The 461,373-nt window shown below is 71.0% G+C and carries 379 protein-coding genes, 7 tRNA genes and 6 pseudogenes (2 of these 392 running past the window's edge); 190 read left to right on the top strand and 202 right to left on the bottom strand.

Features of this window, described 5'->3' with window-relative positions; genetic code table 11:
• Window positions 1-2,163, top strand: partial view of a beta-galactosidase gene (locus ACFYZ8_RS03855; RefSeq protein ID WP_388538491.1) — the 3' portion only. The gene continues 825 nt to the left of window position 1, outside the view; the window shows 2,163 of its 2,988 coding nt (coding positions 826-2,988); its start codon lies off the left edge, out of view; it ends in the stop codon at window positions 2,161-2,163.
• A gap of 51 nt (window positions 2,164-2,214) precedes the next feature.
• A complete protein-coding gene (locus tag ACFYZ8_RS03850) occupies window positions 2,215-3,987 on the top strand; it encodes an endo alpha-1,4 polygalactosaminidase (protein ID WP_388538493.1) in 1,773 nt (590 codons plus the stop codon).
• Window positions 3,988-4,005: 18 nt separating this feature from the next.
• Here ACFYZ8_RS03850 and ACFYZ8_RS03845 read toward each other — a convergent pair whose 3' ends face one another.
• The 5 genes from ACFYZ8_RS03845 to ACFYZ8_RS03825 all read right to left on the bottom strand — a co-directional run bounded on the left by ACFYZ8_RS03845 (window position 4,006) and on the right by ACFYZ8_RS03825 (window position 10,439).
• Window positions 4,006-5,523 (bottom strand): alpha-N-arabinofuranosidase, encoded by a 1,518-nt coding sequence (locus ACFYZ8_RS03845; RefSeq protein ID WP_359038387.1) that lies wholly within the window; start codon window positions 5,521-5,523, stop codon window positions 4,006-4,008.
• Between the two features lie 21 nt (window positions 5,524-5,544).
• Window positions 5,545-6,510, bottom strand: a complete 966-nt coding sequence (locus ACFYZ8_RS03840; RefSeq protein WP_388538495.1) for an arabinan endo-1,5-alpha-L-arabinosidase — start codon at window positions 6,508-6,510, stop codon at window positions 5,545-5,547.
• A 784-nt stretch (window positions 6,511-7,294) separates the two neighbouring features.
• Window positions 7,295-8,158 carry a carbohydrate ABC transporter permease gene (locus ACFYZ8_RS03835; protein WP_359038391.1) on the bottom strand — a complete coding sequence of 288 codons (864 nt, stop codon included), beginning with the start codon at window positions 8,156-8,158 and terminating at the stop codon, window positions 7,295-7,297.
• Window positions 8,155-9,093, bottom strand: a complete 939-nt coding sequence (locus tag ACFYZ8_RS03830; RefSeq protein ID WP_359038393.1) for a sugar ABC transporter permease — start codon at window positions 9,091-9,093, stop codon at window positions 8,155-8,157. The genes ACFYZ8_RS03835 and ACFYZ8_RS03830 overlap by 4 nt, the downstream gene beginning before the upstream one ends.
• Window positions 9,090-10,439: an extracellular solute-binding protein gene (locus ACFYZ8_RS03825; RefSeq protein ID WP_388538496.1), complete on the bottom strand. Its 1,350-nt coding sequence runs from the start codon at window positions 10,437-10,439 to the stop codon at window positions 9,090-9,092. The genes ACFYZ8_RS03830 and ACFYZ8_RS03825 overlap by 4 nt, the downstream gene beginning before the upstream one ends.
• 179 nt (window positions 10,440-10,618) lie before the next feature.
• On the opposite strand from ACFYZ8_RS03825, the gene ACFYZ8_RS03820 reads away from it, so the two are divergent.
• The 3 genes from ACFYZ8_RS03820 to ACFYZ8_RS03810 are packed head-to-tail and all read left to right on the top strand — an operon-like array spanning window position 10,619 to window position 13,837.
• Window positions 10,619-11,215 (top strand): toxin-antitoxin system, toxin component family protein, encoded by a 597-nt coding sequence (locus ACFYZ8_RS03820; protein WP_359038397.1) that lies wholly within the window; start codon window positions 10,619-10,621, stop codon window positions 11,213-11,215.
• Window positions 11,212-12,444, top strand: coding sequence for an MAB_1171c family putative transporter (locus tag ACFYZ8_RS03815; protein WP_359038399.1), 1,233 nt, complete (start codon window positions 11,212-11,214; stop codon window positions 12,442-12,444). Before ACFYZ8_RS03820 ends, ACFYZ8_RS03815 begins: the two co-directional genes overlap by 4 nt.
• Window positions 12,437-13,837, top strand: a complete 1,401-nt coding sequence (locus ACFYZ8_RS03810; RefSeq protein WP_388538499.1) for an NAD(P)/FAD-dependent oxidoreductase — start codon at window positions 12,437-12,439, stop codon at window positions 13,835-13,837. Before ACFYZ8_RS03815 ends, ACFYZ8_RS03810 begins: the two co-directional genes overlap by 8 nt.
• On the opposite strand, the gene ACFYZ8_RS03805 is transcribed toward ACFYZ8_RS03810, so the two are convergent.
• Window positions 13,838-14,686 carry an SMP-30/gluconolactonase/LRE family protein gene (locus tag ACFYZ8_RS03805; protein WP_388538501.1) on the bottom strand — a complete coding sequence of 283 codons (849 nt, stop codon included), beginning with the start codon at window positions 14,684-14,686 and terminating at the stop codon, window positions 13,838-13,840.
• Window positions 14,683-15,456, bottom strand: coding sequence for an IclR family transcriptional regulator (locus ACFYZ8_RS03800; protein ID WP_359038405.1), 774 nt, complete (start codon window positions 15,454-15,456; stop codon window positions 14,683-14,685). Before ACFYZ8_RS03800 ends, ACFYZ8_RS03805 begins: the two co-directional genes overlap by 4 nt.
• Window positions 15,457-15,708: 252 nt before the next feature.
• Here ACFYZ8_RS03800 and ACFYZ8_RS03795 point away from each other — a divergent pair, with 252 nt between their 5' ends.
• Window positions 15,709-17,763 carry a TerD family protein gene (locus ACFYZ8_RS03795; RefSeq protein WP_388538503.1) on the top strand — a complete coding sequence of 685 codons (2,055 nt, stop codon included), beginning with the start codon at window positions 15,709-15,711 and terminating at the stop codon, window positions 17,761-17,763.
• A gap of 22 nt (window positions 17,764-17,785) precedes the next feature.
• Here ACFYZ8_RS03795 and ACFYZ8_RS03790 read toward each other — a convergent pair whose 3' ends face one another.
• Both ACFYZ8_RS03790 and ACFYZ8_RS03785 read right to left on the bottom strand, forming a co-directional pair.
• A complete protein-coding gene (locus ACFYZ8_RS03790; protein ID WP_388538505.1) occupies window positions 17,786-19,009 on the bottom strand; it encodes a PucR family transcriptional regulator in 1,224 nt (407 codons plus the stop codon).
• A gap of 3 nt (window positions 19,010-19,012) precedes the next feature.
• Entirely contained in the window at window positions 19,013-19,165 is a 153-nt protein-coding gene (locus tag ACFYZ8_RS03785) for a hypothetical protein (protein ID WP_167368209.1), read from the bottom strand.
• A gap of 222 nt (window positions 19,166-19,387) precedes the next feature.
• On the opposite strand from ACFYZ8_RS03785, the gene ACFYZ8_RS03780 reads away from it, so the two are divergent.
• The 11 genes from ACFYZ8_RS03780 to ACFYZ8_RS03730 all read left to right on the top strand — a co-directional run bounded on the left by ACFYZ8_RS03780 (window position 19,388) and on the right by ACFYZ8_RS03730 (window position 32,278).
• Window positions 19,388-20,377, top strand: a complete 990-nt coding sequence (locus ACFYZ8_RS03780; RefSeq protein ID WP_359038410.1) for a DUF3068 domain-containing protein — start codon at window positions 19,388-19,390, stop codon at window positions 20,375-20,377.
• Between the two features lie 193 nt (window positions 20,378-20,570).
• The gene (locus tag ACFYZ8_RS03775) at window positions 20,571-21,755 is read left to right on the top strand and encodes a glycosyltransferase family 4 protein (RefSeq protein WP_359038412.1); all 1,185 of its coding nucleotides are present in this window, start codon (window positions 20,571-20,573) and stop codon (window positions 21,753-21,755) included.
• 59 nt (window positions 21,756-21,814) lie between these two features.
• Window positions 21,815-22,492, top strand: a complete 678-nt coding sequence (locus ACFYZ8_RS03770; protein ID WP_388538508.1) for a class I SAM-dependent methyltransferase — start codon at window positions 21,815-21,817, stop codon at window positions 22,490-22,492.
• Window positions 22,489-26,637 carry an alpha-(1->3)-arabinofuranosyltransferase family protein gene (locus tag ACFYZ8_RS03765; protein ID WP_388538710.1) on the top strand — a complete coding sequence of 1,383 codons (4,149 nt, stop codon included), beginning with the start codon at window positions 22,489-22,491 and terminating at the stop codon, window positions 26,635-26,637. Before ACFYZ8_RS03770 ends, ACFYZ8_RS03765 begins: the two co-directional genes overlap by 4 nt.
• A complete protein-coding gene (locus ACFYZ8_RS03760) occupies window positions 26,634-28,001 on the top strand; it encodes a condensation protein (RefSeq protein ID WP_388538510.1) in 1,368 nt (455 codons plus the stop codon). Before ACFYZ8_RS03765 ends, ACFYZ8_RS03760 begins: the two co-directional genes overlap by 4 nt.
• A complete protein-coding gene (locus ACFYZ8_RS03755) occupies window positions 27,998-28,735 on the top strand; it encodes a class I SAM-dependent methyltransferase (protein ID WP_359038418.1) in 738 nt (245 codons plus the stop codon). Before ACFYZ8_RS03760 ends, ACFYZ8_RS03755 begins: the two co-directional genes overlap by 4 nt.
• Window positions 28,736-28,760: 25 nt before the next feature.
• Complete coding sequence (locus ACFYZ8_RS03750; RefSeq protein ID WP_359038420.1) at window positions 28,761-29,666, top strand: hypothetical protein; 906 nt, start codon at window positions 28,761-28,763, stop codon at window positions 29,664-29,666.
• Window positions 29,663-29,872: a Trm112 family protein gene (locus ACFYZ8_RS03745; RefSeq protein ID WP_359038422.1), complete on the top strand. Its 210-nt coding sequence runs from the start codon at window positions 29,663-29,665 to the stop codon at window positions 29,870-29,872. Before ACFYZ8_RS03750 ends, ACFYZ8_RS03745 begins: the two co-directional genes overlap by 4 nt.
• Window positions 29,869-30,702, top strand: a complete 834-nt coding sequence (locus ACFYZ8_RS03740) for an FkbM family methyltransferase (protein WP_359038424.1) — start codon at window positions 29,869-29,871, stop codon at window positions 30,700-30,702. Before ACFYZ8_RS03745 ends, ACFYZ8_RS03740 begins: the two co-directional genes overlap by 4 nt.
• Window positions 30,677-31,270 (top strand): hypothetical protein, encoded by a 594-nt coding sequence (locus ACFYZ8_RS03735; protein ID WP_388538511.1) that lies wholly within the window; start codon window positions 30,677-30,679, stop codon window positions 31,268-31,270. The genes ACFYZ8_RS03740 and ACFYZ8_RS03735 overlap by 26 nt, the downstream gene beginning before the upstream one ends.
• A 135-nt stretch (window positions 31,271-31,405) precedes the next feature.
• Window positions 31,406-32,278, top strand: coding sequence for a RimK family alpha-L-glutamate ligase (locus ACFYZ8_RS03730; protein WP_388538513.1), 873 nt, complete (start codon window positions 31,406-31,408; stop codon window positions 32,276-32,278).
• A 64-nt stretch (window positions 32,279-32,342) separates the two neighbouring features.
• Here ACFYZ8_RS03730 and ACFYZ8_RS03725 read toward each other — a convergent pair whose 3' ends face one another.
• On the bottom strand, window positions 32,343-33,050 hold the full coding sequence (locus ACFYZ8_RS03725) for a FadR/GntR family transcriptional regulator (protein ID WP_388538514.1): 708 nt from the start codon (window positions 33,048-33,050) through the stop codon (window positions 32,343-32,345).
• A gap of 254 nt (window positions 33,051-33,304) precedes the next feature.
• Here ACFYZ8_RS03725 and ACFYZ8_RS03720 point away from each other — a divergent pair, with 254 nt between their 5' ends.
• From ACFYZ8_RS03720 to ACFYZ8_RS03705, 4 genes are all read left to right on the top strand, one after another.
• Window positions 33,305-34,690 carry an SLC13 family permease gene (locus ACFYZ8_RS03720; RefSeq protein WP_388538516.1) on the top strand — a complete coding sequence of 462 codons (1,386 nt, stop codon included), beginning with the start codon at window positions 33,305-33,307 and terminating at the stop codon, window positions 34,688-34,690.
• Window positions 34,691-34,726: 36 nt separating this feature from the next.
• The gene (locus tag ACFYZ8_RS03715; RefSeq protein WP_388538517.1) at window positions 34,727-36,205 is read left to right on the top strand and encodes an acyl-CoA synthetase; all 1,479 of its coding nucleotides are present in this window, start codon (window positions 34,727-34,729) and stop codon (window positions 36,203-36,205) included.
• On the top strand, window positions 36,198-37,577 hold the full coding sequence (locus tag ACFYZ8_RS03710) for a carboxyl transferase domain-containing protein (RefSeq protein WP_388538519.1): 1,380 nt from the start codon (window positions 36,198-36,200) through the stop codon (window positions 37,575-37,577). The genes ACFYZ8_RS03715 and ACFYZ8_RS03710 overlap by 8 nt, the downstream gene beginning before the upstream one ends.
• 236 nt (window positions 37,578-37,813) lie before the next feature.
• Window positions 37,814-38,851 (top strand): rod shape-determining protein, encoded by a 1,038-nt coding sequence (locus ACFYZ8_RS03705; protein ID WP_388538521.1) that lies wholly within the window; start codon window positions 37,814-37,816, stop codon window positions 38,849-38,851.
• A gap of 44 nt (window positions 38,852-38,895) precedes the next feature.
• On the opposite strand, the gene ACFYZ8_RS03700 is transcribed toward ACFYZ8_RS03705, so the two are convergent.
• On the bottom strand, window positions 38,896-39,525 hold the full coding sequence (locus ACFYZ8_RS03700) for a ScbR family autoregulator-binding transcription factor (RefSeq protein WP_359038439.1): 630 nt from the start codon (window positions 39,523-39,525) through the stop codon (window positions 38,896-38,898).
• Between the two features lie 131 nt (window positions 39,526-39,656).
• Here ACFYZ8_RS03700 and ACFYZ8_RS03695 point away from each other — a divergent pair, with 131 nt between their 5' ends.
• Entirely contained in the window at window positions 39,657-40,751 is a 1,095-nt protein-coding gene (locus ACFYZ8_RS03695) for a Gfo/Idh/MocA family protein (RefSeq protein WP_388538523.1), read from the top strand.
• Window positions 40,752-40,793: 42 nt separating this feature from the next.
• Here ACFYZ8_RS03695 and ACFYZ8_RS03690 read toward each other — a convergent pair whose 3' ends face one another.
• Window positions 40,794-41,732, bottom strand: a complete 939-nt coding sequence (locus ACFYZ8_RS03690) for an anti-sigma factor RsbA family regulatory protein (RefSeq protein ID WP_388538712.1) — start codon at window positions 41,730-41,732, stop codon at window positions 40,794-40,796.
• 346 nt (window positions 41,733-42,078) lie between these two features.
• Between ACFYZ8_RS03690 and ACFYZ8_RS03685 the strand changes: the two genes are divergently transcribed.
• Window positions 42,079-42,750: an ANTAR domain-containing protein gene (locus tag ACFYZ8_RS03685; protein WP_388538525.1), complete on the top strand. Its 672-nt coding sequence runs from the start codon at window positions 42,079-42,081 to the stop codon at window positions 42,748-42,750.
• Window positions 42,751-42,770: 20 nt separating this feature from the next.
• On the opposite strand, the gene ACFYZ8_RS03680 is transcribed toward ACFYZ8_RS03685, so the two are convergent.
• On the bottom strand, window positions 42,771-42,962 hold the full coding sequence (locus ACFYZ8_RS03680) for a hypothetical protein (RefSeq protein WP_388538526.1): 192 nt from the start codon (window positions 42,960-42,962) through the stop codon (window positions 42,771-42,773).
• Window positions 42,963-43,185: 223 nt separating this feature from the next.
• Between ACFYZ8_RS03680 and ACFYZ8_RS03675 the strand changes: the two genes are divergently transcribed.
• The 4 genes from ACFYZ8_RS03675 to ACFYZ8_RS03660 all read left to right on the top strand — a co-directional run bounded on the left by ACFYZ8_RS03675 (window position 43,186) and on the right by ACFYZ8_RS03660 (window position 46,027).
• Window positions 43,186-43,737: a hypothetical protein gene (locus tag ACFYZ8_RS03675; RefSeq protein WP_388538528.1), complete on the top strand. Its 552-nt coding sequence runs from the start codon at window positions 43,186-43,188 to the stop codon at window positions 43,735-43,737.
• A gap of 64 nt (window positions 43,738-43,801) precedes the next feature.
• Window positions 43,802-45,334: an APC family permease gene (locus tag ACFYZ8_RS03670; RefSeq protein WP_388538530.1), complete on the top strand. Its 1,533-nt coding sequence runs from the start codon at window positions 43,802-43,804 to the stop codon at window positions 45,332-45,334.
• 142 nt (window positions 45,335-45,476) lie between these two features.
• Window positions 45,477-45,833 carry a PRC-barrel domain-containing protein gene (locus ACFYZ8_RS03665; protein ID WP_388538531.1) on the top strand — a complete coding sequence of 119 codons (357 nt, stop codon included), beginning with the start codon at window positions 45,477-45,479 and terminating at the stop codon, window positions 45,831-45,833.
• Window positions 45,834-45,862: 29 nt separating this feature from the next.
• A complete protein-coding gene (locus tag ACFYZ8_RS03660) occupies window positions 45,863-46,027 on the top strand; it encodes a hypothetical protein (RefSeq protein ID WP_388538533.1) in 165 nt (54 codons plus the stop codon).
• Between the two features lie 52 nt (window positions 46,028-46,079).
• Here the strand turns inward: ACFYZ8_RS03660 and ACFYZ8_RS03655 are convergent, their stop codons facing one another.
• Window positions 46,080-46,946, bottom strand: a complete 867-nt coding sequence (locus tag ACFYZ8_RS03655) for a UbiA family prenyltransferase (RefSeq protein WP_388538535.1) — start codon at window positions 46,944-46,946, stop codon at window positions 46,080-46,082.
• 180 nt (window positions 46,947-47,126) lie between these two features.
• On the opposite strand from ACFYZ8_RS03655, the gene ACFYZ8_RS03650 reads away from it, so the two are divergent.
• The 3 genes from ACFYZ8_RS03650 to ACFYZ8_RS03640 are packed head-to-tail and all read left to right on the top strand — an operon-like array spanning window position 47,127 to window position 49,795.
• Window positions 47,127-48,185, top strand: a complete 1,059-nt coding sequence (locus tag ACFYZ8_RS03650; RefSeq protein WP_388538537.1) for a type III polyketide synthase — start codon at window positions 47,127-47,129, stop codon at window positions 48,183-48,185.
• A 48-nt stretch (window positions 48,186-48,233) separates the two neighbouring features.
• A complete protein-coding gene (locus ACFYZ8_RS03645) occupies window positions 48,234-48,782 on the top strand; it encodes an isoprenylcysteine carboxyl methyltransferase family protein (RefSeq protein ID WP_388538538.1) in 549 nt (182 codons plus the stop codon).
• Entirely contained in the window at window positions 48,779-49,795 is a 1,017-nt protein-coding gene (locus tag ACFYZ8_RS03640) for an NAD(P)/FAD-dependent oxidoreductase (protein WP_388538540.1), read from the top strand. Before ACFYZ8_RS03645 ends, ACFYZ8_RS03640 begins: the two co-directional genes overlap by 4 nt.
• Window positions 49,796-49,808: 13 nt before the next feature.
• Here ACFYZ8_RS03640 and ACFYZ8_RS03635 read toward each other — a convergent pair whose 3' ends face one another.
• From ACFYZ8_RS03635 to ACFYZ8_RS03625, 3 genes are read right to left on the bottom strand one after another with little or no spacing between them, the layout of a single operon-like run.
• A complete protein-coding gene (locus ACFYZ8_RS03635; RefSeq protein WP_359038495.1) occupies window positions 49,809-50,840 on the bottom strand; it encodes a LacI family DNA-binding transcriptional regulator in 1,032 nt (343 codons plus the stop codon).
• A gap of 2 nt (window positions 50,841-50,842) precedes the next feature.
• On the bottom strand, window positions 50,843-51,883 hold the full coding sequence (locus ACFYZ8_RS03630; protein WP_359038461.1) for a LacI family DNA-binding transcriptional regulator: 1,041 nt from the start codon (window positions 51,881-51,883) through the stop codon (window positions 50,843-50,845).
• A gap of 9 nt (window positions 51,884-51,892) precedes the next feature.
• Window positions 51,893-52,900, bottom strand: a complete 1,008-nt coding sequence (locus tag ACFYZ8_RS03625) for a glycoside hydrolase family 43 protein (protein WP_388538542.1) — start codon at window positions 52,898-52,900, stop codon at window positions 51,893-51,895.
• Between the two features lie 355 nt (window positions 52,901-53,255).
• Here ACFYZ8_RS03625 and ACFYZ8_RS03620 point away from each other — a divergent pair, with 355 nt between their 5' ends.
• The 6 genes from ACFYZ8_RS03620 to ACFYZ8_RS03595 all read left to right on the top strand — a co-directional run bounded on the left by ACFYZ8_RS03620 (window position 53,256) and on the right by ACFYZ8_RS03595 (window position 61,320).
• The gene (locus tag ACFYZ8_RS03620) at window positions 53,256-54,194 is read left to right on the top strand and encodes a glycosyl hydrolase (RefSeq protein ID WP_359038465.1); all 939 of its coding nucleotides are present in this window, start codon (window positions 53,256-53,258) and stop codon (window positions 54,192-54,194) included.
• Between the two features lie 151 nt (window positions 54,195-54,345).
• On the top strand, window positions 54,346-55,644 hold the full coding sequence (locus ACFYZ8_RS03615; RefSeq protein WP_388538544.1) for an ABC transporter substrate-binding protein: 1,299 nt from the start codon (window positions 54,346-54,348) through the stop codon (window positions 55,642-55,644).
• A gap of 19 nt (window positions 55,645-55,663) precedes the next feature.
• A complete protein-coding gene (locus ACFYZ8_RS03610; protein WP_388538545.1) occupies window positions 55,664-56,650 on the top strand; it encodes a carbohydrate ABC transporter permease in 987 nt (328 codons plus the stop codon).
• Window positions 56,647-57,483 (top strand): carbohydrate ABC transporter permease, encoded by an 837-nt coding sequence (locus ACFYZ8_RS03605; RefSeq protein WP_359038471.1) that lies wholly within the window; start codon window positions 56,647-56,649, stop codon window positions 57,481-57,483. The genes ACFYZ8_RS03610 and ACFYZ8_RS03605 overlap by 4 nt, the downstream gene beginning before the upstream one ends.
• Before the next feature lie 118 nt (window positions 57,484-57,601).
• Window positions 57,602-60,403, top strand: coding sequence for a LamG-like jellyroll fold domain-containing protein (locus ACFYZ8_RS03600; RefSeq protein ID WP_388538547.1), 2,802 nt, complete (start codon window positions 57,602-57,604; stop codon window positions 60,401-60,403).
• Window positions 60,404-60,510: 107 nt separating this feature from the next.
• Window positions 60,511-61,320 (top strand): hypothetical protein, encoded by an 810-nt coding sequence (locus tag ACFYZ8_RS03595; RefSeq protein WP_388538548.1) that lies wholly within the window; start codon window positions 60,511-60,513, stop codon window positions 61,318-61,320.
• A gap of 84 nt (window positions 61,321-61,404) precedes the next feature.
• Here ACFYZ8_RS03595 and ACFYZ8_RS03590 read toward each other — a convergent pair whose 3' ends face one another.
• Window positions 61,405-62,889, bottom strand: a complete 1,485-nt coding sequence (locus tag ACFYZ8_RS03590) for a ricin-type beta-trefoil lectin domain protein (protein ID WP_388538550.1) — start codon at window positions 62,887-62,889, stop codon at window positions 61,405-61,407.
• A gap of 494 nt (window positions 62,890-63,383) precedes the next feature.
• On the opposite strand from ACFYZ8_RS03590, the gene ACFYZ8_RS03585 reads away from it, so the two are divergent.
• Window positions 63,384-64,220 (top strand): class II glutamine amidotransferase, encoded by an 837-nt coding sequence (locus tag ACFYZ8_RS03585; RefSeq protein WP_359038480.1) that lies wholly within the window; start codon window positions 63,384-63,386, stop codon window positions 64,218-64,220.
• Window positions 64,221-64,239: 19 nt separating this feature from the next.
• Here the strand turns inward: ACFYZ8_RS03585 and ACFYZ8_RS03580 are convergent, their stop codons facing one another.
• Window positions 64,240-64,623: an amphi-Trp domain-containing protein gene (locus ACFYZ8_RS03580; protein ID WP_359038482.1), complete on the bottom strand. Its 384-nt coding sequence runs from the start codon at window positions 64,621-64,623 to the stop codon at window positions 64,240-64,242.
• A gap of 226 nt (window positions 64,624-64,849) precedes the next feature.
• On the opposite strand from ACFYZ8_RS03580, the gene ACFYZ8_RS03575 reads away from it, so the two are divergent.
• From ACFYZ8_RS03575 to ACFYZ8_RS03560, 4 genes are all read left to right on the top strand, one after another.
• A complete protein-coding gene (locus ACFYZ8_RS03575) occupies window positions 64,850-66,313 on the top strand; it encodes an esterase/lipase family protein (protein ID WP_388538552.1) in 1,464 nt (487 codons plus the stop codon).
• Window positions 66,310-70,185: a hypothetical protein gene (locus ACFYZ8_RS03570; protein WP_389049729.1), complete on the top strand. Its 3,876-nt coding sequence runs from the start codon at window positions 66,310-66,312 to the stop codon at window positions 70,183-70,185. The genes ACFYZ8_RS03575 and ACFYZ8_RS03570 overlap by 4 nt, the downstream gene beginning before the upstream one ends.
• On the top strand, window positions 70,175-71,212 hold the full coding sequence (locus ACFYZ8_RS03565; protein WP_389049728.1) for a CHAT domain-containing protein: 1,038 nt from the start codon (window positions 70,175-70,177) through the stop codon (window positions 71,210-71,212). Before ACFYZ8_RS03570 ends, ACFYZ8_RS03565 begins: the two co-directional genes overlap by 11 nt.
• 118 nt (window positions 71,213-71,330) lie before the next feature.
• Complete coding sequence (locus tag ACFYZ8_RS03560; protein WP_388538555.1) at window positions 71,331-72,446, top strand: TRAP transporter substrate-binding protein; 1,116 nt, start codon at window positions 71,331-71,333, stop codon at window positions 72,444-72,446.
• A gap of 422 nt (window positions 72,447-72,868) precedes the next feature.
• On the opposite strand, the gene ACFYZ8_RS03555 is transcribed toward ACFYZ8_RS03560, so the two are convergent.
• Window positions 72,869-74,326: an amino acid permease gene (locus ACFYZ8_RS03555; protein ID WP_388538557.1), complete on the bottom strand. Its 1,458-nt coding sequence runs from the start codon at window positions 74,324-74,326 to the stop codon at window positions 72,869-72,871.
• A gap of 577 nt (window positions 74,327-74,903) precedes the next feature.
• Here ACFYZ8_RS03555 and ACFYZ8_RS03550 point away from each other — a divergent pair.
• The 11 genes from ACFYZ8_RS03550 to ACFYZ8_RS03500 all read left to right on the top strand — a co-directional run bounded on the left by ACFYZ8_RS03550 (window position 74,904) and on the right by ACFYZ8_RS03500 (window position 87,751).
• Window positions 74,904-75,638, top strand: coding sequence for a FadR/GntR family transcriptional regulator (locus ACFYZ8_RS03550; protein ID WP_388538559.1), 735 nt, complete (start codon window positions 74,904-74,906; stop codon window positions 75,636-75,638).
• A 90-nt stretch (window positions 75,639-75,728) separates the two neighbouring features.
• Window positions 75,729-77,198, top strand: coding sequence for an APC family permease (locus ACFYZ8_RS03545; protein ID WP_388538561.1), 1,470 nt, complete (start codon window positions 75,729-75,731; stop codon window positions 77,196-77,198).
• Between the two features lie 92 nt (window positions 77,199-77,290).
• Entirely contained in the window at window positions 77,291-78,679 is a 1,389-nt protein-coding gene (locus ACFYZ8_RS03540; RefSeq protein WP_388538563.1) for an amidohydrolase, read from the top strand.
• Complete coding sequence (locus ACFYZ8_RS03535; protein ID WP_388538564.1) at window positions 78,669-79,727, top strand: LacI family DNA-binding transcriptional regulator; 1,059 nt, start codon at window positions 78,669-78,671, stop codon at window positions 79,725-79,727. Before ACFYZ8_RS03540 ends, ACFYZ8_RS03535 begins: the two co-directional genes overlap by 11 nt.
• A gap of 32 nt (window positions 79,728-79,759) precedes the next feature.
• Window positions 79,760-80,575 (top strand): glutamine amidotransferase, encoded by an 816-nt coding sequence (locus ACFYZ8_RS03530; protein WP_388538565.1) that lies wholly within the window; start codon window positions 79,760-79,762, stop codon window positions 80,573-80,575.
• Window positions 80,575-81,309 carry a purine-nucleoside phosphorylase gene (gene deoD, locus ACFYZ8_RS03525; RefSeq protein WP_388538566.1) on the top strand — a complete coding sequence of 245 codons (735 nt, stop codon included), beginning with the start codon at window positions 80,575-80,577 and terminating at the stop codon, window positions 81,307-81,309. Before ACFYZ8_RS03530 ends, deoD begins: the two co-directional genes overlap by 1 nt.
• A 109-nt stretch (window positions 81,310-81,418) precedes the next feature.
• Window positions 81,419-82,513: a BMP family ABC transporter substrate-binding protein gene (locus ACFYZ8_RS03520; RefSeq protein ID WP_359038274.1), complete on the top strand. Its 1,095-nt coding sequence runs from the start codon at window positions 81,419-81,421 to the stop codon at window positions 82,511-82,513.
• A gap of 16 nt (window positions 82,514-82,529) precedes the next feature.
• On the top strand, window positions 82,530-84,110 hold the full coding sequence (locus tag ACFYZ8_RS03515) for an ABC transporter ATP-binding protein (RefSeq protein ID WP_388538568.1): 1,581 nt from the start codon (window positions 82,530-82,532) through the stop codon (window positions 84,108-84,110).
• Entirely contained in the window at window positions 84,107-85,228 is a 1,122-nt protein-coding gene (locus ACFYZ8_RS03510) for an ABC transporter permease (RefSeq protein ID WP_388538570.1), read from the top strand. Before ACFYZ8_RS03515 ends, ACFYZ8_RS03510 begins: the two co-directional genes overlap by 4 nt.
• Window positions 85,228-86,184 carry an ABC transporter permease gene (locus ACFYZ8_RS03505; RefSeq protein WP_359038280.1) on the top strand — a complete coding sequence of 319 codons (957 nt, stop codon included), beginning with the start codon at window positions 85,228-85,230 and terminating at the stop codon, window positions 86,182-86,184. The genes ACFYZ8_RS03510 and ACFYZ8_RS03505 overlap by 1 nt, the downstream gene beginning before the upstream one ends.
• 376 nt (window positions 86,185-86,560) lie before the next feature.
• Entirely contained in the window at window positions 86,561-87,751 is a 1,191-nt protein-coding gene (locus ACFYZ8_RS03500) for an esterase-like activity of phytase family protein (protein WP_388538572.1), read from the top strand.
• Between the two features lie 385 nt (window positions 87,752-88,136).
• Here the strand turns inward: ACFYZ8_RS03500 and ACFYZ8_RS03495 are convergent, their stop codons facing one another.
• Complete coding sequence (locus ACFYZ8_RS03495) at window positions 88,137-88,529, bottom strand: MmcQ/YjbR family DNA-binding protein (protein ID WP_388538574.1); 393 nt, start codon at window positions 88,527-88,529, stop codon at window positions 88,137-88,139.
• Window positions 88,526-88,921: an MmcQ/YjbR family DNA-binding protein gene (locus ACFYZ8_RS03490; protein WP_388538576.1), complete on the bottom strand. Its 396-nt coding sequence runs from the start codon at window positions 88,919-88,921 to the stop codon at window positions 88,526-88,528. Before ACFYZ8_RS03490 ends, ACFYZ8_RS03495 begins: the two co-directional genes overlap by 4 nt.
• Window positions 88,922-89,158: 237 nt before the next feature.
• Here ACFYZ8_RS03490 and ACFYZ8_RS03485 point away from each other — a divergent pair, with 237 nt between their 5' ends.
• A complete protein-coding gene (locus tag ACFYZ8_RS03485; RefSeq protein ID WP_359038288.1) occupies window positions 89,159-89,980 on the top strand; it encodes an AraC family transcriptional regulator in 822 nt (273 codons plus the stop codon).
• 169 nt (window positions 89,981-90,149) lie between these two features.
• On the opposite strand, the gene ACFYZ8_RS03480 is transcribed toward ACFYZ8_RS03485, so the two are convergent.
• Genes ACFYZ8_RS03480 through ACFYZ8_RS03470 form a run of 3 tightly spaced genes read right to left on the bottom strand, consistent with a single transcriptional unit; the run spans window position 90,150 to window position 92,658 of the window.
• Window positions 90,150-91,172, bottom strand: coding sequence for an alcohol dehydrogenase catalytic domain-containing protein (locus ACFYZ8_RS03480; RefSeq protein WP_388538578.1), 1,023 nt, complete (start codon window positions 91,170-91,172; stop codon window positions 90,150-90,152).
• A gap of 59 nt (window positions 91,173-91,231) precedes the next feature.
• Complete coding sequence (locus ACFYZ8_RS03475; protein WP_388538580.1) at window positions 91,232-91,504, bottom strand: hypothetical protein; 273 nt, start codon at window positions 91,502-91,504, stop codon at window positions 91,232-91,234.
• On the bottom strand, window positions 91,504-92,658 hold the full coding sequence (locus ACFYZ8_RS03470) for a carboxylesterase family protein (protein WP_388538582.1): 1,155 nt from the start codon (window positions 92,656-92,658) through the stop codon (window positions 91,504-91,506). The genes ACFYZ8_RS03475 and ACFYZ8_RS03470 overlap by 1 nt, the downstream gene beginning before the upstream one ends.
• A 491-nt stretch (window positions 92,659-93,149) precedes the next feature.
• On the opposite strand from ACFYZ8_RS03470, the pseudogene ACFYZ8_RS03465 reads away from it, so the two are divergent.
• From ACFYZ8_RS03465 to ACFYZ8_RS03450, 4 genes and pseudogenes are all read left to right on the top strand, one after another.
• A pseudogene (locus ACFYZ8_RS03465) lies at window positions 93,150-93,251 on the top strand (DNA-binding response regulator); the annotation flags it as partial.
• Window positions 93,252-93,511: 260 nt separating this feature from the next.
• Window positions 93,512-94,417, top strand: a complete 906-nt coding sequence (locus ACFYZ8_RS03460; protein ID WP_388538584.1) for an NADP-dependent oxidoreductase — start codon at window positions 93,512-93,514, stop codon at window positions 94,415-94,417.
• Window positions 94,418-94,491: 74 nt separating this feature from the next.
• A complete protein-coding gene (locus ACFYZ8_RS03455) occupies window positions 94,492-95,553 on the top strand; it encodes an alkene reductase (protein WP_388538586.1) in 1,062 nt (353 codons plus the stop codon).
• 11 nt (window positions 95,554-95,564) lie between these two features.
• Window positions 95,565-96,044 (top strand): MarR family winged helix-turn-helix transcriptional regulator, encoded by a 480-nt coding sequence (locus ACFYZ8_RS03450; protein ID WP_359038300.1) that lies wholly within the window; start codon window positions 95,565-95,567, stop codon window positions 96,042-96,044.
• 1,161 nt (window positions 96,045-97,205) lie between these two features.
• Here the strand turns inward: ACFYZ8_RS03450 and ACFYZ8_RS03445 are convergent.
• Window positions 97,206-98,174 (bottom strand): M56 family metallopeptidase, encoded by a 969-nt coding sequence (locus tag ACFYZ8_RS03445; RefSeq protein WP_388538588.1) that lies wholly within the window; start codon window positions 98,172-98,174, stop codon window positions 97,206-97,208.
• Window positions 98,175-98,178: 4 nt separating this feature from the next.
• On the bottom strand, window positions 98,179-98,604 hold the full coding sequence (locus tag ACFYZ8_RS03440; RefSeq protein WP_388538590.1) for a BlaI/MecI/CopY family transcriptional regulator: 426 nt from the start codon (window positions 98,602-98,604) through the stop codon (window positions 98,179-98,181).
• A 237-nt stretch (window positions 98,605-98,841) separates the two neighbouring features.
• Here ACFYZ8_RS03440 and ACFYZ8_RS03435 point away from each other — a divergent pair, with 237 nt between their 5' ends.
• Complete coding sequence (locus ACFYZ8_RS03435; protein WP_388538592.1) at window positions 98,842-100,134, top strand: glycosyltransferase; 1,293 nt, start codon at window positions 98,842-98,844, stop codon at window positions 100,132-100,134.
• Entirely contained in the window at window positions 100,131-100,853 is a 723-nt protein-coding gene (locus tag ACFYZ8_RS03430) for a polysaccharide deacetylase family protein (RefSeq protein WP_388538594.1), read from the top strand. The genes ACFYZ8_RS03435 and ACFYZ8_RS03430 overlap by 4 nt, the downstream gene beginning before the upstream one ends.
• Window positions 100,854-100,928: 75 nt before the next feature.
• On the opposite strand, the gene ACFYZ8_RS03425 is transcribed toward ACFYZ8_RS03430, so the two are convergent.
• Window positions 100,929-102,566 (bottom strand): hypothetical protein, encoded by a 1,638-nt coding sequence (locus ACFYZ8_RS03425; RefSeq protein WP_388538716.1) that lies wholly within the window; start codon window positions 102,564-102,566, stop codon window positions 100,929-100,931.
• Between the two features lie 313 nt (window positions 102,567-102,879).
• On the opposite strand from ACFYZ8_RS03425, the gene ACFYZ8_RS03420 reads away from it, so the two are divergent.
• The 6 genes from ACFYZ8_RS03420 to ACFYZ8_RS03395 all read left to right on the top strand — a co-directional run bounded on the left by ACFYZ8_RS03420 (window position 102,880) and on the right by ACFYZ8_RS03395 (window position 108,162).
• Window positions 102,880-103,548 carry a DedA family protein gene (locus tag ACFYZ8_RS03420; protein ID WP_388538596.1) on the top strand — a complete coding sequence of 223 codons (669 nt, stop codon included), beginning with the start codon at window positions 102,880-102,882 and terminating at the stop codon, window positions 103,546-103,548.
• Complete coding sequence (locus ACFYZ8_RS03415; RefSeq protein WP_388538597.1) at window positions 103,545-104,150, top strand: phosphatase PAP2 family protein; 606 nt, start codon at window positions 103,545-103,547, stop codon at window positions 104,148-104,150. The genes ACFYZ8_RS03420 and ACFYZ8_RS03415 overlap by 4 nt, the downstream gene beginning before the upstream one ends.
• The gene (locus ACFYZ8_RS03410) at window positions 104,147-104,878 is read left to right on the top strand and encodes a phosphatase PAP2 family protein (RefSeq protein ID WP_388538599.1); all 732 of its coding nucleotides are present in this window, start codon (window positions 104,147-104,149) and stop codon (window positions 104,876-104,878) included. The genes ACFYZ8_RS03415 and ACFYZ8_RS03410 overlap by 4 nt, the downstream gene beginning before the upstream one ends.
• Window positions 104,832-105,494 (top strand): response regulator transcription factor, encoded by a 663-nt coding sequence (locus ACFYZ8_RS03405; protein ID WP_388538601.1) that lies wholly within the window; start codon window positions 104,832-104,834, stop codon window positions 105,492-105,494. The genes ACFYZ8_RS03410 and ACFYZ8_RS03405 overlap by 47 nt, the downstream gene beginning before the upstream one ends.
• Entirely contained in the window at window positions 105,491-106,867 is a 1,377-nt protein-coding gene (locus tag ACFYZ8_RS03400) for a sensor histidine kinase (protein WP_388538603.1), read from the top strand. The genes ACFYZ8_RS03405 and ACFYZ8_RS03400 overlap by 4 nt, the downstream gene beginning before the upstream one ends.
• 218 nt (window positions 106,868-107,085) lie before the next feature.
• Window positions 107,086-108,162 carry a sodium-dependent transporter gene (locus ACFYZ8_RS03395; RefSeq protein ID WP_388538605.1) on the top strand — a complete coding sequence of 359 codons (1,077 nt, stop codon included), beginning with the start codon at window positions 107,086-107,088 and terminating at the stop codon, window positions 108,160-108,162.
• Between the two features lie 7 nt (window positions 108,163-108,169).
• Here ACFYZ8_RS03395 and ACFYZ8_RS03390 read toward each other — a convergent pair whose 3' ends face one another.
• Window positions 108,170-108,859, bottom strand: coding sequence for a response regulator (locus ACFYZ8_RS03390; protein ID WP_388538607.1), 690 nt, complete (start codon window positions 108,857-108,859; stop codon window positions 108,170-108,172).
• Entirely contained in the window at window positions 108,856-110,538 is a 1,683-nt protein-coding gene (locus tag ACFYZ8_RS03385; protein WP_388538609.1) for an ATP-binding protein, read from the bottom strand. The genes ACFYZ8_RS03390 and ACFYZ8_RS03385 overlap by 4 nt, the downstream gene beginning before the upstream one ends.
• A gap of 234 nt (window positions 110,539-110,772) precedes the next feature.
• Between ACFYZ8_RS03385 and ACFYZ8_RS03380 the strand changes: the two genes are divergently transcribed.
• The 3 genes from ACFYZ8_RS03380 to ACFYZ8_RS03370 are packed head-to-tail and all read left to right on the top strand — an operon-like array spanning window position 110,773 to window position 113,659.
• Window positions 110,773-111,633: an ABC transporter ATP-binding protein gene (locus tag ACFYZ8_RS03380; RefSeq protein WP_388538611.1), complete on the top strand. Its 861-nt coding sequence runs from the start codon at window positions 110,773-110,775 to the stop codon at window positions 111,631-111,633.
• Window positions 111,630-112,511, top strand: coding sequence for an ABC transporter permease (locus ACFYZ8_RS03375; protein ID WP_388538613.1), 882 nt, complete (start codon window positions 111,630-111,632; stop codon window positions 112,509-112,511). The genes ACFYZ8_RS03380 and ACFYZ8_RS03375 overlap by 4 nt, the downstream gene beginning before the upstream one ends.
• A gap of 59 nt (window positions 112,512-112,570) precedes the next feature.
• On the top strand, window positions 112,571-113,659 hold the full coding sequence (locus ACFYZ8_RS03370) for an ABC transporter substrate-binding protein (RefSeq protein ID WP_388538615.1): 1,089 nt from the start codon (window positions 112,571-112,573) through the stop codon (window positions 113,657-113,659).
• A gap of 79 nt (window positions 113,660-113,738) precedes the next feature.
• Here the strand turns inward: ACFYZ8_RS03370 and ACFYZ8_RS03365 are convergent, their stop codons facing one another.
• Window positions 113,739-115,388: an alkaline phosphatase family protein gene (locus ACFYZ8_RS03365; RefSeq protein WP_388538617.1), complete on the bottom strand. Its 1,650-nt coding sequence runs from the start codon at window positions 115,386-115,388 to the stop codon at window positions 113,739-113,741.
• A gap of 225 nt (window positions 115,389-115,613) precedes the next feature.
• On the bottom strand, window positions 115,614-116,921 hold the full coding sequence (locus ACFYZ8_RS03360) for a HAMP domain-containing protein (protein WP_388538619.1): 1,308 nt from the start codon (window positions 116,919-116,921) through the stop codon (window positions 115,614-115,616).
• A gap of 155 nt (window positions 116,922-117,076) precedes the next feature.
• On the opposite strand from ACFYZ8_RS03360, the gene ACFYZ8_RS03355 reads away from it, so the two are divergent.
• The 6 genes from ACFYZ8_RS03355 to ACFYZ8_RS03330 are packed head-to-tail and all read left to right on the top strand — an operon-like array spanning window position 117,077 to window position 123,484.
• Window positions 117,077-117,751, top strand: a complete 675-nt coding sequence (locus tag ACFYZ8_RS03355; RefSeq protein ID WP_388538621.1) for a hypothetical protein — start codon at window positions 117,077-117,079, stop codon at window positions 117,749-117,751.
• A 5-nt stretch (window positions 117,752-117,756) separates the two neighbouring features.
• Window positions 117,757-118,497, top strand: coding sequence for an ABC transporter ATP-binding protein (locus ACFYZ8_RS03350; RefSeq protein ID WP_388538623.1), 741 nt, complete (start codon window positions 117,757-117,759; stop codon window positions 118,495-118,497).
• On the top strand, window positions 118,484-119,146 hold the full coding sequence (locus tag ACFYZ8_RS03345) for an ABC transporter ATP-binding protein (protein WP_319648108.1): 663 nt from the start codon (window positions 118,484-118,486) through the stop codon (window positions 119,144-119,146). The genes ACFYZ8_RS03350 and ACFYZ8_RS03345 overlap by 14 nt, the downstream gene beginning before the upstream one ends.
• Window positions 119,143-121,794, top strand: coding sequence for an FtsX-like permease family protein (locus ACFYZ8_RS03340; RefSeq protein WP_388538626.1), 2,652 nt, complete (start codon window positions 119,143-119,145; stop codon window positions 121,792-121,794). The genes ACFYZ8_RS03345 and ACFYZ8_RS03340 overlap by 4 nt, the downstream gene beginning before the upstream one ends.
• Before the next feature lie 56 nt (window positions 121,795-121,850).
• Entirely contained in the window at window positions 121,851-122,597 is a 747-nt protein-coding gene (locus ACFYZ8_RS03335) for a response regulator transcription factor (RefSeq protein ID WP_388538718.1), read from the top strand.
• Between the two features lie 41 nt (window positions 122,598-122,638).
• On the top strand, window positions 122,639-123,484 hold the full coding sequence (locus ACFYZ8_RS03330) for an ABC transporter permease (protein ID WP_388538628.1): 846 nt from the start codon (window positions 122,639-122,641) through the stop codon (window positions 123,482-123,484).
• A gap of 25 nt (window positions 123,485-123,509) precedes the next feature.
• On the opposite strand, the gene ACFYZ8_RS03325 is transcribed toward ACFYZ8_RS03330, so the two are convergent.
• The 6 genes from ACFYZ8_RS03325 to ACFYZ8_RS03300 all read right to left on the bottom strand — a co-directional run bounded on the left by ACFYZ8_RS03325 (window position 123,510) and on the right by ACFYZ8_RS03300 (window position 129,897).
• The gene (locus ACFYZ8_RS03325; protein WP_319648111.1) at window positions 123,510-124,448 is read right to left on the bottom strand and encodes a YbhN family protein; all 939 of its coding nucleotides are present in this window, start codon (window positions 124,446-124,448) and stop codon (window positions 123,510-123,512) included.
• Window positions 124,449-124,453: 5 nt separating this feature from the next.
• Window positions 124,454-125,941 (bottom strand): hypothetical protein, encoded by a 1,488-nt coding sequence (locus ACFYZ8_RS03320; RefSeq protein WP_388538630.1) that lies wholly within the window; start codon window positions 125,939-125,941, stop codon window positions 124,454-124,456.
• A 204-nt stretch (window positions 125,942-126,145) separates the two neighbouring features.
• Complete coding sequence (locus ACFYZ8_RS03315) at window positions 126,146-126,814, bottom strand: response regulator (RefSeq protein WP_388538632.1); 669 nt, start codon at window positions 126,812-126,814, stop codon at window positions 126,146-126,148.
• A complete protein-coding gene (locus ACFYZ8_RS03310; protein WP_388538634.1) occupies window positions 126,811-128,106 on the bottom strand; it encodes a sensor histidine kinase in 1,296 nt (431 codons plus the stop codon). Before ACFYZ8_RS03310 ends, ACFYZ8_RS03315 begins: the two co-directional genes overlap by 4 nt.
• A gap of 19 nt (window positions 128,107-128,125) precedes the next feature.
• On the bottom strand, window positions 128,126-128,965 hold the full coding sequence (locus tag ACFYZ8_RS03305) for an ABC transporter permease (RefSeq protein ID WP_388538636.1): 840 nt from the start codon (window positions 128,963-128,965) through the stop codon (window positions 128,126-128,128).
• Entirely contained in the window at window positions 128,962-129,897 is a 936-nt protein-coding gene (locus ACFYZ8_RS03300) for an ABC transporter ATP-binding protein (protein ID WP_388538638.1), read from the bottom strand. The genes ACFYZ8_RS03305 and ACFYZ8_RS03300 overlap by 4 nt, the downstream gene beginning before the upstream one ends.
• A gap of 200 nt (window positions 129,898-130,097) precedes the next feature.
• On the opposite strand from ACFYZ8_RS03300, the gene ACFYZ8_RS03295 reads away from it, so the two are divergent.
• Window positions 130,098-130,886 (top strand): hypothetical protein, encoded by a 789-nt coding sequence (locus tag ACFYZ8_RS03295; RefSeq protein WP_126276641.1) that lies wholly within the window; start codon window positions 130,098-130,100, stop codon window positions 130,884-130,886.
• A gap of 439 nt (window positions 130,887-131,325) precedes the next feature.
• Here ACFYZ8_RS03295 and ACFYZ8_RS03290 read toward each other — a convergent pair whose 3' ends face one another.
• From ACFYZ8_RS03290 to ACFYZ8_RS03245, 10 genes are all read right to left on the bottom strand, one after another.
• Window positions 131,326-132,597, bottom strand: coding sequence for a hypothetical protein (locus ACFYZ8_RS03290; RefSeq protein WP_388538641.1), 1,272 nt, complete (start codon window positions 132,595-132,597; stop codon window positions 131,326-131,328).
• Window positions 132,598-132,636: 39 nt separating this feature from the next.
• Window positions 132,637-133,905: a sensor histidine kinase gene (locus ACFYZ8_RS03285; RefSeq protein WP_388538642.1), complete on the bottom strand. Its 1,269-nt coding sequence runs from the start codon at window positions 133,903-133,905 to the stop codon at window positions 132,637-132,639.
• Window positions 133,896-134,549 carry a response regulator transcription factor gene (locus tag ACFYZ8_RS03280; RefSeq protein WP_388538644.1) on the bottom strand — a complete coding sequence of 218 codons (654 nt, stop codon included), beginning with the start codon at window positions 134,547-134,549 and terminating at the stop codon, window positions 133,896-133,898. The genes ACFYZ8_RS03285 and ACFYZ8_RS03280 overlap by 10 nt, the downstream gene beginning before the upstream one ends.
• Window positions 134,550-135,843: 1,294 nt before the next feature.
• Window positions 135,844-136,839 carry an alpha/beta hydrolase gene (locus tag ACFYZ8_RS03275; RefSeq protein WP_388538646.1) on the bottom strand — a complete coding sequence of 332 codons (996 nt, stop codon included), beginning with the start codon at window positions 136,837-136,839 and terminating at the stop codon, window positions 135,844-135,846.
• A gap of 30 nt (window positions 136,840-136,869) precedes the next feature.
• Entirely contained in the window at window positions 136,870-137,028 is a 159-nt protein-coding gene (locus ACFYZ8_RS03270; RefSeq protein ID WP_388538647.1) for a hypothetical protein, read from the bottom strand.
• Window positions 137,029-137,246: 218 nt separating this feature from the next.
• Window positions 137,247-138,689, bottom strand: a complete 1,443-nt coding sequence (locus tag ACFYZ8_RS03265) for an alpha/beta hydrolase (RefSeq protein WP_388538648.1) — start codon at window positions 138,687-138,689, stop codon at window positions 137,247-137,249.
• A gap of 74 nt (window positions 138,690-138,763) precedes the next feature.
• Entirely contained in the window at window positions 138,764-139,774 is a 1,011-nt protein-coding gene (locus tag ACFYZ8_RS03260; protein ID WP_388538650.1) for an oligopeptide/dipeptide ABC transporter ATP-binding protein, read from the bottom strand.
• Window positions 139,771-141,744: a dipeptide/oligopeptide/nickel ABC transporter permease/ATP-binding protein gene (locus ACFYZ8_RS03255; RefSeq protein ID WP_388538651.1), complete on the bottom strand. Its 1,974-nt coding sequence runs from the start codon at window positions 141,742-141,744 to the stop codon at window positions 139,771-139,773. Before ACFYZ8_RS03255 ends, ACFYZ8_RS03260 begins: the two co-directional genes overlap by 4 nt.
• Complete coding sequence (locus ACFYZ8_RS03250) at window positions 141,741-142,679, bottom strand: ABC transporter permease (protein WP_388538652.1); 939 nt, start codon at window positions 142,677-142,679, stop codon at window positions 141,741-141,743. The genes ACFYZ8_RS03255 and ACFYZ8_RS03250 overlap by 4 nt, the downstream gene beginning before the upstream one ends.
• Window positions 142,680-142,707: 28 nt before the next feature.
• A complete protein-coding gene (locus ACFYZ8_RS03245) occupies window positions 142,708-144,297 on the bottom strand; it encodes an ABC transporter substrate-binding protein (RefSeq protein WP_388538654.1) in 1,590 nt (529 codons plus the stop codon).
• Between the two features lie 293 nt (window positions 144,298-144,590).
• Between ACFYZ8_RS03245 and ACFYZ8_RS03240 the strand changes: the two genes are divergently transcribed.
• The 4 genes from ACFYZ8_RS03240 to ACFYZ8_RS03225 all read left to right on the top strand — a co-directional run bounded on the left by ACFYZ8_RS03240 (window position 144,591) and on the right by ACFYZ8_RS03225 (window position 149,889).
• Window positions 144,591-145,619 carry a LacI family DNA-binding transcriptional regulator gene (locus tag ACFYZ8_RS03240; RefSeq protein WP_388538656.1) on the top strand — a complete coding sequence of 343 codons (1,029 nt, stop codon included), beginning with the start codon at window positions 144,591-144,593 and terminating at the stop codon, window positions 145,617-145,619.
• Between the two features lie 100 nt (window positions 145,620-145,719).
• The gene (locus ACFYZ8_RS03235; RefSeq protein ID WP_388538658.1) at window positions 145,720-146,667 is read left to right on the top strand and encodes a family 43 glycosylhydrolase; all 948 of its coding nucleotides are present in this window, start codon (window positions 145,720-145,722) and stop codon (window positions 146,665-146,667) included.
• Between the two features lie 80 nt (window positions 146,668-146,747).
• Window positions 146,748-147,902, top strand: a complete 1,155-nt coding sequence (locus ACFYZ8_RS03230) for a serine hydrolase domain-containing protein (RefSeq protein WP_388538659.1) — start codon at window positions 146,748-146,750, stop codon at window positions 147,900-147,902.
• Between the two features lie 367 nt (window positions 147,903-148,269).
• Complete coding sequence (locus tag ACFYZ8_RS03225; RefSeq protein WP_388538660.1) at window positions 148,270-149,889, top strand: CocE/NonD family hydrolase; 1,620 nt, start codon at window positions 148,270-148,272, stop codon at window positions 149,887-149,889.
• A gap of 701 nt (window positions 149,890-150,590) precedes the next feature.
• Here the strand turns inward: ACFYZ8_RS03225 and ACFYZ8_RS03220 are convergent.
• The 4 genes and pseudogenes from ACFYZ8_RS03220 to ACFYZ8_RS03205 form a co-directional block, all read right to left on the bottom strand.
• Window positions 150,591-150,731 (bottom strand): annotated as a pseudogene (locus tag ACFYZ8_RS03220) (2Fe-2S iron-sulfur cluster-binding protein); the annotation flags it as partial.
• A gap of 257 nt (window positions 150,732-150,988) precedes the next feature.
• Window positions 150,989-151,065, bottom strand: a tRNA-Ile gene (locus tag ACFYZ8_RS03215).
• 168 nt (window positions 151,066-151,233) lie between these two features.
• Window positions 151,234-151,306: transfer RNA gene (locus ACFYZ8_RS03210), tRNA-Asn, on the bottom strand.
• A gap of 6 nt (window positions 151,307-151,312) precedes the next feature.
• A tRNA-Asn gene (locus tag ACFYZ8_RS03205) sits at window positions 151,313-151,385 on the bottom strand.
• 156 nt (window positions 151,386-151,541) lie between these two features.
• On the opposite strand from ACFYZ8_RS03205, the gene ACFYZ8_RS03200 reads away from it, so the two are divergent.
• The 4 genes from ACFYZ8_RS03200 (at window position 151,542) to ACFYZ8_RS03185 (ending at window position 157,215) form a co-directional block, all read left to right on the top strand.
• Window positions 151,542-151,847 carry a YtxH domain-containing protein gene (locus tag ACFYZ8_RS03200; RefSeq protein ID WP_359038302.1) on the top strand — a complete coding sequence of 102 codons (306 nt, stop codon included), beginning with the start codon at window positions 151,542-151,544 and terminating at the stop codon, window positions 151,845-151,847.
• A gap of 105 nt (window positions 151,848-151,952) precedes the next feature.
• A complete protein-coding gene (locus ACFYZ8_RS03195; protein ID WP_388538661.1) occupies window positions 151,953-153,389 on the top strand; it encodes an FGGY family carbohydrate kinase in 1,437 nt (478 codons plus the stop codon).
• Window positions 153,390-153,553: 164 nt separating this feature from the next.
• Window positions 153,554-155,287 (top strand): ABC transporter ATP-binding protein, encoded by a 1,734-nt coding sequence (locus ACFYZ8_RS03190; RefSeq protein WP_388538663.1) that lies wholly within the window; start codon window positions 153,554-153,556, stop codon window positions 155,285-155,287.
• Window positions 155,287-157,215, top strand: coding sequence for an ABC transporter ATP-binding protein (locus ACFYZ8_RS03185; protein WP_359038307.1), 1,929 nt, complete (start codon window positions 155,287-155,289; stop codon window positions 157,213-157,215). Before ACFYZ8_RS03190 ends, ACFYZ8_RS03185 begins: the two co-directional genes overlap by 1 nt.
• Before the next feature lie 32 nt (window positions 157,216-157,247).
• Here the strand turns inward: ACFYZ8_RS03185 and ACFYZ8_RS03180 are convergent, their stop codons facing one another.
• From ACFYZ8_RS03180 to ACFYZ8_RS03160, 5 genes are all read right to left on the bottom strand, one after another.
• Window positions 157,248-158,537, bottom strand: a complete 1,290-nt coding sequence (locus ACFYZ8_RS03180; RefSeq protein ID WP_388538665.1) for an RNA polymerase sigma factor — start codon at window positions 158,535-158,537, stop codon at window positions 157,248-157,250.
• 101 nt (window positions 158,538-158,638) lie between these two features.
• Window positions 158,639-160,546 carry a DNA primase gene (gene dnaG, locus ACFYZ8_RS03175; RefSeq protein WP_388538667.1) on the bottom strand — a complete coding sequence of 636 codons (1,908 nt, stop codon included), beginning with the start codon at window positions 160,544-160,546 and terminating at the stop codon, window positions 158,639-158,641.
• A 29-nt stretch (window positions 160,547-160,575) separates the two neighbouring features.
• Complete coding sequence (locus ACFYZ8_RS03170; protein WP_359038313.1) at window positions 160,576-161,841, bottom strand: FAD-dependent oxidoreductase; 1,266 nt, start codon at window positions 161,839-161,841, stop codon at window positions 160,576-160,578.
• Between the two features lie 155 nt (window positions 161,842-161,996).
• Window positions 161,997-163,238 carry a deoxyguanosinetriphosphate triphosphohydrolase gene (locus ACFYZ8_RS03165; RefSeq protein ID WP_359038315.1) on the bottom strand — a complete coding sequence of 414 codons (1,242 nt, stop codon included), beginning with the start codon at window positions 163,236-163,238 and terminating at the stop codon, window positions 161,997-161,999.
• Window positions 163,239-163,307: 69 nt separating this feature from the next.
• Entirely contained in the window at window positions 163,308-164,087 is a 780-nt protein-coding gene (locus ACFYZ8_RS03160) for a sirohydrochlorin chelatase (protein ID WP_359038317.1), read from the bottom strand.
• A gap of 211 nt (window positions 164,088-164,298) precedes the next feature.
• Here ACFYZ8_RS03160 and ACFYZ8_RS03155 point away from each other — a divergent pair, with 211 nt between their 5' ends.
• The 3 genes from ACFYZ8_RS03155 to ACFYZ8_RS03145 all read left to right on the top strand — a co-directional run bounded on the left by ACFYZ8_RS03155 (window position 164,299) and on the right by ACFYZ8_RS03145 (window position 167,719).
• A complete protein-coding gene (locus ACFYZ8_RS03155; RefSeq protein WP_359038319.1) occupies window positions 164,299-164,985 on the top strand; it encodes an ElyC/SanA/YdcF family protein in 687 nt (228 codons plus the stop codon).
• A 123-nt stretch (window positions 164,986-165,108) separates the two neighbouring features.
• Window positions 165,109-165,516, top strand: a complete 408-nt coding sequence (locus tag ACFYZ8_RS03150; protein WP_359038321.1) for an SH3 domain-containing protein — start codon at window positions 165,109-165,111, stop codon at window positions 165,514-165,516.
• Between the two features lie 121 nt (window positions 165,517-165,637).
• Window positions 165,638-167,719 carry a molybdopterin oxidoreductase family protein gene (locus tag ACFYZ8_RS03145; RefSeq protein WP_388538670.1) on the top strand — a complete coding sequence of 694 codons (2,082 nt, stop codon included), beginning with the start codon at window positions 165,638-165,640 and terminating at the stop codon, window positions 167,717-167,719.
• A 144-nt stretch (window positions 167,720-167,863) separates the two neighbouring features.
• Here ACFYZ8_RS03145 and ACFYZ8_RS03140 read toward each other — a convergent pair.
• Window positions 167,864-168,058, bottom strand: a pseudogene (locus ACFYZ8_RS03140) (gamma-glutamylcyclotransferase family protein); the annotation flags it as partial.
• Between the two features lie 155 nt (window positions 168,059-168,213).
• Between ACFYZ8_RS03140 and ACFYZ8_RS03135 the strand changes: the two are divergent.
• Window positions 168,214-169,869: a M4 family metallopeptidase gene (locus ACFYZ8_RS03135; protein WP_388538672.1), complete on the top strand. Its 1,656-nt coding sequence runs from the start codon at window positions 168,214-168,216 to the stop codon at window positions 169,867-169,869.
• Window positions 169,870-170,041: 172 nt separating this feature from the next.
• On the opposite strand, the gene ACFYZ8_RS03130 is transcribed toward ACFYZ8_RS03135, so the two are convergent.
• Both ACFYZ8_RS03130 and ACFYZ8_RS03125 read right to left on the bottom strand, forming a co-directional pair.
• Window positions 170,042-170,470 carry a VOC family protein gene (locus tag ACFYZ8_RS03130; protein ID WP_359038372.1) on the bottom strand — a complete coding sequence of 143 codons (429 nt, stop codon included), beginning with the start codon at window positions 170,468-170,470 and terminating at the stop codon, window positions 170,042-170,044.
• A gap of 334 nt (window positions 170,471-170,804) precedes the next feature.
• Window positions 170,805-171,386, bottom strand: coding sequence for an NADPH-dependent FMN reductase (locus tag ACFYZ8_RS03125; protein WP_388538673.1), 582 nt, complete (start codon window positions 171,384-171,386; stop codon window positions 170,805-170,807).
• Window positions 171,387-171,663: 277 nt separating this feature from the next.
• On the opposite strand from ACFYZ8_RS03125, the gene ACFYZ8_RS03120 reads away from it, so the two are divergent.
• Together ACFYZ8_RS03120 and ACFYZ8_RS03115 are read left to right on the top strand one after the other, a co-directional pair.
• On the top strand, window positions 171,664-172,185 hold the full coding sequence (locus ACFYZ8_RS03120; RefSeq protein WP_359038329.1) for a hypothetical protein: 522 nt from the start codon (window positions 171,664-171,666) through the stop codon (window positions 172,183-172,185).
• Window positions 172,186-172,297: 112 nt separating this feature from the next.
• On the top strand, window positions 172,298-172,924 hold the full coding sequence (locus ACFYZ8_RS03115) for a class F sortase (RefSeq protein ID WP_388538675.1): 627 nt from the start codon (window positions 172,298-172,300) through the stop codon (window positions 172,922-172,924).
• On the opposite strand, the gene cpt is transcribed toward ACFYZ8_RS03115, so the two are convergent.
• Entirely contained in the window at window positions 172,908-173,453 is a 546-nt protein-coding gene (cpt, locus tag ACFYZ8_RS03110) for a chloramphenicol phosphotransferase CPT (RefSeq protein ID WP_388538677.1), read from the bottom strand. The genes ACFYZ8_RS03115 and cpt overlap by 17 nt on opposite strands.
• Before the next feature lie 15 nt (window positions 173,454-173,468).
• Window positions 173,469-174,251, bottom strand: a complete 783-nt coding sequence (locus ACFYZ8_RS03105) for a TSUP family transporter (protein ID WP_359038335.1) — start codon at window positions 174,249-174,251, stop codon at window positions 173,469-173,471.
• A gap of 189 nt (window positions 174,252-174,440) precedes the next feature.
• On the opposite strand from ACFYZ8_RS03105, the gene ACFYZ8_RS03100 reads away from it, so the two are divergent.
• From ACFYZ8_RS03100 to ACFYZ8_RS03070, 7 genes are all read left to right on the top strand, one after another.
• Window positions 174,441-175,655 (top strand): NAD(P)/FAD-dependent oxidoreductase, encoded by a 1,215-nt coding sequence (locus tag ACFYZ8_RS03100; RefSeq protein WP_388538679.1) that lies wholly within the window; start codon window positions 174,441-174,443, stop codon window positions 175,653-175,655.
• The gene (gene nirB / locus ACFYZ8_RS03095) at window positions 175,655-178,258 is read left to right on the top strand and encodes a nitrite reductase large subunit NirB (RefSeq protein WP_359038339.1); all 2,604 of its coding nucleotides are present in this window, start codon (window positions 175,655-175,657) and stop codon (window positions 178,256-178,258) included. Before ACFYZ8_RS03100 ends, nirB begins: the two co-directional genes overlap by 1 nt.
• Entirely contained in the window at window positions 178,255-178,605 is a 351-nt protein-coding gene (gene nirD, locus ACFYZ8_RS03090; RefSeq protein ID WP_388538681.1) for a nitrite reductase small subunit NirD, read from the top strand. The genes nirB and nirD overlap by 4 nt, the downstream gene beginning before the upstream one ends.
• 121 nt (window positions 178,606-178,726) lie before the next feature.
• Window positions 178,727-179,059, top strand: a complete 333-nt coding sequence (locus ACFYZ8_RS03085) for a trypco2 family protein (RefSeq protein WP_359038343.1) — start codon at window positions 178,727-178,729, stop codon at window positions 179,057-179,059.
• Window positions 179,060-179,061: 2 nt separating this feature from the next.
• Complete coding sequence (locus ACFYZ8_RS03080) at window positions 179,062-182,031, top strand: NACHT domain-containing protein (protein WP_388538683.1); 2,970 nt, start codon at window positions 179,062-179,064, stop codon at window positions 182,029-182,031.
• Between the two features lie 78 nt (window positions 182,032-182,109).
• Window positions 182,110-182,400: a hypothetical protein gene (locus tag ACFYZ8_RS03075; RefSeq protein WP_388538685.1), complete on the top strand. Its 291-nt coding sequence runs from the start codon at window positions 182,110-182,112 to the stop codon at window positions 182,398-182,400.
• Window positions 182,401-182,410: 10 nt separating this feature from the next.
• A complete protein-coding gene (locus tag ACFYZ8_RS03070) occupies window positions 182,411-183,364 on the top strand; it encodes a WXG100 family type VII secretion target (protein WP_388538687.1) in 954 nt (317 codons plus the stop codon).
• 26 nt (window positions 183,365-183,390) lie between these two features.
• Here the strand turns inward: ACFYZ8_RS03070 and ACFYZ8_RS03065 are convergent, their stop codons facing one another.
• Complete coding sequence (locus ACFYZ8_RS03065) at window positions 183,391-184,317, bottom strand: oxidoreductase (RefSeq protein ID WP_388538689.1); 927 nt, start codon at window positions 184,315-184,317, stop codon at window positions 183,391-183,393.
• A gap of 155 nt (window positions 184,318-184,472) precedes the next feature.
• Here ACFYZ8_RS03065 and ACFYZ8_RS03060 point away from each other — a divergent pair, with 155 nt between their 5' ends.
• The 4 genes from ACFYZ8_RS03060 (at window position 184,473) to ACFYZ8_RS03045 (ending at window position 186,708) form a co-directional block, all read left to right on the top strand.
• Window positions 184,473-184,958, top strand: a complete 486-nt coding sequence (locus tag ACFYZ8_RS03060) for an excalibur calcium-binding domain-containing protein (RefSeq protein WP_388538690.1) — start codon at window positions 184,473-184,475, stop codon at window positions 184,956-184,958.
• Between the two features lie 154 nt (window positions 184,959-185,112).
• Window positions 185,113-185,526, top strand: a complete 414-nt coding sequence (locus ACFYZ8_RS03055; RefSeq protein ID WP_388538692.1) for an excalibur calcium-binding domain-containing protein — start codon at window positions 185,113-185,115, stop codon at window positions 185,524-185,526.
• Window positions 185,527-185,725: 199 nt separating this feature from the next.
• Window positions 185,726-186,148, top strand: coding sequence for a hypothetical protein (locus tag ACFYZ8_RS03050; RefSeq protein WP_389049725.1), 423 nt, complete (start codon window positions 185,726-185,728; stop codon window positions 186,146-186,148).
• Between the two features lie 188 nt (window positions 186,149-186,336).
• The gene (locus tag ACFYZ8_RS03045) at window positions 186,337-186,708 is read left to right on the top strand and encodes a hypothetical protein (protein ID WP_388538696.1); all 372 of its coding nucleotides are present in this window, start codon (window positions 186,337-186,339) and stop codon (window positions 186,706-186,708) included.
• Window positions 186,709-186,847: 139 nt separating this feature from the next.
• On the opposite strand, the gene ppdK is transcribed toward ACFYZ8_RS03045, so the two are convergent.
• Window positions 186,848-189,568, bottom strand: a complete 2,721-nt coding sequence (gene ppdK / locus ACFYZ8_RS03040; protein ID WP_359038361.1) for a pyruvate, phosphate dikinase — start codon at window positions 189,566-189,568, stop codon at window positions 186,848-186,850.
• Between the two features lie 395 nt (window positions 189,569-189,963).
• Window positions 189,964-191,166 (bottom strand): ROK family protein, encoded by a 1,203-nt coding sequence (locus tag ACFYZ8_RS03035; RefSeq protein WP_388538698.1) that lies wholly within the window; start codon window positions 191,164-191,166, stop codon window positions 189,964-189,966.
• Window positions 191,167-191,286: 120 nt separating this feature from the next.
• Between ACFYZ8_RS03035 and ACFYZ8_RS03030 the strand changes: the two genes are divergently transcribed.
• The 3 genes from ACFYZ8_RS03030 (at window position 191,287) to ACFYZ8_RS03020 (ending at window position 196,937) form a co-directional block, all read left to right on the top strand.
• On the top strand, window positions 191,287-193,119 hold the full coding sequence (locus ACFYZ8_RS03030; protein WP_388538699.1) for a hypothetical protein: 1,833 nt from the start codon (window positions 191,287-191,289) through the stop codon (window positions 193,117-193,119).
• Window positions 193,116-195,056 carry a glycogen debranching N-terminal domain-containing protein gene (locus tag ACFYZ8_RS03025; protein ID WP_388538701.1) on the top strand — a complete coding sequence of 647 codons (1,941 nt, stop codon included), beginning with the start codon at window positions 193,116-193,118 and terminating at the stop codon, window positions 195,054-195,056. The genes ACFYZ8_RS03030 and ACFYZ8_RS03025 overlap by 4 nt, the downstream gene beginning before the upstream one ends.
• A gap of 150 nt (window positions 195,057-195,206) precedes the next feature.
• Window positions 195,207-196,937 carry a CDP-alcohol phosphatidyltransferase gene (locus tag ACFYZ8_RS03020; protein ID WP_359038368.1) on the top strand — a complete coding sequence of 577 codons (1,731 nt, stop codon included), beginning with the start codon at window positions 195,207-195,209 and terminating at the stop codon, window positions 196,935-196,937.
• Between the two features lie 437 nt (window positions 196,938-197,374).
• On the opposite strand, the gene dusB is transcribed toward ACFYZ8_RS03020, so the two are convergent.
• On the bottom strand, window positions 197,375-198,532 hold the full coding sequence (gene dusB, locus ACFYZ8_RS03015) for a tRNA dihydrouridine synthase DusB (protein ID WP_388536846.1): 1,158 nt from the start codon (window positions 198,530-198,532) through the stop codon (window positions 197,375-197,377).
• Window positions 198,533-198,628: 96 nt separating this feature from the next.
• On the opposite strand from dusB, the gene ACFYZ8_RS03010 reads away from it, so the two are divergent.
• A complete protein-coding gene (locus tag ACFYZ8_RS03010; protein WP_359037295.1) occupies window positions 198,629-200,074 on the top strand; it encodes an MFS transporter in 1,446 nt (481 codons plus the stop codon).
• A 57-nt stretch (window positions 200,075-200,131) separates the two neighbouring features.
• On the opposite strand, the gene ACFYZ8_RS03005 is transcribed toward ACFYZ8_RS03010, so the two are convergent.
• From ACFYZ8_RS03005 to ACFYZ8_RS02995, 3 genes are all read right to left on the bottom strand, one after another.
• Window positions 200,132-204,403 (bottom strand): HAD-IC family P-type ATPase, encoded by a 4,272-nt coding sequence (locus ACFYZ8_RS03005; RefSeq protein WP_388536845.1) that lies wholly within the window; start codon window positions 204,401-204,403, stop codon window positions 200,132-200,134.
• Window positions 204,404-204,412: 9 nt separating this feature from the next.
• Window positions 204,413-204,931: a hypothetical protein gene (locus ACFYZ8_RS03000; protein WP_388536843.1), complete on the bottom strand. Its 519-nt coding sequence runs from the start codon at window positions 204,929-204,931 to the stop codon at window positions 204,413-204,415.
• Between the two features lie 781 nt (window positions 204,932-205,712).
• The gene (locus ACFYZ8_RS02995; RefSeq protein ID WP_359037301.1) at window positions 205,713-206,615 is read right to left on the bottom strand and encodes a helix-turn-helix domain-containing protein; all 903 of its coding nucleotides are present in this window, start codon (window positions 206,613-206,615) and stop codon (window positions 205,713-205,715) included.
• A gap of 101 nt (window positions 206,616-206,716) precedes the next feature.
• Here ACFYZ8_RS02995 and ACFYZ8_RS02990 point away from each other — a divergent pair, with 101 nt between their 5' ends.
• Together ACFYZ8_RS02990 and ACFYZ8_RS02985 are read left to right on the top strand one after the other, a co-directional pair.
• Window positions 206,717-208,144 (top strand): MFS transporter, encoded by a 1,428-nt coding sequence (locus ACFYZ8_RS02990; protein ID WP_388536841.1) that lies wholly within the window; start codon window positions 206,717-206,719, stop codon window positions 208,142-208,144.
• 87 nt (window positions 208,145-208,231) lie between these two features.
• Window positions 208,232-208,438 carry a hypothetical protein gene (locus tag ACFYZ8_RS02985; protein ID WP_359037305.1) on the top strand — a complete coding sequence of 69 codons (207 nt, stop codon included), beginning with the start codon at window positions 208,232-208,234 and terminating at the stop codon, window positions 208,436-208,438.
• Window positions 208,439-208,444: 6 nt separating this feature from the next.
• Here the strand turns inward: ACFYZ8_RS02985 and ACFYZ8_RS02980 are convergent, their stop codons facing one another.
• The 3 genes from ACFYZ8_RS02980 to ACFYZ8_RS02970 all read right to left on the bottom strand — a co-directional run bounded on the left by ACFYZ8_RS02980 (window position 208,445) and on the right by ACFYZ8_RS02970 (window position 211,900).
• Complete coding sequence (locus ACFYZ8_RS02980) at window positions 208,445-209,032, bottom strand: TetR family transcriptional regulator (protein WP_359037307.1); 588 nt, start codon at window positions 209,030-209,032, stop codon at window positions 208,445-208,447.
• 25 nt (window positions 209,033-209,057) lie between these two features.
• Window positions 209,058-210,068: an aldo/keto reductase gene (locus ACFYZ8_RS02975; protein WP_359037309.1), complete on the bottom strand. Its 1,011-nt coding sequence runs from the start codon at window positions 210,066-210,068 to the stop codon at window positions 209,058-209,060.
• Between the two features lie 449 nt (window positions 210,069-210,517).
• The gene (locus tag ACFYZ8_RS02970; protein WP_359037311.1) at window positions 210,518-211,900 is read right to left on the bottom strand and encodes a glycine--tRNA ligase; all 1,383 of its coding nucleotides are present in this window, start codon (window positions 211,898-211,900) and stop codon (window positions 210,518-210,520) included.
• A 130-nt stretch (window positions 211,901-212,030) separates the two neighbouring features.
• On the opposite strand from ACFYZ8_RS02970, the gene ACFYZ8_RS02965 reads away from it, so the two are divergent.
• The 5 genes from ACFYZ8_RS02965 to ACFYZ8_RS02945 all read left to right on the top strand — a co-directional run bounded on the left by ACFYZ8_RS02965 (window position 212,031) and on the right by ACFYZ8_RS02945 (window position 217,695).
• Complete coding sequence (locus tag ACFYZ8_RS02965; RefSeq protein ID WP_388536840.1) at window positions 212,031-212,978, top strand: metal ABC transporter substrate-binding protein; 948 nt, start codon at window positions 212,031-212,033, stop codon at window positions 212,976-212,978.
• Window positions 212,975-213,757 (top strand): metal ABC transporter ATP-binding protein, encoded by a 783-nt coding sequence (locus tag ACFYZ8_RS02960; RefSeq protein ID WP_359037315.1) that lies wholly within the window; start codon window positions 212,975-212,977, stop codon window positions 213,755-213,757. Before ACFYZ8_RS02965 ends, ACFYZ8_RS02960 begins: the two co-directional genes overlap by 4 nt.
• Window positions 213,757-214,659: a metal ABC transporter permease gene (locus tag ACFYZ8_RS02955; RefSeq protein WP_388536838.1), complete on the top strand. Its 903-nt coding sequence runs from the start codon at window positions 213,757-213,759 to the stop codon at window positions 214,657-214,659. Before ACFYZ8_RS02960 ends, ACFYZ8_RS02955 begins: the two co-directional genes overlap by 1 nt.
• Window positions 214,660-214,718: 59 nt before the next feature.
• On the top strand, window positions 214,719-215,135 hold the full coding sequence (locus tag ACFYZ8_RS02950; RefSeq protein WP_359037319.1) for a transcriptional repressor: 417 nt from the start codon (window positions 214,719-214,721) through the stop codon (window positions 215,133-215,135).
• Between the two features lie 160 nt (window positions 215,136-215,295).
• Window positions 215,296-217,695 (top strand): M4 family metallopeptidase, encoded by a 2,400-nt coding sequence (locus ACFYZ8_RS02945; protein WP_388536836.1) that lies wholly within the window; start codon window positions 215,296-215,298, stop codon window positions 217,693-217,695.
• 31 nt (window positions 217,696-217,726) lie between these two features.
• Here ACFYZ8_RS02945 and ACFYZ8_RS02940 read toward each other — a convergent pair whose 3' ends face one another.
• From ACFYZ8_RS02940 to ACFYZ8_RS02930, 3 genes are all read right to left on the bottom strand, one after another.
• A complete protein-coding gene (locus ACFYZ8_RS02940; protein WP_007381899.1) occupies window positions 217,727-218,575 on the bottom strand; it encodes an isoprenyl transferase in 849 nt (282 codons plus the stop codon).
• A 19-nt stretch (window positions 218,576-218,594) separates the two neighbouring features.
• Entirely contained in the window at window positions 218,595-219,347 is a 753-nt protein-coding gene (gene recO, locus ACFYZ8_RS02935) for a DNA repair protein RecO (RefSeq protein WP_037717107.1), read from the bottom strand.
• A gap of 70 nt (window positions 219,348-219,417) precedes the next feature.
• Window positions 219,418-219,609 (bottom strand): hypothetical protein, encoded by a 192-nt coding sequence (locus tag ACFYZ8_RS02930; RefSeq protein ID WP_388536863.1) that lies wholly within the window; start codon window positions 219,607-219,609, stop codon window positions 219,418-219,420.
• 150 nt (window positions 219,610-219,759) lie between these two features.
• On the opposite strand from ACFYZ8_RS02930, the gene ACFYZ8_RS02925 reads away from it, so the two are divergent.
• The 3 genes from ACFYZ8_RS02925 to ACFYZ8_RS02915 all read left to right on the top strand — a co-directional run bounded on the left by ACFYZ8_RS02925 (window position 219,760) and on the right by ACFYZ8_RS02915 (window position 222,314).
• Window positions 219,760-220,593 carry a helix-turn-helix transcriptional regulator gene (locus ACFYZ8_RS02925; RefSeq protein ID WP_388536834.1) on the top strand — a complete coding sequence of 278 codons (834 nt, stop codon included), beginning with the start codon at window positions 219,760-219,762 and terminating at the stop codon, window positions 220,591-220,593.
• Window positions 220,575-220,769: a DUF397 domain-containing protein gene (locus ACFYZ8_RS02920; protein ID WP_388536832.1), complete on the top strand. Its 195-nt coding sequence runs from the start codon at window positions 220,575-220,577 to the stop codon at window positions 220,767-220,769. The genes ACFYZ8_RS02925 and ACFYZ8_RS02920 overlap by 19 nt, the downstream gene beginning before the upstream one ends.
• 72 nt (window positions 220,770-220,841) lie before the next feature.
• On the top strand, window positions 220,842-222,314 hold the full coding sequence (locus ACFYZ8_RS02915) for an alpha/beta hydrolase (protein ID WP_388536830.1): 1,473 nt from the start codon (window positions 220,842-220,844) through the stop codon (window positions 222,312-222,314).
• Here ACFYZ8_RS02915 and ACFYZ8_RS02910 read toward each other — a convergent pair.
• Window positions 222,302-223,423 (bottom strand): abortive phage infection protein, encoded by a 1,122-nt coding sequence (locus ACFYZ8_RS02910; protein WP_388536829.1) that lies wholly within the window; start codon window positions 223,421-223,423, stop codon window positions 222,302-222,304. The two genes, ACFYZ8_RS02915 and ACFYZ8_RS02910, sit on opposite strands and share 13 nt — an antisense overlap.
• Window positions 223,424-223,525: 102 nt before the next feature.
• Between ACFYZ8_RS02910 and bla the strand changes: the two genes are divergently transcribed.
• The gene (gene bla, locus ACFYZ8_RS02905; RefSeq protein ID WP_388536861.1) at window positions 223,526-224,431 is read left to right on the top strand and encodes a class A beta-lactamase; all 906 of its coding nucleotides are present in this window, start codon (window positions 223,526-223,528) and stop codon (window positions 224,429-224,431) included.
• A gap of 4 nt (window positions 224,432-224,435) precedes the next feature.
• Here the strand turns inward: bla and ACFYZ8_RS02900 are convergent, their stop codons facing one another.
• Entirely contained in the window at window positions 224,436-224,867 is a 432-nt protein-coding gene (locus ACFYZ8_RS02900; protein ID WP_388536828.1) for a protein phosphatase, read from the bottom strand.
• Between the two features lie 81 nt (window positions 224,868-224,948).
• Between ACFYZ8_RS02900 and ACFYZ8_RS02895 the strand changes: the two genes are divergently transcribed.
• The 4 genes from ACFYZ8_RS02895 (at window position 224,949) to ACFYZ8_RS02880 (ending at window position 228,038) form a co-directional block, all read left to right on the top strand.
• Complete coding sequence (locus ACFYZ8_RS02895; protein WP_359037335.1) at window positions 224,949-225,476, top strand: SigE family RNA polymerase sigma factor; 528 nt, start codon at window positions 224,949-224,951, stop codon at window positions 225,474-225,476.
• A gap of 5 nt (window positions 225,477-225,481) precedes the next feature.
• Window positions 225,482-226,396 carry a hypothetical protein gene (locus tag ACFYZ8_RS02890; protein ID WP_388536859.1) on the top strand — a complete coding sequence of 305 codons (915 nt, stop codon included), beginning with the start codon at window positions 225,482-225,484 and terminating at the stop codon, window positions 226,394-226,396.
• A gap of 103 nt (window positions 226,397-226,499) precedes the next feature.
• Window positions 226,500-227,420: a dihydrodipicolinate synthase family protein gene (locus ACFYZ8_RS02885; RefSeq protein WP_388536826.1), complete on the top strand. Its 921-nt coding sequence runs from the start codon at window positions 226,500-226,502 to the stop codon at window positions 227,418-227,420.
• A 111-nt stretch (window positions 227,421-227,531) separates the two neighbouring features.
• Entirely contained in the window at window positions 227,532-228,038 is a 507-nt protein-coding gene (locus ACFYZ8_RS02880; RefSeq protein WP_359037340.1) for a DinB family protein, read from the top strand.
• Between the two features lie 70 nt (window positions 228,039-228,108).
• Here ACFYZ8_RS02880 and ACFYZ8_RS02875 read toward each other — a convergent pair.
• The 6 genes and pseudogenes from ACFYZ8_RS02875 to leuA all read right to left on the bottom strand — a co-directional run.
• Window positions 228,109-228,562, bottom strand: a pseudogene (locus ACFYZ8_RS02875) (response regulator); the annotation flags it as partial.
• Between the two features lie 35 nt (window positions 228,563-228,597).
• Window positions 228,598-229,881 carry a sensor histidine kinase gene (locus ACFYZ8_RS02870; protein ID WP_388536824.1) on the bottom strand — a complete coding sequence of 428 codons (1,284 nt, stop codon included), beginning with the start codon at window positions 229,879-229,881 and terminating at the stop codon, window positions 228,598-228,600.
• Window positions 229,878-230,000, bottom strand: coding sequence for a hypothetical protein (locus ACFYZ8_RS02865; RefSeq protein ID WP_388536823.1), 123 nt, complete (start codon window positions 229,998-230,000; stop codon window positions 229,878-229,880). Before ACFYZ8_RS02865 ends, ACFYZ8_RS02870 begins: the two co-directional genes overlap by 4 nt.
• Window positions 230,001-230,078: 78 nt before the next feature.
• A complete protein-coding gene (locus tag ACFYZ8_RS02860) occupies window positions 230,079-234,095 on the bottom strand; it encodes a tetratricopeptide repeat protein (protein ID WP_388536821.1) in 4,017 nt (1,338 codons plus the stop codon).
• A 106-nt stretch (window positions 234,096-234,201) separates the two neighbouring features.
• Window positions 234,202-234,897, bottom strand: coding sequence for a TerB family tellurite resistance protein (locus ACFYZ8_RS02855; RefSeq protein WP_359037344.1), 696 nt, complete (start codon window positions 234,895-234,897; stop codon window positions 234,202-234,204).
• Window positions 234,898-235,083: 186 nt separating this feature from the next.
• The gene (gene leuA, locus ACFYZ8_RS02850) at window positions 235,084-236,805 is read right to left on the bottom strand and encodes a 2-isopropylmalate synthase (RefSeq protein WP_388536819.1); all 1,722 of its coding nucleotides are present in this window, start codon (window positions 236,803-236,805) and stop codon (window positions 235,084-235,086) included.
• Window positions 236,806-237,124: 319 nt separating this feature from the next.
• Here leuA and ACFYZ8_RS02845 point away from each other — a divergent pair, with 319 nt between their 5' ends.
• Genes ACFYZ8_RS02845 through ACFYZ8_RS02830 form a run of 4 tightly spaced genes read left to right on the top strand, consistent with a single transcriptional unit; the run spans window position 237,125 to window position 241,087 of the window.
• Window positions 237,125-238,195 carry a M4 family metallopeptidase gene (locus tag ACFYZ8_RS02845; protein ID WP_388536818.1) on the top strand — a complete coding sequence of 357 codons (1,071 nt, stop codon included), beginning with the start codon at window positions 237,125-237,127 and terminating at the stop codon, window positions 238,193-238,195.
• A gap of 21 nt (window positions 238,196-238,216) precedes the next feature.
• Window positions 238,217-238,483, top strand: coding sequence for a protealysin inhibitor emfourin (locus ACFYZ8_RS02840; RefSeq protein WP_359037350.1), 267 nt, complete (start codon window positions 238,217-238,219; stop codon window positions 238,481-238,483).
• Between the two features lie 46 nt (window positions 238,484-238,529).
• Window positions 238,530-239,852 carry a GH1 family beta-glucosidase gene (locus ACFYZ8_RS02835; RefSeq protein WP_389049722.1) on the top strand — a complete coding sequence of 441 codons (1,323 nt, stop codon included), beginning with the start codon at window positions 238,530-238,532 and terminating at the stop codon, window positions 239,850-239,852.
• On the top strand, window positions 239,849-241,087 hold the full coding sequence (locus ACFYZ8_RS02830) for an MFS transporter (RefSeq protein ID WP_388536815.1): 1,239 nt from the start codon (window positions 239,849-239,851) through the stop codon (window positions 241,085-241,087). Before ACFYZ8_RS02835 ends, ACFYZ8_RS02830 begins: the two co-directional genes overlap by 4 nt.
• Before the next feature lie 77 nt (window positions 241,088-241,164).
• Here the strand turns inward: ACFYZ8_RS02830 and ACFYZ8_RS02825 are convergent, their stop codons facing one another.
• Entirely contained in the window at window positions 241,165-242,019 is an 855-nt protein-coding gene (locus ACFYZ8_RS02825) for an NAD-dependent epimerase/dehydratase family protein (RefSeq protein WP_388536813.1), read from the bottom strand.
• Window positions 242,020-242,137: 118 nt separating this feature from the next.
• Here ACFYZ8_RS02825 and ACFYZ8_RS02820 point away from each other — a divergent pair, with 118 nt between their 5' ends.
• Window positions 242,138-242,992 carry a helix-turn-helix transcriptional regulator gene (locus tag ACFYZ8_RS02820; RefSeq protein WP_388536812.1) on the top strand — a complete coding sequence of 285 codons (855 nt, stop codon included), beginning with the start codon at window positions 242,138-242,140 and terminating at the stop codon, window positions 242,990-242,992.
• Window positions 242,993-243,340: 348 nt separating this feature from the next.
• On the opposite strand, the gene era is transcribed toward ACFYZ8_RS02820, so the two are convergent.
• Window positions 243,341-244,309, bottom strand: a complete 969-nt coding sequence (era, locus tag ACFYZ8_RS02815) for a GTPase Era (protein ID WP_388536810.1) — start codon at window positions 244,307-244,309, stop codon at window positions 243,341-243,343.
• Between the two features lie 165 nt (window positions 244,310-244,474).
• On the opposite strand from era, the gene ACFYZ8_RS02810 reads away from it, so the two are divergent.
• The 3 genes from ACFYZ8_RS02810 to ACFYZ8_RS02800 are packed head-to-tail and all read left to right on the top strand — an operon-like array spanning window position 244,475 to window position 246,499.
• Window positions 244,475-245,785: an ammonium transporter gene (locus tag ACFYZ8_RS02810; protein WP_388536808.1), complete on the top strand. Its 1,311-nt coding sequence runs from the start codon at window positions 244,475-244,477 to the stop codon at window positions 245,783-245,785.
• Complete coding sequence (locus tag ACFYZ8_RS02805) at window positions 245,782-246,120, top strand: P-II family nitrogen regulator (protein ID WP_355738542.1); 339 nt, start codon at window positions 245,782-245,784, stop codon at window positions 246,118-246,120. Before ACFYZ8_RS02810 ends, ACFYZ8_RS02805 begins: the two co-directional genes overlap by 4 nt.
• A gap of 10 nt (window positions 246,121-246,130) precedes the next feature.
• The gene (locus ACFYZ8_RS02800) at window positions 246,131-246,499 is read left to right on the top strand and encodes a hypothetical protein (protein ID WP_388536806.1); all 369 of its coding nucleotides are present in this window, start codon (window positions 246,131-246,133) and stop codon (window positions 246,497-246,499) included.
• Here the strand turns inward: ACFYZ8_RS02800 and ACFYZ8_RS02795 are convergent.
• The 8 genes from ACFYZ8_RS02795 to ACFYZ8_RS02760 all read right to left on the bottom strand — a co-directional run bounded on the left by ACFYZ8_RS02795 (window position 246,496) and on the right by ACFYZ8_RS02760 (window position 254,390).
• The gene (locus ACFYZ8_RS02795; protein WP_388536804.1) at window positions 246,496-247,443 is read right to left on the bottom strand and encodes a WxL protein peptidoglycan domain-containing protein; all 948 of its coding nucleotides are present in this window, start codon (window positions 247,441-247,443) and stop codon (window positions 246,496-246,498) included. The genes ACFYZ8_RS02800 and ACFYZ8_RS02795 overlap by 4 nt on opposite strands.
• Window positions 247,444-247,503: 60 nt before the next feature.
• A complete protein-coding gene (locus ACFYZ8_RS02790; RefSeq protein WP_388536802.1) occupies window positions 247,504-248,820 on the bottom strand; it encodes a beta-xylosidase in 1,317 nt (438 codons plus the stop codon).
• 143 nt (window positions 248,821-248,963) lie between these two features.
• Window positions 248,964-249,437: a hypothetical protein gene (locus ACFYZ8_RS02785; protein ID WP_359037371.1), complete on the bottom strand. Its 474-nt coding sequence runs from the start codon at window positions 249,435-249,437 to the stop codon at window positions 248,964-248,966.
• A gap of 205 nt (window positions 249,438-249,642) precedes the next feature.
• On the bottom strand, window positions 249,643-249,996 hold the full coding sequence (locus ACFYZ8_RS02780) for a cytidine deaminase (RefSeq protein WP_359037373.1): 354 nt from the start codon (window positions 249,994-249,996) through the stop codon (window positions 249,643-249,645).
• 93 nt (window positions 249,997-250,089) lie between these two features.
• Window positions 250,090-250,449: an MmcQ/YjbR family DNA-binding protein gene (locus tag ACFYZ8_RS02775; RefSeq protein ID WP_359037375.1), complete on the bottom strand. Its 360-nt coding sequence runs from the start codon at window positions 250,447-250,449 to the stop codon at window positions 250,090-250,092.
• Complete coding sequence (locus ACFYZ8_RS02770) at window positions 250,446-251,753, bottom strand: hemolysin family protein (protein WP_359037377.1); 1,308 nt, start codon at window positions 251,751-251,753, stop codon at window positions 250,446-250,448. Before ACFYZ8_RS02770 ends, ACFYZ8_RS02775 begins: the two co-directional genes overlap by 4 nt.
• Window positions 251,750-252,247, bottom strand: coding sequence for an rRNA maturation RNase YbeY (gene ybeY, locus ACFYZ8_RS02765; protein WP_020136251.1), 498 nt, complete (start codon window positions 252,245-252,247; stop codon window positions 251,750-251,752). Before ybeY ends, ACFYZ8_RS02770 begins: the two co-directional genes overlap by 4 nt.
• 13 nt (window positions 252,248-252,260) lie before the next feature.
• On the bottom strand, window positions 252,261-254,390 hold the full coding sequence (locus ACFYZ8_RS02760) for a PhoH family protein (RefSeq protein WP_388536799.1): 2,130 nt from the start codon (window positions 254,388-254,390) through the stop codon (window positions 252,261-252,263).
• A gap of 269 nt (window positions 254,391-254,659) precedes the next feature.
• Here ACFYZ8_RS02760 and ACFYZ8_RS02755 point away from each other — a divergent pair, with 269 nt between their 5' ends.
• Window positions 254,660-255,376, top strand: coding sequence for an FAD binding domain-containing protein (locus tag ACFYZ8_RS02755; protein ID WP_359037381.1), 717 nt, complete (start codon window positions 254,660-254,662; stop codon window positions 255,374-255,376).
• Between the two features lie 100 nt (window positions 255,377-255,476).
• Here the strand turns inward: ACFYZ8_RS02755 and ACFYZ8_RS02750 are convergent, their stop codons facing one another.
• From ACFYZ8_RS02750 to ACFYZ8_RS02740, 3 genes are all read right to left on the bottom strand, one after another.
• Window positions 255,477-256,610, bottom strand: a complete 1,134-nt coding sequence (locus ACFYZ8_RS02750) for a PfkB family carbohydrate kinase (protein ID WP_359037455.1) — start codon at window positions 256,608-256,610, stop codon at window positions 255,477-255,479.
• A gap of 120 nt (window positions 256,611-256,730) precedes the next feature.
• The gene (locus tag ACFYZ8_RS02745; RefSeq protein ID WP_388536797.1) at window positions 256,731-258,020 is read right to left on the bottom strand and encodes a glucarate dehydratase family protein; all 1,290 of its coding nucleotides are present in this window, start codon (window positions 258,018-258,020) and stop codon (window positions 256,731-256,733) included.
• Entirely contained in the window at window positions 258,017-258,919 is a 903-nt protein-coding gene (locus ACFYZ8_RS02740) for a 5-dehydro-4-deoxyglucarate dehydratase (RefSeq protein WP_388536858.1), read from the bottom strand. The genes ACFYZ8_RS02745 and ACFYZ8_RS02740 overlap by 4 nt, the downstream gene beginning before the upstream one ends.
• A gap of 158 nt (window positions 258,920-259,077) precedes the next feature.
• Between ACFYZ8_RS02740 and ACFYZ8_RS02735 the strand changes: the two genes are divergently transcribed.
• Together ACFYZ8_RS02735 and ACFYZ8_RS02730 are read left to right on the top strand one after the other, a co-directional pair.
• On the top strand, window positions 259,078-259,881 hold the full coding sequence (locus ACFYZ8_RS02735; RefSeq protein ID WP_359037387.1) for an IclR family transcriptional regulator: 804 nt from the start codon (window positions 259,078-259,080) through the stop codon (window positions 259,879-259,881).
• A gap of 188 nt (window positions 259,882-260,069) precedes the next feature.
• Complete coding sequence (locus ACFYZ8_RS02730) at window positions 260,070-261,260, top strand: MFS transporter (RefSeq protein ID WP_388536796.1); 1,191 nt, start codon at window positions 260,070-260,072, stop codon at window positions 261,258-261,260.
• 96 nt (window positions 261,261-261,356) lie between these two features.
• Here ACFYZ8_RS02730 and ACFYZ8_RS02725 read toward each other — a convergent pair whose 3' ends face one another.
• The 5 genes from ACFYZ8_RS02725 to ACFYZ8_RS02705 are packed head-to-tail and all read right to left on the bottom strand — an operon-like array spanning window position 261,357 to window position 267,458.
• Window positions 261,357-262,346, bottom strand: coding sequence for an adenosine deaminase (locus ACFYZ8_RS02725; RefSeq protein WP_359037391.1), 990 nt, complete (start codon window positions 262,344-262,346; stop codon window positions 261,357-261,359).
• 20 nt (window positions 262,347-262,366) lie between these two features.
• A complete protein-coding gene (locus tag ACFYZ8_RS02720; RefSeq protein WP_388536794.1) occupies window positions 262,367-263,272 on the bottom strand; it encodes a ribonuclease Z in 906 nt (301 codons plus the stop codon).
• Window positions 263,273-263,278: 6 nt separating this feature from the next.
• Complete coding sequence (locus ACFYZ8_RS02715) at window positions 263,279-263,632, bottom strand: HIT domain-containing protein (protein ID WP_359037395.1); 354 nt, start codon at window positions 263,630-263,632, stop codon at window positions 263,279-263,281.
• 31 nt (window positions 263,633-263,663) lie between these two features.
• Window positions 263,664-266,879 carry a S41 family peptidase gene (locus tag ACFYZ8_RS02710; RefSeq protein WP_388536792.1) on the bottom strand — a complete coding sequence of 1,072 codons (3,216 nt, stop codon included), beginning with the start codon at window positions 266,877-266,879 and terminating at the stop codon, window positions 263,664-263,666.
• 45 nt (window positions 266,880-266,924) lie between these two features.
• A complete protein-coding gene (locus tag ACFYZ8_RS02705; protein ID WP_359037399.1) occupies window positions 266,925-267,458 on the bottom strand; it encodes a hypothetical protein in 534 nt (177 codons plus the stop codon).
• Window positions 267,459-267,539: 81 nt separating this feature from the next.
• Between ACFYZ8_RS02705 and ACFYZ8_RS02700 the strand changes: the two genes are divergently transcribed.
• Window positions 267,540-267,932, top strand: coding sequence for a hypothetical protein (locus ACFYZ8_RS02700; protein WP_388536790.1), 393 nt, complete (start codon window positions 267,540-267,542; stop codon window positions 267,930-267,932).
• Here the strand turns inward: ACFYZ8_RS02700 and ACFYZ8_RS02695 are convergent.
• From ACFYZ8_RS02695 to hrcA, 5 genes are all read right to left on the bottom strand, one after another.
• A complete protein-coding gene (locus tag ACFYZ8_RS02695; RefSeq protein WP_359037401.1) occupies window positions 267,874-268,266 on the bottom strand; it encodes a VOC family protein in 393 nt (130 codons plus the stop codon). The genes ACFYZ8_RS02700 and ACFYZ8_RS02695 overlap by 59 nt on opposite strands.
• A gap of 17 nt (window positions 268,267-268,283) precedes the next feature.
• Window positions 268,284-269,033, bottom strand: coding sequence for a 16S rRNA (uracil(1498)-N(3))-methyltransferase (locus ACFYZ8_RS02690; RefSeq protein WP_388536788.1), 750 nt, complete (start codon window positions 269,031-269,033; stop codon window positions 268,284-268,286).
• Entirely contained in the window at window positions 269,030-270,106 is a 1,077-nt protein-coding gene (locus ACFYZ8_RS02685) for a nitronate monooxygenase (RefSeq protein ID WP_388536786.1), read from the bottom strand. The genes ACFYZ8_RS02690 and ACFYZ8_RS02685 overlap by 4 nt, the downstream gene beginning before the upstream one ends.
• A 75-nt stretch (window positions 270,107-270,181) precedes the next feature.
• A complete protein-coding gene (gene dnaJ, locus ACFYZ8_RS02680; RefSeq protein ID WP_359037407.1) occupies window positions 270,182-271,321 on the bottom strand; it encodes a molecular chaperone DnaJ in 1,140 nt (379 codons plus the stop codon).
• Complete coding sequence (gene hrcA, locus ACFYZ8_RS02675; RefSeq protein WP_007381950.1) at window positions 271,322-272,338, bottom strand: heat-inducible transcriptional repressor HrcA; 1,017 nt, start codon at window positions 272,336-272,338, stop codon at window positions 271,322-271,324. It abuts the gene before it with no gap.
• A 150-nt stretch (window positions 272,339-272,488) separates the two neighbouring features.
• On the opposite strand from hrcA, the gene ACFYZ8_RS02670 reads away from it, so the two are divergent.
• Window positions 272,489-273,217, top strand: a complete 729-nt coding sequence (locus ACFYZ8_RS02670) for an MBL fold metallo-hydrolase (protein ID WP_359037410.1) — start codon at window positions 272,489-272,491, stop codon at window positions 273,215-273,217.
• Between the two features lie 34 nt (window positions 273,218-273,251).
• Window positions 273,252-274,067, top strand: a complete 816-nt coding sequence (locus ACFYZ8_RS02665; RefSeq protein WP_388536783.1) for a DUF3097 domain-containing protein — start codon at window positions 273,252-273,254, stop codon at window positions 274,065-274,067.
• On the opposite strand, the pseudogene ACFYZ8_RS02660 reads toward ACFYZ8_RS02665, so the two are convergent.
• The 3 genes and pseudogenes from ACFYZ8_RS02660 to ACFYZ8_RS02650 all read right to left on the bottom strand — a co-directional run bounded on the left by ACFYZ8_RS02660 (window position 274,045) and on the right by ACFYZ8_RS02650 (window position 277,974).
• Window positions 274,045-274,622 (bottom strand): annotated as a pseudogene (locus ACFYZ8_RS02660) (Uma2 family endonuclease). The gene ACFYZ8_RS02665 and the pseudogene ACFYZ8_RS02660 sit on opposite strands and share 23 nt — an antisense overlap.
• Before the next feature lie 99 nt (window positions 274,623-274,721).
• Window positions 274,722-275,954, bottom strand: a complete 1,233-nt coding sequence (gene hemW, locus ACFYZ8_RS02655; protein ID WP_359037416.1) for a radical SAM family heme chaperone HemW — start codon at window positions 275,952-275,954, stop codon at window positions 274,722-274,724.
• A 31-nt stretch (window positions 275,955-275,985) separates the two neighbouring features.
• Entirely contained in the window at window positions 275,986-277,974 is a 1,989-nt protein-coding gene (locus ACFYZ8_RS02650) for a SpoIIE family protein phosphatase (protein WP_388536781.1), read from the bottom strand.
• Between the two features lie 102 nt (window positions 277,975-278,076).
• Here ACFYZ8_RS02650 and ACFYZ8_RS02645 point away from each other — a divergent pair, with 102 nt between their 5' ends.
• Window positions 278,077-282,207: a HAMP domain-containing protein gene (locus ACFYZ8_RS02645; RefSeq protein WP_388536779.1), complete on the top strand. Its 4,131-nt coding sequence runs from the start codon at window positions 278,077-278,079 to the stop codon at window positions 282,205-282,207.
• Between the two features lie 13 nt (window positions 282,208-282,220).
• On the top strand, window positions 282,221-282,766 hold the full coding sequence (locus ACFYZ8_RS02640; RefSeq protein WP_388536777.1) for a two-component system response regulator: 546 nt from the start codon (window positions 282,221-282,223) through the stop codon (window positions 282,764-282,766).
• Window positions 282,767-282,853: 87 nt separating this feature from the next.
• On the opposite strand, the gene ACFYZ8_RS02635 is transcribed toward ACFYZ8_RS02640, so the two are convergent.
• Window positions 282,854-284,725, bottom strand: a complete 1,872-nt coding sequence (locus tag ACFYZ8_RS02635; protein WP_359037424.1) for an AMP-dependent synthetase/ligase — start codon at window positions 284,723-284,725, stop codon at window positions 282,854-282,856.
• A gap of 237 nt (window positions 284,726-284,962) precedes the next feature.
• Entirely contained in the window at window positions 284,963-286,831 is a 1,869-nt protein-coding gene (lepA, locus tag ACFYZ8_RS02630; RefSeq protein ID WP_388536776.1) for a translation elongation factor 4, read from the bottom strand.
• A gap of 231 nt (window positions 286,832-287,062) precedes the next feature.
• Between lepA and rpsT the strand changes: the two genes are divergently transcribed.
• Window positions 287,063-287,323, top strand: coding sequence for a 30S ribosomal protein S20 (gene rpsT, locus ACFYZ8_RS02625; RefSeq protein WP_007381959.1), 261 nt, complete (start codon window positions 287,063-287,065; stop codon window positions 287,321-287,323).
• A 220-nt stretch (window positions 287,324-287,543) separates the two neighbouring features.
• On the opposite strand, the gene ACFYZ8_RS02620 is transcribed toward rpsT, so the two are convergent.
• From ACFYZ8_RS02620 to leuS, 9 genes are all read right to left on the bottom strand, one after another.
• On the bottom strand, window positions 287,544-287,942 hold the full coding sequence (locus tag ACFYZ8_RS02620) for a nuclear transport factor 2 family protein (RefSeq protein ID WP_388536774.1): 399 nt from the start codon (window positions 287,940-287,942) through the stop codon (window positions 287,544-287,546).
• Between the two features lie 188 nt (window positions 287,943-288,130).
• Window positions 288,131-289,120 (bottom strand): DNA polymerase III subunit delta, encoded by a 990-nt coding sequence (gene holA / locus ACFYZ8_RS02615; RefSeq protein ID WP_359037431.1) that lies wholly within the window; start codon window positions 289,118-289,120, stop codon window positions 288,131-288,133.
• Between the two features lie 83 nt (window positions 289,121-289,203).
• A complete protein-coding gene (locus tag ACFYZ8_RS02610; protein WP_359037433.1) occupies window positions 289,204-289,449 on the bottom strand; it encodes a hypothetical protein in 246 nt (81 codons plus the stop codon).
• A gap of 71 nt (window positions 289,450-289,520) precedes the next feature.
• Entirely contained in the window at window positions 289,521-290,390 is an 870-nt protein-coding gene (locus tag ACFYZ8_RS02605; protein WP_388536772.1) for an arylamine N-acetyltransferase, read from the bottom strand.
• Window positions 290,371-293,088 (bottom strand): ComEC/Rec2 family competence protein, encoded by a 2,718-nt coding sequence (locus tag ACFYZ8_RS02600; protein ID WP_388536770.1) that lies wholly within the window; start codon window positions 293,086-293,088, stop codon window positions 290,371-290,373. Before ACFYZ8_RS02600 ends, ACFYZ8_RS02605 begins: the two co-directional genes overlap by 20 nt.
• Window positions 293,085-294,089 carry a helix-hairpin-helix domain-containing protein gene (locus tag ACFYZ8_RS02595; protein WP_388536769.1) on the bottom strand — a complete coding sequence of 335 codons (1,005 nt, stop codon included), beginning with the start codon at window positions 294,087-294,089 and terminating at the stop codon, window positions 293,085-293,087. The genes ACFYZ8_RS02600 and ACFYZ8_RS02595 overlap by 4 nt, the downstream gene beginning before the upstream one ends.
• A gap of 123 nt (window positions 294,090-294,212) precedes the next feature.
• The gene (locus ACFYZ8_RS02590; protein ID WP_388536767.1) at window positions 294,213-295,058 is read right to left on the bottom strand and encodes a DegV family protein; all 846 of its coding nucleotides are present in this window, start codon (window positions 295,056-295,058) and stop codon (window positions 294,213-294,215) included.
• Between the two features lie 72 nt (window positions 295,059-295,130).
• The gene (locus ACFYZ8_RS02585; RefSeq protein WP_388536765.1) at window positions 295,131-295,865 is read right to left on the bottom strand and encodes a hypothetical protein; all 735 of its coding nucleotides are present in this window, start codon (window positions 295,863-295,865) and stop codon (window positions 295,131-295,133) included.
• A gap of 136 nt (window positions 295,866-296,001) precedes the next feature.
• Entirely contained in the window at window positions 296,002-298,878 is a 2,877-nt protein-coding gene (gene leuS / locus ACFYZ8_RS02580) for a leucine--tRNA ligase (protein WP_388536763.1), read from the bottom strand.
• Window positions 298,879-299,324: 446 nt separating this feature from the next.
• Here leuS and ACFYZ8_RS02575 point away from each other — a divergent pair, with 446 nt between their 5' ends.
• A complete protein-coding gene (locus ACFYZ8_RS02575; RefSeq protein WP_388536761.1) occupies window positions 299,325-300,650 on the top strand; it encodes a cytochrome b/b6 domain-containing protein in 1,326 nt (441 codons plus the stop codon).
• Entirely contained in the window at window positions 300,647-302,260 is a 1,614-nt protein-coding gene (locus tag ACFYZ8_RS02570) for an NADH-ubiquinone oxidoreductase-F iron-sulfur binding region domain-containing protein (protein WP_359031711.1), read from the top strand. The genes ACFYZ8_RS02575 and ACFYZ8_RS02570 overlap by 4 nt, the downstream gene beginning before the upstream one ends.
• Before the next feature lie 115 nt (window positions 302,261-302,375).
• On the opposite strand, the gene ACFYZ8_RS02565 is transcribed toward ACFYZ8_RS02570, so the two are convergent.
• From ACFYZ8_RS02565 to ACFYZ8_RS02555, 3 genes are all read right to left on the bottom strand, one after another.
• Window positions 302,376-302,448 (bottom strand) — tRNA-Ala (locus ACFYZ8_RS02565).
• Window positions 302,449-302,547: 99 nt separating this feature from the next.
• Complete coding sequence (locus ACFYZ8_RS02560; RefSeq protein WP_003976229.1) at window positions 302,548-302,781, bottom strand: hypothetical protein; 234 nt, start codon at window positions 302,779-302,781, stop codon at window positions 302,548-302,550.
• A gap of 246 nt (window positions 302,782-303,027) precedes the next feature.
• Window positions 303,028-304,395, bottom strand: coding sequence for an MFS transporter (locus tag ACFYZ8_RS02555; protein ID WP_388536759.1), 1,368 nt, complete (start codon window positions 304,393-304,395; stop codon window positions 303,028-303,030).
• Between the two features lie 225 nt (window positions 304,396-304,620).
• Between ACFYZ8_RS02555 and ACFYZ8_RS02550 the strand changes: the two genes are divergently transcribed.
• Complete coding sequence (locus tag ACFYZ8_RS02550) at window positions 304,621-305,481, top strand: helix-turn-helix transcriptional regulator (protein WP_359031713.1); 861 nt, start codon at window positions 304,621-304,623, stop codon at window positions 305,479-305,481.
• On the opposite strand, the gene ACFYZ8_RS02545 is transcribed toward ACFYZ8_RS02550, so the two are convergent.
• The 7 genes from ACFYZ8_RS02545 to ACFYZ8_RS02515 all read right to left on the bottom strand — a co-directional run bounded on the left by ACFYZ8_RS02545 (window position 305,463) and on the right by ACFYZ8_RS02515 (window position 309,881).
• Window positions 305,463-305,535, bottom strand: a tRNA-Ala gene (locus tag ACFYZ8_RS02545). The genes ACFYZ8_RS02550 and ACFYZ8_RS02545 overlap by 19 nt on opposite strands.
• Before the next feature lie 105 nt (window positions 305,536-305,640).
• Window positions 305,641-306,300, bottom strand: a complete 660-nt coding sequence (locus tag ACFYZ8_RS02540; protein ID WP_359031714.1) for a histidine phosphatase family protein — start codon at window positions 306,298-306,300, stop codon at window positions 305,641-305,643.
• Complete coding sequence (gene rsfS / locus ACFYZ8_RS02535; protein WP_359031715.1) at window positions 306,297-306,740, bottom strand: ribosome silencing factor; 444 nt, start codon at window positions 306,738-306,740, stop codon at window positions 306,297-306,299. Before rsfS ends, ACFYZ8_RS02540 begins: the two co-directional genes overlap by 4 nt.
• 112 nt (window positions 306,741-306,852) lie before the next feature.
• The gene (locus tag ACFYZ8_RS02530; RefSeq protein ID WP_388536757.1) at window positions 306,853-308,694 is read right to left on the bottom strand and encodes a LytR C-terminal domain-containing protein; all 1,842 of its coding nucleotides are present in this window, start codon (window positions 308,692-308,694) and stop codon (window positions 306,853-306,855) included.
• Between the two features lie 16 nt (window positions 308,695-308,710).
• On the bottom strand, window positions 308,711-309,349 hold the full coding sequence (nadD, locus tag ACFYZ8_RS02525; protein WP_388536755.1) for a nicotinate-nucleotide adenylyltransferase: 639 nt from the start codon (window positions 309,347-309,349) through the stop codon (window positions 308,711-308,713).
• 79 nt (window positions 309,350-309,428) lie between these two features.
• A complete protein-coding gene (locus ACFYZ8_RS02520; RefSeq protein WP_359031718.1) occupies window positions 309,429-309,593 on the bottom strand; it encodes a hypothetical protein in 165 nt (54 codons plus the stop codon).
• 129 nt (window positions 309,594-309,722) lie between these two features.
• Window positions 309,723-309,881, bottom strand: a complete 159-nt coding sequence (locus ACFYZ8_RS02515) for a hypothetical protein (protein ID WP_086723901.1) — start codon at window positions 309,879-309,881, stop codon at window positions 309,723-309,725.
• Window positions 309,882-310,042: 161 nt separating this feature from the next.
• Here ACFYZ8_RS02515 and ACFYZ8_RS02510 point away from each other — a divergent pair, with 161 nt between their 5' ends.
• A complete protein-coding gene (locus ACFYZ8_RS02510; protein WP_388536753.1) occupies window positions 310,043-311,143 on the top strand; it encodes a M48 family metallopeptidase in 1,101 nt (366 codons plus the stop codon).
• A 624-nt stretch (window positions 311,144-311,767) separates the two neighbouring features.
• Here the strand turns inward: ACFYZ8_RS02510 and ACFYZ8_RS02505 are convergent.
• The 5 genes from ACFYZ8_RS02505 to proB form a co-directional block, all read right to left on the bottom strand.
• Window positions 311,768-312,838, bottom strand: a complete 1,071-nt coding sequence (locus ACFYZ8_RS02505) for a hypothetical protein (RefSeq protein ID WP_388536751.1) — start codon at window positions 312,836-312,838, stop codon at window positions 311,768-311,770.
• Window positions 312,839-312,926: 88 nt separating this feature from the next.
• Window positions 312,927-313,502: a hypothetical protein gene (locus ACFYZ8_RS02500; protein ID WP_388536749.1), complete on the bottom strand. Its 576-nt coding sequence runs from the start codon at window positions 313,500-313,502 to the stop codon at window positions 312,927-312,929.
• Between the two features lie 176 nt (window positions 313,503-313,678).
• A complete protein-coding gene (locus tag ACFYZ8_RS02495; protein ID WP_388536747.1) occupies window positions 313,679-314,965 on the bottom strand; it encodes a glutamate-5-semialdehyde dehydrogenase in 1,287 nt (428 codons plus the stop codon).
• Window positions 314,966-315,060: 95 nt separating this feature from the next.
• Entirely contained in the window at window positions 315,061-315,633 is a 573-nt protein-coding gene (locus tag ACFYZ8_RS02490; protein WP_388536745.1) for a hypothetical protein, read from the bottom strand.
• A 183-nt stretch (window positions 315,634-315,816) separates the two neighbouring features.
• Entirely contained in the window at window positions 315,817-316,923 is a 1,107-nt protein-coding gene (proB, locus tag ACFYZ8_RS02485) for a glutamate 5-kinase (protein ID WP_359031860.1), read from the bottom strand.
• Window positions 316,924-317,175: 252 nt separating this feature from the next.
• Here proB and ACFYZ8_RS02480 point away from each other — a divergent pair, with 252 nt between their 5' ends.
• Together ACFYZ8_RS02480 and ACFYZ8_RS02475 are read left to right on the top strand one after the other, a co-directional pair.
• Window positions 317,176-319,161: a hypothetical protein gene (locus ACFYZ8_RS02480; protein WP_388536744.1), complete on the top strand. Its 1,986-nt coding sequence runs from the start codon at window positions 317,176-317,178 to the stop codon at window positions 319,159-319,161.
• A 119-nt stretch (window positions 319,162-319,280) separates the two neighbouring features.
• Complete coding sequence (locus tag ACFYZ8_RS02475) at window positions 319,281-321,332, top strand: hypothetical protein (protein WP_388536742.1); 2,052 nt, start codon at window positions 319,281-319,283, stop codon at window positions 321,330-321,332.
• Here ACFYZ8_RS02475 and ACFYZ8_RS02470 read toward each other — a convergent pair.
• The 17 genes from ACFYZ8_RS02470 to ACFYZ8_RS02390 form a co-directional block, all read right to left on the bottom strand.
• The gene (locus tag ACFYZ8_RS02470) at window positions 321,316-322,509 is read right to left on the bottom strand and encodes a glycosyltransferase family 2 protein (RefSeq protein WP_388536740.1); all 1,194 of its coding nucleotides are present in this window, start codon (window positions 322,507-322,509) and stop codon (window positions 321,316-321,318) included. The two genes, ACFYZ8_RS02475 and ACFYZ8_RS02470, sit on opposite strands and share 17 nt — an antisense overlap.
• Window positions 322,510-322,617: 108 nt before the next feature.
• On the bottom strand, window positions 322,618-324,699 hold the full coding sequence (locus ACFYZ8_RS02465) for a hypothetical protein (protein WP_388536738.1): 2,082 nt from the start codon (window positions 324,697-324,699) through the stop codon (window positions 322,618-322,620).
• 111 nt (window positions 324,700-324,810) lie between these two features.
• Window positions 324,811-326,310: a D-ribitol-5-phosphate cytidylyltransferase gene (locus ACFYZ8_RS02460; RefSeq protein ID WP_388536736.1), complete on the bottom strand. Its 1,500-nt coding sequence runs from the start codon at window positions 326,308-326,310 to the stop codon at window positions 324,811-324,813.
• A gap of 395 nt (window positions 326,311-326,705) precedes the next feature.
• The gene (locus ACFYZ8_RS02455) at window positions 326,706-328,256 is read right to left on the bottom strand and encodes an alkaline phosphatase D family protein (RefSeq protein ID WP_359031727.1); all 1,551 of its coding nucleotides are present in this window, start codon (window positions 328,254-328,256) and stop codon (window positions 326,706-326,708) included.
• A gap of 203 nt (window positions 328,257-328,459) precedes the next feature.
• Entirely contained in the window at window positions 328,460-329,971 is a 1,512-nt protein-coding gene (locus ACFYZ8_RS02450; protein ID WP_388536734.1) for an FG-GAP and VCBS repeat-containing protein, read from the bottom strand.
• A 101-nt stretch (window positions 329,972-330,072) separates the two neighbouring features.
• On the bottom strand, window positions 330,073-331,509 hold the full coding sequence (obgE, locus tag ACFYZ8_RS02445; protein ID WP_388536733.1) for a GTPase ObgE: 1,437 nt from the start codon (window positions 331,507-331,509) through the stop codon (window positions 330,073-330,075).
• Between the two features lie 117 nt (window positions 331,510-331,626).
• Window positions 331,627-331,881, bottom strand: a complete 255-nt coding sequence (rpmA, locus tag ACFYZ8_RS02440) for a 50S ribosomal protein L27 (RefSeq protein WP_030961848.1) — start codon at window positions 331,879-331,881, stop codon at window positions 331,627-331,629.
• Window positions 331,882-331,895: 14 nt separating this feature from the next.
• Entirely contained in the window at window positions 331,896-332,216 is a 321-nt protein-coding gene (gene rplU / locus ACFYZ8_RS02435; RefSeq protein ID WP_007381993.1) for a 50S ribosomal protein L21, read from the bottom strand.
• Window positions 332,217-332,409: 193 nt separating this feature from the next.
• Complete coding sequence (gene rfbC, locus ACFYZ8_RS02430; RefSeq protein WP_359031730.1) at window positions 332,410-333,003, bottom strand: dTDP-4-dehydrorhamnose 3,5-epimerase; 594 nt, start codon at window positions 333,001-333,003, stop codon at window positions 332,410-332,412.
• Window positions 333,004-333,013: 10 nt separating this feature from the next.
• Window positions 333,014-335,014 (bottom strand): glycosyltransferase family 2 protein, encoded by a 2,001-nt coding sequence (locus tag ACFYZ8_RS02425; RefSeq protein WP_388536730.1) that lies wholly within the window; start codon window positions 335,012-335,014, stop codon window positions 333,014-333,016.
• Window positions 335,011-335,907, bottom strand: a complete 897-nt coding sequence (gene rfbD, locus ACFYZ8_RS02420) for a dTDP-4-dehydrorhamnose reductase (protein WP_388536728.1) — start codon at window positions 335,905-335,907, stop codon at window positions 335,011-335,013. Before rfbD ends, ACFYZ8_RS02425 begins: the two co-directional genes overlap by 4 nt.
• Entirely contained in the window at window positions 335,904-336,890 is a 987-nt protein-coding gene (gene rfbB, locus ACFYZ8_RS02415; RefSeq protein ID WP_020116357.1) for a dTDP-glucose 4,6-dehydratase, read from the bottom strand. The genes rfbD and rfbB overlap by 4 nt, the downstream gene beginning before the upstream one ends.
• Window positions 336,887-337,954 (bottom strand): glucose-1-phosphate thymidylyltransferase, encoded by a 1,068-nt coding sequence (locus tag ACFYZ8_RS02410; RefSeq protein WP_359031733.1) that lies wholly within the window; start codon window positions 337,952-337,954, stop codon window positions 336,887-336,889. Before ACFYZ8_RS02410 ends, rfbB begins: the two co-directional genes overlap by 4 nt.
• Before the next feature lie 211 nt (window positions 337,955-338,165).
• Entirely contained in the window at window positions 338,166-342,230 is a 4,065-nt protein-coding gene (locus tag ACFYZ8_RS02405; RefSeq protein ID WP_388536726.1) for an Rne/Rng family ribonuclease, read from the bottom strand.
• A 262-nt stretch (window positions 342,231-342,492) separates the two neighbouring features.
• Window positions 342,493-343,257, bottom strand: a complete 765-nt coding sequence (locus ACFYZ8_RS02400) for a TIGR03936 family radical SAM-associated protein (RefSeq protein ID WP_359031735.1) — start codon at window positions 343,255-343,257, stop codon at window positions 342,493-342,495.
• A gap of 48 nt (window positions 343,258-343,305) precedes the next feature.
• Window positions 343,306-344,463, bottom strand: a complete 1,158-nt coding sequence (locus ACFYZ8_RS02395) for a hypothetical protein (RefSeq protein WP_388536724.1) — start codon at window positions 344,461-344,463, stop codon at window positions 343,306-343,308.
• A gap of 15 nt (window positions 344,464-344,478) precedes the next feature.
• Window positions 344,479-345,006 (bottom strand): GNAT family N-acetyltransferase, encoded by a 528-nt coding sequence (locus ACFYZ8_RS02390; RefSeq protein WP_359031737.1) that lies wholly within the window; start codon window positions 345,004-345,006, stop codon window positions 344,479-344,481.
• Window positions 345,007-345,098: 92 nt separating this feature from the next.
• On the opposite strand from ACFYZ8_RS02390, the gene ACFYZ8_RS02385 reads away from it, so the two are divergent.
• The 4 genes from ACFYZ8_RS02385 to ACFYZ8_RS02370 all read left to right on the top strand — a co-directional run bounded on the left by ACFYZ8_RS02385 (window position 345,099) and on the right by ACFYZ8_RS02370 (window position 347,895).
• Entirely contained in the window at window positions 345,099-345,683 is a 585-nt protein-coding gene (locus tag ACFYZ8_RS02385) for a TerD family protein (RefSeq protein ID WP_359031738.1), read from the top strand.
• A 173-nt stretch (window positions 345,684-345,856) separates the two neighbouring features.
• Window positions 345,857-346,561: a DUF899 domain-containing protein gene (locus tag ACFYZ8_RS02380; RefSeq protein WP_388536722.1), complete on the top strand. Its 705-nt coding sequence runs from the start codon at window positions 345,857-345,859 to the stop codon at window positions 346,559-346,561.
• Between the two features lie 30 nt (window positions 346,562-346,591).
• Entirely contained in the window at window positions 346,592-347,272 is a 681-nt protein-coding gene (locus ACFYZ8_RS02375) for an NAD(P)H-dependent oxidoreductase (protein WP_388536720.1), read from the top strand.
• Between the two features lie 263 nt (window positions 347,273-347,535).
• Window positions 347,536-347,895 (top strand): ArsR/SmtB family transcription factor, encoded by a 360-nt coding sequence (locus ACFYZ8_RS02370; RefSeq protein ID WP_388536718.1) that lies wholly within the window; start codon window positions 347,536-347,538, stop codon window positions 347,893-347,895.
• Window positions 347,896-347,954: 59 nt separating this feature from the next.
• Here ACFYZ8_RS02370 and ACFYZ8_RS02365 read toward each other — a convergent pair whose 3' ends face one another.
• Window positions 347,955-348,485 carry an SMI1/KNR4 family protein gene (locus tag ACFYZ8_RS02365; protein ID WP_388536716.1) on the bottom strand — a complete coding sequence of 177 codons (531 nt, stop codon included), beginning with the start codon at window positions 348,483-348,485 and terminating at the stop codon, window positions 347,955-347,957.
• Between the two features lie 601 nt (window positions 348,486-349,086).
• On the opposite strand from ACFYZ8_RS02365, the gene ACFYZ8_RS02360 reads away from it, so the two are divergent.
• Window positions 349,087-349,527, top strand: a complete 441-nt coding sequence (locus tag ACFYZ8_RS02360) for a hypothetical protein (RefSeq protein WP_388536714.1) — start codon at window positions 349,087-349,089, stop codon at window positions 349,525-349,527.
• A gap of 57 nt (window positions 349,528-349,584) precedes the next feature.
• Here the strand turns inward: ACFYZ8_RS02360 and ACFYZ8_RS02355 are convergent, their stop codons facing one another.
• The gene (locus tag ACFYZ8_RS02355; RefSeq protein WP_388536712.1) at window positions 349,585-353,838 is read right to left on the bottom strand and encodes a type IV secretion system DNA-binding domain-containing protein; all 4,254 of its coding nucleotides are present in this window, start codon (window positions 353,836-353,838) and stop codon (window positions 349,585-349,587) included.
• Between the two features lie 469 nt (window positions 353,839-354,307).
• On the opposite strand from ACFYZ8_RS02355, the gene ACFYZ8_RS02350 reads away from it, so the two are divergent.
• Complete coding sequence (locus tag ACFYZ8_RS02350; RefSeq protein WP_388536710.1) at window positions 354,308-354,553, top strand: hypothetical protein; 246 nt, start codon at window positions 354,308-354,310, stop codon at window positions 354,551-354,553.
• Between the two features lie 441 nt (window positions 354,554-354,994).
• Here the strand turns inward: ACFYZ8_RS02350 and ACFYZ8_RS02345 are convergent, their stop codons facing one another.
• From ACFYZ8_RS02345 to ACFYZ8_RS02280, 14 genes are all read right to left on the bottom strand, one after another.
• The gene (locus tag ACFYZ8_RS02345; protein WP_388536708.1) at window positions 354,995-356,920 is read right to left on the bottom strand and encodes a pentapeptide repeat-containing protein; all 1,926 of its coding nucleotides are present in this window, start codon (window positions 356,918-356,920) and stop codon (window positions 354,995-354,997) included.
• A gap of 173 nt (window positions 356,921-357,093) precedes the next feature.
• Window positions 357,094-357,396 (bottom strand): hypothetical protein, encoded by a 303-nt coding sequence (locus tag ACFYZ8_RS02340; RefSeq protein ID WP_388536706.1) that lies wholly within the window; start codon window positions 357,394-357,396, stop codon window positions 357,094-357,096.
• 265 nt (window positions 357,397-357,661) lie between these two features.
• The gene (locus ACFYZ8_RS02335) at window positions 357,662-358,060 is read right to left on the bottom strand and encodes a hypothetical protein (RefSeq protein WP_388536704.1); all 399 of its coding nucleotides are present in this window, start codon (window positions 358,058-358,060) and stop codon (window positions 357,662-357,664) included.
• Between the two features lie 461 nt (window positions 358,061-358,521).
• Entirely contained in the window at window positions 358,522-360,486 is a 1,965-nt protein-coding gene (locus ACFYZ8_RS02330) for a TIGR03960 family B12-binding radical SAM protein (protein WP_359031743.1), read from the bottom strand.
• Between the two features lie 76 nt (window positions 360,487-360,562).
• Window positions 360,563-362,062 carry a CHAD domain-containing protein gene (locus tag ACFYZ8_RS02325; RefSeq protein WP_388536703.1) on the bottom strand — a complete coding sequence of 500 codons (1,500 nt, stop codon included), beginning with the start codon at window positions 362,060-362,062 and terminating at the stop codon, window positions 360,563-360,565.
• Between the two features lie 83 nt (window positions 362,063-362,145).
• Complete coding sequence (gene rodA, locus ACFYZ8_RS02320) at window positions 362,146-363,345, bottom strand: rod shape-determining protein RodA (RefSeq protein ID WP_388536701.1); 1,200 nt, start codon at window positions 363,343-363,345, stop codon at window positions 362,146-362,148.
• The gene (mrdA, locus tag ACFYZ8_RS02315) at window positions 363,342-365,591 is read right to left on the bottom strand and encodes a penicillin-binding protein 2 (protein ID WP_388536700.1); all 2,250 of its coding nucleotides are present in this window, start codon (window positions 365,589-365,591) and stop codon (window positions 363,342-363,344) included. The genes rodA and mrdA overlap by 4 nt, the downstream gene beginning before the upstream one ends.
• 80 nt (window positions 365,592-365,671) lie before the next feature.
• Window positions 365,672-366,349 carry a rod shape-determining protein MreD gene (gene mreD, locus ACFYZ8_RS02310; protein WP_388536698.1) on the bottom strand — a complete coding sequence of 226 codons (678 nt, stop codon included), beginning with the start codon at window positions 366,347-366,349 and terminating at the stop codon, window positions 365,672-365,674.
• An 11-nt stretch (window positions 366,350-366,360) separates the two neighbouring features.
• Entirely contained in the window at window positions 366,361-367,308 is a 948-nt protein-coding gene (gene mreC / locus ACFYZ8_RS02305) for a rod shape-determining protein MreC (RefSeq protein ID WP_388536696.1), read from the bottom strand.
• 115 nt (window positions 367,309-367,423) lie between these two features.
• Complete coding sequence (locus tag ACFYZ8_RS02300; RefSeq protein WP_004931372.1) at window positions 367,424-368,443, bottom strand: rod shape-determining protein; 1,020 nt, start codon at window positions 368,441-368,443, stop codon at window positions 367,424-367,426.
• Between the two features lie 322 nt (window positions 368,444-368,765).
• Window positions 368,766-369,179, bottom strand: coding sequence for a nucleoside-diphosphate kinase (gene ndk, locus ACFYZ8_RS02295; RefSeq protein WP_007382017.1), 414 nt, complete (start codon window positions 369,177-369,179; stop codon window positions 368,766-368,768).
• Between the two features lie 62 nt (window positions 369,180-369,241).
• Window positions 369,242-369,607 carry a DUF4233 domain-containing protein gene (locus ACFYZ8_RS02290; protein WP_359031749.1) on the bottom strand — a complete coding sequence of 122 codons (366 nt, stop codon included), beginning with the start codon at window positions 369,605-369,607 and terminating at the stop codon, window positions 369,242-369,244.
• Between the two features lie 10 nt (window positions 369,608-369,617).
• Entirely contained in the window at window positions 369,618-371,102 is a 1,485-nt protein-coding gene (locus tag ACFYZ8_RS02285) for a bifunctional folylpolyglutamate synthase/dihydrofolate synthase (RefSeq protein ID WP_388536693.1), read from the bottom strand.
• Between the two features lie 131 nt (window positions 371,103-371,233).
• On the bottom strand, window positions 371,234-373,858 hold the full coding sequence (locus tag ACFYZ8_RS02280; RefSeq protein WP_388536691.1) for a valine--tRNA ligase: 2,625 nt from the start codon (window positions 373,856-373,858) through the stop codon (window positions 371,234-371,236).
• Between the two features lie 136 nt (window positions 373,859-373,994).
• Between ACFYZ8_RS02280 and ACFYZ8_RS02275 the strand changes: the two genes are divergently transcribed.
• Complete coding sequence (locus ACFYZ8_RS02275; protein WP_388536689.1) at window positions 373,995-375,005, top strand: hypothetical protein; 1,011 nt, start codon at window positions 373,995-373,997, stop codon at window positions 375,003-375,005.
• A gap of 69 nt (window positions 375,006-375,074) precedes the next feature.
• On the opposite strand, the gene clpX is transcribed toward ACFYZ8_RS02275, so the two are convergent.
• From clpX to ACFYZ8_RS02250, 5 genes are all read right to left on the bottom strand, one after another.
• On the bottom strand, window positions 375,075-376,361 hold the full coding sequence (gene clpX, locus ACFYZ8_RS02270) for an ATP-dependent Clp protease ATP-binding subunit ClpX (protein ID WP_359031753.1): 1,287 nt from the start codon (window positions 376,359-376,361) through the stop codon (window positions 375,075-375,077).
• Between the two features lie 160 nt (window positions 376,362-376,521).
• Window positions 376,522-377,202 carry an ATP-dependent Clp protease proteolytic subunit gene (locus ACFYZ8_RS02265; protein WP_020136160.1) on the bottom strand — a complete coding sequence of 227 codons (681 nt, stop codon included), beginning with the start codon at window positions 377,200-377,202 and terminating at the stop codon, window positions 376,522-376,524.
• A gap of 70 nt (window positions 377,203-377,272) precedes the next feature.
• Entirely contained in the window at window positions 377,273-377,878 is a 606-nt protein-coding gene (locus tag ACFYZ8_RS02260) for an ATP-dependent Clp protease proteolytic subunit (RefSeq protein WP_050789879.1), read from the bottom strand.
• 294 nt (window positions 377,879-378,172) lie between these two features.
• On the bottom strand, window positions 378,173-379,570 hold the full coding sequence (tig, locus tag ACFYZ8_RS02255; RefSeq protein ID WP_388536687.1) for a trigger factor: 1,398 nt from the start codon (window positions 379,568-379,570) through the stop codon (window positions 378,173-378,175).
• Window positions 379,571-379,764: 194 nt separating this feature from the next.
• Window positions 379,765-379,841 (bottom strand) — tRNA-Pro (locus ACFYZ8_RS02250).
• 474 nt (window positions 379,842-380,315) lie between these two features.
• Here ACFYZ8_RS02250 and ACFYZ8_RS02245 point away from each other — a divergent pair.
• Window positions 380,316-380,386: transfer RNA gene (locus tag ACFYZ8_RS02245), tRNA-Gly, on the top strand.
• A gap of 75 nt (window positions 380,387-380,461) precedes the next feature.
• Here ACFYZ8_RS02245 and ACFYZ8_RS02240 read toward each other — a convergent pair.
• Window positions 380,462-380,656 carry a hypothetical protein gene (locus ACFYZ8_RS02240; protein WP_007382026.1) on the bottom strand — a complete coding sequence of 65 codons (195 nt, stop codon included), beginning with the start codon at window positions 380,654-380,656 and terminating at the stop codon, window positions 380,462-380,464.
• 376 nt (window positions 380,657-381,032) lie between these two features.
• Between ACFYZ8_RS02240 and ACFYZ8_RS02235 the strand changes: the two genes are divergently transcribed.
• Entirely contained in the window at window positions 381,033-382,151 is a 1,119-nt protein-coding gene (locus ACFYZ8_RS02235) for an acyltransferase family protein (RefSeq protein ID WP_359031755.1), read from the top strand.
• Here ACFYZ8_RS02235 and ACFYZ8_RS02230 read toward each other — a convergent pair.
• Together ACFYZ8_RS02230 and ACFYZ8_RS02225 are read right to left on the bottom strand one after the other, a co-directional pair.
• On the bottom strand, window positions 382,148-382,603 hold the full coding sequence (locus ACFYZ8_RS02230; protein ID WP_359031756.1) for an HD domain-containing protein: 456 nt from the start codon (window positions 382,601-382,603) through the stop codon (window positions 382,148-382,150). The two genes, ACFYZ8_RS02235 and ACFYZ8_RS02230, sit on opposite strands and share 4 nt — an antisense overlap.
• Before the next feature lie 33 nt (window positions 382,604-382,636).
• Window positions 382,637-383,818, bottom strand: a complete 1,182-nt coding sequence (locus tag ACFYZ8_RS02225) for a PP2C family protein-serine/threonine phosphatase (RefSeq protein WP_388536684.1) — start codon at window positions 383,816-383,818, stop codon at window positions 382,637-382,639.
• A gap of 168 nt (window positions 383,819-383,986) precedes the next feature.
• On the opposite strand from ACFYZ8_RS02225, the gene ACFYZ8_RS02220 reads away from it, so the two are divergent.
• Window positions 383,987-385,216: a GNAT family N-acetyltransferase gene (locus ACFYZ8_RS02220; RefSeq protein ID WP_388536682.1), complete on the top strand. Its 1,230-nt coding sequence runs from the start codon at window positions 383,987-383,989 to the stop codon at window positions 385,214-385,216.
• Window positions 385,217-385,226: 10 nt separating this feature from the next.
• On the opposite strand, the gene ACFYZ8_RS02215 is transcribed toward ACFYZ8_RS02220, so the two are convergent.
• Together ACFYZ8_RS02215 and ACFYZ8_RS02210 are read right to left on the bottom strand one after the other, a co-directional pair.
• Window positions 385,227-386,042, bottom strand: coding sequence for an Fpg/Nei family DNA glycosylase (locus ACFYZ8_RS02215; protein WP_388536680.1), 816 nt, complete (start codon window positions 386,040-386,042; stop codon window positions 385,227-385,229).
• Between the two features lie 313 nt (window positions 386,043-386,355).
• A complete protein-coding gene (locus ACFYZ8_RS02210) occupies window positions 386,356-386,841 on the bottom strand; it encodes a ribose-5-phosphate isomerase (RefSeq protein WP_388536678.1) in 486 nt (161 codons plus the stop codon).
• Window positions 386,842-387,046: 205 nt separating this feature from the next.
• Here ACFYZ8_RS02210 and ACFYZ8_RS02205 point away from each other — a divergent pair, with 205 nt between their 5' ends.
• On the top strand, window positions 387,047-388,459 hold the full coding sequence (locus ACFYZ8_RS02205; RefSeq protein ID WP_359031761.1) for an amino acid permease: 1,413 nt from the start codon (window positions 387,047-387,049) through the stop codon (window positions 388,457-388,459).
• Window positions 388,460-388,528: 69 nt separating this feature from the next.
• Here the strand turns inward: ACFYZ8_RS02205 and ACFYZ8_RS02200 are convergent, their stop codons facing one another.
• Window positions 388,529-391,231 (bottom strand): protein kinase, encoded by a 2,703-nt coding sequence (locus ACFYZ8_RS02200; RefSeq protein WP_388536677.1) that lies wholly within the window; start codon window positions 391,229-391,231, stop codon window positions 388,529-388,531.
• A gap of 194 nt (window positions 391,232-391,425) precedes the next feature.
• Between ACFYZ8_RS02200 and ACFYZ8_RS02195 the strand changes: the two genes are divergently transcribed.
• Both ACFYZ8_RS02195 and ACFYZ8_RS02190 read left to right on the top strand, forming a co-directional pair.
• Entirely contained in the window at window positions 391,426-392,151 is a 726-nt protein-coding gene (locus ACFYZ8_RS02195; protein ID WP_388536675.1) for an LPXTG cell wall anchor domain-containing protein, read from the top strand.
• A gap of 76 nt (window positions 392,152-392,227) precedes the next feature.
• Window positions 392,228-393,496, top strand: coding sequence for an FAD-binding oxidoreductase (locus ACFYZ8_RS02190; RefSeq protein ID WP_388536673.1), 1,269 nt, complete (start codon window positions 392,228-392,230; stop codon window positions 393,494-393,496).
• On the opposite strand, the gene ACFYZ8_RS02185 is transcribed toward ACFYZ8_RS02190, so the two are convergent.
• Entirely contained in the window at window positions 393,486-394,061 is a 576-nt protein-coding gene (locus tag ACFYZ8_RS02185) for a biotin transporter BioY (RefSeq protein ID WP_359031764.1), read from the bottom strand. The genes ACFYZ8_RS02190 and ACFYZ8_RS02185 overlap by 11 nt on opposite strands.
• Window positions 394,062-394,479: 418 nt before the next feature.
• Between ACFYZ8_RS02185 and ACFYZ8_RS02180 the strand changes: the two genes are divergently transcribed.
• The 7 genes from ACFYZ8_RS02180 (at window position 394,480) to ACFYZ8_RS02150 (ending at window position 402,226) form a co-directional block, all read left to right on the top strand.
• Window positions 394,480-395,655: an ROK family protein gene (locus ACFYZ8_RS02180; RefSeq protein ID WP_388536672.1), complete on the top strand. Its 1,176-nt coding sequence runs from the start codon at window positions 394,480-394,482 to the stop codon at window positions 395,653-395,655.
• Window positions 395,656-395,858: 203 nt separating this feature from the next.
• Window positions 395,859-396,926 (top strand): ABC transporter substrate-binding protein, encoded by a 1,068-nt coding sequence (locus ACFYZ8_RS02175; RefSeq protein WP_388536670.1) that lies wholly within the window; start codon window positions 395,859-395,861, stop codon window positions 396,924-396,926.
• Window positions 396,923-397,771: an ABC transporter permease gene (locus ACFYZ8_RS02170; RefSeq protein ID WP_388536669.1), complete on the top strand. Its 849-nt coding sequence runs from the start codon at window positions 396,923-396,925 to the stop codon at window positions 397,769-397,771. The genes ACFYZ8_RS02175 and ACFYZ8_RS02170 overlap by 4 nt, the downstream gene beginning before the upstream one ends.
• The gene (locus ACFYZ8_RS02165; RefSeq protein ID WP_388536667.1) at window positions 397,747-398,481 is read left to right on the top strand and encodes an ABC transporter ATP-binding protein; all 735 of its coding nucleotides are present in this window, start codon (window positions 397,747-397,749) and stop codon (window positions 398,479-398,481) included. The genes ACFYZ8_RS02170 and ACFYZ8_RS02165 overlap by 25 nt, the downstream gene beginning before the upstream one ends.
• Window positions 398,478-399,815, top strand: a complete 1,338-nt coding sequence (locus ACFYZ8_RS02160) for an LLM class flavin-dependent oxidoreductase (protein WP_388536665.1) — start codon at window positions 398,478-398,480, stop codon at window positions 399,813-399,815. Before ACFYZ8_RS02165 ends, ACFYZ8_RS02160 begins: the two co-directional genes overlap by 4 nt.
• A 15-nt stretch (window positions 399,816-399,830) precedes the next feature.
• A complete protein-coding gene (locus ACFYZ8_RS02155; protein ID WP_388536663.1) occupies window positions 399,831-400,727 on the top strand; it encodes a TauD/TfdA dioxygenase family protein in 897 nt (298 codons plus the stop codon).
• Between the two features lie 113 nt (window positions 400,728-400,840).
• Entirely contained in the window at window positions 400,841-402,226 is a 1,386-nt protein-coding gene (locus ACFYZ8_RS02150) for an amino acid permease (RefSeq protein ID WP_388536661.1), read from the top strand.
• Between the two features lie 63 nt (window positions 402,227-402,289).
• Here the strand turns inward: ACFYZ8_RS02150 and ACFYZ8_RS02145 are convergent, their stop codons facing one another.
• Genes ACFYZ8_RS02145 through ACFYZ8_RS02135 form a run of 3 tightly spaced genes read right to left on the bottom strand, consistent with a single transcriptional unit; the run spans window position 402,290 to window position 405,188 of the window.
• Window positions 402,290-403,066: an SAM-dependent methyltransferase gene (locus ACFYZ8_RS02145; protein ID WP_359031772.1), complete on the bottom strand. Its 777-nt coding sequence runs from the start codon at window positions 403,064-403,066 to the stop codon at window positions 402,290-402,292.
• 12 nt (window positions 403,067-403,078) lie between these two features.
• Entirely contained in the window at window positions 403,079-403,702 is a 624-nt protein-coding gene (locus ACFYZ8_RS02140) for a histidine phosphatase family protein (RefSeq protein ID WP_388536658.1), read from the bottom strand.
• Between the two features lie 52 nt (window positions 403,703-403,754).
• Window positions 403,755-405,188 carry an FGGY-family carbohydrate kinase gene (locus ACFYZ8_RS02135; protein ID WP_388536857.1) on the bottom strand — a complete coding sequence of 478 codons (1,434 nt, stop codon included), beginning with the start codon at window positions 405,186-405,188 and terminating at the stop codon, window positions 403,755-403,757.
• 108 nt (window positions 405,189-405,296) lie between these two features.
• Here ACFYZ8_RS02135 and ACFYZ8_RS02130 point away from each other — a divergent pair, with 108 nt between their 5' ends.
• The 3 genes from ACFYZ8_RS02130 to ACFYZ8_RS02120 all read left to right on the top strand — a co-directional run bounded on the left by ACFYZ8_RS02130 (window position 405,297) and on the right by ACFYZ8_RS02120 (window position 408,233).
• Entirely contained in the window at window positions 405,297-406,340 is a 1,044-nt protein-coding gene (locus ACFYZ8_RS02130; protein WP_388536656.1) for a 2-hydroxyacid dehydrogenase, read from the top strand.
• A 20-nt stretch (window positions 406,341-406,360) separates the two neighbouring features.
• Complete coding sequence (locus tag ACFYZ8_RS02125) at window positions 406,361-407,788, top strand: FGGY family carbohydrate kinase (RefSeq protein ID WP_388536654.1); 1,428 nt, start codon at window positions 406,361-406,363, stop codon at window positions 407,786-407,788.
• A 232-nt stretch (window positions 407,789-408,020) separates the two neighbouring features.
• Window positions 408,021-408,233 (top strand): hypothetical protein, encoded by a 213-nt coding sequence (locus ACFYZ8_RS02120; protein WP_359031776.1) that lies wholly within the window; start codon window positions 408,021-408,023, stop codon window positions 408,231-408,233.
• Window positions 408,234-408,240: 7 nt separating this feature from the next.
• On the opposite strand, the gene ACFYZ8_RS02115 is transcribed toward ACFYZ8_RS02120, so the two are convergent.
• Complete coding sequence (locus tag ACFYZ8_RS02115) at window positions 408,241-408,903, bottom strand: DsbA family protein (RefSeq protein WP_388536652.1); 663 nt, start codon at window positions 408,901-408,903, stop codon at window positions 408,241-408,243.
• Window positions 408,904-409,039: 136 nt separating this feature from the next.
• Here ACFYZ8_RS02115 and pepN (ACFYZ8_RS02110) point away from each other — a divergent pair, with 136 nt between their 5' ends.
• Complete coding sequence (pepN, locus tag ACFYZ8_RS02110) at window positions 409,040-411,628, top strand: aminopeptidase N (protein WP_359031778.1); 2,589 nt, start codon at window positions 409,040-409,042, stop codon at window positions 411,626-411,628.
• Window positions 411,629-411,834: 206 nt separating this feature from the next.
• Window positions 411,835-412,881: a hypothetical protein gene (locus tag ACFYZ8_RS02105; RefSeq protein WP_388536651.1), complete on the top strand. Its 1,047-nt coding sequence runs from the start codon at window positions 411,835-411,837 to the stop codon at window positions 412,879-412,881.
• 87 nt (window positions 412,882-412,968) lie between these two features.
• Here ACFYZ8_RS02105 and ACFYZ8_RS02100 read toward each other — a convergent pair whose 3' ends face one another.
• From ACFYZ8_RS02100 to ACFYZ8_RS02085, 4 genes are all read right to left on the bottom strand, one after another.
• Window positions 412,969-414,153: a glycosyltransferase gene (locus ACFYZ8_RS02100; RefSeq protein WP_388536855.1), complete on the bottom strand. Its 1,185-nt coding sequence runs from the start codon at window positions 414,151-414,153 to the stop codon at window positions 412,969-412,971.
• A 143-nt stretch (window positions 414,154-414,296) separates the two neighbouring features.
• The gene (locus tag ACFYZ8_RS02095; protein ID WP_388536649.1) at window positions 414,297-415,436 is read right to left on the bottom strand and encodes a serine hydrolase domain-containing protein; all 1,140 of its coding nucleotides are present in this window, start codon (window positions 415,434-415,436) and stop codon (window positions 414,297-414,299) included.
• Between the two features lie 99 nt (window positions 415,437-415,535).
• Window positions 415,536-417,314, bottom strand: a complete 1,779-nt coding sequence (locus ACFYZ8_RS02090) for a TIGR03767 family metallophosphoesterase (protein WP_388536648.1) — start codon at window positions 417,312-417,314, stop codon at window positions 415,536-415,538.
• 233 nt (window positions 417,315-417,547) lie between these two features.
• Window positions 417,548-417,994, bottom strand: a complete 447-nt coding sequence (locus ACFYZ8_RS02085) for an NUDIX hydrolase (RefSeq protein ID WP_388536646.1) — start codon at window positions 417,992-417,994, stop codon at window positions 417,548-417,550.
• Window positions 417,995-418,270: 276 nt separating this feature from the next.
• On the opposite strand from ACFYZ8_RS02085, the gene ACFYZ8_RS02080 reads away from it, so the two are divergent.
• A complete protein-coding gene (locus ACFYZ8_RS02080; RefSeq protein ID WP_388536644.1) occupies window positions 418,271-421,564 on the top strand; it encodes a S8 family serine peptidase in 3,294 nt (1,097 codons plus the stop codon).
• Window positions 421,565-421,625: 61 nt separating this feature from the next.
• On the opposite strand, the gene ACFYZ8_RS02075 is transcribed toward ACFYZ8_RS02080, so the two are convergent.
• Both ACFYZ8_RS02075 and ACFYZ8_RS02070 read right to left on the bottom strand, forming a co-directional pair.
• Window positions 421,626-422,345, bottom strand: coding sequence for a hypothetical protein (locus tag ACFYZ8_RS02075; protein WP_359031784.1), 720 nt, complete (start codon window positions 422,343-422,345; stop codon window positions 421,626-421,628).
• Window position 422,346: 1 nt separating this feature from the next.
• Complete coding sequence (locus ACFYZ8_RS02070) at window positions 422,347-422,871, bottom strand: sigma-70 family RNA polymerase sigma factor (RefSeq protein ID WP_359031785.1); 525 nt, start codon at window positions 422,869-422,871, stop codon at window positions 422,347-422,349.
• A gap of 205 nt (window positions 422,872-423,076) precedes the next feature.
• On the opposite strand from ACFYZ8_RS02070, the gene ACFYZ8_RS02065 reads away from it, so the two are divergent.
• Window positions 423,077-424,093 carry an aspartate-semialdehyde dehydrogenase gene (locus ACFYZ8_RS02065; RefSeq protein ID WP_388536642.1) on the top strand — a complete coding sequence of 339 codons (1,017 nt, stop codon included), beginning with the start codon at window positions 423,077-423,079 and terminating at the stop codon, window positions 424,091-424,093.
• A 281-nt stretch (window positions 424,094-424,374) separates the two neighbouring features.
• Here ACFYZ8_RS02065 and ACFYZ8_RS02060 read toward each other — a convergent pair whose 3' ends face one another.
• Window positions 424,375-424,860, bottom strand: a complete 486-nt coding sequence (locus ACFYZ8_RS02060) for a DUF1203 domain-containing protein (protein ID WP_388536640.1) — start codon at window positions 424,858-424,860, stop codon at window positions 424,375-424,377.
• 158 nt (window positions 424,861-425,018) lie between these two features.
• Between ACFYZ8_RS02060 and pepN (ACFYZ8_RS02055) the strand changes: the two genes are divergently transcribed.
• Window positions 425,019-427,595, top strand: coding sequence for an aminopeptidase N (gene pepN / locus ACFYZ8_RS02055; RefSeq protein WP_388536638.1), 2,577 nt, complete (start codon window positions 425,019-425,021; stop codon window positions 427,593-427,595).
• Between the two features lie 45 nt (window positions 427,596-427,640).
• Here pepN (ACFYZ8_RS02055) and ACFYZ8_RS02050 read toward each other — a convergent pair whose 3' ends face one another.
• The 4 genes from ACFYZ8_RS02050 to ACFYZ8_RS02035 form a co-directional block, all read right to left on the bottom strand.
• On the bottom strand, window positions 427,641-428,894 hold the full coding sequence (locus ACFYZ8_RS02050; RefSeq protein ID WP_388536636.1) for a M14 family zinc carboxypeptidase: 1,254 nt from the start codon (window positions 428,892-428,894) through the stop codon (window positions 427,641-427,643).
• A gap of 135 nt (window positions 428,895-429,029) precedes the next feature.
• The gene (locus ACFYZ8_RS02045) at window positions 429,030-429,788 is read right to left on the bottom strand and encodes an SDR family NAD(P)-dependent oxidoreductase (protein WP_388536634.1); all 759 of its coding nucleotides are present in this window, start codon (window positions 429,786-429,788) and stop codon (window positions 429,030-429,032) included.
• 76 nt (window positions 429,789-429,864) lie between these two features.
• On the bottom strand, window positions 429,865-431,196 hold the full coding sequence (locus ACFYZ8_RS02040) for a sigma-70 family RNA polymerase sigma factor (protein WP_388536632.1): 1,332 nt from the start codon (window positions 431,194-431,196) through the stop codon (window positions 429,865-429,867).
• A 396-nt stretch (window positions 431,197-431,592) separates the two neighbouring features.
• Window positions 431,593-432,528, bottom strand: a complete 936-nt coding sequence (locus tag ACFYZ8_RS02035) for an EamA family transporter (RefSeq protein ID WP_388536630.1) — start codon at window positions 432,526-432,528, stop codon at window positions 431,593-431,595.
• 118 nt (window positions 432,529-432,646) lie between these two features.
• On the opposite strand from ACFYZ8_RS02035, the gene ACFYZ8_RS02030 reads away from it, so the two are divergent.
• The gene (locus tag ACFYZ8_RS02030) at window positions 432,647-433,159 is read left to right on the top strand and encodes a MarR family transcriptional regulator (protein ID WP_359031791.1); all 513 of its coding nucleotides are present in this window, start codon (window positions 432,647-432,649) and stop codon (window positions 433,157-433,159) included.
• Here the strand turns inward: ACFYZ8_RS02030 and ACFYZ8_RS02025 are convergent.
• Complete coding sequence (locus ACFYZ8_RS02025) at window positions 433,153-434,595, bottom strand: FAD-dependent monooxygenase (protein WP_388536628.1); 1,443 nt, start codon at window positions 434,593-434,595, stop codon at window positions 433,153-433,155. The genes ACFYZ8_RS02030 and ACFYZ8_RS02025 overlap by 7 nt on opposite strands.
• Window positions 434,596-434,723: 128 nt before the next feature.
• Here ACFYZ8_RS02025 and ACFYZ8_RS02020 point away from each other — a divergent pair, with 128 nt between their 5' ends.
• On the top strand, window positions 434,724-435,290 hold the full coding sequence (locus ACFYZ8_RS02020) for a TetR family transcriptional regulator (RefSeq protein WP_388536626.1): 567 nt from the start codon (window positions 434,724-434,726) through the stop codon (window positions 435,288-435,290).
• A gap of 153 nt (window positions 435,291-435,443) precedes the next feature.
• Here ACFYZ8_RS02020 and ACFYZ8_RS02015 read toward each other — a convergent pair whose 3' ends face one another.
• From ACFYZ8_RS02015 to ACFYZ8_RS02005, 3 genes are all read right to left on the bottom strand, one after another.
• A complete protein-coding gene (locus tag ACFYZ8_RS02015; RefSeq protein ID WP_359031794.1) occupies window positions 435,444-435,740 on the bottom strand; it encodes a hypothetical protein in 297 nt (98 codons plus the stop codon).
• 81 nt (window positions 435,741-435,821) lie between these two features.
• Window positions 435,822-437,876: a 4-alpha-glucanotransferase gene (gene malQ, locus ACFYZ8_RS02010; protein ID WP_388536625.1), complete on the bottom strand. Its 2,055-nt coding sequence runs from the start codon at window positions 437,874-437,876 to the stop codon at window positions 435,822-435,824.
• Window positions 437,877-438,092 carry a hypothetical protein gene (locus ACFYZ8_RS02005; RefSeq protein WP_359031796.1) on the bottom strand — a complete coding sequence of 72 codons (216 nt, stop codon included), beginning with the start codon at window positions 438,090-438,092 and terminating at the stop codon, window positions 437,877-437,879.
• Window positions 438,093-438,287: 195 nt separating this feature from the next.
• On the opposite strand from ACFYZ8_RS02005, the gene ACFYZ8_RS02000 reads away from it, so the two are divergent.
• The 3 genes from ACFYZ8_RS02000 to ACFYZ8_RS01990 are packed head-to-tail and all read left to right on the top strand — an operon-like array spanning window position 438,288 to window position 440,868.
• On the top strand, window positions 438,288-438,821 hold the full coding sequence (locus tag ACFYZ8_RS02000; protein ID WP_388536623.1) for a PadR family transcriptional regulator: 534 nt from the start codon (window positions 438,288-438,290) through the stop codon (window positions 438,819-438,821).
• On the top strand, window positions 438,818-439,504 hold the full coding sequence (locus tag ACFYZ8_RS01995) for an ABC transporter ATP-binding protein (protein WP_359031798.1): 687 nt from the start codon (window positions 438,818-438,820) through the stop codon (window positions 439,502-439,504). Before ACFYZ8_RS02000 ends, ACFYZ8_RS01995 begins: the two co-directional genes overlap by 4 nt.
• The gene (locus tag ACFYZ8_RS01990) at window positions 439,501-440,868 is read left to right on the top strand and encodes an FtsX-like permease family protein (RefSeq protein ID WP_388536621.1); all 1,368 of its coding nucleotides are present in this window, start codon (window positions 439,501-439,503) and stop codon (window positions 440,866-440,868) included. The genes ACFYZ8_RS01995 and ACFYZ8_RS01990 overlap by 4 nt, the downstream gene beginning before the upstream one ends.
• A 90-nt stretch (window positions 440,869-440,958) precedes the next feature.
• Here ACFYZ8_RS01990 and ACFYZ8_RS01985 read toward each other — a convergent pair.
• Window positions 440,959-441,054 (bottom strand): annotated as a pseudogene (locus ACFYZ8_RS01985) (HNH endonuclease); the annotation flags it as partial.
• Between the two features lie 133 nt (window positions 441,055-441,187).
• A complete protein-coding gene (locus ACFYZ8_RS01980; RefSeq protein WP_388536620.1) occupies window positions 441,188-441,724 on the bottom strand; it encodes an HNH endonuclease in 537 nt (178 codons plus the stop codon).
• A 281-nt stretch (window positions 441,725-442,005) separates the two neighbouring features.
• On the opposite strand from ACFYZ8_RS01980, the gene ACFYZ8_RS01975 reads away from it, so the two are divergent.
• From ACFYZ8_RS01975 to ACFYZ8_RS01940, 8 genes are all read left to right on the top strand, one after another.
• Complete coding sequence (locus ACFYZ8_RS01975) at window positions 442,006-443,109, top strand: mechanosensitive ion channel family protein (RefSeq protein ID WP_359031800.1); 1,104 nt, start codon at window positions 442,006-442,008, stop codon at window positions 443,107-443,109.
• A 60-nt stretch (window positions 443,110-443,169) separates the two neighbouring features.
• Window positions 443,170-443,955 carry a hypothetical protein gene (locus ACFYZ8_RS01970; RefSeq protein WP_388536618.1) on the top strand — a complete coding sequence of 262 codons (786 nt, stop codon included), beginning with the start codon at window positions 443,170-443,172 and terminating at the stop codon, window positions 443,953-443,955.
• 182 nt (window positions 443,956-444,137) lie between these two features.
• A complete protein-coding gene (locus tag ACFYZ8_RS01965; RefSeq protein WP_359031802.1) occupies window positions 444,138-445,331 on the top strand; it encodes an ROK family transcriptional regulator in 1,194 nt (397 codons plus the stop codon).
• Between the two features lie 54 nt (window positions 445,332-445,385).
• Window positions 445,386-446,741 (top strand): ABC transporter substrate-binding protein, encoded by a 1,356-nt coding sequence (locus ACFYZ8_RS01960; protein WP_388536616.1) that lies wholly within the window; start codon window positions 445,386-445,388, stop codon window positions 446,739-446,741.
• Window positions 446,741-447,682, top strand: coding sequence for a carbohydrate ABC transporter permease (locus tag ACFYZ8_RS01955; protein ID WP_388536614.1), 942 nt, complete (start codon window positions 446,741-446,743; stop codon window positions 447,680-447,682). Before ACFYZ8_RS01960 ends, ACFYZ8_RS01955 begins: the two co-directional genes overlap by 1 nt.
• 2 nt (window positions 447,683-447,684) lie before the next feature.
• Complete coding sequence (locus ACFYZ8_RS01950; protein ID WP_388536612.1) at window positions 447,685-448,578, top strand: carbohydrate ABC transporter permease; 894 nt, start codon at window positions 447,685-447,687, stop codon at window positions 448,576-448,578.
• 6 nt (window positions 448,579-448,584) lie between these two features.
• Window positions 448,585-449,850: a 6-phospho-beta-glucosidase gene (locus tag ACFYZ8_RS01945; protein ID WP_388536610.1), complete on the top strand. Its 1,266-nt coding sequence runs from the start codon at window positions 448,585-448,587 to the stop codon at window positions 449,848-449,850.
• Window positions 449,841-450,812, top strand: a complete 972-nt coding sequence (locus ACFYZ8_RS01940; protein ID WP_388536608.1) for an N-acetylglucosamine kinase — start codon at window positions 449,841-449,843, stop codon at window positions 450,810-450,812. The genes ACFYZ8_RS01945 and ACFYZ8_RS01940 overlap by 10 nt, the downstream gene beginning before the upstream one ends.
• On the opposite strand, the gene ACFYZ8_RS01935 is transcribed toward ACFYZ8_RS01940, so the two are convergent.
• On the bottom strand, window positions 450,800-451,372 hold the full coding sequence (locus tag ACFYZ8_RS01935) for a hypothetical protein (RefSeq protein WP_388536854.1): 573 nt from the start codon (window positions 451,370-451,372) through the stop codon (window positions 450,800-450,802). The genes ACFYZ8_RS01940 and ACFYZ8_RS01935 overlap by 13 nt on opposite strands.
• 277 nt (window positions 451,373-451,649) lie before the next feature.
• Here ACFYZ8_RS01935 and ACFYZ8_RS01930 point away from each other — a divergent pair, with 277 nt between their 5' ends.
• The 7 genes from ACFYZ8_RS01930 to ACFYZ8_RS01900 form a co-directional block, all read left to right on the top strand.
• Window positions 451,650-453,068 (top strand): hypothetical protein, encoded by a 1,419-nt coding sequence (locus ACFYZ8_RS01930; RefSeq protein ID WP_359031808.1) that lies wholly within the window; start codon window positions 451,650-451,652, stop codon window positions 453,066-453,068.
• Window positions 453,069-453,082: 14 nt separating this feature from the next.
• Window positions 453,083-454,150, top strand: a complete 1,068-nt coding sequence (locus tag ACFYZ8_RS01925) for a glutamate ABC transporter substrate-binding protein (protein ID WP_388536606.1) — start codon at window positions 453,083-453,085, stop codon at window positions 454,148-454,150.
• A gap of 86 nt (window positions 454,151-454,236) precedes the next feature.
• Window positions 454,237-455,568: a hypothetical protein gene (locus tag ACFYZ8_RS01920; RefSeq protein WP_388536605.1), complete on the top strand. Its 1,332-nt coding sequence runs from the start codon at window positions 454,237-454,239 to the stop codon at window positions 455,566-455,568.
• Window positions 455,565-458,069 carry a tetratricopeptide repeat protein gene (locus ACFYZ8_RS01915; protein ID WP_388536603.1) on the top strand — a complete coding sequence of 835 codons (2,505 nt, stop codon included), beginning with the start codon at window positions 455,565-455,567 and terminating at the stop codon, window positions 458,067-458,069. The genes ACFYZ8_RS01920 and ACFYZ8_RS01915 overlap by 4 nt, the downstream gene beginning before the upstream one ends.
• A complete protein-coding gene (locus ACFYZ8_RS01910; RefSeq protein WP_388536602.1) occupies window positions 458,070-459,389 on the top strand; it encodes a PP2C family serine/threonine-protein phosphatase in 1,320 nt (439 codons plus the stop codon).
• Window positions 459,390-459,489: 100 nt separating this feature from the next.
• Window positions 459,490-460,836, top strand: a complete 1,347-nt coding sequence (locus ACFYZ8_RS01905; RefSeq protein WP_388536600.1) for a VWA domain-containing protein — start codon at window positions 459,490-459,492, stop codon at window positions 460,834-460,836.
• 38 nt (window positions 460,837-460,874) lie between these two features.
• A protein-coding gene (locus tag ACFYZ8_RS01900) for an FHA domain-containing protein (protein WP_388536599.1) crosses the window boundary here: on the top strand, window positions 460,875-461,373 show its start. Its footprint extends 1,361 nt past the window's final position; only the first 499 of its 1,860 coding nucleotides appear in the window; its start codon is at window positions 460,875-460,877; its stop codon lies beyond the right edge, outside the window.

The following is a 461,373-nucleotide window of genomic DNA, read 5'->3' as shown; positions in this document are numbered from 1 at the left end:
TCCGAAGTGCCGCCCGACTGGGGGGACTTCGGCGTGGGCGGGCTGAAGGGCGGGGCGACGGCCAGCCCCCGGACGCCCGGGTTCATCCCGGAGTTCGGCGGTGGCTGGTTCGACCCGTGGGGCGGGGCCACCTTCGACGGCAAGGGGTACGCGCAGGCGCGGTACAGCCGGGACGCGGCCTACGAGCGGCGCTTCCAGCTCACCAATCTCGCCAACGGCATCACCGTGCACAACGTCTACATGACCTTCGGCGGCACCTCGTGGGGCTGGCTGCCCGCACCGCAGGTCTACACGTCGTACGACTACGGGGCGGCGATCGACGAGGCACGCCGGCAGACACCGAAGCTCGCCCCGGCCCACCAGCTCGGCCATCTGCTGCGGACCGTGCCGGACTTCGCCAAGCTGGACCGGGCGGACGCGGTGCGGGCCGCCGACGAGCGGCTGAAGGTGTACCACCTGACCAACCCGGACACCGGCTCCCATGTGTACGTCGTGCGCAACGACACCGACGCGCCGATCACCACCACGATCCCGGACGCCGGGATCGACGTGGCGTTCACCGTCGCCGCCCATGACGCCCGGCTGCTCACCGCGGGACTCCAGTTGGGCGGGCGCACTCTCAAGTTCGCCACCGCGCAGCCCATGATGTGCCAGAAGGTCGGCCGGATGGACGTCGCCGTGTTCACGGCCCCGCACGGCGAGATGGCACAGGTGCTCCTCGAGTGCCCGGAGGAGCCGCTGGTCACCCGGGGCGACGCGGAACCCGCGTGGAACTACGACCTCGGCGTCCTGAGGATCACCGTGCCGATGGGCGTCGGCGGCCCGGCCCGGGTGCGGATCGAGGGCGGCGGCAGCGACACCCCGCTGCTGCTGATCTTCGCCGACGACCCGGGCGCGCTGCGGCTGTTCCCGGTGGACACCCCGACGGGACCGGTGCTCGTGTACGGGCCCTCGCTGGTGCGCGAGGTCACCCTGGACGGCGCGACCGCCCATCTCACCGGCGACACCGTCGAGGGCACGGGCATGGAGGTGTGGGGTCCGCGGGGCATGAGCCGGATCACCTGGAACGGCCGCCCGCTGCGCGCCTCCGTCACTCCCATGGGCAGCCTGCGCGCCGACATGCCGCCCACTCCCGGACAGCTCCCGATCCCCGCCGTGGGCGAGGTGCGGCTGCCCGCGCTGGGCGGCTGGCGGCGCCGTACCGAGAACTTCGAGGCCGCCCCGGACTACGACGACTCCGGCTGGACCACGGCCGACCGGACCAGCTCGTACAGCGTCACCCCGGTCCCGAAGGGGCAGCCGGTGCTGTTCGCCGACGACTACGGCTTCCACTACGGCGACGTCTGGTACCGGGCACGTCTGACGGACGCGGAGGAGCTGGAGTCGGTGTCCCTGGCCTACAGCACGGGCACGCAGGGGCTGCTGATGGCGTGGCTGGACGGTGAGCCGATGGGCACGCACCGGATGCCGGTGCCGGACAAGTCTACGGCTCGCAAGGGGAGTTGGACGGCGACGGCCACCTTCGACGTGCCGCCGCCGGCCGGTCACTCGCCCCGTGTCCTGTCCGTCCTCGTGCGGCGGATGGCGCACGACATGGACGGCAGGTCCGCCGACTCCCACAAGGCGGCCCGGGGGTTGACGGCGGTCACCTTCAAGGGCGGTTCTCCGAAGGCGAGTTGGCGTATCCAGGGCGAGACGACCCCGGACCCGGTGCGGGGGCCGCTCAACAACGGCGGGCTGTACGGGGAGCGCAAGGGCTGGCACCTGCCGGGCTTCGCCGAGGAGCACTGGGAGGACACGGAGTTGCCGCGCGCCGACCGGCGCCAGGGGGTCACCTGGTACCGGACGACGTTCCGCCTCGCCGTGGACTCCGGCATCGACGCCTCGATCGGCCTCACCCTCGACGACGACCCCCGGCGCGCCTACCGTGTCCAGATCTTCCTCAACGGCTGGAACATGGGCCAGTACGTCAACGACGTGGGCCCGCAGCACAGCTTCGTGCTGCCGAACGGCATCCTGCGCACGCGGGGCACCAACACCCTGGCGCTGGCGGTGCTGTCCGACGGGACGACGGAGTCGGGGCCCGGGGACGTACGGCTGAGGCTGCTGGGGACGTCGGCGGGAGGTGTACCCGTCACGCCGGTGGACTCCCCCGGCCGCTAGCCTGATGTCCTTGAACTTTCGACCACCGGTACTCGGGAAGGGTGACCCGCGATGCCGCTGAGCCCCGGCGATCCGGAGTCCATCGGCGGCTACACGCTGGTCGACCGGCTCGGCAGCGGCGGCATGGGGGTCGTCTACCTCGGCCGTTCGGAGTCCGGGCGGCAGGTCGCGGTCAAGCTGGTGCACCCGGCGTTCGCGCTGGACGAGGAGTTCCGCACCCGCTTCCGGCAGGAGGTCGCGGCGGCCCGCCGGGTGAGCGGGGCGTTCACGGCCCCGGTGGTGGACGCGGACCCGGACGCCCCGCAGCCGTGGATGGCGACGCTGTACGTGCCCGGCCGCACCCTCGCGGACATCGTGGCCCAGGACGGACCGCTGCGCGGCAGCGCGCTGCGGGTGCTCGCGCTGGGCCTCGTCGAGGCACTGCGGGACATCCACCGGGTCGGCATGGTGCACCGCGACCTGAAGCCGAGCAACGTCCTGATGGCCGAGGACGGGCCCCGCGTCATCGACTTCGGCATCTCGTACGCCGTCGACAACGAGGCGCTCACCATGACCGGGCGGCTGATCGGCACGCCGCCCTTCATGTCGCCGGAGCAGTTCGCCGCGCCGCGCGAGGTCACCGGGGCCTCGGACGTCTTCTCGCTGGGGTCCCTGCTGGTCTACGCGGCCACCGGCAGCCGCCCCTTCGACGGCAGCAGCCCGTATCTGACGGGGTACCAGGTGATGTACGAGCCGCCGGCCCTGGACGGGGTCGCGGAACCGCTGCGCTCCATCGCCGAACGCTGCCTGGACAAGGACCCGGCAGCCCGGCCGGGACTCGGCGAACTGCACGAACTGCTCAGGGCGTTGCCGGACACCGACGCGCCGGCCGCTACGGCCGTACCGGTGCCGCCGGAGCGCCCGGTATCGCCGGAGTCCCCGGTGACGCCGGGGCCGTCCGGTTCCGCGGCGACCCGCAGGCTCCGGCGGCGCGTTCTCGTCGGTCTCGTCGGTCTCGTCGCCGCCCTCGCCGTCACCGGGCTGGGCATCGCGGCGGTGCGGGCCGGGTCGGACACCGAGAGCGCGTCCCCGTCACCGGTCGGGCCGCCGCCCACCGACTCCGCGCCCGCCGCCTCCGTGACGCTCCCGCCCAAGCACGTGCCCTGGGACTACCAGATCGGTGGCGCGTACCCTCCGGCGCCCGGTGTCCGGGTGGTGAGCCGCAGCTACGAGGACGCGCCCGCCCCCGGGCTCTACAACATCTGCAACATCAACGCCTACCAGGCGGAGTCGGACGAGGAGCACGACTGGGACGCCGACCTGCTGCTGCGCGACGCCGACGGGAAGGTCGTCCGCGACACGGACTGGAACGAGGCCGTCCTGGACATCCGTACGGCCGCCAAGCGCGAGCGCATCGCCGACCGGCTGGACACCTGGATCGACGCCTGCGCGGCCAAGGGCTTCCGGGCCGTCGAGCCCGACAACTACGACTCCTTCACCCGCTTCCCGTCCTTCCTCAAGGCCGCCCAGGCCGAAGCCCTGATGAAGCTGCTGACGGCGCACGCCCACGCCAAGGGCCTCGCCGTCGCACAGAAGAACACCGCGGAGCTCGTCTCCGACCGTGCGTCGGTGGGCCTGGACTTCGCCCTCGTGGAGGAGTGCGCGGAGTACGACGAGTGCGGCACGTTCGCCGACGCCTTCGACGGCGACGTCCTCGTGGTCGAGTACACGAAGAAGGGCCTGGCCACGGCGTGCGCCGCCTGGAGCGGGACCCTCAGCGTGGTGCGCCGGGACGAGGAGGTCGTGCCCGAGGGCGCCGCCGGGTTCCTGCGCGAAACCTGCTGACGCCCTCGGGGACCCTGTTCAGCCCAGCCGGATCACGTTCCAGGACAGCGGCTCCAGTACGGCGGTGAGGGTGCCGTCCTTGAGCACGGTGCCCTCGGCCGCGTGCGGGGCGACCCGGTCGGGGGCGTCCAGGGTGTTGCGGGCGTCCGGGTCGGCGTCGGCGAGGACGCTGTGCTCGACCACGCTCGTCAGGTCGAGTCCGTTCAGGGCGACTTCGAGCGGCAGCGGCTCGCTCTGGCCGCGGTTGACGGCGAAGACGGTGACCGTGCCGTCCTCGGCGCGCACGGCGGTGGCGTGCAGGAGGTCCGCCTCGCCGTACTTCTTCGTCTCGTACGTCGGTGAGTCGACCCGTACGTCGAGGACCTCGCCGCGGCCGTACTTCGAGGCCTGCGCGAACGGGAAGAACGTCGTCTGGCGCCAGGCCGGGCCGCCGGGCTCGGTCATGATCGGGGCGATCACGTTGACGAGCTGGGCGAGGCAGGCGACGGTGACGCGGTCGGCGTGCCGCAGCAGGGCGATGAGCAGGGAACCGAAGACGACCGCGTCCAGGACGCTGTAGTTGTCCTCCAGGAGGCGGGGGGCCTCCGCCCAGTCCCGCGCGCCGGAGTTCTCGATCTCGTGCCACTCCGAGATGTACCAGACGTTCCACTCGTCGAAGGAGAGGTTGATCTTCTTCTTCGACTTGAGCTTCGCGCCTATGTGGTCGGCGGTGGCGACCACGTTCTCGATGAAGGACTCCATGTCGACCGCGGAGGCCAGGAAGGAGTCGAGGTCACCGTCCTCGGGCTGGTAGTAGGCGTGCAGGGAGATGTGGTCGACGAGGTCGTACGTCTCCTCCAGGACCGTCGCCTCCCACGCGGCGAAGGTCGGCATGGACTGGCTGGAGGAGCCGCAGGCGACGAGTTCGACGCCGGGGTCGATCTGGCGCATCGCGCGGGCGGTCTCGGCCGCGATCCGGCCGTACTCCTGGGCGGTCTTGTGGCCGGTCTGCCAGGGGCCGTCCATCTCGTTGCCCAGGCACCAGAGCTTGATGCCGAAGGGGTCCTTGTCGCCGTGCGCGACACGGAGGTCCGACAGGGCCGTCCCGGCGGGGTGGTTGGCGTACTCCTGGAGTTCGAGTGCCTCGGCGACGCCCCGGGTGCCGAGGTTGAGGGCCATCATGGGCTCGGCCTGGGGGCCGACCTTCTTCAGGAAGGCGATGTACTCGGAGAGGCCGAAGCGGTTGGTCTCGGTGGAGCGCCAGGCGAGGTCGAGGCGGCGGGGGCGGTCCTCGACGGGGCCGACGGAGTCCTCCCACTTGTATCCGGAGACGAAGTTGCCGCCGGGGTAGCGGATGGCGGTGACGCCGAGTTCTCGGACGAGGTCCAGGACGTCGGTGCGGATGCCGTCCTCGTCCGCGGCGGGGTGGTCCGGTTCGAAGATGCCGGTGTAGACGCAGCGGCCGAGGTGTTCCACGAAGGAGCCGAAGACACGGGGGTTGACCTCGCCGATCCTGAAGGCGGGGTCGAGGGTGAAGCGGGCGGTGGGCTTGCTCATGGAGACCTTTCAGAAACGGAGTTACTTGACAACCGGCCAGTCGCGCACCCAGCCGAGCCTGTTCAGGCCCAGCTTCGGTGTGCCGTTGTCCTCTGCGTCGTAGTAGTGGTAGGCCAGCCAGTCCTGACCACGGGTGCGGAAGACCGACTCGCCTCCCGTGCCGACGAAACGGCCGTGTCCCGCCAGCAGCAGGTCGCCGCCGCCCTCCAGCAGCGGTGTGCCCGTGCTGTCGACGTACGGGCCCGTGACCGTCGTGGACCTTCCGACTCTGATCTTGTACGTGGAGTTCACTCCCGCACAACAGGCGTCGTAGGAGGCGAGGAGGTAGTAGAAGCGGCCGTGCCTCACGATGGACGGGCCCTCGACCGCGTACGGGGCGTCGGGGCGGGTGGCGAGGTGGTGGACGGTGGCTCCCGGCCGGGCTCTGCCCGTCCTCGGGTCCAGCTCGACCATGCGGATGCCGGTCCAGTACGAGCCGAACGACATCCACAGCCTGCCGTCCGCCCGGACGACCGCCGGGTCGATGGCGTTCCAGGAGTCGGTCGTCTCGGAGGTGAAGACCTTGCCGTGGTCGCTCCAGGTGCCGGGCAGGCCGGACGGGGAGGTGGCCACACCGATCGCGGAGTGGTTGGTGCCCCAGGACGAGACGGCGTAGTAGAGCCAGTAACGCCCCGCGCGGTACGAGATGTCGGGCGCCCAGGGATCCCCGGTGTCGTTGTACTCGTACCACCAACTCGGCGGCTCGGCGAAGGCGTTGCCCGCGTCGCTCCAGTGCGTGAGGTCCTCGGACAGCCGCGCCCCGATGACACCGCCGGTCGAATAGGCCACGTAGCCGCCGGACTTGAGCTGGATGACGGTCGGGTCGTGGATGATCTGCTGCCCGGTGATCGGACGGGGGTCGGGGTAGGCGGTGTCCGCCTGCGCCGTGCCCGGCAGCAGGGCGACGAGGGCGGCGGCCAGGACGGTGACAAGCCTGAGGGACTTCAACTGAGGCTCCCTGCGGGGGTGTGGGCCGGGTGGGGCCGGGTGCGGCGCGGCGGCGCGGGCGGCGCGGGACGACTACGGGCGGTGGACGGGGCGGGGCCGGCCAGCGCGGGACGACCACGGGCGGCGGACGGGACGGAGCCGGCCAGCACGGGACCACCACGAGCGGCGGACAAGGCGGAGCCAGGCAGCACGGGACCACCACAGGCGGCAGACAAGGCGGAGCCAGGCAGCACGGGACCACCACGAGCGGCAGACAAGGCGGAGCCAGGCAGCACGAGACCACCACGAGCGGCAGACAAGGCGGAGCCAGGCAGCACGAGACCACCACGAGCGGGCCCCGGTAGGGCGGGACCACCACGGGCGGCCTCGGGCCGCGTCAGACGACCACGGGCGCTGGACGCGACGGGCCCAGGCAGGACCGTCGTCAGGTCACGGTCGGCGGCGAGCTCCGAGGCGTGCCACGGCGGGGGCACGGGCCCGCTGGGGCGGCGGCCGGCCGGCACAGCCCTGAGCCCCCGGCGACGGCCGACCGACGACCACGCCACCGCCACCGCCACCGCTCCCGGCAGAGCCACCGCCGGGTCACGCCGGACCATCCGCATACCGGCGCCCCAGGCAGCCGAAGAGGCCTCGCCCCCTCGGCGGCAGCCAAGAAACGAGGGCCCTCCACGCGCCCTCCGCAGAGCCACCGGCACACCGGCGCCGCAGGCAACAGCGGTCACGCCCCCTCGCCGCCCGCCAGGACAACGCCCCACCGCCCCCGCTCCGTGAGCGCAGCGCGCCGTCACTGGCCCGCCAGGCCCGTGTGGGCCACTCCCGCCACGATCTGGCGTTGGAAGAAGACGAAGACGATGATCAGGGGGAGGCCCGCCATGAGGCCGCCGGCCATGAGCTGGGCCCACTGGATGCCGTAGGAGTTCATGACGGTCGCGATGCCGTTCGGCATGGTCATGAGGTCGGGGTTGTTGGTCACCATGTAGGGCCACAGGAAGTTGTTCCAGGAGGCGATGAAGGTGAAGATGCCGACCGCCGCCAGGGAGGGGCGGGCCAGGGGGACGACGATCGTGAAGAAGACCCGCCAGCGGCCCGCGCCGTCGATGAACGCGGCCTCCTCCAACTCGCGCGGGACGCCCTGGAAGAACTTGTAGAGGATGTAGACCATGGCGGCGGGGGCGCACTGCGGGAGGATCATGCCCCAGTAGGTGTCGACCATCCCCATCTGCTGGACCGTGGTGAACAGGGGCACACCGAGGACCGCCGGGGAGATCATCAGGCCGGACATGACGATGCCCATGAGCACGCTCTTGCCGCGGAACTCCGTGCGGGCGAAGCCGTATCCGGCGAGCGCGCTGACCGTCAGCACCACGGAGGTGACGCAGACCGACACCACCAGCGAGTTGATGAACCAGTTGGTGATGTTGCCGGTCTCCCACAGCGCCTTCCACGCCTGGCCCGTCCAGACCTTCGGCAGCCAGTGCGGCGGGATCTCGGCCGCCTCCGCCTCGGACTTGAGCGAGGTGAACAGCGCGGCCGCGATCGGTGCGACGAACACGGCGGAGACGGCGACGCCGAGGAGGGTGAGAATGATCTGGCTGGGTGTCCACGGCTTGCGGGGACTCTTGCGGACCTGTACGGCGGTGGTGGTCATCGGCCGCCCTCCTCACGGTTGCGCAGCAGCCACATCCGCGCCAGCGCGACGACTGCGATGATCACGAAGAAGATGATGGACATCGCGGAGGCGTAGCCCACGCGGTAACTGGTGAAGCCCTGTTCGAGGGTGTACTGGACGAAGGAGCGGGTGCTGAGCTCCGGTCCCGGCGAGAAGTCCATCATCACGACGGCCTGGTCGAAGAGCTGGAGCGAGGCGAGGATCTGCAGCGCGATCACCAGCCCGGTGATGTGCCGCAGCATCGGCAGCGTGATGTGGACCATGCGGTGCCAGGCGTTCGCGCCGTCCAGCTTCGCGGCCTCGTAGAGGTGGTCCGGGATGCCCTGGAGGGCGGCGAGGTAGAGCAGGAAGCTGAAGCCGACGGTCCACCACAGGGTCTCGATGACGATGGCGAGCATCGCGTACGACTTGTCGGTCAGCCAGGGCGTGTCGAGCCCGAAGGTCTCGTTGATGAGGCCGATGCCCTGGGTGAACAGCCACTGGAACATGTTGGCGGCCACCGTCGAGGGCAGCAGGAACGGCACGAAGAAGCACAGCCGCCACAGCCACTTGCCGCGCTCGATGTTGTGGGCCAGCATCGCAAGCAGGAAGGCGAGGACCGTGATGCACGGGACGACCAGCAGCGTGAAGTACGCGCTGTGGCCGAGCGCGTCCCACATCGCCTGGTCGTGCAGGGCCTCGCGGTAGTTGTCGAGGCCGACGAAACTCGCGCCGTCGCCGGAGATGTTGGCGTCGGTGAAGCTGAGGTAGACACCGCGCAGCAGCGGCCAGATCACGAACAGCGCGAAGAGCGCGAGGAACGGGGCGACGAACCAACCCCCGTGCTGGAAGCCCTGCTTGCGGCGGACGGTCGCCGTCGCGGTGGCGGTCCTGGCGCGTGCGCCAGGGAGAACGGTGTGAGCGCTGGTCGTCATGCGACCGCACCTCCCTGCGCGGCGGTCCTGCCGTCCATCGGGTTCTTCGAGGCGAGGAGCTTGGTGAGGTGCTTCTTCATGGTCTGCGCCACCGACGCGGGCTTCGCGGAGCCCATCGTCGAGGAGACGACGACCGGCCCGAGATCCTGGGCGAGCACACCGGTGGAGCCCGCGAACCACACCTTCGGTTCGGTGGCCTGGTGGTCCATGGCGCTGACGTACTCGTTCTGCGGGGTGAGCTTCTTGTACGCGGCCGTGGACAGCGTCGGCGTGTAGGCGGGGATGTGTCCGCCGGCCGCCCACTGGAGGGCGTGGGTGACGACGTACGCGGCGAGTTGGTGGGCGCCCTCGTTGGTGGCGCCGCCGCGGTTCGCCTGGTGCGGCAGGACGAAGGCGTGCGACTCGGCGTGGGTGGCCTGCTTGCCGAAGACGGGCGGCAGCGGGGTCGCGCCGTAGTCGAGCTTGGCGCCGGAGAAGACGGGCACGGACCAGTTGCCCTCCCAGGTGAAGGGGGCGCCGTTGATGAACTGCTCACCGGTCGGGGCGCCGGGGATGACGTACCCGTCGGTGACGTGCCTGCGGAGGAACTCCAGTACCTGGGTGGCCTTGTCGGGGTCGAAGAGGACCTCGGTGTTGTCGGCGTTGAACCACTGGCCACCGAGCTGGGTGTAGAAGGCGACGAAGAACCACCACTGGAAGTTCTGGTCGTTGGTCCACAGGCCGATCGTCTGGAGGCCCTTCTTCTGGGCGGACTTGGCCTTCTTCAGGACGTCGAACCACTCGTCGGTGGAGGTGACCGGGATCATCCGGCCGTCGTCGCCGAGCAGGCCGGCCTTCTTCAGCACGTCCTTGCGGTAGAAGCAGAGCTGGACGTGGATGTCGAGCGGCAGGGCGTAGAGCTTGCCGTCGATGACGCCGCGCTTCCACAGCGCGGGGTTGTAATCCTGCTCCCGTACGCCGTACTTGGCGAGCAGGTCGACGTCCCACGGGTCGAGGAGGCGGCCCGGTGAGAAGCCGGTGACCCGGCCCATGTGCATGACGCCGAGGTCGGGTGCGCGGTTGCCCGCGGCCGCCATGGCGAGTTTGGTGTAGAAGGGGTTGCCCCACTGGAGGGTGGAGTCCTTGACGTCGATGTCCGGGTGGGCCTTTCGGAAGGCGTCCAGCATCGCGATCATGTTCGCGCCGTCGCCGCCGCTGAAGAGGTTCCAGTAGCGCACCCGGGTGTCCGCGCCGGAGGCGAGCGCGTCGGCGCCGGTGCCGAGGGCCGCGAAGCCGAAGCTGGCGGCGACGGTCAATCCGCCCGCCGCGGCGAGAAGTTGCCTGCGGCTCAGGTCAGGTCGTCCCATTCCCTGCCCTATCTGTTCGAGATCTCGAATTGCGCTCGTAACTTCGAACGGGACCGTAGGCAGGAAGCGCTTTCCAGTCAATGGGGTGCGCAGCAAAAAAGGATCGCGTGACGGGATGAGGCGGGGCGCGTAGTCTCGAACAGCCCGTCCTACGGCGGCGGGAGAGTTCAGGGGGTGGGATGGACATCGCGGGCGCGCGCAGGAGCGCGGCCCGGATCGCCTCGGCGCTACGACGCACCCGTGCGACCCCGGCCATGCGCGAACTGGTCTCCCACCTGACCGCCGCGGTCCGGGCCAGGCCCCGCCCCCCGGCCGACGTGCCCGAGCTGTGCCGGGCCCTGTGCCAGGAGATGAGCGCACGCCGCGGCGGCCGGCCCGTCGATCTGCGCTTCGAGCGGTTCCCCGACGAGATCGCGGTGACCGGACTGTGGGTGGAGTTCCAGGACTTCGACCTCGTCATCGTCGAGGAGCGCGCCGAGAAGATGCAGCAACTGGTCATCCTGGGCCACGAGTTGTGGCACCTGCACGCGGGCCACGCCCACCATCACGCGGCCGCGGCGGACGCGCTGGCCGGCCGGCCCGGCTGGGACTCCGTCGCCCTGGCCGTCGCCGCCCGCGACGGCTCCCGGGCAGCCGACGAGGCCGAGGCCGACGACTTCGGGCACCGGCTGGCGGCCGCCTTCCGGCCGTTCGTCCAGGCGCCCGGCTCCGGCGGCGGACCGGACCCCGTACAGCGGTCGCTCGGCTACCGGGGACGCGGAGGCGGAGCCCTGTGACACCTCAGCAACTGGCCGAGGGGCCGGCCGCGTTCCTCACCGGCCTGCGCATCTCCTTCTGGCTCCCGGGACTGGTCCTGGGCGCGGCCCTGGCGATCAAACTGCCCAGCATCGTCAAGCTGTGGCGGGACCCCCTGCTGCGCGCCGTCGGCGGCGTGCTGCTGCTCGCCTGCGCGGTGTTCGTCTTCGCGGCCCCGACCACCATCGCCTGGACCAACCGGGTCACCGGCGTCCCCAACATCGCGGCCCCCTGGGTGTACTCCCTGATCACCGCGCTGTCCGCGTCCTGGCTGCTGCTGGTCGTGCACTGGCGCAACGGTCACACCGACCGGCGCGAGCAGACACGTCGGGCGACCCGGTGGGTGGTCTGCGTCTACACGGCCGTGGTGGTCGCGCTGTGGGTGCTGTTCGCGCTCGCCGACGTACCGGTGGAGCAGATCCGGGACCTGGACACGTACTACGCCACCACACCCTTCATGCGCGAGGAGATCCTCCTCTATCTGATCGTGCACACGGCGGCCTGTCTGATCACCGCCCGGCTCATCTGGACCTGGATCCGCACCGAGGGACTCGACGGCTGGCTGCGCTGGGGCCTGAGGTTCCTGACCGTCGGCTACGTCACCAACCTCCTGTTCAGCGCGGCCAAGTTCACCGCCATCGTGGCCCGGTGGACGGGGCACGACCTGGACTGGCTCAACACCAACATCGCGCCGTCCGCCGCCTGTATCGGCGCCACCATGGTCGCCACCGGCGTCATCGTGCCGCACGCCGGCCAGTACCTCCAGGAGCGCTGGCTGGTCCGCCGCCGGCGCCGGAACCTGAAGCCGCTGGCCCGGCTGCTGCGGGCGGTGCCGGGCCGCCGCGAGCCCCTCGCCCTCCAGGCCACCCCGGAGATCCGCCTGATCCGCCGCGAGACCTACATCCGCGACGCGCTCCTCCAGCTCTCCCGCCACCTCGACGAGGGCCTGCGGCGGCGCTCCTACGACGCCGCCCGCGCCCTCGGTGCCGAACCCGGCCGCGCCCAGGCCCTCGCCGCCGCCGTGACGATCCTGGACGCCGTGGAGACCGGACGGCACGCGGCGGACGGCGACGACACGACGGCTCTCGACACCGCATACCTGCTGCAGGAGATCCACGCCGTCTCCGCGGCCCTGCACAGTCCCGACGAGATCACGGCGGTGCGCGCCCGCGCGGCCGTCCCGGCAGAGAGCATGTCCACGCATGACTGAACGCCCCTCCCCCGCCAGAGTCGCCGTCGTCCTCGGGGGGTCCCACACCGGCATGCTCGCGGCAGCCGCCCTGGCCGGACTCGCCGACCGGGTGGTCGTCGTGGAACGCGATGCGCTGCCCTCGGGTCCCGCGCCCCGCAAGGGACTTCCGCAGGCCCGCCACGTCCATCAGCTGTGGTCCGGCGGGGCGATCGCGCTGGAGGAACTGCTGCCGGGTGTCACGGGACGGCTGCGGGCGGCCGGGGCGCACCGGCTGCCGGTGACCACGGACATGGTGGCGCTGTCGCCGCGCGGCTGGTTCCGCCGCTGGGCCGAGTCGCACTTCATGCTGCTGTCCAGCCGGGACCTGCTGGACGCCACGGTGCGTGCCCAGGTGCTGGCCGACGACCGGATCGAACTGCTGGAGGACACCGAGGTCCTCGGACTCGACGGCACGGGAGCGGCGGTCACCGGCGTCCGGGTCCGGACGGACGGCGCCGAACGCACCCTGCGCGCCGACCTGGTGATCGACGCGACGGGCCGCGCCTCCCGCACCCCGCACTGGCTGGCCGAACTCGGCCTGCCCGCCCCCCGCAGCCGCACCGTCGACTCCGGCCTCACCTACGCCAGCCGCCGCTACCGCGCCCCCGAACCGGCCCGCGAGGGCTACCCCGTCGTCAGCGTCCAGCCCGACGCGCGCTCCGGCCGGCCCGGACGCGGCGGTGTGCTGCTGCCGATCGAGGACGGGCAGTGGCTGGTGACGCTGTACGGCACCCGCGGCGGCGAACCCGCCGCCGACACCGCCGACTTCGCCCGGTACGCCCGTGCGGAGCTGCGCCACCCCGTCATCGCCGACCTGCTCGACCAGGCCGAGCCGCTGACGGACGTGGCCCTCACCCGCACGACGGCCAACCGCCGCCACTTCTACGAGCGGATGCCGGCCTGGCCCGAGAACTTCGCCGTGCTGGGCGACGCCGTCGCCGCGTTCAACCCGGTGTACGGGCACGGCCTGTCGGTGGCGGCGCAGGGCGCGGTGGCGCTGCGGGCGGCGGTACGACGGCACGGCTGGGGCTCGCCCGGTCTGTCCCGCCGTATCCAGAAGGCGGTCGCCGGGCCGGCCGGGGCCGCGTGGGACCTGGCGATCGGGCAGGACGTGTTCTACCCGGGCGCCACCGAGGACGGGCCGACGCTGCGGGACCGCCTGGTGGCCGCGTACGTCGACCGGCTGATGTACACGGCGACCGGCAACGGGCGGATCGCCCGCCGCGTCACCGACGTCACGTCGTTGGAGCGGCGGGCCGAGGTGCTGCTGGCGCCGGCTGTCCTGCTGGCGGCGGCGGCCGGGCCGTTGAAGCCGCCGCTCACCGAACCGCCTCTGACCGCCGAGGAGTTGAAGAAGGCGGGGCTGGAGTAGTCAGCCCGCGAAGGGCTGTTGCGGTACGCCCTTCCCGGCGCCCGGCACCACCAGCAGGGAGCCCGCCACCGGGTGCGGGGCGTCCAGTCCCACCCGGGCCGTGGTGATGTACAGGTCGGTCAGGTCCGGGCCGCCGAACGCGCACGCGGTGACGCGCGGGGCCGGGAGGGTGATCACCCGGTCCAGCTCGCCGTCGGGCGTGTACCGCCGGACGGCTCCCCCGTCCCACAGGGCGACCCAGACACACCCGTCGGCGTCGACGGTGAGGCCGTCGGGGAAGCCGGCGCCGTCCTCGACGGCGACGAAGGTCCGACGGCCCTCGATGTGCCCGTCATGGTGGTCGAAGACGTCGACCCGCCGCGTCGGCGAGTCGATGTAGTACATCAGCCGGCCGTCCGGGCTCCACCCGGTGCCGTTGCTCACGGCCACGTCGTCGAGGACGGTGCGGTGTGTGCCGTCACCCGTGATCCGGGACAGGGTGCCGCCGCCCGGGGCCTCGTCGTAGCGCATGGTGCCGGCCCACAGCGAACCGTCGGGCGCCACGGCGGCGTCGTTGGCCCGGCGGCCGGGGACGGGCTCGTGGTGCAGCCAGCGCAAGGAGCCGTCGGGGTCGAGCAGGGCCACGCCGTCCCGGAGGTTGAGGACGAGTCCGCCGCCCGCGCGCGGCTTGACGGCACCGATGTGCTGCTCGAGGACGCGGACCGTGCGATGGCCGGAGACGGGGTCGAAGGTGTGCAGCCGGGCCCCGAGGATGTCGATCCACAGCAGCCGCTCACCGTCCCAGGTGGGCCCCTCGCCGAGGGTGGCCTCGGCACGCACGGCGACCTCGTACCGTGTCGAGCGGCTCATCCCACGCTCCGGTGGCCGAGGCGCTCGGACAGCTCGGCGGCGCCCTTGGCCGCGAGCTGCTCCAGCTCGCCGCGGCGGTCCTCGCTCCAGCGGATCATCGGTACGGAGATGGAGAGCGCGGCGACGACCTGCCCGGTGCGGTCGCGGACCGGGGCGGCCACGCAGGAGACGTCCGGGTTGGACTCACGGTTCTCCACGGCGACCCCGCGCTGCCGGATCTCGTCGAGGGCCTCGCGCAGGGCGGCCGGGTCGGTGATGCTGTTGGGCGTCATGGCCACGAGCGCGCCGTCCTCCGGGATACGGGAGGCGAGCTGCGGCTCGGGAAGGGAGGCGAGGAGCATCTTGCCGACGGAGGTGCAGTGCGCGGGCAGCCGCCGCCCTGCGGCGGACACCATCCGCACCGCGTGGGTCGAGTCGACCTTGGCGATGTAGATGACGTCGGTGCCCTCCAGGATCGCCACGTGCACGGTCTCGTCACAGGTCTCGGCGACGGACCGGGCGACCTGCTGGCCCTCGGCGGCGAGGTCGAGCTGCTCGGCGTACCGGCTGCCGAGCTGGTACGGCCGCACCCCGAGCCGGTAGCGTCCCGGCTGGCCGGGGACCTGGACGATGTACGACCGGGCGGCGAGAGTGGTCACCAGCTCGTGCACGGTGGTGCGCGGCAGCTGGAGCTTGCGCACGATGTCGGGGGCGGAGAGCGTCCCGTCTCCGTCGAGGAAGAGCTCGAGAATGTCGAGAGCCCGGGTCACGGCAGGTACGAGGCGTCCCACAACCGGCCCCCTCCCTTTGCGTCTAAGGCGTCTGCGTTCGAAATTTCAACAGACGATCGGCATAACGAACACAGGCTAGCGACAGGCGGTTTCCTCCGGCAATGGTCCTGCGGTTGATGAAGTGCCTGTCGGTCCTGTTTTCGCAGGAAGGACCCGGGTGCGAGCTGCCGGTATTACTGTGTTCGCGTGTGACGCGTCACAGTGCGTGGTGTGTTCTGGGGGATGTGATCCAGGGGGGATCTCGTGCTTGAAATGACCAAGGGGTCCAACACTGCCCTGTCGGCCCTGAGCGAGAACACCGGTTCGGTGATCGTGAGCCTGGGCTGGAGCAGCCCGGCGGGGGACGGCGACGCGGATGTGTCCGTCTTACTGCTGGGACAGGACGGTAAGGTCCGCAGCGACGGGGACTTCTACTTCTACAACAACCCGGTGGCGGCCGACGGAAGCGTGCAGCTGCTGGACAAGACACCCACGGAGGACGGAAACGAAGACCGGATCGGCTTCGACCTGACCGCGGTCCCGCCCGAGGTCGACCGCATCGTGGTGGCCGCGAGCCGCTACGAAGGCGCCCACTTCGGCGAACTGGACGACCTCCGCGTCACCCTCTCCGACGCGACCGGTGAAACCCTCCTCCGTTTCGCCATCGGCGACGCCGGAACAGTGAGCGCGATCATCTTCGGCGAGCTGTACCGACGCGGCGACGACTGGAAGTTCCGCGCAGTCGGCCAGGGCTACGACTCGGGGCTGGCCGGGCTGGCGACGGACTTCGGGGTGGACGTCGACGACGACGCGGAGGCGGCCGTGGAGGCCGTCGACGACGTGCCGGTCGTGTCCCCTCCGACTCCGTCTGAAGAGGGTCAGCCGACCGGTATGCCGCCGGGCACGGATCCGGAGCCGGGTCCGTCCGGCACGCTGGAAGCCGTCCCGGCCCCCCGCCGGTCCGCGGACGAATCCGGACCACGCAAACCGGCTGCCCGGCCCCGCACGGCCAAGAAGAAGGCCGCACTGCCGAGCGCACCGCCGAAGTCGCTCGCGGAGAACGACTCGTGGAAGCCCGCCAGGCTCTTTCCGGTGTCCGCGCTCAAGAGCGACCGGGACCGCGAGATGCGCGCCACTTCGGTACTGCTGTCGGTGATGACCCAGGTGCCACGGTTCGGCAGACGGCTCACCGCCGCCTTCGGGGCGCCGTCCGGCCGTATGGAGACGTTCACCGAAGTCTCCCTCCCGCACGGCGATACACCCCGGCGTCCCGACGGAGTGATCCGCATCGAGCGGGCCGGCAAGCTGTGGACGGCTCTTGTCGAGACGAAGACCAACGGCAACGCCCTCAGGGCCGACCAGGTCCAGGCCTATATGGACATCGCCGCCCGGCGTGGCTACGAGGCCGTGATCACGCTGTCGAACGACGTGGCGCTGGAGGGCAGCCCCCTGGTCGATGTCAAGATCGACCGGCGGCGCAAGCACCAGGTGGCGCTCTGGCACTTGTCATGGGCCGAAGTGGCCCATCAGGCGCAGCTGCTGATCCGGCACGAGGGTGTCGGAAACGCGGCACGCACCTGGCTGCTCCAGGAGCTGCTGCACTATCTCCAGCACGAGAACTCCGGTTGCCACGGCTTCCAGAACATGGGCTCCGCCTGGGTGCCGGTTCGCAACGGCATCAGCGACGAGACCCTGTGCCAGGGCGACCCGCGCGCCCTCGAAGTGGTCGAGAGCTGGGAGCGGCTCGTCCGCCAGGTGTGCCTCAGGCTCGGCGGCGAACTCGGGCAGAAGGTGCTGCCCGCCCAGCGCGCCAGACGCGGCAGCGACCCCGAGGCCCGCCGTATGCAGCTCGCCGACCGGCTCTGCGCGGAAGGCAGACTTCAGGCGGAGCTTCGTGTGGAGCAGGCACCCGGCCTGCTCACGATCGGCGCCGATCTGCGCACCGGTCGGCTGCGCACCTCCATCGAGATTCCCGCGCCCGAGCAGGGCTACCCCCTGACCTGGGCCAAGCGTCTGGTCCGCCGCCTCGCCGAGGCACCGGCGGACCTGCACGTCGAGACCTTGGTGGAGGGCCAGACGGGAGGCCCTCGGGGCACGCTGGAGCGGCTTCGGCCCGAACCGGCGGACATGCTGCCGAAGGGCGGCGCGGCCATCACCGGTTTCCGTCTGTCCCTCTTCAAGAACATGGGAAACAGCCGCGGCAACGCCGAGTCCAGCTTCATCCGGAGCGTCGACGACGCCGTGCACCGCTTCTACTCCACGGTGATGGTCCACCTCGATGGTCCCACGCCCCGGCGAACAGGGGTGAGGGAACGCACCGGCGTATGACCTGAGGGCGGTCGTCCACCCCTCACGCCAGCTCCCCCCGCAACCGCCGCGCCCGCAGGACCAGCTCCATCTCGAAGCGGCGGTCCGGGTCGTCGATCTCGTCGCCCCAGAGTTCCCGGATCTGGCGGAGGCGGTAGCGGACGGTCTGGGGGTGGACGCCCAGGCGGGCCGCGACCTCCGGGGCGCCGCCCCTCGTCTCCAGCCAGGCGAGCAGGGTCTCGGCGAGGCGGCGGCCGTGGGTGGGGCCGCAGTGGCGGAGGGGGGCCAGGCAGCGCCGGGCCAGGTCGTCCATCAGCTCCTCCGGCTGGAGGAGGACCAGCGCCTCGGTGTGCTCGGTGCAGTACAGGACCTCCCCGGCGGGGAGCAGGTCGCGTTCCATGAGCCGTACGGCGGCCTCGGCCCAGCGCAGGGACTTGGCCGCGTCGGCGAGCGGGACGGGGGGCCCGATCGCGCCCGCCCAGCCGGTCAGGGCCCGGTGCAGGAGTTCGGGGCGGCCCCCGGCGTCCGGTTCCGGGACGACCATGCGGGGCTGTTCGTAGTCCATGTCGAGCAGGACGCCCTGGCCGACCGCGGGGGGCACCGCCTCACGGGCCGGGCGCAGGAGGACGCCGACCGCCACCTTCTTCGGGAGGGGCCAGCCGACGCGGGCCGCGCGTTCCGTCAGCGCGTCCGCCGGATCGCCCCGGTGGCGTTCGGCGAGCAGTAACTCCATCAGGCGGCGCTGGAGACGCAGCCGCTCCCCCGCCTGGCGCGCCGCGGCCTCGGCGTAGCCGCGCACCGACTGGTCGACCAGGCCGTCCAGGTACTCGTAGCCCGCGTCGACCAGCTCGTACATCGCCGGCGGCGGGATGTCCACGCGCTGGCCGATGTCGGCGAAACGGCGCCACGCCAGGCGTACCCCCATGCGGTAGATCGCCTGGAGGGAGTCGAGACTGCGGCCGTTCAGGCCCTCGCCCCTGCCGAACTCCTGGAAGACGCCAGGCGGGACCGTCGGACGGCCCTCCGCCGTCTCCAGGTGCTGGACGAAGACCTCGATCGCGCGGCGGATGCCGACCAGGGCCATCGGTTCACCGGACTCGTCGAGGACCACCGGCAGATGGGGGTACTCGCGGCGGATCTCGCGCAGGATCTCCTCCGCGAGGGCCGGCGCCTCGGCCATGGCGATGGCCGCGAAGCGGCGGACCTGGAGACGGGGGACGTCGTGCCAGGCCGAGCGGGAGTTCACGGCTGCCGGGCGGGCGGCCATAGGTCAACTCCCCTGGTCCGTCTGCTCGTAGGTGATCAGGGGGGTGTTGGGCTGCTCGGGCGTCGCCTCGAGCAGCGCGACGATACCGAGCGCGGCACCGAGGGCGAGCAGGGCGGAAACCACGACGGTCAGTGCGGCGGCGAGCAGTCTGGACATCGCAGGGGCAGCCTCTCTCGAGCGGCTCGATCCGGCGTACGTCCCCACCCGGAACGTGGAATCCATCGGGACCCCGGCCCGGTACCCACCCTGCCTGTCGGCCCAGTCTCGACATGACACTGATGCCCCGTCAAGACGTTGACACTCCGTCAATGAACGCCTACGGTCTCCGGCCCATAGAGCGGCCCGAACTCCGTCATCTCACGCCCCAGGAGTGTCCGGATGCGCCGTACAGCCTCTCCAATCTCCCTGATTCTGCTGGGACTCGGCACTTTTCTGCTGGTACTGGCGCCACTGCTCGCCTGGTACGTGACCCCACGCGCGGCCGTGAACCCGATCAACATCGACCAGACCGCTGTCTACCGCGGAACGGGCAGCGTCTTCGACACCGACCGGGTGAGGACCGTCCCCGACCAGCGGATCACCGTCACCCAGCGGGTGCGCGGAGACGTCGAGGACAGTGAGCGCAGCGGCCGGGCCGCGGTGTGGGACGTGACCACCACCGTCGACACCGACAAGTCGCTGCCGGCCGCCGACCCGCACGACGCCCTGGAGTTCGTCCCGCACCGCTGGGTCATGGACCGCAGGACCACGAAGCCGGTGCACTGCTGCGGCGAGAAGCCGTACATCGAGGGCGAGGCCTACCTGAAGTTCCCCTTCGACGTGCAGCGACGCTCCTACCAGTGGTGGGACAACTCCCTGGGTTCGACGGTGACGTTGCACTACCGGGGTACGAAGAAGGTTCAGGGGTACACGGGTTACCGGTTCACCGGCACGGTCGCCCCGGCGAAGGTCGGGACACGGCTCGTGCCGGGCACGATCGTGGACCAGCCCGGGCGGCCGCAGGTGCTGGCCGAGGAGTGGTACTCCAACCACGGCATCGAGCTGGTCGTCGACCAGCGCACCGGCCGGGTGGTCTACGCACAGGTGGGTCCCAAGCGCACCCTGCGGGCACCCGGCGCGAAGAAGGACGCCGTGGTCCTGCTGGACAGCCGGAAGATCGCGTTCACCACCGCGACCCAGAAGGACGCGGTGCGGCTGGCCAAGCGGGACAGCGACCAACTGCGCGCGGTGGGTGTGACGTTGCCCATCGGGGCGGCTGTGGCTGGATTCGTACTGGCTGCCGTGGGGGGCGTTTTGGTGGTACGGGGACGCAGGCGCCCCGAGTCCACCGGTATGAGCGAAACGCCCGAGCCCGCCCTCACGATGTGACTGGACGTCAGCTCTAATAAGCCCGGAAATTGTCACGCAGGTGAGTAGCCACGGCGTACGGGTGGGCGAAAACTGTGCCACCCCACCCGAGCACAACCCGTCCACACCCCCCTCCTGGGAAACGCTCAGTCCCCCCACAACCAGCCTGAAAGACACTGCTGAGTTCCGCACCCTGAGACGAGTTGGAGCACCCATGCCCCAGCACGTGCCCCACCGGCTGCACACCGCGCCTCCCCAGGCGTCGCAGCCGCAACCCTCATCGCACACCTCGCACCACCCCTCGGCGCTCCCCCCACCTCCGCGCCGAATCGTTTTCCTCGCCCACCGTGACCTCGGCAATCCGGCCGCCGGCGGCTCCGAGCTCCTCGTCGACCGGCTCGCCGACGGACTGACCCACCTCGGCCACCAGGTGACCCTGCTGTGCGGCGGGCCCGCCTCCTACCGGGACTACCGGGTCGTGTCGGCGGGCGGCGAGTTCGGCCACTACCTGCGCGCCCGTACGGCCTTCGCCCGCCAGGTCGGCGAGACCGACCTGCTGGTCGAGGTCTGCAACGGCATGCCGTACCTCGCGCCCCTGTGGCACCGCGGCCCCACCCTGTGCCTGGTCAACCATGTGCACACCGACCTGTGGAAGATGCGGTTCGGCGGCCCCCTGGCCCCGGCCGCCCGGATCGGCCGAAGACTCGAACACTGGGCGCTGGCCGGTGCGGCGGCCCGGCACCGGAGTCTGCTGGTCGCCGTGTCCCCGTCGACCGCGCACGCGCTGCGCGCGATCGGGGTCGAGCGGGACCGTATCCGGGTCGTCCACAACGGGGTCGAGGAGCCCGAACCCCTGGTCCGCCGCTCGCCGGAACCACTGTTCGTGGCCGTGGGCCGGCTGGTCGAGTACAAGCGGATCGATCTGCTGCTGAGGCTCTGGGAGCGGGTGCGGCCGGTGACCGGCGGCCGGCTGGTGATCGTCGGGGACGGTCCCGAACGGTCCCGTCTGGAGCAACTCGCCGGTCCTGGCGTGGAGTTCACCGGCCATGTCTCCGAGGCCGAGAAGCACCGGCTGCTGTGTGAGGCATGGCTGCTGCTGCATCCGTCCGCCGTGGAGGGGTGGGGGCTGGTCGTCACCGAGGCCGCGACCCGGGAGACGCCGACCGTCGCCTTCGATGTGCCCGGGCTGCGGGATTCCGTCGTGGACGGGGAGACCGGGGTCCTGGCGCAGGGGGAGTCCTCGTTCGCCGCCGCCTGGTGCACGCTCGCCCTGTCGGGACATCGCCGTGAGCTGATGGGCAAGGCGGCCCGGGACCGGGCGGCCCGGTATCGCTGGCACCGGACCGTCAGACAGTTCCGGGCCGTTGCCGCCGAGGCGGTGAGGGGCTGGGGGCCGTGACGCGGGTGCGGACGAAGGATCCCTCCTTTCGGCGTTCCCTCGCTCTCTTCCGGGCCTTCATGCACGAGCAGGACGACCCCGAGTCCTGCTACGCGCTCCTGGCCCGCGACGCCGTCGACCAGGTCGAGGCGTACGACGGTCCCGTCGCGGGTCGTACCGTCGTCGACGTCGGCGGCGGGAGCGGGTACTTCACCGAGGAGTTCCGCAGACGTGGTGCCGACGCGTTCCTCTTCGAGCCCGATCCCGCCGAACTGGGAGCGAAGCCGCCCGACTCCTCCGTGATCGCCGACGGCTATCTGCTCCCCCTGCGGGACGCGGCCGCCGACGTCACCTTCTCCTCCAACGTCCTTGAGCACGTGGCCGATCCGGAGACCTTCCTCAGTGAGCTCGTGCGGGTCACCCGGCCCGGTGGGCTGATCTATGTGTCGTTCACCAACTGGCTGTCCCCGTGGGGCGGTCACGAGTGGGCGCCCTGGCACTACCTGGGTGCCGAGCGGGCCCGCGCCCGCTATCGGCGCCGTACCGGAAAGTCCGCCAAGCACACGCTCGGCGAGAACCTGTTCGCCGTGCACATCGGCCCGACCCTGCGGCAGGTGCGTGCCCGCGACGACGTGACGGTCGTCTCGGCGCGCTCCCGCTACTGGCCCTTCCTCGCGGAGACCGTCGTACGGGCTCCCGGCATCCGCGAGGTCGCCACCTGGAACCTCCTCCTCATCCTCCGGCGGTGTCCACCATGACGACGTCCACGGTCCAGGCCCCTCCTCCGGCAGCCGTCCCCAGTACCGCGATCATGTCGGGTCCTCCGGAGGGCCCGAGGTCGCGGAGCTGGCTGCTGGGGTTCTGGGCCGTGGTGTTCGTGCTGTTCCTCGTGGTGCACCCGGGCCGGCAGACCTTCGACACCAAGCTGGGCGTCACCACGGACCCCGGGCGGTTCCTCGCCGACCTCGGGCAGCTCTGGCACGACCAGGGGTCGTTCGGCGGGATCCAGGACCAGTACGTCGGTTATCTGTGGCCGATGCTGCCGTTCTACTGGCTGGGCCACGCCCTCCAGTTGCCGGTGTGGCTGGTTGAACGGCTGTGGCTGTCGCTGATCGTGTCGGTGGCCTTCTGGGGTGCGCTCAGACTGGCCGAGCGGCTGCGCGTCGGCAACGGAACGGGCAGACTGCTCGCCGCCGTCGCGTACGCGCTGTGGCCGACCTTCACCATCGTCATCGGCTCGACCTCGGCCGCAGCCCTGCCCGGCGCCTTCCTGCCCTGGGTGCTGCTGCCGCTGACGAACGAGCGGTACAGCGCCCGGATCGCCGCCCTGCGCTCCGCGCTGATCGTCCCGTTCATGGGCGGGGTGAACGCGGCCTCCACCCTGGCCTGTCTGCTCCCGGTCGGCCTGTATCTGCTGTCCCGGCCGCCCGGTCCGCGGCAGCGCAAGCTGATCGCCTGGTGGGTGCCCGGGGTGATCCTGGCGACGGCCTGGTGGGTGATCCCGCTGCTGCTGCTCGGCCTCTACGGCGAGAACTTCCTGCCGTACGTCGAGAGCGCGCACACCACGACCGAGACGATGTCGGCGACGGAGGCCCTGCGCGGGGCCGGCAACTGGGTCGCCTATCTGCACCTGGGGCAGGCGTGGCTGCCGGCCGGCTGGACCGTGGCCTCCTCGGTGATCGTGATCCTCTGCTCGGCGTTCGCGGCCGGGCTCGGCCTCGCGGGCCTGGCGCGGCGGGACATGCCGGAGCGGCGGTGGCTGGTGCTGACCGCGCTGACGGCCGTCCTGGTGCTGCTCGCGGGGTACGGCGGCGCGTTCGGCGCCCCCTTCCACGGGCTGGTGCAGGACTGGCTGAACGGCGGCCTCGCCCCCTTCCGCAACATCTACAAGTTCCAGCCGGGCCTCGCGCTCGCCCTGGTGCTGGGCCTCGCCCATCTGGTGGGGGTGGCCGCCGAGTCGCGCGGGGCGAGAGAGATCAGGGGCCGCCGGTACGCCCCGCTGGTCGCGGCGGTCCTCGTCCTGCCCGGCCTGATGTGGCCGTACCTCAACGGCTCGATCCTGAACCCGGGTTCCTTCCAGGAGCTCCCCAAGTACTGGCACGCCACGGCCGACTGGCTGGACAAGTACTCCCCCGACTCACGCGCCCTCGTCGTCCCCGCGACCGCGCACGGCATCTACACCTGGGGCTCCCCCATCGACCAGCCCCTCGACGTCCTCGCCGAGTCCCGTTGGGCGCAACGGGACTACGTCCCCTTCGGCACCCCCGGCAACCGGCGCATGACGGACGCCGTCGAGCAGGCACTGATGACCGGCGGCGAGATCCCGGGACTGGCCGACTATCTGAGCCGGGCCGGCGTCTACTACGTCGTCGTCCGCAACGACCTCGACCCCGACCAGATCGGCACGGTGTCGTCCTCGGTCGTCAAGCGGGCCCTCGAACAGTCCGGCTACGAGCGGGTGACGGGCCTCGGGCCCCTCATGACCGGCGGGCAGATCGCGAACGACACCCCGCTCCAGATCGAGGGCCTGTACCCGAGGCAGCGGGCGGTGGAGATCTACCGGCCGGTGGAGTCCTCGGGGGTGCCGCGCCCCGGACAGGCCGGCCTGCTGCCGGTCGCCGACACGGCCCAGGTGTCCGGCGGCCCCGAGTCACTGCTGCCGCTTGCCACCCAACTGCGCGGCCGGGCCACGGTGTTGACCGGCGACAACCATCCCGGGCTCGGCACCCCGGCGCTCCAGATCGTCGGCGACGGACTGCGGCGCGCCGACACCCGCTTCGGACTCGTCAACGCCAACACGTCGTACACGTACACCAGCGACGAGCGCAACGCCTCCGGGGCCGCCCAGGACGCCGGCGAGAAGCCGCACCAGATCCTGCCGACGAAGGGCCTCGACCACCAGACGGTGGCGGAACTGCGCGGCGCCCGCTCGGTGACGGCGTCCTCGTACGGCAACTGGCTCTTCCACCTCCCGCAGTTCGACCCGGTCAACGCCTTCGACGGCAACCCGGACACCGCGTGGGCGGAGGGCGTCGCGGGCTCGCCCGACGGGCAGTGGCTGCGGATCGGCCTCTCCGATCCCGCGTACGACATGCCGTCTTCGTTCAAGGTCACACCGCTGCCGCAGGAGAGCGTGCGGTCGGCGGCGACCAAGGTGCGGGTGGAGACGGAGCGGGGATCGCGGACCAGCTTCCTGCGGGCCGACGGGTCGACGCAGAGCGTCAAGGCCCCGCCGGGGGCCACGGGTTGGATGAAGCTGACGATCGTCGACTCGGTCGCCCGCCGGTCCGGTCTCGCCGGGGCCGGGTTCTCCGAGATCGACCTGCCGCACGTGCAGGTGACCCGGCTGCTGCGGCTGCCGACCGACGCCGACGGTACGGACTCCGCCGCCGAGACGGTCTCCCTGCACCGCGTCCCCGACCCGGCCGGGATCTCCCCGACCGGCACCGAGGCCGGCCTGCACCGCCGCTTCGCCACGGACGCCTCCGGCACGTACTCGGTGAAGGCGAGCGCGGTGCCGGTGACCGGGGAGGAGCTCGACAAGCTGCTGTACGAGGTCGCCCCCGACCAGCGCAATCGCATCACCGCCACCGCCGACTCCACGGCGAGCCTCGGCACCGGCCTGTCCGCCCGCAACCTCACCGACGGCGACCTCACGACCGCCTGGATCGCGGGCGACCGCCCCACCATCCACCTCAGCTGGACCGGCAAACAGCCCATCTCGGAGGTGGTCCTGGCACCCGCGGGCGGCCTCTCCACCCGGCCCACCGAGGTGGACATCACCTCGCCCGACGGCGCGACCGTCGCCGGGGTCGACGAGAACGGCGCGGTGCGCTTCCCCGCCATCACGACCGACCGGCTCGACATCACGATCACCAGGACGGCCCCGCTGGTCCTGCACAACCCGGTCGCCGACGAGGACCTCCAGCTGCCGGTGGGACTGACGGAGGCCTACCTCCCGGCCCTCGACCAGTACCGGACCCCGCAGCCGAAGGCCACCCGGACGTTCTCCCTGCCCTGCGGCAAGGGACCGGTCCTGGCCATCGACGGAAAGCTCTACCAGACAGGCGTGTCGGGCCGGATCCGCGACCTGACCGACCGCCGCGACCTCAAGGTGACGCTCTGTCAGCAGGGACGTTCGGACGCCGAGTTGTCCCTCGCGTCCGGCGAGCACGTCGTCGAGGGCGGGGACGCCGGCCCGCTGGCCCTGACCGGCGTCACCCTGACCCGCGGCACGGTCGCCGAACCGACCTCCCTGACCCGGGAGTTGCGGATACGGGACTGGCTCGGCGACAAGCGCGAGGTGACCGTGGGATCGGGCGCCGCCTCCTACCTCACGACGTACGAGAACTACAACGACGGCTGGAAGGCCACCCTGAACGGCAAGTTCCTCACCCCGCTGCGGCTCGACGGCTGGCAGCAGGGCTGGCGGATCCCTGCGGGTGAGGGCGGCACCGTGAAGCTGTCGTACGAGCCCGCGACGACGTACGACGGCGCGCTGATCGGCAGCGCGGTCGCACTCGCGGTGCTGGTGGGCCTGGTGCTGTGGCGCCGGCGCTCCCCGAACCCCGACGAGCCGCAACCGGTGCCCCCGGCGCCCGGGCTGTGGCTCGGGGTGGTGGCGCTCACGCTGGTGGGCGTGGTGATCGCCGGCTGGTTCGCCCTGCTGGTCCCGGCGCTGGCCCTGCTCGCGTCCAGGCGGCATGACCTCCTGGTACCGATCGCCTTCGTGGGGCTGACGGGAGCGGGGATCGCCGCGGCCGTGGGTGCGGGCGAACCGGTGGGAGCGTCGCACGGAGCCTTCGGCCACGTGGCCCAACTGCTGGCGCTGATCGGCTTGTTCGCGGCGCTGGTGAGCGTGCGTGAGCCCGAGGCGAGCAAGAGGAGGACTGAACCGGAATGACCCCATCGACGCGCATCCCGTTCCCAGTGGTCGACGAGGTCTCCCGCCACTGCCTCCAGGAGGAGGAACCGGAGACGGTCCACATCGAGGTGCACCTGCCGGGCCGACTCGACCCCGCGCGCCTGAGGAAGGCGTTCACGGAAGCTCTGCACCGGCATCCACGGATCCTGATGCGGGAGGCCCCGGGGGGCCGGTTCCGCCGCCGCTACGAATGGGAGCTGACGGCAGAACCGGATGTGGAGGTGGTGAGCTTTTCGGAGCCTGGAAGAGATGCGTTGCGGGACGCGCGCACGCGAGCACTGATGGAGGCACCCCCACTCTCACAGTCCCCACCGATACGACTGGAGGTGGTGGAGGGAGCGGGCCCAGCGGAAGGCAGCGAGGCCACGGACATAGTGGGCCTGCACCCACCTGTCAGGGGGCGCGGGGAACTGCGCGACCAGCCCCCACCGAGCCGCACCCAGAACACAACCGTCCTCTTCCTCACCATCAACCACACAGCCCTGGACGGCCCCGCCTGCCTCCGCATCCTCGCCACGGTGGCAGAAATCTACGGCGGCAAGGACAACTCCCCCGCCCCGGCCCCCACCCGCCCACCGGAAGCCCCACAGAACCCCCCGGACACCCCCTCCAACTGGACCCGCCCGGCCCGCGTAGCGCCCGGCACCCCGGAGAACTCCCCCGGCAACGGCCTCCTCGTCACCGAACTCCCCCTCCCCCACCGCCCCAAGGGCGCCCCGTACACGGTCAACGACCAGCTCATGGTCACCACCGCCCTGACGATCGCCCACTGGAACAGAGAACACGGACAGGCCCCCCGCCCCCTGCGCATCACCATGCCCGTGGACGACCGCCCGAGGGACACGACGATGCCGATAGGCAACGGCACCCGCCTGGTCGAAGTGCCGTTCTCCCCGCAGGAGTTGACGCACGACCCGAACGAGATGCCCGGCTTCCTGCGCCGCACGGCCCAGCGGACCCGCGCCCTCAAGTCCCTCTCCCGCCCCCAACTCGGCCACGGCGCCGGCCTGCTCACCGCCCCGGTCACCCCGGTGACCTGGCGGGCGGCCCTCACCAGGGGCCTGCGCACGGCCGCCGCCCCCTGGACCTCCACCACCCTGCTCAGCAACATCGGCCGCATCCCGTACCCGCTGGACTTCGGCGAGGAGGCCGGCCGCGCGCACGCCGTGTGGTTCTCGGCGCCCGCCAGGATGCCCCGGGGCCTCACCGTCACGACCGCCTCGACCGCGGGCCGCCTGCACCTCGCGCTGCGCTGGTCACGGGCCCTGCTCAGTCACGGCGACGGCGCCCATCTGCGGGACCTGTTCGAGCACTACCTGCACACCACGGAGGTGGCCCCGTGAACACCACCGCTCCCCCGCGCCGCGGCGGCCTCAGGGACTTCTACGAGGACCCGGCGGTCCCGGTCGCCTCCGGCACCCCCCGCTCCCTGCGCCAGGCCCGCATGCTGGCCGCGGCCCTCGGGACCGCGGGAAGGACCGGGCGCACCGTCCTCGACATCGGCTGCGGCGACGGCAGCGCGGCCGCCACCGCCGCCCCGCTGCTGACCGGCCACCGGATCGTCGGCGTCGACTGGTCCCAGGACGCCCTCAAACGCGCCCACGCCAGGTTGCCGTACGCCGTGCGCGGTGAACTGACCGGTGAGGGGCTGCCGTTCAAGGACTCCTCCGTGGACGCCGTGCTGTTCAGCGAGGTCGTCGAGCATCTCGTCGACCCGGATGCCGCGCTGGACGAGATCCGCCGCGTCCTGCGCCCCGGAGGTCATCTCATGCTGTCCACCCCGAACCTGGCCGCCTGGTACAACCGCGGGCTGCTGCTGGCCGGAGTCCAGCCCGTGTTCTCGGAGGTGAGTCTGCGGGCGATCCACGGGCGGCCGGGGCGGGAGGTCGTAGGGCATCTGCGGCTCTACACGGCGCGTGCGTTGCGGGAGTTCGTGGCAGCGTCCGGCTTCGAGGTCGTACGCCTTGAGGGGGCGCCCTTCCACGGTGTGCCGCGCCCGCTGCGCGCGCTGGACCGGCTGGCGTGTGCCAGACCGTCGCTCGCGTCGATCCTGCTGCTGCACGCGCGCAAGACCTAGAGGGGCGTGGACCATGTGGTGGGGAGTGGCTGCGGCCCTGTTGGCGAACACCCTGTACAGCCTCGGATTCGTGCTGGAGAAGCGGGCGCTCACCTCCCTGCCGGAGGTGACGATCCGTCAACCGGCGCGGCTGCTGGGGCTGGTGATCAGAAGCCCGCTCTGGATCGGCGGATCGCTCTCGCTGGCGGCCGGTTTCGCGGCCCAGCTCGCGGTGTACCGGACGCTGCCGATCGCGGCCGCGCAGGGCATCTTCGTCTCCGGTCTGGTGCTCCTTGTGCTGCTGTCGGCGCGGCTGCTCGGCGAGGAGACGACCGGGCGGGAGCGGTACGCGCTGGGCGCCATCCTCCTCGCGCTGCTCATGGTCGTGCTGTCCCTGAAGCAGGGTTCGGACCAGGTCAGCCGGGACGCCCCCTACCAGCTGATCCTGCTGGTGTGCGTGCCGTCGCTGGCGGCGGGCGTGTGGCTGTACGGGTCCGCCGAGCGGCGCACCAGGCACCGGCACCGCATGCCGACGACCGGCGTCGAGTACGGCGTGGCGGTGGGCCTGCTGTACGGCGTCAGCTCGCTGGCGATCAAGGGCGTGTCGAGCTCTCTCACGTCAAGTGGGCTCGGCAGCGCGGTAGTTGAGCTGTTGGCCTCCCCGTATCCGTATCTGCTGTTGTTCACCGGGGTGTTCGGTCTGGTGATGTCGCAGGCGGCGCTCCAGCGCTGCCGGGCCTCGCTGATCGTGCCGGTGTGCACGACGGTGACCTGTCTGTACACGGCGGTGCTCGGCACGCTCTCGTTCGGCGAGTCGCTGCCCCACGACCCGCTGCGGCTCGCCCTGCGCCTCGCGGGCACGGTGCTGGCCGTCGGCGTACTGCTGAGCATGCCCAAGCACGATCCGGCGCCCCAACCACCCATCGGTGCCAAGGAGTTGACGCCCCCATGAACCCCGAAGACCCGCTGTTGCGGATCCTGGCCTGCCCGCTCGACAAGGGGCCCCTGCACCTCGTACCGCCGGACGAGGCGCTGTACAACCCGCGGCTGCGCCGCCGCTATCCGATCGTCGACGGCATCCCGCAGTTGCTCCCGGCCTCCGGTGAACAGGTGACGGACGACGAACACGAGGACCTGCTGAAGCGGATGGTGCCATGAGCGTTCCCGCACGCACCTGGGCGGCCCGGGTCGCCCCCCTCCTGCCCACCCGTCTGGTCGCGGCGGCCGCCCGCGCCGTGTACCCGCGTTTCGAACCGGAGTTGGCGCGCCTCGCCGACCTGTGCCCGGCGGACTGCGGGACGGCGGTGGACGTGGGCGGCTGGTACGGGCCGTGGACGCGCCGGCTGGCCGGGCGGGCGCGGCGGGTGGTGACCGTCGAGCCGGTGCCCCATCTGGCCCGGCTGCTGACCTCGGCCGCCCCGGCGAACGTCCAGGTCGTCCAGGCCGCGGCCACCGACACCCCGGGCACCGCCCGGCTGTGGCTGCCGCCCGGCGACGAGGGCGACCGCGGGGTGTCCTCGCTGGTCCGGCGCGACATCCACGGCCGGGCGGTGGACGTCCGCTGTGTCACGCTGGACGAGCTGGGCCTGAGGGACGTCGGTTTCATCAAGATCGACGTGGACGGGAGCGAGCTGGCGGTGCTGCGCGGGGCGACGGGGATCCTCGCCCGCGACCGGCCCGCGCTCTTCGTCGAACTGGAGTCCCGGATCCAGCCGATCGCCCCCGTGGTGACCTACCTCGCCCTCCTCGGCTACGACGGCTGGGTGCTGCCCCGCGCCACCTGGGTCCCGCTGTCCGGCTTCCCGCTGGAGGCCCACCAGGAGACGGCCTCGTACGTCGTCGAACAGGGCCTTCTGCGTCGCGTCCTGCCCTTCCTCCGCCGCCCGCGTTACATCAACTCGGTGCTCTTCCTCCCCGACGGGCGCCGTCCCGGTGTCAGTGCGGTGGGGGACGATGGGGAGCATGCCCTCCGGAAAGCAGGCGGCTAGCGCGCCCTTCACCCCGCTCGACTTCCAGCTGGTCCTGCTGCGCCGCATGGCCGACCACAACCCCGGCCTGGTGGAGGACGCCCGGCACGCGCTGGGCGTCTCGATCGCGGACATGCGGGAGGCCAACAGGCGCTGGCAGGCGATGGTCCGCTCCCCGCGGGCCCGCGCCGCCGCGTCCCGGTACCGCTCGGTCCTCGGCGCCCCGGAGACGGTCCTCACCCGCACGGTCGGCGACCTGGAGTGCGAGGCCTGGCTCTGGCCCGTCCCGCTCTGGCCCGACCTCCGCTTCGAGGCACTCCTGGCGCCGAACGGCTCGACGGTGTGGAACGAGTGGCTGGTCAGGGCCCCGGAAGCCGAAGGCCCCGCCCTGCGCACCCTCGCCGACCTCACCCCCTGGTCCTGCACGGTCGACGAGGCGGCCCGCGCCTTCGCCCCCGCCCGCCCCCTGGAGGGCACGGCCCCGACCCGCTGGGGCCTGACCTTCACGGCACCGGACGGGGAGGGGGTCCGGCGCGAGGTGGTCGCCGAGTTCACGTGGGGCCTGCTGCAGCGACTGACGCTGCGCTGATCACCCCGGGGAGCCCCTCGGTCCCGCGCCCCCGCCCTGGTTGCGGTGGTCGCGTCCGCCGTGGTTAGCCTGCTGGTCGATCCGCACAGGAACCGATCCGTACAGGAACCGATCCGCAGGGGGAAGGAACCCGCCGTGCCCCGAATCGCCCTCGTCACCTACGACCCCCGGCCGGAGCCCAGCAAGGACGCCGACCTGCCCGTGCTGGTGGCGGCGCTGCGCGAGGCCGGGGCCGACGCGCGGGCCGAGTTCTGGGACGACGGTGACGTCGACTGGGCCGGCTACGACCTGGCCGTCATCCGCTCCACCTGGGACTACAGCTGGCGGGCGGACGAGTTCACGGCGTGGGCGAAGCGGTGCGGCAAGGTGACGCGGCTGGCCAATCCCGCGGAGGTCGTGCGCTGGAACACCGACAAGCGCTACCTCGGGCAACTCGCGGCAGCGGGGGTGCCGGTGGTGCCGACCCGCTATCTCGCGCCCGGCGACCCGGCCGACCTGCCCGACGACCACGAGTACGTCGTCAAGCCGACCTCAGGGGCGGGAGCCCGGTACGCGGCGCGCTACACGCCCGAGCAGCACGGGAGCGCCGTACGGCAACTGGAGCACATGCACGCGGAGGGGCTGACCGCGATGGTGCAGCCCTACATGCGGGGCATCGACGCGGGCGGCGAGCGGGCGCTGCAGTTCTTCGGGGGCCGGCTGCTGCACGCCAGCCGCAAGCGGGCCGTCCTCGCACCCGGTACGGCCTTCGACGCCGACAAGGTCGCCCACCCGGGCCTGGAGCCCTGGACGCCGACCCCGGCCGAACTCTCCGTCGCGGAGCGCGCGTTGGCCGCCGTACCGGACGCGCCGGAGCTGCTGTACGCGCGGGTGGACCTCGTCGACGGGGAGGACGGTCAGCCGCGGGTGATGGAACTGGAGCTGGTCGAACCGAACCTCTTCCTGTTCCTGCATCCGGAGTCGCTGACGCCGGTGGTGGAGGCGGTGCTGCGGGCCGCAGGGCGGTAGCGCGAGCCCACGTCACCTTCTGCGCACGGCTTCCGCGCCCGGCCTCCGCGCACGGCGGTTGCCGCTACTCCGCCTCCTCCGGCTCCCAGTCCAGCAGCCGTACCTTGGCCACCGTACGGACATGGCGGCGCATCGCCGAGGCCGCCTGGCCCGGGCGCTGGAGGGCGATCGCCTCGAGGATCGCGCGGTGCTGGGCGAGGGAGCGTTCGGGGCGGTGCGGCTGGCGCAGGGACTCGGTGCGGCTCTCGGCGATCTGGTCGGCGATGGAGCGCATGAACTCCGCGAGCAGGGCGCTGTGCGCGGCCGCGGTGACCGCCGCGTGGAACAGGCGGTCACCCTCGACGCCGTGACCGCCGTCCTCGATCTCGCCTGCCATCCTGGCGAGGGCCGTCCGCATGGCGACCAGGTCCTCGTCGGTGCGGCGCTCGGCGGCCAGTTCGGCGAGCTTGGTCTCCAGTGCCTCGCGGGCGTCGAGGACGTCGGGCAGGCGCCGGCGCCGCTCGACCATCCTCTCGACGGGCTCGACGTCGAGGCTGTCCCGGACGAGATAGGTGCCGCCGCCGTGCCGCGCCTCGACCAGGCCCTGGACCTCCAGCACGACGATGGCCTGTTTCACGGAGGCCCTGCTGACGCCCAGGCGGGTGGCCAGGTCGCGCTCGGGCGGGAGCCGGTCGCCGGCCTGGAGCCCGGCCTCGGTGACGTACTGGCGCAGCCGGTCGAGCACCTGCTCGTAGAGGCGTGGCTTGGTCATGGGGCGCAGGGCGTCGGTCACGGGTCCCCCTCTCGTTCGTCGGGAGAGTAACACCCCGTAACGCCCCCATAGGTGGCCAATTGGCCGCAGGCCGAGTGTCCGAGTGGCCAAGCGGTCGAGTGGCTGAGTGGTCGAGTGGCTGAGCCGATTCCGCTCGCCCTCTTGACGTCCGGCCCGAGCTTCACCACGCTAACCAGCCGTCCCCCATGTGGCTGAGTGGCTAAGTGGCTCAGCCAATTGGCCACTCGCTCCGGGGCCCAACGACGGGAGCCCGTATGTCCCCCGAACTCATCTCGATCCTCGTCCTCGTCGTGGTGTTCGTCATCGCCACCACCCGTTCCGTCAACATGGGCGCCCTCGCCTTCGCCGCCGCCTTCGCCGTGGGCGAGCTGGTCGCCGACCTCGACGCGGACGGCATCTTCGCCGGCTTCCCCGGCGACCTGTTCGTCGTCCTCGTCGGCGTCACGTACCTGTTCGCGATCGCGCGCGCCAACGGCACCACGGACTGGCTCGTCCACGCCTCCATCCGGCTGGTGCGCGGGCGGGTGGCCCTGATCCCCTGGGTGATGTTCGCGCTCACCGGCGCGCTCACGGCGATCGGCGCGGTCAGCCCGGCCGCGGTCGCGATCGTCGCGCCGATCGCGCTGAGCTTCGCCGCGCGGTACGGGATCAGCCCGCTGCTGATGGGCGCGATGGTGGTGCACGGTGCCCAGGGCGGCGGCTTCTCGCCGATCAGCATCTACGGCACGATCGTCAACGGCATCGTCGAGCGCGAGCACCTCCCGGGCAACGAGGTGTTCCTCTTCCTGGCCTCGCTCATCGTCAACCTGGTCATCGCGGGCGTGGTGTTCGTGCTGTTCGGCGGGCCGAAGCTGTGGGCGCGGGGGGCGGTAGCGGTGGACGAGACCGACGGAGGTCCGGGCACTCCCGCGAAGGGCGACCACCCGGAGAGCGGCGGCGTCACCCCCGGCCACGACACTTCCGGCCACGACACCGCCGGCCACGACACCTCCGGCACCACCACCGCCGTGGCCACCCGTCCCGAGGCCCCCGGCACCACCCGCCTCACCCCCGCCCGCACCGCCACCCTCACCGCCCTGGTCGCCCTGGTCGTCGCCGTGCTCGTCTTCGACCTGGACGCCGGGCTCACGTCGATCACCCTCGCGGTGATCCTGAGCGCCGTGTGGCCGGACGACAGCCGCAAGGCGGTCGGCCAGATCGCCTGGACCACGGTGCTGCTGATCTGCGGTGTCCTCACCTACGTCGGTGTGCTGGACCAGATGGGCACCATCAAGTGGGCCGGTGAGGGCGTCGGCGGCATCGGCGTCCCGCTGCTGGCCGCCGTACTGCTGTGCTACATCGGCGCGCTCGTCTCCGCGTTCGCCTCGTCCGTGGGGATCATGGGGGCGCTGATCCCGCTCGCCGTGCCGTTCCTCGCGCAGGGTGAGATCGGGGCGGTCGGGATGGTGGCGGCGCTGGCGGTGTCGGCGACGGTGGTGGACGTGAGCCCGTTCTCGACGAACGGCGCGCTGGTGCTGGCCGCGGCACCGGACGTGGACCGCGAGCGTTTCTTCCGGCAGTTGATGATCTACGGGGGCATCGTGGTGGCGGTGGTCCCCGCGGTGGTGTGGCTGGTGCTGGTCGTCCCGGGATTCGGGTAGGACCGGCAGACGACGACAAGTCAGGAGTGCTGAAGCGTGACCTCTCTCTTCCCGGCCCTCAGGGGCGCCCCGGCGGACCGTCCCGCCCTGCGGTTCGGCGACCGCTCGCTCACCTACGCGCAACTCGCGGCCGCGACCGGCGCGCTGGCCGACCGCCTCGCGCGCTACGACCGCGTGGCCGTCTGGGCGACCGCGGAACTGGAGACCGCGGTGGCCGTGGTGGCGGCGCTGGAGGCCGGTGTCGCCGCGGTGCCGCTCAACCCGAAGTCCGGCGAGAAGGAACTCGGGCACATCCTCAACGACAGCACGCCGGGCCTGCTGCTCGCCGCACCGGGCGTGGAACTCCCGGCAGCCGTAGGCGACTTGGAGCGCGTCGACATCGACGTGCACACCACCGGCGGCCCCGCCCCCGAACCCCGGGCCCAGGACGGTGACCCCGCCCTGGTCGTCTACACCTCCGGCACCACCGGCCCGCCGAAGGGCGCCGTGATCCCCCGCCGGGCCGTCGCCACCACGCTGGACGCCCTCGCCGACGCCTGGCAGTGGACGCCGGACGACGTCCTCGTGCACGGTCTGCCCCTCTTCCACGTGCACGGCCTGGTCCTCGGGATCCTCGGCCCGCTCCGCCGCGGCGGCTCGGTCCGTCACCTCGGCCGCTTCAGCACGGACGGCGTGGCCCGCGAGCTGAACGACGGCGCGACCATGCTCTTCGGGGTCCCCACGATGTACCACCGCATCGCCGAAACCCTCGCGGACGACCCGGAGTTGGTGAAGGCCCTGAGCGGGGCCCGCCTGCTCGTCTCCGGTTCGGCGGCGCTCCCCGTGCACGACCACGAGCGCATCGCGGCCGCGACCGGCCGCCGGGTCATCGAGCGCTACGGCATGACGGAGACCCTCATGCTGTGCTCGTCCCGGTGGACACCCCCGGACCCCCGGCCCGGCGTGCGCGCCGACGGCGAGCCGCGCGCCGGGACCGTGGGCGTACCGCTGCCGGGCGTGGAGCTGCGGCTGGTGGAGGAGGACGGGTCGCCCATCACGTCGTACGACGGCGAGACGGTGGGCGAGATCCAGGTGCGCGGGCCCAACCTGTTCACCGAGTACCTCAACCGGCCGGACGCGACGGCGGCCGCGTTCACGGCGGACGGGTGGTTCCGTACGGGGGACATGGCGGTGCGGGACGCGGACGGCTACGTCCGGATCGTCGGCCGCAAGGCCACCGATCTGATCAAGAGCGGGGGTTACAAGATCGGGGCGGGCGAGATCGAGAACGTGCTCCTTGAGCACCCCGGGGTGCGGGAGGCGGCGGTGACCGGGGAGCCGGACCCGGACCTGGGTGAGCGGATCGTGGCGTGGATCGTCGCGCAGGACCCTCAATCGCCGCCGTCGCTCGCCGAGTTGGCGGACCATGTGGCGGGCCGCCTGGCCCCCCACAAGCGCCCGCGGGTCGTCCACCACCTCACCGCCCTGCCCCGCAACGACATGGGGAAGATCCTGAAGCGGGCCCTGCATGACTGAGCGCCTGTCCGCACGCGAGGTGGTCGCGCTGGTCGCCGACGACTTCGCCGAAATGCCGTACCCCGAACGGCAGTCGAAGCCTGACGGCCCCCTCGCCTGGCAGGGCTACGACGCCTCGCGCGCCCGCGCCGCCGAACGCACCGGCGAGCAGGAGTCGGTCGTCTGCGGCACCGCGCACGTCGAGGGCACGCAAGCCGTTCTGATCGCCTTCGAGTTCGGCTTCCTCGGCGGCTCGCTGGGCGAACGCACCGGCGACCGCCTGGAGGCCGCCTACACGTACGCCCGTGAACACCGCCTGCCCGTGGTCCCGTTGGTGGCCACGGGCGGCAGCCGTATGCAGGAGGGCATGCTCGCCCTGACCCAACTCCAGCGCGTGGCACGCCAGTCGGCCCTCACCCGGGCGGCCGGGCTCCCCCAGATCGCGGTACTGCGCGACCCCACCACGGGCGGCGGCTGGGCCACCCTGGGCGCCGGCGCCGACGTGGTCCTCGCCCTCCCGGGCGCCCAGGTCGGTTTCGCGGGTTCCCGGGTCCGCCCCCCGGACGCGGACCCGTCGGCGTACACGGCGGAGGCGCAGGTCGCGGCGGGCGCGGCGGACCTGGTCGTACGGCCGGAGGAACTGCGCGAGACGCTGGGGACGTGGCTGCGGCTGCTGGCGAGAGGAGCGGGAACGGCCGACGCCGCGGCCCCGGACGGCCGTACCGCCGACGCGGCACCCGCCCCCGTCCCGCCCCCGCTCGGCACCAGCGACCTGCCCGCCACCGGCTGGGACGCCGTCCGGCGCGCCCGTTCCCCCGAACGTCCGCGCGCGGGCGCCTACCTGGACGCCTACTTCACCCGCCGTGTGGCGATCTCCGGCGACCGCTGCGGCGGCACCGACCCGGGGATGCTGTGCGGCTTCGGTGAGCACGGGGGCCGCACCCTCGCGTACGCCGCCCAGACCGGCACGGCGACCCGGCCCGCCGGCTACCGCACCGCCACCCGTCTGATCCGCCTCGCGGACCGTCTCGGCATCCCGGTGCTGACCCTGGTGGACACCCCGGGGGCGGCCAACGACGCGGAGGCCGAGCGCGCGGGCGCGGGCGCGGCCATCGCCGAGCTGTTCACCACGGTCGCCGCCGCCCGCACGCCGATCACCACCCTCCTGATCGGCGAGGGCGGCTCCGGCGGCGCGCTGGCCCTGGCGGCGCCCGGCGCCACCTATGCCACACCGGACAGCTACTTCTCCGTGATCGCAGCGGAACTGGCCACGGCGATCCTGAAACGCCCCCCTGAGGAGACCGAGCCGACGGCGGACCAGCTCCGCATCCGGCCGCAGGACCTGGTGGAGCTGGGGGTGATCGCCCGCGGGGAGGAGCGTCCGCGACCGTGAGCCGCCGGGGGGACTCCCTGACGCCGTCTCCTGACGCCGCATGCTGATGCCGCATGCTGATGCCGCATCATGCGACCTTACAAGACACTTACATAGGACATAAGCGACAAAACCCCCCATTCAGCGGCCCCCCGCCCGGCCCCCTAATAAAGGCGTCCCCTCCCCCACCCGCGCACGATGCCACTAGGCCCGCCACCCGGCGCGGCCCACGGTCTGTGCTCTCGGGAGGACCTGCCATGACCGCCAGTCTGGAGCAGCTGCGCCGCTGCCACTTCGCCGTCGACCTGGGCGCGGCGAGGACGCGGGTGTACGTGAAGGGGGCCGGGCTCGTCGTCGACCAGCCGTCGGCCGCCGCCGTGAACACCAAGACCGGCGCGCTGATCGCGGTCGGCGAGTTCGCCGAGAAGATGACGGGCCGTACGCCCGACTACATCCGGGTCGTACGGCCCGTCTCCGGCGGGACCGTCGTCGACATCGAGATGGCCCAGCGCATGCTGCGGCACCTGCTCGGCGACAAGATCCGCCGCAACCTGCGCCGCAAGCCCCGCCTGAGGGCCGCCGCCTGCACCCCGCACGACGCCGACCCGCTGGCCCAGCGCGCGGCGATCGAGACCCTCGTGGGGCTCGGGGCGCGGCGCGTGGAGCTCGTGGACACCCTCATCGCCGCGGCCGTCGGCTGCGGACTGCCCGTCGAACGCCCCGAGGCCACCATGATCATGGTGTGCGGGGCCGCCGCCACCCAGGTCGCCGTGCTCTCCCTCGGTTCGATCGTGACCGCCGAGCGCATCCCGGTGGGCGGTGAGGCCGTCGACCACGCGATCGTCCAGCACCTGCGGCACGAGCACGAGCTGATGCTGCCCAGTCAGTCCGTACGGCCACTGCAGCTCGCCCTCTCCGGCAACGGCCTCACGTCGCAGGGCCCGGCCTCCACCGAGATCCACGGGCGGGACGTGGCCACCGGTCTCGCCCGTTCCGTGCAGGTCGACACCGCCGCCGTCCGGGACGCCATCGAGACGCCGCTGACCGCCGTGCTCGACGGCATCGGCCGGGTGCTGCGCAACTGCCCGCCCGACCTGGTGGCCGACCTCGCCGACCGCGGGATCATGATGGTCGGCGGTTCCGCGCTGCTCCCCGGGCTCGACCAGATGCTGCGGCACGCCACCGGGATGCCGGTGCACATCGCCGAGCGGCCCGACGTCTGCGCCGTACAGGGACTGGGGTACATGCTGGAGGGCCAGATCGAGCCGCTGTCCCTCGACCCGCTGGCCACCTGAGACACGGCGGGCGCCGACCCGGCAGCCACCTCCAGGAGCCCCCGTCAGACCATCTCCGGCACCAGGGCCGTCCCCTCGGGATGGAACCGTTCCAGCCGCCGCGGCGGCACGATGCTCGGCAGCAGCATCTCCCACATGAGGGTGGTCTCCTCGGTCAGGTCGGCGCGTCCGCTGAGCACTTGGGAGCTGAGCTGCAGTCCGGTCCAGGAGCCCACGATCAGCCGGGCCACCCGCCCGGGGTCGAGGTCGGCCTTGACGTCCCCGCGCTGCTGCGCCTGGACCAGGCACTCCCGGAAGAGCTCGATCCACCGGGTGTAGGGCTCGCTGACGATGCCCGTCTTGGAGCTCTGGTCGATGACCAGGCGGATGCCGGCCCGCACCCGGACGTCCGCCACCAGCCGCCGGGCCATGGCGTGCACGATGTCGATGACGGTCTGCACTCCGGGCTTCCCGGTGCTGGTGACCGGCTCCAGGGCGGAGAACTGCTCGTCGACGAGGGCCTGCGCGAGCTCCTCCTTCGAACCGAAGTGGAAGTACAGCGCGCCCTTGGTCACCCCGGCCTCCTTGACGATGTCCCCGAGAGACGTCCCGTGGTAGCCCTCGGCGTCGAAGGCGCGGGCGGCCCCGTCGAGGATGGCCGACCGGGTGACCTCCGCGCGTTCCTGCCTGACCATGCGTCCAACCCCTGCCTGTGTCGCGACGAGCTCTCGGGAGCAGTCTGCCTTCCCGGCCGACAAAAAAACCAACCGACTGGTACTTTTCTCGGCGGACCGGGGAAACACCCAGGCAGACGAGGGGAGTTCACATGGCGGACAGGATCCGGGTGGGTGTCGTCGGCGCGCATGCGGAGCGGGGATGGGGTCGCCACATCCATCTCCCGGCGCTCGGGGCGCTAAACGACTTCGAGGTCACGGCCGTGGCCGGGACGAGCTCCGCGTCGGCGCGGGCCGCCGCCGAGGTGTGGGGCGCGCGGACGTCGTACGACGACGCCCGGGCCCTGATGGCCGACCCGGACGTCGACCTGGTCACCGTCGCGGTCCAGCTCCCCTCCCGGGACGGGCTGGTGGAGGCGGCGATCGCCGCGGGCAAGCACGTGTACAGCGAGTGGCCGCTGGCCCAGGACGCGCGCACCGCCGAGCGCTTCGCGTCGGCGGCGCGGGCGGCGGGCGTACGGCACGCGGTGGGGCTGCAGAGCCGGCACCACCCCGAAGTGCGGCTGCTGCGGGAGGTGCTGGCGCAGGGGCTGATCGGCGAGGTGCTGTCGGCGTCCCTGCTGTACTCGCTGGCCACGCCCGAGGTGTGGTCCACGCGGTACGCGGCGCTGTTCGACGAGACGAAGGGCGTCAACCATCTCGCCGTGGTGGGCGGGCACTCGCTGGACATGTTCCAGTACGCCGTCGGGGACTTCACCGAGATCTCGGCGACCCTGGCCACCCGGATCGACCGGATCACCATGGAGGAGACCGGCGAGCCGATCGAGGTGACCTCCCCTGACCAGATCGTGCTGGGCGGCCTGCTGGAGTCGGGCGCGGCGGCCTCGGCGCACTTCATGACGGGCGGCCCGCGCGGCGACGGCTTCCGGATCGAGGTGCACGGGCGGTCGGGCCGGCTGGTCCTGGTGTCGTCCGACGACTCGCTGGTGGGTCCCCGCTTCACCCTGACCCACTCACCGGCCGACGGCTCCCCGGCTCAGCGGCTCACCGTCCCCGACGCACACCGCCCCCTGCTCGGCAGCCCCTCCCCGGTCAGCAACGTCGCCCAGGTGTACACGGACCTGGCCCGCGCGATCCGCACCGGCGACGACTTCGGTCCGGACTTCACGACCGCCGTCCGGGTGCACCGGCTGCTGGACGCGGTCAAGTCGTCGGCGCGCAGCGGGAGTCGGGTGCGGCTGGGCTGAGCGCACGGGGGGGCGGCGATCCCGGCGCGCGGGTCACCCCCGTCAGAGGGCGAACCAGAAGCGGACCGTGGTGCCGTCCGGCCCGGTGTGCACCCGTACGAGGTCGGCGACGAGGTTGACCATGAGGAGGCCGCGGCCGCCGGACTGGTCCCGGGCGGGTGGCCGGCGCCCGGCCAGCAGGTCGGTGAGCCGTCCCTTGTCGCGGACCTCGCACACCACGTGCCCGTCCTCGGCCCACACCCGCAGCAGGCCCGAACCGCCGCCGTGCACCACGCTGTTGGTGGTCAGCTCGGCGACGGCCAGCGCCAGGTCGTCCAGCCGGGGCCGCTCGAGCCCGAACCGCGCGGCCGCGCCGGAGGCGAAGTGCCGGATCTCGCCGAGCACATCGGCGACGAAGGCGTGGGCCGGCACGTCCGGGGCCGGGGGCAGCGGGGCGTTGTAGCGGGCGTGCACGGCCTCGAAGTCGTACCGTCCGCTCTCCTCCTCCCGCCCGGAACCGGCGTCGACGACCACGGGGTGGGTGGCGTAGGCGTCGGCGACGACCTGCGGGGCGAGGCGGCGGGTGTCGTACGGGCACAGGATGGTGACCGTACGGCCCTGGAAGGCGGCGTTGATCAGCGCCTCGTGCTGGACGCACGCGGGGTACTCGGTGGCCGAGCGGCCGGCCCAGATCGGTTCGCCGACGATCCGCACCCGGGTGCCGGGCGGCTGGGCGTCGGCGAAGGCGCGCAGCACCCCCGGGATGATCCGGCCGGGGTTGCGGCCGGCCTCCCGCATGTCGAAGAACCGTACGGCCTCCTCGGCGCCGAACTCCGACTTCAGCAGCCGCAGGTTCTCGGTGGGTACGGCCACGGCCACCGGTTCGCCGTCGGCGAGCGCCTTGCGGACGAACGGCACCACTCCGGCCAGGTACTCCTGCTCGTCGCGGTAGAAGAGCGCGGGATGGACGAACGGGTCCGCGGTTTCGGCCAGGGCGGTCACCACGGCGTCACCGCGTACACGCGCGCCCGAGAACTGCGCCTTGGCGCCTCGTGCCGGATCTCCACACCGATTTCCCCACTGTTTCCTGGCCGCCGACCGGACTCTGTCCCTTCCGATACGTCTCCCCTCCTGACACGTTTCCCGTGAATACCTGGACGAGACCGCGTTTACCCCCGGAGTGCGCCCGCCATGCCCCCCACTGGCCGGGTGTACTCCCCCACGGGCCGGGCAGGCGCATCCCAGCACCGCCGGATCCCGCACCCCGCCACACCCCCGGCCGGAGCCGGAATCCCGCGGCGATCGGTGACTCAACGTCGTGACGACTGTGGGGAGCAGCGAGACGGACATGAGCTCAGCGACACACACCTCGTTCGCGGGGCGGCTGGACACTCTGACCATCGACAGCGGTATGGACGGGGGCAGGGCCCTGCTCGTCGCCTGCGGCGACCTGATGCACGGCTGTGCGGACACCCTGGCCAGGACCCTGGCACGGCTGCCGGACGGCATCGTCCGGGTCGATCTGGACATGAGGGGCGTCGCCTTCATGGACACGGCGGGACTGCGGTTCCTCGAGGTCCTGGACACCTACGGCCGCCGCCGTCGGGTACGGGTGGCGGCGACCGGGTGGTGCGACCAGCCGCGCCGCATCCTGGAGATGGCAGGTCTCGATCCGGACGATCCGCTGAACGGACCCGGGACCCGCCGCGAGCCCGTGCCCTCCGTGGTGGTCCTGGAGCGCACCCAGCAGCTGGACCTGCTGCGCACGGAGGTCGAACAGCTCCGGCGGGCGATGGTCACCCGCCCGGTCATCGACCAGGCGCGCGGGGTGCTGATGGCCACCCACGCCTGTTCCTCCGACGAGGCGTGGAACGTCCTGCGGGAGGCCTCCCAGCTCTCCAACACCAAGCTGCGCAAGGTCGCCGCGGTGGTCACGGCGGGTGCGGGCGGCGATGGCCCGCTGCCGTCGCCGGAGCTCCGGCGGGCACTACGGACGGCGATAGCCCGTTGTCTGAACTGACCGCCCCGGCCGGGCCGGTGTCAGTACGGCAGCAGGCGTCCCGAGGGTGTCCTGCGGTCGATCTCGGGCTGCCGGGTGTCACGTGAGGACGAGGGCCGACGGGTGACGCGAACGCGGATCTGGCGGTTCATGGCGCCCTCCCAGGGCTTGGACTGCTGTTCCCCGACACGGACCAGCCTCGCCCCCGAGACCCGCCCGCACATCGTGCCCACGGAGGCACCTGCCCTGCCTCCCCGGGACGACCGCACCGCCTTCCGCTACTCCCGGGGGAGGAGAACTACCCCCGAGAACGCCCGATCAAGCCTCACCCGACCGGACGCACAGGAACACCCGACCGCGCGCGGGCGCACACTGGAGGAGCACGACGGCCGCAGGCCCGGTCACCGCGACCGTGAGACGCCGTGGCCCGGTTCGTCACGGACGCCAGGAGGGGCCATGCGCACAGGCGCAGCGCAGGGGTGGCTGACTGCCGTACGCCTCCTCCTGCGCCTGCCGAGTGCCGCACGCCCCCGCCCCCGCCCGGCCCCCGTCCGCCCCTCGCGCCCTGCCCAACTGCGGGCGCTCCTCGCGGTCCTGGACGAGGCGGTGGCCGCGCAGACGGCGGCCGACGAGGCGGTGGCCGCGTGCGGCGAGCCCGGTCCGGTGTCACGCGGGGCGGCACGGGACTGCGGGCAGCAGAGCATCGCGCTGCACCGGCTGCGCACCCGGCTCCAGGACGTGGGGGCCACCGACCCGGACCTGGTCGCGGCGCAGGCCCGCGCGGCCCGGCTGCTCGCCTACGACCTGTGGATGCTGCGCGCCTCGATGAACCTGGCCTTCACCACCCGCCCCGTCGACCGCACCGAGGCGGCCCGCCTGCGCCTCAACGGCCTGGGCCGCCCCGCGGACGACCTGCGCAGGCTGCGCGACTCCCTGCGCGCGGAGCTGGACCCTCCATGTGTCGATTCCGGCAATACCCGGTCAAGAGTTCCCAATGAACGCTTGTGAGCGTGGGCGGCGGCCCTGATCATGGCCGAATCCCGCCTGTCCCGCTCATCCGCTGGAGCTCCCGGTGACCGCTGGCCCCACGACCACAGAGCCGGCCGACGCGCCGCCTGCGGCCCTTTCGGAACGCGAGAAGCTGCGCAAGCACTTCGGCCGCTTCGACATCCTGTTCTTCCTGCTGTGCACGATCGTCGGGGTGGACACCATCGGCACGGTGGCCTCCTCCGGCGCGGAGGCGTTCACCTGGCTCATCGTGCTGGCCGTCGTGTTCTTCGTCCCCTCGGCGCTGCTGACCGCCGAACTCGGCGCCGCGTTCCCCGACGAGGGCGGCCCCTACATCTGGACCAGCCGCGCCTTCGGCCGCCTGGCCGGCGCGGTCAACAACTTCCTCTACTGGATCACCAATCCGGTGTGGCTCGGCGGCACCCTGTCCGTCTCCGCCGTCACGGCGTACACGACCTTCTTCCACGACGGCAAGGACCTGAGCACCCCCGCCTTCTACGTCTTCACCCTGCTGTTCGTCTGGATCGGCGTGCTCGCCGCGATCCTCTCCTTCGACGTCGGCAAGTGGATCCCGACGATCGGCGCGTGGAGCCGCTTCCTCCTGCTCGGCCTGTTCACCGTCACCGTCGTGATCTACGGCGCCCGGCACGGCCTGCACGGCTTCGGCCTCGGTGACTTCTCCCCGACCTACGCGGGCTTCGTCGGCCTGGTGCCCGTCCTGATGTTCAACTACGTCGGCTTCGAACTGCCCAGCACGGCCGGCGACGAGATGACCGACGCCCAGAAGGACGTGCCGTACGCCGTCTTCCGCAGCGCCGCCCTCTCCGTACTCCTGTACGCCCTGCCGATCCTCGGCATCCTGCTGGTCCTGCCGGTCAAGGCCATCACCGGCCTCGGCGGCTTCATCGACGCGATCCGCCAGGTGTTCACGGTCTACGGCGGCCATGTCGCCGGCGACGGCACCGCGACCCTGAGCGGCGCGGGCAGCGCGCTCGGCGATCTGGCCGCGATCCTGTTCATCCTCACGGTGCTCTCGTCGGGCGTCACGTGGGTGATGGGCTCCGACCGCGCCCTCGCCGTCTCCGGCTACGACGGCGCGGCCCCCCGCTTCCTCGGCGTCATCTCCAGCCGCTTCGGCACCCCGGTCCGCGTCAACATCCTCAGCGGCCTTGTCTCCACGGCCGTCCTGGTCCTGGCCCACGAACTCACCGGCGGCAGCGCGGCGAAGCTCTTCGGGGCGGTCCTCGGCCTGGCCGTCTCCACCACCCTGGTCAGCTATCTGGGCATCTTCCCGGCGCTCGCCGTACTGCGCCACAAGGCTCCGGACGTGCCCCGCCCCTACAAGGCACCCGCGCCCCTCGCCATCAGCGTGGTCCTCACCGCGCTCGTCCTCTTCGCGACCGTGCAGCTGGTCGCACCGGGACTCGGCGACCACTGGTTCAGCAAGGCCTACGCCCCGGACGGCTGGCACCGGCACGAGCGGGTGAAGTACCTGCTGACCGAGGCCCTCCCCCTCCTCGGCTTCATGCTCCTCGGCGTCCTGTTCTGGGCCCTGGGCGCGCCGACCCGCAGGGCCGCGGCCGCCGCGGAGCGGTGACCGCGGCCCTGCGGTGAGCCCTGACGGCGTGCCACCGGCCCGTCCTTGCCGACCCGCCCCTTTCGCCGGGTGTCACCAGGGCCGATACGGGAACGCGGAAAGTGCCTTCTCCGGGTACACCGAGGCGCGAAGGGACCCAAGGATGATCCAGAGTGCGGATATCCGTGAGTGGCGCACTCACGACGTCGTCGACGCGAGCGGTCACAAGATCGGCACGTTGGAGGCCGTCTACGTGGACACCAGGACCGACGAGCCCGCCATGGGCACGGTCCAGGTGGGTCTGCCCACCCGCCGTCAGCTCGTGTTCGTCCCCCTGCACGACGCGGTCGTGGGTCCGGGCTACGTCAAGGTCGGCTACGACCGGTCGCTGGTGAAGAAGGGCCCGGCGATCGGCACGGACGACGTGCTGCCCGCCGAGGACGAGGCCGCGGTGTTCGCGCACTACGGCCTGCCCTACCAGCCCGGCGCCAACGGCGAGCGCCAGCTCGCGCGCCGCTGACCGGCCCTGTCGAGGAGGTGCTCCACGTCATGACGCTCTTCCTGCTCCTCGTCCTCGCGGCGATCGTGCTCGGCATCGTCGGCGTCGCCGTCAAGGGGCTGATCTACCTGCTGGTCATCGGCATCGCGGTGTTCCTGGTGGCCCTGGTGTACCTGGGCATGCGCCTCGGCCGGCGCCGGCGCCCGGTGCGCTGACGACGCGTCCGCGAGCCGGCGTGCTCAGCGCGCCGGGGCCCGGCCGACGCGGTCAGGCGATCCCGGTGCCGTGCAGCAGCAGCGTCACGTCCACCACCGCCACACAGACCGCCGCCGCGAACGCCGACCGCGCCCAGCGGCGGCCCAGCACCGCGCCGGCCACCGCGACCAGGACGGCCCCCGCGAGCGCCGCCACGCCCCAGCTGTCGGGTGGCCCGGCGGGACCCAGTACCAGAACCGCGGACGCGCCCACCAACGGCACCGGCAGCAACCGCCGCACGCCGTCCGGTCCCAGCCGCTGTGGCCAACCGCGTACGCCCGTCGCCAGATCCCCCCGGATGTCCGGCAGCACGTCACCGAGATGGGCGCCGACCCCGAGCAGCGCCCCGGCGGTGACGACCCACCAGGCCGGCCACGGCCGCCCCGGCAGCCCCAGCGCCACGAACGCGGGGAGCGCGGCGAAGCCCACCGCGTACGGCGCCCAGGACCACGCCGTCGCCTTGAGCCTGAGGTCGTACGCCCACGCCGCCGCCACCCCGGTCAGGTGAACGGCGCCCGCCCACAGGCCACACGCGAGCGACAGCGGCACGCACAGCGCCAGCGCGGTGCAGGCGGCCACCCAGACCTCTCGCACGCCGACCGTGCCGTCGACGACGGGTTTGTCCCGGCGGCCGGCCGCGATGTCCCGGCCGGCGTCGAAGGCGTCGTTGCACCAGCCGACGGACAACTGCCCGGTCAGGACGGCGGCGGTGGTCAGGGTGGAGCGCGCGGCGCCCTGGCCCGCGGTCACGGCCAGCGCGGCCGTCAGCGCGGTGACCGCCACGACCGGCCCGGGATGGCACGCCCCGGCCAGCCCCCGCACCCGGCCGGTCCACCTCGCGGCCGGGACGCCGGCCGTCGACTGCTCGGGAGTGCCCACCCGGTCGATCGTAGGCGCCCAGGCCCCGCCCGGCCGGTGCACACGCCCCCGGTCGGAACGGCCGGACGGGCGATCCCTGGTGGCGAAGTCCCGGCCCGGGGAAAACCTGGGAAGCAGTCCACAGCAGCCCACCAGCAGCTCACCAGCAGCCCACGCAGTCGGTCATCGGACGGGAACCACATGACGCGGATCGCCGCCGTTCACGGCGCCCTCGCACCGCACCGCCGCACCCAGCGCGAGATCACGGACATAGTGGCCCGCACCTGCCTGCCGGAGGGTACCGACCGGCGGGTCCTGGACCGGCTGCACCACCGGGCGATGGTCGGCTCGCGCCACATGACGCTGCCGCTCGAACGGTACGGGGAGCTGGACGGGTTCGGTGCCTCCAACGACGTCTTCATCGCCGCCGCCACCGACTTGGGCGCCAAGGCCGTCCGCGGCGCCCTGCACACGGCCGGTCTGTCCGCCGCCGACGTGGACCTGCTGGTCTTCACCTCCGTCACGGGCATCGCCACGCCCTCGATCGACGCGGGGCTGGTCGGCCGCCTCGGGCTGCGTCCGGACGTCAGACGGATGCCCCTGTTCGGCCTGGGCTGTGCCGGTGGCGCCGCCGGTCTGTCCCGTCTGCACGACTACCTGCTGGGCCGGCCCGACCACGTGGCGGTGCTCCTTTCGGTCGAACTGTGTTCGCTCACCTTCCAGCGCAACGACGCCTCCCTGGCCAACCTGGTCGCCACCGGACTGTTCGGGGACGGCGCCGCCGCGGTCGTCGCGTACGGCGCGGACCGCTCCGCCGAGACGTCCGGCCCGACGGTCGTGGACACCCGCAGCCACCTGTATCCGGACACCGGGCGCGTCATGGGCTGGGACATCGGGGACTCCGGCTTCCGGGTCGTCCTCGATCCGCGGGTCCCCGACGTGGTGCGCCGGTATCTCGCGGACGACGTCGAGGGGTTCCTCGGTGACCACGGCCTGAAGCCGAAGGACGTGACCGCCTGGGTGTGCCACCCGGGCGGCCCCAAAGTCCTCCGGGCCGTCACCGAGACCCTCGACCTGCCCGAGGGCGCGCTCGACGTGACCTGGCGTCACCTGGCCGACGTGGGCAACCTCTCCTCGTCGTCGGTGCTCCACGTACTGCGCGACACCCTGGCCGAGCGCCGCCCGCCGCCCGGCACACCGGGTGTGCTGCTGGCCATGGGGCCCGGCTTCGCCTGCGAACTCGTCCTGCTGCGCTGGTAGTCCGGACCCGAGGACGGACACGAGAACGGACACGAGGACACACGACACATGATCTGGTACGCACTGCTGGTGGCCGCCGTCGCGGGCGAGCGCGTCGCCGAACTCGTCGTCGCCCGCCGCAACGAACGCTGGAGCACCGCCCGCGGCGCGATGGTGAGCGGGCAGGGCCACTACCCGGCGATGGTCGCCCTCCACACCGGCCTGCTGCTCGCCTGTCCGGCCGAGGTGTGGCTCGCCGGCCGGCCCTTCGTGCCCGCCCTGGCCTGGCCGATGCTGGCCGTACTGGTGGCCGCCCAGGCGCTGCGGTGGTGGTGCATCCACACCCTGGGGCCCCGTTGGAACACCCGGGTGATCGTCGTCCCCGGTCTGCCGCTGGTGACGGGCGGCCCCTACCGGTGGCGGTGGCTGCGGCATCCCAACTACGTGGCCGTCGTCGCCGAGGGCGTGGCCCTGCCCCTGGTCCACACCGCCTGGGTCACCGCCGTGGTGTTCACGGTGCTCGACGCCGCCCTGCTCACCGTCCGCGTCCGCTGCGAGAACCGGGCGCTCACCGCGGCGACCGGGCCGACCGCGCCGAGCACGTCGGCTCCGGCGTGATCGACGTACTCGTGGCCGGTGGCGGACCGGCGGGCCTGGCCGCCGCCATCCACGCCGCCCTCGCCGGCCTGGAGGCCGTCGTCGTCGAACCCCGCACCGCGCCCGTGGACAAGGCCTGCGGGGAAGGCCTCATGCCCAGTGGCGTCACCGCGCTGCGGGCCCTGGGCGTCGAGGGGGTCACCGGCCACGCGCTGCGCGGCATCCGCTACCTGGACGGCACCACCCACGCCGAGGCACCCTTCCGCGGCGACGGCGGGCTGGGAGTGCGCCGTACGACGCTGCACTCCGCCCTGTACGAGCGCGCCCTCGGTCTCGGCGTGCGCGTGCTGGAGGGGACGGTCGGCGAGGTGCGCCAGAACGGGGACACGGTCACCGCCGCCGGAACCACGGCCCGCTGGCTGATCGCCGCCGACGGCCTGCACTCCCCGGTGCGCCGGAGCCTGGGTCTTGACCTGCCGGGCCGCCCCCACGGCCGCTACGGGCTGCGCCGCCACTACCGCGTCGCACCGTGGACGGACTTCGTGGAGGTCCACTGGTCCCGGCACGGCGAGGCCTATGTGACACCGGTCGGCGACGACCTGGTGGGCGTCGCGATCCTCAGCCGCAGCCGTCGCGGGTACGACGACCACCTGGCCGCCTTCCCGGCCCTCGCCGCGTCGCTGCACGGGCCGGCGACGACGGCGGTACGCGGCGCCGGCCCCCTGCGGCAGCGGGTGCGGCGCAGGGTCGCAGGACGTGTCCTGCTGGTCGGCGACGCCGCGGGCTACCTGGACGCCCTCACCGGCGAGGGCGTCGCCCTCGCGCTGGCCACGGCCGGGGCCGCCGTCCGCTGCCTGGCCACCGGACGGCCGGCCGCGTACGAGCGGGCCTGGGCCCGGCTGACCCGCCGTCACCGGCTGCTGACCGGGGCCCTGTTGGCCGCCGCCCACCGGCCGGGCACCGCCCGCCTCGTCGTCCCCACGGCCTCCCGGCTGCCCCCGCTGTTCTCGGCCGCCGTGCACGCGCTTCAGTAGGTGCGCCGACCGCTCAGCCGGCCCCGGACGGATCCGGGGACGTCGAGGACGACCGGCGCACCCGCAGGACGAACCCGGCGCTCTCGCAGCGGCCGGGGAGATCCCGGAAGTCCTCCAGGTCCATGCGGGAGCGCAGGAGCGACACCGCCCGGCGGGCGATCGACTCGCGCCGCGGGTCGACGGTGGTCAGCGGCGGTGAGGCGAAGCGGGCCGCCTCGATGTCGTCGAAGCCCGCCAGGGCCACGTCGTCCGGGACACGGACGCCGCTGCGGGCCAGGACCGACAGCGCGCCGATGGCGACCACGTCGTTGTAGCAGAACAGTGCGTCGAAGCGGACGCGGGTGCGCAGCAGGCGGGCCACCGCACCCGCGCCGGAGGACCACAGGTCGGCGTTGTCCACACCGATCACCAGCGAGTCGTCGTAGGCGACCCCGGCGTCCTCGAGAGCCCTGCGGTAACCGTGCAGACGTCGGCCGCCGGCGCGTGGCACCGCCTGTTCGCACAGGGCGGCGATACGGCGTCGGCCCTGGGCGAGCAGATGGCTGACCGCCGCGTGCGTGCCCTGTTCGTCGGCGATCTCCACGTAGTCCAGATGCATCCCGGCCGCCCGGTCGGGGCGTTCGCCGAGGACGACGGTGGGCTGGGTGAGGGGCAGGGGCAGGTACTCCTCGGGAGTGAGGGCCTGCGGCACGTAGACGACCCCGTCCACGAGTTCCTTGCGCGATGCGGACAGAACGGCTCGTTCCCGCTCGGCGTCTCCGCGCGTGGTCTCGACGACCACCTTCAGTCCCTGGGTCTCCGGGGCCCGGATGACCTGTTCGGCCAGCTCCGCGTTGAACGGCTGGTAGACGTTCGGGAGGACCAGCGCGATGGTGCCGGTGCGCTGCGAGCGCAGGCCGCGGGCGAAGGGGTTTATCCGGTAGCCGAGTTCCTCGACGGCCGCGCGGACGCGGTGTTCCGTCTCCGGGCTGAAGGAGCCGGTGCCGTTGATGACGTTGGAGACGGTCTTGGTCGACACGCCCGCCTTCTCGGCCACGGTACGCATGGTCACGCTCCGCCCCATGCGGCCATCCCTCCCAACGTCGATTCACGGACGGTCAGTTGGTGGTCGGCGACGACGAGCCGCCCGGATTCCGGCTCGACCGTACCGTTCATACGGTCATTCAGCAGGGCCAGGGCCTCCCGTGCGATCTGGGCCCTGCCGGGGGCGAGGGAGGTGAGCGTCGGGTGGGCGTACCGGGCGTCGTCCGTGTCGTCGAACCCGGCGACGGCCACCTCGGCCGGGACCCTCACCCCCGCTTCCTGCAGGGTGTGCAGGGCGCCCAGCGCCAGCGCGTCCGCGAAGGCGACCACGGCGTCGAAGGGCACGCCCGCTTCGATCAGCCGGCGCATCCCGGTGGCTCCCTCCTGGCGGTTCCAGTGGGGGGTGCCCACTTCGACGACCAGCTCGGGGCGGTAGGGCAGGCCGGCGTCGCGCAGTCCGTCCCGGTAGCCCGCAAGGCGCAGGTGGGCAGCGGCCCGCTCGGGCCGGCCGGTGTGGTCGGCGCCCAGAGCCGCGATCCGGGTGTATCCCAGCGACGCCATGTGCCCGACGAGGGCACGGACGCCTTCCTGGTTGGCCATGGCGACCCGGTCCACGGGCGCGTCGTAGGCACGTTCGGAGATGAACACCGTCGGCACCGTCCGTGCCACGGTCAGGGCCTGTGCGTCGGACAGTCCCACCGGGTACATCAGCAGCCCGCCCAGGTGCGGACCGTGCTCCCGGACCAGCGCGAGTTCGGCCTCGGCGTCTCCCTCCGTGAGCTCGATCAGCACGGTGAGCCCGTGCCGCTCCGCCTCCCGCATGATCTCCTCGGCGAGCGAGGAGAAGTACGGCTGGGACAGGTGCGGCAGGGCGAGTCCGACGAGGTCGATCCGGCCGGTGCGCAGGTTGCGGGCGACCGAGTTGGGCCGGAAGTCCAGCTCGGCTATCGCGGCGTCCACCTTCCGCCGGGTCTGCTCGCTGACGTTGGGCTCGCCGTTGACCACACGGGAGACCGTCTTCAGTGACACCCCGGCCCGCTGGGCCACGTCATGCATCGTGGACATGACCGAACCCTAGGTCCCTGCCGGGGCGGAACCGCGCAGCTGCGCGCACTCGGCCTCGGTGAGCGGCAGCACCGACCCGTGGCGGAGCCCCGGCGGCAGGACGCAGAACTCCGGATCGGCCACGGGAAGCCACACGGCGCTGTCCAGGCGGTCGGCCCGGAACGGCACGTAGCCGCGGCCGAGGAACTCGTCCAGCAGAAGCAGCCAGCCCCGCCCGTCGGGTGCCGGAAACACGATCGGCCCCTCGGCGTGGGCCAGTCCGGGCAGTTCCCCGGTGCCGCGGCCCACGCCCTGCGCGACGGGCTCGTACTCCGTGGCCGACAGGTCCCGGGAGCGCTCGACGAAGACGAACTTGGCGTCGGGAGCGTCCGGGGTGCCGGGCAGGCGCTCGTCCTTGGTGAACCGGTAGAACCAGCCGTCGTGCTCCACGACGGTGGAGTCGATGACGGGATACCCGTTGTCCACCCACACCCGGGGATCGCCGAAGGTGCGGAAGTCCTTGGTGGTCGTGCAGTACATGCGCTGGTACGAAGGCGTTTCGTGCCCCGGGTCGTCGTCCGGGTAGACGGTGGAGGCCCAGAACACCAGGTACTCCTCGCGCTCCGGGTCGTAGACCGCCTCGGGCGCCCAGACGCATCCGGCCTGCTCCGGCATGACCTCGACCCGGTGCGGCCCGTCCCACGCGCGCAGGTCGGCCGAGTGCCACACCAGCAGGTCGCGGCTGCCGTGGGCGACGGCGTGTTCCCAGCCCTGGCCGCCATGGATGCGCAGGTCGGTGGCGAGCAGATGGAACCCGCCGCCGTCCGCGGCCCGCACCAGGAACGGATCCCGCGCACCGCCGCCCGCGGGGGCGAGCGGAGGAATGCCGGTGAGCTCCGTCCAGCGGTCCAGGCGGGGGTTGTCGCAGAGCGCGAAGCGGATCCGCTCGCCGTCGGGGCGCTGTTCGCCGGCGAAGTAGGCGAACAGATGGCCGACGGGCCGTTCGGCTCGGTGGTCGCGGGGGGCGCTCTGAGGCACGGGGCCTGTCTCCTCGTCTGCGGGGGTGGGGTGGAGTGAGCTTCCCACCGCAGATTCATCGTTGTCAAAGGATGGAAGGCCCGAAGTCACACAGCGGTCTCCTTGCGGGATGCTCCGGAGATGGAGGATGCGACAAAGCGAACGGCTTTGACCTGCGAAGGTAATGAAGTCGACGGGGATGCTCGGGGGCGCCGTTTGATGTCGGTCTGGAAAAAGAGCGACGGAAGAGGGTTGACGACGATGTACCTGGCGGCCATCCTGATCCCGCTTCACCCAGCCGTAACACCCGGTTCATCCGGTTCGTACGGCCAGCCCTCCCGACGAAGCCGGCTGTCGCCGGCAGAAGAAGGTCGTCATGGCCTCCCTTGCTCCCGCCCCGGCGCCCCTGTACGAGGACCCCGTCCACTCGGGCCCGACCGATCCCGTCGTGCAGTACGACGGCCGACAGTGGTGGATGTTCTACACACAGCGCCGCTCTGACGTGGCCGCGCCCGGCGTCGCCTGGGTGCACGGCACCGCGATCGGCGTCGCGACCAGTACGGACGGCCGCGACTGGCTCTACCGCGGGGTGCTGGACAGCCTCCCGTTCGAGCCCGGCACCAACACCTTCTGGGCCCCGGAGATCGTGCGGGCGCCCGACGGGGTGTTCCACATGTACGTCAGCTACATCCGCGGGGTGCCGGACCGCTGGGAGGGACACGACCGGCGGATCCTGCACTACACCAGCGGCGACCTGTGGCACTGGGTGCACGCCGGACCGGTGTCGCTCAGCTCGTCCCAGGTCATCGACGCCTGTGTCCACCCGCTGCCCGACGGCTCGGGCTGGCGCATGTGGTACAAGGACGAGGCCCACGGTTCGCACACCTGGGCCGCCGACTCGACCGACCTGTACGACTGGCGGGTCCGGGGCCCGGTGCTGGAGCACCGGCCGCACGAGGGGCCCAACGTCTTCGCGCTGGACGGCCGGTACTGGATGGTCGTGGACTGCTGGGACGGCCAGGACGTGTTCCGCTCCGCCGACCTCGACGACTGGACCCCGGCGGGCCGCATCCTCGACATCTCCGGAACCCGCCCGGACGACCGGGGCGTCGGACACCACGCCGACGTCGTCGCCGGACCCGACGCGGCCTGGATCTTCTACTTCACCCACCCCGACCGGGACCCGGAGTCCCCGGACACCGGCGGACCGGCACAACGCCGCTCCGTGGTGCAGCTGGCCCGCCTCACCACCCAGGGCGACCGCCTGCTCCTCGACCGCGACACGGTCCCGTTCCACGGGCTGCCCCGGCCGTGACACCCGGCGCTTCTCCGCTTCGGGTTCTGGATCTCCACTCCCCCGGCCCTGACACCTCCACCCGGCCTCCGGCCCTGCTCCCGCCTACCCCCCTGTCCTGATCCGCCCCCTCCACCCGCCCGCCCCGCGCGCACCCCCGAGAGGAACCACCATGACCATCGACCACACCGCCACCGACACCCCCCAGCTCAGCAGACGACGCTTCGTGCAGGGCAGCCTCATGGCCGCCGTGCTCGGTGGCACCGCACTGGGTGCCTCCGCCTGCTCCACCAGCACCGCGGTGAGCGGCGGCGGTGGCGGCAAGGGCTCCGTGTCCTTCTTCTCCTGGGACACCCAGACCATCATGAAGCCGGTGCTGGACCTGTTCACCAAGCAGACGGGCACCTCCGTCTCCTTCTCCTACGCCCCGCCCGTGCCGCAGTACGTCTCCACCCTGCAGACCCGCCTCCAGGCCCACACCGGCGCCGACGTCTTCATCCTCACCGCCGAGGACAAGCAGCTGGTCGGCGGCGGCTTCGTGAAGGACCTGACCGGCCAGAAGTTCCTGGAGCCGATGAACTCCGCCAACAAGGAGTTCATGACGGTCGACGGCAAGGTGTACGGCCTGTCGATCTCCTCCTGGGCCGGCGGGATCATGTACAACAAGGACCTGCTCGCCAAGGTCGGGGCGGACAAGCTGCCGGACAGCTGGGACGGCTTCCTGAAGCTGTGCGCCAAGCTCAAGGACAAGGGGATCACCCCCTATTACGACGCCGCGCACGAGGGCAACTTCATGGCGCTGTGGGGCCTGCTCGGCGGGTACTTCGCCACCCAGAGCTCCTTCCCCGACGCCGACATCTTCGCGGGCAAGGCCACGTTCGCCGACACCTGGACCGAACCGCTGGTCGCCTACTGCAAGCTGTACACCGAGAAGCTGACGCCCAAGGCGGTGCTGGGCCTGACCGGAGACCAGGTGGTCAGCGAGTTCGCCAACGGCCGCGTGGCCATGTTCGGCGCCGGCACCTGGAACGTTCCCACGGTCCAGAAGAGCGCCCCCCACCTGTCCTTCCAGACCGAGGCGATCCCCGGCATCACCCCCGGCACCAGCTACTGGACCGGTGCCGCCAGCCCCGGCTACGCCATCAACGCCAAGGCCAAGAACCCCGAAGCCGCCCTGAAGTTCCTCGAGTTCCTGGCGAGCCCCGACGCCGTGAAGGCGTACGGCAAGTCCAGCGGCGCGATCACCACCACCAGCACCTACACGCCGAGCTTCGCCGACAGCATCACCAACCAGGCCCTCGGCGCCCGCTCCGGCAAGATCTACCTCCCCGTCGTCGCCTGGCCGCGCCACTCCAACGAGCTCAGCCAGGAGCTCAACACCCAGATGCAGCAGATGATCCAGGGGTCGGTCAAGCCCAAGGACATCCCCGCCGCGCTGGACAAGAAGCTCAAGCAGCTCGACGCGAAGTAGGCGGGAAGCGACAGCCCTCATGGCCATACAGACCCCCGACCTGTCCACCCGGGCCCGCGCCGGCACCACGCCCGGCGGCGCGTCCGGCGGAACCCGCCCCGCCCGCCGACGGCTGCGCGAGCAGCTGACCACACAGGCGTTCCTGACCACACAGGCGTTCCTGGTGCCGATCGCCCTCGTGCTGGTGGTGCTGTTCCTGGTGCCGATCGCCGAGTCGGTGTACTACAGCTTCACCGACTACAGCGGCTCCTCACCGACCAGGCACCTGGTCGGGCTGCGGAACTACCGGCACATCTTCACCGACCCCTCGGTGCTGACCGGCCTGGGCTTCACCCTGCTGTACGCGGTGGCGACCACGCTGATCGTGACCGTCCTGGCCATCCCGCTCGCGGTGATCCTCAACCGCCGCTTCCCCGGCCGGAGTCTGGTCCGCGCGGCGTTCTTCTTCCCCGCCGTGCCCAGCATGGCGATCCTCGGCCTGGTGTGGACGTTCGTCCTGTCGCCGCTGTCCTCCGGGGTGATCAACTCCGTCCTGGGTGGCCTCTTCGGAGTCGGCCCGGTGCCGTGGCTGTCGGACAACACCCTGGCGAAGGTCTCGGTGATCGTGGTCGGGGTCTGGGCGCAGACCGGCTGGCACGCCGTCCTCTACCTCGCCTACCTGCAGTCCGTCCCCCGGGACTACTACGAGGCCGCCACCATCGACGGGGCCACACCGCGCCAGCAGTTCTTCCGCATCACCCTGCCGCTGCTCGCGCCGGCCATGACGGTCAGCCAGTTCCTGCTGCTCATCAACGGCCTCAGGGTGTACGACCTGCCGTTCACCCTCACCGCCGGCGGCCCCGGCTACGACACCTACACCATCACCCAGATCCTCGTACAACGCGGTATCGCCGAGGGCGACTACGGGCTCGGCGCCGCCCTGGGCGTGATCTTCCTGATCGCGGTCGCCGCCGTGCTGTCGCTCCAGCTCTCGGTGACCCGCAGGCTGGAAAGGAGGTTCCGGTGACGGCGATCCTCTCCCGGCTGCGTACCCGGGGCTGGCTCACCAGCGCCTACATGCTGCCCGTCTCGGCGGTCATGGCGCTGCCCTTCTACTACGTCCTCGTCAACACCCTCAAGTCGCAGGCGCAGACCACCGGTTCACCGCTGGCACTGCCCACCTCGCCGGACTTCTCCACCTACCGCCGGGTCCTCGACCAGGTCCCCGTCGCGGCGGCGTTCGCGAACACCCTCTACGTCACGGTGGTCTCGGTCGCCCTCATGGTGCTGATCGGCGCCATGGCGGCCTACGCCCTGACGATCCGCCCCACCAGGTTCAACAAGCGCTTCGGCAAGCTCCTGCTGCTCGCGTTCGTCGTGCCCACCCAGTCGACCCTGATCCCCGTGTACCAGATCTTCGTCAAACTGGGCCTGGTCAACAGCCTGAACGGCCTGGTCCTGGTCTACAGCGCCGGCTCGATCTTCTGCTGGTTCGTCATCCAGGGCTACATGGCCACCCTGCCGTTCGAGGTCATCGAGGCCGCCCGGCTGGACGGCTGCGGTCCCTGGCAGGTCTTCTGGCGGATCGTGCTGCCGTTGATCCGGCCCATCCTGGCCACCGTCGCGGTGTTCCAGACGATGTGGGTCTGGAACGACTTCTTCACCCCCAACGTGTACCTCAGCGACCCGGGCAAGAGCACGATCGTGCTGGAGGTCTACACCTCGGTCGGGCAGTTCCAGGTCGACTGGCCGGCCTTCCTGACCCTGAGTGTCATGGCCCTGGTACCCATGGTGGTCTTCTTCGTCGCGGTCCAGCGGCACATCGTGTCCGGCCTGCTCAGCGGCGCCGTCAAGGGCTGAACCGCACCTCCCCGACCGACCGGTGCGTTCGGCGCGCCCTCCTCCCCGTATCACCCGGCACGGCGCGCGCACCGGTCTGCTCCACCCCACTCATCCGCTCCGTTCGAAGAGGAACGCAATGCGAAGATGGCCACGCCGCCTCCTGGCGGCCCTGGGCAGCGCGGCAGCCACGCTGGGACTCGTGCTCGTCCCCAGCACGGCTGCCCACGCGGCGACCTGCACCACGTACTACATCTCGTCGTCGTCCGGCAGCGACAGCAACGACGGATGCAGCACCGGCACCCCGTGGAAGACGCTCACGAACGTCAACGCGACGACGTTCACGGCCGGCAACCAGATCCTGTTCCAGGCCGGCGGTTCCTGGACCGGCGAACTCCAGCCACAGGGATCCGGCGCCTCCGGCAACCCGGTCGTGATCGCGAGCTACGGCTCCGGTGCCGCTCCCATCCTCAACGGAGGGGGCGCCGCGGCCACCATCTACCTCAAGGACCAGCAGTACTGGACGATCCAGAACCTGGAGATCACCAACCCGGCCTCCAGCGCGGCGGTGCGCAGCGGCATCCAGCTGGAGAACGACACCACCGGCATCCTCGCCGGGATCCACATCCTGAACAACAACATCCACGACGTGAAGGGCTACTGGGCGAACGTCCAGAACCCGGTCCAGCCGAGCCAGTCCTCCGGCATCGCCTTCGACGTCACGGACAACAACACCACCAGCGGCTGGGACGACGTCCAGATCAGCAACAACACGCTGACGCGCGACGACGCCGGCGGCATCTACATCGGCTCGCTGGTGGGCCTGAACCACGACATCAACACCACCAACGTCGTCATCGACGGCAACACGCTCACCGACATGGGCGGCAACGACATCGTCTGTGTCTTCTGCGCCTCACCGGTCATCCAGAACAACGTCGCCACCGACAACGGCTACCGCTACTCCGGCGCCGGCCTGTGGAACGGCTGGACCACCAACGCGGTCTTCCAGAACAACGAGGTCTCCCGCCAGTACCGCAACTTCGTCGACGGCCAGGCCTTCGACATCGACAACAACAACTCCGGCACCGTCATCCAGTACAACTGGAGCCACGACAACCCGTTCGGCTTCACGGAGTGGTGCTGCCGCAGCGGCTTCGGCGCCAAGTCCTCGGTGATCCGCTACAACATCAGCCAGAACGACGGCGCTTCCAACGCGGTCTTCCCCGGCATGGGCGGCGTCGACAGCAACACCACCGCCCAGGTGTACAACAACACCATCTACATGGGCGAGGGCGACAACGGCGGCGTGACCGGCGGCACCCCGAACAGCACGGTCGCCTTCTCGAACAACATCGTCTACAAGCTGGGGACCGGCGGCTACTCCACCACCAGAACGACGTGGACCCACAACCTGTTCTACGGCAACCACCCCGCCAGCGAACCGGCCGACTCGGCGAAGATCACCGCGGACCCGCTGTTCGTGAACCCGGGCGCCGGCGGAACGGGCCGGGCCTCGGCCGCCGTATACAAACTGCGCGGCGGCTCCCCCGCCCTCGGCGCGGGCGCGGTCATCTCGTCCAACGGCGGCCAGGACTACTTCGGCAACACCGTCTCCGCCACCGCCGCGCCCAACATCGGCGCCTACAACGGCCCGGCCGTCTCCGGCCCCACCGCTCACACGGGCGCGTACTGGCCGCTGGAGGAAGGTTCCGGCACCGCCACCGCCGACCTGACCGGCGGCGCCAACAACGGCACCCTGCAAGCAGGGGCCTCCTGGACGACCGGCAAGGTGGGCGCGGGCGCCGTCAACCTGACCGGCGCGAGCAACTCCTGGGTGGACGTCCCCACCACCGCCCTCGACACCAGCGGCAGCTACACGGTCTCCGCCTGGGTGAAGCCGAACAGCCTCACCGGCAACCAGACCTACGCGAGCATCGACGGCTCGGCCATCAGCCCCTTCTACCTCCAGCTGACGGGCGGCACCTTCGCCTTCACCGTCCGCAGCGCCGACTCGACCGGCGCCACGTTCAAGCAGGTCACCGGCGGCAGCCCCGCCACCGGCACCTGGTACCACCTGACCGGCGTGTACGACAACAGCGCGCACACCATCGCGCTGTACGTGAACGGCCAGCTCCAGGGCACCACGGCGTTCTCGTCACCGTGGAAGGCCACCGGTCACACCACGATCGGCCGGGCCAAGTGGAACGGCGGGAACGTCGACTTCGCCAACGGGGCCATCGACGACGTACGCATGATCCCCCGGGCCCTCACCGCCCGCGAGGCGTACGCCCTCGGGACCGGCGCCGCCGGCTACTACCAGCTCGACGAGGGCAGCGGCCCCACCGTCACCAACCTGCTCGGCAACACCGACGACGGCTACACCGAGGGCAACGCCACCTGGGCGGGCGGCGGCAAGGTCGGCAGCGACTCGCTCAGCCTCGACGGCACCGCCGTCACCATGGCGGTCGTCCCGTCCTCGGTGATCGACACCAGCCAGAGCTACACGGTCGGTGCCTGGGTGAAGCTGAACTCCGTCAGCGGCAACAACCAGACCTTCGCCAGCCTCGTCGGCGGCAAGGTCAGCCCCTTCTACCTGCAACTGTCAGGAGGCAAGTTCACCTTCGTCACCCGGGCCTCCGACGCGAACGCGTCCGCGGCCACGACGGTGACGGCCGGCTCGGCGGCGACCACGGGCACCTGGTACCACGTCCTCGGCGTGTACGACAGCGGCGCCCAGACGATCTCCCTGTACGTCAACGGCACCCTCCAGGGCAGCACGTCGTTCACCTCCCCCTGGAAGGCGGTCGGCGCCACTCTCATCGGCGCCGGCACGTACAACCAGGGACCGGTGGACTTCACCAACGGCCAGATCGACGACGTCCACTTCTACAACCGGGTTCTCAGCACCGCTGAGATCCAGACGCTCGCCGCCGGCTGACCCGGCGGCGGGACGGGACGGGTGCCCACCCGGGGCATGAGGGTGCTCCGGGCCGGGCGCCCGTCCCCCTTCGGACGGCCCCACAAGAGACAAGAGAGGAGTCGGCGATGAGCACGTCGACGCGGCACCGGCCCCGGACACCGGCGAAGAACCGGGCGCGCGGCAACGTGCCGCTCTGGGTGATAGCCATCACCGCGCTGGTGGCCGCGGCGGTCATCGCGGTGGCCGCTCTGCTGCCCGGCCCGCGGCACAGCCGGCCACCGGCCGCCGCACCGGCTCCCCCGGTCACGGCCGTGGCGGCGACGATCGACGGCCAGGACATCCCGGTACGCGAACTCGTCCTCTACCTCGCCCAGGAGCGATCGGCGACCTTCACCCACTTCCGCCAGAAGTTCGGCGCCGAGGACGGCCCCGAGTTCTGGACCACCGAGCACGACGGCCAGACACCCGCCGCTTATCTCCGCGAGCGGGCCCTCGCCGACGTCACCCGGGTCACCGTCGAGCTGAACCTGGCCCACCGCCAGGGTCTCCTGGCGGACTCCGGATACGACGCCTTCCTGCGCAACTGGCAGGCGGAGAACGCCCGTCGCCGCACCGCCGTCACCACCCACCAGGTCATCTACGGCCCGGTGCAGTACACCGAGTCGAACTACTTCACCTACGTCCTGAACAACCTCGCCGCCGCCCTCCGGGACAGGCTCACGGACACCCGGGCCATCACCACGCCGGACAGCGCCCTTCGCTCCTACTTCTCCGCCCACCGCGGCGACTTCCCGCACCGGTCGTTCGCCGCGGCGCACGAAGAGGTCCGCCAGGCGTACGTCCTGGACCGGTACCGGGCGTTGATCGGACGCCTCGCGGGATCGGCTCGAGTCCGCGTGCACCACGCGGTGTTCGACGCCGTCCCGGTCATCTGAAGCGGCCGTACCACCGAACGCGCCGCCGGCCTCGCCACAGGGCGAAGCGCGACGGCGCCGGTGGTTCGGATCAGGCTCCGGGTGTCAGCTCCTGGTCCACTGCTGGTTGCTGCCGCCGTTGCAGTACCAGACGTCGACCGACGTGCCGTTGCCGGTGCCCGCTCCGGCCGCGTCCAGGCAGAGCGCCGGGTTCGCGGCGCTGGTCACGGAGAGGTCCGCGTTCACGTTCCACTGCTGTGCCGCCGTGCCGGTGCAGTCGGTGATGACCACGGGGTCCCCCGCCGTGGCTCCGCTGCCTCCCACGGTCATGCACTTGTTGCCGTAGACGGTGAGCTGCTTGTCCGCGTTCCAGTTCCAGGTCTGGTTGCCGCCGGCGTTGCAGTCCCAGAGGTCGAGCTGGGTGCCGTTGGTCGTGCTGAAGCCGGGCACGTCGACGCAGCGGTTCGAGGCCACTCCCCGCAGGACCTCGCCGGGAGGGGCGGGCGGCTGGTCGTTGACGGGCGGGGTCTTGCCGAAGCCGTAGCCCCAGCGCAGCAGGGCGACTCCGGTGGCGCTGTTGTCCACCAGGTTGCCGTCGGCGTCCAGCGACTCGATCGAGTAGGAGTCACCGAAGCGCAGCCCCGGCCAGTACACCAGCCCCATCCCCTTGCTGCGGGCGGTGTTGGCCACGGACGCGAGGTACGAGGTGTAGATGTTGCCGTTCCAGGCGCCGTAGTTGAGGCCGATGGTCATCGGGGAGCCGGCCTCGTCGATGATGGTGCGGCCGGTGTACTTGCCGAGGCGGGCTTCAAGGTCGGCGGTCCAGTCCGACTGCTTGGTGTAGCTGTTCCAGAAGCCGTAGAAGTGCAACGACAGCAGGGTTCCGCGCAGTTCGGGGGCCGCGCCGACGCCGGTGACGTTGTCGTTGTAGCCGGTGCCGCTGATCACGACCCGGCCGCGCGGGACGTCCTTGTGCCGGGCCAGCCAGCCGCTGGTGACGGACACCCACTGGTCCAGGGTGTAGCCGTGCGGCTCGTTCATGGGCTCGAAGTAGACCCGCGGGTTGTACTTGTACTCCCGCACCACGGTGTCCCACATCGTCGTCCAGGCCGCCGTGTCGTCGACGAACCCGTCCTTGCTGGAGTCGGCCTCCCAGTAGCTGACGATGACCTTGTCACCGGAGGCCGTGGCCGCGTCGATCGTCGCCCGGTACGACTTCCACCAGGTGGTGCCCACGCTCGCCGGGTTGATCGGCAGCCGCAGCGTGTTGGCGCCCAGGTTCTTCCTGAACCCGCTCACCATCTTCTGCGTGGTGCGGTACACGGTGCGGTAGCTGTCGGTCACCTTCAGCCCGCTCGGCACGACGGCGTCACTGGCGTAGTTGTCGCGCGGGTCGGCCCAGTTCACCCCGCGGAAGTCACTGGTGCCGCCCTTCGGCGCGGGTTTCACCGGAGCGTACGAGGCGGCCGCCTTCGCGGAGTCCTGCTGGGCGAGGGCGGGCCCGGGGGCGGTCAGCAACAGGAGCGTCGCGCCGAAGCCGGCCATGAGCACACTGGCCAGTCTTCGCGACCTCGTCGGGGTCTTGGTCATGTCGTCTCCAGTGACGGGAAAACGTGGAGGGCGGAGTGCGGGTTCGTCACCTGAGCCGAGCCACGGATGAGAACACGGTCTGGTCCAGATGTCCCAGACCCTGCGTAGACCTGCGTAAACCGGCCATGGTTACGTAACCATGGCCCGGACACTCGCACGACGCGCGCGCCGGTGACAAGACCCGTGACGCTTCCGAAACACGCCGGAATCCCGCGGGACCCGAAGTGGGGCCACCGAACCACGCGCCTCACCGCACATACGTGGGGGAACGAGAGGTTTTGTCTCCACGGTGGCCCGATCTCTCCACTCTCTCCACGGTGGCCCGATCCTCGCCCCTATGGCGACGCGCCGCGAGGGAGGCGAAAATGGGAACGGAACAGGAGCCAGCCGGTCACCGGACAGGTGACCGGCGGACTCGTCGAAGACTCCGGACGCCGCGAGCGGGAGAGTCAGGGCACTCCCGCGGGTGCGGGCAGGAACACAGGTGATCGTTCATGTGCCGATGGCTCGCCTACTCGGGAACACCCCTGCTTCTCGACACCATCCTCTACAGACCGGCCCACTCGCTGATCGATCAGAGCCTCCACTCGCGACTGGGTGTCGAGACGACGAACGGCGACGGTTTCGGCGTCGGATGGTACGCACAGGAGAGCATCGGCACCCCGGCCCTGTTCACGGACGTCGGCCCCGCCTGGAACAACCGCAACCTGCGGGAGCTCGCGGATCATGTGCGCTCCCCGTTGTTCTTCGCCCATATCCGGGCGACGACCGGCACCGCGGTGCAGCAGACGAACTGCCACCCGTTCCGGCACGGCCGCTGGATGTGGATGCACAACGGCGCCATCGCGGATTTCCACCTCGTGCGCCGCGACCTGTCCCTGCTCGTCGCCCCCGGGCTGTACTCCGACATCGAAGGGACCACGGACTCGGAGCTGATGTTCTACCTGGCCCTCACCTTCGGCCTGGACCAGGATCCGCCGGGCGCGGTGTCCCGGATGGTGGGTGCGGTGGAGCGCATCGGCCGCGGCCACGGCGTGGAGTTCCCGCTGCAGATGACGGTCGGCGTGACCGACGGCGAACGCGTGTGGGCCTTCCGCTACTCGAGCGAGGGCGCGTCCCGGTCCCTGTTCTACAGCACCCGGGTGGACGCACTGCGCAAACTGCACCCCGATGCGGCGTTCCTGCGGGAGGTGTCCGACGACACCCGCCTCATCGTCTCCGAGCCTCTCGGCGACCTGCCCGGCGCCTGGAACGAGGTACCGGAGAGCAGCTACAGCGTCATACAGGACGGGGCGGACGACCTCCATCCCTTCGTCCCGGAACCTGCGTGACCGACGGGTCGGCTGTTCCTCACCGACCGCTCTTGCCCCGGCCGGCGCCCGTGCCGCCGCGACTGGGCTTGGCGGGTGCGGTCTTCCTGCGCGTGGCCTTCTGCGCGCCCGCGGAAGCCTTCGCCGACGCTTGCGAGGACGCCTTCGGCGACGCCTGCGACGACGTGGGCCGGGCCGGTGCGGTGGACCACTTGAACTCGATCTCCAGCTCGATCTCCCCGTCCCCTACCTCCACTTCCATCTCGCTGCGGAGGTCGTCGGGAATCCGCAGGCTCAGCGTTCCGGGGCCGAGTTCCAGTTCGGCCTCCCCGCCGTCTCTCAGCGCGGCGGCGAGCGCGGTGAGCCGGTCGGCCGCCTCGATGCGCGACAGCGAACTCTTCTGCTCGAATTTGAGATCCTTCACGGGTGCCTCCGATCCGCAAAACAGGACATAACTCCAATTCTGCGGCCTCGGGCGAGATCGGACATCCGCACGCCAAGAGGCGACCCCTCGCCGAACGGCATCCGTTCCGATTCTCAATGCGGTGAAACCCCGCCGAACAGGTGCGACCCGGCGCTATCTTCATTCTTCTGAGTGGTCGTCACCCGGGTTCAGCGCCTTGGTGGCGAGTGCGAACGGGGGAACAGTGGTGGCTTCACTCAAGCATCTTGTCGTCGTGGTGCCCGGAATCGGGGGGAGTGTCCTGCAGACGGCGGAGGGGGCCGCCCGCTGGGACGAGCACCGCCGGCGGTTCGCCGCCGCGGTCACCCGGCCGCACCGGCTGGGCCTGGATACGCATCCGGACCTGGTCCCGGTCGGGCTGATGCCGGACATCACGCTGGTCGGCCCTTTCGTCGTCCCCGGCTACGACGGCTTGGTGCGCAAGATCCGCAACCGCTTCGATGACGTCCAGGTGGATGTCTCTCTGCCTGGGCGCGAACCGGACCACCGCGCCGACCTGGTCCTCTTCCCGTACGACTTCCGGCACAGCATCCGGCACGCGGCCGAGCGCCTGGCCGCCGATGTGGCTGCCCGTCTGAGCGGCGAGCACTCCGGAGCACGCCGACGGCGCGTGATCGTGGTCGCGCACTCCATGGGTGGACTGGTCGCCCGCTACTGGCTGGGCCCCCTGGGCGGCGCGGCCCACTGTGCCGCGCTGATCACCCTCGGCACGCCGCACCGCGGCGCCCCCAAGGCGCTGGATGTCCTGGCGAACGGGCTGAAGGTGGGCCCCAAACGGCTGGCCGGACTCACCGAGGTACTGCGCCAGTGGCCGTCGGCGTACGAACTCCTGCCGCGCTATCAGACGGTGGCGCGGCCGGACGGCGTAGAGCCGCTCAGGCCCTACGAGTTGGAGGAGGGCACGGGGGCAGACGGCACGGGGCCAGATGCCCTTGTCGACGCGTCGTTCGTCTCGCGAGCGAAAACCGCCTTCGGCGTTCACCAGGACATCGAGGCGGCCTGGACCGAGCTGCTGGGCAGCCCCGACTGCCCTGAGGTGACAGCCGCGTTCGGCCGCGGACACGCCACCCTTCAACAAGCCCTGCTCTCGCCTGCCGGGCTGTCGGTGACGAAGGGCGCACCGAGCTGGCTGCCCAACCCCGACTGGCTCGGCGACGGCACTGTCCCCGCGATCTCCGCCATCCCCATCGAGCAGCGGGACATGCGCGCCCGCAGGGCAGTGCCGGAGCGTCATATGGCACTCGCCTCCTCGTCGGTGGTGGTCGACATGCTGACGGAGTACGCCGGTGCATCACTCGAGTCCGTACGCGGCGACGAGCCCGACCGCCCCTGGCTCGGGCTCGACCTGGACGACACCGCCCTGTCCGGCGACCCGGTCGCGGTCGGCGTGACCCTCCACGGCGTACAGGCCGACGAACGGACGCACGTACGGATACGACTCCGCGCACGCGACAGCCGGCAGAAGGGCGCCACAGCATGGCTGCCGTGCACCAGGTCTGGCGACGACCAGTGGCGGGCGGATCTCCTGCCGCCGGGTGCCGGGACATACACGGTGGAGGTCGCGGCCACGGGTGTGCCGGTGGTGGACCGTCTTCAGGCCGGGGACGTCCTGGGCGTGGTGGACGCGGGGTATGAGGGAGCGGGCTCGTGAGTACGGCGTGGCGCCGATGGGCGAGCAGCGATCCCGGCGCTCTGATCGAGTACGTCCAGCGCGGTCGTCCGGGCGAGCGCAAGAGCGGGGCTCCGGCCGACCTCCTCGGCACCGCTCTGCCCGCCCCCGGGGACGGCCCTCCCGCCGCTCGCGCACGCGCCCTGTACGAGGCCTTCGCCGCTCTCCACATCCAGTACGCCGATGAGCCGACCACCAGTGATCCCGGCCGACAGACCATCCGGCCACCCGACCAGGTGCTCCGCCGTCCACGCCACGGCACCTGCCTGGATCTCGCGGTCACCTTCGCCGGAGCGTGCCTGGACGCCGGGCTCCATCCGCTGATCATCGTCCTGGCCGGTGCCAAGGCGGGCGATCCGGCGCATGCGCTGGTCGCCGTCCGGCTCGACGGCAACTGGTCCAACCGCGCGCACCGGGACTACCGCTGGGACGAAGAGGAACCCGACTGGCGGACTCTGCCACCGGACTTCATCGACGAGCTCGCCGAGAACGAGGACTCCCCCGGCGCGTTCCTCGCCGTCGACATCACCGGCGTCGCCTCCCGTGCCGACGCGGCCGACCCGCGCAGGCGGGAACCGCAGCCCTGGGCCGAGTCGGTCGCCCATGGCGCCGCGCTCCTGCGGGAGGCGGCCGAGGACCGCTGGAGCGTGACGATCGACGTCGGTCTCGGCTACGAGCACTGCGAACCACACCCGCTGCCCTACCAGCCGAGCACCGATGTCCTCGCACCGCCCTATCTGCCGGTACCGGCGACGCTGGCGGCGGACGAGGGCAACAGCGGCCCGCTCAAGTTCCTGTGGGCCCGCCATGACGCCATCCGCTTCCATCCACGGGACGAACTCGACTTCCTCCAGGACTGGTTCCAGGCCCCCGACCCGCTGGGACCGCGCACCCGGATCGTCCTGCTGCACGGCGTCGGCGGAGCGGGAAAGACCCGCCTGGCCGCGGAACTCGCCCACCGGCTCTCCGCCACCGGCTGGTACACCGGTTTCCTCGTCCGCGACCCCGACCCCCAGGACCGGGCCTGGCTGAGCGACGTCGCCTCCCCGCTGCTGGTCGTCGTCGACTACGTCGAGGACCGCAAGTCCGGCGACGTCATCAACGTACTGCGCACCCTGCGGGAGCGCGAAGCTCCCACCTGTCTGCTGTTGACCGCGCGAACAGTCAGCGGCTGGTGGGAGGAGGAGATCGCGGTGGCCCTGAAGGAGGACGGCCATCCCTACGCCCTGCACGACAGCGCTCTGGCGGCCCGTCACCCCCGCCAGACGGGCGTCTACCGGGCGGCGGTGCGCTCCTTCGGCGGATCTGAACTCGTCGCCATGGGCAGCGCCCCGCCTCCCGACCCCGACTCCGGCAGGTGGACCACGCTGGATCTGGTGATGCTCGCCTGGCTCGCCGCCCGGGCGGACGGCACCGGGGCGGCTCCTCCCTCGGCTCCCCCCTCGACTCCTACCTCGGAAAAGGACCTGTACGAGAAGATCCTCGACCACGAACTGGGCTACTGGGTACGGGCGTACAAGGCCCGGGTCGGCATGCCGTCGAAGCGAACGAAAGCGATGCTGCGCGAGGCCGGAGCCTGCCTGAGTCTTCTGGCGCCGCAGGAGGAACGGCTCGACCACACCCTCAAAGCCGTCAGAGGACTGGCCAACGACGGCACGCGGCGCGACGAGATAGCCGCCCTGCTCGCGGACCTTCTGCCGGCCGCTCCCGAAGACGGCACGCTGGCGGTCCGGCCGGACCCGCTGGGCACCCATCTCGCATCCAGCGTGTTCAGCACGGATCGGGCGCTGCTTCGGGCGTGCTTGAAGGAAGCAGACGAGGACGAGCAGTTGAACGCGTGTGTCGGCGTCTCACGGTTCGCGTCGTCACACGACGAATCCACCATGGCGGACATCGCTCAGGCCGCCCTGGAAGCCGCCCCCGGCTTGTGGCAGCCGGCACTCTCGGTGGCGGCGACGCAGGGGGGCGTCTTCGTCAGGGCTTTGGAGCGGTTCGCCGAGGCGGAGGGAACGCCATTGCCGTTGGCCGAGCTGGCTTCGACGGTGCCCACTGGCCACAGCACACTGCGCGGCCTCGCGCTTATCGCCGCGACACGCTCTGCGCCCGATGACGCTGGCGATATGTCTGAGGAAGTAAAAGCGGCCCGGGCATCGTGGCTCAACAACCTGTCTGTCCGTCAGAGCGAGGTAGGCGACCGCGACGCAGCACTCACCTCCATCACCGAAGCCACCGAGCTCTACCGCACCCTCGCCCAGACCAACCCCGCCGCCTTCCTCCCCCACCTCGCCATGTCCCTCAACAACCTCTCAGTCCAACAGAACGAAGTAGGCAACCGCGACGCAGCACTCACCTCCATCACCGAAGCCGTCGACATCCGCCGCACCCTCGCCCAGACCAACCCCGCCGCCTTCCTCCCCAACCTCGCCGGATCCCTCAACAACCTCTCAGTCCAGCAGAGCGAAGTAGGCGACCGCGAGGCAGCACTCACCTCCATCACCGAAGCCGTCGGCATCTACCGCACCCTCGCCCAGACCAACCCCGCCGCCTTCCTCCCCGACCTCGCCATGTCCCTCAACAACCTCTCCAACCAGCAGAGCGGCACCGGGGACCGCGCCGCAGCACTCACCTCCATCACCGAAGCCGTCGGCATCTACCGCAGCCTCACCCAGACCAACCCCGCCGCCTTCCTCCCCAACCTCGCCATGTCCCTCAACAACCTCTCCAACCAGCAGAGCGAAGTAGGCGACCACGACGATGCCTCGCGCACCTACGACCAGGTGATCTCGGAACTCCCCTCCGGCCCCCAAGCCGAACTCCTCGTTGCGCGTGCCCGGTGGCGCCACCTCCGTGACGATCACACCGGTGCGGCGTCAGATCTCCTCTCAGCAGCGCACCGCGCGGACGAAACAACGGAATCCGCCTGGACCGGCCGTTCCCGCCGTGCCGTCCGCCAACTCACCGAAGAACTGGGGCGACACGTACTCGCCCGACAAGCGCTGGAGCCAAAGCTCCCCGACCTGCCCACCTGGTCGAAGGACGAACTCCCACCCGAGACCATCAGCCGTATCAATGGCTGGCTTTCCGCCCGCAGTTGGCCTGAGCAGGAGAGCTTCATTCAGCAGTCCTATCCGCTCCTTGCGGCGCCGGAAGGACGAGCTGCTCTCGACCTCACCCGTGCGCTGTACCCGGAAGCCACAGGCCTCAACTACCTCGCGGCCATACTCGACGCCGCACAAGAACGAGGCCTTGACCAGGTACTCGAAGAACTCCGAGAGACCAACGCCAGGTCCGCTCTGGTCTCCGAATGGCTCGCCACCCCTACCTGGCCGGAAGATCTGGAATTCCTCAGGAGCCACCCGCAACTGGCCGACGACCCCGCCGTACGGGAACTGCTCACCTCACAATGGGGTGACCCGGCGTCAAGCCAACACCTGGGCATTCTCCAGCTCACCGACCACCTTCCCGCACCCGACGTCTACGACGCGATCACCGATCCCACGACGGCGGTCGACACGGCCATGGAGTTCATCGAGCAAGGACGACCGGACGCACTCCTCCCGCTCTTCCTCGCATCCCCAACCCTCACGCAGATGCCGTTCGTCAGTCCGTACCTGCTTTCCGTGTACACCGTGTTCTCGGCCCCGGGCACCGACAGCCCGTCCCCCGCCGACCTCAGCAGGGAAGCCGCAGCGCAGGGCTCCGAGGTACAGCGAGGGGCCGGCGCGGCCCGTCTCCGCCGGCTTGCCCAGCGCCGCCCGGACCACGCGACCACGCTGCTCCAGCTGGCCACCGCCCTCACCACAGCCGCGCCGACGCCGGCCTCTCAGAGCGAAACCGCCTCCGATGCCGAATGAGGAACAACAGCTCCCACCCTCCGGGTCACCGCGCAAACTCACGGTGGAAGAGATCACGTACCTCAGCAACATGGGTCGGCTCTTCCACTCAGCACCCGGCTACCAAGCCATGCAAGACGCTCTCGACGCGGCCCTCAAAGCCGTACGGCGACACCGTGCCGACGGCGTGAGCTGGCCGGACCTCACTCGTGCCCTCGGCATCCCACAGGAAGAACTCCTGCACCGCATGCGGGAGACGACCGACAAACCGCGCCCGACACCTCCCCCGTCTGTCACAACGACCGTGATCGGCGACCGCCTCCTCCGGGACCCACTACGCCCTCCGACCGGTCACACGCGACCGCCCCCGTTGGAACTGCTGAGTCAGGCATGGTCCCCCTCGATCTCCGCCCACTCGTCGCAGAACTCGCTCTTCTCCGCCACCATCCACCCGCAAGACCACGATGTGGGACTCATCCCCCCAGGGGGCGCCGCCCCGAGAGTGCTGTTCATCTCCGGTGATCCACGCCCTGGACGCAACGACTTCGGCGCCGAGGCGGCATGCATCCGGCAGGTGGTCGGGGCGAGTTACATGCAACTGACCGAGATGGCATCGGTCAGACTCGCCGAAATCTGCCCCGCCTTGGACAGATACAGACCTACCGTTCTGCACATCGCGGCGCACAGCTCGTTCGGAGGGATCCACCTCACCCAGGACAGCGACAGCGGAGACCTCTGCATCGCGTACGAGACCTTGTGCGCGGAGATCTCCCGTGTCCGCCACCCGCCCCGCCTCGCCGTGCTGAACTTCTGCGGCTCCACCGCGCTGGCCGACGAGATGGCGCTGGCCGTGACGACAGTGATCAGCTGGCCGCACGCCGTGGACGACGGGCAGGCCCGGACCTTCGCGAGGCAGTTGTACCAATCGCTGGCCGTCCGGCGCTCCGTAGCGGAGAGCTGCAAGGACGCGGAAGCGGAGCTGAGGGGCCCGCATCCGGATCTGCCACTCCCTCTCACCCACGGCGATGCGACGGCCCACATCTTCTGAACCGTCGTCGAGGTCACCGCCGACACCCGGGACGCGGTCACCCCTTAGCGGGACGTTACAGGCCATACGGATGCGAGGGAGGCTCCCGGTCCGTACCGTCGAAGCAGGAGGACTGTCCATGCGTTCCCGTTCCCGTTCCCGTCCCCGTTCCCATTCCCGACGTACGACGGCAGGTGCCGCCCTGAGCGCGGCCGTTGCGCTGGTTCTGCTCGCCGTCGGCTGCTCCAGCACCACGAGCGGGGAGAAACCCGCCAAGAGCACGCAGAGCAGCGGCGGCGGCACGGACAAGCCGGTCGTCCTGTCGCTGGCGACACCGATGGGCGCGAGTGAGGAGTTCGACGCCTTCCTGCGGAACGTGAGGACGCTGTCCCACGGCTCGATCCGGATCTCCGCCGAGTTCGACGCCCACCATGAGGAGGGGCCGGACTTCGAGGAGCAACTGCTCAATGACGTGCAGGCCGGGCGGGTCGATCTGGCCGCCCTCGGCAGTCGGGTCTTCGACATCCACCGGGCCCCTGCCCTGGGCGCCCTGACCGCACCCCTGCTGATCAACAGCTTCGACGCCGAGGAGAAGGTCCTCGGCGCACCCGTAGCCCAGCAGATGATCCGCGAGGTCGACGGCGGCGGCCTCACCGGCGTGGGTCTGCTCCCGGGCAGCCTGCGCCGCCCCTTCGGCGCCGGGACACCACTGCTCGGTCCGCAGGACTACAAGGGACGCACGATCGGCATCCAGGAGTCCAAGGTCGCCGACTCCACCATGCGGGCCCTCGGAGCGAAGCCGGAATGGTTCGGCGCGGGCGGCTCGGTGGCCGGTTTCGACGGGTTCGAGCAACAGATCGGATCTGTCAACGGGAGCCGTTACGACGAAGCGGGGATGATCGGCACCGCCAACGTCGTTCTGTGGCCCCGCCCGATCGTCCTGGTCGCCAACACCAAGGCCGTCGAGCGGCTCGGCGAGGACCGGCGCAAGCTGTTGCGGGAGGCGGCGCGGCAGGCGGTGCACGGCGCCGGCGCGGACTTGCGCGCAGAGGAGAACAGGGACCTGGAGAGCCTCTGCGCCCGGGGCCAGAAGTTCGCCGCCGCGAGCCCGGCCCAACTGGCCGCACTGCGCAAGGCGGTTCGGCCGGTGTACGACCGGCTGTCCCGCGACCGGCAGACCAAGGAATACCTCGACACCATCACCACCCTGGTACGGGAGGTACCGACTGAGCCGCCTGTGTCCTGCCCGGGCTGACGCCTACGCCGAAGCGACGATCTGTCAGAGCGGTTCCTCCCAATCACCTTTTGGGACCCGCCCGGGTCCCTCCGACGTCGCCCCACCGTGTCCGCGCACCCGCCGCACGGGTATCAGTGCCGAACACCGTCGGCCTGCCTGGACGCGTCTGCGCCCGTCCGGTCCCTGTACAGCCTCTGCACACACGGCCCCTGGGTCCTGGCATCGGCCCTCAACGCAGTCGCCCAGGCGGCGAGCGAGGCCCCGGGCACGCGCACCCGTGTCGGCCTTACGCGGGCCGTTGTCGGTCGGCTGACGAGGTGTCGGGACGCGCGCGACGACGACCGCGCCGCCGCGTGTGCCGGGCGCAGCCGTGAAGCCGGTGACGCGACGGGAGAGCCGCGTCACCGGCTGGAAGGGCGGCCCTGGGCGGACCCGGTCTCCTACGAGGGGATGGTCGTCTCCTGCCGGGCCTTCGGCGACGACAGCCGCCCGCGGATCAGTGCGAAGGCCACCACTCCCGCGGCCACCAGGGTGGACAGGACCACCTGGTCCCGGCCGCCGCCGGAGGCGGTGTCGGTGAGCATGTAGCCGAGCACGAACACGATCAGCGCGATGGTCGCCCAGGTCAGGTACGGGAAGAGCCACATGCGCACGACGAGCTTCTCCGGCGCCTCGGCCTGGATGATCCGGCGCATGCGCAGTTGCGAGAAGCAGATGACGAGCCAGACGAACAGGGCGATGGCACCGGAGGAGTTGAGCAGGAAGAGGAAGACGGTGTCGGGCCAGGCGTAGTTGAAGAACACGGCGACGAAGCCGAAGACGACCGAGGCGAGGATCGCGGCCTGCGGCACGCCCTGGCGCTTGGTGCGGCCGAAGGCGGCGGGGGCGTCGCCGCGGCGGCCGAGGGAGAAGGCCATGCGGGAGGCGGTGTAGAGGCCGGAGTTCAGGCAGGACAGCACGGAGGTGAGCACGATGAAGTTCATGACCTGCCCGGCGTGCGCGATGCCGAGGGAGTCCAGGGCGGCGACGTACGAGCCGTCCTTGGTGATGGCCGGGGAGTTCCAGGGCAGCAGGGTCAGCACGATGAAGATCGAGCCGAGGTAGAACACGCCGATCCGCCAGATGACGCTGTTGGTGGCCTTGGTGACCGCGCGCTGCGGGTCCTCGGACTCCCCCGCCGCCAGGGTGACGATCTCGCTGCCCATGAACGAGAAGACCACCATCAGTACGCCGGTGAGGATCTTGCCGGGTCCGTTGGGCAGGAAGCCGCCGTGCGCGGTGAGGTTGGACAGCCCCGCGGTGTCGCTGTGCGTGCCCGGCAGGACTCCGAAGACCGCGAGGAGGCCGACCCCGATGAACGCCACGATCGCGACGACCTTGATCCCGGCGAACCAGAACTCGAACTCGCCGTAGGAGGAGACCGAGGCGAGGTTGGAGACGGTCAGCACGACCATCACGATCAGGGCCCAGGCCCACTGCGGTACGCCCGGTATCCAGCTCTCCAGGATCTTCGCGCCGGCGGTCGCCTCCACGGCGAGCACCACGACCCAGAAGAACCAGTACAGCCAGCCGATGGAGAAGCCGGCCCAGCGGCCGAGCGCGCGGTCGGCGTAGGCGGAGAACGAGCCGGAGGTCGGGTTCGCGGCGGCCATCTCCCCCAGCATGCGCATCACGAGTACGACCAGGGCGCCCACGAGGGCGTACGACACCAGGATGCCGGGTCCCGCGGCGGCGATGCCCGAGCCGGAGCCGACGAACAGGCCCGCTCCGATCACACCGCCGATCGCGATCATCGACAGATGGCGGTTCTTCAGTCCGGCCTGCAGGCCGGATCCGGCTGGGGTGTCGTGGGTGGTGGTGACCGTGTCGGGGGCGGGGGCAGGGGGACGTGTTGTCATCTCGACATCCAGGGGGCTGGCGGGAAATGGGGACGATTCCGGTGAGATCGGACGGAGCTGGCCGTGCGGATTCCGCCGGGCGGGGCGCGCGGGGGTGCCGGGTCGGGGGGTGGTGATCACGGACGCGGGGAGGGCATGGTGGACCACGACCGGAGGCCGATGTCCGCTGCATCGGCCGCCCGGTGACGCTCAGGAAAATAGTTCAGGGCGATCAGAAAAAACAAGAGACCCAAGCGGCCGAGCGACGGCATCCGCGCGCCGCCCGCCGGGGAAACGGCCCCCTCAGGCACACGCGCGCTCCCCCGTCGACGTACCCCGCAGACACGCCCACGGGGAGGTGAATCCCCAGCTCAGGGCCATGACGCCCCGAGCGCCGGATCACCCCTGCCCCTCACCGCCGTACCGGTCGCGGCAAGGTCTTGTTTAACTGTTCACCTTGCTCTAATTTTTCCCCCAGCTGCGCCCCCGCTTTTCCCCAGCCGCCGTCCCCCGCCCCTGGGAGCCCCTGTGCACCACACCCGCGCGAGCCCTCCTCCGGGTGCCGGGACCGCGTTCAGCAGGCCGTTAGGGTGGCGTCGTGGTGAATGCAGCGGGCAAGTTCGGGCCGTACAACCAGCCGGGCCCGGCTCGGGCGGCGTCGGTCACCGGCGTGGGACACGCCCGCGCCCTGCCCGGCGGGGGCCAGAACGGATCCGATCTCGTCCGGTCGAGAATCGCGCTGCGGGTACGCCTGCGCTCCGTGCGGCCGGGGGACCGGCTCCCGGATGCCGGGGTCCTCGCCGAGGAACTGGGGATCAGCGAGATCACCGTCCGCCGCGCGCTGGAGGGGATGTGCCAGGACGGCCTGCTCGACCGCCGACGCGGACGGGCGGGCGGCACCTTCGTCGCGCAGGAGTGGGACACCGTCGTCGCCGTGATGCATGACGCCGAGGAGGCCGCCGCACTGGACGCCTTCCATCTGCTGCTGGAATGCGGCCTCGTGGCGCACAGCTCGGGTGAGGTCCCGGCCGAGCGGCTGGAGGGGCTCCGGGCGCTGGTCGAGGAGACGGAGCTGGCCGGCGACCCGGAGCAGCTGGCCGAGTTGGAGGCCCGCTTCCACCTGGACCTCGCGGAGACCCTCGGCGGCGCCGGAATGCGCGAGTTGGCCGCCGATCTGCTCGGCCGGCTCTGCCTGCTGCTGCCCGCGCCGCACCCCGAGGCCGTACGGGCCCAGAACCACTGCCACGCCGACCTGCTCACCGAACTGGGCCGGGGTGCGACCGATCCGGCCGTACAGGCGGTGAAGGCGCACCAGCGTTTCCGGCACCGCTGACGCCCGCTCGTGCCGGTCCGACCGTCGAGAACCCGCGCCGGCAGCCGGAGCGGCACCCATCAGGCCACCACCGCACAAGGAGTTGCCGCCATGCCCCACCCCGGAGCAGGCCCGCTGTCCCCGCCGGGTCCCGTCGGCGACGGGTCGCAGCGGCTGCGTGGCGGCGTCCTCGGCATGGCGGACATCGCGGCCGCCACGATGGCCAACGTCGGCCCGGCCATGAGCTTCTTCTTCGGTTTCGCCTTCCTGGCCACCACCGCGGGCGTGGCCTCACCCCTGACCATCGTCGCCGCGGGCATCGCGGTCGCGCTGCTCGGCAACACGCTGGCGGAGTTCTCCCGGGCGCACCCCTCGGCGGGCAGCTTCACCACCTTCGTGGGCAAGACCTTCGGGCCCGTCAGCGCGGTGACCACGGCGCTGCTGGCGGGGCTCGGCTACATCATCGCGATGGCCTCGGTCATCGCCATCTCCGGCGGGTTCGTGCAGATCACCCTGTACCACTACACCGGTGTGGACCTGCCGTGGATCATCTGGACCCTGCTGCTCACCGGGCTTGCCGTGGGCCTGATGCTGCGCGGGATCGTGGTGTCCACCAAGTGGGCCGGCTACTTCTTCGGCGTGGAGATGCTGGTCCTGGCCGTGGTCTCGGTCGCGGCGCTCGTGGAGCACCGCGGCTCCCTCTCCCTCGATCCGTTCCTGCCCGGCCACATCAGCCACGGCTTCAAGGGGCTGGCGGCGGGTTTCCCCCTGGCGGTGTACCTGTTCGTCGGCTGGGAGAACTCGGCCGCGCTCGCCGAGGAGACGGAGAACCCGCGGCGCAACGTCGGCCGCGCGGTGTTCTCCTCCATCGCGATCATGACAGTGAGCTATGTGCTCTTCGCCTACGCCACGGTGACCGGCTTCGGCTACGACGTGAACAGCCTCGGGGCCTCCCCGATCCCCTTCATCGAGGTGGCCCAGCACACCCTCGGCGCACTGGCGTTCCTCACCTACCTGGGCGGTCTGACCTCCACGCTCGGTGTGCTGGTCGCCGGCATCAACTCCCAGGCCCGCCTGGTGTTCAACGCCGGACGCGAGGGCCTGCTCCCGTCCTTCTTCGGCTATGTGCACCCCACCCGTCGTACGCCGAACAACGCGATCGTCACCTTCGCCGTCACCGCCCTGCTGATCATCGGCGGCTGGGGCCTGGGCCACCTGCTGGGGTCCGGCGGCGGCCCGATGAACCCGGTGGTCTTCTTCACCGAGTCCTCGACCCTCGGCACCATCCTGATCCTGCTGGTCTACCTCGCCTCCAACATCGCCCTGCCGCTGTACTACCGCAGATACCGGCCGCAGGAGTTCCGGCTGGTCCGGCACCTGGTGCTGCCCGCACTCGGCACCCTGGCCATCCTGGTCCCGCTGTACTACCTCGCCAAGCCGGGCCAGCCCGCCCCGTACAACTGGTTCCCCTACGCGGCACTGGCCGCCCTCGTCGCCGCCGTCGGCTACGCGGCCCTCCTGGTCCGCCGCGACCCGACCCTGGCCGAACGCGTGGGGTCCGTGGTCGCCGACGCCGACTGAAGCGCGGGACAGGACCTCACCGCGGCCCTTCGGCGAGGGCTTGTGCAAAACGTTTTGGATCCTTAACGTCCGGTTCGAACGGAAGGATCCACATGACGCGCCGACTGATCGTGACCTCCTGCTCGGTGCTCGTCGTGCCCGAGCAGGGCCCCTGCCGAGTGGAGACGGACCAGGACATCCTGGTGGAGGACGGAGTGATCGCCTGGCTGGGCCCGGCGGGCTCAGGCCCGGATGCGGCCGGGGCGGAGGCAGCCGGGGCGGATGCGGCCGGGGCGGAGGCAGCCGGGGCGGAGACCGTGGACGGCACGGGACTCGTCGCCGTACCCGGACTCGTGAACGCCCACACGCACGGCCCGATGACGCTGATGCGCGGCGCCGCCGAGGACGTGAGCGTGGAGGCCTGGTTCAACGAGCGGGTGTGGCCCATGGAGGTCAACCTCACCCCCGCCGACGTCGGCCTCGGTGCGCAGCTGGCCTGTGCCGAGATGCTGCTCAGCGGGGTGACCACGTTCGCGGACCACTACTTCCACGCCGAGCGGATCGCCGACGCCGTCGTACGCACCGGAATCCGGGCCGACATCGCGCCGACCTTCTTCAGCAGCCGGGGCCGCGCGGCCCTGGAGGAGAGCGCCGAGACCGCCGTAGCCCTGCACGGGACGGGCGACGGGCGGGTCACCGCGTCGCTGGGCCCGCACGCGCCTTACACCGTCGAGGACGCCGACCTGGTCCGCCTCGCGGAGCTGGCCCGGGAGGCGGGCCTGCGCATCCACATCCACGCGGCCGAGCACCTGGAGCAGACCGAGTCGAGTCTCGCCCGGCGCGGAGTCACCCCGATCACGGTGCTGGAGCGGACCGGTGTGCTGGACGCGGGCGCGCTGATCGCGCACGGGTGCGGCATCGTCCCGGACGACCTGCCGACGCTGGCGGCGCACCGGGACCGTACCGGCGTGGCCTGCTGCCCGAAGGTGTATCTGAAGCACGCCCTGCGTCCGCTCACCCCGGTACGGGGCCTGCTGGACGCCGGTGTCGCCGTCGGGGCCGGGACGGACGGGGCCGCCGGGCACAACACGCTGGACGTGTGGGAGGCGATGCGGCTGATCGCGCTGACCCAGAAGCAGGCCGAACGGGACGCCACCTGGATGACGGTGTCCGACACCGTCCGGCTGGCCACGCGCGGCGGCGCCCGGGCACTCGGGCTCGGCGACCGGATCGGCGCCCTTGAGCCGGGCCGCGCCGCGGACATCGTGCTGGTCGACCTGGGCGGAGCGCACTGCCGGCCGGTGCACGACCCGGTGGCGGCCCTGGTCTACAGCGCCCGTGCCAGCGATGTGCGCACGGTCGTGGTGGACGGTCGGGTCGTGGTGCGCGACGGCCGACTGCTGACGGTGGACCTGCCGGGGCTGCTGGCCGAGATCGAGGCCCGCGTACCCGCGCTGCTCGACACCTCGCACGGCAGGGCGGTGCAGCACTATGACCCGTGAGCGGGACGAGGAACCGGGGCGCCGCCGGCTGCGGCGGCCCGCGTCGATCAAGGACGTGGCGGCCGCCGCCCGTGTCAGCCCGACCACGGTGTCCCATGTGCTCAGCGGCAACCGGCCGGTCGCGGAGGAGACCGCCGAGCGGGTCCGCTCGGTCGTCAGCAGGCTCGGCTACGTCCCCGCGTCCACGGCCCGCAACCTCCAGGCCGGTTCGACCAACGTCATAGGGCTGCTGGTGCCCGACATCACCAACCAGTTCTTCGCCGAACTCGCCAAAGGTGTCGACGACGCCGCCCACGACCTGGGCTACGGGGTCATCCTCTGCAACACCGAGTTCGACCCCGACCGGGAGGACCGCTATCTGGAGATGCTCCGCGGCCGGTTCATCGACGGCATGGTGTACGCCTCCGGCTCGCCGCCCTCCCGCAACCGGCTGGCCTCGCTGCTCGGGCGGTTCCCCATCGCCCTGGCCGACGAGGTCGTCCCCGGGCTGCTGGAGCAGACCATCCTGGTCACCGCCGACCACCGCGCGGGCGGCCGGCTGATCGGACAGCACCTGCGTGAGCTGGGCCACCGCCGGGTGCTGGCGATCAGCGGGCCGGTCGACCTGGTCAGCAGCCTGGAGCGGATCGCCGGTTTCCGGGAGGCGTTCGGCGACGCGGGCGTCACCGAGGTCGAGGGCGCGTTCGTCGAACGGTCCGGCTACGACCTGGTCGCCACGGCCCTGGAGGGCGGCGGTCCGCGTCGCTTCACCGCGGTGTTCGCCGCCAACGACCTGATGGCGCTCGGCGCGATCGCCGCGCTGGAGGACGCGGGCCTGCGCGTCCCCGACGACGTCTCGGTGGCGGGCTTCGACGACATCATGCTCGCCTCCCGGGTCCACCCCCGCCTCACCACCGTCCACCAGCCCGCCTACGACGTCGGCCGCACCGCCGGCGCCCAGCTCCTCAGCTACGTCCACCGCGACGAGGTGCCCCCCGCGTCCCGGCACATCCTGCCGGTCCGGCTGAAGGTCCGCGCCAGCACGGCGCCCGTGCGCCCGGCCCGCTGACCGGGGCACCGCCGCCCCACCACACACCTCTTATGAAAGGCCGTACAGCGATGCCCCATGTCCTCGTCGTGGGTGAGTCCTGGTTCACCCACTCCGTCCACCAGAAGGGGTTCGACTCCTTCTTCACCTCCGAGTACGTCGAAGGCGCCCAGGTCTTCCTCGACGCGCTGCGCGACCGCGGCCACACGGTGACGTACGTCCCGGCGCACGAGATTGCGAGCAGAGTGCCCGCCACCGCCGAGGGACTGGACGCCTACGACGCCGTCGTGATCAGCGACGTCGGGGCCAACAGCTTCCAGCTCACCCCGCAGACCTTCGCCCACTCCCTCCCCGCGCCGGACCGCACGGAACTGCTCCGGGAATACGTCGAGCGCGGCGGCGGCCTGCTGATGGTCGGGGGCTACCTCACCTTCACCGGCATCGACGCCAAGGCCCGCTGGGGCCGCACCCCGCTGGCCGCCGCGCTGCCGGTCACCCTGTACGACCGGGACGACCGGGTGGAGCTGCCCGCCGGGGCGGCACCACGCGTCCTCGCCGGGCACCCGGTGGTCGACGGGCTCGACACGACCTGGCCGGAGCTGCTCGGCCTGAACGAGGTGGCGGTACGGGACGGCGCGGAGCTGCTCGTCGAGTGTGCGGGGCATCCGCTGCTCGCGGTGGGCGGCTACGGCGCGGGCAGGTCGGCGGCCTTCACGTCCGACCTGGCGCCGCACTGGGCCCCGCCCGCCTTCCTGGAGTGGGAGGGCTACCCCGAGCTGTGGGACCGGCTGGTCCGCTGGCTGACCGGCGCCCCGGCAACGGCAGAGTCGGAGACAGCGGCAGCGGCAGAGGCAGAGGAGGAGGCCTGATGGTCACCGCCCACATCTCGGCCGCCCCCGGCGACTTCGCTCCGGACGTGCTGATGCCCGGCGACCCGCGCCGGGCCCGCCGTATCGCGGAAACGATCCTTCAGGACGCCCGACTGGTCACGGACGTGCGCGGCATCGAGGGCTACACCGGCACGTACCGAGGGGCGCCCCTGTCCGTGCTGGCCTCGGGTATGGGCATGCCGTCCGTCACGATCTACGCCACCGAGCTCTTCCGCTTCTACGGCGTACGCCGCATCGTGCGGGTCGGCACCGCGGGCGCCCTCCCCGCCGCCGTGGGCTTGCGGGACGTCGTCGTGGCCACCGCCGCCCACACCGACTCGGCGATGGGCAGCCGCCGTATCGACGGAGTGCACCTCAGTCACACCGCCTCCTTCGGCCTCGTCGCGGCGGCCGCGCAGGCCGCCGAAGCCGGGGACGAGGACGGAGGGGGACCGCGCACGCACATCGGGCCGGTGTTCACCACCGACCACTTCTATCTGGAGCGTCCGGAGCTCTTCGAGCGGCTGGAGGCCCACGGGACCCTGGCCGTCGAGATGGAAGCCGCCGGCCTGTACGCGACCGCCGCCGCAGAAGGCGGCCAGGCGCTCGCCGTCCTGACGATCAGCGACCACGTGCGCCACCCGGAGGCGCTCACCCCGGCCGAGCGCGAGACGGACTTCGACAGGGCCGTCGCCATCGCGGCCACCGCACTGCTCCCGGAAACAAAGTCCTAACGCGAGAGCACACGGACACCCATAGCCAAAACGTTTTGCATTGCATAGCTTTCGGCCAATAGCCGAGAACAACCCTCGTAGAGACTCGTAGAGAAAGGCAATCCGGACGGTGGACAAGATCAGAATTCTGGGAGGCGTCGCGGCGCTCTCCCTCACCCTCGCCGCTTGCGGTGCCTCGACGGACTCCGGATCTTCCCAGTCCGGGACATCCGGAAAGCCGCGCATCAAGTTCGTCATCAACGGAAACCTCGGCGACCGCTCCTTCTTCGACTCCGCGTACGCGGGCCTGAAGAAGACCGAGAAAGACCTCGGTTACAGCCTGAAGGTCGTCGAGTTGGGCAGCGACCGCACGAAGTGGGCCTCCGGCTTCGAGGACGCCGCCGCCGGTGACGACTACGACGTGCTCGCCGCGGGCACCGTCGACACCGTCGGCTTCGTCTCCAAACTGGCCCCGGAATACCCGGACAAGAAGTTCTGGCTCTTCGACGGATCCGTCGACTACACGGGCAAGAGCGGCTGTTCCAACAAGTGCGCGAACGTCTACTCCGTGACCTTCAAGCAGAACGAGGCCGCTTATCTCGCCGGATTCCTCGCGGACAAACTCGTCGCCGCCAAGGCCCTTCCCGGCAGTTCCGGAAACGGGAAGGTGGGCGTGATCGGCGGAGTGCAGATCCCGGTGATCGAGGACTTCGTCGTCGGATTCAAGGCAGGCTTCAAGGCGGCGGGCGGAAATCCGTCCTCCGGTGTCCTCGTGCAGTACGTCGGCGGCGACAACCCGTTCGGCGACCCGGCGAAGGGCAAGCAGATCGCCTCGGCGATGTACGGCCAGGGCGCCGAACTGGTGTGGCCCGTCGCCGGATCCTCCGGGCTCGGCGTGTTCGAGTCGGCCGTCGCCGCCAAGCGGTACGCCTTCGGCGTCGACTCCGACCAGTACAAGACGCTCACCGACCCCGCTCAGCGGGACACCGTCGTCACCTCCATCCTCAAGAACGCCGGCAACGCCCTCTACCTGGCGGCCAAGGCGAACAAGGCCGGCACGCTCGCCTACGGGAAGCCCGCCGCCGTGGGCCTGGCCGAGGACGGCGTGGGCTACGTGGACAACGCCCACTTCGACAAGCTCGTCCCCGCCGCCGTACGCGCCGAACTCGAGGCGCAGGCCGCGAAGGTCAAGTCCGGTGCCGTCAAGGTCCCTTCGGCCTTCTGACCTCCGAGGAACACTGGTGGAACCCATCGAGGAAACCGACGCGACCGTGCACGGCGTCGCGGAGAAGCCCCCTGCCGCCCTTGCGGCCACGGGCCTGGGCAAGACCTACCCCAACGGCACCCGTGCCGTGATCGACGTCGACCTGTCGGTGCCCGTCGGCGAGATCAGGGCGATCGTCGGGCAGAACGGCGCCGGCAAGTCCACCCTGATGAAGCTGCTGTACGGGCTGGAACAGCCGTCGGCCGGCCAACTCAGCGTGCACGGCAGGCCGGTCAGGCTCTCCCGGCCGCAGGACGCCATCGCCCTCGGGGTGGGCATGGTCCACCAGAACCTCATGCTGGTGCCGTCGTTCACCATCGCCGAGAACGTCGTCCTCGGCGTGGAACCGGGCCGGGCGGGCCGCGTCGACCGCGTGGCCGCCGCCGAACGCACCGCCGCGCTGGCCGAGGAGGCCGGCCTCGCCGTCGACCCGGAGGCCAGGGTCGACGCGGTCTCGGTGGGGATGCGCCAACGCGCCGAGATCCTCAAGGCCCTGCACCGCGGCGCCCGCATCCTGATCCTCGACGAGCCCACCGCCGTGCTCACCCCCCAGGAGACCACCGACCTGTTCGGCGCGGTCCGCAGGCTGCGCGACTCGGGCATGACCGTGCTGTTCATCTCGCACAAGCTCAAGGAGGTACGGGAGATCAGCGACCGGGTCACCGTCATGCGCGCCGGTTCGATGATCGCGACCGTACGCACCGAGGAGGCGACCCCGGCGCAGCTGGCGTCCCTGATGGTCGGCCGGGAGATGTCCCTCGACGTGCCGAAGCCCCCGGCGCGGCCCGGAGCGGGAGTGCTGCGGGTGCGGGGGCTCTCCGGCCCCTCGGTGCACGACGTCTCCCTCGACATCGCGGCCGGGGAGATCGTCGGCCTCGCGGGCGTCGAGGGCAACGGCCAGACCGAACTCGTCGAACTGCTCGCCGGACTGCGCCGGCCCACCGCCGGATCGGTCACCGTGGACGGCGCCGACGTCACCCACCTCGACGCGGCGGGCCACCGCCGGGCCGGGGTCGCCCACGTGCCCGAGGACCGGCTGTCGAACGGGGCGGCCCTGGACCGCTCCCTCGCCGACAACCTGATCGTCGACCGCCACGACCGGCCCCCCGTCGCCCGTCGCGGCGTCCTGCGCACCCGCCGCATCCGTGAGCTGGCCGAGGACCTGATCGGCCGGTACGCGATCCGCGCCCCGCATCCCGACGCGGCGGCCGGTTCCCTGTCCGGCGGCAACCTGCAGAAGGTCGTTGTCGCCCGCGAACTCTCCGCCCGGCCACGCCTGTTGCTCGCCGCCCAGCTGACCCGGGGTGTCGACATCGGCGCCATGCACTTCATGTACGAGCGGCTGATCGAGGCCCGGGACGAGGGCGCGGCGGTGCTGCTGGTCTCCGCCGACCTCGGTGAACTGCTCGCGCTCTCCGACCGGTTGCTGGTCATCAAGGACGGCCGTCTCGTCGCCCGCTTCGACGACCCGACCGGGCTCACCGAGGAGGCCACCGGCCTGTACATGCTCGGTGTGGAGCGGCATCCGGACGAGCGGATCACGGAAGGTGTCCGATGACCTCGATCCTGGAACCCGGAACAACGGAGGAACGGCAGGGCCGCCGGGACTTCCTGGCCACCCGGCGCCGTACGGTGGTCGTCGAGCTGACGATGACCGTGCTCACCGTCGCCGTCGCCGTCCTCATCGCCTTCCTGGTCGTCCTGGCCACCGGCAAGGACGCCACCGGCGCGCTGAACGCCCTGCTCACCGGCCCGTTGGAGCGCACACCCCGGATCGGCCGCTGGCTCGCCGACGCCACCACCCTGGCGCTGCTCGGTCTGTCCGTCTCGATCCCCTTCCGGGCCCGGCAGATCAGCCTCGGCGCGGAGGGCCAGGTGTACGCCGGCGCGCTCGCGAGCGCGCTGGTGGCGATCCACCTGCACCTGCCGCCGGTCGCCGCCATCGTGGTGCCGCTCGCCGTCGCCGCCCTCGCCGGGGGCGCGCTGGGCGCGGTCCCGGGGGTGATGAAGGCCCGCCTCGGCGCCAACGAGATCGTGGCCACCCTGATGCTGAACGCCGTCGTCGTACGCGTCTTCGACTATCTCCTCACCGACCACATCAAGGCGCCCGACAGCAGCGCCGTGCAGTCCGCCCCCGTGCGGCCCGACTCGGCGTTGCCGCTGCTCTCGGACTTCTTCGGCGTGCCCCTGGACCAGGCGAACATCGGCCTGTTCGGGATGCTCGCGGTGGCCGCGGCCGTCTGGTTCCTGCTCGCGAGGACCCCGCTCGGCTACCGCATCCGGATCACCGGCTCCAACCCGGACTTCGCCCGCTACGGCGGCCTCGACGTGCCGCGCACCATCGAGTGGAGCTTCGTCATCGGCGGCGCGCTGGCCGGTCTGGCGGGGGCGCACCTGGCCCTCGGCGTCTACGGCGGGCTCCAGCCCGACATGGCCGGCGGCCTGGCCTTCGAGGGCATCGTCGTCGCCCTGCTGGGCCGCAACAACCCGGTCGGCGTGGTCGCCGCCGCGCTCCTCTACTCGTATCTGCGCGTCGGCGGCGATGTGATGGAGCAGCAGACCGACGTCGGCTCCGAGGCCGTGACCATCATCCAGGCGGTCATCGTGCTGCTCGTGACCGCGCGGGCGCTGCCCGAACTCGTCAAGCGGTACCTCGCCCGAAGGGAGGCCCGCTGATGGGCCCGGTCCTCGACGTCGTGCTCAGCACCGGATTCCTCGCGGCGATCCTCGGGGTGTCCACGCCGTACGTCCTCGCCGCCCTCGGTGGTCTGCTGGCCGAGCGGGCCGGTGTGCCCAACATCGCCCTGGAGGGCTCGATGCTGACCGCGGCCTGCACGGGTGCGCTGGTCGCCGGATACAGCGGCTCGGTGTGGGCGGGGGCAGTCTGCGGGATCGCCGGGGGCGCGCTGCTCGCGCTGCTGCTCGGCGTACTGCACCTGTACCTCGGCGCGGACGCCATCATCGCGGGCATCGGCCTCAACCTCCTCGCGGCGGGCGCGACCGCGTACACCGTGTACGCGCTCCTCGGCGACAAGGGCGGGACCAGCAGGCTCCACAGCGGCGCGCTGCCCTCGGTACGCCTCCCCCTGATCGAGGACGTCCCCGGTCTCGGCGCGGTGCTCAGCGGGCAGAACGTACTGACCTGGGCCGCCCTCGCCGCGGCCCCCGCGGTGGCCTGGCTGCTGTACCGGGCCCGGTTCGGCTTCCATCTGCGCGCGGTGGGCGAGCATCCCGAGGCGGCCCGCTCGGTCGGCATCCATGTGCACCGGGTCCAGTTCCGCGCCCTCGCGCTCAGCGGTGCGCTGGCCGGGGCGGCCGGGGTGTTCCTGAGCATGGGCGCGGTGTCCTTCTTCGTCACCGGCATGACCGCGGGCCGCGGCTACATCGCCCTGGCCGCCGTGTTCCTCGGCGCCCTGCGCCCCTGGGGCGTCTTCCTCGCCGCCCTCGGCTTCGGCACCGCCGAGGCCCTCGCCGTCCAGCTCGGCAACCTCGCCATCCCGTCCCAGCTGGTCTCCGCGATCCCGTACGCCTTCACCCTGCTCGCCCTCGCGTTCTTCGCCTGGCGCCGCCACCGCGCATCCCGCACCACACCCGCGCCCCCGCCAGGCCTGCCCACCCTGGAAACCCCATGACCACCCACGGCGCCGTGCTCCTCGCCGCCCCACACCCCTGAGCCCTCTTCCACACCGCCCCCGGCTCCCCCGGCTTCAGCACCGCCGCGTCCCTCACCATCCAGCTCACCCTCGCGTTACTTCACCTGACGCCACCGGCGCCCCCCGCACCACACCCGCGCCCCCCGCCCGGCCTGCCCACCCCGGAAACCCCATGAGCACCCGCGCCACCCGCACCCCTGACGCCTCTTCCACACCGCCCCCGGCTCCCCCGGCTTCAGCACCGCCGCGTCCCTCACCGTCCAGCTCACCCTCGCGCTCCTTCACCTGACGCCACCACCACGCGCCCCGCACCACACCCGCGCCCCCCGCCCGGCCTGCCCACCCCGGAGACCCCATGAGCACCCGCGCCACCCGCGCCACCCGCGCCCGAATCTTCGCCGGCGCCGTCGTCCTCGCCGCGCTTCCCGCCCTCGCCGGCACCCCGGCCGCCGCCCAAAGCAGCGCCAGCCCCAGCGGCGTACGGCTGGACTTCCTGGGCGAGCGGGAGCTGCCGAACGCGATGCCCTTCCAGGGCACCACGGTCGGCGGCCTGTCCGCCATCAGCTACGACGCGAGGACCGGTACGTACTACCTGATCAGCGACGACCGGTCCCAGACCGGCCCCGCCCGCTTCTACACCGCGCACATCGACCTCTCCGACGGCGCCCTCAAGGGCGTCGAACTCGCCGGCACCCACCCCTGGCTCCGCCCGGACGGCACCGCCTTCCCGCCCACCTCGACCGCGTCCGCAACCGTCGCGCCCGACCCGGAGGGCATCGCCGTGGACCCGCGCGACGGGGGCCTGGTCTGGACGAGCGAGGGCGAACGCATCGTGCCGTCCGACGGCCCGGCCCTCCTCGGCGACCCCTGGATCCGCCGCGCCACCACGACCGGCGCCTACCTCGGACAGCTCCCGCTGCCCCCTCAACTGCACATGAACTCCCAGGAGTTCGGACCCCGCAAGAACCAGACCCTGGAAGGAGTCACCTTCACCCCGGACGGCCGGCGGATCGTCACCGCCATGGAGGACCCCCTCTACCAGGACGGCGACGCCCCCACCCCCGAGCACGGCGCGCTCACCCGCATCACCGTCCACGACACCCGCACCGGACAGCCACTGGCCCAGTACGCCTACCCGCTGGAGCCGCTGTTCGCCACACCCCCGGCGGGCAGCACCGACACCAACGGCGTCAGCGACCTCGTGTCCCTCGGCCACGACCGCTTCCTGGTCCTGGAGCGCGCCTCGATCTACGCCGACAACAACTGGAAGGCCCGCATCTATCTGGTCGACCTGCACGGCGCCACGGACGTCCTGGGCCGCGACTCCCTCACCGCCCCGTCCGCGCGGCCCGTCAAGCCGGTCCACAAGACACTGGTGACCGACCTGTCCGACGTACCCGGACTGCCCCGGGTCGACAACGTCGAGGGCATCACCCTCGGCCCCCGCCTCCCCGACGGCCGCCGCACCGTCGTCCTGGTCTCCGACGACAACTTCGCCGCACGCCAGGTGACCCAGTTCATCGCCTTCGCGATCCGAGGGATCTGAAGAGCTGCCTGGAGTTCAAAACTGTTGACGTGGGGCGGGTGGGACTCGAATCCACGGCCGACGGATCATGAGTCCTTGACCAGCGGGGGCTGCAGACAAGTTCTTGGTGGCTTACGGTTTCCGTGCCTCGGACCTGGAGGTCCGTGCCCTCGATGACGACGTCTCGGACAGCCCGCGCGCGCCGATCCAACTCTCGTGCTCGGGACAGCACTGATGCGGGCGTGACCCCGCCTTCCGCCAGGCCGAGCCGAAGGACGCGCTTGCCGGTGAGCCGGGTCGTGAACGTGCGCATGCCGTAGGCGAAGCCGTGGTTCCAGACCCGGTCGATCCAGACAGTCGGCTTGAGGCGCGGCTGGTTCGCACCGGCGGGAAGGTGTGCTGAGATTCAGGTGCCGACCCGCTGCGATCCTGTGCGGCTGGGCGGGCGCTTGTCGTGGGGCAGATGGTCGACGGCCAGGTCGTAGGAGTGCCCGACCGCCTCGTCGACCAGGCGCTTGGTGATGCCTCGTCCCGGACCGACCGAGATCCAGTGCTTCTTGTCCAGGTAGCGGCCCGGGGTGATCGAGGCGTAGCCGCGCTCCAGTGCCCGCGCGTGCTCGGGCTCGCACTTGACCGTGATGATCTGCTCGTCCGGATCGTCGGTGACGATCAGGAACACCTTGCCCGCGACCTTGTACACGTCGAGCCCCGGGGTGAAGGGGTAGCCGTGACTGACGTCGGGGAGGGCCAGGGCCGTCTTGCGTGCGGTGTCCTGGAGCCGGTCACCGGCCGCGCTCACCGGGCCGTCCGGGTGTCGGTGCCGTAGGTGTGCGGGTCGACGGGCCGCTCGGCCTTGGGCAGCTGGGCGACGACGAGCCGGTAGGAGTCGGTGACGAGCTCCCTGACGAGTTCCTTGTCGACGCCTTCTCCGCCCTCCACGGTGATCCAGTGCTTCTTGTTCATGTGGTAGCCGGGAGTGATGTGGCTGTACTGCTCCCGCAGGGCGTGGGCCTCGCCGGGGTCCGCCTTGAGGATCACGACGGGCCGCCCCGGGACCTCTGTCATCAGCATGAACACCTTGCCGCGCACCTTGAAGACCTCCCAGTCCGGGCCGAACGGGTGCTCCAGCTGGGCTCCGGGGAGTTCCTCCGCGCAGTCGGCGGCGGTCTTGTGCAGGACCGGTCCGTTCATGGGGCGTTTCCTTCCTCAGGTGGTGACGGACTGTGGCATCGAAAGACGTGGGGGGCGCGCCGCGCGGGCGCGGTGGCATGTCCCATCCTTCCGCCGCAGCCGACCGGAAGGGCGGTAGGCTGCGGACACGTGATGGTCGACAAGGGACACCTTGCCCCGGGGGGAAGCGCGGGCGGTGCGGCCGCGGTTCCGCTGTTCGGGTTCCAGCCCCCGGTCGGTACCCCGTACGGCCTTGAGGTGAGTACCGTCGAGGACTTCTTCGCGGAGCACGACGACTGGCCGTGGAACCCGCCCCGTCCGGGCCGTGCCACCTTCCACTACCTCATCGCGATCACCGAGGGTGAGCTGCGGCATGACGTCGACTACGTGACGCGGACCGTCGCCCCCGGTCAGTGGCTGTGGGTGCGCCCCGGGCACGCGCAGTGCTGGCATCCGCCCGGCGCGGCCCGCGGCCCGTTCATCCTGTTCGAACCGGACGTGCTACGGCCCGACCTCGCCCGTCTCCTGGCCCCGCTCACCGCGCACGAGGCCCCTGCCGTGCTCACCCCGCACCCCGACGACACCAACTGGCTCCAGCAGACGGCACTTCAGCTCCTGGACGAACACCGCTCCCTGGGGCGCCGCCCTCTCGACATCCACCACGCCCTGCGGCGCAGCCTGCTCGAATCACTGCTGCTGCGCCTGGCCAACTCCCCGGGCATCGCCCTCGTCGGCACGGCCACGGCCGCCAATGGCCGCGCCGACCGGTACGGACGCTTCCTGGACGCCTTGGAACTGCACTTTCGCGAGCTGCACCAAGCCGCGGACTACGCCGAGTTGCTCGGCTGCTCGGTCCGCACCCTCAGCCGCGCCACCCGGGACGCCACCGGCAAGGGAGTACGTGAACTCATCGACGAGCGGCGCCTCCTGGAAGCCCGGCGCCTGCTGGGAAGTGCCCGGTGGGATGCCCGGACGGTGGCCGTCCACCTCGGCTTCACCGACCCCGCCAACTTCGGCCGCTTCTTCCGTGACCGCACCGGCCTCACCCCGGCCGCCTTCGCGGCCGACGAGGCCGGCTGACGGGTCTCGGTGATTTCCGGCCGGTTCTCAGTCGATGGCTTCGATGGCTTCGATGGTGACGTCGACCGTGCCGTCGTACCTCTTGAAGGCATCGGCCCCCGAGTCGACGTGGCCGAATCTCCAACTCCTGTGCCAGTTCCTTCGTAGTTGTTTCTCAGTTGCCCAGGTCTCAGTCCCCCAGGACGACGACGTGCTTGCCCGGCGTGGTGCCGGACTCGACGTCGTCCTGGGCGTCACGGACCTGTTCCAGGCCCTGGTAGACCTTCGCGACCGGGACTCTGAGGCGCCCTGCGACGATGGCCTTGAGCTGGCGGGCGAAGACATCGGCCGGGAGGTCGGCGGCCTGACCGCCGTAGGACGTCAGCCGCACCCCGCCCGGGATCATGAAGGGGGTGAAATCGGGGATCGTCCACTGGCCCGCCAGGGCTCCGGTGAAGCACACCGTGCCGTGCCGGCGGACGGTGCGCAGGCTGTCGGCGAGGACCGAGCAGCCCACCAGCTCCAGTACGGCGTCGACACCCTCCGGCATCAGCTCGCGCACCTGGTCGGCGATCGTGCCGCTGTCGACTACGGGATGGTCGACACCCGCGGCCCGCAGTTCCCCTGCCCGTCCCGGGCTGCGGCTGGTGGACAGCACGGTGGCCCCGAGGTCCTTCGCCAGTGTGGCCGCGCTCAGCCCGACCGTGGAGGTGCCGCCGCGGATCAGCAGCGTCTGCCCAGCCTTGAGATCCAGGCCGGTGGTCAGCGATCCGTAGGCGGTCTGGAACATCTCCGGCAGCGCACCTACGACCTCCCACGGCAGGCCGGTCTCGAAGGGGATGGCCTGCGCCGCGGGGACGGTCACGTACTGCGCGTACGCGCCGTCGTACGAGCGGCCCATGCCGCCCATCATCGTGGCCACCTGCTGTCCCGGCCGCAGCCCGCTGTCCTCGTCGGCCTCGTCGACCACACCGACGCCCTCGATGCCGGGGACGCGCGGGTAGGTGACCTCCGCGTCCGACTCGCCCTTGCGGGTGGTGACCTCGGACTCGTTGACGCCGAACGCCTTCACCCTGATCCGCACCCAGCCGGGCTTACGTGCGGGCACCGGAACATCCTTGATCTCCAGGGCGTCAAGCCCGCCGGGCCGGGTGACGACGACGGCCCGCATCGTGGCTGGTGCGGCCGCGCCGACTGCTGTCGGTTGGCTCATGCCGGATTCCTCACTCTGTTCGCCCCCGTGGTGCGCGGTCGGGTACCGCCCGATGCCCGTCAGGGGCGGTCGATGCCCTCCCACAGGTCGAGGGCCTGCTGGTGGTGGGTGGTGGCCTCGAAGGGAGGGCTGCCGACGCTTCCCGACGTGGGTTCGTCCGTGACAGCGGGCCACAGACGGGACTGCTCACCGGTGGCGAAGTCGAGCACGATGTCGCGGATCCGCGTGTCACGCTCGGCCTGTTCGGCGCTGCGGCCCGGCTGTTCCTGGCCGACCAGGGCGTACATCTCGGTGCCGTGCACCGCGGGCGCGCCCTCGGCGGGCCCGATCATCAGGAGATGGGCGTTGCCGCCGGCGGCGGCGTGCGCCAGGCAGCCGGGAGTGCGAAGAGGTAGTCCGCCATGACCGCGGCGCGGACCTCGGCCGGGGTACGGCCGCCCTGGTCGTAGGCGTCGACGATCTTCTTCGCGCGGGAGCGTGCGATACGCCACCCCACGACCTCGTCGACGATACGGTCGAGGGTGTGCGGGTCGAAGCGGTCGAGGTCGTTCGCCACCCACCACCCCATGTCGTCACTCGCCATGCTCAGCAGCACGTCGACATCGCGGTGCGCGCCCGAGGCGAGGACGTCCATGGGGTGGGCGTGCACCACCGCGCCGGGCTGCCCGATGTCCAGGACGACGCCGGTGGCCTTGTTGTCCACCCCGCCCCGGACTCCGAGATCCGTCGGGGCGACCTTGCGCAGGGCGTCCCGCAGGGAGACCGCGTCGAGGTCGAGCAGCTTCTCCGGGTCGTCCGCCACGCCGAGTTCGGTGACGAACAGGTGCGCGAGCTCCTCGGCCCACCAGGCCGGGACGCTACGAGCGGGCCCGCCGGAGAACCCGGCCAGTCGCCGGTACAGGCCGTCGGCGGAGGAGGCGCCGAGCAGACCGAAGGTGGAGTAGGCACCGGCGCTGTGGCCGTAGACCGTGACCTGGTCGGGGTCGCCGCCGAAGTGGACGATGTTCCGCTTGACCCAGGTCAGCGCGGCGATGATGTCCTGGAGGAAAAGGTTGCTGGCCTCGGCGAGCCGCCCGCCGTAATGCGACAGCGAGAGCGCGCCCAGTGCGCCGAGCCGGTAGTTGACCGACACGCTCACCACGCGCCCCGACGCGGCGAGACCGGCGGCGTTCGAGGTGGTCTGGGTGTTCGAGCCGTACTCGAATCCACCGCCGTGGATGTACACGGTCACCGGAAGCGCCTTGTCAGCCGGCTGCTCAGGAGCCCACACGTTCAGGTTCAGGCAGTCCTCGCCCATCCCGCTGTCCGCTTCGAGCCAGTCGCCGCTATCGGGCTGGACAGAGACGACACCCTTGCGGTCATAGGTGCGGTCCGGATCGAAATCGGCGACCAGAGGGCGGCGATACCGCTCGGCGGTGGCGTACGGGATCCCCCACCAGGACCGCACCCCTGGTGCGGTCGGAGCCTTGGGCACGGTCGCGGTCATGACATGTCCTTCCAGCGCGGTTCGGGCATTCGCGCGTCGCTTCGGCGGCTGGTTGCTCGCGGTGACGTCTCCCAATCGTTTCCCGGGATCCGGTGAAACGCCCGACGGGTGGCGGTCACCCGGTGGTCATCAGGTGACACTTTCGGCAACAAGATCTCGGGGCCTTTCGCGAGAGACGCGCAGGAGGCCGCGCCCCGGCCCGGACGACTGTCGCCGGTCGCCAGGTGGCGGCCTGGCTCAGGAGGCCGCTGAAACAGAACCAGGTCCTCGGCGGTGAGAGCGGGCCGCAGCAGGCTGCCGTTCGTCACGAACCTCGCCCGGCTCGCGATCGCGGTCGGCGTCGACGTCGCCATCGCCATCGCCATCGCCATCGGGGTCGTAACTGCGGGTCGCGGTGAGCATCCCGCCGGCTCCCTGCTGGGACCTTCCCGCCACCGCGCTGTCGGTCAAGGTCGTGCTCGACATCGGAGCGTCCATGACGCGCCGTACGACGAACCCGATTGGCCAGGATCCTCGCCAAACTGCGCCTTCGTGACCGGATCCAGGCCGTCACCCTGGCCTACGAGAGCGGACTGGTTCGTCCTGGCGGGTGACGCCGTCGGGCGCTCGGGACGGTTTCCGACGACCCGGACGCTCCCTGGGTTTCGGACATGTCGATCATGCGCGAGTTCCTTCGCCGCCCGGCCGTCCAGCCTCCAGTCGAGGTAGCCCTTGACCACCGAGGGGACCGATGCGACCGCGGCCGATCTTGCGCAGCCCGAGTGACAGCAAATACTTGGCTAGCCACATGTTTGCTGTTACGTTGATTATGTGTCCAGCCACCTAAATGGGTGGTGACACGAGAGGAGTCGTCATGAAAGCCATCCTGTTCGACCGTTTCGGCGGCACGGAAGTGCTGCACGAGGCGGACATCGAAGTCCCGCAGCCCGGCCCCGGGCAGATTCGCGTCCGCGTCAAGGCGGCCGGACTGAACGCGCTGGACGGCAAGATCCGCTCCGGAGCGATGCAGGCCGCGTTCCCCACGCCGCTCCCCGCCGTACCCGGTGCCGAGCTCGCCGGTGTGGTGGACGCCCTGGGCGAGGGCGTGCAGGACGTACAGGTGGGCGACGAGGTGCTGGGCTGGTCGGACACCGGCTCGTACGCCCAGTACGCGCTGGCCACCAGCGTGGCCCCCAAGCCCGCCGGCCTCGACTGGCAGCACGCGGTCGCGCTGCCGGTGGCGGGCGAGACGGCCGAGCGGGTCCTGGACCTGCTGGGCGTCACCGCCGGGGAGACCGTACTGATGCACGGCGCGGCAGGAGCGGTCGGCACCCTGGCGGTCCAGCTCGCCACTGCCCGCGGAGCGCGCGTCATCGCCACCGCCGGCCCCGCCAACCAGGACTACCTCACCTCGCTCGGCGCCACCGCGACCCTCTACGGCGAGGGCCTGGTCGATCGGGTCCGGGCGCTCGCCCCCGCCGGCGTGGACGCGGTGTTCGACCTGGCCGGGAAGGGAGCCCTGGAGGACTCCATCGCCCTGCGCGGCGGCACCGGGCGCATCGTCACCATCGCCGACTTCCGCGCGCACCAGCTCGGCATCACCTTCTCCACCGGTGGCCAGGAACGCTCGGCCGCCCGCCTGGCCGCGCTGGCACAGGACGCCGCGACCGGCAAGCTCGTCACCACCGTCACCGCCTACCCCCTCGACCAGGCCGCCACAGCCCAGCAGGTCAGCGACGCCGGGCATGGCCGGGGCAAGCTCGTCCTCACCCTCGACTGATCACGCCCGCCTTTCCCTCTTGTTCTGCCTTGTTCTGCTCATCACCTGGCCGTCATCGCACCGAAGGACCACTCATGCTGAACGCCCTGTGGACACCGACCACCGTCGGCGACATCTCACTCCCGCACCGCCTGGTCATGGCCCCCATGACCCGTGACCGCTCCACCCCCGAAGGCGTACCGACCGAGCTGAACGCCGAGTACTACGCCCAGCGGGCCTCGCACGCGCTCATCATCACCGAGGGGACCCAGCCCAACGCCGACGGCCAGGGATACCTCCTCACCCCCGGCATCCACAATGACGATCAGATCGCCGGGTGGCGCAAGGTCACCGACGCCGTGCACGCGGCCGACGGCCGAATCGTCATCCAGCTGATGCACACCGGACGCATCTCCCACCCCGACAACACCCCGCACGGCCGTCAGCCGGTCGCCCCTTCGGCGGTCCGGCCGCAGGGCGCGATGTTCACCGCGTCCGGGCCCCAGGAGATGCCGACGCCCCGTGCGCTGTCGACGCAGGAGGTCGTGGCGACCGTCGACGACTTCCGCCGCGCCGCGGCGGCCGCCGTCGCGGCAGGCGCCGACGGCGTGGAGATCCACGGCGCCAACGGCTACCTCGTGCACCAGTTCCTGTCCGACAACACCAACCAGCGCACCGACCAGTACGGCGGCTCCATCGAGGGCCGCATCCGCTTCGCCGTCGAGGTCGCCACCGCCGTGGCCGAGGAGATCGGCGCCGACCGCACCGGCCTGCGCATCTCCCCCGGCAACCCCTACAACGACATCGCCGAGTCCGACACCGCCGAGCTGTATCCGGCGCTCCTGCGCGCCCTCAGCCCGCTCAACCTCGCCTACCTCCACATCCTCCACGCGGGCGACGAGGAGCTGCTGGGCACCCTGCGCGCGCTGTGGCCGACCACGCTGATCCTCAACCGGGCCGGCACCGACCTGCCCACCCGCGCCAAGGACATCGACCACGGCACGGCCGACCTCGTCTCCGTCGGCGCCCTCGCGCTCGCCAACCCGGACCTGGTCGAGCGGCTACGCTCTGACGCGCCGCTGAACACCCCCGACCCGGCGACCTTCTACGGCGGCGGAGTGGCCGGCTACACCGACTACCCCACCCACACCGTCTGAGGAACCGCACCATGCCCGCCTCCACCCACCGCACCCCCTCTACGGCCGGCGAGGGGCCGATGAGCTACGCGATCTTCCAGCTCGCCCGCGCTCACCGCGCCCGCGCCGCCGCCATGCTCCGCGAGATGGACCTGCATCCCGGACAGGAACTGCTGCTGATGCAACTCCTCGACCGGGACGGCCAGACCCAGTCCGAACTGCTCGAAAGCGTCGGCCTGGACCACTCCACCGTCTCCAAGTCCCTGCGCCGCATGCAGGACGCCGGCCTGCTCGTGCGCGAGCCGGCCGCACATGACCGGCGCGTCATGGTCGTCCACCTCACCGACAAGGGCCGTGCCATGCGCGAGCCCCTGGCAGCCATGTGGCGGGCCCTGGAGGAGACCTCCGCGGCGAACCTGTCGGCGCAGCAGGCAGAGTCCTTCGTCCGCACCGCCTACGCCATCGCCGACGCGATCAACGGCGGCGCTGTTCCGCGGGAAGATTCCGAGTAAGCCGGCCCCAACCGTCGGAAGAAGCCCGGTGAGCCGAGCCGGCGGATGTGGCGGTACCCCCGCTCACCCCCGTATGTCAGGGAGAACGGGGCTGAGCGGGGCCTCAACGTCCGGGGGGAAGCGCGAGCGGCCCCGTGCCCACCGCCGAGGACGTCCTCGGCCGGTGAGTGAACCGGCAAAACCACGGCACGTGCTGCGGTGGCAGCGGTTCCTGACAGCCAGGAGTTCTCCAGGAGAGCGACTGTGACGCGAGGCCGGCCGAGAGGGTCGAGTGACCCATCGGGGCGGCATCGACCTCTTCGTAGGCCACCGCCGGACTCCAACCGCATGAGCAGCGGATTCAGTCCGTTCAGGCAGAGTTGACGATCCGACACCCAAGAATGAACGTTTCGGCAGGTCAGAAGCCTGCAAGGTGGGGCGGGTGGGACTCGAACCCACGGCCGACGGATTATGAGTCCTTTGAGGATCTTGGCGACCCTTGTCGATCCATGCTCGTCTTGGCTGTTTTCCCAGGTCAGACGAGGGTTGACGCCCCCATTCTCCCTCTGCCCTTGTCAGTCTTTTCCGATCCTTGTGTCCAACCCGCGTCCAACACGCGTCCCGGACAGACGTTATAGGCCGCCGCGCCGTCCGTCCTCGCAGCCCGCGACACAAGCTCCGAACCGGCGGGCAGCGGATTCCCCTTCCGGCGCGCGGACACCCAGCCGACTGCCTGATCCGGGTCGGCGCCACCGCGCTGCTTCCGAGCGGGCCAGAGGTGACAGCTACCAGGTCACCCGGATCATCCCCATGGCCATGAAGCTCCGGGACCGGCGCCCCCACTCGCCGCCCGCACCCGCCTCGCCGACACCGACAGCTCTCGCATCCTGCGCCGGGGCTACAGCTACGACCGCGAGCTCGGCATCGTCGGCAACCTCGACATGGCCCTGATGTTCAGCTGTCGCCAGCGAGACAAGAGGCAGTTCGAGGCCACCCAGACCCCGCCTGATCGTTTGAGCCGTCATCGACTTCATCCCGCCCACCAGCGCGACTGCTCCCGCGCCCGGCGCACGCCGCACCAAAGACCATCTCGGTCATGGTCCGCTCATGACGTGGACCGTGCAGCCGACAGGCCCCGGCGCCGCGTCGCTACGAGCGGTGCTCCGGAACCCGGTGCCCGCGTCACCGACGGCAGATGTCGGGTTCGTGCCGGTGGTCTTCGGCCGACTGTGCGCTCGGGGCAGCCGTGTACGCCGCGCACTGCGCGCTGTCCACCATCTGGTCGCTGTCGGACGCGGCATTTGCGAGGCTCGCGCAGCACACGGCCAGGAGCAAGCCGCCCAGCACCAGCGGCAGCCTCCGGCGTGCGGGTGGCGGGGCCAACAGGGCGCGCACCCGCTGCGGCACCACCCCGCCGGTCGCGGCCAGAGCAGCGGGGCGGGGCGCACCGGCGGATGCCAGGGCGGCGCGGCCGACGGCGTGGGCGACGACCGTGCGGTCGCCGACTCGGGCCGCGGCCTCCTCGTCGGCCCAGCGTTCCAGGACGAACTCGCCCGCGACGGCCAACGGTCGCAGCAGCGGGGTAAGGGCCGCCGCGAGCCGCCACAAGCCCTGGAAGAGGTGATGGCGCCCTCGCAGATGGGCTCGCTCGTGGGCAAGCAGGGCCGCGCGTTCCCGGTCGCCGAGGCAGCGCAGCATCCCGCGGGAGACGACGACCCGTCCTGTCTTTCCGGGCAATGCGAAGGCGATCGGGGCGTCGTCGTCCAGTACCACCAGCTCCGTCTGTGGCAGCCGGGCACACTCCCGACGCGCCTGGACCGCGTGACGGGTCTGCCGTACGGCGGCGATGCCCAGTGAGACGGTGCCCGCGGTCAGCAGCAGCGCGCCGGCGACCGCGACGACCAGGTACACCGGGTCCTCGGCGCGCAGCGCGGCCACCGACCAGCGGCCCTGCTCCGCGACCTCCGGGATCTGCGCCACACCGGTGAACGCCAGCAGGGCCAGTGCCCCCGCCCAGCCGACAGAGGTGACGAGCGCGGCGCAGGCCAGCGCCCAGGCGGCGGGACGCGGGGGCAGCAGGGGGGCCAGCCGGGGCGCCAGAACCGCGAGCACTGCCGTGACGGCGAAGGGAATGTAGACGCTGAACAGCACGGCTTTACGCCCTCCCGCCGGAGTGATCGTCCTCAGCGTGCGCATCGTGCCCGGACAGGAGCTGATGCAACACGTGCTCGTCCTGCTCGGACAGTTCCGAGACGAAGCGGGCCAGGACCGCCTCGCGGTCGGAACCGCCCTCAAGCAGCGACCGCATGCGCTGGGCGGTGTGCGACGCCTCGTCCCGCACCGGTTCGTAGGCGTAGCCGCGGCCCTCGCGGTGCCGGACGAGCATCTCCTTGTCGTGCAGCCGGGACAGGATGGTCAGGACGGTCGTGTAGGCCAGGTCGCCCGGCAGCGCCTCCCGGACCTGGCCGGCGGTCAGGGGGCCGTCGGCGGCCCAGAGCGCGGCGAGGACATCGCTCTCCAGTTCGCCGCGGCCCCGCCTGCCGGACGCCCCGCGGGCGCCGCCGTCCTCTCGCTCCTCCACCGGATGCCTCCGTTCGCCGACCGTCCGCACAGACTACCCGGCCACCTCCTACTAGTTGTAGGAGATATGCTCCGGGCTTCGAACCGCGAACTACTACAACTCGTAGAGTTCCGCCGCTCCCGTCCCCTGCGGAGGAAACCCATGCCCCACCGCGCGAGCACGCCACCCAGACACACACTCACGGGCACCCCACCTCCGCAGTCCGCCGCGACGCCCGGCGCGGGACGGGTCGCGATCGTGTCCGCGAGCGTGGGAGCCGGTCACGACGGTGCCGCCGCCGAGCTCGCCCGCCGTCTCGCCGCGCAGGGCTACACCGTGGACCGCCTCGACCTGCTGGACCTGCTCCCCGCCCACCTGGGCCGCACCGTCCAGGAGGGCTATCACCGGATGCTGGTGCGAGCCCCCTGGGCCTACCAGCGGATCTACTCCAGCACCGAGCGCGCCGGGGGTGGCGGCCCGGTCGCGCGGGCGCTGCTGCGCACAGCACAGGACCGGGTACTGCGCGCCCTGCCGCCGGGCACCGACGCCGTCATCTCCACCTACCCCGGGGCCAGCCGGGTCCTGGGCAACCTGCGCCTGGACGGTCGACTGGCCGCGCCCGTCCTCACCTATCTGACCGACTTCTCGGTACATCCGCTGTGGGTCGCACCGGGTGTGGACGTCCACCTCGCCGCTCACGCCGTGCCCGCTGCCCAGGCGCGCACGGCCGGGGCCCGGGACGTACGAGTGCGCGGGCCGGTCACGGACCCCCGTTTCCGGCCCTGCGACGTACGGGGGCGTGGCCGCGCCCGGGAGAGGTTCGGGCTGCCGTCCCACGCCCCGCTGGCTCTGCTGGTCGCCGGGTCCTGGGGGGTGGGCCCGGTCCGCACGGTGGCCCGGGAGCTGCGTGACTGCGGCGCCGCCATCCCGGTCGTCGTCTGCGGCCGCAACGAGGCCCTGGCCGAGCAGCTGCGCGCCGACGGCATCGACCATGCCTTCGGCTGGGTCGACGACATGCCCTCCCTGATGCACGCCGCCGACGTCCTCGTCCAGAACGCCGGCGGGCTCACCTCGCTGGAGGCATTCGCCTGCGGCCTGCCCGTGGCCAGTTACCGCTGCATACCCGGGCACGGGCTGACCAACGCCGCCGCCCTGGACGAAGCCGGCGCAGCCGTCTGGATACGCGACCCGGCCGACCTCAAGGCGGTGCTGTGCGAGCTGATCGACGGCCCGCTCGGACGTCGGCAACGGGCAACGGGATTCGCCCTGTTCGCTCAGTCCCCCGACGGCTGCCCGACGGCGGAGATTGCGCGCGTGCACCGGTCCGGCGTCCCCGACCGGGGTTTTCGTCCGGTTGCACACCGGCACCGGACGACGCGCCGGCTCGCCGCCACGGCCGTCCTCGCGTCCGTCGTGTGGGCCGGTGCCGTCGCCACCGGGGTGGCGACGGCCTACGACGGTCCCGACCTCGCCCACGCCATCAGCCACCGCCTCGACCCGGACGGCTTCCCACCGGAGCACACCTCCCCGCCGGAAGACGACCACTCGTGAACATCGCCCCGACGCTGCGCACGGCCGCCCTCGCCGCCGTACCCGTCCTCGCCACCGCCCACGCCGCACCCGTCGTCTCCACCTTCGGACCGCTGCGCAACCGCCTCATGCCCCGCCTCTCGGGCCGCGGCCGCATGAACCACATCGCCCTGACCTTCGACGACGGCCCCGACCCCCGCTCCACCCCGCACTTTCTACGGCTGCTCGCCGGGCGCGGAGTGCACGCCACGTTCTTCCTGCTCGGCAGCGAGGCACACCGCTCCCCCGGCCTGGTCCGCGAGATCGCGGCGGCCGGTCACGAGGTCGCCGTCCACGGCTGGCTGCACCGCCCCCTGCTGCTGCGTGGCCCGCGCGCCACCTATGACGACCTGCGCCGGGCCCGCGACACCGTCGCCGCGATCATCGGCCGGCAGCCCACGCTCTTCCGGCCCCCGTACGGCGTCATGTCCACCGCGGCCCACCTCGCGGCCCGCCGCCTCGACCTGACACCGGTGCTGTGGACCTGTTGGGGAGAGGACTGGACGGCACGCGCCACCCCGAACTCCGTCCACCGCACCGTCACCACCGACCTGGACGGCGGCGGCACGATCCTGCTCCACGACTCCGACTGCACCTCAGCCCCCGGCGCCTGGCGCTCGGCGCTGGGCGCGCTCCCCCGGATCCTCGACACCTGCCAGGAACGGGGTTACGACGTCGGCCCCCTGCGCGACCACGGCTGACCAGCACGAACGCCGAACAGTCGAGGTACCGGCTCAGCAGCACGCCTCGCCAGCAGCTTCCGCGGCGGTACCTCACTACTGGATCGCGGAAGGAGCAGCCGGGATGTGGGCCGTGGTGATCGTCATCGGGGTGCCGGTGACGGCGATGAGGTAGGTCCCGGGACCATGGCCGCCGGGCAGGGCGCGGAACCCTCCCGCGGGTTTCACGTCGTACTCGGCCGAGTGGTGCGGGCCAAGCACTGCGGGGCCGGAGGAGATGGTCCACCAGTTGGAGGCGCCCTGGCCGGTGCGGCTCGCGAAGTGCGGAGTGAGCGCCGTACTGGTGGTGTTGACGGCCCGCACGTCGATGGCGGTGACTCCCAGGCGCGCGTGGTGCGTGGCGAAGTGCGGCGAGAGGCTCATACGTAGGGGTGGCGGGCTCGCCGCGGCGATCGCGACGCACACCAGGGCGGGGGCGAGCAACCCGCCCGCCAGGACGACCTTCGCACGGCCGGTGACGTGGGGAAGTCGCGGCTGCCAGGCGGTGGCGAACGCAGCGGCCGGGACGGTGGCGGCGGCCGCGAGCCACAGCGGGGTCATCATCAGGAAGTAGCCGTCCTGGGAACGGGTGGCGAGGTAGAACGCGATCCATGGCAGGACGGTGAGCGCGGGGCCGAGACGCCGGACGAAGAGCAGGGTGGCGGCGAGCAGGCCGAGCAGGAGCAGCTGGCTGCCGTAGGAGTAGTAGTCGAGGCGGCCGCTGCCGTCGGTGAAGTAGTAGGAGATGCCCATCAGGCCCTGGCCGTGCAGGATCGCCTTCTGTTCGAGCGGCAGGAGTACGCCCTGCAGCCAGGAGGAGAAGTCCTCGACGGCGAAGTAGGCGTTGACCGCCGCGAAGGTGAGAGCGGCGGTAGCCGTGTAGCGGGCGGCCACCGCCAGAGCCCGCCGCGGACCGAGTTCCCCGCGCCTTACGGCGTACAGGCCGATCAGCAGGAACGGGACCAGGAACCAGGCGAGCTGCTGGGCCGCGCAGGCGGCACCCAGACACGCCGCCCGCAGCACTCCCCCTGAGCCCAGGCGGCCACCCTCACCGGTGGCGGGCCAGCGGACCACCACGGGGACGAGCAGGGCGAGAGCCGTGATCGCCGGGTAGCCGGCGTAGGCGTAGTGGGGCAGGAGGCCGAAGCCGAGGCAGACCGCGGTGGCCGCCGGCCTCCAGGGTGCCGGCAGCAGGAACCACAGCAGGACCGAGGAGACGAGCAGGGCGGCCGTGGTGACCAGGGTGGCGGCCGCCGTGGAGTGGACGACGGCGTGCACCGGGGCCGCGAGCAGCGCGGTCAGCGGCGGGTAGCCGTAGGTGTAGTCGGCACCCCCGGACATGGTCTTGGTGATCCCGACGCGGGGTGTGCCGAACAGCCAGGGCCACGGCTGGCCGTAGACGGGACGGCCGTGCAGGATCTCGTTCGCCGCCTGGGCGGTCAGCACTCCCTCGTCGGTGCCCGCGTGATCAAGCAGGTAGCCGCAGACCACCAGCGCGACGGCAGTCATCAGTACGACAGCGTCGACCCTGATCAGCGCGCGACGGCTCCGTACAAGGAGGCTGAGAGCGGCGCAGACGAGGATCGCGGCGTAGCAGACGGAGATGACGCCGGCGACGGCCGGGCGTGAGGCCATCGCGGTGGTCCAGGCGGACCGTGTCCCGATGAACAGGCTGATCGTGGCCACGAGGGTCATCCCCCGGTGCCACTGCTGGGGCCCGGCGCCCGGGACACGGAACAGCCGGGCCGTGGCCGGGGGTGGCGCAGTCGGGTTCGTGGCCGCACGCCGCAGAGTCCAGGTGCCGGTTCCAGTGCGACAGGGGTCAGCCATGGCGCCCGTCTCCTCCGCCTCGTGTTCCGTTTGAGTGACCGTTTGCATCCGGCCACCCACAGAACATCTACTACATCTTGTAGATGTAGGCTCGGCGAGTGCGGTTCCCTCCCGGCCACGTCCACGCGGTTGGGCGAATCGCAGACACCGAATCACCTGCCGGAAAGGCCGCCTTGCCATGACCCCACCGATCCATCCGGCATCACAGCTGGCCGTGAACGTGCTGGACGCTCATTCGCTGCTGGCGGCGTTCGGCGTGCTGGGCGTCGGGGTGGTGATGTTCGCCGAGACAGGGCTGCTGGTCGGCTTCTTCCTGCCGGGCGACTCGCTGCTCTTCACGGCCGGTCTGCTGTGCACGGGCTCGGCGGAGTCGACTGTGCACCTGTCGCTGGGACCGCTCCTGGTCGCGGCGGCGGCAGGCGCCCTGGCCGGGGCGCAGTGCGGCTATGTGCTCGGCCGGAAGGCGGGTGGAGCACTGCTGGCCCGTAGCCGCTCGCAGCGTCTGCGTGAGGGTGCGAAACGCGCCGAGGAACTGCTGGAGCGATACGGACACGCGAAGGCGATCGCGCTGGCCCGTTTCGTGCCGGTGGTGCGGACCGTACTCAATCCGATGGCCGGCGCGCTGGGGGTTCCGGTGCGCACGTTCACGTTGTGGCAGATCGTCGGCGGCCTCGTATGGAGCCTCGGACTCACCCTCGCGGGGTACGCGCTGGGCTCGTCGATCCCGAACGTCGACCGTTACCTGCTCCCGCTGGTGGCGTTGATCATTTTGGTGTCGCTGCTTCCCCTGGCTGCCGAGGTGTACAGGGCTCGGCGGGACGGTCGGCCCGAGGGGGGACGCAGGTGATCATGGCTTTCGACGGGTCGTCTGTCGACGGCACCGAATATCTGGACGTGGTGCGCCTGGCCCGGCATGCGCCGGGCTGGCTGGACGGAGCGGTGTCGTTCTGGTCGACGTACGGGCTCGCGGTGTTCGCCGTGCTCGCGGTCGTGGGCTGGTGGTTCGCTCGACGGGGTGGGGATGCGGCTGCGGTGAGGGCGCTGGCCGTGCCGGTTGTGGTGGTCGTCGCGTACGGCGTGGACGCCCTGACGAAGCTGGCGGTGCGCGAGGACCGGCCGTGCCAGAGCCTTCGAGTGAAGACCCTGGAGACGTGTCCGGCGCCCGGCGACTGGTCCTTCCCCAGCAACCACGCGGCGATCGCGGCCGCCGCTGCCGTGGCCCTGCTCTTCGTCTCGCGTCGGCTGGGGGCGGTCGCGGCCGTGGCGGCCCTGGCGATGGCGGTCTCGCGGGTGTGGGTCGGCGCGCACTATCCGCACGACGTCATGGCAGGCGTGCTGGTCGGTGGCCTCGTCGCACTGATGGCGATGCTCGTGCTGCGACGGTGGTCGGGATCGATGGCCCGGTGGATCGGCTCCGGTCGCCTGCGGCGGCTGCTGAGCGCCTCATGAATCGGCGCGACGCCGCCGACCTGGCCGGGCCGGTCGGTCTCGGCGCCTGGGTGGCCTTCGGCGTCCTCGCTATGGTGGTGATCGGCCACGACGGCGCTCCGCTGTGGCCGGACGACGGCTTCCTGACCTGGTCGCTCGGCCACCGCCCCGACGTGGCCGAGGTGCTGGCCCGAGGGGTGACCGACACCGGCAGCGGCGCCGTTTCCTACGTTCTCGCGGCGTTGGTCGGCGCGATCGTGGGGCGAACCGTTCGGCAACGGATGTGGGCCGCCGCGCTGAGCCTTGCCTGCCTGGGGGCCGGGCAGGCGCTGCGCTACGGCGTGATGACGCTCGTCCAGCGGCCGCGCCCGGCGCATGCCGACTGGGCGGCGTCGGCGGGCGGTTGGGCGTTCCCGAGCGGGCACACCACGACAGCGGGCCTCACTGCCGGGCTGCTGATCGTCGCGGTCTCGCTGCGCGCCCCGCGCGGTGCCACCTCGCTCCGGGTCGTGATCGGGTGCTGGGGCGTGCTGGTGGGCCTGTCCCGGGTCTATCTCGGCGTGCACTGGTTCACCGACGTCATCGGCGGCTGGCTGTTCGCCACCGGATGGCTCGGAGTCTGCCTGTACGCGATAACCCGGTGGCCGCCCGCATCGTTCGTCTCCGGCACGCCCCGTGCGCCGGACAATCCAACGGAGGGCCATGCGCCACAAGATCCTGGTCGTCGAGGACGATCACGCCCTGCGTGACGTGCTGCGTCGCGGCCTGCTCGACGAGGACTTCGACCCCGTGCCCGCCGCCGACGGCGCCACCGCCCTGCGGCTGGCCACGTACGACATCGCGGCCGTCGTCCTGGACGTCGGGCTGCCCGACGCGGACGGCCGGGACGTCTGCCAGGCGCTGCGCGCGGGCGGGTTCGCCGCCCCGATCATCTTCCTGACGGCCCGCCATCACCTCACCGACCGGCTGTCCGGGTTCTCCGCCGGAGCCGACGACTACCTGCCCAAGCCGTTCCATCTCGCCGAACTCGTCGCCCGGTTGAGGGCCGCACTCAAACGGGCCGCACCCGCGGCCGTGGCCACCGCCGGAGACCTGGTCCTGGACGCGACCCGGCACAGCGCGCACGTCGGCGACGTCCACATCGACCTGTCTCCCACGGAGTTCCGACTGCTGGCCACGCTCATGGCCGCGGGCGGAACCCTCGTGTCCCGCCGCGACCTGGTCAGGGCCGCCTGGCCGGACGGCGCCCAGGTCAGCGACAACACCCTCGACCAGTATCTGAGCCGACTGCGCCGCAAGCTGCGCGAAGCGGGCAGCGGCCTCGGCCTCACCACGACACGCGGGATCGGGCACCGGCTGTCATGAACCGGCTCGCGCGCCGTCTGACGCCCCGTACGCTGCGCGGTCGGCTCTCGCTCGTGGCGCTGACCACCGCCGCACTTCTGATGACCGTGCTGACCGTCGTGTTCAACACCGTCATGGACCGGCACCTCAAGCACCAGGCGGACGACGAACTACGCAACCGCGCCGCCGCCGTCGCCACCACCGTCGACACCAGCAAGCCCCGGGTGCGGGTCCTGGAGACCGTAAACGACAGCCTGCTCGACACGAACGTGTGGATCTACAGCGGGACACGGCTACTGGAGAAACCCCCGTCCGCCACGGCCGGCAGCACGCTGACCCGGGCCGCCGACCGGCTCGCCGCGCGGGGCAGCCCGGTCTGCGCGACGGTGCGGACCGGCAACCCCCGTTTGGTCCGCCTTTGCTCCCAACCCGTGTCCGGCCCGCGCAACACCGCCACCGTCGTCACGGCTGCGGATCTCGCCCCCTACCGGAACTCCGCCGGCACCCTGCTGTCTGGCTCGCTGATCCTGGACGCCGTCATGCTCGCGTGCACCTACGCGCTGACCCGCCTGGCCGTCGGACGGGCGCTGCGCCCCGTGCGCACCATGACCGACCAAGCCACCCTGTGGAGCACCGTCGGCTCCGACCAGCGTTTCGGCGCCGCGGACCAGCCGGCCGAACTGGCCCGCCTGGGCACCTCGTTGGACGCACTACTGGACCGCATCCGCACCGTACTGCGTCACGAGCAGCAGCTGACCGGGGAGCTGTCCCACGAACTGCGCACCCCGCTCACCCGGATCGTCGTCGAGCTCGACTGGTGGCGGGCCCGCCCGCGCTCGGCCGCCGAGACCGACGCCACCCACGAGGTGATCGCGGAGGCCGCCCAGTCCATGCGCACCATCTGCGACACGCTGTTGAACGACGCACGCGAAGGCGCGCAGAACACCACGACGGCCGTCGGCGCCACCGCTGTCGCTCCCGTGCTGCGTCGGCTGGTCGAGGACCTCGACGCACGGAAGCAGCTGAAGACCGTCGTCGACGTGCCGGACCAGCAGATTGAGGCAGGCGTCGCTTCCGCCCTTCTCGAACGCATCGTCAGCCCGCTGCTGGCCAATGCCGTTCGCTATGCCGGCTCCACGGTGACCGTGTCCGCGCGGCGGCAGGCCGGTGGCGTCCGCATCGACGTCACCGACGACGGTCCTGGCGTGCCGGAAGAGTTCCTCGACGATCTCTTCCAGCCCGGTCGGCGCGCGGACTCCGGCGACGGGCACGACGGGGCGGGCCTGGGACTGCCGCTCGCGCGGCGCCTGGCCCGCGCCGTCGGCGGCGAGGTCTCCCACGACCCCGGGCACACACCCGGAGCACGTTTCCTGGTCGACCTGCCCGCTGGATGACGTGATCACAGCAGCACGTTCGGCACGACCGGCACCTTCATCAGCCGGACGGGGGCCAGCGCGCCACGGGAGACCTGAACGCATCCTGACCGCCGTGCGTCATCGGATGCCCCCTCCGCCTCACCCGAGCACTATGAGTGACATGACGACCCGTGATCACGGCTCCTGCATAGCGGCGTTCCGCTCCGTCCCCTCCGCCGCCACGGAAGAAGGCCGCCTTGAACCGTCCGATCGCCTCCCCACCGCCTGCCGACCCGGTGACGGCCTGGCTGCGCCGCCGGCTCGGCCGGGCCGTCGTGCTGTCCTACGTCGCTGCCCTCCTCCTGCCCGACCCCGGCCTGTGGCTGCGCCGGGACCACACCGTGCCGATCGGCACCATGACCGACCTGCCCCTGAGCACCGCCCCGCTGCTGCTGTCCCTGGTGCTCTTCTCCGCCGGACTCCAGGTACCCGTCCGCGAACTGGGCCGCCTGCTCCGCAAGCCGACCACCCTGGTGGCCGGGATGGTCCTCCACCTCGCGATCCCGCTCCTGGTCATCCCCGTCGTCGCGTTCGGACTGCACCACACCCCGGACAGCGACGGCGGCAGCGGACTGATCACCGCGATGATCCTGATCGTGGCGATGCCCGTGGCCGCCGGAGCCACCGTCTGGACCAGCAGGGGTGACGGCGACCAACCCACTATGGTGGGACTCGTCCTCGCCTCCACCCTCCTCAGCCCGCTCACCATCCCGCTGATCATCACCACCCTGGTGCCGCTCCTCGACGGCGGCTACGCGGACACACTGGCAACGACCGGCCATACGGCCCAGGGCGGCTTCGCTCTCGTCACCGTGGTCATCCCCTGTGCCGTCGGCACCCTGTTCCGACTCGCGCTGCCGACGGCGTGGCTCAGCCGGGCCCTGCGGGTGATCGTGCCCGTGGCGCTGACCGGATCGCTCGTCCTGACCTACGTCAACGCCAGTGGCGCCCTGGGCTCCTTCCTCACCCACCCACGCCCCCTCCTGTTCGCCGCCGCACTGGCCGTGGCTGCGCTCGTCTGCCTGTTGTCCTTCGCGTTGGGCCGGAGTGCCGCGCGGCTCCTCCATCTGGACGGCCCCGCCTCGTCCTCGCTGACGCTCGCCTGCGGCATGAACAACAGCAGCGCGAGCGCGGTCCTGATCACCACCACGCTGCCCGACAAACCGCACCTGCTCCTGCCGGTGCTCGCCTACGGGCTGCTGCAGAAGACAGCCGCGAGCCGGGTCGTGCGGACAGCGGGCCGTCGGCACCCGCCCTGCCCTACGTCACCGTGAACCGCGCTCAGTGCGTGATGCGGTACAGGTGCTCGGGGCGGCCGGTGGCCCCGTAGCGGAGTTCGAGGCGGACCATGCCCTCCTTGACCAGGTAGGAGAGATACCGCTGAGCCGTGGCGCGGGAGACGCCGGTGCGTTCGGCGGCCTCCGCGGCCGACAGAGCCTCGTGCGCGCCGCGCAGGGTCTGGTGCAGCAGGGCGAGCGTCGGCGCGGAGTGGCCCTTCGCGGGGACGCGGGGCACGGTCGGCGGCCGGGCGGCGCTGAACAGGGCGTCCACGTCGGCCTGGTCGGTCTCCGGGACCGTACCCAGGGCGTCCATACGGTGCTGGAGCTCCCGGTAGGCGGTGAGCCGCTCGGCGAGGTCGGGCGCGCCGAAGGGCTTGACGAGGTATCCGACGGCGCCGAGCTTCATCGCGATCCGTACCGAGGTGATGTCCCGGTCGGCGGTGATCATGATGGCGTCGGGGCGGTCGCCGCCCTCGTCGCCGCTGAGCCGGCGCAGCACGTCCAGTCCGCTGCCGTCCGGCAGGAAGATGTCGAGCAGCAGCAGGTCGGGGTGGAGGTCGCGCACCGCGGCCAGTGCCTCGGCCACGGTCGCCGCCTGGCCGACCACCTCGAAGCCCCGGACGCGGGACACGTAGTCGCAGTGGATGCGGCTCACTCGGAAGTCGTCCTCCACCACCAGGGTCCGGATCACCAGCGATCACCTCCTGCCACACCGTCCAGTACCGGTGAAGCCGTCGTGAACAGGGCGCCCCGGGGGCAGGGCGCGGTATCCGGCACCGGCAGCATCACGGTGAAGACGGCGCCGGGCCCTTCACTGACGGCGATCGTGCCGCCGTGCCGCTGCACCAGCCGGTGGACGAGCGCGAGGCCGAGGCCGCGCCGGGCGGTGCCGCGGTCCGGGCGGGTCGACCAGCCGTCCTCGAAGATGGACTCGGCGGTGTCCGGCGGGATGCCGGGGCCGGTGTCGGCCACCTCCACCCGCACCGCGTCGACGGCCTCGATCAGCGACAGACAGACCTCGGCACCGCCCGGCGGCGCCGGTACGGTCGCGGAGGCGTCGATCGCGTTGTCCAGCAGGTTGCCGATGATGGTCAGCAGCCGAGGCAGATGCGGCGGGTTCTCGCCGAGGGCGGAGTCCTCGCTGAGAACGATCCGCACCCCGCGTTCCGCGGCCACCGTGATCTTGGCGACGATCAGACCCACGAGCAGCGGGTTGCCGATCCGTTCCCGTACGGATTCGGTCAGCGCCTGCTCGGCACCAGCCGTGTCGACGGCGAACTCGTAGGCGGCGTCATGGTCGCCGATGTCCAGCAGCCCGGCCACCGTGTGCATACGGTTGGTGAACTCGTGCTGCTGTGCGCGCAGCGCGTCCGTCAGCCCGCGCACCGAGTCCAGCTCGCGCAACAGACCGATCATCTCGGTGCGGTCGCGCACGGTGACCACGGCGCCCAGCTCCCGTCCGTGCAGGGCGACCGGCATCCGGTTGACGACCAGGCAGTGGTCGTCGGTGAGCACGCTGATGTCTCCGCCCGCCAGGGTGCCGTCCAGGGCGCGGCGCAGCCGCCCGTCGGGCAGGACTTCCGCCAGCGTGCTGCCGAGCGCGGTGCCGAGGCTGAGCAGGTGGCGGGCCTCGTCGTTGACCAGTGTGATCCGGCCGTCCGGGTCGAAGGCGACGACTCCCTCGCGGATTCCGTGCAGCATCGCCTCCCGGTCCTGCAGCAGCCCGGCGATCTCCTCCAGCTCCAGCCCGAACGTCGTCCGCTTGAGCCGTCTGGCCAGCAGGAACGCCGCGGTCGAGCCGAGCGCGACGGCGATGGCGCTGTACAGGCCGAAGGTGGGCAGCTCGCGCCACAGCTCACCCAGCACATAGTGCTCGGGGATCCCCGCGGACACCTCGCCGACCAGCTTGCCGGTGGGCCCGTACAGCGGAGCCTTGCCGTTGGCGGAACGTCCCGTCGCCCCCTGGTCGGTGCCGACGTGTGTCCTGCCGTCCAGCACCACGATCCGGTCCCCCGTCGGTTCACCGACCAGCGCCGCATCTGGGTGCGAGTGGCGGATACCGCGCAGGTCGAGCACGACCACGTACGACGCGCCCGACGCCTTCCGGATCCGCTCGGCCACCGCCTGCACCACGTCGCCGCCGCCCCCGTACTGCATGGCGTGGCGGATCTGCGGTTCCGCGGCCGTGGTCTCGGCGATGGCCAGGGCCCGCTTCTCGTAGGCACGGTCGATCTCGCCCCGCTGTGCGAAGGCGAACAGCACGAAACCGATCACCCCGGTCAGCGCCAGGATGGCCAGCTGGTTGGCCAGAATCCGCGCGGAGAGCCGCCCCTTCCCACCGCGGCCGATCGGGATGCGGATGCGTGTCACGGGTGTCTCTGCCTGTCGTGCGGGGCCCGGGCGCGGCCCCTGCGCCGTACCCGTGGTGGCGTGATTGTGCCCCCGTCACCGGCCTTCTGCCCACCCCCGGCCCGCTGAGCAGAACGAGCAAAAGCATGGCTAACACGGCTAACGCGAGATACGGCTGAAACAGCGACGTAACACCCGCCGGCCTCTAGCGTCTGCCTTCCTCGACCTCCGAGGTCAGGAAGGAGACAGCCTCAGATGGCTTCACGAAACGATGTGGCGACGAGCCCCTGCGCCGAGACGACCGGCCGGGACAGCGCGCGAGTCGAGATTTCAGGACTCACCAAACGGTTTCTGACTCCCGCGGGTGAGGTGTTCACCGCGCTGCAGGACGTCTCGTTCACCGTGGAACCTGGCCAGTTCTGCGCGGTGGTGGGCCCGACCGGCTGCGGCAAGTCGACGACGCTGAGCATGGTGTCCGGGCTCGACCGGCCCAGCGAGGGCTCGGTCAGGGTCGGCGGCCGTGAGGTGAACGGCGTCACCGACGGCGTCAGCTTCATGTTCCAGAGCGACGCGCTGCTGCCCTGGAAGACCGTCCTCGGCAATGTGCTGATGGGCCCGGTCTTCCGCAGGGTGCCCAAGCAGCGGGCCCAGGCTTCGGCCCGTGACTGGCTGCGCCGGGTGGGTCTGACGGGGTTCGAGGACCGTTACCCGCACCAGCTCTCCGGCGGTATGCGCAAGCGGGTGGCGATGGCCGCGGCGCTGATCAACGAACCCCGGATCCTGATCATGGACGAGCCGTTCGGCGCCCTGGACGTGCAGACCAAGGCGATCATGTCGACCGAACTGCTCGGTCTGTGGGAGCAGATCCGCCCGTCGGTCATCTTCATCACCCACGACCTCGACGAGGCGGTGGCGCTCGCCGACCGGGTCGTCGTCATGACGTCCAGCCCCGGCTCGGTCAAGGCGGTCTTCGACATCGACCTGCCGCGGCCGCGCGGCGCGGTCCAGGAGATCCGCTTCCAGCCCCGCTTCATCGAACTCCAGCACCAGATCTGGGACTCGCTGCGCGAGGAGGTGGAGCGCGCCTACGCACGCACCGCAGGAGGTACGGCATGAGCACGACGTCCACCGTCTCCACAGCCCCGGTCAAGGACGGCGCACCCGTCTCGGCCGCGGCCGCCGCCAGAAGCGCCGTCCGGCGGCGCACCGCGCTGGTGTGGGCCGGGCGCGTCGGTCTCGCGGCCTTCGTCCTCGGTGGCTGGCAGGCGTTCACCGCCTGGGGGATCGTCGACAAGTTCTTCTTCGGGCAGCCCTCCGGCATCGCCCAACGGCTGGTCGACCTCTTCCGGCAGGGCACCGAGTTCGGGTCCTTCTACGCCAACATCTGGACCACCATCCAGGAGGCGCTCGCCGGCTTCGCCCTCGGAGCCGTCACGGGAGTGGTCGTCGGCGTCGCGCTCGGCCAGAGCCGCTTCCTAGCCGACGTGCTCGGCCCCTACATCAAGATGGTCAACGCGATCCCGCGTATCGTCCTCGGCTCGATCTTCATCGTCGCGTTCGGTATCGGCGTGCTGCCGAAGATCCTGCTCGCCGCGGTGCTGGTGTTCTTCATCGTCTTCTTCAACGCCTTCCAGGGCGTCCGCGAGGTCGACCGCAACATCCTCGCCAACGCCAAGGTCCTCGGCGCCTCGCAGTGGCAGACGATCCGGCACGTCACCGTGCCCTCCGCCCTCACGTGGATCATCGCCAGCCTGCACAGCGCCTTCGGCTTCGCCATCGTCGGCGCGCTGGTCGGCGAGGTGCTCGGCGCGCAGAGCGGCCTCGGCCTGGTCATCAAGACGGCGCAGAACAACTTCGACCCCAACGGCGTGTTCGCCACGATGCTCGTCATCTCGGTCATCGTGCTCGGCGCCGAGTGGCTGATCGGCAAGCTCGAACACCGGCTGCTCTCCTGGCGGCCGCCGGCCCCGTCCGAGGCCGCCAACACCCTCTGACACCTCGCCCCTTCCCCCCTCCTTCCCTCAACACCCGCAGCAAAGGAATGTGATCAGCCATGTCCAGACGACCCGCCGCCGTCGCCGCGTCCGTCCTCACCGTTCTCGCCCTTGGCGCCGTCAGCGCCTGTTCCGGCAACTCCTCCGCCTCGACCGGCGGTTCGGGCTCCACGCCGACCGTCAAGCTCATGGCCGGCGGCCTCGACAAGCAGATCTACCTCCCGTACCAGCTCGCCCAGCAGCTGGGCTTCTACAAGAAGTACGGCGTCAACGTCGAGCTCAGCACCGAGCAGGACGGCGGTGTCGGCGCGGAGGAGGCCATGGCCTCGGGACAGGTCGACATGGCGGGTGCCTGGTACAACCACACCATCGAGTTCCAGGCCAAGGGGAAGGCGGTCGAGGACGTCGTCCAGCTGTCCGGCGCGCCGGGCGAGCGCGAGATGTGCACCAAGAAGTCGGGCGTCACCTCGGGCGCCGACTTCAAGGGCAAGACCCTCGGTGTCACCGACCTGGGGTCGGGCACCGACACCCTCACCCAGTTCCTGGCCGCCAAGAAGGGCGTCAAGACCAGCGAGTTCCACCGCATAGGAGTCGGTGCGGGCTCCACCGCCATCGCCGCGCTGCAGAACGGCAAGGTCGACTGCGTGATGACGACGCAGCCGACGGTCGCCGCGATCCAGAAGAAGGGCGTCGGTACCTCCGCCATCGACCTGGCCACCACGCAGGGTGCCACGGCGGCGCTGGGCGGAGCCTTTCCCGCGGCCAGTGTGCTCGCCCGCACCGACTGGGTGAACGCGCACAAGGACACGGTGCAGAAGGTCGTCGACGCGCTCGTGGCCACCATGCACTGGATCAACACCCACAGCGCGACCGACATCGCGAACAAGCTGCCCGCGTCGTACGTGTCGAACCAGCTGGTGACCAAGGCCGACTACATCGCGGCCCTGACCGAGGACAAGGGTCAGTTCCTCCCCGACGGCCTCATGCCGGCCGGCGGTCCCAAGACCTCCCTGGCGACGGAGAAACTGGTCGGCAATGTGAAGGGCTCGGTGGACCTCGGCAAGACGTTCACCAACGACTTCGCCCTCCAGGCCAACAAGACCGAGGGCTTCAAGACCACCACGACACCAGCAGGCCCGAACGGCTGAACCCTCACCTGGCACGGGCCGCCCAGGTGACCTCCACCAGGGCGGCCCGCCCGTGTCGGGCCGGGGCTCACCTGACCGCTCAGCGGACCGGCAGGACCGTGGTGTGCTCTTCGCGCACGGCCTGAAGAGAGCGGGGGTTCAGGCCGAGAAGGCTCAGGATCGTCGGTGCGATCTGCTTGGTCTGCACGCTCGCGGAGTCGCGCACGCCGTCCGGAACCGAGGCGCCCGACACCACCAGCGGAACATCGAGGTCGTCAGCGTGGGCGCCACCGTGCTCGGCGATCTTCTTGGTGCCACCGGTGTAGACAACGCCGTACTGCGCGAGGCCGAAGATGTCCGGGACCCGGGCATCGCCGGCTTCGACGTGGAAGTAGCGGGCCGCGGCCTTCCCTGCGTAGACCTTGCTGAGCCCGCCACGCGTGAAGGCCTTGGGTGCGGCATTGATGTCGGTGCCCGTGCCGTTCTGCGCCAGCAGGTACGACTTGGCGAACTCGGTCGCTGCCGGTGAGCGGTCGGTCAGCCACAGCAGCATCGCGTCGTCGTCCACGGAGTGGGCGACGAGGTCGCCGGCGGCGGGGTGGAGCTTCTTCCAGGCGGCGTTGAGGCCGTCCAGCAGCGGGCCGTCGTCGATCCGGGTGAGCGCGGTGGGGTCGGTGGGTGACTGGCCGTGCTTGGCGGACAGGATGATCGTGGTGTTGTCGGCCAGGTGCCGCTTGGCGATCTCAGAAGTCAGGGCACCGATTTGCGCGTTGACGAAGTCCAGGTTCTTCGCCAGCAGCGGTCCGGGCACGTTCTTGGCGGTGTAGCCGCCCTTGAGGCCGTCGGAGGCGGGCAGCTTCTGCGCGGTGGAGACCGACTGGAAGTTGAGGCCGAAGACCGCCGGGGTGCCGACCTTGTGGCTACGGCTGTGGTCGTAGCCGTCGATCTCGTTGAGGACGACCTTCACCTTGTAGCCGTCGTACTGCTCGGTGGCCTGGTTGTCCTTGGTCCAGTCGTCGCCGGCCGGGTAGCCGAGGGCGTCACTGTTGATCTCGGGCGTGAACAGGTCCTGGATGCCGGTACCCGAGGGCCCGTTGAGGATCTCGTAGGCCGCGTGCTTGTCCGACCAGGCTGTACGCAGACCCGCGCTGCGGGCCACCTCGAAGACGGTGTTCACCTTGAGGTAGGAGTGCGGGAAGACCGGCTTGCAGGTCTTGGGGTCGACCGGCAGCTTGGAGGCGTTGATCAGGCTCGCCGGGTGGCCCGTCATCGACAGGATGCTGTCCGGCAGGCCGGTGAGGCCCTGACCGGCGTCGATGGAGGCCTGGTTCTTGTCCAGGTCCTCCGTGAGGTCCACCTCGACACCGGGCTTGACGGCCTTGCAGCTGGTGGTCCCGGCGGGCAGGAGCGCCGCATTGTAGGTGTCGTCGTAGTAGACGCCGGTGGTGCCGGGGCCGCCACCGGTCGCCTGGGCGACCATGCCGGGGAAGGAGTCGGACGGCGTGGTGGTCCTGGCGTGGGTGTACTCCACACCGCCGCCGACCAGCCGCGCCAGTGCCGAGTTCGGGTGCCGGGAGACGTACCAGGCCAGGTCCGACTGGTGCAGCCCGTCGACCGAGATCAGCAGGACGTGCTTGGCGGGGGCCTGGTGGTGGGAGGCGGCGAACGCCGGGGGCTGGACGGCGGTCACGCCGGTCAGGACTCCGGCAGCAGCGAAGACGGCTGCGAGTCTGACATGACTTATGGACATTTGTGCATCTCCCGGGTCTTTGGGGCGATGGCTGAGCGCCGGGCCCATCAGAGTCGCGCCTTGCGTACCGGAAACGGCGCATGTGTGAACGCACACGGAAGAAGCGGTCGTGTCTTCATCAAGCAGGTCTGCTTTTCCTCAAGACCGAGGGACGGAACAGACCCGTCGCGCAGGCCGGTCCGTTCGCCATCGGAAGGGCGGCGCAGGACGGCCCTCTCACCCGGACTACTCCTGTGCCTCGTCCCGGTCGACGGGAATGAGCAAGGTGAAGGTGGCGGGGCGGGCATTGGCCAGGGAGATCCTGCCGCCGAGCGAGACGGCCAGGTCCCGGGCGAGAGCCAGGCCGATACCCGCTCCCGGTCCGCCCCCGGTGTGCCCCCGGTCGAACAGCCGGGCCGGCTCGCCCGCCACGACACCTTCGTCGCTCACGTCGAAGGCAAGGGCGTCCTCCAGGTCCCGCACGGTGACCCGGACAGTGCCGCGCCCGTGCACGCGGGCGTTGTCCAACAGGATGCCGAGCACCTCCGACACGGGCGCGCCGGGGACCAGCACATCGGCTGGTGTGTCCCGTGCGGCGCACTCCAGGCGTCTGCCGTCCCGGGCGAACAGTCCGTGCCACCGCTCCTCGGCGTCCCGCAGCAGCTGCCCCACCGCGATCTTCCCGGCGGCGGAGGGGGACACCTTGGCGGCACCCGACAGCCGCAGCACCTCGTCCACCGTGTGGTGCAGTCGGTGGGTGGTGGCCAGTGCTTCGGTCAGGACGGGTCGCAGCCGCGCGTCGTCCTCCTGGGCGAGACCCGCCTCCAGGGCGAGTTGCAGCCCGGTGAGCGGGGTGCGCAGCTGGTGGGAGGCGTTGGCGGTGAAGTCGCGTTCGTGGCGCAGGAGTTCGGAGAGGCTCTGCAGCATCTCGTTGTGGGTGCGGGCTACCTGGTCGATCTCGCCGATGCTGCTGGGGGCGGCACGGGCGTTCAGGTCGCCCTCGGTCACGGCCCGGCAGTGGCGGGACAGATCCTCTAACGGCGCCGCCAGGGCCCGCGCCTGACGACGGGCCACTACGACCGCGACGGCCAGCGCCAAAGCCGCCACCCCCAGCAGCACCGCCCAGGCGACGAGGACGCGGTCGCGCACGGCGGCCGTGGGGGACGAGGCCCGCACGACGCCGATCACCTTCTCCGCGTGGGAGACGGGCACGGTGACCACCAGATCACCGCCCGAGTGGCCCCGTACGGCCTCTCCGCCCAGGGCGCGCCGGACCGGAGCATCGCCAGAACGGGGCCCGCTGCCCGCCCGCAGCCGCGACTGCGGGTCGTACAGACCGAGGTCCCCGCCCGCCGGGGGCCTGGGTAGTTCCACCGGGTCGCCGGTCGCGTAGTCCGGGCTCACGCGTACAGCCCCGGCCAGGGCGGACCGCTCAAGGGTGTCGCGCTGGTCGGCGTACAGGGACGACCTGACGGCCAGGGCGAGCGGGACGGCGAGCAGGACGACGGCGACCAGAGCGGCGGTCAGGGCGACTCGCACCACACGCTGTCTCATGCCCCCATCATGCGGGCCGTTCACCTGGGCGGATGTGCTGCGCCACACGCTTTTGCCGTCCTCTAACCCACGGTGAGCAGGGCGTTAACCGGCCTCTCCCTAGCGTCGGTGCTGTGAATCGTCCGGTCCGAGGACTCGCCTGGAGGGCAGTGGTCATGGCAGCACGCACACGGACGTACGCGGTCGTCGGACTGGCCTTGGTGGCAGCGGTGATGGCGGGCTGTTCCGGGACGGGCTCGGGCTCCGGTTCGGGCTCCGGTTCGACGACGTCCCCGGCCGCTCGGACGGCCGGTTCCGCCTCCGGAGGCGGAGGCGGTAGCGGCGGGCAGAACAACGCGGCGCCCACCGAGTCCAACCCTCCCGGCGACATCCCTGACAACCAGGCGTTCGTCGCCTACCGGCCGACCGGAGGTTCCTACACCGGCTTCACGGTCAAGGTGCCCGAGGGCTGGGCCCGCACTGGCCAGGGCGGCACCACCGTGTTCACGGACAAACTCAACAGTGTGAAGATCACGGCGGTTTCCGCCGCCACCGCGCCGACGACCGGCTCGGTCACCAGCAAGGTGATACCGCAACTGCGCTCCCAGGTGCCGAAGTTCGCCGCTCCCAAGGTGTCGGAGGTGACGCGGCACTCCGGCCGCGTGGTCCTGCTGACCTACAGAGGCGACTCGACCAAGGACCCGGTGACCGGCAAGGTCGTGCGGGACGCGTTCGAACGGTATGCCTTCTATCGCGCGGGGCACGAGGTCGACCTGACCCTGTCCGGCCCGGTCAAGGCAGACAACGTCGATCCCTGGCGCATCGTCAGCGACTCCTTCGCGTGGCGGTGAGCGTGATGCCAGTCGACTCGTACGACTCCCGCGGCTCGGCCGACGATGTGCTGACGGCCCGCGAGCTGTACCGCTTCTACCGGGCCGGCGAGGAGGAGACGCTCGCGCTGCGCGGGGTGTCCCTGACGGTGCGACGTGGTGAGACCGTCGCGGTGGTGGGACCGTCCGGGGCCGGAAAGTCGACTCTGCTGGCATGCCTGGCCGGACTCGACGAACCCTCCGGCGGCGAGGTCCACGTGAACTGCGTGCGGATCAGCCACCGTCCCGAGACGGAACGGGCCCGGCTGCGCGCCCGACACATCGGCGTCCTGCTGCAGAACCGCAACCTGCTGCCCCACCTGAACGTGCTCGACAACGTCCGCCTGCCGCAGCGGGCGCAGGGCCGCAGGGCCCCCGTCCCGGCCCGGACCCTGCTGGCGCAGGTCGGGCTGGCCGGGCGGACACATGCCCTGCCCCGGCAGCTGTCCGGCGGCGAACTGGCGCGGGCAGGGCTCGCCGTCGCCCTGGCCAACGCGCCCGCCGTCCTGCTCGCCGACGAACCGACCGGCGAACTCGACGGCGAGACCGAACAGTTGGTGCTGTCACTGCTGCGGGAGCGGGCCACGGAAGGCTGCGCGGTGCTGCTCGTCACGCACAGCGCCGAGGCGGTCCGGATAGCGGACCGGGTGATCACCCTGACAGACGGCAGGGCCACCGGTGCCCCGCCGCCGCACGACCGCGAGGAGGCACACGATGTCGTCGGATGACGTGCTCGTCACCTGCACGGACGCGGCCCTGACCTTCGGCCGGGGAGCCCAGGCCGTCGTGGCCGTGCACGGCGCCGACCTGACGATCCGGGCCGGGGACCGGCTCGCGGTGGTCGGCCCCTCGGGATCGGGCAAGAGCTCGCTGCTCCATCTGATCGCCGGACTCGAACAGCCGACCAGCGGCACCGTCACCCGCGCCGCCTCCCTCGGGCCGTACGACATCGGCCTCGTGTTCCAGGGCGACAGCCTGATCCCCGCCCTGAACGTGGCCGAGAACACCGCCCTGCCCCTGGTCCTCACCGACCGCGCGGAGGACGAGGCCAGGCGGGCCGCGCTCGCCGCTCTCGCCCGGGTGGACGCCGCCGACCTCGCCGAACGGCTGCCCGAGGAGATCTCCGGCGGGCAGGCCCAACGGGTGGCCGCCGCCCGGGTCCTGGCCCAGGCGCCTCGCCTGATCCTCGCCGACGAACCCACCGGCCGCCTCGACCACGCCACCGGCGCCCGTGTCCTGGACGCCCTGCTGACGGCCGCCGACCACACCGGTGCGGCCCTTGTCGTCACCACCCACGATCCGGCCGTCGCCGCCCGGCTCGCCGTCCGGCGCAGCATGCGTGACGGACGGCTGCTCGCACCCGAGGAGGTGTCATGATCACCGCATGGGCGCGCGGCCTGGCCCGCCACCGCACCGGCCGGCTGCTGGCCGCCCTCGCAGGCGTCACGCTCGCGGTCGCCCTCGTCGCCGCGCTCGGCTCCTTCCTCACCGCGTCCAAGGCGACCATGACCCAGCGCGCCCTGCGCTCGGTCGCCGTGGACTGGCAGGTCCAGGTGCAGCCCGGCGCCGACCCGAACGCCGTCCTGTCCCTCGTCCAGAAGACTCCCGGCACCCGCACCGCGCTGCCCGCCGGCTTCGCCCACACCAGCGCCTTCACGGCCCGCGTGCAGGGCAGCACCCAGACCACCGGCCCCGGCGTCGCCCTCGGACTGCCCGACGGCTACCGTGCCCGCTTCCCGGACGCCGTCCGTACGCTGTCGGGCTCCTCCACCGGCGTCCTGCTGGCCCAGCAGACCGCCTCCAACCTGCACGCCGCTCCGGGCGACACCATCGGCATCCAGATTCCCGGTGCCGGCCTGCACCGGGTGAAGGTGGACGGCGTGGTCGACCTCCCCCAGGCCGACTCCCTCTTCCAGACCGTCGGTGCCCCCAGCCAGTCACAGCCGACCGCGCCCCCGGACAACGTCGTCCTGCTGCCCGCCGCCCGGTTCGCCTCCCTCACCCGCCGCGCCACCGCCGTCACCACCCAGATCCACGTCGCCCGCGCCAACACCGGGCTGCCCTCCGACCCGGCCGCCGCGTTCTCCTCGGTCACCGGTGCCGCCCACAACCTGGAGGCTCGCTCGGCAGGCACCGCCCTGGTCGGCAACAACATCGGCGCCGCCCTCGACTCCGCCCGCCAGGACGCCCTGTACGCCCAGATCCTCTTCCTCTTCCTCGGCGTGCCGGGCGCGGTCCTGGCGGCCGCGCTGACCGCGGCGGTCGCCTCGGCCGGTGGTGAACGGCGGCGCCAGGAACAGGGGTTGCTGCGACTGCGCGGGCTGCGGCCCCGTCAGATCACCGGTCTCGCGGGCCTGGAAGCCGCCCTCATCGGTCTCGCCGGGGGCCTCGCGGGGCTGGGTGTCGCCGCGCTCACCGGCCGTCTCGCGTTCGGTGCGGCCTCGTTCGGCGCGAACGCGGGGCAGTGGGTCGTCTGGTACGCGATCGCCTTCGTTCTGGGAGCCGCGGTGGCCGCCGGTGCCGTTCTCGTCCCCGCGCTGCGGGACCTGCGCTCGCTCACCGTCGCCGACACCCGCAAGCAGGAGGGCGTACGCCCCTCCCGGTCGCCGTGGTGGCTGCGGTACGGCCTGGACTTCGTGCTCCTGATCGGGTCGTGGCTGGTCTTCCGTGCCTCATCCGGCAACCAGTACGCGCTGGTCCTCGCCCCCGAGGGCGTTCCCAGCATCTCCGTGTCGTACTGGGCCTTCCTCGGGCCCGCCCTGCTGTGGATCGGCGCGGCCCTGCTGTTGTGGCGCCTGACCCTGCTGGTCCTCACCCGTGGCCGTCCCGTTCTGACCCGGCTGGCCCGCCCGCTGACCGCGGCCCTGGCCGGGACCACCGCGGCCGTACTGACCCGGCGCCGGCGACCGCTCGCCCGCTCGGTGGTGCTGCTCGCCCTGGCCGTCTCCTTCGCCGTGTCCACCGCCGTCTTCAACGCCACGTACCACCAGCAGGCCGAGGTCGACGCCCGGCTCACCAACGGCGCCGACGTCACCGTCACCGAACCGCCCGGGGCCCGGGTCCCACCCGCTTCCGGAGCGGCCCTGAAGATCTCGGGTGTCCGACACGTCGAACCCCTCCAGCACCGCTTCGCCTACGTCGGCTCCGACCTCCAGGACCTCTACGGCGTCCGCCCGGACACCATCGCCAAGGCCACCTCGCTCCAGGACGCCTACTTCGCCGGCGGCACCGCCCGGCAGCTGATGCAACGCCTTGCGCAGCATCCGGACAACCTCCTGGTCAGCGTCGAGACCGTCAACGACTTCCAGCTCTCCCCCGGCGACACCGTCAACCTGCGCGTCCAGGACGCCCGTACCAAGGCCCTGCACACGGTCCCCTTCCACTACACGGGCATCGCCAAGGAGTTCCCCACCGCCCCCAAGGACAGCTTCTTCGTCGCCAACGCCTCCTACGTCGCCAAGGCCACCGGCAGCGACGCGGTGGGCGCCTTCCTCCTGGACACCGGTGGCAGCCACCAGAAGCAGATCGCCGCACAGCTGCGCGGGCAGCTCGGCACCGGTGCCACCGTCACCGACCTCACCCAGACCCGCGGCACCGTCGGCACCAGCCTGACCTCGGTCGATCTGGCAGGCCTGACACGCATCGAACTCGCCTTCGCGGTGCTGCTGGCCGCGGGAGCCGGTGGGCTCGTCCTCGCCCTCGGGCTCGCCGAACGCCGCCGTACCTTCGCGATCGCCACGGTTCTCGGCGCGCGGGCACGTCACCTGCGCGGCATGGTCCTCACCGAGGCCCTGCTGCTGGCCGTCGGCGGTCTCGCCGGAGGCGCCCTGATCGGCTGGGCCCTGTCACAGATGCTGGTCAAGGTCCTGACCGGCGTCTTCGATCCGCCACCCGCCGGCCTCTCGGTCCCCGGCGCCTACCTCGCACTCACGGGCGTTGTCGCCGTCGCCACCATCGTCGCCGCGGCCCTCAACGGCATCCGCAAAACCCGACGCCCAGCCGTGGAGGAGCTGCGCGAGCTGTGAACGCTCCCCGCGCGCGCGACGGGCTCGCCGACCTGTCCACTCCTAGGCTGTGGTCCATGCGCACGCCCGCCGCACCGGACCGCCGCCACCACCGTGTCCTTGTCGTCGAGGACGACGACACCATCGGCCGCCACCTGGAAGCCGGCCTGCGCGGCCACGACTACGCGCCGACGTGGTGCCGCACGGGGGCGGGCGCGCTGACCGAGGCCGCGCGGGCACCGTACGACGTGCTGCTGCTTGACCTGGGGCTGCCCGACATGGACGGCCTGGACGTGGCCCGGGACCTGCGGGCCCGCCTCCCCGACCTGCTGATCGTCGTGCTGACCGCGCGGACCGAGGACATCGACGTCATCGCCGGACTGGATGCCGGGGCCGACGACTATCTCGTCAAACCGTTCAGCATGACCGTGCTGCTCGCCCGGCTGCGAGCGCATCTGCGGCGACAGACAGTGGCCGCCCCGGTCCGCAAGCCGGTGCGGCTGGGCGATCTGGTCGTCGACGTCGCCGCCCGGCGATGCGAGCTGCACGATGTCGAAATCCCCTTGCGAGCGAAGGAGTTCGACCTGCTCGCGGCGCTGGCCGAGCGGGTCGGCGAGGCGGTGTCGCGGGAGACGTTGATGGCCGAGGTATGGGACGAGAACTGGTTCGGACCCACCAAGACCCTCGACGTGACGATGGCGGGCCTGCGACGCAGACTCACCGAGGCAGCGCAGGCCGAGGACGGTCCTGTCCGCCTGCCGGAGATCACCACGCTGCGAGGGCACGGATACCGGCTGGAACGGCCGCCGGATCCGATGGGTTGAGAAGCGGCCGACGTGTCAGTGAGCAAGGACAGGTGGGGAACGTGACGTCGAGTGCGGCATCCCTCGTCCCGGTCAACATCACCCTCGGCGTCCTGCTCGCCGCTCTGCTCCTGGCGGCGGCGGTGGTCGCGGGGCGGTTCCATCTCGACCCGCACCCGTACAAGAGCCGAGCCCGGGAGATCCTCGTCGCCGGACTGCGGGCCGCGGCCCAGCTGGCCATCGTGTCAGTGGTCATCACGTGGGCCGTCAAGTCCGTGCCGGGGCTGTTGGCGTTCCTTGTCGTCATGTTCTCGGTGGCGGTGCGTACGGCTGGGCGGAGAATCACCAGCGACCGCACCTGGTGGCTCACGGCCGCCCCGATCGCCGCAGGTGTGGTGCCGGTCGTCGCGGCACTGCTGCTGACGGGGCTCGTCCCGCTGCGAGGCATCGCACTGATCCCGATCACGGGCATCCTCATCGGCGGCGCACTCACCGTGACCGTCCTCGCCGGACGTCGAGCCCTGGACGAACTGGCCCAGCGGCATGGGGAGGTGGAAGCCGCGATGGCCCTGGGATTCCTGGACCGGGACGCACGAATGGAGATCACACGCCCGGCGGCATCAGAGGCGCTGCTGCCGGGCCTCGACCAGACTCGGACGGTCGGGTTGGTGACGCTCCCCGGTGCTTTCGTCGGCATGCTGATGGCAGGTGCGAGTCCCGTGATGGCCGGGGCGGTGCAGTTGTTCGTCCTGATCGCGCTCATGGCGGTGCAGTCCGTCGCGGTCGCGGTGACGCTCGAACTCGTCGCCCGCGATCGCCTGCACCGCCCGGTACCCTGCGCGCCGACAGGATCGCCGCGCAGGGCGAGGCGGCCGATGAGACGGCTGCCGCCGAGCCGCAATGCGTGAGCCGCTCGCCGGCCAGGCCACCGGCTCAGAGCGCCGACCGGCGGGCCAGCAACCCCAGGATTAGCAGTCCCGGTGCCATCGGCAGCCATCCGGTGAGCAGGCGGTAGCCGATGACCGCCGAGATCGCCGTCTGCCCCGGCGCTCCCGCGGCCGTGAGCGCGAAGGCGAGCGCGGCGTCCAGCGACCCCAGTCCACCGGGCGTGGGAAGCAGGGCCGCCGCCCCGCTGGCCACGAGGTATGCCATCACCACATGGCTGGTGGGCAGCGCGAGACCGAGCGCACGAACCACGGCCACGACCACGCCCGCGTGCAGCAACGCGAACGCGACCGAGCCACCCCACAGCGCGCAGGCCCGCCCTCGGGAGCGATGCACCTCCCGCACGTCGGTCACGGCCCGCCCAAGCGCCCGCCTGATCCGGCCGCTGGCCATCACCGCCGACACGACGGTTGCCGCCACCACCGGCACCAGGAACAGCATGTGGGGGACCCGCGCCGACAGTGGGACAGCGCCCGGTGCTGCCACCAGCAGGACGACGCCCAGCACGCACCGGACGATCCCGCCGACAGCAGCCTTCACCGCCAGCGCGGTCGCCGAGCGTCTGGTGGACAGGCCGCACCGCGTCAGGAACCGCAGGTTGACCAAGCTCGCCCCGGCTCCCGCGGGCAGGATGTGGTTGGCGGCGCACGCCGCGAACTGCGCGGCCACCAGCCGTCCCTTCGGCAGCCGCTCGACGACCGCCCCCTGCTGCGCCACCGCCGCGCACACCCACGTGGCGAGAGTGGCGCAGCAGGCGAGCACCAGCCATTCCCGGTCGGCGGCGGCCAGTTGGTCGGTGCCGCTGTCGAGGGTGGCCCGGTGCGCCGCGAGCATGCCGCCGGCGGCGAGGAACACCGCGAGGGTGATGCCCAGACGGACGTAGGTGCGTCTGCCCGCGGTCGCGATCACACTGTCGGACACGGTCATCGCGGTCACGGCCCCTGCCGGTCGAAGGGAGCGACGTAGGCCTGGAGGGCGCCGGCCCGCTCCACGGGCCAGGTGCGTGCGTAGGCGGGCGGACGGTCGCCGGGCTGGGCGAGGACGGCGAGGGATGTCCGGTGGGCGGCCCGGGCCAGTGCGGCCGCGGTGGTGCTGGTGTCGTGGCCAGCGACCTGTGCCGAGCCGCAACCGGTGTAGAAGGCGATGGGCACGGCCTCGTGGCCACTGAGCAGACACGGCGGTCGTACGCCGAGCGTGTGGAGGGCTGAGGCGGTGCGGGACCAGTTGTCACGGTTGGCGGCGGAACTGCGCACGGTGTGTTCCAGGACGACGTACTGCACGGCCACATGAGCCGCAAGGCAGGCCGCCGCGAGGCTCACGGCGACGGTGCGCCCGGTCCTCCGGCTCGGGGCGCCCACCAGATGAGCGAGGCCATGGGCGACGGGGAGGGCGAGCAGGGCGTAGGCGGGCAGCAGGAAGCGGGGGGCCGCGTAGCCGATGAGGAACAGGTAGGGGACGGCGGCCGTCACCGCGCAGGCCAGCGGGAGCAGGATCGGCAGGGCGCGCCGGGCGCGGACGGCGGCCACCGCGCCGAGAGCGGCGAGCACCGGCAGTGCGAACCACCACAGGGTCACCACCGGGTTGGGGGCCGACCCGGTGCAGGGGCGACAGAGCGTCCGCCCGGCGAGACTGCGCAACTGGTCGGCGACCGCCAGGTACCAGCCGAGGCCGCCCTGGATGCGGGAGGCGTCGGAGAGACGTTGCGCGAGGCCGCCATAGCTCACGTATGCCTCGATCACCCACTCACCGGCGCCTGCCAGCAGTCCGGCGACCAGCACGGCAAGGAGGCGGGGTCGGCGCAGGGCGAGGACGAGCAAGGGCAGTACGACGTATACGGCGTCCATCGGGCGCATCCACGCCATCAGCGCCGCGCCCGCGAACACGCCCCACCAGGCTGCCCGGTCCCCGGCGTTCGCCCTGACACGCAGGAAGCAGCCAACGCAGGCCAGGGCTCCGACGGCGACCCAGTAGTTGGGCATGGCCTGGGGGCCGTAGAACAGCGTCACCCACAGCGAGGCGAACAGGGCACCCGCCAGGGCCAGGACGCGCGGCATGACGTGGGCTCGCCAGACGCGCAGGGCGAAGTAGAGGGCCAGGCCGGACAGGATCGCCAGGTAGACCCGAAGGAGGGCGGTGGAGTCGGACCACGAGGCGATCGGCGCGACAAGAAGGGAGATGCCGCGTGCGCGGGGCGCGCTGAAGAAGGCGGCGGGGACGTGGCCGCTGACCTGGCTGACGTAGACCGTCTCGTCCCAGCCGAGACCGAGATCCGGTCGTACGAGGCACAGCTGGGCGAGTGTGAACGCGCCCGCGACGGTGGCGAGCCAGGGTTCACCCCAGCGCCGGCGGGCCCGAGTGGTTCCCGGTGGGGATCCCGTGCGGGAGGCGCTCGTCATCGTGGCGTTCGAGCCGTCGCCCATCGATCACCTCTCCGTCGCCCGGCGCCCCGGAACCATCCTCTCCTACATCTCGTATGAGATCGGTTTCACGGTACGGCTCCTCGGTTAGAGGCAGGTGAGAAGACGCCTCCCTCACCCCCACGGTGAAGGGGAGATTGGCAGCAGCCCACGCGAGAGGCCCGAACGGCGTAACGGCGTAGTGGGGGCGAACTGGAGTGAGCCCCCTCACCCCGTACCGGGACGAGCGAGGCCGTGGTCGTAGGCGAAGATCACGGCCTGGATGCGGTCGCGGGCACCGATCTTCGCCAGGACTCGGCCCACGTGCGTCTTCACGGTGGACTCGGCCACGACGAAGCGCGCGGCGATCTCACCGTTGGTCCAGCCCTTGCCGATGGCCACAAGGATCTCGCGCTCGCGATCGGTGAGGCACGCCAGCCGCGGGTCCTCACCGGGGTTTCCCCGGCCCGCGGGTACGTGCTGGGCGTACTCGTCCAGGATTCGGCGGGTGAGCGCCGGGGCGATCACCGCGTCGCCCGAGGCGACGGCCCGGATGCCGGCGAGGAGTTCGTCGGGGCGCGCGTCCTTGAGGAGGAAGCCGCTGGCCCCGGCCCGCAGAGCGGCGTGCACGTACTCGTCGATGTCGAAGGTGGTCAGCACCAGGACGCGGGACCGGCCCCCGGCGGCGGTGATCCGCCGGGTTGCCTCGATGCCGTCCATGCCCGGCATGCGGACGTCCATCAGGACCACGTCGGGGCGCAGTTCGGCTGTCCTGCGGACGGCCTCGGCGCCGTTCGCGGCCTCGCCGAGCACCTCGGTCTCGGGGATGGAGTCGAGCAGGACCCGGAAACCGTAGCGTTGCAGCGGCTGGTCGTCGACGACGAGGACCGTGGTCATCGGGTGCCTGCCCGAGGTGCGAGGTCGAGGACGGCCTCCACCGTCCATCCACCGCCGGCCGCGGGACCGGCACTGACGTCGCCTCCGTACAGTGCGGCTCGTTCGCGCATACCCACCAGTCCATGTCCTTCCTCGGTCCATGGTCCTGAGCGACCGGCCGTGCCGTTGTCCCGGACCCGTACGACCAGCCGCTCGTCCTCCACGAGCACCGACAGCTGCACCCGAGTGCCGGCGCCTGCGTGCTTGAGTGCGTTGGTGAGGGCCTCTTGGACGATGCGGTAGACCGTCAGCTGCACACCGCGGTCCAAGTCGTCCACATCGCCGACGGTCCGGTAGACGACCTCAAGGCCGGCGGCCCGCACACCCTCACACAGTGCCTGGACGTCCGCGATGCCGGGCTGCGGGCTGAGTTCCGGGACCGCGGCGGGGCCATCAGCCGCCTCCCTCAGAACGCCGAGCACGCGGCGCAACTCGCCGAGGGCCGTGCGGCCGGTGTCGCCGATGAGCTGCAGGGCCTCCTTGCCACGCTCGGGAGCGAGGTCGGTAGCGTACGCTCCGGCGTCGGCGAGGGTGATGATGACCGACAGGTTGTGGCCGACGATGTCGTGCATCTCGCGGGCCACCCGAGCGCGTTCGGTGGCGGCCGCGAGCCGGCTGCGTTGGTCGCGTTCGACCTCCAGGCGGGCCGCCCGGTCCCGCAGCCCCGCGAGCTGGGCCCGGCGGACGCGGATCATCAGGCCCAGCGCCAGGGCCGCGGTCGCCGTACTCAGCAGGAAGAACAGAGCGTCCCAGACGGACATCGCCGCCGACACCCGCACCGCCACCAGCACCATCGCGCCCGCCATGACACCGCAGGCCCACGGCAACTGCCGGGGCCGGCCGTGCAGGGCCAGGCTGTAGAGGGCGACGAACAGGGCCACGTCCGCGCGCAGCACGGCATCCAGCGACCACTGCAGAACGAAGACGGCCGCGACGGCGACGAAGGCCGCCATGGGCCTGCGCCGCCGCCACAGCAGCGGCAGCACCAGACCGGCCTGCAAGGCCAGCATCGCGGGTGGGGAGAGATGGGTGAAGGCGAGCCGGAAGCGGCGAGGGCCGTCGCCGTCCCCCGTGGCCCCCCGGACGAGGTCCGGCAGGCAGAACATCACGAAGACCAGCACCACCACCGCAGTGTCCAGCACCCACGGACGGGCGCGGTCGGCCTGCCGCAACCGCTGGCCGCACCGGGAGATCCGCGCGACCAGCGGTCCCAACCCGCTGACGTCTTCGACAGTGGTCGTCAAGGTGGTCACCTGCCCATGGTGCAGGCAGTCAGACGTCGCTGCGCACCAGCCGGTACGCCGCGCCCGCCAGCGCGAGCGCCGTCCAGCCGAGGAAGACCAGCAGTCCGGCGACGGGCGACAGCGTGGTGCTGTCGTGGGTCAGGGCGAACATCGACTCGCCCGCGTTGCTGGGCAGGTAGGGGCTGATGTCGTCCTGCCAGGAACTGGGCAGCAGCGAGATCAGGCCGGGGACCAGCATCAGGGCCGCGACCAGCACCGAGATGCCTCCGGCCACCGACCGCAGCAGCGCGCCGAGCGCCGTGCCGATCACCCCGACTAGGCCGAGGTAGAGTCCGGCGCCCAGCAGGCTGCGTACGACTCCCGCGTGCGTCAGGCTCATCGCGGCGGGCGTGCCGGAGACGATGCCGCTGCCGAAGCCGAAGGCGACGAACGCGCCCAGCGTGGCGACGACCAGGGCGACCAAGCCGAACACGGCTGCCTTGGACCACAGCACAGGCAGGCGGCGCGGTACGGCCGCCAGCGTCGAGCGGATCATGCCGGTCGAGTACTCCCCCGCCGTGACCAGGACGCCGAGCACGCCGAGGGCGAGCTGGGCGAAGTTGGTGCCGAAGAGGGACAGGCTCACGGCCGTCGCGGTAGCGAAGTCCCGGTCCTGGTGCCCGGAGCCGATCCCGGACTTGTAGTGGTTCGCGGCGATCAGGCCGAAGGCGACGAGGAAGACCAGGCCGAGGCCCAGGGTGATCCAGGTCGAGCGCAGCGACCACAACTTGGCCCACTCCGATGCCAGCACGCGCCGTCCGGTCACCCGGTAGGCGGGGCGGGCCGGGTCGGCGGGGGGCGCCTCGACGGTTGCGGTGAGGGTGCTCATGCCGCCCTCCCCTCTGTGCCGATGCCCGCGGTGCCGTGGTACTCCACGGCATCCCTGGTCAGGTCCATGAACGCCTCCTCCAACGACACCGCGTGTGCGGTCAGTTCGAACAGCGCGATCCCGTGCTCGGCCGCCTTCAGGCCGATCTCGCGGGCGCTCAGCCCGGTCACCTGAAGCTCCTCGGAACCGGCGCGGCCGGTAATGTCGACGCCGGGACCGGCCAGGACCTCTCGCAGTCGGGCCGGGTCCTGCGCGGCCACCTTGACCGTGTCACCGCCCGCCTCGCGGACGAGATCGCGCACGGTGGTGTCGGCCAGCAGCCGCCCGCGGCCGACGATGATGAGGTGGTCCGCCACCAGGGCCATCTCGCTCATCAGGTGGGACGACACGAACACGGTCCGGCCTTCGTCGGCGAGGGCCTTCAGCAGGTTGCGGATCCACAGGACGCCCTCCGGGTCGAGCCCGTTGACCGGCTCGTCCAGCATCACCGTCTGCGGGTCACCCAGCAGGGCCGCCGCGATGCCGAGGCGTTGCCCCATGCCGAGGGAGAAGGCACCGGCCCGCTTTTTGGCCACGCTGCCCAGGCCCGCGAGGTCGATGACCTCGTCGACCCGGCGCCGGGGGATGCCGTGCGTGAGCGCGAGCGCGTTGAGATGGTTGTAGGCCGAGCGGCCCGGGTGAATCGACTTCGCCTCCAACAGGGCGCCGACCTCCTGGAGCGGTGCCTGGTGCTGGGCGTAGTGGCGGCCGTTGACCGTGACCGAGCCGCTCGTCGGGGCGTCGAGCCCGACGATCATCCGCATGGTTGTGGACTTGCCCGCCCCGTTCGGCCCGAGGAATCCGGTCACCGTGCCCGGCTGGACGGCGAAGTCCAGCCCGTCGACGGCGGTTTTCTCGCCGTACCTCTTGGTCAGCTGCTTTGCGTCGATCATGCGCGTCCCTTCCTGTTCGGAGACCGGCGTCCGTCGGGCGCCCCTGACGCCGCACCATCCACGCTAAGGATCGAAACACCCCGATTCGGTGGTACCGGGGACTGATCCACACCGGCCGGGTCGTACCGCGGTACTACGTGCCACCGTGCCCGGCGCAGCATTCAGGTTGCGTTCATGTTCGAAGTGCGATCGTGCGGATCATGACCGCAGAGCACGTCCTCGACAACCACCCCGCCACCCCCGTACGCCAGTTGGCGAACAAGGTGCCGGAGGTGACTGTCTACTTCTGGATCATCAAGCTCCTGACCACCGGCATGGGCGAGACGGCGTCGGACCTCCTGGCCCGGACCCTCGGCCCGATTCCGGCGGTCGCGCTCGGCGGCCTCGCCCTGACGGCATCCCTCGCCGTCCAGTTCACGCTCCGCCGCTACGTCGCCTGGGCGTACTGGACGGCCGTCGTCATGGTCAGCGTGTTCGGCACCATGGCCGCCGACGTCCTACACGTCGGCATCGGCGTGCCCTACGCCGTCTCGGCCCCGGCCTTCCTCGTCGCCCTGGCCGCGGTCTTCGCCCTCTGGTACGCGAGCGAGCGCACCCTTTCCATCCACACCGTCCGGACCCGCCGCCGCGAGGCGTTCTACTGGGCGGCCGTCCTCGCGACCTTCGCCCTCGGCACCGCCGCGGGCGACCTGACCGCTACCGTCGGCTTCGGCTACCTGGGCTCGGTCGCCCTCTTCGCGGCCGCCATCTGCGTACCGGCCGTGGCCCACCGCTTCGGCGCCCTGGGCGCGGTGACCGCGTTCTGGACCGCGTACGTCATCACCCGCCCCCTCGGCGCCTCCCTCGCCGACTGGATGGCCCTCCCCCACACCCGCGGTGGCCTCGACCTCGGCCTGTCGCCGGTCACCCTCGCCTGGACGGCGGCGATCATCGGATTCGTCGCCTACCTGGCCGTGTCACAACGCGACAGGGTTCGACAGGTCCAGTGACGCGGTCGGACGCCCGTCATTCACTGTCATGCCCGTCCTGGGATCGCCCTCCGGCCCTCTACCACCGGTGCCGCCCCGGACGACGTGTAACTCCTCCGGCTCCCCGGAACTCCGCACTCCCGAAGCCGCGGACCGCTGGACCTGGTCATTGATCGTCGCTCACGCCCGGATCCGGCACACCGGGCCCTCACCGCGGGCCCCCGCCGACCTGGGGAAGGAACAGTGCGCACCGCCAGCTCCCTGCTCCTCAAGAAGCTCCAGGCGGAATCGCGATCTCCTCCGAAGCGCGGCTGACCATGAGAGGTTGTTCGGCCGCACCCCAGCACAGCGAAGGATTCCCGACCATGGTGATGGCTCGCTGTGAGACACGGGGCGGTCGAGCCGTCAGCACCGGCTTCGACCGCCCCAACGGAATTCGCGGAATTGGGATTGCCGCCTTTCAGCCCATGTCCGTCAGGAGGGCCTTCAGTTCCTTCTCCTGCTGCGCGGCCGGCATGGGAGGGTTCGAGTGATCGATGCCGAAGGTTCCCAGCACCTTGTCCATCTGGGCGTCGATGGAGTCCCACCCGGTCTGGTCCAGCGGCTGCAACGATGCCTGGTCGGCGTCCCACAGGTCACGCAGCGACTGTGCGGCCGCGTGTGCACCCTTCTCGTTCCCGGAGCGGGCGTCCTTGAGCGAGGTGGACGCGAGGGTCTTCAGAGCGGTGACCTTGGCGGGCGGGAACTTCTTCACCGCCTCGCCGGGGGCCATCTGGACGGCTGAAGTGTTGTCCTCCTCCGGCGCCGGGCCGGTGTGCGGCTGATTGTGGGCCCAGATCAGCAGGCCCGTGGCGGCGACGGCGAGGAGTGCGAAGCCGACCAGACCGACGCGCTCCTTTCGCAGGTCGCCGGTGGTGTGGGCGGCGTGAGCGGCCTCGTAGGTCTCGGTCACGTCCGAGCGTGTCACCGTCAGGTAGACCACCGTCGCCAGGATCAGGCCGAGGAAGATCAGGCTGGTGGTGAAGGTGCCCAACGCGAGGCCGGTCGGCTCGCCCGGCTGAGCCACCTTCGGGGAGGCGAGCCAGTCGCCGATGTTCGCGCCCAGCGGGCGGGTCAGGATGTAGGCGAGCCAGAAGGACAGCACCGGGTTCGCGCCGAACTTCCACAACAGCGTGATCGCGGCGATGAGACCGAGCGGCAGCAGCACCGAGGCACCAGGGCTCCAGCCGGTCAGCTCCAGGGTCCAGTCGCCGGTCGCGGTGCCGAGCGCGAAGGTGACGAGAACGGCGAGCCAGTAGAACGACTCGCGCGGCAGCGTGGTGACCGAGTGGATCGACAGCGTGCGCTCGCGCAGCCACCACACGCCGAAGACCACCGCGAGCAGCACCGAGAAGACCGCGGTGCTGATCCACAGCGGCACGTTGAGCTGGTCGGTGAGGATGTCGGTGTACAGGGTCCCCGTGACGCTGACAACGACCACGGTCAGCCAGTAGGGGAACGGGACGTACCGCTTCAGCCGCAGCTGCACGGCCAGGACCACCACGAACACCACGGTGAAGATCCAGGCCGTGTTCACCAGGCCGACGCCCAGCTTCATGTTGATCCAGTCGGCGAAGCTCTCCCCCACCGTGGTGCACAGGATCTTGATCACCCAGAACCAGATGGTGACCTCGGGGACCTTGTTGAGCATGAGGCGCCCGCTGCGCGTGCGCGCTTCCGTTGTCGTTGTCATGCGGGCCAGGTTCGCGCGGGGAACCTGCAAGCAACCTGACTACGTGACCGCGCCGGCGGCCGGGAGCGTCACCTCGACGTGACCGCGGCCGTCCGCGATCGCGCGGACCTCCACACCGGCCGAGGCGGCGATGCGCCGGACCACCGGCAGCCCCAGCCCGAATCCGTCGCCGCCGGTCACCCCCGCCTCGAAGACCCGCTCGACCTCCGCGGGATCGAATCCGGGGCCGTCGTCCAGGACATCGACCACGACAGCCGCCCCCTGGGTGCGTGCGGTGATCCACACCCGCGTCCTGGCATGCCGCAGGCCGTTCTCCAGCAAGGGTGACAGCAGCGACACGGCGACATCGGGCGCCACGGCCACCTCGATCTTCTCCGCAACGGCGACCTCGACCGCGCGACCGCCGATCGCCTGCCGCGCGGCGGAGCGCAGATCGCACCGGGTGCCCTCGTCCGTGCGGGCGCGCGCGGCGCGCAGAATCGTCGTGATCGCCGCGTCGAGACGCTCGACCTCATTCATTACCGCCTCCGGCGGCACCGGCTCGCCGGACAGCTGAGCCAGCTGCGCCTCGCCCCGCAGGACCGTGAGCGGAGTCCGCAGCTCGTGGGCGATCTCGTCGGTGAGCCGGCGCTCGTCCGCCAACGCGTTGTCCACGCGCTCCAGGAGGCGGTCCAGGGTCTGTCCCAGTTCCCCGAACTCGTCCCGGGGGACGCCGAGATTGAAGCGGCGCCCGGGCTCGTGGTGGCCCCAGTCGTCGGCGAGGGCGGCCATTTCGTGCACGACCCGCAGCGCGCGCCGCACCACCAGATGCGCGACACCGCCGGCCAGGACGATCGTGAGGCCACCCAGGATCAACGACAAGGTCAGACTGCGCTGCTCGGACGTCTCATACGGCGTGAGGTCCACCCGGACGACCACCATCACGTGGTGGCCGTCGACCGGGACCGTCCGCGCGTACAGGAGGGAGTCGCCGACGGTCGCGGTCTGCGAACGCCCCGCGTCCACCAGACCCCCGACCCGCCCGACCACGCTCGCCGGCACGTTCCCGTCGATCAGGCGTCCGTCGGCATACACCCAGGCGACCTCGTCCAGCGCCTCACTGCCGTTCTCCGCAAGCACGACACGGCCGCCCGTGACGGTGACGTTCGCCGCGACCGCCTCGGCGCGCGTACGGGCCAGATCGTGTGCGTCGGCGTCCGTCACCCTGCTCAGAAGCACATGCGAGACGACAACCAGGATGGCGACCACGGCGGTGGCGATCAGGACGGTGAGCGCGACGACGCTTCTGCGGAATCCCGTCACTGCCATCGGTAGCCCACGCCGCGGACGGTCGCCAGACGCTCGGCCACGCCCAGCGGACCGAGCTTGGTCCGCAGTCGGCGCACATAGGAGTCGAGGGTGTTGTCGCTGACGTGTGCCCCGTGCGGCCAGCCGGCGGCGACGAGGGCGTGGCGGCGCACCGCGTCGCCCTGCGAGGCGATCAGGCGACCCAGCAGGCGGAACTCGGTCGGGGTCAGGCTCATGCTCGCCGAATCGTAGGTCACCATGTGCTTCGCCGGATCGAGGACGACCTCGTGTGATGCGGGCACCACGGTGGCCCGGCGCAGCAGGGCCCGGACGCGGACCAGCAGTTCCGGGATGTCGAAGGGTTTGGTCATGTAGTCGTCGGCGCCCGCCTCGAAGCCGCCGACCTTGTGATGCAGACCGTCCAGGGCGGTGAGCATCAACACCGGCACGTCGACGCCGCGAGCCCTCAGGGCCAGGCAGACATCGCGGCCGTCGGCGTCCGGCAGCCCAAGATCCAGGACGACCAGCTGGGGCACCGGCGCGAGCTGCCGTAGCAGGCTGTCTGCCGTGTTGGCGACGGAAACCGTGTGACCGTCGTGCTCCAGGGCACGCCTGAGGATGCCGCGAACCGCCGCGTCGTCTTCGCACACCAGGATGAAAGCCACGTGCTGACCCTAGGCATTCCCCTTTCAATACTCCATCTGCCCCGGCCAAGTCCTTGACGCCCGCTCCTGCCGGGAGAGCGCGGTGGCACGTCCGTGCGCATGGCATGTAGTCCTTCGCTGCGGCATCAGCAACGGCACCTGCGACCGTGGCGGTTGCGTGCAGCGCCCTCCGCCTCATGGGGCGATCTTGCAGGACCCGCACGAAAACCCATACAGGCCGAGTCGCATCCCTGTAGGACGGATGGTCTGGCTCGACCTCGCCGCCCCGCGGTCTCGCGCCACGAGTAGGTCCGATGACGTCCCAGACCAGGGTTATGGCGGCATACGAAAGGTCGACCGCCCTCCAGGGCAGTTTTCTGTTGGGGCCGTTTCCTTGGCTCCTTAGGACCCTAGCGGCGCGCACTCCTCGCAACGCTAAGAACCCCAGACGATCGCCACGTGATCGCCCTGCGCAACATGCGCACGATTCATCGAACAACGCCTCCGAGGCATTCCCCCACACCTCTGGCCTCAGGATGGCCTCAACACATGATCTTGCCACAACAGCGCCAAGCAGGACACGTCTCAGCGGGAGCACATCGACACGCATCCATGCAGGTCAGAAGGCCACCAGTCGAATCAGACACACCCAGGCGCCAAAGTCGCGAGCAGCGGATTTAGTCCGTTCAGGCAAAGTTGATGATCCGGCAGGACAAATTGAACGTTTCCGCAGGTCAGAAGCCTGCGCAGGTGGGGCGGGTGGGACTCGAACCCACGGCCGACGGATTATGAGTCCTTTGAGGATCTTGGCGGCCCTTGTCGATCCATGCTCATCTTGGGCGTTTTCCCAGGTCAGACGAGGTTTGGCACCTCGGTCCTTCCCGGCCCCTGTCAGTCTTTTCCGATCCTTGCGTCCAACCTGCGTCCAGAACGCGTCCTGGATGGGCACGCGCACCCGGTTCACGGACTCTCTCCCCAGCCGAGGAGAGGATCTCGAAACCGTGCGCAGCGGATTTCCTTTCCACTGCTCAGCGACTCAAGGGCAGGTGGATTACCCCCAAGTACACGGGGCCGACATCCCGGGCCTGGAGTACGTCCAGGCCCCGTGCAGGCTGGGCTTGCCCCCGTCCCCCGCGCCGTAGAACAAGCATCTCGCACGGAACGGGGTGAACGCCCATTGAGTCTTATGCGAGCAGGACGCGTTTCCTGAGCAGCGCGAAGCCCGCGCGGCCGAACATCTGCCGCTTGAGCATCTCGATCCGGTTGACTGCTCCTTCGGCCGGGCCGGAGTTCCGGCCGGTAGTCAGCCCGGCCGTCACCGCGTCGAAGTCGCTGTGCCGGCTTCGGAGTGCAGGGGAAGGCGGAGGTTACCTCCGTGCGCCGCACGGAGGACCTCGAGTGCTTCCTCGCGCCACGCTCGTGCGGCGGGCAGGATCTTCGTGAACGCGGGCGAGGGGTGGATGTGGCCGTGGTGGAGGGAGAACTGGGCGGGCACTGCCGCTTCGTTGAGCTTGTCGGCGTATGCCTGGCCGTCGTCGCGGAGCAGGTCGAACTCCGCGGACATGATGTACGCCGGTGGCAGGTCGGCGAGGCTGTCGGCGAGCAGGGGTGACGCGTAGGGGTGAGTGGGGTCGCCGTCTTTGCCGAGGTAGAGAGGGATGAGCCGGTCCACGTCCTGTCGGTGCAGCGCGTACTTCGTGCCGAGATCCGGGTCGGAGTGTGAGGGGAGGCTCAGGGTGAGGTCGAGTGCGGGCACTTCGAGGAGTTGCAGTGCGATGGCGGGGCCGTGTTCGTCGCGCAGCTTCAGGGTGAGCGCGGCGGCGAGGTTGGCGCCGGCGGATCCTCCGCCGAGAGTGATCGTGTTCGTGTCGATACCGAGTTGCTCGGCATGCTGGATCGCCCATTCCAACGCGGCCTGGCAGTCCTGGAGCGGGACGGGGAACTGATACTCGGGTGCCTTGCGGTAGTTCACGGTGATCACGACGCACTGCGCGCCCACGGCGCGTTCGCGCCCGATGATCTCGGTGCTGAGGCTGAGGCCCGATCCGGCGACCCATCCGCCGCCATGCACGTACATGTGCAGTGGGAGTGCTCCGTCCGAGACGGGGCGGAAGATCGCCAGTTCGATGGTGCCGCCTTCGACGGGGATGGTCTCGACGCGGTGTTCAGCGACGTCGGGACCGGGCTCGGCGATCTGACTGACGAATGCTTCTCCGTTCTCTTCTTCCTGGGCGCGCCAGGAGGGGAAGTCGATGTCCTCGGGCAATGAGGGAAAGGGCAGGAACGGCACGAGTGCGGGGTCGATGGGCATGGAGATTCCTGTTCGGGTGCGGGAGGGAGGTCAGAGGCAGGCCAGCAGTGCGGCTGAGAGGATCTCGGCGCGCATGTCGTCCTCGCCTGCCTGGGCGGTCTGAAAGCTGAAGCCGAGCCGGAGGTCGGGGCGGGCAGAGGCGAGCTGGCCGCCGGCGCCGTCGTGTCCGAATCTGCTGGCCCCTGTCATGCCGCGCCGACCGCATCCTGGGGCAGCGGACGTCAGACCGGCCACTACACGAAGCGGCTCCCGGTTTGTGTTGCCTGCCGGGCGCCACAGGCGCGCACGCCACCAGGCTCGGCGACGGTCTTCCCCCGGGCCGTCACCGAGCCTACGCGCAGGTCCCTTCTCAACGCCGCCTGTGCGGTTCGCCTGGAGGATCGCGTTGAAGTCGTCGGGTATGACGATCAGCCGACGAACCGGACCGCGCTGGTGTGCATGTTGGTGGTGCTACCGATCGAGTACTGCTGGTCTCGGTCAGCAGGGCCGAGATCGACGACGACGGTGAGACGTCCGTCGGCATCCGGTACGACGCTGCTGGGCACGCCGTTTGTCATGACCGTGACGGCGTTGGCACCGTGGAACAAGGGCGGCGTCGTGACGCGGGTCGTTCCACTGCCCGTGACGGTGAACCCGCCGGCACTTACGTTGTGCAGGTCCAAGAACTCCGACGCGCGGTTCGGGTCAGCCGTGACCGACCAGCCGAACACGCCGAACTTCGGCTCGATGGACCGGTAGTCGAAGGTTGCCGGCTCCGAGGTGCCCTGGGAGAACCTGTCCGCGAACCGACCGAGGCTTTCGGTGATCTCCTGCTTGAACATGGCGGGCGTGTGACATCCCCAGTCGTACGCCGTGAACGTGTGCGGGATGCCGAGCGCGAGGAGCCGGTTGTGCAGGCTGTGCGTCTCCGGGCTGACGATGCCGGACTCCACAACGCAGCCGGTCGAACTGGTGGGATCGCTCACCTCAGCGGCTCCCGGAAGTCCGTTTCCGGTGTAGAGCTGCACGTCGACACTGCCCAGGTTCCCCGCCAGGTCGGTCGGGTTGTGCCCGCGCCAGCGGACCTCGTTGGTCACGCGGGGCCCGTAGATCGAGTCCGGAGGGGCGAGGTCCAGGGCCGGGCTGAGCGAGAGGACGGCGGCTCCAGGAACCCAGTTGCTGTCGGCCGCTCCGGACAGGCTCGAGGTCGCGGCGAACAGATCCGGGTGCCTGGATGCGAGCATCAGGGCGCCGTAGCCCCCCATCGAGGCGCCGAGGACCACGCGGTGGGCGCGATCGGGAACGGCGCGGAAGTTCGCTTCGATCAGTGGGATGAGCTGCCTGGTCACGAAGGTCTCGTACATCGGCGGACCACCCGCGCCGTTGTTGTACCAGTCGCTCCAGTACCCGGAGTTGCCGCCAGGGACAGTGTCGCCGGTGTCGACGACTCCCTGGAGCGGGCTCGCGCTCGGTGTGACGACGATCGACGGGTAGGAGGAGGTGAGGCTCTCGCCGTCCGCTGTGGTGCGGAACATCGTTTGGTCGCCGTTGGTCCCGACCAGGAAGTACGTCACCGGCCACCGGCGGGTCGGGTCGGCTGCGTAGCCGGTCGGCAGCGTGACCTCGACCTTGGCCGGTGTGGTGAACGACGGCGTCGCGACGGTCAGCGACACGGTGCGCTGGGTGACCCACTGCTCTCCGGTGATCGTCGCGCCGGCGACCGGTGCGGTCCCCGGCATCGGCGGCAGGTCCCCGCTCGCGGCCGATGCGGATCCCGGCGTGAGGCCGGTGAGCGTGGCCGCGGTGACGCTCAAGGCAAGCAGCGCGATACGGATTCCGCCGGTGCGGGCGGACGGGCGAAGCAGGCTCATACAGGTCCCTCGGACTGAGTCGGTTCGGAAACGGGCGGGGGTGGTGTCACAGGCGTCTTGGGCCCGGCAGGGGGTCACCGCGAGATGTCGGTGGTGATCTCGCTCTGCCACTCGGGGTAGCGATGGCAGGCGACTGTCCGGCCGTCGGCCGTCGTCCGGGCCTCCGGCCGGGTCTGTCGGCAGCGTTCCTGAGCGACCGGGCATCGGAGGGCGAACGGACATCCGCTTCCCGGCTGCGGGTCGCCGTTCGCGAGTCCACCGGCCGCGGCGATCGCGCGGCGCTTGCGTTGGACGGCGGGGTCGGCGACCGGGGCGGCCAGCAGGAGTGCGCGGGTGTACGGGTGTGCGGGGTTCTGCGTGACCAGGCGGGTCGGTCCGGCCTCCATCACCTGCCCTCGGTACAGGACGGTGACGTCGTGGCAGATGTGCCGTACGACGGACATGTCGTGCGAGATGAACAGGTAGCCGACCCCGTGCTCGTCCTGGAGGTCCGCCAGGAGGTTGAGGATCTGGGCCTTGACCGAGAGGTCGAGCGCGCTGACCGATTCGTCGCAGATCACCAGCTGGGGCTCGGTCATCAGGGCACGGGCGATGGAGATGCGCTGGCGTTGCCCGCCCGAGAAGTCGCGCGGGTACTTCGCGGCGGCGGCCGGGTCCAGTCCCACGTCCTCGAGCATTTTCGTGGTCCGGCGCGCGATGGTCTCCCGGGACCGGATGCCCTGGGCCAACATGGGCTCCGCCAGGCTGCGGCCCACGGTGCAGGAGGGGTTGAGGGAGCTGTTCGGGTCCTGGAAGACGGCTTGCAGCGAGCTGCCGAGCTTCCTTCTCTCCGCGGGCCTCAGGTGAGTCGTGTCCTGGCCTAGGAGACGCACGCTGCCGGACTGGGTGGGCGCGAGGCCCAGCACCGCCTTGGCGAGGGTGGACTTGCCCGATCCGGACTCTCCGACGAGCCCCATGGTCGTACCGCGCGGGATGGTCAGGCTGACGTCGTCGAGCGCCTGGAACAGCGGTTCCCGGCGTCGGCGTCTGAATCCCACACTGATGTTGCGGACGTCCAGAACGGGAGACTGCTGCTCCTTGGTCATAGCGGTAGTGCTCCTTCACGGACGAGATCCTCGGTGCGGATGCAGCGGGCGGCCGCGTCAGGGCCGATCGGCAAGAGGGGGATGGGCCCGCCGGTGCACTCCTCGCGTGCGTGGACGCACCGGCCGGCGAACCGGCATCCTTTGGGCCAGGCCCCGGGGGGCGGCACCCGGCCGGGCAGCGTCGGCAGGCGTGCCCCCTCCTGCGCGGTGCTGGGATCGGCGGCCAGCAGCGCCGCGGTGTAGGGGAAGCGGGGCGCGTGGAACAACCGCTGGGCGGGGGCCTGTTCGACCACCTCCCCCGCGTACATGACGACGGCCCGGTCGGCGATGTCCGCGACGACGCCCCAGTCATGGGTGATCAGCAGGATCGCCATGCCGGTGCTCTGCTGCAGCTCGCGCAGCAGACCGAGGATCTCCGCCTGCACGGTGACGTCCAGCGCGGTCGTGGGTTCGTCGGCGATCACGAGTTTCGGCCGACCGGCGAGCGCGAGGGCGATGTTGACGCGCTGGGCCATGCCCCCGGAGATCTCGTGCGGGTACGAGGCGAGCACCCGGTCGACGTTGTGCAGCTTGACCTGGTGGAGCAGTTCGGCGGCTCGTGCGCGCGTCGCGGGTCCGGAGAGCCGTTCGTGGCGGCGGATGACCTCCTTCAGGTGGCTGCCGACCGTGTGCGTGGGGTCGAGGCTGCCGAGTGCGTCCTGGGCGACGTAGGCGATGCCGGAGCCGCGGACGGCCTTGTATGCCTTGGGGCCACCGGCCACGAGGTCCGTACCGCGATAGACGACCTCGCCGCCGGTGACGTCGACACCGTCCGGCAGCAGCCCCAGCAGCGCGAGGGCGGTCATGCTCTTGCCACAGCCGGATTCCCCGACGACGGCGACCGTCTCCCCGGCGCCGATGCTGAACGTCACTTCGCTGACCAGGGTGGTGTCCTGGCCGGACGTGCTCGCTGTCACGGTGAGTCCCCGCACGTGGAGAAGGCCGTCATCCGGACTGGCCGGCGGTGTCACCACCGCCCGCTGTGCCGTGTTCGTCCTGCGGCCGTGTCCCGCCCGGCGCCCGCGCGGTGCGGCTGTCCTGCGTTCGAACGCCGTCTGCTCGCTGATGGCATCGCCGAGCACACCGAACGCCAGCACGGTGACGGCGATCGTCACACCGGGGGGAACGAGCAGCCAGCCGTCGGAGGTGACGACGGTGGAGGCCTGGCTGATCATCTCCCCCCAGCTGGGCCGGTCGCCCGCGGACATGACGCCGAGGAAGGCGAGCGCGGCCTGGAAACCGAGGCTGACGCCCGCGAACACCGACGCCTGGGCCAGGATCGGGCCGAGTACCCGGCGCAGCACATGGCCGCTCATGATCCGCCAAGGCCGTACTCCGGAGACCCGGGCGGCGGTGACGAACAGTTCCTCGCGGACCACGAGCGTGGCGCCCCGCACCAGCCGGACGAGTCCCGGTGAGCCGAGCAGGCCCAGGGTGATCATGGCCGCGGTGGGGCTGGAGGAGAAGACGCCGAGCACGACCAGGACGATGATGATCGCGGGGACGCCGAGGACCAGTTCGGCCGTCCGGCTGATCGCGGTGTCGAGCCAGCCGCCTCGGTAGCCGGCGATGATGCCCAGGGGCACACCCAGCAGCAGGAACACCGCCAGCGCGGTGAGCGTGTTCACGAGCGCGGGGTTGATTCCGTACAGCAGGCGGCTGAGTACGTCGCGGCCCACCGTGTCGGTGCCCAGCCAGTGCGCACCCGACGGGCCGCTGAGCACGGTGCTCAGGTCCTGGTCATCGGGTGAGTAGGGGGCGATGGCGGGGGCGAGCAGCCCGGCCAGTACCAGCAGGGCCAGGTAGGCCGTCGCCACGGCGCCCAGTGGGTGCCGGCCCAGGGCGCGGCGCAGTCCTGGGGGTTCGGGGGCCGACTTCACCGGCTGCGAGGGGACCTGTGAGACCTCTCTGTTCATGGCATTCGTCGTCATGACGTGCGCACCCTCGGGTTGACGACGTGATAAGCCACATCGACCAGGAGGTTCACCGCGATGACGATCATCGTGAAGTACACGACGACTCCTTCGATCAGTGGCAGGTCGTGGGAGGCGGTCGCCTGGACGGCGGTGCTTCCCAGCCCGGGGATGGCGAAGATGAACTCCACGGCCACGGCCCCGCCGAGTGCGCCGACGAACACCGTGCCGATCACCGTGAGGACCGGGACCGCGGCGTTCTTCAGGGCGTGCCGGTAGACCACGGACCGTTCCGGCACCCCGGCCGCCCGCAGGGTGCGGACGAAGGACTGGTCGAGCGCGGTCGCCACGGCGTCGCGGCTCTGCTTGGCGATCACGGCGGTGGCCGGGACCGCCAGGGTGACGACCGGCAGGACCAGGGAGTCGAACCACGCCGCCGGGTCCTCGGGCAGGGGGACATAGCCCGTGGGCGGGAAGAGGGGCAGCTGCACCGCGAAGAGGACGACCAGCACGAGCCCTAGCCAGAAGTCGGGAATGGCGAGGCCGATGACGGATCCCGACTTGACCGCCTGGCCCAGTACGCCTCGCTGCGCGCCGCGGACTCCGAGCAGGATCCCGACGACGGCGGCGAGGAGGGTGGCGCCGATGATCAGCGACAGCGACGGCCAGAGCCGGTCGTCGAGTTGGGCGGTCACCGGCTGCCGGTTGATCAGCGAGGTGCCGAAGTCGCCGTGCAGCGCCTTGGACAGCCACCGCCAGTACTGGACCCACAGGGGTCGGTCCAGGCCCAGTTCGTGGCGTGCGGTGTCCAGCTGCGCCTCGGTGGCGTTCTGCCCCAGCAGGGAGCGGGCGGCGTCACCCGGCAGGAGCGCCACGAGGACGAAGGAGACCGCCGAGGCGACGAGTGCCAGCGGGACGGCCCAGGCCAGTCGGCGCAGGACGAGCCTTACCATCGGTCACCTCTGCTCACGTGCGGGCTCATCAGTTCTCCGGGCGCAGTTCGGTGAGCCAGGGAACCCCGGCGTTGGCGGTCGTGGCCTGCAGACCGGTCAAGCCCTTGGCGAGGTAGTAGCTCAGCGGTGCGCCGACGACGGGAAGTGTCCATGCCTGCTTCATGAGGTAGGCGTTGATCTGCTTCTGCAGCGCGGCACTGTCCTTCTCGTCCGCCGCGAAGTACTGCTTGTACAGCGCGTCGAGGTGCGGGTCGGACGTGTGGAAGGGGTTGAACGGCCCCTGCGGATTGACGACACCGACGTGCAACGTGGCCATGTTGGCCAGGCCATAGGCGATCACGGGGGCCGGATACTTACCCGAGGTCATCGCGACGAAGTAGTCGCTCGCGGTCGGCTTCGTGGTGATCTCGAGCTTGACGCCGACCTTCGAGAGCTGGCCGGACACCGCCTGCGTCATCTTGTCGAGCCCGACGACAGTGGTGTCGAGCACGGGGAGCGTGAACCCGTCCGGATATCCGGCCTCGGCGAGGAGGCTCTTGGCCCGTGCCGGGTCGTAGGGATAGGTGGTGTCGAGAGAGGCCTCGTATCCGGCCTGTCCGGGGAGGGCGTACTGGCTGAGTGCCAGCTTCTCGTTGCCGTACAGCGCCTTGGCGATGGCCTTGCGGTCGACGGCGTAGTTCAGTGCCTGCCGGACCCGTACGTCGCTCAGCGGCTTGCTGATCTTGCCCTGCCGGTCCGCGAGGTTGAGCCCGGTCAACGCCTGCGGCGGGGCCAGTACGGTGAGTCCGGCGCCCGAGGCCGCCTGGAGTGTGGTGGCGTCACCCAGCGCCGCCTGGACCTGACCGGCCCGCATCGCCTGGATCATCGACGACGAGTTGGGGATGACCCGGATCGTCACCTGCTTCCAGTGCTGCCGGTCCTTGTTCCAGTAGTTCGGATTGGGGACGAAGGTGTAGTGGTCCGAGGCGACCGTCCGGGTCGCGTCCAGCATGTACGGACCAGCGCCGGCGGTGCCGTTGTCCAGCGACGCGGGCTTGCCCACCGCCTTCGGGCTGACGACGTTCCCCGCGCCGAACGCCTGAGCGAACGCGAAGGTCAGGTTGGGGTCGGACGCGCGCAGCTTGAGCCCTACGGTCAGGGGCCCGGTGGCCTTGATGGACTCCACGTTGCCCAACAGGCCGGCCATACTGCCGGTCTTCTGGGATCTCTCGTAGTCCAGGTACGTCTTCACCGCCTGGGCATCGAGCGCCGTTCCATCGCTGAACTTGACGCCCTTGCGCAGGGTCAGTTCGTAGGCGCGGTTGCCCTTTCCGACGTAGCCCCACTTGACCGCGAGGCCGGGGCCGAACGTGCCGTCGGGCTGCATGACCATCAGCGGGTCGTAGGCCCACTGGTAGAAGGAGCCGTAGGCGGGGTCACCGACCGCCGGGTTCAGGCTCGGCGGCGACAGCGGAGCGCCGAAGGTGAGGGCGTCGCCCACGCTCCCCGCACTCCCCTTCGAGGACGCGCCCCCCGAGCAGGCGGTGAGGGCCAGGGCGGTGGCGGCGACCACGGCGACCGCCGCGCTGCTGCGCGGTCGGGGTGCCTGGAATCTGCGGTGAGACAGGCGAGGGGACACGTTCATCTCCGGCGGCTCTGAGGAGTTTATCGATTTAGCAAGTGACGGTCCGGCATCTGAGGTGTGCCGGTGTTGTTCGACCGGCGTCAAGATCTTCGGGGGAGGCCCGCCTGATGGTGCGGGAGGCCCGTTCGCGGCTCGACGAACTTCAGGTATCCCGCGGTGGCGAGATCTCGGTGTACCTTGCTCAAAGGTTTTAGCAGGATGCGCCCGACCGGGCGCCTCGTCAAGCCCCCGTTCTATGCTTCCCGAGCCCAGGCGCCGGACGACGCGAGCCACACATGGAGGAGCCCATGCCCCAGCGGCGGGTGACACTGGCCGATGTGGCCCGGCGTGCGGGACTGTCCACGACCGCGGCCTCGCTGGTGTTGAACAAGCGGCCGGGGACCCGGCTGTCCGAGGACGCGCAGGAACGCGTCCTGGCCGCCGCCGAGGAACTCGGCTACCGCCCGAACGCCGCGGCACGCAGTCTCCGTACCCGCAAGAGCTCCACCGTCGCCTTCGTGTCGGACACGGTCGCCACCACGCGTTTCGCCGGAGACATGATCCGCGGCGCTCTCGACGCGGCACGGGAACAGGGCCATGTGCTGCTCATCGCCGAGACCCAGGGCAACGCCGATCTCGAACGGGAGGCGATCGAGGCGATGCTGGACCGCCAGGTCGACGGCATCGTCTACGCCGCCATGTACAGCCGTAGGCTCGCGGTGCCGCAGGAGATCCTGGGCCGGCCCACGGTCCTGCTCAACGCCACCTCGGACGACCCGGTGCCCTCCGTACTGCCGGCCGACGAGCAGGCGGGGCACACCGTGGCCACCGCACTCCTCGACCACGGGCACCGACGGATCGCCGTGATCGGGCGCACCAAGGAAAAGGAGCGCGACCCGTGGAAGTCCCTCGCCGTCGGCCCACGGCTGCGGGGCATACGGCGGGCCCTCGCCGACCGCCGCCTCAGGCTCATCGGCGCCGAGTCCACCACCGAATGGGAACCCTCGGACGGGTATGAGGCCATGACCTCGCTGCTGGGGCGGGCCAATCCGCCCTCGGGGGTCATCTGCATGAACGACCGGCTGGCTCTCGGTGCCTACCAGGCCGTGGCCGAGGCGGGGTTGAGCATCCCGGACGACCTCTCGGTCGTCTCCTTCGACGACGATCCCATCGCCACCTGGCTCCGCCCCGGGCTCACCACCGCCGCCCTGCCCCACGAAGACATGGGGCGACTCGCCGTCCGGCTGCTGCTCGACGAGGATCCCGGTCCGGGAGTGCGCTGGGTGCCGATGCCCCTGCAGGAGCGCGGTTCCATCGGCGCCCCCTCCTCGCGCTGACCGACCTCACCGGGTCGGAACAGCGCGACGAAATGGCCCTTGCGTGGGAGCCGTACAGCAGCGCATGATGCTAAATCGATTGAGCAAAGGAGACCACAGCATGCTGCGTCTGGCCGACCACTGGGTCTGGGACAGCTGGTACGCGCGGGACGACGAAGGCCGGCACCACGCCTTCTTCCTCCGCGCCTCCCGCGCCCTGCACGATGCCGAACGCCGTCACCGAAAGGCGTCGATCGGGCACGCCGTCTCCACCGACCTGCGCACCTGGGAACTCGGCGCCGATGCCCTCGTGGCCGCCGACGCGCCGGCCTGGGACGACCTCGCCACCTGGACCGGCAGCGTGGTCCGCGGCCCGGACCGGCGGTGGTACCTCTTCTACACCGGCCTCACCCAGGCCCCCGACCGCCATGTGCAGCGCATAGGCCTGGCCGTCTCGGACGACCTGACCGTCTGGCGACGGCACGGCGACAAACCGCTCGTGGAGCCCGACCCGACCTGGTACGAGGACTGCGACGCCACCGCTTGGCCGGGCGAGGCGTGGCGCGATCCCTTCGTCTTCGCCGACCCGTCAGGCGACGGCTGGCACATGCTCATCACCGCCTACGCCAAGCAGCGCCCCGCCCACGGCGGTGGAGTGATCGGGCATGCCTGGTCACCGGACCTACTCACCTGGCAGGTGCGGTCACCCCTGACGAAACCGGCCGGATTCGGTCACCTGGAAGTCCCGCAGGTGGCAGTCGTGGACGGCCAACCGCTCCTGCTGTTCTGCAGCAACTACGCCGAACAACCCTTGGCCCATCAGATCTGGGTGGTGCCCGGCCCTTCCCTCATCGGCCCGTGGGACATGACACGGGCGCGGCCAGTGCTCGTGGACAACCTTTACGCACCACGCCTGGTACAGGACGCAACCGGGGACTGGAACCTCATGGGCTTCGTCGAAGAGCGCGACGGGCTGTTCGCGGGTGAGCTGTCCGACCCGATCCCTGTTCGCTACACACCCGACGGAGGCCTGGGCGTCGTCGGACGAGTGGTCAGTCCCGAATCCTGAGCATCTTGCTAAATCCATTCACCACTGTGCATCCTGCCTGCGGGGTGGGGTGCTGACCTAGAACCCTTGAGAGGGACAACATGCACGCTGAGCACGACGGTCTTGTCGCTCCGGGTTACGGCAAGGTCGCCGACGCGTTCACCGCGGCGCTGACCCGCAGCTCACGCGGCGGCGCGGCGCTGACGGTCATGGTCGACGGCGAGAAGGTGGTCGATCTGTGGGGCGGAGCGGCTGACGCCGACAACGGCCGCGCCTGGGGCCCGGACACCCCCACCGTGACGTTTTCCTGCAGCAAGGGGCTCCTCGCCGTCCTCGTCGCCCGGCTCGTGGAAGCCGGAAAAATCGACCTCGACCTGCCGGCCAGCACCTACTGGCCCGAATTCGGCCAGGCCGGCAAGGAGACCATCCCCGTACGGTGGCTGCTCTCACATCAGGCCGGCCTGTCCTATCCGACCGAGGACATCACCAAGGACGACGTCCTCGCGTGGCATCCCGTCGTGGACAAGCTCGCCGCCCAGGCGCCACTGTGGGAGCCCGGTACCGGTCACGGCTACCACGCCCTCACCTACGGTTGGCTGGTCGGCGAGGTGGTCCGCCGCGTCACCGGCCAGAGCGTGGGTGAGGCGTTCACAGAACTCGTCACCGGACCGCTCGGCGCCCGTGCGTGGTTCGGCGTGCCGCGCCAGGAACTGGCATCGGTGGCGGTTCTCGCGATGGCCCCCGACATCGACGTCGACGCATTGCCGCTTTCACCGGACCTCGCCCCTGTGAAAAGGGCCTTCACCCTCGGTGGCGCCTTCCCCGGCACTCTCGCCGGGAAAGGCACAGGCCTGAACGACCCGGCCATCCAGGCCGCCGAAGTCCCCGCTGGCGGGGCAGTCGCGACCGCACGGGCACTCGCCGAGATCTGGTCCTCGACGATCCTGCCCACGAGCGCGACCCAACCTCTCCCCAAGGACGTGCTGACGGACATGGTGCGCATCCAGTCCTCCGGGCCACAGATCCTGGGCCCCCAGGGCATCCCTCAGCCCAGCTGGGGAACGGGCTTCATGCTCGACAGCCCCGACCGCCCCTTCCTGACCTCATCGTCCTTCGGTCATGACGGCACCGGCGGCCAGGTCGCCTTCGCCGACCCGACCCATGACATCGGTTTCGGCTTCGTCACCAATGACGTGCAGGGAGCAGGGGACACCCGAGCCCTGGACATCCTCGACGCGCTCCGCAATACCCTCTGAACCCGCTTCGCCCCGATGAGGATCGATGGCCTGCGGACAGAGACCGGAAAGCCGGGATCCGTTGCAGACGGCCGATGACCGACGCGCAGTCGATTCGAAGCGGACTCCCTCATCACTTTCCAGCAGTCGGGGCCTACTGCCTGACCGTTGTCCGGGCCGCTCCGGCGGTCATCAGGCACAGCGCACCCACGTGCTCTCGGCACGCTGTGCGCCCGCCCGTGAACCACACCCGTGAATCTCGTGCCGACGAGTCACGTTTCCGAACCCGTCCACCAAAAGAACCGGAAATCAGGCAATGACCACCGCGTTTCCGCCTCACACCGCTTCAGCACCGCCGAGCCTGGCCGCTCGCGTAACCGACCGGGTCATGGCTCGCCTGCTCGCGTTGCCAGGCGCGCGATACGACTACCGGGTCGAGCGGAACCTTCCGACACCCGCGCGCGATGGCGCGGTCCTGGTGACGGACCACTACGCCCCCGTCACCGACCAGCCGAGAGGCACCGTCCTCATGCGCACACCGTATGGGCGCGGCTTTCCCGGTGACGTGGAGGCGAGGGTCTACGCGGGCCACGGGTATCACGTCGTGCTCCAGAGCTGCCGCGGCACGTTCGGCTCCACGGGAGACTTCTACCCGATGGCGAACGAGGCCGACGACGCCCAGGACGCGGTGGCCTGGCTGCGGACCCAGCCGTGGTTCGACGGGCGGCTCGCGACCGCCGGGGCGTCCTACGTGGGCTGGACCCAGTGGGCGCTGCTGCTGGACCCGCCCCCTGAACTGCGCACCTGCCTGATCGCCGTCGCCCCGCACAACATGCACGAAGCGGTTTACGGAGCCGGAGCCTTCCAACTGGGCGACTTCCTGCACTGGGCAGCGATGATGATCAACCAGGAGCGATTCACCCGGCTTCGGGCTGTGGCCCGGGCGCTGACGATGAAGCGACGGCTGGCCCCGGTCTTCGACGCCCTCCCGCTGGCCGACGCGGCCGACGCGGCGACCGAGCACCGCGCGCAGTGGCTCCGGGAATGGCTGACGACTCCTGAGTCCAACGATCCGGTATGGGATCGGCTCAAGCTCGACGAAGCCCTTCAGAGGGCGAACGTTCCGGTCCGGCTCACCGCAGGCTGGCAGGACCTCTTCCTCGACCAGACCCTGCACCAGTACCAGGCGCTGCGTGCCCGTGGGGTCGCCGTTTCGCTCACCGTCGGCCCCTGGACCCACGACGAACTGGGCCAGAAAGGCATGGGGCGCCTGCTTCGCGGCAACCTCGCATGGCTGGAGACGCACCTCGCCGACGAAGCGCCAGGACACCTGACACCCGAGCCTCGCGTCGAGGTGTATGTCACCGGCCAGGGCGCATGGCGACAACTGGTCGATTGGCCACCGGCGACGGGCGAGATCGTGCGCTGCCTACGGCCCGGCGGCAAGCTCCTGGCCGACGAACCGAACGCTGGCGGCGCGCCGTCCACGTACGTCTACGACCCGGCCAACCCCACGCCGACCGTCGGTGGCCCGCTGCTCACCCTCGACGGCGGAAGCAAGGACAACGCGAAACTGGAGAGCCGCTCCGATGTACTCACCTTCACCACCGACCCACTGACCGCGCCGCTCGAGATCATGGGAACACCGGTCGTCGAACTGGCGCACACCAGGAGCAACCCGCACGCGGACGTCTTCGTACGACTCTGCGACGTCGACCTCGACGGCGTGTCCCGCAACTTCGCCGAAGGCTTCCTCCGGCTGGAACCCAACTCGCCCCTCGACCAGGTACAGACCGTGCGCGTGCGGCTGAATTCCTGCGCACACGAGGTCAAGGCCGGACACCAGCTACGTCTGCTGATCGCCGGCGGCTCCCACCCGCGGTACGCACGCAACGAAGGAACCGGTGAACTGCCCGGCACCGGAACCGAGTTGCGGCCGTGCACGCACACCATCCACCACGACGCCGAGCAGGTCTCTCGCGTACTCCTGCCGACGCCTTCCGGGTGACGCGAACAGTCATGTGGCGGCCGGCCAGGCGTCACCCTCTCGGGACAAGACTCGGGGCGGGGCGGGGACGCGTCTGGCGCTACCCATGCCAGACAGGGCGACGTATCACCCCGGACGTGCGCGGGGCGTAGGCGGCGTGGCACACCCGGCGACGCCCCGGCCGATCGACCGCCTCGCCCCACAGCAGCGACCACATGGGCGGCAGTAGTGCCGGAGACTCCGGTGGCATGAGCTCCCACTCCCAAGCGAACACGATCAAAGCCTAGGAGTCGGCCGCGCGCAGGCTGGGCTTGCCCCGGTCCCCGCACCAAAGAACAAGCACCTCGTACGGAACGGGTGAACGTCCCTGGCCGTCTCCGCGCACCCCCAGTGTCCCTGCGTGCCGTTTCCTGTACGGGCCGTTTTCGCCGCCCCGTGGTTAGCGGCCACGCCGTGATCCAAGGGGCCTTCCAGCACCTTGACCATCGTCCGCCACTCGACCACCCCTCTCCCTGCGTCCTGCCGGCGTTCCGAGTCAAGTGCCCAGCCGGGACGGCGCGTGACGTCGAGGTCGAGGTCGAGGTCGAGGTCGACGAGATCTTCGTCGTTCGGCCTCGTACGCCTTGACACAACGGTCCATCACGGCACCCTCCCCGGATGCACGAACGGTCGGCTCTCGTCGATCACGAGGTCGGCCACAGGGACCGAGCAGGGCCTACCCGTCACTCGGTTCCACCAGCGGGGTCGACGAGGTACGCGACAGGGCCCCGCACCGACGCCGCCGCGCATGTCCCGCAGACCCCGGCACGGCAACTCGCCGGGAGTGTCAGCCCCTGCGCGTCGGCCCGGTCGAGAAGCGTTCCCGACTCCGGCGCCGCCCGAGGGGTGACGTCGACCGTCCTCGGTGCTTAGAACGCGCCGTTTCCAGAGGACGGGCAACGGCCCCTTCACCCGTGATACATCAACCCATAAGCCATATACCCGACTTGGCCGGAATCGGCGTCCAGACCTTTGTCCAGACGATCATGAAATCATGATCACGACAGGGTCGCCAGGACCCTCACACCCTCGCCGCAACCGGCAAAACTGCTGGTCAGAAGGTTTCTTCCCGCGTAGCGAGTGGTGGGGCGGGTGGGACTCGAACCCACGGCCGACGGATTATGAGTCCGCTGCTCTAACCGGCTGAGCTACCGCCCCATAGCGGCGTGTCGCGTACATGCGTGCGCGCCGTCTGCCGCAGCATAGCCGCTCATACGATCTCCTGCTTCGCAGGGGCGACTTCGCATGCCCTTGAGGACTCCGCTGTGACCTGCACGGTTGCGGCGGACATGAAAAAGGACCCCATCGGGGTCCTTCTTCCTCCTGCTCTCCCGACTGGACTCGAACCAGTAACCTGCCGGTTAACAGCCGGCTGCTCTGCCAATTGAGCTACGGAAGATCGAAGCTCCCCCGACTGGACTCGAACCAGTAACCTGCCGGTTAACAGCCGGCTGCTCTGCCAATTGAGCTACGGAGGATCGCCTCGTTGCATCGAACGTACCTCCCTGGGTATTCGCCAGGGGGCGGGCGCTCGCTGCGACACATACATTAGCGCAAGCAGGGGGGTGCTCCGCCAATCGGTTCCCCCGACACCGACGTCGCACCGGATACCTACGCAAGGAAGGGTGGCCGCCATGCGCTACAAGCTCACGTTCGTGGTCGGACTGACTCTGGGTTACGTGCTGGGCACCCGTGCCGGGCGCGAGCGCTACGAACAGTTGAAGAAGTCCGCTCGCCAGGTCGCCCAGAACCCCGCCGTCCGCAACACCGCGGAGACCGCCGCCCAGCAGGGCCGCCAGTTCGCCGGCAAGGCGTACCACGTGGTCAGCGACAAGGTCGGCGACCGGGTGCCCGAGTCCGTGACCCAGCGGGTGCGCTCGCTGAAGGACCGCGGCACGAACGGCACCGCGCAGGACGACTGGGGCAGTAGCACCACATGATTCGAGGGTGACGCAACCCACTCGCGGGCGAGGGACCGGTGCGGCCGGTCCCTCGCCCGCGAAGCGCGGGCGCCGCCGCGACGCTACGCCCATAGAATTTGCGCCATGGGGATAGTCGCCGGGTTGGACAGCTCGCCCGAATTCACTCGCATCGTCGTCTGCGACGCGGACACCGGTGCCATGCTCAAACAGGGGTACGCGCCCCACCCGATCGAAGGCCGGCCCTCCGACGTCGACCCCCAGGCCTGGCTTCTCTCCCTCGGTGAAGCCGCCGGCGGCGGTCTCCTCGAGGGCGTGCAGGCCATCGGGGTGTCGTCGCAGCAGAACGCCGTCGTCCCCCTCGACGCCCAGGGCAACACCGTGCGCCCCGCCATGGTCGGCGGCGACAAGCGCGCGCAGGTCGCCGCGGCGGACCTGGTCGACGCGCTGGGCGGGCGCGAGGCGTGGGCTCAGGCGGTGGGGTGCGTTCCGCAGGCCGCGCAGCCCGTCACCAAGCTGCGCTGGCTGAACAAGACCGAGCCCGACGCAGCCCTGCGTACCGCCGTGCTCCTCCAGGCGCACGACTGGCTGGTGTGGCAGCTGCTGGGCCGGCCGGTGCGCAGGACCACCGACCGCGGCGGCGCCTCCGGGACCGGCTACTGGTCCGCCGCCACCGGCGCCTACCGTGCCGATCTGGTCGAGCTGGCCCTCGGCCACCAGGCGATGCTCCCCGAGGTGATCGGCCCGGCGGAAGCGGCCGGTACGACCCCGGAGGGGCTGCTGATCTCCGCCGGGACCGGGGAGACCATGGCCGCCGCCTTCGGGCTGGGGATAGGGCTCGGGGACGCCGTCGTGTCGCTGGGCGCGTCCGGGTCCGTGATGGCCGTGCACCCCGAGGCGCTCGTCGACAACACCGGGATGATCACCTCCCTGGCCGACGCCACCGGCATGCACCTGCCCGTCGTCACCACCCTGAACGCGGTACGGACCCTGCGCGGGGCCGCCGAGATGCTCGGCCTCGGTGATCTGGAGAGCCTGTCGGACCTGGCGGTGAAGTCGACGCCGGGCGCCCACGGCCTCGTACTGCTGCCGTATCTGGAAGGTGAGCGGACGCCGAACCTGCCGCACACCGCGGGGACGCTGACCGGGCTTCGGCGGGAGTCGATGAAGCCGGAGCATCTGGCGCGGGCCGCGTTCGAGGGCATGCTGTGCGGGCTCGCCGACGCGCTGGACGTGCTGCGCGGGCGGGGGGTGGAGGTGCGGCGGGTCTTCCTGCTGGGGGCGGCCGCCGAGCTGTCCGCCGTACAGGCGGCGGCGCCCGCGCTGTTCGGTGCGCAGGTGGTCGTGCCGCAGCCGGCGGACTACGCGGCGATCGGTGCCGCCCGGCAGGCCGCGTGGGCGCTCGGGGTGTCGCAGGGCACGCTCGACCCGCGGACCCCGCCGATGTGGCAGGGGCCGGCCGCGCAGGTGCTGGAGCCGGGCGAGGAACTGGCGGTGGGGCAGGCGGTGCGGCAGCAGTTCGTGTCGGTGCGGGAGCAGACGTATCCGGGGGCGTTCCGCTAGGCCCGGAAGGTAAGACTCCGGTAGGAGCCGGCGGGTGCGAGGACCCGTCAGGACGTACGGAGCACTGCTGTCGGCTTAATCGGTTGAGGTAACACGGGTGGAGTGTCCGACGATAGGGGCCAGGGGCAACCACTCGCCCCGTCGCCGACTCCGAGAGACGTAGCGTGCTCATACGACTTCTGCGGACCTATCTCAGGCCCTACAAGAAACCCATCACCATCCTGGTGCTGCTGCAGTTCCTGCAGACCTGCGCCACCCTCTACCTGCCCACGCTGAACGCGGACATCATCGACAACGGCGTCGTGAACGGCGACACCGGCTACATCCTGAGCTTCGGCGCTCTGATGATCGGCATCTCGCTGGCGCAGGTGGTGTGCAACATCGGGGCCGTGTTCTACGGCGCCCGCACCGCCGCCGCGCTCGGCCGGGACCTGCGGGCGTCGGTCTTCGACCGGGTGCAGTCGTTCTCGGCGCGCGAGGTGGGCCAGTTCGGCGCGCCCACGCTGATCACCCGTACGACCAATGACGTGCAGCAGGTCCAGATGCTGGCCCTGATGACGTTCACCCTGCTGGTGTCGGCGCCCATCATGTGCGTGGGCGGCATCGTGCTGGCCCTCGGCCTGGACGTACCGCTGTCCGCCGTGCTGGTGGCCGTGGTGCCGACGCTGGGCGTCTGCGTGACGTTGATCGTACGGCGGCTGCGGCCGCTGTTCCGGGCCATGCAGGTGCGGCTCGACACGGTGAACCGGGTGCTGCGCGAGCAGATCACCGGCAACCGGGTCATCCGGGCGTTCGTGCGCGACGCATACGAGGAGGAGCGTTTCCGGAAGGCGAACACCGACCTGACGGAGATGTCCCTCAGGACCGGCAACCTGCTCGCGCTGATGTTCCCGGTCGTGATGACGACGGTGAACCTGTCGTCGATCGCCGTGGTGTGGTTCGGCGCCCATCGCATCGACAGCGGCGGGATGCAGATCGGTGATCTGACGGCGTTCCTCGCCTATCTGATGCAGATCGTCATGTCCGTGATGATGGCCACGTTCATGTTCATGATGGTGCCGCGCGCGGAGGTGTGCGCCGAGCGCATCCAGGAGGTCCTCGACACCTCGTCGAGCGTGGTCCCGCCGACGGCGCCCGTCACCCAGCTGCGGCGGCACGGGCATCTGGAGATCCGGGGCGCCGGCTTCCGCTATCCGGGCGCCGAGGAGCCGGTGCTCAAGGCGATCGACCTGGTGGCCCGGCCCGGCGAGGTGACCGCCGTGATCGGCTCGACCGGCAGCGGCAAGTCCACGCTGCTCGGGCTCGTCCCCCGGCTGTTCGACGCGACCGACGGCGAGGTGCTCGTCGACGGCACCGAGGTGTCGACGATCGATCCGAAGCTGCTGGCCAGGACCGTCGGACTGGTGCCGCAGAAGCCGTACCTCTTCGCGGGCACGGTCGCCACGAACCTCCGCTACGGCAATCCCGACGCCACGGACGAGGAGCTGTGGCACGCGCTGGAAGTGGCGCAGGCCAAGGACTTCGTCGAGCGTCTCGAGAACGGACTGGACTCCCCCATCGCGCAGGGCGGCACCAACGTCTCCGGTGGTCAGCGGCAGCGGCTCGCCATCGCGCGCACGCTGGTGCAGCGGCCGGAGATCTACCTCTTCGACGACTCCTTCTCCGCACTCGACTACGCGACCGACGCGGCCCTGCGCGCGGCACTCGCCGAGGAGACCTCGGAGGCCACCGTCGTGATCGTCGCGCAGCGGGTGGCGACCATCCGTGACGCCGACCGGATCGTCGTCCTCGACGAGGGCCGGGTCGTCGGCAGCGGCACCCACCACGAACTGATGGCGGACAACGAGACCTACCGGGAGATCGTGCTCTCCCAGCTCACGGAAGCGGAGGCTGCCTGATGGCCGGGCCCATGGGGCGCATGATGGCGGGCGGCGGTCCCGAGAACCGGTCGATCGACTTCAAGGTGTCCGGCAGGCGGCTGCTCGCCCAGTTCAAGCCGGAGCGGCTCACCCTCTACGCGATGCTGGCCTGTGTCGTGGTGAGCGTGGGTCTCAACGTGGTCGGGCCGAAGATCCTCGGTCAGGCCACCGACCTGGTCTTCGCGGGCATCATCGGACGGCAGATGCCGGCCGGCGCGAGCAAGGAGGAGGTTCTCGCGGGGATGCGGGAGCGCGGCGAGGGTCAGGTCGCCGACATGCTCCGAAGCACCGACTTCACGCCCGGCGAGGGCATCGACTTCACCGCCGTGGGACATGTCCTGCTGTTCGCGGTCGGGGTGTTCCTGATCGCCGGGCTGCTGATGGCGGTGGCGACCCGGCTGGTGAACCGGACCGTCAACCGGACGATGTTCCGGATGCGCGAGGACGTGCAGACGAAGATGTCGCGGCTGCCGCTGTCGTACTTCGACAAGCGCCAGCGCGGCGAGGTGCTGTCCCGCGCGACGAACGACATCGACAACATCGGGCAGACCCTCCAGCAGTCGATGGGCCAGCTCATCAACTCGCTGCTCACGATCATCGGCGTGCTCGCGATGATGTTCTGGGTGTCCTGGCTGCTGGCCCTGGTCGCGCTGGTCACCGTGCCGCTGTCGTTCGTCGTGGCCACGCGCGTGGGCAAGCGCTCGCAGCCGCACTTCGTGCAGCAGTGGCGTACCACCGGCAAGCTCAACGCCCACATCGAGGAGATGTACACCGGGCACACCCTGGTGAAGGTGTTCGGCCGTCAGGACGAGTCGGCCGCGCAGTTCGCCGAGCAGAACGAGGCCCTGTACGAGGCCGGGTTCAAGGCACAGTTCAACAGCGGGGTCATGCAGCCGCTGATGATGTTCGTCTCGAACATCAACTACGTGCTGGTGGCGGTCGTCGGCGGCCTGCGGGTCGCGACCGGCTCGCTCTCCATCGGTGACGTGCAGGCCTTCATCCAGTACTCCCGGCAGTTCTCGATGCCGCTGACGCAGGTGGCGTCGATGGCGAACCTCGTGCAGTCGGGTGTGGCCTCGGCCGAGCGGATCTTCGAACTCCTGGACGCGGAGGAGCAGGAGGCGGACCCGGAGGTCTCCGAGAAGCCCGCGGAACTGCGCGGACGGGTCGCCCTGGAGCACGTCTCCTTCCGCTACGACCCCGAGAAGCCGCTCATCGACGACCTCTCGCTGAAGGTCGAGCCCGGGCACACGGTCGCGATCGTCGGCCCGACGGGCGCCGGCAAGACCACCCTGGTCAACCTGCTCATGCGGTTCTACGACGTCTCGGGCGGCCGGATCACCCTGGACGGCGTGGACATCGCCACGATGTCCCGGGACGACCTGCGCGCCGGGATCGGCATGGTCCTCCAGGACACCTGGCTGTTCGGCGGCACGATCGCGGAGAACATCGCGTACGGGGCGTCCAGGGAGGTCACCCGGGGCGAGATCGAGGAGGCGGCCCGGGCGGCCCACGCGGACCGGTTCATCCGGACCCTGCCCGAGGGCTACGACACCGTGATCGACGACGAGGGCAGCGGGGTGAGCGCGGGTGAGAAGCAGCTCATCACGATCGCCCGGGCGTTCCTGTCGGACCCGGTGATCCTGGTGCTGGACGAGGCGACCTCCTCGGTGGACACCCGTACCGAGGTGCTGATCCAGAAGGCGATGGCCAAACTGGCCCATGGCCGTACGTCGTTCGTGATCGCGCACCGCCTGTCGACCATCCGGGACGCGGACACGATCCTGGTGATGGAGAACGGCTCGATCGTCGAACAGGGCACCCACACCGACCTGTTGGAGGCCAACGGGGCGTACGCGCGGCTGTACAAGGCACAGTTCGCGCAGGCGGTGGCGGAAGTGGATTAGCGGGAAGGGGTCGTTGGGAAACGACCCCTTCCTCAGTCCAGGTATCCCCTCAGCTGGTCCGCGAAGGCGTGATCCCGCAGCTTGTTCAGCGTCTTCGACTCGATCTGCCGTATCCGCTCCCGGGTCACCCCGAAGATCCGCCCGATCTCCTCCAGCGTGCGCGCCCGGCCGTCGGCGAGCCCGTACCGCAGCTGCACGACCTTGCGCTCACGCTCGCCCAGCGTCGACAGCACGGCTTCCAGGTGCTCCCTGAGCAGCAGGAACGCCGCCGACTCGACAGGGCTCGCCGCGTCGCCGTCCTCGATGAGGTCGCCGAGGGCGACGTCGTCCTCCTCGCCGACCGGAGCGTGCAACGACACCGGTTCCTGGGCGAGTCGGAGGACCTCGCTGACCCTTTCCGGGGCGAGATCCAAATGCGCGGCCACTTCCTCCGGCGTCGGCTCGTACCCGCGTTCCTGCAGCATGCGCCGCTGCACGCGGACGACCCGGTTGATCAGTTCGACGACGTGGACCGGGACCCGGATCGTCCGGGCCTGGTCGGCGAGGGCCCGGGACATGGCCTGGCGGATCCACCAGGTGGCGTAGGTGGAGAACTTGTAGCCGCGGGCGTAGTCGAACTTCTCGACCGCCCTGATCAGGCCCAGGTTGCCTTCCTGCACCAGGTCGAGCATGGTCAGCCCGCGGCCGACGTACCGTTTCGCGACGGACACGACGAGCCGCAGGTTCGCCTCGATGAGGCGGCGCTTGGCCATCCGGCCCAGTACGACCAGGCGGTCCAGGTCGAGCGCCAACTGGCTGTCCAGGTCGGGGGTGTTGCTCAGTTTCTCCTCGGCGAACAGGCCGGCCTCGACCCGGCGGGCGAGTTCGACCTCCTCGGCCGCGGTGAGCAGCGGGATGCGGCCGATCTCCCGCAGGTACTGGCGGAACAGGTCGGAGGACGGGCCGCCGGTGTCGACGCGGCCGCGGGGCGGCTCGGGCGGCTCGGCCGGCTCGGTCTCGACGCGCTCGAGGGCTTCCGCGGGCGGGGCGTCCGGCTCCGCCTCGGGGTGGTGCGCGACACGGTTCTGCGGGGGCACCGCGACGAGGACGTCGGTCTCGGCGTCCTGCTCTGCCGTGTCGTCCGTACTGTTCTCGGTCTGGGCGAGGGTCTGGGTCTGCACGGGGGCGACCTCCAGGATGATCGCTGCCAAGGAGGGCGGCAGCGGTACTTCGGGGGCGGAGTCGGCGGCCTCGCCGCTGTCCGTCCCGTACGCGATGAGCGGAACCGCGGGGGTGTGGGACCCGCTGGGGACGGATCGGCCGCGCTCCGAGGACTCAGGCACCGGAACCCAGTGTGGAGTACGACACACAGCCGCCACGAGGGGCGTGCGGTGACTTTTTGCAATCGGGCCGTGACCCGGCGGTTACCGCGCCGTACGGTCCGTCAGAGGGCGGAGGCCCCGTGCTCGCGCAGTGCCTGGCCGTACTGCTGGAGCACCCACAGTTCGTTCTGCACGGCGGCCAGGTGGGCGGGGTCGCCGCCGGTGCCGAGGCGGACCAGGGTGCCCTGGACCTCCTGGATGCGGCGGTCGACGGCACGGCGGCGGACCGTGACGAGCTGATCGCCCGCGTAGTTCTCGTCGACCGTCTTGCGCATGATCGCCTCGACGGCCAGCTCCGTGACCATCGCGCGGACCGCGTCGTCGGGGGCGGCCTCACGGACGCGGACGAGGTAGTCCTGGGAGTCCTGCACGCCGTACTCGGCGCCGCCCGCGTCCATGATGGCCTGGCGTACGGCCGCGTAGGGCGGGGCGGTGAACTCGTCGACGCCATACGCGTCGAAGGCCGGGGAGACCAGCTCGGGGCGCTGGAGGGCGAGCTTGAGCAGCTCGCGCTCGGTGGCGTAGACGGGGTTGCGCAGGGTGAGGGCGGGGCCGGAGACGGCGGGGCGGTGGGCTCCGTCGTACGACGACTGCTGCGGGCCGCGTCCCGAGGGGGCCGGGCCCCTGCCGCCGCGGTCGCGGGCCCAGCGGGCCAGCTGGGCCACCCGCTTGACCACGAACTGGGTGTCGAGGATGCCGAGCATGCCGGCGAGCTGGACGGCGACCTCGTGCTGCGCGCCGCTGTTCTTGATGCGGGCGACGATCGGGGCGGCCTCGTCGAGCGCCGCCGCCCGGCCCGCCGGGGTGTCGAGGTCGTAGCGGACGACGATCTGGCGCAGCGCGAACTCGAAGAGCGGGGTGCGGGGTTCGACCAGGTCGGCCACCGCGTCGTCGCCCTTGGCGAGGCGCAGGTCGCAGGGGTCCATGCCGTCGGGGGCGATGGCGATGTAGGTCTCGGCGGCGAACTTCTGGTCGTCCTCGAAGGCGCGCAGGGCCGCCTTCTGGCCGGCCGCGTCGCCGTCGAAGGTGAAGATCACGCGGGCCGAGCCGTTGTCCATCAGCAGCCGGCGCAGGATCTTGATGTGGTCGCTGCCGAAGGCCGTGCCGCAGGTCGCGATGGCGGTCGTGACGCCCGCGAGGTGGCAGGCCATGACGTCGGTGTAGCCCTCGACGACGACCGCCCGGGACGCCTTGGCGATGTCCTTCTTGGCGAGGTCGATGCCGTAGAGGACCTGGGACTTCTTGTAGATCGCCGTGTCGGGCGTGTTGAGGTACTTGGGGCCGTTGTCCGCCTCGTAGAGCTTGCGCGCGCCGAAGCCGACGACGTCTCCGCCGATGTCGCGGATGGGCCACATCAGGCGGCCGCGGAAGCGGTCGATGGGGCCGCGGCGGCCCTCCTGGGCGAGGCCGGAGAGCAGGATCTCCTTGTCGCTGAAGCCCTTGCCGCGCAGATAGCGGGTGAGGTGGTCCCAGCCCTGGGGGCTGTAGCCGACGGAGAAGTGCGCGGCGGCGGCCTGGTCGAAGCCGCGCTCGGCGAGGAACTGGCGGCCGGTGTCGGCCTCCGGGCTGGTGGCCAGCTGCTCCATGTACCAGTCGGCGGCGATCTTGTGGGCCTCGACCAGGCGGATGCGCTCGCCGCGCTGGTGGGAGGGGTTGTAGCCGCCCTCCTCGTAGCGCAGGGTGATGCCGGCCTGGGCGGCGAGGCGCTCGACCGACTCCGAGAAGGTGAGGTGGTCGACCTTCATCACGAACGTGATGGTGTCGCCGCCCTCCTGGCAGCCGAAGCAGTGGAAGAGGCCCTTGCTCGGACTGACCTGGAAGGACGGCGACTTCTCGTCGTGGAAGGGGCACAGGCCCTTGAGGTTGCCACCGCCCGCGTTGCGCAGCTGGAGGTACTCGGACACCACGGCGTCGATCGGGACCGCGTCCCGTACCGCCTTCACGTCCTCGTCGTTGATCCGTCCTGCCACGCGTGAAGTCTACGGGGAGGTACTGACACCTACGGGACGAGGTTTACGAGGGGAACGTGCGGGTCCGCCAGCGCCTCGGTGTCCACCTGAGCCCCGGACCGGATCAGTGCCTGGATCGGCTCTGTGACGTCCCACACGTTGACGTTCATCCCGGCCAGCACCCGGCCCTGCTTCACCCAGAAGGCGATGAACTCCCGCTTCCCGGCGTCTCCCCGGATCACCACTTCGTCGTACGAGCCGGGGGGCGCCCAGCCGCTGTACTCCATCCCCAGGTCGTACTGGTCGGAGAAGAAGTAGGGCACCCGGTCGTACGTCACCTGGCGGCCCAGCATCGCTCGCGCCGCCGCCGGGCCGCCGTTGAGGGCGTTGGCCCAGTGCTCGACCCGCAGCCGGTTGCCGAAGAGGACGTGGTGGAAGGAGGCCACGTCTCCGGCCGCGTAGATGTCCGGGTCGGAGGTGCGCAGTTGTCCGTCCACGGCGATGCCGCCGCCGTGTGCCCGGTCCGCCAGTTCGAGCCCGGCCGCCTCCGCGAGGGCCACGCGGGGGGCCGCGCCGACCGCCGCGAGGACGTCGTGCGCGGGATGTTCCTCGCCGTCGTCGGTCCGGGCCGCGAGGACCATGCCGTCCTGCCCGACGATCTCCGTCAGTCTCGCCCCGAAGTGGAAGCGGACGCCGTGCTCGCGGTGCAGCTCGGCGAAGACGTTGCCGAGTTCGGGGCCGAGGACCGAGTACAGCGGGGTGGACAGGGGTTCGACGACGGTGACCTCGGCGCCGTACTCCCGGGCCGCGGCCGCGACCTCCAGGCCGATCCAGCCGGCGCCGGCGATCACGAGGTGGCCGTTGTCCCTGCCCAGGGCGGCCAGGACGCCCTTGAGGCGCTCGGCGTGGGCGAGGCGGCGCAGGTGGTGGACACCGGCCAGGTCGGTGCCCGGGATGTCCAGGCGGCGGGGTTCGGCGCCGGTGGCGAGCAGCAGTTTGTCGTAGCGGACGGCGGTGCCGTCCTCGCCGAAGCGGACCGTCTTGGCCGTCCGGTCGATGGCGTCCACGGTCTCGCCGAGGTGCAGCTCGATGTCGTGGCGCGCGTACCAGGCGGGTTCGTGCACGAAGACGGTGTCGCGCTCCTCCTTGCCGAGGAGGTAGCCCTTGGAGAGCGGGGGGCGCTCGTAGGGGTGGTCGCGTTCGTCGCAGATCAGTATCACGCGGCCGGTGAAGCCCTCCGTCCGGAGTGTCTCGGCCGCCTTCGCGCCGGCGAGACCTCCTCCCACGATGACAAAAGTCTGATCCGCGTCGACCACTTGATGCCTCCTCGTAAGGGTGCCGCCACAGGGGAGCGTCCCGCACGGAGTGTGATGGGGGAAGAGGGAGTGGCCCGATCAGGCCACGGAGGGTCACATTCGGACGCTTTTCATGCCACTCCCGTCTCCTGCGCACAACGTGTGTCCCGCAAGCATCACAAATGCCCGGTGAGACGTGCGTGAAGCGAGCGGGCGGACGCGTCGGTGAGGGACGCGATCTGGTCCACGATCACCCGCTTGCGCGCGCGGTCGTCGGGCGCCCGGTCGAACAGCGCGCGGAACTGCGGGTCGAGGCCGTCCGGGGCGCGGGCGGTGAGCGCCTCGGCGAGTTCGGCGACGACGATCCGCTGGTCGGCCCGCAGCCGCTCCTGCTCGGCGCGCTGCATGACGTACCGGTCGGCGACGGCCTTGAGGACCGCGCACTCCAGGCGGGTCTCGTGCGGTACGACGAGTTCGGCGTCGTATCTGGTGAGCCTCCCGGTGCCGTACCGCGCGCGGGTGGCGGCCTCGGCGGACAGGCAGAAGCGGCCGATGAGCTGGCTGGTGGCGTCCTTGAGGCGGGCCTGCGCGACGGCCGAGCCGTCGTAGCCGTGCGGCCACCACTCCTGGTCCTGGAGGCGGTCCAGGGCAGCGGCGAGTTCCGCCGGGTCGGTGTCCTCGGGGACGTACCTGCCGAGGGCGACTTCGAAGACCTCCCGGCGTTCCGGTTCGGCGTGCAGGCAGTTGGGGTCGATGTGGCCCGCGTGCAGGCCGTCCTCGACGTCGTGGACGGAGTAGGCGACGTCGTCGGACCAGTCCATGACCTGGGCCTCGAAGGTGGTGCGGGTGCCGGGGGCCTCCTTGCGGATCCAGTCGAAGACGGGGCGGTCGTCGTCGTAGACGCCGAACTTCCGGGTCTCGCGCGCTCCGCGGGGCCAGGGGTACTTGGTGGCCGCGTCGAGGGTGGCCCTGGTGAGGTTCAGCCCCACCGAGCCCTCCTCGGTGAAGCGTTTGGGCTCGATGCGGGTGAGGAGCCGCAGGGACTGGGCGTTGCCCTCGAAGCCGCCGCAGTCGTCGGCGAATTCGTTCAGGGCCTGTTCGCCGTTGTGGCCGAACGGGGGGTGGCCGAGGTCGTGGGCGAGGCAGGCGGCCTCGACCAGGTCCGGGTCGCAGCCGAGGGCCGCGCCGAGCTCACGGCCGACCTGGGCGCATTCCAGGGAGTGGGTGAGCCGGGTGCGGGGGCTGGCGTCCCCGCCCTGGCTGAGCGTTCCGGGGGTGACGACCTGCGTTTTACCGGCGAGCCTTCGGAGCGCGGCGGAGTGGAGGATGCGGGCGCGGTCGCGCTGGAAGGCGGTGCGGCCGGGGCGCTTGTCGGGTTCTGGGGCCCAGCGTTCGGTTGACTGCGGGTCGTACGGCATGTCTCGACAGTACGGGCAGGCGCTGACAATTCGCCTGAGTGTCTGCCGGGATCCCGCCCCCGGGTGACCTCAGGCGGCCGACGTGGCCTGTGCTGACAGTGCCTGGTCGTAGCGGTGCAGGAGCAGGCTCGCCATCGCGGGGTGGGTGCCCAGCGGGGCCGACGCCAGCCACGGGGCCTTCGCCGCGCACTGGGTGGCGAACAGGCCGGGGGCCGTGAAGTACGAGGCCACCGCCACCCGGTGGCGGCCCCTGGCCGTCAGGGCGCGGATCGCCGTGTCCACCGTCGGGGTCGCGGCGGAGGCGTACGCCGGGACCACCGGGACTCCCAGGCGGGCCGCGAGGAGCTTCGCGGTGCGGCGGGTGTCCACGGCCGAGTCGGGGTCCCGGGAGCCGGCCGCCGCGAGGACCACGGCGCTCGTACGGCGGGTCTCCTCGTCGGCGTCCGTGCGCCAACCCGCCTCCACCAGACGGGCGTACAGGGTCTCCACGAGAAGGGGGTGCGGGCCGAGCGGGGCCGCCACGCGCGTGCGTGCCGGTGAGGCCGCCGCCATCTCGGGGATGTCGCGCTTGACGTGGTAGCCGCGGGAGAGGAGGAGCGGGACCAGGACCGCCTCGGCGCCGCCGAGTTTCGCCAGGGTGTCCGGCAGCAGGGGTTCGTTCAGCTCGATGTGTCCCAGGTGGACCGGCAGCTCGGGGCGCTGTGCGCGGACCTGGTCCAGGAGCGTGTGGACCGTGTTCAGGGTGCGCGGGTCGCGGCTGCCGTGGGCCACGACGACGAGCGCGGGCGGTTCGGGATGCCGCCTGCCGTCGAGCGGTACGAGGCCGAGCTGGCTGCTGATCCGGTTCATGCACCGATGGTGACCGCCTGAGGTTGCCTCCCCGTTTCACGGCAATAACGCGTCCTTTCCGGCGGTTCACCGTGCGGGTCCCGAGCGTGTGAGGAGGCGTGACCTGCGACTTCGCGCCCGAAGGTGAGCCTGGTCACGTGCCGTCGGACGAACCGACCGGCCTGGCGGCGCGTCTTGGCTTGTCGGGAACGACCGGTGAAGGGACCGTCCGATGCGACTGCCGAGGGTCCGCAGACCGCGTCTGCCACGCACGCGTGCCGGGCGGCGCGGGCTCGTGCAGGCCGTGATGGCCGGGTGTGTGCTGGCGCTGCTGCCGTCGACGTGGATGTACGTGGTGACGGCCGACCGGCTGCGGACGACGGCCGACGTTCCGCGTACCGAGGTCGCCGTGGTCTTCGGTGCCGGGCTGTGGGACGGGGAGCCGTCGCCGTATCTCGCCCACCGGCTCGACGCGGCGGCGAAGCTGTACCGGGAGGACCGGATCGAGGTCGTCCTCGTCACCGGCGACAACAGCCGCGAGGACTACGACGAGCCCGACGCCATGCGCGCGTACCTGACCCGGCACGGCGTCCCGGACACGCGGATCGTCAGCGACTACGCGGGCTTCGACACCTGGGACTCCTGCGTCCGTGCCAGGAAGATCTTCGGTGTCCACAAGGCGGTGCTGATCAGCCAGGGGTTCCACATCCGGCGCGCGGTCGCCCTCTGCGAGGCGGCGGGGGTCTCGTCGTACGGCGTCGGCGTCGACGCCAAGCACGACGCCACCTGGTACTACGGCGGCACCCGGGAGATCCTCGCGGCGTCGAAGGCGGCCCTGGACGTGGCGCTCCGGCCGGACCCGCGGTTCCTGGGCCCGAAGGAGCCGGGAGTGGCGGACGCGCTGGCCTCGGCCCGCTGAGCAAGCGGGTGCTCGGCGTCCGCACGCGGTGATGTGGTGAACGGTCCATGACATCCGCCCGCAGGTGGGTGACGGTCGCGCACGATGAGGCACGAGAGTCCGACCGCTACCCAGGGGGAAATCATGCTCTCGTCCGTCAAGCACGCCCTGACCAGGCGTCGCAGGGCAGCCACCGTCGTCGCCACCGCACTGCTCGCCGCGGGTGCCGGGCTGACGTTCGCGCCGTCCGCGAGCGCCGACGTGATCCGGTGTCCGGCCGGTTACGGCAGCGACAGCCAGTCGCTGTGCGCCCATGTCATCAAGATCGACGCCGGCAGCACCCTGACCGTCCGCTCCGGTCCCGGCAGCGGCTACTCCAACGTCGGCAGCCTGCCCAACGGGACGCTCGTCGAGGTGGAGTGCTGGACCTACGGCTCCGCGGTCCACGGCTACACCATCTGGACCCAGCTCTACAGCGCCGGGGCGGCCCGGTACGTCAGCGACTACTACCTCGACACCGGGCACGTGCAGAACTTCCTGCCGCAGTGCTGAGGTGACCGCGGGGGCGCGGCGCGTTCCTCACCGCGGCGGGATGTCACAGGGGAGGTCGCCGTCTTGGGCGCGTAACACGGAGCCGTCCCCGGCGTAACACGGCCGACGCACGCTGAGGAGCATGCAGAACTCCGCGACGCCCACGCACTGCCCGTACTGCGCCCTGCAGTGCGGCATGAACCTCACCCCCGCTCCGGACGGGACCGTCGAGGTGAGCGAGCGCGCGGACTTCCCGGTGAACCGGGGGGCACTGTGCGGCAAGGGCCGTACGGCACCCGCGGTGCTCTCGTCCCGGGTGCGCCTGACCTCCCCGTTGGTGCGCTCCGGGGGCACGCTCGTGCCCGCCACCTGGGACGAGGCACTGGACCGGATCGCCGAGGGGCTGTCCCGCACGCGCACGGAGCATGGCCCGGACGCGTGCGGGGTCTTCGGCGGCGGTGGCCTGACCAACGAGAAGGCGTACACGCTCGGCAAGTTCGCCCGGGTCGTCCTCGGCACCTCGCAGATCGACTACAACGGGCGCTTCTGCATGTCGTCCGCGGCGGCCGGCGGGATGAAGGCCTTCGGCCTGGACCGCGGGCTGCCCTTCCCGCTGGAGGACATCCCGAAGTCCGGCTGTGTGATCCTCGTCGGCTCGAACCTCGCCGAGACCATGCCGCCGTCCTTGCGGTTCTTCACCGAACTCAAGGAGAACGGCGGCACGCTGATCGTCATCGATCCGCGCCGCACCAAGACCGCCGAGCAGGCCGACCTGCACCTCATGCCCCGCCCCGGCACGGACCTCGCCCTCGCGCTCGGGCTGCTGCACCTGGTCGTCGCCGACGGGCTCGTCGACGAGGAGTACGTCCGCGAGCGCACGGTCGGCTGGGAGGACGCGCGCGCCGCCGCGATGGCCCACTGGCCGGAGTACGTGGAGCGGATCACCGGGGTGCCGGTGCCCCAGCTCCGGGAGACCGTACGGATGTTCTGCGAGCCGGAGTCCGCGATGGTGCTCACCGCGCGCGGGCCCGAGCAGCAGTCCAAGGGCACCGACACCGTCAGCGCGTGGATCAACCTGTGCCTGGCGACCGGGCGGGCCGGGCGGCCGTACAGCGGCTACGGCTGTCTGACCGGGCAGGGCAACGGACAGGGCGGGCGCGAACACGGCCAGAAGGCCGACCAGTTGCCCGGCTACCGCAAGCTGGACGACCCGGCGGCGCGGGCGCATGTCGCCGAGGTGTGGGGCGTGGACCCCGACTCGCTGCCCGGACCGGGGCGCAGCGCCTACGAGTTGCTGGACGCGCTCGGTACGGACATCAAGTCGCTGCTGCTGATGGGCTCCAACCCGGTGGTCTCGGCGCCGCGCGCCGCGCACATCGAGGAGCGCATCAAGTCCCTTGACTTCCTTGCCGTCTGTGACGTCGTCCTGTCGGAGACGGCGGCCCTCGCGGACGTGGTCCTGCCGGTCACGCAGTGGGCCGAGGAGACGGGCACGACGACCAACCTGGAGGGGCGGGTGCTGCTGCGCCGGCAGGCGATCACCCCGCCCGACGGCATCCGCAGCGACCTGGAGGTCATGCACGAACTCGCCGACCGCCTCGGGGTGGAGAAGGGCTTCCCGACCGACCCCGAGGAGGCCTTCGAGGAACTGCGCCGGGCGAGCGCGGGCGGGCCTGCCGACTACTCCGGGATCACCTACCGGCGACTGGCCGAGGAGAACGGGGTGTTCTGGCCGTGCCCGACCGAGGACACGGCGGTGCACCCCGGCAGCCCGCGCCTCTTCCTGGACCGCTTCGCCCACCCCGACGGCCGGGCCCGCTTCGTGCCGGTCTCGCACCGGGCGATCGCGGAGGAGCCCGACGAGGAGTACCCGGTCCTGCTGACGACCGGCCGGGTCGTGGCGCAGTACCAGTCCGGCGCGCAGACCCGCCGCGTGGACGAACTGAACGCCGCCGCGCCGGGGCCGTTCGTGGAGCTGCACCCGCGGCTCGCGGAGCGCCTGGGAGCGGCCGAGGGCGACCCGGTGGCCGTGGTCTCGCGGCGCGGGCGGGCCGTGGCACCGGCCCGCATCACGCTCGGCATCCGTCCCGACACCGTGTTCATGCCCTTCCACTGGTACGGCGAGGGCCGCGCCAACACCCTCACCAACCCGGCACTGGACCCGACGTCACGGATGCCGGAGTTCAAGGCGTGCGCGGTGCGGGTGGAGGCGGTGGAGCGGTAGGGCCTGCCGGCCGTTGGACCGGGCCGGCTGTGAGGTGTGGGGCTTTTCAGCCGACCCGGGCGGGGCGTGGGGGTCGCCGGCACGAGCCGAGCCGGGAGTGGGGGCGTGCGTGCGGCTGCGCGGCGGAGGCGGTGCAGACTCCGCTCACCTGAACAGCCAGTCGCCGCTCTCGATGAGCTTGCCGCGGGCGCGCAGGCGGGCGGCGACGGGACGCGCCGCCAGGTAGACCCAGGCGCGCACGGGCGTGCCGTCGGCCGTGCGGATCACCTCGCGGGCGACCCGTTCGTACAGGTTGCGCGGGTCTCCTGGGCGGTACTCCTCCAACTTGTCCAGGGACGAAGAACGGGAGTCTCGCAGGGGTTACAGAAACGATTCTCTCCCCACACATCCCTGCACGTGACGCGGTATGGACACGGCTTGTCATGGCCTCTTAAATCATCGTCAACGTCCGCGCCACCCCCACGCGCCCCATTGGCGCCTTTCAGAGGAGACCGATGAGTCGGATACGGCCGTACGTCCGAGGTGCCCGTTCCCGTCGTCTCGCCACCGCCGGAGTGGCCGCCACCGCCGCCACCCTGCTCGCCACCGCCCTCTCCCCCGCCGCCGGCGCGGTGGACAGACCGAACAGGGCCACCGCACTCGACCACGCCGCCTCCGTCCTGGCCGACCGGGCCTCGGCGCTGGGGCTCACCTCCGCCCAGGGCACCAAGGTCCGTGACGTGATCGTCGACGCCGACGGCACGCAGCACGTCCGCTACGACCGTACGTACCACCAACTGCCCGTGCTGGGCGGTGACTTCGTGCTGCACCTGGCGCCGGACGGCGCGTACCGCGGCTCCTCGCGGGCCACCGAGCGCGCGATATCCCTGCCGAGCGTCACCCCGGCCCTGTCCGCCCCGAAGGCGGCCGACCTCGCGGCGAACGCGCTGAAGGCGGCCAACCTGGGCGAGACGCTGAAGAAGCTGACCGCCAAGCCGCGCCTGGTCGTCGACGCCCTGCACGGGGCGCCCAAGCTGGCCTGGCAGACCGACGCCGCCGCACAGGACTCGCTCGGCAACCCGGTCGCCCGCACGGTCCTCACGGACGCCCGCACGGGTGCGCAGATCGACGCGTGGGACAGCATCGAGCAGGCCGCCGGCGACGGCAAGTCGCTGTACAGCGGCACGGTTTCGCTGGAGACGACCCAGTCGGGATCGACGTACCAGCTCAAGGACGCGACGCGCGGGAACACCTACACCGGCGACGCGGCCAACAAGACCGACCTGTGCTTCCTGACCATCTGCCTCAGCCGGGCGCCCGCGACCCTGTTCACCGACGCCGACAACCACTGGGGCACGGGGGCGAGTTCGGACCGGGCCACGGCGGCGGTGGACGCGCAGTACGGCACCGACGTCACCTGGGACTACTACAAGAAGGTCCACGGACGGAACGGCATCGGCGGGGACGGCAAGGGCTCCTACAACCGCGTCCACTACGGCAACAACTACAACAACGCGTTCTGGGACGACAGTTGCTTCTGCATGACGTACGGCGACGGTGACGGGACGCAGCTCGGTCCGCTGGTGTCGCTGGACGTGGCCGGCCACGAGATGTCCCACGGCGTGACGTCGAAGACGGCGGCGCTGACCTACTCGGGCGAGTCGGGCGGGCTCAACGAGGCGACCTCCGACATCTTCGGCACGCTGGTGGAGTTCTACGCGGCCAACTCCTCGGACACCGGGGACTATCTGATCGGCGAGAAGATCGTCCGCTCCGGCTTCGGACGGGACGCCCTGCGCTACATGGACAAGCCCTCCAAGGACGGCGCCTCCGCCGACTCCTGGAGCAGTTCGGTCGGCAACCTCGACGTCCACTACTCCTCCGGCGTCGCGAACCACTTCGCGTACCTGCTGGCGGAGGGCAGCGGACCCAAGACCATCAACGGCGTCAGCTACAACTCCCCCACCTCCAACGGCTCCACGGTCACCGGGATCGGGCGGGACAAGCTGGGCGCCATCTGGTACCGGGCGCTGACGGTCTACATGACGTCCTCGACGAACTACGCGGGGGCGCGGACGGCCACACTGAACGCGGCGAAGGACCTGTACGGCGCGGGCAGCGCCGAGTACAACGCGGTGGCGGCGGCTTGGAGCGCGGTGAACGTGAACTGACGTTCCTGTGCGGTGAGTTGTGGTGCGGCCGCCTCGGGTTTCCGGGGCGGCCGTACGCACCGTGCCGGCGTCCACGTTCGGCCTGGTGGGCGACCTGCCGGGCGTCGTCGCCACCCCGGATGCGGGCTGCGTGTGCCGTACGCCATGACCTCACCGCGGCCGGACCGCGCATTCAGCCGAAGTCCGGCAGTGTCACCGTGCCGTCCTCCGCCAGCGGGAAGCCCGGGTTGTACGCCACCTCCCAGGCGTGGCCGTCCGGGTCCGTGAAGGCGCTGGAGTAGAAGCCGATGTCGTTCACCGCGGCCGGTTTGGTGATGGTGCCGCCCGCCTCGGCCACCTTCGCGAGGAGGGCGTCGACCTCCGCCTGCGAGCGGACGTTGTGGGCGAGGGCGATCCCGCCGAAGCCGTGTGCCGGGGCCGGCTCCAGGCCGCAGTCCCTCGCGAGTTTCTCCCGGCTCCACAGGACCAGGCCGAGACCGCCCGCCTGGAAGAAGACCGTCTCCGCGACCTCCTGGCCGCGCCAGCCCAGCGCCTCGTAGAAGGCCTTGGATCGGGCGAGGTCGGAGACGCCCAGTGTGATCAGGGTGATGCGCTGTTCCATGCCCATCGCCTCACGGTAGCGGTCCCCCGGCCGGGGCGTCCGAGAGGTTGTCCGGAGGAGATCAGGGTCAGGGGCGGGGACTGCTGCGCCGGCTGTCATGAGCGGTTGGCGACGGTCCAGGGGCCGCCCTGCGGGTACGGTGCATGGTCATCCGCGAACGCCGTCGTGGCCGGTCGCGCAGTTCCCCGCGCCCCCAAAAGCCCCACCGCCGTACCGCCAGGACGCGCGCCCCCCTCACGCGCGCCCAAAAGCCCCACCCACCGTACGACCAGGACGCGCGCCCCCCTCACGCGCGCCCAAAAGCCCCACCCGCCGTACGGCCAGGACCCGCGCCCTACCCGCCGTAAGGCCTGGACGCCCGGCCCTCCCTCAGGGTGTTCCCCCACCACACCAACTGGTCCAGCATCACCTTCGCCGCCGCCTCCGGGCCCGACGGGTCCTTCAGGCGGCCGTCTGCGAAGGAGCCGCCCGCGTTGTGGAAGCTCACCGTGTCCCGGACCGTCACGGCGTGGAGTTCGGCGAAGACCTGGCGGAGGTGTTCCACGGCTCGCAGGCCGCCCGAGATGCCGCCGTAGGAGACGAGGGCCACCGGCTTGGCCTGCCATTCGGTGAAGTGCCAGTCGATCAGGTTCTTCAGGGCGGCCGGGAAGGAGTGGTTGTACTCGGGGGTGAGGACCACGAAGGCGTCCGCCGAGGCGAGTTCGGGGGTCACCGAGGAGAGGGCGGCGGCGGCCTCCTCGGTGCGGGCGAAGGTCGTGGGCAACTGGACGTCGGCCACGTCCACGACGGCCGGGACCAGGTCGTCGCGGTCGCGCAGGCGGTCGAGGAGCCAGTCGGCGACGACGGGGCCGAAGCGGCCGTGGCGGTTGCTGCCGATGACCAGGGTGACATGGAGAGGCGCGGTGTCTGTCTGCATGCGGGACAGCCTGATACCTCGACCAAGGTTGAGGTCAAGCGCGGACCGCGGCGGTCGGGTCACCCGTTCACACGCGCGCCCTCGGCTCTTCGGGTTCTCTTCCACAAGCCGGCCCCCGTACGGCGGTGACCTGCTGAAACTCCGGCCGACCGGCCCCGGGGGACAGCGATCTGACACCCGTTCACCGTATTTCTGACGCACCCTCAGGAAGCGGACCGGGCGCACTGCCACTTACCTCGAAGGCACAGGGACCCACCCGAGAGCCCGAAGGAGCACCATGCGCCCCACCGTCCGCCTGCTGACCGGCAGTGCGCTCGCCGTCGCCGCCGCGGGTCTCGTCTGTGCGCCCGCGTACGCCGGGGACACGGACGGGCTCGAGGTGTTCCCGTCCCCCGTGGTGCCGGGTGGGCAGGTCACCGTGAACACGGCGGCGTGCGGAGACGGCGGTACGGCGGCGGGGGACGCCAGCGCGGTGGGCGCGGGCGTCTTCACGCTGGCGCCCAGCACGCACGAGGGTGACGCGATCGGGCAGTTCCGGGTGCCGCCGAGCGCGCAGCCGGGGACGTACGAGATCGCCGCGACCTGCGCGGAGGGCGGCCGCCGGGTGACCGGTGACCTGGTGGTGACGCTGACCTCGCAGCGGCAGCCGGTGCACCCGCGAGGAAGTGTGAAGACGGGGGTCGGTGGCGCCCTTGGCCCCGACCCCGTGCAGACCGCGGCCGGCGTGGCGGCTCTCGCCGTCGCCGCCGCGGGCGGTACCTGGCTCCTGCATCGCCGGGCGAGAGGCGACGGGATCTGACGGACACCCTCCGCCGTCCGTCCGCCGGTACCGCATGTCCCCTCCCCCTCCGGGTCCGACGCCCCTCGCGGCCCGGAGGGGGAAGGGCAGGCCAGCCGTAGAGGAGCCTCCTGTGCGCAACCGCAGCTTCGGCAACACCGCCATAGCGGGCGTCACCCTGGTCGCCCTGTGCACCGGCGCGTGGCTGCTGCGCAGCGGCACCGAGACGCACGCCCCGCCGCAGCCGTCCGCCGCCCAGGCGCACGCGGGACGGGACAGCGGGCGGGCCGCCGCGCCCGCGCTGCCGCCGTCCCCGCCCGACCGCGTGCGCATCCCCTCGATCCACGTGGACGCGCCGCTGACGCCCCTCGCCCTGACCGCGAGCGGCAGCCTCGATGTGCCGCCGGCCACGCGGAAGAACCTCGCCGGCTGGTACGAGGCCGGCACCGTCCCCGGTGAGACGGGCACCGCGATCGTCGCCGGGCATGTCGACAACGCCGAGGGACCCGCCGTCTTCTACGCCCTCGGCGCGCTGCGCAGGGGCAGCGCGATCGAGGTGGACCGGCGCGACGGAAGCGTCGCGGTGTTCACGGTGGACGCGGTCGAGGTGTACGACGCGAAGGACTTCCCCGACGAGAAGGTCTACGGGGCCGCGAAGAGGCCCGAGCTGCGGGTGATCACCTGCGGCGGGGGCTACTCCCGCGCGACCGGTTACCGGGGCAACGTGGTGGTGTTCGCGCACCTCACCGGGGACCGCTGACGACCGCCTCGGCGATGGCGCGCGCGCAGTCCGGGGACGCGGCGCGGGTGGTGTCGACCTCGATGTCATAGACCACGCCCTCGTGGACGGTCTCCGCCTGCTTCTCGGCCATCCCGCGGACCCGGTCGCCCCGGGCGATCTCGCGCTCCGCGGCGACGGCGGCCTCGCAGCGCACACCGACCCACAGGACGTCGAGTCCGGCCAGGGCGCCCCGCCAGCGTTCCTGGGAGTGCGGGCCGCCGAGGAAGACATCGTCGACGACGACCCGGGCGCCCGCGCGGACGGTCTCGGCGAGGCCCGCCATCCAGGCCGCCTCCAGCCGCATGAAGTCCGCCCCCACGCTCACCCCGCCGTCCGCCGCGATCTCCAGGCCCGCGTCCGACGCCTGGAGGGCCGGGGGCATCGAGTCGACGAAGTCGTCGATGCTGAAAGCGAGCCACGGCTCGGGCAGCACGGCCTGGAGGCAGCGGGCGATCCCCGTCTTGCCGGAGCTGGAGCCGCCGTTGAGCACGATCACCTGAGTCGTCACGGCGTCACGCTAGCGTCAGGCGACCCACTGTTCGTACGCAATATTCGTGACCAGCGCGAAGACGACGGTCAGCAGCACGACCCGCACGAACCCGCTGCCCCTCTTCAGGGCGGTGCGCGCGCCCAGCATGCCGCCCGCGAGGTTGAACAGGGCCATCACGGCGGCGAGCCGCCACAGGACGGTGCCCTGCCAGGCGAACATCGCGAGGGCGCCCGCGTTGGTACAGCAGTTGACGATCTTGGCGGTGGCCGAGGCGGTCACCAGGTCCAGGTGGAGGACCGCGGTGAGGGCGAGGACGAGGAACGTACCGGTGCCGGGGCCGATCAGACCGTCGTAGAAGCCGATGCCGAGGCCCGCGAGGCCGATCGCGGCGAGGGTCCGACGGCGGGAGACCGGGCCGGTCGCGGGGGCGGTGCCGAAGGCGGGGCGCAGGATGACGAAGGCGCCGACACCGAGCAGTACGACCATGATCAGCGGCTTGAGCACCTCCGTGCTCATCCCCGCCGCGAGGAAGGCGCCGGCCGAGGACCCGGTGACGGCCGCGATCCCGATGCGGACGGCGAGGCGTACATCGACGGGGGCCTTGCGGGCGTAGGTCACCGCGGCGCCCGAGGTGCCGACGATGGCGACCGCCTTGTTGGTGCCGAGCGCGTACGCGGCCGGGGTGCCGGACGGCAGACCGAGCAGCAGGACCGGCAGCAGCAGGAGCCCTCCGCCACCGACCACCGCGTCGATCCAGCCGGCCGCGAGGGCGGAGACGCACAGGACGACCAGCATGGTCAGCGATATGTCGGGCATGATCGCGACCCTAGACGACCGAGGCGACCTCACCGGAGCGGGTTTCCGGGCGTGCAGCCTCCTCACACCCCGCCCCCGGCGCCCACTCCCAACCCTCACACTCACCCCCGTCCCCTGCTGAGGGCAGCGTTCCTCGCGGGAAACAGAGGTGATGCGGTCGGGTAACACCCGCAACGCACGCTCCTAGACATGACCTCGAATACGCGTGTGGTGGTGATCGGCGCCGGGCTCGCGGGCGTCCGGCTCGCCCGGCGGCTCGGAGAGCTCGGCACGCCCGTGACGCTCATCGGCGAGGAGGAGCACCGCCCGTACAACCGGGTGCTCCTCGCCGAGGTGCTGGCGGGACGGTACACCCCGGACGTGATCGCGCTCCCGGCACCGGCCGCGCTGACCCGCGCCCGGGTCTCCGGCATCGACCGCGGGGCGCGGACCGTCGAGTGCGCGGACGGTTCGAAGATCGCATACGACACGCTGGTCCTGGCCACCGGCTCCAACCCGGTACTGCCGCCGCTGCGCGGTCTGTTCACCCCCGACCACGAGCTGCCGGAGGGCGTCCACGCCTTCCGCACGATGGACGACTGCCTGGGGCTTTCCGAGGCGGTCCGGCCGGGAGTGAAGGCGGTCGTGATCGGCGGCGGGCTCCTCGGGGTGTCGGCGGCCCGCGCGCTCGCCCAGCGTGGCGCCCAGGTCGTGCTCGCCCAGCAGTCCGAGCGGCTGATGGAGCGCCAGCTCGACCCGAGCGCCTCCAAGCTGGTCCGGCGCCACCTCGTGGAGCTCGGTGTCGAGGTCCACACCGATCTGCGCGTGCGGGACGTGCGCTGCGTCGGCGGCGCGGTCCGCTCGGTCGAGATGGCCGACGGATACGCCCTCGACGCCCAGATCGTGGTCCTGGCCTGCGGGGTCCACCCCCGTGTCGGCCTCGCGCAGACCGCGGGCCTGGACGTGCGCAAGGGCATCGTCGTGGACGACGAACTGCGCACCTCCGACCCGTACATCCACGCCATCGGCGACTGCGCCCAGCACGACGGCACCGTCTACGGCCTCGCCACCCCGGCCCTGGAACAGGCCGACGTGCTGGCCGAGTTGCTGGCCGGGCGGGCGAACGCCCGCTACACCGGCACCCGTTCGCTGACCCGGCTCACGCTCGCCGGGCAGACCGCCTTCGACCTGGCCGCGTTCGGCGAGACCGAGGCGCTCCCGGGCGACGACGTCGTCCAGCTCACGGACGCCACCCGCGGCACCTACCGCAAGGTCGTCGTCCGCGACGACCGCCTGGTCGGCGGGGTTCTCGTCGGCGAACTCGGCACCGTCGGCGCGCTCGCCCGCGCCTGGGAGGGAGCAGAGCCGCTCCCCTCCGACGGCGGCCCGCTGCTCCACCTGCTCACCAACGATGGAGGCTCCTGATGACCGCCACCCCGGAGGCCATGGAGGCCACCCCCACGATCGTGCTCGTCGGCCACGGCATGGTCGGCCAGCGCTTCCTTGAGGCGCTCGCCGAGCGCGGCCTGACCGCCACGCACCGCGTGGTCGTGCTGTGCGAGGAGCCGCGTCCCGCCTACGACCGCGTCGCGCTGACCTCGTACTTCTCGGGCAAGACGCCCGAGGAACTGTCCATGACGGACATGGAGTTCATCGAGACGCACGGCATCGAGCTGTACGTCGGCGACCCGGCCGTGACGATCGACCGCTCCGCGAAGAAGGTCACGGCCCGCTCCGGCCAGGTCTTCGACTACGAGACCCTCGTCCTCGCCACCGGCTCGTACCCCTTCGTGCCGCCGGTCCCGAACAAGGACGCCCAGGGCTGCTTCGTCTACCGCACGATCGAGGACCTCCTCGCCATCGAGGAGTACGCGAAGACCCGCACCACCGGTGCCGTGGTCGGCGGCGGTCTGCTCGGGCTGGAGGCGGCCGGCGCGCTGAAGGGGCTCGGACTCACCTCCCACATCGTGGAGTTCGCGCCGCGGCTGATGCCGGTGCAGGTCGACGAGGGCGGTGGCGCGGCGCTGCTGCGCACCATCGAGGAGATGGGGCTCTCCGTCCACACGGGCGTCGGCACGCAGGAGATCGTGGTCGACGAGGCCGGTGCCGTCACCGGTATGAAGCTCTCCGACGGCTCCGAACTCGCCACCGACCTGGTGGTGTTCAGCGCCGGTGTCCGCCCCCGCGACCAGCTGGCCCGCGACTGCGGCCTCACGGTCGGCGAGCGCGGCGGCATCACGGTCGACGAGCAGTGCCGTACGGTCTCCGACCCGCACGTCTTCGCCATCGGCGAGTGCGCGCTGGCCGCCGACGGCCGGGTGTACGGCCTGGTGGCCCCCGGTTACGAGCAGGCCGAGACGGCGGCGGCGACCATCGCCTCCGACGAGGCGGCCTTCCTCGGCGCCGACCTGTCCACCAAGCTGAAGCTGCTCGGCGTGGACGTGGCGTCCTTCGGTGACGCGCACGGCGCGACCGAGGACTGCCTGGACGTCGTCTACTCGGACTCCCGCGCGGGTCTGTACAAGAAGCTGGTCATCGGCCGCGACGGCACGCTGCTCGGCGGCATCCTGGTCGGCGACGCGGAGGCGTACGGCACGCTGAAGGCGTTCACCGGTTCGGTCCCGCCGGTCAAGCCCGAGTCGCTGGTGCTGCCGGCCGGTGCCGGTGAGTCCGTCCAGCTCGGCCCGACCGCGCTGCCGGACGACGCGATCATCTGCTCCTGCAACAACGTCCGCAAGGGCACGATCCGCGGAGCGGTCACCGAGCACAACTGCACGACCGTGCCCGAGGTGAAGAAGTGCACCAAGGCCGGTACGACCTGCGGCAGTTGCGTCAAGGTGCTCGGCCAGCTGGTCACCGCGGAGCTGGAGGCGTCCGGCGTCGAGGTCGACAAGGGCCTGTGCGGCTGCTTCTCGCAGACCCGCGAGGAGCTCTACGAGATCGTCCTCGCCCTGCGCATCAACACCTACCAGGACCTCCTGGACCGCTACGGCCGCGACGGCGCCAAGGGCGGCGACGGCTGCGAGATCTGCAAGCCGGCGGTCGGCTCGATCATCGCCTCCCTCGCCCCGACGATCGGCGCGAGCGGCTACGTCCTGGACGGCGAGCAGGCCGCCCTCCAGGACTCCAACGACCACTTCCTCGCCAACATCCAGAAGAACGGCTCCTACTCGGTCGTCCCGCGCATCCCCGGCGGTGAGATCACCCCCGAGGGCCTCATCGTGATCGGCGAGATCGCCCGCGACTTCGGCCTCTACACGAAGATCACCGGCGGCCAGCGGATCGACATGTTCGGCGCGCGGGTCGAGCAACTGCCTCTCATCTGGACCCGGTTGGTGGACGCGGGCTTCGAGTCCGGCCACGCCTACGGCAAGTCGCTGCGCACGGTGAAGTCCTGCGTCGGCCAGACCTGGTGCCGCTACGGCGTCCAGGACTCGGTCCGCATGGCGATCGACCTGGAGCTGCGCTACCGGGGCCTGCGCTCCCCGCACAAGCTCAAGTCGGCGGTGTCCGGCTGCGCCCGCGAGTGCGCCGAGGCCCAGTCGAAGGACTTCGGCGTGATCGCCACCTCCAACGGCTGGAACCTCTACGTCGGCGGCAACGGCGGCGCGACCCCGCGCCACGCGGACCTGCTCGCCCAGGACCTCAGCGACGCCGAACTGGTCAAGCTCATCGACCGGTTCCTGATGTTCTACATCCGCACCGCGGACCGCCTGGAGCGCACCTCCACCTGGCTGGAGCGCATCCCCGGCGGCCTGGACCACGTCCGTGACGTGGTCGTCGAGGACTCCCTCGGCATCTGCGAGGAGCTGGAGTCCCTGATGGCGGCCCACGTGGCGCACTACGCCGACGAGTGGGCCACCACCATCAACGACCCCGAGAAGCTCGCCCGGTTCGTGTCCTTCGTGAACGCCCCCGACACCCCCGACCCGGTCGTCGGCTTCGTCCCCGAGCGCGACCAGATCAAGCCCGACCTGCCGCTGCTGACCATCGGCCACCGACCCCTGGAAGGAAGCGCCCAGCGATGACCCTGGCACCCGAGACCACCGATCTGAAGGTCGAACTCCAGCTGAACGGCGACTGGCTCGCGGTCTGCGAGCTGGCCCGCCTGCTCCCCGGGCGGGGAGTCGCGGCCCTGCTGCCCGACGGCCGCCAGGCGGCCCTGTTCCGCGACCGCGCGGGCAACCTCTACGCCATCGACAACCGCGACCCCTTCGGCGGCGCGGCGGTCCTCTCCCGCGGCCTGACCGGCACCCACCAGGGCCGCCCGTTCGTGGCCTCACCGCTCCTGAAGCAGCGGTTCGACCTGGAGACCGGGCAGTGCCTGGACGACGAGTCGGTGCGGATCGCGACGTACGAGGTGCGGGCGCGGTGAGGTTGAGCGGACGGGCGTAGCGGGCGAGCCCCTCCCCTCGTTCCCCTTCCGGGGTGCGCCACTTCTCGCGGCGAGATAGGTTACGGCCGAGGCGCGAGTGCCGGATGGGGAACGGGGGACAGTGAGCGACAGGATTGAGCTTGCCGAGGTGGTCGGGGCCGTGCGTGACGGTCTGGTGGAGGCCGCGCGCCGGGGTGCCGGCCAGGGGCTCCGCTTCGAACTCGGTGAGATCCAGATGGAGTTCATGGTCGAGGTGCGCCGCGACGCCCGGGCGAAGGGCGGCGTCAAGGCGTGGGTCGTCGACGCGGGCGCGGAGGCCGGGGTGTCCAGGGCCCAGACGCACAAGGTCGCCTTCACTCTGAAACCCAGGGACACGGCGACGGGCCAGGACTGGCTCATCGCCGCCGACGACGAAGGCGATGTGAGCGGCTTCTCCGCCGCGGCCCGGGACTGATCGTGCTGACCGGCGACCGGGGCGGCCCCGTCCCGGAACGGGTGGTCGCGATCTTCGGTGGGGGCCGCCAGGGCAGTGGCTATCTGCTCTCCCCACGCGTCGTCCTGACCGCAGCTCATGTCGTCGCGCACGGCTCCGAGTTCCTGCTCCGCGTGCCCGGAGGGCAGGGACCGGTGCGCTGTGAGGTCGTCTGGCGGCCCGAGGACGCTTCCTGCGACGCCGCCCTGCTGCTGGCCGACGAACCGCTCACCGGTGACGCCCCCGGCCGTGCGTGGAACCGCTGGGGCAGGATCGGCGATATCGCGCCCCTGGCCGGTTGCGAGGCCATCGGCTATCCGTATGTTCAACGGGACGGCGCGGGCCGGCTGGAGAGCGAGCACGTGACCGGCACCGTCAAGCCTGGCTCCGCGCTGCTCGGGCGGGCGTACCCGCTCGACATCGACCAGGTGCCCGCGCCCCGCTCCGACGGCGGCTCCCCCTGGGCCGGTTTCTCCGGTGCCGCCCTGTTCGCGCGGGGTCTGCTGGCCGGGGTCGTCGTCGCCGACGCCGAGGGCTGGCGGCACGGCCGGATGAAGGCCACACCGGTCGGGGAGTTACTGGACGACGCCTCGTTCGTCGCAATCCTGGTCAAGTTGGGCTGCCCCGTCCCGGACGTCCGCGAGGTCTCCGGTCCGGCGTCCGATCCGGACGCCGAGTTCGAGGAGCGGTACGCCCGCTACGTCCGGGACAGGCACAGCAGCCTGACGATCTACGGCGTCGATCTGAACCATGACCGCGAATGGCCCCTGGACGTCTCCTACTTGAGCCTGGAGGCCGTGCCGTCGCGGCGCCGTTCCAGTACCGCCGACCGGACCGGCCGGGCCGTCCCCTTACCGGCTGACCAGGCCCTGGAGAAGAGGGACCGCGTGCTGTTGCGCGGAGTCGCCGGGTCCGGCAAGACCACCCTCGTCCAGTGGCTGGCGGTCACCGCCGCCAAGGGCCCGGCGCAGGGTGACCTGGCCTACCTCGACGGGCGCGTACCGTTCGTCCTCACGCTGCGCCACCTCGCCCGAGGCGGGGTGCAACTGCCGCTGCCCGAGAGCTTCCTGACCGCCATGGGCTGCCCCATCGCGGGGGACCAGCCGAGCGGCTGGGCCGGCCGGGTCCTGGCCCGCGGGCGCGGCCTGCTCCTCGTCGACGGTATCGACGAGATCCCTGAACCCGAGCGTGAGAGCACCCGCCACTGGTTGCGCGACCTGATCGCCGCCTATCCGGACAACCTGTGGCTGGTCACGTCCCGGCCGTCCGCCGTCCGCGACGACTGGCTCGCGCTCGTCGGGTTCTCCGAACTGTCCCTCGCCCCCATGAACCGCGACGCGGTCACGGAGTTCGTCGGACGCTGGCACACCGCCACGGGCGCCGACCCGTCTCTCGCCCGCGGAGTGCTGACCGCCGTCCACACCAAGCAGGACCTTGCCGCTCTGGCCACCAATCCGCTGATGTGCGCCCTGATCTGCGCCCTGCACCGCGACCGGCAGGGCTATCTGCCGCACGGCCGCAAGGAGTTGTACGACGCCGCGCTGGCGATGCTGCTGGAACGCCGGGACCAGCTCAAGCCCCTCCCCGAGACCGTCGGCGTCCAGCTGACCAAGGAACCCCAGATCAGGCTGCTCCAGAAGCTGGCGCACAGGATGCTCTACAACGAGCAGACCGAGCTCCACCGCAGCCGCGTGGAACAGATCATCGAAGAAGCTCTGCCCTCCGTACCGCAGGTGGCTCAACTCGGCGACGCACGGAAGGTTCTGGACCATCTGCTGCTGCGCAGCGGACTGCTGCGTGAGCCGGCGGCGAACGCGATCGACTTCGTCCACCGCACCTTCCAGGACTTCCTGGCCGCGCGGGCAGCCGTGGAAAACGGTGACTTCGGTCTGCTGATCGCCAACGCGCACAAGACCCAGTGGGAGGACGTCATCCGGATGGCCGTCGCCCACGCCCGCCCCAAGGAGTGCGACGCACTGCTCACGAAGCTGGTCGAGTTGGGTGACGAGAACGACGATCGCCGTATCCACGTGCTCGCCATGGCGTGCCTGGAGCACGCGGCGGAGCTGGACGAAGCAGTCCGCGCATCGGTGGAGGAGCGGGCCTCAAACATCATTCCACCCCGCAACATCGAGGAGACGGACGCACTGATCAAGGTCGGCCCGATCGTCCTGGAACTGCTGCCCGGACCGGAAGAGCTCACCGACGAGGAGCAGGCCGGATACGTACTGGAGACCGCCGCGGGGATCGCCCACGACGCGGCTCTGCCCCTGCTCGCGCGGTTCTGCCAGGCACCATGGCCCCGGCTACGGGAACGGGTCGTCGACGCCTGGGGATCGTTCGACGCCGTCCGCTACGCGCAGGAGGTGATCGCACACCTCCCGGCCGACGACATCCTCACCGTCAGAACTCCCGGGCAGCTGGCGGCCCTGCGGGGGCTCGGCGGTCGGCCGCGGCTCCGGCTGCGCGGTGACCTCGACCAGGCCGCACTCGCCGCCGCGGGCCCGCCAGGCCGCACGGACGAGCTGGTGGTCAGCATGAACAACAGCCTCACGAACCTCGACTTCCTCAAGGAGTGGGCGGGGCTCCGTCACCTCAGCCTGTCGAACTGCCCGCACCTCAAGTCTGTCGACGCTCTCGCACTGCTGCCCGGGTTGCGGTCGCTCGTCCTCGGAAAGGACAACAGTCCCACCTCCATGGCGGACTGGGCGACCATGAAGTGGCATCCGACGCTTGAGAACCTTACGGTTTCAGCGGATTCGCTCATGTATCTCCCGCCACAGCAGGTCATCGACAAAGTCCGGCGACTGACCCTGGTCGGCACCCCGTCCCGCGACCGCCTCGCGGCAATCCCGAGGCAGTTCCCGAATCTGTCCGGCCTGATCGTCCCCAAGGGCACCGATCTGACCGGCCTGAACGGGGTTTCGGGCTTGGAGATCATCGATGGCCCGTAGGTGAACTCGCCCCAATGGAAGGTCAAAAGGCTAGTAGTCTTCCGCCACACGAGACGCGAGTGTCGGGGAGGGGCTTCATTGGCTGCGCAGTACTACCAAGTCGACCTGGATGAGATGGACTTGGCAATCCGCCGGCTGTACGAAGTAGCCCGTCGCCTGGAAAACGCTCGGTTGAAGGCCCACCACGAAACCGGCCTGGCCCATGAAGCGCTCGGCAAGGAATTCGCGGAAGTGTACGAGTTCAACGCCGCGCAGGCCTCGGTGAAGATCCACATGGAGCAGGTCTCCGCCCATCTCCGGTCCCTCGCCGAAGAGTTCATCCGCAAGTTGAAGCTGACACGGGACGCCTACGAAAACGCGGAAACCTAGGCGCAGCCACATGTCAGAGAGAGAGTACGACCACCTGCCGCCGGGGCGGGGCTATGCGAGCAAGCACACCACCCCGTTCGCGACCAAGAGTCTGCCGCAGCTGAAGGCCATGGTCGAGCATGCCGACCCCGAGAACGCCCGGACCGCCGCGCGCGGTTGGGACGCGTTCCGCGCGGACCTCGTCGGAGGTGAGGACGGCGGCGCACTCGGCTTGCTCTCCGAACTTGTCGACCGGCTCCTGCAGTCCTGGCAGGGCGAAGCGGCCGAGGCGTTCCGGGTGGAGGCGGAGCGCTTCCTTCGCAAGATCGACGGCACCGCCGAACACGCCAGGTACCTCGCCATCGCGGTGCGAGGCGCCGCGAACGCGCTGCAGGAGTACAAGCCCCACATCGACGCGATGACCCCGTCCGATGGCACCCCGGGCAGCCCGGTGCCGGCCGGCAAGAACCTCAAGGGCAGGGAGAACGCCGAGGATCTGCTGAAGGCCGGCGGGGGCGAGCTGTCCGCCGCCAAGCAGCATGTCCTCAAAGCGGCCATTGCGATGGAGCAATTGGGGGCCGCGTACAACTCTCAGTCCGATGCCATGGGGTCATGGAGTCGGGTGACGCTCGCCGATCCGAACTGTCCGGGCGCGCCCGGCGGGATCCCGCCGCTGGCGGACGTACGCCCGATCCCGCGCTCGGTGTCGCCCAGCCAGGCCCCGCCACCCCCACGCCCCGCCGAGCAGCCGAACCCACCGGGACCGGGTGGCGTCGTCGAGAGTCTCAGCGCGAATTCCAAGGCCGCTTCCGCCACCGACGTGCCGGGCGTGGTCGGCGGCATCGCACAGCAGGACTCCGCGCGGGGCAGGGCCCGGTCCGTACCGAACGGCGTCCTCGGCGCCGCCGATCCCTTCCAGAGGCCCGGTCCGGCGGCCTCGGAAGGTGGCGCCGGACTTCGCCGGGGCCGCGACCAGGGCCGTTGACATCGGTGGCGTCGTGGCCCAGGCGGTCAAGCCTTGAGGGCGTCGTACGCCACCCCCGTCAGCTCCTCCGAGGCCGCCCAGAGGAGCCCGGCCGCCTGGTCGTCGCGGGTCCAGGGGGCCCGCCAGGAGGGGGCCGGGGAACCGCGCCGGCCCCCGCGCGACGGGCCGGTGAAGGAGTCGGGGAGCACGCCGGGGGCGGTGGCGGCGTAGAGGGTGGGGAGGGCGCCGGCGTCCGCGGACTGGGCGAAGAAGCGGTTGCCGATCCCCACGAAGCGTTCCGCCACCTTGCGGCCGGCCATCCTCGGGCCGGCCGCCTGGAGGTTGGTGGCCGCGTACCCCGGGTGCGCCGCCGCCGCGATCACGTCCGAGCCGTGGGCCGCCAGCCTGCGGGCCAGTTCGTGGACGAAGAGCAGGTTGGCGGTCTTGGAGCGGGCGTAGGCGATCCAACGCCGGTAGCGGCGCTCGCTGTTGAGGTCGCGGATGTCGATGTTGGCCAGTGCGTGCGCCGCGCTGGAGACGGACACGACGCGTGCGGCGGGGGTCGCGAGGAGCGCCGGCAACAGCAGGCCGGTCAGCGCGAAGTGGCCCAGGTGGTTGGTGCCGAACTGGGTCTCGAAGCCGTCCGCGGTCGTGCCGTACGGCAGCGCCATCACGCCCGCGTTGTTGACCAGCAGGTCGAGACGGCCGTGGCGATACGCCGCCGCGAACTCCCGTACGGACGCCAGGTCCCCGAGGTCGAGACGGGCGAACTCCACCTCCGCGCCAGGGACTTCGCCGGCCATCCGGTCACGGGCCTCTACACCCCGCGCCTCGCTGCGGCAGGCGAGCACCACGCGGGCACCCCGGCGCGCGAGTTCCCGGGCGGTGACGTACCCGATGCCGCTGTTGGCCCCGGTGACGACGGCCACGCGGCCGCTCTGGTCGGGGACGTTCTCGGCACTCCAGCCTGACATGACGGGGCTCCCTCGGCGGGTGGGGTGGGGTGTGGGGTCCACACTAGGGCGCGGCACACATGGCATGTAATGGTCACGGAATGAACACTTCACCTCCACAACCGGACCATCGGCAATACGGTCATCCCCTCACGTAACACCTACAGGGGGACGACATGGCCAACCCGTACGACAACCAGCCCGCGCCGCAGTGGCAGCCGGCGCCTCCGACAGCTCCCCGGACCGCCCCCAAGTGGGCCCGCAAGCGCTACGTCCTGCCCGCCCTCGCGCTGGCGCTGTTTCTCGGCGTCGGCATAGGCGCCGGCGACCAGAACAAGACGACGGACGACGCGAAGCCGGCCGCCGCCAAGCCGCAGCCCACGGTGACCGTGACGGCGACCGCCACCACCACGGCCACGGCGACCCCGGATCCGGAACCCGCGGTCACCGTGACCGCCACGAAGACGGTCAAGGTGACCAAGACGGTCACGGCGCAGGCCGAGGCGGACACGGGCTCCGGATCCGGCCCGGGTTCCGACGACGTGTACTACGCCAACTGCTCCGAGGCCCGCGCCGCCGGTGCCGCTCCGATCCACCGCGGTGAGCCGGGGTACGCCTCCCACCTGGACCGGGACAACGACGGGGTGGCCTGCGACAGTTGAGCGGGCGGCCGGGTTTGCGGAGAGCTACCTTCCGGTCACGTCACGTTCGCATCACGGGTTCCTCATGTCGCCGACACGGCACCGGCGCCTCACTAGGTTCGTCACCTCATATCCGGCCGATCGGCATTTCTTGATCACGTGCGCGGATATCACCATGACCCCGGAGGAACCTGCTGTGAACCCGCTCCGCAAGCCCGGCGCCATCGTCGTCGCCGCGCTGGCGCTGGCCGTGCTGCCGGGCGCCGCCTCGGCACACGACGGTGACCATCCGTTCGAGAACTGCACCGAGGCGTACGCCGCCGGCTACGCGAACATCCCCGAGGGCGACGAGCACTACGGCAGCCACCTCGACCGGGACGGCGACGGCATCGCCTGCGACCGGCCGCCCGCGGACTTCAGGGCCCACGACGACAAGGCGGCCGCCAAGGGCCCCGCCGAGCAGAACCGGGACCTCGCCGAAACCGGTGGGGGCGACACCACGGTGTTCCTCGCCGCCGTCGGCTCGACCGTCCTCCTCACGGGCGGGGCCCTGGTGGCGGCCGCGCGCAGGCGTCGCGCCCTGCGCTGACGGCAGGACCCGGAGGGGGCGGCACCGGCGCGGGGTGCCGTCCCCTCCGCAGGACGCTGTACGCGGGCGTACGCCGGAAGGCGGAGAGCGAGCGGATTCCCGTGCAGCGCATCCTCAATTGCCCCCGAACACTGGGAGCTTGACTGAAGAGACTGCACCAGGCCGACGGGGGAGCATCGTGGACTGGCCTACTGCAATCATGTGCGGCGCGCTCGGCGGCTGCGTCATCGAGGCGATCGCCTTCTACGGCAACGTCTCCGCATGGCAGGCGGAGCGGCGGGAACTGCTGGCCCAGCCGCAGGAGGGCCGACCACTGCCGACACTGCGCGCGCGGATCGACATCCCCGCGGACTCCCTGGTCTTTCTGACCCGGCTGGCACTCGGCGCGATCGCGGGAGCCCTGTTCCACTCCCAGATCATCGGGATGACGGCGGCCGTGGCTGTGGGCGCGTCGGCACCGGGGCTGCTACGGCAACTGGGGACCACCCGACCGGTACAGGAAGCGGTCCAGGAACCGCAGCCCGCTGATCCGGTGACCGCCCCACAACGACCACCGGGACCGACCACGGCCACTCCCCCGGTACTCCTCCCGCCCACTCCGGGCGAGGTGCCCGCGGAGTGAGCGGGATTCCGTTCCGCCGACGCTACCGGGACTCCCTCACCGCGCGGAGACGACCTCACGCCGTATACCGCCCGACCGCGACCTCCCCGCTCTGGCGCCGCTATCTCGCCTCTCTGTTCGACGTGCCCCGCACTCCGCGCCCGCGGCCACCCACATCCACGGTCCGCGCCACGCCGTCCCGATGGCCGATGGCTCTCGTCCTGGCCGCCGTCGCCGCGAGCCTGCTCCTCGGCGGCACCACCCTCGCGGTCCTCCAGGCAGGCTCCGGACGCGATCTCAGCGACCCGCCGGTCAGCACACCGGCGCTGACACCCACGGAGGAACCGACGGAAGAGCCGACCGGCCCGACCGAGGAACCGACCGAGGAACCGACCGGTGGGGGGCCGGACACGCCCAGTCCGTCCCGCTCGCTCCCCGGGACTTCCGGCGGCGGCGAACTCCCCAGCACCGGCCCCTCCGCCCTCCCCCTCACCGCCCTCGGCCTGTCCCTTCTGGCCGTCGGCGCCACGGGCGCGGCACTCGCCCGCCGTCCGCGCTCCCGGCGCCCGGGGAAGGGGTGAACGCCCGGGCGGTACGCAGGACGAAAGGGCGGCACCCCCGCACAAGGGTGCCGCCCTCTCTTCGTGAACCGGAGCCGCCGCCCATCGGATGAGGGTCGGGGACGGACGGCGGCTCCGGAGTCGCCGTGGCCGTCGGGGCCTACCGGTGGTCGCTGCCGTTCGCCGTGATCGCCGCGCGGCCGGCCTCCAGGCGGGCGACCGGGATGCGGAACGGGGAGCAGGACACGTAGTCCAGACCCACCTCGTGGAAGAAGTGGACCGACTCCGGGTCACCGCCGTGCTCGCCGCAGACGCCGAGCTTGAGGTCGGGGCGGGTCCTGCGGCCCGCCTCCGCGGCGAGCTTGACCAGGGAGCCCACGCCGTCCTTGTCGATCGTCTCGAACGGGCTGACTCCGAAGATGCCCTTCTCCAGGTACGCCGTGAAGAACGAGGCCTCCACGTCGTCGCGGCTGAAGCCCCACACCGTCTGGGTCAGGTCGTTCGTGCCGAAGGAGAAGAACTCCGCCGCCTCCGCGATCTGACCGGCGGTCAGCGCGGCCCGCGGGAGCTCGATCATCGTGCCGATCGACAGCTTCAGCTCCACGCCCGTGGCCGCCTCGACCTCCGCGACGACCTGGTCGGCCTCCTCGCGGACGATCTCCAGCTCCTGGACGGTGCCCACCAGCGGGATCATGATCTCCGCGCGCGGGTCGCCCTTGGCGTTCTTGCGTTCGGCCGCCGCCTCGGCGATCGCCCGTACCTGCATCGTGAACAGGCCCGGGATGACCAGACCGAGGCGTACGCCGCGCAGGCCCAGCATCGGGTTCTGCTCGTGCAGGCGGTGTACGGCCTGGAGGAGACGGAGTTCGTTCTCGTGCGGCTCCTGGCGGGACTCCGCGAGGGCCACGCGCACCGACAGCTCGGTGATGTCGGGGAGGAACTCGTGCAGCGGCGGGTCGAGGAGGCGGACCGTCACCGGCAGGCCGTCCATCGCCGAGAACAGCTCCACGAAGTCCTGCTTCTGGAGCGGGAGCAGCGCCTTCAGCGACTCCTCGCGCTCGGCCTCCGTGTCGGCCAGGATCAGGCGCTCGACCAGCTCACGGCGGTCGCCGAGGAACATGTGCTCGGTACGGCACAGGCCGATGCCCTGGGCGCCGAAGCGACGGGCGCGCAGCGCGTCCTCGGCGTTGTCCGCGTTGGCCCGCACCCGCAGCCGGCGCTTGCGGTCGGCGAAGGCCATGATCCGGTGCACGGCCTCGACCAGCTCGTCGGCGTCGTTGGCGCCCGCGTGCATACGGCCCTCGAAGTACTCCACGACGGGGGACGGGACGACCGGGACCTCACCGAGGTACACCTTGCCGCTGGACCCGTCGATGGAGATGAGGTCGCCCTCCTCCACCACATGCCCGCCCGGCACCGTCATCCGGCGCCGCTTGGTGTCGACCTCCAGCTCCTCCGCTCCGCAGACACAGGTCTTGCCCATGCCGCGCGCGACGACGGCCGCGTGGGAGGTCTTGCCGCCGCGGGAGGTCAGGATGCCCTCGGCCGCGATCATGCCGTCGAGGTCGTCGGGGTTCGTCTCACGCCGTACGAGGATGACCTTCTCGCCCGAACGCGACCACTTGACGGCGGTGTACGAGTCGAAGACCGCCTTGCCGACGGCCGCGCCCGGCGAGGCCGCGATGCCCCGGCCGACCTGCGCGACCTTGGTGTTCTCGTCGAAGCGGGGGAACATCAGCTGGGCCAGCTGGGCGCCGGTGACGCGCTGGAGCGCCTCGGCCTCGTCGATCAGGCCCTGGTCGACGAGCTGGGTGGCGATCCGGAAGGCCGCGCCCGCCGTGCGCTTGCCGACCCGGGTCTGGAGCATCCACAGCTGACCGCGCTCGATGGTGAACTCGATGTCGCAGAGGTCCTTGTAGTGGTTCTCCAGCGTCTCCATGATCTGCATCAGCTGGTCGTACGACTTCTTGTCGATCTGCTCCAGCTCCGCGAGCGGCACGGTGTTGCGGATGCCCGCGACGACGTCCTCGCCCTGCGCGTTCTGGAGGTAGTCGCCGTAGACGCCCTGGTGGCCGGAGGCGGGGTCGCGGGTGAAGGCGACACCGGTGCCGGAGTCGGGGCCGAGGTTGCCGAAGACCATGGAACAGACGTTGACGGCCGTGCCCAGGTCGTGCGGGATGCGCTCCTGGCGGCGGTAGAGCTTGGCGCGGTCGGTGTTCCAGGAGTCGAAGACCGCGTGGATGGCGAGGTCCATCTGCTCGCGCGGGTCCTGCGGGAAGTCCCGGCCCGCCTCCTTCTTGACGATCTTCTTGAAGGCGGTGACGAGCTTCTTGAGGTCGGCGGCCTCCAGGTCGGTGTCGACCGTGACCTTCTTGGCCTCCTTGGCCTTGTCGAGGGCTTCCTCGAAGAGGTCGCCGTCCACGCCGAGGACGGTCTTGCCGAACATCTGGATGAGGCGCCGGTAGGAGTCCCAGGCGAAGCGGTCGTCGCCGGCCTGCCGGGCGAGACCCTGGACCGACTTGTCGGAGAGACCGATGTTGAGGACCGTGTCCATCATTCCGGGCATGGAGAACTTCGCGCCGGAGCGGACCGAGACGAGCAGCGGGTCGTCCGCCTGGCCGAGCTTCTTGCCCATGCGCTGCTCCAGCGCGTCGAGGTGCGCACTCACCTCGTCACGCAGTGCCGCCGGCTCCTCGCCACTGTCGAGGTAGACCTTGCAGGCTTCGGTCGTGATGGTGAAGCCGGGGGGAACGGGGAGTCCCAGGTTGGTCATCTCGGCGAGGTTCGCGCCCTTGCCACCCAGGAGGTCCTTGAGGTCCTTGTTTCCCTCGGTGAAGTCGTAGACGAACTTCGCTACGTGGGGTTCTTTGTTTTCCGACACGGGTCTCGACTCCCTCGAGGACGCGGTGGCTGCCCTGACGGCGAGGAACATACCCAGATCGAAGGCGTCTGGGTACGTCTACTCGGGCGTCATACGCCCGTAACCAGTCGTCCGCCAGCGGATCGAAAGTCAAAGCTTGGCAAGCGACAGGCGCCGGATGTTTTCACTTCTTGAACGCAAGAGGGCTCACCCACCCCCTTTCCGCTCACATGAGCACCCTACGGCGACATCTGATTTCGATCGATGAACGATCAAGGGGTGGCACTGAGTGCCACCCCTTGGAGAAGTGCAGCCGCCCAAGATCCGCTCATCTGAGCTCGGCCCTTATCAAGCGTGGCGAGAATCACGCTGCCACAGCGGCCCGGATTTCACCATGCGGACGCCTCACACGCCCCTCACACGCCCATGGCCAGCAACCGCTCCTCGACCCGCTCGGGCGCGTACAGATGCTCCACGACCAGCGCACCGGCCCCGACCAGCCCGGCCCGCTCCCCCAGCCGTGAGGTCACGACCTCCAGGCGGGCGGTGGAGCGCGGCAGGGCCCGCTGGTACAGCAGTTCCCGGACGCCGGTGAGGAAGGGAGTTCCGGCCAGATCTCCGGCGATCATCAGGACCCCGGGGTTCAGCAGGGTCACGACGGTCGCCAGGACGTCCCCGACCTGGCGCCCGGCGTCGCGGGCGAGCGCCGCCGCCTCGGGGTGCCCGGACGCGAGCAGATCCCGCACGTCCGAGCCCGAGGACGCCGGAACCCCGGCCGCCGCCAGCCGACGGGCCACGGCACCGCCGCTCGCGACGGCGGCGAGACAGCCGTAGGACCCGCAGCGGCACAGCGCCTCCGCGCCGGCCGGCACCCGGATGTGGCCCAGGTCGCCCGCGCCGCCGTCGACGCCCCGGTAGACCGAGCCGTCGACCACGACCCCGGCCCCGATGCCGGTCGAGACCTTGACCAGCACGAACGCCGAGCAGTCGGGATACGCGGTGCGCTGTTCGCCGTACGCCATGAGGTTGGCGTCGTTGTCGACGAGCACGGGGACCGGTCCGGCGCCGGTGTGCTCGGTGAAGGCCCTGGCGAGGCGGCCCCGTATGTCGTAGCCGTCCCAGCCGGGCATGATCGGCGGCTGGATGACCCGGCCGCTCTCCAGGTCGACCGGTCCGGGCACCGCGAGCCCGATCCCGCAGACCTCCTCCGCCCGGTGCCCCGCCTTCTCCAGCAGCTCCGCGAACCAGTGGCCCAGGTCACCGAGGACCGCGTCCGGGCCGTCCTCGATCACCAGGGTGCCGCTGTGCTCGGCGAGGATCTCGCCGGCCAGGGACAGCACGCACGCGCGCGCGTGCCGGGTCTCCAGGTCGGCGGCGAGGACGACCGCGTGGGCGTCGTCGAACTCCAGGGTGATGGAGGGGCGGCCGCCCAGCGGGGAGTCGACGGGGCCCCCGGCGCCCTCGCGCAGCCAGCCCGCGCGGAAGAGCCGGTCGAGGCGCTGGCCGACGGTCGCCCGGGACAGTCCGGTGGCCTGCTGGAGCGCCCCGCGCGTGACGGCTCGCCCGCTGCGGACCAGTTCGAGCAGATCTCCGGCGCCGGTCTGACTCCGTCCAGCCATGCGCACCCCCTTGTGTTTCTCAACTCTGCATTACATATTGAGTTTTGCGTGTTAAATAGACGTAACCCTACGGTAGCCCTGACCGAACCGGTCAGCCACACGTCTTTCGGGGAGCCCCGAGTGGATCGCACTGCCCAGCTCATCACCCCTTCCGCGGAGCGTTCGATCGCATACGATCCGCCGGGCTCGCCCCATCCCCTGCACGTCGGGGCGGCGAGGGTGCTGGAGCGCAACTGGACCGGCGCCTCCACGGTGCCCTCGCGCGGCCTGTACCCGCACCAGTGGTCCTGGGACTCCGCGTTCATCGCGATCGGCCTGCGCCACCTCTCCCCGCTGCGGGCGCAGACGGAGCTGGAGACCCTGCTGGCGGCCCAGTGGGGCGACGGGCGCGTCCCGCACATCGTGTTCAACCCCTCCGTACCGCTCGACGCGTACTTCCCGAGCCCCGACTTCTGGCGGTCCTCGACCGCGGGGCAGGGCGCGGGCGCCCCGCGCACCGTACAGACGTCCGGCATCGTGCAGCCACCGGTCCACGCCCTGGCGGCATGGCTGGTCCACTGCGCCGACCCGGGCCTGTCCCGCGCGCGCGGCTTCCTCACCCGGGTGTACCCCCGCCTCGCCGCCTGGCACCGCTATCTCCTGCACCGCCGGGACCTGGGCGGCGGCGGCCTCGCGTCCGTCGTGCACCCCTGGGAACAGGGTATGGACAACAGCCCGGCCTGGGACCTCCCGCTCTCCCGGGTCACCCCGGCCCCGGCCCGCTCCTTCCGCCGCGCCGACCTCGACCACGGAGCCGCCGAGGACCGGCCGACGGATCTGGACTACGGGCGGTACGTGCGGCTGGCGACGGAGTACCGGGACGCGGGGTATGCCGACGGCACCGGCGAGTTCGCCGTCGAGGACCCCGCGTTCAACGCCCTGCTCATCGCCTCCGAGCACGCCCTCGCCCGGATCGCCGCCGAACTGGGCGCACCCGGCACGGCCCGCCACGCGCGCGCGGAGCGGCTGACGGCGGCGCTGGTGGAGCGGCTGTGGGACCCGGCGAGCGGGATGTTCCTGTGCCGGGATCTGCACGGGACCGCTTCGGACGGCCGCGATCTGCGCGGCGCCGCGTCGGACGATCGGGACCCGCGCGGCACCGCCTCGGACCACCGAGACCTGCGCGGGACCGCGTCGGACCACCGGGACCCGCGCGTCGCCGCGTCGGACGACCGGGACCCGCGCGCCGCCGCCTCGGACCACCGAGACCTGCGCGGGACCGCGTCGGACCACCGGGACCCGCGCGGCACCGTCTCGGACGGCCGGGACCCGTTCGGGGCCGAGGCGTATCGGAGGGGTCCGCTCGGCACCACTTCGGACGGCTGGAACCCCCTCGGCACCGAAGCGGACCACCAAGGCCCGCACGAGACCACCCCGGACCGCCAGAACCCGCACGCGACCGAGGCGGACCACCGTGACCCCCGCGGTCCCGCCCCGGCCCCCCGTGGTGCCCTGATCCCCGAGCGCACCGTCTCCGGCCTGATCCCGCTGCTGCTCCCCGGCCTCCCGCGGGAGATCGTCGCGGCGCTCCTGCGCACCGCCTCCGGCCCCCACTTCGGGCTCGGCACCACCACCCGCCTCCTGCCCAGCTACGACCTGCTCGGCGAGGCATTCGACCCGCACCGCTACTGGCGCGGACCGGCCTGGTTCAACACGGCCTGGCTGCTGGAGCGCGGCCTGCGCACCCACGCCGAGCACCAACACGCCGACGCGCTGCGGGAGTCGGTGCTCGAACTCGCCGAGGCGACCGGCTTCGCGGAGTACGTCGACCCGTACACCGGCGAGGCCTGCGGGGCGACCGGCTTCAGCTGGACCGCCGCGCTCGCGCTCGACCTGCTGCACAGCGACACCACGGCCACACACGGCACCACAGTCACGGCGGACATGGGACTCAAGGGAGGGAACCGGCGATGACGGACCGGCATCATCTGCTCGTGCACGGCGGGACGTTCGCCGCCGTGGGTGACGGCGGCGACATCAGCGGCGTACGGGGCGGCGGCAGCACCCCGGACGGGCTGTTCGTCCGCGACGCCCGGCATCTGAGCCGCTGGCAGCTCACGGTGGACGGCGCGGTGCCGGAAGCCCTGTCGCCGGTGGCCGACGGGGACACCGCGCGCTGTGTCCTCGTCCCGCGAGGCGGCCGCCAGGAGCCGCCCGCCCACACCCTCTTCCGCGAACAGGCGGTGGGGGAAGGCTCGTTCGTCGAATCGCTCCGCGTCACCAGCAACCGCCCGGCACCGACGACGGTCCGGCTCGCGGTCACCGCGGACGCCGACTTCACCGACCAGTTCGAACTGCGCTCCGACTACCGCACCTACCCGAAGACCGGCGCGACCCGCACCCGCGAAGTCCTCGACGACGGCGTGGAGTTCGGCTACCAGCGCCGCGAATGGCGTTCGAGCACGACGGTGACGGCCGAGCCCGCCCCGGACGCCGTCGAGGAGACCGGCACCGGAGCCAGGCGCCTGGTGTGGACCCTCGACCTGGAGCCGCACGGCACGGCCGAGCTGACCCTGCGTGTGCTGGCCCGCCCGCACGGCGACAAGCGGGCCCGCCGGGTACCGAGCTCCCCCGCCGCCCTCAACCGCGAACTCCTCGCGATGGAGGGTGAGTTCGTGGAGGGCGTCGCCTTCCCGACCGGCTGGCCGGAACTGGCCGCCGCCTGCGCCCGCGGTCTCGCCGACCTGGCCTCGCTCCAGGTCCCGGCGACCGGCCCGGACGGCGAGGAACTGCGCGTCCCGGCCGCCGGGGCCCCCTGGTTCCTGACCCTCCTCGGCCGGGACGCCCTCCTCACCTCGCTCTTCGCCCTCCCGTACCGCCCCCAGCTGGCCGCCGCGACCCTCCCCGCGCTCGCCGCGACCCAGGCCACCGAGACCGGCGCGGCCTCCGTGGCCCAGCCCGGCAAGATCGTCCACGAGGTACGGCACGGCGAGCTCGCGCACTTCGAGCAGGTGCCGTACGGCCGCTACTACGGCTCGGTCGACGCGACCCCCCTCTTCCTCGTCCTGCTCGGCGCGTACGTGGAACACACCGGGGACGTCTCGCTCGCCCGGCGCCTGGAGTCCCACGCCCGCGCGGCGATCGGCTGGATGCTGGACCACGGCGGACTGACCTCGCGCGGCTACCTCGTCTACCGCTCCGACCAGGGCGGCCTCGCCAACCAGAACTGGAAGGACTCCCCCGGCGCGATCTGCGGCGCCGACGGAACCCGCGCGAGCGGCCCGGTGACGGCGGCGGGCGCCCAGGGCTACGCGTACGACGCGCTGCGCCGGACCGCGTGGGTCGCCCGCACGGTGTGGAAGGACGAGACCTACGGGGCCCTCCTCGAACAGGCCGCGGCCGATCTGCGGGACCGTTTCCAGCGGGACTTCTGGATGCCGGACCGCTCCTTCCCGGCCCTCGCGCTGGACGGGGAGGGCCGCCAGGTCGACGCGCTGGCCTCCGACGCCGGACATCTGCTGTGGTCCGGACTGCTCGACAAGGAGTACGGGGAGCTGGTGGGCCGGCGCCTGCTGGAGCCGGACTTCTTCTCCGGGTGGGGGGTGCGGACCCTGGCGGCCGGACAGGCGGCGTACCACCCGCTGTCGTATCACCGGGGCTCGGTGTGGCCGCACGACAACGCGCTGATCACCCTCGGTCTCGCCCGCTACGGGCTGCACGACGAGGCGCGGGCGGTGGCGCACGGCCTGGTGGACGCGGCGACGGCGACCGGGCACCGGCTGCCGGAGGTCCTCGCCGGGTACGGGCGGGAGTCGCACGGCGAGCCGGTGCCGTACCCGCACGCGTGTGTGCGGGAGTCCCGGTCCGCCGCGGCACCGCTCGCGTTGCTGACGGCGGTGGGTGGCGCCTGACCGAGGAACCTCACCGTTGACCAAGCGTTGGCCGGGTGTTTGCTCTGACCGGTGAACTGGGGCGCTGAGCCCTCCGTACGGGAATGTGGCGGATCCGAGACCCCATATCGGATCCGCCTTCTCCCAGGACCCGTACGGAAGGACCCTCGGGTGTCCGAGACCCTTGCTGAGAGCACGTCACCCGAGGCCGAGGCGACGGGTGCGGACGGTCCGCCGGCCGGGAAACCGTCCTGGCGGGACGCGCACCCCACCGCCGTGCGCACCACACGGTGGGCTTTGAACATCCTCGCCGCCCTGCTCGTCCTCGGCGCCCTGCTCCTGCCCAACAAGGTCCCCTATCTGCACCCGCGGGCGTTCGTGCGGATTCCGGCCGAGGCGATCCTCGGGGCGGCCGTGACGCTCGCGCTGCCGCGTCGGCCGCGCCTGGTGGTGGCCGTGGTGTCCGGCGTGGGGCTCGGGGTGATGACGATCCTGAACCTGCTCGACATGGGGTTCAACGACTACCTCGGGCGGCCCTTCAACCCCGTCCTCGACTGGGGGCTGCTCGACGACGCGCAGTCGTACGTGGCGGACTCGATGGGCACGGCGGTGGCGATCGGCGCGGTGGCAGGCGCGATCGCCCTCGTGCTCCTGCTGCTGGCCGTCATGACGCTGGCGATGGTCCGGCTGAGCGGCCTGCTGGTCCTGGACCGCCGGACCGCCACCCGCGGCACCCTCGTCGCCGCCACCGTCTGGGTCACCTGTTCCGCCCTCGGCCTCCAGCTCTTCGGCATCCCGCTGGCCTCCGAGCACACCGCCGCGCTCACCGCGCTCCAGGCCAAGCGGGTGGTGTACACCGTGCGGGACGAGGCGGAGTTCCAGAAGATCGCCAAGGCCGACGCCTTCGGCAACACGCCGGGCCCCCAGCTGGTGCCCGACCTGCGCGGCAAGGACATGATCTTCACCTTCATCGAGAGCTACGGCCGCAGCGCGATCGAGGACCCGGGCATCGCGCCCGGCGTCGACAAGACCCTCGGCACGAGCACCGCGGCCCTCGCGAAGGCGGGCTTCCACGCGAAGAGCGGCTGGCTGACCTCGGCGACGTACGGCGGCAGCAGCTGGCTCGGCCACTCGACCACGTTGTCCGGCCTCTGGATCGACAACCAGCAGCGCTACCGCACGGTCATGGCCAGCGACCACCTCAGCCTCACCAAGGCCTTCAAGAAGACCGGCGACTGGGACACGGTCGGGGTGATGCCGGGCGTCCAGAAGGGCTGGCCGGAACAGACGTACTACGGCCTCGACAAGGTCTACAACGCCTTCCAACTCGGCTACCACGGACCCAAGTTCAGCTGGTCGACGATGCCCGACCAGTACGCCCTGGAGGCCTACCAGCGCCAGGTCCACGGCAAGAAGCGCGACAAGCCGCTGATGTCCGAGATCATCCTGACCTCCAGCCACCAGCCGTGGGCGCCGATCCCGAAGATGGTCGACTGGGACGACCTCGGCGACGGCTCGGTCTTCAAGCCCATCCAGAGGGCCGGCAACAAAGCCTCCGACATCATCGCCGACCCCACCCGCTCCAAGCAGGAGTACGGCAAGTCCATCTCGTACTCGGTGACCGCACTCACCCAGTGGCTGGAGCGCTACGGCAGTAAGGACACGGTCCTCGTCTTCCTCGGCGACCACCAGCCGATCGCCCGGGTCAGCGGGGAGAACGCCAGCCGTGACGTACCGATCTCGATCGTCGCCAAGGACCCGAAGGTACTCGACAAGATCGACTCCTGGAACTGGACGGACGGCCTGAAGCCGGCCCACAACGCCCCGGTCTGGAAGATGAGCTCCTTCCGGGACCGGTTCCTGACGGCGTACGGGTCGACTCCGCATCCGTCGAAAGGGTGAGGCTGCGGGTGCATTGTGGCTGGTCGCGCAGTTCCCCGCGGGGCCGCTGCGCTGGGCTTGGGCGGGGCGCCTAGGGGGGTGCCGGGTGCGGTGGTCGGGCGGGTGCGGGTTGGTGGGGGCTTGTCGCGCAGTTCCCCGCGCCCCTAGGGGGTTGCAGTGGGCCTGCGCCGGAATGGACCGCTGGCCGTTGGCCGCGTACGGCGGGAAGGGGACGGGGTGGGGGGTGTCCGCCCGCAGCGGCCGGCGTCCGTTATCCAGGACATCTCAAGAGACCGAGCCGCCGGACCGAGGACGGATACCCCCCACCCCGGCCCCGACCCACAACCCACCGCACGCGCTACACACGCCCCCACCGGGGCCGCAGCTGCGCCGCAGGCATCTCAGGGGCGCGGGGAACTGCGCAAAAACGCCCGCCCCCACCGAACCCGCACCCAACCTCAACCCCCGGACGTATCCAACTCCGCATCCTCCCCAACCCCCGCCGCACAGTCGTACGGATCCTTCAGCCACCCATCCGGCAGCACCACCCGGTTGTTCCCCGACGTCCGCCCCCGCGGCCCATCCGCCCCCGCCGGCCACGGCTGATCCAGGTCCAACTCGTCCAGCCCCGACCGCAGCTCCGCCAACGACGACGTGACAGCGAGCCGCCTGCGCATCTCGCTGCCGACGGCGAAGCCCTTGAGGTACCAGGCCACGTGCTTGCGGAAGTCGATCACCCCGCGGGACTCGTCCCCGATCCACTCACCGAGCAGCGTGGCGTGCCGCACCATGACGTCGGCCACCTCACGCAACGAAGGCCGCGCGATGTCACCGGTACGCCCCTCGAACGCCGCCACCAGATCCGCGAACAGCCACGGCCGCCCCAGGCACCCCCGCCCGACGACCACCCCGTCGCACCCGGTCTCCCGCACCATCCGCAGCGCGTCCTGCGCCGACCAGATGTCGCCGTTGCCCAGCACGGGAATCTCCGGCACGTGCTCCTTCAGACGCGCGATCGCCTCCCAGTCCGCCGTACCGCCGTAGTGCTGGGCGGCGGTGCGGCCGTGCAGCGCGATGGAGGTGACCCCCTCCTCGACCGCGATCCGCCCCGCGTCCAGGTACGTGATGTGATCGTCGTCGATCCCCTTGCGCATCTTCATCGTGACCGGCAGGTCCCCCGCCCCGCTCACGGCCTCCCGCAGGATCGCCCGGAGCAGCGGCCGCTTGAACGGCAGCGCGGACCCGCCGCCCTTGCGCGTCACCTTCGGCACCGGGCACCCGAAGTTGAGGTCGATGTGGTCGGCGAGGCCCTCCTCCGCGATCATGCGGACGGCCTTGCCGACGGTGGCGGGGTCGACGCCGTACAGCTGGATCGACCGGGGCTTCTCGCTCTCGTCGAAGCGGATCAGCTGCATGGTCTTCTCGTTGCGCTCGACCAGCGCCCGGGTGGTGATCATCTCGCTGACGAACAGCCCCTTGCCCCCGCTGAACTCCCGGCACAGGGTGCGGAAGGGCGCGTTGGTGATCCCGGCCATGGGAGCCAGGACGACAGGCGGCTGAACGGTGTGCGGACCGATCCGCAGGGACGTGTTCTCGGTGAGCGCGGTCGTGGACATTCCCCCATTGTCACGCACGCCCCGGAGTGCCCGTGCATCGATCATGTACCGACCATTAGTTAGACGCACTATCGAAATCGGCGTACGATGAAGCGCATGCCCGAGCTCAGTCATCGCCGACGCATGCTGGTCCTCGCGATCTGCTGTATGAGCCTCCTGATCGTGAGCCTCGACACCACCGCCCTCAACGTCGCCCTTCCCGCCATGCAGCGGGGCCTGGACGCGAGCACGGCGGGTCTCCAGTGGACGATCGACGCGTACACCCTGGTCCTCGCCTCCCTGCTGATGCTGGCCGGCTCCACCGCCGACCGGATCGGCCGCAAGCGGGTCTTCATGGCGGGCCTGGTCGTCTTCACGATCGGCTCCGCGCTGTGTTCCGCCGCGCCGAACCTGGAGGCGCTGATCGCGTTCCGGATGGTGCAGGCGGTCGGCGGTTCGATGCTCAACCCGGTCGCGATGTCGATCATCACCAACACGTTCACGGACCCGCGCGAGCGGGCGCGGGCGATCGGGGTGTGGGGTGCGGTCGTCGGCATCTCCATGGCGGCCGGGCCGCTGGTCGGCGGGGTGCTCGTGGACTCGGTCGGCTGGCGCTCGATCTTCTGGGTCAACCTCCCGGTCGGCCTCGCGGCCCTGCTGCTCACCCTGCGGTACGTCCCCGAGTCCCGGGCGCCCAAGGCCCGCCGCCCCGACCCGGTCGGGCAGCTCCTGGTGATCGCGCTGTTCGGTTCGCTGACGTACGCGATCATCGAGGCGCCGGCCTCGGGGTTCTCGTACGTCCTGCCCTTCGCCGTCGTGGCCCTCGTCGCGCTCGCCGGTCTCCTCTGGTACGAGCCCCGGCGCGACGAACCCCTCATCGACCTGCGCTTCTTCCGGTCCGCGCCCTTCAGCGGGGCCACGGTGATCGCGATCAGCTCGTTCGCGGGTCTCGGCGGCTTCCTGTTCCTGTCGACGCTGTACCTGCAGAACGTGCGCGGGCTCGACGCACTGCACGCCGGCCTGTGGATGCTGCCGATGGCGGTGCCGATGTTCCTGTGCGCGCCGCTCGCCGGGCGGCTGGTGGGGAGCCGGGGGCCGCGGCTGCCGTTGATCGCGGCGGGAGTCATGATCACCGCCAGCGGGGTGCTGTTCGCCGCGTTCGACGCGGAGACGTCGGACGGGACGCTGCTCCTCGGGTACGTACTGTTCGGCATCGGGTTCGGGCTGGTCAACGCGCCGATCACGAACACGGCGGTGTCGGGTATGCCCCGGGCCCAGGCCGGGGTCGCGGCGGCCGTCGCCTCCACCAGCCGTCAGCTCGGACAGACGCTCGGGGTCGCGGTGATCGGGGCGGTGCTGGCCTCGGGGGTGGGGTCGTCCTCGTACCAGGAGAGGTTCGTGTCCGCCGCGGTGCCGGGGTGGTGGATTCTGGCCGGGTGCGGGTTCGCGGTGCTGGTGCTGGGAGCCCTGACGAGTGGGGCCTGGGCGCGGCGGACTGCTGAGCGGACGGCTGAGCGGCTGGAGTCTGCCGAGGTGCGCGAGGCGGCGGGGGTCAGCGCGTAGTTTTTCGGCAGACCGCCGGTGGGGGTTTGCCGCGCAGTTCCCCGCGCCCCTGGTGGGTCAGCTCGACCTCAGTCCCTTCAGTACCGTTCGCTCCACGGCAGGCAGAAATTTCTGACCCGCCAGCGCCAGCGCGATCGCCGCCGCCACCCCCGCCCAGGCCAGAGGACCCAGCGGTGTGCAGCCGAACAGCTGGCTCACGCCCGGGATCTCCACCACCGCGAACAGCGCGACCGCCGAGCCCAGGGACGTGAAGCGGACCAGCGGGCTCTCCCGGCGGTCCGCCAGCGTCTGGGCCAGCTGCGTGCCCACCACCGCGCACAGCGCCATCGTGGTCGAGCGGCGGGCCGTGCCCGGGGTGAAGCGGCCGATCAGCCAGGCCGCCGTGGCGCCCAGGCAGGTGGTGAGGGCGCGGTCGCGGATCTGGTCGGTCAGGGCGGTGCCGAGGACCGTGTCCACCGAGGGCTCGTCGTCCTCCGTCGGTTTCTCCGTCGGCGTGACCGCCACCGCCATCGCCGGGAACAGGTCGGTGAAGAGGTTGACCAGGAGCATCTGGCGGGTGGACAGGGGCGCGGCGCCCGACAGGAGGGTGCCGAGGATTCCGAAGCCCACCTCGCCCGCGTTGCCGCCGATCAGGATGGCGATGGCGTCGGCGACGCTGTGCCACAGGGCGCGGCCCTCGCGCACGGCCTCGATGAGGACGGTGAGGTCGTCGCCGGTGAGGACGAGGTCGGCGGCGTTGCGGGCGGCGGCCGAGCCGCGGGCGTTGATGCCGACGCCGATGTCGGCCGCGCGGATGGCGGCCGCGTCGTTGGCGCCGTCGCCGACCATGCCGACGACCCGGCCCGCGTCCCTGAGTGCCTCGACGACCTGGAGTTTCTGCTCGGGCGCGACCCGGGCCACGACGTCGGCGTCGCGCAGCATCCGGGAGCGGGCCGAGCGGTCGGCGGCGGCCAGTTCGTCGCCGGTGACGATCGTGGCGTCCTCGGGCCAGCCGAGGTCGGTGGCGATGGCGTGGGCGGTCTGCGGGTGGTCGCCGGTCAGCACGACGGGCCGTACGCCCGCCTCACGCAGCCCGCGCACGAGGTCCGGGGAGGTCTCCCGGGCCACGTCGGCGAGGGCCAGCAGGCCCACGAACTCCAGGTCCCGCAACGGCTCTTCGAGTACGGCCTTCCCGTCGCCGTCGAGGCGACGGCGGGCCACCGCCAGGACGCGCAGGCCGTCGGCCGCCAGGGAGTGGGCGCGTTCGGAGGCGTCGGCGGGGAGGTCCGCGCACGCGGGCAGCACGGTCTCCGGGGCGCCCTTCAGCACCAGGAGGGGGGACTCGTCGCCCTCGTGCCCGACGGCGGCGGCGTAACCGCGGCCCGCCTCGAAGGGCAGGCCCTCCAGCTGGGTCCACTCCTCGTCGGGGGCGGCCGCGTCCAGGACGGCCTCGTCGGTGGCGTGGGCCGGGCGCTGCCCGGAGTCGCCGTCGAGCTGGGGGCAGGCGCGGGCCGCGATCCGCAGCGGGCCGTCCGCGTCGGGCCTGTCGGGGGTGTGGACGGTGCCGTGCGCGTCGGTGACCCGGACCAGGCGCAGCCGGTTCTCGGTGAGGGTGCCGGTCTTGTCGAAGCAGATGGTGTCCATGCGGCCCAGGGCTTCCAGGGTGCGCGGGGCGCGGACCAGGACGCCGTGCGCGCTGAGCCGGCGGGCGGCCGCGAGCTGCGCGACCGTGGCCACCAGCGGCAGCCCTTCCGGTACGGCGGCCACCGCGACCGCGACCCCGCCGCTGACCGCCTGCCGCAGGGGGGTGCCGCGCACCAGGGCGAGCCCGGTGACGGCGGCGCCGCCCGCCATCGTCAACGGCAGTGCCTTGCGGGTGAGTTCCTGGAGCCGGGCCTGGACTCCACCGGCCGCCGGGGTGCGGGCGGCGAGCGCGACGGCCCGGGCGGACTCGGTGCGCTCGCCGGTGTCCACGACGACCGCGCGGGCGTTTCCGGCGACCACGGTCGTCCCCTCGAAGACCATGCAGTGCCGTTCGGCGACGGGGGCGCGCGGGCTCGGGTCGGTGGACTTGCCGACCGGGAGGGACTCGCCGGTCAGCGCGGACTCGTCGACCTCCAGACCGTCCTCCCACAGCAGCCGGGCGTCGGCGGGCACCACGTCGTCCAGGGTGAGCTCGATGACGTCACCGGGGCTCAGCCTGGCGGCGTCGACCACGTGCGGTTCCGCGTCGTCCTCCTCCGCGACCCGGGCCTTCTGCTTCTGCTGGGCGAGCAGCCCGGACAGGGCCCGCTCGGCGCGCAGCCGCTGGAGGCCGCCGACGAGGGCGTTCAGGTCGAGGGCGCCGACCACCAGCAGGGCGTCCATCGCGGACCCGAGGATCGCGGACGCGGCGGAGCCGACCGCGAGGACGGGGGTGAGCGGGTCGTCCAGCTCCCCGCGCACGGCCCGGGCGAGCTGCGCCGACCACCTGGCGGGGGCCAGCACGGGCAGCCGTACGACGGCGTCGGCGGCGGTGCGCACCCGTGCGGTCGTCTGCTCGACGAGCGTGGGCTCCGGGGGCGCCTCCTGTTCGAGGCGGTCGCGTACGTCGTCCGGGTCCAGGGCGTGCCAGGCCACCCGGGGACGCGGGTGCGGGAGGCTCGCGGCGGCCACCCGGAGGGCTGCGCGGGTCCCGGTGAACAGGGCGGCGGCCGCGGCCGCGTCGACGGGTGCGTGCCGCAGGCCGGGGAGGGGCGTACGGCGTCGGCCGCGGCCCGACTCGCCGACGGCGACGAGGAGTCCGGACAGGGCGGCGCCCGAGCGGGCCAGGGTCTGGGAGCGGCCGCCGACCGCGCGGGCCGCCGGTACGGCCGTCAACAGCCGCCAGACGTCCGGGAGTCCGTGCGGGGCGAGGACATCGGCACCCCAGGCGACCGCGCAGCCGCCGTCGGTGAGGGAGACGGCCACGTCACCGCGCAGGAGTCCGGCGACGGTGTCGGCGTCCTGGGGGCGGGCGACGGTGAGAACACCGGCTTCGTCGGTGCGGAGTCGGTCGACGATGTCCCCCAACGGCCTTCCCGCGTCCACGACTTGGTCGGCGAGGCCGGTGAAGTCGGCCAGGGCGGGGTCGTCGAGGACGACGACCCGGAGTCCGGCGCGCCGGGCCGCGTCCAGCACGGGCTCGGCCCAGGCGTCGGCGCCCGCGCCCGGGGTGCGCAGGGCGCTGGGGTGCAGGAGGACGGTTCCGACGGTCTCCAGCTGCCGCAGCCGGTCCGGGTCCCGCACCAGGACTCCGGAGCGGGACAGGGTCGCGCTCAGGACGGCGTGGAAGGCTGCGGGGCCGTACCGCGCGGCCTTCGGGGAGCCTGACAGGACCGCCTCCGCGGCGTCGGTCACGTCGTGTTTGACGAGCAGCGCGGCGACGGCGCCCGCGATGCTGCCGGCCGAGGCGTGACCGGCGTACTCCTGGGCGGGCGAGGGACGCGGGGGCGGGCGCAGGCCGAGGTCGGCGGGCACGCTCTCCCGGTCCGGGACGCACACGTCGTCGTGGACGGCTTCGAAGGCGGCCGTCCGTACGAGGGCCTCCACCAGCTGGCAGGAGCGCAGGGTTCCGTCGAGGAGCAGGGAGGTGGGGCTCTGGCCGGCGCCGTGCACGGCGGCGTTGACGGCGGCCAGCACCACGTCGGTGCGTGCGCTGCCGAGCCGCGCGCGCAGCCAGCCCCGGACGCGGGGGTTCTCCCGCAGCAGCATCGTCACCGCCGTCACCGGCCGCGGGGAGGCGGGCAGCCGCAGCGCGGAGCCGGTCACCGCGGCGACGACCCCGGCGGCGTCGGCGGCCAGCGCCAGGGCGGCGGTCCGTACGGAGCCGGGGTCACCGGGGTGGGCGAGCTCCTCGACGTCGTGGTCGTCCTGGTCGTCCGCCACCAGCCCGTACCGTTCGGCGAGCACCGAGACCCGCTTCTCGACGCGCTCGGTGGCCACTCCTTCCACGGCGGTCACGACGAGGCGCCCGAGGCCCTGGTCCCAGTAGGCCAGCGCGATGTCGGGGTGCTCGGCGAGGGCTGCGGCGAGGCGGCGGGCGCGGTGTCCGGTGCGGGCGCGGTGTCCGGTCCGGGCCCCCTGGTCCGTCTCGGCGCGCAGCGGCAGATGGACCCGCCGGTCCGCCCGCCAGTGCCGGGGTGCTCCCGGCAGGGCCGCTCGGGCGGCCCTCGTGGTGCGGGCCGCGAAGTCCGCGGTGCGTACGCCGGCCCGGGCCGTCCCGGCCACCGCTCCCGCGGCCACCCCGACCGCGGCGGGCGCGCCCCGGGCGAGCAGGCGGGGGCCGGCCAGGACGAGACCCGCGGCGGTCGTCGTGAGTCCTCGGTTCATCGTCCGTCCTCAGTCGCCGGTTCGGGTACGGCCTGTGGTGGAGCCCCCGGGGCCGCCTGGGCCGGACGGCGACGCCGTCTCGTGCGGAGGGAGCTTGTCGGAGGGCGTACGGGGCGACGCGGAGGAAGGCGCCCCGGACGCCTGGTGGGACACGGAGCCCGGTGTGCCGTGCGACGACGCCAGCACCCGGGGCGTGGGCCGGCCCGCGTCCCCCGGCTCCTCCCGCTCCCCCGGCCTCGGCTGGGTCAGCCACGCCACCGCCGCGCCGGTGACCGCGACGGGCCACTCCACGATGCCCGCGACGCCGAGCACCCCGGCCCCGGCGTACACCGCGAGCCGTCGGCCGCGCGGGGACACCGCCCCGACCCGGTCCAGCGCCCCCTCGGCCACCCGGCCCACAGTCCCGGCCCCGGGCACCTTCCCGAGCACCGACACGGCGGCCCGCAGCGGCTGCGGAAGCCCCTGCGCCGACGACGGTGACGGTGACTGTGACTGTGCTGTCTGCTGCGACGCCTTCTGCTCGGCCATGGCTCGCCTCGCCTGTGGGGGGTCTTTCACTTCCGGACCGCCCGAGTTCCCGCACTTCGGAGGGTCATCCCCACCGGCGTCGACAGGTCAGGCGCTCTGGAGCACCGGCCGCTCCGCGTCCCGCGACGTCTCGGCGGGGTTCTCCGCGTGAGGGTGGGGGTTGGTAGCTGCTCGGCAAGCAGTGCGCACAACGGCGAATTAGCTCGATCGTGTGAGGATCGACTTCTAGGCTTGCGGCGCCCTGGGCCGTTTGGGTTAGCGTGGTTGTGCGACCTGGGACACCGGGTATGGCGTCAGCGTGCGGGGCCCCTGCTCCACCGGAGTGATGGTTCAGGGCCTCCCCGTCGCCTCTGGCCGTACCCACCTGGCCAGGTCGCACAGGGAACTGGCCTCCCGGGCCCGGACCACGCACTGGATGCGTGTCGCCGCCCCGGGGTCGAGTACGCCGGGGACCAGCTCGCCCAAGACCGTTCGGGGCGCGCGGCTGAGCGGACTCACTCCCGCTCAGTCCACAGGAACGGTTGATGCGCGGACAGACGTAGTGCAGGACCGCGGGCGGTGCACCGGTGAGGGGGAGGTACCGGACGTGCGGGTCGGGATGCTCGGCGGCGACCTTGGGCAGCAGACCGGCCATGACGCAGGCGTCGAGGCCGAGCGCGAAGGCACCCAGGACGAGGAGGTACAGCCGGGTTCAGGGGGTGGTGGGGGTGGGTGTGGTCATGCGAACGCTCCCGTGCGGCCTCGATCAGCCCGCCGCAGGAGAAGGCGGTTGCGACCTCGCTCACGCCCCCGCGCCCGGCACCCTCTCCAGGGCGATCGCGTGCAGCTTCTCCAGCCGGCGGCGGGTCTCCTCGTCGGCGGGGGCGTAGATCACCACGCGGGGGCCCGCCTCGGGGCCGAGCCAGAGGTCGGTGTGGTCGACGGAGACGTGGCCGACGTAGCGGTTCACGAACTCCTTGCGGCGGCCCCGTTGTTCGATGACCTCGTGCCGGTCCCAGACCTCGCGGAACTCCGGGGACTCGGAACGCAGCCGCTTCAGGAGCATCTTCCAGCCGGGCTCGGCGAGATGGCCGGCCATGACGGCGCGGAAGCGGGCGGCCATCAGGCGCTGCGCCTCGGGCAGGTTGACGATCGAGGAGCGCCAGTCCTCGTTGGTGTAGGAGAGGATCATGCCGTTGCGGTCCTCGGGCGGCACCGCGTCCAGGTCGCACAGCAGCAGGCCGTAGGTGCGGTTGTAGGCGAGGATGTCGTAGCGGCTGTTCTGCACACAGGCCGGGACCGGTTCCAGTTGTTCGAGCACCTGCCGGATGGCGGGGGTGACCGACGGGCAGACGGTGGCCGGTGTCGGGTCGATCGCGCCGGCGAGCTGGAAGAGGTGCGAGCGCTCGCTCGGGTCCAGCAGCAGCGCGCGGGCGAGGGCGTCCAGGACCTGCACGGAGACCTGGATGTCACGGCCCTGCTCCAGCCAGGTGTACCAGGTGACGCCGACCGCGGAGAGCTGGGCGACCTCCTCCCGGCGCAGTCCCGGGGTGCGGCGCCTGCGGCCGCGGGGCAGCCCGACCTGCTCGGGGGCGATGTGCTCGCGGCGGTGCCGCAGGAAGGCGGCGAGTTCATGGCGCCGGATCGCCGAGGCGGACACGGGCGCGGTCACCGGTACGGCTGTCTCCTGGGCCATCGTCGTCATGCCTCCAGCCTGCCCGCACCGGGACCCTGTTGCCAGGTGGTTCTTCTACCAGGATAAGAAGACTCTGGTACCCGTCTGGGAGCGGGCGCAGGCTCAAGGACGTGACGACCGAAACCACGATTCCGCGCCCCGTCCGCGCCGCCGCCCCGCCCGAACTGGGCGGCCTCGGACTGTTCACCGTGCTGCTCGCCGCGGCACTCCCCCTCATCGACTTCTTCATCGTCAACGTCGCCCTGCCCACCATCGGCACCGACCTCTCCGCCGGCGAGTCGGTCCTCGAACTCGTCGTGGCGGGTTACGGGCTGGCGTACGCCGTCCTCCTGGTCCTCGGCGGCCGGCTCGGCGATCTCTTCGGGCGGCGCCGGCTGTTCCTGGGCGGCATGCTGGCCTTCGGGGTGACCTCGCTGGCGTGCGGGCTCGCGCCGACCGCGTGGACCCTGGTGGCCGCGCGGGTCGCGCAGGGCGCCGCGTCGGCCGCGATGCTGCCGCAGGTCCTCGCCACCATCCAGTCGGCCACGGCCGGCCCCCGCCGGGCGCGGGCGATGGGCCTGTACGGCGCGACGGCCGGCCTCGCCATGGTGGCGGGCCAGATCCTCGGCGGTGTCCTGGTGGCGGCCGACATCGCGGGCACGAGCTGGCGAGCGGCGTTCCTGGTGAACGTCCCGGTCGTGCTGGTCGGCCTGGTCCTCGCGGCCCGTACGGTCCCGGAGACCCGCTCCCCGCGCCCCGAGCCGGTGGACGGCCCGGGCACGGTCCTGCTGGCGGCGACCCTGCTGGCGCTGCTGGCCCCGCTCACCGAGGGCCGGGCGGCGGGCTGGCCGCTGTGGACGTGGCTGTCGCTGGCGGCGGCCCCGTTCCTGGCGGCGGCGTTCTTCGCGGTGGAGCGCGGGGCGGACCGCTCGGGCCGTACGCCTCTCGTGCCCCCGAGCCTGTTCCAGCTGGTGTCGCTGCGCCGCGGTCTGCTGCTGATCCTGCCCTTCTCGATGGGCTTCGCCGGGTTCATGTTCGTGATCGCGGTGGCCCTCCAGGAGGGGGCGGGCCGCAGCCCCGTCCAGGCGGGGATCGCGCTGGTCCCGCTGGCGGTGACGTTCCTGTGCACGTCGATCGCCGGGCCGCGGCTGATCTCCCGCTTCGGCACCCGGGTGGTGACCGCGGGCGCGCTGATCCAGGGGGCCGGCCTGGGCCTGATGATCCTGGCCGCCCGCTCCTCCTGGCCGGACCTCGGTCTGCTCCCCCTGCTGCCCGGCGGCGCGATCGCCGGGGTCGGACAGGCCCTCCAACTGCCCGTGGTCTTCCGGATCGTGCTGTCCGAGGTGCCGCCCGCGCGGGCCGGTGTGGGCAGCGGCGTGATGGTCACCACCCAGCAGGCCGCCCTGGCCCTCGGCGTCGCCACGCTGGGCAGCCTCTTCCTCGCCCTGGTGCCGGGCATGGGCATGCGGGACGCCCTGGTCACGACGCTGCTCGTGCAGTTGGCGGGGGTGGCGCTGACGGGGCTGCTGAGCCTGCGGCTGCCTCGGGTCATCGACTGAGCCTGCTCACGATTCGACCAACTCACGGTGAAGGTGCTCCTGTTGATGTTGGTCTTGCAGCACACTCCTCGTCGGAGGCGAGGCGTCATGGTGCAGACCAGCACGAGCAAGGTGAGCCGGTGGGACCAGCACGGCCGCGAGCACGTCGTCCAGGTGCAGCGCAAGGGCGCGCAGCGCACGATCAGATGCGACACCTGCGGCTGGCGCAGGGCGGCCCAGTTCCTGCCCTGGCTGAAGGCGGAGGAACACCTGGCGCAGGCCCACCAGGCGACGGTGGACCCGGCACGGACGTAGCGGCGGTCAGGCCTTGAGGCCCCGCACCAGCAGGTCCACCAGCGCCGTGAACTCCTCTTCCGCGCCCGGCAGTTCCCACTCCCGGGCGTAACAGGGGTCGTGGAAGCGGCCGGTGGCCTGGAAGACGGCCAGGGCCGTGGTGGCCGGGGCGGTGACGGTGAAGACGCCCGCGTCGGTGCCGTCCCGGACGATGCGGGTCAACTGGCCGGTGAGCTCGGCGAGGTGCTCGACGACCACCTCGACGTTCTCACCGGCCAGCACGGTGTACGTGGCGAACAGCTCGGGATCGTCGCCCGCCTTGCGGCGCTTCGCCTCGAAGAGCGCGGCGAGCCAGTCCCGCACCCTGGCCTCCGGGTCGCGGTCGGCGTCGGCGATCGCGGCCAGCACGCCCGTCGTCCGGTCCAGCCACCGCTTCGTCACCGCCTCGCGCAGCGCCGCCTTCGTTCGGAAGTGCCGGTAGACGCTGCCGTGGCTGACGCCGAGCGCGCGGGCCACGTCGACCACGGTGGCCTTGGCCGGGCCGTGGCGGCGCAGCACCTCCTCGGTGGCTTCGAGGATGCGCTCGGCGGTCAGGGTCTCGATGGTCGGGGGCATGCCTAGACGGTACCTGTCACGGTGGTCATCGCTCGCTGTCCAGCATGGCCATCAGCGGCGCCGGGTACCGCTCACCGGCCGCCGCGTCCGCCGGTACGGCGTCCTCGATGGCGGCGAGGTCGGCGGCGTCCAGGGTCACGTCCAGGGCTCCGAGGGCCTCGCCGAGCCGTCCCCGGGTCTTCGCGCCGATCAGCGGGACGATGTCGTCGCCCCGGGAGGCCACCCAGGCGATGGCGATCTGTGCGACGGTGACGCCCTTCTGTTCGGCGATCTTGCGCAGGGACTCGACCAGCGTGAGGTTGTGCTGGAGGTTCTCGCCCTGGAAGCGGGGCGAGTGGGCACGGAAGTCGTTCGCGGCGAGCTGGCGGTCGGCGGTGAGGTGGCCGGAGATCAGCCCGCGCGAGAGCACTCCGTACGCGGTGACGGAGATGCCCAGCTCGCGCAGGGTGGGCAGGATCTCCCGCTCGGGGCTCCGGGAGATGAGCGCGTACTCGATCTGGAGGTCGCAGATCGGGGCGGTGGCGGCGGCCCGGCGAATGGTGTCGGCGCCGACCTCGCTGAGCCCGATGTGCCGGACCCAGCCCTTCTCGACCAGTTCGGCGATCGCGCCGACGGTCTCCTCGATCGGCACCTGCGGGTCGAGCCGGGAGGGGCGGTAGACGTCGATGTGGTCGACGCCGAGGCGCTGGAGGGAGTACGCGGCGAAGTTCTTCACGGCGTCGGGGCGGCCGTCGAAGCCGGCCCAGCCGCCGTCCGGGTCGCGCAGGGCGCCGAACTTCACGCTGAGCAGCGCGTTCTCGCGCAGGTCGGCGGGAGCGGTGCGCAGTGCCTCGCTGATCAGCAGTTCGTTGTGGCCCATGCCGTAGAAGTCGCCGGTGTCCAGCAGGGTGACGCCTGCCTCCAGGGCGGCGTGGATGGTGGCGATCGACTCGGCCCGGTCGGTCTCGCCGTACATGCCGGACATGCCCATGCAGCCGAGACCGAGGGCGGAGACCTGGGGGCCGGTGGTTCCGAGGGTTCGGGTTCGCATCGTCATACCGCCACCCTGACATGACAGCTGACAGATTTCAATATCTGTCAGCTGTCATTCGTCATGCATGCTCGCCGTCACCCGGGGAGGTTGATCAGCACCCCCGGACGATCACGCGGCCCGCGGACCGGAGGAAGGCGAGGCTCATGGGGCCGGCCTGGACATGGAACGGCCCCCGATACAGGTCCACAGCGAGACCTGTATCGGGGGCCACTCACCAAGGCCACCCTGGGCGCGCCCCGTTGGGGGCGCGGGAAACTGCGCGAGCGGCCACGACGCGTCCGCAGACGACGACGCACCGACCGCCCGCCGGACCGCACAGCCGACACACCGACCGCCGCCGGACCGCTCAGCCGACGCACCGACCGCCACCGGACCGCTCAGCCGACGCACCGACCGCCGCCGGAGCTCACAGCCGGCGGACCGCACAGCCACGAGACCTGACAGCCGACGACCTAGCAGCCGACGAGACGCCCGGCCAGGTAGCCCTCGATCTGGTCGAGGGAGACCCGCTCCTGCTTCATGGAGTCGCGCTCGCGGACGGTGACCGCGTTGTCCTCGAGGGTGTCGAAGTCGACCGTCACGCAGTACGGCGTACCGATCTCGTCCTGGCGACGGTAGCGGCGGCCGATCGCGCCGGCGTCGTCGAACTCGATGTTCCAGTGCTGGCGCAGCGCCTGGGCGAGGCCCTTGGCCTTCGGGGACAGCTCGGCGTTGCGGGACAGCGGGAGCACCGCGACCTTCACCGGGGCGAGGCGGTGGTCGAGGCGCAGCACCGTGCGCTTCTCCAGCTTGCCCTTGGCGTTGGGGGCCTCGTCCTCGACGTAGGCGTCGAGCAGGAACGCCAGCATCGCGCGGCCGACACCGGCGGCGGGCTCGATGACGTACGGCGTCCAGCGCTCGCCGGCCTCCTGGTCGTAGAAGTGGAGGTCCTGGCCGGAGGCCTTGGAGTGGGCGGTGAGGTCGTAGTCGGTGCGGTTGGCCACGCCCTCCAGCTCACCCCACTCGTTGCCGCCGAACTGGAAGCGGTACTCGATGTCCGCGGTGCGCTTGGAGTAGTGGGAGAGCTTCTCGGCCGGGTGGTCGTACCAGCGCATGTTCTCCTCGCGGAGACCGAGGCCGGTGTACCAGTTCCAGCGCTGCTCCATCCAGTACTCCTGCCACTTCTCGTCCTCGCCCGGCTTGACGAAGAACTCCATCTCCATCTGCTCGAACTCGCGGGTGCGGAAGATGAAGTTGCCGGGCGTGATCTCGTTGCGGAAGGACTTGCCCATCTGCGCGATGCCGAACGGCGGCTTCTTGCGCGAAGCGACCTGCACCTGGGCGAAGTTGGTGAAGATTCCCTGCGCGGTCTCGGGACGCAGGTAGGCGACGGAGCCGGAGTCCTGGGTCGGGCCGAGGTGGGTGGAGAGCAGACCCGAGAACTGCTTGGGCTCGGTGAACTGGCCCTTGTTGCCGCAGTTGGGGCAGTTGACGTCGAGGAGGCCGTTCTCCGGGGCGTGCCCCTTCTTGGCCTCGTAGGCCTCCTCCAGGTGGTCCGCGCGGAACCGCTTGTGGCAGGAGGTGCACTCGGTCAGCGGGTCCGTGAAGGTGGCCACGTGACCGGAGGCGACCCAGACCTCGGGGGCCAGGATCACGGACGAGTCGAGACCGACCACGTCCTCACGGGACGTCACCATGTAACGCCACCACTGGCGCTTCAGGTTCTCCTTGAGCTCGACACCCAGCGGTCCGTAGTCCCAGGCGGCCTTCTGACCGCCGTAGATCTCACTACAAGGGAAAACGAAGCCACGGCGCTTGCTCAGGCTGACGATGGTGTCGATCTTGTCGGCGGCCACGGTGCTCTCTTCATGCGAATGGACGGCAGCGAATGCTTCAGGTTACCGGCGCGGCCACCCCTCGTATCAAATCGGTTCGCGACCCGGACTTTGTTGACAACGGTTTCCATATTTGATGAAAATGACTGTCATGAACGTACGACGTCGCCTCATACCCATGGTCGCTGCCGCCGGCGCCCTCTCCGCCCTGTCCGCCTGCTCCACCGACAGCGCCGCCGCGGGCGGCACCGGCACGTTCGACGTCGTCGCGTCCTTCTACCCGATGGCCTTCCTCGCCGAGCAGATAGGCGGGGACCACGTGCACGTCACCAGCCTCACCGAGCCCGGCCAGGAGCCGCACGACCTGGAGATCAGCGCCAAGCAGACCGCGCAGCTCCAGGAGTCCGACGCGGTGCTCTACCTCAAGAACCTCCAGCCCTCCGTCGACGACGCGGTGAACCAGTCCGGGATCAAGACGAAGATCGACGCCGCCTCCCTCACCTCGCTGGAGGAGCACGGCAACGAGGTCGGCGGCCACGCGGCCGAGCACGACGACGAACACGGCGAGGAAGCCGGCGGCGAGGACCCGCACATCTGGCTCGACCCGGTGAAGTACTCCGAGGTCGCCAAGGGCGTCGGCGCGGCCTTCGAGAAGGCCGACCCCGACCACGCCGCCGCCTACAAGGCCAACACCGCGGCCCTGGTGAAGAAGCTCGACGCCCTGAACACGAAGTTCGAGGACGGCCTCGAGAACACCGACACCAAGGTCTTCATCACCACCCACGCCGCCTTCGGCTACCTCGCCGAGCGCTACGGCCTCACCGAGGAGGCCATCAACGGCCTGGACCCCGAGTCGGAGCCGAGCGCCGCCCGCGTCAAGGACCTTGAGAAGATGGCGAAGGCCGACGGCGTCACGACCGTGTTCTACGAGACGCTCGTCAGCGACAAGACCGCGAAGACCATCGCCTCCGACGCCGGGCTCAGGACGGACGTCCTCGACCCGATCGAGGGCATCACGAAGAAGTCCCGCGGCAAGGACTACTTCTCGGTCCAGGAAGCCAACCTCAAGGCGCTGCAGAGCGCCCTGGGAGCGAAATGACATCGGAGGACGGCATGACCGAGCCCGTCATCGCGCTGCGCGCGGTCCGCGCCGACCTGGGCTCGCGGCCCGTCCTGCGCGGCATCGACCTCACCGTGGAGCGCGGTGAGGTCGTCGCGCTGCTCGGCGCCAACGGCTCCGGCAAGTCCACCGCGATCCGCACGATCATCGGCCAAGTGCCGGTGTCCGCCGGGGAGATCGAGCTGTTCGGCACCCCCCGCGGGCGCTTCCGGGACTGGGCGCGGGTCGGTTACGTCCCGCAGCGCACCACCGCCGCGGGCGGTGTCCCGGCGACGGTGACGGAGATCGTCTCCTCCGGGCGCCTGTCCCGGGCCCGCTTCGGCGTCCTGCGCAAGGCCGACCACGAGGCGGTGCGCCGGGCCCTGGAGCTGGTCGGCATGGCGGACCGCGCCAAGGACTCGGTGAACGCCCTCTCCGGCGGCCAGCACCAGCGGGTGCTGATCGCCCGCGCGCTCGCCGCCGAACCCGAACTGCTGATCATGGACGAGCCGATGGCGGGCGTGGACCTGGCGAGCCAGGAGGTGCTCGCGCGGACGCTGAAGGACCAGGTCGCCCAGGGCACCACGGTCCTGCTCGTGCTGCACGAACTCGGCCCGCTGGAGCCCCTGATCGACCGCGCCGTGGTCCTGCGCGACGGCTGTGTGCAACACGACGGCCCGCCCCCGCGCGCGGTCGGCCAGCATGCCCTGCCCGGCCACGACCACGTCCACCCCCACTCCCCCGAGCACGAGCCGATGCGCACAGGACTGCTGAGCTGATGGACTTCCTCGACTACGCCTTCATGCAGCGGGCCCTGCTCGCCGCCGTCCTGGTCGGCATCACCGCCCCCGCCGTCGGCATCTACCTCGTCCAGCGCCGCCAGGCCCTCATGGGCGACGGCATCGGCCATGTCGCGATGACCGGCGTCGGCCTCGGCTTCCTGTTCTCCTGGTCCCCGGTGTGGATGGCGACCCTGGTCTCCGTCCTCGGCGCGGTCCTCATGGAGCTGATCCGCTGGTACGGCAGGACCCGCGGCGACATCGCCCTCGCGATGCTCTTCTACGGTGGTATGGCCGGCGGCGTGATGTTCATCAACCTCGCGCCCGGCGGCTCCAACGCCAACCTGACCTCGTACCTGTTCGGTTCGCTCTCCACGGTCTCCGAGTCGGACGTGACGGCGATCTGCGTGCTGGCCGCGTTCGTGGTCCTGGTCACGCTCGGTCTGCGCCGGCAGCTCTTCGCGGTCAGCCAGGACGAGGAGTTCGCGCGGGTCACCGGGCTGCCGGTGCGGGCCCTCAACCTGCTGACCGCGGTCACGGCCGCGGTGACGGTGACCGTCGCGATGCGCGTGGTCGGGCTGCTGCTGGTCAGCGCGCTGATGGTGGTGCCGGTGGCGGCGGCGCAGCAGCTCAGCCGGAGCTTCGCGGCCACCTTCGCGATCGCGGTGGCGATCGGCGTGACGGTGACGATCGGCGGCACCGTGACCTCGTACTACCAGGACGTACCGCCCGGCGCGACGATCGTGCTGCTGACCATCGGCGCGTTCGTCGCGCTGACGGCTCTGGCCACCCCGCTGGCCAGGCGGCGGGCCCGGGCGGCCGCCGCCGCGCAGCCCGCCCCGGACCCCGCCGAGTGTGCGATTCCGGCCAGTCGGGAGGCGGACGGCCCGGTCGGCGTCTGACCCGGCACGGGCCGGGCTGGCACAATGGCCCGGCAGGCGCCGAAGCAAGGAGGCATTTCGTGACGACCGCAGGACCGCCCGTGAAGGGCCGTGCCACCCGGCAGCGGGCCGCCGTGGCGGCGGCCCTCGACGAGGTCGACGAGTTCCGCAGCGCGCAGGAACTGCACGACATGCTCAAGCACAAGGGCGACGCCGTCGGTCTGACCACCGTCTACCGCACCCTCCAGAACCTCGCCGACGCGGGCGAGGTCGACGTCCTGCGCACCTCGGACGGCGAGTCCGTCTACCGGCGCTGCTCCACCGGCGACCACCATCACCACCTGGTCTGCCGGGTCTGCGGCAAGGCCGTGGAGGTCGAGGGCCCGGCCGTCGAGAAGTGGGCCGACGCGATCGCCGCCGAGCACGGATACGTCAACGTGGCGCACACCGTGGAGATCTTCGGCACCTGCGCGGACTGCGCGACCTCCCAGGGCTGACCCTCAGGAAACACACAGGAACACACAGCGGAGCCGAGGGATAACCCTCGGCTCGCACTCCTTTGCATGACATGACCCGGACAACCGTGCCACGCTCCCTCCAGCTCTCACGCAGTTCCCGCACGGCACCTCCCTCCCCGTCGTCGCAGTAGGAGTACGAGTGAGACCCTCCCCACGAAGATCAGCTGTCGCCGCGTCCCTGGTGGCCGCCGCGTCCCTCCTCGCCGTAGGCGTCCAGACGGTGCCCGCCGCCGCGGGCCCCGCCTCCCCCCACCCCAACCCCCTGCGCACCGGGGGCCTGGAAGCCAAGCTCTCCCCCGCCCAGCGCACCGCCCTGATCAAGAGCGCGTCCGGCAGGGCCGCCTCGACCGCCGACTCCCTCGGCCTCGGCGCCAAGGAGAAGCTGGTCGTCAAGGACGTCGTCAAGGACAACGACGGCACCCTGCACACCCGCTACGAGCGCACCTACGACGGTCTGCCCGTCCTCGGCGGCGACCTGGTCGTGCACACGCCCCCGGCCGCCCAGGCGACGGGCACGCTCGGCGCGACCTTCAACAACAACCGCCGTACCGTCTCGGTGAAGTCGACGGCCGCCACCTTCGGCAAGGCGGCGGCCGAGTCCAAGGCGCTGAAGACCGCCAAGGCGCTCAAGGCCGAGGCCCCGGCCGCGCAGAGCGCCCGCAAGGTGATCTGGGCGGGCTCGGGCACCCCGAAGCTGGCCTGGGAGACGGTGGTCTCCGGCTTCCAGGACGACGGCACGCCCAGCAAGCTGCACGTCATCACCGACGCCACCACCGGCGCCGAGCTGTCCCGCTTCGAGGGCATCGAGACCGGCACCGGCAACAGCCAGTACAGCGGCACGGTCACCCTGGGCACCACGCTGTCCGGTTCGACGTACCAGCTGTACGACACCACCCGCGGCGGCCACAAGACGTACAGCCTCAACAACGGCACCTCGGGCACCGGCACCCTGATGACCGACGCCGACGACGTCTGGGGCACCGGCTCCGGCTCCAACACCCAGACCGCCGGTGTGGACGCCCACTACGGTGCCCAGGAGACCTGGGACTTCTACAAGAACACCTTCGGCCGCAGCGGCATCAAGAACGACGGGGTGGCCGCCTACAGCCGCGTCCACTACAGCTCGGCGTACGTCAACGCCTTCTGGGACGACAGCTGCTTCTGCATGACGTACGGCGACGGCACCAGCAACACCCACGCGCTGACCTCGCTGGACGTGGCCGGGCACGAGATGAGCCACGGTGTCACCTCGAACACGGCGGGCCTCAACTACACCGGTGAGTCCGGCGGGTTGAACGAGGCGACCTCCGACATCTTCGGCACTGGGGTGGAGTTCTACGCCAACAACTCCTCCGACGTCGGCGACTACCTCATCGGCGAGAAGATCGACATCAACGGCGACGGCACCCCGCTGCGCTACATGGACAAGCCCAGCAAGGACGGCGGCTCTGCGGACAGCTGGTACTCGGGCGTCGGCAACCTCGACGTGCACTACTCGTCCGGACCCGCGAACCACATGTTCTACCTGCTCTCCGAGGGCAGCGGCACCAAGACCATCAACGGGGTCACGTACAACAGCACGACCTCGGACGGCGTCGCCGTCACCGGGATCGGCCGGGCCGCCGCCCTGCAGATCTGGTACAAGGCGCTGACGACGTACATGACGTCGAGCACCAACTACGCCGGCGCCCGCACCGCCGCCCTGAACGCGGCCGCCGCCCTCTACGGCACCAGCTCCGCGCAGTACGCCGGTGTCGGCAACGCCTTCGCGGGCATCAACGTCGGCAGCCACATCACCGTGCCGTCGACCGGCGTGACGGTGACCAACCCGGGCAGCCAGTCCGCCACAGTCGGGACGGCTGTGAGCCTCCAGGTCAGCGCGAGCAGCACCAACAGCGGCGCACTGACCTACGCGGCCTCCGGACTGCCCGCCGGCCTCTCGATCAGCAGCTCCACCGGGCTGATATCCGGCACCCCGACCACGGCCGGCAGCTACAGCACCACGGTCACGGTCACCGACAGCACCGGAGCCACCGGGACGGCGTCCTTCACCTGGACCGTCAGCGCGACCGGCGGCGGCAGCTGCACCTCCACGCAGCTGCTCGGCAACCAGGGCTTCGAGTCGGGCAGCACGACCTGGAGCGCGTCCAGCGGTGTCATCACCAACGACACCGGTGAAGCCGCCCGCACCGGCTCCTACAAGGCCTGGCTGGACGGCTACGGCTCCACCCACACCGACACGCTCTCCCAGTCGGTGACGATCCCGAGCGGCTGCACGGGGACGACGTTCACCTTCTACCTGCACGTCGACACCGCGGAGACCACCACCAGCACGGCGTACGACAAGCTGACGGTGACCGCCGGTTCGACGACCCTGGCCACGTACTCCAACCTGAACGCGGCCTCGGGGTACGTCCAGAAGTCCTTCAGCCTGTCGGGCTTCGCCGGTCAGACGGTCGCCCTGAAGTTCACCGGGGTCGAGGACTCCTCGCTCCAGACGAGCTTCGTGATCGACGACACGGCGGTGACGACGAGCTGATCCCGTGAGCGACGAGGGGCGGGTCGGAGGCTCAGGCCTCCGGGTCGCCCTTCATCGCTTCCTCCATGGCGAGCAGCTCCTCGTTCGGGACGGCTCCGCCGAAGCGGCGGTCCCGGGAGGCGAACTCGACGCACGCCCGCCACAGGTCACGGCGGTCGAAGTCGGGCCACAGAACGTCCTGGAACACCATCTCGGCGTACGCGCTCTGCCAGAGCAGGTAGTTGGAGGTGCGCTGCTCGCCGCTGGGCCGCAGGAACAGGTCCACGTCGGGCATGTCCGGGTAGTACAGGTACTTCGCGAGGGTCTTCTCGTTGACCTTGGCCGGGTCGAGGCGGCCCGCCTTCACGTCCTCGGCGAGGGCCTGCGCGGCATCGGCGATCTCGGCCCGGCCGCCGTAGTTCATGCAGAAGTACAGCGTCAGCTTGTCGTTGCCCTTGGTCTGCTCCTGCGCGACCTGGAGCTCCTTGGCCACGGACTTCCACAGCTTGGGCATCCGGCCCACCCAGCGCACCCGGATACCGAGCTCGTCGAGCTGGTCGCGGGTCTTGCGGATGAAGTCCCGGTTGAAGTTCATGAGGAAGCGGACCTCGTCGGGCGAGCGTTTCCAGTTCTCGGTGGAGAAGGCGTACAGCGAGATGTTCTTCACGCCGGCCTCGATCGCGCCCTGGAGCACGTCCAGGACCCGCTCGGCGCCGACCTTGTGCCCTTCGGTCCTGGGCAGCCCGCGCTCCTTGGCCCACCGCCCGTTGCCGTCCATGACGATCGCCACGTGCTCGGGGATCAGCTCACCGGGGAGCTTCGGCGCGCGGGCGCCGGACGGGTGCGGCTCCGGCGCCCTGTACTCGCGCCGTCGGCGCCCCAGGATCCCGTTTACGGCCATGGTGCTGATCGTCTCCCTCTCAGGGTTGCTTCTCTACGTAACGCAGGGACCTGAGCCCGCGTTCCAGATGCCAGTGCAGGTAGGCGGACACCAGCCCGCTGCCCTCCCGGACGTGCCGCGGCTCACTCGCGTCCGCGGTCTCCCAGTCTCCCGTAAGCAGCGCGGCGAGGAGTTCCAGGGTCTGCGGCGACGGTACGACGCTGCCGGGCACCCGGCAGTCCACGCAGACCGAGCCGCCGGCCGCCACGGAGAAGAAGCGGTTCGGTCCGGTCATGCCGCAGCGCGCGCAGTCGCTGAAGCTGGGGGCGTAGCCGTTGACCGCGAGGGAGCGCAGAAGGAAGGCGTCGAGGACGAGGTGGGGCGCGTGCTCGCCCCGGGCTAGGGTGCGCAGGGCGCCGACCAGCAGCAGGTACTGCTGGACAGCCGGCTCGCCCTCGTGATCGGTGAACCGCTCGGCGGTCTCCAGCATGGCCGTCCCGGCGGTGTACCGGGCGTAGTCCGAGACGATCCCGCCACCGTACGGAGCGATGGTCTCGCTCTGCGTGCACAACGGCAGCCCGCGCCCGACCAGCTCGCTCCCCCGCGCGAAGAACTGCACGTCGACGTGGGAGAAGGGTTCGAGGCGGGCGCCGAACTTGGACTTGGTGCGGCGCACGCCCCTCGCCACGGCCCGTACCCGCCCGTGACCCCGCGTGAGCAGCGTGATGATCCGGTCGGCCTCCCCGAGCTTCTGCGTCCGCAGCACGACCCCGTCGTCCCGGAAGAGACTCATCGCACACCCCCGCGCGGGGGGCGCGGCACGGTGCCGTCGTAGCGGAACAGACTCATGAGCCCATTCTCGCCTACGCGCAGCCGTGGTCGTCGGCGTCCGTGACTACACCCTCCGCCGGGGTGGCTTCCCGCAGGGCGTCCGGCACCGCGTCCCACTCCCTGCCGCCGCCGTACGGTCTGAGTTGGACGTACGGCCCCTCATGCCCCATCACGACGCCGGACCTCCCGGTACTGGTGTCCACGACGTACGAACCCACGGGCATTTCCGTCACCGATTCCCTCCTGACTCCGATTTCTTCGAACTCCCCGCCTTTTTCGGGTTTTACTCTTCCCTGCTCCACGGTGGCCTTTTTTCCCTACACTCGGCAGGAGTCTGTGCACTACAAGTGCGAAGCTGAACAAGGGGGTTGACCATGGCCAATGGTTCACGGCAGGCAGCGTGGGAGTTCTTCGGAACGGAACTGCGGCGGCACCGGGAGGAGGTGGGGATGACCCAGGCGGAGCTGGGGTCACGGGTCTTCGTCTCCGGCGCCTATATCGGGCAGTTCGAGCAGGCCTTTCGAAAACCGCAGCTGGATATCTCGCAGCGGATCGACGAAGTTCTACAAACCGACGGTATTTTCGAGCGGTTGTGCAGGAAGCTCATCGACGACAAGCGGTACGCGGATTACTTCGCGCAGGTCGTGGAGTTCGAGCGCACGGCCACGAGGATCTGCGAGTTCGCGCCGACCGTGGTGCCGGGGCTGCTGCAAACGGCGGCCTATGCCGGAGCGGTGACGATCGCCGCGAACCCGTTCGTCACGGACGAGTACGTCGAGGAGAAAGTCGCCGCCCGTCTGGAACGGGCACAGATCCTCAAGGACGCGACAAGGCCCGAGTATTGGGTGGTTCTGCACGAGAGCGTGCTGCGCATCCCGGTCGGCGGCCCGCAGGCCATGGCCGAGCAACTGGACTACATCGCGCGGTTGATGCGGGACCGCAAGGTGTGGCTGACGGTGGTGCCGTTCGCGGCCGGGGCCTACGCCTCGATCGCCGGGATGCTACAGCTCATGGAGTTCGATGACGCACCTCCGCTCGCCTATACAGAGACGGCGTTTTCGGGAACGCTCATCGATGATCCGGCCGTGGTGAAACGGGCCCAGCGCACATACGATCTGCTCAGGGTCGCCGCGCTGTCGCCGGAGGCGTCCCTGACCCTGATCGCCTCGGCGGCGGAGGACTTCAGACGATGCGTGAGTACGACCTGAGCAACGCCTCCTGGCGCAAGAGCAGTTACAGCAACGGCGAGGGCGGCAGTTGCGTCGAGGTCGCCGACGGAATCCCCGGTGTCATGCCCGTCCGTGACTCCAAACTCGGCACGGACAGCCCCGTCCTCGCCTTCCCCACCGACACCTGGACCCACTTCCTCGGGCTCCTCAAGTAGGGGGTAAACCCCCCTGCAGATCCGGCAGTTGACCGGATGGGGCGACAGCGCACGATCCGCGAGGCTCCTCGCATGAAGCAGATGACGAAGAGCCTCGCCCTGATCGCCGCCGCCTCCGGAGTCGTCCTCGGCGCCCTGACGCCGATCAGCGCGTCCGCCACCAGCGGCCTCACGTGGACCCAGTGTCAGGGCAGCGGCCTCGATCCACGCCAGCGGTGCGCGACCGTCTCCGTGCCCATGGACTACGCCGACCCGGACGGCCCGAAGATCGAGATCGCCGTCTCCCGTATCCGCAGCGAGAACCCGGACGCCCGGCGCGGCGCCCTGCTGCTCGTTCCGGGCGGTCCCGGCGGCGACAGCATGAACGACCCCTCGGGGAAGGGGCAGAAGCTGCCGAAGAAGGTGCGGGACGCCTACGACCTGATCGGCTTCGCCCCGCGCGGGATGGCGCCCTCGACGGCCGTCGACTGCGGGCTCGAACACCGGGACCTGGCCCGCACGACCCTGCTGCCCTGGCCTTCCGCGGACGGCTCCGTCGACGCGAACATGGCCGCGGGCAAGCGCGTCTCCGAGGCCTGCGCGCGCAACGGGGGCGAGCTCATCAAGCACATCAGCACCCTCAACGAGGCCCGCGACCTGGACCGCGTGCGCGCCGCGCTCGGCGAGCGCAAGGTGTCCATGTGGGGCGTGTCGTACGGCACCTATGTCGCCGACGCCTACCTCCAGCTGTTCCCGCGGCGCACCGACCGTGTCGTCCTGGACAGCAACGACAACCCGGACCCCGCCCTCGCCGAGCGTGCCTGGCTCGCCGCGTTCGAGCGGGGCGCCGAGGACAACTTCCCGGAGTTCGCGAAGTGGGCTTCCGCGCCCGGCAATCCGGACCGGCTCGCCGACACGGCCGCCGAGGTCCGGCCCCTGTTCCTGAAGCTCGCCGCCCGCCTCGACCGCGAGCCGATCCCCTGGCCGGGCGCCAACCCCGAGGAGCTGAACGGCAACGTCCTGCGCCAGTCGATGCTCGACTCCTTCTACGACCCGGACGACTACCCGGCCCTCGCCAAGCTGCTCCTCGCCGCCGAGAAGGGCACGGTGCCGCCCGCCCCGGCGGGACCGCCCGAGGCCGTCCTCCAGAACGTCACCGCGGTCGCCGCCGCCACCATCTGCAACGACGTCGACTGGCCGGGCGACCCGGAGGTGTACCGCCAGGGCGTGGCCAAGAGCCGTGCCCAGTTCCCGCTGACCGGGGGCATGCCGCGGAACGCGATGGCGTGTCCCTCCTGGCCGTGGGAGCCGAAGGAGGCGCCGGTGCACGTCTCCGACCAGGGCCCGTCCAACATCCTCATGGTGCAGAACGAAAGGGACCCCGCCACTCCGCTCAGCGGTGCCCTCAAGCTCCGTGAGGCGCTCGGACGGCGTGCCGTGATGGTCACCAACGACTCCACCGGCCATGACGCCTACCTCGGCAACGGCACGGCGTGCGGCGACGCGGCCGTGTCCCGCTTCCTGGCCACGGGCAAGCGGCCCGCCAAGGACCTCTACTGCGGGTGAGCGCACCGCCCGTACCGTCGGGCCAGCGCGTGGAACGCCTCCTTCGGTTCCCAGTGCCAGTCCGAACGCGGGTCGTCGGGGCGGTCCTTGATCGCCTTGGCGATGCCGTAGCTCGCCATGTCGAGGTCGTGGCGCGGGTCGTCGGGGCGGTGGGGAGCGTCGGCGGTGAGGAACTCGAAGGCCATCGCGGCGTAGAGGCCCATCGACTCGAAGACGTCGAGGAGCCGGGTGAGGTACACGGCCTGGGTGTGCTCGCTGCGGACGACGTTCCCCTTGATCTCCGGCGGGTCCTTGTCGTAGTCGACGATGTCCCAGCCCATGCCGCCCGCCTCGGGAGCGCCGACGAACGTGCAGGTGCCGAACTCGGTGATGGCGACCGGCTTGCCCCAGCGCAGGTACTGCCTCAACTCGCGTACGTATTCCCGCGGTTGACGGAAGTACGAGTAGTAGTCGATGCCGACCACGTCGAACAGGTTCCAGTCGACCTTGTCGTCCTGGGCGGCGGCGTAGCCGAGGCGGCCGTGGAAGACCGAGCGGCCCACCTCGGCCGCCTTCGCGGTGAAGCGGTCCAGTTCGCGCTGCGTCCTCACCGGGTCGAAGGTGCCGTTCACGCGGTTCCGGACCCGCTCCAGGACCGTGTCCCCCGGCAGGATCCCCGGCACGAACAGCCAGAACTCGCAGCCCACGCTGAGCTCGACGCTCGCGCCCTGCCGGCGCAGCCGCTCCGCGAACCGGCCGCACTCCGCCAGGTGGTCGAGGATGTCCCGCTGCGGGGCGTCCCCGAGGGTCGGCTGGAGCCAGACGTGCAGTCCCCGTTCCGCCGCCTCGGCAGCGGTCGCGGTGAGGCGTTCGACGCCGTCGCCGGTGACGTCGACGGTGTCGGCGTGCAGGTCGTCGCGGAGGGCCCGGATGTCGGCGCGCATACGGGTGGCGCTCCAGGCGGTGCCGGGCGTCTCGCCCGCGCCGACGGTGTAGACGACTCCGTGGCGCTCCAGTCCGCGCCTTCGCGTGTTCGCTGCCGCCCCGGCCGCCGGCAGGAGCAGTGCCGCCCCGGCCCCTGCGGCTCCCGCCAGGAACCGGGCCCGGCTGATCCCCGTTGTCTTCTCCATGCGGCCACTGTGTCGGCCGCGGGCGGTCCCGTCCGTCGGCCGATGGTCTACGACCGTGCAACCAAGGGATGACCACCGACGTCGATCATTGAAGAGACCGGCATCTGTTCCCGTTCGAAGGAGAGCAAGATCTCAGGCACCGGAAAGCTGTCCCGCCGCACGCTCGTGGCCGCCGGTGCGGCCACCCTCCTGACCGGCAAGGCCGCGTACGCGGCCGACGACGTCTCCGCGCGCCTGCGCGCGCTGGAGGCGCGCTACGGCGCCCGGCTCGGCGTCTACGCCCACCACCTCACCACCAGGCGGTCCGTCCGCTTCCGCGCCGACGAGCGCTTCCCGATGTGCTCCGTGTTCAAGACCCTCGCCGCCGCGGCCGTCCTGCGCGACCTGGACCGGCACGGCGAGATCCTGGCCCGCCGGATCCACTACACCGAGGCCGACCTGGTGATGCCGGGCTCGGACCAGACCAAGGAGCATCTGGCCGAGGGCATGACGATCGCCGAACTCGCCGAGGTGGCCATCACCCACAGCGACAACACGGCCGGAAACCTCCTCCTGCGCGAACTGGGTGGCCCCACCGCGATCACCCGCTTCGCCCGCTCCCTCGGCGACCGGGTGACCCGCCTCGACCGCTGGGAGCCCGAGCTGAACACCGCCGAGCCCTGGCGGCTCACGGACACCACCAGCCCGTACGCCATCGGCCGCACCTACGGCCGTCTCGTCCTCGGCGACGCGCTGAACCGCCGGGACCGCGGCCTGCTCACGCACTGGCTGCTCAGCAACACGACCAGCGTGAACCGCTTCCACGCGGGACTGCCGAAGACGTGGACGATCGCCGACAAGACGGGCAGCGGCTCCTACGGCACCGCCAACGACGTGGGCGTGGTCCGGACGGAGGCGGGCGACCCGATCGTCCTGTCCGTGCTGTCGACGATGCCCGAGCCGGACGCCGTACGGGACGACGCGCTGGTCGCCGACGCGGCCGCGGTGGTCGCCGACACCCTGGGCTGACCGGTCAGAACCGCCGGACGTACCGGCGCTGCCACGGCGTCTCCACCGCCCGCCGGTCGTAGTGCTCGCGGACGTAGGCCACCGCGCTCCCCGCCGGCACTCCGTCCAGAACCGCCAGGCAGGCAAGGGCCGTTCCCGTACGGCCCTTGCCACCCCCGCACGCGATCTCCACCCGTTCCTCGGCGGACCGCCGCCAGGCCTCGGTGAGCACGTCACGGGCCTCCCCGCGGTCCGCGGGCAGTCGGAAGTCCGGCCAGCGGAGCCAGCGGGAGGCCCACGGGACCTCCGGCGGGCGGCCGCCGAGCAGATAGACGCCGTACGACGGTGTCGGCGCGGCCGGATCCAGCGGGTACCTCAGGCCGCGGCCCCGCACCAGGCGCCCGGACGGCAACCGGAGGATGCCGGGCTCGTGCGGGTCCCAGTTCCACCCCTTCATCACCCCATTCGAACCCGTCATCGACACCCGGGCAACCGAATCCGCCCCCACCGTGGTCTGGTGGGCGAGGGAGGGTGCTTGATGCAGGCCGAACTAGAGGACCGGTTCCAGGAATTCGTCAGAGCCAGGTGGTCGCACCTCGTGCGGACCGCCTATCTGCTCACCGGCGACGCACACCACGCCGAGGATCTGACGCAGACGGCGCTGGCGAAGGCGTACCGCTCCTGGCGGCGCGTGTCGGGCAGCGACAATCCGGAGGCGTACGTCCGGCGGATGCTCGTCACGTGCAACAGCGACCGCTTCCGCAAGCGGCGCGTGAAGGAGTCGCTGACCGACACGCCGCCGGAGCGGGCGGGCCGCGACGAGGCCGTGGCGCGGGTCGACGAACGCGGGGTGCTGCTGGGCGCCCTGGCCGGGCTGCCGCCCAGGCAGCGGGCGGTGGTCGTCATGCGCTACTGGGAGGACCTGTCGGAGGCGGAGGTCGCCGAGGTGCTCGGCTGCTCGCAGGGCACGGTCAAGAGCCAGGCGTCCAAGGGACTGGCGAAGTTGCGTACGTATCCGGGGCTCGCGCAGGTCATGGACCGCGCGCCGCAGGGAGGCACCAAGTGAGCGACATGAGCGAAGGGGAGCGGGACTTCGAGGAGCAACTGCGGGAGCTGCTCGCCGAGGACGCGTACACGATCCGGCCCTCGCCGGCGCCGTACCCGCAGATCCGTCGCCAGGGTGTGGTCGAACGGCGCCGCCGGGTGGCGGTGGCCGGGGCGGTCCTGGTGACACTGGCCGCGGTGCCGGTGGGGGCGTTCGCGGTGGGCGGCGGGGGGACGGGGACGGCCGACACGGCGACGACACCCACGGCGTCCGCGAGCGCCACACCGGCCTCCACCCCCACCCCCTCCGCCACGCCCAGCGGGCCCGCGGGACCGGCCACGGCGGGGCAGTTGCGGGACGGGATCACCCGGGAGCAGGCCGTGGAGGGGCTGGAGGGGTGCATCGCCGAGCACCGGAAGAACGTCGCCATGGGCGCCCGCGACCTGCACCTGGGCAAGGCCGAGGACTACCGGATCATCCTGGCGCTGAAGAGCACCGGGGACCTCAACTCGCCCGGTGACGGCACCTTCGTGGTCGCCGTGCAGGAGAAACCGTCGGAGGTCCGGCTGGTCTGCAACATCAAGGGCGGCGTGGCCTCCGGGCTCAACTACAGCGGTGGCAGCGACCGGCTGCCGGACTCCCCGCCCGTGCTCGCCGACGTCAACGCCAACAAGCTCTACCAGCAGTCCTTCCTGAACAAGGGCCACTGGAAGCTGCCGTTCAGCTGGGGCTTCATCGGCACGGTGGATCCGACGGTGGCCAAGGTGACCGTGTCCTACGGCGGCGCCACCAGCGAGGCCGTCCTCGACCACGGCTGGTTCGCCGCCGCGGGCACCCTCACCGAACAGGTCACCAGGAACCCGCACGTCAAGGGCTACGACAAGGACGGCAAGCTGATCTACGACTCCGACGAGGACAAGACGTACCAGCAGGTGCCGTAGCAGGCCGGGCCGGGCAGGGGGCGCCGTACAGGGGTCGGCGCCCCCTCACCCTTTGCGGGAGGATCAGTGGACGGCCGATCCCGAGGAGCCCCGAGGAGCCCCGATGACCCTTCCCGCCCCGCTGACCGGTGTCGTCCCGCCCGTCTGCACGCCGCTGACACCGGACCGCGAGGTGGACGTGCCCTCGCTGCTCAGGCTCGTCGACCATCTGGTCGCGGCCGGGGTGCACGGCCTGTTCGTGCTCGGTACGACGTCCGAGGTGGCGTTTCTGACGGACGCCCAGCGCAGGCTGGTGGTGGAGACGGTGACCAGGCACGTCGGGGGGCAACTCCCGGTGCTGGCCGGGGTGATCGACATGACGACGGCCCGGGTCCTGGACCATGTGCGGGCGGTGACGGCGGCGGGCGCCGACGCGGTCGTCGTCACGGCGCCCTTCTACACGAGCACCCATCCGCGGGAGATCGCCCGCCACTACCGCATGGTCGCCGCCGGCAGCCCGGTCCCGGTCATCGCGTACGACCTGCCGAGCGGTGTCCACACCAAGCTCCCCGCGGACGTGGTCCTGGACCTCGCCGCCGAGGGCGTACTGGCCGGCCTCAAGGACTCCAGCGGTGACCTCGCGGGGTTCCGCAAGGTCGTCGCGGGCGCCATCACCGGTTTCAGCGTCCTGACCGGCTCCGAACTCATCATCGACGCAGCCCTCTTGATCGGCGCGGACGGCGCGGTCCCCGGTTTGGCCAACGTCGACCCCGAGGGCTACGTCCGCCTCGACCGCCTGTGCCGTACGGGCGACCGGGAGGCGGCCCGGGCCGAACAGGAGCGCCTGTGCGCCCTGTTCGGCATGGTCACCGTGGGCGACCCGGCCCGCATGAGCGCTTCGTCATCGGCCCTCGGCGCCTTCAAGGCGGCCCTGCACCTGCGGGGCGTGATCGACTGCCCGGTGACAGCGGAGCCGCAGGTGCCGTTGTCGGCGGCGGAGGTGGAGCTGGTGGGTGGGTTCCTGGCCGGGGCCGGGCTGCTGTAGAACGACCCCCGTCCGGTGGATCATGCCGGGCGGCCCGTCGTTGAGGTCCGTCGTTGAGGCCCGTCGATAATTGCTTCGACAACGGTCGCCGGATCGGGGACGCTTCGCGCGATGACCAGAATCGATGACACACCGCCCGAGTGGGACGAGCGCACCCAGCTCACCAGGTTTCTCGACTACACGCGTGGCACGGCCCACGCCAAGTGTGATGGCGTCTCCGCGGAGAACGCCCGCAAGTCGCTCCTGCCGGGGTCACCGCTGATGACCATGAGCGGAGTGATCAACCACCTCCGGTGGGTGGAGTACTACTGGTTCCAGGTGGTCTTCCTCGGCGAGGAGGACCGGGGCCCCTGGACCGATGAAGACCCCGACCGCGAGATGCGTATCGCGGTCGACTTCCCGCTGACGCAATTGCTCGACGAATACGCTGAACAGAGCACCCGCTACCGCGAACTGGTCGCCGGGACCAGCCTGGACACCAAGGCCGAGCGGGCTGTCCGCGACGGTCTCCATGTCGACCTGCGCTGGATCCTCCTCCACCTCACCGAGGAGACAGCCCGCCACAACGGGCACTTGGACATCCTGCGCGAGATGCTCGACGGCACGACCGGCGACTGATCCGACAGAGGCTCTTGGCCGGCGGTCGGCACGCTGTCCCTTCGGCTCGGGAGGGTCGTCATTCGCCGCTGGGCGGCGATCTCGGTGTTGTTGAGGCCCCGAGCGACCAGGGCCAGCACCTCGCGCTCCCGGTCGGAGAGGCACTCGGGCCCGCCGCCCGCCACCGGTACCGTCGGGCCGCGCAGGAACCGTTCGATCAGCCGGGCCGTCGGTCCGGGGGACAGGAGTGCCTCGCCGGCGGCCACCGTGCGGATGGCGTCGAGGAGTTCGGCCGGGCGGGTGTCCTTCACGAGGAAGCCGGAGGCGCCCGCGCGCAGCGCCTCGACGAAGTTCTCGTCGGTGTCGTAGGTCGTCAGGACGAGTACCCGCACCCCGGCGAGCTCCTTGTCGGCCGCGATGAGCCGGGTCGCCTCGATGCCGTCGAGGTCGGGCATGCGGATGTCCATGACCACCAGGTCGGGCCGCGTGCCCCGGACCGCCTCCACGGCCTCCCTGCCGCTGCCCGCCTCTCCCACGACCTCCATGTCCCGCGCCGACTCGACGAGCAGCACGCGGATGGTCAAACGGTTCCCTCCCCCACGGCGAGCGGCAGCGCCGCCGTCACCTCGAACCCGCCGTCCGGCCGTGGTCCGGCGTCGAGTGTGCCACCGACGCTGCGGGCCCGCTCCCGCATTCCGACCAGTCCGAAGCCGGGAGTGTGCCCGGGGGTGGGCCCGGTGCCGTCGTCGGTCACCGACACCCTGAGGGCGCCCGGTTCGTCGTACAGCCTGAGGCGTACGGCGGGTTCGGGGCCCGCGTGCCGGACCGCGTTGGTCAGCGCCTCCTGGACGATGCGGTAGGCGGCGGCGCCGACGGCGGGCGGCGGATCGGCGCGGATGCGCAGGTCCTGTTCGACGCGGGCACCGGCGAGGCGGGCCGCCGCGACGAGGTCGGGCAGGCCGTCGAGGCCGGGCAGCGGGTCGCGGCTGTCCGGGTGGCCGTGTTCGCGCAGCACCTCCAGGGTCGTACGGAGTTCGCCGCGCGCGGTCCGGCAGGTCTCGGCGATGTCGTCGAGGGCCCCCGCGACCGCCTCCCGGTCCAGGCGTTCGGGGTCGGCGGCCAGGACGTGCGCGGCCACGGAGGTCTGCACGCCGATCAGGGTGATGCTGTGGGCGAGCAGGTCGTGCAGGTCGCGGGCGATGCGCAGCCGTTCCTCGGCGACCCGGCGGCGGGCCTCCTCCTCGCGGGTGCGTTCGGCGCGGACGGCGCGTTCGACGATGGAGGCGACGTACTGGCGGTAGTAGCGGACGTCGATGCCGCAGAAGAGGACGGCGATGATCCAGCCGGAGGTCCGCAGCAGTTCGACGGCCTGGTGGGCGCTGACGGTGAGCATGACGCTCGTGGAGACGGTGAGGACGGTGGCGCCCGTCAGGACGGTCCGCAGGGGGCGGCCGGTGACGGCGACCGTGTAGAGGGCGACGTAGGCGACCGGGGTGGGGGCGAGGTGGTTGTACTCGAATGCGTGGTACGGCACGATCAGCGCCACCACCGCGGCCAGCACCGGCAGGGGACGGCGGCGCCGCCACACGATCGGTACATGGGCGGCGAGCAGCAGTGTCCAGCCGAGGGCGTCCGGGCTGCGGGCCTCGTCGGTGAACAGGCCGAGGCAGACGGCCGCCGCCGCCAGCGCGACGGCGAGCAGGGCGTCGTTGCGGGTGCCGTGCGGGGCGGTGCGCGGGTCGCGGTTGACCGCCGCCATGATCCGCTCGCCGAGCCGGGGTCCGGTGATCTGCTGCACGGATTCATCTTCGTCGCGGAGGGCGCCCTTCCGGGAGGGAAGGGCGCCCAGGACCGACCTCGTCACACGGGTTCCCGCTGCCGCTCGGCCGGTACGGGCGGCTCGGGCGCCCGGGACAGCGGCCCCGGCCACCACACCTTGCGGCGCAGGGCGACGGCGGCGCTGGTGACCAGGTAGGTCCGCACCAGGAAGGGGCCTCCCTCCGGTTCGGGTGTCTGTGTCGGTTCCAGACTCCCGGCGGGGAGGGGGCGAATCGTCGGGCGTCAGGGCGATTGGGGGGCTACTGCCGGGGGTGGCGGAAGTGCGCCGTTACTCCCGGGGGAGTACTGCGGGCGCAGTCGGAGGGCGGCGGGAACGCGACGCCAGTGGCCGGTGGCGAGGCAGAGGAGGACGTGACGCGGCCACTGCTTCTCCACTTGGCGGGAGTGAAGGCCGAAGAGGCGCTGGGCCTCCAGGATGACGGCCTCGTGCAGGACCACCGCGCGGTGCGGGTGAAGCGCCCACAGCGCCGCCCGAGCATGGTCGACGCGCGCCTCCCAGGTGAACACGTGGTCAGGGCCGTGAACGCGCACGCGGTCGGCGAGCAGGGCCTCGTACTCGCGGAGGCCGGTGCGGACACGGCCTGTACGGCGCGCCGTGGCCGCGGCGAAGCGGCGGGCATCGAGGGTCCAGGGATGGTCCTCACCGAAGCGCCGTTCATGGTCCTCGACATGGACACGCGCGATCTCCATCGCCGCGCACAGGCGGCCGCAGCGCCGGAGCGCCTCGGCCCAGTGGGCTCGCTGGGTCCATGTGTCCACATGGTCGGGGCCGTACTCCGCGATCATGTCGTCCAGCAGGCGCCCTTGGATCACGGCGTCGAGGGGCCGGAGCCCGACGGAGCCGTACGCATGTCCCATCTGACGCCGTGAATTGACGGAGTCCGGACTCGTACGGCCCGATCTGAGTTCGTGCGCCCGCAGCACCCGACGCCGGAGGCGAAGTGCCTTGAAGCGGCGCTGTATCGACCGGTAGTCACCGGCCATGTCGGCCAGCCGACCGATCGTGTTCGGATGGTCCGGCCCCAGCAGGCGTACGTATCTGCCGTGCAGATCCCGCCTCCGCCACCGCGCAGCCGACTTGTGTCCGTCGTCCACGAGCGCGTCCGCCTCCTCGGTACGGGCGGCCAGCGTCAGCAGGTCGTCCCTGCCCTCCGGGAAACGGCTCGCAGGAGAGTCCGCTTCGGCCATGTCCAGGCGCTCCGCGTAATGTCCCGCCTCGCCGTAAGCGCGCGCCAGCCAGCGGCGGGCGAGCCTCGCATAGGTGTGTTGGTGGCCGAAGACGCGGGTGACTTCCTCCGCGACCCCCTGATACAGAGCGAGAGCCTCATCATGCAGCCCGGACCTGAGCAGCGCGTGCGCCAGGGCACCCCGGGCCCAGACGACGCTGATGTGGTCCTCCCCGAACATTCTGGTTCTCTCCGCGAGGTTCTCCTCACACAGCGCGCGGCCTTCCGCCAGGTCACCGCGCGCGAGCAGAACCCCCGCGAGTTCACTCCGCGCGGTGAAGGCATGGCGGTGACCGCTGCTCAGATTCCGGGCGGTGTCGGACAGGATCTGCGTCAACAGGGAGACGGCCTCGTCGTGACGTCCGGCGGCGGTCAGTGCCTCGGCCAGGACGAGCCGGACACCGACGGTCTGCAGATGATGGGCTCCGTAGCCGCTCTCGTGCTCGGAGAGAACCGTGCGAGCCGTCTCGATGGCCTCGCGTATGCGGCCGGTGCGGATGCACAGCTGAACGAGGAACCGGCGCGCTTCGAAGGTCCCCGGGTGATCCTTGCCCAGCAACCGCTCGTGATCGGCCAGCAGTAAGGTCTGCTCTCCGTACGCTTCGTCGCTGCGCCCCGCGTCGTCGATCGACCACACCAGGTCACGGCGTGCGGCGAGGGTGCGCGGATGCTCCGGGCCGTAATGGTCCAGGCGTTCCTCCACCACCTGCCGGAAGAGCGCGACCGCTTCCTCGTACCGGGCGAGCCGCTGAAGGCAGACGGCGACGGTGGCACGGATCGTGGTCGTATCGGCGGATCGTGCTCCGAAGACCCGCTCGGCGTCGCGCAGCGCGTACTTGGCCCAGAACCGCGCGTCGGTGAACCGGGCTGCCTCCAGATACTTGTGGGCCAGGCTGTTCCGCGTCCAGACGATCTCCGGCGTGTCCGGGCCCGCGGTGACCTGTCGCTGCAGAAGCCGACGCCACAGCAGCGCGGCCCCCTCTTCCCACCGGCCGATGGACGCGTAGCCGTCGGCCAGACTCTGCCACGACCGTAGGCTCGGTTCGGACTCCGCGGGCTGGTAGGTCCATTCGGCGTTCATCCGCTCCACGAGGCGCCTCGCCACACTCAGCTGGCCCGCGGCCGCATACGCCTTGGCCAGGTCGGCGAGCACGTCACGGGCATCGGCGTGGTCGGCGCCGAGCAGTTGCCGCACGTCCCGTTCCAGCTCCTCGTACAGCGGAACCGAGAGCGCGAACCGTCCGGCCTCGTCGTACGACCTGGCGAGGTCCCAGCGCGCGACCAGCGTGTACTCGTCGTTGGGTCCCAGAGACCGCGCCTTGAGCTCCATCAGCCTGCTGCGTACGGCGATGGCCCGTTCGGTGCGCCCCGCCCATTCGCACACGTCGCCCTCGGTCTCCAGGGCGAACTGGGTTGCCGCGGCCTCCTCTCCCAGCGCGGCCACGCAGTCACCGCTCGTCTCTCCTGCCAGGGCCAGCGCCCGTGTGGCGCCCCCGACTTCGGCGAGATGTCCGTGCGCGGCCCAGCGGCGCAGCCGCAGCAGGCAGCTCAGTTCCTCCTCTCCGTACGATGACAGGGCCCGGTTCGCCGACCGCCACAACGCATCGATCTGATCGACCAGTTGGCCACCGTACTCGCGGCGTTCCCAGGCCTCGGCGCTCGGCACCAGCTCGTCCTCCAGGTACCGCGCCACGCCTGCCACCACCGCCCGCAGACCGTCCCCGGCCCGCTCCCGCACCACCCGCTGCACCAGCCGGTGCATGCTGACGGCGTCCGCCCCGGTGTCGGTGGCCAGGGATGCCTGGGCCAGCACGCCGAGCGCGTCCTCCGCGGCAGTGGGGTCGTCCGCTCCCAGCTGCCGTACCGCCCCGTACAGCAGGTCCTTCTGGACGCCGGCCGGCGAGAGGACGGACAGGGTCTCCAACAGGGTCCGGACCGGCAGGCCGGGGTTGCGGTCCTCGACCTGTTCCGCCGCGATGAGCATGGCCTCGGCAACCCGGTGCGGATAGCGTTCACCCGGCACCTTGTCCAGCACGGACTCCAGCGAGAACGTCCGCAGTCTCGCCAGGTAGGCCCGGTAGCCGGTGCCCCGCTGCCGGATGACCTGCGCGGCCTGGGAGAGGGCGAGCGGCAACCGCCCCAGTTCCTCGGCCAGTTCGGCCGCCCCGTCGTCCGATGCGGCTCCCGTGCGAAGCCGCAGGAAGGCCAGGGCCTCTTCCTCGGAGAAGACGGTGACGTCCACCAAGGCCCCGGCGAGGTTCTGGAAGGCCTGCGACGTGGCCGTGACCACGACCTGGGCCCGGCCGGTGGTGGGCAGCCAGCCCGCCACCTCGTCCGGGTCGGTCGCGTTGTCCAGCACGATGAGACACGGGTCCGGATTGCGGCCGATCCAGGTCAGCGCGGCACGCGCGGCCTTGACGGCATCGTCCGCCGGATCCCGCACACCCAGTTGATCGGCGAGTTCGGCCAGGCCGGAGACGAGCTGCCCACTGTTCTCCGCGGTGATCCAGGCGACGACGGCCCAGCCCTCCTCGACACGGCGCCTGGCGTAGGCCGCGGCCAGCTGGGTCTTGCCCACGCCCCGGGCACCGGTCACCGCGTGGACCACCGTCAGGCTCTCGCGCCCGGCGGCCAGGGCCAGTTCGGTGAGGAGGTCCACACGGGGCTGGAAGCCCAGGGGTTCACGGGGCAGGTCACCCATGCGCACCAGCGGTGAGGGCGGGGCTTCGGCTACGGCGGCCCCATGGACGGTGACCGTCGCGTTCGGCAGTTCTACGCGTGCCCCGGCCGGTACCTGCTCCGCCCTGTCCCTCTCCGCTCTCGGCACCCACCACGCGCCCCACGTGCCGCCCACGGTCGCCGCAACGGTCGCGGCCGCGACAGCGACGGCCACGCGGTTGTCGTCGTCCGTCGGCAGCAGCGGAATGTCGGCCGCGTAGAAGAGCAGGAAGACTCCCGCGAATGCCAGGACGTCCAGAGCCGCCACCAACGCCCAGCGCATGCCCTGCCTCACGCGCTCTCCCTCACTTCGTCTGTACACGTACGGGAGAGCGATTGTGCCCGGGAACCGGTGCGGAGACGTATCGGTCCGGTGCTACGACGCCTGCGGATCCGTCGGCCTACGACGGCGTCCGTGCCGCCGCCAGCAGCCGGGGCACGTCGTCCGCGCAGATCGTCAGGGCGGTGCCCACCGTCGACAGCGCGTCCCGTTCCGCCGGGGTGTACGGGCCGTCCGCGAGGGCGATCCGGGCCGCCTGGAGGAGGATCGACTCGCGGCCGGCCGGGGCGAGGTGGGGGGCGAGCGGGTCGAGGGCCTCGTGGAGCTCTATGGCGAGGCCTGCTCCGCAGGGGCGGTCGTAGACCCGGCCGGTGTCCTCGGCGAGGGCCTCGACGAGGGCCTCCAGCTGGTCCTCCGTGCAGTCGTCGAAGCCGGCCGCGCGGACCGTGGCGGCCGCGACCTCGAGGGAGGTGCGCGAGCAGGTGCCGCCCGCCGCGAGGACGGCGAGCGCGACGGTGTGGACGGCGTCGCGGAGCATCGCCGAGAAACGGGTCGTGGTCGGGTGGTCGAGGACGTCCATGCCGAAGTGGCGTCGGCAGGCCGCGCATTCCACGACCGGGCCGGTGTCGCCGCGCGGCAGCACCGGCACGCCCAGCAGGACCAGGCGTCGACGGCCGGTCAGGCGCTGGTAGTTGCGGTCGCCTCCGCATCCGGGGCAGAAGAACTCGCCGTCGCCGACGGTCGTCCACGCGGTACGGGTGCCCATGAGGCGCGCAGGCCTGGCAGCACGGCCGTTTCGTCCCCGTCCAGGCAGCACGTCACACCTCCGCGTAACCCCGCGGCAACATCGCCGCGCTTGCGTGATGTTAGCCACATGAGAGAGGTGGAGTCAGCACCCTGGACGAGACCTGCTCGTGACCTTCACGGGCCGATGGCCGATAAACGACGGGGCCTTGATCGCCGTATACAGCGATCAAGGCCCCGAAACCCCCGGTCAGAGGGATTATCGAGCGGCCCGGTTGACGGCCGAGACGACCGCCTTCAGTGACGCACGCGTCGTGTTCGCGTCGATACCGATTCCCCAGAGAACCTTGCCGTCGATCGCGCATTCGATGTAGGAGGCGGCCTGCGCGGAGGCGCCCTCGCTCATCGTGTGCTCCTGGTAGTCCAGCAGCCGGGCGTCGATGTCCACCTTGGACAGCGCGTCGAAGAACGCGGAGATCGGACCGTTGCCCGAGCCGGTCAGGACGGTGTCGACGCCGTCGACCGTGGCCTCCACCTTCAGGGTGTCCACGCCGTCGGTGTCGGTGGTCGACTGGCCGTTCTTGACCTGGATACGGCCCCACGGGTTCTCGGGGTTGGGCAGGTACTCGTCCTGGAAGACCGCCCAGATGTCGGAGCCGGTGACCTCGCCGCCCTCGGCGTCCGTCTTGGCCTGGATGAGCTTGGAGAACTCGATCTGCATCCGGCGGGGCAGGTCCAGCTTGTGGTCGTTCTTCAGGACGTACGCGATTCCGCCCTTGCCGGACTGCGAGTTGACCCGGATGACCGCCTCGTAGGAGCGGCCGACGTCCTTGGGGTCGATCGGCAGGTACGGGACCGCCCACTCGATGTCGTCGACGGTGACGCCCTTGGCCTTGGCGTCGGCCTCCATGGCGTCGAAGCCCTTCTTGATGGCGTCCTGGTGGGAGCCGGAGAAGGACGTGTAGACCAGGTCGCCCACGTACGGGTGGCGCGGGTGGACCTCCATCTGGTTGCAGTACTCCCACACCCGGCGGATCTCGTCGATGTCGGAGAAGTCGATCTGCGGGTCGACGCCCTGCGAGAACAGGTTCATGCCCAGGGTGACCAGGTCGACGTTGCCGGTGCGCTCGCCCTGTCCGAACAGACAGCCCTCGACGCGGTCGGCGCCGGCCATCAGCGCCAGCTCGGCGGCGGCGACGGCGGTACCGCGGTCGTTGTGCGGGTGGACCGAGATGCACACGTGCTCGCGGCGGGAGAGGTTGCGGTGCATCCACTCGAAGCGGTCCGCGTGCGTGGACGGCGTCGAACGCTCCACCGTGGCGGGCAGGTTGAGGATGATCTCGCGGCCCGGACCGGGCTGGTAGACGTCCATCACCGCCTCGCAGACCTCCAGCGCGAAGTCCAGCTCGGTGTCGGTGAAGATCTCGGGGCTGTACTGGTAGCCGAACTCGGTCTCGGGGCCCAGCAGCTTCTCCGCGTACTCCATCACCAGGCGGGTGCCGTCGACGGCGATCTGCTTGATGTCGTCCTTGGAGCCGCGGAAGACCACGCGGCGGAAGACGGGAGCCGTGGCGTTGTACAGGTGGACGGTGGCCCGCTTGGCGCCCTTCAGCGACTCCACGGTCCGCTCGATCAGGTCCTCGCGGGCCTGGGTCAGTACGGAGATCGTGACGTCGTCGGGGATGACCCCGGGCTCCTCGATGATCGAGCGTACGAAGTCGAAGTCCGTCTGGCCCGAGGCCGGGAAGCCGACCTCGATCTCCTTGTAGCCCATCTTGACCAGCTGGTCGAACATCCGGCGCTTGCGCTCGGGCGACATCGGGTCGATCAGGGACTGGTTGCCGTCACGCAGGTCGGTGGAGAGCCAGCGGGGGGCGACGGTGATCCGGTTGTTCGGCCAGGTGCGGTCCGGGATGTCGACCTGCTCGTACTGGCCGTACTTGTGGATCGGCATGGTGCTGGGCTGCTGGCGGTTCGCCATGATTGCGGGGCTCCTCAGGGTGTCCGGAAAGGACGGCCGACACGCAACGCGAAGCTCCGCGGGGAGGGAGTCGACCTGGACTACAGGCCCTCGCCGCGGCAGCTAAGAAGAAGCAGCCCGAAACGCATGATGCGCAGAATGCTAGCGGAGCCGCTCTCCGTGCGGGGCGCTGTATCAGTATGCGGGACCAGGGGAGCGAAGGGGACAAAAAGTGCGCTATACCACTTCGTCACGGAGCGTGCGCCTCCCTGTCCGTATATTTCACCAATCATGGTTGCGACTAGTGACACGGTCATGACTCAGTGCAAGGGTGCCGGGCATGACGACCAACGGGGGCTTCGAGCCCGTCTTCTGCACCGTCGTACCGCCACACGTCCTCGACAGGCTGGCCAGGAACGACGACCCCGCACTCTCCGGTCCCGCCCGGCGCACCCTGATGCGCGACAGCGAGCTGCGCGGCCGCCGCCGCGTCACCACCGAGTTCGGCCTCGCGGCCGCGCCGACGGCGAAGGCACCGTCGGACCAGCCGCTGCGCACGATCTACGACGCCGGACACAAGGGCGACCTGCCGGGCGAGAAGGTCCGCGCCGAGGGCTCCGAGCCCGGCCAGGACGCCACCGTCAACCGCGCCTACGCCGGTCTCGGCGCCACCTTCGACCTCTACCTGAAGGCCTACGCCCGCCACTCGATCGACGGCGACGGCCTCCCGCTCGACGCGAGCGTCCACTTCGACGAGAACTACAACAACGCCTTCTGGAACGGCGAGCAGATGGTGTTCGGCGACGGCGACGGCGAGATCTTCCTCGACTTCACCATCCCGATCGACGTCATCGGCCACGAACTCACCCACGGCGTCACGCAGTACACGGCGAACCTCACCTACTACGGCCAGCCGGGCGCCCTCAACGAGTCGATGTCCGATGTCTTCGGCTCGCTCATCAAGCAGTACACGCTCGGCCAGACCGCCGCCGAGGCCGACTGGCTGATCGGCGCGGGCCTGCTCGCGCCCAGCGTCTCCGGCAAGGCGCTGCGTTCCATGAAGGAACCGGGCAGCGCGTACGACGACGACGTGCTCGGCAAGGACCCGCAGCCCGCGACCATGGACGACTACGTCCGCACCGGCCGCGACAACGGCGGCGTGCACATCAACTCCGGTATCCCCAACCACGCGTTCTACCTGGTCGCCACCGCCCTCGGCGGCCACGCCTGGGAGCGCGCGGGCCAGATCTGGTACGACGTCCTCACCGGCGGCGAGCTGAGCGACCGCGCGCTGTTCAACGACTTCGCAAAGCTCACCGTCAAGGCCGCGCGCGAGCGCTTCGGCGACGGCGGCGACGAACTCCAGGCCGTGTCGAAGGCCTGGGAGCAGGTCGGGGTGCGGATTCTGTGAGTCCGTACTAGACAGGGACCCATGCGTATTCAGGTGAGGCGCACGGGCGGGTTCGCGGGCATCGAGCGGCACAAGGAGGTCGACACCTCCGGGCGGCCCGATGCCCGTGAATGGCGGGCCCTGGCCGAGAAGGCGGTCGCCGCGGGCCGGGGCACCCCGCCGATCGGGGTCCCGGACGGCTTCAGCTACGAGATCACCGTGGACGGGAGGACGGTCTACGCGGCCGACCCCCGGCTGACCGAGGAGCAGCGGGAACTGATCTCGAAGGTACTCAAAGAGGGCGCGTAACTGCTTGTTCACGCCTGCCCGTTGACTTCCCTACCCGCCGGTACCCATGATCCGGCGCATGGCGACTCAAGAGCATGCGATCCCCCGGTTCCCGGCCGGCTTCCTGTGGGGTGTCTCGACCTCGGCCCACCAGATCGAGGGAGCGGCCGACGAGCGCGAGCCGTCCGTGTGGGACGTCTTCACCGCCGAGCCGGGCCGGGTGAAGGACGGCTCCACGGCCGCGGTGGCCTGCGACCACTACCACCGCTACCGCGAGGACGTGTCCCTGCTGGCAGGGCTGGGCGTGGACGCGTACCGCTTCTCGGTCTCCTGGCCGCGGGTGAACTCCCCCGGCGGCCTGGACTTCTACGACCGTCTCGTGGACGAACTGGTCGCGGCGGGCGTACGGCCGGTCCCCACCCTCTTCCACTGGGACCTGCCGGTCACGCTCGACTGGCTGGAGCGGGACACCGCGTCCCGGTTCGCCGAGTACGTGTCCCTCGTGGCCGACCGGCTCGGCGACCGCGTCAAGAAGTGGATCACCCTCAACGAGCCCGCCGAACACACCCTGTTCGGCCACGCGCTCGGCGCCCACGCCCCCGGCAAGCAGCTGATGTTCGACGCGCTGGCCGCCGCCCACCACCAGCTCCTGGGCCACGGCCTGGCCGTACAGGCACTGCGCGCGTCCGGCGCCACGGACATCGGGATCGCCAACTCGCACGGCCCGACCTGGCCGGCCTCCCAGGAGCAACCGGACCTGGAGGCGGCCGACTTCTACGACCTGCTCCTGAACCGCCTGTTCGCCGAACCGGTCCTCCTGGGCGAATACCCCTCAGGACTGGGCGACTTGATGCCGGGAGACGTCGCCGCCGACCTCAAAATCATCAGCGAACCGCTCGACTTCTACGGGGTCAACTACTATGCCCCGACCCGCGTCGGCGCCCCCCAGGGCGAGGACATCGAGTTCGGCGGCCTGACCATCCCCGCCGAACTCCCCTTCTCCGTGCAGGAGATCGAGGGCGTCCCGGTCACGGACTTCGGCTGGCCGGTGGTCCCGGAGGGCCTGACCGAACTCCTCACCGGCATGCGCGAGCGCTACGGCGACCGGCTCCCGCCCGTCGTCATCACCGAGAACGGCTGCTCCTACGAAGGCATCCACGACCAGGCCAGGATCGCCTACCTGGACGGCCACATCCGCGCCCTGCACAGGGCGGTCGAGGCAGGCGTGGACGTACGCGGGTACTTCGTGTGGTCGCTGATGGACAACTTCGAGTGGGCGGAGGGATACGTGCAGCAGTTCGGACTGGTGCACGTGGACTTCGGAACGCAGCGAAGGACCCCGAAGGCGTCGTACGCGTGGTACCAGGAGCTGCTCAGGGCACAGAGGTGAGCACCGCTCTGGCCGAACCCGTCGACCGGGTCGGCAAGGGCTGGACCGCGTCCCTCTCCCTCGCCAACGTGGCCATCTGGGTCGGCTGGTACGGCCCGCTCCAGATCCTGCTCGCCCGGCAGGCGGAGGACTTCGCGCCCGGCACCGGCATGTCGAAGGAGACGCTGCTGGCGTGGGTGACCGGCGTGGGCGCGGTGGTGTCCCTGGCGGCCAACCCGTTCTTCGGCGCGCTGTCGGACCGCACCACCGCCCGCTGGGGCCGCCGCAGCCCGTGGATCGTGGCCGGTGCGGCGGGCGGCGCGCTGTCGCTGCTGGTGCTCGCCGGGGCGCACGGGCTGTGGCTCATGACGCTCGGCTGGTGCCTGGTCCAGCTGACCCTGAACGCGGCCTTCGCGGCGGTCACGGCGGCCGTGCCGGACCGGGTGCCCCGGCTCCAGCGGGGAGCGGTGGGCGGTTGGATCGGGGCGGCGCAGATCCTGGGCGCGGTCGTCGGCACGGGCCTCGCGACCGCGGCGGGCGGCATCGCGGCGGGCTATGCGGCCTGCGCGGTGTTCACGCTGGCGGGGGTGCTGCCGTATGTGCTGCGCCACCGGGATCTCAGCCTGCCGGTGACGGACCGGCCGCCCTGGTCCTGGCGGTCGTTCGCGCGCGGCTTCTGGCTGAGCCCGCGCCGGTACCCGGACTTCGCCTGGGCCTGGCTGACCCGCTTCCTGATCAACCTCAGCAACGCGCTGGTGATCCTCTACCTCCTCTATTACCTGCGCGACCGCCTCCACCACCACGACCCCGAGCAGGGCGTGCTGATCCTGACCGCCGTGGACAGCGTGGCGCTGCTGGCCACGGTGGTCGTGGGCGGCGTCTGGTCCGACCGCGTGGGCCGCCGCAAGCCGTTCGTGCGCTGGTCGGGGGTGCTGATGGCAGTGGCCACGGCCCTGCTCGCGGTATGGCAGACCTGGCCGAGCGCGATCATCGTGGCGGCGCTGCTGGGGGTCGGGCTCGGGGTGTTCATGTCGGTCGACTTCGCGTTGATGACGGACGTGCTGCCCAAGGCCTCGGACCGCGGCAAGGACTTGGGCGTCATCAACGTGGCGAATGCCTTGCCCCAGGTGGCCGCCCCCGCGTTGGCAGCACCGATCGTGACGCAGCTAGGGGGGTACAGGGTTCTGTACGGGCTGGCGGCGGCGGTGGGTTTGGCGGGAGCGGTCCTGGTGGGCCGTATAAGAAGCGTCGACTAGGTTTCCCCAGGGGCGCGGGGCCGTATCGATGTGCGGCTCCGCCGCGTGGGCGCGACAAGCCACATCGGACCCGCAGATCACAACGCTCCGGCCTCCCGAGCCGCATAAACCGACGGATACACCGCCCGATACCCCAGCTCCCTACGAATCCGCTCCGTGGACATGATCACCAGCCACGGATCAGGATCGACCCGCTCGTACAACTCCCCCGGAATCTCCGCCCCGTTGAGCTGATGCAACTCCACCGCCGTCACCGGCGAGTCGTCGGCGATGTTGTAGACACGCCCCGAGATCCCCGGCGCGTACAGAATCCGCAGCAACCCCTGCGCCACATCCGCATGGTGCCCCATATGCAGCCGCTGGGCCGACGCCCAGTTCTTCGCCCACATCAGAGACTGGGCGAGATGCGGATCCCCCTCGCCGTAGACGAAGGGCAGCCGCCCGACGCGCACGTCCAGACCCTCCATCGCGAGCAGCCGCCGCTCGGCCTCCGCCTTGGACTCCGGGTAGGCACCCCACATCGCCCCGCCGGGCCGGCTCTCGTCATCCTCGGTGAGCGGCCGCCCCCGCCCGGTGCCGTACACGAGACCCGTGCTCACCTGCACGAACCGCCGTACCCCGGAGACCGCCGCGGCCCGCCCGAGCTCCACCGCCGCGTCCCGGTTGACGGCCCACGCCTCCTCGTCCGGCACGCCCCGGAAGGCCGCGGCGACGTTCACCACCGCGTCCGCCCCGGCGACGGCCTTGCCTAGCACCTCGGTGTCCCGCAGATCTCCTACGACGACCTCGGCGCCGAGCTCCGCGAAGGGTTCGCCGCGCGAGGCGTCCCGTACGAGGACCCGCACCTTGTCCCCCGGCCGGGACTGCGCCAGCAGCCTCGGCACGAAGCGCCGGCCGACCTGACCCGTGGTACCTGTCACCAACGTCAGCATGTTCTGCTCCTCTCGTCCCGACCAGCGTGGGACGGCCGCGCATGTACCGGGAGAGACCTCTTGATCAGGGGATCGGCAGTCCCTGGATAAGCCGGACGGGGTGCCGCACGCTGGAGGGGTGAACCGAGCCGAACTCGCCGACTTCCTGCGCCGCGGCCGCGCCCGCCTGAACCCGTCCGACGTGGGCCTGACGCCGGGCGCCCGGCGCCGTACGCCGGGTCTGCGCCGGGAGGAGGTGGCACAGCTGGCGGGGATGTCCGTGGACTACTACACCCGTCTCGAACAGTCCCGTGGCCCCCGCCCGTCCCGTCAGATGCTGACCGCGCTGGCCCGGGCGCTGCGCCTGACCGACGTGGAGCAGGACCACCTGTTCCACCTGGCCGGTGAGGAGCCCCCGCGGCGCGAGACGGGGTCGGCGCATGTCCGTCCGGGGCTGCTGCTGATCCTGGACCGGCTGCACGACACCCCGGCGCAGGTGGTCAACGACTACGGCGAGGTGCTGGCGCAGAACGCGATGGCGAAGGCGCTGGTCGGCGACGCGATGTCCCGTCCACGACGTGAGCGCAACCTGACGCGGCGCTTCTTCCTGGACCCGGCCGCGCGCACGCTGTTCCCCGAGGAGGACCTCGCCGACCACGCGCGCACCCAGGTCGCCACCCTGCGCGCGGTGACCGCGGCCCGCCCCGACGACCCGGAACCGGCCGCGCTGGTCGCCGAACTCCGGTCGGCCAGCGAGGAGTTCGCGCGCCTGTGGGACGAACACGAGGTGTCCCAGCGCAACAAGGCGACGAAACGGTTCGTGCACCCCGTCGTCGGTCTACTGGAACTCGACTGCGAGGTCATGGTCAGCCACGAACACCACCACCTCCTGGTCGTCCACACGGCCCGACCGGGCACGGAGGCGTACGAACGCCTGCAACTGCTGCGGGTGATCGGCCTGCAGGACCTGACCCCGCAGGAGGCAACCCCCTAGAACCCCAGCTTCCGCAACTGCCGAGGATCCCGCTGCCAGTCCTTCGCGACCTTCACATGGAGGTCCAGGCTGCATCAATGTGCGGCTACCGCCGCGCGGCCGGCGTACCGGACAGCACTCGCCCCCCACGGCTCACGCTGCCGACCCCATCAGCCCCGGCTGAACCCTCCACTCAGAACCCCAGCTTCCGCAACTGCCGAGGATCCCGCTGCCAGTCCTTCGCCACCTTCACATGGAGGTCCAGGCTGCATCAATGTGCGGCCACCGCCGCGCGGCCGGCGTACCGGACAGCACTCGCCCCCCACGGCTCACGCTGCCGACCCCATCAGCCCCGGCTGAACCCTCCGCTCAAAACCCCAGCTTCCGCAACTGCCGAGGATCCCGCTGCCAGTCCTTCGCGACCTTCACATGGAGGTCCAGGAAGACCGGCGTACCCAGCAGCGCCTCGATCTGCTTGCGGGACTTGATGCCGACCTCCTTCAGGCGCTTGCCCTTGGGGCCGATGATGATGCCCTTCTGGCTGGGGCGCTCGATGTAGACGAAGGCGTGGATGTCGAGGAGGGGCTTGTCGGCGGGGCGGTCCTCGCGGGGGAGCATCTCCTCGACGACCACCGCGATGGAGTGCGGGAGTTCGTCGCGGACGCCCTCAAGCGCGGCCTCGCGGATCAGTTCCGCGATCATGACCTGTTCGGGCTCGTCCGTGAGGTCGCCCTCGGGGTAGAGCGCCGGGCCCTCGGGAAGCATCGGGATCAGCAGGTCCGCCAACAGGTCGACCTGCTTGTTCGCGGTCGCCGACACCGGGACGATCTCCGCCCACTCGATGCCCAGCTCCTTGCCGAGCTGGTCGATGGCGATCAGCTGCTCGGCGAGCGTCTTCGAGTCGACGAGGTCGGTCTTCGTGACGATCGCGACCTTCGGCGACTTCTTGATCCCCGCGAGTTCCTTCGCGATGAAACGGTCACCGGGCCCGAGCTTCTCGTTCGCCGGCAGACAGAACCCGATCACGTCGACCTCGGCCCACGTGGTGCGCACGACGTCGTTCAGCCGCTCACCGAGCAGCGTGCGCGGCTTGTGGAGGCCGGGGGTGTCGACCAGGATCAGCTGGGCTTCGGGCCGGTGCACGATTCCGCGGACCGTGTGCCGCGTGGTCTGCGGCTGGTTGGCGGTGATCGCCACCTTCTGGCCGACCAGAGCGTTCGTGAGGGTGGACTTGCCCGCGTTGGGGCGGCCCACGAAGCAGGCGAAGCCGGCGCGGTGGGGTGCCTGCGACGAGGCCGACTGCTCGGATGACTGACTGCGAACGCTCATGTGCCCCATTCTCCCTGATCCACAGAGCCCCGCCGCACAGGCGCCCGAGTGCCCACGTTCCGGTGAGCTTCCCGAAACCTCCACGCAACGAAACATCACGGAAACACCGACGTGCCCAACCGGAAACGCGGGCCGGTGAACCTCTGACGAGCCCCCACCTGGTTGGAGACCTCCATGTCCCTCGCCGCCCAAGGCATCGACACCGGCGACACCGCCTGGCTGCTCGCCGCCACCGCCCTCGTCCTGCTGATGACCCCGGGCCTGGCCCTGTTCTACGGCGGCATGGTCCGCACGAAGAGCGTCCTCAACATGCTGATGATGAGCTTCGTGTCGATCGCCCTGGTGACGGTGGTGTGGCTGGCGGCCGGATATTCGCTGGCCTTCGGCGACGACGTCGGCGCAGGCCTCATCGGCGGCCTCGAGCACGCCGGCATGAGCGGCCTCGGCCCCGACAGCGTCCAGGGCACCGTGCCCACCCTCCTCTTCGCCACCTTCCAGCTCACCTTCGCGATCATCACCGCCGCGCTGATCAGCGGCGCGATCGCGGACCGGGCGAAGTTCGGGGCGTGGCTGGTGTTCGTCCCGGTCTGGGCGCTGCTCGTATACGTTCCCGTCGCCCACTGGGTGTGGGGTCCGGGCGGCTGGGTCCTGGACAAGCTCGGCGCGCTCGACTTCGCGGGTGGTCTGCCGGTCGAGATCACCTCCGGGGCCTCCGGTCTCGCCCTCGCGCTCGTCCTCGGCCCGCGTCTCGGCTTCAAGAAGGACGCGATGCGGCCGCACAACCTTCCCATGGTCGTCCTGGGCGCGGGCCTGCTCTGGTTCGGCTGGTTCGGCTTCAACGCCGGGTCGGCCCTCGGCGCCAACGGCCTCGCCGCCGCGGTCTTCCTCAACACCCTCGCCGCCGGCTGCACCGGCCTGCTCGGCTGGCTCTTCGTCGAGCAGAAGCGCGACGGCCACCCCACCACGCTCGGCGCAGCGTCCGGCGCGGTCGCGGGCCTGGTCGCGATCACCCCGTCCTGCGGCTCGGTCTCCCTCCTCGGCGCGCTCGTCGTCGGCCTCGCCGCCGGTGTCGTCTGCTCGTACGCCGTGGGCTGGAAGTTCAAGCTCGACTACGACGACTCGCTCGACGTCGTCGGCGTCCACCTGGTCGGCGGCGTCATCGGCACCCTCCTCATCGGCGTCTTCGCGGAGAAGGCGATGACCGGGGGCACCGAGGGCCTGCTGTACGGCGGCGGGCTCGGCCAGCTCGGCAAGCAGCTGGTGGCCGTGGCCGCCGTGGGGACGTACGCGTTCGCGGTGACGTACGGCATCGGGAAGCTGATCGACAAGGTGATGGGCTTCCGGGCCGACGAGGAGCACGAGCACACCGGCCTGGACCTTACGGTGCACGCCGAGACCGCATACGATCACGGCGTCCTGGGCCACGGTGCCCCGGTCGGCGCGTCCTCCGTCCCCTCCGCCCAGAAGGTCAAGACCCAGGCATGAAGCTCATCACCGCGATCGTCAAGCCGTACCGCCTCGACGAGGTCAAGACCGCGCTCCAGGAGATCGGCGTGCACGGTCTGACCGTGACCGAGGCCAGCGGCTACGGCCGTCAGCGCGGCCACACCGAGGTGTACCGCGGCGCCGAGTACCAGGTCGACCTGGTCCCCAAGGTCCGCATCGAGGTGGTCGTCGACGACGCCGACTCGGACACGGTCATCGACGCGATCGTCAAGGCCGCCCACACCGGCAAGATCGGCGACGGCAAGGTGTGGGCGCTGCCGGTGGAGACGGTCGTACGGGTCCGGACGGGCGAGCGCGGGCCGGACGCGCTCTGAGGGAGGTCTCGTGGGCGAGTGGTACGTGTTCATCGAGCGGAACACCGGGTACGGCGAAAGCAACTGGGTCCTGAAGGACAGGGTCCATGTGGAGGGCGGCCGGGAACAGGCGCTGGCCCGCGCCGAGGAGTTGAGCCTCACCTGGCCGGGAGGCCGGCGCGCCGAGGAGAACGGCCATCGCGTGTTCCGGACCGCCGAGACGAGCTGGCTGGTGGAGCTCACCGAAGAGGCCTGGCACCCGGACTGGGAAGAGCCGCGCACCTTCACCGAGTACTTCCGCCTGACCGTCGCCGAGCTCGTCGCCTCGAAGGAAACCCCTCCCGCGAAACGCCCCGCCCCGAAGAAGGGCGTCCTGCGCCGCGCCCTGGGCCGTGACTAGACGACCGGTGTCCGTGCCCGCCGCGCCCTGACGAACAGCACGGTCCCCACGGCTGCGCCCGCCCCCAGCACCACCGCGACCAGCCACGGCAAGGCGAAGAAGGACGCGCTCGCCGACTCCCGCGTGTCCTTCGCGCTGGCCGTCAACTTCACGTCCCCCCAGTCGAGTTGAGGCGAGCCCTGCCACGGCTCGGTCAGCCTCACCCGCTGCCCCGGCAACAACTCCCCCGGGATCCGGGCGAGTTCGCGGGTGAGCAGCGTACGCCCGAACAATCCCGTCGCCCGCAGCTCGACCTTCGGGTCGAGCGTCACGTTGCCGGTGTTGCGCAGGGTGTACGAGATCGTGGCACCGCTGTCCCCCAACCCCGGTACCAGCGGCTGGTGATGGCTGACGCGGACGTCCTCGACGGTGATCGCCGGGACGGTGGGCCCGCCGACACGCAGGTAGATCCGGGCGGCGACGGCCCGCTGCACGCCGAGCGCCACCGCGCCGTCGCCCTTGTCGACCCGCTCGTCAAGCGCCACCAACGCACCGGGATGGTCGCCCGGTTCGGCACCCTCGGGCACCGACAGTGTGAAGGGCACGGTGACCTTGCCGTGTGCGGGGACGGTCACCCGGGACTTCGCCGGCTTCGCCCAGGCCCCCACCCCGCGCTGCTTCTCCGCGACCGTGCGCACGGCGAAGCCGCCGTCGCGGGCGGTGTTGTAGGCGTCGGCGGCGTAGAGCCGGAAGGTCAGCGGCTCGCCGGTCTTGTTGCTGACGACCACCTTGTCGTCGATGCTCTGTCCGGGATCGGCGGAGAGGTAGAAGTAGGGCCGCGCGGCGATCCGGGAGGCGGCGGGGTACACGGACCAGCTGCCGTTGTCGGCGGCGTGCGCGGGCGCGGCGATCGCGACCAGGAACGGGCTGAAGAGGCTCAGGAGGAGGACGTACAGCTTGCGCATGGGTGCGGACCCCCCACGGGTGCGAGAAGGACGGACGGGCGGGTGCGGGCGCCCGTACGGTCAGCTGAGCGTGAGGGTGAGTACGCCGGAGTACGTGCCGACCGGCGTGAACGCCGGCACGTTCAGGGAGAGTCCGGCGTCCACGGTGAACTCACCGCCGGTGAGCGCGGAGTTAGGGGTGGACGCGAGCGTGGCCCCCGAGGATCCGACCGCGCCGGCGGAACCGGCCCGGCACGTGCTCGGGCTGCCCGCCTTGGTGGCGCAGGCGGGACTCCAGCTCAGCGCACCGGCGTCGATCTTGGCGCCGGGGCCGGTGAAGTCGGTGACCTTGCCGGTGAGGGACCAGCCGGCCGGACCGCCGCGGAAGTCCTTGACCGTCACCTTGTTGAGGTTGCCGGTCGAGGCGCCGCCCTTGCCGTAGTCCACCGCCGAGAGGCTGACGGTGTCCCCGGCCTGGGACATGGACAGGGTGCCCGCCTTCACCGTGGTGGTGACCTTCTGGCTGCCGGCGGGAACGGGCGTGTCGTCGATGACGGCGTACGCCTTGGGTCCGGCACCCTTGGCATCGCTCCACGCGGTGCCCTCGTACGCCACGACACCGGTCGTCGTCTTGTCGTTGACGACGAGCGAGCCGCTGAAGGCGCCCGAGGAGTCGGCGGTCGCGGTGGCCGTGTCCGCGGTCTGGGCGCCGCCTGCCCGCCCGGCCAGGGTGACCGTCGCGCCCGGGGTGAACTTGCTGCCGGTGACGGTGACGCTGTCACCGGGCTTCCCGGAGGCCGAACCCAGCGAGATGTCCCGCTGGTTGACCGGGTTCGCGTCCGTCGCGGTGACCGTCTCGGAGACCGGGGCGGGCGGGGTGATCACCGTGCAGGGGGTGTCGAGTTCGAGGATGTAGCTGGTGTGGATGTTGTAGTCGCCGGGCGAGAGGGTGATCGCGCCGGGTGCGGTGACCTTGAAGGTGCCGGTCATGGAGAACGACGGGAAGGCGCCGTTGCCCGGCACCGGGTCGTTCTTCTTGGGTCCCGCGACCGTCACGGCGCCGGTCTGGGCACCGCCGAGGGTGACCTTGCCGGTCGGCGTCATGATGTCGGCCGGCAGGGCGATGGCCGTGGGGTTGCTGGCGGCGGGCTTGACCACCGTGTAGGTCACGGTGACGGTGTCGCCCACCTTGGGGCTGGTGTTGTCCACGGCGACACGGGCCGTCGTGGTGCCGTCGATCGGCGGGATGCCCGCGACCGCGGGCGGGATGCAGTGCGTGGCGAAGTCCACGTCGGTGGCGGCACCGGCCGGACAGGCCAGTGCGCCGCCCGCGGTGACCGCGAGCGCGGTCGCCCCGAGAAAGGACGCCAGACGGCGTCTTCGAGTCGTCGAACCCATGGATGTGCCCCCTCCGGAAGCTCCTGAAGTCCTGTGCCGACAGGGGGCATTGATGTGTGGATTGCGTGAGAAGTCAATGGAACTGCCGCAGAAAGCTGACGAGATGTCAGTTTCTGCGGCAGCAGGGGGAGTTGCCCGGGCGATCAGTCGAACACGAAGGGTCCGGGCGACTGCGGCCCGGTCGCCGTGCAGGTGACGGTGATCCCGAAGACGACGATCTGGAGCGAACCGCCGTACGCCTCCAGGCTGTCGCCGGAGTTCACGGTGCCGCTGAGCGGACCGACGGTGACGGGGTCGCCGGCCGCGATGGCGGGGTTCTCCGTACCGGTGAAGGTGGCGGTGCCGCCGTTCGCGTCGACCAGGGTGAGGGTCGAGGTGATCGAGTCCTCGGAGAGCGCCAGCGGGGCGTTGATCGCCGAGGTGACGGTGAGGGTGGCGGCCGTACCGTCCTGGGTGGCGGTGAGGGTGGCCTCGCCGCTTCCGTAGACGCCGCAGTCCGCGTCGATGGTCGCGGTGTCCGGGGTGACGGCCAGGGCCGCGGGCGCGAACGCGAGCCCGGCGGCCGCGAGGGTGCCGACGGCCAGTGCCGCACCCGTGCCTATGCGCTTGCCTTTCATGGAATCCGGTTCCCTTCCCGTGGTGGGGACTGCCATGTGGGGATGGACGGGGGGTGCGTCCCGACGGACGGCCTGGCCTCACGGGGCGTGGTGCGGTACGCCGCGCGAGCCGGAATCTGACGGTCCGTCGGAATCTCCGGTTCCATTGATACGCGTGGGACGGGGAACGGCAAGCCGGAATTCCGGCCAAGTGTTACCGGGGGTATCAGCCGGCGGGAACGATGGTGCGCACCGTGCCGTCGATGCCCGCCACCAGCACTGGAGTCTGCGGGCCGCCCAGATCCCGCACGGCCGCCCGATCCTCCTCGGAGGCCGATTCCGCATCCGTCACCACGGCCGCCGCCTCCAGCGACTTCGCCCCGGACGCCACGGCCATCGCCACCGCCGTTCGCAACGCGCTCAGCCGCAGCGACGCCAGCTCCACGCTCCCGGCCACATACGTCCGCCCCGTCTCGTCCCGTACGGCGGCCCCCTCAGCCACCCCGTTCCGGGCCCGAGCCGAACGGGCCAGGGTGACGATCTTGCGGTCCTCGGGGTCAAGCGCAGTGTTGTCGGTCATGACAGGAGCATACGAAGCGGGGCCGGGGTGGGGTCGCCATGGGGGCACCGGGGCCTCGTCCGTCTCTCACTCGTCCGTCCCTCACGGGTCCGCTCAGGGGCGGTCCAGGCGCAGCCGCTCCGCGCGCGGCAGGCCGGCCACCACCAGGTCGTACGAGTCCTCGACGAGCTCCCGGATCATCCGGTCCGGGAGTCCGCCGTCGACGGTCACGGTGTTCCAGTGGCGCTTGTTCATGTGGTAGCCGGGGATGATCAGCCCGGGATGGTCGGCGCGCAGCCGGATCGCGTCCTCGGGGTCGCACTTGAGGTTGACCTTCAGGGGCCGCGCGTCGAGCCAGCTCAGGGCGAACATCTTCCCGAGCACCTTGAAGACCGAGACCTCCGGACTGAACGGGAAGTCCTCCACCGCCGCGTTGAACGACAGGCACAGGGCGCGCAGTTCCTCGGAGGTCACTCGGACTCCTTCTCCCTCTCGGCGGGTTCCAGCGCGGCCACCGGCTCCACCAGCACCGTCACGATCTTGTTCCGGCGCCCGGCGGCGGCCTCCGCGGTCAGCCGCAGTGCCCGCCCGTCCGGGAGGTCGACGACCGAGGACGCCCCGGCGATCGGGACCCGGCCCAGCGCCTTCGCCAGCAGCCCCCCGACGGTCTCCACGTCCTCGTCGTCGTACTCGTCGAGCCCGTACAGCTCGCCGAGGTCGGTGATGTCGAGGCGGGCGGTGACCCGGTGCCGGTCGTCGCCGAGGTCCTCCACCGGCGGGAGTTCACGGTCGTACTCGTCGGTGATCTCGCCGACGATCTCCTCGAGGATGTCCTCGATGGTGACGATGCCGGCCGTGCCGCCGTACTCGTCGATGACGACGGCGACGTGGTTGCGGTCCTGCTGCATCTCGCGCAGCAGGTCACCGGCGTTCTTGGTGTCGGGCACGAACGCGGCGGGCCGCATGGCCGTGGACACCAGCTCGGACTCGGCGTCCCGGCTGATGTGCGTCTTGCGGACCAGGTCCTTCAGATACACGATCCCGACGATGTCGTCCTCGCTCTCCCCGGTGACGGGTATGCGCGAGAACCCGGACCTGAGCGCGAGGGTCAGGGCCTGGCGGATCGTCTTGTAGCGCTCGATGACGACGAGATCGGTCCGCGGGACCATCACCTCGCGCACCAGCGTGTCGCCCAGCTCGAAGACCGAGTGCACCATCCGGCGCTCGTCGTCCTCGATCAGGGACTCCTTCTCGGCCAGGTCGACCAGCGCGCGCAGCTCCGCCTCGGAGGCGAACGGGCCGCGCCGGAAGCCCTTGCCGGGGGTGAGCGCGTTGCCGATGAGAATCAGCAACGACGGGATCGGGCCCATGATCCGGGCCAGCGGCAGCAGGATGTACGCGGCCACGGTCGCCGTGTTGAGCGGATGCTGACGTCCGATGGTCCGCGGGGACACGCCCACCGCGACATAGGACACCAGCACCATGACGCCGATGGCGACCAGCAGGGCCCGGGTGGTGCCCGGGAACTGCTGGAGACAGGCGTAGGTGACCAGGGCGGCCGCCGCCATCTCGCAGGCGACGCGTACCAGCAGCGCCACGTTGAGGTAGCGGGTCGGGTCGGCTGCGATCTGCGCGAGCTTGGCGCTGCCCCGCCGGCCGTTGCGTACGGCTTCCTCGGCGCGGAAGCTGGAGACGCGCGCGAGGCCCGCCTCCGCGCAGGCGGCGAGCCAGGCGACGACGACCAGGGCGATCGCGCCGGAGACCAGGGGCAGGCTCATGAGACGGTCGGCGCGGGGGACGGGCCGGTGAGCCCCTTCTCCTGCCGCCATCCGTCCACGATGGCCGCCTGGAGGCCGAACATCTCGGCCTTCTCGTCCGGCTCCTCGTGGTCGTAGCCGAGCAGGTGCAGCACCCCGTGGACGGTGAGGAGCTGGAGCTCCTCGTCCATGGAGTGCTGCGTCTCGGCCTCCTCGCCCTGCTTCTTGGCGACCTCGGGGCACAGCACGATGTCGCCGAGGAGGCCCTGCGGGGGCTCGTCGTCGTCCTTGCTGGGCGGCCGGAGCTCGTCCATCGGGAAGGACATGACGTCGGTGGGCCCCGGCAGGTCCATCCACTGGATGTGCAGCTGCTCCATGGCATCTTCGTCCACGACGATCACCGAGAGCTCGGAGAGCGGGTGGATGCGCATCCGCGCGAGGGCGTAGCGGGCGATGTCGAGGATCGCCTGCTCGTCGACCTCGGTTCCGGACTCGTTGTTGACGTCGATCGACATGGTGCTGGCTTGTCTACTTCCGCTTGTTCCGGCCGCCCTTGTGGGTGCCGTTCTCCGTACCGTTCTCGCTGTCGTACTTCTCGTACGCGTCGACGATACGGCCGACCAGCTTGTGCCGTACGACGTCCTGGGACGACAGGCGGGAGAAGTGCACGTCGTCGAGCCCCTCCAGGATGTCCTGCACCTGCCGCAGCCCCGACTTGGTCCCGTCGGGCAGGTCGACCTGCGTCACGTCACCGGTGATGACGATCTTCGAGTCGAAGCCGAGCCGGGTGAGGAACATCTTCATCTGCTCGGGGGAGGTGTTCTGTGCCTCGTCGAGAATGATGAAGGCGTCATTGAGGGTGTTGTGGGTCAACAGGTAGTCCTGCGTGACGTACAGCGAGTCCTCGGCCGCCACCTGGATGCAGACGGTCTCCTCCCGGCCCGCCGGCTCGATGCTGTCGATGAACCGCATCGGACGTCCGCCACCTCCAGCCGCGTGGTACTTGTCGCGCTTGCGGGCGAGACGGAAGGGTTCGATACCTTCCGGGAGTCGGATGTCGACGACGTGGGTGTCGTAGCGGTGGGCTGCCAAAGCCGTCCCCTGTTCGCGCCCTTCGGCGCGACGACGGCGCGTGTAGGCCACACCACCGAGCGACTGCACCAGAGCGATGATGTCGTCACGAAGAAGGATCGACGCGGTCGAGAACTGAACCCGGCATGTGCGGTCCTTCTGTGGGACGGGCCCGCCGTCGGAGTCGAGGAGCCCCTGGAGAACACCCAGCCGCACTTCGGCAGAGTTGTACAGGTAGTCGTCCGGGACGAACTTGGTGTGCGAGCGGGTACGCAGCAGATCCAGTTCACGCAGCACCCGCGTGACGGGATTCTCCAGCGTCACCACATCACCGGGGGACTTGATTCGATTGAGGACGTAGTCGGGTCCGCCCTTGTGCCGCACTGCGACACCGGGCAGCGCGGCCTCCAGCGCTCCGGCCAGTTCGCGATCCTCCGTCGCGAAGGAAGGGGTGGTGGAGCCCGTGAGACAACCGTCGCCCAGCAGTAGCCCGAGCGCGTACGGATCCATGGGAACCTCACGCTCGGGAAAACTGACCGGCGCCGTGAGCATCGGCAGCTCATACCGGCGAGCGTGCGCCGCTCGCAGGTTGCCGATCATCTCCTGGGTCTCCAGGACCCTCCATGGCTTGTCACGGCGCTTGTCGTCGCGTGTCCTGACCGTCCACAGGTGCTCACCGCAGGCCAGGGTCCAGGAGCCGTCCTGGGCCGTGACGCGGTAGATGTCCTTCTCACCCTGCGGGTACACGCCGAGGACGGGGGTCGGCTCACCATTGGAGCCGATGACCAGGTCACCGACTTCGAGATTCCCGATGGGGCGCCAGCCATCCGGTGTCAGAACGTTCGTGAAGAGCGGCTGGGCGCGACCACGCATATACGCCAGCGGCGCGACCTCGATCACCCCCGAAGCCATCAGCTTCGGGATCGAGTCCGGGTCCAGCATGTCGTGCAGCGCGTCGTACAGCGGGCGCAGGTAGGGGTCGATCTTCTCGTAGAGGGTGCCGGGCAGGAAGCCCAGCCGCTCCCCCGCCTCGACGGCGGGCCGGGTCAGGATGATGCGGTTGACCTGCTTGGACTGCAGGGCCTGCACCGCCTTGGCCATGGCGAGGTAGGTCTTGCCGGTACCGGCGGGGCCGATGCCGAAGACGATCGTGTGCTTGTCGATCGCGTCGACGTACCGCTTCTGGTTGAGGGTCTTGGGGCGGATGGTGCGGCCGCGCGAGGACAGGATGTTCTGTGTGAGCACCTCGGCCGGGGTCTCCTGGCCGTCGCTCGTCCCGTTCTCGCTCGCTCGCAGCATGGCGATCGAGCGTTCCACTGCGTCCTCCGTCATCGGCTGTCCGGTGCGGAGCACCAGCATCATCTCGTCGAACAGGCGCTGTACGAGGGCGACGTCCGCCGCCGCTCCGCTCGCGCTGATCTCGTTGCCCCGGACATGGATGTCGGCTGCCGGGAAGGCCTTCTCGATCACGCGCAGGAGCGAGTCGCCGGACCCCAGGACCGAGACCATGGGGTGCTGGGCGGGGACGGTGAACTGTGCTCTCGCCTGCCCCTGCGCGGGGCTGTGACCTGTGGGTGTCTGAGTCATGGGCCGGCGCTTAAGGCCTGCGGTTCCTCCTCGTCACGGCCGCACATCCGGAGGCGGCCTCGCGGTTTCAAGGGTACGACGGTGCACCGACAACGCCGTAGGGCTTTTCGGCGACCGGGGCGCCCTCGATGCAGCGGTGAGCCCTGCATGCTCCCCCCGCACCCCGGGGAAGAATGCGCTCGCTACCACGTGTGTTCGAAGATGTCGCTGTTCGGCGGCCTGGACGGCGGCGGTGGCCCCGGAGTCCGTACGGAGAAAGCGGGAAGCCCGTGCTGCTGCGTCTGCCCACCTCCCTGTCCGAGGCACAGGCGTGTCTGACCGACGGGGCGGTACCCGTCGGCGGCGCCACGCTCGTGTGGGCCGCCTGGCAGCGCGACGGCTTCCCCGAGCAGGCGGTGTCGCTGCGCGAGGTGCCGGAGGCGAACGTCCTCGGGGCCGGGGAGGTGGGGGCGGCGGTCCTGCTGCACCGGATCGACGAACGGGTGCCGGAGGTGCTGCACCGGGCCGCGGCCGGTGTCGGCACGGGGGCCGTGCGCCGGACCGCCACGGTCGGCGGGAACGTGGTGGGCAGCACCCTGCGCTGTCTGCTGCCCGCGGCCCTCGTCCTGGACGCCCGCGCGCGTGTGCTGGCGGCGGAGGGGCCCTTCGAGGCGGACCTCGCCGAACTGCTCGCGAAGAAGCCGCTGCTGCTGAGCCTGCACTGGAGCGACCCGCTGGTCAGCGGCTACCGCAAGGTGGCGGAGGCCCCGGGCGGTCCCCCGCCCCTGGTCGTCGCCACGGCCGTGCACGCGGGCGACCGCCCCGTCCTGCGCGTCGCCGTCCGCGACGGCTACGACTTCCTGACCGGGAGCGTCCCCTGCGACACGGGCCGGGACAGCGTGCTCGACGCCTTGGGCGCCACGGCGCTGGGGGCACTGCCGGCCGAGGCCCGCGAGGTGGTCCGGGAACAGGTGGTGTCGGTGCTGGACCGAGCCGCCGAACACTGAGGGACGGACCCGCCGCCGGGGCCCCCGGAGGACGGACCCGCCCCGGCTCGACGTGCCGTGGGACGGGCGGCGAGGCGGCGCCCCCGCCCGCCCTCGTGCCTCACGTCGACCTGCCGAACCCGATCGTCGGGACCGCTCGGCGCAGGGGCCAGCCCGGTGCCTCCTCCTCCGGGACCAGGTCCGCGAGGAAGGCGTACCGGCGCAGCGCCGTCGGGTCCTGGGTGGCGACCGAGTGGACCTTGCGCCACCAGGCGCCGATCTCGGACCAGCCCGGCGCGGACAGGGAGCCGCCGAACTCCTGGACGGAGAGCGCGGCGGTCAGGCCGGCGAAGGCGAGCCGGTCCGCGAGCGGCCAGCCCGCGAGGGTGCCGGTGACGAAGCCGGCCACGAAGACGTCCCCGGCGCCGGTCGGGTCGAGCGCCTCGACCTCGATCGCGGGAACCTCGGCGGCCTCCCCGGTACGCCGGTCCACCGCGTACGCGCCCTCCGCGCCGAGGGTGACCACGGCGAGCGGCACATGCTCGGTGAGCGCGTGCGCGGCCGCGCGGGGGCAGGTGGTGCCGGTGTAGCGCATGGCCTCCTCGGCGTTCGGCAGGAAGGCTTCGCAGTGTTCGAGGTCGGCGAGGCCCGCCAGGTCCCACGTCCCGGTCTCGTCCCAGCCGACGTCGGCGAAGACGCAGGTGCCCTCGCGTGCCGCCTGGGCGATCCAGGGGGCGCGCTTGCCCGGTTCCAGCGACGCCACGGCCGCACGCGCGCGTGGGGGGAAGTCCGGCGCCGGCTCCTCGGGGGGCGGCTCGTGGCCGTGGGAGACCATGGTGCGCTCGCCCTCGTACGCCATGGACACGGTGACCGGGGAGTGCCAGCCGGGAACCCGGCGCGACGGGGAGAGGTCGATGCCCTCGCCCTGCTCCAGGGCGTCCCAGCAGTACTCGCCGTAGTGGTCGTCGCCGAAGGCCGCGGCCAGGGAGGTGCGCAGCCCGAGGCGGGACAGGGCCGTCGCCATGTTGGCCACGCCGCCGGGGCTCGACCCCATCCCGCGTGCCCAGGACTCGGTTCCGCGCACGGGGGCGGAGCCGAGCCCGGTGAAGATGATGTCGAGGAAGACGGTGCCCGTGAGATAGACGTCCCAGGGCGGATCGCCGGGTCTGCGCACGGCGGCCAGGGGATCGACCTGGGCCTGGCGCTGCCCGGCTTTCCCGTTGTACGACGGTCCCTTCCCGTTGGACGCGATCACGGTGAGCTCCCTGCGCGTGGTGCCGATCAGGCCAGTCTGCACCACGGGACCGCCAAGGAGCCGCCGCCCGCCTCCCGACCCGCCCGCCACGGAGGCGGAGTCTCCTGGATCGGGTCCGTCCTACCAGCGAGGCACAGCCGGTGTGACCCACTCCGGTTCGGCGACCCGCATGGCGGCGGCGTCGTCCCGTTCCCGCAGTGAACCGTCGTCATCCAGCCACCGCCGGTGCAGGAACTCCACCTTCTCCCGGTCGAGCTCGACCCCGAGTCCGGGCGCGTCGGACACGGCGACCTTGCCGTCCGAGAAGGCGAGCCGCTCGGTCAGCACGTCCTCCGACTGCCACGGGTAGTGCGAGTCGCAGGCGTGGTGGAGGTTCGGCACGGTGGATGCCACGTGCGTCATCGCGGCCAGCGAGATACCCAGGTGCGTGTTGGAGTGCATGGACACTCCCACGCCGAACGTCCGGCAGATCGCGGCGAGTTGCTGGGTGTTCCGCAGGCCGCCCCAGTAGTGGTGGTCCGAGAGCACCACCTGGACCGCGTCCCGGGCAAACGCCTCCTTGATCTCCGCGAAGGTCGTCACACACATGTTGGTGGCCAGTGGGACGTCGGTGCCCGCGGACACCTCCGCCATCGCCGCGGTACCGAGCGCGGGATCCTCCAGGTACTCCAGGACGTCCCCGAGCTCCTCGGCCACCCTCAGTGAAGTGGCCACGCTCCAGGCGCCGTTGGGGTCGAGGCGCAGGGGGTGGCCGGGAAACGCCTCGGCGAGTGCCCTGACCGCCGCGATCTCCTCGTCCGGCGGAAACACCCCGCCCTTGAGCTTGAAGGACGTGAAGCCGTACCGCTCGGTGAACAACCGGGCCTGCTCCACCACCCCCGCGGGATCGACGGCCGCCCCCGAGTCGTCCTTCTCGGAGACAACGCCCTCCGGGTGAGAGGCCCACTTGTAGAACAGATACGCGCTGTACTCCACGGCATCCCGCACCTTGCCCCCGAGCAGCGCGTGCACAGGCAGCCCAAGGGCCTTGCCCAGTGCGTCGAGACAGGCGACCTCGAAGCCGGAGACGACGGACAACCGCAGTTTGTCGGCGGTCTGCACCCCCCGCAGCCCGCCGACGTCGACCTGTCCGGAGACCCGGGAGGAGTCGACAGCCACCTGGTCGGCGACCGTGAACAGCCCGTTGAGGTCCCCGACCTGACGTCCGATCAGTTTCGCCGCGAACGGCCGGGCCAGTTCCAGGTACTTCGTGTCGCCGTAGGTCTCGCCGACCCCGGTGACCCCGTCGGCGGTCTCGACCTCGACGATCAGCCGGGGCGTGTACGGCTGGTGGACGCCCTGCGTGTTCAGCAGCGGCGGATCGGCGACGAGGATCGGTGTGAGGCGGACGTCGGTGATCGTGAGGTTCACAGCTCGGCTCCTACGAGGTCGAGTCCGGTGGCGAGCAGCTGCCGGAGGTCCGCGAGGTCGGCCGCCGAGGGGTCGGTGAGCGGCGCGCGCACCGGTCCGACCGGGCGCCCCCGCAGCCGTGCGGCCGCCTTGACCAGCGACACGGCGTACCCGGGCACGCGGTCGCGGAGCTCGACGAGCGGGACGTAGAAGTCGCGCAGCAGTTTCTCGACCGTGCCGTCGCCCTCGTCACCGGCGCGCAGGGCGCTGAAGAAGGCGTCGGCGATCTCGGGGGCGAAGGCGTGCACGGCGGAGGAGTAGGCGGGGACGCCGACGGTGGCGTAGGCGCGGGCCTGGATCTCGGCGGTGGAGGCGCCGTTGAAGAACAGGAAGCCCTCGGGCGCGGCGAGGGTGAGGCGCTGGAGCCGGTCGAGGTCGCTGTGCCCGTCCTTGAGGCCGATGACGCCGGGGATCTCGGTGATACGCCTGAACGCGCTCGCGCCGAAGGCGACTTGGCCGCGCTGGTAGGCGATGAGCGGCAGCCGGGTGCGCGCCGCGATCTGCTCCAGCTGGGCGACGAGACCGTCCTGCGGGGCGGCGACGAGATAGTGCGGGAGGACCAGCAGCGCGTCCGCTCCCGCTTCCTCGGCGATCCGGGCGAACCGGACGGCCTGCGCCCAGCCGTAGCCGATCCCGGCGACGACGGGCACGCGTCCGCCGGCCTCCTCGACCGCGATGGTGACGACCTGCCGGTACTCGTCCTCGTCCAGGGAGAAGAACTCTCCGGTGCCGCAGGCGGGGAAGACCGCGCCGGGTCCGGTGGCGATCTGGGCGGCGAGGTGGGCGCGCAGGCCGTCCGGGTCGAGGGTGCCGTCGTCGTGGAAGCTCGTGAGGGGGAACGACAGCACGCCGCGTGCCATGCCGTCCCGCAGTCGTCGGGCCGTGTCCGGGTCGGGGGTCACCCTCACTCATCTCCCTATGTAGACGTAATCTACGTATGAAGATGAAGGTTAGGTAGGCGAACAGCGTCCGGTCAATGGGTCGGCGCGAGGTTTGATGGGACGATTACGATCGGCGCATGTCAGAGACAGGGGGCGAACGCCCGGAGACCGTTGGCGTCCGCGAGGTGAAGTCGGCGGCCCGCACGGTCGAACTCCTCGAACTGCTGGCCGCGCGCGGCGACCGCCCGGCACGGCTCCAGGAGCTCGCGGACGAGCTGGAGGTGCCGCGCAGCTCGATGTACGCGCTGCTCCAGACCCTGATCTCGCGCGGCTGGGTCCGCACCGACATCACCGGCTCGCTCTACGGCATCGGCATCCACGCCCTGCTCACCGGCACCAGCTACCTGGACTCCGACCCGCGCGTGCGGATCGTACGGCCGTATCTCGACGAGGCGTCCGAGGCGCTGGGCGAGACGATCCACCTGGGCCGGCTCGACGGCCGGGACGTGGCCTATCTGGCGACCCGCGAGTCGCACGAGTACCTGCGGACCATCAGCAGGGTCGGCCGCCGGCTGCCCGCGCACGCCGGCGCGCTGGGCAAGGCGCTGCTGGCCGAGCGGCCGGACGAACGGCTCCCCGAGGGACCGTACGAGGCGCTCACCCCGAACTCCCACACCACCCGCGCGTCCCTGCTGGCCGACCTCGCCGGGGTCCGCGCCCGCGGCTACTCGATCGACCGCGAGGAGGGCGTCCCCGGCATCGTCGGCTTCGGCTTCGCGCTGCGCTACGACTCCCCCGCCCAGGACGCCATCAGCTGCTCGGTCCCCCTCGCCCGCCTCACACCGGAGCACGAACAGCAGATCGTCGCGGTGATGCGGGAGATCAGAGGCAAGATCGAGGCGACCGCGCCGAGCGCGGGAGGCGCTCCCAGCTGGCGTTAGGCGCGCCGGAAAGCCGCTCGTCTACCCGGCAGTTCCCTCCCGAAACAGAACGTGTCCCAGATCACGCCACCCGGGCTGTCTCCGCAACCGCGTGCTTGATACAAATTCCCTCGCGCGTTCCTGTCCGTCGACGGCCTGCGCCCCACCCCCTTTTTGAGCCGCTTCTTTCGCATGCCCTGGGAACGCCCGTGTTCGCCCGTCGCTCCACCCTGCCCTGGCCCCTCATTGCCCTTTTCACGGCCGGGTACCTCGCCCCCTACCTCCTCCCCACCACGGTCGGCAGACTCGACTCGGGGCTTCCGCTCACCGCCACCGAGGCGGGCGCCGTCGGCAGCGCGCTGCTGCTGAGTTCGGCGGCGGCAGGTTTCCTGCTCGCCTCCCGCGTCGACCGCGTCGGCCCCCGCACCCTCGCCCGCGTCGGCCTCACCCTCGCCGTCCTCGGCTACGGCGGCGCCGCCCTCGCCCACGCCGTCCCCGCGGTCGTCGTGGGCGCCCTGATCGGCGGCTTCGGATCCGGTACGTCGACGGCGGTCGCCGCCACCGGCATCGCCGCCCAGCCCGACCCGCACCGCACCACCACGGTCGGCCTCCTCGGCGTCTCCGCCCTCGCGGGCGCCGTCTACCTGACCGTCCCGCACCTGGGCCCCGGCCACGGCCGGCCCCTCGCGGCGATCGCCCTCACCGCGCTGGCGGTCTGGCCCCTGACCGGCCGCCTCCCGCTCGCCACGGCCCCCACCCGAAGCCGGGAGACGGGCACCCCGCTCCCCCACCGCCGCGCCGGCCTCCTCCTCGCCGCCACCCTGCTCTGCTGGTCCCTCGCCCAGAACGCCCTCTGGGGCGTCAGCGGCCGCATCGGCCTCACCCAGGCCCACCTCTCCGAGGCGACGGTCGGCGCGGTCTTCGCGATCGCGCTCGGCGCGGGCCTGCTGGGCGTCGTCGGCGCGGGCGCCCTCGGCCCGCGCCTCGGCCGCGCGCTCCCCATCGGCGGCGGCACGGTCCTCATCGCGGCCTGCATCACCCTCAGCGCCTCGGCCACCGACCTGACGTCCTTCGCGACCGGCGAGATCGCCTGGAACACCCTGTACCCGATCGTCCTGTCCTACGTCATCGGCCTGGCCGCCTCCCTGGACCCCCGCGGCCGCTGGGCGGTCCTGGTCGGCTCGGCGTCCTCACTGGGCACGGCAGCGGGACCGCTGACCGGCAGCCTCCTCGCCTCCCAGGCCGGCTTCCCGGTGATGGGCACGGTCCTGGCGGCGGGCCTGCTGCTGATCGCCGTACCGATGGCTGCGGTGGCGATGGGCGCGGGCAGGCGTCAGCTGCCGGTGGTGGAGATTCCGGTGGAGACCACCCAGGCCTACGACAAAGCAACGGCCGCGTGAGTGCTTTTGGCTTTCAGGGGCGCGGGGCTGTGTCGATTTGCGGCTCCGCCGCGTGGGCGCGACAAGCCCCCTCGCACCCGCATCCGACAACGCACGTCAGAACTCGTACGCGTCAACCTCCGCAAGATACCGAGCCCGCAGCCCCTCATCGTGCTCCAAGAAGGACGCCAGGAAGGAGTTGCGGGCCAACTCCCGCAACCGCTCCTCCCCCAGGCCCAGCGCCACGCGCACCGCGTCGAAGTTGTCCCCCGCATACCCCCCGAAATAAGCGGGATCGTCGGAGTTCACCGTGCACATCAGCCCGGCGTCCAGCATCGCGGGCAACGGATGGTCACCGAGCACGTCGACCGTCCGCAGCCGCACGTTGGACAGCGGGCACAGGGTCAGCGGCACCCGGTCCCGCACAAGGCGGGCCACCAGCTCCGGCGACTCCACACACCGCAGCCCGTGGTCGATCCGCTCCACACCCAGCACGTCCAGCGCCTCGACGATGTACTCCGGCGGCCCCTCCTCCCCGGCGTGCGCCACCCTCCGCAGCCCCAGCGAGGCAGCGGCCTCGTACACCTCGCGGAACTTCACCGGCGGATGCCCCACCTCGGCGGAGTCGAGCCCGACCCCGACGATCCGGTCGAGATACGGCTTGGCGGCCTCAAGGGTCTCCAGGGCCGACTCGGCGGACTCGTCCCGCAGGAAGCACATGATCAGCTGCGTGGAGACACCGTGGTTCTCCCGGCTGCTGCCCAGCGCCCGCCACAGCCCCTCGACGACGGTCCCCATTCCCACGCCCCGGGCGAGATGCGCCTGCGGGTCGAAGAAGATCTCCGCGTGCCGTACCCCCTGGGCTGCGGCCCGGGCGAGATAGGCGTTCGCCAGGTCCTCGAAGTCCCGCTCGGTGCGCAGGACGGCCATGAGCTCGTAGTACAGGTTCAGAAAGGACTGGAGGTCCTCGAAGTCGTACGCCTTGCGGAGCCCGTCGGTGGAGGCGTACGGCAGCTCGACGCCGTTGCGCGCGGCCAGCTCGAACGCCAGCTCCGGCTCCAGGGTGCCTTCGATGTGCAGGTGCAGTTCAGCTTTGGGGAGGGACATCAAAGCATCGTACGGCCGCTTTATCGCCGTTTCGGAACCGGGACCCGCAGGAGGTCGTGGGCCACGGTCAGCTCACCCTCGTACCCGGCGGCCCGCGCCTGCCGTTCGAACTCCTCCGGTTCGGAGTAGCGCTGGCTGAAGTGCGTGAGCACGAGATGCCGTACGCCGGCGTCCCGGGCGACCCTCGCGGCCTGACCTGCGGTCAGATGGCCGTGTTCCACGGCGAGTTGCTCGTCCTCGTCGAGGAAGGTCGATTCGATGACGAGCAGGTCGACGCCGTCCGCGAGGGCGTGGACGCCGTCGCACAGGCGGGTGTCCATGACGAACGCGAACCGCTGGCCGCGGCGGACCTCGCTGACGTCGTCGAGGGTGACGCCGTTCAGTGAGCCTTCTCTCTGGATCCGTCCGACGTCGGGTCCCTTGATGCCGTGCGCGGCGAGGCGGTCGGGGAGCATACGGCGGCCGTCGGGTTCCGTGAGGCGGTAGCCGTAGGACTCGACGGGGTGCGACAGCTTGCGCGCCTCCAGCGTGTAGCCGCCGGTCCGCGCGAGCACCCCGTCGGCCGCGACCGGTGCCTCGGTGAGCCGGACCGTCTCCCGGTACGCCGTCGCGTACCGCAGGCGGTCGAAGAAGCGCTGCCCCGACTTCGGGTAGTGCGCGGTGACCTCGTGCGGGACCCGGTCGAGGTTGATGCGCTGGATCACGCCCGCGAGGCCGAGGGAGTGGTCGCCGTGGAAGTGGGTGACACAGATCCGGTTGAGGTCGTGCGCGGCGACCCCGGCACGCAGCATCTGGCGCTGGGTGCCCTCGCCGGGGTCGAAGAGGATGCCCTCGCCGTCCCAGCGCAGCAGGTAGCCGTTGTGGTTGCGGTGCCTTGTGGGGACCTGGCTGGCGGTGCCGAGGACGACCAACTCACGTACGGACACGGGGAGTTACCCGGGGGGCCACTGGAGGCCGCGGCCGCCGATCACATGGGCGTGGGCGTGCCAGACGGTCTGGCCGGCGCCGCTGCCGGTGTTGAAGACGGTGCGGTAGCTCTCCAGCTTCTCCTGCTCGGCGACGGCCCGGGTCTCCCGGAGGACGTCCGCGGCGAGCTCCGGGGCCTCGGCGGCGAGGGCGGCGGCGTTCTCGTGGTGCGCCTTGGGGATCACGAGGACGTGGGTGGGGGCCTGGGGGTTGATGTCCCGGAAGGCGACGGTCGTCTCGGATTCCCGCACGATCGTCGCCGGGATCTGACCCGCCACGATCTTGCAGAACAGGCAGTCGTCCTGGGGTTCCCCTGGCATGTGGTTCCTTCCGTCGAGGTCCTGAGGCATCTTAACGAGGCAGCGTCGGCGGAACCTTCGCCGGAGCGCTCTCCAGCGTCTCCAGCGCGATCCGCACCGCCTCGTCCAGCTGGGCGTCCCTCCCCGCCGCGTAGTCCTGCGGCCGCTGTACGACCTCCACGTCCGGGTCGACGCCGTGGTTCTCGACGCCCCACTCGTACCCCTCCAGCCAGAACGCGTACTTCGGCTGGGTGATCAGCGTGCCGTCGACCAGCCGGTACCGGCTGTCGATCCCGATGACCCCGCCCCAGGTGCGCGTCCCGATGACCGGGCCGATACCCAGGGCCTTGATCGCCGCGTTGACGATGTCGCCGTCCGAGCCGGAGAACTCGTTGGCCACGGCGACGACGGGCCCGCGCGGCGCGTCCCTCGGGTAGCTGTAGGCGCGCATTCCGCGCGGCAGCGCCCAGCCGACGATCTTGCGGGCCAGTTTCTCGACGACCAGCTGGGAGGTGTGTCCGCCGCGGTTCTCGCGGACGTCGACCACCAGGCCCTCGCGGGCCACCTCGACACGCAGGTCGCGGTGGATCTGGGCCCAGCCCGGGGCCTGCATGTCCGGGATGTGGAGATAGCCGAGGCGCCCGCCGGACTTCTCGTGGACGTAGGCGCGGCGGTCGGCGACCCAGGCGTGGTAGCGCAGGGGCTCCTCGTCGGAGACGGGTACGACCACGGCGTGCCGGAGGTCGCCGCCGCCGGACGGGGAGATGGTGAGCTCGACCGGCCGGCCCGCGGTGCCGACGAGGAGGGGGCCGGGGCCGGTGACCGGGTCGACCGGGCGGCCGCCCACCGCGACGATCGCGTCCCCGGCACGGACCGCCACGCCGGGTGCGGCGAGCGGGGAGCGGGCGTGGGGGTCGGAGGTCTCGGTCGGCAGGATGCGGTCGATGCGCCACTGGGCCGATCCCTGGGGGCCGTCGTCGTGGCGGGAGATGTCGGCGCCGAGCAGGCCCTGCCGGGGTCCGTGGCCGTGGCCGCCGCGGGGGGTGACGTAGGCGTGGGAGGTGCCGAGTTCGCCGTGCACCTCCCACAGGAGGTCGACGAGGTCGTCGTGGGTGGCGAGGCGGTCAAGGACCGGGCGGTAGCGGTCGAGGACGCCGTTCCAGTCGACGCCGCTCATGTCGGGGCGCCAGAAGTGGTCCCGCATGATGCGGCCCGTCTCCTCGTACATCTGGCGCCACTCGGCCGAGGGGTCGACGGTCTGCCGGATGCGGCCGAGGTCGACGGAGATGTTGGTGTCGCTGTCGTCGTCGTTCGAGGCGCGGCGGTCGCTCGGTACGACCTTCAGACGGCCGTCGGTCCACAGCAGGACCCGCTTGCCGTCGCCGCTGACGGCGAAGTGGTCGGCGTCGGCGGCGAGGTGTTCGAGGCGCTGCTGGGCGAGGTCGTAGCGCTGGAGGTCGGTCTTGGGGTCGGGGTCGTCGGGGGTGGCCCGGGAGGAGCCGAGGACACCCTGGACGGGGTGGCGCAGCCACAGCACGCCGTCCTTGGCCGCGCGGAGGTTGGAGTAGCGGCCGGCCTCCACCGGGAAGGGCACGATCCGGTCGGCGAGCCCTTCGAGGTCGATGCGGGTGGCCGGGGTGCCCTCGCTGTCGGGGGTCTCGTCCTTGTCGGGGGCCTCGAAGGGCCGGCCGTGGCGCTGCGGGCCGAAGGGGGACGGGGTGGTCGCGGCCAGGGTGATCAGGTGCGGACGGTCGCCGACCACGAACGCGAGGTCGAAGACGTGCTCGTCGTAGACCGGGTCGAAGGAGCGGTTGGAGAGGAAGGCCAAGTGCTTGCCGTCGAGGGTGAAGGCGGGGGCGTAGTCCTGGAAGCGCAGCGGGGTCGCCTCGGTGACCGACAGGTCGGTGGTGTTGGCGAGGCGGAGCTGGCAGAGCGGGGCGGGGCCGGGGTGCGACCAGGCGAGCCAGGCCGAGTCGGGCGAGAAGGTCAGTCCCCGTACGTCGCCGTCCTCGCTGCGGTCGACCTCGCGGACCTCGCCGGTCTCCCGCTCGACGAGCAGCACGCGGCCGTCGTGCGCGGCGACGGCGGCCTTGCTGCCGTCGGGGGCCATGGCGAGTCCGAGGACCCGGCCGAGCTGTCCGGCGGCGAGGCGGCGCGGGGTGGCGCCGGGGGCGAGTCCGGTGGCGGGCGCGAACTCCAGGGCGTCGTCGCCCTCCGCGTCCGTCACCCACACCACCCACTCCTCGCCCTCGGTGCGGAAGGTGCGCGGCAGCCGGGCCCGGACGCCGGGTTCGGCGGCGAGGACGCGGGCCGGGCCCGAACGGTGGGTGACCCAGTGCACGGCGCCGCGCACGGCGACCGCGCTGCCGCGCGCGGTGTGGTCGGGGGCGGCCGAGCCGAACCAGCGGGAGGCGTCCACCGGGAACGGCTGCCGGTCGGCGCGCTGTCCGCCGAGCCGGACCTCCAGCCGGCGCGGTTCGGCGCCGTCGAGGTCGTCGAGGATCCACAGCTCACCGGCGGAGGTGTAGACGACCCGGGTGCCGTCGCCGGAGGCGTGCCGGGCGTAGTAGCCGTCGAGGGGGGTGTGCCGGCGCAGGTCCGAGCCGTCGGCGAGGGAGGAGTAGACGGCGCCGGTGCCCTCGTGGTCGGAGAGGAAGGCGATCCGGTCGCCCGCCCACACGGGGTACTCCAGGTTTCCGTCCACCTCCTCATGCAGCCGTACGAACTCGCCGTCGCCCTCGCGGTCGATCCACAGCTTGCCCGCCGTGCCGCCCCGGTACCGCTTCCACCAGGCGGCCTCCCGGCCCATGGGCGCGGACAGCAGCACGGTCGCCGGGCCGTGGGCGACATCGCCGACGGGGCCGTACGGCAGGACGGTGCCGGGACCGCCGTCGAGCGGGACGGTCCGTGCCCAGCTGCGGCGCAGGCTGGCCTGGCCGTGGGTGGTGATGGCGAGGACCTCGCCGTCCGGGGTCCAGCCGCGCACCTGGGTGCGCGCGCTGCCCCAGTGGGTCAGCCTTCTGCCCGGCCCGCCGTCGACCGGGGCGATGTGCACCTCGGGGGCGCCGTCGCGGGCGGAGGTCCAGGCGACGGTGGTGCCGTCGGGCGAGATGCGGGGGTGGGTGACCGGGACGTTGTCCGCGCTGACCCGCCAGGCGCGCCCGCCGTCGAGCGGCGCGAGCCACACGTCGTCCTCGGCGGTGAAGGCCACCAACTCGCCCCGCAGGTGCGGAAACCGGAGATATGCAGACGTCACAGGCTGTGTCACCCGATCACCCTACGCACGGCCGGTCCCCGCGCACAGGGGTTTCGATCACTTGCCGTCGGGCCAGCACTGCGGGTCGTTCTGGCACCAGATGGTCTTCGTGACGGTCACGGTGACGGTGGGTCCGGGCTGACGGGGGTTGTTGACCGGCGGGGTGGGGGTGGCGTTGCAGTCGCCGAGCCCCTCCACGTGGAACCACTGCCTGCCGCCCACGGTGGCGGTGAGGTCCCCGCGCACACAGGCGCCGCTGACGGTCCGGGTCACCTTGCCCTTGACGGTGATGTCCTTGCCGTCCCGCGTCTTGCCGTCGCAGTCGACGGTGGCCACGGTGTTGACGCTGGCGCTCGGTGTCCGGTCGCCGTTGTCGTACGAGGCCGTGCAGGTCAGCCAACTCACGTCGGCCTTCTGCCGGTTCAGCTCCTTGGTGACCAGCTGGTCGGTGGTGTAGGCGACGGTCGCGGAGCTGACCGCGCCGGTCGGATCGCAGGCGGCGACCCCGCCCACGGCCAGTACGACACCCCCGACCACACCCGCCACTCGCACCCCGCGCGGCCGACGCCAGTTCCGCCTCAACGCCACCATGGAGGGCAGCCTGCCACTGTCCCGCCCGGGACGGTAGGGCGCATACGGCCACCTGTGCGCCGGTCGGGCTACGGTGGGCGGATGCGCAAGGACCGTGCGGTGAGAACGCTCGTCGTGGACGCGCGGACGACGTACCTGTGGAGCGTCCGGCACAAGCACCGGGACGGCGATGTCTGCCGCGATGTGCTCCACCTGGTCCTCGACGGGGTCCGCACCCGGGTCGTCTTCCGGGAGGGCGAGCGAGGGGGCGTCTCCGGCGGCTACTCGTACGTGGGCTGCGTGTCGACCGGCCCCGGGAAGCTGCTCAACCTCAACGAACCCGGTGTCGTACGCCGACTGATCGACGAGGCGACGGACCGCGGACTCCTGCCCGGTGCGGCCGAGTTGGACGGCTGGGACCTGTTCGACGCGGTGCTCAGCCGCGCAGCAGCAGCCACTCCTGGAGTTCCACCAGGTTGCCCTCCGGGTCCTTGAGGTGGGCGACGCGCATGCGGTCCGTCATGGGGGACGGGCCGTGCAGCAGAGTGGCTCCGCGGGACACGATCTGCTCGCAGTAGGTGTCCAGGTCGTCGACGCGCAGCACGACCAGGGAGCGGTGGCCGGTGGCCGTGTCGCCCAGCTCGCCGAGGACCTCCGCCATCATCGACCGGTCCTGGAGAGCGATGCCCGCCGAGCCCGTGGCCGCGCTGAACTTCTCGTACGGGCCGCCCGTCGCCCCCGACTGGGGCTTGAGGCCGAGGACCTCGGCGTAGAAGCGGTAACAGGCGGCGAAGTCGGTGACGAGCAGGCGTACTTGGGCGAGTTCCACAGCCGTCCTCACAGGGGTCAGGACCAGCGGCCGGTGCGGCCGAGGAGCAGGGCGGTCGCCGCGGTTCCGGCGGTCGACGTACGCAGCACGGTAGGCCCGAGGACGTAGGCCCGCGCACCGGCCTCCTCGAAGAGCGCCAACTCGTCCTTGGCGACGCCTCCTTCGGGTCCCACGACCAGCACGATCTCACCCTCGTCGGGGAGTTCGGCGGTGGCCAGCGGCGCGCTGCCGCGTTCGAAGTCGGAGTGGAGCACGGCGGCGAAGTCGGCTTTGGCGAGAAGTGCGGCAACCTGCTTGGTGCTTGCCGCGTCCGCGATCTCCGGGAATCGGATCCGGCGGGACTGCTTGCCGGCCTCGCGGGCGGTGGCCCGCCACTTGCCGAGCGCCTTCAGACCGCGGTCGCCCCTCCACTGGGTGATGCAACGGGCCGCCTGCCAGGGCACGATGGCGTCGACACCGACCTCGGTCATGGTCTCGACGGCGAGTTCACCGCGGTCGCCCTTGGGGAGGGCCTGGACGACGGTGATGCGGGGCTGTACGTCAGGTGCCTCGTTCACCGAGTCCAGCTGGACGATCAGCCGGTCCTTGCCCTCGGTGCCGAGCACCACGCAGTCGGCCCAGTGCCCGGCGCCGTCGGTGAGGATGACGTCCTCGCCGGGCTGGAGCCGCTTCACGGAGACGGCGTGGCGGCCTTCGGGGCCGTCGAGGACGTACCGTCCGCCGTCACCCGCGTCGAAGTGGTCGACCACGAACACCGGTGCGGTCATCGCAGGTCCCCCTTGCCCGACAACGCTGTCCTGGCGGCGTCGAGTTCGGCCGCGAGTATCTCCACGAGCTGCCCGGCGGGCACCTCGCGTGCCATCCGGTGGCCCTGGCCCGCCCACAGCGCCATGCCCTGGGCGTCCTTCGCCTTGGCGGCGGCCTTGCGGAGCGGGGCAGTGAGGTGGTGGACCTCGGGGTAGGCGGCCGGGGCGTACGGGCCGTGCTCGCGCAGGAAGCGGTTGACCAGGCCACGGGCCGGCCTGCCGGAGAAGGCGCGGGTCAACTCGGTGCGGACGTAGAGGGGGTTGGTCAGCGCCTGCTTGTGCACGTCGTGGGCGCCGGACTCGTGGGTGGCGAGGAACGCCGTGCCCAGCTGGGCCGCGCTCGCACCGGCGGCCAGGACGGCGGCGATCTGGCTGCCGCGCATGATGCCGCCGGCGGCGACGATCGGGATGGTGACCGTCTCCCGGATCTGGGCGACCAGGGACAGCAGCCCGAGCCCGGAGCCGTCCTGCTCGGGGAGGTCGCGGTGGGTGCCCTGGTGACCGCCGGCCTCGACGCCCTGCGCGATGACCGCGTCGGCGCCCGCGTACTGCACGGCGAGGGCCTCTTCGGGGGTGGTCGCGGTGACGAGGGTGAAGGTCCCGGCGCGGCGCAGCGACTCCAGGGCGTCGCTGCTCGGGACGCCGAAGTGGAAGGAGGCCACCGGCACGGGGTTGTCGAGGAGGACGGCGAGCTTGGCGTCGTAGCCGTCGTCACGTCCGCTGTCGCGGTCGCCGAGCTCGGTGTCGTACCAGGTGGCCTCGCCGGCCAGCTGGTGGGCGTAGACCTCGACGGCGGCGGGGTCGGCGTACTCCGGCTGCGGCAGGAAGAGGTTGACGCCGAAGGGCCGCCCTGTCAGCCCGCGCAGCTGCTTGATCTCCTGGTACATCCCGTCGGCCGTCTTGTACCCGGCGGCCAGGAATCCGAGCCCACCCGCGTCGGACACGGCGGCGGCGAGCCGCGGCACGGAGACGCCGCCCGCCATGGGGGCCTGCACGATCGGATGAGGGAAGAGATCGGTCAGTGCGGAGGACATGACCGCATGTTGTCACGTCCTCCGGACAAGTCCGAATCCAACCTTCACCCGGCTCGGGTACGACCGTCGCACCGCTCAGGTACGCCCGTTGAACGCATCCTTCAACCGCGAGAACAACCCCTGCTGCCCAGGCTGGAACTGCCCCGTGGGCCGTTCCTCGCCGCGCAGCTTGGCCAGTTCGCGGAGCAGGCGCTCCTGCTCGGGGTCAAGCTTCGTCGGGGTCTGGACCTCGACGTGGACGATGAGGTCGCCCCGGCCGCCGCCGCGCAGGTGGGTGACGCCCCGGCTGTGCAGCGGGATCGACTGGCCGGACTGGGTACCGGGCCGGATGTCGACCTCCTCCATGCCGTCCAGCGTCTCCAGCGGCACCTTGGTGCCCAGGGACGCCGCCGTCATCGGGAGCGTGACCGTGCAGTGCAGGTCGTCGCCGCGCCGCTGGAACTGCGAGTGCGGGAGTTCGTGGATCTCGACGTAGAGGTCACCGGCGGGACCGCCACCGGGACCGACCTCGCCCTCACCCGCGAGCTGGATCCGGGTGCCGTTGTCCACACCGGCCGGGATCTTCACGGTGAGCGTGCGCCGCGAGCGGACCCGGCCGTCGCCGGCGCACTCCGGGCACGGGGTCGGGACGACGGTGCCGAAGCCCTGGCACTGCGGGCACGGGCGGGACGTCATGACCTGGCCCAGGAAGGACCGGGTCACCTGCGACACCTCACCGCGGCCGCGGCACATGTCACACGTCTGCGCCGAGGTCCCCGGCGCCGCGCCCTCACCGCTGCAGGTGGTGCAGACGATCGCCGTGTCGACCTGGATGTCCTTCGTGGTGCCGAAGGCCGCCTCGTCGAGCTCGATCTCCAGGCGGATCATCGCGTCCTGGCCGCGCCGGGTGCGCGAACGCGGACCCCGCTGGGACGCCGTACCGAAGAACGCGTCCATGATGTCCGAGAAGTTCCCGAACCCACCGGCCCCGAAGCCGCCCGCGCCACCGCCGCCGGCCTGCGAGAGCGGGTCGCCGCCGAGGTCGTAGACCTGCTTCTTCTGCGGGTCCGACAACACCTCGTAAGCGGCGTTGATCTCCTTGAACCGCTCCTGGGTCTTCGGATCCGGGTTGACGTCCGGGTGCAGCTCGCGCGCGAGCCGCCGGAAGGCCTTCTTGATCTCTTCCTGCGACGCGTCGCGGCGCACGCCGAGAACGGCGTAGTAGTCCGTGGCCACTTACGACTCCGCCAGGATCTGTCCGACGTACCGTGCCACTGCGCGTACCGCTCCCATCGTTCCCGGGTAATCCATGCGGGTCGGTCCGACCACGCCGAGCTTGGCGACTGCCTCGCCGCCCGAACCGTAGCCGACCGACACCACCGAAGTGGAGTTGAGCCCCTCGTAGGCGTTCTCATGACCAATACGTACGGTCATGCCCGAATCCCCGGCCTCACCAAGGAGTTTGAGGAGGACGACCTGCTCCTCCAGTGCCTCCAGGACGGGCCGGATCGTGAGGGGAAAGTCATGTCCGAAGCGGGTGAGATTGGCGGTGCCGCCGATCATCAGCCGCTCCTCGTTCTCCTCGACGAGCGTCTCCAGGAGAGTGGAGAGCACTGTCGAGACCGTACCCCGGTCCTCGACGTCGAAGCCTTCGGGCAGGTCCTCGACCAGCTGCGGCACATCGGCGAACCGCCGCCCGGCGATCCGGCTGTTGAGCCGCGCCCGCAGATCGGCGAGCGAGGCCTCCCCGAAGGGCGCCGGGCAGTCGACCATGCGCTGCTCGACCCGGCCGGTGTCCGTGATCAGCACGAGCATCACGCGGGCGGGGGCGAGCGAGAGCAGCTCCACGTGCCGCACGGTCGAGCGGGTGAGGGAGGGGTACTGCACGACGGCGACCTGCCGGGTGAGCTGCGCGAGCAGCCGCACGGTACGGGCCACGACGTCGTCGAGGTCCACGGCGCCGTCGAGGAAGTTCTGGATGGCGCGCCGCTCGGGCGCGGTCATCGGCTTGACGCCCGCCAGTTTGTCGACGAACAGCCGGTAGCCCTTGTCGGTGGGGATCCGCCCGGCACTGGTGTGCGGCTGGGCGATGAACCCCTCGTCCTCCAGGACCGCCATGTCGTTGCGGACGGTCGCCGGGGAGACTCCGAGGTTGTGCCGCTCGGTCAGGGCCTTCGACCCGACCGGTTCCTCGGTGCCGACGTAGTCCTGGACGATCGCGCGCAACACCTGAAGCCTGCGTTCACTCAGCATCGCGCACACCTCCAGCAGTCGTTCCCTTGGCGCCTCGCCTGGCACTCTGTCCGTCCGAGTGCCAGCGCTCCCCGGCCAGTGTACGGCGGTGGGGTACTGCTCGGGCAAGGCTGGTCCCGGCGTGAAGCGTTGTACGGCTAGCGTCGCGGTATGACGGTGACTTGGGAAGAGCTCGGGTGGGAGCGGGTCGCGACCGGGGTGGGGCGGTGCCGGCTGCCCGGCTGGGACTGTACGACGGGCCTGGTGATCGGCGAGGGCACGGCCCTGGTGGTCGACGCGGGCTCCTCGCTCGCGGAGGGCGCGCGGCTGCGCGCTCAGGCCGGGGAACTGGCCGGCCACCGTGTGACTCATCTCGCGTTCACCCATCCGCACTTCGACCATGTCTTCGGTGCGGCCGCGTTCGCGGGGGCGGAGGTGTTCGGCGCGGTGGGCGTGGAGACGGTGCTGGCGGGACGGCTCGGCCGCGCTGGGCTGCGGGCGGACGCGGTGCGCAACGGACTGGATCCGGAGGTGGCCGACGAGGCGGCGGATGCCCTCGTCCCGCCCCGGCACCATGTCTCCGGCGAGTGGACGCTCGACCTCGGCGGTGGCCGCCAGGTCCTGCTGGCGAACGTCGGCCCCGGCCACACCGCCCACGACCTGGCCGTGCTGGTGCCGGGCTCCCCGGAGGTGGTCTTCTGCGGTGACCTGGTCGAGGAGTCGGGCGAACCGCAGGCGGGCCCCGACGCCGTACCCGCGCACTGGCCCGCCGCGCTGGACCGTCTCCTTGACCTGGGCGGCGAGGACGCGCTGTACGTGCCCGGTCACGGAGCGGTGGTGGACGCGGCGTTCGTGCGGGCACAGCGGGACGCGCTGGCGACGCGTTTCGGCGTGTCGTAGTGATCCCCCGCGTGGTTCTCCTATCGTCATCCGAATGCGCCAGTACTCCGCCGACCTGACCCCTCCGTGGAAGAAGCCCAAGCCGGTGCCGGAGGTGCCCGCAGAGCCCGGCCTGGTGGTCGAGGAGCCCGGCACCGGCTTCTGCGGCGCGGTGATCCGCTGCGAGGCGGGCACGGTGACCCTGGAGGACCGCTTCGGCAAGCACCGGGTGTTCCCGCTGGAGCCGCGCGGTTTCCTCCTGGAGGGCCGGGTGGTGACGTTGGTGCGGCCCTCTTCACAGGCTCCTGTACGACCTTCCCGTACCGCTTCCGGCTCGGTTGCCGTCCCCGGCGCACGCGCACGCGTGGCCCGCGCCGGGCGTATCTACGTCGAGGGCCGCCATGACGCGGAACTGGTGGAGAAGGTCTGGGGCGACGACCTGCGCATCGAGGGCGTGGTCGTGGAGTACCTGGAGGGCGTGGACGACCTTCCGGCGATCGTGGCCGAGTTCGCGCCGGGTCCGGACGCGCGGCTGGGCGTCTTGGTGGACCACCTGGTCCCGGGCAGCAAGGAGTCCCGTATCGCGGCGTCGGTGACCAGCGAACACGCGCTGGTCGTCGGCCATCCCTACATCGACATCTGGGAGGCGGTGAAGCCGTCGTCCCTGGGCATCGAGGCGTGGCCGCGGGTCCCTCACGGGCAGGACTGGAAGACGGGCGTGTGCAAGGCCCTGGGCTGGCCGTCGGAGAACACGGGCGCGGTGTGGCAGGCGATCCTGAAGCGGGTGGGGTCCTACAAGGACCTGGAGCCGGAGCTGCTGGGGCGGGTGGAGGAGCTGATCGACTTCGTCACGGATAGCGGTGGGGCCTGACGTCGGGGAAGGTGCCGAAGTCGCTGGTGTCGAGTTCGACACCCAGGACGTCGAGCGACAGCGGTTCTCCGAACTTCGCGATGTGCTGGGTCCGGTAGTCGGCGTCTTCGCCCTTCCCTTCGGGGCTCGTCAACAAAACGCACTGCGCCATGATCGGATCGACGATGAGATAGGCGGGCACTTTGCCGGCAGCGTAGATCGAACGCTTGACACCGTAGTCTCGATGGACGCTGGTCTTGGAAACGACCTCGACGACAGCCGTGATCAATTGAGACGGCACAAGCGCCCTGAACCGGGCAGGACGTCACGTGCGACCACCACCAGATCCGGAACCGGTTCGCTCGCCTCGTCGATGAGGTCGACATCCTGGGTCTGGAGGGGGTATCAGCGATCCAGTGGAATCTGCCTCTGCGTGAGCAGCACGATCAGGTTGTGCACCAGATCGGGGCTGGCCATCATCACGATTTCCCCCCGCAGAAGCTCCACCTTGAGTCCGTCCGGCGGCTCAAAGCCCTCGAAGAACTCTGCGACTCCACGTTCGTCCACAGCGGTCATCTCCGTGGCCTCCACATTCGCCGCGACCTTTTGGCGGCGGCCTACGAACCAGGTTAGGGACCGAACCGGTGTTTCGCAGTGATTCACTCGCCCGAGTGATCAGTCCACCAAGTCCCTGACCACCGCGTCCGCCAGCAACCGCCCCCGCAACGTCAGCACAGCCCGCCCCTCCTCATAGGGCGCCCCCTCAAGCAGCCCCTCCCCCAGCGCCCGCCGGGAGGCAGCCAGCCCCTCCTCGCGCAGCAGGGACAGCGGCACCCCCTCCCGCAGCCGCAGCTCCAGCAGGATCCGTTCGACCCGCCGGTCCTCCTCCGACAGCAGCTCCCGGCCCGCCCCCGGCGACCTCCCCGCAGCCAGCGCCGCCGCGTACGCCCCCGGATGCTTCACGTTCCACCACCGCACCCCGCCCACGTGGGAGTGCGCCCCGGGGCCGGCGCCCCACCAGTCCGCGCCCCGCCAGTACAGCTCGTTGTGCAGGCACCGGCCCGCGTCCGAGGTGGCCCAGTTCGAGACCTCGTACCAGTCGAAACCGGCCTCCGCCAGCACCGAGTCCGCGATCAGGTACCGGTCCGCGTGCACGTCGTCGTCGGTCATCGGGACCTCGCCGCGGCGGATGCGCCGGGCGAGCTGCGTGCCCTCCTCGACGATCAGCGCGTACGCCGACACATGGTCGGGGCCGGCCCCGATCGCCGCCTCCAGGGACGCCCGCCAGTCGTCGTCGGACTCCCCCGGGGTGCCGTAGATCAGGTCGAGGTTCACATGGTCGAAGCCCGCCGTCCGTGCCTCGGCCACACACGCCTCCGGCCGCCCGGGGGTGTGCGTACGGTCCAGCACCTTCAGTACGTGCTGCTTCGCGCTCTGCATCCCGAAGGAGACCCGGTTGAAGCCGCCCTCCCGCAGTGCGGCCAGGTACGCCGGGTCGACGGACTCCGGGTTCGCCTCCGTCGTCACCTCCGCGTCGTCGGCCAGGCCGAACTCGTCGCGGATCGCCCCCAGCATCCGCACGAGATCCCCGGCGGCCAGCAGGGTCGGCGTGCCGCCGCCGACGAACACCGTGCGCACCGGGCGCGGGTCGTCGCCGAGGACCTTCCGGGCCAGGCGGATCTCGTCGATCAGGGTGTCCGCGTAGTTGTCGCGGGAGGCCAGCACCCCGCCGGAACCGCGCAGCTCGGTCGCGGTGTAGGTGTTGAAGTCGCAGTAGCCGCAGCGGGTCGCGCAGTACGGGACGTGCAGGTAGAAGCCGAGGGGGCGGTCGGCGGACCCGGCCAGCGCGGACGCGGGGAGCGTGCCGTCGTCGGGGACGGGTTCGCCGTCGGGGAGTGCGGAAGGCATGTCCCCCATTGTCCAGCACCCCGGCGGACACCTACTCCGCCTGGAGCACCAGCAGCGCCAGATCGTCCTCCGGGGGCCGTGCCCCGAACTCGTGGACCAGCCGCTTGATGCGCTCCGCGATCAGCTCGGCGTCCAGTCCCGCGCACCCGGCGAGCGCGTCCGCGAGCCCGTCCTCGTCGTCGAACTGCCGGGGGCCGCTGCGCCGCTCGGTCACCCCGTCGGTGACGCAGAGCAGGCTGTCGCCGGGCCGCAGCTCGAAGGTCTCACTGGTGTACGTCTCGTCCTCGACCACTCCGAGCAGGGTCTGCGGCCGCGCGACCGTACGGACCTCGCCGCCCGCCCCGAGCAGCAGCGGCAGCGGATGACCGGCGGAGGCGAGGGTGCAGCGCACTCCGCCGTCGAAGGGCGCGAGCTCGCCGTACAGGAGGGACAGGAAGCGGGTCTGCGGGCCGTCGCCGGGGTGCGTGGGGCGTCCGCCCGCGGCCGCCAGGGCTCGTGCGGCGGCGTCCGCGGCCTCCGTCGCGTCGTCGAGGAGCAGCTGGTTGAGACGGTCCAGGACGTCGGCGACGCGGTAGCCCTCGCGGGCCAGCAGCCGCAGCCAGGGCCGGGCCAGGCCGATCACCACGGCGGCCTCGGGGCCCTTGCCCTGGACGTCGCCGACCGCGAAGCACCAGCGGCCGTCGCCCGCCGGGAAGAGGTCGTAGAAGTCGCCGCTGGGTCCGCCCTTGTCGTACGGCTCGTACACCAGGGCGCTGCGCACTCCGGGTATCTCGGCGACCGCGCCGGGCAACAGGCCGCGCTGGAGCACAGCACTGATGGTGGCCTGGCGCGCGTACTGGCGGGCCGCGCCGATGGCGAGCGCGACCCGGCGGCTGAGGTCCTCGACGAGCCCGGTGATCTCGTCGGGGAAGGAGAACAGGCCGGCCCGGCCGATGACCAGGGTGCCCAGCGGGCGGCCGCCGGCGGTGAGGCGGTAGGCGAGCGCGGAGCCGTGGGTGCCGTGCGGGCCGAGTGCCCCGCCGGGCCAGGGGAACGGCACGGGGCCGGGGTGGTCCGGCCCGGCGAGGCCAGGCGGCTCCTTCTCCAGCGCCCGCCGCAGGTCCTCGATACGGTTCTCGGAGCAGTGCCACACCCTGGCCAGCCGGGGCCCGGGCACGCCGGCCTCGCCCCAGCCCGCCCCGCTCCCGTCCTCACCCGGTCGGAGGGACCCCCAGCGTCCGGCGACCTCGTCCTCCAGCCACACCGCGCACCAGTCGGCCAGCCGCGGCACGATCAGCTGGCCGGCGAGCGCGGCGACCAGGTTCTCGTCGAGCTGCCCGGCGAGCAGGTCGGAGGCCTCGGCGAGGAAGGAGAGGGCACCGCGGTCGAGCCAGTCCGGGTCCGGCTCACCGCGAGCGGCGGGTGCGGTCCGCTCGGGGGGCGGGGGCGGTTCGGGGGCGAGTATCCCGGCCACTCGCAGCCCCTGCTCGTGCGCGTTCTCCCCTGCGTACGCCTGGATCCCGTCGAGGGCCTCCTTGCCGCCGGGCGGCAGTTGCGCCCACACGGTCTTGGCGCCGGTGCGGTAGGTGATGCCCCAGGTCTCGGCGAGGGCGGCGACCAGGCGCAGTCCGCGCCCGTACTCCGGTGTGCCGTACGACGGTTCGGCGTCGCCGTCGCGTGGGGCGCGCGAGGGGTGGTGGTCGAGGACCTCGACGACGAGGGCGCCGGTGTGCGCCTCCAGGCGGCACTCCAGCTCGACGTCGGTGCCCGCGTGCACCACGGCGTTGGTGACGAGTTCGCTGACCACGACCACGGCGTCGTCGGCCTGCCGGTCGGTGAGGAACTCGGTGCCGGGCAGGGCGAGTTCTGCCCATTCGGCGAACGTCGCCCGTACCAGGGCCCGGGCCGAGCCCGGGGCGAGCGGACCGCCGGGGAAGGTGGCGTGGGCGTGCGCCGGGGCATGCGGGGGCGTGCCGTCGCCGCGCACGGGCGGATCGGCCGTGCGGGCAACGGACTCCCGTTGCGCAGGAATGGCCCCCATGTCCGTCTCCCCGAGCAGTTCGGACGAATACGCCTCAGTCGATGCGGACAGAGTGACAGACTGGCCACGCCCATAAGCGCCGAGTTACCGAAGTGGGCCGCCATGAGTGAGAACAGTGGTACGCCTGTGCTCGAAGAAGGACAGCATGCCGACCGGATTCGAGCATCGGATCTGCGTCCCCTGCTCGCCGCGATGACCGCTGCCCGGGACGGCGACTTCCGCCGGATGCCGGACTCCGGCGACGGAATAGTGGCCGAACTGACCGCTGTCTTCAACCAGCTGGTGGACCGCAACCTCCACTTCACCGGCGAGGTCAACCGGGTCAAGCGGGAGCTGGTGCGGCACGGCCGGCTCGACGAACGGCTCTCCCCCAGCCCGGGGCAGGGCTCGTGGACCTCCCGGGTCAACGACGTGAACCAACTGCTCGACGCCCTGGTGGCCCCGGCCACCAACGCGACCCGGGTGCTGGACGCGGTGGCCGGCGGCGACCTGACCCAGCGGGTCGATCTGCACGACGGCAACCGGCAGTTGCGCGGTGATCTACGGCGTCTGGGCCGGGCCGTGAACAAGATGGTCGACCAGCTCTCCCTGTTCACCGGCGAGGTGACCCGGGTGGCCCGCGAGGTCGGCACCGAGGGGCGGCTCGGCGGTCGGGCCAAGGTGACGGGGCTGTCGGGCAGTTGGCGGGACGTGACCGAGGCGGTCAACACCATGGCCTCCCGGCTGACCGCCCAGGTCCGGGACATCGCCCTGGTGACGACGGCGGTGGCCCGCGGCGACCTGACCCGGACGGTCACGGTCGAGGCGACGGGCGAGCTGCTCGAACTGAAGCTGACCGTGAACACGATGGTCGACCAGCTCTCGGCCTTCGCCGACGAGGTGACCCGGGTGGCCCGGGAGGTCGGCACCGAGGGGCAGTTGGGCGGCCGGGCCCAGGTGCGCGGGGTGTCCGGGGTCTGGAAGGACCTCACCGACAACGTCAACTTCATGGCGTCGAACCTGACGTCGCAGGTACGGAACATCGCCCAGGTGACGACGGCCGTGGCGAACGGCGACCTGAGTCAGAAGATCACCGTCGACGCACAGGGCGAGATCCTGGAGCTCAAGTCGACCATCAACACCATGGTCGACCAGCTCTCCGCCTTCGCCGACGAGGTGACCCGCGTCGCCCGGGAAGTCGGCACCGAGGGCAACCTCGGTGGCCGGGCTCAGGTGCGGGGTGTGAGCGGGGTCTGGAAGGACCTCACCGACAACGTCAACTTCATGGCCGACAACCTGACGTCGCAGGTCCGCAACATCGCGCTGGTGTCGACGGCGGTGGCCCAGGGCGACCTCGGCAAGAAGATCACCGTGGAGGCGAAGGGCGAGATCCTGGAGCTGAAGTCGACCATCAACACCATGGTCGACCAGCTCTCCGCCTTCGCCGACGAGGTGACCCGCGTCGCCCGGGAAGTCGGCACCGAGGGCAACCTCGGCGGGCAGGCGCAGGTGCGGGGCGTGTCCGGGGTCTGGAAGGACCTCACCGACAACGTCAACTTCATGGCCCTGAACCTGACGTCGCAGGTCCGCAACATCGCCCAGGTGACGACCGCCGTCGCCAACGGCGACCTCTCCAAGAAGATCACCGTCGACGCCCGCGGCGAGATCCTCGAACTGAAGGACACCGTCAACACGATGGTGGAGCAGCTGCGGGCCTTCGCCGACGAGGTGACCCGGGTGGCCCGCGAGGTCGGCACCGACGGCCGGCTGGGCGGCCGGGCCCAGGTCCTTGGGGTCTCCGGGGTCTGGCGGGACCTGACGGACAACGTCAACTACATGGCCGACAACCTCACTTCGCAGGTCCGCAACATCGCCCAGGTGACCACGGCCGTGGCCAACGGCGACCTGTCCAAGAAGATCGACGTGGACGCGCGCGGCGAGATCCTGGAGCTGAAGACCGCCATCAACACCATGGTCGACACGCTCTCCTCCTTCTCCTCCGAGGTCACCCGCGTGGCCCGCGAAGTCGGTTCCGAAGGGCGACTCGGCGGCCAGGCACGGGTCGAGGGCGTGTACGGCACCTGGAAGCGGCTGACGACCAACGTGAACGAACTCGCCTCCAACCTGACCACCCAGGTCCGCGCGATCGCCGAGGTCGCCTCCGCGGTGGCCCAGGGCGACATGTCCCGCGCCATCACCGTGGAGACCCAGGGCGAGGTCACCGAGCTCAAGGACAACATCAACCTGATGGTGGCCAACCTCCGCGAGACGACCCGGGCCAAGGACTGGCTGGAGTCCAACCTCGCGCGCCTCGCCGCCCTGATGCAGGGCCACCGGGACCTGATGGAGGTCGCCGACCTGATCCTGCGCGAGCTGACCCCGCTGGTGAACGCCCAGTACGGCGCGTTCTTCCTGGCCGACCCGGACGAGGACGGCGCCTCTCTCCGCACAACCGTTCCGGCAAAGGGACTGGCGTTCATCGCCGGCTACGGCTCGGCGCAGGGCGCGACCGTGGACACCGGCGGCATGCCGGTCCACGGGCTGGTGCGGCAGGCGGCCCGCGAGAAGAAGCGGATCCTGGTGGAGGAGGCCCCGCCGGACTACATCAAGATCAACAGCGGTCTGGGGGAGGCAGCTCCCGCCAGTGTCGTGATCATCCCGATCCTCTTCGAGGACAAACTCCTCGGCGTGATCGAGCTGGCGTCCTTCTCCCGCTTCTCCGACGTCCACCTGGCCTTCTTCGACCAGTTCGTGAACACCATCGGCGTCGCCATCAACACCATCATCGCCAACTCCCGCACCGAGTCCCTGCTGGGCGAGTCCCAACGCCTCGCGATGCAGCTCCAGGAGCGCTCGGACGAACTCCAGATGCAGCAGGCCGAGTTGCAGCGCTCGAACGCCGAACTGGAGGAGAAGGCGGCCCTGTTGGCCACCTCGTCCCAGTACAAGTCGGAGTTCCTGGCGAACATGTCCCACGAGCTGCGCACCCCGCTGAACTCCCTGCTGATCCTGGCCAGGCTGCTCTCCGACAACCCGGACGGCCATCTCTCCGACCAGGAAGTCCAGTTCGCGACGACGATCCACCGCTCCGGATCCGACCTGCTCCAGCTGATCAACGACATCCTGGACCTGTCGAAGATCGAGGCCGGCCGGATGGACGTACGCCCGAAGAAGCTGCCGCTGATCAAGCTGCTCGACTACGTCCACGCCACGTTCCGCCCGCTCACCCTGGACCGGGGGCTCGCCTTCGAGGTGGCGGTCGGCGAGGCCGTGCCGCGCGAGATGTACTCGGACGAACAGCGCCTCCAGCAGATCCTGCGCAACCTGCTCTCCAACGCGATCAAGTTCACCGCCAGCGGGCGGGTCGAGCTGCGCGTGACCCGCATCAAGGACCCCGAGCACCGGTACGTCCACGACAGCGACGACGTGGTCGCCTTCGCGGTCTCCGACACCGGTATCGGCATCGCCCGCGAGAAACTCCCGGTGATCTTCGAGGCGTTCCAGCAGGCCGACGGCACGACCAACCGCAAGTACGGCGGCACCGGGCTCGGCCTCTCCATCAGCCGGGAGATCGCGGGCCTGCTGGGCGGCCGTATCGTCGCCGAGAGCGAACCCGGCAAGGGCTCCACCTTCACGCTCTACGTCCCCGTCGTCAGCCCCGGCCACACCGCGACCGGCCCGACCACCGAGGAGCGTGCGCTGCCGGCCCCGGACGACCTGTCCACCGAGCCCTACCCGACCGCCCACGACGCCGAGGACTCGTGGCCCGCGCCCACCAAACTGGAGGCGTGGAAGGCGGGCCGGGCGGGGCAGGTGCTGCCCGGCCGCCGGGTACTGATCGTCGACGACGACATCCGCAACGTCTTCGCCCTCACCCATGTGCTGGGCCGGGTCGGCATGCCGGTCCTGTACGCGGAGAACGGCCGCGAGGGCATCGAGACCCTGGAGCGCAACCCGGACGTCGAACTCGTCCTGATGGACATCATGATGCCGGAGATGGACGGCTACGAGACCATCGCCGCCATCCGCCGTACCTCGCGCTGGACCGGGCTGCCCATCGTCGCGCTCACCGCGAAGGCGATGCCCGGAGACCGCGAGAAGTCGATCGCGCGCGGCGCCAACGACTACGCACCCAAGCCGGTGGACGTCGACCAGCTGCTGACCGTCGTATGCGCGCTCCTGGACCCCGAGGGCGCTCGGACCCAGGAGCGGACCGACGCCGAGGAGGCGGTGGTTCAGCCCACCGACGACTGAATGAGGCAGTCACATGAACGCTGAGGCAAGGACCGACGACGGTGCCTGCATCCTCCTTGTCGACGACATGGAGGACAACCTGATCGCGCTGGAGGCGGTCCTGGGGTCCCTCAACGAACCACTCGTCCGCGCCCGTTCGGGCGAGGAGGCGATGAAGGCCCTGCTCCGCCGCCAGTTCGCCCTGGTCCTGCTGGACGTGCGCATGCCGGGCATGGACGGCTTCGAGACGGCGGCGAACATCAAACGCCTGGACCAGACGAAGGACGTCCCGATCATCTTCCTCACGGGCACGGACGACGACTCGGGCTACGCCTTCCGCGGCTACGCGACGGGGGCGGCGGACTATCTGACCAAGCCGTTCGACCCGTGGGTGCTGCGGGCGAAGGTGAGCGTGTTCCTGGAACTACACAGGAAGAACCGACAGTTGGAGCGGTTGCTGGCCCGGCAACGGGCGGACTACCAGGAAGTGAACAGGCGACTGGCGGCCCTGGAGGACGAGTTGACGGAGACCCAGCGTTTGCAGGTGAAGGAGCTCCGGCACCTTCTGGAGAAACGCTGAGGTCTTTCAGGGGCGCGGGGAACTGCGCGACAAGCCACGACGCACCGCAAGCCGCCAAGCAGTCCCCGCCACCCCTCCCCAGACGCGCTACGCCTCCCGAGACCCCGCGTACATCTCCTCGATGAGCCCCTTGTACTCCCGCTCCACAACAGGCCGCTTCAGCTTCAGACTCGGCGTGATCTCCCCGTGCTCCACATCGAGATCCCGCGGCAGCAACCGGAACTTCTTGATCGTCTGCCACCGCTGAAGCCCCTCGTTGAGCTGCTTCACATACCCCTCGACCATGGACACCGTGGCCGGCGCGGCGACGACCTCCGCGTACGACTTCCCTTCGAGCCCGTTCTCCTTGGCCCACTCCAGGATCGACACCTCGTCCAGCGCGATGAGCGCGGTGCAGAAGTTCCGGTCCGCCCCGTGCACCAGGATGTTGGACACGTACGGGCACACCGCCTTGAACTGCCCCTCGACCTCGGCGGGCGCGATGTACTTGCCGCCGGACGTCTTGATCAGGTCCTTCTTGCGGTCGGTGATCCGCAGATACCCGTCGGGCGACAGCTCACCGATGTCCCCGGTGTGGAACCACCCGTCGGCCTCAAGCACCTCGGCCGTCTTCTCGGGCAGCCCGTGGTACCCCTCCATGATCCCGGGGCCGCGCAGCAGGATCTCCCCGTCGTCCGCGATACGGACCTCCGTGCCGGGCAGCGGCTTGCCGACCGTGCCCGTGCGGTAGGCCTCGCCCGGGTTCACGAAGGAGGCCGCCGAGGACTCCGTGAGGCCGTAGCCCTCAAGGATGTGGATGCCGGCGCCGGCGAAGAAGTAGCCGATCTCGGGCGCGAGCGCGGCGGAGCCGGAGACACAGGCCCGCAGGTTGCCGCCGAACGCCTCCCGGATCTTCGCGAAGACCAGCGCGTCGGCCACCTTGTGCTTGGCGCTCAGCCCGAAGGGCGCCGAGGCGACCCCGGTGCGCCGGAAGTTGTCCTGGGTGGCCTTGGCGTACTCACGGCCCACCTCGGCGGCCCACTGGAAGATCTTGTACTTGGCGCCGCCGCCCGCCCGGGCCTTCGCCGCGACCCCGTTGTAGACCTTCTCGAAGATGCGCGGGACGGCCGCCATGTACGTCGGCTGCACGACCGGCAGATTCTCGATGATCTTGTCGACGCGGCCGTCGACGGCGGTGACGTGACCGACCTCGATCTGCCCGGAGGTGAGCACCTTGCCGAAGACGTGCGCCAGCGGCAGCCACAGGTACTGCACGTCCTCGCCGCTGATCAGCCCGGTGGCGGCGATCGCCTTCGCCATGTACGCCCAGTTGTCGTGGGGCAGCCGTACGCCCTTGGGACGGCCGGTGGTGCCGGAGGTGTAGATCAGCGTGGCGAGCTGGTCCTTGGTGATCGCGCCGACCCGCTCCTTGATCAGGTCGGGGTCCTTCTCGAGGCGGGCGGCGCCCCGGGCCTCCAGCTCGGTGAGCGTGAGCACGAAGTCGCTGGTCTCGACCCCGGCCGGGTCGATCACCACGACGTTCGTCAGCGCGGGCAGCTCACCGCGCTTCTCGACCGCCTTGGCCAGCTGGGCCGCGTCCTCCGCGATCAGCACCCGGCTCTCGGAGTCGGAGAGGATGAACGCCGACTCGTCGGCGTTGGTCTGCGGGTAGACCGTGGTCGTGGCGGCGCCGGCGCACATGATGCCGAGGTCCGTGAGGATCCATTCGAGGCGGGTCGAGGAGGCGAGGGCGACCCGCTGCTCGGGCTGCACCCCCAGCTCGATCAGCCCGGCCGCGATGGCGTGCACCCGCTCCGCGGTCTGCGCCCAGGTGAGCGACTTCCACTCGTCCGGCCCCTGGCCCGAGGCCGGCACCGGGTAGCGGTACGCCTCGGCGTCCGGTGTGCTCGCAACACGCTCCAGGAAGAGGGTCGCCACACTCGGCGGGCGGTTCTCGATCAGTGTCTGTGTGTCGCTCACGACATCCTCCGGGGCCCGCGACAGTGCGGCTGGCTCTCAGGTTTGCGGCTGTTGTTTAACTCGCGAGTAACTATCGAGCAGAGATCAGAGTAAAGCGCGGCCGACCCGTTCGTAAGGGGCGGCGGCCTGTCACTTCCTACAGAGCGCGACGTTACGCACGCGTAGGGGCCCGCCGCACTTTTCGCACGACGGACCCCTTTCCATCCGATTCGGCGGGTAACCGCCTGTAACCCGCGGTTACTTCTTGCCCTTGCCCGACCCCGCGCTGTCATCGCTGGACAGCACGGCGATGAAGGCCTCCTGCGGAACCTCCACGGAACCCACCATCTTCATCCGCTTCTTGCCTTCCTTCTGCTTCTCCAGCAGCTTCCGCTTCCGGGAGATGTCACCGCCGTAGCACTTGGCGAGGACGTCCTTGCGGATGGCGCGGATGGTCTCGCGGGCGATGACCCGGGAGCCGATGGCCGCCTGGATCGGCACCTCGAAGGCCTGCCGCGGAATGAGCTCGCGCAGCTTGGCCACGAGCCGCACACCGTAGGCGTAGGCCGCGTCCTTGTGCGTGATGGCGGAGAAGGCGTCGACCTTGTCGCCGTGCAGCAGGATGTCGACCTTGACCAGGCTGGAGGTCTGCTCGCCGGTGGGCTCGTAGTCCAGCGAGGCGTACCCGCGCGTCTTCGACTTCAGCTGGTCGAAGAAGTCGAAGACGATCTCCGCGAGGGGGAGCGTGTAGCGGATCTCGACCCGGTCCTCGGACAGGTAGTCCATGCCGAGCAGGGTGCCGCGCCGGGTCTGGCACAGCTCCATGATCGCGCCGATGAACTCGGTCGGGGCGAGGATCGTGGCGCGTACGACGGGCTCGTACACCTCGTTGATCTTGCCCTCGGGGAACTCGCTCGGGTTGGTGACGGTGTGCTCGGTGCCGTCCTCCATCACGACCCGGTAGACCACGTTGGGCGCGGTCGCGATGAGGTCGAGCCCGAACTCGCGCTCCAGCCGCTCGCGGATCACGTCGAGGTGCAGCAACCCCAGGAACCCGACACGGAAGCCGAAGCCCAGCGCGGCGGAGGTCTCCGGCTCGTAGACGAGCGCGGCGTCGTTGAGCTGGAGCTTGTCGAGGGCCTCGCGCAGCTCGGGGTAGTCGGAGCCGTCCAGCGGATACAGGCCGGAGAAGACCATCGGCTTCGGGTCCTTGTACCCGCCGAGCGCCTCCGTGGCCCCCTTCTGCTGGCTGGTGACGGTGTCACCGACCTTGGACTGGCGGACGTCCTTCACCCCGGTGATGAGGTAGCCCACCTCACCGACGCCGAGGCCGTCGGCGCCCAGCATCTCGGGCGAGTTCGTGCCGATCTCCAGCAGCTCGTGGGTGGCGCCGGTCGACATCATCTTGATGCGCTCGCGCTTGTTGAGCTGGCCGTCGATGACACGGACGTACGTCACGACACCGCGGTAGGAGTCGTAGACCGAGTCGAAGATCATCGCGCGGGCCGGGGCGTCGGCGACACCGACCGGGGCCGGGACGTCCTTGACGACCCGGTCAAGCAGCGCGTCGACGCCGAGACCGGTCTTGGCGGAGACCTTGAGCACGTCGGACGGGTCGCAGCCGACGAGGTTCGCGAGCTCCTCGGCGAACTTCTCGGGCTGCGCGGCCGGCAGGTCGATCTTGTTGAGCACGGGGATGATCGTGAGGTCGTTCTCCATCGCCAGATACAGGTTGGCGAGGGTCTGGGCCTCGATGCCCTGGGCGGCGTCGACGAGGAGGACGGTGCCCTCGCAGGCGGCGAGCGACCGCGAGACCTCGTAGGTGAAGTCGACGTGCCCCGGGGTGTCGATCATGTTGAGGATGTGCGTGTTGCTCTTGTCGTCGGTCGGTGCCCACGGCAGACGCACCGCCTGCGACTTGATCGTGATTCCGCGCTCACGCTCGATGTCCATGCGGTCGAGGTACTGAGCACGCATCTGGCGCTGGTCGACCACACCGGTCAGCTGGAGCATCCGGTCGGCGAGCGTGGACTTGCCGTGGTCGATGTGCGCGATGATGCAGAAGTTGCGGATCTGAGCCGGGTCGGTACGGCTCGGCTCGGGCACATGGCTGGGGATCGCGGGCACGCAGGGTCCTGATTCTTGAGGCGTCCGCAGTGTCTGCGGTCTCGGGTCGGATCGATACGTAGCCTCCATGGTCCCACGGGCCGGGACCGGGGACCGGTTTGGGCCACCCGCGGGGCCGCTGGTAGTCTGGGTGGCTGTGCCTCATGCCCTCTCAGCGCGAGGCACACACTCTGAAAAATCACCGGTACGGGTCCTGCACGGCCCCGTACCTGAACCTGTAGAGGCTCATTCGTGGCGAACATCAAGTCCCAGATCAAGCGGATCAAGACCAACGAGAAGGCCCGGCTGCGCAACAAGGCCGTCAAGTCCTCCCTGAAGACCGCGATCCGCAAGGCCCGTGAGGCCGCTGCCGCGGGTGACGTCGAGAAGGCCACCGAGTACCAGCGCGCTGCTGCGCGTGCGCTCGACAAGGCCGTCTCCAAGGGCGTCATCCACAAGAACCAGGCCGCCAACAAGAAGTCGGCGCTTGCTTCGAAGGTCGCGGGCCTCTAAGCCTGACTTTCTGATCTGACCGGTCCCCTTCCTACGGGACCGAGCTGCCGGAAGGACCCGAGCGGGCCCTCTCTCCTCCGCTCCCGACCGGCCCCCAGGAGCCACGCGCGGCCTGCGTTCGCCACGCGGGCGTGACTCCGACAGCTTGAACCGAAGGCCCCGGTGCCGCGCCCTTCCCCAGGGCGGGGCGACCGGGGCCTTCGGCACACAAGGCGGGACGTCAGTCCGACCAGAACTCGTTGCTCTTGTCGATGTCCTCGACGCACTCGTCGAGGTCGGTGACCTTGTCTCCCACGATCCGGAAGACGATGCATCCGGTGTCGTCCAGGCGCCGGCCCTTCCGCTCGGCGGTGACCCGGCACATCCCGACGGCGTGCCCCCGCCCGTCGACGGCGATCCCGAGCATCTCCAGCCGCATCGACCCACCGGTGGCCTCACCGATCCTCTGGTACATGTCGATGATCGCGTCCTGGCCCTTGAAGTCCCCGGAGAGCGGATGGCTGCCGGGCACGTGATGCGTGGCGTCCTTCGCGATCAACTCCCGCAGAGTGTCGAGATCCCCGCGGCTGAACGCCTCGAACCCCTTACGAACGAGCGCTGCGTGCGGATGCTCAGCCATGACGACCGCCACCTTTCCGTGTCCCGGCGATGTTCGGCTGACGTGTCCGATTCTCCTCGGGCTCTGCGACCGGGTCCAGATATGGCGAGGGCCGCGTGCACCCACTCAGGGGCGCCGGGAACTGCGCGACCAGCCCCCACTCACCCGCATCCGCCGAACAACCTCGCCCCGCCGCCGGACCGCGCTCCCTAGCCCCGCCCCCGGGACCGAGCCGCTCGGGCGATCGCCACCACGGCCTTCTCCAAGGCGTACTCGGGATCGTCCCCGCCGCCCTTCACCCCGGCGTCCGCCTCGGCCACGGCCCGCAGCGCGACCGCGACGCCGTCCGGCGTCCACCCCCGCATCTGCTGCCGCACCCGGTCGATCTTCCACGGCGGCATCCCCAGCTCGCGCGCGAGATCAGCGGGCCGGCCGCCCCGGGCCGACGAGAGCTTCCCGATCGCCCGCACACCCTGCGCCAGCGCACTGGTGATCATGACCGGCGCGACCCCCGTCGCCAACGACCACCGGAGCGCCTCCAACGCCTCCGCGGCCCGTCCCTCCACGGCCCGGTCGGCGACGGTGAAGCTGGAGGCCTCGGCCCGGCCCGTGTAGTACCGCCCCACCACGGCCTCGTCGATCGTCCCCTCGACATCGGCGACCAACTGGGACACGGCCGACGCCAGCTCCCGCAGATCGCTCCCGATCGCGTCGACCAGCGCCTGACACGCCTCGGGTGTGGCGGACCGCCCGGTCGCCCGGAACTCCTGCCGCACGAAGGCCAGCCGGTCCGCCGGCTTGGTCATCTTCGGGCAGGCGACCTCTCGGGCCCCCGCCTTCCGCGCGGCGTCGAGCAGCGCCTTGCCCTTCGCTCCCCCCGCGTGCAGCAGCACGAGGGTGATCTCCTCGGCGGGCGCCCCGAGATACGCCTTCACGTCCTTGACGGTGTCGGCGGACAGGTCCTGCGCATTGCGCACGACCACGACCTTGCGCTCCGCGAACAGCGACGGACTGGTCAACTCCGCGAGCGTCCCCGGCTGCAACTGCTCCGGGGCCAGATCCCGAACGTCCGTATCCGCGTCAGCGGCCCGAGCGGCGGCGACCACCTCCTGCACGGCCCGGTCGAGCAGAAGCTCCTCCTGGCCCACGGCAAGGGTCAGGGGGGCGAGGAGGTCGTCATGAGCAGTCTTCTTGGCCATCGCGTACAGCATGGCACGGGGCACTGACAGCGTCGTGGCTGCGGGCGCCGACGAGGCTGGTCACACGGCCGAGCCGCGCGGCGTCACGGCTCCTCCCGCCACCCCTCCCACTCCCCCACGAACTCCTCCAGCTCCCCGGGGTCCAGCCGCCCCGCCTCGTCCCGCAGCACCACCAGCCACTGCGCGTCCTCGGCGTCGTCCTCCCCGGCCAGGGCGTCCCGGACGACCTGCGGCTCCTCATGCACCCCGAACCGCTCCGCCAGCGCCTCGACGACCTCCTCCGCGGCGTCCCGGTCGGGCAGCACCAGCACATGTCTCACATCGCTCACGGCACCATTTTCCAGGTCGGACACTCCGTAGGGCGCGCGGCGGTGACCCCGGTACCGGAACCCGGAGAGGATCAGCCGCGGCGGTCGCGATCGCCGGGGTCGCGATCCCGCACCGTCGGCACCCGGCCCAGCTCGATGCCGAACCTCTCCCGGTACACCCCCAGCACCTCCTCGTCCGTCTCCAACTCCCGTTCCTCCCGCGTCCCGTCGGCCCCCGTCGTCTTGAGGACGCGCCCGCTGAGCGTGATCCGTCCGCCGTCCTCCGTCACCCTCGAACACACCAGGGACTGCGTGAAGTGCGAGGCCGGCGAGGTGCTGTGCCACCAGGCTCCGGCCACGAAGTCACCGAGCACCCGGGGCCGCACCTCCAGCCGGTACTGGCTCCTGCCGCCCATGACGACATCCAGATCCGCGGCGTCGCCCTCTCCCTTCGTCACCGCGCCGTCCCCGCTCCGCACCCCCGCCGCGTCGGGCCCCGCCTCGACGATCCGGAAGGTGCCCCCGGGATCCTCCTGCTCACCCCGCGCCCCGAACACCAACGGGTAGTGGCTGTGCGCCCCGAACCCGACATCGGCCAGCCACTCGCCCCCGTCCACCGTCCGCACCCGCAGCGCGAGATGGTCGTACGGGATCCCGAGCCGTCCCTCGTCCCCGTACACCCGGCCCGCGAGCAGCGTGACGTCGAAGCCGAGCGCGGTCAGCAACGCCCCGAACGCCCCGTTCAGTTCGTAACAGAACCCTCCCCTCCGCGCGCCCACCACCTTCTCCACCAGCCGCTCCTCCTCCAGCACGATCTCCTCGCCGAGGTGGACCGACAGGTTCTCGAAGGGCACGGTCTGCAGATGGCGCAGCTGCAGTTCGCGCAGCACCTCCACGGTGGGCCACGCCGGGTGCTGGACTCCCAGGCGGCGGAGATATGCGTCAACCTGTGTGGGATTCATGCCTCCAGTCTCGCGCCACCCACAGCTCCCCACCGCCCACGCCACCACCTCCTCCGTCCCCCGCTCCACCACGACCGTCTCCGCCACGACCGTCTCCGTCACGACCGTCTCCGCCACCCGTCCCGGCCACCGCCAACGCCCCGTCCCGGTCCGTCCGCAGCACCACGGCGCCGCCGGCCCGCAGCGCGGCGACCGTCCCGGGAGCCGGATGGCCGTACGAGTTGTCGGCGCCGACAGAGATGAGCGCGAGCCGAGGCGCGGCCCGGCGTATCAGCTCCGGGTCCTGGTAGGCCGAACCATGGTGAGCGACCTTGAGGACGTCCACCCCGGCCAGCCGCGCACCCGCAGGTGATCTCAGCAACTCCTGCTGGGCCGGGGGTTCGAGGTCCCCGAGCAGGAGGAACCGCAGCCCGGCCGACCGTACGAGCATCGTGACACTGGAGTCGTTGGGCCCGTCGGCCGCCGCGGCCGCCGTCGGATCCGCCGGCGGCCACAGCACTTCCCAGGCCAACGCCCCCGTGCGCCGCTCCTCGCCGGCCACGGCACGCGTCACCGGAATGCGCCGGGCCGCCGCCTCGCGCCGTACGGAATCGGCCTGGTCCGCGGGCTCCGCCAGCCCCGTCGTCTCGATCGCTCCCACCGACCGCCCCCGCAGCACCCCGGCCAGCCCCGCCACGTGGTCGGCGTGGAAGTGGGTCAGCACCACGAGCGGCACCTTGGTGATGCCCAGCGTGCGCAGACAGCCGTCGACGAGTGCCGGATCCGGTCCGGCGTCCACGACCACGCCGGTGCTCTCACCCGCCGCAAGCACCGTCGCGTCGCCCTGGCCCACATCGCACATCGCCAGCCGCCATCCCGGCGGTGGCCAGCCCGTGATCACCCTGGTCAGCGGTGGCGGTTGCACGACCGCCAGCACGAACACCATCGCGCAGACGGCACACCACCAGGGGTGTCTCAGCAACCGCCGCCCGGCGAGCAGCACGAGCCCGGTGACGAGCGCGAGCAGTCCCGCCCCCGCCCAGCTGCCCGGCCAGTCCACGCCCCCGCCGGGCAGCGACGCCCCGGTCCGGGCCACGTCCGCGATCCACCCGGCGGGCCAACTCGCGCACCAGGCCAGCATCCTGGCCACCGGCATCGCCACGGGTGCCGTCGCCAGCGCCGCGAAGCCCAGCACCGTGGCCGGGGCGACCGCGAACTCCACGAGCAGGTTGCACGGCACCGCCACCAGGCTCACCCGCGCCGACAGCACGGCGACCACCGGCGCGCACAGGGCCTGCGCGGCCGCCGCCGCGGCCAACGCCTCCGCCAGCCGCGGCGGCACCCGGCGCCGGCGCAACGCCAGGCTCCAGCGCGGCGCGACCGTGAGCAGGGCCCCGGTGGCCAGCACGGACAGCAGGAAGCCGTAACTGCGGGCCAGCCACGGGTCGTACAGCACCAGCAGCAGTACGACCGTCGCCAGCGCCGGGATCAGTGATCTGCGGCGTCCGGTCGCGAGGGCGAGCAGTGCCACGGCGCCGCAGGCGGCGGCCCGCAGCACGCTCGGGTCGGGCCGGCACACCACGACGAATCCCAGCGTGAGCCCGCCGCCGAGCAGCGCGGTCGCCCGCAGCGACACCCCTAGGCGGGGCGCCAGTCCCCGGCGTTCGGCGAGTTGGGCGAGTCCGGGTGGCCCGACGAGCAGGGCGAGCAGGATCGTGAGGTTGCTGCCGGAGACGGCGAGGGTGTGCGCGAGGTCGGTCTCCTTGAAGGCCTCGTCCAATTCGGGGGTGATCCGAGCGGTGTCCCCGACGACCAGACCCGGCAGCAGGGCCCGGGCATCCGCCGGCAACCCGTCGGTGGCCTCCCGCAGCCCTGCCCTCAGCCGCCCCGCGAACCGCTGCGTCCCCGACGCCTCCCCGACGACCTCGGGGCCTCCCCGGTCCCGCACCCGCAGTACGGCCGCGACCCGGTCTCCCCCGACCAGCGGCGGCGCGACACGGGCGGTGACCCGCACCCGCGTGGACGGCAGCAACCCGAGCCAGGGCGATCGCGCCGGACCTTCCACGGCGGGCGTCGAGCCGGACGTCCTCCCACCGCTGCCTGGACGAGCGGCACCGGTCGCCTCTGCACCCGAGCCGGCTCCCGCACGCGCGTCGACGATCAACAGCACCGGCGCCCGCGTCGCGACCACCCTCCCGTCGGCCGTCTCCACTCGCCGGACATCGGCGCCGATGACGACGGCGGTCGGGGCCGCGTGGTCCCCCGTGATCCGCGGCCGGGTCAGCCGGGGGTCGGCGGTCACCCGGACCTCGGCGGTCACGGTGGCGTACTGCCGGGCCAGCTCGGGCACCGGCCCCCGCCGCACATCGGCCCCGTGCAGCCCGGCGGACACGGCGGCCGCCGCGACACAGAGCAGCACAGCGGCGACCGGCACGCGGCTGTCCCCGAGGCCCCGCACCCCGCGCCACCGTCCCGACAGCAACACGTAGGCCAGACCCAGGCAGCCGGCCACCGCCCCGATCACCCCTCTCGAGGAGGCGTCCAGGGTCACAGCGGCCGTGACCCAGGCCGCGAGCGCCGCCGGTACCAGACGCAGGTCCGCAGGCCCTTCCTGCCGGGGGTGGGCGTCCCCGAGCCGTTTCCCTGACGCAGCGTGCACGGCGGCCCGTGCCCGCGCCTCGTCCTCCTGCCTTCGCCGCACGTCCGGACCGCGCCTCATGGCCGTACGAGATTCCGCAGATCGGCGAAGCGGCGGTCGCCGATGCCGTTGACCTCACGCAGTTCGTCCACCGAGCGGAAGCCACCGTGCTGGGTGCGGTAGTCGACGATGTGCTGGGCCAGGACGGGGCCGACGCCGGGCAGGGTGTCGAGCTGGTCCACCGTGCCGGTGTTCAGCGAGACCGGAGCCGCCGCCGTACCGGCCGGGCCGCCGGTGACCGGACCGACCGTGCCGGGCCCGGGTGCGGGCGGGCCGCCGACCACCACCTGCTCGCCGTCGACGAGGAACCGCGCGCGGTTGAGCTGGTCGGTGTTCGTGCCGGGCCGCACTCCACCGGCCGCCTTCAGCGCGTCCGCGACCCTCGAACCGGCCGGCAACCGCTGGATCCCGGGCTCACGGACTTTTCCGCTGACGTCCACGACGATCTCGGTCCCGGCCGCCCCCGGCGCGTTCGAGACGCCACGCGGGACGGCCGGCTCGGCAGCCCCTGGCCGTCCTCCTCCGCTCTCCGTGCTGTCCCCGCTCTGTCCGAACGGTGCCGCCGCTCGCACCACTTCGGGTGCCTGGACCGACTGTGTACGGCCCGTCCAGAAGTGCTGCAGGGCGAAGACCGCGGCCACGACGAGCAGCACCGAGAGCGCGGCCACGTTCCGCCGCTCCAGCCCGCACCGGGCCTGCAGCCACACGGGCATCCGCTCCCGCAGAGCCAACCCGGCCCGCTCCCGCCGGCCCCCTTCGCCGGCCCACGCCTCCTCGTCGCCCCCGTCCGGCCGGTCCGACGACGGAGGTCCCTTCCCCGAGTCCCTGCGTTCCCCCGCCCGTTCGGCGAAGAGCACCTCCGCTCGCCGCTGGAGTTCGTCCGCTGAGGCAGCATGCCGGTGCCTGCCCCGGCCCCGGGTGGCGGGCGGTCGGCGGCGGTGCCGTGTACGTCCGTCGGAACGGGGGCCGCGGCCCGGCCCACTGGCCGCCGTTGCTGTACGTGAGTGTGATCGAAGTGCCATGCGCCGAGGATCGGGCACATCCGCACTCTCGCGATGATCTTGGTCAATTCCCGGGGATTACCCACCGGTTGTGGAAAACTCCGCCACCCGGTCGAGTGAGGAACCCTCTGGTCTCACCCGCCGTCACCGAGGCGAGACCACGACCCCCAGCAACCCGGGCCCCGTGTGCGCCCCGATCACCGCACCGACCTCGCTCACATGCAGGTCGGCAAGGCCCGTCACCCGTGCCCGCAGCCGGTCGGCGAGGGCCGACGCCCGGTCCGGGGCGGACAGATGGTGCACGGCGATGTCGACCGGCGCGCTGCCGGCCCGCTCGGCCGCGATCTCCTCCAGGCGGGCGATGGCCTTGGACGCCGTCCGCACCTTCTCCAGGGGCTCGATCCGTCCGCCGGCGAGCTTCAGCAGCGGCTTGACGGCCAGCGCGGAACCGAGGAGGGCCTGCGCGGCCCCGATCCGGCCGCCACGGCGCAGATAGTCGAGGGTGTCGACGTAGAAGTAGGCGGACGTGCCCGCGGCCCGCTTCTCCGCGGCCGTGACCGCCTCGTCGACCGTGCCGCCCGTCTCCGCGGCCTCGGCGGCGGCGAGCGCGCAGAAACCGAGAGCCATGGCGATCATGCCGGTGTCGACCACGCGCACCGGCACGGGCGCCTCACGGGCCGCCATGACCGCCGCGTCGTAGGTGCCGGAGAGCTCGGCGGACAGATGCAGCGACACGATGCCGGTCGCGCCGGACTCGGCGACCTTGCGGTAGTGCTCCGCGAAGGCCTGGGGGCTGGGCCGTGAGGTGGTGACGGGGCGTCGCTTCTGGAGCGCCTGGGCCAGCGACCGGGCCGTGATCTCGGTGCCCTCTTCCAGCGCGCGGTCACCGAGGACCACGGTCAGGGGTACCGCTGTGATGCCGTGCCGCGCCATCGTCCCCTGCGGCAGGTAGGCCGTTGAATCCGTGACGATCGCGACATGGCGGGACATGAGCTGGAGGTTACCTGCCGTAGCGTCCGGGTGGCAGCCCGGCCCCTGTCACCCGGGGCCGCCGTGTCCTGATCAAGTCGTGCTCTCCGGACGGGGTTTCTTCTGCCAGGGATAGGTGGGGCGGGGGCCCGGCGGAGTGATCGCGGGCCGCGTCGGCTCCTCGGCGGTGCGGGAGCGGGGCGTCTCGGGCCAGGTCTGCTGATCGGGGCTCGCGTCGGCGGCGGGGGCCTCGGGCCACGGGGGTGGTGCGGCGGCGGGCTCGGTCGTCGTCCAGTGCCGCAGGGCGCCGGACTCGACGTCGATCTGCGCGCTCAGGCTGTCCAGGTCGTCGTCGGCGAAGCGGCGGGCGCGGTCGCGGGCCGCCCAGCGCAGGGAGTCGGCAGACTGTGTGATGCGCTCGGTGCGCTCCCGCAGGCCCGGCAGGCGCTCGGCGAGCGTCGCCCGGTCGGGCTCGGACTCCAGTCGCTTGAGCTCGCCGTCAAGTTCGTGGCCGTGGGCGCTCAGGCGCTGGAAGAGGCCGATGGACTCCTTGAGCGATCCGTCCTCGGCCGCGCCCGCGTGCAGCGCGTCCTGGGTGGCCCGCATCGAGGTGCGCAGCTTCAGCCGCAGCTGGGCCAGTTCGCCCGCGGGGCCCAGCTGGGCGAAGGACTTGGCGCGCAGGGTGTGGTCCTCGACCGTACGCCGGGCCTGGGTGATGGTGCGGTCCACACCGCGCTTGGCGGCGCCGACCACCTTCACCGTCGCATAGGCGCCGAGCGCCACGAAGAGCACGAAAAGCAGGGCCACGATTGCGATCACTGCTTCCACGACGCTCCTCCTCCAGCCGGCACGGCACGCCCCGCGCCGCTCTTCCAAGGTAAACGCGACGGGCAGGCCCGGAGTTCCGGAGGAACCCCGAACCTGCCCGCACGCAACCCCTAAGGGGCCCGCGTTCGGCCCGGCACTACGCCGGAACGATGTTCACCAGCTTCGGTGCCCGCACGATCACCTTGCGGATGCCCGCCCCCTCCAGCGCCGCCACGACCTTCTCGTCGGCCAGCGCGACCTTCTCCAGCTCGTCGTCGGAGATGGCCGGCGAGACCTCCAGGCGGGCCTTGACCTTGCCCTTGATCTGGACCACGCAGGTCACCGTCTCGTCCACGACGTACTGCGGGTCGGCGACCGGGAAGTCCTGGTGGACGACCGAGTCGGTGTGGCCCAGCTTGCGCCACAGCTCCTCGGCGATGTGCGGGGCCAGCGGCGTGATCAGCAGCACCAGCGCCTCGGCGACCGGCCGCGCGAGGGCGCCGCCCGCCTTGGTCAGGTGGTTGTTCAGCTCCGTGACCTTGGCGATGGCGGTGTTGAAGCGCAGGCCCTCCAGGTCGTGGCGCACCCCGTCGATCGCCTTGTGCAGGGCGCGCAGGGTGGCCTCGTCGGGCTCGGTGTCGACGACGGTCACCTCGCCGGTGGCCTCGTCGACGATGTTGCGCCACAGCCGCTGCAGCAGCCGGTACTGGCCGATCACCGCGCGCGTGTCCCACGGCCGGGAGACGTCCAGCGGGCCCATCGCCATCTCGTACAGGCGCAGGGTGTCGGCGCCGTACTCGTCGCAGATCGCCTCGGGGGTGACGGCGTTCTTCAGGGACTTGCCCATCTTGCCCAGCTCGCGCTTGACGGGCTCGCCCGCGTAGAAGAACGCGCCGTCGCGTTCCTCGACCTCGGCGGCCGGCACCGGGAAGCCCCGGCTGTCGCGGTAGACGAAGGCCTGGATCATGCCCTGGTTGAACAGCTTGTGGAAGGGCTCGGGCGACGAGATGTGCCCCAGGTCGAACAGGACCTTGGACCAGAAGCGCGCGTACAGCAGGTGCAGCACGGCGTGTTCGGCGCCGCCGACGTACAGGTCGACACCGCCGTGCGGCTGTCCCGCGCGCGGGCCCATCCAGTACTGCTCGATCTCGGGGTCGACCAGCTGCTCGCTGTTGTGCGGGTCCAGGTAGCGCAGTTCGTACCAGCAGGAACCGGCCCAGTTGGGCATGGTGTTGGTCTCGCGGCGGTACGGGCGGGGGCCGCGGCCGTCGCCCAGGTCCAGGGTGACGTTGACCCAGTCCTCGTTGCGGGACAGCGGGGTCTCCGGGGAGGTGTCCGCGTCGTCCGGGTCGAAGGTGCGCGGCGAGTAGTCCTCGACCTCGGGCAGCTCCAGCGGCAGCATCGACTCGGGCAGCGCGTGGGCGATGCCGTCCTCGTCGTAGACGATCGGGAAGGGCTCGCCCCAATAGCGCTGGCGGCTGAACAGCCAGTCGCGCAGCCGGAAGTTGACGGTGCCCTCGCCGATGCCCTCGCGCTGCAGCCACTCGGTGATGCGGGCCTTGGCCTCAGGCACGCTCAGGCCGTCCAGGGAGATGCCGTCGCCGTGCGAGTTCACGATCCTGGCGTCGTACGAGGCGAAGGCGTCGTCCCAGGTGGAGGCGTCCGTGCCCCGGCCGTCGCTCGGCTCGACCACGCAGCGGATCGGCAGCTCGAAGGCGCGCGCGAAGGCGAAGTCACGCGTGTCGTGGGCCGGTACGGCCATGATCGCGCCGGTGCCGTAGCCCATCAGGACGTAGTCGGCGATGAAGACGGGGATCTGCTCGCCGTTGACCGGGTTGGTCGCGAACGCGCCGGTGAAGACGCCGGTCTTGTCCTTGGCCTCGGCCTGGCGCTCGACGTCCGACTTGGAGGCGGCCTGCGCGCGGTAGGCGGCGACGGCCTCGGTCGGCGTGGCGTGTCCGCCGGTCCACACGTCGTGCGTGCCCTCGGGCCAGGCGGCCGGGGTGAACTTCTCGACCAGCGGGTGTTCGGGGGCCAGCACCATGTAGGTCGCGCCGAAGAGCGTGTCCTGGCGCGTGGTGAAGACCGTGATCGCCTCGCCGTCCACGGGGAAGTCGACGCGGGCGCCCTCGGAGCGGCCGATCCAGTTGCGCTGCTGCAGCTTGATGGCCTCGGGCCAGTCCAGCTCGTTCAGGTCGTCCAGCAGGCGGTCGGCGTAGGCCGTGATCCGCATGTTCCACTGGCGCAGCTTGGCCTTGAAGACCGGGAAGTTTCCGCGCTCGGAGCGGCCGTCGGCGGTGACCTCCTCGTTGGCCAGGACGGTGCCCAGGCCCGGGCACCAGTTGACCGGCGCGTCGGAGGCGTACGCCAGGCGGTACTCGCCGAGCACGTCGGCGCGCTCGGCCGCGGTCAGGGCGTCCCAGGAGCGGCCGCCGGGAACCGCGCGCTCACCGGACTCGAACGCGGCGACCAGCTCGGAGATCGGGCGGGCCTTCTTCGCCTCGGTGTCGTACCAGGAGTTGAAGATCTGCAGGAAGATCCACTGGGTCCACTTGTAGTACTCCGGGTCGATCGTGGCGAACGACCGGCGCTTGTCGTGGCCCAGGCCCAGCCGGCGCAGCTGGGACTTCATGTTGTTGATCGCGGCCTCGGTGGTGATCCGCGGGTGCTCGCCGGTCTGCACGGCGTGCTGTTCGGCGGGCAGGCCGAAGGCGTCGAAGCCCAGCGTGTGCAGGACGTTGTGGCCGGTCATCCGCTGGAAGCGGGCGAAGACGTCGGTGGCGATGTAGCCCAGCGGGTGGCCGACGTGCAGGCCCGCACCCGAGGGGTACGGGAACATGTCCATGACGAACTTCTTGGGCCTGGCGGCCAGCTCCGGGTCGCCCGCCAGGTCGCCCTTGGGGTTCGGAGCCGCGTAGGTGCCGTCGGCGTCCCAGAAGTCCTGCCAGCGTGCCTCGATCTCGGCCGCGACGGCGGCCGTGTAGCGGTGCGGCGCGGCCACCTCGGCGGGGGCAGCGGGGTTCGTCTCGCTCATGGTCCTCAAAGCTCCATCGATCGTCTCTGCCAGCGGCTGTGTCGTCCGGAAACGAAAAATCCCCTCGCACAGGAGGGGACGCCGCGCCGATTCCGACCACGTCTTCACCGGTGGTCGGGACTGATCAGCGCGGCTCGCTAAGCAGAAGGCGTACGGCACGCATGGCGTCAGAGTACCGCAGCCATTGAGCAAGCCGCGACGAGCTTACGTATGCCTCTTTGGCACCGGGTGCCGCACTCGCCGCCGCAGTCGAGCGCAACCGTCCGATCCGACAGGAACTGAATCAAGGTCAAGGATTACTTCGCGTAACAGCTACTAAGGGGCATCACTACAGCCCCACGGCCGTTTGATAACAACGCAATAACTCAAACGCCGTACCCATCGGTATGGCGCCACTTAGAGTGCGGCAGCGGGACCGCCTTCCCGAACCGCTCGGAGTTGCCCCCATGAACCCTCGTAGTAGCAACAACACGCTCCCCAGGACGGGCCGGTCGGCCTATGGGGTGGCGACGGCCGTCTTCCTGCTGGCCATCCCTCTGGTCGTGGTGTACGGAGGTGTCTGGCTTCAGGACTTCCTCAACTTCGGGGCGGGCGTGGTGACGCTTGTCCTGCTCACCTGCTCCGTGATCTGGGGCCTCGTCGCACAGGACCGGCTGATCCTCAACACCCGGCAGCGGATCGTCGCCCAGGGTGTGCACCGGATCACCGCGGTGGGCTCGATCGCGTTCCTTCTGCTGCACATCGGGATCAAACTCACCCTCGAGCACACGACGTGGATCGCCGCGTTCATCCCCTTCGGGCTCGGCTTCAGCAGCAGCGGGGGCCTCATAGGCCTCGGCACCCTGGCCGGCCAGCTCATGATCTTCGTCGGCATCACGGGCGCCCTGCGCAACCGGTTCGCGTCCCCTGCGCCGGTCGCGGCCCGCTGGCGGGCGATGCACATGCTGGCCTACCCCGCCTGGTGCGCCGGCCTGGTCCACGGCCTGTACGCGGGGCGCGCGGTCAAGGCCCCGATCTTCACGTACATGTACGCGCTCTGCCTGCTCGGCGTCATCGCGGCCCTCGCCCTGCGCGCGGCACCCCGCCCGTTCAAGCGCAGGATCACCGACCGGATCGCCGTGCTCCTCGGCGCCGAGGAGCGGCCGGGCCGTGAGGAACTGGAGGCCAGCCGGGCCAGGAGGGCCGCGGAGAGCGCCGCACCGGGCCGCGAGAGCCGCAGGGCGCCCGAGTCCGCCGGACGGCGCTCGGAGTCCGCCCTGCCCGGCTACGAGGGCCTCACCCAGACCGGCTCCATGCCCGCCTACCAGGCCGCCCCGGCCCCGGAACCCGCGGGCAGCGGGTTCGCCGCCGCCTATCGCGCCATGTCACCGGGCGCACAGCAGCCCTTCGACACCGGCCAGACCGCGCGCATGGACCTGCCCATGGACATGCAGGCCGCGACCGACCCCATCGCGCGCATGGACAGCAGCACCTCCGGCAGCTGGCCCATCCCGTCCCCGCCGCCGGTCGGCGAGGCACCCCCCTCCGCCTACGACCCGCTCCAGGACACGGGGTACAACATCCCGACCTATGGCGGTAATTCGGGCACGGCCAGCTATCTGACGGGTGATGTACGCGACACCGGTGAGTCGAACACCATGTACGGCACGTACAACCCGAACGACACGTACAACAGCGGTCCCGCCACTGATCCAACGCCCGGTCAGTCGTACGACTTCGACTCACCGGGATCGGGCGAACCTTGGAACACGCCTTCCGGAGGCTATAGGTGAACGAGGCCCTGCCCGACGTACCAGAAGTCCGCGTGGTCGGTCTTCCCCAGCTCACGTCGGGCTTCGACCTTGTCGAACGACTTGACCTGCCCATGCACCTCAAGGTGCACGGGCCGCTCGAACCCATGGGCGGCGAGCAGCTCGCGAAGCTGTCCGAAGCCATCAACCTGAAGGGGCGCGGCGGAGCCGGCTTCCCCTTCCACAAGAAGCTGCGCTCGGTCGCCGAAGCGGCCATCAAGCGCGGCGTCCGGCCGGTCGTCGTCGTCAACGGCAGCGAGGACGAACCGGCCTGCCGCAAGGACACGGTGCTCATCAACCGTGCCCCGCACCTCATCCTGGACGGCGCCCTGCTGGCCGCCGAGGCGCTCGGTGCCCGCACGCTCGTGATAGGCGTCACCCGGGAGTCCACCCAGCGCTCCATGGAGGCCGCCCTCGCCGAGCGCGGCCTCAGCAACGGCCGCAGATCGGCGCTACGCGCACGCGTGCAGCGCAATCCCGTCCGTATGGTCACCGGAGCGGCGGCCTCGCTGATCCGTTCCATCGACGGCGGCCCGGCCATCCCGCCCGGCCGCAAGGTCAGCGCCTCACAGAACGGCGTCGGCGGCGCGCCCACCCTGCTGTCCAACGCCGAGACCTTCGCGCAGCTGGCGATCGCCGCGCGCATCGGTCCGGAGCGCTACGGCAACACCGGTCTGTACGACGAGCCGGGCACCGTCATGCTCACGGTCTCCGGTGCCGTCGCGCGCCCCATGGTGATCGAGGTCCCCACGGGCGTACCGCTGCGCTACGTCCTGCAGTTGGCCGGCGCCCCGCCGGTCCCGCAGGGCGTGCTGACCGGCGGCTACCACGGCAAGTGGATCGACGCGGCGACGGTCAACGAGGCGATCGTCTCCCGCAACTCCCTGGACGCGGTGGGCGGTGCGCTCGGGGCCGGCGCGATTCTGCCGATCACTCAGGAGACCTGCCCGCTGGGCGAGTCGCTGCGGGTGGCGCAGTGGCTGGCCGAGGAGAGCGCGGGCCAGTGCGGGCCCTGCTACCTCGGTCTGCCGGCCGCCGCGCGCGGCATGGAGGACATCCTCAACGGCGGCGGCCCCGCCGCCCTGGAGGCGCTCAAGCAGGTCGCCAAGAACGTGAAGCGGCGCGGCGCGTGCTCGCACCCGGACGGCTCCGCGATGTTCCTGGAGTCGACCATCAAGGCGTTCACGGACGACCTGGCCGCCCATGTCCTCGGCAACGGCTGCGGACGGCCCGTGGAGGGCGTTCTGCCGCTCTTCGAGGGCGGGAAGATGCCGACGGGCATCCCGGGCGGCGGCGAGGCCGAGGAGACCGGTCCCAGCCGTCAGAAGATCTACGTCGACTGGACGCTGTGCCGGGGGCACGGTCTGTGCGCCGACATCCTCCCCGAGGTCTTCGAACTCGGCGCCGACGGCTTCCCGACGGTCGCGCAGGCCCAGGTACCGCGGTACGCCGAGGCGAAGGCTCTACGCGCGGTGCGTCGCTGCCCCGCGCTCGCCCTGCGCCTGGAGGACGAGTCCCCGCGCGACAAGGGCCCCACCCGCAACCTGCCGGTCCTGTCGCAGGGCCGCGGTCGCCGGGCACTGGGTCGCTGAGGCGGACAGCAGACGACTGAGGGGGCCACCCGAATCGGGTGGCCCCCTCAGTCGTAACTGCCTCTTAAAACAAGTGAATCCCGCCGGATCAAGATGACCCGGCGGGATCTTTCTGTGGAGCTAAGGAGATTTGAACTCCTGACCCCCTGCATGCCATGCAGGTGCTCTACCAACTGAGCTATAGCCCCATGTTGCGTGCCACCCGGTTTCCCTGGCGGCGACGCCAACATTACACGGTCCACCGGGTGGAACACCAAATCGTTTCCCTGCGGGCAGGGACCACGACGTCAAGCGGTCACGAACGAGTAGAACCGCTTCAGCGTGCAGTGTTCTTCGAGGAGCCGGCCATAGATCGGCTCGCCCTCGAGTTCACGGTACGTCTCGATGGGGTCGCCTTTTATGATCAGCGCCCGCGCGCACTCCTCGCACCAGTACTGGTAGTCGGGATTGACCGGCTCCATGTCCCGCACGATCGGCGTCCCGCTCCCGCACCAGTCGCACTTTCGCCTGTGTGCACCCATCGATCAGCTCCAGCTGTGGCCGCAGGCCGTGCACACGTAGGAGATTCCGCCGTTGTCGCCAAGTACTTGCGCCACATGGACAGAACCGCAGGAAGGGCAGATGAGGCGGACCGTCGTGTCCCTTGTCGACGCCGCTTCGCGGAGGTGGCCGCCCTCCACGAGGATGCTCGCAGGCATCACTACTCCCTCCCGTCGGGCCGCGCCCCCTTCCGGCCGTTTGATTCTGCCACGGCCGGACCAATACGGTCAGCGACGCCTGAGTACCAGTCCGGACACGGCGCCCACCGCGGCGGTCCCGGCCAGCGCGAACATGCACGCCAACAGCGCCTCCGCAGAGGTATACGCCTCAGAGGGGCCGAGTGACTCAAGTCGGTTCAAGAACAGTGTGCCGAAGCCCGCGACGCCCATCAGCTGGCCGAGCTGGGTGACCGTGGCCAGCAGTCCGCTGGCGTCCGCCGCGTGCCGGGGCTCCACCGTGGCCAGGGCCCCGGTGAGCGTGGGACTGAAGGCGAGCGCGAGCCCGGCGCCCACGCCGGCGTACGCGGCGTACAGCCCGGCGCCGCCCTCGCCGCCGTCCTTCAGCGCCAGGCCCACCCCGAGTGCGGCCAGCGCGGTGACCAGGAACCCGGCGGGCGTCAGCAGCCGCTGCCAGGACGCGGGCCAGTGCCGCCAGGTCAGTCCGACGATCCCGAAGACCACGGCGGTCGGCGCGAAGGAGAGCCCGGCCCGCAGCGCGCTGTAGCCGAGGCTGCCCTGGACGTACAGGGTGAGCGCGAAGAGGAAGCCGCCGTTGACGGCCATGACCGCCATGATCCGGAAGACGGCGAGCCCCATGCCGGGGTGTCGCAGAATGCTCGGCGAGATCAGCGGGGCGCCGCCGCGCCGCGCCAGCCGGGACTCGTAGCCGCAGAAACCCGTGAACAGGATCACGGCGGCGGCCAGGGACAGCCAGGACCACAGCGGCCAGTCCTCCTCCTGCCCGAGCACCAGCGGCACCGTGCACAGCGACACGGCCGCGCCGAGCAGCACCAGGCCCGGCAGGTCGAGGCCGCGTGTCCGGTCCCGGGGCGTGGGGCTGTCCCCGGGCAGCAGGACTCGAGTGCCCGCGGCCAGCAGGACGAGGCCCACCGGTACGTTCACGAGGAAGACCGGCCGCCAGCCCGTGCCGAACAGGTCGGCGCTGACCAGGACTCCGCCGACGACCTGCCCGGCGGCGGCGCCGACCGCGAGGACCGCCGAGTACGCGCCGAGCGCCTTCATCCGTGCCTCGCCGGTGAAGTTGCGCTGGATCAGACTGAGCACCTGCGGGATCATCACCGCCGAACCGGCGCCCTGCACCAGCCGGAAGACGATCAGCGCGGTGGCGCCCTGGGCGAGACCGCAGGCGAGCGAGGCCGCCGTGAACAGGGCGAGCCCGGCGAGGTGGACCCGGCCGTGCCCGAACCGCTCACCGAGCCGGGCGCCGGTGATCAGCAGCACCGAGTACGTGATGGCGTATCCGGCGACGACCAGCTGGAGTTGGGCGCCCGAGGCGTGCAGTTCCGTGCCGATCGTGGGGGTGGCGACGTTCACGATGAACACGTCGAGCAGCGCCATGAACTGGGCGGCGAGCACGAGCGCGAGTATCGGCCGGGGCCGGTTGTCAGTGGCGGGTGCTTCACTTTTCGCAGGTGGGGAAAAGGGCGCGGGATGCGGTCCCGTCCGGGGCGTTGTCGTCATGCCGTCGAGCCTGAGGACATTCCGGTACGGGTGCCGAGAGCCCGCCGATGCTGGTACTGCCAGCACCTGGCAAGCGCCGGGCGCGGCACCGAGGATGGTCGTGACGAGGGGGACGTGACGATGAGGACGACACAGCGACGACGGCCCGAGCTGGCCTCGTTCCTGCGCAGCAGGCGGGCCCGGGTGACCCCTGCCGACGTGGGCATGCCGCCGGGGCTCAGGCGCCGCACACCGGGACTGCGGCGCGAGGAGGTCGCACAGCTCTCCGGTGTGGGGGTGACCTGGTACACCTGGCTGGAGCAGGGCCGGCCGATCAACGCGTCCGCGCAGGTCCTGGACGCCGTGGCCCGCACCCTGCGGCTCGACCCGCCGGAGCGGGAGCATCTGTACCGCCTGGCCGAGGTGCCCTTCGACCCGGTCCCGCAGGAGCCGACGCTTTCGGTGGGGCCGGAGGTGCAGGGCATCATCGACGCCCTCGCCCCGCTCCCGGCGGTCGTCTACAACTCGCGGTACGACATCCTGGCCGTCAACCCCGTCTACCGCGCCCTGTTCATCACCCCGGAGATCGTCGACATAGGGGTGGCGAACGCGCTCTGGACGCTGTTCACGGTGTCCGAGGACGCCTGCCCGCTGCTGCACCGGGAGCGCGAGCTGCCGGTGATGGTGGCGACGCTGCGGTCCTCCTACGGCCGGCATGTCGGCGAGCCGGCCTGGGAGCGCTTCATACGCGCCCTGACGGCGGCCAGCCCGTACTTCGCCGAGCTGTGGGCGAGCGGCGAGGTGGTCCGGCCGGGACCGCGGGTGAAGACGTTCCGGCACCGGACCGTCGGCGAGCTGCGGATGACCTCGCAGTCGCTGTCGATCGACGGGATGCCCGAGTGCCGGATCGTGGTCTACACACCGGAGGACGCCGAGACACATGAAAAATCCCGCCTCCTGATGGAGACGGGATCCTCATTGAGTGGAGCTAAGGAGAATTGAACTCCTGACCTCCTGCATGCCATGCAGGCGCTCTACCAACTGAGCTATAGCCCCTTGCGTTCCTCCCGCTCGGCGGGCGAACAAGAAGAACTTTAGCCTGCGACCTGCCGGAAAGTGAAATCCGGTCCGGAGCCCGATCCGGAGCCCGGTCCAGAGCCTTCAGTCGTCGTCGCCGAGCACCGGCTCCGGGAGGGTGCCGGCGTTGTGCTCCAGCAGACGCCAGCCGCGGGCGCCCTGGCCGAGGACGGACCAGCAGCAGTTGGAGAGGCCGCCGAGGCTCTCCCAGTGCCGGGAGTCCAGGCCGAGCAGCCGGCCGATGGTGGTGCGGATCGTGCCGCCGTGGCTGACCACGACGAGTGTGCCGTCCTCGGGGAGCTTCTCGGCGTGCCGGAGCACCACGGGAGCGGCCCGGTCGGCGACCTCGGTCTCCAGTTCGCCGCCACCGCGGCGCACCGGCTCACCGCGCTTCCACGCGGTGTACTCCTCGCCGTGCCGGGCGATGATCTCCTCGTGCGTCAGTCCCTGCCAGACGCCCGCGTAGGTCTCGCGCAGGCCCTCGTCATAGGCCACCTCCAGGCCGGTGAGCGCGGCGAGCTCGGCGGCGGTGTTCGCGGCCCGCTGGAGGTCTGAGGCGACGATCGCGTCGGGCTGGAGGGAGGCCAGCAGCCGGGCGGCGCGGCGGGCCTGGCCGACTCCGGTCTCGGTGAGCTCGACGTCGGTGGTGCCCTGGAAGCGGCGCTCCACGTTCCAGGAGGTCTGGCCGTGCCGCCACAGGATGACGCGGCGGCCCCGGCCCTTGCGGTCGGCGGGAGCGGTCACCGCGGCTCCCCGAACTCGGCGGCGTCCTCCTCGGCCCGGAGCTTGGCGTGCTCCTCCGACTTGCCGCGGGTCGCCTTGGCGTCGGCCGGCAGCTCCAGCTCGGGGCAGTCCTTCCACAGCCGCTCCAGGGCGTAGAAGACGCGCTCCTCGCTGTGCTGGACGTGGACGACGATGTCGACGTAGTCGAGCAGGACCCAGCGGGCCTCGCGGTCGCCCTCGCGGCGCACCGGCTTGGCGCCGAGCTCCTTCGAGAGGCGCTCCTCGATCTCGTCGACGATGGACTTGACCTGACGGTCGTTGGGTGCGGACGCCAGCAGGAAGGCGTCGGTGATCGAGAGGACGTCGCTGACGTCGTAGGCGATCACGTCATGGGCGAGCTTGTCGGCGGCCGCCTGCGCGGCGGTGGTGACGAGCTCGAGGGAACGGTCAGTCGCGGTCACTACAAGGCTTTCGGTCGGTGGTCTCTTGACCCCAAGGGTCTCACGGTCCGCCGACGGCCCCCCACGTGATGGCTGAGATCACGCGGGGTGCCGCTGGGGGTCCGGGCCGGGCCTAGGAGGAGGAGTCCGGCTTGTAGTCCTGGCCGAGGACCACGGCGACGTTCGCGCTCGACGAGATCGTGCCCTTGGCGACGGCGCCGGCGGGCAGGCCCAGGGTCTTGGCGACCTCGGTGGCGTTCGTCTTGTCGGCGGGGTCGGCGTAGACGACCTTGGAGGTGGCCCGGGACGCGGAGGGCGTACCGCCGTCGATGAAGGTGAAGCCGCCGTTGAGGAGGACGACGCGGGCCTTCTCGGTGTTGTCCTTGGTACCGGTGGCGTTCTGGACCGAGACGCTGACCGCCGCGTCCTTGTCGGGGCTCTTCGCCTTGCCGCCGAGGACGTCCTTGACCACGCTCGCGCTGGCCGCCGCGCTCAGGGTGCCGTCCTGCTGGACGGGCAGCAGCGCGGTCTTGTAGTCGCCGCCCTTGGCGAGGTCGGCGAGCTTGGCGAGGAAGGTGCCGAGGTCCTTGTCGGTCAGGGACGGGTCGAGGATCTGGGCCAGGGTCTGCACGGTGGTCGTCGCGGCCGTCGGGTCGGAGGACAGCTTGCGCAGTACGCCCTGCAGGACCTGGCCGAAGCGCTCCAGCTGGGCGTTCTGGGCCTCGCCGGGGGCACGGTAGGTGGCGTAGGCGACGGCCATCTTGCCGCTGAGGGTCTGGCCCTTGCCCTTGCTCACCAGCGGGGCCTGGCCCTTCTTCTTGGCGTCGGGGTCGGGCACGGCGGTGTTGGTGTCGACGTCGATGTTGCCGACGAGGTCGACCAGGTTCTGGAGATAGGGGGTGTCCAGGCGCCAGGTGCCCTCGATGTCGGTGCCGAGGACGGTGTCGAGGGAGTCGACGGTCCCGGACGAGCCGTCGTCGTCGACCGACTTGGCGAGGGTCGTCGTGGAGCCGTCGTCGGCCGTCAGGACGAGGGAGTTGGGGATCAGGACGGTGGTGCCCTGCTGGGTGGTGGTGTTGTCGACGAGCAGCGCCGTGGAGGTGCCGCCCTTGGTGGTGTTGTGCAGGTGGACGACGATCACGTCGCGGTTCTGGGCGCTCGCCGCGACCGTGGTGTCCTTCTTGCTCTCCGTGTCCGAGAGGCCGGGCAGCTTGCCTGCGTACCAGAGGTAGCCGACCCCGCCCACCGCGACCAGGGCGAGGACGACGACCAGGGCGACGAGCCGGCTGCGGGCGCGGCGCTTGGCCTCCTCGCGGCGCTCGGTGCGGTTCTCGGTGAAGTTCAGCCAGTCGATGACGTCCTCGGAGTCCTGGTCCGGCTCCTCGACGAACGCGAACTGCGCGGTGTGGTACTGCCGTTCGTCCCCGTCGGCGGCCTCCGCACCGGTACGGCCGCCGGGACGGCCGGCTCCGGCCGGGTCCCCGTCGGCAGCGGGCCGGTAGCCCTGTCCGGCCTGAGGGCCCACAGGGTGCCCCTGGCCGGCCTGCGTTCCCTCGGCCGGCCCGCCCTGTTGCGGGATGTAGGCCGTCGGCTCGGCGACACGCTGCTGCCGGCCGCTCGCGGCGGCCCGGCCGTAGGGGTCGTACGCCGTCGCTGGACCGCCGCCCTGCCGGCCGCCGTCGGCATAGGGGTCGTAGGGCGGGACGGGCGCCTGCTGACCGGTGTCACCGGCGCCGTAGGGGTCGTAGGACGGGGCGGGGTTCTGGGTGCCCGATTCGTACGGCGTGGCCTGCCCGCGGTCCGTGGCGTACGGGTCGTAGCCGTAGCCCTGCTGGGCGTAGGGGTCGTACTGCTGCTGCGGAGCCTGTTGCGGCGGGACCTGCTGGTACACCGGCCGGCCGTACTCGTCGTAGCCGACGAGCGCGTACTGGTTGTCCTGGTCGTCGCCGTAGCCCGCGTCGTATCGGTCGTTCACCGGTGCCCCTCCCGACTCATTCGCCGCGGTACAGCTCGCGCTTGTCGATGTAACGCACGACTCCGTCGGGCACCAGGTACCAGACGGGGTCGCCCTTGGCGACTCTCGCCCGGCAGTCGGTGGAGGAGATGGCGAGGGCGGGGACCTCGACGAGCGAGACGCCGCCCTCGGGCAGCCCGGGGTCGGCCAGGGTGTGGCCGGGCCGGGTGACGCCGATGAAGTGCGCGAGGGCGAACAGCTCTTCCGTGTCCCGCCAGGTGAGGATCTGGCCGAGGGCGTCGGCGCCCGTGATGAAGAAGAGGTCGGTGTCGGGGTTGAGGGCCTTGAGGTCCCGCAGGGTGTCCGTGGTGTAGGTCGCGCCACCGCGGTCGATGTCGATGCGGCTGACCGAGAACTGCGGGTTCTCGGCGGTCGCGATGACCGTCATCAGATAGCGGTCCTCGGCCGGGGAAACCATGCGGTGGGTCTTCTGCCACGGCTGGCCCGTCGGTACGAACACCACCTCGTCCAGGTGGAACTGCGCGGCGACCTCGCTGGCCGCCACGAGGTGCCCGTGGTGGATCGGGTCGAACGTCCCGCCCATGACGCCCAGGCGGCGCTTGCCGGGGCTCGTCGGGCTGTTGCCCGGGCCGGTAGGCATGTCCTGCTCTCCCATGCGTGCAGACCCTACCGGCCGGGCCTGAGGGCACCGGCCGGAGGAGGACCGAAATGCCCCGCTTCGGGCACCGGGGGCCTCAGCGGTCGCGGTTGAAACGGGTGGTGATCCACAGCAGGAGCAGCAGGATGATGAAGGCGCCGCCGCCGGTCACCAGGGGGTTGAGGCTCTCGTGGTTGCCGCCGCGCTCCTCGCCCTCTGCGGCAAGGGTGACCAACTGGGCAGCGGTGCTGTGGAAGCTCATCTTCGGCAGGACCTATCCGGTGGGCGGGATAAAGACGTCGGCCCATGGTAAGCGGGCGCGGTGAGGGCGATCACGCCGACTCCACCATTGGGGGCCGGCGTCGGGACGGCGGGGAACCTTCGCCCTTTCTCACTCGTCCTTCCGCTTGTAACCCCGCAGCAGGAACCACGCGGTGAACGCACAGCCCACGAACATCACGACCAGTACCACCCGGAGCAGATTTCCGGCCCCTTGCTGCTCGGCGGCGCTCGCGGCCTCGGTGAGCCAGGCGGCCCGGGTGTGCTCCATGACGTGGACTCCTTCGCTGTACTGCCCGTCCACGCTATCTCCGCCTAGGCTGGGGTCTGCTTCGGGGGCGCAAAGGGCCGCACAAGGGTCCGCAAAGGATCAGAGCGGTCGAAGAGGCACAGCCACAGACGGCACAGCCAAAGACGCACATGGGGGAGAACATGTCCGACGACGGCCACCACAACAACGGACACGAGAACGTGCCGAGCAGGCAGCGCAGGCGCTTCCCGGGTATCTCCTCGCGTGCGTACGAGCACCCCGCCGACCGCTCCGCCCTGGTGGCGCTGCGCAAGCTGAGCGGTTTCGACACGGTGTTCAAGGCGCTCAGCGGTCTGCTCCCGGAGCGGAGTCTGCGGCTGCTTTTCCTGTCCGACTCGGTGCGCGTCTCCGACCAGCAGTTCGCGTACCTCAACGACATGCTGCGGGACGCGTGTTACATCCTGGACCTGGAGAAGGTCCCGCCGATGTACGTCACCCAGGACCCGCAGCCGAACGCCATGTGCATCGGCCTGGACGAGCCGATCATCGTCGTCACCACGGGTCTGGTCGACCTGCTCGACGAGGAGGAGATGCGGGCGGTCGTCGGGCACGAGGTGGGTCACGCCCTGTCCGGTCACTCGGTCTACCGCACGATCCTGCTGTTCCTGACCAGCCTGGCGCTCCGCGTCGCGTGGATCCCCCTGGGCAACCTCGCGATCATGGCGATCGTGACGGCGCTGCGCGAGTGGTTCCGCAAGTCGGAGCTGTCGGCGGACCGGGCGGGCCTGCTGGTCGGCCAGGACCTCAAGGCCTCGATGCGCGGCCTGATGAAGCTGGCCGGCGGTCACCATCTGCACGAGATGAACGTGGACGCGTTCCTGAAGCAGGCCGAGGAGTACGAGGCCGGCGGCGACCTGCGCGACTCCGTGCTGAAGATCCTGAACGTCCTGCCGCGTTCCCACCCCTTCACCACCGTGCGGGCGGCCGAGCTGAAGAAGTGGGCCGAGTCCAGCGACTACCAGCGGATCATGGACGGCCACTACCCGCGGCGCAGCGAGGACAAGGACACCTCGGTCACGGACTCCTTCCGCGAGTCGGCGGCGAGCTACGCGACCAACGTCAAAAGCTCCAAGGACCCCCTGATGAAGCTGGTCAGCGACATCGCGGGCGGAGCGGGCGACCTGGGCGGCAGGGTCCGGCGGGGCTTCGGCGGCTTCTCGAACTCGGCACCACGGGACGACGAGCCCCCGACGGACACCCCCCGCAACAACGAGGCGGACTGACCCACCAGCGACCCGCGGGGCGGTACCGCCATGCGACTACCGCCCCCACCGCACCGGCCCCACCACCGACCCGCCCCACCGGCCGACACCGAACGGCCCGGCCCACGGCCCAGCACCCACCGGCACACACCAACCGCCCGGCTCCCACCACGGAACGCCCGCGGCCCCCGCGCCTATCCGGCCTACAACCCGCCCACCCACCGACCAGCCACCACGCCCGCCCCCGCCGACCCGCATCCATCACTGCCCGCCCACCGGCCAGCACCCACCGGCACACACCAACCGGTATCCGCCGGCCCGCAACCCATCGGGCTGCACCCGTCGCCCCGCACCCACCGGTCAGCTGCGACCACACTCGTCCCCACCGGCGCACGTCCACCGGCGAACGCCACTCCGGCCCGCGCCTACCCGGGCCCGCACGCGCCGAGCCACAGCCCACCGACCGGTACCCACCGGGGAGCACCGCCGGACCACCCCCGACGGCCGCTCCCCTGGCCCACGCCCACCGGCCCGCACCCGTCGGCGCACTTCCCAGTGGCAGGCAGCCAGACGCGCGCTCACCGGAGAGCATCCGCCCGACCAGCCCGGCGGTCGTCGGCGTACCCCCCTCCCGCCCGCCCCCGCTCACACCTTCGGCTGCGCCCCGCTCGCCAGCGACCCGCACAGCGCCGTCGCGCTGCCCGTCGCGTACGGGTCCGTCCCCGCCGGGCCGCCCGTTTTCGCGGTCTGGCCGGCCAGCAGGGGGTGGAGTCGGTTCGTGGAGTCCTCCGCGCAGGACAGCGGCCCCGCCTGGACGTACGACACGACCAGCTGGGCCGTGTGCAGCCGCAGGTCGTCGCGGTCGAACCGGAAATGCAGCTCGCGCCGGACGGTGAACAGCGAGGTCTCCGCGGAGGCGCCCGCCCCGGCCGCCCTCAGCGCGTACACGAAGGTGTGGTCCGCCGTCACCTCCAGCGTCGAGGAGTCGGTCTCGGCGGCCTGGAGGCTCCCCTGCACCCGGATCCGGTCGTCCGCCAGCCGCGCCTGGGCGGGGTCGAAGCGCACCAGCCACCCGGTCGGCGCGTGCCGCCCGTCGGCGGCGGGATGGGCGAAGCTCTGGTCGAACTGGTCGAGTTGGTCCGTGTCGAGGAGCACCCGCACCGCACGGACCTGGTTGCCGGTGAGGACGTCCGGGTCGAGCGAGGACCGCACGATGTAGTCCTTGGCGGTGGTCAGCGCGGCCACGACCTGGCTGTCGGAGAAGTGCGCGGTGCGGCGGGAGGCCGGCAGCGGGATGCCCTTGGCGCCGACCCGGTACTGCGCGGCGGGGCTGTGCGCGTACAGGTACTCGGCGTCGGGGTGTCCCGGGACCCGGCCCGCGGGGGCCAGCGGGATGACGGTCATCCGCAGGGGCTCGACGGGCTGCCGGATCGCGGAGGTCTGGTAGGGATGCCGTACGCCCATGTAGATCGCGGTGCCGAAGGCGACGGCGATCAGCGTGACCAGGATCAGCACCTGCCGGGACAGTCCCCGGCGCATCGGCGGCCGGCGGCGTACGGCGGGCGCGTGGTCGGCCATGCGCTCCTGTGCCGAGTACTCCTGGAGGCGGGCAGCACGAACGAACGATTCGTCGAACACGACGGATCGGTACTCGTCCTCACCACCCACGGGGCCGCCCTCGGGTGTCCCCTCGGGTGGGTCTCCTGGCCCTCCCATATCTTCAGGGTAGGTCTCGGGAAGCTCAGGTAAACGCCTCGCCGTGCGACAACTTCTGACAGGTTCTCACCAGGACCGTCAGGGACCGTCAGGGCGTTCGCGGGACCGCGGAGACGGCCGGCTGGGCGGGCTGGGAGTAGTCGGCGGACGCCGAGGGCGTCACCGTGCTCCCCTGCTCCAGCCCGGTGGAGGCGGGCGGCGGGACCCGGTCGCGGCCGCCGGAGGAAGCGCCCCGGTAGACCGCCGTGAAGGCCAGCGCGACCATGCCGATGCCCATGACGAGGGCGAGCATCCAGGCCACGGGGCGATGCCAGCGGACCTGTTTGCCGTACATCCCGGGAGCGCCGTAGCGGCCTTCGAGGATCTCGGTGTCGTCCAGGTCGTCGAGGTCGGGATCATGGCCGAAACCGCCGGGTCCGAACCCCTCGTCGTACCGCTCGCGTCCGGGGTGTGCGCGGCGGACCTCGGCCTCGGAGGCCTCCGCTCTCGCCTGGGCGGCGGCCAGGAGGCGCTCGACGGCGGTCGGCTCGTGCACCACGGCCGCCCGTACGAAGGCCTCGTCGAAGACCACGGAGGCGAACTCTTCGTCCGACACCCCGCGGTCGTGGTCGTCGTCGGGCTCCCAGCCGTCAGGGAACGGCGTGCCCCCCACGTCCTCCGGCACGACTCCAGAGTAGACCTGGGGGGTCAATTTGGGCAGACGGTATGGAAATTCATCCGCCTGGTGAGACGCCGCCCGGGCACCACGGGGGCGGGCCCGGGGCGCATGCCGGACGCATATGCCCTGGCCGTGCGCCCCTTGGCGACCCGGCTCAGCGGATTCGCCTCAGCAGATCCGCCTCAGCGGCGGATGTGCCCGTCCCCGGTGACGATGTACTTCGTGCTCGTCAGCTCCGGCAGGCCCATCGGGCCGCGCGCGTGCAGCTTCTGGGTGGAGATGCCGATCTCCGCGCCGAAGCCGAACTGGCCGCCGTCGGTGAAGCGGGTGGAGGCGTTGACGGCGACGGTGGTGGAGTCGACCAACTGGGTGAAGCGGCGGGCGGCCTGCTGGGAGGTGGTGACGATGGCCTCGGTGTGGCCGGAGGTCCACAGCCGGATGTGCTCGACGGCCTTGTCGAGCGAGTCGACGACGGCGGCGGCGATGTCGTAGGAGAGGTACTCGGTGTCCCAGTCCTCCAGGGTGGCCTCGACGACGGTCGCCTTGGTGTCCTTCGCGTACGCCAGCACCCGCTGGTCGGCGTGGACGGTCACGCCGGCCTCGGCGAGGGCGTCCAGGGCCCGCGGCAGGAACTCGGGGGCGATGTCCTGGTGGACCAGGAGGGTCTCGGCTGCGTTGCAGACGCTGACCCGCTGGGCCTTGGAGTTGATCAGGATGTCGATCGCCATGTCGAGGTCGGCCTGGGCGTCGACGTAGACGTGGCAGTTGCCGGTGCCGGTCTCGATGACAGGGACGATCGACTCGGTCACGACCGTCTGGATCAGCGAGGCGCCGCCGCGCGGGATGAGCACGTCGACCAGGCCGCGGGCGCGCATCAGCTCCTGCACGCTCTCGCGGGACTGGCCGGGCACGAGCTGGATGGCGTCGGCGGGCAGTCCGGCCCCGCCGACGGCGTCGCGCAGGACCCGGACGAGGGCGGTGTTCGACTCGTACGCGGAGGCCGAGCCGCGCAGCAGGACGGCGTTGCCGGACTTCAGGCACAGGGCGGCGGCGTCGACCGTGACGTTCGGGCGGGCCTCGTAGATGATGCCGACGACGCCGAGCGGGACGCGGACCTGGCGCAGGTCGATGCCGTTGGGGAGGGTCGAGCCGCGGACGACCTCGCCGACCGGGTCGGGCAGGGCGACGACGTCCCGGACGTCGGAGGCGATCGCGCGCACCCGCTCCGGGGTGAGGGTGAGCCGGTCGATGATCGCCTCGCTGGTGCCGGCCTCGCGGGCCTTGGCGATGTCCTTGGCGTTGGCCTCGACGATCTCGCTCGTACGGACCTCCAGGGCGTCCGCGATGGCGAGCAGCGCGTCGTCCTTCTCGGCCCTGGGCAGCGGGGCGAGGTCGGCGGCGGCGGCCTTGGCCCGGTAGGCGGCCTGGACGACCGGGGTCATGGAGTCGTACGGCGAGAGCGAGGTCATAAGGGAAGGGTAGTGCGCCACGCGATGCCGTCCACCGCGCGTTCCACAGCCCGAGACGGGTCCCGCGGAACGCCCGGACCGCACAGAGCCCACGCTCAGAACGGGTGCGCCCCCACCGGTGTGGCCGGCGGCGGGCCGTACCCCTCGGCGATGCGCTGGTGGTAGGTCTGGCGGTCGATGACCTCCAGGCCGACGATCTCCCACGGCGGCAGTCCCGCGGTCTGGCGGTGCTCGCCCCACAGGCGCAGGGCGACGGCGGCCGCGTCGTGCAGGTCGCGGGCCTCCTCCCAGTACCGGATCTCCGCGTGGTCGTTGGCGTAGCGGCTGGTCAGCAGGAAGGGGTGGTCGTGGGCGAGCTGTTCGAGGGCGCGCCGGACCTCCTTCAGCGGGGCCTCGTCGCCGGAGACGCTGAGGGTGACATGCCACAGCCGCGGCAGCTCCCGGGGGTCCTCGGCCTCGTAGCGGTCACCGGCGGCGACGCTCGTCAGGGCCCGTTCCTCGCCGGTCGCGACGCTCGTCAGGGTCCGCTCCTCCCCGGCCGCCCGCGCGGCGGGACCGCCCGCCTCGCCCGTGGCTCGCGCGGTCTTCCCCCGGCGCGGCCCGGATCCGTCCCGGGAAGCCGCCGCACCCTCGTGGGACGTCGCTGCCCCAGGGCGCACTCGTCTCACGACGGCCTCCTTCATCACAGGTCGACCCCACGGGGCCGGGCGGAATGTGTCCCTGGGACAAAGTTGAGCAGGCCGCAAGGGCTTGTGGGGCGGTTTTGCGGAACGTCCACCTCAGGGCGACGCTCTTGGCGGGGCGTTCACCCCGTTTTCGGGCACGCCGGGCCTCGGGAGACGCGTGCGGCCTCAGGGGTGCAGGATCACCAGGTCGTCCCGGTGGACGACCTCCCGCTCGTAGGCCGGTCCCAGATCGCGTGCCAGCTCCCGCGTGGAGCGGCCGATCAGCTGCGGGATCTCCTTGGCGTCGAAGTTGACGAGCCCGCGGGCCACCGCGTGCCCGGTGCCGTCCCGCAGCTCGACGGGGTCGCCCGCGACGAACTCGCCCTCGACGGAGGCGATCCCGGCAGGCAGCAGCGACTTGCGGCGGTCCACGACCGCCCTCACCGCGCCGTCGTCCAGGGTCAGCGCGCCCTGCGGGGTGGACGCGTGCTGGAGCCACAGCAGCCGGTCGGCGGAGCGCTTGCCCGCGGGGTGGAAGTAGGTGCCGGTGTCTCCGCCGGACAGTGCCTCGGCCGCGTGGATCGTGCTGGTCAGCACCACGGGGATGCCCGCGGCTGCCGCGATCCGGGCGGCCTCGACCTTGGTGACCATGCCGCCCGTGCCGACGCCGGCCTTGCCCGCGCTGCCGATCTCGACACCCGCCAGGTCGGCGGGCCCCCGCACCTGAGCTATCCGCGAGGTGCCCGGTTTGCTGGGGTCGCCGTCGTAGACGCCGTCGATGTCGGAGAGCAGGACGAGCAGGTCGGCGTGGACCAGGTGGGCCACCAGGGCGGCGAGCCGGTCGTTGTCGCCGAAGCGGATCTCGTCGGTGGCGACGGTGTCGTTCTCGTTGACGATCGGGAGGGCGCCCATCGCGAGGAGCTTGTCGAGGGTGCGCGAGGCATTGCGGTGGTGGGCGCGGCGGCTCATGTCGTCGCTGGTCAGGAGCACCTGGCCGACGCGGACGCCGTAGCGGGCGAAGGAGGCGGTGTAGCGGGCGACGAGCAGGCCCTGGCCGACGCTGGCGGCGGCCTGCTGGCGGGCGAGGTCGCGGGGGCGGCGGCGCAGGCCCAGCGGGGCGAGTCCGGCGGCGATGGCTCCGGAGGAGACGAGGACGATCTCGCGTTCCCCGCCGCTGCGGCTCTTGGCGAGGACGTCGACGAGTGCGTCGACCCGGTCGGCGTCGAGGCCGCCGGCCGCGGTGGTCAGCGACGAGGAACCCACCTTGACGACGATCCTGCGGGCCTCGCCCACCGCCTGCCTTGCCCCTGCCACCTTGTGTCCTGTCCCCTCGCGCCAGTTCGGGTACCTCGCCCGCAATGTACGCGAAGGGGGCGCGGCGGCGCGCATCCGTCCGGTCCCCGGACCCGGTTCCGGACGCGTTTCTCCCCGGGTCCGGTTCCCGTTCCCAGAAAAGCGGAATTACACCCTCCCATTAATCGGAAGTGAATTCTTTCCGACTTCCGGATGTACAACCATCGGCCATCGAACGGTGTCGAACCGGCCATGAACATCCGTCGCCTCTGCGCCGTCCTGCGCGTTCGCGGGAAAGCCGAACTTCTCCTGGTGATCCTTTTCGCCGCCGGTTTCGCGGCACTGCCCGTCCTGGCACTGCTGCCGTCACTGTGGGGCTTCACGGCGGCGTGGGCCGTGACGTATCTGGCGGACGAGGCCCTGCACGCGAGAGCCCCTGGATTCGTCCGCCGCCTGGCGACACTGCAGCTCAGCCGTACGCTGCGGTTCGCCGTGCGCACCGTGATGCTGCTCGCCCTGGCCGACCGGACAAACGCGCCGGGAGCGGTGCTGGTGACCGGGCTCGCCGTCCTCAGCGCCCATTTCCTGCTGGTGACGATGTATTCGGCGCTGCATCACGCGATCCGCAGGCGCCGCGTGCTGCCGGTGATCGTGCGCAATCTCGATATGAGCGGGCTGGACGTTCCCGCACCTCCCCCCGCGTATCTCTACCGGCGTTTCCTGCGCAAGCTGCTCCACCTCGATCTGCCGGCCCACGCGGGACTGATCGTCGCGCTGGCGACCGGAACCTGGTATTCGGCCTACGTCGGCTACGCGCTGACGATCGGCGCCACCCTGGCCGCCCTGACGGCCCTGCTGGGACAGTTCCGCGCGGTCCGCCGGATGCCCGGCCGGGACGCGGTGATCGGCGAGGTCAACCGCCGGCTCGCCGGCTACCGGCCCGAGGTGGCCCTGTACTTCAGCTTCGCCGCGGTGTCCCGGGACTTCATGTACCAGGTCAACATGTGGATCGAGACGCTGGAGCAGCTGGACCGGCGCCCGGTGATCGTCCTGCGCGAGCGGGCCTCGTTCCGCTTCCTCGGGCGCACCCGGATCCCCGTGGTCTGCGTGCCCAAGGCCGACGACCTGGCCGAGCTGGACCTGTCCGGCGTCCAGGTCGTGCTCTACCCCGGCAACGCCGGCAAGAACGTCCACATGCTGCGGATCGCCGAGGCCAAGCACGTCTTCATCGGCCACGGCGACAGCGACAAGCTCGCCAGCAGCAACCGCGTCAGCAAGGTGTACGACGAGATCTGGGTGGCCGGTCGGGCGGGCCGGGACCGTTACCAGCGGGTGCGGCACGCCATCAGCGACGGGGCCATCGTCGAGGTGGGGCGTCCCCAGCTGGCCCCGGTCGCCCTGCACAGCGGCCACGTCCCGGGCCCGGTCCCCGTCGTCCTGTACGCCCCCACCTGGGAGGGCTGGAGCGACGACGACTGCCACACCTCGCTGATCCCGATGGGCGTACCCCTGATCGAGAAGCTCCTCGCGGAGAACGTCCGGATCATCTACAAGCCGCACCCCCTCACCGGCAAGCGCTCCCCCGAGGCGGCCGCGGCGGACCGGACGATCAGGGAGCTGCTGCGGGCCGGCGATGTGAAGGTCGCGGACGCGGCGAGATCCCGCCTCCAGGAGATCAAGGCACGCCTCGACGACCTGTCCGGGCGTCACGAGGGCGACGACGCCCAGCAGTTGAGGGAAGCGCGGGTCCCCGACGCGGACGGCGCCGCCGAGTGGCAGGAGCTGCGGGACGAGTGGCACCGCGTCTTCTGGGCGAGCCGCAGCGGCGCACGCCACCATGTGATCCTCGAACAGCTCCCCACCCTGTACGAGTGCTTCAACCAGGCGGACCTCCTGATCAGTGACGTCTCCTCGGTGGTCGCCGACTTCGTGGCCAGCCTCAAGCCGTACGTCCTGACCAACGCCCAGGACCTGCCCGACGAGGAGTTCCGGGCCGCGTACACCACCGCGGGCGGCGCGTACCTCCTCGACCGGGCCTGCACACGGCTGCCGGAGATCCTGCGCTCGGTGCGCGAACCCCTCCACGACCCGATGGCCCCGCAGCGCCGCGTTCTCAAGGAGTACGTCCTCGGCCCGGACCGCCCGACCTCCATGGAGCGGTTCAACGCGGCCGTCAACGACCTGGCCGACCGGTCGACGGCGGAACGCGCCGAGGACCTCCTGGCCCCGCTCGCCTGACGGCCTCGCCCCGCATAGCACCTGACCGCCCAGGAGGGCGGAGGACACGCGCGTGTCGTCCGGAGGTCGGCCCGCGTTAACCAGGGCGTCCGTCTCGCGACGACCCTGGAGTGACCCCCGTGCGAAAACCCCTCCCCCTCCTCCGGTCCGCGCTGCGGCTGCCGGGCCGGCAGACCACGACGAGAGTGCTCGTCGCCGCCGTCCTGGCAGCCGCCGTCGTCGCCCAGGCAGTCGCCGCCCTGCGTCCGCACGTCCCGCTGCTGCTCGCCGCGACGGCCGCCTCGCTGGCCGTCGAGGGCGTCCTGCACCGGTGGCAGCGCGGCATGGTGTCCCTGTTCGCCAAGTCGCACGCGGACATCACCGTGCGGCACGTCCTGCGCGACCTGCTGCTGGTCTTCGGTCTGCTGCGGCTGGCCCCGGAGGACGAGGAGACCGCGTACACCGTGCTGGTGGCCGGTCTGCTCGCCTTCTACGCCCTGCACTGCGCGATCCAGGCGGCCTCCGTCCTGGTGCGCCGCACCCGCACCCTGCCGGTGCTCACCCGCAACATCGACGCCTCCGTGCTCCGCCTGACCCCGGCCCCGCCCGCCCTGCTGCGCCGCCCCGGGCCCCGGCTGCTGGTCCACGGCCTGCCCGCCACGGCGGGCCTGCTGGTCACGGCGGCCACGGGTGAGCCCCGGTGCGCGGCCTTCGGCATCGCGATGTCCCTCGGGCTCGCCCTCGTGGGCCTCGCGGACCTTCTCCTACGCCTGCTGCCGAGCCGGCGGCCGGCCGGCGAGCAGGAGGTGCTGGACTGGTTCGACACATGGCTCGCCGAGTACCGGCCCACCGTCGGCCTGTACTTCTCCGGCGGGGCCTCCTCCGCCTACCAGGCCAACATGTGGCTGGAGCCGCTCGCGAAGCTCGGCGGGAGGCCGGTCATCGTCCTGCGCGAGCGGTTCATGATGCAGAAGATCGCCGCGACCGACGTCCCGATCGTCTGCCTGCCGAAGGTGTCCACGCTGCTGCGCCTGGAGCAGTCCACGCTCCAGGTCCTCATCCACCCGTCGAACTCCGGCAAGACCTCCCAGGTCCTGCGCATCCCCACCATCAAGCACACCTTCGTCAACCACGGCGAGAGCGACAAGCTGTCCTCCTGCAACCCGTACGCGAAGGCCTACGACGAGGTGTGGGTGGCCGGTCCCGCGGCCCGCGAACGGTACGCGGCGGCCCAGGTCGGCGTCGAGGACAAGGACGTGGTGGAGATCGGCCGCCCGCAGCTGGACGCCGTACGGCCGTACGCGGGCCCGCCGACCGGGACGTACACCACCGTGCTCTACGCCCCGACCTGGGAGGGCTGGGACGGCAACCCGGGCAACACCTCGGTGATCGAGGCGGGCGAGAACATCGTGCGGGCGCTGCTCGCGGATCCCGGGGTGCGGCTGCTGTACAAACCGCATCCGCTGACCGGGTCGGTGGATCCGCGGGCGGGCGCGGCGGACCGCAGGATCCGTGAGCTGGTACGGGCGGCGAACCGGGAGCGGGCCGGCGAGCGCCCCTTCGACGACGGTGAACTCTCCCGCAGGACCAGGGAATTGGACCGGCTCACCGTCGCGTCCTTCCGGTCCGCCGCGGACTCGTTGGAGCGGATGCTGTTGCAGTCCACGCCGGAGCCGGGCCGCGCGCAGGCGGTGACCCGGGCGACGGCGGCCTGGGAGCGGGCGTACTGGGCCTCGCTGCCGGAGTGGGAGCACCAGGTCGTCACCGACGCCCGGCCCGCGCTGTACGCCTGCTTCAACCGTGCCGACCTGCTGATCAGCGATGTGTCCAGCGTGGTCAGCGACTTCCTGGCGAGCGGGAAGCCGTACGCGGTCGCGAACACGAGCGGCCTGAGCGAGACCGCGTTCCGGGCGGCCTTCCCCACGGCGGGGGCGGCGACCGTGCTGACCCCGGACGCGGCGGGCGTTGCCGCGCTGCTGGACGCCGTACGCCATCCGGAGCGGGACGAACTCGTGGACGCGCGGGCCGAGTTGAAGCGGCGGCTGCTGGGACCCGCCGAGCCGTCCTCGCAGGAACGGTTCGACAGGGCCGTTCAGGCGCTGTGCGCGGCGGCGCGGGGGCGGAGGCTGCCGGGGCAGCGGCGGGACGAGGAGACCGGGTGCGCCTCCGGGACGCTCACGCTGCTGGGGTGAGCACCCTGCGCGCCTTGCGGACCGCCCGGCGCAGCAACTGGTCGACCCCCACCTCGCGGTAGCCCGGGACCTGACGGGCCTCGCGCGGCTCGGCCAGGTAGAGGGAGTCGGGCAGGCCCGCCGACGGGTCACGGAAGAACGGGTAGGCGAAGAACACCCGGCGGCCGCCCTTCTCCAGCACCGCCTCCGGGGTCTTCTTGGCCTGCATGAACTCCAGGACCTCCACCAGGAGATCCGGGCGGCCCAGCGCCACCAGCTGGAGCCGCAGGCGCTCGTGGACGCGGAGGCGGTGGGCCACCTCACCCGTCCAGTACGCGTCCACCAGCGGCTTGGCCAGCTCCAGCTTCTCCCTGCGGACCGCCTCGCCGTCCTTCAGGAACTTCGGGCCGAACTGCGGGAGCAGGGTGACGAGGAAGGGGCGGACCATCAGCGCGTCGCGTCTCGCGCCCGCCGGGACCATGTCGGCTATCAGGTGCATCAGGGCGCGCGCGGAGTCGAAGCGCAGGGTGTGGCTGCCGGTCCTGGTGACGTGCTTGCCGTCCTCGCGGCCCACCAGGTAGTAGCAGGTGTGGTCGGCGATCACGGAGACGCCGTCGGCCCGCAGATAGGCCTCCATGGTGAACAGCGCGTCCTCGCCGGTCCACAGGGACTCGTCGAAGCGCATGCTGTGCCGTTCGAGGAAGGCGCGGCGGAACAGCTTCTGCGCGCTCAGCGTGAACTTGATGTTGGAGGAGAAGACGTCGGTGCGCTCCAGGGTCTGGCCCCACATCGACGTCGGCGGCTTGCGGTTGACGCCCTCGACCCGGCCGAGGACGACGTCCGTGCCGTTGCGGTCGGCCATCGCGACCATCCGCTCGAGGGCCTCGGGGCCGAGCCGGTCGTCGGCGTCCAGGAAGAAGACGTAGCGCCCGGTGGCCTTGCCCAGACCGACGTTGCGCGGGCCGCTGGGGCCGCCGGAGTTGTCCTGCCGGATCACCATGACGTCGAGGGACGTGCGCGCGGCGAACTCCTCCAGGTACTCCCCGGTGCCGTCCGCCGAGCCGTCGTCGACCGCGATGACCTCCATACGCGCGTGGCCGATCGTCTGCGCCTCGACGGAGGCCAGACAGTCCACGAGATACGGCATCGCCTCGTACGCCCCGATGACCACGGTCACATCAGGCTGCGCAAGGGTCATGTCTCCCCCAGTCACGGTGGGTTTCTTCCAGCACCCTGAGATACGCGGAAGGGCCCGGTTTTCGGGAATCACCCCCGAAAACCGGGCCCTTTCTTTACGAAGGGGAGGTCAGGCCTTGGTCGTGGCCTCCGCCTCCGTCTCCGCGGCCGCCGCCCGTGACTCCTGGCCGACGTTGCGCGCCTCGGCCTTGATCGCGAGGTTCGCCACCGCGGTGTTGAACTGCGCGATGGACGTGGGCTCGTCCGGTCCGAGCAGGTACTGCTTGAGCTCCACCCGGTCCTCGGCCAGCGGGTCGCCCGCCGGGTCGCGGACCGCGTCGAGCAGCTCCTCCAGCTCGGTGGCCTTGTTGGACAGGATCGTGGCGGCCCGCACCGCGGTGTTCTGCCGCTTGAACTCCTCCACGCCCAGCTCGGCGGAGTCCGTGACCGCGTACGGCTTGCCGCTCGCGATGAAGTCGGAGACCACGCTGGAGATGTCGGAGACCATCGCGTCGGAGACGTTGAAGCAGTCGTACAGGCGCGGTTCGGCGCCCGTGATCACCTTGTGCTGCCAGGCCGGGAAGGAGCGCCAGTACGCGTCGTTCCACTCGCCGCGCAGCCGGGCGATCTCCTCGTACCTGGCCACGTCGACCACACCGTCACGGGTGGCCTCGGCCTCGTCGCCCTTGTCGCCGCCGTTGCCGGCCAGGACGGCGAGGCGCGCCTCGATGCGGGCCAGCTCGGCCTTGGCGGCGGTCTGGGCGGCCGCGTCGGCCTGGAAGCGGGGGTCCGTGACGCGCTCGGCCGCGGCCTTCTCGATCAGCGCGGTGACCTTCTGGTGCGCGGCGCCCGCCTGGGGCAGGACCGTGCCGGTGAAGGGGTGCGGCTTGTAGAGGACACGGACCGGCGGGTCGGCCTTCAGCAGCTTCTTCACGATGTTCTCGCCGGCCAGCATCAGCGAGGTGTTGCCGGGGTTGCCGTCCCAGCCCTCCCAGGTGGGTGCGTACAGAACGGTCGGGCAGCGTCCATCAGCGGCTCCGCCGCGGAGGCCCTCCGGCGTGCCCTGGCCCGGCAGGATCGGCGCCAGCTGCGGGCGGCCGACCTCGACGATGTCCTCGTCGCGGACGCCGACGTCGGCGATGGCGTAGCGGTCGCGGCCGGCCCGGCCGGCCACCCACACCTCGTCGTACGCCTTGCTGAACGGGTTGACGCTCGCCAGCTTGTCGCTGTCGCCGTGGCCGATGAAGACGTGCTTCATGGTGGGCACGCGCAGCAGGTGGATGTTCTTGCCGACGTTCGCCGCGTACAGCGCGACCCGCACCGTGGACAGGTCCATGTTCATCAGGTGCACCCCTCCGGGCACGCAGATGACGGGGACCGTGGTGGGCGCGAGGTTCTGCAGGATGACCCGCTCACGCAGGATGATCAGCGGCCGGGAGTCCAGCTGCTCCATGGTCTCCAGCCACATGTTGACCTGGTAGGCGGAGTCCTTGGAGCCGGAGAAGTACAGCACGGTCTCCGGCTTGTACTCGCGCAGCCAGTCGTCGACCTTCGCGAGGACCTTGTCGGCGCTCGGCGGGATCTTCTTGCCGCGGACGTACGGCATCAGCGCGAGGACGTACAGCGAACCCAGCGCTATCGTCACGCCGATGCCGATGAATCCGGGCAGCGCCCAGTCCATGGCGGCGGCGACGAGTATGCCGACCACGGCCGCGAGGTCGAGGTGGAGCATCTTCTCGGCCGACCGGTTCAGCAGGCCCATCGGCGGGGCGTCCGGGATGCGGACGCGGGAGGCCAGGTCGACGTTGCGGGTGGCGACCGGGAGCCGGCGGCGGTTGCGGATCAGGGTGACCAGCGCGCCGTGCGGGGCCTGGAGGCCGTAGAACGCGATGAAGCAGGCGGTGGCCCCGTAGAAGATCAGGTTGTCGGAGAGGTCGAGCCGGGCCAGCAGCAGGATCAGCAGGAGCTGTCTGATCAGGAAGCGGATCGACAGTCCGGCGCGCACCTTGCTGAGGCGGTTGATCAGATAACTGCCCTGGCGGTGCAGATAGTGGTCCGCAAGGTACGTGACGGCGGTCGCGGCCGCGAAGGCGGGGACGCTCGGGACGAGCGCGGCCACCATTATGGCGGGGAAGCCCGCCAGCATGAGGACCGCCGCGGCCAGTTCGGCCGCGCTGCCCACCCGGGCGACGCGAATAGCGGTGCTTATCACTGAAAACCTGCTCTGGGAGGGATGCCGGTTGTTTACGGATTCAGGCCCCTGCGAATGCACCATGAACGGGCAGCCACAGAGGCCTGAATTACGGGAGTCTATTTGCGTTGATTATGCCACGCCGTCCTGACGGTCCAGGACACTGGCGAGCGCGGCCTCGAAACCGGACGCCGTGCCCGCGGAGGCCGTCGGGTCCTGCTGGCGGACGTCGATGACATGGCCGGTCAGCTCGGAGAGCAGCACGTCGAGGGAGGTGCGGGCCACCGCCTCGGAGGACAGCAGGCTGCCCGCGGGCTCCTGGCCGAAGGCCTTGGTGCGCATGGGCGTGGCGGTGCGCTCGGGGTTGATGCAGTTCACCCGGACGCCGTCACCCGCCCATTCGTCGGACAGGGCCTGCGTGAGGTTGACCATCGCCGCCTTGGTGGAGGAGTACAGGCTGTACTCGGCGCGGCCGCGGGTGTAGCTGCTGGAGGTGTACAGCAGCAGCTGGCCCTTGGTCTCCGCCAGGTACTTGTAGCTCGACCGCGCGATCTGCACCGGGGCCAGGTAGTTGACCTTCAGCGCCTCCTCGATGGTGGCGTTGTCGGTCTCCGCCAGCTTGCCGATGCGCAGTACGCCCGCGGTGTTGACGACGTAGTCGATGCGCCCGGTCTCGGCGTACGCCTTGGACAGCGCGTCGTCGACCTCCTCCGGGTTCTCGACGTGGGTGCCGGTGGTGGAGCGGCCCAGCGCGTACACCTTGGCGCCGTAGGACTCGGCGAGTTCGCCGATGTCCTTGCCGATGCCGTAGGAGCCGCCGAAGACGACGATGGTCTTGCCGGTGAGCAGCTCGCGGTAGGCCTCGTCGCTCACCTGCTCGGGAGCGGCGGTGGAGGCCAGCTGGAAGAGCTTGTCGGCGATGAAGACGTCGACGGGCTGGGTGACCTTCATGTTGTACTCGTCACCCGCGACGACGTGGATCGGCACGTCCGGCAGGTACTTGAGCACGACCGAGCAGTCGTCCGTGGCCTGGAAGTTGGGGTCACCGGCGGCGACCTCGTAGGCGCGCTTGATGGTGGACAGCTTGAAGGCCTGCGGGGTCTGGCCGCGGCGCAGCCGGGAGCGGTCCGGGATCTCGGTGATGAACTCGCCGTCCTCGCCGTGCTTGCGCGTGACGATGATGGTGTCCGCGGACGGGATGGCCACGTCGACCGCCTGGTAGCGCTCCAGGGCGACCACGCAGTCGTCGATGACGCGCCGCGAGAGCAGCGGGCGCACGGCGTCGTGGAACAGGACGTTCAGGTCCTCGCCCTCGGCCAGGCCCTCACCGAGGGCCGCGATGGCGCGCTCGGTGGTCTCGTTCCGGGTGGAGCCACCCTCGATGATCTTCTTGACCTTCGTGAATCCGGCCTTGGCGACGATCTTCTCTATGTCCGGCACGTAGCCCGGCGCCATCAGGACGATGATGTCGTCGATGGAGTCGGCCTTCTCGAAGGTGGTCAGGGTGTGCTCGATGACTGCCTTGCCGGCGATCTTCAGCAGCTGCTTGGGGATCGAGAGACCCACACGCTGACCGGTACCACCGGCCAGGATCACTGCGGTGGTACGGGGCTTGGCGATGTGCTGGGACACAGAAGACCTACCTCGGGGCGACAGGGAACGGGGAAATGGTCCCACTTGCGGTTACCGCTGTGCAAGGCGACCGCCGTTCGCTGCATATGTACGCGCTACCTGTCATTCATCTTGCACTGCCGGTGACGGCGGCCGCCCGCCCTGTCGCAGCGGCGAGCGCCCCGTACGGCGCCCGGGCCGCCGCCTCGGGAGAGATCAGGACCGCGCCCCCTTGCGGAGGAGCCCGGAATACAACTCCTCGGGCAGTCCATTACCACGGAATTCCTGGTCAAGATTCCGCAGCATCTCGGTCTCGGCGAGAGCAAGCGAACGATTCGCGTTCCCCGAATACCGCGGTCCCGGTGAGGAGCGTGGGACGGTGACGAGGACCACGCTCCTCCCGGGCCGCGCCGCGCTCACACCAGACGGACCCCGGGCTTGCCCGCGTCCACCCGCAGCTGCGCCAGCGTGCTGGGCGTCGCCTGCGGTGCGACCACCGTGTCGACGACCCTGACCTGCGCGTCGATGCCGTGCCGGTCGATGTCGAAGAGGTGGTAGCCGCGGTGGGCGTCGATGAACTTCCAGTGCGGGTTGTCGGCCTTCAGCGGGTCCCACTGGGCGTGGAAGGCGGCCTGGTCCTGGTCGCCGTTGCTGGAGATGGAGGTGCCGACGAACTCGGCGCCGACGACCCGGGAGGACGGGTCGGCGTAGTCCTCCTTGAGGTCGCTGATCATCGTGAGGTGGCGGTCGCCGGAGAGCACGACCGGGTTGCGGACCCTCCGGAACTCCTCCAGGAGGGCGTTGCGCTCGACCTGGTAGCCGTCCCAGGCGTCGTAGTACCAGAGCTTGCCCTCGCCGGGCAGGATGTCGGTCTCGGCCATCATGATCTGCGAGGCGATGAGGTTCCAGCGGGCCGGTGAGCCGTGCAGCGAGTCCAGGAGCCACTGCTTCTGCTCGGCGCCGAGCATGGTGAGCGAGGGGTCCTGGGCGGCGGCCTGGCTGGTGACCTGGTCGCTGCGGAACTGCCGGGTGTCGAGCACGTTCAGCCGGACCAGCCGGCCGAACTCCAGCCGCCGGTACATCTGGATGTGCGGGCCGTTCGGGACGGCGGTGGCCCGCACCGGCATGTGCTCGTAGTACGCCTGGAAGGCCGCGGTGAGCCGGGCCACGAACGCGTCGTGCGGCTGCTTGGCGGGGTCCTGCGGGATCTCGCCGGCCCAGTCGTTGTCGACCTCGTGGTCGTCGAAGGTGACCACCCAGGGCGCGTTCGCGTGGATCTCGGCGAGGTCCGGGTCGGTGCGGTACTGGGCGTACCGGTTGCGGTACTGGACGAGGCTGTACGGCTCCCCCGTGCCCTCGTGCCGGCGCGGACCGGCGGAGGAGGGCGCCGACTCGTAGATGTAGTCGCCGACGAACAGCACGACGTCGGGATCCTGGTCCAGCATGTCGGCGTACGGCGTGAAGTAGCCGTTCTGCCAGTTCTGGCAGGAGGCGAGCGCGACGCGCAGGCTGCCCAGCAAGGTGTGGCGGGCGGGGGCGGTGCGGGTGCGGCCGGTGCGCGAGAGCTGGCCGTCGGCGCGGAAGCGGTACCAGTAGGTGCGGCCCGCGCGCAGGCCCCGTACATCCACGTGAACGCTGTGCCCGTATGCGGGCAGGGCCTGGGCGGTGCCCCGCCTGACGACCTTTCTGAAGCGCTCGTCCTCGGCGAGCTCCCACTCGACCGGCACCACTCTGTCGGGCATGCCTCCGCCGTTGAGGGGGTCCGGCGCGAGCCGCGTCCACAGCACGATGCCGTCCGGCAGCGGGTCGCCGGAGGCCACGCCGAGGCTGAACACCCCGTCGGGCAGCGGGGGCTCCGCGGCTCGCGCGGTGCCCGGCAGCCACAGCTGGGCGGAGGCGGCGGCGCCGAGCACGGCGGCGCCGGCGGTCAGAAAGCGGCGTCGGTTGGGTGATGCTGCTCCGTACATGGGCGAACTCCCTTGCGTCGCTGACCTCTTGGACACCCCTGGAAGCTCACGCTTCGGGGGGATCCGTGCGTTGAACCAGGGTGTTCGCGTGCATGACAAATAGGTAGACAACAGAAGAGCCGTTGCGACTCGGGTATCACATGATGAACGTGATCCCGGCGCAACGGCCTTCAGGACACTGCCGTCTGACGATCTTTTGGGTTCTAGTTGGCGAAGTCCGAGCCCAGACGGGCCTTCGCGGCGGTGGTTCCGAGGAGCGTGTGGCCGAAGGTGAGCGTCCCGTCCGGCCCCAGGATGGTGGCCGGAATCGGCAGGCCACCGGGCGAGACGACGTACTGCGCCCGGGAGCGGAAGGACCACACGGCCCCGGAGCCCGCGTTCTCGCCGGGCGCTCCGACCGCGACGTCGGCCAGTCCGTCGCCGTTCGCGTCACCCACATGGACGGCCCCGCCGAAGGCGTCGCCCTTCTCGCCGGCCCCCGGCACCCCGGGGCTGTCCTGCGTGACCACCTGGTGGGAGCCCACCCCGGTCAGCCCGTCGGCCCGGCCGCTCAGCACGACGACCGCGCCGGCGTCCTTGACGGAGTTCGGCGCGGTGGCGGGGCCCAGGTCCTCGCCGGGGACGCCGGTGACCACGTCGAGGTACCCGTCGCCGTCGACGTCGGCGAGCTGGACGTCGGTCCCGAAGCCGTCGCCCTTCTCGGCGGTGCCGGGCACGCCGGGGCTGTCCTGGTTGACGAACTGCGCGGCCACCCCGTCGGGGGCGCCCGAGGTGCCGGGTATCCAGGTGACACGGCCGCCCTTGGCGAGGTAGGTGTCCGTGTCGCTGTCGTATCCCTCGACGGTCCGGCCCACCACGATGTCGGCGTAGCCGTCCCGGTTCACGTCGCCGACCGCGAGGTTCTCGCCGCCCTGGAGTGCGGCGCCGTCGATGTCGTAGACCAGGGTCCAGGGCGTGAGGCCGTCCTTGGTGCCCCACCAGTACGCGATCCGCCGGGAGTCGAAGGTGTCGGTGCCGTTCTCGGCGGCCACGACGTCGGTGATCCCGTCGCCGTTGAGGTCGCCCACGTCGAGGTCGAGGACGCGGCTGTCGTACCTGTCCTTCACCACCTGGCGCTCACCGGTGGCCGCGCCGGAGCGGGTGAAGGGGCCGCCGGTCGCCACCAGGTCGTGCTGGTTCACCACGGTCAGCAGATCGGTCGCGCCGTCCCCGTCGACGTCGGCCGCCGCGAGCCGGCCCTTGGCTCCGAGCCCGTCGCGGGCCGCGCCGGAGGCGAGGGTGGCACCGCCCGACAGACCGCGGGGGCCGCCCCAGACGACCTGCACCAGGCCGGAACCGCTGTTCTCGCCGCCCACTCCCACGACCAGGTCGGTGTACCCGTCCCGGTCCAGGTCGGCGGTGGTGAGCGCGCTGCCGAACCGGTCGCCCGCCTCGGAGCCGCCCGGGATGCCCGCCGTGTTCTGGCTGAACACCTGCTTCGTGCCGGACTTCAGGCCACTCGCCGAGCCGTACAGCACCCCGACGAACCCGGCCTTCGCCCGGCCGCCCACGGTCCCGTCGGGGGCGGCCACCGCGAGGTCCGCGTAACCGTCGCCGTTGAAGTCGCTGCGCGCCTGGTGCGGAGCGGCCTCAGCGACGGCGGGCAGGGCGACCGCGCCGCCGACCGCAAGGACGACGGCGAGCCCCGTGCGCCACCCTCTTCGTTGTACGCGCATGCCGCATCCCTCCTGTGACGGTCGTACGGATCGACCCGTACGACTCACAGGAGGAGCGGTTGGTTGTCCTTCGGTAGGCCGGGGCGTCGCCCGGCGTTCGCTCAGAAGGGCTCGAAGTCGTCGAACTCCTGGGCGGCCTCGTCCCGTTCGGCCTGCCTGTCGCGGCGGCGCTGGGCGGCGGGCCGGGGCTCCTCGAAGCGGTGGTCCTCGCCGCGCCGGCCGAGCATCTCGGCGCCTGCCATGACGGTCGGCTCCCAGTCGAAGACGACCGCGTTGTCCTCGGGGCCGATGGCGACGCCGTCGCCCGAGCGGGCGCCCGCCTTCATCAACTGGTCTTCCACACCGAGGCGGTTGAGGCGGTCGGCGAGGTAGCCGACGGCCTCGTCGTTGCTGAAGTCGGTCTGCCGTACCCAGCGCTCCGGCTTCTCGCCGCGCACCCGGAACAGCCCGTCCTCCTCGCGGACCACGGTGAAGCCGCTGTCGTCCACGGCCTTGGGCCGGATGACGATCCGGGTCGCCTCCTCCTTGGGCTTGGCGGCCCGCGCCCGCCCGACCAGGTCGGCGAGGGCGAAGGAGAGCTCCTTCAGCCCCATGTGGGCGACGGCGGACACCTCGAAGACGCGGTAACCGCGCGCCTCCAGATCCGGCCGCACCATCTCGGCGAGGTCCTTGCCGTCCGGTACGTCGATCTTGTTCAGGACGACGATGCGGGGGCGGTTGTCGAGGCCGCCGTACTCCCTGAGCTCCGCCTCGATGATGTCGAGGTCGGAGACCGGGTCGCGCTCGGACTCCAGCGTGGCGGTGTCCAGGACGTGCACGAGGACACTGCACCGCTCCACGTGCCGCAGGAACTCCAGGCCCAGGCCCTTGCCCTGGCTGGCGCCCGGGATCAGGCCCGGCACGTCGGCGATGGTGTAGACGGTCTCGCCCGCGGTCACCACGCCCAGGTTCGGGACGAGGGTGGTGAAGGGGTAGTCGGCGATCTTCGGCTTGGCCGCCGAGAGGACGGAGATCAGCGAGGACTTGCCCGCGCTCGGGTAGCCGACCAGCGCCACGTCGGCGACGGTCTTGAGCTCCAGCACGATGTCCTGGAGGTCGCCGGGCACGCCGAGCAGCGCGAAGCCGGGGGCCTTGCGGCGGACGGAGGCCAGCGCCGCGTTGCCGAGGCCGCCGCGGCCCCCCTGGGCGGCGACGTAGGAGGTGCCGTGTCCGACGAGGTCGGCGAGGACGTTGCCCGCCTTGTCGAGGACGACGGTGCCGTCCGGCACGGGCAGGACGAGGTCCTGGCCGTCCTTGCCGGAGCGGTTGCCGCCCTCACCGGGCTTGCCGTTGGTGGCCTTGCGGTGCGGGGAGTGGTGGTAGTCGAGCAGCGTGGTCACGGACTGGTCGACGGTCAGGATGACATCGCCGCCCCGCCCGCCGTTCCCGCCGTCGGGACCGCCGAGCGGCTTGAACTTCTCCCGGTGGACGGAGGCACAGCCGTGACCTCCGTTACCCGCGGCGACATGCAGTTCGACGCGGTCCACGAAGGTGGTCATGGTTCGGTGCCTCCAAAAACGTCATGGGTACTACAGGCGTAACACGCGAAAGGCGGACCCGCCTTCCCACCAGGGAAGTGAGGTCCGCCTCGCGAAAAGTTCGGTCTGGGCCTGGGATCAGGCGACCGGAACGATGTTCACGACCTTGCGGCCACGGTGGGTGCCGAACTGCACCGCACCGGCGTTCAGCGCGAACAGCGTGTCGTCGCCGCCGCGGCCGACGCCCGCACCCGGGTGGAAATGGGTGCCGCGCTGGCGGACCAGGATCTCGCCCGCGTTGACGACCTGACCACCGAAGCGCTTCACGCCGAGGCGCTGAGCGTTGGAGTCACGACCGTTACGGGTGGACGATGCGCCCTTCTTGTGTGCCATCTCTCCTCAGTCCCTTACTTCGCAGCCGCGGGGATCTCAGTGACCTTGATCGCCGTGTACTGCTGGCGGTGGCCCTGACGACGGCGGTAGCCGGTCTTGTTCTTGTAGCGAAGGATGTCGATCTTGACGCCCTTGTGGTGGTCCACGACCTCGGCCTGGACCTTGATGCCGGCCAGGACCCACGGGTCGCTGGTCACAGCGTCGCCGTCGACAACGAGCAGGGTCGAGAGCTCGACCGTGTCGCCAACCTTGGCAGTGGAAATCTTGTCAACCTCAACGATGTCGCCGACAGCAACCTTGTGCTGGCGACCACCGCTGCGCACGATGGCGTACACGCGGATCTCACTCTCTCGCTCGGGAACGGCACCCCCGCAGTCCAGCCGCCCGGCAGAGCGAACGGCCTCTCCCGGCCAGAACAGCGACCCGAGAGGAAGAGGTTTACGGGGATGTGGCGTGTCACCAGTGGACACGCCGACGGTCTAGGTTACGGGGCCGCAGCCGAACGGGTCAAACCGGGCCCCGCCCCGCTCAGCTGCCGAGACTCTCCCGGTACGCCACGCACTCCTCGTAGGAGGGCAGCAGCCCCTGCTCACGCGCCTCGGCCAGCGTCGGCGCCTGCTCGTCCTTGGGAGACAGCAGCGGGGCGAGCCCCTCCGGCCACTCGATGCCGATCTCCGGGTCGAGCGGGTGGATGCCGTGCTCACGCTCGGGCGCGTATCCCTCCGAGCAGAGGTAGACCACGGTGGCGTCGTCGGTGAGCGCCATGAACCCGTGGCCGAGCCCCTCGGAGAGGTAGACGGCGTGGTGGTCCTGGTCGTCCAGGCGGACGATCTCCCACTGGCCGAAGGTGGGCGAGCCCACCCGGATGTCCACGATCACGTCGAGGACCGCACCGCGCACGCACTTGACGTACTTGGCCTGCCCGGGCGGCACGTCGGCGAAGTGGATGCCGCGCAGGGTGCCCCGGCTGGAGACGGACATGTTGGCCTGGGCCAGGCTGAGCTCGTGGCCCGCGGCCTCGGCGAAGACCGGGGCCTTGAACCACTCGTGGAAGCTGCCCCGGCCGTCGGGGAAGACCTTCGGTTCGAAGACCCAGGCGCCGGAGATCGAAAGGGGTCGCATGGCGGAGGTCTCAGCCCTTCTTCTGGTTGGTCAGGGCGCGCTTGATGCGCCCGGCGGCCCGGCGCCACAGCGGGCGCGGCGCGGCCGCCTTCTTCTTCGGTGCGCTGGGCGCGGCCTTCTTCGTGGCCGACGGGGTGTGCCGGTCGATCACCTCGGCGGCGCCGGAGGCGTCCACCACGACGTCGACGGGCAGCCGCGTCCACTTGCGCTCACCGCGGGCCGCGGAGGGCACGCCGACGCGGACGGCCCAGCGCATGCCGGTGAGCTTCTCCAGCGGCAGCGTGGCGGTGGCGATACGGCCGTCCAGGACGGCGTCGGCCGGGTACTTGCCGACGTTCTTGCGCTCGAAGCGCAGCTGGACGGAGTCTCCACCGGTCGCGGCGATGTGCAGCGGCAGGGGCAGCCGTACGGCGTCACCCTCGACCGCGGCCTCGGCGGGCGGCATGACCGCGACCGCCTCGCCCTCCAGCTTGTTGGTGTGCTGGTCGACGTCGAGCGAGAGGTTGCCGGGACCGTCGGTCCAGTACGGCAGGACGAGGCGCTTGGGCTCGCCGGTGAGGGCGGCCAGGCGGCCGGACTCGACGTCGGCGCCGCGCACCGCGCCGAGCCGGGTCTCCTTGCTCCAGCCGCAGGACTTGATCCTGAGATGCAGGTCCCAGATGCCCTTGTCGAGCGGGGCACCGGAGGCCGCGGTCTCGGGGTCGAGCTCGGCGCGGGCGGAGATCCGCTGCCGGAAGACCCCGTCCCCGGCCTCGATCTCGTGCAGCTCACTCGTGACGGGAAGGTAGAACTGCCGGGCGTCCTCGCGGTGCCGGACCACGAGGTCGACGTCGCTCTTGGCGAGCGGGGCGTCCAGCTTGATGCCCTGGTCGTCGAGGGCCTTCAGCGCCTCGTCGGACAGCGGCAGACCGAGCAGCCGCCGCTCGCCGTCACGGCGGAACGTCATCGGCTCGCCGTCGATCTGGAGCTCGGAGTCGAAGCCGACCTTCAGGGTGCCGTCCTGCCACTCCAGCGAGGTGAGTTCGCCGGTGGGCTTGATCCCGGCCTCCCACTCGGCAAGCGTGCGGATGTCCTGGTAGCGGTCGGCGAAGACCAGGCCGGCGACGACCTTCTGGGTGAGGCCGAGACGGGCGACGACACCGGGCCCGAAGCGCTCGGTGACCACCTTGTGGATCTCGGTGTACAGCTCCTCGGCGTAGTCCTCGGGGAGCTTGAGCAGGCGCTGGCCGCGCAGCCGCTCGACCATCTCGTTGCGCAGCCAGCGGCTGAACAGCTTGTCGCGCAGCGCGCCGGGCTCGGTCAGCGACTCGACGACGTCGAGGGCCTCGCGCAGGTTGCCGAAGTAGCCGACCGGGTCGAAGCGCTGGAAGCCCGCGTTGGAGCCGTCGTCCCGGGTGATGTGGTAGTAGCACAGGTAGTCGCCGAGCACGGCGACACTCTTGGCGCGCAGATAGGCCTCGACGACGAAGACGTGGTCCTCGAGTCGGCGGCGGCCCTCCTTGAAGCGCATGTTGTGCTCGTTGAGGAACTCCCGCCGGAACATCTTGTGCGGGGTGAGGCTGTCGATCAGCGGCGCGTTCTCCACGGTGGCGCGCGGCCGGTTGACCCGGAACAGCTCCTGCGGGACCGGGCGTCCGATGCCCGCCATCTTGCCCACGACCACGTCGGCCTCGTTGGCCTTGCCGTAGTCGTACATCCGCTCGAGGGCCTCGTCGCCGAGCCAGTCGTCGTGGTCGACGAACATGACGTACTCGCCCTGGGCGGCCTCGATGCCGGTGTTGCGGGGCTTGCCCGACCAGCCGGAGGACTCCTGGTGGATGACGTGGAAGTGCGGGTGCTCGGCGGCGAGCTGGTCCAGGCGGGCCGGGGTCTCGTCGGTGGAGCCGTCGTCGACGAAGAAGACCTCGAACTCGTCCGGGGTCAGGCTCTGCCGGAGCAGGCCCGTGATGCAGTCCTCGACGTATTTGCCGGGGTTGTAGACCGCGATGACGACGCTGACCTTGACCGTCACGCCGTGTTCTCCTTCAGATGGACCCGGTGGATCTCCGGGAAGGCCTCGGTGAGGGCCGTACGCCAGTCGCGCAGCGGCTCGATGCCGGCCTCGGCGAACCGGCCGTGACCGAGGACGCTGTAGGCGGGACGGGGCGCGGGGCGCACGAAGGCCTCGCTGGTGGTGGGGCGGACCCGGTCCGGGTCGGCGCCCAGCAGCCGGAAGATCTCCTGGGTGAAGCCGTGCCAGGTGGTCTCGCCGGAGTTGGTGCCGTGGTAGACGCCGGCCGGGGCGGTACCGGCCAGGGCGCCGAGGCCCAGCTCGACCAGCAGGCCCGCGAGATCGGCGCTCCAGGTGGGCTGACCGCGCTGGTCGTCGACGACGTCGAGGGTGTCCTTGACGCCCTCCAGCTTGATCATCGTCTTGACGAAGTTGGGGCCGCCGGTGCCGTACAGCCAGGCGGTGCGGACGACGTAGCCGCGCTCGGTGGCCAGGACCGCCTTCTCGCCGGCCAGCTTGGTGCGGCCGTAGGCGCTGCGGGGCGCGGTGGGCGCGTCCTCGGGGTACGGCGTGGTGGCGTCCCCGGCGAAGACGTAGTCCGTGGAGACGTGCAGCAGGACGGCCCCGGTGCGGGCGCAGGCCTCGGCGAGGTGGCGCGGCCCGTCGCCGTTGATGGCGAGCGCCTCGTCCTCACGGGTCTCGGCGTCGTCGACGGCGGTCCAGGCGGCGCAGTTGACGACGACGGCGGGCCGGTGCTCTTCGAGAGCCGCGCTCACGGCGCCGGCGTCGGTGAGGTCCAGCGCCTTGCGGTCGAGGGCGACGAACCGCTCCCCCGACTGGGCGAGCCGGGCCAGGACGTCCTGGCCCAGCATGCCGCCCGCGCCCGTGACCAGCCAGGTGCGGTTGTCGCTCACAGCGCGGCCCGCTCCTTCAGCGGCTCCCACCAGGCGCGGTTGTCGCGGTACCACTGCACGGTCTCCGCGAGGCCCTGCTCGAAGCTCTTGCGGGGCTCGTAGCCGAGCTCCTCGCGGATCTTCGTGCAGTCGACGGAGTAGCGGCGGTCGTGGCCCTTGCGGTCCTCGACGTACTCGACGCTGGTCTCCCAGTCGGCGCCGCACGCCTTCAGCAGCAGACCGGTGAGCTCCTTGTTGGAGAGCTCGGTGCCGCCGCCGATGTTGTAGACCTCGCCGGCGCGGCCCTTGGTGCGCACCAGCTCGATGCCCTGGACGTGGTCGTCGATGTGCAGCCAGTCGCGGACGTTGCCGCCGTCGCCGTACAGCGGGACCTTCTTGCCGTCGAGGAGGTTGGTCACGAAGAGCGGGATGACCTTCTCGGGGAAGTGGTGGTGCCCGTAGTTGTTGGAGCAGCGGGTCACGCGCACGTCCAGGCCGTGGGTGCGGTGGTACGACAGCGCGATCAGGTCGCTGGACGCCTTGGCCGAGGAGTACGGCGAGTTGGGCTCCAGCGGGTGCGTCTCGGGCCAGGAACCCTCGTCGATCGAGCCGTAGACCTCGTCGGTGGAGATGTGCACGAAGGTCTTGATGCCCGCGCGGTGGGCCGCGTCGATCAGGGTGTGGGTGCCGACCACGTTGGTGCGCACGAACTCGGCGCCGCCGTCGATGGAGCGGTCCACGTGCGACTCGGCGGCGAAGTGCACCACCTGGTCGTGCTCGGCCATCAGCTTGCCGACCAGCTCGGGGTCGCAGATGTCGCCCTGCACGAAGGCGAATCCGGGGTGCTCGCGCACCTCGTCGAGGTTGGCCGGGTTGCCCGCGTAGGTCAGCTTGTCCAGGACGGTGACCGAGACGTCACCGGGGCCCTCGGGGCCGAGCACGGTACGGACGTAGTGCGAGCCGATGAAGCCGGCACCGCCGGTCACCAGAATCCGAGTGGTCATGAAGAGATCTGCACCTTGCTGTGATCACCGAGCACGAGCCGGTGTGCCTTGGGGTTACGGGGCGCGGGCGTGACCTCTACGTCACGTCCGATGAGCGAGGCCTCCACGCGGCGCACGCCGGTCACGGACGAGCCGCGCAGCACGATGGAGTACTCGATTTCGCTGTCCTCGATCCGGCAGTCCTCGGAGACGGACGTGAACGGACCGATGTAGGCGTCGTTGACCACCGTGCCGGCACCGATGATGGCAGGGCCGACGATCCGGCTGCCACTGACGCTGGCGCCCGCCTCGATGCGGACCCGGCCGATGATCTCGCTGCTCTCGTCGACCGTGCCCTCGTTGACCGGCTCGACGGTCTCCAGGACCGACCGGTTGACCTCCAGCATGTCGGTGACGTTGCCGGTGTCCTTCCAATAGCCGGAGATGGTCGTGGAGCGCACGTCACGCTTCTGGTCGATCAGCCACTGGATCGCGTGGGTGATCTCCAGCTCGCCGCGCCAGGAGGGCTCGATGGAGCGGACGGCCTCGTGGATGGCCGGGGTGAAGAGGTAGACGCCGACGAGGGCGAGGTCGCTCTTGGGCTGCTTCGGCTTCTCCTCCAGGCCCACCACCCGGCCGCCGGCGTCGAGTTCGGCGACACCGAAGGAGGTGGGGTTGGGGACCCGGGTCAGCAGGATCTGCGCGTCGGGCCGCTCGGCGCGGAACTCGTCCACCAGACCGGTGATGCCACCGACGATGAAGTTGTCGCCGAGGTACATGACGAAGTCCTCGTCACCGAGGAACTCCTGGGCGATGAGGACGGCGTGGGCGAGGCCCAGCGGCGCTTCCTGCGGGATGTAGGTGACCTTGATCCCGAACTGGGAGCCGTCACCGACCGCCTCACGGATCTCGTCCGCGGTGTCGCCGACGACGATGCCGACCTCGCTGATCCCGGCCTCGGCGATCGCCTCCAGGCCGTAGAACAGCACCGGCTTGTTGGCGACCGGCACCAACTGCTTGGCGGACGTGTGGGTGATCGGGCGGAGGCGGGTGCCCGCTCCCCCGGAGAGCACGAGAGCCTTCACGAAAATCCCTATTTGTCTAAATTAAGCGTCAATCTCGGCTCACATCATAACCCTGGGGACAGGCCGGGGATTCACCGGCCATTCACATGATCGATCACCGGTTGACAACTTTCCGTCGGACGCAATACCCACAGAATCACGAAATCCGCCCCCGGCGAACCGGGAGCGGATTTCGATCATCGTTCGGCCGAATTTACTCGGTGACCGTCTGTCAGGCCTCGTCCGCCTGGGTGGAGACGGAGCCCGGCGACTGCTGCTCGGCCGCCACCGTCTTCTTCGACGCCGCCTTCTTCGCGGTCGTCTTCTTGGCGACCGTCTTCTTCGCGGCCGTCTTCTTGGCCGTGGTGGTGGCCTTCTTGGTCGCGGCCTTCTTCGCCGTGGCCTTCTTGGCCGTCTTGCGGGCCGTCTTCTTGGCCGGAGCCGCCTCCTCGGCGGGCTCCTCCGCGTCGACCGGTTCGGCCTGCGCCTCCGCCGTGGGCACGACCACGACGGCCGCCTCCTCGGACGCGGTCGGCGCGGTGGCCTTGCGGACCGCACGGCGGCGCGGACGGGCCGGGGCGGCGCTCTCGACGGCCGGCTCGGGCTCGGCCGGCGCGGCCACCGGGGCCTCCTCGGCAGGGGCCTCGGCCACCGGCGCGGTCTCGGTGACCGTCACCACGGCGGCCTCCGCCCCCGCGGGCGACCCGGCGGGCGCGGACACCTTGCGGGTGGCGCGACGACGGGTACGGCCCTTGGGCGCGGCCTCCTCGGTGACCGGCGCCTCGGCGGCGACCACCGGGTCCTCCGCGGCCATGGGCTCGGCCTGCGCCTCGGCGGCCGTCTCCGGCTGCACGGGACGCTCGGCCTCGACCTCGGCGGGCACGGCTTGGGCGGTCGGGACCTCGACGCTCTCGGAGACCGGGCCCTCCTCGACGGCCGGCTCCTCGAAGCCGCCCGACCTGCGCGACCCGGCGCCACGCGGCGCACCGGCCGGGGCCGACGCCCGACGGCTCGACCTGCGACGGCCACGCCCGCGCGTGGCGGCCGCCTCCGCCTCGGCGACGCTGCTGTAGAGCTCCTCGTCGGGCTCGAACTCGGCCGGGGCGAGGGAGATCGGCTCGGCCACCTCGGCGGCGAGCTCGGCCTCGGTCTCGATCTCTTCGGGCGCCTCTACGGCGACCGCGGCCTCGTGGGTGTGCTCGTGCCCGTCGCCGCCACGCCCGCGCTTCTTGCGCTTGCCGCCGCCACCGGCGGAGGTCGGCTGCTCCATGTGCACGATGACACCGCGGCCGTTGCAGTGGACGCAGGTCTCCGAGAAGGACTCCAGCAGACCCTGGCCGACCCGCTTACGGGTCATCTGGACCAGGCCCAGCGAGGTCACCTCGGCGACCTGGTGCTTGGTCCGGTCCCGGCCCAGGCACTCGAGCAGGCGGCGCAGCACCAGGTCCCGGTTGGACTCCAGGACCATGTCGATGAAGTCGATCACGATGATGCCGCCGAGGTCGCGCAGCCTGAGCTGACGCACGATCTCCTCGGCCGCCTCCAGGTTGTTCCTGGTGACCGTCTCCTCCAGGTTGCCGCCCTGGCCGGTGAACTTGCCGGTGTTGACGTCGACGACGACCATCGCCTCGGTCCGGTCGATCACCAGCGAACCGCCGCTCGGCAGCCACACCTTGCGGTCCAGCGCCTTGGCGAGCTGCTCGTCGATCCGGTACGTGGCGAAGACGTCGACCTCGGAGGTCCACTTCTGGAGCCGGTCGGCGAGGTCGGGCGCGACGTGCGAGACGTATCCGTGGATCGTCTCCCAGCCCTCGTCACCGCTCACGATGACCTTGGTGAAGTCCTCGTTGAAGATGTCGCGGACGACCCGGACGGTCATGTCCGGCTCGCCGTAGAGCAGGGTCGGGGCGTTGCCGCTCTTCGCCTTCCTCTGGATGTCCTCCCACTGCGCCTGGAGCCGCTCGACGTCGCGGCGCAGCTCGTCCTCACTGGCGCCCTCGGCGGCGGTGCGCACGATGACGCCCGCGTCCTCGGGGACGATCTTCTTGAGGATGGTCTTCAGACGCGCGCGCTCGGTGTCGGGCAGCTTGCGGCTGATGCCGGTCATCGAGCCCTCGGGGACGTACACGAGGTAGCGCCCGGGGAGCGAGACCTGGCTGGTGAGCCTGGCGCCCTTGTGCCCGATCGGGTCCTTGGTGACCTGGACGAGCACGGGCTGGCCGGACTTGAGGGCGGACTCGATGCGGCGCGGCCCGTTGGCCATGCCGAGCGCCTCGAAGTTGACCTCACCGGCGTAGAGCACCGCGTTGCGGCCCTTGCCGATGTCGATGAAGGCGGCCTCCATCGACGGCAGCACGTTCTGGACCTTGCCCAGGTAGACATTGCCGACGTACGAGGTGGCCTGCTCCTTGTTGACGTAGTGCTCGACGAGCACCCCGTCCTCGAGGACGCCGATCTGGGTGCGCTCACCGCTCTGCCGTACGACCATCACACGCTCGACGGCCTCGCGGCGGGCGAGGAACTCGGCCTCGGTGATGATCGGGACGCGGCGGCGCCCCTGCTCACGGCCCTCGCGGCGGCGCTGCTTCTTGGCCTCCAGACGCGTGGAGCCCTTGATGGACTGCACCTCGTCGGACGGCTCGGCCTTCGGGCGCGGTTCGCGCACCTTGACGACGGTCCGCTCGGGGTCGCCGTCACCGGGCTCGGTGTCGACGGAGGAGTCACCGGCCCGACGCCTGCGGCGACGCCGGCGACGGCTGCTGGAGCTGGAACCGCCGGACTCGTCGGAACGGGCGTCCTCGTCGTCCTCGTCGTCGTGCTCGTCGTCCTCGTCCTGCGCGGACCGGCCGGTCTCCTCGGCGGGTTCGTCGTCGTCCGACTCCTCGTCCCCGGAGGCCTCGGCCGACTCTCCGCGACGCCGGCGACGGCCACCGCGCCGGCGGCGGCGCCTCGACCCGGTCTCCTCGGCGTCGTCCCCGTCGGCGGAGTCCTCGGCGGTCTCGTCCGTCTCCTCTTCCTCGACGGCCTCGACGACGACCTCGGCGGCGGTCTCCCGCGCCTCGGGCTCGTCACCGGCACCCCGGCGCCGGCGGCGGCGCCGCGACCCGGTCTGCTCCTCGGCGGCGATCTCCTCGACCGGCTCGACGGACTCGGCCGGCTCGCTCTGCCCGGCCTCCGCCTCCGCGGCGGCCTCGGCGGCGGCCCGCTGCGGGGTCTGGAACTGCGGCTCGGTGAAGACGGGCGCCTGGAACACGGCGACCGCGGGTCGGGCCGGCCGACGCGGCGACCCGTCTTCGTCGTCGGCACCGGCACCGGCACGGCGCCGCGCGGGCTCGGAGAACCCGGTGGCGGCCTGACGGACGGACCGGCGACGGGCACGACGCGGGGCGGCCTCTTCGACGGGTGCCTCGGCGGGGGTTTCCTGCGCGGCAGGGGCCTCGGCGGCCGGCTCGGACGGCGCGGTCTCGACGGCCTCGCCCTCGGCGGCAGCGGCGGGCGCGGTGACGCGGCGCGTGGCACGGCGGCGGGTACGGCGCGGGGCCGCGTCCTCGGCGTCGGCGGACTCGGCGGGCGCTTCGGCGGCCACCGGCTCGGCGGTCTCGGCGACCTCGGCGGCGGGCGCCGCCTCCACGGTCTCCACGGTCTCCGGGGCACCGGCGGGCGCGGCGGCCCGCCGCGAGGCCCGGCGGCGCGTACGCGGAGCGGGCGCGGCGGTCTCGGCGGCAGGCGCCTCGTCGGCGGTCTCGGCAGCGGCGGGCGTCTCTGCGGTCACGGGGGCCTCGGTCTCGGCGGACTCGTCGGCCGCGGGGGTGGCGGCGGGCGCGGAGACCCGGCGGGTCGCACGGCGGCGGGTACGCGCGGCGGGCGGAGCCGCGTCCTCGGCCTCGACGGCGGGCGCGCTGTCCGCGGCCGCGGTCTCGGCGGGCGTCTCGGCGGCGGCCACCGGCACCACGGTCTCGGAGGCCTCGGCCGCGGCGGGGGCACCTGCGGGCGCGGACGCCCGACGCGTGGCCCGCCGACGCGGGCGGGCGGCGGGCGCGGCGGCCTCGGCCGGCTCCTTGGCCTCGGGGGCCTCGGTGACCTCGACGTTCTCGTCGAGCTTCTCCTCCTCGTCCGTGACGAGGTCCTCGGCCTCCGCGGCCGGTATGGCCGGAGCGACGACCTCCTCGCCGCCCGGGGCGGCGGCGACCGGCGGTCCCGCCGGCCTGGACGCGGCACGGCGCCGACGACGCGGCGGCAGGGTGTCGCTCGGAGTGTTCGGTTCGGAACCCTCGATGGGTTCGGTCGGTTCGAGCATGCGGGCTTGTCTCCCGTCAGGCTCCCGGGCGCCGCGCCTGGCCCGGCAAGATGCCGGTGACGTCCGCGGCTCGCGCGATGCGCGGTGCCGCCGTCCGGGGCGCGGGCGCCGCACGGGAGCTCTCTGTGTCCTGTCTCGCCGGTTCCGTACGCCCTTGTTGGGTACGGCCTGGCGAAAGTCTTGTGGTCGGTGCGCTGCCCGACCCAGGTGGCTCCCGAGTACCAGGGCTGCGCTACGACGCCCGTCCTTCGCGGGACCTTCCTTACGCCGGCGCCTTCGCGGCGGCAGTCGGTTCGGCCGTTGAGACGGCCTCGACTGCCTCGCGGTCGGGCGCGAGCGGGTCGGTCACCGTGCCGGTCTCTTCATCGAGCAGCCCCTGCGCCAGCCTGGTCACCGCTGCGGGGACCGGCGGCGCCAGGTCGGCCACGGCGCGGAGACCGGACAGGACGTCGTCGGGTCGAACGGCAGGCGTCACGTGCCGAACAACCAGCCGCAGTATCGCACAGGGCTGGTCGGTCGGCCTATCAGCGGGTTCACTGTGCGTTTCGAGCTGTACGACCGCGGGGCGGGCGTCGAAGGTCCGCAGGCCGTTCTTGGTGGTGCGCTGGACCTCGACCGCCTCGGCGGTGTTGAACGCGGCGACCGCGCGCTCGGCCTCGGCCGGGTCCACGCCGTCCAGCCTGAGCTCCCAGACGGAAGCGGTGAGCCGGTCGGCGAGTCCCGAGGTCCGGGCCTCGACCGCGTCGACGATGTCGAGCCCGGTGGGCAGCGACTCGTCGAGGAGGAGCCGGAGCTTCTCCGGGTCGCGCGCCTGGGTGAGCGCGATCTCCAGGTACTCCGCCTCACTGCCCGTGCCGGTGGGTGCGGCATTGGCGTACGACACCTTCGGATGCGGCGTGAACCCCGCCGAGTACGCCATGGGCACCTCGGCGCGGCGCAGCGCACGCTCGAAGGCGCGCTGGAAGTCACGGTGGCTGGTGAACCGGAGGCGGCCGCGCTTGGTGTAGCGCAGTCGGATGCGCTGCACCGCCGGTGCGGGCGGCGGGCCTTCGGGCTGTCGCTTGCCCAGTGTCGCTCAGTCCTTCGTGAGTGCGGTCGTACTGCTACCAAGAGTACGTGTGTCGGCGGCGGTCGGTTCCCGCCGGGCCACCGCTTCCCTCTGACGGGGTTCGCCGAAGAGCATCCGCCGGAAGTCGGCACGGGCCTCCCGCGCGGTCTCACGCGCGGAGGCGAGCGTGGCCCGGGTGATCCGGCCCACACTGCGCGCGGCCTCGGCGACGGGCCGCAGCACCACGTCCCGGACCAGGTGCCCGACGGGGGTCAGCACCTCGCGGTACACCCAGCGCACCGGCTCGACGAAGATCCACCGGAAGAGGGTCCCGAGGAACCGGCCGACGGCGAGGGAGATGTGCCCGGCGATCCGCCAGGCATGCCCGAGGGCGTCCCACACCTCCCGGCCGACCACGGCCAGGACCCGTCCCACCGGCGCGAGGATCCAGCGCCACAGGGCGATCGCGGGCAGGACGAGCAGGATCCGGGCGATCCAGTACAGGGCGACACCGATGCCGGTGACGAGGGCGCTCGCCAGCCAGGCGAGCCCTCGGGCGCACCAGACGATCGCCCGTCCGACGGGCGTGAGGATCCGGGCGAGCACGGCCCCGATGCCCTTGAGGAGCCATACGATCCCGTGCCCGACCGGAGTGAACAGGCGCGCGTACACCCATGCCGCCCCGGCCCCGATCCCCCGCACGACCCAGGCGATGCCGTGCCCGATCACCGCGCAGATCCAGCCGAGTCCGGCTCCGACGCCCTTGAGGAGCCATACGATCCCGTGCCCGACCGGAGTGAGCACGCGCGCGTAGACCCACGCCAAGCCGGCCCCGATCCCGCGCACGACCCACGCGATGCCGTGCCCGACCGGTGTCAGCACGTACCGGTACAGCCACACCAGCGGGATGACGAGGAACACCTTGCCGAGCCATCCGACCGCCTTGGCGACAGGCACGACCAGGTACCGCCACAGCGCCACGCAGGGCCAGACGACCAGCGCCCGCCACAGCGGCCGCAGCACACTGTCCCGCAGGAACCGCCCCACCACGACGAACGCGTCCCACACCATCCGCACGGGCACGACCAGCACGAGCACGACGATGCGTACAGGGATGCGAATCGCGACGGTCAGACATCCCTCGGGCGGGGACGCCTGCGGCGCGGGCTGCTTCTCCAGGTCCATAACGACGTAGACGCCTCAGTTCCCCGTACGGATCCAGTACCGCAGCTTCGCACCGCGCCGGTCCTCGAATTTTCCGCCATTGGCCTCGATCACCTTACGAGACGCGGTGTTGGTGGCGTCACAGGTGAGCAGCGCCCGGTCGATGCCGAGTTGACGGCAGACGGGCAGGGCGGCCGCGAGCATCGCCGTGGCGTGTCCCTTCCGGCGGGCGCCGGGGCGGACCGCGTAGCCGATGTGGCCGCCGAGCTCCAGCAGGAACGGGTTGAGCCGGTGACGGATCGACAGCCTGCCGAGGAAGACGTCGTCCTGGGCGTACCAGAGGTTCGTCATCTCCACCCAGTCCGGCCGGCGCGGCCGTTCCGGCTCCGCGAGCAGCATGTCCACGAAGGCCGCGAATCCCGCGGGCTCCCGCCACGTCCTCGCGTACGCATGGATCTCCTCGCCCACCAGCGCGGCCGGGTCGGAGCCCGCGTCGGTGAACTCCCGTACCGCGTCGAGGAAGGAGGCATGGAACCGGACGTCGGGCGGGGTGAGGTGCGGCATCGCCCCATGATGGCGAGACCGCGGGGCACCGGGCACCAGGTTTTCCGGGGCCCGTCCTGGGGTCCCGGCGAAAGCCCGTGCAGTATGTCCCCATGATTACGCTTACGAAGGAAGACGGACCCGCCGACCTGGACGGCGTGACCCATCTGTCCATAGGGGTCTCCTGGGACCCCACCGCGGGCGCCAGCGGCGGGGTGATCGGCAAGCTCCGCCGGAAGACCGGCACGGACCTCGACCTGATCGCCATCGCCATGCACGACGGCGACCCCGTGCGCCTGGCGGGCCTCGACTCGCTCGACCCCATCGGCAACGGCTCCCTGCTGCACAGCGGCGACAACCAGACCGGCCACGGGGACGGCGACGACGAGACGGTCACCGTCGAGTTCGCGAAGCTCCCGCCGCACATCACCTCGATCGTGTTCGTCGCCGCCGCCTACAAGAAGGGCAGCTCCTTCCAGAAGGCCCGCAACATCAGTTTCAAGGTCTACGACGCCACCGGCGGCAGCTCCCAGCAGGTCGCCGACATCTGGCCGAGCATGCTCACCCAGGACAACGGCTGCGCGGTCGCCAAGGCCGTGCGGGTCGGCACCACCTGGAAGCTCGAGGTCATCAACGTCACCGGCAAGATCAAGCAGGGCGACGAACTGGCCCTGATGCGCTTCGCCGCGAGCAAGTAGGAACGCGAGCAGGCGGTCTCAGCAGGGGGAGGGCGGTCTCGGCCGCCCCGTCGCCCGCCTTCTTCTGCTGCTGCGTTCCCCTGAATCCGGCCGCCGACCGATGAGTTTCAGGGCCCGGCCCGGTCTACCCCCGCACAAGCGAAAACCGTGCACGCACTCCGCGAGGGGATCCCATGACCGCACACGCACTACCCCCTGTCGTCGACACCGAGACGTGGCAGCACCGGCTCGACGAACTGCGAGCCCGGGAGAAGGCCGCCACCCGGGAACTCGACGCCATCGCCGCCGAGCGCCGCCGTCTGCCGATGGTCGAGATGCCGGACTACACGTTGGAGGGCGAGGACGGCCCCGTACGCCTGGCGGACGTCTTCGAGGACAGGCGGCAGCTGATCGTCTACCACCACATGTGGTCCGCCGGCCAGGAGTGGCAGTGCCCGGGCTGCACCGGCTTCACCTCGCAGTACACCCGCCTGGAGTTCCTGGACAACTACGACGCACGGTTCGTGGTCGTCACCCAGGGCCCGATCCAGGAGGCCCTCGCCTACAAGCACCGGGTCGGCAACCGGATGCCCTGGTACTCGACCGCCGGCAGCTCCTTCGGAGCCGACGTCGGCGCCCCGCCCGGCGGCGGCTTCGCGGTCAACGTCTTCCTCCGCGACGGCGACACCGTCTACCGCACCTGGCACACGACCGGCCGCGGCACCGAGCAACTCGGCCACACCTTCGCCCTGATCGACCTCCTCCCCTACGGCCGCCAGGAGGAATGGCAGGACTCCCCCGAGGGCTGGCCCCAGTCCCCCACGTACAGCCGCTGGGCCACGTCGAAGGACATCGCGGCGCTGTACGGCCCGGACGGCGGCAACTCGCACTCACATTGACGTATCGCAATTCGTCGATATGATCTCGGCATGTCGACCTCCACCGCCGTTCCCACCGCCCTGATCGTTCACGCCCATCCCGAGCCCGACTCGTTCAGCACCGCCCAGATGGCCACCGCCGCTCAGGCTCTCCGTGGCGCCGGCTACCGGGTCGACGTCCTGGACCTCTACGACGACGCCTGGGCCCCGGTCCTCGCCCGTGCGGAGTTCGCTCCCGTGGAGGGGCCGTTCAAGCCGCAGGCCGAGCAGATGCGCGCCGTCCAGGACGGCACACTGGACGAGGCCGTCAAGGACCATCTGGAGCGGCTGCTCGCCGCCGATCTCCTGGTGCTGTCGTTCCCGCTGTGGTGGTTCTCGCTGCCTGCCATCCTCAAGGGATGGATCGACCGGGTGTTCGTCATGGGCGCCCTCTTCGGCGGGGACCACGGGCTCTTCGGCGACGCCGCGCTCGCCGGCAGGCGGGCGATGCTGCTGCTCACGACCGGCGGCTCCCGTGAGGCGTTCCGGCCCGGTGGCGCCTTCGGCGCGATGGACGACTTCCTGTTCCACATCCACCGCGGAATGCTGGAGTTCGTCGGCTACCAGGCCCTCGAACCCGTGATCACCTACGGGCCGGCCCACCTGACCGACGAGGAGAGGGCGGCGGCACTGGAGGCGGTCCGGGCATCCGTCGCGCTCACCGCGACGGACACGCTCTCCGCCGTCCGTTGAGGACGCGGCAGGACCACACCGACGCAGGGAGCCGGGCCCGGCCGTACAGGCGATGGCACGCCGATCATGAGCGCCGCCGTCACCGCCGCCATGGCCGGCACCGGCGCCTCGGCCATCCTCGGCGTCGAACTCCTGGGCGATCCGGTGGCCGTAGAAGCCGGAGAGGGAGCCGCTCACGAACTCGCCGTGGCCGCAACGCATCGACTATCGTCGATACGATCACAGCCGGCTCCGCTTCAGCACCGGAAGGCGCACGACGACCTATGCCCGCCACAGGCGACCCCGCGGCCCTGATCGAATCCCTCAAGGCGCTCGCCAATCCCGTGCGGCTCCAGGTGCTTGAGTGGCTGCGTGATCCGGAAGAGCACTTCCCGGTCGACCCGGCTGTCACCGATCCGCGCGCGGTCGGCGTCTGCGTCAGCCATATCCAGGCCAAGACCGGACTCGCGCAGTCCACGGTCTCGGCCTATATGGCGGTGCTCGAACGCGCGGGTCTCGTGCGCTCCACACGTGTCGGGAAGTGGACCCACTACCGGCGCGACGAGGAGCGCATCGCGTTGCTCGTCGAGGAATTCAAGCGCGGAGTCGGGGAAGCGCGCACCGGAGATCTGCTTTCTCCATGAGCTCCGGACCCGGACCGCTGCTGCGGCGCTCCGAGCTCACGGACGCTGCCTGGTCCCGGTCAACGCCACTCGATACCGCCGTCCACCACGTGAGCGTCCGTGCTCAGGAGATCGGCCAGTTCATCGAAGAACTCCGCCAGCGAGCTGTGGGTCCCGAAGCGGTTCATGCCCCCGTCGCTCCATTCCCCCACCGCACCTGTCCTGACGTCAATGAACCGTCCGTACAGTTCGTCGCCCTCGGCGACGAACGGGAACCACTCGCGGCGCCACACCAGGACTTCGTCGTCCTCGTCATCAGGTACGTCGCCAGTCCTCTGGAAACCCATCCGCCGCTCATACACCTTGACCAGCTCGGCAGCGGACAGAAAATGCCACCCGTACGGTACGAAACTGCTGCCGGGGCCCGGAAGCAGCCATCCCTGCCGGGTCTCCCTCATCTCCACGCCGTTGTTGACGAGAAGCCAGACCCGCACCTCTTCGGGCAGTGGCAGCCCCAGTTTGCTCTCCGCTTCGCTGATCTGCTCCGGCGTCGCGGGGGGTTGCAATGCCGAAGCGTTCTTCGGAGCATTCCGCTCCAGCCACTGCGTCACACGACCCCATGCCCGACGCACTTCATCCGCCCCACTTGCCATGCGCCGCACTATCGCACAATGACCGGGCCCAGGGCTCCGGTGTCATGCGTCATGCGTCATGCGTCATGCGTCATGCGGTGTGTGACGAACTGCCAGCTCAGCGGTGCCCTCGAAGGGCGGCAGCGACGTTCGACGGGCCACTGCGACACCGCAAAACGAGTGTTCCGCTCACGTCAGTGCGTGTGACCGCTCGAAGCCGGCGTCGGACCACCGTTCTTGACCGTCAGCGGCAGCAGCTTCTTCCCCGTCGGACCGATCTGAATGGACGTGCTGCCCAGCTCTGCAAGGGTGATCGCGGTGAGGTCTGGTTACGACGGACGACCGAGGGCTCCGCGACGACGCAAGACGGCCCGGCCGACACCTCGGGTGTCTAATTTTGCTTCGGATCTGCAGGAGCGGTCACCTGAGCAACTGTTGTAAGTGTGGCGCGAGCCGCCGTCGTTATTAGCCACCGTGGTGTCGTGGGGCTTCAGGCCGGTTCGGTGCATGGCCAGCGGGGTAGTGGGCTCGGGGGCGAGCGGCCGGGGGACAAGTGGCCGGGGCCAGAGGGGGCGCATCGATGTCTGCCGAACTGTGGGTGGCTCTGAGTTCACCCGTCGTCGCCGTCTGTCTTACGGTCTGGAGCTTCAGACGTACCTCCAGAGCTGACCGGCTGCGCGCGTTCTTCGAGGTACAGGAGCGCTACCTGGACGCGGAGGTGCGCGCGGGACGGCGCCTGTTGCACCGGACGGTCGCGGGGCGGGAGAGTCACGAGATCGCGGCGCTGCCCGAGGAGGTGGCCAGTCGCATCGGGCACGCCCTCGCGGTGATGAACTCCATAGCCATCGCCTGCGAGGGCAGGTACGTCGACACGGACATGGTCGCCCGCAGCATGGGCCGCTCCTACGCGGCCGCAATGGCGGCAGCCGTACGCTACATCGACCATGTCGAACAGCAGCGCGGATTCCGGCCGTATCCCTTCGCCGAACGCTTCGCGCAGAGCCTGCGGCAGCGGACCTGAGAAGGCCTGTCAAGGCGTAGGGAAGCCCTCGGCTTCGTTCGTCCCCGCGGGTTCTCGTCATCCTGCCGGGTCGGTGCCTTCCCTGATCCTGTGCAAGGCGCTACGGGTCTCCCAGAGGAGCGCGGCCCTCTCACGGCTGACCACGGTCTTGTAGTGGGGCAGATGCGCCGCGAGCCAGGCTTGGCCCACCGCTTCGCCGTCGGGACCGTCGAGGATGCGCTCGAACTCCTCCACCTGCTCGTCACTGAGCTGCTCGGTCAGCACGGTACCGACACGCAGCTCCAGTGTCTCCTGGTAGGCGCGGTGGAAGGATGCGAGGTCGTCGTCGGACAGGTGGGACAGAACCAGGTCCTCCGCAAGGTGCTGCCGACTCGTCCGGGGGTCCGATTCGTCTGCGGCCGGGGCGCCGGGTTCCGATTTCCCGTCCGGTCCATCCGGCGCCCGCCTCGAGGATGGCTCCCGGCGGCGTCGCACCACTGCTCGCTGGACGGAGGCCACGCGTAGCAACGGAGCGCGCAGGACCGCGGCCACGCGGAGAAGTTCCCGTCTGCGGGCGCTGCCGTCGGTGCCGGACCCCTCGATACCGGAACGAGCTTCCTGCCGTGTCGTGAGCCACTCGTCCACGAAGCTCGATGACTCTGATGTGCCAGAGGGCCACGCGCGGTCTCCCCCGGCCGGACGACGTCGCCGTGTGCGGCCCAGGTAGTCGCGTACTGCGGCCTGGGTGCGGCTCTCCCGCTCCTCGTCCTCGGCTCGAAGTTCGTTCCGGGAGCGCCACAACCCCTGTTCGATCATGCGGGCGCGCACGCTGTCCCGGGCTGCGGGCAGTCCGAGGTCGGAGTCGGCGCCAGGCGGTTGGAGGGTGAACGTATGGGACTCGCCCGCGTACAGCATCTGAGCGACGCCCCGGTGGTTCCCGGGGGTGCGCAGGATGTCGGCCGACACGTCGAGCTCCTCGGCCAGTTGCTTTGCGTCTCGATTCGAGACGCCGAATACAATGCGGTTGGCGACGTTCCCGAGGATCGCCGACAGCACGTTGTCGGAGGTGGACCCCGTGAACCGGGAGAACGCGTTGAGCTGGTGCAGATTCTGGTGGGCGAGCACCAGGCTCAGGCCGAACTTCCTCGCTTCCGCGACCAGTTCGTCGAAGCCGGTGACGGCGAAGGCCTGGAACTCGTCGACGTACATGTAGACGGGGTCCGCCTTGTCACCTTGCCGCCGCCATCGGGCATAGACGGCCTTGCGAACCCGCTCCTGGATGAAAGTGCCCAACAGTGCGGCGGCCGACCTGCTCATCTCCCACTCGGGGAGCTTGACCAGCAGGATTCCGCCGCGACTGATCACGCCCTCGATGGAGACGGTCGAGGTGCCCCCCGCCAGTACCTTCCCCAGGGCCCCGTCCTGCTGCAACTCGCTGAACTTGGACAGCACCCAATGCAGCACCTCGGCGATCTGGTCGTTCCGCTGCTGCTCGAATATCTCCCAGCGTTCCTTCAGGTCGGAGTCTGTGAGCAGATCCTTGATCCAGCGCCGCCTGTCGCTGCTGCGCAGGACGCGGACGAGGTCGATCACGCCGGGGGGTTTGAACGGGTAGTCGTCGTGGGTGATGGACTCCAGGGCCAGCCGCACAATCTCCTCGAAGCGCGGCCCGTAGAACTCGTGATAGGACTGCTGCACCATCAGGCGGATGAACTCCTCGATGGCAAGCTCCGCTTCCGCCTTGCCACGCACGTCCAGATCAAGCGGGTTGAGCACAGGCAGGAACTCGGGATCCCCGAGGTCCAGCAGGATCACCTCGTCCTCCCGGCCAGCGGTGTGGCCCAGCAGGTAGTCGACCAGGTCGCCGTGCGGGTCGATGACAACCACCGATCTGTCGGCCTGGATGTCCTGCCGGGCCATGTGCTTGAGCATGTTCGTCTTGCCGGACCCCGTGCGGCCCACGACGTAGGTGTGGCGCAGCCTGGCCTTGGCGTCCAGGCGCACCTCCACGCGCTGGTCCTCGCGGCCGTGGGCCAGGTGCGCGGTACCCAGACTGATGCCGTCGATGGGTAGCGTGATGCTCGGCAGGGAGAGCGACTGGGGACGTCGGTGCAGCAGGCCGCGCCCTTCGATCCTGCCGTAGGGAGGGTGGAAGACGCGCAGTGTCTCGGCAGGACTCAGCCGGGTTGCCCCCTGCGGTGCCGGGCCGCCGGGGGCCAGCGTGTCAGACGCCAACTCGTCCGACACGATGTCGAACGGCACCCCCCGGAATAGCCACAGTCCGATGCTGCGCAACACCGCGTCGCCGAGCCGTTCGTCGGAGGCGACATGGATCTGGAGACCGAGGTTGCGCATGTCCGCGGATTCCTGGCCGACACGGATGAAGAAGGCCGCTGCGTCCCGTTCCTCATCACCGAAGAGCCCGGCCTCCTCGGGCCAAGCGGTGGCGCGCTCGGCCGACGGCTCCCTCTCCGGTAGGCGGCGGCAGGTCATCTGCACGGTCACCTGCGGCTTGAGGGCGCGCAGATAGTCGATGAGGCCGCCCCAGTCCTCCTGCACCGGGGGCACGGTTGCCTCCCGGGGGCGCAATTCCACCAGGAACGGCGCCTCCAGAGCGGCCTGACCGGCCGTTGGGGAGAGGTCCCAGCTACCGCTGAAGGCCACCCCGAGCTGCTGCCCGATGCCTTCGGCCAAATCCTCCGCCACTGCCGGATCGCTGCTCTCGGTGAGCGCCAGGACGTCGAAGAACGGCGCCAGGTTCCCGCTGGTCTGACGGACCGTGATGACGCGGTACAGCAGCCGGACGCTGGTGTCGTCGACCAGGGAGAGCGTGCGCAGCACGCCGAGTTGGCGCGGAAGGCTCCGGACCGCACTCTCGCCGCTGTACTGGCCGAGGCGCGCCGAGTAGAAGAGCGTGAACTCCTTTGGGCCGCTGCCGTCGTCCGGAGCCGGAGCCGATGGCGTGATGCGCTGGTACCTGAGGCGGATCAGCGGCCCGAGTCTGCGGCGGGCCCGGTTGACGGTGTCGATCAGCTCACCGAGCCCGTCGACGCTGGGATCCTCCAGCAGGGGATGCCAGTGCTCGTGGAGCTTGTTCAGGGCCGCATAGCGGAGTTCGGGTTCCGACTGCACCTGGGTGAGAACGAGATGCGTCTTCAGGGTGACAAAGTCCGGGGCGCCCAGCAGCTGCCGTCTTTTCTGCCCTCTCCGCAGAGTCTTGACCGCCATGAGCAGGACCGGGTTCGCCTCGACGAGACTCTTCTCGGCGGCGGCCAGGAACCCGGTGTACCGGCCGTCGGCGTACTGGTCCAGGGACCAGGTCAGCATCGGACGTGCCAGTGCACCCGCGGTCGCGGAGGTATCGGTGCCGTCGTCCTCGTAGAGTAAGGCGGCCCGCAGGTGGATACGGTTCTGCGGGGGCTTGGTCGAACTGGGCCGGGTGGCGAAGCCCGCGAAGTCGGCGGAGACGATCGCTTCGCCCGCGGGGAGGGGGTCCGTGCCCAACTCGCGGCTGACGAAGAGTCCAGCCACGTCTGGTGCGAGGATGGCGCTGCCACCGAGTTCGGCGTGGTTCGCGAACACGGTGGCGAAGTTGCGCGGGAGTTTGAGGAAGTCATCGGTGGGTTTGGATAGCGCGGTGACCAGCACTACGTCCGGTGGTCTCTCCCCGCCGTCGAAGTCCCGCCGGAGATTGACGTAATCCATACAGATGGCAAGTCCCAGCTCGTAGGAGCGATCACCTTTGGTGATTTTCACCCGTTTGGGTCCCTGACCGCGGGCGATGCTCTCACCGTGTGCGGGGTCCTGCTTGGTGACGAGGGACAGTTCCTCCTGGCTCACGAAGACAGCGGTGTTGCACTCGACGGCATCCTCGGCCTCGGGGAAGCCGTGTTGCACGAGTGTGCTCGCGTCCGGAAGACGCAGATGACCAATGCCGGCGTAGATGCCCAGCCGGTTGCGGTATCCGACGAGCACAGGCACCAGTTCCGCGGGGATCGAGCACTCGGGGAAGACGACAAGGTCGACATGGTGCGCCACGCAGAACTCGAGTACCTGCTTGATCTTGAGCTCGGTTGAACGCAGCCGTTCGCGCCGTGCGGCGTCCAGGGCGTCGTCGGTCCTCGACTCGACCTCTTCGCTGAGGTCGAGTCCCGCGAGGGCGATCTCACCGTCTTTATCGGCGGACTCGAGCGGAAGGCCGAGCAGCGGTTCGTCGGGCAGCCAATAATTGCCCTGAAACTTGCGGACGTTGGGCACGTAGGCCAACTGGACCGCGGCGAGGCGCAGAACATGGTCGCTGGTACGGGTCGCGGAACTCGGCTCGTCGGCCAATGATGCCCCCTGCTGTTGCCCAACCGACGCGAAGCGCACGGCGCTTGCGTACATCTCACGGTACTGCGTCCGGCCACAACGGCGCCTCCCTGCCCTCGGGTGTCTCAGGCGCCATCCACTTACCGAGCAACGGGCTTGTCTGGTCGAAAGGGTTTCTGAGCGGGTGATCGCGCCGGGGATGGTCCAGAAGGCAAGGTCCCTTGGTAGGTCAGGGGTGCCATCTCGTCCGAGCAGTCCCAGCAGACCCAGGTGCCCAGTCCTTGCGCACCACCGTGCTGTTCGCCGTCGTCTTACTCGCCAGCCTCACTGCCTGCGGGAGCAGAGATGAAGCCCGCTCCTCAGCCGCGCATCCGAAGGGCACGCCAACCGTCGGCAGGCAGGACTATCTCAGGTTGGACAGTGCCCTGCATTAGAGGACGTCTTGATTGGTGTTGAGTAGTGCTCTGGCATGGGGATGGTGGAACGACTCGTGCCTGATGAGTTGTGGGAGATCTTCCTGAACGTGGCGCCGCAACCACCAACTCGTATGCAGGGTGGAGGCCGTCGTCAATGTGCTGACCGCGCGGTGCTGGCCGCGATCACCGCGCGCACGCTCGCCGAGTCGTGGGACGACCTGTATCCAGCCAACCAGGGCTGGGGCATGCTGCAGGCCGACGCCAACGACCTACTGACAACAGGCGTGAACGTCTACTGTCCGCAGTACTGGAAACGGTGAAGCAAGACCTTGAGGCCAATGGCGGCCTCTGAGGGCTGCGGGAAGCATGGCACCGCTTCGCCGAGCCGATGCGACGAGGGGCAGCGCTCCAGCCCGCGCTGCCACTCACCCTCTGAGCAGACATCGAAGGCGCCCTCAGACGGCGGCAAAGGGGTCCAAGGCCCAACTGGCTCGAGCGGCTGCCGCCGACTCAAAGCCCGACGGCAGCCAACACAGCAGTCACCTCGTCCTCTGTAGCCCTTCCAGCGCCTCAACCACCCACCCGATCGAGCGCCCCACTCACCTCAGTGCGAGTGCCCGCTCGCAGCCGGCGCCGCGTTCTTCACCGTCAGCGGCAGCAGCTTCTTCCCCGTCGGACCGATCTGAATGGACGTGTCCATCTGCGGACACGGTGTTAGGGAAATCCACTGGTGACCTTGCACTCGACAATGGCGCCGGTTGCTACCGTTTCACCCGATTGCGAACCGCGAGGGCAGCCATACCGAGGAGGACTGGCTCCGTCAGACGGGAGAGTGTTTCGATGTAGGTGCCGGCGGTGGTGACATGCTGGTCGGATGAGTGGAAGACGACCGCGTTGATCACCACTCGGAGGCCCTTCTCGAACCGCTCGCCTGATATCCGTTCCTGAAGTGGTCCAATGGGGTTGGCCGGGTCGGGGGTGTCAGTGGTGAGCTGGATGTCCTGACCGGTCACCTTCCCCGTAGAAACCGACTTCGGATCATTAACGGCCAGGCCCCACAGCATCATCGCCAGCAATGTTGAAGTTATGGCCAACAGCAGCCAACCCAGAGCCCGGGTGGCCCGCAGACCGTAGCCAGAGAGCGCCCAGTAGGTGGTGAGCAGGTGGCGTTCGGCGCGGGAAGTACTGGAGTCATGGCGCCGCATCTCCATCTCACCGTAATAAAAGTCGGCAGCTCCCGGCTCATTCTTGCAGTCCTCGAAAGACTTACGCAGAGCCCGGTACACCGGAGCTAGCTGAGCCGGCCCGACGGGCCCAGTACCCAACACAGCCGTGTTCCACCCTCGGATTGCCTCCGGTCGACCGGCACGCCAGTGATGTTCTTCGGCCAGAGTGCGGCGCTGCGTAAACCACACGGGGTGCCCATTCCACCAGTGCGTATGGGATGGGACCACGTCGAATGAGCAGGTGCCCTCCAGCCGCAGCTGGTCGAGATGCACAGTCCCTGTAAACAGGCAACGCGACAGGTTGACGTCGGCGAGCACAAGGTGGGCAGCATCCACGCCTCGAAGCGAAGCCACCCAGACCGTGGCTTCGGTAGCTCTGGAGAGAGCTTGTTCGTCCACCGACGTTCCATCAGATAGGCGGAAGCGGCCCTGCTCTGCAATGATCGTGAGCGGGTGTTCGAAGACAGAGTGGGCGAAGTCCACTGTGGCGTACCGCAGTTGCAACGTAGCCGTTGACGACCAATGCGTCCGCCAACACTCCAGACGTCGTGCGGCGATCGCGATGGTTACGGGACAGTTGAACATCGCCCCCGACAGAGTCACCTGCCCTAAACAGACCAACGGCCCCAGACCAGCCGACCGCTCGAAGACCGCTGACGTGAACCGGGCGTTGCCCTTGAAGACTGCCGACCGAAAGTCGGCGTCGCCTTCAAAGATCGCTAACCCGAATCGAGCGTCGCCCTCGAAGGTCGCCGATCTGAACCAGGCGTTGCGCTCGAAGACCGCCGACTTGAAGGCAGTGTCCTTGAACAGCACTGATGTGAATCGGACGTCCCCCTTGAAGACTGCCGACCTGAACCGGGCTTGATCCTTGAATGTCGCCGTCCGGAAGTCGGTGTAACCTTCGAAGATCGCCGATTCGAACCAGGCAGCTCCCTCGAAGGTTGGCGACACGAACGCAACATCGTGCCTGAAGGTCACCGCCGCGAATCCAGCAACGGACGCGAAAGTCGTTAACTCGAACCAGGTGACGCCCACGAAGGTTGCCGACCCAAACCAGGCATTACCCATGAAGGTTACGGATACGAAGTTGGCCGTGCCCTTGAACGTCGCTAATCGAAAGTCGGCATTTCTCTCGAAAATCGCCGACCGGAAGTCTGCGGTGCCCTCAAATGTCGCTGATCGGAAGTCGGCATGCCCGAGGCGGACAGCTCTTGTGACAGGATCGCGGAGGGCATCTAGCAGCTGTGTAAGCAGGAGGGCATCTAGCTCAGTGCCTCGGTGGTCCACGGCGCTGCCGGGGCCAAGTCGGCTGAAATGAGTGGCGCGCTCGCGATCGGTGAGATGGCGCAGGCACCGCCCGAACGGCTCGATCCGGTGGCCGCGGCAGCCAACCGGATCATCCAGGCCGACACCCTGTGCGCAGTGCGGCCAGGGTGGCGCGGCGGGCAGGGACGTCATAACAAGAAGAGACGTCTGCGGGAGCCAGCCAGTTGCGCACGGAGGTCGGGCAAGCCGACCAAGCAGGTCCGAACCACCACCCGTCCAGGCGGCGGCAGAGGGGGTCTCGGCACATCGTCCAAGGACTCTTGACCATCAGCGACAGCAATTTCTCGCAGCCGGTGAGGGTCCCGTCAGACAGCAACACCTGGAATCAGCGCCACCAACCCGGAAAGGAAGCTGCCCAGCGCTGCGAGGGTGACGAGCGTGGCTTTGCCGTCCGAGAACAGCCCGGAGCAGAACTCGCGCACTCGCCGCCGGAAGATCAGCATCTTGAGCTTCTGCCAGCGGTGTTGATGAATGTGACAGCCCATGAGGATGCCGGTGGCGTTGTTGCGGCAGCCGTCGGTCCGTCCTCGGACCGGTGCCCCGCAGGTCACCGGAGCTTGGAAGAAGGACCACAGAAGGACCAAGGCTGACAGGGTGATGATCACCACTGGGCCACCTGCCGCGTTGATCCATGCCGCGATAAGAAGCGCCCCGGCGAGGACACCCCACCACTGCCCCAAACCACCGAGCCGACTGCTTCTCGCCCCCGAAGTCGCCATGCCAGTAATCGTGGCTACGGACCTACCGAATCATGCAGCCAGCGAACGATATGACCGAAAGGAGACCCGGAGGGCTCATACCCACTCCACCGCCGAGGCGATCCGCGACGGACCTCCAAGACCTGTCGCGTCAGCCTCCATCGGCATGTGCGGGTCAGTAGCTGGCAGTGCGGTCAAAGCTGGTGACGTTGAGCTTGATGCCCTTCACGCTCTTGAGCGTCGTGGGGTACTCGCCCCGAGCCGTCTGCCCGGGTTGCACGTTGGTCTCCAGCTGCGAGCCGTCCTCCACGCGCGTGCCGTCGGCGTCGACCGCCTCCCAGTCCCAGGAGTAGTTGGACTTCTCGCTGCTGCTGTTCTTGATCGACCAGACGAGCCAGATGTTGCTGATACCGGCTTGTGAGCGGTCGTCGAGCTGGAAGCTGATGAGGTCAGCTCGTTCCCCTGCAGGTTCCCGCGTCTGCCTCTGCTGCGTCTTCGCAGTGGGCACTGAAGTGGTGCTCTCGTCCTTGTCCCCGGACGCGATCACCAGCACGACGATGACGATCACGACCACCGCGGCCAGGGCACCGGCACACCCCCAGAGACAGCCACGACCCCATCTCTTCTTCTGCGGTGGCCCAGGAGGTGATGTCCACTGTCCGGGAGGGGAAGAGGCCTGGCCCGGACTTCCCCACCGTGGATTACCCCCTGGCGGCTCGCTCGCTGACATGGCGCCTCCTCCGTCGCGGATAACGCCACGCTAGGAAGCCATGAGGCCCGTCGCGAACGAAGAGCAGCCACTCAGGCGACAGCCACCGGGCACGGGGCTCTACCGAGGCTCGCAACCCCTCAGGCCCACTCCCCCTCGGAAGGGACAGTCGCCGAGCCTCCAGCGGGCCGGAGAGGCGTTCTCGCCTCCTCCGGCACAATCGCCCGCCGCTCGCTCTCCGCCCCGAGCGCCCTCAGGACAGCAGCCGTCTCCTCTTCGCTGCCGTCCCCGAGGGCATCCACGATGCGCCTAACGCCCCACTCACCTCAGTGCGAGTGCCCGCTCGCAGCCGGCGCCGCGTTCTTCACCGTCAGCGGCAGCAGCTTCTTCCCCGTCGGACCGATCTGGATGGACGTGTCCATCTGCGGACACACCCCGCAGTCGAAGCAAGGCGTCCACCGGCAGTCCTCGACCTCCGTCTCGTCGAGGGCGTCCTGCCAGTCCTCCCAGAGCCAGTCCTTGTCCAGGCCGGAGTCCAGGTGGTCCCAGGGGAGGACCTCCTCGTACGTCTTCTCGCGGGTGGTGTACCAGTCGACGTCCACGCCGAACGCGGGCAGCGTCTTGTCGGCGCAGGCCATCCAGCGGTCGTAGGAGAAGTGCTCGCGCCAGCCGTCGAAGCGGCCGCCGTCCTCGTAGACGGCGCGGATCACCGCGCCCACCCTCCTGTCACCCCGCGACAACAGGCCCTCCACGATGCCCGGCTTGCCGTCGTGGTAGCGGAAGCCGATCGAGCGGCCGTACTTCTTGTCGCCGCGGATCTTGTCGCGGAGCTTCTGCAGGCGGGCGTCCGTCTCCTCGGCCGAGAGCTGCGGGGCCCACTGGAAGGGGGTGTGGGGCTTGGGGACGAAGCCGCCGATCGAGACCGTGCAGCGGATGTCGTTCTGGCCGGAGACCTTGCGGCCCTCGGCGATCACCCTGGTCGCCATGTCGGCGATCTGGAGGACGTCCTCGTCCGTCTCCGTGGGGAGGCCGCACATGAAGTACAGCTTCACCTGGCGCCAGCCGTTGCCGTACGCCGTGGAGACCGTGCGGATGAGGTCTTCTTCCGAGACCATCTTGTTGATGACCTTGCGCATGCGCTCCGAGCCGCCCTCGGGGGCGAAGGTCAGGCCGGAGCGGCGGCCGTTGCGGGTCAGTTCGTTCGCCAGGTCGACGTTGAAGGCGTCCACGCGGGTGGAGGGGAGGGACAGGCCGATCTTGTCCTCCTCGTACCGGTCCGCCAGGCCCTTCGCGATGTCGCCGATCTCCGAGTGGTCCGCCGAGGACAGGGAGAGGAGACCGACCTCCTCGAAGCCCGTCGCCTTCAGGCCCTTCTCGACCATGTCGCCGATGCCCGTGATGGAGCGCTCACGGACCGGGCGGGTGATCATGCCCGCCTGGCAGAAGCGGCAGCCGCGGGTGCAGCCGCGGAAGATCTCCACGGACATGCGTTCGTGGACCGTCTCGGCGAGGGGGACGAGGGGCTGCTTGGGGTACGGCCACTCGTCGAGGTCCATGACGGTGTGCTTCGACACCCGCCACGGCACCCCGCTCCGATTCGGTACGACACGGGCGATACGGCCGTCCGGCAGGTACTCGACGTCGTAGAACGCCGGGATGTACACCCCGCCGGTACGGGCCAGGCGGAAGAGGACCTCCTCGCGGCCGCCCGGCCGGCCCTCCGCCTTCCACTCGCGGATGATCCTCGTCATGTCGAGGACGGCCTGCTCGCCGTCGCCGATGATCGCCGCGTCGATGAAGTCGGCGATCGGCTCGGGGTTGAAGGCCGCGTGGCCGCCGGCCAGCACGATGGGGTCGTCGAGGCCACGATCGCGGGACTCCAGCGGGATGCCCGCCAGGTCCAGGGCCGTCAGCATGTTGGTGTAGCCCAGCTCCGTGGAGAAGGACAGGCCGAACACGTCGAAGGCGCCCACCGGGCGGTGGCTGTCGACCGTGAACTGCGGGACCCGGTGCTCCCGCATCAGGGCCTCCAGGTCCGGCCACACGCTGTACGTGCGCTCGGCGAGGACGCCCTCCTGCTCGTTCAGGACCTCGTAGAGGATCATGACGCCCTGGTTGGGGAGACCGACCTCGTACGCGTCCGGGTACATCAGTGCCCAGCGGACGTCGCAGGACTCCCACGGCTTGACGGTGGAGTTGAGCTCACCGCCGACGTACTGGATCGGCTTCTGCACATGCGGGAGCAGGGCTTCGAGCTGCGGGAACACCGACGCGGCGGTTTCGGCTGACATCTCGCACTTCCATGGACGGACAGGGGTGACCATCTAGCGTAACGCGGCCGCGGCCACCCCCTGCACGCCCGGACGGTCAGAGGGCGTCCGCCGCCCCCTTGATCCCGTCCCAGGCCCCCGGCAGTTCAGCCTCCACCGTCGCCGCCCGCTGCTCCTCGCGCCCGTACAGCAGTCCGTACGTGAAGGCGCTCTCCCCCGCCGCGTGGGCGACGGCGGACAGCTCGCGCAGGGTCTGCCGGGCCATCACGCTGTCCTGGTGCTCCCCCAGCAGGTTCTGGAGCGACTTCATGGACTTGACCATGGCCTTGGCGGAGTCCCCGAGGGCCGGCCGGGCCGCCTCGGCCGCGTAACGGGTGCGCTTGGTCTTCTTGCGGGCCTCGTGGATCGCGACGTCCCGGTCGGTGCCGGGCTCCAGCTCCAGGGCCCGCCCGACGAGCCCGGAGACCTTGCGGAAGTCCTTCCGCACGGCCTTGGCGATCACCTTGTGCGGCTTCTTCCCGGCCGCCTTCAGCAGCGGCGGGGCGGCGATCAGCGCGTCCAGGGCGTCGAGCAGGGCGAGATAGCGATGGGAGTCCAGCACCCCGATCAGGCGTGCGCTCGCCCCGCCGGGGCTGTCCCCGGCCCAGACGCTCAGGCGTTCGGCGACCGGCCCGGAGACCAGCGCCCCGGGTACCTCGTCCAGGGCCGCGGACAGCCGCTCGCTGAGCACCTCGCGGTCGCGGTCCACGCCCAGCTCGCCGGCCAGCCACTTCAGCTCGTCGCCGATCGGGTCGGTGACAGCCCGGTCCAGGACCTTGCCGTACGACTTGAAGGTGCTGCGCATCCGGCGGGTCGCGACGCGCATGCTGTGCACGGAGTCCTCGGCGTCCTGGCGGACCGCCGGGTCGAGTTCGAGGATCGCGTCCCGCTGGGCGCGGACGTACGCGAGGACGTGGTCGCCGGCGGTCACCGGATCCGCGGTGGCGGGGCGCTTCTTCCTGGGGGCGGTCTCCGCGAGGGCCCGGGCCAGCTTCGAGGACGATCCGGACGGCCGTACGCCCGCCTTGCGCAGCCGCTTCTCCACCTTGTCGAGGAGGGCCGGGTCGCCGCCGTCGGCGAGCTCGACCTCGATCTCGGTCCACTGGGCGTCACCGACGCCGCCGCTGAGCCGCTCGGCGTGTACGGCGTCCACGCTGACCTCGGCGAGCAGCCGGCCCTCCCCGTCCAGGAGGTGGCGCACATCGCGGTCCGAGCGCAGCCGGACCACGGGCTGCAGTTCGACGTCCCGGGTGCGGGAGCGGACCAGGGCGGCGAGTTCGTCCGGGAGGGTGTCGGAGAGCGGGGCGCGGATCTCGTCGCGCACGCCCTCGGCGACGGGGAGCTTCAGGTGCCAGCCGGCGTCCGATCCGCCCGTACGGCGGCGCAGGGTGATCGAGGACGCCATGAGGCGTTCGTCGGCCGTGTCGTAGTAGGTGGCGTCCAGCTGTGCGACCCCCTTGTCGACGACAGCCTCGACCCCCGCGACTCCGGTCAGGTCCGGCAGGCCGCTGTCGTCGGACTCATATTTGCGTTCGATCTCCCGCTTTGTGTCCGCCATGATTCAAATCTAGTGGTCGGCCCCCGCTTCCGGCAGGGGGCCGCAGCCACCCGGCTCATCCCAACTCACCCCGGCTCACCCGGCTACGCTGACATCGGCCGCTGCACCCTGATCGACTGCAGGAGTCCCACCGCCACCCACACCGCGAACATCGACGATCCGCCGTACGACACGAACGGCAGCGGCAGACCGGTGACGGGCATGATCCCGAGGGTCATGCCGATGTTCTCGAAGGCCTGGAAGGCGAACCAGGCGACGATCCCGGCGGCCACGATCGTGCCGTACAGCTCGGTCGTCTCGCGGGCGATCCGGCAGGCCCGCCACAGGACGACCCCGAGCAGGACGATGATCAGTCCCGCGCCGACGAAGCCCAGTTCCTCGCCGGCGACCGTGAAGACGAAGTCGGTCTGCTGCTCCGGCACGAACTGGCCCGTGGTCTGCGAGCCGTGGAAGAGGCCCGCACCGGTCAGTCCGCCCGAACCGATGGCGATCCTGGCCTGGTTGGTGTTGTAGCCGACGCCGGCCGGGTCGAGGCTCGGGTTGGCGAAGGCGGCGAAGCGGGCGATCTGGTACTCGTCGAGGATCCCGAGCTGCCACACCGCGACCGCGCCGAGCGTCCCGGCGCCGAGCAGTCCGAACACCCAGCGGTTGGAGGCGCCGGAGGCGAGCAGCACACCGAGCACGATGATGACCATGACCATGACCGACCCTAGGTCGGGCATGAGCATCACGATCAGCATCGGTACGGCGGCCAGGCCCAGGGCCTGGAGCACCGTGCGGTGGTCGGGGTAGGGCTTGTCGCCCGCGTCGACGCGGGCCGCGAGGAGCATCGCCATGCCCAGGATGATCGAGATCTTCACGAACTCCGAGGGCTGGAGCGAGAAGCCGCCGCCGAACACGATCCAGGAGTGGGCGCCGTTGACGGTGGAGCCGAGCGGGGTGAGCACCAGCAGGATCAGGAAGAGCGAGGCGCCGTAGAGCAGGGGTACGGCGGTGCGCAGGGTGCGGTGGCCGACCCACACCGTGCCGATCATCAGGGCGAACCCGATGCCGGTGTTCATGATGTGCCGGATCAGGAAGTAGTAGGGGTCGCCCTGGTTGATCTCGGTGCGGTTGCGGGTCGCCGAGAAGACCAGGACCGAGCCGATCATGGACAGGGCGAGAGCCGAGAACAGTATCGGCCAGTCGAGGCGGCGGGCCAGCGAGTCGCGGGCCAGCAGCCGGGTCCAGCCCGCGCGTGCGGGGCCGTACCCGGAGACCTGGAAGCTGTTGGCCCCGGTCATGTGAGCATCCTCCGGTTTCCCCGCTGGCGGCGGCGCCTGCGGGTGTCACGGTTCCCGCCGGTCGACGTGTTCACGGTCGCGCCCTGCTGTGTCTCGTCCGGCTCGGGCGCGGCCTCCTGGCTCGCCCGCTGGTCCTTGGCCGGGTCCTTGGAGATCTTCGGGGACTTGATGGTCCCGTCCGTCTGGACCTTCGGCAGGCTCTTCTCGGGGGTCGGCAGCAGGGCGTTCTTCTTGTCGATGGTGCCGTCGGCCGAGACGCCGTACAGGGCGTTGTAGATCTTGCGCACGGCTTCACCCGAGGCGCCGGAGCCGGTACCGGCCTGGGCGATCGTCATGACGACCGTGTAGTCCTTGGAGTACGTGGCCAGCCAGGACGTGGTCTGCTTGCCGTAGACCTCGGCGGTGCCGGTCTTGGCGTGCAGCGGGATCTTGTCCTGCGGCCAGCCGCCGAACTTCCAGGCGGCCGTACCGCGGGTGACGACGCCTTCCAGGGCGGCGTCCATGCCCTTGAGGGTGGCCTTGCTGACGGGAAGCCGGCCGGTCGGCTTGGGCTTGATCTCCTGGACGGTCCTGCCGTCGGCGCTGATGATCGCCTTGCCGATGCTCGGCTGGTACATGGTCCCGCCGTTGGCGAGCGCCCCGTAGATCCTGGCCTCCTGGATCGGGGTGACGAGGGTGTCGCCCTGACCGATGGAGTAGTTGATGGAGTCGCCCTCGCGCATCTTGTTGCCTTCGAGGCAGTTCTCGTACGCGATCTTCTCGACGTAGCTGCCGTCCTTCTTGCCGGTCCTGCACCAGGCGTCCTTGTTGGCCTTCCAGTAGGACTCCTTCCACTGGCGGTCGGGGACGCGCCCGGTGACCTCGTTGGGGAGGTCGATGCCGGTCTCCTTGCCGAGACCGAACTGGTGGGCGGCCTTGTAGAAGTAGTCCTTCGGCTCGCCCTTCTTGGGGTTGATGCCGCCGTCCTTCTTCCACTCCCGGTCGGCGAGGCCGTAGAAGACGGTGTCGCAGGAGACCTCCAGGGCGCGGCCGAGGGAGATGGGGCCGAAGCTCTCGCCCTCGAAGTTCTTGAAGACCTGGCCGCCCACCGAGTACGAGCTGGTGCAGGGGTAGCCGCCGTCCCACTCGTAGCCGGCCTCGACCGCGGCGGCCGTGGAGACCACCTTGAACGTCGAGCCGGGCGCGGACTGACCCTGTATGGCCCTGTTGAGCAGCGGGTAGTCGGAGCCCTTGCCGGTGAGCTTCTTGTAGTCCTTGGCGGAGATGCCGCCGACCCAGACGTTCGGGTCGTAGGTCGGGGCGGAGGCCATGGCGACGATGCGGCCGGTCTTGGCCTCCATCACGACCACGGCACCGGAGTCGGCCTTGTAGTTCTCGCCGGTGATCTTGTCGAACTGTGTGCGGGCGATCTTCATCGCCTGGTTCAGCTCGTACTCCGCGACCCGCTGGACGCGGGCGTCGATGCTGGTGACGAGGTTGGCGCCGGGCTGGGCCTCGTCGGCCTCGGCCTGGCCGATGACGCGGCCGAGGTTGTCGACCTCGTAGCGGGTGACGCCGGCCTTGCCGCGCAGCTGCTTGTCGTACTGGCGCTCCAGTCCCGAGCGGCCGACCTGGTCGGAGCGCAGGTAGGGCGAGTCGGTGTCCTGGGCCTTGGTGATCTCCTCGTCGGTGACCGGGGAGAGGTAGCCGAGGACCTGGGCGGCGTTGGACTTGCCGGGGGCGGCGTAGCGGCGCACGGCCTCCGGCTCGGCGGTGATGCCGGGGAAGTCCTCGGCGCGCTCGCGGATCTGGAGGGCCTGCTTGGGGGTGGCCTCGTCGGTGATGGGGATGGGCTGGTACGGCGAGCCGTTCCAGCAGGGCTGGGGGGTCTTGGCGTCGCAGAGCCGGACCTTGAGCATGACGTCCTTGGCCGGCATCCCGAGGACCTTGGCCAGCTTGGTGAGGACGGCCTTGCCGTCGTCCCTCATCTTCAGCAGGTCGGTGCGGGAGGCGGAGACCACCAGGCGGGTCTCGTTGTCCGCCAGGGGCACTCCGCGGGCGTCCAGGATGGAGCCGCGTACGGCGGGCTCGACGACCTGCTGGACGTGGTTCCCGGAGGCTTCCTTGGCGTACGCGTCGCCCTCGCGGATCTGGAGGTACCAGAGGCGGCCGCCGAGGGTGCCGAGAAGGGACAGCACCAGGATCTGGATGACGACGAGCCGGATCTGGACCCGTGGGGTCCGTCCGGTCTCGGGGATGTTGGTCACTGCGGCTGCCGCCCCCTCTCAGTGTGTGTACGTGTCATATACGGCGAACCTGTGAACGCGGTCCGCCCGCTCCCGTGGGGTCACAGCCGCTTGACCCCCTTGATGCGGCCCACCCGGGCGGTACGGGTGCGCGCCTTGGTCTTCAGGCTGCCGAGGCCGCCGCGCTGGCCGCCGATCTTCAGACCCGTGCCCGAGGAGAGCCAGCCCGAGGAGATGTCCGCCGACTTGGCCGCCGAGCTCGTCTCGGCGAGCGGGTCGTTGTCGGCGCGGCGGGCGAGCGCCATGATGCCCGGGACGACGAACGGGGCGAGCAGCAGGTCGTACAGGGCGGCGGTGAACAGCAGGCTGGGCAGGCCCACATGGCGGGCGGCGGTGTCGCCGACGAGGGCGCCGACGCCGGCGTACAGCAGGGTGGTGCCGATGGCGGCGGCGACCACGACGACCATGGGGCCGGTGGCCGACTTGAGTCTGCCGTTCTCCGGCTTGGCGAGTCCGGCGAGGTAGCCGATGACGCACAGCACCAGGGCGTAGCGCCCGGCGGCGTGGTCGGCGGGCGGGGCCAGGTCGGCGAGGAGGCCGGCGCCGAAGCCGACGAGGGCGCCGCCGACATGGCCGTAGACCAGGGCGAGGCCGAGGACGGTGAGCAGGAGCAGGTCGGGGACGGCGCCCGGGAGGTGGAGGCGGGCGAGGACGCTGACCTGGATGACCAGGGCAACCACGACCAGGGGGGCGGACAGCAGGATCCGGTTGACGCGCATGACTACAGCTCCTACTGCTCTTGCTGGATCTCGCCGTCGACCGGCGCATTGGCGGACGGGGTGACGGTGACCGTCACGGTCGGCGTGGGCGTCGGTTTCGGTTGGGCGGGCAGCACCCTGTCGCGCGGGTCCTTCTTCGGGGCCTGGACGACGACGCCGACGATGTCGAGCTTGGTGAAGCTGACGTACGGCGTGACGTACAGGGTGCGGGTGAGGTCGCCGCCGGAGGGGTCGACGCGGGAGACCACGCCGACCGGGACGCCGGGCACGAAGGGCTTGTCGGCCTGGGAGCCGAAGGTGACCAGGCGGTCGCCCTTCTTGATCTCGGCCTTGCCGTTGAGGAGTTCGACGCGCAGCGGGCGGTCGCCCTGGCCGGAGGCGAAGCCGAGCTCGTCGGTGGCCTCCATGCGGGTGCCGACGGTGAAGTCGGGGTCGTTGGCGAGGAGCACGGTGGCGGTGTCGGGGCCCACGGTGGTGACGCGGCCGACCAGTCCGTCGCCGTTCAGGACGGTCATGTCGCGCTGGATGCCGTCGTTGGCGCCGACGTCGATGGTGATGGTCCAGGAGAAGCCCTGGGCCGCTCCTATGGCGATGACCTGGGCGCCCTTGATGCCGTACTGCCCCTCGCCGGCGATCTTCAGCATCTTGTCGAGCTGCTTGAGGCGGCTGGAGTTGCGGTCGTCGCTGCCGAGTCGCGCCTTGAGGGCGGCGTTCTCCTTCTCCAGCTCGGCGAGCCGGTCGTGCCGCTCGCCGGAGTCGCGGATGGCGGAGACCGCGTTGCCGACCGGGTCGACCGCGGATGACACACCGTTCTCGATGGGGCCGAACACCGCGGCCGCGCCTTGGCGGGCACCGTCGACCGGCGAGTCCTCCCCGCCGCGGATGTCGACCGTGATCAGCGCGAACGCGACGGCGATCAGCAGCACCAGGAGCAGCCGGCTCTCTCGTGTGTCCCTCACGTGCGGCGGCCGTGCCCTTCTCATTGGAGTTGCGTTTGTGGGAGCTTATGCCTCGATATCAACGATCCGCCGCACGAGAGGAGATCATCTCGTACGGCGGAATCGAAGAGTTACGTCATCTGCGCGGCTGGGCGTCGAGCACCTGCTGGAGTGCCTCGAACTCCTCGACGCACTTGCCGGATCCGAGCGCCACGCTGTCCAGCGGGTCCTCGGCGATGTGGATCGGCATGCCGGTCTCGCGGCGCAGCCGCTCGTCGAGCCCGCGCAGCAGGGCGCCGCCGCCGGTGAGGACGATGCCGCGGTCCATGATGTCGCCGGAGAGCTCCGGCGGGCACTTGTCGAGGGTCGTCTTGACGGCGTCCACGATGGCGTTGACGGGTTCCTCGATCGCCTTGCGGACCTCGGCGGCCGAGATGACGACGGTCTTGGGCAGCCCGGAGACGAGGTCCCGGCCGCGGATTTCGGTGTGTTCGTCAGCGTCGAGGTCGTACGCCGAACCGATCGTGATCTTGATCTGTTCGGCCGTCCGCTCACCCAGCAGGAGGGAGTACTCCTTCTTGATGTGCTGGATGATCGCGTTGTCCAGCTCGTCGCCCGCGACACGGATGGACTGGGCGGTGACGATGCCGCCGAGGGAGATGACCGCGACCTCCGTGGTGCCGCCGCCGATGTCCACCACCATGTTGCCCGTGGCCTCGTGGACCGGCAGGCCGGAGCCGATGGCGGCCGCCATGGGCTCCTCGATGATGTGCACCTGGCGGGCGCCGGCCTGGGACGACGCCTCGATGACGGCGCGGCGCTCGACGCCGGTGATGCCCGAGGGGACACACACGACGACGCGCGGCCTCGCGAGATACCGCCGCTTGTGGATCTTCAGGATGAAGTAGCGCAGCATCCGCTCGGTGATCTCGAAGTCGGCGATCACGCCGTCCTTCAGCGGCCGCACGGCAACGATGTTGCCGGGGGTCCGCCCGATCATCTTCTTGGCCTCGGCACCGACTGCCAGAATTCCACCGGTGTTCGTGTTGATCGCGACGACGGACGGCTCGTTGAGTACGATCCCGCGACCCCTGACGTACACCAGCGTGTTGGCGGTCCCGAGGTCGACAGCCATGTCACGGCCGATGAACGACATTGAGTTCCCCATCAGGATTCGTCTGGCCTTCCTGGGAGCTTTTGAGGGCTTTTCAGGTCGGCGAAGTGGGTGCTGTGACGTGAAGGCTTCCATCGTAGACGCGCCTGCACGAACACTGCGCGAGGGTCTTCGCCATTGTCAGCAGATCAAACGCCGCCTCGCTTGTGGAGACGGTCCATAAGGGCCACGCGTTCCCCCGATCGGCACGCATATGCCGAGGGACGGCCGAAAAAGTACGGCCGTCCCAGGTCAGACGTGAGTACGAGCTGACGCGCCCTCAGAAACTGCCACGAAACCTACGCACGTGACCTACGCACACGACCTATGCGCGGCCGGGGAAGAAGATCTTCACCTCGCGCTCGGCGGACTCCTCCGAGTCGGAGGCGTGGATGAGGTTCTCGCGGACGATGACACCGAAGTCCCCCCGGATGGAGCCGGGCGCGGCGGCGATCGGGTCGGTGGGGCCCGCCAGTTGGCGTACGCCCTCGATGACCCGCTCGCCCTCGACGATCAGCGCGACGACCGGACCGGAGGCCATGAACTCCACCAGCGGCTCGTAGAAGGGCTTGCCCTTGTGCTCGCCGTAGTGCTGCTCCAGGGTGTCCTGGTCCAGGGTGCGCAGCTCCAGCGCGGTGATCTGCCAGCCGGCCTTGCGCTCGATACGGCTGATGATCTCGCCGGTCAGGCCACGACGGACGGCGTCGGGCTTGAGGAGGACGAGGGTGCGCTGGCTCACGAGGGGCTCCTAACCTGCTGATGTGCGGTGGGACGAGATTACAGGGCGTGTCGGTACGTTCGTCACACAGCGTCAGGTGTACTGGAGTCCATTGCGGCGGCCTGGGCGGCGAATCTCGCCTTCGCCTCGTCGATCTTCCGGCCGTAGTGCACGGAGGCCCACCACAGGGCCGCGAAGACCGCGCCCATGAAGAACATGGTCGGCACCACGAAGCCGGAGGCGATCAGGGCGATCTGGAACGCCCAGCCGAGGGCGACACCGCCGGGCCGGGTCACCACCCCGCACAGGGCGAGGCACAGCAACATGGCGATACCGCTGACCGTCCACACCGTGGAGGTGGCCAGGTCGGGGTCCTTCATCGCGACCAGTCCGGCGAAGCCGACCACGAAGAACTCGCCGATCAAAGTCGATGCACAGAGCGTACGCATGGCTTGGGACTCAGCCCCTTCCGAGCAGCAGCCGGGCCTCGCCGACCGTGATGACCGACCCGGTGACGAGCACACCGCCGCCCGCGAACTCGCCGTCCTCCTCGGCCAGCGTGATCGCCTCCTCCAGGGCGTCCGGCAGTCGCGGTTCGACCTGGACCCGCTCCTCGCCGAACACCTCGACGGCGATCGCGGCGAGCTCGTCGGCGTCCATCGCGCGGTGGCTGGAGTTCTGCGTGATCACGACCTCGGCGAAGATCGGTTCGAAGGCCTCCAGGAGACCCCGTACGTTCTTGTCGCCGCTCGCGCCCACCACGCCGATCAGCCGGCTGAAGTCGAAGGCCTCGCCGACCGCCTCCGCGGTGGCGCGGGCGCCCGCCGGGTTGTGGGCGGCGTCCAGGACGACGGTCGGGGACCGCCGTACGACCTCCAGGCGGCCCGGCGAGGAGACGGCGGCGAAGGCCTTGCGGACGGTGTCGATGTCCAGACCGTCCGGGCGCTGGGCGCCGACCCCGAAGAACGCCTCCACGGCGGCGAGCGCCACGGCCGCGTTGTGCGCCTGGTAGGGGCCGTGCAGCGGCAGGTACACCTCTTCGTACTCACCGCCGAGACCGCGCAGGGTCAGCAGCTGCCCGCCGACGGCGACCTGCCGGGAGACCACCCCGAACTCCAGGCCCTCGCGCGCGACCGTGGCGTCCACCTCGACGGCCTTCTTCAGCAGCACCTGCGCCGCGTCGACCGGCTGCTGGGCCAGGATGACGGTCGCGTCCTGCTTGATGATCCCGGCCTTCTCCACGGCGATCTCACCGGGGGTCTCGCCGAGCCGGTCGGTGTGGTCCAGGTCGATGGGGGTGACCACGGCGACATCGCCGTCGATGACGTTGGTGGCGTCCCAGGAGCCGCCCATGCCGACCTCGACGACGGCCACGTCGACGGGCGCGTCCGCGAAGGCGGCGTACGCCATGCCGGTCAGCACCTCGAAGAAGGACAGCCGGTACTGCTGCTCGGCGTCGACCATCCCGATGTACGGCTTGATGTCCTCGTACGTCTCGATGAACCGCTCGGCCGAGATCGGGGCGCCGTCCAGGCTGATGCGCTCGGTGACCGACTGGACGTGGGGGCTGGTGTAGCGGCCGGTGCGCAGTTCGAAGGCGCCGAGGAGGGCCTCGATCATGCGGGCCGTGGAGGTCTTGCCGTTCGTGCCCGTGATGTGGATCGAGGGGTACGACCGCTGCGGCTCGCCGAGGAGGTCCATCAGGGCGGCGATGCGGCTGACGCTCGGCTCCAGCTTGGTCTCGCCCCAGCGGGTGGCGAGCTCCGCCTCGACCGCGCGCAGAGCCTTGTCGACCTCGGGGTCCTCGGGGCGTGCGGGCACGTCGGCCTCCGGCGGGCCGCCCTGGGTGCGCAGGGTGCGGCTGCCGGCCTCGATGACCGCGAGGTCGGGGTCTCGGTCGGTCTCGTTGGCGATGATCTCGTCGAAGGGGTCGCTGTCACTCACACGGTCAGTTTAGGGCTGCGCGTGCGGAGGGGGGTGGCTGGTCCCGTTTGGCGGGCGCGGGGAGGTTCGTGGCTGGTCGCGCCCTCGCGGCGGGGCCGCATGTCGATGCGGCCCCGCGCCCCTGGGGTGGGTCAGGCCTGGGGAAGCCTGTCCAGTTGCTCCTGGATCCTCTTGATGTCCTCTTCCGCCTTGGCGAGGCGGCCGCGGATCTTGTCGACCACGTTGTCCGGGGCCTTCGCGAGGAACGCCTCGTTGCCGAGCTTCCCCGTCGCCTGGGCCTTCTCCTTCTCGGCCGCCGCCAGGTCCTTCGCGAGACGCTTGCGCTCCGCCGCCACGTCGATCGTGCCGGAGAGGTCCAGCGCGACCGTGGCGCCGGCGACCGGGAGGGTCGCGGTGGCCGCGAAGGTCTCCCCCTCCGGCTGGAGGCGCAGGAGCTGGCGGATGGCGGCCTCGTGGGGGACGAGGGCGGTGCCGGTGAGCTCCAGGCGGGCCGGGACCTTCTGGCCGTCCTTGAGGCCCTGGTCCTTGCGGAACCGGCGGACCTCGGTGACGACCCGCTGGACCAGCGCGATCTCCTCCTCGGCGTCCTTGTCGCGGAAGCCACTGTCGCTGGGCCACTCGCCGATGACCAGGGACTCACCGCCCGTGAGGGTGGTCCACAGGGCGTCCGTCACGAACGGGATGACCGGGTGCAGCAGGCGCAGCGTCACGTCGAGGACCTCGCCGAGGACCCGCCCGGAGACCCTGGCCTGCTCGCCGCCCGCGAAGAACGTCGTCTTCGACAGTTCGACGTACCAGTCGAAGACCTCGTCCCACGCGAAGTGGTAGAGCGCGTCGGCGAGTTTGGCGAACTGGTAGTCGTCGTAGTACGCGTCGACCTGGGCGACGGTGGTGTTGAGGCGGGAGAGGATCCAGCGGTCCGTCGCCGACATCTCGGAGGCGTCGGGCAGCGGGCCCTCGACCGTGGCGCCGTTCATGAGGGCGAAGCGGGTGGCGTTCCAGATCTTGTTGGTGAAGTTCCGGGAGGCCTTGACCCAGTCCTCGCCGATCGGCACGTCCGCGCCCGGGTTGGCGCCGTTGGCGAGGGTGAAGCGGACGGCGTCGGAGCCGTAGGCGTCCATCCACACCAGCGGGTCCACCGCGTTGGGGTTCGACTTCGACATCTTCTTGCCGAACTCGTCGCGGACCAGGCCGGTCAGCGCGATGGTGTGGAAGGGGATCTCGCCGTCCATCGCGTACAGGCCGAACATCATCATCCGGGCGACCCAGAAGAAGATGATGTCGTGGCCGGTGAGCAGGACGTCGGTCGGATAGAACTTCCGCAGGTCCTCGGTCTGTTCGGGCCAGCCGAGCGTGGAGAACGGCCACAGTCCTGAGGAGAACCAGGTGTCCAGGACGTCGGAGTCCTGGGTCCAGCCCTCGCCGGTGGGCGGCTCCTCGTCGGGGCCGACGCAGACGACCTCGCCGTCGGGGCCGTACCAGATCGGGATGCGGTGGCCCCACCACAGCTGGCGCGAGATGCACCAGTCGTGCATGTTGTCGACCCAGTCGAAGTAGCGCTTCGACATGTCCTCGGGGTGGATCTTGACCCGGCCGTCGCGGACCGCGTCACCGGCGGCCTTGGCGAGCGGGCCGACCTTGACCCACCACTGCATGGACAGGCGCGGCTCGACGGTGGTCTTGCAGCGCGAGCAGTGGCCGACGGAGTGCATGTAGGGGCGCTTCTCGGCGACGATGCGGCCCTGCTCCTTGAGGGCGCCGACGACGGCCGAGCGGGCCTCGAAGCGGTCCTGGCCGAGGAAGGGGCCGTGGACCGTGATGACGCCGTGCTCGTCCATGATCGTCAGGGACGGCAGGTCGTGGCGGCGGCCGATCTCGAAGTCGTTCGGGTCGTGCGCCGGGGTCACCTTGACCGCGCCGGTGCCGAACTCGGGATCGACGTGGGTGTCGGCGACGACCGGGATGGTGCGGTCGGTCAGCGGGAGCTTGATCTGCTTGCCGATGAGGTGCTGGTAGCGCTCGTCGTCGGGGTGGACGGCGACGGCGGTGTCACCGAGCATCGTCTCCGCGCGCGTGGTCGCGACGACGAGGCTGTCCTCGCCCTCGCCGTAGCGGATGGAGACCAACTCGCCCGCGTCCTCCTGGTATTCCACCTCGATGTCGGAGATGGCCGTCAGACAGCGCGGGCACCAGTTGATGATGCGCTCGGCGCGGTAGATCAGCTCGTCCTCGTAGAGCCGCTTGAAGATGGTGAGGACGGCCTCGGACAGGCCCTCGTCCATCGTGAAACGCTCACGGCTCCAGTCGACGCCGTCACCGAGGCGCCGCATCTGGCCGAGGATCCGGCCGCCGTACTCCTCCTTCCACTGCCAGACGCGCTCGACGAACTCCTCGCGGCCCAGGTCGTGGCGGGACTTGCCCTCCTCGGCGAGCTGCTGCTCGACCTTGTTCTGGGTGGCGATACCGGCGTGGTCCATGCCCGGCAGCCACAGCGCCTCGTAGCCCTGCATGCGCTTGCGGCGGGTGAGGGCGTCCATGAGCGTGTGCTGGAAGGCGTGGCCCAGGTGGAGGGAGCCGGTGACGTTCGGCGGCGGGATGACGATGGTGTACGGGGGCTTGTCGCTCTTGGCGTCGGCGGTGAAGTAACCGCGCTCTACCCAGCGCTCGTACAGCGTCCCCTCTACCTCGGCCGGCGTGTACTGGGTCGGCAGTTCGGTGCTGGGCGCTGTGGGCTGCTGCTGAGCGTTCTCGGTCACGGGGTCAGTTTAGGGGTGTCGCGGGCGTGTACCGAAACGTGTTTGCTCTGTAACGGTGGGGCCCCCGATGCCGTGCGCCGACCGTGCCTGAGCCAGGATGTCGGGAACACATAAGCATCTGGAGGGGAACCCAGAGATGAGTCACAACCAGCCGGGCCCGTACGGGCAGCCCCAGCAGCCGGGGCAGCAGCCGCAGCCCGGGCCGTACGGCCAGCCGGGCCCCTACGGCCAGCCGCCGCAGGCCCCGCAGGCTCCCCAGGGCCAGCCCCAGCCCGGCTACGGCTACCCCCAGCAGCCCCCGCCGCCCCAGCAGCCCGGCTACGGCTATCCGCAGCAGGGCGGCGTCCCCCCGCAGACCCCGCCGTACGGCCAGCCGCAGGCTCCCTACGGCCAGCAGGCCCCGTACGGCCAGCAGCCGCCGTACGGCCAGGCCCCCTACGGCGTCCCGCAGCCCCCGGCGCCGGGCGGCGGCAACGGCAAGAGGATCGGCATCATCCTCGGCGCGGTGGCGGTCGTGGCCGCGATCGGGGTCGGCGTGTACATGGTGATCGGCGGAGGCGGTAACGGGGGCGGCGGGTCGGACATCGCGGACGACGGGGCGCACACGTTGACCACGCCGGCCACGGTCCTCACCGACTACAAGAAGTCCACCGGCAGCAGCGCCACCGACGGCTTCGACACGAGCGACCTCAAGGACGCCGAGAAGTACGGGGTGACGAACCCCAAGGCGGTGGCCGCCGCCTACCAGTCCGGGGACCCGACCAACTACATGGCCATGAAGATGGTCAACTTCACGGGTATCTACGGTGACATCGAGGACCCCGAGAAGGTCGTCGACGCCATGTTCACCAAGTTGAAGAGCGACACCGGCAAGACCGAGGTCGTCGGCAGCCCGAAGGCGTACACGCCCTCCGGCCTCGACGGCGCGGTTCTCAAGTGCCAGGAGATGAAGACCGACAGCGATGCCTCGTCGGCCGGCGGCCCGAGTTCGATCAGCATGCCGGTGTGCATCTGGGGCGACCACAGCACACTCGGAGTCGTCCTCCCCATCGACATGGCGGACGCCATGTCCGGTAAGGCGGCGGACCTTTCGAACGCGGCCGACATGTCGGCCAAGCTGCGTACGGAAGTTCGCGTGAAGGCCTGACACGCCGAGCACGAAGTCGAAGGGGCCCCGGTCGGTTGTCGACCGGGGCCCCTTCGGTGTCCTGTGGTGCTACGCCGTCTTCTGCTCGCCCGGACCCCGCCCGCGCGCGTCCCTCGGGATCAGCGTCGGGTTGACGTTGGAGTGGACGACGTCCGCCGTGATGACGACGCGGGCCACGTCCTTGCGGGACGGGATCTCGTACATGACGCCCTGGAGGACCTCTTCCATGATGGCGCGCAGGCCGCGCGCGCCGGTCTGGCGGAGGATGGCCTGGTCGGCGATGGCCTCCAGCGCCTCGCGCTCGAAGTCCAGCTCCACGCCGTCGAGTTCGAAGAGGCGCTGGTACTGCTTCACCAGCGCGTTGCGCGGCTCGACCAGGATCTGGAGGAGGGCCTCACGGTCGAGGTTGTGGACGGAGGTGATGACGGGGAGGCGGCCGATGAACTCGGGGATCATGCCGAACTTCACCAGGTCCTCGGGCATGACGTCCTCGAACTGGTCCTTGGCCTCCAGCTCGCGCTTGGAGAGGATCGTCGCGCCGAAGCCGATGCCCTTGGCGCCCGCACGGGACTCGATGAGCTTCTCCAGGCCCGCGAAGGCACCGCCCACGATGAACAGGACGTTCGTCGTGTCGATCTGGATGAACTCCTGGTGCGGGTGCTTGCGTCCGCCCTGCGGCGGCACCGAGGCCGTGGTGCCCTCGAGGATCTTCAGGAGCGCCTGCTGCACGCCCTCGCCGCTGACGTCCCGCGTGATCGACGGGTTTTCGCTCTTGCGAGCGACCTTGTCGATCTCGTCGATGTAGATGATCCCGGTCTCGGCCTTCTTGACGTCGTAGTCGGCCGCCTGGATCAGCTTGAGCAGGATGTTCTCGACGTCCTCGCCGACGTAGCCCGCCTCGGTGAGCGCGGTGGCGTCGGCGATCGCGAACGGGACGTTCAGCATCCTGGCCAGAGTCTGCGCGAGGAGCGTCTTGCCGGAGCCCGTGGGGCCCAGCAGGAGGATGTTGGACTTCGCCAACTCGATCGCGTCGTCACGGCCGTTGCCGCCGCCGTTCTCGCCGGCCTGGACGCGCTTGTAGTGGTTGTACACCGCCACGGAGAGGGCCTTCTTGGCCGCCTCCTGGCCCACCACGTAGCCCTCCAGGAACTCGTAGATCTCGCGGGGCTTGGGCAGTTCCTCCCAGCGCACCTCGCTCGTCTCGGCGAGTTCCTCCTCGATGATCTCGTTGCAGAGATCGATGCACTCGTCGCAGATGTACACACCAGGCCCTGCGATGAGCTTCTTGACCTGCTTCTGGCTCTTGCCGCAGAACGAGCACTTGAGCAGATCGCCGCCGTCACCGATGCGTGCCACGGTGTGCTTCCCCTTCGCCTGGGAGACGCCTAGGTCCAGCGGCTCCTGGTGCTGCCTTATGTCCGACGGTACCTTGCCGGGCCCCCCGTTCGGGCCCCCCTTGGCAGGGTTCACTTTGACGTGCACGGTGCCAAGGGGCGGCATATCCTACGTGGTCCGCCTAGCGGACGGCGGCGTTGTTCATCTTCCGGGTGGAGATGATCTGGTCGATCAGGCCGTACGCCAGGGCGTCGTCGGCCGTTAGGATCTTGTCGCGCTCGATGTCCTCGCGGATCTTCTCGATCGGCGTGGTCGAGTGCTTGGCCAGCAGGTCTTCCAGCTGCGCGCGCATCCGGAGGATCTCGTTGGCGGCGATCTCGAGGTCGGAGACCTGGCCGCGGCCGGTCTCGCTGTACGGCTGGTGGATCAGCACGCGGGCGTTGGGCAGCGCCATGCGCTTGCCGGGCGTACCGGCGGCCAGCAGGATCGCCGCGGCGGAGGCCGCCTGACCCATGCAGACCGTCTGGATGTCCGGCTTCACGAACTGCATGGTGTCGTAGATCGCGGTGAGCGCCGTGAAGGAGCCGCCGGGGCTGTTGATGTAGACCGAGATGTCCCGGTCGGGGTCCATCGACTCCAGGCACAGCAGCTGCGCCATGACGTCGTTGGCGGAGGCGTCGTCGATCTGCACGCCGAGGAAGATCACCCGCTCCTCGAAGAGCTTCGCGTACGGGTCGTACTCGCGGATGCCCTGCGAGGTGCGCTCGACGAAGCGCGGGATCACATAGCGGGACTCGGCACGCGGGCCGGTGTACTCGGCCTCGGTGCGGGCGTAGAGGCCGCTGCCGGGGAAGTCGTTCACTGTCTGTCTCCTAGGGGCTTGGGCGGTCGGCTGAGGGGCTGTGCGGGTGCGTTGCGGCCCCGCATGGGGCTCAGGCCCCGGTGCCGCCGCCGCCCGGCATGCCGGCGGCCGTGGCGATCACGTCGTCGATGAGGCCGTACTCCTTGGCCTCGTGGGCGTCGAACCAGCGGTCGCGGTCCGAGTCGCGGGTGATCTGCTCGATGGTCTGGCCGGTGTGCTGCGAGGTGAGCTCGGCCATGCGCTTCTTGGTGTGCAGCAGCCGCTCGGCGTGGATCTTGATGTCCGAGGCCGAACCGGCGAGGCCGGCGGACGGCTGGTGGATCAGGATCTCGGCGTTCGGCAGCGCGAAGCGCTTGCCGGGGGTGCCCGCGCTGAGCAGGAACTGGCCCATGGAGGCCGCGAGGCCCATGGCGATGGTCACCACGTCGTTCTTGATGTACTGCATGGTGTCGTAGATCGCCATGCCCGCGGTGATCGATCCGCCGGGGCTGTTGATGTAGAGGTAGATGTCCTTTTCCGGGTCAGCGGCAAGGAGCAGCAGCTGCGCGGTGATCTTGTTGGCGATGTCGTCGTCGACCGCCTGGCCGAGGAAGATGATCCGCTCGCCGAGCAGCCGGTTGTAGACCTGGTCACCGAGGCCACCACCGATGGAGGGGTCGCCGGCGGCGGAGGGCATCAGATTCGTCACGTATCCACCTGCTCGTCTTACGACGGCGCCGGGCCGTCTCACGTTTCCCTATCAAGGGACCCTAACGCGCTGGTCCCTTCGGGGAATCCCGGATCCGTGGCTGTTCGCCGGGGGCGTAGCGCCGTAGGGGGGCGTTTGGCGGGCGACGGTGGGTCCGGGTGGCCCGCCCCGCCCCGCGCGGAGCCGCACAGCGCCACGGTCCCGCGCCCCCGGACAGGCGAACGGGCCCGGAGTCATCGGTGACCTCCGGGCCCGTCCTACGACCTTCAGGGTGCCGTGGGCTCAGCCCTCGGTCTTCTCCTCGGCCTCGGCCGGGGTCTCCTCGGAGGCGGCCTCGACGGTCTCGACGGTCTCGGCCGTCTCGTCCTCGTCGTCCTCCAGGTCGACGACCTCGCCGTTGGTGTCCTTGACCGCGGCGGCCTCGACCACGACGGCCAGGGCCTTGCCGCGGGCGACCTCACCGACGAGGAGCGGGACCTGACCGCCCTCGACGACCGCCTGGGCGAACTGGTCGGGCGACATGCCGGAGGAGGCGGCGCGGCGCATGAGGTGCTCGGTGAGCTCCTCCTGGTTGACGTTCAGCTTCTCGCGCTTGACGAGCTCGTCGAGCACGAACTGGGTCTTGATGCCCTTGACCGCGGCTTCCTTGGTCTCGGTGTCGAACTCCTCCTCGGTCTTGCCCTGGATCTCCAGGTACTTCGCGAGGTCGAGGCCCATCTGACCGAGCTGGTGGTGCTCCAGGTTGTGCTTGCGGGTGTTGATCTCGTCCTCGAGGAGCTTCTCGGGGACGGGCACCTCGACGAGCTCCAGGAGCTTCTCCAGGACGCGCTCCTGGGCCTGGGTGGCCTGGTCGTACTGCTTCATGTTCTCGAGGCGCTTGCGGCTGTCCGCCCGCAGCTCCTCGAGGGTGTCGAACTCGGAGGCGAGCTGCGCGAACTCGTCGTCCAGCTCGGGCAGTTCGCGGGCGGCGACCTGGGTGACCTTGACGGTGACCTCGGCCTCCTTGCCGGCCGCGGAGCCGCCCTTGAGCTCGGAGGTGAAGGTGGCCTCGCCACCGGCCTCCAGGCCCTTCACGGCGTCGTCGATGCCGTCCAGCAGCTCGCCGGAGCCGATGGTGTAGGAGACGCCGCTGGCGACGCCGTCCTCCAGCACCTCGCCGTCGACCTTGGCCTCCAGGTCGATGGTGACGACGTCGCCGTCCTCGGCGGCGCGCTCGACGGGGGACGTCGAGGCGAAGCGCTCACGGAGCTCGGTGACGGCCTTGTCGACGTCCTCGTCGCTGACCTCGACCGCGTCGACCTCGACCTCGATGCCGGAGTAGTCCGGGATCTCGATGGCGGGGCGGACGTCGACCTCGGCGGTGAAGTTCAGCGTCTCGCCGTCCTTCAGCTCGGTGATGTCGACCTCGGGCTGGCCCAGGACGTCGATCTCGGCCTCGTTGACCGCCTCGGTGTAGAACTTCGGAAGCGCGTCGTTGACGGCCTCCTCCAGCACCGCACCGCGGCCGAACCGCTGGTCGATGACGCGGGCCGGGATCTTGCCCTTCCGGAAGCCCTTCACCGTGACCTGCTGGTTGATCTTCTTGTACGCCGCGTCGAGGCTGTCCTTGAGCTCCTCGAAGGGCACCTCGATGCTGAGCCGAACCCGAGTCGGGTTCAGGGTCTCCACGGCGCTCTTCACGGTTCGGTCTCCTTGTGGCTGACTTCTCGGATTCTGCCGGGGCCAGAACGGCTCCGGCGGATCGCCGCCCGGAGGATCTTCTGGAAGGAGAGGCACACGGGCGTGCAGCTTGCATAGTAACGGCAGCGGCGACACGCCCCAAAGGCGATCACGGCCCGGGTCGCGCGAGGTGATCGCGCAGGTGGTCGCGCAGGTGGTCGGGGTGGCGGGATTTGAACCCACGGCCTTCCGCTCCCAAAGCGGACGCGCTACCAAGCTGCGCCACACCCCGTCTGGTGCGACACGTAGGGTACATGCCCGCAGGCAGCGGGGTTGCCGCATTTCGCGAGCCGCGGGCGGAACCGGGCCCACACGCCCCTGCCGGCGCGGGTCCGGCCGAGGCCGGCCGGGGCCACGAAACAGCCCGGCACGGGTCGGCCGCACATTTGTTCGGGGTGCGCGGAAACGGTGCGGGTCACCTTGGAAGACCCGGCAGCATGCGCCGGAGCGTGAGCGGCCAGACCCGGACATGGCCTTCCTGGGGAGCCCGCCGCGCGCAGAACAACGAACGGCCAGGAGACGCGCCAGGCACCTGGCGGACCGCGCCGATACACGCCGTACCGGAAACGGACACGCGGGTGTGGGTCGCGTCGCCCCGGCAGGGGCCCGGTGTCCGGGGCGCGGGGCGGAAGGGGTGTGCGGTGAGGGGTGACGACCCGGTACGATGCTTTCGTGCCGTCGGTCAGCGGACCGCGGCGCGTGCTGTGCGGGCGTAGCTCAATGGTAGAGCCCTAGTCTTCCAAACTAGCTACGCGGGTTCGATTCCCGTCGCCCGCTCCGAGAAGGCCTCCGGCCCGGTCCCTCAGGGGATCGGGCCGGAGGCCTTTTGGCGTGTCCGTTCCGTGTTCCGGGCTAGAACTGGATCGAGTTGATGGTCTCCGCTATCGAGTCCAGGAAGCGTTGGATGTCGTCGGCCATGCCGGTCGAGGCGAGGAAGAAGCCGAAGAGCACCGCGACTATGGCGGGGCCGGCCTTGATGGAGCCTCCCCGCATCAACACCACCAGGATGATCCCCAACAGCAGCACCACTGACAGTGAAATGGCCACAACTGATCACACCCTCGGTCGGTCCCGCTCTCCCGGCCCGGGGACGCGACCCCGCGACCCCCGCCAGAACCATCGTGCCACCAACGCGGCCCGCATATGCGGCCGGTGAGCCAACGTTTGGCCATGCCGATACACGCGCCGCACCCCGTGGCCGGTTCCTTTCGGTCCTCACCCACCGCGTCCGCACATTCCGTCCGCAGGGAATCCGAAGCACCGTCACAGATGTGCCATGACCGGGAACATGCGGCCGGTATGCGGCATTTCGAGGGGATTAGTCGCGACAATACGGGCCTGTTGAAGACGGCTCAGAAGTGAACAACCAGCAACGAGACGACCGGTTTTACGGAAACACACAGCCGGGACTAGGGTGCCTCAGATGTTTCCAGCCGCCGCCGACGCAGTCCCCCGTCCGCGCCCGCCGCAGGACCCGCCCGACAAGAAGCGTGACGCGTTCTTCGACAACGCCAAGTACCTGGCGATCGTCCTGGTCGCCGTCGCGCACTCCTGGGAGCCGCTCAAGGGCGACAGCCGGATCCTCGAGGGCGTGTACACGGTGGTGTACTCGTTCCACATGCCGGCGTTCATCGTCATCTCCGGCTTCTTCTCGCGCAGTTTCGACATGCGTCCGGACCGGCTGAAGCGGCTCGTCACCGGTGTCGCCGTGCCGTACATCGTCTTCGAGACGGCGTACTCCCTCTTCAAGCGCTACGCCGACCACGACCCGGGCATGGAGATCAGCCTGCTGGACCCGTGGTTCCTGACCTGGTTCCTGGTGGCGCTGTTCATCTGGCGGCTGACCACGCCGATCTGGAAGCTGGTGCGGTGGCCGCTGCCGCTCGCGCTCGGCATCGCGATGCTCGCCTCCGTGACCCCGGACATCGGCGACGACCTGGACCTCCAGCGGGTGCTGCAGTTCCTGCCGTACTTCGTGCTGGGCCTGGTCATGAAGCCCGAGCACTTCCGGATGGTGCGCCGGCGCTCGATGCGGATCGCGGCTGTGCCGGTGTTCGCGGCCGCCCTCGCCGTCGGCTGGTGGGCGGTGCCGCGGATGAACACCGAGTGGTTCTACCACCGCAACGCCGTCCAGGAGATGGGCGCGCCCTGGTGGACGGGACCGGTCATGGTGCTGGCCATGTTCGGCAGTTCGCTGCTGCTGACGGCCTGTTTCTTCGCCTGGGTGCCGGGCCGGCGGATGTGGTTCACCGCGCTCGGCGCGGGCACGCTGTACGGCTATCTGCTGCACGGCTTCCTGATCAAGGGGGCTGGTTTCGCGGGCTGGTTCGACCACGCCCGGCTGCACCGGCCGGCCGGCGAACTCCTCGTGAGCGCCCTGGCCGCGGTCGCCGTCACGGTGATGTGCACCGCGCCGGTGCGCCGCGTCTTCCGGTGTGTGATGGAGCCCGACATGAACTGGGCGTTCAGGCGGGAGGCGGCCGAGGTGGCCCGGGGGCGCGAGCAGCGGGCGGCGGCTCCCCGGGAGAAGGCCGGCGTCTAGGCGTCCGCCTGAAGGCCGAGCAGTGCGCGCATTCCCGCGTACTTCCCGGTCAGTCGTGTCCGTGTCGCCTCGTCGAGGACGGCGAGGCGCGCCGGGTCCGCGTTGTGCGCGAGGTCGGCCTGTTTCACCAGGAGCGCGCCCGGGGTCGCCAGGATGCGCCCGGCGTACGCCTCGGGCGGCTCTCCGGCCCGCTTGGTGACGGCGAGCACGATGTCCTTCGTACGACGGCTCAGTGCTGCCTCGTCGAGCCACCGCGCGGAGAGCGCGTCGTCCTCGACGGCGTCGTGCAGCCAGGCCGCCGCGATCTGCTCGTCGTCGCCGCCCCGCGCGCGTACGCCCTCGGCGACGGCCCGCAGGTGTTCGGCGTAGGGCCGTCCGGCCTTGTCGGTCTGGCCCTCGTGCGCGGCGCGGGCCAGGGCCTCGACCTCGGCCAGGGTCAACTCGTCGGTCATCGCTCCAGTGTCCCCTTGCCCGGGAAGGGACGGCTAGCGCGGCATCGCCTGGGCCGTCGGGCCCTCGCGGCAGATCAGGAGCAGTGCCCGGTCGTCGTTGACGTCCTTGGCCACCGCCTCGATCAGATGCCAGGCGGCGCCGTGGAAGCCGCCCGCCACATAACGGTCGGCCTCGCCCGTCAGACGGTCTATGCCCTCCACTATGTCCCGCTCGGACGTCTCCACCAGACCGTCGGTGAAGAGCATCAGCACGTCACCGGGCCGCAGGGAGCCCTTCACCGGGTCGAACTGGGCGCCGTCGTAGACCCCGAGGAGGGGACCCTCGGCGGCCTTCTCCTCCCAGCGGCCGCTGCCCGCGCTGAGCTGGAGTCCCGGCGGGTGGCCGGCCGAGTAGAGCTCGTAGTCGCCGGAGTCGAGGTCGAGGACGAGGTGGATCGAGGTCGCGAAGCCCTCGTCCCAGTCCTGGCGGAGCAGATAGCCGTTCGCGGCCGGCAGGAAGGCGTGCGGGGGCAGCGACCCCAGCAGGCCGCCGAACGCCCCCGACAGCAGCAGCGCCCGCGACCCCGCGTCCATGCCCTTGCCGGAGACGTCCGTCAGGACCACCTCCAGCGTCCGGCCGCCGTTCGTACGGGCCGCGACCACGAAGTCGCCGGAGAAGGACTGGCCGCCCGCGGGCCGCAGTGCCATCTCCCGGTGCCAGCCGTGCGGCAGCTGCGGCAGCTTGCTCTGCACCCGGATACGTTCGCGCAGGTCGAACAGCATGGTGCCGCCGCGCCGCCAGGGCACGCCGACCCGGCTGCGGAACTGGGCGATCAGCAGCCCGAAGAAGCCGCAGGCGGCCACGACGAGGACCACGCCCGGGGTGACCCGGGACGGTCCCTCGGTGTACGGCCCGAGCCGCACCGACTCCACGATCAGCGCGGTCGCCGCCGCCGCGTACAGGCCGAGCAGGCTCGCCGGGCGCAGCAGGAGACCGCCGGCGACGATGGGGAGGACCAGGGCGGCCGGTGAGCACCACACCGAGTTCATCAGGGTGACGGCCGCGATCACCGGGACGGTCAGGAGCAGACCGGCCAGCGCGACCCAGTCGGAGCCGTCGCCGCGGAAGTAGTCCACGGCGCTTCTGCGCAGGCCGACGCGGACCCGGTGCCACTGCATCCTCAACCGGGCCGTGAACGTATCGGCTGCCGCGCGCCGCTCTCGTCCTGCTGCCATTAGTTCGGGACCTTATCCGTCGAACCCCCTGCTTGGCACAGGAGGTACGACTTGTCCCCCGTGCGAGGTTCAACTTCACAGCCGTGCAAGGGCCGTACGCGCCCCCGCTCACGGCAGGACCGGCGAAATTCCCTCGCTCGTCCCGCAATGCCCTGGTAGGCATGGTTCATGGGGACTGACTTGCGGGTGCTTCGGCAGGACGACTGGGACGAGTGGTACGGCAACCTGATCCGCGCCTTCGGCGGGGTTCCGGAGTCGGCCGAGGAGCAGGAGCTGTGGCGTCAGCTCACCGAGCACGACCGCTCCGTCGGGGTCTGGGACGGCGAGCGGTGTGTGGGTACGGCGGGGGCGTTCCGCTTCCGGCTGACCGTGCCAGGCGGTGCCGCCGTGCCCGCCGCCGGCGTCACCATGGTCAGCGTGGCCGGCACGCACCGGCGGCGCGGGGTGCTGACCTCGATGATGCGCCGCCAGCTGGACGACGTGCGCTCCTGGGGCGAGCCGCTGGCCGTGCTCACGGCCTCCGAGCCGGTGATCTACGGCCGGTTCGGGTACGGCGTCGGCACCTACCACCTCAACGCGGACATCGACACGACCCGGGTACGGCTGTCCGTACCGCCCGGCACCGACGACGTACGGCTGCGGTACGCGGCGCCCGCCGACGTGCTCGACGCGTGCGAGGCGGTGTACGCGCGGCTGGTGCCCAGGCGGCCCGGGATGGTCGCCCGGGTTCCGGGCTGGGAGCGGCTGTGGCTGCTCGACCCGGAGAGCGACCGGGACGGCGCCTCACCGCTGCAGTGCGTGGTCGCGGAGCGGGACGGCGAGGTCGTGGGGTTCGCGCGGTACCGGGTCAAGGCGGACTGGGAACCGGCCGGGCCCAGGGGCACGGTGGTGGTCTCCGATCTGGAGGCGCTGGATCCGGCCGCGCACGGCGCGCTGTGGCGGTTCCTGTTCGACCTCGACCTCACCTCGCGGATCGACGTCCGGCGGCGGCCGGTCGACGAGGCCTGGCAGTACCTGGTCTCCGACGTGCGGCGCTGCTCGCTACTGGTGCGGGACTCGCTGCACGTGCGGCTGGTGGACGTCGGGGCCGCGCTGGAGGCGCGGACCTATCAGGCGCCGGTGGACGTGGTGTTGGAGGTCGAGGACTCCTTCTGCCCCTGGAACAGCGGGCGTTGGCGGCTCAGCGGGGACGCGAAGGGCGCCTCCTGCGACCGTACGACGGACTCGGCCGATCTCGCCCTGTCCGTACGGGAGTTGGGGGCGGCCTATCTCGGTGGCGTGAGCCTCGCCTCGCTGGCGGGGGCCGGTCTGGTGCGGGAGGTGCGCCAGGGGGCGCTGGCCGAGGCGGCGGTGGGGTTCGGGTCGGCGGTGGCGCCCTGGCTGCCGCACGGGTTCTAGGGTCCGGTCGTCAGGGTTTCTGGCAGGCCGGGCACCAGAAGAGGTTGCGGGCGGCGAGATCGGCGGTGCGGATCTCGCCGCCACAGATGTGACAGGGCAGGTTCGCCCTGCGGTACACGTAGACCTCGCCGCCGTGGTCGTCGACGCGGGGCGGGCGGCCCATCGCCTCCGGGGTGTGCTCGGGGCGGACGGTGTCGATGCGGTTGTTCCTGACGCCCTCGCGCATGAGCTCGACCAGGTCGGTCCAGATCGCGTCCCACTCGGCGGGGGTGATGTCCTTGCCCGCGCGGTACGGGTCGATGCGGTGCCGGAAGAGGACCTCCGCGCGGTAGACGTTTCCCACGCCCGCGATGACCTTCTGGTCCATCAGCAGGGCGGCGATCGTCGTACGGCTGCGGGAGATCCGCCGGTACGCGGCCCGCGGGTCGGCGTCGACGCCGGAGCGGAGGGGGTCCGGGCCGAGGCGGTCGTGTATCGACTGCTTCTCGGCGGGGGTGATCAGGGCGCAGGTCGTGGGGCCGCGGAGGTCGACGTACGCCGTGCTGTTCGCGAGGCGGAGGCGGACCGTGTCAGTGGGCGGGGGTGCGGGGGCGTCGCCGAAGGTGACCTTGCCGAAGAGGCCGAGGTGGATGTGGACCCAGTCGGTGTCGCGGAAGCCGAGGAAGAGGTGTTTGCCGTGGGCCTCGGTGTGGGTGAGTTCCGAGCCGGTGAGGAGTTCGGCGGCGTCCGAGAACTTGCCTTGGGGGCTGGTGACGTGGGGTTTCGTGCCTCGGAAGGCGGCGGCGTAGTCCTGGGCCAGGCGGTGGATGGTGTGCCCTTCAGGCACGGTGGCTCCTTCGTCGTCTGCCGGTGGGGGTGGCTGCCGGCCTTCTTCGCCCCCGCCGCCCCTACCCGTCCCGTCACCAGGGGGCGCTGCCCCCTTCGACCCCCGTCCCGGGGGCTCCGCCCCCGGACCCCCGCTCCTCAAACGCCGGAGGGGCTGTATTCACGGAACGCCGGAGGGGCTTGGATTCGCGAAACGCCGGAGGGGCCTGGATTTCGCGCAGGTGACCCAGTCAGGGGCGCGGGGAACTGCGCGACCAGCCCCCACTCACCCGCACCCGACCGACGACCGACCCCCGCCGCCCCACCGCCGGAGGCTACTGCTGAGGGTGGTGCGCCGGGATCGCCGGCAGGTCGCCCGTGGTCTCGTACCCGGACAGCATGTCGATGCGGCGCTGGTGGCGCTCGTCGCCGGAGAACGGGGTGGCGAGGAAGGTCTCGACGAACTTCGTCGCCTCCTCCGTGGTGTGCATGCGGGCGCCCACCGCGACGACGTTGGCGTTGTTGTGCTGGCGGCCCAGCGACGCGGTCTCCTCGCTCCAGGCGAGGGCCGCCCGGACGCCCTTGACCTTGTTCGCCGCGATCTGCTCGCCGTTGCCGGAGCCGCCGATCACGATGCCGAGGGAGTCGGCGTCGGCGGCGGTGCGCTCGGCGGCGCGGAGGCAGAACGGCGGGTAGTCGTCCTGGGCGTCGTAGATGTGGGGGCCGCAGTCGACCACGTCGTGGCCGGCCGCCTTGAGCCAGTCGACGAGGTGGTTCTTGAGTTCGAAGCCCGCATGGTCGGAGCCGAGATACACGCGCATGAGATGAGTGTGACACGGCTGTTTCGGGGCAGCAGCCCCGGGTGTCGGCCAGGAAAACTATGGACCCGACAATGGAACCTCAAGGAAACCTCAAGTAACAATCTGGATTCAAAGGTTCACGAACTTCTTTGCCTCCGTTTCACTGGACCGACCCGTACACCGCTCGTGCGGGAATCCCCACACCAGGCACGAAGGAATTCCCCGTATGACTGGTCTCCAGGCCGGACTCAAGAACCGTCACCTCTCGATGATCGCCATCGGCGGTGTCATCGGAGCGGGCCTCTTCGTGGGCTCCAGCTCCGGTATCGCCACCGCAGGACCCGGCATCCTGCTGTCGTACGCCCTCGTCGGCACGCTGGTCGTCCTCGTGATGCGGATGCTCGGTGAGATGTCCGCCGCGAATCCGAACTCAGGCTCCTTCTCGGCGCACGCCGACCGGGCCCTCGGGCGCTGGGCCGGTTTCTCCATCGGCTGGCTGTACTGGTTCTTCTGGGTCGTCGTGCTCGCCGTCGAGGCGACCGCAGGTGCCAAGATCCTCGAAGGGTGGATACCCGCCGTACCGCAGTGGGGGTGGGCCCTGATCGTGATGGTGGTGCTGACCGCCACCAACCTCGTCTCCGTGGGGTCCTACGGCGAGTTCGAGTTCTGGTTCGCCGGGATCAAGGTCGTCGCCATCGGGGCGTTCATCGTCATCGGCCTGCTCGCCGTGTTCGGCGTCCTGCCCGGTGTCGACGCCGACCAGGCGGGGCTCTCCAACCTCACCGACCACGGCGGCTTCCTGCCGCACGGGCCGGGCGCCATCCTCACCGGTGTGCTGCTCGTCGTCTTCTCCTTCATGGGCAGCGAGATCGCCACCCTCGCGGCCGGTGAGTCGGAGGACCCGCAGCGGGCCGTGACCAAGTCGACCAACAGCATCATCTGGCGTATCGCGGTCTTCTACCTCGGCTCGATCTTCGTCGTGGTCGCGCTGCTGCCGTGGGACTCCAAGTCCATCCAGGACGACGGCTCCTACGTCGCCGCGCTCGACTCCCTCGGGATCGCGCACGCCGGTCAGATCATGAACTTCATCGTGCTGACCTCGGTGCTGTCCTGCCTCAACTCCGGTCTCTACACCGCCTCCCGGATGGCCTTCTCGCTCGGCGAGCGGGGTGACGCGCCGAAGGCGTTCGCGCGGGTCAACGGGCGGGGTGTGCCGATGGCCGCGATCCTCGCGTCGGTGGTGTTCGGCTTCGTCGCCGTGTTCTTCAACTACCTCTCCCCCGACAAGATCTTCCTCTTCCTCGTCAACTCCTCCGGTGCGGTGGCCCTGTTCGTCTGGCTGGTCATCTGCTTCTCGCAGCTGCGGATGCGGAAGATCATCCAGGCCGAGGCGCCGGAGAAGCTGGTCGTGAAGATGTGGCTGTACCCGTATCTGACCTGGGCGACGGCCGCGCTGATCGTGTTCGTCCTCGGCTACATGCTGACCGACACCGAGCACGACGGGCGGGAGACCGTGCTGCTGTCGCTGCTCGTGGCGGCGGTGGTGCTGGTCATCGCCGTGGTGAAGGAGAAGGTCGGACGCGGGCGGGCGGGTGCCGCGCCGGCGGGTGAGGTGACGGACAAGGTCTCCGTCAGCTGAACGGCCAGGTGAGCGGGGCCCCGTGGCGTGTGCCGCGGGGCCCTTTCCGTGCGTGTCTCTCCTGTGCGCTCACAGCACGGTGAAGCTGTCCTTCACCTTCTCGTACGTCGTGAGAGCCTGCGTCTCGGTCTCCGGCCGGTACCAGGTGTTGATCTGGTACGACTTGTCGCCCACGTTGAAGCCCAGCAGCTGTGCGTGCCAGGGGACGCCGTGGAGGGTGAAGGTGTACTCCCAGACCACCGCGGGGTGTTCGCGGAACGTCGTCTCCTCCAGGCGCAGCTTGCGGTAGTCCTGGCCCTGGTGGGCGTTCTGCTCGGAGGTCCTCCAGGTCTCCATCAGGTCGCCCCGGGCGAGGGAGGACTTGGCCGCGAGCTCCTGCTTTCCGTCCGGCGAGGTGTAGTGGACCTCGGCTCCCGTCTTCACGTCCCGCCGCCAGCCGCTGGGGGTGGCCCACGCGAACCCACCGGCCTCCCCGTGTGCGCCGGGCGGGAGCGAACGGGGGCGGGAGGTGCCCTCCACGGTTGAGGAAGGGGTGCCGCCGGGGGCCGAGGAGGAGACGGAGGCGGAGACGGAGGAGGACGGGGAGTCGCCCGCCTTGTCGTCGCCGGGTGAGCCGGAGGTGGTGGCGAGGATGATCGCGACCACTACGGCACTCGCGGCGACCATGCTTCCGGCCGCGACGAGGGCGGTGCGGCGCCGGCCGCGGGGGGACGTCTCGGCGGGGCGGGCGGGGCCGGGGAGTTCGCCCGGGGGTGTGCGGTGGGGGTGGGGGCCGAGGTTCAGGGCCGGCGCGGGGTCGGGGTCCGGTGCGGTGTCGGGGTCCGGGGCGGGGTGTTGACCCGGTACGGCTTGATCACCGCGGATCAGGGAGACACCGGGGCGCGGGCGACGATGGCGCGGCGGTACCGGACCGACACGGGTGGGGGCGGAGGCCGCGCGCGTGGGGGTGTCCCTCGTGGGCGCGTCCGGCATCGGGAAGTGCTCCGTGGGAGCGCCCGCCGCGAGGGAGTCCTGGGTGGGAGCGCTCGCGAGGGGCGTACTGGTCGTGGTGGCCCCCGCCCGGAGTACGGCTCCGGGCGGGTTCCCGGACGGCGGCGCCTCCGACCTGACCTCCGAACGCTCCTCCGAGACCGCCTCGGTGGAGGCACTGGCGACCTGGCCGGGCGGGCTGAACGGCTCGGCGGGGGCCGGGGCGGAGGTGGAGGGTTCGGGCTGCGCGATCACGGCTTCGGCGTCGGCCGGGGTCCCGGGCGGCACGGCGTCCGACGGTTCCTCAGCCTCGGCGACGGACCGGGAGCCGTCACGCGCCGCGCCCGGATCCCGCGTTGTCGGCACCGCGTCCGAGGGCTCGACAACAGCCGGCTCGGCAACAGCCGGCTCGACAACGGCAGGCTCAGCTACGGCCGCCTCGGGCTCCGGTACCCGCGGATCGCGTACCGCCCGTACGACCCGAGTCCCCAGATAGGCCGGCGTGGGCGACTCTGTCTGCTCGGACCCGTCCGAGGGGGGCTCCGGCGAGCCCGGCTGGGCAACCGCGGTGTCCGGCGCGCCACTGCCACTGGCCGGTCCTGCTGGAGGGCCCGCCTCCGGCGGAGTTGCCGCGTCCGGCGATGGTCCCGGCTCATCGCCGGGGGCTCCCGAAGAGTCGGGTGCTCCTGTGCCCCCCGGAACCTCGGAACTGCCCGGCGTCCCCGAAGCCCCCGCATCCCCAGGGACCCCCGCACTGCCGGGAACCCCCGGCCCCCTCGGATCCCGAGGGCCGTTCGCCTCCCCCTGGTCCCACGCCGAAGCCGCGGCCCGCTCCACACCCGGCGCCTCCGCAGACCCTGCCTGCCCTACGGCCGACGGTTCCCCCTCAAGGAACTCCCGCTCTTCCTCATCCTCTTCCTCTTCCTCTCCCTTCCCTGTCGCCCCCGCGTCCTCCCCCGCCCCCATGGTCAAGGTCGGTGCAGGCGCCGGGAACGCGACCGTGTGCAGGGCCGACTCCACCTCGTCCAGGCCCGGCCGTATCGCGGGGTCCTTCTCCAGCAGGGCCGCCAGGATGTCGGTCAACGGGCCCGCCGCGGCGGGGAGTTCCGGCTCCTCGTAGAGGACGGCGTGCAGCGTGGCCAGGGTGGTGTCGCGGGAGAAGGGGGAGCGGCCGCCCAGGGCCGCGCAGAGCGTCGCGCCCAGGGACCAGATGTCCGACGGGGGGCCCTGGGGGCGCCCGGAGACCCGCTCGGGGGCCATGTAGTCGGGGGAGCCGACGAGCATGCCGACCATGGTGAGCGCCTTGGCGTCCTGCATCGCCGCGATGCCGAAGTCCGTGAGGACGATGCGGCGGCCGGTCCGGGCACCGGGCTCCACACCGGACTCCACCAGGACGTTCCCGGGTTTGATGTCCCGGTGCAGGACTCCGCGTGCGTGGACCTGGCGGAGCGCCTGCACCAAGCCGAGGCCGAGCACCGCGGTCTCGCGTGGGCCCAGCGGGCCGTCCTCCACCGTCATCCGTTCCAGGGAGCGGCCCTTGACCAGCTCCATGACGATCCACAGGCGTTCGCCCTCGTCCACGACGTCGTAGACCCGTACGACGTTGGGGTGGTCGATCCGGGCCGTCGCCCGGGCCTCGCGCAGGGTGCGTTCACGGCGGGTGCGGGTGTCCTCCGCGTCGAGGCCGTCGATCCGCATCTCCTTGACCGCGACCTGCCGGTCGAGCATTTCGTCGGCGGCCCGCCACACCCGCCCCATTCCCCCCTGGCCGATACTCTCGACCAGGCGATAGCGTCCTGTCACCAGGAGCCCTGGAACTCCGCCGCGCCTCGCATTTCCCGTGTCTCCCGTATTCCCCGGCAATCCGCTGCACCCCCTCAACGATGTCCCGAGTGGAACACAATGGTCACACTTCGCGCCGTACCAGCATAGTGGTGAGAAATCTTGTGGTACCTCTTCAAGTACTGCGAATTCAGGCGCAGCCAAGGGGGGCGAACATGAGTTCTCGTCGTATGACGACCATCGCCGGATCGCTGGTCACGGCGGCTTTCTCGACGGTGATGATCTTTTCCGTCACCGCGAGCGCGGACGAGGGACCCGCAAGCAGCAAGGGGGGAAAGGCCGTTGACGAGGCGCCGGCCGGCGTGAAGCTGACGACGACACTGCCGGAGAAGATCTCCGTCGACAACAGCTCGCAGAAGACCGACCTCACGGCCACCGTGAAGAACGACGGGAGCAAGGACAGCGGAAAGATCAGGCTTTTGGTCGTCGGTTTCGACGGCATGACGGTCAAAAACGTTCAAGGTTGCTCTCCGATTGAAGAAAAGGATCTGCCGGAGGGCTCGAACAGCGGTTTTGCCTGCCCCATCGACAATCTCGCCGCCGGTAAGTCGAAGTCGTACGCCGTCGACGCGACATTCGATCTCAAGAAGACCGGCAAGATCTGTCTGCCGGTGCAGACGAGCGACGGAAAGAAGACGTTCTGGCAGCAGGGCCCGGTTCCGTTCGGTACGACGAACCCGTCGCCGAACGCCCCGGCCACACCGCTGCTGCTGGGCACCGACAACACGCCGGTGGCACCCGGCGGCGACGCACCGAGCGAGCTGCCCAAGACCGGTGTCGGGCGGGACCTGCTGCCGCTCGGGGCCGCGGGTGCCTCGCTGATGGCGGCGGGCGCGGCCGGGCTGTGGTGGTCGCAGCGGCGGCCGCAGCGCATCGCCTGAGCCGATCGGGAGCGGAAGAAACGCCGGAGGCATAACCTGACGGAAGCTGTCAGGTTATGCCTCCAGCATGTCCGGCATGGACATCTCGACCCATGACGAAGTCACCAGTTTCCAGACCGGGTTCGCCCTGAAGCCCGACCTCGTGTTCCCGGTCCGCTCCCCCGAGGACGTGGTCGCCGCCGTCCGTCACGCGGGAGACGCGCGGCTGCCGGTCTCCGTGCTGGCCACCGGACACGGACTGCCCGGTGCGGTGGAGGGCGGCGTGCTCATCAGCACCCGGCACATGGACCGGGTCGTCGTCGATCCCGGGGCCCGTACCGCCCGGGTCCAGGCCGGGGTGCGCTGGAGTCAGGTGGTCTCGGCGGCCGAGCCGTACGGGCTCGCGCCCCTCAACGGCTCCGCCCCGGGCGTCGGTGCCGTGTCGTACACGCTGGGCGGCGGACTCGGCATCCTGGCGAGGGAGTTCGGCTACGCCGCCGATCACGTCCGCTCCCTCGACGTCGTCACCGGGGACGGCCGGCCGCGGCACGTCACCGAGGGGTCCGACCTGTACTGGGGCCTCCTCGGCGGCGGACACCGTCTCGGGGTCGTCACCGAGCTGGAGATCGGTCTCGTACCGGTGCGCAGGCTCTACGGCGGTTCGCTCGCCTTCGACGGCCGCGCGGTCGGTCCGGCGGCCGTGCTGCGCGCCTACGAGGAGTGGACCAGGACCGTGCCTTCGACGCTGACCTCGTCCTTCGCGGCCGTACCGTACCCGGATCTGCCGGCGCTGCCGCCGCACCTGCGCGGGCGGTACGTCGTCTCCGTACGGGTCGCGTACACCGGCGCCGACGGTGCGGAACTCGTGGCGCCGCTGCGGGAGATCGGGCCGGTGCTCACGGACTCGCTGCGCGAGATGCCGTACGCCGAGAGCCGCACCATCCACAGCGACCCGGACTTCCCGCACAGTTACCACGGGGACAGCGCGGTGCTGAGCGGACTGGACGTGGAGCGGGTCGGTGAGCTGCTGGAGCGGACCGGGCCCGACTGCGGCGCCATGGTCGTCGTACAGATCAACCATCTGGGCGGGGCGCTGGCGCGGCCGGCGCCGAACTCGGTGCCGTACCGCGAAGGGCGTTTCCTGGTACGGCTGTTGACCGGGGGCGGGCGGGAGCAGGCGCGCGAGCTGCTGGACCCGGCCTTCGCGCTGCTCTCGCCGGTCACCCTCGGCCGTACCGTCAACTTCGCCTTCGGGGCCGGGGACCGGACCGAGGGCCTGTACGACGCCGGAACGAGCGAGAGGCTCGCCGAGTTGGAGTCGCGGTACGACCCGGCGAGCCTCCTGCGCAGGAGTGTCAGCGCTTGAGGAGCTTCCAGGCGGTGGGCAGCACGCCCATCGCCAGGGCCGCCTTGAGGGCGTCGCCGAGGAGGAACGGGGTGAGGCCGGCCGCGATGGCGGCGGACAGCGACATGCCGGCGGCGTAGGCGAGGTACGGAACGCCGATCGCGTAGATGATCGCCTCGCCGACCAGCATGGCACCGGCCGTGCGCCACACGTTCCGGTCGGCGCCGCGGCGGGCCAGGGCGCCGACGGCGGCGGAGGCCAGGATCATGCCGAGGATGTAGCCGAAGGAGACGGAGAACCCGGAGGTGCCCTGGGCGAACCACGGGAGCCCGGCGAGACCCGCCAGCGCGTACAGGGCGAGCGAGGCGACACCGCGACGGGCGCCGAGCGTCGTGCCGACGAGGAGCGCGGCGAAGGTCTGGCCGGTCACCGGCACCGGGGAGCCCGGCACCGGCACGGACAGCTGCGCGGCGAGGCCGGTGAGGGCGGCGCCGCCCACCACGAGCGCGATGTCCCGGACGCGGGAGGCGGGGATCAGGTCGGCGAGGACCTGGCCGGTGCGGACGGGGGCGACGGCGGTGCTCATGGGGACTCCGCGGGTGTGAACGACAGGGGACACGGTGACGCTATCCCGGCGTCCTCGGGCCGATCACCGTCAACGCCCGACAAAGCCGTGAACGGGGGCTTGGTGGGCTCCGGACAAAGAGTGGGGGTTACACCGGGTTCGGCGTGATGCCGGTCACTGAGGTGAGGTGGCCCGGGATACAGGGCGCCCGACGGACCCGCTGTGGGGAATCACCAACGAACCCTAGTGGTCTGGTCGGATTCATGGTTTCTGGCCTACCCTTCCAGCATGGTCGCCCAGTCCCGGTACTTCTCCTCGCGTCGCCACGTCGATCTGCGGCGCGTGGGCACGGCTGTCTGTCGCCGTCCGGTGTGAGGCGGGCTCCGGCGCGCCTCATCCTCCGAGACGTGTCGGCCCCCGTACCCGAGGACGGTCCTCCATGCCCCGTACCGCGGCACCCCCTCTCACCCCCGCTCCCACGTCCCGGCGCCGGACGAGCGCGAGCGTCGTCCTGCTGTCCGTGCTGGAGCACGGACCGGTGGCGCGCAGCACCATCGCCCGGCTGACCGGACTGTCCCCGGCCTCGGTGACGGACTACTGCACCCGGTTCACCGAACTCGGCCTGATCCGCGAGTCCGCCGCGCCCCGGCGGTCGAACGGCGTCGGTCGCCCGCACGTCCCCGTCGACCTGGACGACTCACGGTTCGTGGTGGGTGGCGTGCACGTGGCGGTGCCGTACACCACGGTGGCGCTGCTCGATCTGCGCGGCCGGGTGCTGGCCCGGCGCGAGCTGAAGCACGAACGCACCGATCCGGGCCCGCTGTTGGAGCGGGCCGCCGAGGGCCTGGCCGGGCTGCTTGCCGATTCTCCCGGGTGCCGGCCGCTCGGTGTGGGCGTCGCCGTCGGCGGCTGGGTGGACCGGGACTCCGGGACCGTCGTCGAGCACCCCCTGCTGGGCTGGCACGACGTGCCGGTGCGGGAGACCCTCGGCGCCCGCACCGGCCTGCCGGTCCATGTGGACGGGCACGCGCGGGCGTTGGTGAACGCGGAGCGGCTGTTCGGGCGGGCCCGCGGGAGCCGGAGCGTGCTGCATCTGTTCGTCGGCAATGTGGTGGACGCGGCGTTCGCCACCCACGACGAGGTGCACCACGGGCCGCGCTCCCAGGCGGGCGCGATCGCCCATCTGCCGGTGCCGGGCGGCACCGAGCCCTGCCCGTGCGGCCGGACCGGGTGCCTTCAAGTCGAGCTGAGCGAACGGACGTTGTGCCGGCGGGCCCGGCGGGCGGGGGTCACCGACGGCACGAACCCGATGCATGTGGTCGCGGCGGCGGCCGCCGGTGACGCGGAGGCCGTACGGCTGCTCGTGGAGCGGGCGGCGGCCGTCGGGCGGGCCACGCGGCTGCTGCTGGACGTGCTGAACCCGGAGACGGTCGTGGTGACCGACATCGGTGTCCTGCACCGGGAGGACTGCCTCGCCGCGCTGCGCGAGGGGGTCGGCGGCGATCGTGCGGACTCCGTGGTGCCGTCGAGTTTCCCGGATTCCGTGCTCGCGGTGGCGGGCGGTTCGGTGGCGCTCGACGTGCTCTACCGGGATCCGCTGACCCTGTCAACCTGAGCCTGTCACCTGAGCGGACTTAATTCAGAAACTCCGAATATTGACAGGGACTCCGCATGGCCGGGAACATCTTTTCCATGAGCCCGCACCTGTACTGTCGCGCCCTTTGTTGCTGACACGTTGCCCCGCGTGACGCGCTCATTTCTCCTGCGTGAATTCATTTCCGCATGACTTTCTCCTGCACCGATTCAGGGAGTCTTCCCATGTCTTTTTCCCGTACGTCCGGCGTCGACCGGCGGCTGTTCCTCTCCTCGGTCCTCGGCGCCGCCGCCGGGGTGGCCGGCCTCAGCGGCTGCGCCGACAGCAGCGCCGCCGCCGACACCAAGGGCGCCCTGTCCGCCCCGCTCGCCGCCAAGGTCCCGGCCGGTACGAGCCTCAAGATCTCCTCGTATTCCGGAACCCAGCAACTCCAGTTGAAACTCGGCAGACTGGGCGAGTTGCCGTTCAAGGTGTCCACGTGGGCCAATATCAGCGCCGGGCCCGATGTCATCAACGCCTTCCGGTCCGGCTCCCTGGATGTCGCCAACAACGCGGGAATCCCGCCGATCCAGGCACACTTCCAGGGTTTCGACGCGAAAATCGTCGCGATCAACATCACCCGCAAGCCGAACTATCTCTTCGCCACCAAGCCCGGCAGCGACATCCGTTCGGTCGGGGATTTCAAGGGGAAGAAGCTCGCGTTCTCGCAGGGCCAGGCACAGGGAGTCGTCCTGCTGCGGGCGCTGAAGAAGGCCGGGCTCGCCTACGACGAGGTGAAGCTCGTCCCGCTGACCAGCAACCAGTTCTTCACCGCGCTCCAGTCCGGCCAGGTGGACGTGGCCCCGCTCGCCAACAGCCAGGCGCCCGCCTACCTCCAGCAGTACGAGCCCAAGGGCGCGCACGCCATCACCACCGACGTGGTCGACCTGCTCAACCTGCTGTGGGCGCCGGCCTCCGTGCTGAGCGACCCCGCGAAGGCCGCCGCGGTCGCCGCGTACATCCCGTACTGGGCCAAGGGCCAGGTGTGGACGTACGAGAACCCCGACATCTGGAACGAGGAGTTCTACGTGAAGACCCAGAACCTCACCCTCGCCCAGGCGAAGGCGGTCACCGCGCTCGCCAACAAGCCGCTGTTCCCGCCGAACTGGAACGAGGCGATCAAGTGGGAGCAGGAGACCGCGGATCTGCTGGCGGAGGGCGGCTTCGTGAAGAAGTTCGACGTGAGCGAGCTCTTCGACCACCGCTTCGAGGGCATCGCGGCGCGGTCCGTGACCGCGGAGTACCGGCGGTGAGCGCCGTGACCACGACCGGAGCCGTCGTCGCGGCCGCCCCGGCCGAGGACGCGCCCCAGGTCCGCAGGCGCCGCCGGCTCTCCCCCGGCAGGCGGCTGCCCGCCGCCCGGCTCGCCGGACCGGTCCTCGTCCTCGCCCTGTGGGCCGCCGCCTCCGCCGCCGGCCGGCTCGATCCGGCCGCGATCCCGGCACCCTGGACGGTGGTGCGGACCGGCGTCCATCTGTGGACCGACGGAACCCTGCCCTCCGACGTCCTGACCTCGCTCCAGCGGGCCGCGTCCGGGTTCGCGATCGGCCTGGTGGCCGGTGTCCTGCTGGCCCTGGCCTCCGGGCTCAGCCGGACCGGCGAGGCGCTGATCGACGGCACGGTCAGCCTCAACCGGGCGATCCCGACCCTCGGTCTGATCCCGCTGTTCATCCTCTGGCTGGGCATCGGGGAGACCTTCAAGATCGCCATCATCGCGATCGTCGTCTACATCCCGATCTATCTGAACACCCATGCCGCGCTGTCCGGCATCGACCACCGCTTCGTCGAACTCGCCGAGGTCCAGGGCCTGTCGAGGTTCGCCTTCGTACGGCAGATCGTCATCCCCGGCGCGCTGCCCGGATTCTTCGTGGGACTCCGGCTCGGCGTCACCGGCTCCTGGCTGGGCCTGGTCGTCCTGGAGCAGATCAACGCCACCAGCGGACTCGGCTACATGATGTTCCAGGCCCAGAACTACGGCCAGAGCGATGTGATCCTCGTCGGTCTCGTCGTCTACGGCGTCTTCGGCCTGGTCTCCGACAGCGCGGTCCGTCTCGTCGAACGGAGGGTGCTGTCATGGCGACGCACACTGAGCAGCTGACCCGGCCGGCCGTACAACTGCGGGGCCTGACACGGTCGTTCGACGGGCGCGCCGTCCTCGACGCCATCGACCTCGACATCCCGGCGGGGCAGTTCGTCGCCCTGCTCGGGCACAGCGGCTCCGGCAAGAGCACGCTGCTGCGGGCGGTGGCGGGGCTGGACCACGAGGTGGTGGGCAGCGGGCGCCTCACCGCCCCCGACCGGGTGTCCGTGGTCTTCCAGGACTCCCGGCTGCTGCCCTGGCGGCGGGTGCTGGACAACGTCCTGCTCGGCACGAACGGCACCGACGGCGAGGAGCGGGGCCGGGAGGCGCTCGCCGAGGTGGGCCTGGCGGGCCGCGAACGCGCCTGGCCCAACGAGCTGTCCGGCGGCGAGGCCCAGCGTGCCGCCCTCGCCCGCTCACTGGTCCGCGAACCCGAACTCCTGCTGGCGGACGAGCCGTTCGGCGCCCTCGACGCGTTGACGCGGATCAGGATGCACGCGCTGCTGCGGGAGCTGTGGAAGCGCCACCAGCCGTCCGTCCTGCTCGTCACCCACGACGTGGACGAGGCGATCGTGCTCGCCGACCGGGTGCTCGTACTCGAAGAGGGCCGTATCGGCCTCGACCTGACCATCGACCGCCCGCACCCCCGCTCGTACCGGGACCCCCTGCTGGGTGAGTACCGCGAACGACTGCTTGCCGCACTCGGCGTCACGGAGGACCACGCATGACCGCCAGACAGCTCCACCTCAACGCGTTCCTGATGAACACCGGCCACCACGAGGCGTCCTGGCGGCTGCCCGAGAGCGACCCGTTCGCGCACGTCTCCCTCGACCACTACGTCCACCTCGCCCGGATCGCCGAGCGCGGCACCTTCGACTCGCTCTTCCTGGCCGACGGGCCGCAGTTGTGGAGCAACCTCGCGCAGCGGCCCGCCGGCGCCCTGGAGCCGCTCACCCTGCTGACCGCGCTGGCGACGGCCACCGAGCACATCGGGCTGATCGCGACCGCCTCCACCTCCTACAACTCCCCCTACAACCTGGCCCGGAAGTTCGCCTCGCTGGACATCATCAGCGGCGGCCGGGCGGGCTGGAACATCGTCACCACGGCGGGCAAGGAGGCCGCCCGCAACTTCGGTCTGGAGCACGAGCCCGCGCACGCGGACCGCTACGCCCGGGCCGCCGAGTTCCTCGACGTGGCCCTCAAGCTCTGGGACAGCTGGGAGGACGACGCGATCGTCGGCGACAAGGCGGCCGGCGTCTGGGGCGACGACACCAAGGTCCACCCGCCCCGGCACCAGGGGACGTACTTCAGCGTCGAGGGCGCGCTCAACGTGCCCCGTACTCCCCAGGGTTACCCCCTGCTGGTGCAGGCGGGCTCCAGCGAGGACGGCAAGGAGTTCGCGTCCCGTTACGCGGAGGCGGTGTTCACCGCGCAGCAGACCGTCGAGGACGCGCGGGCCTTCTACGCCGACCTCAAGGCGCGTACCGTCGCGGCCGGCCGCGCCCCCGAGCACATCAAGGTGCTCCCGGGAATCGTCCCCGTCATCGGCTCCACGGAGACCGAGGCGCTCGCGAAGGAACAGGAACTGGAGGACCACATCGTGCACCGGCACGGGGTGGCCAACCTGGAGCGGCTGCTCCAACTGCCCGAGGGCACCCTGGAACTGGACCGGGGACTCCCCTCCGACCTGCCGCCCGAGTCCGCCGTCGAGGGCGCCAAGAGCCGCTACACCCTCATCGTGGAACTGGCCCGGCGCGACCGCCTCACCGTGCGCCAGCTGATCGGGCGGCTCGGCGGCGGGCGCGGCCACCTCACCTTCGCCGGGACGCCCGAGCAGGTCGCCGACGCCATCGAGACCTGGTTCACCCAGGGTGCCGCCGACGGCTTCAACATCATGCCCGCGGTCCTGCCCTCCGGCCTGGACGCCTTCGTCGACCACGTCGTCCCGATCCTGCGCACCCGCGGCCTGCTCCGCAAGGAGTACGGCCCCCGCCAGACCCTGCGCGAGCGCTACGGCCTCCCGCGCCCCGTGAACCAGTACGTCCAGCCCGTCCCCGCCTAGGAAGGACCCCCGCACATGTCCGGTATCGAGATCCGCAAGGTCACCGCCCACATCGGCGCCCACGTGTCCGGCGTCGACATCGCGAAGCCCCTGGACGAGGAGACCGCCACCGCGCTGCGTGACGCCCTGGGCGTCCACAAGGCGCTGGTCTTCGACGACGTGAACCTCGACGACGAGGGCCAGCAGGCCTTCGCCCGGCACTTCGGCGAACTCACCACCGCCCACCCGACCGTGCCCGCCGTGGACGGCGCCCCGAACGTCCTGCCCGTCGACAGCGAGGGCGGCCGGGCCGCCAACAACTGGCACACCGACGTCACCTTCGTCCTCAATCCTCCCCAGGCCAGCACCCTGCGCAGCCTGACGATTCCGCCGTACGGCGGCGAGACGCTGATCGCCAACTCGGCGGCCGCGTACCGGAATCTGCCCGAGCCGCTGCGCCGGCTGGCGGACGGGCTGTGGGCCGAGCACACCAACGACTACGACTACGCCGTACCGGAGGAGACGGTGGACGAGGAACAGGCCGCCCGGCGCGCCCAGTTCACCTCGATCAAGTACCGCACGGTCCATCCGGTGGTCCGGGTACACCCGCTGACCGGTGAACGGGGGCTGTTCATCGGCGGGTTCGCGCAGCGGATCGTGGGCCTGTCGGTGGGCGAGTCCCGCAAGATCCTCGATCTGCTCCAGGCGTATGTGACCCGGCCGGAGAACCTGCTGCGGCACCGCTGGTCGGAGAACCAGCTCGTGCTCTTCGACAACCGCATCACCCAGCACTACGCCGTCGACAACTACGACGGTCTGCCGCGCCGACTGCACCGGGTGACCGTGGCCGGGGACGTGCCGGTGGGCATCGAGGGCAAGGAGAGCTACTCGATCGAGGGCGACGCCTCGCACTACACGGCCGTAGCCGCGTAGTCACAGCCGGTGCCGGACGAGTCCACAGTCTGGGCGGTCTCCCCTCTGACCTGGGGAGACCGCCCAGACTGTGGGCGTTTTTGCCCGTCTCACGCACTGGACGAACCACGCCCATGCCCAGCACCGCCGCCAAGGCTCCACAAGAGCCCGACGCCTCCCTGACCCACGGCCTCAAGCAGCGCCATCTGTCGATGATCGCCCTCGGCGGGGTGATCGGCGCCGGACTGTTCGTCGGTTCCGGCGCGGGGATCGCCGCCGCCGGCCCCTCGATCGTCCTCGCCTACACGCTCTCCGGCCTCCTCGTGATGCTGGTGATGCGGATGCTCGGCGAGATGTCCGCCGCGTATCCCTCCTCCGGTTCCTTCTCCGCGCACGCCGAGCGGGCGTTCGGGCCCTGGGCGGGTTTCACCGTCGGCTGGTCCTTCTGGGTCCTGCTGTGCACGGCCGTGGGCCTGGAGGGCATCGGCGCCGCGAAGGTCGTGACCGGCTGGCTCCCGGGGACCCCCGAGTGGGCGTGGGTGGCCCTGTTCATGGTGGTCTTCTGCGTCACGAACCTGGCCGCGGTGAAGAACTTCGGCGAGTTCGAGTTCTGGTTCGCGGCCCTGAAGGTCGGCGCGATCGTGCTGTTCCTGGTCCTCGGGGTGCTCGCGATCGCCGGTGTCCTGCCCGGCACCGACTCCCCCGGCACCGCGAACCTCACCGGCCACGGCGGCTTCTTCCCGGGCGGCGGCGAGGGTCTGGTCGTCGGCCTGCTCGCCTCCGTCTTCGCGTACGGCGGCCTGGAGACGGTCACCATCGCGGCCGCCGAGTCCGAGGACCCGGTGCGCGGGGTGGCACGCGCGGTCCGTACGGCGATGTGGCGCATCGCGCTGTTCTACGTCGGCTCGATGGCGGTCATCGTCACCCTGGTCCCCTGGGACGCGAAGGCGGTCGTGGAGAAGGGCCCGTACGTCGCCGCCCTCGACGAACTGGGCATCCCGGGGGCGGGGCAGCTGATGAACGTCGTCGTCCTCGTCGCCCTCCTGTCCGCGATGAACGCCAACGTCTACGGCGCCTCCCGCATCGCCTACTCCCTGGTCGGGCGGGGCCTCGGCCCCGGCACCCTGGGCCGCGTCTCCGGCGGTGTCCCGCGCCCGGCCGTCCTCGCCTCCAGCGTCTTCGGCTTCGTCTGCGTGGCCCTCAGCTACTGGCGTCCCGACGACGTCTTCCCCTGGCTCCTCAACATGATCGGCGCGGTCGTCCTCGTCGTGTGGGCCTTCGTCGCCGTCTCCCAGCTGCGGCTGCGCCGCGCGCTGGAACGCGAGGCCCCCGAGCGGCCGGCCGTCCGCACCTGGGCCTTCCCCTACCTGACCTGGGTCGCCCTGGCGGGCATGGCCGCGATCCTCGTCCTGATGGCCCGCGAACCGGACACGCGTGTGCAGCTGTACTGGACGGGCGGGATGACGCTGGTGCTGGCGGGTGTGGGATACGGCTGGCAGAAGGTGCGTGCCAGGGTCTGACCCGCCATGGCCAAAGCCCCCGCGAGGACGTGACTCGCGGGGGCTTCCCCTGCGGGCGGAGACTCAGGGCTTGCGGCCCACTCCGCCGTGCTGGCCGATCGGGGCCGGGGTCGCGTCGCCGTCCGGGCGCCACAGCGGGACCGACACCACGCCCGGGTCCACCAGCTCCAGGCCCTCGAAGAACGCCTCGATCTTGTCCACCGGGCGCAGGAAGTAGGGCACCGCGCCGGTCTCGTTGTAGGCGTCCTGGGCCCGCTCGTAGTCCGGGTCGGTGCCGCGGGAGCCGTCGTTGACGCAGAGGTGGCTGCCGGAGGGCAGGCCCGCCACCAGGCGGCCGACCAGCTCGCGGGCCAGGTCGTAGTCGGCGACATGGCCGAGGATGCCGCTGAGGATCAGGGCGGTGGGGCGGGTCAGGTCGAGGGTCCGGGAGGCCGCCTCCAGGATCTTCTCCGGCTCGTAGAGCGTCAGGTCCTCGTAGGCCGTCTCGCCCTCCGGGGTGGAGGTGAGCAGGGCGCGGGCGTGGGCGAGGACCAGCGGGTCGTTGTCGACGTAGACGATCTTCGATTCGGGGGCGTGGCGCTGGGCGACCTCGTGGGTGTTGTCGACCGTGGGCAGCCCGGTCCCGACGTCCAGGAACTGGCGGACGCCCGCCTCCTCGACCAGGTACCGGATGCTGCGGCCGAGGAAGGCGCGGCTGCTGCGGGCGATGGTGACGATGCCGGGGAAGACGGCCGTGTAGGCGTCACCGGCCGCCTCGTCCACGGGGTAGTTGTCCTTGCCGCCGAGCCAGTAGTTCCAGATCCGGGCCGAATGCGGCACCGAGGTGTCGATCTCCGTCATGGGCCCATCGTGCTACGACCGGTCCTGCTCGCACGGCACATTGAGGGAGAGAAGTGCGGCGGATCCGTGCTCGTCGAGGCGGAGTTCGGTGATCGCCGCGTTCCGCAACCGCGGGAACACTCTGCGGTACTCCCCGAGCGGGATCGACAGCAGCGTGCACAGCACCAGCCGCAGCAGGGTGTTGTGGGCGACCACCAGGACGCGCTCGCCGGGGTGGGCGGCGGCGATGCCGCGCAGGGCGGCGGCGCCCCGGGCGGCGGCTTCGAGCGGGTCCTCCGCGCCGGGGAAGGGATATGTCACCGGGTCCGCCCGGAACGCCTCGGCGGCGTCGGGCACCTCGGCGGCGAACTCAGCGAGGGTACGGCCCTCCACCACTCCGAAGTCGCACTCCCTGAGGCCGGGTTCGCGGTGCGGGGTGATACCGAGGGCACGGCAGGCGGGGTCGGCGGTGGCGATCGCCCGCGACAGGGGTGACGTCCAGATCGCGTCGGGGCGGTGCGCGGCGGCCCACCGCCCGAGCGCCTCCGCCTGGGCGCGGCCCTCGTCGGTGAGCCCGATGTCGCTCACGCCCGCGTAACGGTTCTCGGCGTGCCAGATGGTCTGTCCGTGGCGGGCCAGCAGCAGGGTCGTGCTCATGCGGGGGCGGTCTCCAGGTTCTCGTCAGGTTCTCTGCGGTCGTGGTCGGTCGTCACGGGGCTGCCGTGTCCCGGTCGAGCCGGGCGCGCGCGTGGGCCGCCACGTCCGCCGGGAGCCAGCCCCGCCCGGTGAGTTCACCGAGGAGACGGGCGTACGGCTCGGCGAAGAGTGCCGTGCGGCCGGGGCGCGGTTCCAGGACCGCGCGGATGCGCACCATGTGCTCGGCGGCCTCCGCCAGAGGGGTGCCCGTGGTGCCGTGCAGTGCCAACGCGGCCATTCCCAGGGCCGGTTCGGGCTGTTCCGGGATGCGGGCCGGGCGGCCGAGGATGTCGGCGCGCAATTGGTTCCAGTACGGGCTGCGGGCCGCGCCGCCGGTGAACGTGAGCGGGCCGTCGAGGGGGGCGCCGAGGTGGTGGAGGTAGTCGAGACAGAGCCGCTCGGTGAAGGCGACTCCCTGGAGGAGCCCGGCCCAGTGGTCGGCGTCGTCGGCGGGGGTGCCGAGGAGGAGGGCGGTGGCGTCCGGGGCACGGAAGGGGAACCGCTCCCCCCGCGACACCAGCGGGTAGGCGAGCGTGCCGGACGGCTCGTACGCGGCCGCCCGTTCGTCCATGGCGCCGGGGTCCACGTCCGCCGGGAGCGCCCCCGCGCCCACGCTCGACGCCCCGCCGGGCAGCCAGGTCCCGCCCGGCGCACGGTGGTTGTAGACCACACCGCTGGGGTCCCGCACCGGGTCCGGGGTCGCCCCCTTGAGGACGAGGGTGGTGCCGAGCACGGAGTTCCAGGATCCGTGGCGCAGGGCGCCCGCCGCGATCTGGGCCGCGCAGCCGTCCGTCATCCCGGCGACGACGGGGGTCCCGGCGGGGATGCCGGTCGCCTCGGCGGCAGCCGGGCAGACCTCGCCGAGCCGGGTGCCGGGGTGGACGACCTCGGGAAGGTCGAGGGCGATGTCCGGCCAGGCGTCGCGCTGAAGGTCGTAGCCCGTCTTGAGGGCGTGACTGGAGTCGGTGGGCACCGGGCCGCCGACCAGCCGGGCGGTGACGACGTCGGGCTGGTGGGTGACCCGGCCCTTCGCGCCGTGCTCCCGCACCAGCCACAGCGCCTTCGGCAGCGCCCAGGTGTCCTGGACCGCGAGGCCCGCCGCACGCAGCCCGGCCGCCTCTTCCGCCGCGCGCGCGTCGTCGTACATGAGCGCGGGGCTCGCCGGCCGGCCCTCGGGGTCCGTCAGCAGGACCGTCCCGGAGGTCCCGCACACCGCGAGGCCGCCGATCCGTACGCCCGTCAGGGTGAGAAGCGCGGAACGGCACGCCGTGCGCACCGCCTCCCACCACTCCCCCGGATCCTGCTCGTGCCGCGCCCCCGCACGCCGGCCGCCGAGGGGGGCGGAACCCCGGCCCAGCACGGTTCCGTCGGCCGTGACCGCGAGCGCGCGCACGCTCTGGGTGCCGAGGTCGATCCCCAGCCACGCCGTCTCGTTCCCGTCCGTCATCTCGGTCATCTCCGCCCTCCAGGCACCTCCCACCCGCACGGGGTCTATGCGTACCCCGGACACGCGGCTCAACATCGTGTCAGTGAAGCGACGATCCGGAGGTCGACGATGACCCAGAGGACCGATCCCGTCCGTGTCGTGGCGGCCGGCGACCACTTCGTACTGCCGGGGCTGATCGCCGGGGCCGTCGAGGCCGAGCTGGGCGCCATAGCGGCGGAGACGAAGGAGGTGACGCTCGGTTGGCCGCTGGAACCCTTCGGGCCCGTCTCGGAGGTGACGGAGGCCAGCGACGCCGAGGACGAGCTGATCGAGGCGCTGGACGGCGCGGAGGTCCTCGTCACCCAGATGGGCCCCGTCACCGAGCGGGTGCTGGACGCCGCCGACAGCCTGCGACTGGTCGTCGTGTGCCGGGGCGGCCCGGTCAACGTGAACCTCGACGCCGCCAAGGCCCGTGACGTGCGGGTGTGCTTCGCGCCCGGCCGCAACGCCGCCGCCACCGCCGAGTTCACCGTCGGCATGCTGCTCGCCGCCGTGCGCCGCATCCCGCAGGCCCACGACCTCCTCGCCGCCCAGGGCAGTTGGGAGAGCGGCGCCGCCTACTACACCTACGAGCACAGCGGCCTGGAGCTGGAGGACCTGCCCGTCGGGCTCGTCGGCTACGGCGCCGTCGGCAGCCGGGTCGCGCGCGTGCTGTGCGCCTTCGGGGCGCAGGTCATGGTGTACGACCCCTATGTGCGCGGCGAGATCCACGGCCTGCGGGTGTCCTCCCTGGACCAGCTCCTGACCCGCTCCCGGGTGATCACCCTGCACGCCCGTCTCACCTCCGAGACCCGCGGTCTGATCGGCGCCCGTGAGCTGGCGCTGCTGCCTCAGGGCGCGGTCGTGGTGAACGTCGCCCGCGGACCCCTGGTCGACGAATCCGCCCTGTGCGACGCGCTGGAGAGCGGGCAGCTGTCGGCGGCGGCCCTGGACACCTACGAGCACGAGCCGCTGCCGGCCGGCTCCCGGCTGCGCGCCCTGGCCGACCGGGTCGTCCTGACCCCGCACCTCGGCGGGGCGAGCCGCGCGGTGGCCGAGAAGGCGGCCAGGATCGCAGCGGAGGAGGTGGGCCGCTGGGCGCGGGGGGAACGGTTGGCGCACTGCCTGACGTGACGTCGTAGGAGGGAATCTGTATGTACGTCGGTATCGATGTGGGCACGTCCGTCGTCAAGGCCGCCGCCTTCGACAGCGAGGGCCGTCAACTCGCCGGCGAGTCACGCCCGGTGGAGCTCTCCCTGCACGGCGGGTGCGTCGAGCAGGACATGGACGAGGTCTACGACGCCGTCGTCGAGGTCCTCGGCAAGCTGACCGGGCGGGTGCCGGAGCCGGTGGAGCTGGCCGGGCTGACCGGGCAGGGCGACGGGGTGTGGCTGGTCGACCGGGAGGGGCGGCCGGTGCGGTCGGCGCTGTCCTGGATGGACGGGCGGGCGCACGAACTGCTCGACCAGTGGCTGGCGGACGGCACCTTCGAGACGGTGTTCCGGCGGACCGGCGGCGCGATGTTCCCCGGCTCGCCGGGGCCGTTGCTGGCCTGGCTCGACCGGTACGACCCGAAGTCCCTGGACGCCGCCGCGAGTGCCGTGTACTGCAAGGACATGGTCTTCCAGCGGCTGACGGGGGCCGCGCGCGCTGCGACGGATGTGTCGGACGCGTCCATGCCCTTCCTCGACCCCCGGGCCCGGACGTACGACAACCGGGTGGTGGAGCTGCTGGGGCTGACCCGTCGCAGGCGGCTGCTGCCCGACGTCGGCGATCCGATCGCCACGGGTTCGGCTCGGGGGGAAGGGCTGCCGTCCGGGACACGCCTGTCGAACGGGCCGTACGACCTGCCGGCCTGCGCGCTCGGCGCCGGGGTCACCGCGCCGGGCGACGGACTCCTGATCGTCGGGACGTGTCTGGCCGCGCTCGTGGCCACCACCGAGCTGGACCTGACCGGGGAGCCGGCCGGGCTGTACATCTCCACGGACCGTCCGGGGCACCGGCTGCGGGCGATGCCGGCGATGGTCGGTACCGCCGCGCTGGACTGGGTGCTGTCGACCACGGGGGTGACGCACGCGGAGGTGGACGGCCTGCTGGCGGCCACCCCGCCGGGGGCGCACGGGGTGCGGGTGCTGCCGTACTTCGCTCCCTCCGGGGAGCGGGCTCCCTTCGTCGAACCGCATCTGCGGGCCGAACTCAGCGGGGTCTCCCTGGAGACGACGCCCGCCGATCTGATCCGGGCGACCTGCGAGGGCATCGGGTACGCGGCCCGGCACTGCCTGGAGGCGGCGGGGCTGACGGGGTCCCTGGCGGTGTGCGGCGGGGGGACCCGGAGTTCCGCGTGGATGCAGCTGCTCGCCGATGTGCTCGGACGGCCGCTCAGGGTGGTCGAGGGGGAGGTGGGGGCTCGGGGGGCCGTGCTGGCCGCGGCCGAGCGGTACGGGGTTTCGCTGGACGCGGGGATCTGGACCGAACCTACGGCGATCGTGGAGCCGGAAGCGGGACGGGCGTCGTACTACGCGAAGGGGTACGAGGAGCACCTGGGCCGAGTGGAGGAGGCGCGGGGGCGGGCGCGGCGCTGACAATGCGCCGGCATGTCCCGAGCCTGAGCTCCCTCACATCATCAGCGTCTCCTGTGTCCCCGAACCCTCTCGCCCGAACCCCGCAAGACGTCCCGCACGGCCGGACCACACGGACAGGCGATGCGGCGTCGGCCGGCTCGCGGCGGGGCCGGTTCCGGGCTGATGCCCCGGCCTCGCGAGGATCTACGCTCGCGGGGCCGAGACAGCCGGTCCCGGGCCGTCGGGGGGTCGCATGCCGAAGATGCCGTGTCCGAACTGCAAGTCGCCGTCCGAGGAGTTCGAACCGCTCAGGGACGACAAGGAGAAGGCGCACGTCCGGAAGAACAAGCCGAAGTGGGCCGGTCTGCACGCCTACTACCGCTGCTCCCGCGAAGGCTGCCGCCGGTACCAGCGGCGGGGTGACGTGAACGACGGCGGCACCTTCCCCGATCCCGACGCCAAGTGAGCGCGCCCTACAGGTTGCTGAAGTCCGGCCCCTTGGTACGCGTGCGCTTGATCTCGTAGAAGCCCGGGACCGAGGCGACCGCGAGGGTGCCGTCCCACAGGCGGGCCGCGTCGTCGCCCTTGGGGGCCGGGGTGACGACCGGGCCGAAGAAGGCGATCTCCTCGCCGTCGGGGCCGGGAACCGCGATGACCGGGGTGCCGACCTCCTGACCGACCTTGTCGATGCCCTCCTTGTGGGAGGCGCGCAGCTCCGCGTCGAACTCGAAGTCCTTCTGGTCGAAGTACTCGATCAGGTCGGCGGGCAGGCCGACGTCCGCCAGGGCGCCCTCGACGGCCTCGCGCGTCGGGCCCTGGCCCTCGTTGTGGATGCGGATGCCGAGGGCGGTGTACAGCGGGCCGAGGATGTCGGAGCCGTGCTTCTGCCAGGCCGCGGTGACCACCCGGATCGGTTGCCAGGCCTTGGTCTCCAGCAGCTCGCGGTACTCCTCGGGCAGCTCGTCGATCTTCGGCTCGTTGAGCACGGCCAGGCTCATGATGTGCCAGCGCACCTCGATGTCCCGGACCTTCTCGACCTCCAGGACCCAGCGGGAGGTCATCCAGGCCCAGGGGCACAGCGGGTCGAACCAGAAGTCGACGGGGGCTTTGCCTGAGGTGCTCGCGGTCTCGGACATGGGTCTCCTAGAAACGTGTTCGTTTCAACCCGCAACACCGCCCCCGGCCATCCCATTCCCGGCTGACCGATGTCAGGAGCACATGGCAGGATCGGGCCTGTCCGCATGCTGAACACCATCCGAGGGAGCATCGCCCGTGCCCGGTGAGAATCTGTCCCGTGACGAGGCCCGGGAGCGGGCCGCCCTGCTGTCCGTCGACGGGTACGAGGTGTCCCTCGACCTGCGCTCGGCGGTCGGCGACCAGGCCGGGGACGGTCCGCGCACCTTCCGGTCCGTGACCACGATCCGCTTCCGGTGCAACGAGCCGGGGGCCACCAGCTTCGCGGACCTGATCGCGCCGAGCGTCACGGCTCTCTCGCTGAACGGCCGGGACCTCGACCCGGGCGAGGTCTTCGACGGCACCCGGATCGCCCTGGACGACCTGGCCGCCGACAACGAACTGATCGTCGACGCCCAGTGCGCCTACTCCCGCACCGGCGAGGGCATGCACCGCTTCGTCGACCCCGAGGACGGCGAGGTCTACCTCTACACGCAGTACGAGCCGGCCGACTCCCGCCGCGTCTTCGCCAACTTCGAGCAGCCGGACCTCAAGGCGCCCTTCCGCTTCGAGGTGCGGGCGCCCGAGGGGTGGACGGTCTGGAGCAACGGGGCCGGCTCGGAGAGCGACGGCGTCTGGCGGTTCGCGGAGACCAAGCCGATCTCGACGTACATCACGTGTGTGGTGGCCGGTCCCTACCACTACGTGACGGACTCCTACGAGCGCGTCCTTGAGGACGGCACCCGCCTGGAGATCCCGCTCGGCGCCCTGTGCCGCAAGGGGCTCGCCCCCCACTTCGACTCCGACGACGTGTTCCTCGTCACCAAGCAGGGCCTGGACTTCTTCCACGAGCACTTCGACTACCCGTACCCCTTCGGCAAGTACGACCAGGCGTTCGTGCCGGAGTACAACCTCGGCGCGATGGAGAACCCGGGCCTGGTGACCTTCCGGGAGGAGTTCATCTTCCGGGGCAAGGTCACCCGGGCGTCCTACGAGGGCCGCGCCAACGTCATCCTGCACGAGATGGCGCACATGTGGTTCGGCGACCTCGTCACCATGGTCTGGTGGGACGACCTGTGGCTGAAGGAGTCCTTCGCGGACTTCATGGGCACCTTCGCGAACGTCGGCGCGACCCGCTTCAAGGACGCCTGGATCACCTTCGCCAACCGCCGCAAGGCCTGGGCCTACCGCGCCGACCAGCTGCCCTCCACGCACCCCATCACCGCCGACATCCGCGACCTCCAGGACGCCAAGCTCAACTTCGACGGCATCACGTACGCGAAGGGGGCCTCGGTTCTGAAGCAGCTCGTCGCGTACGTCGGGCAGGACGCGTTCCTGGAGGGCGCCCGGCGCTACTTCAAGCGGCACGCGTACGGCAACACACGGCTCGGTGACCTGCTGTCCGTCCTCGAGGAGACCAGCGGGCGGGACATGGGCACCTGGGCGCGGTCCTGGCTCCAGACGGCCGGGGTCAACTCCCTGACTCCGCAGGTGCTGTTGAACGCCGAGGGGCGGGTGGACGAGCTGGCGGTCCTCCAGGAGGCGGCCGAGTCCCACCCGGAGCTGCGGCCGCACCGGGTGGCGGTCGGGCTGTACCGCCGTACGCCCGAAGGGGCCCTGGAGCGGTACGCGCGCGCCGAGGTGGACGTCGACGGGCCGCGGACGGTCGTGGCGGAGCTGGCCGGCGCCACGGCCCCGGAGCTCGTGCTGGTCAACGACGACGACCTGACGTACTGCAAGACCCGCTTCGACGCGGGCTCCCTGGAGACCCTGAAGGCGGCGCTCGGCGACCTCACCGACCCGCTCGCGCGCGCCCTGTGCTGGTCGGCGCTGTGGAACATGACCCGGGACGCGCTGCTGCCCGCGCGGGACTTCGTGGAGCTGGTGACGCGGTTCGCGGGGCGCGAGTCGGACATCGGTGTGCTGCAGATGCTGCACGCCTGGGCCGACTCGGCGGTCACGCGCTACGCGGCCCCCGACTGGCGCCCGCGCGGCGCGGCCCTGCTCGCCGAGTGCGCCGAGCGCGAGTTGCTGGAGCGGGCCGCACCGGGCAGCGAGCAGCAGCTGGCGTGGGCGCGTTTCTTCGCCCGCACGGCGGAGGACGCGGGCGGCTTCGACATGCTGCGGGGGCTCCTTGACGGCACCACGACCGTCCCCGGTCTGGAGGTCGACCAGGAGCTGCGGTGGGCGTTCCTGGAGCCGCTGGTCGTGCACGGGATCGCCGACGAGAAGGAGCTGGAGGCGGAACTGGCCCGCGACGACACCGCGTCCGGCAAGCGCCACCAGGTGCGGTGCCTGGCCGCGCGGCCGTCCGCGGCGGTGAAGGCGCAGGGCTGGGCGCAGGTCGTGGAGTCGGACGCGCTGTCCAACGCGCTGGCCGAGGCGACGATCGCGGGCTGGGGACAGCCGACCCAGCGGGAGCTGCTCGCCCCGTACACGGAGAAGTACTTCGCGGCCCTCACCCGGATCTGGCGGGACCGTTCGATCCAGATCGCCATGAACATCGTCTCCGGGCTGTTCCCCTCCCTCCAGGACACACCGGCGACGCTGGAGGCGGCCGACGCCTGGCTCGCGGCGCACCAGGACGCGGCCCCGGCCCTGCGCAGGCTGGTGCTGGAGGGGCGGGACGATCTGGCGCGGGCGCTGCGGGGCCAGGCGTGCGACGCGGGGGCCGTCAATCACGAATGACCTTTGGCCCGAGCTTTGGCGGGCGGTGACCGTTACGAAATACGGTCAATAGGAGCCGTAACCCCTGGTCCACCCCGAATGGACCAGGGGTTTTCGGTCCCTACTCGGCATCCGAACACCCGTCCTTTAGTACTGCCTTGTCCGCATTTGTCGACGGGTGTGTAACAGCGGTTAGCGGGCGGACCGAGTGCGGGAATCTCCGCTGCATGAACCACAACACCCCGGTCCCCCCGCTCTCCCCCCGCCCCCCGCGCCACCTCTCCGAGGTGCAGCGTCGTGTCGTGACGGCCGGCCGGCTGCGCACGGCCGGTGTCTCGGTCGCCGAAGCGAACGAGCAGTGCCGGCCCGGTGGCCCCTGGCAGCAGATCCTCCCCGGCGTCTTCCTGCTGCACCCGGGCCCGCCGACCAGCGAGGAGCGGCTGCACGCGGTGCTGATGTACGCGGCACGGGAGCAGGGCACCGGGGTCCCGGCGCAGCCGGGCGCGGAGGAGCCGCACCGCCCGGTGTACCCCGACGCGATGATCACGGGGCTTGCGGCACTGACGCTGCACGGGTTCAGCTCGGCCCCGCCGCTGCTCTCCCTGGACCGCATCGACGTCCTGGTCCCGAGGATGCGCCGGCTGCGCTCGACGGCCGGCGCGCGGATCGTCCGCACCGCGGCGCTCCCCACCCCCGAACAGGTCACCGGCCTGCCGGTCGCCCCGGTCCCGCGCGCCCTGGCCGACGCGGTCACCGACCTGACGGACGCGAGCGCGGTACGCCGGCTACTGACGGAGGCGGTACGCGGCGGGCACTGCGAACCGGCCGCGGTCGTACGGGAGTTGAACAACGCCAAGCTGCTCGGCCGCCCGCACGTGGTGGACGCGGTGGACTCCCTGCTCGCCGAGGGCCGCGCCATCGCCGAGGACCGGCTGTACCGCATGGTCCAGGAGTACGGCCTCCCCGACCCGGTGTGGAACGTCGACCTGCGGCTGCCGGGCGGCCCCCACCTGGGCGGCCTGGACGCGTACTGGCCCGAGCAGGCGGTCGCGGTGGAACTGGACACCCGCGCCCCCCGCCAGGACGACGACGCCCTGTGGTCGGAGTACGCCCGCAAGCGCGAGCACCTGGAGCGGCTCGGCATCACGGTCGTCCACATCACCCCGCGCAAGCTCCGGGACGCGATGGAACAGCAGGCGACGGTGATCCGTACGGCCCTCATGGCCTCCGGCGACCGGGATCCCGCCGCCTATGTCGTGGTCCTGCCCCGGTAGTGACGGACCGGGGCGGGACCAGGAGGGGAGAGGAGGGGCCCACGGCACTGGGGAGCCGGGGCCCCTCCTCGTCGTGTGTCCCGTGTCCTAGAACGGCTCCGGCAGCGCCGGGCTGGTGGCGCCCGTGGCCGCGCGGTCCAGCAGGGCCGCGTACGAGGCGATCATCCTCGTACGGCTGAAGCGTTCGCGGCTCGCGGCGAGGGCCGGGGCGAGGTCGTCGCGCAGGGCCGCCGCCTCCGACCAGGCCGTCGCGATCACCTCCGGGTCCGGGGCCGTGACCAGCCCGTGGCCCGCGACGATCGCCGCGCTGTCGCCGACGTCCGTCGCGACCGGGATCGCGCCGCACATCATGCCCTCGATCAGACACAGCGGGGCCGCCTCGCCCCAGGCGGAGGTGAGGGCGACGACGTCCGAGGCGGCGTACAGCGCCTCCATGTCACGCCGGACGCCCAGCAGGCGCAGCCCCCGGTCCGCCAGGGCCGTGGCCCCCTGGAACGCCGTCGCGATGTCCGCGGTGAGCCCGGGGTTCGCGGCCGTCATGCCCGCCCCGCACATCAGCACCTGCCCCTCCGGGACACGGGCGAGCCAGGCGCGGGCGGCGGCCAGCAGCAGGGGGACGTTCTTCATGCCGTCGTAACGGGCGGCGAAGACGACGACGGGGGCCGCGGAGTCGATGCCGAGTTCCGTGCGGACCGCGAGGCGGCGGGCCGCGTCGGGGCGGAAGCGGAAGAGGTCGACGCCGTTGGGGATCACGTGGAGGAGGTCGGCGGGGATCCCCGCGGCCCGGTAGGCGGACTTCGTCGACTCGGCGCAGCAGACGCAGGCTACGACCGTGCCGTCGGCGATGGCGGCCTTCAGCTCGTCGAGGGCGGCGCCCTGGTTCTCCGGGTCGGAGCGGTGCAGGCAGACCACGACCGGGCGGCGCGGCAGGCCCGCCTGGTTGAGCAGCCCCAGCGGCTGTTCCTTCAGGGAGAGGATGACGTCCGCGTCGGCCGTCGCCCGGGCTGTTTCGGCCAGCTCGGGGCCGGTGAAGTCGGCCGAAACGCCGGCGCTGCGGAAGGTGCGCCCGAGGGAGGTGACGCCCACTCCGGCCGCGGTGAGCGCCCGGTAGCAGGTGTCGTCCTCCATCCGCTGCCGGGTCGCCTCCCGGTGGACCTCGCCGTACAGGCTCAGCACCCGGTGGTGCTGGCCGCCCTCGGTGAGACCCAGAACGATGTCGCTGTGCACGATCCGGGCCCCACCGGAGAAGAACCCCTCGTAGACCGACAGCACCCGCAGCTCGCGTCCCGTACGCACATGACCACCCGCCTTGCACATCAATCGAGCCATCCCCGTGAAGTGCGGGTTAGCCGATATGAGGCGGTACGGACATTACGTCCGGATGAACTGCGTGCTTCGGATCCGGGTCGGCGCGACTACTCGTCGCAGAACTCCGCCTCGACCACCGCGTCGGTGTCCCCCGACCAGTCGCCGTTGAAGTTGAAGGCGAGGGAGTGCCTGCCGTCGGCCGTGGTCACGGCCACGGAGCTGGAGCCGTGGATGCCGCCGTCGTGGCCCCAGACGTGGACCCCGCAGCTGAGTTCGCGGTCGATGAGCCCGAGGCCGTAGCCGGCGTTCGGGATGCCCTCGACGGTCACCGTGGTCTTCATCTCCTTCAGCTGCCGCGGCGGCAGCAGCCGGCCCTTCAGCAGTGCCGCGTAGAAGCGGTCCAGGTCCGCCGAGTCGGAGATCATCTCGCCCGCGGAGGAGGCGAGTGACGGGTTCAGCTCGGTGACGTCGTACGTCGGTCCGGTCGCCGTCTGCGCCAGCTTGGAGTAGGCCCGGCTGCTGGGCTTCGGGACGGTGACGCGGGTGCCGGGGACCGAGGTGGCCCTCAGGTGCAGCGGCTCGATGATCCGGTGCCGGATCTCCTCGCCGTACGAGCGCCCGGTGACCTTCTGGATCACCATGCCCGCCACGACGTAGTTGGTGTTGGAGTAGTTCCAGGAGGTCCCGGGCGCGAAGTCCGGCTTGTGGCCCATGGCGACCGCGACGAGCTGACGCGGGGTCTGGGTGTCGTAACGGTGCCGGAAGAAGCCGTCCTTGAGGAAGTAGGTGCGCCCGAACGTCTCGTCTGCGGTGTAGTTGAAGATCCCGCTGGTGTGGTTGAGGAGCTGGCGGACGGTGATCCGGCTGCCGTCGTGGCCGTTGCCGTGGACGACTCCGGGCAGCCACTTCTCCACCGTGTCGTCGAGCGACAGCCGTCCCTCCGCCTCCAGTTGGAGCAGCACGGTGGAGACGAAGGTCTTGGTGATGGAGCCGACGCGGTAGCGGTCGTCCGCCGAACGCGGCGCGTGCGTCCTGAGGTTGCCGACCCCGGCGGTCGTCGACCAGGTGCTCCGGCCGTCCTTGGCGGTGAGCGTCACCCCCGGCACGCCGTCCTGCACCGCGGCACGGACGGCCTGCCGGGTGCCCTCGTGGCGGTCGGCCCCGGCCGCCGCCATCGCCGGGGCGGCGAAGCCGGCCGTGAGCGCCACGGCCGTCGCCGCCACCACCACAGTCGTACGTACGGTCATGTCTTCCCCCTGGTCCGGCACGCTCGGCGAGCGTGATCGGCGGGAGAGACTCCGGCCGGGAGGGGAAGGTTGAGACCGGTCCTTCCGGTTGAGCCGGTTTCAGCCCTTCTTCAGTACCAGCTCCGTGTTCCGGTCCCCCGCGGCGCCGCCGAGCTTGTTGCTGGAGCCGGGGGCGTTGTAGGCGAGTTCGCGGTAGAGGGCGGCGAGGCCGGTCTGGGACAGGTCGGTGAAGTCGGTGCGGTGGGGGGCCGCGGACTCGACCAGGGTGGTGAAGATCGAGACCGTGCCGTCCTTGTTGTCGGCCAGTTCGATGACCCGGGCGAGGTGCGGGAAGTCGATGTGGGAGGCGGTGGAGATCTCCCAGAAGGAGCGGCCGTCGGGGGCCGAGTGGGCCTTGATCACATTGCGGTGGATGTGACCGTTGACCCAGGCCAGGACGTTGCTGTGGCTGGCGAGGAGGGCGACGACCTCATTGCCGTTGTGCCGGCGCTCGCCGGGGTGGGCCGGGTCGGGGCGGGTGTTGTCCATCGAGTCGCTGGTGTGGTGGCTGAAGACGACGACGTAGGAGTCCTTGTTCTCCCGCAGCGTCCGGTCCAGCCAGCGCAGCTGCTTGGTGCCGATGGACCCCTGGTAGTGGCCGGCCGGGTCGGTGGTGTCGAGGCTGATGCCCACGACGTCGTCGGCGACGCGGAAGCTGTAGTACTGGGTGCCCGCGTCGAGGTTGGCGGTGGAGTAGCCGTGGCCGACCGGGCCGACGCCGCGGTGGGCGGGGTCGAGGTGGGCCTTGAGGTAGTCGCGGGCGGTGTAGGGGGCGCGCCGCTCGTCGGGGGTGACCGAGCGCATGCTGCGGGCGTGCGCCTTGAGCAGGTCGCGGAAGGCGTGGCCCTGCGGGTCGCTGGCCTTCCTGATCATGTCCTGGAGCTTCTTGGACTCGGACGCGGGCAGCGACATCAGCTTCTTGCCGCCGACGGCGTACTCGGCGAGCCAGGAGTCGCCGTGGCCGTAGCAGCCGAGCGGCAGGCTGTCGTGGTTGCCGACCGTGGAGTACCAGGGGATGGTGAGGCCGGGGCTGTTCACCTCCCGGACGGCGGCGGCCAGATAGCCCCGCAGGTGCGGGAAGCCGAGCTGCTTGTCCTGGTCGCGGGTGGTGGCGTCGGGCTGCCAGTACTGCTTGAGGCCGCTGTTCTGGACGCCCTCGTAGTGGCGCGGGTCCCCGGAGTTGGGGGTGATCCGGCCACCGCTCATGACGGTGAGGAACCAGTCGAGCTCGGTGCGCGAGTTGTTGTCCGTGTTGTCGCCGGTCGTCATGGCGAACTGGAGGGGGGCACCGGTGGCCGGGCCGCCGCGCAGCGCGTTGATCCGCTCGACGAGCGAGATCGCGCCCGGCACGGTCAGCGCCTCCTGGGGCCGCCAGGCGTGCACGTCGGTCGAGCGCAGGTACTCCAGGCGCATCGGGTGCTGGCTGTCCATCAGGTGCAGGTCGGTGAGCTGCACGAACGCCGCGAGCGGGGTGCGCCGGCCGGCCCGTCCGGCCTTCGGGGCGGCGAGGTCGGAGCGCACTTTGCGGCTCCAGCCGGGACCGTTGCCGAGGCGCCGGTAGCCGGAGCCGGTGCGCGGGGCGGCGACGGAGGCGACGGTGGTGCCGCGGGTGTACGGGGCGAGGGGGGCCTCGGCCGGGGCGGCGGCCTGGTGGACGGTCTGGTGGACGGTCTGGGCCACCGGTGCCTCGGCGGCGCCGGTGGTCGTCGCGGCCTGGCTGTCGGTGGGCCGCAGGGCGTAGCCGACGCCCGCGGAGACGGCGGCCGCGCCGGCGGCGGCGAGGACGGTACGGCGGTGGACCGCCGGCGTGGTGCTGGCGACAGAGCGTATGCGCGACATGGCGCGATCTCCCCGAGTGCGAACTGCGTCGGCAGTGGTCGCGGGGTGGTCGCGTGCGCGAACAACCCGCTCGCATTGGATGCTTGGCACCGGGAATGACCTGCGCGTGAACGAGACGGCAACGCGCAACGCCGATCACCGTACGTGGATCTTGGCCCACCCTGCGCGTCCGGGACCGCTCGTCGAACGTCCGGGGGGCCGTCACTCCGTGTTCATCTTCCGGGGTACGACACCTATTCCTCCGGCCGTCCGGCCACCGGCCGCTCCCGCCACAGCCGCAGTCCGAAGTCGACCATGGGCACCCGGGTCAGCGCGGGTACCGCGTCCAGGTCGTGCCATGCGGCCATGTCCGTGGAGCCGCCGACCTCGAAGCGCAGGTCGCCTCCGGTGACCCGGGTCTCGTACATGAGCCCCACGTGGTGCTGGTCGACCGGGCGGCGGAAGCGGCGCCGGGACGGGAAGCGCACCGACCGCACCCCGAGCAGACCGGTGACCTCGACGTGGTAGCCCGTCTCCTCCGCCACCTCCCGCAGGACGGTGTCGTAGGGGTCCTCGCCGTGCTCCATGCCGCCGCCCGGCAGCGTCCAGCGGGGCCGGCCGTCGTTGAGCCAGCGGGCCAGCAGGATCTGTCCGTCGCGGACGCATACGGCGTAGGCCGCCACCCTCAACCTCTCTCGCATAGGGGCAAGTTAGCCGGGCGGGAGCGACGTCTGGAAAGGCGGCCCAAAGGGCTCGTGGGGTGAATTGCCGGGTTCCTCACGCATCTTCGCCGATGTCCCCAAAGGGCATCGCGGGTTTTCCCCATACACCCATATCGATTCGGTCAACTCTCCCTAAACATCCTTCCCATGCGTAAAGCTGTGCGGTCATCCGGGGTCTTCTTCCGGATCACCGTGGTCAGGACCGATCGGTCCCGGTCACACACCCGCTGGTTCCTTTACCTACAAGGGATGCCGATGACCCTCACCCCCCAGCACGCTCCGATATCGGGCGCGAGACGTGTGGCGCGTATAGCGGTGGCCGCCGGTCTGGTCGCCGCGCTCTCCGCGGCGGGGCCGATACCCATGGCCTTCTCCGCCGCCCAGGACGACGCCCCCGCCGCCTCCGACCCGGGCCTGAAGTCCGCGGACGAGAAGCTCGGTTCGGACGACGCGGACGCGCTCACCGAGGCCAAGGCCGACGGCGCCAAGAACATCACGCTGATGGTCGCCACCGCCCCCGGCAAGACCGAGCAGGTCGCCGCGGAGCTGGACGCGGTCAAGGGCGGCCTGGTGGGCCTCACGTACGACAAGCTCGGTTACGTCCGGGCCACCGTCCCCACCGCCAAGGCGGACTCGGCCATCGCCGCCGCCGCGAAGCTGTCCTCCGTGCACGGCATCGACGTCAAGCAGGACATCCCGCTGGACGACCCGACGCCGAGCGCCGACACTGCCAAGGGTGCCGCGCACAAGGCCACGAAGACCTACCCGGCGCCGAGCGCGAAGACGCCCGCCGAGAACCCGTACAACCCGTCCTTCGAGACGGGCGCCGTCGACTTCGTCGAGGACCATCCGAAGGCGGACGGCCGCGGGGTCACCATCGGCATCCTGGACTCGGGTGTGGATCTCGGCCACCCGGCCCTGCAGAAGACCACCACCGGTGAGCGGAAGATCGTCGACTGGGTGACGTCGACCGACCCGGTCTCCGACGGTGACGCCACATGGCGGCGGATGAACAATCCCGTCAGCGGCCCGACCTTCACCATCGCGGGCGCCACCTGGAAGGCCCCGGCGGGCTCCTACCAGTTCAACCTGTTCCGCGAGTCGGCCACCGCGGGCGGCGACGCCAAGGGCGACGCCAACCGCGACGGCGACACCACCGACGTCTGGGGCGTGCTGTACGACGCGGCCGCCGGAACCGTCCGGGTCGACCTGAACAACAACAACGACTTCTCCGACGACACGCCGATGAAGCCGTACAAGGACGGCTTCCAGGTCGGGTACTTCGGCACCGACGACCCGGCGACCGACGTAGCCGAGCGCCAGCCGTTCGTCGTCGAGATCCGCAAGGACGTCGTCTTCGACGCCGCGGGCAGCAAGGCCGACTACGTCAACATCGGCGTCATCGAGTCCGAGCACGGCACCCACGTCGCCGGCATCACCGCCGCCAACGGCCTGTTCGGCGGCCGGATGAACGGCGCGGCCCCGGGCGCGAAGATCGTCTCCTCCCGTGCCTGCACCTGGACCGGCGGCTGCACCAACGTGGCGCTGACCGAGGGCATGATCGACCTCGTCGTCAACCGCGGGGTCGACATCGTCAACATGTCGATCGGCGGCCTGCCCGCGCTCAACGACGGCAACAACGCGCGCGCCGAGCTCTACACGCGCCTCATCGACACCTACGGCGTCCAGCTGGTGATCTCCGCGGGCAACTCCGGCCCCGGCGCGAACACCATCGGCGACCCGGGCCTTGCCGACAAGGTCATCTCGGTCGGCGCGACCATCTCCAAGGAGACCTGGGCCGCCAACTACGGCTCCGCCGTGGAGAAGAAGTACGCGATGATGCCGTTCTCCTCGCGCGGTCCGCGTGAGGACGGCGGCTTCACGCCGACCCTCTCCGCCCCGGGTGCGGCCATCAACACCACGCAGACCTGGCTGCCGGGCTCCCCGGTCGCCGAGTCGGGCTACACGCTGCCGGCCGGCTACTCGATGCTCCAGGGCACCTCGATGGCCTCCCCGCAGGCCACGGGCGCGTCCGCGCTGCTGATCTCGGCCGCCAAGCAGAAGCACATCGCGCTGACCCCGGCCACCCTGCGCACCGCCCTGACCTCGACCGCCGACCACATCAAGGGTGTGCAGGCGTACGAGGAGGGCGCGGGCCTCATCGACATCGTGGACGCCTGGGACGCCATCAAGGACGGCGCCACCGCGAACACCTACACCGTGAAGGCCCCGGTCGACACCGCGATCGACCAGCTCCTGAAGACCCCGGGCTACGGCACCGGTCTCTACGACCGCGAGGGCGGTCTGAAGGCCGGTCAGAAGAAGACGTACGACGTCACGATCACCCGTACGTCCGGCTCGGCCAAGGCGCTCCGCCACGAGCTGCACTTCCACAACAACGCGGGTGACACCTTCCGGATCCTCGGCAAGGACGACATCAGCCTCCCGCTGAACCAGCCGGTGACCGTCAAGGTCCAGGCCCAGCCGAAGTCCGCGGGCCTCAAGAGCGCGATCCTGGTCGTCGACGACCCGAAGACCGAGGGCCTCGACCAGCAGATCCTCACCACGGTCGTCGTCTCGGCGCCGGTGAAGTACACCTACACCGCGTCGAACACCGTGCAGCGCAACAGCACCCAGTCGTACTTCGTGACCGTGCCCGCGGGCGCCAAGTCGCTGGAGGTCGCGATCGGCGGGCTCAAGGACAAGAGCCAGACCCGCTTCATCGCCATCCACCCCTACGGCGTCCCGGTCGACAACACCGGCACCCCGTACTGCTACAACAACTACCTCGACGGCAACGGCTGCAAGGCCGACGCCCGTTCCTACGCCGACCCGCAGGCCGGTGTCTGGGAGATCGAGGTCGAGTCGCGCCGCACCTCGCCGCTGCTCGACAACCCCTACAAGCTGGACGTCGCCGTCTACGGCGCGGTCTTCGACCCGGAGACCGTGACCGTCCCCGAGGCCAAGGTCGGCACCCCGGCCACCGCCTCCTGGAAGGTGACCAACACGCTCGCCGCGATCGACGGCAAGCTGGCCGGCGGTCCGCTCGGCTCGTCCAAGACGGCCCGCCCGACCATCGCCGAGGGCGCCACCCAGACCACCACGGTCGAGGTGCCCGCGGGTGCCAAGTCGCTCGACGTCGCCATCGGCAACGTCTCCGACGTCTCCGCCGACCTGGACCTGACCGTCTACAACGCCGCGGGCACCGTGGTCGGCCAGTCCGCCGACGGCGACTCGGAGGAGGCCGTCTCGGTCGCCTCGCCGGCCGCCGGTACGTACACCATCGAGGTCGCGGGCTACTCCGTCCCGGCCGGTTCCACGGCGTACGACTACCAGGACGTGTTCTTCTCCAGCACCCTGGGCACCGTCAGCGTCTCCGACGCGCCGGTCAAGCTGGCCACGGGCGCCTCCACGACCGTCTCCGGCAGCGTCACCGCCCTGGCGGCCGCCCCGGAGGGCCGTGAGTTCTTCGGCCAGGTCAGCCTCGTCAACGCGCGCGGCACGGTCGCGGGCGTCGGCAACGTGAAGATCGAGAAGGTCACGCCGTAACACTTCTCCGTACGGCGACAAGGGGCGGGCGTCCGGTGGGCGCCCGCCCTTTCTCGCGCCCCTAGCAGGCCCGCCCGCGCGACTGCGGGAGCGAGGCGGTGATCCAGGCCCGCTCCCGGGCGACCTCCCGCTCCCCGACGGCCCAGTGGTCGGGGCTCGGCGAGCCCTCGGTCACGCCGAACAGGACACGGGTGCCCTTCGTGAGGGGTGCGGGGAGGTCGTACTCGCTGATCACGTAGGTGAGGTGGCCGAGGTCCCGGGTCTGCTTGAAGTAGCGGCTCACGTGGACGGTGACCTGGAGTTCGCCGGTGGCCGGGAGTTCCTTGACCACCGTGACCTCGCCCTCGGCGACCGTGGTGGCGCAGGCCAGGTAGGCCGGGCTGCCGAAGCGGGCGCCGGCTTCCGCCTTGGAGGAGCCCGAGTCGGCGCTGGAGCTCGCGTCCTGGTTCATCCCGCCGCTGTGCCCGAGGAGCCAGCCGAGCCCCGTGACGACACTTGCGGCGGCGGCCACGGCGAGGGTGCCGAAGGCCAGGGTGCGGACGCGGCGGCGGGCCGGGGAGGAGGGCCGCGGTCGCGCGGGAACGGGTTCCGAGACGGGCGGCGCCTCGGTGAGCCTCTCGCCGAGAATCCCCAGCTGCTCCCTCAGCAGCCCGATGTCGGCCTCGGCCGCCCGGTACTCGGCCAGGAAGACGGAGTCCGCGCGAGCCTCCTCGCTCAGCTCCTCGCCGGTGATCGCGGCCATGAGCGCGTCGCTGTCGTACATCTCGTTCCCGGCGCTCATGTCACACCACCTCGTCCTCGTGCAGGCGGGCGCGCAGGGCCCGGACCGCCGTGTGCAGGCGGCTCTTGACCGTGCCCTCCGGGACGCCCAGTTCCTGGGCGATCGAACGCACCGGCAGGTCGGCGAAGAACCGCAGCACCAGGACCTGGCGCTGCTGGTCGGGCAGCTCGTCCAGACCCTGGGCGACGGCGACGGAGAGCACGCTGGTGTCCTCCCCGGAGGGGTGCTCGTGCTGGCGCAGCGAGGCGAGGCGCTCCCCGAGCCGCTCCTGGCGCTTCTTCGCCCGGTGCCAGTCCATGGCGAGGTTGGAGGCGACGACGGCGGCCCACGCGGACACGTCCCGTGGCGCCTCGTACCCCTTCGCCGCCCGCTCCAGCAACCGCAGGCGGACCTGCTGCACCCCGTCCGGCAGGTCCGCCTGCGGCACCCCGCCGAGCGCGAGCACGGCCCGCACCCGGCGTTCCTGCGCCGCGTCCAGGGGGTCGTCCCCCTCGACCCGGCGGCCGATTCTGCGCAGCACCGACACGCCTCCCCTCGCCGCGTTTCTCCTACGACGCCGACGGGGGCGGAAACGTTCGGCGGATCCCCGGGAAATCGTCCAGAGGCGTACATCACACCGTCCGGTGTTCCATTCCTCGGGCATGGAGCGCAAAGAATTGGACAGGGAGCCCCGGGTCGGCCGCATGATGGAAAAGCCGCAGACACAACCAGGACACGCAGAGGGAGTCACCGTGAGGGTCGGAATCGTCGGAGCCACCGGTCAGGTCGGCACGGTCATGCGCGGGATCCTCAGGGAGCGGAACTTCCCGGTCACGGAGCTGCGCCTGTTCGCCTCCGCGCGCTCGGCGGGTTCGGTCCTGGACGGTGTGACGGTGGAGGACGCGGCGACGGCCGACTACACCGGCCTGGACATCGTGCTGTTCTCCGCGGGCGGCTCGACCTCCAAGGCGCTGGCCGAGAAGGTCGCCTCGCAGGGCGCGGTCGTGATCGACAACTCCTCCGCCTGGCGCAAGGACCCCGAGGTCCCCCTGGTCGTCTCCGAGGTGAACCCGCACGCCATCGCGGACCGCCCCAAGGGGATCATCGCCAACCCGAACTGCACCACCATGGCCGCGATGCCGGTCCTGAAGGTGCTGGACGCGGAGGCGGGCCTCCTCACGCTGATCGCCACCACCTACCAGGCGGTGTCCGGCTCGGGCCTCGCGGGCGTGGCGGAGCTGCACGGCCAGGTGCAGAAGGTCGCCGCCGACGCGGACAAGCTCACCCACGACGGCTCGGCGGTCGACTTCCCCGAGCCGCAGGTCTACAAGCGCCCCATCGCCTTCAACGTGCTCCCCTTCGCGGGCAACCTCGTCGACGACGGTCTGAACGAGACCGACGAGGAGCAGAAGCTCCGCAACGAGTCCCGCAAGATCCTGGAACTCCCCGAGCTGAAGGTCTCCGGCACCTGCGTGCGCGTCCCGGTCTTCTCCGGGCACTCCCTCCAGGTCAACGCCCGCTTCGCCCGCCCGATCTCCCCGGAGCGCGCGACGGAGCTCCTGGCGGGCGCCCCCGGCGTGACGCTCTCCGACATCCCGACCCCGCTCCAGGCCGCGGGCCAGGACGCCTCCTTCGTCGGCCGCATCCGCCGCGACGAGACGGTCGACAACGGCCTCGCCCTGTTCATCTCCAACGACAACCTCCGCAAGGGCGCCGCGCTGAACGCGGTCCAGATCGCGGAGCTGGTGGCGGCAGAGCTCAAGGGCTAGGCCGGGGGCCTGCGCATCTCGCAAGGGCAAGACGGCGGACGGTCGGGTACGCGCCCACGAAGAGGCACCCGGCACGTCCGCCCAGCCCCCACAGGCGCCGGCCTGGACATCGCGGAGCCGGTGGCCGTCGGCCTCAAGAGCCAAGGCCCGGGCCTGCGCACCTCGCACGCGAAACACGCAGGGACTGTCGGGTAGACGCCCGCCGAGAGGCACCCGGCACGCCCGCCCAGCCCCCGCGCACGTGCCGGCCTGGACATCGCCGGAGCCCGTGGCCGTCGGCCTCAAGAGCCAAGGCCGGGCCTGCGTACCTCGTAGAGGAAACAGCCGTACTCGACGGCCCGGACGTGGACCAGTGCCACGGACGGGTCGTCGAACGCGTTTCGGAAGGCGTCCTCGTCCGCGGCGGCGACCAGTTCTCCGCCGAGGATGTGCCCGGCGGCCGAGTAGCGGCGGACCGTCCGGTGAGCCCCCGCGAAGGGGTACCCGGCGCCTCCGCCCGGCCCCGCGCACGCGTCGGCGTGGACGAAGACGGGGCCCTGCTCGTCGTACGCCCCCGGGGCCGCGCCGGTCTCGGCAGCCCAGCGGCGCAGAGGGGCGTAGGAGACGAGCGCGATCCGCTCACCCGGCTCGCTGCGGCGCAGACAGCAGCGGAGCGGGGCGCCGCCCTCCTCGTCGGTGAACGGGGACGGGGGGCGGCCGGCGTCGTCGGCGGTACGGAGTTCCTTGAGGACCGCAGGTGCTACGGGGAGGGCGGTGTAAGTCGTCATGGGACCAGGCTGGGCCGGCCGCGCACGGATGACCGGCGGAAATCGGACGCCACGTACCCGGATCCGCAGGGTAATCCCCCGATCCGTCGGAGGCAGTTCGTGGAAGGATGACCGAACCGCCGAACCTACTCATAACGAGGAAACAAGGAGATGACCGCGTGCCTGGCACAAACCTGACTCGCGAAGAGGCCCAGCAGCGGGCGAAGCTGCTGAGCGTCGAGTCCTACGAGATCGATCTCGACCTCTCCGGCGCGCAGGAGGGCGGTACCTACCGGTCCGTGACCACGGTGCGCTTCGACGTGGCCGAGAACGGGGCCGAGTCCTTCATCGACCTGGTGGCCCCCACCGTCCACGAGGTCACGCTGAACGGGGACTCGCTCGACCCGGCCGAGGTCTTCCAGGACTCCCGGATCGCGCTGCCCGGCCTGCTGGAGGGCCGCAACATCCTGCGGGTCGTCGCCGACGCCGCCTACACCAACACCGGTGAGGGCCTGCACCGCTTCGTCGACCCGGTCGACCAGCAGGCGTACCTGTACACACAGTTCGAGGTGCCGGACGCCCGCCGCGTCTTCGCCTCCTTCGAGCAGCCGGACCTGAAGGCCACCTTCCAGTTCACCGTGAAGGCGCCGACGGGCTGGACCGTCATCTCCAACTCCCCGACCCCGGAGCCGAAGGACGACGTCTGGGTCTTCGAGCCGACCCCGCGGATCTCGTCGTACATCACGGCCCTGATCGTCGGCCCGTACCACTCCGTGCACAGCGTGTACGAGAAGGACGGCCAGTCCGTGCCGCTCGGCATCTACTGCCGGCCCTCGCTCGCCGAACACCTCGACTCGGACGCCATCTTCGAGGTGACCCGGCAGGGCTTCGAGTGGTTCCAGGAGAAGTTCGACTACGCGTACCCGTTCAAGAAGTACGACCAGCTGTTCGTGCCGGAGTTCAACGCGGGCGCGATGGAGAACGCGGGCGCGGTGACCATCCGCGACCAGTACGTCTTCCGGTCCAAGGTGACCGACGCCGCGTACGAGGTGCGCGCCGAGACCATCCTGCACGAGCTGGCCCACATGTGGTTCGGCGACCTGGTCACCATGGAGTGGTGGAACGACCTGTGGCTGAACGAGTCGTTCGCCACCTACACCTCCATCGCCTGCCAGGCGTACGCCCCGGACAGCCGCTGGCCGCACTCCTGGACCACGTTCGCCAACTCGATGAAGACGTGGGCGTACCGCCAGGACCAACTGCCGTCCACGCACCCGATCATGGCGGAGATCCGCGACCTGGACGACGTCCTGGTCAACTTCGACGGCATCACGTACGCCAAGGGCGCCTCCGTGCTCAAGCAGCTCGTCGCCTACGTCGGCATGGACGAGTTCTTCGGCGGTGTGCAGGCGTACTTCAAGCGCCATGCGTACGGCAACACGCGTCTGTCCGACCTGCTGGGCGCGCTGGAGGAGACCTCCGGGCGTGACCTCGGCACCTGGTCGCAGAAGTGGCTGCAGACGGCCGGCATCAACATCCTGCGCCCCGAGATCGAGACGGACGCGGACGGTGTCATCACCTCCTTCGCCATCCGCCAGGAGGCCCCGGCCCTGCCCGCCGGCGCCAAGGGCGAGCCGACCCTGCGTCCGCACCGCATCGCGGTCGGCCTGTACGAACTCGACGACGCCAGCGGCAAGCTGGTCCGCGACGAGCGCGTCGAGCTGGACGTCGACGGCGAACTGACGGCCGTACCGCAGCTGGTCGGCAAGCGCCGTCCGGCGGTCGTGCTCCTCAACGACGACGACCTGTCGTACGCCAAGGTCCGCCTCGACGAGCAGTCGCTGGCCTTCGTCACCGAGCACCTGGGCGACTTCGAGTCCTCGCTGCCGCGCGCCCTGTGCTGGGCGTCGGCGTGGGACATGACGAGGGACGCGGAACTCGCGACCCGCGACTACCTCTCCCTGGTCCTGTCCGGTATCGGCAAGGAGTCCGACATCGGTGTCGTGCAGTCGCTGCACCGGCAGGTGAAGCTGGCGATCGAGCTGTACGCCGCCCCCACCGCCCGCGAGACCCTGCTGACCCGCTGGACCGACGCCACGCTGGCCCACCTGCGGTCCGCGGCGGCGGGCAGCGACCACCAGCTGGCGTGGGCGCGGGCGTTCGCGGCGACGGCCCGTACGCCGGAGCAGCTGGACCTTCTGGAGGGGCTGCTCGACGGGTCGCAGGTCGTCGAGGGCCTGGCCGTCGACACCGAGCTGCGCTGGGCGTTCGTGCAGCGGCTGGCCTCCGTCGGCCGCTACGACGAGTCGGAGATCGCCGCCGAGTACGAGCGGGACAAGACGGCGGCGGGTGAGCGCCACGCGGCGACCGCCCGTGCCTCGCGGCCCACCGCGGAGGCGAAGGCGGAGGCCTGGGCGCAGGTCGTCGAGTCGGACAAGCTGCCCAACGCCGTGCAGGAGGCCGTGATCGGCGGGTTCGTGCAGACCGACCAGCGGGAGCTGCTCGCGCCGTACACGGACAAGTACTTCGAGGTGGTCAAGGACATCTGGGAGTCCCGTTCGCACGAGATCGCCCAGCAGATCGCGGTCGGCCTCTACCCGTCGCTCCAGGTCTCCCAGGAGACCCTGGACAAGACGGACGCCTGGCTGGCCGCGGCCGAGCCGAACGCGGCCCTGCGCCGGCTCGTCTCCGAGTCCCGCGCCGGTGTGGAGCGGGCCCTGAAGGCCCAGGCGGCGGACGCGGCGGCCGGGGAGTAAGGCGGACGCAGTCGCACGGACCCGGTGGGGGGCGGATGGCTTCGGTCATCCGCCTCCCCCGCACACCAGCCGGGCCGTGTTCAGCATCGTCCGGACATGCAGCGCGGTCTGCGTGGCCACCGGGACCCAGCGCAGGTCGTACGTCTTCTCCAGGTCCTGGCACCACTCGCGCACCAGGTCGTCGAGGATCTCGGCGGTCCGGGGGTCGGCGCGGGCCAGGGCGCGGCTCGCCATCGCCGCCGCCCTGAGCGGGATACGGCGGGCGGAGATGCCCCGGGTCGCGAAGTGGCCCTGGAACCGGCCGGGTTCCTCCGCGGCCCAGCTCTCCACGATCGACGGCGCCACGCCCAGCAGCTCCCGCGCGGCGTCCCGCAGCGGCGCGAGCTCCTCCGGTACGGCCATGTCGTCGAGCCGGGTCCCGAGTACCGCCGCGAGCTCCTCGGTGCGGCCCAGCAGCACCTCGCCCAGCCGCGCGGCCTCGCGGTCCGGGTCGGTGACCGGCCGGGCGTCGCTCACCGAGGGCACGGCCCAGGCGGGGGTCTCGATCAGGGTGGTCAGGGTGCCGTGGCGGCGCGGAGAGAACCAGGTGCTCTCGGCGGCGAACCCGCTCGGGTCGCGTTCCCCCTCACCGTGGCCGTCGGGCAGCACCAGGACACCGGGCGGGTCGAGCCGCCAGCCGGGGCCGTCGACGGGGTGCCGGTCGACGGGGACCCGCAGCTGCGCCGCCGTCCCGCGGAAGGCCTCCGCTGCGCCGGGCACCTCCCGCGTCATCATCACGAAGGCCCCGCCGAACTCGATGCCGTGCAGGGTGAACTGGGCGACCGGCCGCAGCTCGTCGAGGAGCTGGACGAGCGCGGCCGACTCGGGCAGCGGCCGCCCGGGAGGCATCGGCAGGGACTCCGGTTGCCGGGCGAACGCGGGCCGGTAGAAGTATCGGTGACACTCCGTCAGCGACGGGTCGGGCTCCTCCGGCTGCCAGCCGTGCGCGAGGTGCGCCCCGTCGGGGTCGAGGCAGAACAGGAAGTGCCAGGTGCAGTCGAGGAGTTCGAGCATCCTGGGCCGGCCGGCGAACAGGGCGGCGAGCCGCAACGCCGAGGCCCCGCCCACCGGTTCGTTGGCGTGGGCTCCGGCCACCGAGAGGATGTGGCGGTCGCCGTGTCCTGCGGACAGCAGCAACAGCGGGCGCCCCGCCCGGCTCTCCCCGGCCCGGCCGAGCCGCAGCAGGCCGGGGGCGGCGCGGACCAGCGTGCGGGCCCTTCGCTCCAGTTCGTCGACTGCCGGATAGAGCGAAGTCCGCACGCCGGTCCTCCGAACGCTGGTGGTCCGATCAAGCACCCTGGGAATTACTGTCCCCAGTGGTCTCTTTCTTGTCCAGCGGGCGAATCACGGTCTTCGTCGGGCTCTCAACTCCCGTGTGCGGCCCACCCGGACCGCTCAGCGGGACACCATTCCGCCCGTGGCGTTGACGAAGGTGCCGGTGATGCCGCCCGCGTGGTCGGAGGCGAGGAACACCGCGGTGGCGGCGACCTCGGCGAGGGTGGGGTTGCGGCGGGTCATGCGCATCCCGGCGAGCTGGTCGACGATGCCCTGGACGGCGCCCTCGTCGATCGCCGGGTTGACCGCGGAGAGCTTCTCCACGGTGAACGTCTCCGGCACTCCCGCCACCCACAGCCCCACCGCCCGCACCCCGCGCGGCCCGAGTTCGATCGCCAGGTTGCGCACCAGGGTGTCGATCGCCCCGTCCGCGGGGCCGGTGCCGCCCATCATCGGACTGCCGTGCGCGGAACCGCTGTTGAGGGCGAGGATCACACCGGAGCCGCGTGCGGCCATACGGCGTCCCGCGGCACGGGCGGTGATGAAGTTGGCGCGCAGACCGTCGGTGACCGGCCGCATGAAGTCGTCGGCGGCCATGTCGACCAGCGGCGCGCCCTGCACGTCGCCGCGCGTGACCAGGTTGATGGAGATGTCGATGTCCCCGACCCGCTCGGCGTGCGCCTCCACGGCCGCCTCGTCCAGCGCGTCCAGGACGGCGACCTCGGCGTCCTTGATGTCGGCGGCCACCGCCTCCAGGGTCTGCCGGGTGCGGCCGACGAGGTGGACCCGTGCGCCCTGCTCGGCGAAGGCACGGGCGACGGCCCCGCCGATGGATCCGCCGGCGCCGTAGACGATCGCGGTCTTGTCGGTGAGCAGCATGGTGAACTCCTTGGAAGTGGTGCGTGCGGGACATCCATGCAGACGTACGACTCCGCGGATGCTCATCGGTCGGCGTTCACAGCCGCAGGGGCAGCCCGAACGCGGGGAAGAGGTGCGGTTCGAAGGAGGTGATCTCCGCGATGCGGTCGCCGTGGCCTTCGTCGCCGAAGCGCAGGACGTCCAGGACCTGGGCGCGGAAGACGCTGGTTCCGGGCCTGCGGACGTAGTTCGCCGCCGCGAGCTGGCCGTTGGCGCGGGTGGGCAGGCTGCGCCAGTGGCCGAGGAACATCGGGGAGCCGGGGTCGAGGCTGACCCGCACGAAGTCGATGAGCGCGTCCCGGCCCACGAACCAGAACGGGTTCGGCGGCATGGTGAGGGTGACGTCCTCGGTGAGCAGCGCGGCCATCGCGTCGAAGTCGAGGTGTGAGACGGCGGCCATGTACCGGTCCAGTACGGCCCGTTGGCCGTCCGTGGGCACGGTGGCCCGCCAGTCGGCTCGCTCCCGGGGCAGGTGCTCGCGCAGGGTGGGCCGGGCCCGCTGGAGTGCGCTGTTGACGGAGGCCACGCTGGTCTCCAGGGCCTCGGCGGTCTCGGCGGCGGTCAGTCCGAGGGCGTCGCGCAGGACCAGCGCGGCCCGCTGGCGCGGGGGCAGATGCTGGATCGCGGCGAGGAGGACGAGCTCCAGGGTCTCGCGGGAGACCGCGGCGGACTCCGGCTCCTCGTGCTCCTCGGTGAGGGGCATCTCGTCGTCGGGGTAGGGCTGCAACCAGGTGATACGGGCGGGCGGCTCCCCGCCGCCGTGGTTCATCCCCGGCACCGGTTCGTACCGCTGCGGGCGGCGCGCGGTCCGCCGCAGCTGGTCCAGGCAGGTGTTGGTGGCGATCCGGTACAGCCAGGTCCGCGCACTCGCCCGCCCCTGGAACCCGTCCCGCGCCCGCCAGGCCCGCAGGAAGGTCTCCTGCACCAGGTCCTCGGCCTCGTCGTACGACCCCGTCATGCGGTAGCAGTGCACCTGGATCTCGCGCCGGTACTGCTCGGTGAGGGCGGCGAAGTCGGTCTCGGTGAGTTGCGTAACGGGGGCGGGTGTGACGGAATCCCCGGGTACCACGGAATCCCCGGCGTCCTGGGTGGTGTCGCGCGCGGTCCGGGCCACCCGCCGCAACCTCGCGACCGATTCCGCCAGTTCGGAGACGGTCGAGTAGAGGGTGTCCGCGGGCCGCGCTGCCAGCCGCCCCGCCTGCCGCCCGATGTCGTCGATGAGCCCCTGCACGGTGAGGCCCTGGGGCTGTCGCCGTTCCCGGTAGGCCTTCTGCCGGCAGGCGGCGGAACAGTAGACGGACCCACGGCCGGTACGGCCTTCCCGCGCGGCAAGCGGCTTCCCGCACACCGCGCAGACATCTGCGGCCACACGCACCTCCGGGAGTTTCGTAACGCGGTGCCGGAGTGACGCTACAACGCCGTGGCGCCGGGCGGGGCCCGCCTGCCCCCGCGGCACCGCCTACGCCGGACCGAGGAGGAACGACCCCGCACGGGCGCCCTGCCGGAGACGTCCAACAGTTCGGGGCCCGGGGCCCGCTCACCGGCACGACACCGGACACACCAGCCCCGCCGCACCCCCGCGGCGATCCCGCCCCGGCAAGGGACACGACCCCCGCCGAAATGACGTACCCCCAGCCGAGACGAAGCCCACGCTCACCGGCACGACACCGGACACACCAGCCCCGCCGCACCCCCGCGGCGATCCCGCCCCGGCAGGGGACACGACTCCCGTCCGGTGCGGCCGTACCCCGGCTCCCCCGTCGCCCTACCGTCGCGGCGCCGACAGTGTCAGGTCCGGCGAGGCCTTTCGGTGATCGGTCTCGGGTGCACCGGACGAGCCCCGCGCCGGTGGCCGTGCCCCCAGCTGCCCCGCCACCGTCGCCGCGAACGCCAGTGCCATGCCGGCCAGCTGGACCGGTGTCAGGGTCTGATCGAGCGCCGCCCAGCCGACGACCGCGGCGGTCAGGGGGGACAGGGGGCCGAGGAAGGTGACCTGGGTGGCGGTGAGGCGGCCGATGCCGCGGAACCAGAGCCAGTACGCGACCGCCGTGTTCGCCAGCGCGAGGTAGAGGTAGCCGCCGACCGCCCGGCCGTCGAGCGCGGGCGGGGCGCCCTCGACGAGGAGGGCGAGGGGCGCGATGAGCAGGCCGCCCGCGGTGAGCTGCCAGGCGGTGAGCGCGAGCGGGCCCACGCCGTCGGGGCGGCCCCAGCGCTTGGTCAGCACGGTGCCGGCGGACATCGAGGCGGCGGAGGCGAACGCCGCCGCCACCCCGACGGCGTCGAGCGCCCCGGCCGCCTTGAGCACGACGAGGCTGACGCCGAACGCGGCGACGAGACCGGTGACCACACTCCGGGCGGTGGGCCGCTGCCCCAGCAGCACCGCGGACAGCCCGACGACGATCAGCGGCCCCACCGACCCGACCACCGCGGCCATCCCGCCCGGCAGCCGGTACGCCGACAGGAACAGCAGCGGGAAGAAGGCCCCGATGTTCAACGCCCCGAGCACGGCCGCCTTCCCCCACCAGACCCCCCGGGGCAGTACCCGGGCGAGAGCGAGCAGCACCAGCCCGGCGGGCAGCGCCCGCATCATGCCGGTGAACAGCGGACGGTCGGCAGGCAGGAACTCGGTGGTGACGGCATAGGTGGTGCCCCAGGACACGGGGGCGAGGGCGGTGAGGAGGATCGTGGCGATGCGATTCATGGCGGGCCCCTTCGGTCTCACAGCCAGTACTAGCTCGATGGCAAGTAGCTTACCCCTAAGCTACTTTTCCGCAAGCCACTTTCTTGCGGGCAACCCTGCGCCCACGGATACTCGGCACATGAGTGCACAGCGCAAGGACGCCGTCGACGCGATCATCGATCAGTGGGCGGCCGTGCGGCCCGACCTCGACACCAGGCCCATGGAGGTCTTCGGCCGGATCTACCGCCTCGCCCGGGCCATGGGCGACCGCGTGGAGAAGGCGTACGCCCCCTACGGCCTCGCCCGCGGCGAGTTCGACGTCCTCGCCACCCTGCGCCGCGCCGGCGAGCCGTACACCCTCTCCCCCCGCCAGCTCTCCTCGACCCTGATGCTCACCACGGGCGGCATGACGGGCCGCCTGGACAGACTGGAACGTGCCGCCCTCCTCCGCCGCTCCCCCGACCCCCATGACCGCCGGGGCCTCCAGGTGACCCTGACGGAGAAGGGGCTGGCCGTGATCGACGAGGCGGTGGTGGCGGGCCTGGCAGCCCAGACCCAGGCGCTGTCCACCCTCGACGAGCAGAAGGCCGGCCAACTGGCCGACCTGTTGCGGGAGCTGCTCGCGGGCACGCAGGGGACAGCGGATCACTGACCGCCGACGTGGGTGGCCAGCGCCGCCCGCACCACCCCTTCGCCGGCGTCCTCCGCCGCCCACCCCACGTACCCGTCGGGCCGCACCAGCACCGTCGTACGGCGTCCGCTCGCCCAGCGCTCCACGGTGAGCCGGTCCTTGCGGGCGCCCGGGTCGCCGTAGGCCCCGGGGGTGATCAGGACGAAGCGGCCGCCGCGCAGGGACTCGTAGAGGCGGCCGCCGCCCGCGAGGGCCACGTCCGGGACGCGGGTGCCGGTCAGGGGGTGGGCGCCGCGCGGGGCGGTGTACCGGTAGCCGATACCGGTGAGCTGACCGAGCATCCGGCTGCGGGCCGGGGCGACCCGGTCGAGGACCGTCGTCAGGGCTGCGCGCAGGGCGAGTTCCCAGGGGCGGTCGGCCATCGCGAGGCGGACGATGCCGCCGCTGCTGCGCAGGACCGCCCGGCCGACCGGGTGGCGTTCCGACTGGTACGAGTCCAGGAGCCCGGGCTCCGCGTGACCGCCCACCACCTGGGCCAGCTTCCAGCTCAGGTTCGCCGCGTCCTGGAGGCCGGTGTTCATGCCCTGGCCGCCCGCCGGAGTGTGCACGTGGGCGGCGTCGCCGGCGAGGAAGACACGGCCCACCCGGTAGGCGGGGGCCTGGCGTTCGTCGCTGTGGAAGCGGGACATCCAGCGGGCGTCGTGCATCCCGAAGTCACGGCCCAGCGCGAGCCGGGTGACCTCCTTGATCTCGTCGAGGTCGAGGGGCTCGCCGTCGGGGACGTCGTGGGCGCGGTTCCAGGCGATGACCCGGTGGTAGCCGTCGCCGAAGGGGGCGAGGAAGGCGAAGGCGTCGCCCACGGCGTTGACGGTGAGCAGGGTCTCGGGCGGCTCGGCGAGGCGGACGTCCGCCAGGAGCACCGAGCGGATCACCGACCGGCCGGGGAAGGGCAGGCCGATCGCGTCGCGTACCGCGCTGCGCATGCCGTCGGCGCCCACGACGTACTCGCCGCGCAGGGGCTCCGTCACCCCGTCCGGGCCCCTGACGTCGACCGTCACGCCGTTCGCGTCCTGGGACAGGCCCGTCACCTCGGTCTCGTACCGGAAGTCGACGCCCGCCTCCACCGCCCGCCGTTCCAGGGCCTGCTCGACCTCGTACTGCGGGAGGACCAGGAGGTGGTTGAAACGGGACGGCAGGCCGCCGAGATCGATGGTCAGGCTGCCGAACAGGCGCAGTGTGTCCAGGCGCTGTCCGAGCGCCTCCAGTCCGTCGGCGAGGCCGCGGGCGTCGAGCTGTTCGAGGGTGCGGGCGTGCAGGACGAAGGCGCGGGAGAGGTTGCTGATGCCGTGGGGGCGCCTTTCGAGGACGGTGACGGGGACGCCGGCCGTGGCCAGGTCGCCGGCCAGGAGCAGGCCGGTGGGGCCGGAGCCTACGACGATCACGGGGGTGCCGTTCATGGTGGACCTCCTGATGCCAACACTCGTTCGCCAACAACTGTTTGCCAACGCTTGTTGACGACGGTAGCGGCGGCTCATCGTGGCGTCAACACTTGTTGGCCAACGCGTGTTGGCCTACGATCACCGGCATGAACGACACCCCCCGCCGCCGCTCCGACGCCACCCGTACGGCGATCCTCGCCGCGGCCCGCGAGCGCTTCGCCGCCGACGGCTACGAGCGGGCCACGATCCGCGCCATCGCCAAGGACGCGCACATCGATCCGTCGATGGTGATGCGCTACTACGGCAACAAGGAGGGCCTGTTCGCGGCGGCTGTCTCGATCGATCTGGGGCTGCCGGACGCCGGCTCACTGCCCCGGCACGACATCGGCCGCGCGCTGGTTACGCGTTTCCTCGACCTGTGGGAGGAGAACGAGGTGCTCACCGCGCTGCTGCGGGTCGGCGCGACCAACCAGGCGGGGGCCGAGCGGATGCAGGAGATCTTCCGGGAGCAGGTGATGCCGGTCGCCCAGCGGGTGTGCCCGGACCCGGAACAGGTCCCCGCGCGGGCCGCGCTGGCCGCCACGCAGCTGCTGGGGCTCGCGCTGACCCGGTATGTCCTGCGGTTTCCGCCGACCGTGGCACTCACGCGCGAGGAGGTCGTGGCGTGGCTGGCGCCCACGGTGCAGCGGTATCTGACGGCGCCGAACCCCTGAGACCACAGCGGTATCTGACGGCGCCGAACCCCTGAGAGCCGCAGCGGTGCCTCACAGCGCTGAACCCCTGGGAACGCACAAGGGCGCCGGCCTCGCCCACGTACGCCCGGCAGGGGTACGTGTGGCGGGGCCGGCGCCCCGGGAAAGGTGGGGTCAGGCCTTCGAGCCGGCCTTGGCCTCGGCCTCGGCGGGCTTGGTCCTGATGTTGCGGCTGGTCACCCGGTGCGCTTCCTTGGACTTGTCCAGGACGAACACCAGGCCGGCGATGACCCCGAACAGCACCAGCGGGGCCACGACGAACAGACCCAGCGTCTCGATGACGCTCAGGCCCGTGCCGGGGTCGTCGCCGTCGTCGCGGGTCAGCGCGGAGGCGGGGGACGACATGAGCAGCATCATCAGCGTCGTACCGGCCACCAGGGCGCCGGCGCGCAGGGCGTTCTTCTTGTCCACGGAGCCAAAGTATCCAACGGCGGTTCGGGCCGCGCGCCCGGGGTGCCGTATGAGGCGCCCCGGGCGTACCGGCGCCCACCGCTACGGCGCCCGCAGCACCTCCACCAACGCGTGCAGCCGGGCCGACGCCGCCAGGTCCTCCAGCGTCACCGGCCGCCCGTCCCCGTCCGCGATCGGCAGCCGCCAGTTCGGATACTGGTCCCACGTCCCGGGCAGGTTCTGCGGCCGGCGGTCGCCCACCGCGTCCGGGAGCCAGACGCCCACCATCCGGGCCGGGGTGCGCAGCAGGAAGCGGTGGACGGCCTGGATCTGCGCCTCCTCCGACGAGGGGTCGGCGCCGCCGCCCGTGCCGTGCAGCAGGCCGAGACGGGCCAGCAGCTCCAGCCACTCCCCCGTGTCGGCCGCCGCCTCCGCGCGCTCCTCGTCCAGCGGGCGGGTCAACAGGCCGAGACCGTCCCGGAGTTCGACGTGCTCGCCGGTGAGACGGGACGCCGTGGGCGGCAGGTCGTGCGTGGTCGCGGTCGCGAGACAGTCCGCGCGCCACCGCTCGGGCGGCAGCGGGCGCCCGTCGCCCTCCCAGTCCCGCTCGAACCACAGCACGGACGTCCCGAGCACCCCCCGCTCGCGCAGCGCCTCGCGCACGCCGGGTTCGACCGTGCCGAGGTCCTCGCCGATCACCACCGCCCCGGCCCGTGAGGCCTCCAGGACGAGCACGGCGAGCATGGCCTCGGCGTCGTAGCGGACGTAGGTGCCCTCCGTCGGCGGATGGCCCTGCGGGACCCACCACAGCCGGAACAGGCCCATGACGTGGTCGATGCGCAGGGCGCCGGCGTAGCGGAAGAGGGCCCGCAGCAGCTGCCGGTAGGGCGCGTACCCGGACTCCGCGAGCCGGTCCGGGCGCCACGGCGGCAGCCCCCAGTCCTGGCCGCGGGCGTTGAAGGCGTCCGGGGGCGCCCCTACGGACATCCCGGCCGCGAAGTACGCCTGCTGGGCCCACGCGTCCGCGCCCTCGGGATGCACGCCCACCGCGAGGTCGTGGACGACCCCCACCCCCATCCCCGCCTCCCGCGCGGTCCGCTGGGCGGCGCCGAGCTGGCTCTCGGTGAGCCAGGCGAGGCGGCTGTGGAAGTCGACGCGGTCCATCAGCTCACCGCGGGCACGGGCCGTCTCGGCGGAGCGCGGGTCGCGGAGGCCGGCCGGCCAGTCCCGCCAGTTCGAGCCGTGCACCTCGGCCAGCGCGCACCAGGTCGCGTGGTCCTCCAGTGCCTGGCCGCCCTCGGCGAGATAGTCGGCGTAGGCGGCACGGCGGCCGGGCCCGAGCGGGACCTCGCGGAGGAGTTCGAGCGCCTCCCGCTTGACCTCCCACACCGCGTCCCGGTCGATCAGGGCGCCCTTCTCCAGCACGGACTCCCGCAGCCGCTCCGCCCGCTCGCACAGGGTCCGCAGCCGGTCGGGGTCCGCGACCTGGGTGTACTCGGGGATGTCCTCGATCCGCAGGTGCACCGGGTCGGGGAAGCGGCGCGAGGACGGCCGGTAGGGGGACGGGTCGGTGGGGGCGCCGGGCACGGCCGCGTGCAGCGGGTTGACCTGGACGAAGCCGGCGCCGAGGGCGCGCCCCGCCCAGGAGGTCAGTTCGGCGAGGTCGCCGAGGTCGCCCATGCCCCAGGAGCGGTGCGAGAGCAGGGAGTAGAGCTGGACGAGGAGTCCGTACGACCGCCGCGGCGGCGCGGGCAGCCGCGGCGGGGCCACGATCAGGTGGGCGTCGGCGGTGCGGCCGTCGGGGGCGGTCGCCGTCAGCCGGTGGACTCCGGGCGGGAGCTGGTCGGCGGCGGAGCGCGTCTCGCCCTGTTCGGTCGCGATGCGCAGCCGGGTGCCCTCGGGCAGGTCGGCGACGAAGGCGGGCGGGCTGCCGCTCCAGCACACCACCGTCGGCGGCAGCAGGCGCGCGCCCAGCTCGCATTCCCGGGCCGCGAGCGCGGCGGCCGGGTCGTCCGCCTCGACGCCGAGGGCGGCCAGGGCCGAGGTGACGGCGGTGGCGGAGGCGGCGACCGTGCGGTCCGGGGAGGGGCGGTAGGAGGTGGCGATGCCGTACGACTCGGCGAGGCGGGACAGCTCCGGACCGGGGGGCGCCGACATCTAGGGCTCCAGGTAAGCGTCGGACTCGCTGGTCAGGGGGGCGGCGTCGGCGAGCGGCGGCTCGCTGGTGAGGGGCTGCTCGGCGTCGGGCAGGGGTGGTTCGCTGGTGAGCGGGGTCTCGGTGCAGGCGCCCTCGGCGCTGAAGACGCAGAAGTGTTCAGCGGGCGCCTCGGGTTTGGACAGGGGCGGGAGCAGCAGGGGTGCCGGTGCGGCCACGGGGGCCTCCTTGTCGAGTACGACGACGGGGGTTACCGCAGCCCTACCCAGTGGACGCGACGACAGACGTGCCGGAGGGGAGAACGTGCTCTTCGTCATGTTCCGTGGCTTCGCCGTTCCCGTCCAGCGTTCAGCCGCCGGTTGCCCGCTGATCACTATTCACTCAGTACATGTACATGGTGCATACTCATCGCCATGAGCATCCGCCACATCCTGCTGGGGCTGCTCGCCGGAGGGCCGAGCCATGGCTACGACCTCAAGCGACGCCACGACGACCGTTTCCCCGAGGCCCGGCCACTGGCCTACGGGCAGGTCTACACGACCCTCCAGCGCCTGGTCAGGGACGGTCTCGCCGAGGTCGACGGCACCGACTCCGACGGCGGCCCGGAGCGCACCAGGTACCGCTCGACCGAGGCGGGGGCGCGTGAACTGGCCGAGTGGGCCGGGCAGATCGCCCCGCCCGCGCCCTTCGTGACCAACGAGATCTTCGCCAAGGTCGTCGTCTCGATCCTGTCCGGCGGCGACCCGGACGCCTACCTGCGGGCCCAGCGCGCCGCCCACATGGCGCGGATGCGGGAGCTCACGGCGGTCAAGACCGCCCAGGGTGCCGACCTCGCGACCGTGCTCTCGGCGGACTACGCCCTCAACCACCTCGACGCCGACCTCCGCTGGATGACCACCACGGCGGCCCGGCTCACCACTTTGACCGCGGAGGTCGACTCGGCATGAGCAACCCGGAGCCGCTGCTCGCGGCCCATGACCTCGTGAAGAGGTACGGCAGGTCCGAGGCCCTGCGCGGCGCCTCGGTCGCGCTGGACGCCGGCGAGATCCTCGCCGTCACCGGCACCAGCGGCAGCGGGAAGTCGACGCTGCTGCACTGCCTGGCCGGGATCGTCCGGCCGGACACCGGTTCGGTGTCCTACGGCGGCGACCGCCTCGATGAGCTGCCCGAGAAGCGGCTGAGCGAGCTGCGCCGTACGGAGTTCGGGGTGGTCTTCCAGTTCGGGCAGCTCATCCCCGAGCTGACGGCGCTCGACAACGTGGCGCTGCCGCTGCTGCTCGCCGGCGTCTCCCGCGCGGATGCCCACACGCGGGCCGGTGAGTGGCTGGAGCGGTTCGGAGTGCGCGGCCAGGCCGGACTGCGGCCCGGCGAGATGAGCGGCGGACAGGCCCAGCGGACCGCGCTGGCCCGCGCCCTGATCACCGGACCGAAGGCGGTCTTCGCGGACGAGCCGACCGGCGCGCTGGACTCCCTGGCGAGCGAGCAGGTCATGACGGCCCTGGTCCGCACGGCCCGCGAGTCGGGCACGGCGGTCCTGCTGATCACCCACGACGCCCAGGTGGCGGCGTACGCGGACCGCGAGGTGCGGATGGCCGACGGGGCCGTCGTCCCGGTGGGGGTGACGGCGTGAGGACGCTGCCGCGAGACCTCCGCATGGCCTGGCTGCTCACCCGCGGTTCCGACCGGCGCGAGTGGTGGCGGGTCGGACTCACGGCGGTCGGGGCGGCGCTCGCGACCGGGATCGGGCTGGCGGTCTTCGCGCTGAACTCGCTGGACGGCCAGTACTCCGTGTCCGTCGGGGCCGGCCTGCTCGACTCCGACAGCGACCGGCGCAACGTGAGTGCCGTGGCCGTGCTGCTGCTGATCCCGGTGCTCGGCTTCCTCGGGCAGTGCGCGCGGATCGGCGCGGTGCACCGGGACCGGCGGCTGGCCGCGCTGCGGCTCGCGGGGGCGGACGCGTGGCAGGTGCGGCGGATCGCGGCACTGGAGTCGGGGCCGGCCTGTCTGGCGGGCTCGGCGGCGGCCACGGCCGTGTGCGTACCGCTGCTGCTGCACCTGTGGGAGCGGCCGGGCGCCCTCGCCTGGGCCGGTGCCGTCCTGGTCCCCGTGGCCGTACCGCTGCTGGGCGCGGCGGTGAGCATGCTGTCGCTGCGGCGGGTGGTGGCCTCGCCGCTGGGCTGGGTACGGCGGGTGCGGCCGATGTGGGGTCCGGGGCGGGCCCTGCGGGTGGTGATCGGGCTGCTCGGGGTCACGGCGCTGTTCGTCGGTGTGTCGTCGTTCCTCGGCGGCCCCGTCGAGGTGGCCCTCGGCCCGCCGGCGCTGTTCGCCGTCGTGCTGGTCGTGGGGTTCGCGACGGTGTCGCTGGCCGGTACGACGGCCCGGCGGCTGGGCGGGACCCTGGCCGCCCGCGCCCAGAGCCCGGCGCTGCTGATCGCGGCGGAACGGCTGCGGGACGACCCCTGGGCGGCGGCCCGCACCCACGCCTCGGTGCTGCTGGTGACGGTCGTGGGGGCCGGCTTCGTGGGCGTACGGCAGGTGCTGCTCGCGACCCTGCGGTCCATGCGCCGCGAGGGCACGCTCGCGACGGACATGGACTACTACACGACCGGCATCGACCTGACGGGCGCCGCCATCCTCGTCGCCCTCGCGCTGGTCCTGACGGGGCTGGCCGTCGGCACCGTGGAGTCCCTGGCCACCCGGCGCCGGGGGCTGGCCGCGCAGGTCGCCGCCGGGGTGCCGTACCGGGTCCTGGCGAGGGCGCTGATCCTGGAGACCGCGCTGCCGCTGGCCCCCGCGGTGGTGGTCGCCGGCGCCGGCGGCATGGCGATCAGCGCCTGGTACACCTCACTGGCCTCACAGGACACGGCGGTGACACTGCCGTACGCCGCCCTCCTGGTCCCCGTCGCGGTGTACGCGGCCTGCCTCCTGTCCGCCGCCACCTCGCTGCCCCTGCTGCGCCGCTCGCTGCGCCCGGCCGAACTCAGGTACACCTGACGCCCTGACCGTCCGGCCCCGGAGGCACAGGGGACCCCCGAGGCCGGATCCGGGCCGCCGCGTGCGGCAACACAAAGGCCCGGATCATCGTCAGGCTGAGATGCCGTCGATCCGGGCCATGGCGTCCTCCGCACCGAACGGCTGCAAATACGGCAGCCAGCGCGGGTCCCTGTGCCCGGTGCCGATGACGCGCCGCTCGCTGCGCCCGGCCGAACTCAGGTACACCTGACCCCTTGACCGTCCGGCCCCGGAGGCACAGGGGACCTCCGGAGCCGGATCCGGGCCGCCGCGTGCGGCAACACAAAGGCCCGGATCGTCGTCAGGCTGAGATGCCGTCGATCCGGGCCATGGCGTCGTCCGCACCGAACGGCTGCAAGTACGGCAGCCAGCGCGGGTCCCTGTGCCCGGTGCCGATGATGCGCCAGGCCAGGCCGGTGGGTGGGGCGGGTTTGTGGCGCAGCCGCCAGCCGATCTCGAACAGGTGCCGGTCGGCCTTCACGTGGTTGCAGCGGCGGCAGGACGCCACCACGTTGTCCCAGGCGTGCTTGCCCCCGCGGCTGCGCGGGATGACGTGGTCGACGCTGGTTGCGACGCCACCGCAGTACATGCACCGGCCCCCGTCGCGGGCGAAGAGCGCCCTGCGGGTGAGAGGCACGGGCCCACGGTAGGGAACCCGGACGAATCGCTTGAGCCGGACCACGCTGGGTGCGGGGACTGTGACGGTCGCGCTGTGCAGGTAGGCGCCGGATTCCTCGAGGGAGACCGCCTTGTTCTCCAGGACGAGGACGAGCGCGCGGCGGAGCGGTACGACGCCGAGGGGCTCGTACGACGCGTTGAGTACCAGGACATGCGGCACGGATGCCTCCTTGGGCGTCGGCGGCGCGTGGCTCGCGCCGGGACGATCTGCAGTCAGTCTCCCCTCTCGCCCGGGAGGAACGCCACCATGTCCCGGTAACGGGCTGGGAGTGTTTTCGACCACACCTTTCTTCATCCCCAGGTGAGAGCCGTCTCTCCCCCGAACATTGCAACGATCCACACACGATGCACCGTTAGTGTGGTGAGCCTGCTTTACCGGTGACCTTTTCGTGACCTTGACCGCCATGCCGGAGGCAGACGCAGCACCTGGAGGTACCTGCCGTGTCCTTGTCCGCCGTCCTACTGGCCGCGAGTCCGTCGCCGTCGCCGTCCCCCTCGGACACCTTGACGCCGACCGTGCCGAGTCTCCAGGACGCCCAGGAGAGCGCGACCAACGCCGCGAGCTGGGTCGAGCAGAACTGGTCGACATGGCTGGCGATCGGCCTGCGGGTCCTGCTGATCCTGGTGGTCGCCGGCGTGCTGAGAATGGTGGTGCGGCGGGCCATCACCAAGCTGATCGACCGGATGAACCGCACCGCGCAGGCGGTGGACGGCACCTCGATCGGCGGCCTGCTCGTCAACAACGAGCGCCGGCACCAGCGCTCCCAGGCGATCGGCTCGGTGCTGCGCTCGGTGGCCAGCTTCGCCATCCTGGGCACCGCGGCCCTGATGATCCTCGGCGCCTTCGAGATCAACCTGGCCCCGCTGCTGGCGTCGGCCGGTGTCGCGGGTGTGGCGATCGGCTTCGGCGCCCGCAACCTGGTCACGGACTTCCTCTCCGGTGTCTTCATGATCCTGGAGGACCAGTACGGCGTCGGCGACACCATCGACGCGGGCGTGGCCTCCGGCGAGGTCATCGAGGTCGGCCTGCGGGTGACCAAGCTGCGCGGCGACAACGGCGAGATCTGGTACGTCCGCAACGGCGAGGTCAAGCGCATCGGCAACCTCTCCCAGGGCTGGGCGACGGCCGGCGTGGACGTGACCGTGCGGGCCTCTGAGGACCTCGACAAGGTCAAGCGGGTGCTGGCCGAGGTCGCCGAGAAGATGAGCAAGGAGGAGCCCTGGAACGAGCTCCTGTGGAGCCCGATCGAGGTCCTCGGTCTGGACAGCGTCCTGCTGGACTCCATGGTGGTGCGGGTCTCCGCCAAGACGATGCCCGGCAAGTCCCTCACGGTCGAGCGTGAGCTGCGCTGGCGCATCAAGCGCGCCTTCGACGCGGCGGACATCCGCATCGTGGGCGGCGCGACGGTCGCCCCCGAGGAGGAGGCCGCCGACCCGACCGCGGCGGTCGCGGCCCCGTCGGTCTATTCCAACTCGGAGTCCCCCCAGTCGGCGGCGGCCTCCCCGCTGGTGTCGGCACCGGTTCAGCGTCCGGCGCCGAAGTAGCCCGGACTCTCACCGTCTTTCGGCATCGCCGCGTCCGGTGTCCTGGCCCTGTCCGCCGCGGTGGCGCCCGCCGCCTCGGCGGCCACCACCCCCGACCTGGTCTTCTCCAACGTCACCGTGGACAACGGGAAGGCGATCGTCGCCGGGACCACCGGCACCCTGAGGGTGCCGGTCACGTACACACCGACCCGGCCGTCCGGCCTGACGATCGACTACAAGAAGACGTTCGCGGGCGTCATCCTCTACCGCGGCACACTCAAGTCGGTCCAGAACACGATCGAGCCGGACCCCACCGCACCCAAGTGCGTCACCACCACGACCACGGACACCACCGTGACCCAGTCCTGCACGGAGACGCTCTTCGCCGACCCCTCGGACTCCCTGTTCGAGGCCGCGGACGCCACGACCTGGAAGGCGGCCGGCTCCTACAGCGAGATCGACACGGACCTCGACGACTCCGACGGTCACGTCAGCCTCGACTACCACTCCGACCAGTGGGGCCCGTTCGGCAGCGGCGTCCAGATCAAGCGCGCGGCGAAGCTGACCGCCGACGCGTCACCCGAGCCGGTACGCAAGGGCCGGACCATCACGGTCACCGGGAAGCTGACGCGCGCCGACTGGGCGACCGGGACGTACTCGGGTTACGCCTCCCAGAAGGCCACCCTCCAGTTCCGGGCCAAGAACTCCACCGGCTACACCACCGTCAAGACGGTGACCTCCGGGACCGGCGGTGCGCTGAGGACAACGACGACGGCCACCAAGGACGGCTACTACCGCTACGTCTTCGCGGGCACGGCGACCACCGGCGCGGCGACGGCCGGCGGCGACTACGTCGACGTCCGGTAACCACCCCCTTTCCCTTCTCGAACCGCCCCCGCAGGTAACGACTCCGTTTCCTGCGGGGGCGGTTTGCCGTTCCCCTCTTGACGGACAGGTGGTCCAGACCTAAGTTCCGTGCATCCGATAGGAAACTTTCCTAACAGTCGCCGGACAGTAAAGTCGTCCGGCAGTCACGGAGAGGGGCACCCATGGCAGGCACACCACGCACACTCCGCGCCATGAACGACCGTGCCGCGCTCGACCTCCTGCTGGAGCACGGACCCCTCTCCCGGACGCGGATCGGCAAGCTCACCGGCCTCTCCAAGCCGACCGCGTCCCAGCTCCTCGCCCGCCTGGAGGCCTCCGGGCTCGTCCTCGCCACCGGTACCACCGAGGGCAGGCCGGGCCCCAACGCCCAGCTCTACGAGGTCGACCCGAGCGCCGCGTACGCCGCCGGGCTCGACGTCACCCCCGAGCGCGTCCTCGCCGCCGTAGCCGACATCACCGGCCGCACGGTGGGCTCCTACGAACTGCCCACCCCGGGACGCAGGCCCGCCCAGCCCGTCGTACGGCAGGTCACCGACGCCCTCGACGGTGCGGTCAAGGCGGCGGGACTCGCCCGTGGCGACGTCCACCGGCTCGTCATCGGCACCCCGGGCGCCTTCGACCCGGGCACGGGCCGCCTGCGCTACGCCTCCCACCTCCCCGGCTGGCACAGCCCGACCCTCCTCGACGAACTCGCCGCCGCGCTGCCGATGCCGGTCGAGTACGAGAACGACGTCAACCTCGTCGCCGTCGCCGAACAACGGCTCGGGGCGGCCCGCGGCCACGAGGACTTCGTGCTGCTGTGGAACGAGGGCGGCCTCGGTGCCGCCCTGGTCCTCGGCGGACGGCTGCACCGCGGCTGGACCGGGGGCGCGGGAGAGGTGGGTTTCCTGCCGGTTCCCGGAGCGCCTCTGGTACGGCAGGTGACCAAAGCCAACAGTGGCGGCTATCAGGAGCTCGCAGGCTCCCAGGCCATCCCGGACCTCGCCCGTGAGCTCGGTATGACGGACATCCCCTCGGGACCGTACGCCGAGGTCGCCGCCGCCCTCGTCGAACGGGCCGCCACCGAGGACACCGTCCTCGGCCGACTGCTCCTGGAGACCTACGCCACCCGTCTGGCCACCGGTCTCGCCTCCCTCGTCTCCGTCCTCGACCCCGAACTCGTCGTCCTCAGCGGCGCCTCGCTCACCGCCGGCGGCGACACCCTGCGCGCCCTCGTCCAGGCCGAGCTGGAGGAACTGGCAGCCTCCCGGCCCCGGCTGGTCGTCGGCGACGTCCGTGAACACCCCGTGCTGCGCGGCGCCCTGGAGAGCGCGCTCGCGGCCACCCGCGACGAGGTCTTCGACACCTCGCGCTGACCCCCGTACTCCCCCACACCCTCATCTCACCGCCCGTCCCTGGGAGACCCCGTCATGCGCACAGTCACCTCCTCCGCCATACCCTCAGTCGCCCGAAAAGCGGCTTTTGCCCTGACCGTGTCCGCGGTGCTCGTCACCACGGCCTGTACCGGCCAGTCCCCCTCCGGCGCCGACGACGACGCCTCCAAGGAGACGACCATCAACTTCTGGCACGCCTGGAGCGCGGACTCCGAGGTGGCCGGAGTCAAGGCGCTGGTCGCCGGCTTCGAGAAGGCGCATCCCAACATCCACGTCAACGTCGTCGGCAACATGACCGACGACAAGATCAACCAGGCGCTGCGCACGGGCGGCGACAAGGCTCCGGACGTGATCTCGTCGTTCACCACGAACAACGTGGGCAAGTTCTGCTCCTCGGGCGCGCTGGTCGATCTGAACCCCTTCTTCAAGAAGGCGGGCGTCGACCCGGACAAGACGTTCCCGGCCGCGATGAACCAGTACACGCAGTTCGACGGCGACCGCTGTGCCGCGCCGCTGCTGGGTGACGCGTACGGGCTCTACTACAACAAGACGGCGTTCGAGAAGGCCGGTATCAGCGCCCCGCCCAAGACGTGGTCCGAGTTCGAGGCGGACGCCAAGAAGCTGACGATCGCCCAGGGCGACTCGTACAAGCAGCTCGGCTTCATGCCGAACTACCACGGCTGGGAGACCACGACCGAGCACTACATGGGCCAGTTCTCGCCCACCTACTTCGACAAGGCGGGCAAGTCCACGGTCGCCACCGACCCGGCCGTCTCCTCCGCCTTCACCCTCCAGAAGAAGCTCGTCGACGAACTCGGCGGCTACCAGAAGCTGGAGAAGTACCGTGCGGGCCTCGGCGACGAGTGGGGTCCCAAGCACCCCTTCCAGACCGGCCAGGTCGCCATGCAGCTCGACGGTGAGTGGCGGCTCGGCATGGCCGTGGACGCCAAGCCCGCCTTCGACATCGGCGTCGCCCCGCTGCCCGTCCCCGACGACCAGGCGGACCAGTACGGCAAGGGCTACATCACCGGCACCATCGCCGGCATCGCGGCCAACAGCACCAAGCAGAACGCGGCCTGGGAGTTCCTGAAGTACATCACCACGGACACGGACGCGGTGGTCGGCTTCTCCAACGCCATCCACAACGTGCCCTCGACGCTCGCGGCCCTGAAGTCCCCGAAGCTGAAGTACGACCCGCGCTTCAAGACCTTCCTCGACATCGCCGCGAACCCGAACTCGACGACCGCACCGTCCTCGATCAACGGCGGTGTCTACCTCACCACCATCCAGGACCTCGGCTACGCCTACGAGAGCGGCAAGGTCACCGACCTGAAGAAGGGCCTCGCCGACGCGGCCAAGCAGATCGACACGGACATCGCGCAGGCGAAGTAATGGCCACGATCACTCTGGCGTCGAAGCGCCGCCGGTCGGCGCTTCGGACCCTCGCCTTCATGTCGCCCTGGTTGATCGGCTTCACGGTCTTCTTCGCCTACCCGCTGCTCTCGACGGTCTACTTCTCGTTCATGCACTACGACGGCTTCAAGCCGCCGACCTGGAGCGGGACGAAGAACTGGACCTACGTCTTCAAGGACTACCCCTTCTTCTGGCCCGCCCTGCGCAACACCCTGTGGCTGGTCGTGGTGATGGTCTCCCTCCGGGTCGTCTTCGGTCTCGGGATCGGCCTGCTCATCACGAAGATCAAGACAGGTACGGGTGTCTTCCGGACGCTCTTCTACCTGCCGTACCTGGCCCCGCCGGTGGCCGCCACGATGGCCTTCGCCTTCCTGCTCAACCCCGGTACCGGACCGGTCAACTCGATCCTGGAGAAGGTCGGCATCCCGGCCCCCGGCTGGTTCAACGACCCCACCTGGTCGAAGCCGGCGCTCACCCTGCTCGCCCTGTGGGGCATCGGCGACCTGATGGTCATCTTCATGGCCGCGCTGCTCGACGTGCCGACGGAGCAGTACGAGGCGGCGGAGCTGGACGGGGCGTCGGCGTGGCAGCGGTTCCGGTATGTCACCCTTCCCAACATCTCGCCGATCGTGATGTTCGCGGTCGTCACCGGCGTGATCCAGACCATGCAGTACTACACACAGCCGCTGATCGCCGGGAAGGTCGCCTCGGGAGTGATCCAGGGCGCGGGCACGCAGTTCGAGCCCGGCTACCCGGACAAGTCCACGCTGACCCTCCCCCAGCTCGTCTACAACCTCGGCTTCCAGCGCTTCGACTACGGCTCCGCGTGTGTCGTCGCCCTCGTCCTCTTCGCCCTTTCGATGGTGTTCACCGCGTTCCTGATGCGGCGCCGGGGCGGTCTCATCCAGGCAGGTGACTGACCATGACCCAAGTACTGGAACGGCCGGTGGAGTTGAAGACCCCGGCCTCGCCCGCCGAACGCACCGCCCGGCGCAGGGCCCTGCTGGAGTGGGTGGCGATCCACTCCCTCGGCATCGCCGCCGCGCTCTTCTTCACGCTGCCCTTCGTGTTCGTCTTCCTGACCTCGCTGATGAGCGACACCCAGGCCCTCAGCCGCGATCTGATCCCGCACACCTGGGAGTGGGGCAACTACGGGCGGGTCTTCGACACCCCGGGCTTTCTGACCTGGTGGCGCAACACGCTGGTCTACGCGGGACTGGGAACAGTCCTTACGGTCGTCTCGTCGATCCCGGTGGCGTACGCGCTCGCCAAGTTCCGCTTCCGGGGCCGCAATCTCTCCCTGATGCTGGTGATCTCGATGATGATGCTGCCGCCCCAGGTGGTCATCATCCCGATGTACCTGTTCTGGGCGAAGCAGCTCGGCCTGTCGGGCACGCTGTGGCCGCTGATCATCCCGATGGCGTTCGGGGACGCGTTCTCGATCTTCCTGCTCAGGCAGTTCCTGATGACGATCCCGAACGAGTACGTGGACGCGGCGAAGGTCGACGGCTGCGGCGACTTCCGCACCCTGCTGAAGGTCGTCATCCCCATGGCCAGGCCCGGGATCGCCGCGGTGGCCCTCTTCCAGTTCTTCTACGCCTGGAACGACTACTTCGGCCCGCAGATCTACGCCTCGGAGAACCAGAACGCCTGGACGCTCAGTTACGGCCTGGAGTCCTTCAAGGGCATGCACCACACCGACTGGAACCTCACCATGGCCGCGACCGTGCTGGTCATGGCCCCCGTGATCCTCGTGTTCTTCTTCGCGCAGAAGGCGTTCGTCGAGGGCGTCACGCTGACCGGAGTGAAGGGTTAACCACGTATGAAACTCACCGTGGTCGGCGGAGGCTCGACCTACACCCCCGAACTCATCGACGGCTTCGCCCGCCTGCGCGACACCCTGCCTGTCGAGGAGCTCGTCCTCGTCGACCCGGCCGCGGACCGCCTGGAGCTGGTCGGCGGGCTCGCCCGGCGCATCTTCGCCAAGCAGGGCCATGACGGCCGTATCGTCACCACGTCCGATCTGGACGCGGGCGTGGACGGCGCCGACGCCGTGCTGCTGCAACTGCGCGTCGGCGGCCAGGCGGCCCGTCAGCAGGACGAGACCTGGCCGCTGGAGTGCGGCTGCGTCGGACAGGAGACGACCGGCGCGGGCGGCCTCGCCAAGGCGCTGCGCACGGTCCCGGTGGTCCTCGACATCGCCGAACGGGTCCGCCGGACCAACCCGGACGCCTGGATCATCGACTTCACCAACCCCGTCGGGATCGTCACCCGCGCGCTGCTCCAGGCCGGGCACAAGGCGGTCGGGCTGTGCAACGTGGCGATCGGCTTCCAGCGGAAGTTCGCCGGGCTGCTCGGCGTCGCCCCCGCCGACCTCCACCTCGACCACGTGGGCCTGAACCACCTCACCTGGGAGACCGGGGTACGGCTCGGCGGCCCCGAGGGCGAGGACGTGCTGCCCAAGCTGCTCACCGGGCACGGCGAGGCGATCGCCGCCGATCTGCATCTGCCGCGCCCGCTCCTCGACCGGCTCGGCGTGGTCCCGTCGTACTACCTGCGCTACTTCTACGCGCACGACGAGGTCGTGCGGGAACTCGGCACCAAGCCGTCCCGGGCCGCCGAAGTGGCGGCCATGGAACGGGAGTTGCTCCAGATGTACGGCGATCCGGCCCTGGACGAGAAGCCGGAGCTGCTCGCCAGGCGCGGCGGCGCCTACTACTCGGAGGCCGCGGTGGATCTCGCCGCCGGCCTGCTCGGCGGGGGCGGCAGCCCCTACCAGGTGGTCAACACCCTCAACCGGGGAACGCTGCCCTTCCTGCCCGGCGACGCGGTGATCGAGGTACCGGCGGCGGTGGGCCCCAAGGGGCCGACCCCGCTGTCGGTACCTGCCGTCGACCCGCTGTTCGCGGGCCTGATGGCCCACGTGACGGCGTACGAGGACCTGGCGCTGGCGGCCGCCCTGCACGGCGGCCGGGACCGGGTCTTCAAGGCGCTGCTCGCCCACCCCCTCGTCGGCCAGTACGCGTACGCCGAGGGCCTCACCGACCGACTGATCGCACACAACCGGGAGCATCTCGCGTGGGCCTGACCGCATGCGTCCTCGCCGTCGACGCGGGCAACAGCAAGACCGACGTCGCGGTCGTGGCGGCCGACGGAAACGTCCTCGCCACGGCCCGCGGCGGCGGGTTCCGGCCGCCGGTCGTCGGCGTCGAGGCGGCGGTGGACACCGTCGCCGAGGCGGTCGGGCGGGCCTTCGCCGCGGCCGGGGTGAGCTCGGTGGAGCACGTCTCGGCCTGCCTCGCCAACGCCGACTTCCCGGTGGAGGAGGAGCAGTTGGCGGCGGCCTTGCGCACGCGCGCGTGGGGCCGGGACGTGGAGGTCCGCAACGACACCTTCGCCATCCTGCGGGCCGGGGTCACCGAACCGCGCGGGGTGGCCGTGGTGTGCGGTGCGGGCATCAACTGCGTCGGCATGCGCCCCGACGGCCGTACCGCCCGCTTCCCCGCGCTCGGCCGGATCTCCGGCGACTGGGGCGGCGGCTGGGGACTCGCGGAGGAGGCACTGTGGCACGCCGCCCGCGCGGAGGACGGGCGGGGCGCCGACACCGACCTCGCGCGCGTGCTCCCACGGCACTTCGGGCTGCCCTCGATGTACGCCCTCATCGAGGCCCTGCACCTGGAGGCCATCGCCCCCGCCCGCCGCCACGAGCTGACCCCGGTGCTCTTCGCCACGGCCGCCGCCGGGGACCCCGTGGCCCGCTCGCTCGTCGACCGCCTGGCCGACGAGGTGGTGTCCATGGCGACGGTGGCCCTGACCCGTCTCGACCTGCTCGACGAGGAGACCCCGGTCCTGCTCGGCGGCAGCGTCCTGGCCGCCCGCCACCCCCAACTGGACGACGGCGTACGGGAACTCCTCGCGGCCCGCGCCCCGAAGGCCGTACCGCAGGTGGTGACGGCGAGCCCGGTCCTGGGCGCCGCGCTGCTCGGCCTGGACCGGGCGGGGGCCTCCCCCGAGGTACAGGCGCGCGTGCGGGCGCACTACGAGAGCTGAGCGAGCACCGCGTCGGCCACGTCGGAGACGGACCCGCCGTGTCCCACGTCGACGCGGGGCAGTCCCAGCCGGTCGACCGCCTCCACCATGAGTTCCTGGTAACGCACGCTCCTGGCCAGGAACTTGTCCATCAGCAGCCGCTCCCCCTCCGACGCCCCGTCGTACCGCCCGCCCGCACGGATCCGGGCGCGTACGACGTCCTCGCCCGCGGTGAGCCATACGGCGGCCGTGTGCGGGACGTCCAGCGTGGCGACCCGGTCCGGCCAGAGCGCGGAGCCCTCCAGGACCAGGCCCGGCCCGGTGGTGGCGTGCTCGCCGACCAGTTCCGCGATGCGGGGCCAGAGCCGCTCGTAGTGGGCGAGGACCGAGTCGATCAACTCGTCGACGGTGAGCGTCGCGTAGTGCTCGGCGACATGCGGCGGCACCTCCCGCTCCGGCGTGCGCCAGGGGCGCCCCGGGTGTCTCGCCAGCAGGTCGGTCGTCCGGTGCTCGAAGCCGAGACGTTCGGCCACCGCCCCGGCGACCGTGGACTTCCCGGTATTCGACGTTCCGCCGATCATCACCACTCGCACCCCGCGCACGACGGCGACCCTACGCGCCCCCCGGGGGGAACCGAACCGATTCCCGGGGCGTATTCATGGGCAAGGGGTGGTGCGGGGGGCGCGGCCGGCTCGTCGGCAGACGATCCGACGCGATCCGATCAAGATCCCGCCAAGGCCGGTGCGGATGTCGGTCCCGGCAGCGATACTTGCGGCGACGGATGACCATGGGGGAGGTCAAACAGTGACACACCCGCCGAAGAGCAGCGCGGCTCCACCGGGTTCCGGGGTGCCCACGATGCCGGCCGTGCCACCGCAGCCGGGCCCCCCCGTCCCGGCCCCGCAGGCCCCTCCGCCGCCTGTCTCCGTGCCCGGCCCGGCGCCCGCCCGTCGTACGGCCTTCGCCGAGGGTTTCGACCAGCTGCGCGCGGCCGCCACCACCGAGCCCGGCCGGCTGCGCATCATCGGCGCGGCGCTCGCCCTGCTCGTCGTCCTCTTCGGCGCGGTGACCGCCTGGCAGACCGGGGAACGGGCCGCCGCCGCGGACGACGTGCTCAACAAGAGCCAGCCGCTCAGCAGCGCCGCCGCCGACATCTACCTGTACCTGGCCGACGCCAACACCACCGCCTCCAGCAGCTTCCTCGCCGGCGGCCAGGAGTCGGCCGGCTCCCGCAAGCGGTACGAGGACGACATCGACCGGGCCGCGGCCGGTCTGGTCAGGGCCGCCTCGAACTCCGACCCCGACTCCCCGGCCGCGAAGACCGTGGCGGAGCTCAACACCCTGCTGCCGGAGTACAAGGGCCTGGTGGAGCAGGCCCGTACCTACAACCGCCAGGGCTTCCCGGTCGGCGGAGCCTATCTGCGCTACGCCAACGAGAAGATGCAGGAGCGGATGCTCCCGAAGGCGCAGAACCTCTACACCAGCGAGAACCAGCGGCTGCGCGCCGACTACGCCGACGCCACGCCCTACCCGTGGGCCGCGATCGGCCTGGGCGTCCTGGCGCTCGCCGGACTCGCCTGGGCCCAGCACCGCACCTACCGGCGCACCAACCGGGTCCTCAACCACGGCCTGGTCGCGGCCACCGCGACGGCCACGGTGGTGCTGCTGTGGCTGGTCGTCGGGCACAGCTTCGCGCGCGCGGGCCTGAACGCCTCCTACGACCACGGGGTGCGCTCGCTCAACGTGCTGCACGACGCCCGCATCGCCTCCCTGAAGGCGCGCGGCAACGAGAACCTCACGCTGGTGGCCCGCGGCGCGGAGACGGTCGTCGTGAAGGACGCCCGGGGCGAGGACGTCACCTACGACGCCTACGACTACGCCTTCGACCGGGACATGGACACCCTGGGCAAGGGCCTCGCCGAGGCGTCGAGGCTCGCCGACGACACGACCGGCAGGAAGCCGGTCATCGCGGCCGAGGGCAACATGACGGTGTGGAAGCAACGCCACAAGGCGGCCCGCGAGCAGGACGACGACGGCAACTACAAAGAGGCGCTGGCCCGGGTCATAGGCGACAAGGACGCGACGCGCGAGTGCTTCGACAGCGTCGACGCCAACCTCGACCACGCGCTGGACCACGAGGAGAAGGAATTCGCGCGGTCGGCCGGTGACGGTCTGGACGCGATGACCGGCCTGTCCGCGGGAGCCGCCGTCCTGGCGGTGCTGGGCGCCGCCGGCGCGGTCCTCGGCATCGGGCGCAGGCTGTCGGAGTACCGGTGAGAGGGGGCGTGACGATGCGGACGCGTGGACAGGTGCGGACCGGTCTCAAGGGCTGGGGCGGTGTCGGGGCGATGGCGGCCGTCTGCGCCCTGGTGCTCGCCTTCGCCCTGCTGCTGCCGTCGGCCCGGTCGCACGGCGACGGGGGCACCGGCACCGGTGGCCCGGGGGTGACCCGCGCCGAGCAGGCGGCGGCCGCCAAGGCGTGCGACGACCCCGCGAAGAAAGCGCACCCCGAATACCAGACCCTGCTCCCGTCGGGCGACGACGGCCCGACCATAGAGAAGATCAAGGCCCGCAAGGGCGCGAAGCGCAAGCTGTGGGTCGGCGTCGACCAGAACAGCTACCGCTGGGGCTACCGCAACCCCAACGGCGGGCCCGGCGCCGACCTCAAGGGCTTCGACATCGACCTGGTGCACCGGATCGCGCAGGACATCCTCGGCGACCCGAACGCCGTGCAGTTCAAGGCGATCCCGACCAACCAGCGCATCCCGGCGATACAGAAGGGCTACGTCGACATGGTCGTCCGTACCATGACGATCACCTGCAAGCGCCTGGACGACGTGGCGTTCTCCGCGCCGTACTTCAAGACGGGCCAGCAGGTCCTCGCCCCCAAGTCCTCGGACATCACGGGCTACAACGGCACCCTGGCGAAGAAGCGGATCTGCACCGCGAAGGGTTCGACCGCCCTCTCCCAGCTGGAAGAGGACAAGGAGTCCGGCAAGCTCGTCGCCTCCGCGGACATCACGCCCACCGTCCCCAACCAGCTCGACTGCCTCGTCAGGCTCCAGCTCGGTGAGGTGGACGCCGTGGTCACCGACGGCGCCCTGGGCGCCAGCCAGGCCGCCCAGGACCCCACGGTCTCCTTGAAGGGCACCGCCCCCTTCACGACCGAGTACTACGGCGTGGCGATGAAGAAGGACGCCGACGACCTGGTGAGCAGGGTCAACCAGATCCTGGTGGACTACCGCAAGGACACCACCGACGGCTGGCAGGCCTCGTACGACAGGTGGCTGTCGGCCACACTGGCCGCGGACTCGGCGAAGTCGGAGCCGCCGCCACCGAAGTACCTGCGCAAGAGCTGACGGGCCGTCAAAGACCGACAGCCCCCAACAACCCCCCAAGAACCCACAGCAACCCACAGCAACCCTTCAGCAGCGAGAGGTGATCGATGGGCGTCACGGGACCCCCCGGGCCGGTGATGGACCGGGACGAGGTGGACCGTGCGCTGGCGCGGCTCGGCGCGGAGCACGAGGCGATCGAGACCTCGCTCCTCGCCCTGCAGGACCACGCGGGCCGCAGGCTCCTCGAAGGCGCCGACCTCACCGGGATCACCAAGGAGCGCTGGGAGTCCGCCGACGCCTCGATCACCCTGCTGTGGGCGTACTTCGACGCGTACTCGGACGCGCTGCGCTCCGCCCGCGAGATCCGCTCCCGGCGCCGCTGGTCCAGCCGCGAGGACCTGGTGGAGCTGACCGAGCTGCTGCGCGGCGAGTCGGTCACGGTCGCGGGCTCGGCGACCGTGACGGCCAACGCGCCCACCCTGCACGGCAATTCGGGCAAGCTCAGCGAACGGTTCTCCCTGGTGACGCTCGTGGAGCGGATGAACGAGCTGTACGCGACGAGCCTGGACATGGTCGTCGCCGCCGACGCGGTGTGGTCGGCGCTGCCCGCGCGGATAGACCTGCTGGCCGCCGAACTCCAGCGCACCCGGCAGCTCGCGCACTCCGTCGGCGTACGCCCCGGGGAGCACCCGGCCGGCGACGACCTGGAGCGCATCACCCGCACCCTCACCTCGCTGCGCGAGCGGGTCATCTCCGACCCGCTCGCCTTCTGGCAGCGCGCACAGGGCAGTTCGGCGCCCGGCGGCGGAAGGCCGGACACCACGGCGTACGACCGTGAGGCGCGCGCCCTGGAGGACGTGCGCCGGGAGATCGACGCGGTGCTCACCGTCCGGCAGGACGCGGAGGCACGGCTGGTCAGGCTGCGGGACGTGCTCTCCCGCGCGGACCGCACGCTCGCCGAGGCGAGGATCGCGCGCGGTGAGGTCCTCGCGAAGATCGCGGCCACGGAGGTGCCGGTCGTCAGCGGACCGCCGACCGCGCTCCAGGAGCAGCTGGCGACGGCCGCCGAGTACCGCAGACACGCCCAGTGGCACCGCCTGTCCCCGCTCCTGGAGTCCCTTGAGCAGAAGGCGGAGGACGAACTGCTGCGCGCCCGCGAGTCGTTGACGGCGGTCACGGCGCCGCTCGCGGTCCGCGCGGAGCTGCGCGGCCGGCTCGACGCGTACAAGGCGAAGGTCGCCCGGCACGGCCTGGCCGAGGACCCGTTCCTCATCGAGCGGTACGACGCGGCCCGGCGGATGCTGTGGAGCGCGCCCTGCGACCTCAGGGTCGCCGAACAGGCCGTACTGCGCTACCAGCACGCGGCCGCCGAACTGCTGGGCGCCCCGCGGGTGCCGCAGAGCGGTCCCGAGGACCGCAGGGGGGAGTCGTCGTCATGAGTCAGGAACAGCAGCCCTGCCAGCGGCCCGGCTGCGACGGCAGGTACGAGGACATGGGCGGCGGGGAGCTGTACTGCGACACCTGCGGTCTCGCGCCGGTCGTCGCGGGGTCCGGCCGGGCCGGGTCGGCCTCCAGCGGCACGGCCGCCGGCGAGGGCTCGCGGGGCAGCAGCGGTTCGCGCCCCACCGGCCGCGGTTCCTCGCGTATGTCCTCACACTCCTCGAAGTCACGCCGCTCGGTGTCGGGACGGCTGTCGCGGTCGGTCTCCGGGAGGTCCACGGGCCGTTCGGTGTCGGTGCGCAGCTCCGGCTCCTCCGCCGGTTCGACCGGCCGCGGCCGGCTCGGCGCGGGGCTCGTCGAGGTGCCCGGGGTGCCGCGGCCCGACCCGCGCGAGATGGTCCTGGAGAACCCCGAGGTGCCCGAGCGCAAGCGGTTCTGCTCGCGCTCCGACTGCGGGGCGCCGGTGGGGCGTTCACGGGGAGACCACAAGGGGCGCACGGAGGGCTTCTGCACCAAGTGCGGCCACCCGTACTCGTTCGTGCCGAAGCTGAAGTCCGGCGACATCGTGCACGGCCAGTACGAGGTCGCGGGCTGCCTCGCGCACGGCGGGCTCGGCTGGGTCTATCTCGCCGTGGACCGCGCGGTGTCCGACCGCTGGGTGGTCCTCAAGGGCCTGCTGGACACCGGCGACCAGGACGCGATGGCCGCCGCGATCTCCGAGCGGCGCTTCCTGGCGGAGATCGAGCACTCCAACATCGTGCGGATCTACAACTTCGTCGAACACCTCGACCAGCGCACCGGCTCGCTCGACGGCTACATCGTCATGGAGTACGTCGGCGGCAAGTCGCTCAAGGAGATCGCCAACGGCCGCCGTACGGCCGACGGCAAGCGGGACCCGCTGCCGGTGGAACAGGCCTGCGCCTACGGCATCGAGGCCCTGGAGGCGCTCGGCCACCTGCACAGCCGCAACCTGCTGTACTGCGACTTCAAGGTCGACAACGCCATCCAGACCGAGGACCAGCTCAAGCTGATCGACATGGGCGCGGTGCGCAGGATGGACGACGAGGAGTCGGCCATCTACGGCACGGTGGGCTACCAGGCCCCCGAGGTCGCCGACGTGGGCCCCTCGGTCGCCTCCGACCTGTACACGGTCGGCCGCACCCTGGCCGTGCTGACCTTCGACTTCCAGGGCTACACCAACGTCTTCGTCGACTCGCTGCCCGACCCCGACAACATCGAGGTCTTCCGCCGGTACGAGTCCTTCTACCGGCTGCTGGTCCGGGCGACCGACCCGGACCCGGCCCGCCGGTTCGCCTCCGCGCAGGAGATGTCGGAACAGCTGACGGGCGTCCTGCGCGAGGTCGTCTCCCTTCAGACGGGCCGAGCCAGGCCCTCCCTGTCGACCCTGTTCGGACCCGAAGTCCGGGTCACGGACACGGAGTTGTTCCCGAAGCTGGACGGGGAGGTGTCGCGGCTCGGGGCCCGGGCGGTGCCGGTACGCGGCAAGGCGGCCGCCGCTTCCGCGGGCACCTCGGTGGTCGGCGCCGGCCGGGCCATCGTCAAGGACGTCAACGCCCCCGTCGCCGCCCTCGCGCTCCCCGTCCCCCACGTCGACCCCGCCGACCCCAACGCCGGTTTCCTCGCCGGGCTCATGACCACCGCGCCCGCCGAGCTGCTCGGCGCCCTCGCGGCCGCGCCGGCCGCGTCGGCGGAGACCCGCCTCCGGCAGGTGCGGGCCTGGCTGGAGAACGGCGACGCGCACACCGCGGACGAGGCCCTGCGGCGCCTCGAGGACGAACGGCCCGACGACTGGCGGGTGGTCTGGTACCGGGGCGTGGCCGCCCTGGTGACCGGCGACCACGAGGCCGCCGCGCTCGCCTTCGACGCGATCTACGACGCCTTTCCGGGCGAGCCCGCCCCCAAGCTCGCCCTCGGCCTGTGCGCGGAGGTGCTCGGCCAGCTCGACAACGCCGCCGAGTACTACCGCCTGGTCTGGTCGACCGACCCGAGCTATGTGAGCGCCGCCTTCGGCCTCGCGCGCGTGCAACTCGCGACCGGGGACCGCCGTAGCGCGGTGAAGACGCTGGAGTCGGTGCCGGAGTCCTCGATCCACTACACCGCGGCCCGCGTGGCCGCCGTCCGCGCGCGGCTGCGTGCACGCACCGCGACCGCGGGCGACGTACCCTTCCTGGACGACCTGACCGCCGCCGCCGGGCAGGTCGAGGCGCTGGACGCGTACGGACTGGACCCCGCGCGTCGCGAGCAGTTGTCGGCCGAGGTGCTGGGCGCGGCCCTGGACTGGATACTCTCCGGAGGCCAGGACTCCGTCGCCCCCGCCACCGGGGGACGGGCACTGCTCGGCAGCGGACTGGACGAACGCGGACTGCGCTTCGGCCTGGAGCGTTCGTACCGCACGCTGGCCCGGCTCGCGCGGGGCGGCGAGGAGAGGATCGACCTGGTGGAACGAGCCAACCGTTACCGCCCCCGGACGTGGGTGTAGTTGATGTCGCAGATGCCCCAGCAGACCGCCCTGTCGAGGTGTCCGAGCTGCGAGGAACCCCTCGAGTCGGGCGACCGTTTCTGCGGTGCGTGCGGATACGACCTGTCCGCCGTCCCGGCACGGCCCGACGACAGCCCGACCGTCGCCCTGAACGGCGCGCCCCCGGACGGCCCGTGGCCCCCGGCCCCGCACCCCCCGGCCGAACTCCATCTGCCGACCGACCTCCAGGCCACCGAGTCCGGTGATCACCCGCTGCCGCCCTCGGGCCCCGTCGTCGGATCACCGGTCTCCCCCGCCTCCGGGGTGCGTTTCGACCGGACGCCGGAGCCGGACGAGTACGTCCTGCAGGCACCCGACCCGCGGGTGGCCGCCGGACCGCCCACCCCGCCCGAGGGGACCGCACCGCCGTCGGTCTGCGTGGCCTGCCGCGCGGGCCGGGTCGACGACGACGGCTACTGCGAGAACTGCGGGCACGCCCAGCCGCGCGAGCGCGACCACATGGAGCAGGAGGCCGGCCCGATCGCCGCGGTCAGCGACCGCGGCCTGCGCCACCACCGCAACGAGGACGCCTTCAGCCTCGGCACCAGCGTGCTGCCCGACGGGCAGCCCGCGACCTTCGCGGTCGTCTGCGACGGCGTGTCCTCCGCGACCCGTCCCGACGACGCCTCCCTGGCCGCGTCCCGGGCCGCGGCCGGCGCGCTGGCGGCCGCGCTGCCCCAGGGCACGCATCCCCAGCAGGCCATGCACGAGGCGATCGTCGCCGCCTCCCGCGCGGTCAACTCGCTCGCCGCGGAACCCGCCACGGCCCGCGAGCACCAGCCGCACCAGAACGCCCCCGCGTGCACCATCGTCGGCTCGGTCGTCACACAGAGCCTGCTGGTCGTCGGCTGGGTAGGCGACAGCCGCGTCTACTGGGTGCCCACGGACCGCAGTTCACCGCCGGCCCGGCTCACCGAGGACGACTCCTGGGCGGCGCAGATGGTCGCCGCGGGCCTGATGAACGAGGCCGAGGCGTACGCCGACGAGCGCGCCCACGCGATCACCGGCTGGCTCGGCGCGGACGCCTACGAACTCGACCCGCACACCGCTTCCTTCAAGCCGGACCGGCCCGGTGTCGTGGTGGTGTGCACCGACGGCCTGTGGAACTACGCGGAGGGGGCCGACGAGATGGCTCGTGCCGTGCCGCCCGACGCCGCCGCGCGTCCCCTGCACAGCGCCCGGGTTCTGGTCGGCCACGCCCTGGACGGCGGGGGCCACGACAACGTAACAGTGGCCGTCGTGCCGTTCCCGACCCCGCCGCAGGGGGCAGGATCGGCCTGAGGCCGTACGCACGGGGATGCCTCAGCGGGCCGGAGGGGACCGGTCCGCGATCAGTCGTCGCCCCACGGATGTGGGGTTCGTGAGGGGGATGTGAGCAGGCATGGCCAATTTCTCGAAGCCGAACGTGCCGCAGTTCGCGATGGACGTCTACCAGAACGAGTACCTGCCCGAGGGCGGCCGCGAGGTCAACGCGATCGTCACGGTGACCGCGACCGGCGGCGGCACGATCGGCAGCGCGGTCGCGGCCCCGCACCTGTGGTCGGCGAGTCAGGGCCCGTCGGCGGCGGTCGCGCTCATGGTCGACTGCTCGGGCTCCATGGACTACCCGCCGACCAAGATGCGCAACGCCCGCGACGCCACGGCGGCGGCGATCGAAGCCCTGCGCGACGGCGTGCACTTCGCGGTGATCGGCGGCACCCATGTGGCCAAGGAGGTGTATCCGGGGGGCGGCCGTCTCGCGGTCGCCGACGCCACCACCCGCGGCCAGGCCAAGCAGGCCCTGCGCAAGCTCACCCCGGGCGGCGGTACGGCCATCGGCACCTGGCTGCGCCTCGCCGACAGCCTGCTGTCCTCGGCGGACGTCGCCATACGCCACGGCATCCTGCTCACCGACGGGCGCAACGAACACGAGGCGCCGGAGGACCTCAAGGCCTCCCTCGACGCCTGTGCCGGACGCTTCACCTGCGACGCCCGGGGCGTGGGCACCGACTGGGAAGTGAAAGAAGTCACAGGGATCGCCTCCGCCCTGCTCGGCACCGCCGACATCGTCGCCGACCCGGCAGGTCTCGCCGCCGACTTCACGCAGATGATGGAGGCGGCCATGGGCAAGGAGGTCGCCGACGTCGCCCTGAGGGTGTGGACCCCGGTGGGCACCACCATCAAGTTCGTCAAGCAGGTCGCGCCCACCGTCGAGGAGCTCACCGACCGCCGGACCGAGGCCGGTCCGCGCGCCGGGGACTACCCCACCGGCTCCTGGGGAGACGAGTCCCGTGACTACCACGTCTGCGTCGATGTCCCGGCCGCGCACATCGGCCAGGAGATGCTCGCCGCCCGCATCTCCCTGGTCGTCCCGCAGCCCGACGGCACCCCGCAGAACCTTGGCGCACAGGGTCTGGTGAAGGCCGTGTGGACCGACGACATGGTCGCCTCGACGTCGATCAACCCCCAAGTCGCCCACTACACCGGGCAGGCCGAACTGGCACAGGCCATCCAACAAGGACTCGATCTTCGCAAAGCGGGCGATATCGATGGAGCAACGGCCAAACTGGGCCGGGCCGTCCAGCTGGCGAACGACTCGGGGAACGCCGATACTGCGAAACTGCTTTCGAAGGTGGTCGACGTGGTCGACGCCACGACAGGTACTGTGCGACTGAAGGCGAAGGTCAAGGAGGCCGACGAGATGACTCTCGAAACCCGGTCGACAAAGACTGTTCGTGTAAAGAAGTGACGTCTTAGTTCCCTGATCCGAGAGGGGGAAGCGCCGACATGCCGACCTGCCCGAACGGACACCAGTCGGGTTCCGACGACTGGTGCGAGGTCTGCGGTCACCGCATGGCCGGTGCCGTACCTCCGCCCCCTCCGCCGCCGCCCGGTCCGGGTGGAGGCGGCTACGGCTTCCCGCCGCCCGGTGGTCCCGGGGGCCAGCCCGGTGGACGTCCGCACCTGTCCGCCGTACCGGAGCCCGAGCCGGAGCTCTGCCCGCAGTGCCGTACGCCCCGTGAGGGCGGTGCGCCCTTCTGCGAGGAGTGCCGGTGGAACTTCCTGACGAACACGGCGACCTCGTACACCCCGGCCGCCCCGCGCCCGCCGGGCGGCTCCGGCGGCCCGCCCTCGCACTTCCAGCAGCAGACGGGGCCCGGGCCCGGGCCGTCCTTCGGTGGCGGCGGTGACTCGTACGAGTACCAGGGCTCCCGCCCGTCCCAGGTGAACCGGCCCGCGGAACCGATCCCCTTCGGCTCGGAGCCGTCGAGCCGCTCGGGTCCGG

Source organism: Streptomyces sp. NPDC001668 (assembly GCF_042893155.1).
Lineage (GTDB): Bacteria > Actinomycetota > Actinomycetes > Streptomycetales > Streptomycetaceae > Streptomyces.
This window is presented reverse-complemented; position numbering and strand designations above follow the sequence as displayed.

Coding starts and splice junctions, on each gene's coding strand:
- ACFYZ8_RS03850 (WP_388538493.1), top strand. CDS start 2,215: ATGCCGCTGAGCCCCGGCGATCCGGAGTCCATCGGCGGCTACACGCTG.
- ACFYZ8_RS03845 (WP_359038387.1), bottom strand. CDS start 5,523: ATGAGCAAGCCCACCGCCCGCTTCACCCTCGACCCCGCCTTCAGGATC.
- ACFYZ8_RS03835 (WP_359038391.1), bottom strand. CDS start 8,158: ATGACCACCACCGCCGTACAGGTCCGCAAGAGTCCCCGCAAGCCGTGG.
- ACFYZ8_RS03830 (WP_359038393.1), bottom strand. CDS start 9,093: ATGACGACCAGCGCTCACACCGTTCTCCCTGGCGCACGCGCCAGGACC.
- ACFYZ8_RS03825 (WP_388538496.1), bottom strand. CDS start 10,439: ATGGGACGACCTGACCTGAGCCGCAGGCAACTTCTCGCCGCGGCGGGC.
- ACFYZ8_RS03820 (WP_359038397.1), top strand. CDS start 10,619: ATGGACATCGCGGGCGCGCGCAGGAGCGCGGCCCGGATCGCCTCGGCG.
- ACFYZ8_RS03810 (WP_388538499.1), top strand. CDS start 12,437: ATGACTGAACGCCCCTCCCCCGCCAGAGTCGCCGTCGTCCTCGGGGGG.
- ACFYZ8_RS03805 (WP_388538501.1), bottom strand. CDS start 14,686: ATGAGCCGCTCGACACGGTACGAGGTCGCCGTGCGTGCCGAGGCCACC.
- ACFYZ8_RS03795 (WP_388538503.1), top strand. CDS start 15,709: ATGACCAAGGGGTCCAACACTGCCCTGTCGGCCCTGAGCGAGAACACC.
- ACFYZ8_RS03790 (WP_388538505.1), bottom strand. CDS start 19,009: ATGGCCGCCCGCCCGGCAGCCGTGAACTCCCGCTCGGCCTGGCACGAC.
- ACFYZ8_RS03785 (WP_167368209.1), bottom strand. CDS start 19,165: ATGTCCAGACTGCTCGCCGCCGCACTGACCGTCGTGGTTTCCGCCCTG.
- ACFYZ8_RS03780 (WP_359038410.1), top strand. CDS start 19,388: ATGCGCCGTACAGCCTCTCCAATCTCCCTGATTCTGCTGGGACTCGGC.
- ACFYZ8_RS03775 (WP_359038412.1), top strand. CDS start 20,571: ATGCCCCAGCACGTGCCCCACCGGCTGCACACCGCGCCTCCCCAGGCG.
- ACFYZ8_RS03770 (WP_388538508.1), top strand. CDS start 21,815: ATGCACGAGCAGGACGACCCCGAGTCCTGCTACGCGCTCCTGGCCCGC.
- ACFYZ8_RS03765 (WP_388538710.1), top strand. CDS start 22,489: ATGACGACGTCCACGGTCCAGGCCCCTCCTCCGGCAGCCGTCCCCAGT.
- ACFYZ8_RS03760 (WP_388538510.1), top strand. CDS start 26,634: ATGACCCCATCGACGCGCATCCCGTTCCCAGTGGTCGACGAGGTCTCC.
- ACFYZ8_RS03745 (WP_359038422.1), top strand. CDS start 29,663: ATGAACCCCGAAGACCCGCTGTTGCGGATCCTGGCCTGCCCGCTCGAC.
- ACFYZ8_RS03740 (WP_359038424.1), top strand. CDS start 29,869: ATGAGCGTTCCCGCACGCACCTGGGCGGCCCGGGTCGCCCCCCTCCTG.
- ACFYZ8_RS03735 (WP_388538511.1), top strand. CDS start 30,677: ATGCCCTCCGGAAAGCAGGCGGCTAGCGCGCCCTTCACCCCGCTCGAC.
- ACFYZ8_RS03720 (WP_388538516.1), top strand. CDS start 33,305: ATGTCCCCCGAACTCATCTCGATCCTCGTCCTCGTCGTGGTGTTCGTC.
- ACFYZ8_RS03710 (WP_388538519.1), top strand. CDS start 36,198: ATGACTGAGCGCCTGTCCGCACGCGAGGTGGTCGCGCTGGTCGCCGAC.
- ACFYZ8_RS03705 (WP_388538521.1), top strand. CDS start 37,814: ATGACCGCCAGTCTGGAGCAGCTGCGCCGCTGCCACTTCGCCGTCGAC.
- ACFYZ8_RS03700 (WP_359038439.1), bottom strand. CDS start 39,525: ATGGTCAGGCAGGAACGCGCGGAGGTCACCCGGTCGGCCATCCTCGAC.
- ACFYZ8_RS03695 (WP_388538523.1), top strand. CDS start 39,657: ATGGCGGACAGGATCCGGGTGGGTGTCGTCGGCGCGCATGCGGAGCGG.
- ACFYZ8_RS03685 (WP_388538525.1), top strand. CDS start 42,079: ATGAGCTCAGCGACACACACCTCGTTCGCGGGGCGGCTGGACACTCTG.
- ACFYZ8_RS03675 (WP_388538528.1), top strand. CDS start 43,186: ATGCGCACAGGCGCAGCGCAGGGGTGGCTGACTGCCGTACGCCTCCTC.
- ACFYZ8_RS03665 (WP_388538531.1), top strand. CDS start 45,477: ATGATCCAGAGTGCGGATATCCGTGAGTGGCGCACTCACGACGTCGTC.
- ACFYZ8_RS03660 (WP_388538533.1), top strand. CDS start 45,863: ATGACGCTCTTCCTGCTCCTCGTCCTCGCGGCGATCGTGCTCGGCATC.
- ACFYZ8_RS03650 (WP_388538537.1), top strand. CDS start 47,127: ATGACGCGGATCGCCGCCGTTCACGGCGCCCTCGCACCGCACCGCCGC.
- ACFYZ8_RS03645 (WP_388538538.1), top strand. CDS start 48,234: ATGATCTGGTACGCACTGCTGGTGGCCGCCGTCGCGGGCGAGCGCGTC.
- ACFYZ8_RS03635 (WP_359038495.1), bottom strand. CDS start 50,840: ATGCGTACCGTGGCCGAGAAGGCGGGCGTGTCGACCAAGACCGTCTCC.
- ACFYZ8_RS03630 (WP_359038461.1), bottom strand. CDS start 51,883: ATGTCCACGATGCATGACGTGGCCCAGCGGGCCGGGGTGTCACTGAAG.
- ACFYZ8_RS03620 (WP_359038465.1), top strand. CDS start 53,256: ATGGCCTCCCTTGCTCCCGCCCCGGCGCCCCTGTACGAGGACCCCGTC.
- ACFYZ8_RS03615 (WP_388538544.1), top strand. CDS start 54,346: ATGACCATCGACCACACCGCCACCGACACCCCCCAGCTCAGCAGACGA.
- ACFYZ8_RS03610 (WP_388538545.1), top strand. CDS start 55,664: ATGGCCATACAGACCCCCGACCTGTCCACCCGGGCCCGCGCCGGCACC.
- ACFYZ8_RS03600 (WP_388538547.1), top strand. CDS start 57,602: ATGCGAAGATGGCCACGCCGCCTCCTGGCGGCCCTGGGCAGCGCGGCA.
- ACFYZ8_RS03595 (WP_388538548.1), top strand. CDS start 60,511: ATGAGCACGTCGACGCGGCACCGGCCCCGGACACCGGCGAAGAACCGG.
- ACFYZ8_RS03590 (WP_388538550.1), bottom strand. CDS start 62,889: ATGACCAAGACCCCGACGAGGTCGCGAAGACTGGCCAGTGTGCTCATG.
- ACFYZ8_RS03585 (WP_359038480.1), top strand. CDS start 63,384: ATGTGCCGATGGCTCGCCTACTCGGGAACACCCCTGCTTCTCGACACC.
- ACFYZ8_RS03565 (WP_389049728.1), top strand. CDS start 70,175: ATGCCGAATGAGGAACAACAGCTCCCACCCTCCGGGTCACCGCGCAAA.
- ACFYZ8_RS03560 (WP_388538555.1), top strand. CDS start 71,331: ATGCGTTCCCGTTCCCGTTCCCGTCCCCGTTCCCATTCCCGACGTACG.
- ACFYZ8_RS03555 (WP_388538557.1), bottom strand. CDS start 74,326: ATGACAACACGTCCCCCTGCCCCCGCCCCCGACACGGTCACCACCACC.
- ACFYZ8_RS03545 (WP_388538561.1), top strand. CDS start 75,729: ATGCCCCACCCCGGAGCAGGCCCGCTGTCCCCGCCGGGTCCCGTCGGC.
- ACFYZ8_RS03540 (WP_388538563.1), top strand. CDS start 77,291: ATGACGCGCCGACTGATCGTGACCTCCTGCTCGGTGCTCGTCGTGCCC.
- ACFYZ8_RS03535 (WP_388538564.1), top strand. CDS start 78,669: ATGACCCGTGAGCGGGACGAGGAACCGGGGCGCCGCCGGCTGCGGCGG.
- ACFYZ8_RS03530 (WP_388538565.1), top strand. CDS start 79,760: ATGAAAGGCCGTACAGCGATGCCCCATGTCCTCGTCGTGGGTGAGTCC.
- deoD (WP_388538566.1), top strand. CDS start 80,575: ATGGTCACCGCCCACATCTCGGCCGCCCCCGGCGACTTCGCTCCGGAC.
- ACFYZ8_RS03510 (WP_388538570.1), top strand. CDS start 84,107: ATGACCTCGATCCTGGAACCCGGAACAACGGAGGAACGGCAGGGCCGC.
- ACFYZ8_RS03505 (WP_359038280.1), top strand. CDS start 85,228: ATGGGCCCGGTCCTCGACGTCGTGCTCAGCACCGGATTCCTCGCGGCG.
- ACFYZ8_RS03500 (WP_388538572.1), top strand. CDS start 86,561: ATGAGCACCCGCGCCACCCGCGCCACCCGCGCCCGAATCTTCGCCGGC.
- ACFYZ8_RS03490 (WP_388538576.1), bottom strand. CDS start 88,921: ATGAACGGACCGGTCCTGCACAAGACCGCCGCCGACTGCGCGGAGGAA.
- ACFYZ8_RS03480 (WP_388538578.1), bottom strand. CDS start 91,172: ATGAGCCAACCGACAGCAGTCGGCGCGGCCGCACCAGCCACGATGCGG.
- ACFYZ8_RS03475 (WP_388538580.1), bottom strand. CDS start 91,504: ATGATCGGGCCCGCCGAGGGCGCGCCCGCGGTGCACGGCACCGAGATG.
- ACFYZ8_RS03470 (WP_388538582.1), bottom strand. CDS start 92,658: ATGACCGCGACCGTGCCCAAGGCTCCGACCGCACCAGGGGTGCGGTCC.
- ACFYZ8_RS03460 (WP_388538584.1), top strand. CDS start 93,512: ATGAAAGCCATCCTGTTCGACCGTTTCGGCGGCACGGAAGTGCTGCAC.
- ACFYZ8_RS03455 (WP_388538586.1), top strand. CDS start 94,492: ATGCTGAACGCCCTGTGGACACCGACCACCGTCGGCGACATCTCACTC.
- ACFYZ8_RS03450 (WP_359038300.1), top strand. CDS start 95,565: ATGCCCGCCTCCACCCACCGCACCCCCTCTACGGCCGGCGAGGGGCCG.
- ACFYZ8_RS03425 (WP_388538716.1), bottom strand. CDS start 102,566: ATGACCCTCGTGGCCACGATCAGCCTGTTCATCGGGACACGGTCCGCC.
- ACFYZ8_RS03420 (WP_388538596.1), top strand. CDS start 102,880: ATGACCCCACCGATCCATCCGGCATCACAGCTGGCCGTGAACGTGCTG.
- ACFYZ8_RS03410 (WP_388538599.1), top strand. CDS start 104,147: ATGAATCGGCGCGACGCCGCCGACCTGGCCGGGCCGGTCGGTCTCGGC.
- ACFYZ8_RS03405 (WP_388538601.1), top strand. CDS start 104,832: ATGCGCCACAAGATCCTGGTCGTCGAGGACGATCACGCCCTGCGTGAC.
- ACFYZ8_RS03400 (WP_388538603.1), top strand. CDS start 105,491: ATGAACCGGCTCGCGCGCCGTCTGACGCCCCGTACGCTGCGCGGTCGG.
- ACFYZ8_RS03380 (WP_388538611.1), top strand. CDS start 110,773: ATGGCTTCACGAAACGATGTGGCGACGAGCCCCTGCGCCGAGACGACC.
- ACFYZ8_RS03375 (WP_388538613.1), top strand. CDS start 111,630: ATGAGCACGACGTCCACCGTCTCCACAGCCCCGGTCAAGGACGGCGCA.
- ACFYZ8_RS03370 (WP_388538615.1), top strand. CDS start 112,571: ATGTCCAGACGACCCGCCGCCGTCGCCGCGTCCGTCCTCACCGTTCTC.
- ACFYZ8_RS03365 (WP_388538617.1), bottom strand. CDS start 115,388: ATGTCCATAAGTCATGTCAGACTCGCAGCCGTCTTCGCTGCTGCCGGA.
- ACFYZ8_RS03360 (WP_388538619.1), bottom strand. CDS start 116,921: ATGAGACAGCGTGTGGTGCGAGTCGCCCTGACCGCCGCTCTGGTCGCC.
- ACFYZ8_RS03355 (WP_388538621.1), top strand. CDS start 117,077: ATGGCAGCACGCACACGGACGTACGCGGTCGTCGGACTGGCCTTGGTG.
- ACFYZ8_RS03350 (WP_388538623.1), top strand. CDS start 117,757: ATGCCAGTCGACTCGTACGACTCCCGCGGCTCGGCCGACGATGTGCTG.
- ACFYZ8_RS03345 (WP_319648108.1), top strand. CDS start 118,484: ATGTCGTCGGATGACGTGCTCGTCACCTGCACGGACGCGGCCCTGACC.
- ACFYZ8_RS03340 (WP_388538626.1), top strand. CDS start 119,143: ATGATCACCGCATGGGCGCGCGGCCTGGCCCGCCACCGCACCGGCCGG.
- ACFYZ8_RS03335 (WP_388538718.1), top strand. CDS start 121,851: ATGCGCACGCCCGCCGCACCGGACCGCCGCCACCACCGTGTCCTTGTC.
- ACFYZ8_RS03325 (WP_319648111.1), bottom strand. CDS start 124,448: ATGACCGTGTCCGACAGTGTGATCGCGACCGCGGGCAGACGCACCTAC.
- ACFYZ8_RS03320 (WP_388538630.1), bottom strand. CDS start 125,941: ATGGGCGACGGCTCGAACGCCACGATGACGAGCGCCTCCCGCACGGGA.
- ACFYZ8_RS03315 (WP_388538632.1), bottom strand. CDS start 126,814: ATGACCACGGTCCTCGTCGTCGACGACCAGCCGCTGCAACGCTACGGT.
- ACFYZ8_RS03305 (WP_388538636.1), bottom strand. CDS start 128,965: ATGAGCACCCTCACCGCAACCGTCGAGGCGCCCCCCGCCGACCCGGCC.
- ACFYZ8_RS03300 (WP_388538638.1), bottom strand. CDS start 129,897: ATGATCGACGCAAAGCAGCTGACCAAGAGGTACGGCGAGAAAACCGCC.
- ACFYZ8_RS03295 (WP_126276641.1), top strand. CDS start 130,098: ATGACCGCAGAGCACGTCCTCGACAACCACCCCGCCACCCCCGTACGC.
- ACFYZ8_RS03290 (WP_388538641.1), bottom strand. CDS start 132,597: ATGACAACGACAACGGAAGCGCGCACGCGCAGCGGGCGCCTCATGCTC.
- ACFYZ8_RS03285 (WP_388538642.1), bottom strand. CDS start 133,905: ATGGCAGTGACGGGATTCCGCAGAAGCGTCGTCGCGCTCACCGTCCTG.
- ACFYZ8_RS03275 (WP_388538646.1), bottom strand. CDS start 136,839: ATGCCCATCGACCCCGCACTCGTGCCGTTCCTGCCCTTTCCCTCATTG.
- ACFYZ8_RS03270 (WP_388538647.1), bottom strand. CDS start 137,028: ATGACAGGGGCCAGCAGATTCGGACACGACGGCGCCGGCGGCCAGCTC.
- ACFYZ8_RS03265 (WP_388538648.1), bottom strand. CDS start 138,689: ATGAGCCTGCTTCGCCCGTCCGCCCGCACCGGCGGAATCCGTATCGCG.
- ACFYZ8_RS03260 (WP_388538650.1), bottom strand. CDS start 139,774: ATGACCAAGGAGCAGCAGTCTCCCGTTCTGGACGTCCGCAACATCAGT.
- ACFYZ8_RS03255 (WP_388538651.1), bottom strand. CDS start 141,744: ATGACGACGAATGCCATGAACAGAGAGGTCTCACAGGTCCCCTCGCAG.
- ACFYZ8_RS03250 (WP_388538652.1), bottom strand. CDS start 142,679: ATGGTAAGGCTCGTCCTGCGCCGACTGGCCTGGGCCGTCCCGCTGGCA.
- ACFYZ8_RS03240 (WP_388538656.1), top strand. CDS start 144,591: ATGCCCCAGCGGCGGGTGACACTGGCCGATGTGGCCCGGCGTGCGGGA.
- ACFYZ8_RS03235 (WP_388538658.1), top strand. CDS start 145,720: ATGCTGCGTCTGGCCGACCACTGGGTCTGGGACAGCTGGTACGCGCGG.
- ACFYZ8_RS03230 (WP_388538659.1), top strand. CDS start 146,748: ATGCACGCTGAGCACGACGGTCTTGTCGCTCCGGGTTACGGCAAGGTC.
- ACFYZ8_RS03225 (WP_388538660.1), top strand. CDS start 148,270: ATGGCTCGCCTGCTCGCGTTGCCAGGCGCGCGATACGACTACCGGGTC.
- ACFYZ8_RS03200 (WP_359038302.1), top strand. CDS start 151,542: ATGCGCTACAAGCTCACGTTCGTGGTCGGACTGACTCTGGGTTACGTG.
- ACFYZ8_RS03195 (WP_388538661.1), top strand. CDS start 151,953: ATGGGGATAGTCGCCGGGTTGGACAGCTCGCCCGAATTCACTCGCATC.
- ACFYZ8_RS03185 (WP_359038307.1), top strand. CDS start 155,287: ATGGCCGGGCCCATGGGGCGCATGATGGCGGGCGGCGGTCCCGAGAAC.
- ACFYZ8_RS03165 (WP_359038315.1), bottom strand. CDS start 163,238: ATGCCGTACGACCCGCAGTCAACCGAACGCTGGGCCCCAGAACCCGAC.
- ACFYZ8_RS03160 (WP_359038317.1), bottom strand. CDS start 164,087: ATGAACCGGATCAGCAGCCAGCTCGGCCTCGTACCGCTCGACGGCAGG.
- ACFYZ8_RS03155 (WP_359038319.1), top strand. CDS start 164,299: ATGCGACTGCCGAGGGTCCGCAGACCGCGTCTGCCACGCACGCGTGCC.
- ACFYZ8_RS03150 (WP_359038321.1), top strand. CDS start 165,109: ATGCTCTCGTCCGTCAAGCACGCCCTGACCAGGCGTCGCAGGGCAGCC.
- ACFYZ8_RS03145 (WP_388538670.1), top strand. CDS start 165,638: ATGCAGAACTCCGCGACGCCCACGCACTGCCCGTACTGCGCCCTGCAG.
- ACFYZ8_RS03135 (WP_388538672.1), top strand. CDS start 168,214: ATGAGTCGGATACGGCCGTACGTCCGAGGTGCCCGTTCCCGTCGTCTC.
- ACFYZ8_RS03130 (WP_359038372.1), bottom strand. CDS start 170,470: ATGGAACAGCGCATCACCCTGATCACACTGGGCGTCTCCGACCTCGCC.
- ACFYZ8_RS03125 (WP_388538673.1), bottom strand. CDS start 171,386: ATGCAGACAGACACCGCGCCTCTCCATGTCACCCTGGTCATCGGCAGC.
- ACFYZ8_RS03120 (WP_359038329.1), top strand. CDS start 171,664: ATGCGCCCCACCGTCCGCCTGCTGACCGGCAGTGCGCTCGCCGTCGCC.
- ACFYZ8_RS03105 (WP_359038335.1), bottom strand. CDS start 174,251: ATGCCCGACATATCGCTGACCATGCTGGTCGTCCTGTGCGTCTCCGCC.
- ACFYZ8_RS03100 (WP_388538679.1), top strand. CDS start 174,441: ATGACCTCGAATACGCGTGTGGTGGTGATCGGCGCCGGGCTCGCGGGC.
- nirB (WP_359038339.1), top strand. CDS start 175,655: ATGACCGCCACCCCGGAGGCCATGGAGGCCACCCCCACGATCGTGCTC.
- nirD (WP_388538681.1), top strand. CDS start 178,255: ATGACCCTGGCACCCGAGACCACCGATCTGAAGGTCGAACTCCAGCTG.
- ACFYZ8_RS03070 (WP_388538687.1), top strand. CDS start 182,411: ATGTCAGAGAGAGAGTACGACCACCTGCCGCCGGGGCGGGGCTATGCG.
- ACFYZ8_RS03065 (WP_388538689.1), bottom strand. CDS start 184,317: ATGTCAGGCTGGAGTGCCGAGAACGTCCCCGACCAGAGCGGCCGCGTG.
- ACFYZ8_RS03060 (WP_388538690.1), top strand. CDS start 184,473: ATGGCCAACCCGTACGACAACCAGCCCGCGCCGCAGTGGCAGCCGGCG.
- ACFYZ8_RS03055 (WP_388538692.1), top strand. CDS start 185,113: ATGACCCCGGAGGAACCTGCTGTGAACCCGCTCCGCAAGCCCGGCGCC.
- ACFYZ8_RS03050 (WP_389049725.1), top strand. CDS start 185,726: ATGTGCGGCGCGCTCGGCGGCTGCGTCATCGAGGCGATCGCCTTCTAC.
- ACFYZ8_RS03045 (WP_388538696.1), top strand. CDS start 186,337: ATGGCTCTCGTCCTGGCCGCCGTCGCCGCGAGCCTGCTCCTCGGCGGC.
- ACFYZ8_RS03035 (WP_388538698.1), bottom strand. CDS start 191,166: ATGGCTGGACGGAGTCAGACCGGCGCCGGAGATCTGCTCGAACTGGTC.
- ACFYZ8_RS03025 (WP_388538701.1), top strand. CDS start 193,116: ATGACGGACCGGCATCATCTGCTCGTGCACGGCGGGACGTTCGCCGCC.
- dusB (WP_388536846.1), bottom strand. CDS start 198,532: ATGTCCACGACCGCGCTCACCGAGAACACGTCCCTGCGGATCGGTCCG.
- ACFYZ8_RS03010 (WP_359037295.1), top strand. CDS start 198,629: ATGCCCGAGCTCAGTCATCGCCGACGCATGCTGGTCCTCGCGATCTGC.
- ACFYZ8_RS03005 (WP_388536845.1), bottom strand. CDS start 204,403: ATGAACCGAGGACTCACGACGACCGCCGCGGGTCTCGTCCTGGCCGGC.
- ACFYZ8_RS03000 (WP_388536843.1), bottom strand. CDS start 204,931: ATGGCCGAGCAGAAGGCGTCGCAGCAGACAGCACAGTCACAGTCACCG.
- ACFYZ8_RS02995 (WP_359037301.1), bottom strand. CDS start 206,615: ATGACGACGATGGCCCAGGAGACAGCCGTACCGGTGACCGCGCCCGTG.
- ACFYZ8_RS02985 (WP_359037305.1), top strand. CDS start 208,232: ATGGTGCAGACCAGCACGAGCAAGGTGAGCCGGTGGGACCAGCACGGC.
- ACFYZ8_RS02980 (WP_359037307.1), bottom strand. CDS start 209,032: ATGCCCCCGACCATCGAGACCCTGACCGCCGAGCGCATCCTCGAAGCC.
- ACFYZ8_RS02975 (WP_359037309.1), bottom strand. CDS start 210,068: ATGACGATGCGAACCCGAACCCTCGGAACCACCGGCCCCCAGGTCTCC.
- ACFYZ8_RS02965 (WP_388536840.1), top strand. CDS start 212,031: ATGAACGTACGACGTCGCCTCATACCCATGGTCGCTGCCGCCGGCGCC.
- ACFYZ8_RS02960 (WP_359037315.1), top strand. CDS start 212,975: ATGACATCGGAGGACGGCATGACCGAGCCCGTCATCGCGCTGCGCGCG.
- ACFYZ8_RS02955 (WP_388536838.1), top strand. CDS start 213,757: ATGGACTTCCTCGACTACGCCTTCATGCAGCGGGCCCTGCTCGCCGCC.
- ACFYZ8_RS02940 (WP_007381899.1), bottom strand. CDS start 218,575: ATGGCCGTAAACGGGATCCTGGGGCGCCGACGGCGCGAGTACAGGGCG.
- recO (WP_037717107.1), bottom strand. CDS start 219,347: ATGAGTCTCTTCCGGGACGACGGGGTCGTGCTGCGGACGCAGAAGCTC.
- ACFYZ8_RS02930 (WP_388536863.1), bottom strand. CDS start 219,609: ATGCCCGTGGGTTCGTACGTCGTGGACACCAGTACCGGGAGGTCCGGC.
- ACFYZ8_RS02925 (WP_388536834.1), top strand. CDS start 219,760: ATGGCCAATGGTTCACGGCAGGCAGCGTGGGAGTTCTTCGGAACGGAA.
- ACFYZ8_RS02920 (WP_388536832.1), top strand. CDS start 220,575: ATGCGTGAGTACGACCTGAGCAACGCCTCCTGGCGCAAGAGCAGTTAC.
- ACFYZ8_RS02915 (WP_388536830.1), top strand. CDS start 220,842: ATGAAGCAGATGACGAAGAGCCTCGCCCTGATCGCCGCCGCCTCCGGA.
- ACFYZ8_RS02910 (WP_388536829.1), bottom strand. CDS start 223,423: ATGGAGAAGACAACGGGGATCAGCCGGGCCCGGTTCCTGGCGGGAGCC.
- ACFYZ8_RS02900 (WP_388536828.1), bottom strand. CDS start 224,867: ATGAAGGGGTGGAACTGGGACCCGCACGAGCCCGGCATCCTCCGGTTG.
- ACFYZ8_RS02895 (WP_359037335.1), top strand. CDS start 224,949: ATGCAGGCCGAACTAGAGGACCGGTTCCAGGAATTCGTCAGAGCCAGG.
- ACFYZ8_RS02890 (WP_388536859.1), top strand. CDS start 225,482: ATGAGCGAAGGGGAGCGGGACTTCGAGGAGCAACTGCGGGAGCTGCTC.
- ACFYZ8_RS02885 (WP_388536826.1), top strand. CDS start 226,500: ATGACCCTTCCCGCCCCGCTGACCGGTGTCGTCCCGCCCGTCTGCACG.
- ACFYZ8_RS02880 (WP_359037340.1), top strand. CDS start 227,532: ATGACCAGAATCGATGACACACCGCCCGAGTGGGACGAGCGCACCCAG.
- leuA (WP_388536819.1), bottom strand. CDS start 236,805: ATGGCGAACCGCCAGCAGCCCAGCACCATGCCGATCCACAAGTACGGC.
- ACFYZ8_RS02845 (WP_388536818.1), top strand. CDS start 237,125: ATGACGACCAACGGGGGCTTCGAGCCCGTCTTCTGCACCGTCGTACCG.
- ACFYZ8_RS02840 (WP_359037350.1), top strand. CDS start 238,217: ATGCGTATTCAGGTGAGGCGCACGGGCGGGTTCGCGGGCATCGAGCGG.
- ACFYZ8_RS02835 (WP_389049722.1), top strand. CDS start 238,530: ATGATCCGGCGCATGGCGACTCAAGAGCATGCGATCCCCCGGTTCCCG.
- ACFYZ8_RS02825 (WP_388536813.1), bottom strand. CDS start 242,019: ATGCTGACGTTGGTGACAGGTACCACGGGTCAGGTCGGCCGGCGCTTC.
- era (WP_388536810.1), bottom strand. CDS start 244,309: ATGGGGCACATGAGCGTTCGCAGTCAGTCATCCGAGCAGTCGGCCTCG.
- ACFYZ8_RS02810 (WP_388536808.1), top strand. CDS start 244,475: ATGTCCCTCGCCGCCCAAGGCATCGACACCGGCGACACCGCCTGGCTG.
- ACFYZ8_RS02805 (WP_355738542.1), top strand. CDS start 245,782: ATGAAGCTCATCACCGCGATCGTCAAGCCGTACCGCCTCGACGAGGTC.
- ACFYZ8_RS02795 (WP_388536804.1), bottom strand. CDS start 247,443: ATGCGCAAGCTGTACGTCCTCCTCCTGAGCCTCTTCAGCCCGTTCCTG.
- ACFYZ8_RS02790 (WP_388536802.1), bottom strand. CDS start 248,820: ATGGGTTCGACGACTCGAAGACGCCGTCTGGCGTCCTTTCTCGGGGCG.
- ACFYZ8_RS02785 (WP_359037371.1), bottom strand. CDS start 249,437: ATGAAAGGCAAGCGCATAGGCACGGGTGCGGCACTGGCCGTCGGCACC.
- ACFYZ8_RS02780 (WP_359037373.1), bottom strand. CDS start 249,996: ATGACCGACAACACTGCGCTTGACCCCGAGGACCGCAAGATCGTCACC.
- ACFYZ8_RS02770 (WP_359037377.1), bottom strand. CDS start 251,753: ATGAGCCTGCCCCTGGTCTCCGGCGCGATCGCCCTGGTCGTCGTCGCC.
- ybeY (WP_020136251.1), bottom strand. CDS start 252,247: ATGTCGATCGACGTCAACAACGAGTCCGGAACCGAGGTCGACGAGCAG.
- ACFYZ8_RS02760 (WP_388536799.1), bottom strand. CDS start 254,390: ATGACTCAGACACCCACAGGTCACAGCCCCGCGCAGGGGCAGGCGAGA.
- ACFYZ8_RS02740 (WP_388536858.1), bottom strand. CDS start 258,919: ATGGCACGCGGCGTGCTGTCGTTCCCCCTCACGAGCTTCCACGACGAC.
- ACFYZ8_RS02735 (WP_359037387.1), top strand. CDS start 259,078: ATGTCAGAGACAGGGGGCGAACGCCCGGAGACCGTTGGCGTCCGCGAG.
- ACFYZ8_RS02725 (WP_359037391.1), bottom strand. CDS start 262,346: ATGTCCCTCCCCAAAGCTGAACTGCACCTGCACATCGAAGGCACCCTG.
- ACFYZ8_RS02715 (WP_359037395.1), bottom strand. CDS start 263,632: ATGCCAGGGGAACCCCAGGACGACTGCCTGTTCTGCAAGATCGTGGCG.
- ACFYZ8_RS02705 (WP_359037399.1), bottom strand. CDS start 267,458: ATGGTGGCGTTGAGGCGGAACTGGCGTCGGCCGCGCGGGGTGCGAGTG.
- ACFYZ8_RS02700 (WP_388536790.1), top strand. CDS start 267,540: ATGCGCAAGGACCGTGCGGTGAGAACGCTCGTCGTGGACGCGCGGACG.
- ACFYZ8_RS02690 (WP_388536788.1), bottom strand. CDS start 269,033: ATGACCGCACCGGTGTTCGTGGTCGACCACTTCGACGCGGGTGACGGC.
- ACFYZ8_RS02685 (WP_388536786.1), bottom strand. CDS start 270,106: ATGTCCTCCGCACTGACCGATCTCTTCCCTCATCCGATCGTGCAGGCC.
- hrcA (WP_007381950.1), bottom strand. CDS start 272,338: ATGCTGAGTGAACGCAGGCTTCAGGTGTTGCGCGCGATCGTCCAGGAC.
- ACFYZ8_RS02670 (WP_359037410.1), top strand. CDS start 272,489: ATGACGGTGACTTGGGAAGAGCTCGGGTGGGAGCGGGTCGCGACCGGG.
- ACFYZ8_RS02665 (WP_388536783.1), top strand. CDS start 273,252: ATGCGCCAGTACTCCGCCGACCTGACCCCTCCGTGGAAGAAGCCCAAG.
- hemW (WP_359037416.1), bottom strand. CDS start 275,954: ATGCCTTCCGCACTCCCCGACGGCGAACCCGTCCCCGACGACGGCACG.
- ACFYZ8_RS02650 (WP_388536781.1), bottom strand. CDS start 277,974: ATGGGGGCCATTCCTGCGCAACGGGAGTCCGTTGCCCGCACGGCCGAT.
- ACFYZ8_RS02645 (WP_388536779.1), top strand. CDS start 278,077: ATGAGTGAGAACAGTGGTACGCCTGTGCTCGAAGAAGGACAGCATGCC.
- ACFYZ8_RS02640 (WP_388536777.1), top strand. CDS start 282,221: ATGAACGCTGAGGCAAGGACCGACGACGGTGCCTGCATCCTCCTTGTC.
- ACFYZ8_RS02620 (WP_388536774.1), bottom strand. CDS start 287,942: ATGGCTGAGCATCCGCACGCAGCGCTCGTTCGTAAGGGGTTCGAGGCG.
- holA (WP_359037431.1), bottom strand. CDS start 289,120: ATGGCCAAGAAGACTGCTCATGACGACCTCCTCGCCCCCCTGACCCTT.
- ACFYZ8_RS02605 (WP_388536772.1), bottom strand. CDS start 290,390: ATGAATCCCACACAGGTTGACGCATATCTCCGCCGCCTGGGAGTCCAG.
- ACFYZ8_RS02600 (WP_388536770.1), bottom strand. CDS start 293,088: ATGAGGCGCGGTCCGGACGTGCGGCGAAGGCAGGAGGACGAGGCGCGG.
- ACFYZ8_RS02595 (WP_388536769.1), bottom strand. CDS start 294,089: ATGGCACTTCGATCACACTCACGTACAGCAACGGCGGCCAGTGGGCCG.
- ACFYZ8_RS02590 (WP_388536767.1), bottom strand. CDS start 295,058: ATGTCCCGCCATGTCGCGATCGTCACGGATTCAACGGCCTACCTGCCG.
- leuS (WP_388536763.1), bottom strand. CDS start 298,878: ATGAGCGAGACGAACCCCGCTGCCCCCGCCGAGGTGGCCGCGCCGCAC.
- ACFYZ8_RS02575 (WP_388536761.1), top strand. CDS start 299,325: ATGAACCCTCGTAGTAGCAACAACACGCTCCCCAGGACGGGCCGGTCG.
- ACFYZ8_RS02560 (WP_003976229.1), bottom strand. CDS start 302,781: ATGGGTGCACACAGGCGAAAGTGCGACTGGTGCGGGAGCGGGACGCCG.
- ACFYZ8_RS02550 (WP_359031713.1), top strand. CDS start 304,621: ATGAGGACGACACAGCGACGACGGCCCGAGCTGGCCTCGTTCCTGCGC.
- nadD (WP_388536755.1), bottom strand. CDS start 309,349: ATGGGAGAGCAGGACATGCCTACCGGCCCGGGCAACAGCCCGACGAGC.
- ACFYZ8_RS02520 (WP_359031718.1), bottom strand. CDS start 309,593: ATGAGCTTCCACAGCACCGCTGCCCAGTTGGTCACCCTTGCCGCAGAG.
- ACFYZ8_RS02515 (WP_086723901.1), bottom strand. CDS start 309,881: ATGGAGCACACCCGGGCCGCCTGGCTCACCGAGGCCGCGAGCGCCGCC.
- ACFYZ8_RS02510 (WP_388536753.1), top strand. CDS start 310,043: ATGTCCGACGACGGCCACCACAACAACGGACACGAGAACGTGCCGAGC.
- ACFYZ8_RS02505 (WP_388536751.1), bottom strand. CDS start 312,838: ATGGGAGGGCCAGGAGACCCACCCGAGGGGACACCCGAGGGCGGCCCC.
- ACFYZ8_RS02495 (WP_388536747.1), bottom strand. CDS start 314,965: ATGACCTCGCTCTCGCCGTACGACTCCATGACCCCGGTCGTCCAGGCC.
- ACFYZ8_RS02480 (WP_388536744.1), top strand. CDS start 317,176: ATGAACATCCGTCGCCTCTGCGCCGTCCTGCGCGTTCGCGGGAAAGCC.
- ACFYZ8_RS02470 (WP_388536740.1), bottom strand. CDS start 322,509: ATGACCCTTGCGCAGCCTGATGTGACCGTGGTCATCGGGGCGTACGAG.
- ACFYZ8_RS02455 (WP_359031727.1), bottom strand. CDS start 328,256: ATGTACGGAGCAGCATCACCCAACCGACGCCGCTTTCTGACCGCCGGC.
- ACFYZ8_RS02450 (WP_388536734.1), bottom strand. CDS start 329,971: ATGCGCGTACAACGAAGAGGGTGGCGCACGGGGCTCGCCGTCGTCCTT.
- obgE (WP_388536733.1), bottom strand. CDS start 331,509: ATGACCACCTTCGTGGACCGCGTCGAACTGCATGTCGCCGCGGGTAAC.
- rpmA (WP_030961848.1), bottom strand. CDS start 331,881: ATGGCACACAAGAAGGGCGCATCGTCCACCCGTAACGGTCGTGACTCC.
- rfbC (WP_359031730.1), bottom strand. CDS start 333,003: ATGCGACCCCTTTCGATCTCCGGCGCCTGGGTCTTCGAACCGAAGGTC.
- rfbB (WP_020116357.1), bottom strand. CDS start 336,890: ATGACCACTCGGATTCTGGTGACCGGCGGTGCCGGCTTCATCGGCTCG.
- ACFYZ8_RS02405 (WP_388536726.1), bottom strand. CDS start 342,230: ATGCTCGAACCGACCGAACCCATCGAGGGTTCCGAACCGAACACTCCG.
- ACFYZ8_RS02395 (WP_388536724.1), bottom strand. CDS start 344,463: ATGGACCTGGAGAAGCAGCCCGCGCCGCAGGCGTCCCCGCCCGAGGGA.
- ACFYZ8_RS02390 (WP_359031737.1), bottom strand. CDS start 345,006: ATGCCGCACCTCACCCCGCCCGACGTCCGGTTCCATGCCTCCTTCCTC.
- ACFYZ8_RS02385 (WP_359031738.1), top strand. CDS start 345,099: ATGATTACGCTTACGAAGGAAGACGGACCCGCCGACCTGGACGGCGTG.
- ACFYZ8_RS02380 (WP_388536722.1), top strand. CDS start 345,857: ATGACCGCACACGCACTACCCCCTGTCGTCGACACCGAGACGTGGCAG.
- ACFYZ8_RS02375 (WP_388536720.1), top strand. CDS start 346,592: ATGTCGACCTCCACCGCCGTTCCCACCGCCCTGATCGTTCACGCCCAT.
- ACFYZ8_RS02370 (WP_388536718.1), top strand. CDS start 347,536: ATGCCCGCCACAGGCGACCCCGCGGCCCTGATCGAATCCCTCAAGGCG.
- ACFYZ8_RS02360 (WP_388536714.1), top strand. CDS start 349,087: ATGTCTGCCGAACTGTGGGTGGCTCTGAGTTCACCCGTCGTCGCCGTC.
- ACFYZ8_RS02345 (WP_388536708.1), bottom strand. CDS start 356,920: ATGACGTCCCTGCCCGCCGCGCCACCCTGGCCGCACTGCGCACAGGGT.
- ACFYZ8_RS02330 (WP_359031743.1), bottom strand. CDS start 360,486: ATGTCAGCCGAAACCGCCGCGTCGGTGTTCCCGCAGCTCGAAGCCCTG.
- ACFYZ8_RS02325 (WP_388536703.1), bottom strand. CDS start 362,062: ATGGCGGACACAAAGCGGGAGATCGAACGCAAATATGAGTCCGACGAC.
- rodA (WP_388536701.1), bottom strand. CDS start 363,345: ATGACCGGGGCCAACAGCTTCCAGGTCTCCGGGTACGGCCCCGCACGC.
- mreD (WP_388536698.1), bottom strand. CDS start 366,349: ATGCGCGTCAACCGGATCCTGCTGTCCGCCCCCCTGGTCGTGGTTGCC.
- ACFYZ8_RS02300 (WP_004931372.1), bottom strand. CDS start 368,443: ATGTCGTTCATCGGCCGTGACATGGCTGTCGACCTCGGGACCGCCAAC.
- ACFYZ8_RS02290 (WP_359031749.1), bottom strand. CDS start 369,607: ATGCGTACGCTCTGTGCATCGACTTTGATCGGCGAGTTCTTCGTGGTC.
- ACFYZ8_RS02275 (WP_388536689.1), top strand. CDS start 373,995: ATGAGTCACAACCAGCCGGGCCCGTACGGGCAGCCCCAGCAGCCGGGG.
- ACFYZ8_RS02260 (WP_050789879.1), bottom strand. CDS start 377,878: ATGCCCTCCGCCGCCGGCGACCCCTCCATCGGTGGTGGCCTCGGTGAC.
- ACFYZ8_RS02235 (WP_359031755.1), top strand. CDS start 381,033: ATGTTTCCAGCCGCCGCCGACGCAGTCCCCCGTCCGCGCCCGCCGCAG.
- ACFYZ8_RS02230 (WP_359031756.1), bottom strand. CDS start 382,603: ATGACCGACGAGTTGACCCTGGCCGAGGTCGAGGCCCTGGCCCGCGCC.
- ACFYZ8_RS02225 (WP_388536684.1), bottom strand. CDS start 383,818: ATGGCAGCAGGACGAGAGCGGCGCGCGGCAGCCGATACGTTCACGGCC.
- ACFYZ8_RS02220 (WP_388536682.1), top strand. CDS start 383,987: ATGGGGACTGACTTGCGGGTGCTTCGGCAGGACGACTGGGACGAGTGG.
- ACFYZ8_RS02210 (WP_388536678.1), bottom strand. CDS start 386,841: ATGCGCGTGTATCTCGGCTCCGACCATGCGGGCTTCGAACTCAAGAAC.
- ACFYZ8_RS02205 (WP_359031761.1), top strand. CDS start 387,047: ATGACTGGTCTCCAGGCCGGACTCAAGAACCGTCACCTCTCGATGATC.
- ACFYZ8_RS02195 (WP_388536675.1), top strand. CDS start 391,426: ATGAGTTCTCGTCGTATGACGACCATCGCCGGATCGCTGGTCACGGCG.
- ACFYZ8_RS02190 (WP_388536673.1), top strand. CDS start 392,228: ATGGACATCTCGACCCATGACGAAGTCACCAGTTTCCAGACCGGGTTC.
- ACFYZ8_RS02185 (WP_359031764.1), bottom strand. CDS start 394,061: ATGAGCACCGCCGTCGCCCCCGTCCGCACCGGCCAGGTCCTCGCCGAC.
- ACFYZ8_RS02180 (WP_388536672.1), top strand. CDS start 394,480: ATGCCCCGTACCGCGGCACCCCCTCTCACCCCCGCTCCCACGTCCCGG.
- ACFYZ8_RS02175 (WP_388536670.1), top strand. CDS start 395,859: ATGTCTTTTTCCCGTACGTCCGGCGTCGACCGGCGGCTGTTCCTCTCC.
- ACFYZ8_RS02165 (WP_388536667.1), top strand. CDS start 397,747: ATGGCGACGCACACTGAGCAGCTGACCCGGCCGGCCGTACAACTGCGG.
- ACFYZ8_RS02160 (WP_388536665.1), top strand. CDS start 398,478: ATGACCGCCAGACAGCTCCACCTCAACGCGTTCCTGATGAACACCGGC.
- ACFYZ8_RS02155 (WP_388536663.1), top strand. CDS start 399,831: ATGTCCGGTATCGAGATCCGCAAGGTCACCGCCCACATCGGCGCCCAC.
- ACFYZ8_RS02150 (WP_388536661.1), top strand. CDS start 400,841: ATGCCCAGCACCGCCGCCAAGGCTCCACAAGAGCCCGACGCCTCCCTG.
- ACFYZ8_RS02145 (WP_359031772.1), bottom strand. CDS start 403,066: ATGACGGAGATCGACACCTCGGTGCCGCATTCGGCCCGGATCTGGAAC.
- ACFYZ8_RS02140 (WP_388536658.1), bottom strand. CDS start 403,702: ATGAGCACGACCCTGCTGCTGGCCCGCCACGGACAGACCATCTGGCAC.
- ACFYZ8_RS02135 (WP_388536857.1), bottom strand. CDS start 405,188: ATGACGGACGGGAACGAGACGGCGTGGCTGGGGATCGACCTCGGCACC.
- ACFYZ8_RS02130 (WP_388536656.1), top strand. CDS start 405,297: ATGACCCAGAGGACCGATCCCGTCCGTGTCGTGGCGGCCGGCGACCAC.
- ACFYZ8_RS02125 (WP_388536654.1), top strand. CDS start 406,361: ATGTACGTCGGTATCGATGTGGGCACGTCCGTCGTCAAGGCCGCCGCC.
- ACFYZ8_RS02120 (WP_359031776.1), top strand. CDS start 408,021: ATGCCGAAGATGCCGTGTCCGAACTGCAAGTCGCCGTCCGAGGAGTTC.
- ACFYZ8_RS02115 (WP_388536652.1), bottom strand. CDS start 408,903: ATGTCCGAGACCGCGAGCACCTCAGGCAAAGCCCCCGTCGACTTCTGG.
- ACFYZ8_RS02105 (WP_388536651.1), top strand. CDS start 411,835: ATGAACCACAACACCCCGGTCCCCCCGCTCTCCCCCCGCCCCCCGCGC.
- ACFYZ8_RS02095 (WP_388536649.1), bottom strand. CDS start 415,436: ATGACCGTACGTACGACTGTGGTGGTGGCGGCGACGGCCGTGGCGCTC.
- ACFYZ8_RS02090 (WP_388536648.1), bottom strand. CDS start 417,314: ATGTCGCGCATACGCTCTGTCGCCAGCACCACGCCGGCGGTCCACCGC.
- ACFYZ8_RS02085 (WP_388536646.1), bottom strand. CDS start 417,994: ATGCGAGAGAGGTTGAGGGTGGCGGCCTACGCCGTATGCGTCCGCGAC.
- ACFYZ8_RS02080 (WP_388536644.1), top strand. CDS start 418,271: ATGACCCTCACCCCCCAGCACGCTCCGATATCGGGCGCGAGACGTGTG.
- ACFYZ8_RS02075 (WP_359031784.1), bottom strand. CDS start 422,345: ATGAGCGCCGGGAACGAGATGTACGACAGCGACGCGCTCATGGCCGCG.
- ACFYZ8_RS02060 (WP_388536640.1), bottom strand. CDS start 424,860: ATGACGACTTACACCGCCCTCCCCGTAGCACCTGCGGTCCTCAAGGAA.
- ACFYZ8_RS02045 (WP_388536634.1), bottom strand. CDS start 429,788: ATGCTGCTCACCGACAAGACCGCGATCGTCTACGGCGCCGGCGGATCC.
- ACFYZ8_RS02035 (WP_388536630.1), bottom strand. CDS start 432,528: ATGAATCGCATCGCCACGATCCTCCTCACCGCCCTCGCCCCCGTGTCC.
- ACFYZ8_RS02030 (WP_359031791.1), top strand. CDS start 432,647: ATGAGTGCACAGCGCAAGGACGCCGTCGACGCGATCATCGATCAGTGG.
- ACFYZ8_RS02025 (WP_388536628.1), bottom strand. CDS start 434,595: ATGAACGGCACCCCCGTGATCGTCGTAGGCTCCGGCCCCACCGGCCTG.
- ACFYZ8_RS02020 (WP_388536626.1), top strand. CDS start 434,724: ATGAACGACACCCCCCGCCGCCGCTCCGACGCCACCCGTACGGCGATC.
- malQ (WP_388536625.1), bottom strand. CDS start 437,876: ATGTCGGCGCCCCCCGGTCCGGAGCTGTCCCGCCTCGCCGAGTCGTAC.
- ACFYZ8_RS02000 (WP_388536623.1), top strand. CDS start 438,288: ATGAGCATCCGCCACATCCTGCTGGGGCTGCTCGCCGGAGGGCCGAGC.
- ACFYZ8_RS01995 (WP_359031798.1), top strand. CDS start 438,818: ATGAGCAACCCGGAGCCGCTGCTCGCGGCCCATGACCTCGTGAAGAGG.
- ACFYZ8_RS01965 (WP_359031802.1), top strand. CDS start 444,138: ATGGCAGGCACACCACGCACACTCCGCGCCATGAACGACCGTGCCGCG.
- ACFYZ8_RS01960 (WP_388536616.1), top strand. CDS start 445,386: ATGCGCACAGTCACCTCCTCCGCCATACCCTCAGTCGCCCGAAAAGCG.
- ACFYZ8_RS01955 (WP_388536614.1), top strand. CDS start 446,741: ATGGCCACGATCACTCTGGCGTCGAAGCGCCGCCGGTCGGCGCTTCGG.
- ACFYZ8_RS01950 (WP_388536612.1), top strand. CDS start 447,685: ATGACCCAAGTACTGGAACGGCCGGTGGAGTTGAAGACCCCGGCCTCG.
- ACFYZ8_RS01945 (WP_388536610.1), top strand. CDS start 448,585: ATGAAACTCACCGTGGTCGGCGGAGGCTCGACCTACACCCCCGAACTC.
- ACFYZ8_RS01935 (WP_388536854.1), bottom strand. CDS start 451,372: ATGATCGGCGGAACGTCGAATACCGGGAAGTCCACGGTCGCCGGGGCG.
- ACFYZ8_RS01930 (WP_359031808.1), top strand. CDS start 451,650: ATGCCGGCCGTGCCACCGCAGCCGGGCCCCCCCGTCCCGGCCCCGCAG.
- ACFYZ8_RS01925 (WP_388536606.1), top strand. CDS start 453,083: ATGCGGACGCGTGGACAGGTGCGGACCGGTCTCAAGGGCTGGGGCGGT.
- ACFYZ8_RS01920 (WP_388536605.1), top strand. CDS start 454,237: ATGGGCGTCACGGGACCCCCCGGGCCGGTGATGGACCGGGACGAGGTG.
- ACFYZ8_RS01915 (WP_388536603.1), top strand. CDS start 455,565: ATGAGTCAGGAACAGCAGCCCTGCCAGCGGCCCGGCTGCGACGGCAGG.
- ACFYZ8_RS01905 (WP_388536600.1), top strand. CDS start 459,490: ATGGCCAATTTCTCGAAGCCGAACGTGCCGCAGTTCGCGATGGACGTC.